At 39.1% G+C, this 461,373-nt stretch carries 401 protein-coding genes, 1 other RNA gene, 27 pseudogenes and 2 riboswitches (2 of these 431 only partly in view); of the genes and pseudogenes, 340 read left to right on the top strand and 89 right to left on the bottom strand.

Annotated features, from left to right (window positions below; genetic code table 11):
* The 5 genes from MHB45_RS12315 to MHB45_RS12295 all read left to right on the top strand — a co-directional run.
* Window positions 1-1,869 carry the 3' portion of a 2-oxoglutarate dehydrogenase E1 component gene (locus MHB45_RS12315; protein WP_048680007.1) on the top strand. Its footprint begins 984 nt before the window's first position, so the window shows 1,869 of its 2,853 coding nt (coding positions 985-2,853); the start codon falls outside the window, past its left edge; its stop codon occupies window positions 1,867-1,869.
* A 1-nt stretch (window position 1,870) separates the two neighbouring features.
* Window positions 1,871-3,148, top strand: coding sequence for a 2-oxoglutarate dehydrogenase complex dihydrolipoyllysine-residue succinyltransferase (gene odhB / locus MHB45_RS12310; RefSeq protein ID WP_048680004.1), 1,278 nt, complete (start codon window positions 1,871-1,873; stop codon window positions 3,146-3,148).
* Window positions 3,149-3,375: 227 nt separating this feature from the next.
* Window positions 3,376-4,128 carry a DeoR/GlpR family DNA-binding transcription regulator gene (locus MHB45_RS12305; RefSeq protein WP_048679998.1) on the top strand — a complete coding sequence of 251 codons (753 nt, stop codon included), beginning with the start codon at window positions 3,376-3,378 and terminating at the stop codon, window positions 4,126-4,128.
* Window positions 4,128-5,048, top strand: a complete 921-nt coding sequence (gene pfkB / locus MHB45_RS12300; protein WP_048679995.1) for a 1-phosphofructokinase — start codon at window positions 4,128-4,130, stop codon at window positions 5,046-5,048. The genes MHB45_RS12305 and pfkB overlap by 1 nt, the downstream gene beginning before the upstream one ends.
* A gap of 4 nt (window positions 5,049-5,052) precedes the next feature.
* Entirely contained in the window at window positions 5,053-6,945 is a 1,893-nt protein-coding gene (locus tag MHB45_RS12295; RefSeq protein WP_048679992.1) for a PTS fructose transporter subunit IIABC, read from the top strand.
* A 44-nt stretch (window positions 6,946-6,989) separates the two neighbouring features.
* Here MHB45_RS12295 and MHB45_RS12290 read toward each other — a convergent pair whose 3' ends face one another.
* Entirely contained in the window at window positions 6,990-7,358 is a 369-nt protein-coding gene (locus MHB45_RS12290; protein ID WP_048679990.1) for a VOC family protein, read from the bottom strand.
* A gap of 181 nt (window positions 7,359-7,539) precedes the next feature.
* Here MHB45_RS12290 and MHB45_RS12285 point away from each other — a divergent pair, with 181 nt between their 5' ends.
* From MHB45_RS12285 to MHB45_RS12275, 3 genes are all read left to right on the top strand, one after another.
* On the top strand, window positions 7,540-7,944 hold the full coding sequence (locus MHB45_RS12285; protein WP_048679988.1) for a secondary thiamine-phosphate synthase enzyme YjbQ: 405 nt from the start codon (window positions 7,540-7,542) through the stop codon (window positions 7,942-7,944).
* 39 nt (window positions 7,945-7,983) lie between these two features.
* Window positions 7,984-8,559, top strand: coding sequence for a GNAT family N-acetyltransferase (locus tag MHB45_RS12280; RefSeq protein WP_048680011.1), 576 nt, complete (start codon window positions 7,984-7,986; stop codon window positions 8,557-8,559).
* 106 nt (window positions 8,560-8,665) lie between these two features.
* On the top strand, window positions 8,666-9,265 hold the full coding sequence (locus MHB45_RS12275) for a cell wall hydrolase (protein ID WP_052137268.1): 600 nt from the start codon (window positions 8,666-8,668) through the stop codon (window positions 9,263-9,265).
* A 60-nt stretch (window positions 9,266-9,325) separates the two neighbouring features.
* On the opposite strand, the gene MHB45_RS12270 is transcribed toward MHB45_RS12275, so the two are convergent.
* The gene (locus tag MHB45_RS12270) at window positions 9,326-9,913 is read right to left on the bottom strand and encodes a DUF2087 domain-containing protein (RefSeq protein ID WP_048679985.1); all 588 of its coding nucleotides are present in this window, start codon (window positions 9,911-9,913) and stop codon (window positions 9,326-9,328) included.
* 159 nt (window positions 9,914-10,072) lie between these two features.
* On the opposite strand from MHB45_RS12270, the gene trhA reads away from it, so the two are divergent.
* Window positions 10,073-10,717 (top strand): PAQR family membrane homeostasis protein TrhA, encoded by a 645-nt coding sequence (trhA, locus tag MHB45_RS12265; protein ID WP_048679983.1) that lies wholly within the window; start codon window positions 10,073-10,075, stop codon window positions 10,715-10,717.
* Between the two features lie 100 nt (window positions 10,718-10,817).
* Entirely contained in the window at window positions 10,818-11,303 is a 486-nt protein-coding gene (locus MHB45_RS12260; protein ID WP_048679979.1) for a YusW family protein, read from the top strand.
* Between the two features lie 265 nt (window positions 11,304-11,568).
* Here MHB45_RS12260 and MHB45_RS12255 read toward each other — a convergent pair whose 3' ends face one another.
* Window positions 11,569-12,141 (bottom strand): biotin transporter BioY, encoded by a 573-nt coding sequence (locus tag MHB45_RS12255; protein ID WP_048679976.1) that lies wholly within the window; start codon window positions 12,139-12,141, stop codon window positions 11,569-11,571.
* Between the two features lie 315 nt (window positions 12,142-12,456).
* On the opposite strand from MHB45_RS12255, the gene MHB45_RS12250 reads away from it, so the two are divergent.
* From MHB45_RS12250 to MHB45_RS12200, 11 genes and pseudogenes are all read left to right on the top strand, one after another.
* Window positions 12,457-12,975 carry an NfeD family protein gene (locus MHB45_RS12250; RefSeq protein ID WP_340907892.1) on the top strand — a complete coding sequence of 173 codons (519 nt, stop codon included), beginning with the start codon at window positions 12,457-12,459 and terminating at the stop codon, window positions 12,973-12,975.
* Between the two features lie 22 nt (window positions 12,976-12,997).
* Window positions 12,998-14,530, top strand: coding sequence for a flotillin family protein (locus MHB45_RS12245; protein WP_048679968.1), 1,533 nt, complete (start codon window positions 12,998-13,000; stop codon window positions 14,528-14,530).
* 819 nt (window positions 14,531-15,349) lie between these two features.
* A complete protein-coding gene (locus tag MHB45_RS12240; protein ID WP_323066380.1) occupies window positions 15,350-16,036 on the top strand; it encodes a FadR/GntR family transcriptional regulator in 687 nt (228 codons plus the stop codon).
* A 73-nt stretch (window positions 16,037-16,109) separates the two neighbouring features.
* Window positions 16,110-17,438 (top strand): FAD-binding oxidoreductase, encoded by a 1,329-nt coding sequence (locus tag MHB45_RS12235; protein WP_202187378.1) that lies wholly within the window; start codon window positions 16,110-16,112, stop codon window positions 17,436-17,438.
* Window positions 17,439-17,440: 2 nt separating this feature from the next.
* Window positions 17,441-18,799 (top strand): (Fe-S)-binding protein, encoded by a 1,359-nt coding sequence (locus tag MHB45_RS12230; protein ID WP_202187379.1) that lies wholly within the window; start codon window positions 17,441-17,443, stop codon window positions 18,797-18,799.
* Window positions 18,800-20,266, top strand: coding sequence for an FAD-linked oxidase C-terminal domain-containing protein (locus tag MHB45_RS12225; protein WP_063593835.1), 1,467 nt, complete (start codon window positions 18,800-18,802; stop codon window positions 20,264-20,266). It abuts the gene before it with no gap.
* A gap of 211 nt (window positions 20,267-20,477) precedes the next feature.
* Window positions 20,478-22,658 carry a malate synthase G gene (locus MHB45_RS12220; RefSeq protein WP_202187380.1) on the top strand — a complete coding sequence of 727 codons (2,181 nt, stop codon included), beginning with the start codon at window positions 20,478-20,480 and terminating at the stop codon, window positions 22,656-22,658.
* Window positions 22,659-22,756: 98 nt separating this feature from the next.
* Window positions 22,757-22,960: pseudogene (locus MHB45_RS12215) on the top strand (NAD-dependent malic enzyme); the annotation flags it as partial.
* A gap of 24 nt (window positions 22,961-22,984) precedes the next feature.
* A complete protein-coding gene (locus tag MHB45_RS12210) occupies window positions 22,985-23,764 on the top strand; it encodes a fumarylacetoacetate hydrolase family protein (RefSeq protein WP_072273135.1) in 780 nt (259 codons plus the stop codon).
* Window positions 23,765-23,774: 10 nt separating this feature from the next.
* A pseudogene (locus MHB45_RS12205) lies at window positions 23,775-24,328 on the top strand (IclR family transcriptional regulator); the annotation flags it as partial.
* 610 nt (window positions 24,329-24,938) lie between these two features.
* Window positions 24,939-26,630, top strand: coding sequence for an L-lactate permease (locus MHB45_RS12200; RefSeq protein ID WP_048679944.1), 1,692 nt, complete (start codon window positions 24,939-24,941; stop codon window positions 26,628-26,630).
* 338 nt (window positions 26,631-26,968) lie between these two features.
* Here the strand turns inward: MHB45_RS12200 and MHB45_RS28310 are convergent, their stop codons facing one another.
* From MHB45_RS28310 to MHB45_RS12190, 3 genes and pseudogenes are all read right to left on the bottom strand, one after another.
* Entirely contained in the window at window positions 26,969-27,076 is a 108-nt protein-coding gene (locus tag MHB45_RS28310; RefSeq protein WP_350494568.1) for a hypothetical protein, read from the bottom strand.
* A 133-nt stretch (window positions 27,077-27,209) separates the two neighbouring features.
* Window positions 27,210-27,542: pseudogene (locus tag MHB45_RS12195) on the bottom strand (IS4 family transposase); the annotation flags it as partial.
* 386 nt (window positions 27,543-27,928) lie between these two features.
* A complete protein-coding gene (locus tag MHB45_RS12190) occupies window positions 27,929-28,201 on the bottom strand; it encodes a VOC family protein (RefSeq protein ID WP_235443572.1) in 273 nt (90 codons plus the stop codon).
* Window positions 28,202-28,222: 21 nt separating this feature from the next.
* Here MHB45_RS12190 and MHB45_RS28305 point away from each other — a divergent pair, with 21 nt between their 5' ends.
* Window positions 28,223-28,537, top strand: coding sequence for a LysR substrate-binding domain-containing protein (locus MHB45_RS28305; protein WP_375792913.1), 315 nt, complete (start codon window positions 28,223-28,225; stop codon window positions 28,535-28,537).
* A 454-nt stretch (window positions 28,538-28,991) separates the two neighbouring features.
* Window positions 28,992-30,089 (top strand): major royal jelly family protein, encoded by a 1,098-nt coding sequence (locus MHB45_RS12185; protein ID WP_235443510.1) that lies wholly within the window; start codon window positions 28,992-28,994, stop codon window positions 30,087-30,089.
* Between the two features lie 466 nt (window positions 30,090-30,555).
* On the opposite strand, the gene MHB45_RS12180 is transcribed toward MHB45_RS12185, so the two are convergent.
* Entirely contained in the window at window positions 30,556-30,855 is a 300-nt protein-coding gene (locus MHB45_RS12180; RefSeq protein ID WP_048682429.1) for a spore coat protein, read from the bottom strand.
* Entirely contained in the window at window positions 30,855-31,058 is a 204-nt protein-coding gene (locus tag MHB45_RS12175) for a hypothetical protein (RefSeq protein WP_048682434.1), read from the bottom strand. Before MHB45_RS12175 ends, MHB45_RS12180 begins: the two co-directional genes overlap by 1 nt.
* 187 nt (window positions 31,059-31,245) lie before the next feature.
* Between MHB45_RS12175 and MHB45_RS12170 the strand changes: the two genes are divergently transcribed.
* The 3 genes from MHB45_RS12170 to MHB45_RS12160 are packed head-to-tail and all read left to right on the top strand — an operon-like array spanning window position 31,246 to window position 32,988.
* Complete coding sequence (locus MHB45_RS12170) at window positions 31,246-31,461, top strand: hypothetical protein (protein WP_048682438.1); 216 nt, start codon at window positions 31,246-31,248, stop codon at window positions 31,459-31,461.
* 12 nt (window positions 31,462-31,473) lie between these two features.
* A complete protein-coding gene (locus MHB45_RS12165) occupies window positions 31,474-31,836 on the top strand; it encodes a spore coat protein (RefSeq protein ID WP_048682441.1) in 363 nt (120 codons plus the stop codon).
* Window positions 31,837-31,851: 15 nt separating this feature from the next.
* The gene (locus tag MHB45_RS12160) at window positions 31,852-32,988 is read left to right on the top strand and encodes a zinc-dependent alcohol dehydrogenase (RefSeq protein ID WP_340907890.1); all 1,137 of its coding nucleotides are present in this window, start codon (window positions 31,852-31,854) and stop codon (window positions 32,986-32,988) included.
* Between the two features lie 762 nt (window positions 32,989-33,750).
* Here the strand turns inward: MHB45_RS12160 and MHB45_RS12155 are convergent.
* Window positions 33,751-34,416: a GntR family transcriptional regulator gene (locus MHB45_RS12155; RefSeq protein ID WP_048683114.1), complete on the bottom strand. Its 666-nt coding sequence runs from the start codon at window positions 34,414-34,416 to the stop codon at window positions 33,751-33,753.
* Between the two features lie 573 nt (window positions 34,417-34,989).
* Between MHB45_RS12155 and MHB45_RS12150 the strand changes: the two genes are divergently transcribed.
* From MHB45_RS12150 to MHB45_RS12125, 6 genes and pseudogenes are all read left to right on the top strand, one after another.
* Window positions 34,990-36,432, top strand: a complete 1,443-nt coding sequence (locus MHB45_RS12150) for an aldehyde dehydrogenase family protein (RefSeq protein ID WP_048683109.1) — start codon at window positions 34,990-34,992, stop codon at window positions 36,430-36,432.
* 18 nt (window positions 36,433-36,450) lie between these two features.
* The gene (locus MHB45_RS12145; protein ID WP_072273128.1) at window positions 36,451-37,656 is read left to right on the top strand and encodes a hydroxyacid-oxoacid transhydrogenase; all 1,206 of its coding nucleotides are present in this window, start codon (window positions 36,451-36,453) and stop codon (window positions 37,654-37,656) included.
* Window positions 37,657-37,773: 117 nt separating this feature from the next.
* Window positions 37,774-39,018, top strand: coding sequence for an iron-containing alcohol dehydrogenase (locus MHB45_RS12140; protein ID WP_226990445.1), 1,245 nt, complete (start codon window positions 37,774-37,776; stop codon window positions 39,016-39,018).
* A 132-nt stretch (window positions 39,019-39,150) separates the two neighbouring features.
* The gene (locus tag MHB45_RS12135; protein WP_048683103.1) at window positions 39,151-40,446 is read left to right on the top strand and encodes an MFS transporter; all 1,296 of its coding nucleotides are present in this window, start codon (window positions 39,151-39,153) and stop codon (window positions 40,444-40,446) included.
* Between the two features lie 58 nt (window positions 40,447-40,504).
* Window positions 40,505-41,968, top strand: coding sequence for an NAD-dependent succinate-semialdehyde dehydrogenase (locus MHB45_RS12130; RefSeq protein WP_072273127.1), 1,464 nt, complete (start codon window positions 40,505-40,507; stop codon window positions 41,966-41,968).
* 536 nt (window positions 41,969-42,504) lie between these two features.
* Window positions 42,505-43,240 (top strand): annotated as a pseudogene (locus MHB45_RS12125) (GntP family permease); the annotation flags it as partial.
* Between the two features lie 170 nt (window positions 43,241-43,410).
* Here MHB45_RS12125 and moaA read toward each other — a convergent pair.
* The gene (gene moaA / locus MHB45_RS12120; protein ID WP_048683097.1) at window positions 43,411-44,424 is read right to left on the bottom strand and encodes a GTP 3',8-cyclase MoaA; all 1,014 of its coding nucleotides are present in this window, start codon (window positions 44,422-44,424) and stop codon (window positions 43,411-43,413) included.
* Between the two features lie 422 nt (window positions 44,425-44,846).
* Window positions 44,847-45,065 carry a hypothetical protein gene (locus MHB45_RS12115; protein WP_048683094.1) on the bottom strand — a complete coding sequence of 73 codons (219 nt, stop codon included), beginning with the start codon at window positions 45,063-45,065 and terminating at the stop codon, window positions 44,847-44,849.
* A 258-nt stretch (window positions 45,066-45,323) separates the two neighbouring features.
* On the opposite strand from MHB45_RS12115, the gene fdhF (MHB45_RS12110) reads away from it, so the two are divergent.
* Genes fdhF (MHB45_RS12110) through MHB45_RS12095 form a run of 4 tightly spaced genes read left to right on the top strand, consistent with a single transcriptional unit; the run spans window position 45,324 to window position 49,264 of the window.
* A complete protein-coding gene (gene fdhF / locus MHB45_RS12110; protein ID WP_048683091.1) occupies window positions 45,324-48,305 on the top strand; it encodes a formate dehydrogenase subunit alpha in 2,982 nt (993 codons plus the stop codon).
* A complete protein-coding gene (locus MHB45_RS12105) occupies window positions 48,280-48,798 on the top strand; it encodes a DUF1641 domain-containing protein (RefSeq protein ID WP_048683088.1) in 519 nt (172 codons plus the stop codon). Before fdhF (MHB45_RS12110) ends, MHB45_RS12105 begins: the two co-directional genes overlap by 26 nt.
* Window positions 48,798-49,031: a heavy-metal-associated domain-containing protein gene (locus tag MHB45_RS12100; RefSeq protein ID WP_048683086.1), complete on the top strand. Its 234-nt coding sequence runs from the start codon at window positions 48,798-48,800 to the stop codon at window positions 49,029-49,031. The genes MHB45_RS12105 and MHB45_RS12100 overlap by 1 nt, the downstream gene beginning before the upstream one ends.
* 23 nt (window positions 49,032-49,054) lie before the next feature.
* Window positions 49,055-49,264: a hypothetical protein gene (locus MHB45_RS12095; RefSeq protein WP_048683083.1), complete on the top strand. Its 210-nt coding sequence runs from the start codon at window positions 49,055-49,057 to the stop codon at window positions 49,262-49,264.
* A 247-nt stretch (window positions 49,265-49,511) separates the two neighbouring features.
* Here the strand turns inward: MHB45_RS12095 and MHB45_RS12090 are convergent, their stop codons facing one another.
* Window positions 49,512-50,567 carry a P-loop NTPase gene (locus MHB45_RS12090; protein WP_048683080.1) on the bottom strand — a complete coding sequence of 352 codons (1,056 nt, stop codon included), beginning with the start codon at window positions 50,565-50,567 and terminating at the stop codon, window positions 49,512-49,514.
* Between the two features lie 468 nt (window positions 50,568-51,035).
* Between MHB45_RS12090 and MHB45_RS12085 the strand changes: the two are divergent.
* The 3 genes and pseudogenes from MHB45_RS12085 to MHB45_RS28295 form a co-directional block, all read left to right on the top strand.
* Window positions 51,036-51,128 (top strand): annotated as a pseudogene (locus MHB45_RS12085) (glyoxalase); the annotation flags it as partial.
* A 164-nt stretch (window positions 51,129-51,292) separates the two neighbouring features.
* Entirely contained in the window at window positions 51,293-51,595 is a 303-nt protein-coding gene (locus MHB45_RS28300) for a DDE-type integrase/transposase/recombinase (protein ID WP_142953148.1), read from the top strand.
* On the top strand, window positions 51,513-51,818 hold the full coding sequence (locus tag MHB45_RS28295) for an IS3 family transposase (protein ID WP_373689740.1): 306 nt from the start codon (window positions 51,513-51,515) through the stop codon (window positions 51,816-51,818). The genes MHB45_RS28300 and MHB45_RS28295 overlap by 83 nt, the downstream gene beginning before the upstream one ends.
* Window positions 51,819-51,989: 171 nt before the next feature.
* Here MHB45_RS28295 and MHB45_RS12080 read toward each other — a convergent pair whose 3' ends face one another.
* From MHB45_RS12080 to hxlA (MHB45_RS12070), 3 genes are all read right to left on the bottom strand, one after another.
* Window positions 51,990-52,706, bottom strand: a complete 717-nt coding sequence (locus MHB45_RS12080) for a 3-ketoacyl-ACP reductase (RefSeq protein ID WP_340907888.1) — start codon at window positions 52,704-52,706, stop codon at window positions 51,990-51,992.
* A gap of 136 nt (window positions 52,707-52,842) precedes the next feature.
* Complete coding sequence (hxlB, locus tag MHB45_RS12075; protein ID WP_063593818.1) at window positions 52,843-53,400, bottom strand: 6-phospho-3-hexuloisomerase; 558 nt, start codon at window positions 53,398-53,400, stop codon at window positions 52,843-52,845.
* A 1-nt stretch (window position 53,401) separates the two neighbouring features.
* Window positions 53,402-54,055 carry a 3-hexulose-6-phosphate synthase gene (gene hxlA / locus MHB45_RS12070; protein WP_063593817.1) on the bottom strand — a complete coding sequence of 218 codons (654 nt, stop codon included), beginning with the start codon at window positions 54,053-54,055 and terminating at the stop codon, window positions 53,402-53,404.
* A 222-nt stretch (window positions 54,056-54,277) separates the two neighbouring features.
* On the opposite strand from hxlA (MHB45_RS12070), the gene MHB45_RS12065 reads away from it, so the two are divergent.
* From MHB45_RS12065 to MHB45_RS12045, 5 genes and pseudogenes are all read left to right on the top strand, one after another.
* Window positions 54,278-54,643, top strand: a complete 366-nt coding sequence (locus MHB45_RS12065) for a winged helix-turn-helix transcriptional regulator (RefSeq protein WP_063593816.1) — start codon at window positions 54,278-54,280, stop codon at window positions 54,641-54,643.
* 474 nt (window positions 54,644-55,117) lie between these two features.
* On the top strand, window positions 55,118-55,630 hold the full coding sequence (locus tag MHB45_RS12060; protein WP_161922457.1) for a type 1 glutamine amidotransferase domain-containing protein: 513 nt from the start codon (window positions 55,118-55,120) through the stop codon (window positions 55,628-55,630).
* 96 nt (window positions 55,631-55,726) lie between these two features.
* A complete protein-coding gene (locus MHB45_RS12055; protein WP_056519744.1) occupies window positions 55,727-56,443 on the top strand; it encodes an SDR family oxidoreductase in 717 nt (238 codons plus the stop codon).
* A gap of 251 nt (window positions 56,444-56,694) precedes the next feature.
* Complete coding sequence (locus MHB45_RS12050) at window positions 56,695-57,585, top strand: aldo/keto reductase (RefSeq protein WP_235443507.1); 891 nt, start codon at window positions 56,695-56,697, stop codon at window positions 57,583-57,585.
* Between the two features lie 130 nt (window positions 57,586-57,715).
* Window positions 57,716-59,064 (top strand): annotated as a pseudogene (locus MHB45_RS12045) (IS3 family transposase).
* Window positions 59,065-59,092: 28 nt separating this feature from the next.
* Here MHB45_RS12045 and MHB45_RS12040 read toward each other — a convergent pair.
* Window positions 59,093-59,567, bottom strand: a pseudogene (locus MHB45_RS12040) (hypothetical protein); the annotation flags it as partial.
* 149 nt (window positions 59,568-59,716) lie between these two features.
* On the opposite strand from MHB45_RS12040, the gene MHB45_RS12035 reads away from it, so the two are divergent.
* Entirely contained in the window at window positions 59,717-60,151 is a 435-nt protein-coding gene (locus MHB45_RS12035) for an OsmC family protein (protein ID WP_161922458.1), read from the top strand.
* Between the two features lie 254 nt (window positions 60,152-60,405).
* Here the strand turns inward: MHB45_RS12035 and MHB45_RS12030 are convergent.
* Window positions 60,406-60,603, bottom strand: a pseudogene (locus MHB45_RS12030) (6-phospho-3-hexuloisomerase); the annotation flags it as partial.
* Window positions 60,604-60,611: 8 nt separating this feature from the next.
* Complete coding sequence (gene hxlA, locus MHB45_RS12025) at window positions 60,612-61,244, bottom strand: 3-hexulose-6-phosphate synthase (protein ID WP_340907887.1); 633 nt, start codon at window positions 61,242-61,244, stop codon at window positions 60,612-60,614.
* A 208-nt stretch (window positions 61,245-61,452) separates the two neighbouring features.
* On the opposite strand from hxlA (MHB45_RS12025), the gene MHB45_RS12020 reads away from it, so the two are divergent.
* The 7 genes and pseudogenes from MHB45_RS12020 to MHB45_RS11990 all read left to right on the top strand — a co-directional run bounded on the left by MHB45_RS12020 (window position 61,453) and on the right by MHB45_RS11990 (window position 67,239).
* Window positions 61,453-61,818, top strand: a complete 366-nt coding sequence (locus MHB45_RS12020) for a winged helix-turn-helix transcriptional regulator (protein ID WP_057219136.1) — start codon at window positions 61,453-61,455, stop codon at window positions 61,816-61,818.
* A 1,316-nt stretch (window positions 61,819-63,134) separates the two neighbouring features.
* Window positions 63,135-63,458, top strand: coding sequence for an ArsR/SmtB family transcription factor (locus MHB45_RS12015; protein ID WP_048678279.1), 324 nt, complete (start codon window positions 63,135-63,137; stop codon window positions 63,456-63,458).
* 20 nt (window positions 63,459-63,478) lie between these two features.
* Window positions 63,479-64,426: pseudogene (locus MHB45_RS12010) on the top strand (TIGR03571 family LLM class oxidoreductase).
* A 184-nt stretch (window positions 64,427-64,610) separates the two neighbouring features.
* Window positions 64,611-64,970: an LLM class flavin-dependent oxidoreductase gene (locus MHB45_RS12005; protein ID WP_235443506.1), complete on the top strand. Its 360-nt coding sequence runs from the start codon at window positions 64,611-64,613 to the stop codon at window positions 64,968-64,970.
* Window positions 64,952-65,236, top strand: coding sequence for a hypothetical protein (locus tag MHB45_RS12000; protein WP_235443505.1), 285 nt, complete (start codon window positions 64,952-64,954; stop codon window positions 65,234-65,236). Before MHB45_RS12005 ends, MHB45_RS12000 begins: the two co-directional genes overlap by 19 nt.
* Window positions 65,237-65,420: 184 nt before the next feature.
* Window positions 65,421-66,446: an LLM class flavin-dependent oxidoreductase gene (locus MHB45_RS11995; RefSeq protein ID WP_161922460.1), complete on the top strand. Its 1,026-nt coding sequence runs from the start codon at window positions 65,421-65,423 to the stop codon at window positions 66,444-66,446.
* A 667-nt stretch (window positions 66,447-67,113) separates the two neighbouring features.
* Complete coding sequence (locus tag MHB45_RS11990; protein ID WP_375563980.1) at window positions 67,114-67,239, top strand: hypothetical protein; 126 nt, start codon at window positions 67,114-67,116, stop codon at window positions 67,237-67,239.
* A 47-nt stretch (window positions 67,240-67,286) separates the two neighbouring features.
* Here the strand turns inward: MHB45_RS11990 and MHB45_RS11985 are convergent.
* Both MHB45_RS11985 and MHB45_RS11980 read right to left on the bottom strand, forming a co-directional pair.
* Window positions 67,287-67,632, bottom strand: a pseudogene (locus MHB45_RS11985) (IS3 family transposase); the annotation flags it as partial.
* A 240-nt stretch (window positions 67,633-67,872) separates the two neighbouring features.
* Window positions 67,873-69,888 carry a sigma-54-dependent Fis family transcriptional regulator gene (locus MHB45_RS11980; RefSeq protein WP_340907886.1) on the bottom strand — a complete coding sequence of 672 codons (2,016 nt, stop codon included), beginning with the start codon at window positions 69,886-69,888 and terminating at the stop codon, window positions 67,873-67,875.
* Window positions 69,889-70,404: 516 nt separating this feature from the next.
* Between MHB45_RS11980 and MHB45_RS11975 the strand changes: the two genes are divergently transcribed.
* The 3 genes from MHB45_RS11975 (at window position 70,405) to MHB45_RS11965 (ending at window position 72,846) form a co-directional block, all read left to right on the top strand.
* Window positions 70,405-71,430: an amidohydrolase family protein gene (locus MHB45_RS11975; RefSeq protein ID WP_048689574.1), complete on the top strand. Its 1,026-nt coding sequence runs from the start codon at window positions 70,405-70,407 to the stop codon at window positions 71,428-71,430.
* Window positions 71,431-71,505: 75 nt separating this feature from the next.
* Window positions 71,506-72,219, top strand: coding sequence for an iron-sulfur cluster assembly protein (locus MHB45_RS11970; protein WP_048689578.1), 714 nt, complete (start codon window positions 71,506-71,508; stop codon window positions 72,217-72,219).
* A 54-nt stretch (window positions 72,220-72,273) separates the two neighbouring features.
* Window positions 72,274-72,846, top strand: a complete 573-nt coding sequence (locus MHB45_RS11965) for a DJ-1/PfpI family protein (protein WP_340907883.1) — start codon at window positions 72,274-72,276, stop codon at window positions 72,844-72,846.
* Window positions 72,847-73,497: 651 nt separating this feature from the next.
* On the opposite strand, the pseudogene MHB45_RS11960 reads toward MHB45_RS11965, so the two are convergent.
* Window positions 73,498-73,826, bottom strand: a pseudogene (locus MHB45_RS11960) (methyl-accepting chemotaxis protein); the annotation flags it as partial.
* A 441-nt stretch (window positions 73,827-74,267) separates the two neighbouring features.
* Between MHB45_RS11960 and MHB45_RS11955 the strand changes: the two are divergent.
* From MHB45_RS11955 to MHB45_RS11945, 3 genes are read left to right on the top strand one after another with little or no spacing between them, the layout of a single operon-like run.
* Window positions 74,268-75,599: a spore germination protein gene (locus MHB45_RS11955; protein ID WP_081088626.1), complete on the top strand. Its 1,332-nt coding sequence runs from the start codon at window positions 74,268-74,270 to the stop codon at window positions 75,597-75,599.
* Window positions 75,592-76,656, top strand: coding sequence for a GerAB/ArcD/ProY family transporter (locus MHB45_RS11950; RefSeq protein ID WP_048685789.1), 1,065 nt, complete (start codon window positions 75,592-75,594; stop codon window positions 76,654-76,656). The genes MHB45_RS11955 and MHB45_RS11950 overlap by 8 nt, the downstream gene beginning before the upstream one ends.
* Window positions 76,653-77,732, top strand: a complete 1,080-nt coding sequence (locus MHB45_RS11945; RefSeq protein ID WP_048685787.1) for a Ger(x)C family spore germination protein — start codon at window positions 76,653-76,655, stop codon at window positions 77,730-77,732. Before MHB45_RS11950 ends, MHB45_RS11945 begins: the two co-directional genes overlap by 4 nt.
* Before the next feature lie 465 nt (window positions 77,733-78,197).
* On the opposite strand, the gene MHB45_RS11940 is transcribed toward MHB45_RS11945, so the two are convergent.
* On the bottom strand, window positions 78,198-78,320 hold the full coding sequence (locus tag MHB45_RS11940) for a hypothetical protein (RefSeq protein ID WP_260089149.1): 123 nt from the start codon (window positions 78,318-78,320) through the stop codon (window positions 78,198-78,200).
* Between the two features lie 262 nt (window positions 78,321-78,582).
* Between MHB45_RS11940 and MHB45_RS11935 the strand changes: the two genes are divergently transcribed.
* From MHB45_RS11935 to MHB45_RS28290, 5 genes and pseudogenes are all read left to right on the top strand, one after another.
* A complete protein-coding gene (locus MHB45_RS11935; RefSeq protein WP_048685785.1) occupies window positions 78,583-78,966 on the top strand; it encodes a VOC family protein in 384 nt (127 codons plus the stop codon).
* Between the two features lie 410 nt (window positions 78,967-79,376).
* Complete coding sequence (locus MHB45_RS11930) at window positions 79,377-80,474, top strand: L-dopachrome tautomerase-related protein (protein ID WP_340907882.1); 1,098 nt, start codon at window positions 79,377-79,379, stop codon at window positions 80,472-80,474.
* Between the two features lie 216 nt (window positions 80,475-80,690).
* Window positions 80,691-80,963, top strand: a pseudogene (locus MHB45_RS11925) (VOC family protein); the annotation flags it as partial.
* Between the two features lie 44 nt (window positions 80,964-81,007).
* Entirely contained in the window at window positions 81,008-81,154 is a 147-nt protein-coding gene (locus MHB45_RS11920) for a hypothetical protein (RefSeq protein WP_153246137.1), read from the top strand.
* A 492-nt stretch (window positions 81,155-81,646) separates the two neighbouring features.
* Window positions 81,647-81,847 carry a site-specific DNA-methyltransferase gene (locus MHB45_RS28290; RefSeq protein ID WP_072273095.1) on the top strand — a complete coding sequence of 67 codons (201 nt, stop codon included), beginning with the start codon at window positions 81,647-81,649 and terminating at the stop codon, window positions 81,845-81,847.
* Between the two features lie 502 nt (window positions 81,848-82,349).
* On the opposite strand, the gene MHB45_RS11915 is transcribed toward MHB45_RS28290, so the two are convergent.
* On the bottom strand, window positions 82,350-83,738 hold the full coding sequence (locus MHB45_RS11915; RefSeq protein WP_202186871.1) for a M28 family peptidase: 1,389 nt from the start codon (window positions 83,736-83,738) through the stop codon (window positions 82,350-82,352).
* Between the two features lie 645 nt (window positions 83,739-84,383).
* Here MHB45_RS11915 and MHB45_RS11910 point away from each other — a divergent pair.
* The 3 genes and pseudogenes from MHB45_RS11910 (at window position 84,384) to MHB45_RS11900 (ending at window position 87,527) form a co-directional block, all read left to right on the top strand.
* The gene (locus MHB45_RS11910) at window positions 84,384-84,566 is read left to right on the top strand and encodes a YolD-like family protein (RefSeq protein ID WP_034307388.1); all 183 of its coding nucleotides are present in this window, start codon (window positions 84,384-84,386) and stop codon (window positions 84,564-84,566) included.
* Between the two features lie 667 nt (window positions 84,567-85,233).
* Window positions 85,234-85,863, top strand: a complete 630-nt coding sequence (locus tag MHB45_RS11905; protein ID WP_253349505.1) for an NAD(P)H-binding protein — start codon at window positions 85,234-85,236, stop codon at window positions 85,861-85,863.
* Window positions 85,864-85,910: 47 nt separating this feature from the next.
* Window positions 85,911-87,527 (top strand): annotated as a pseudogene (locus tag MHB45_RS11900) (FMN-binding glutamate synthase family protein).
* 579 nt (window positions 87,528-88,106) lie between these two features.
* Here MHB45_RS11900 and MHB45_RS11895 read toward each other — a convergent pair.
* On the bottom strand, window positions 88,107-88,976 hold the full coding sequence (locus tag MHB45_RS11895; RefSeq protein ID WP_072273092.1) for a LysR family transcriptional regulator: 870 nt from the start codon (window positions 88,974-88,976) through the stop codon (window positions 88,107-88,109).
* Window positions 88,977-89,485: 509 nt separating this feature from the next.
* Between MHB45_RS11895 and MHB45_RS11890 the strand changes: the two genes are divergently transcribed.
* The 7 genes from MHB45_RS11890 (at window position 89,486) to MHB45_RS11860 (ending at window position 95,290) form a co-directional block, all read left to right on the top strand.
* On the top strand, window positions 89,486-90,379 hold the full coding sequence (locus MHB45_RS11890) for a DMT family transporter (protein WP_072273091.1): 894 nt from the start codon (window positions 89,486-89,488) through the stop codon (window positions 90,377-90,379).
* Between the two features lie 521 nt (window positions 90,380-90,900).
* Window positions 90,901-91,875 (top strand): sugar-binding transcriptional regulator, encoded by a 975-nt coding sequence (locus MHB45_RS11885; protein ID WP_072273090.1) that lies wholly within the window; start codon window positions 90,901-90,903, stop codon window positions 91,873-91,875.
* Between the two features lie 76 nt (window positions 91,876-91,951).
* The gene (locus tag MHB45_RS11880) at window positions 91,952-92,374 is read left to right on the top strand and encodes a transcriptional regulator GutM (protein WP_072273089.1); all 423 of its coding nucleotides are present in this window, start codon (window positions 91,952-91,954) and stop codon (window positions 92,372-92,374) included.
* Window positions 92,375-92,394: 20 nt separating this feature from the next.
* Window positions 92,395-92,940 (top strand): PTS glucitol/sorbitol transporter subunit IIC, encoded by a 546-nt coding sequence (srlA, locus tag MHB45_RS11875; protein ID WP_053535301.1) that lies wholly within the window; start codon window positions 92,395-92,397, stop codon window positions 92,938-92,940.
* A 13-nt stretch (window positions 92,941-92,953) separates the two neighbouring features.
* Window positions 92,954-93,979 (top strand): PTS glucitol/sorbitol transporter subunit IIB, encoded by a 1,026-nt coding sequence (gene srlE / locus MHB45_RS11870; protein WP_072273088.1) that lies wholly within the window; start codon window positions 92,954-92,956, stop codon window positions 93,977-93,979.
* Window positions 93,980-94,027: 48 nt separating this feature from the next.
* A complete protein-coding gene (locus MHB45_RS11865) occupies window positions 94,028-94,393 on the top strand; it encodes a PTS glucitol/sorbitol transporter subunit IIA (protein ID WP_063590892.1) in 366 nt (121 codons plus the stop codon).
* Window positions 94,394-94,489: 96 nt separating this feature from the next.
* Window positions 94,490-95,290 (top strand): SDR family oxidoreductase, encoded by an 801-nt coding sequence (locus MHB45_RS11860; RefSeq protein ID WP_072273087.1) that lies wholly within the window; start codon window positions 94,490-94,492, stop codon window positions 95,288-95,290.
* An 816-nt stretch (window positions 95,291-96,106) separates the two neighbouring features.
* Here the strand turns inward: MHB45_RS11860 and MHB45_RS11855 are convergent.
* Together MHB45_RS11855 and MHB45_RS11850 are read right to left on the bottom strand one after the other, a co-directional pair.
* Entirely contained in the window at window positions 96,107-96,745 is a 639-nt protein-coding gene (locus tag MHB45_RS11855; protein ID WP_048686137.1) for an HD domain-containing protein, read from the bottom strand.
* A 104-nt stretch (window positions 96,746-96,849) separates the two neighbouring features.
* Window positions 96,850-97,767 carry a LysR family transcriptional regulator gene (locus MHB45_RS11850; protein WP_260089025.1) on the bottom strand — a complete coding sequence of 306 codons (918 nt, stop codon included), beginning with the start codon at window positions 97,765-97,767 and terminating at the stop codon, window positions 96,850-96,852.
* A 439-nt stretch (window positions 97,768-98,206) separates the two neighbouring features.
* On the opposite strand from MHB45_RS11850, the gene MHB45_RS11845 reads away from it, so the two are divergent.
* Complete coding sequence (locus tag MHB45_RS11845; protein ID WP_048686133.1) at window positions 98,207-98,818, top strand: FMN-binding negative transcriptional regulator; 612 nt, start codon at window positions 98,207-98,209, stop codon at window positions 98,816-98,818.
* Between the two features lie 205 nt (window positions 98,819-99,023).
* Here MHB45_RS11845 and pdxR (MHB45_RS11840) read toward each other — a convergent pair whose 3' ends face one another.
* On the bottom strand, window positions 99,024-100,409 hold the full coding sequence (gene pdxR, locus MHB45_RS11840) for a MocR-like pyridoxine biosynthesis transcription factor PdxR (RefSeq protein ID WP_048686131.1): 1,386 nt from the start codon (window positions 100,407-100,409) through the stop codon (window positions 99,024-99,026).
* Between the two features lie 120 nt (window positions 100,410-100,529).
* Between pdxR (MHB45_RS11840) and MHB45_RS11835 the strand changes: the two genes are divergently transcribed.
* From MHB45_RS11835 to MHB45_RS28285, 3 genes are all read left to right on the top strand, one after another.
* Window positions 100,530-101,159 carry an FMN-binding negative transcriptional regulator gene (locus tag MHB45_RS11835; RefSeq protein WP_207118002.1) on the top strand — a complete coding sequence of 210 codons (630 nt, stop codon included), beginning with the start codon at window positions 100,530-100,532 and terminating at the stop codon, window positions 101,157-101,159.
* A 263-nt stretch (window positions 101,160-101,422) separates the two neighbouring features.
* Window positions 101,423-102,061: a LysE family translocator gene (locus tag MHB45_RS11830; protein WP_048686126.1), complete on the top strand. Its 639-nt coding sequence runs from the start codon at window positions 101,423-101,425 to the stop codon at window positions 102,059-102,061.
* 820 nt (window positions 102,062-102,881) lie between these two features.
* Window positions 102,882-103,004, top strand: coding sequence for a DNA methyltransferase (locus MHB45_RS28285; RefSeq protein WP_081088624.1), 123 nt, complete (start codon window positions 102,882-102,884; stop codon window positions 103,002-103,004).
* Window positions 103,005-103,306: 302 nt separating this feature from the next.
* Here the strand turns inward: MHB45_RS28285 and MHB45_RS11825 are convergent, their stop codons facing one another.
* Window positions 103,307-103,852, bottom strand: a complete 546-nt coding sequence (locus MHB45_RS11825) for a cysteine hydrolase family protein (protein WP_072273085.1) — start codon at window positions 103,850-103,852, stop codon at window positions 103,307-103,309.
* 119 nt (window positions 103,853-103,971) lie between these two features.
* Between MHB45_RS11825 and MHB45_RS11820 the strand changes: the two genes are divergently transcribed.
* Window positions 103,972-104,415 (top strand): Lrp/AsnC family transcriptional regulator, encoded by a 444-nt coding sequence (locus MHB45_RS11820; protein WP_260089023.1) that lies wholly within the window; start codon window positions 103,972-103,974, stop codon window positions 104,413-104,415.
* A gap of 861 nt (window positions 104,416-105,276) precedes the next feature.
* Window positions 105,277-105,485 (top strand): annotated as a pseudogene (locus tag MHB45_RS28280) (IS110 family transposase); the annotation flags it as partial.
* 14 nt (window positions 105,486-105,499) lie between these two features.
* Here MHB45_RS28280 and MHB45_RS11810 read toward each other — a convergent pair.
* Window positions 105,500-106,591 carry a GntR family transcriptional regulator gene (locus MHB45_RS11810; RefSeq protein ID WP_048686115.1) on the bottom strand — a complete coding sequence of 364 codons (1,092 nt, stop codon included), beginning with the start codon at window positions 106,589-106,591 and terminating at the stop codon, window positions 105,500-105,502.
* Window positions 106,592-106,929: 338 nt separating this feature from the next.
* Between MHB45_RS11810 and MHB45_RS11805 the strand changes: the two genes are divergently transcribed.
* From MHB45_RS11805 to MHB45_RS11740, 14 genes and pseudogenes are all read left to right on the top strand, one after another.
* Window positions 106,930-108,540 (top strand): xylulokinase, encoded by a 1,611-nt coding sequence (locus MHB45_RS11805; RefSeq protein ID WP_260089024.1) that lies wholly within the window; start codon window positions 106,930-106,932, stop codon window positions 108,538-108,540.
* Window positions 108,541-108,562: 22 nt separating this feature from the next.
* The gene (locus MHB45_RS11800; RefSeq protein ID WP_072273082.1) at window positions 108,563-109,258 is read left to right on the top strand and encodes an L-ribulose-5-phosphate 4-epimerase; all 696 of its coding nucleotides are present in this window, start codon (window positions 108,563-108,565) and stop codon (window positions 109,256-109,258) included.
* Between the two features lie 51 nt (window positions 109,259-109,309).
* Window positions 109,310-110,734, top strand: a complete 1,425-nt coding sequence (gene araA / locus MHB45_RS11795) for an L-arabinose isomerase (RefSeq protein WP_072273081.1) — start codon at window positions 109,310-109,312, stop codon at window positions 110,732-110,734.
* Between the two features lie 308 nt (window positions 110,735-111,042).
* Window positions 111,043-112,437, top strand: a complete 1,395-nt coding sequence (locus MHB45_RS11790; RefSeq protein WP_063590904.1) for a sugar porter family MFS transporter — start codon at window positions 111,043-111,045, stop codon at window positions 112,435-112,437.
* Window positions 112,438-112,693: 256 nt separating this feature from the next.
* Window positions 112,694-113,749 carry an aldose epimerase family protein gene (locus tag MHB45_RS11785; protein ID WP_072273080.1) on the top strand — a complete coding sequence of 352 codons (1,056 nt, stop codon included), beginning with the start codon at window positions 112,694-112,696 and terminating at the stop codon, window positions 113,747-113,749.
* Window positions 113,750-114,576: 827 nt separating this feature from the next.
* Entirely contained in the window at window positions 114,577-115,257 is a 681-nt protein-coding gene (locus MHB45_RS11780) for a C40 family peptidase (RefSeq protein WP_048686103.1), read from the top strand.
* A 741-nt stretch (window positions 115,258-115,998) separates the two neighbouring features.
* Window positions 115,999-116,835, top strand: coding sequence for an alpha/beta fold hydrolase (locus tag MHB45_RS11775; protein WP_048686101.1), 837 nt, complete (start codon window positions 115,999-116,001; stop codon window positions 116,833-116,835).
* 1,029 nt (window positions 116,836-117,864) lie between these two features.
* Window positions 117,865-118,388, top strand: a pseudogene (locus MHB45_RS11770) (FecCD family ABC transporter permease); the annotation flags it as partial.
* 262 nt (window positions 118,389-118,650) lie between these two features.
* Complete coding sequence (locus MHB45_RS11765; protein ID WP_340907881.1) at window positions 118,651-120,480, top strand: cache domain-containing sensor histidine kinase; 1,830 nt, start codon at window positions 118,651-118,653, stop codon at window positions 120,478-120,480.
* Window positions 120,458-121,624, top strand: a complete 1,167-nt coding sequence (locus MHB45_RS11760; protein ID WP_048686099.1) for a response regulator — start codon at window positions 120,458-120,460, stop codon at window positions 121,622-121,624. Before MHB45_RS11765 ends, MHB45_RS11760 begins: the two co-directional genes overlap by 23 nt.
* On the top strand, window positions 121,624-122,898 hold the full coding sequence (locus MHB45_RS11755; RefSeq protein WP_048686096.1) for an ABC transporter substrate-binding protein: 1,275 nt from the start codon (window positions 121,624-121,626) through the stop codon (window positions 122,896-122,898). Before MHB45_RS11760 ends, MHB45_RS11755 begins: the two co-directional genes overlap by 1 nt.
* Window positions 122,899-123,043: 145 nt before the next feature.
* Entirely contained in the window at window positions 123,044-124,507 is a 1,464-nt protein-coding gene (locus tag MHB45_RS11750) for a glycoside hydrolase family 68 protein (RefSeq protein WP_048686094.1), read from the top strand.
* 135 nt (window positions 124,508-124,642) lie between these two features.
* Window positions 124,643-126,151 carry a glycoside hydrolase family 32 protein gene (locus MHB45_RS11745; RefSeq protein ID WP_375543405.1) on the top strand — a complete coding sequence of 503 codons (1,509 nt, stop codon included), beginning with the start codon at window positions 124,643-124,645 and terminating at the stop codon, window positions 126,149-126,151.
* A gap of 414 nt (window positions 126,152-126,565) precedes the next feature.
* Window positions 126,566-126,834: pseudogene (locus tag MHB45_RS11740) on the top strand (SPFH domain-containing protein); the annotation flags it as partial.
* 412 nt (window positions 126,835-127,246) lie between these two features.
* On the opposite strand, the gene MHB45_RS11735 reads toward MHB45_RS11740, so the two are convergent.
* Together MHB45_RS11735 and MHB45_RS11730 are read right to left on the bottom strand one after the other, a co-directional pair.
* Window positions 127,247-127,519 (bottom strand): hypothetical protein, encoded by a 273-nt coding sequence (locus tag MHB45_RS11735; RefSeq protein WP_034307327.1) that lies wholly within the window; start codon window positions 127,517-127,519, stop codon window positions 127,247-127,249.
* Window positions 127,520-127,717: 198 nt separating this feature from the next.
* Entirely contained in the window at window positions 127,718-129,337 is a 1,620-nt protein-coding gene (locus MHB45_RS11730; protein WP_034307325.1) for an ABC-F family ATP-binding cassette domain-containing protein, read from the bottom strand.
* A gap of 343 nt (window positions 129,338-129,680) precedes the next feature.
* On the opposite strand from MHB45_RS11730, the gene MHB45_RS11725 reads away from it, so the two are divergent.
* Window positions 129,681-130,082 carry an RDD family protein gene (locus tag MHB45_RS11725; protein ID WP_048686969.1) on the top strand — a complete coding sequence of 134 codons (402 nt, stop codon included), beginning with the start codon at window positions 129,681-129,683 and terminating at the stop codon, window positions 130,080-130,082.
* 211 nt (window positions 130,083-130,293) lie between these two features.
* Here MHB45_RS11725 and MHB45_RS11720 read toward each other — a convergent pair.
* Window positions 130,294-130,823 (bottom strand): annotated as a pseudogene (locus tag MHB45_RS11720) (transposase); the annotation flags it as partial.
* Between the two features lie 307 nt (window positions 130,824-131,130).
* Window positions 131,131-131,370 carry a hypothetical protein gene (locus tag MHB45_RS11715; protein ID WP_048683463.1) on the bottom strand — a complete coding sequence of 80 codons (240 nt, stop codon included), beginning with the start codon at window positions 131,368-131,370 and terminating at the stop codon, window positions 131,131-131,133.
* Window positions 131,371-131,700: 330 nt separating this feature from the next.
* Between MHB45_RS11715 and MHB45_RS11710 the strand changes: the two genes are divergently transcribed.
* Window positions 131,701-133,959, top strand: coding sequence for a HelD family protein (locus MHB45_RS11710; RefSeq protein WP_237766608.1), 2,259 nt, complete (start codon window positions 131,701-131,703; stop codon window positions 133,957-133,959).
* A 41-nt stretch (window positions 133,960-134,000) separates the two neighbouring features.
* Here the strand turns inward: MHB45_RS11710 and MHB45_RS11705 are convergent, their stop codons facing one another.
* Complete coding sequence (locus MHB45_RS11705; RefSeq protein ID WP_048683460.1) at window positions 134,001-134,522, bottom strand: GNAT family N-acetyltransferase; 522 nt, start codon at window positions 134,520-134,522, stop codon at window positions 134,001-134,003.
* Window positions 134,523-134,663: 141 nt separating this feature from the next.
* Here MHB45_RS11705 and MHB45_RS11700 point away from each other — a divergent pair, with 141 nt between their 5' ends.
* On the top strand, window positions 134,664-134,855 hold the full coding sequence (locus tag MHB45_RS11700; protein WP_034307314.1) for a hypothetical protein: 192 nt from the start codon (window positions 134,664-134,666) through the stop codon (window positions 134,853-134,855).
* 78 nt (window positions 134,856-134,933) lie between these two features.
* Window positions 134,934-135,347: a hypothetical protein gene (locus MHB45_RS11695; RefSeq protein ID WP_048683456.1), complete on the top strand. Its 414-nt coding sequence runs from the start codon at window positions 134,934-134,936 to the stop codon at window positions 135,345-135,347.
* 91 nt (window positions 135,348-135,438) lie between these two features.
* Here MHB45_RS11695 and MHB45_RS11690 read toward each other — a convergent pair whose 3' ends face one another.
* Window positions 135,439-136,629, bottom strand: coding sequence for an alanyl-tRNA editing protein (locus MHB45_RS11690; protein ID WP_072273077.1), 1,191 nt, complete (start codon window positions 136,627-136,629; stop codon window positions 135,439-135,441).
* Between the two features lie 127 nt (window positions 136,630-136,756).
* On the opposite strand from MHB45_RS11690, the gene MHB45_RS11685 reads away from it, so the two are divergent.
* The 3 genes from MHB45_RS11685 to MHB45_RS11675 all read left to right on the top strand — a co-directional run bounded on the left by MHB45_RS11685 (window position 136,757) and on the right by MHB45_RS11675 (window position 139,919).
* Window positions 136,757-137,287, top strand: a complete 531-nt coding sequence (locus tag MHB45_RS11685; protein ID WP_081088623.1) for a response regulator transcription factor — start codon at window positions 136,757-136,759, stop codon at window positions 137,285-137,287.
* A gap of 121 nt (window positions 137,288-137,408) precedes the next feature.
* The gene (locus MHB45_RS11680; RefSeq protein ID WP_340907880.1) at window positions 137,409-138,281 is read left to right on the top strand and encodes a CvfB family protein; all 873 of its coding nucleotides are present in this window, start codon (window positions 137,409-137,411) and stop codon (window positions 138,279-138,281) included.
* A 300-nt stretch (window positions 138,282-138,581) separates the two neighbouring features.
* Entirely contained in the window at window positions 138,582-139,919 is a 1,338-nt protein-coding gene (locus MHB45_RS11675) for an IS1182 family transposase (protein ID WP_340907879.1), read from the top strand.
* Window positions 139,920-140,070: 151 nt separating this feature from the next.
* Here the strand turns inward: MHB45_RS11675 and cotJC are convergent, their stop codons facing one another.
* From cotJC to MHB45_RS11660, 3 genes are read right to left on the bottom strand one after another with little or no spacing between them, the layout of a single operon-like run.
* On the bottom strand, window positions 140,071-140,640 hold the full coding sequence (gene cotJC, locus MHB45_RS11670; RefSeq protein ID WP_048679126.1) for a spore coat protein CotJC: 570 nt from the start codon (window positions 140,638-140,640) through the stop codon (window positions 140,071-140,073).
* Window positions 140,641-140,653: 13 nt separating this feature from the next.
* Entirely contained in the window at window positions 140,654-140,920 is a 267-nt protein-coding gene (locus MHB45_RS11665; protein ID WP_048679121.1) for a spore coat protein CotJB, read from the bottom strand.
* Window positions 140,921-141,154, bottom strand: coding sequence for a spore coat associated protein CotJA (locus tag MHB45_RS11660; protein WP_048679115.1), 234 nt, complete (start codon window positions 141,152-141,154; stop codon window positions 140,921-140,923).
* Between the two features lie 257 nt (window positions 141,155-141,411).
* On the opposite strand from MHB45_RS11660, the gene MHB45_RS11655 reads away from it, so the two are divergent.
* The 4 genes from MHB45_RS11655 (at window position 141,412) to MHB45_RS11640 (ending at window position 146,132) form a co-directional block, all read left to right on the top strand.
* A complete protein-coding gene (locus MHB45_RS11655; RefSeq protein ID WP_072273075.1) occupies window positions 141,412-142,245 on the top strand; it encodes a 3D domain-containing protein in 834 nt (277 codons plus the stop codon).
* Window positions 142,246-142,624: 379 nt separating this feature from the next.
* Window positions 142,625-144,751 carry a DNA helicase RecQ gene (recQ, locus tag MHB45_RS11650; RefSeq protein WP_072273801.1) on the top strand — a complete coding sequence of 709 codons (2,127 nt, stop codon included), beginning with the start codon at window positions 142,625-142,627 and terminating at the stop codon, window positions 144,749-144,751.
* 124 nt (window positions 144,752-144,875) lie between these two features.
* Entirely contained in the window at window positions 144,876-145,082 is a 207-nt protein-coding gene (locus MHB45_RS11645; protein ID WP_034307297.1) for a cold-inducible protein YdjO-related protein, read from the top strand.
* Between the two features lie 855 nt (window positions 145,083-145,937).
* Entirely contained in the window at window positions 145,938-146,132 is a 195-nt protein-coding gene (locus MHB45_RS11640) for a cold-shock protein (RefSeq protein WP_034307294.1), read from the top strand.
* 83 nt (window positions 146,133-146,215) lie between these two features.
* Here MHB45_RS11640 and MHB45_RS11635 read toward each other — a convergent pair whose 3' ends face one another.
* Window positions 146,216-147,130: a YitT family protein gene (locus MHB45_RS11635; RefSeq protein WP_226990376.1), complete on the bottom strand. Its 915-nt coding sequence runs from the start codon at window positions 147,128-147,130 to the stop codon at window positions 146,216-146,218.
* Between the two features lie 373 nt (window positions 147,131-147,503).
* Between MHB45_RS11635 and MHB45_RS11630 the strand changes: the two genes are divergently transcribed.
* The 5 genes from MHB45_RS11630 to MHB45_RS11610 all read left to right on the top strand — a co-directional run bounded on the left by MHB45_RS11630 (window position 147,504) and on the right by MHB45_RS11610 (window position 154,053).
* On the top strand, window positions 147,504-149,636 hold the full coding sequence (locus tag MHB45_RS11630) for a PAS domain S-box protein (protein WP_161922471.1): 2,133 nt from the start codon (window positions 147,504-147,506) through the stop codon (window positions 149,634-149,636).
* 64 nt (window positions 149,637-149,700) lie between these two features.
* Window positions 149,701-150,897 (top strand): MFS transporter, encoded by a 1,197-nt coding sequence (locus tag MHB45_RS11625; protein ID WP_226990377.1) that lies wholly within the window; start codon window positions 149,701-149,703, stop codon window positions 150,895-150,897.
* Between the two features lie 480 nt (window positions 150,898-151,377).
* On the top strand, window positions 151,378-152,172 hold the full coding sequence (locus MHB45_RS11620; protein WP_048678271.1) for an SGNH/GDSL hydrolase family protein: 795 nt from the start codon (window positions 151,378-151,380) through the stop codon (window positions 152,170-152,172).
* The gene (locus tag MHB45_RS11615; RefSeq protein ID WP_048678272.1) at window positions 152,169-153,080 is read left to right on the top strand and encodes an ABC transporter ATP-binding protein; all 912 of its coding nucleotides are present in this window, start codon (window positions 152,169-152,171) and stop codon (window positions 153,078-153,080) included. Before MHB45_RS11620 ends, MHB45_RS11615 begins: the two co-directional genes overlap by 4 nt.
* On the top strand, window positions 153,073-154,053 hold the full coding sequence (locus MHB45_RS11610; protein ID WP_048678274.1) for an ABC transporter permease: 981 nt from the start codon (window positions 153,073-153,075) through the stop codon (window positions 154,051-154,053). The genes MHB45_RS11615 and MHB45_RS11610 overlap by 8 nt, the downstream gene beginning before the upstream one ends.
* A gap of 438 nt (window positions 154,054-154,491) precedes the next feature.
* On the opposite strand, the gene MHB45_RS11605 is transcribed toward MHB45_RS11610, so the two are convergent.
* On the bottom strand, window positions 154,492-155,850 hold the full coding sequence (locus MHB45_RS11605; RefSeq protein ID WP_072272405.1) for an IS1182 family transposase: 1,359 nt from the start codon (window positions 155,848-155,850) through the stop codon (window positions 154,492-154,494).
* Between the two features lie 362 nt (window positions 155,851-156,212).
* Here MHB45_RS11605 and MHB45_RS11600 point away from each other — a divergent pair, with 362 nt between their 5' ends.
* The gene (locus MHB45_RS11600) at window positions 156,213-157,049 is read left to right on the top strand and encodes an MBL fold metallo-hydrolase (protein ID WP_048678026.1); all 837 of its coding nucleotides are present in this window, start codon (window positions 156,213-156,215) and stop codon (window positions 157,047-157,049) included.
* Between the two features lie 80 nt (window positions 157,050-157,129).
* On the top strand, window positions 157,130-157,561 hold the full coding sequence (locus MHB45_RS11595; RefSeq protein ID WP_105718815.1) for a CBS domain-containing protein: 432 nt from the start codon (window positions 157,130-157,132) through the stop codon (window positions 157,559-157,561).
* 42 nt (window positions 157,562-157,603) lie between these two features.
* Here the strand turns inward: MHB45_RS11595 and MHB45_RS11590 are convergent, their stop codons facing one another.
* Together MHB45_RS11590 and MHB45_RS11585 are read right to left on the bottom strand one after the other, a co-directional pair.
* Window positions 157,604-159,577, bottom strand: coding sequence for a S9 family peptidase (locus MHB45_RS11590; RefSeq protein ID WP_072273073.1), 1,974 nt, complete (start codon window positions 159,575-159,577; stop codon window positions 157,604-157,606).
* A 167-nt stretch (window positions 159,578-159,744) separates the two neighbouring features.
* Window positions 159,745-160,065 (bottom strand): YckD family protein, encoded by a 321-nt coding sequence (locus MHB45_RS11585; protein WP_048678029.1) that lies wholly within the window; start codon window positions 160,063-160,065, stop codon window positions 159,745-159,747.
* Between the two features lie 276 nt (window positions 160,066-160,341).
* Between MHB45_RS11585 and MHB45_RS11580 the strand changes: the two genes are divergently transcribed.
* A complete protein-coding gene (locus tag MHB45_RS11580; protein ID WP_105718814.1) occupies window positions 160,342-160,488 on the top strand; it encodes a lmo0937 family membrane protein in 147 nt (48 codons plus the stop codon).
* Window positions 160,489-160,579: 91 nt separating this feature from the next.
* Here the strand turns inward: MHB45_RS11580 and MHB45_RS11575 are convergent, their stop codons facing one another.
* Together MHB45_RS11575 and MHB45_RS11570 are read right to left on the bottom strand one after the other, a co-directional pair.
* Entirely contained in the window at window positions 160,580-161,497 is a 918-nt protein-coding gene (locus MHB45_RS11575) for an NAD(P)/FAD-dependent oxidoreductase (protein WP_072273800.1), read from the bottom strand.
* A gap of 139 nt (window positions 161,498-161,636) precedes the next feature.
* Window positions 161,637-161,960, bottom strand: coding sequence for a winged helix-turn-helix transcriptional regulator (locus MHB45_RS11570; RefSeq protein ID WP_048678030.1), 324 nt, complete (start codon window positions 161,958-161,960; stop codon window positions 161,637-161,639).
* 242 nt (window positions 161,961-162,202) lie between these two features.
* Here MHB45_RS11570 and MHB45_RS11565 point away from each other — a divergent pair, with 242 nt between their 5' ends.
* The 3 genes from MHB45_RS11565 (at window position 162,203) to MHB45_RS11555 (ending at window position 165,356) form a co-directional block, all read left to right on the top strand.
* Window positions 162,203-163,303, top strand: coding sequence for a nitric oxide synthase oxygenase (locus MHB45_RS11565; protein WP_275452463.1), 1,101 nt, complete (start codon window positions 162,203-162,205; stop codon window positions 163,301-163,303).
* Between the two features lie 63 nt (window positions 163,304-163,366).
* On the top strand, window positions 163,367-163,639 hold the full coding sequence (locus MHB45_RS11560) for a hypothetical protein (protein WP_048678031.1): 273 nt from the start codon (window positions 163,367-163,369) through the stop codon (window positions 163,637-163,639).
* Between the two features lie 778 nt (window positions 163,640-164,417).
* Entirely contained in the window at window positions 164,418-165,356 is a 939-nt protein-coding gene (locus tag MHB45_RS11555; RefSeq protein WP_034307265.1) for a magnesium transporter CorA family protein, read from the top strand.
* 30 nt (window positions 165,357-165,386) lie between these two features.
* Here the strand turns inward: MHB45_RS11555 and MHB45_RS11550 are convergent, their stop codons facing one another.
* Window positions 165,387-165,578 carry a hypothetical protein gene (locus MHB45_RS11550; protein WP_063590933.1) on the bottom strand — a complete coding sequence of 64 codons (192 nt, stop codon included), beginning with the start codon at window positions 165,576-165,578 and terminating at the stop codon, window positions 165,387-165,389.
* Window positions 165,579-165,673: 95 nt separating this feature from the next.
* On the opposite strand from MHB45_RS11550, the gene MHB45_RS11545 reads away from it, so the two are divergent.
* A complete protein-coding gene (locus tag MHB45_RS11545) occupies window positions 165,674-165,838 on the top strand; it encodes a hypothetical protein (protein WP_161922473.1) in 165 nt (54 codons plus the stop codon).
* A 118-nt stretch (window positions 165,839-165,956) separates the two neighbouring features.
* On the opposite strand, the gene MHB45_RS11540 is transcribed toward MHB45_RS11545, so the two are convergent.
* Window positions 165,957-166,091, bottom strand: a complete 135-nt coding sequence (locus MHB45_RS11540; RefSeq protein ID WP_095392115.1) for a YuzL family protein — start codon at window positions 166,089-166,091, stop codon at window positions 165,957-165,959.
* Between the two features lie 98 nt (window positions 166,092-166,189).
* Here MHB45_RS11540 and MHB45_RS11535 point away from each other — a divergent pair, with 98 nt between their 5' ends.
* Window positions 166,190-166,441: a YkuS family protein gene (locus MHB45_RS11535; protein ID WP_034307261.1), complete on the top strand. Its 252-nt coding sequence runs from the start codon at window positions 166,190-166,192 to the stop codon at window positions 166,439-166,441.
* Between the two features lie 55 nt (window positions 166,442-166,496).
* Here MHB45_RS11535 and MHB45_RS11530 read toward each other — a convergent pair whose 3' ends face one another.
* Window positions 166,497-166,946: an OsmC family protein gene (locus MHB45_RS11530; protein ID WP_048679864.1), complete on the bottom strand. Its 450-nt coding sequence runs from the start codon at window positions 166,944-166,946 to the stop codon at window positions 166,497-166,499.
* A 405-nt stretch (window positions 166,947-167,351) separates the two neighbouring features.
* Between MHB45_RS11530 and MHB45_RS11525 the strand changes: the two genes are divergently transcribed.
* Genes MHB45_RS11525 through MHB45_RS11515 form a run of 3 tightly spaced genes read left to right on the top strand, consistent with a single transcriptional unit; the run spans window position 167,352 to window position 169,689 of the window.
* The gene (locus MHB45_RS11525) at window positions 167,352-168,113 is read left to right on the top strand and encodes an SDR family oxidoreductase (protein ID WP_048679861.1); all 762 of its coding nucleotides are present in this window, start codon (window positions 167,352-167,354) and stop codon (window positions 168,111-168,113) included.
* Window positions 168,114-168,140: 27 nt separating this feature from the next.
* Window positions 168,141-168,644, top strand: a complete 504-nt coding sequence (locus MHB45_RS11520) for a hypothetical protein (protein ID WP_034307255.1) — start codon at window positions 168,141-168,143, stop codon at window positions 168,642-168,644.
* Window positions 168,637-169,689: an alpha/beta fold hydrolase gene (locus MHB45_RS11515; protein ID WP_081088619.1), complete on the top strand. Its 1,053-nt coding sequence runs from the start codon at window positions 168,637-168,639 to the stop codon at window positions 169,687-169,689. The genes MHB45_RS11520 and MHB45_RS11515 overlap by 8 nt, the downstream gene beginning before the upstream one ends.
* A gap of 178 nt (window positions 169,690-169,867) precedes the next feature.
* Here the strand turns inward: MHB45_RS11515 and MHB45_RS11510 are convergent, their stop codons facing one another.
* Window positions 169,868-170,467 carry a nitroreductase family protein gene (locus tag MHB45_RS11510; RefSeq protein ID WP_072273072.1) on the bottom strand — a complete coding sequence of 200 codons (600 nt, stop codon included), beginning with the start codon at window positions 170,465-170,467 and terminating at the stop codon, window positions 169,868-169,870.
* Between the two features lie 241 nt (window positions 170,468-170,708).
* Here MHB45_RS11510 and MHB45_RS11505 point away from each other — a divergent pair, with 241 nt between their 5' ends.
* The 7 genes from MHB45_RS11505 to MHB45_RS11475 all read left to right on the top strand — a co-directional run bounded on the left by MHB45_RS11505 (window position 170,709) and on the right by MHB45_RS11475 (window position 177,075).
* Window positions 170,709-171,686 (top strand): ring-cleaving dioxygenase, encoded by a 978-nt coding sequence (locus MHB45_RS11505; protein ID WP_260088871.1) that lies wholly within the window; start codon window positions 170,709-170,711, stop codon window positions 171,684-171,686.
* Window positions 171,687-171,710: 24 nt separating this feature from the next.
* Complete coding sequence (locus tag MHB45_RS11500) at window positions 171,711-172,658, top strand: ring-cleaving dioxygenase (protein ID WP_048679847.1); 948 nt, start codon at window positions 171,711-171,713, stop codon at window positions 172,656-172,658.
* Window positions 172,658-173,266 carry an alpha/beta hydrolase gene (locus MHB45_RS11495; RefSeq protein WP_048679844.1) on the top strand — a complete coding sequence of 203 codons (609 nt, stop codon included), beginning with the start codon at window positions 172,658-172,660 and terminating at the stop codon, window positions 173,264-173,266. Before MHB45_RS11500 ends, MHB45_RS11495 begins: the two co-directional genes overlap by 1 nt.
* A gap of 18 nt (window positions 173,267-173,284) precedes the next feature.
* A complete protein-coding gene (locus MHB45_RS11490) occupies window positions 173,285-173,893 on the top strand; it encodes a flavin reductase family protein (RefSeq protein WP_048679840.1) in 609 nt (202 codons plus the stop codon).
* Window positions 173,894-174,077: 184 nt separating this feature from the next.
* Window positions 174,078-174,180, top strand: a riboswitch (SAM riboswitch).
* 83 nt (window positions 174,181-174,263) lie between these two features.
* Window positions 174,264-175,658 (top strand): S-methylmethionine permease, encoded by a 1,395-nt coding sequence (gene mmuP, locus MHB45_RS11485; protein WP_072273069.1) that lies wholly within the window; start codon window positions 174,264-174,266, stop codon window positions 175,656-175,658.
* Entirely contained in the window at window positions 175,648-176,610 is a 963-nt protein-coding gene (gene mmuM, locus MHB45_RS11480; protein WP_048679832.1) for a homocysteine S-methyltransferase, read from the top strand. Before mmuP ends, mmuM begins: the two co-directional genes overlap by 11 nt.
* 297 nt (window positions 176,611-176,907) lie before the next feature.
* Window positions 176,908-177,075, top strand: coding sequence for a hypothetical protein (locus MHB45_RS11475; protein WP_162878727.1), 168 nt, complete (start codon window positions 176,908-176,910; stop codon window positions 177,073-177,075).
* 467 nt (window positions 177,076-177,542) lie between these two features.
* Here the strand turns inward: MHB45_RS11475 and MHB45_RS11470 are convergent, their stop codons facing one another.
* On the bottom strand, window positions 177,543-177,917 hold the full coding sequence (locus MHB45_RS11470) for a helix-turn-helix domain-containing protein (protein ID WP_072273068.1): 375 nt from the start codon (window positions 177,915-177,917) through the stop codon (window positions 177,543-177,545).
* Between the two features lie 227 nt (window positions 177,918-178,144).
* Here MHB45_RS11470 and MHB45_RS11465 point away from each other — a divergent pair, with 227 nt between their 5' ends.
* Together MHB45_RS11465 and aspA are read left to right on the top strand one after the other, a co-directional pair.
* Window positions 178,145-179,134, top strand: coding sequence for an asparaginase (locus MHB45_RS11465; RefSeq protein ID WP_072273799.1), 990 nt, complete (start codon window positions 178,145-178,147; stop codon window positions 179,132-179,134).
* 23 nt (window positions 179,135-179,157) lie between these two features.
* On the top strand, window positions 179,158-180,588 hold the full coding sequence (gene aspA / locus MHB45_RS11460; protein WP_340907878.1) for an aspartate ammonia-lyase: 1,431 nt from the start codon (window positions 179,158-179,160) through the stop codon (window positions 180,586-180,588).
* Between the two features lie 277 nt (window positions 180,589-180,865).
* Here aspA and glpT read toward each other — a convergent pair whose 3' ends face one another.
* Entirely contained in the window at window positions 180,866-182,227 is a 1,362-nt protein-coding gene (gene glpT, locus MHB45_RS11455) for a glycerol-3-phosphate transporter (RefSeq protein ID WP_034307225.1), read from the bottom strand.
* 485 nt (window positions 182,228-182,712) lie between these two features.
* Here glpT and MHB45_RS11450 point away from each other — a divergent pair, with 485 nt between their 5' ends.
* From MHB45_RS11450 to MHB45_RS11425, 6 genes are all read left to right on the top strand, one after another.
* Window positions 182,713-183,243 (top strand): DUF4309 domain-containing protein, encoded by a 531-nt coding sequence (locus MHB45_RS11450; protein WP_237766644.1) that lies wholly within the window; start codon window positions 182,713-182,715, stop codon window positions 183,241-183,243.
* A 463-nt stretch (window positions 183,244-183,706) separates the two neighbouring features.
* Window positions 183,707-184,150 carry a CoxG family protein gene (locus MHB45_RS11445; RefSeq protein ID WP_048679821.1) on the top strand — a complete coding sequence of 148 codons (444 nt, stop codon included), beginning with the start codon at window positions 183,707-183,709 and terminating at the stop codon, window positions 184,148-184,150.
* Between the two features lie 167 nt (window positions 184,151-184,317).
* Window positions 184,318-184,581, top strand: coding sequence for a metal-sensitive transcriptional regulator (locus tag MHB45_RS11440; protein WP_034307218.1), 264 nt, complete (start codon window positions 184,318-184,320; stop codon window positions 184,579-184,581).
* Window positions 184,582-184,809: 228 nt separating this feature from the next.
* Window positions 184,810-186,267, top strand: a complete 1,458-nt coding sequence (gene cls, locus MHB45_RS11435; protein ID WP_048679819.1) for a cardiolipin synthase — start codon at window positions 184,810-184,812, stop codon at window positions 186,265-186,267.
* Window positions 186,268-186,706: 439 nt separating this feature from the next.
* Window positions 186,707-187,456, top strand: coding sequence for a (S)-benzoin forming benzil reductase (locus tag MHB45_RS11430; protein ID WP_048679817.1), 750 nt, complete (start codon window positions 186,707-186,709; stop codon window positions 187,454-187,456).
* Between the two features lie 186 nt (window positions 187,457-187,642).
* Entirely contained in the window at window positions 187,643-188,905 is a 1,263-nt protein-coding gene (locus MHB45_RS11425; protein WP_048679814.1) for a LysM peptidoglycan-binding domain-containing protein, read from the top strand.
* A gap of 903 nt (window positions 188,906-189,808) precedes the next feature.
* Here the strand turns inward: MHB45_RS11425 and MHB45_RS11420 are convergent.
* Both MHB45_RS11420 and MHB45_RS11415 read right to left on the bottom strand, forming a co-directional pair.
* Window positions 189,809-190,603 (bottom strand): SDR family NAD(P)-dependent oxidoreductase, encoded by a 795-nt coding sequence (locus tag MHB45_RS11420; protein ID WP_048679807.1) that lies wholly within the window; start codon window positions 190,601-190,603, stop codon window positions 189,809-189,811.
* A 149-nt stretch (window positions 190,604-190,752) separates the two neighbouring features.
* Window positions 190,753-191,203, bottom strand: a pseudogene (locus MHB45_RS11415) (aldo/keto reductase); the annotation flags it as partial.
* A 219-nt stretch (window positions 191,204-191,422) separates the two neighbouring features.
* On the opposite strand from MHB45_RS11415, the gene MHB45_RS11410 reads away from it, so the two are divergent.
* The 9 genes and pseudogenes from MHB45_RS11410 to sdaAA all read left to right on the top strand — a co-directional run bounded on the left by MHB45_RS11410 (window position 191,423) and on the right by sdaAA (window position 202,875).
* Window positions 191,423-193,138: an ABC transporter ATP-binding protein gene (locus MHB45_RS11410; RefSeq protein ID WP_048679803.1), complete on the top strand. Its 1,716-nt coding sequence runs from the start codon at window positions 191,423-191,425 to the stop codon at window positions 193,136-193,138.
* Window positions 193,139-193,360: 222 nt separating this feature from the next.
* A pseudogene (locus MHB45_RS11405) lies at window positions 193,361-193,468 on the top strand (hypothetical protein); the annotation flags it as partial.
* Between the two features lie 237 nt (window positions 193,469-193,705).
* Window positions 193,706-194,692, top strand: a complete 987-nt coding sequence (locus MHB45_RS11400) for an NAD(P)-dependent alcohol dehydrogenase (protein ID WP_072273065.1) — start codon at window positions 193,706-193,708, stop codon at window positions 194,690-194,692.
* Between the two features lie 147 nt (window positions 194,693-194,839).
* On the top strand, window positions 194,840-195,364 hold the full coding sequence (locus MHB45_RS11395) for a GNAT family N-acetyltransferase (protein WP_048679797.1): 525 nt from the start codon (window positions 194,840-194,842) through the stop codon (window positions 195,362-195,364).
* Window positions 195,365-195,558: 194 nt separating this feature from the next.
* Window positions 195,559-196,119: an HPP family protein gene (locus MHB45_RS11390; RefSeq protein WP_034307163.1), complete on the top strand. Its 561-nt coding sequence runs from the start codon at window positions 195,559-195,561 to the stop codon at window positions 196,117-196,119.
* 211 nt (window positions 196,120-196,330) lie between these two features.
* On the top strand, window positions 196,331-198,649 hold the full coding sequence (locus MHB45_RS11385) for an AraC family transcriptional regulator (RefSeq protein WP_260088869.1): 2,319 nt from the start codon (window positions 196,331-196,333) through the stop codon (window positions 198,647-198,649).
* Between the two features lie 162 nt (window positions 198,650-198,811).
* A complete protein-coding gene (locus MHB45_RS11380; RefSeq protein ID WP_081088615.1) occupies window positions 198,812-200,047 on the top strand; it encodes an MFS transporter in 1,236 nt (411 codons plus the stop codon).
* A gap of 14 nt (window positions 200,048-200,061) precedes the next feature.
* A complete protein-coding gene (locus MHB45_RS11375; RefSeq protein WP_048679790.1) occupies window positions 200,062-201,243 on the top strand; it encodes a M20 family metallopeptidase in 1,182 nt (393 codons plus the stop codon).
* 69 nt (window positions 201,244-201,312) lie between these two features.
* On the top strand, window positions 201,313-202,875 hold the full coding sequence (gene sdaAA, locus MHB45_RS11370; protein WP_072273062.1) for an L-serine ammonia-lyase, iron-sulfur-dependent, subunit alpha: 1,563 nt from the start codon (window positions 201,313-201,315) through the stop codon (window positions 202,873-202,875).
* 162 nt (window positions 202,876-203,037) lie between these two features.
* Here sdaAA and MHB45_RS11365 read toward each other — a convergent pair whose 3' ends face one another.
* Window positions 203,038-203,454 (bottom strand): DUF2690 domain-containing protein, encoded by a 417-nt coding sequence (locus tag MHB45_RS11365; protein WP_063594989.1) that lies wholly within the window; start codon window positions 203,452-203,454, stop codon window positions 203,038-203,040.
* A gap of 411 nt (window positions 203,455-203,865) precedes the next feature.
* On the opposite strand from MHB45_RS11365, the gene MHB45_RS11360 reads away from it, so the two are divergent.
* From MHB45_RS11360 to MHB45_RS11340, 5 genes are all read left to right on the top strand, one after another.
* Complete coding sequence (locus MHB45_RS11360; RefSeq protein WP_053087363.1) at window positions 203,866-206,124, top strand: metallophosphoesterase; 2,259 nt, start codon at window positions 203,866-203,868, stop codon at window positions 206,122-206,124.
* 876 nt (window positions 206,125-207,000) lie between these two features.
* Window positions 207,001-208,449, top strand: a complete 1,449-nt coding sequence (locus MHB45_RS11355; RefSeq protein ID WP_048679780.1) for a sensor histidine kinase — start codon at window positions 207,001-207,003, stop codon at window positions 208,447-208,449.
* Complete coding sequence (locus MHB45_RS11350) at window positions 208,446-209,132, top strand: response regulator transcription factor (RefSeq protein WP_034307161.1); 687 nt, start codon at window positions 208,446-208,448, stop codon at window positions 209,130-209,132. Before MHB45_RS11355 ends, MHB45_RS11350 begins: the two co-directional genes overlap by 4 nt.
* Before the next feature lie 274 nt (window positions 209,133-209,406).
* Window positions 209,407-210,108: an ankyrin repeat domain-containing protein gene (locus MHB45_RS11345; RefSeq protein WP_048679776.1), complete on the top strand. Its 702-nt coding sequence runs from the start codon at window positions 209,407-209,409 to the stop codon at window positions 210,106-210,108.
* Window positions 210,109-210,191: 83 nt separating this feature from the next.
* Window positions 210,192-211,151, top strand: a complete 960-nt coding sequence (locus MHB45_RS11340; RefSeq protein ID WP_048679774.1) for a DUF4822 domain-containing protein — start codon at window positions 210,192-210,194, stop codon at window positions 211,149-211,151.
* 76 nt (window positions 211,152-211,227) lie between these two features.
* Here MHB45_RS11340 and MHB45_RS11335 read toward each other — a convergent pair whose 3' ends face one another.
* A complete protein-coding gene (locus tag MHB45_RS11335) occupies window positions 211,228-212,316 on the bottom strand; it encodes a methyl-accepting chemotaxis protein (RefSeq protein WP_048679771.1) in 1,089 nt (362 codons plus the stop codon).
* A complete protein-coding gene (locus MHB45_RS11330) occupies window positions 212,309-212,953 on the bottom strand; it encodes a hypothetical protein (RefSeq protein ID WP_081088613.1) in 645 nt (214 codons plus the stop codon). The genes MHB45_RS11335 and MHB45_RS11330 overlap by 8 nt, the downstream gene beginning before the upstream one ends.
* Window positions 212,954-213,559: 606 nt before the next feature.
* On the opposite strand from MHB45_RS11330, the gene MHB45_RS11325 reads away from it, so the two are divergent.
* The 23 genes from MHB45_RS11325 to MHB45_RS11215 all read left to right on the top strand — a co-directional run bounded on the left by MHB45_RS11325 (window position 213,560) and on the right by MHB45_RS11215 (window position 236,149).
* Window positions 213,560-214,588 carry a TRAP transporter substrate-binding protein gene (locus MHB45_RS11325; RefSeq protein ID WP_226990408.1) on the top strand — a complete coding sequence of 343 codons (1,029 nt, stop codon included), beginning with the start codon at window positions 213,560-213,562 and terminating at the stop codon, window positions 214,586-214,588.
* A 36-nt stretch (window positions 214,589-214,624) separates the two neighbouring features.
* Window positions 214,625-215,197, top strand: coding sequence for a TRAP transporter small permease (locus MHB45_RS11320; RefSeq protein ID WP_048679765.1), 573 nt, complete (start codon window positions 214,625-214,627; stop codon window positions 215,195-215,197).
* Window positions 215,194-216,471 carry a TRAP transporter large permease subunit gene (locus tag MHB45_RS11315; protein WP_048679762.1) on the top strand — a complete coding sequence of 426 codons (1,278 nt, stop codon included), beginning with the start codon at window positions 215,194-215,196 and terminating at the stop codon, window positions 216,469-216,471. Before MHB45_RS11320 ends, MHB45_RS11315 begins: the two co-directional genes overlap by 4 nt.
* 60 nt (window positions 216,472-216,531) lie before the next feature.
* Window positions 216,532-217,578: a TRAP transporter substrate-binding protein gene (locus tag MHB45_RS11310; protein WP_048679759.1), complete on the top strand. Its 1,047-nt coding sequence runs from the start codon at window positions 216,532-216,534 to the stop codon at window positions 217,576-217,578.
* A 24-nt stretch (window positions 217,579-217,602) separates the two neighbouring features.
* Window positions 217,603-218,853 carry a lactate racemase domain-containing protein gene (locus tag MHB45_RS11305; RefSeq protein WP_048679757.1) on the top strand — a complete coding sequence of 417 codons (1,251 nt, stop codon included), beginning with the start codon at window positions 217,603-217,605 and terminating at the stop codon, window positions 218,851-218,853.
* Window positions 218,854-218,917: 64 nt separating this feature from the next.
* Window positions 218,918-221,122: a dihydroxy-acid dehydratase domain-containing protein gene (locus MHB45_RS11300; RefSeq protein WP_048679755.1), complete on the top strand. Its 2,205-nt coding sequence runs from the start codon at window positions 218,918-218,920 to the stop codon at window positions 221,120-221,122.
* Window positions 221,123-221,185: 63 nt separating this feature from the next.
* The gene (locus tag MHB45_RS11295; protein WP_048679752.1) at window positions 221,186-221,953 is read left to right on the top strand and encodes an IclR family transcriptional regulator; all 768 of its coding nucleotides are present in this window, start codon (window positions 221,186-221,188) and stop codon (window positions 221,951-221,953) included.
* A 31-nt stretch (window positions 221,954-221,984) separates the two neighbouring features.
* Window positions 221,985-222,872: a fumarylacetoacetate hydrolase family protein gene (locus MHB45_RS11290; protein WP_048679749.1), complete on the top strand. Its 888-nt coding sequence runs from the start codon at window positions 221,985-221,987 to the stop codon at window positions 222,870-222,872.
* An 11-nt stretch (window positions 222,873-222,883) separates the two neighbouring features.
* Window positions 222,884-223,183 carry a UxaA family hydrolase gene (locus MHB45_RS11285; RefSeq protein ID WP_048679745.1) on the top strand — a complete coding sequence of 100 codons (300 nt, stop codon included), beginning with the start codon at window positions 222,884-222,886 and terminating at the stop codon, window positions 223,181-223,183.
* Window positions 223,184-223,187: 4 nt separating this feature from the next.
* The gene (locus tag MHB45_RS11280; RefSeq protein WP_048679869.1) at window positions 223,188-224,345 is read left to right on the top strand and encodes a UxaA family hydrolase; all 1,158 of its coding nucleotides are present in this window, start codon (window positions 223,188-223,190) and stop codon (window positions 224,343-224,345) included.
* Window positions 224,346-224,366: 21 nt separating this feature from the next.
* The gene (gene gucD, locus MHB45_RS11275) at window positions 224,367-225,836 is read left to right on the top strand and encodes an alpha-ketoglutaric semialdehyde dehydrogenase GucD (RefSeq protein ID WP_048679742.1); all 1,470 of its coding nucleotides are present in this window, start codon (window positions 224,367-224,369) and stop codon (window positions 225,834-225,836) included.
* A 67-nt stretch (window positions 225,837-225,903) separates the two neighbouring features.
* On the top strand, window positions 225,904-227,052 hold the full coding sequence (gene dgoD, locus MHB45_RS11270; protein WP_072273059.1) for a galactonate dehydratase: 1,149 nt from the start codon (window positions 225,904-225,906) through the stop codon (window positions 227,050-227,052).
* A gap of 17 nt (window positions 227,053-227,069) precedes the next feature.
* Window positions 227,070-227,981 carry a dihydrodipicolinate synthase family protein gene (locus MHB45_RS11265; RefSeq protein ID WP_048679734.1) on the top strand — a complete coding sequence of 304 codons (912 nt, stop codon included), beginning with the start codon at window positions 227,070-227,072 and terminating at the stop codon, window positions 227,979-227,981.
* The gene (locus MHB45_RS11260) at window positions 227,978-228,925 is read left to right on the top strand and encodes a U32 family peptidase (protein ID WP_048679730.1); all 948 of its coding nucleotides are present in this window, start codon (window positions 227,978-227,980) and stop codon (window positions 228,923-228,925) included. The genes MHB45_RS11265 and MHB45_RS11260 overlap by 4 nt, the downstream gene beginning before the upstream one ends.
* A 38-nt stretch (window positions 228,926-228,963) precedes the next feature.
* Window positions 228,964-229,923, top strand: a complete 960-nt coding sequence (locus MHB45_RS11255) for a C-terminal binding protein (protein WP_048679726.1) — start codon at window positions 228,964-228,966, stop codon at window positions 229,921-229,923.
* 14 nt (window positions 229,924-229,937) lie between these two features.
* The gene (locus MHB45_RS11250; protein ID WP_340907874.1) at window positions 229,938-230,801 is read left to right on the top strand and encodes a fumarylacetoacetate hydrolase family protein; all 864 of its coding nucleotides are present in this window, start codon (window positions 229,938-229,940) and stop codon (window positions 230,799-230,801) included.
* A gap of 21 nt (window positions 230,802-230,822) precedes the next feature.
* Entirely contained in the window at window positions 230,823-231,779 is a 957-nt protein-coding gene (locus tag MHB45_RS11245; RefSeq protein ID WP_048679719.1) for a sugar kinase, read from the top strand.
* 14 nt (window positions 231,780-231,793) lie between these two features.
* Window positions 231,794-232,426, top strand: coding sequence for a bifunctional 4-hydroxy-2-oxoglutarate aldolase/2-dehydro-3-deoxy-phosphogluconate aldolase (locus MHB45_RS11240; protein ID WP_072273057.1), 633 nt, complete (start codon window positions 231,794-231,796; stop codon window positions 232,424-232,426).
* A gap of 161 nt (window positions 232,427-232,587) precedes the next feature.
* The gene (larE, locus tag MHB45_RS11235; protein ID WP_048679715.1) at window positions 232,588-233,403 is read left to right on the top strand and encodes an ATP-dependent sacrificial sulfur transferase LarE; all 816 of its coding nucleotides are present in this window, start codon (window positions 232,588-232,590) and stop codon (window positions 233,401-233,403) included.
* Window positions 233,400-234,170 carry a nickel pincer cofactor biosynthesis protein LarB gene (gene larB / locus MHB45_RS11230; protein WP_048679713.1) on the top strand — a complete coding sequence of 257 codons (771 nt, stop codon included), beginning with the start codon at window positions 233,400-233,402 and terminating at the stop codon, window positions 234,168-234,170. The genes larE and larB overlap by 4 nt, the downstream gene beginning before the upstream one ends.
* Entirely contained in the window at window positions 234,151-235,041 is an 891-nt protein-coding gene (locus MHB45_RS11225; RefSeq protein ID WP_072273056.1) for a LarC family nickel insertion protein, read from the top strand. The genes larB and MHB45_RS11225 overlap by 20 nt, the downstream gene beginning before the upstream one ends.
* Complete coding sequence (larC, locus tag MHB45_RS11220) at window positions 235,038-235,514, top strand: nickel insertion protein (protein ID WP_048679706.1); 477 nt, start codon at window positions 235,038-235,040, stop codon at window positions 235,512-235,514. Before MHB45_RS11225 ends, larC begins: the two co-directional genes overlap by 4 nt.
* On the top strand, window positions 235,511-236,149 hold the full coding sequence (locus MHB45_RS11215; RefSeq protein WP_105718812.1) for an urease accessory protein UreH: 639 nt from the start codon (window positions 235,511-235,513) through the stop codon (window positions 236,147-236,149). Before larC ends, MHB45_RS11215 begins: the two co-directional genes overlap by 4 nt.
* 364 nt (window positions 236,150-236,513) lie before the next feature.
* Here MHB45_RS11215 and MHB45_RS11210 read toward each other — a convergent pair whose 3' ends face one another.
* A complete protein-coding gene (locus tag MHB45_RS11210) occupies window positions 236,514-237,431 on the bottom strand; it encodes a DMT family transporter (RefSeq protein WP_072273055.1) in 918 nt (305 codons plus the stop codon).
* Window positions 237,432-237,822: 391 nt separating this feature from the next.
* Here MHB45_RS11210 and MHB45_RS11205 point away from each other — a divergent pair, with 391 nt between their 5' ends.
* The 8 genes from MHB45_RS11205 (at window position 237,823) to MHB45_RS11170 (ending at window position 245,964) form a co-directional block, all read left to right on the top strand.
* Window positions 237,823-238,779 (top strand): sugar kinase, encoded by a 957-nt coding sequence (locus tag MHB45_RS11205; RefSeq protein WP_048679691.1) that lies wholly within the window; start codon window positions 237,823-237,825, stop codon window positions 238,777-238,779.
* Between the two features lie 26 nt (window positions 238,780-238,805).
* Window positions 238,806-239,816: an ureidoglycolate dehydrogenase gene (gene allD / locus MHB45_RS11200; protein WP_048679687.1), complete on the top strand. Its 1,011-nt coding sequence runs from the start codon at window positions 238,806-238,808 to the stop codon at window positions 239,814-239,816.
* 9 nt (window positions 239,817-239,825) lie between these two features.
* Entirely contained in the window at window positions 239,826-240,845 is a 1,020-nt protein-coding gene (locus MHB45_RS11195) for a zinc-binding alcohol dehydrogenase family protein (protein ID WP_072273054.1), read from the top strand.
* 14 nt (window positions 240,846-240,859) lie between these two features.
* The gene (locus tag MHB45_RS11190) at window positions 240,860-241,480 is read left to right on the top strand and encodes a bifunctional 2-keto-4-hydroxyglutarate aldolase/2-keto-3-deoxy-6-phosphogluconate aldolase (protein WP_048679678.1); all 621 of its coding nucleotides are present in this window, start codon (window positions 240,860-240,862) and stop codon (window positions 241,478-241,480) included.
* A 12-nt stretch (window positions 241,481-241,492) separates the two neighbouring features.
* Window positions 241,493-242,569 (top strand): mannonate dehydratase, encoded by a 1,077-nt coding sequence (gene uxuA, locus MHB45_RS11185; protein WP_054395679.1) that lies wholly within the window; start codon window positions 241,493-241,495, stop codon window positions 242,567-242,569.
* Window positions 242,566-243,402, top strand: coding sequence for an SDR family oxidoreductase (locus MHB45_RS11180; protein ID WP_063591000.1), 837 nt, complete (start codon window positions 242,566-242,568; stop codon window positions 243,400-243,402). The genes uxuA and MHB45_RS11180 overlap by 4 nt, the downstream gene beginning before the upstream one ends.
* A 160-nt stretch (window positions 243,403-243,562) precedes the next feature.
* Entirely contained in the window at window positions 243,563-244,564 is a 1,002-nt protein-coding gene (locus MHB45_RS11175) for a LacI family DNA-binding transcriptional regulator (protein WP_048679665.1), read from the top strand.
* A 158-nt stretch (window positions 244,565-244,722) separates the two neighbouring features.
* Window positions 244,723-245,964 (top strand): MFS transporter, encoded by a 1,242-nt coding sequence (locus MHB45_RS11170; RefSeq protein WP_072273053.1) that lies wholly within the window; start codon window positions 244,723-244,725, stop codon window positions 245,962-245,964.
* Window positions 245,965-246,053: 89 nt separating this feature from the next.
* Here MHB45_RS11170 and MHB45_RS11165 read toward each other — a convergent pair whose 3' ends face one another.
* Window positions 246,054-246,923 (bottom strand): AraC family transcriptional regulator, encoded by an 870-nt coding sequence (locus tag MHB45_RS11165; RefSeq protein ID WP_072273052.1) that lies wholly within the window; start codon window positions 246,921-246,923, stop codon window positions 246,054-246,056.
* A gap of 198 nt (window positions 246,924-247,121) precedes the next feature.
* Here MHB45_RS11165 and MHB45_RS11160 point away from each other — a divergent pair, with 198 nt between their 5' ends.
* The 4 genes from MHB45_RS11160 to MHB45_RS11145 all read left to right on the top strand — a co-directional run bounded on the left by MHB45_RS11160 (window position 247,122) and on the right by MHB45_RS11145 (window position 252,271).
* A complete protein-coding gene (locus tag MHB45_RS11160) occupies window positions 247,122-248,627 on the top strand; it encodes a UxaA family hydrolase (protein WP_072273051.1) in 1,506 nt (501 codons plus the stop codon).
* A gap of 46 nt (window positions 248,628-248,673) precedes the next feature.
* Complete coding sequence (locus MHB45_RS11155) at window positions 248,674-249,687, top strand: zinc-binding alcohol dehydrogenase family protein (RefSeq protein ID WP_072273050.1); 1,014 nt, start codon at window positions 248,674-248,676, stop codon at window positions 249,685-249,687.
* Window positions 249,688-249,754: 67 nt separating this feature from the next.
* A complete protein-coding gene (locus MHB45_RS11150; protein WP_072273049.1) occupies window positions 249,755-251,242 on the top strand; it encodes a tagaturonate reductase in 1,488 nt (495 codons plus the stop codon).
* 324 nt (window positions 251,243-251,566) lie between these two features.
* Window positions 251,567-252,271 (top strand): TerC family protein, encoded by a 705-nt coding sequence (locus tag MHB45_RS11145; protein ID WP_048679653.1) that lies wholly within the window; start codon window positions 251,567-251,569, stop codon window positions 252,269-252,271.
* A gap of 192 nt (window positions 252,272-252,463) precedes the next feature.
* Here MHB45_RS11145 and MHB45_RS11140 read toward each other — a convergent pair whose 3' ends face one another.
* Window positions 252,464-253,945: an aldehyde dehydrogenase family protein gene (locus MHB45_RS11140; protein ID WP_048679651.1), complete on the bottom strand. Its 1,482-nt coding sequence runs from the start codon at window positions 253,943-253,945 to the stop codon at window positions 252,464-252,466.
* 441 nt (window positions 253,946-254,386) lie between these two features.
* Between MHB45_RS11140 and MHB45_RS11135 the strand changes: the two genes are divergently transcribed.
* The 8 genes and pseudogenes from MHB45_RS11135 to MHB45_RS11100 all read left to right on the top strand — a co-directional run bounded on the left by MHB45_RS11135 (window position 254,387) and on the right by MHB45_RS11100 (window position 267,515).
* Window positions 254,387-256,219 (top strand): sigma-54-dependent Fis family transcriptional regulator, encoded by a 1,833-nt coding sequence (locus MHB45_RS11135; protein ID WP_048679648.1) that lies wholly within the window; start codon window positions 254,387-254,389, stop codon window positions 256,217-256,219.
* Between the two features lie 243 nt (window positions 256,220-256,462).
* Window positions 256,463-257,608 carry a histidine kinase N-terminal domain-containing protein gene (locus MHB45_RS11130; RefSeq protein WP_048679646.1) on the top strand — a complete coding sequence of 382 codons (1,146 nt, stop codon included), beginning with the start codon at window positions 256,463-256,465 and terminating at the stop codon, window positions 257,606-257,608.
* Between the two features lie 798 nt (window positions 257,609-258,406).
* A pseudogene (locus MHB45_RS11125) lies at window positions 258,407-259,824 on the top strand (amino acid permease).
* Between the two features lie 784 nt (window positions 259,825-260,608).
* Window positions 260,609-261,358: a hypothetical protein gene (locus MHB45_RS11120; RefSeq protein WP_081088612.1), complete on the top strand. Its 750-nt coding sequence runs from the start codon at window positions 260,609-260,611 to the stop codon at window positions 261,356-261,358.
* Window positions 261,359-261,624: 266 nt separating this feature from the next.
* Complete coding sequence (locus tag MHB45_RS11115; protein WP_048679638.1) at window positions 261,625-262,620, top strand: cation diffusion facilitator family transporter; 996 nt, start codon at window positions 261,625-261,627, stop codon at window positions 262,618-262,620.
* Between the two features lie 167 nt (window positions 262,621-262,787).
* Window positions 262,788-263,531 (top strand): Cof-type HAD-IIB family hydrolase, encoded by a 744-nt coding sequence (locus MHB45_RS11110; RefSeq protein WP_176474892.1) that lies wholly within the window; start codon window positions 262,788-262,790, stop codon window positions 263,529-263,531.
* A gap of 172 nt (window positions 263,532-263,703) precedes the next feature.
* On the top strand, window positions 263,704-264,702 hold the full coding sequence (locus MHB45_RS11105) for an NAD(P)H-dependent flavin oxidoreductase (protein WP_072273047.1): 999 nt from the start codon (window positions 263,704-263,706) through the stop codon (window positions 264,700-264,702).
* Window positions 264,703-265,118: 416 nt separating this feature from the next.
* Window positions 265,119-267,515, top strand: a complete 2,397-nt coding sequence (locus MHB45_RS11100) for a YhgE/Pip domain-containing protein (RefSeq protein WP_072273046.1) — start codon at window positions 265,119-265,121, stop codon at window positions 267,513-267,515.
* A gap of 543 nt (window positions 267,516-268,058) precedes the next feature.
* Here the strand turns inward: MHB45_RS11100 and MHB45_RS11095 are convergent.
* From MHB45_RS11095 to MHB45_RS11085, 3 genes are all read right to left on the bottom strand, one after another.
* A complete protein-coding gene (locus tag MHB45_RS11095; RefSeq protein WP_048679624.1) occupies window positions 268,059-268,658 on the bottom strand; it encodes an exonuclease domain-containing protein in 600 nt (199 codons plus the stop codon).
* Window positions 268,659-269,081: 423 nt separating this feature from the next.
* A complete protein-coding gene (locus tag MHB45_RS11090; RefSeq protein WP_048679416.1) occupies window positions 269,082-269,963 on the bottom strand; it encodes a helix-turn-helix domain-containing protein in 882 nt (293 codons plus the stop codon).
* Window positions 269,964-270,250: 287 nt separating this feature from the next.
* On the bottom strand, window positions 270,251-270,880 hold the full coding sequence (locus MHB45_RS11085) for a CAP domain-containing protein (protein ID WP_048679419.1): 630 nt from the start codon (window positions 270,878-270,880) through the stop codon (window positions 270,251-270,253).
* Between the two features lie 336 nt (window positions 270,881-271,216).
* On the opposite strand from MHB45_RS11085, the gene MHB45_RS11080 reads away from it, so the two are divergent.
* The 10 genes from MHB45_RS11080 (at window position 271,217) to MHB45_RS11035 (ending at window position 281,069) form a co-directional block, all read left to right on the top strand.
* Window positions 271,217-271,537, top strand: a complete 321-nt coding sequence (locus MHB45_RS11080; protein ID WP_161922496.1) for an FAD-dependent oxidoreductase — start codon at window positions 271,217-271,219, stop codon at window positions 271,535-271,537.
* 111 nt (window positions 271,538-271,648) lie between these two features.
* Complete coding sequence (locus tag MHB45_RS11075; RefSeq protein ID WP_142953087.1) at window positions 271,649-271,915, top strand: hypothetical protein; 267 nt, start codon at window positions 271,649-271,651, stop codon at window positions 271,913-271,915.
* A gap of 544 nt (window positions 271,916-272,459) precedes the next feature.
* Window positions 272,460-273,038, top strand: a complete 579-nt coding sequence (locus MHB45_RS11070) for a GNAT family N-acetyltransferase (RefSeq protein WP_048679424.1) — start codon at window positions 272,460-272,462, stop codon at window positions 273,036-273,038.
* 155 nt (window positions 273,039-273,193) lie between these two features.
* Entirely contained in the window at window positions 273,194-273,628 is a 435-nt protein-coding gene (locus MHB45_RS11065; protein ID WP_048679427.1) for a DMT family transporter, read from the top strand.
* 685 nt (window positions 273,629-274,313) lie between these two features.
* Window positions 274,314-275,948, top strand: coding sequence for a peptide ABC transporter substrate-binding protein (locus tag MHB45_RS11060; RefSeq protein WP_226990405.1), 1,635 nt, complete (start codon window positions 274,314-274,316; stop codon window positions 275,946-275,948).
* Between the two features lie 133 nt (window positions 275,949-276,081).
* A complete protein-coding gene (locus tag MHB45_RS11055) occupies window positions 276,082-277,011 on the top strand; it encodes an ABC transporter permease (RefSeq protein ID WP_048679446.1) in 930 nt (309 codons plus the stop codon).
* Window positions 277,011-277,940, top strand: coding sequence for an ABC transporter permease (locus MHB45_RS11050; protein ID WP_048679430.1), 930 nt, complete (start codon window positions 277,011-277,013; stop codon window positions 277,938-277,940). Before MHB45_RS11055 ends, MHB45_RS11050 begins: the two co-directional genes overlap by 1 nt.
* A 49-nt stretch (window positions 277,941-277,989) precedes the next feature.
* Window positions 277,990-279,003, top strand: coding sequence for an ABC transporter ATP-binding protein (locus tag MHB45_RS11045; RefSeq protein WP_048679433.1), 1,014 nt, complete (start codon window positions 277,990-277,992; stop codon window positions 279,001-279,003).
* A gap of 13 nt (window positions 279,004-279,016) precedes the next feature.
* Entirely contained in the window at window positions 279,017-280,009 is a 993-nt protein-coding gene (locus MHB45_RS11040) for an ABC transporter ATP-binding protein (protein WP_048679436.1), read from the top strand.
* A gap of 205 nt (window positions 280,010-280,214) precedes the next feature.
* Entirely contained in the window at window positions 280,215-281,069 is an 855-nt protein-coding gene (locus tag MHB45_RS11035; RefSeq protein WP_197281826.1) for a crotonase/enoyl-CoA hydratase family protein, read from the top strand.
* 221 nt (window positions 281,070-281,290) lie between these two features.
* Here the strand turns inward: MHB45_RS11035 and MHB45_RS11030 are convergent, their stop codons facing one another.
* Together MHB45_RS11030 and MHB45_RS11025 are read right to left on the bottom strand one after the other, a co-directional pair.
* The gene (locus MHB45_RS11030) at window positions 281,291-281,491 is read right to left on the bottom strand and encodes a cold-shock protein (protein ID WP_029714163.1); all 201 of its coding nucleotides are present in this window, start codon (window positions 281,489-281,491) and stop codon (window positions 281,291-281,293) included.
* Window positions 281,492-281,675: 184 nt separating this feature from the next.
* Window positions 281,676-282,632, bottom strand: a complete 957-nt coding sequence (locus MHB45_RS11025; RefSeq protein WP_048687104.1) for a D-2-hydroxyacid dehydrogenase — start codon at window positions 282,630-282,632, stop codon at window positions 281,676-281,678.
* Between the two features lie 120 nt (window positions 282,633-282,752).
* On the opposite strand from MHB45_RS11025, the gene MHB45_RS11020 reads away from it, so the two are divergent.
* From MHB45_RS11020 to MHB45_RS11000, 5 genes are all read left to right on the top strand, one after another.
* Window positions 282,753-283,301, top strand: a complete 549-nt coding sequence (locus MHB45_RS11020) for a GNAT family N-acetyltransferase (RefSeq protein WP_048687106.1) — start codon at window positions 282,753-282,755, stop codon at window positions 283,299-283,301.
* A gap of 221 nt (window positions 283,302-283,522) precedes the next feature.
* On the top strand, window positions 283,523-284,980 hold the full coding sequence (locus MHB45_RS11015) for a CoA-acylating methylmalonate-semialdehyde dehydrogenase (RefSeq protein WP_048687107.1): 1,458 nt from the start codon (window positions 283,523-283,525) through the stop codon (window positions 284,978-284,980).
* 71 nt (window positions 284,981-285,051) lie between these two features.
* The gene (locus MHB45_RS11010) at window positions 285,052-286,392 is read left to right on the top strand and encodes an aspartate aminotransferase family protein (protein WP_340907872.1); all 1,341 of its coding nucleotides are present in this window, start codon (window positions 285,052-285,054) and stop codon (window positions 286,390-286,392) included.
* A 287-nt stretch (window positions 286,393-286,679) separates the two neighbouring features.
* The gene (locus MHB45_RS11005) at window positions 286,680-287,294 is read left to right on the top strand and encodes an NUDIX hydrolase (protein ID WP_053535163.1); all 615 of its coding nucleotides are present in this window, start codon (window positions 286,680-286,682) and stop codon (window positions 287,292-287,294) included.
* A 94-nt stretch (window positions 287,295-287,388) separates the two neighbouring features.
* A complete protein-coding gene (locus MHB45_RS11000; RefSeq protein WP_048687112.1) occupies window positions 287,389-288,186 on the top strand; it encodes an endonuclease I family protein in 798 nt (265 codons plus the stop codon).
* Window positions 288,187-288,248: 62 nt separating this feature from the next.
* On the opposite strand, the gene MHB45_RS10995 is transcribed toward MHB45_RS11000, so the two are convergent.
* From MHB45_RS10995 to MHB45_RS10985, 3 genes are all read right to left on the bottom strand, one after another.
* Entirely contained in the window at window positions 288,249-289,307 is a 1,059-nt protein-coding gene (locus MHB45_RS10995) for a lactonase family protein (RefSeq protein WP_048687113.1), read from the bottom strand.
* A gap of 141 nt (window positions 289,308-289,448) precedes the next feature.
* The gene (gene ade / locus MHB45_RS10990) at window positions 289,449-291,212 is read right to left on the bottom strand and encodes an adenine deaminase (protein ID WP_072273043.1); all 1,764 of its coding nucleotides are present in this window, start codon (window positions 291,210-291,212) and stop codon (window positions 289,449-289,451) included.
* Between the two features lie 25 nt (window positions 291,213-291,237).
* Window positions 291,238-291,690 (bottom strand): nucleoside deaminase, encoded by a 453-nt coding sequence (locus tag MHB45_RS10985; protein ID WP_048687127.1) that lies wholly within the window; start codon window positions 291,688-291,690, stop codon window positions 291,238-291,240.
* 259 nt (window positions 291,691-291,949) lie between these two features.
* On the opposite strand from MHB45_RS10985, the gene MHB45_RS10980 reads away from it, so the two are divergent.
* The 10 genes from MHB45_RS10980 (at window position 291,950) to MHB45_RS10935 (ending at window position 299,692) form a co-directional block, all read left to right on the top strand.
* On the top strand, window positions 291,950-292,852 hold the full coding sequence (locus MHB45_RS10980; protein WP_034307016.1) for an AEC family transporter: 903 nt from the start codon (window positions 291,950-291,952) through the stop codon (window positions 292,850-292,852).
* A 251-nt stretch (window positions 292,853-293,103) separates the two neighbouring features.
* Window positions 293,104-293,514 carry a hypothetical protein gene (locus MHB45_RS10975; protein ID WP_081088609.1) on the top strand — a complete coding sequence of 137 codons (411 nt, stop codon included), beginning with the start codon at window positions 293,104-293,106 and terminating at the stop codon, window positions 293,512-293,514.
* A gap of 423 nt (window positions 293,515-293,937) precedes the next feature.
* Window positions 293,938-294,666, top strand: coding sequence for an amino acid ABC transporter ATP-binding protein (locus MHB45_RS10970; RefSeq protein ID WP_048687119.1), 729 nt, complete (start codon window positions 293,938-293,940; stop codon window positions 294,664-294,666).
* 19 nt (window positions 294,667-294,685) lie between these two features.
* Window positions 294,686-295,513, top strand: a complete 828-nt coding sequence (locus MHB45_RS10965) for a transporter substrate-binding domain-containing protein (protein ID WP_072273042.1) — start codon at window positions 294,686-294,688, stop codon at window positions 295,511-295,513.
* Between the two features lie 106 nt (window positions 295,514-295,619).
* On the top strand, window positions 295,620-296,258 hold the full coding sequence (locus MHB45_RS10960; RefSeq protein ID WP_048687123.1) for an amino acid ABC transporter permease: 639 nt from the start codon (window positions 295,620-295,622) through the stop codon (window positions 296,256-296,258).
* Window positions 296,259-296,272: 14 nt separating this feature from the next.
* Window positions 296,273-296,923 (top strand): amino acid ABC transporter permease, encoded by a 651-nt coding sequence (locus MHB45_RS10955; RefSeq protein ID WP_034307000.1) that lies wholly within the window; start codon window positions 296,273-296,275, stop codon window positions 296,921-296,923.
* Window positions 296,924-298,011: 1,088 nt separating this feature from the next.
* Window positions 298,012-298,293, top strand: a complete 282-nt coding sequence (locus MHB45_RS10950) for a DUF4190 domain-containing protein (protein WP_063577730.1) — start codon at window positions 298,012-298,014, stop codon at window positions 298,291-298,293.
* A 110-nt stretch (window positions 298,294-298,403) separates the two neighbouring features.
* A complete protein-coding gene (locus tag MHB45_RS10945; protein WP_048686335.1) occupies window positions 298,404-298,724 on the top strand; it encodes a type II toxin-antitoxin system HicB family antitoxin in 321 nt (106 codons plus the stop codon).
* A gap of 279 nt (window positions 298,725-299,003) precedes the next feature.
* On the top strand, window positions 299,004-299,453 hold the full coding sequence (locus MHB45_RS10940; protein ID WP_081088608.1) for a nucleoside 2-deoxyribosyltransferase: 450 nt from the start codon (window positions 299,004-299,006) through the stop codon (window positions 299,451-299,453).
* A 110-nt stretch (window positions 299,454-299,563) separates the two neighbouring features.
* Entirely contained in the window at window positions 299,564-299,692 is a 129-nt protein-coding gene (locus MHB45_RS10935) for a hypothetical protein (RefSeq protein WP_260088845.1), read from the top strand.
* Window positions 299,693-300,080: 388 nt separating this feature from the next.
* On the opposite strand, the gene MHB45_RS10930 is transcribed toward MHB45_RS10935, so the two are convergent.
* A complete protein-coding gene (locus MHB45_RS10930; RefSeq protein WP_048686339.1) occupies window positions 300,081-300,824 on the bottom strand; it encodes a L,D-transpeptidase family protein in 744 nt (247 codons plus the stop codon).
* A 225-nt stretch (window positions 300,825-301,049) separates the two neighbouring features.
* On the opposite strand from MHB45_RS10930, the gene MHB45_RS10925 reads away from it, so the two are divergent.
* Window positions 301,050-301,502, top strand: a complete 453-nt coding sequence (locus MHB45_RS10925; RefSeq protein WP_072273041.1) for a YueI family protein — start codon at window positions 301,050-301,052, stop codon at window positions 301,500-301,502.
* Between the two features lie 286 nt (window positions 301,503-301,788).
* Here the strand turns inward: MHB45_RS10925 and MHB45_RS10920 are convergent, their stop codons facing one another.
* Both MHB45_RS10920 and MHB45_RS10915 read right to left on the bottom strand, forming a co-directional pair.
* Window positions 301,789-302,856 carry an AI-2E family transporter gene (locus tag MHB45_RS10920; RefSeq protein ID WP_048680736.1) on the bottom strand — a complete coding sequence of 356 codons (1,068 nt, stop codon included), beginning with the start codon at window positions 302,854-302,856 and terminating at the stop codon, window positions 301,789-301,791.
* Between the two features lie 501 nt (window positions 302,857-303,357).
* Window positions 303,358-304,626, bottom strand: coding sequence for an L-lactate MFS transporter (locus tag MHB45_RS10915; protein WP_048680739.1), 1,269 nt, complete (start codon window positions 304,624-304,626; stop codon window positions 303,358-303,360).
* A gap of 643 nt (window positions 304,627-305,269) precedes the next feature.
* Here MHB45_RS10915 and MHB45_RS10910 point away from each other — a divergent pair.
* Window positions 305,270-306,358, top strand: a complete 1,089-nt coding sequence (locus tag MHB45_RS10910) for a branched-chain amino acid aminotransferase (RefSeq protein ID WP_034306982.1) — start codon at window positions 305,270-305,272, stop codon at window positions 306,356-306,358.
* A 38-nt stretch (window positions 306,359-306,396) separates the two neighbouring features.
* On the opposite strand, the gene MHB45_RS10905 is transcribed toward MHB45_RS10910, so the two are convergent.
* Window positions 306,397-307,083, bottom strand: a complete 687-nt coding sequence (locus tag MHB45_RS10905) for a helix-turn-helix transcriptional regulator (RefSeq protein ID WP_048680741.1) — start codon at window positions 307,081-307,083, stop codon at window positions 306,397-306,399.
* Window positions 307,084-307,221: 138 nt separating this feature from the next.
* On the opposite strand from MHB45_RS10905, the gene MHB45_RS10900 reads away from it, so the two are divergent.
* On the top strand, window positions 307,222-308,109 hold the full coding sequence (locus MHB45_RS10900; RefSeq protein WP_048680743.1) for a R2-like ligand-binding oxidase: 888 nt from the start codon (window positions 307,222-307,224) through the stop codon (window positions 308,107-308,109).
* Window positions 308,110-308,236: 127 nt separating this feature from the next.
* Window positions 308,237-309,448, top strand: a complete 1,212-nt coding sequence (locus MHB45_RS10895) for an iron-containing alcohol dehydrogenase (RefSeq protein WP_048680748.1) — start codon at window positions 308,237-308,239, stop codon at window positions 309,446-309,448.
* Between the two features lie 125 nt (window positions 309,449-309,573).
* Here MHB45_RS10895 and MHB45_RS10890 read toward each other — a convergent pair whose 3' ends face one another.
* Entirely contained in the window at window positions 309,574-309,828 is a 255-nt protein-coding gene (locus MHB45_RS10890; RefSeq protein WP_048680751.1) for an alpha/beta-type small acid-soluble spore protein, read from the bottom strand.
* 135 nt (window positions 309,829-309,963) lie between these two features.
* Here MHB45_RS10890 and MHB45_RS10885 point away from each other — a divergent pair, with 135 nt between their 5' ends.
* The 8 genes from MHB45_RS10885 to MHB45_RS10850 all read left to right on the top strand — a co-directional run bounded on the left by MHB45_RS10885 (window position 309,964) and on the right by MHB45_RS10850 (window position 321,561).
* Window positions 309,964-310,698, top strand: a complete 735-nt coding sequence (locus MHB45_RS10885) for a YqcI/YcgG family protein (RefSeq protein WP_048680755.1) — start codon at window positions 309,964-309,966, stop codon at window positions 310,696-310,698.
* A 172-nt stretch (window positions 310,699-310,870) separates the two neighbouring features.
* Window positions 310,871-311,497, top strand: a complete 627-nt coding sequence (locus MHB45_RS10880) for an FMN-dependent NADH-azoreductase (RefSeq protein ID WP_072273039.1) — start codon at window positions 310,871-310,873, stop codon at window positions 311,495-311,497.
* A 117-nt stretch (window positions 311,498-311,614) separates the two neighbouring features.
* Entirely contained in the window at window positions 311,615-313,411 is a 1,797-nt protein-coding gene (pepF, locus tag MHB45_RS10875) for an oligoendopeptidase F (RefSeq protein ID WP_048680910.1), read from the top strand.
* 232 nt (window positions 313,412-313,643) lie between these two features.
* Complete coding sequence (locus MHB45_RS10870; RefSeq protein ID WP_048680765.1) at window positions 313,644-315,890, top strand: AAA domain-containing protein; 2,247 nt, start codon at window positions 313,644-313,646, stop codon at window positions 315,888-315,890.
* A 281-nt stretch (window positions 315,891-316,171) separates the two neighbouring features.
* The gene (locus MHB45_RS10865) at window positions 316,172-317,170 is read left to right on the top strand and encodes an LLM class flavin-dependent oxidoreductase (protein WP_340907871.1); all 999 of its coding nucleotides are present in this window, start codon (window positions 316,172-316,174) and stop codon (window positions 317,168-317,170) included.
* A 93-nt stretch (window positions 317,171-317,263) separates the two neighbouring features.
* The gene (locus MHB45_RS10860; RefSeq protein WP_048680773.1) at window positions 317,264-318,286 is read left to right on the top strand and encodes an LLM class flavin-dependent oxidoreductase; all 1,023 of its coding nucleotides are present in this window, start codon (window positions 317,264-317,266) and stop codon (window positions 318,284-318,286) included.
* 93 nt (window positions 318,287-318,379) lie between these two features.
* On the top strand, window positions 318,380-320,128 hold the full coding sequence (pabB, locus tag MHB45_RS10855) for an aminodeoxychorismate synthase component I (RefSeq protein ID WP_048680778.1): 1,749 nt from the start codon (window positions 318,380-318,382) through the stop codon (window positions 320,126-320,128).
* A 65-nt stretch (window positions 320,129-320,193) separates the two neighbouring features.
* Window positions 320,194-321,561: a D-serine ammonia-lyase gene (locus tag MHB45_RS10850; protein WP_397330411.1), complete on the top strand. Its 1,368-nt coding sequence runs from the start codon at window positions 320,194-320,196 to the stop codon at window positions 321,559-321,561.
* Between the two features lie 856 nt (window positions 321,562-322,417).
* Here the strand turns inward: MHB45_RS10850 and pdxR (MHB45_RS10845) are convergent.
* Window positions 322,418-323,812: a MocR-like pyridoxine biosynthesis transcription factor PdxR gene (pdxR, locus tag MHB45_RS10845; RefSeq protein ID WP_048680786.1), complete on the bottom strand. Its 1,395-nt coding sequence runs from the start codon at window positions 323,810-323,812 to the stop codon at window positions 322,418-322,420.
* Window positions 323,813-323,947: 135 nt separating this feature from the next.
* Between pdxR (MHB45_RS10845) and pdxS the strand changes: the two genes are divergently transcribed.
* From pdxS to MHB45_RS10720, 25 genes are all read left to right on the top strand, one after another.
* Complete coding sequence (gene pdxS / locus MHB45_RS10840; protein ID WP_034306956.1) at window positions 323,948-324,835, top strand: pyridoxal 5'-phosphate synthase lyase subunit PdxS; 888 nt, start codon at window positions 323,948-323,950, stop codon at window positions 324,833-324,835.
* 4 nt (window positions 324,836-324,839) lie between these two features.
* Window positions 324,840-325,436 carry a pyridoxal 5'-phosphate synthase glutaminase subunit PdxT gene (gene pdxT, locus MHB45_RS10835; RefSeq protein ID WP_048680918.1) on the top strand — a complete coding sequence of 199 codons (597 nt, stop codon included), beginning with the start codon at window positions 324,840-324,842 and terminating at the stop codon, window positions 325,434-325,436.
* A 144-nt stretch (window positions 325,437-325,580) separates the two neighbouring features.
* Complete coding sequence (locus tag MHB45_RS10830) at window positions 325,581-326,327, top strand: SDR family NAD(P)-dependent oxidoreductase (protein ID WP_176702858.1); 747 nt, start codon at window positions 325,581-325,583, stop codon at window positions 326,325-326,327.
* A gap of 173 nt (window positions 326,328-326,500) precedes the next feature.
* Entirely contained in the window at window positions 326,501-327,088 is a 588-nt protein-coding gene (locus MHB45_RS10825; RefSeq protein ID WP_034306949.1) for a TetR/AcrR family transcriptional regulator, read from the top strand.
* A gap of 187 nt (window positions 327,089-327,275) precedes the next feature.
* On the top strand, window positions 327,276-327,809 hold the full coding sequence (gene ssuE / locus MHB45_RS10820) for an NADPH-dependent FMN reductase (protein WP_048680796.1): 534 nt from the start codon (window positions 327,276-327,278) through the stop codon (window positions 327,807-327,809).
* Between the two features lie 280 nt (window positions 327,810-328,089).
* A riboswitch (SAM riboswitch) is annotated at window positions 328,090-328,198 on the top strand.
* A 156-nt stretch (window positions 328,199-328,354) separates the two neighbouring features.
* Complete coding sequence (locus tag MHB45_RS10815) at window positions 328,355-328,498, top strand: YezD family protein (protein ID WP_072273036.1); 144 nt, start codon at window positions 328,355-328,357, stop codon at window positions 328,496-328,498.
* 168 nt (window positions 328,499-328,666) lie between these two features.
* Window positions 328,667-329,383, top strand: coding sequence for a phosphoadenylyl-sulfate reductase (locus tag MHB45_RS10810; protein ID WP_048680799.1), 717 nt, complete (start codon window positions 328,667-328,669; stop codon window positions 329,381-329,383).
* Between the two features lie 52 nt (window positions 329,384-329,435).
* Window positions 329,436-330,584 (top strand): sulfate adenylyltransferase, encoded by a 1,149-nt coding sequence (gene sat / locus MHB45_RS10805; RefSeq protein ID WP_048680804.1) that lies wholly within the window; start codon window positions 329,436-329,438, stop codon window positions 330,582-330,584.
* A 42-nt stretch (window positions 330,585-330,626) separates the two neighbouring features.
* Window positions 330,627-331,226 (top strand): adenylyl-sulfate kinase, encoded by a 600-nt coding sequence (gene cysC / locus MHB45_RS10800; protein WP_048680807.1) that lies wholly within the window; start codon window positions 330,627-330,629, stop codon window positions 331,224-331,226.
* A gap of 16 nt (window positions 331,227-331,242) precedes the next feature.
* Entirely contained in the window at window positions 331,243-332,868 is a 1,626-nt protein-coding gene (locus tag MHB45_RS10795) for a nitrite/sulfite reductase (RefSeq protein WP_072273035.1), read from the top strand.
* Window positions 332,869-332,888: 20 nt separating this feature from the next.
* Entirely contained in the window at window positions 332,889-333,104 is a 216-nt protein-coding gene (locus MHB45_RS10790) for a DUF3906 family protein (protein ID WP_034306935.1), read from the top strand.
* Between the two features lie 19 nt (window positions 333,105-333,123).
* Window positions 333,124-333,900, top strand: coding sequence for a uroporphyrinogen-III C-methyltransferase (cobA, locus tag MHB45_RS10785; RefSeq protein ID WP_048680812.1), 777 nt, complete (start codon window positions 333,124-333,126; stop codon window positions 333,898-333,900).
* A complete protein-coding gene (locus tag MHB45_RS10780; RefSeq protein WP_048680816.1) occupies window positions 333,900-334,661 on the top strand; it encodes a sirohydrochlorin chelatase in 762 nt (253 codons plus the stop codon). Before cobA (MHB45_RS10785) ends, MHB45_RS10780 begins: the two co-directional genes overlap by 1 nt.
* Window positions 334,642-335,274, top strand: a complete 633-nt coding sequence (locus MHB45_RS10775) for an NAD(P)-binding protein (RefSeq protein WP_048680820.1) — start codon at window positions 334,642-334,644, stop codon at window positions 335,272-335,274. Before MHB45_RS10780 ends, MHB45_RS10775 begins: the two co-directional genes overlap by 20 nt.
* Window positions 335,275-335,426: 152 nt before the next feature.
* Window positions 335,427-336,326: a sulfite exporter TauE/SafE family protein gene (locus MHB45_RS10770; RefSeq protein ID WP_048680824.1), complete on the top strand. Its 900-nt coding sequence runs from the start codon at window positions 335,427-335,429 to the stop codon at window positions 336,324-336,326.
* Between the two features lie 792 nt (window positions 336,327-337,118).
* Window positions 337,119-337,637, top strand: a complete 519-nt coding sequence (locus tag MHB45_RS10765; protein WP_048680826.1) for a mismatch-specific DNA-glycosylase — start codon at window positions 337,119-337,121, stop codon at window positions 337,635-337,637.
* Window positions 337,638-338,380: 743 nt separating this feature from the next.
* Window positions 338,381-339,394 carry a glycoside hydrolase family 15 protein gene (locus MHB45_RS10760; protein ID WP_072273033.1) on the top strand — a complete coding sequence of 338 codons (1,014 nt, stop codon included), beginning with the start codon at window positions 338,381-338,383 and terminating at the stop codon, window positions 339,392-339,394.
* A 246-nt stretch (window positions 339,395-339,640) separates the two neighbouring features.
* Window positions 339,641-341,581 (top strand): 1,4-alpha-glucan branching protein GlgB, encoded by a 1,941-nt coding sequence (glgB, locus tag MHB45_RS10755; RefSeq protein WP_048680836.1) that lies wholly within the window; start codon window positions 339,641-339,643, stop codon window positions 341,579-341,581.
* Entirely contained in the window at window positions 341,581-342,747 is a 1,167-nt protein-coding gene (locus MHB45_RS10750; RefSeq protein ID WP_072273032.1) for a glucose-1-phosphate adenylyltransferase, read from the top strand. Before glgB ends, MHB45_RS10750 begins: the two co-directional genes overlap by 1 nt.
* 17 nt (window positions 342,748-342,764) lie before the next feature.
* Entirely contained in the window at window positions 342,765-343,871 is a 1,107-nt protein-coding gene (glgD, locus tag MHB45_RS10745; protein ID WP_053535125.1) for a glucose-1-phosphate adenylyltransferase subunit GlgD, read from the top strand.
* Window positions 343,872-343,887: 16 nt separating this feature from the next.
* Window positions 343,888-345,324, top strand: a complete 1,437-nt coding sequence (gene glgA, locus MHB45_RS10740) for a glycogen synthase GlgA (protein ID WP_048680845.1) — start codon at window positions 343,888-343,890, stop codon at window positions 345,322-345,324.
* Between the two features lie 126 nt (window positions 345,325-345,450).
* A complete protein-coding gene (gene cls / locus MHB45_RS10735) occupies window positions 345,451-346,956 on the top strand; it encodes a cardiolipin synthase (protein WP_340907870.1) in 1,506 nt (501 codons plus the stop codon).
* A gap of 75 nt (window positions 346,957-347,031) precedes the next feature.
* Window positions 347,032-347,787: an exodeoxyribonuclease III gene (locus MHB45_RS10730; protein WP_048680852.1), complete on the top strand. Its 756-nt coding sequence runs from the start codon at window positions 347,032-347,034 to the stop codon at window positions 347,785-347,787.
* Window positions 347,788-347,850: 63 nt separating this feature from the next.
* Window positions 347,851-348,255: a hypothetical protein gene (locus MHB45_RS10725; protein WP_034306917.1), complete on the top strand. Its 405-nt coding sequence runs from the start codon at window positions 347,851-347,853 to the stop codon at window positions 348,253-348,255.
* Window positions 348,256-348,270: 15 nt separating this feature from the next.
* Window positions 348,271-348,549: an HNH endonuclease gene (locus MHB45_RS10720; RefSeq protein WP_072273031.1), complete on the top strand. Its 279-nt coding sequence runs from the start codon at window positions 348,271-348,273 to the stop codon at window positions 348,547-348,549.
* Between the two features lie 43 nt (window positions 348,550-348,592).
* On the opposite strand, the gene MHB45_RS10715 is transcribed toward MHB45_RS10720, so the two are convergent.
* Entirely contained in the window at window positions 348,593-349,114 is a 522-nt protein-coding gene (locus tag MHB45_RS10715; protein WP_034306915.1) for a DUF2179 domain-containing protein, read from the bottom strand.
* Window positions 349,115-349,356: 242 nt separating this feature from the next.
* Between MHB45_RS10715 and MHB45_RS10710 the strand changes: the two genes are divergently transcribed.
* From MHB45_RS10710 to MHB45_RS10700, 3 genes are all read left to right on the top strand, one after another.
* The gene (locus MHB45_RS10710) at window positions 349,357-349,701 is read left to right on the top strand and encodes a hypothetical protein (RefSeq protein WP_048680864.1); all 345 of its coding nucleotides are present in this window, start codon (window positions 349,357-349,359) and stop codon (window positions 349,699-349,701) included.
* Window positions 349,702-349,728: 27 nt separating this feature from the next.
* Window positions 349,729-350,298 (top strand): histidine phosphatase family protein, encoded by a 570-nt coding sequence (locus MHB45_RS10705; protein WP_072273795.1) that lies wholly within the window; start codon window positions 349,729-349,731, stop codon window positions 350,296-350,298.
* A 69-nt stretch (window positions 350,299-350,367) separates the two neighbouring features.
* Entirely contained in the window at window positions 350,368-351,075 is a 708-nt protein-coding gene (locus MHB45_RS10700; protein WP_081088607.1) for an NAD(P)H-binding protein, read from the top strand.
* A 272-nt stretch (window positions 351,076-351,347) separates the two neighbouring features.
* Here MHB45_RS10700 and MHB45_RS10695 read toward each other — a convergent pair whose 3' ends face one another.
* Window positions 351,348-351,716, bottom strand: a complete 369-nt coding sequence (locus MHB45_RS10695; RefSeq protein ID WP_072273030.1) for a DUF4180 domain-containing protein — start codon at window positions 351,714-351,716, stop codon at window positions 351,348-351,350.
* Between the two features lie 498 nt (window positions 351,717-352,214).
* Here MHB45_RS10695 and MHB45_RS10690 point away from each other — a divergent pair, with 498 nt between their 5' ends.
* The 5 genes from MHB45_RS10690 (at window position 352,215) to MHB45_RS10670 (ending at window position 356,082) form a co-directional block, all read left to right on the top strand.
* Window positions 352,215-352,631, top strand: coding sequence for a BlaI/MecI/CopY family transcriptional regulator (locus MHB45_RS10690; protein ID WP_048680873.1), 417 nt, complete (start codon window positions 352,215-352,217; stop codon window positions 352,629-352,631).
* A complete protein-coding gene (locus MHB45_RS10685; RefSeq protein WP_072273029.1) occupies window positions 352,631-353,482 on the top strand; it encodes a M56 family metallopeptidase in 852 nt (283 codons plus the stop codon). The genes MHB45_RS10690 and MHB45_RS10685 overlap by 1 nt, the downstream gene beginning before the upstream one ends.
* Before the next feature lie 72 nt (window positions 353,483-353,554).
* Window positions 353,555-353,983, top strand: a complete 429-nt coding sequence (locus MHB45_RS10680; protein WP_048680878.1) for a DoxX family protein — start codon at window positions 353,555-353,557, stop codon at window positions 353,981-353,983.
* Window positions 353,984-354,361: 378 nt separating this feature from the next.
* Window positions 354,362-354,787 (top strand): VOC family protein, encoded by a 426-nt coding sequence (locus MHB45_RS10675; RefSeq protein ID WP_048680881.1) that lies wholly within the window; start codon window positions 354,362-354,364, stop codon window positions 354,785-354,787.
* 515 nt (window positions 354,788-355,302) lie between these two features.
* Window positions 355,303-356,082, top strand: coding sequence for a hypothetical protein (locus tag MHB45_RS10670; RefSeq protein WP_048680891.1), 780 nt, complete (start codon window positions 355,303-355,305; stop codon window positions 356,080-356,082).
* A gap of 232 nt (window positions 356,083-356,314) precedes the next feature.
* On the opposite strand, the gene MHB45_RS10665 is transcribed toward MHB45_RS10670, so the two are convergent.
* Window positions 356,315-356,968 (bottom strand): 2OG-Fe(II) oxygenase, encoded by a 654-nt coding sequence (locus MHB45_RS10665; RefSeq protein ID WP_072273028.1) that lies wholly within the window; start codon window positions 356,966-356,968, stop codon window positions 356,315-356,317.
* Window positions 356,969-357,481: 513 nt separating this feature from the next.
* Between MHB45_RS10665 and MHB45_RS10660 the strand changes: the two genes are divergently transcribed.
* Window positions 357,482-357,796, top strand: coding sequence for a hypothetical protein (locus MHB45_RS10660; protein ID WP_081088606.1), 315 nt, complete (start codon window positions 357,482-357,484; stop codon window positions 357,794-357,796).
* On the top strand, window positions 357,793-358,050 hold the full coding sequence (locus MHB45_RS10655) for a hypothetical protein (protein ID WP_176702857.1): 258 nt from the start codon (window positions 357,793-357,795) through the stop codon (window positions 358,048-358,050). Before MHB45_RS10660 ends, MHB45_RS10655 begins: the two co-directional genes overlap by 4 nt.
* On the opposite strand, the gene MHB45_RS10650 is transcribed toward MHB45_RS10655, so the two are convergent.
* Complete coding sequence (locus tag MHB45_RS10650) at window positions 358,026-358,502, bottom strand: NUDIX hydrolase (protein ID WP_161922499.1); 477 nt, start codon at window positions 358,500-358,502, stop codon at window positions 358,026-358,028. The two genes, MHB45_RS10655 and MHB45_RS10650, sit on opposite strands and share 25 nt — an antisense overlap.
* Before the next feature lie 332 nt (window positions 358,503-358,834).
* Between MHB45_RS10650 and MHB45_RS10645 the strand changes: the two genes are divergently transcribed.
* The 12 genes from MHB45_RS10645 (at window position 358,835) to MHB45_RS10590 (ending at window position 373,462) form a co-directional block, all read left to right on the top strand.
* Window positions 358,835-359,074, top strand: a complete 240-nt coding sequence (locus MHB45_RS10645; protein ID WP_072273026.1) for a hypothetical protein — start codon at window positions 358,835-358,837, stop codon at window positions 359,072-359,074.
* Window positions 359,056-359,418 carry a hypothetical protein gene (locus tag MHB45_RS10640; RefSeq protein WP_142398506.1) on the top strand — a complete coding sequence of 121 codons (363 nt, stop codon included), beginning with the start codon at window positions 359,056-359,058 and terminating at the stop codon, window positions 359,416-359,418. Before MHB45_RS10645 ends, MHB45_RS10640 begins: the two co-directional genes overlap by 19 nt.
* A 946-nt stretch (window positions 359,419-360,364) precedes the next feature.
* Entirely contained in the window at window positions 360,365-360,973 is a 609-nt protein-coding gene (locus MHB45_RS10635; protein WP_048680907.1) for a hypothetical protein, read from the top strand.
* A gap of 883 nt (window positions 360,974-361,856) precedes the next feature.
* The gene (gene galU, locus MHB45_RS10630; RefSeq protein ID WP_048680283.1) at window positions 361,857-362,762 is read left to right on the top strand and encodes a UTP--glucose-1-phosphate uridylyltransferase GalU; all 906 of its coding nucleotides are present in this window, start codon (window positions 361,857-361,859) and stop codon (window positions 362,760-362,762) included.
* A 1-nt stretch (window position 362,763) separates the two neighbouring features.
* Complete coding sequence (locus MHB45_RS10625) at window positions 362,764-364,083, top strand: UDP-glucose dehydrogenase family protein (RefSeq protein WP_048680285.1); 1,320 nt, start codon at window positions 362,764-362,766, stop codon at window positions 364,081-364,083.
* A gap of 377 nt (window positions 364,084-364,460) precedes the next feature.
* Window positions 364,461-365,975, top strand: coding sequence for a glycosyltransferase (locus tag MHB45_RS10620; RefSeq protein ID WP_072273025.1), 1,515 nt, complete (start codon window positions 364,461-364,463; stop codon window positions 365,973-365,975).
* A complete protein-coding gene (locus MHB45_RS10615; RefSeq protein ID WP_048680289.1) occupies window positions 365,962-367,143 on the top strand; it encodes a hypothetical protein in 1,182 nt (393 codons plus the stop codon). The genes MHB45_RS10620 and MHB45_RS10615 overlap by 14 nt, the downstream gene beginning before the upstream one ends.
* Window positions 367,144-367,487: 344 nt before the next feature.
* Window positions 367,488-368,492: an NAD-dependent epimerase gene (locus tag MHB45_RS10610; RefSeq protein ID WP_048680293.1), complete on the top strand. Its 1,005-nt coding sequence runs from the start codon at window positions 367,488-367,490 to the stop codon at window positions 368,490-368,492.
* A gap of 459 nt (window positions 368,493-368,951) precedes the next feature.
* Window positions 368,952-369,371 carry a hypothetical protein gene (locus MHB45_RS10605; RefSeq protein WP_065421112.1) on the top strand — a complete coding sequence of 140 codons (420 nt, stop codon included), beginning with the start codon at window positions 368,952-368,954 and terminating at the stop codon, window positions 369,369-369,371.
* 4 nt (window positions 369,372-369,375) lie between these two features.
* Complete coding sequence (locus tag MHB45_RS10600; protein WP_072273024.1) at window positions 369,376-370,140, top strand: glycosyltransferase; 765 nt, start codon at window positions 369,376-369,378, stop codon at window positions 370,138-370,140.
* Between the two features lie 283 nt (window positions 370,141-370,423).
* On the top strand, window positions 370,424-372,154 hold the full coding sequence (locus MHB45_RS10595) for a phospho-sugar mutase (RefSeq protein WP_048680301.1): 1,731 nt from the start codon (window positions 370,424-370,426) through the stop codon (window positions 372,152-372,154).
* A gap of 921 nt (window positions 372,155-373,075) precedes the next feature.
* Window positions 373,076-373,462 carry a DUF192 domain-containing protein gene (locus MHB45_RS10590; protein WP_072273023.1) on the top strand — a complete coding sequence of 129 codons (387 nt, stop codon included), beginning with the start codon at window positions 373,076-373,078 and terminating at the stop codon, window positions 373,460-373,462.
* Between the two features lie 622 nt (window positions 373,463-374,084).
* Here the strand turns inward: MHB45_RS10590 and MHB45_RS10585 are convergent.
* A complete protein-coding gene (locus tag MHB45_RS10585) occupies window positions 374,085-375,254 on the bottom strand; it encodes a DUF418 domain-containing protein (RefSeq protein ID WP_048682318.1) in 1,170 nt (389 codons plus the stop codon).
* A 246-nt stretch (window positions 375,255-375,500) separates the two neighbouring features.
* Window positions 375,501-376,691, bottom strand: a complete 1,191-nt coding sequence (locus MHB45_RS10580; RefSeq protein WP_063593622.1) for an MFS transporter — start codon at window positions 376,689-376,691, stop codon at window positions 375,501-375,503.
* Between the two features lie 294 nt (window positions 376,692-376,985).
* Between MHB45_RS10580 and MHB45_RS10575 the strand changes: the two genes are divergently transcribed.
* The 10 genes from MHB45_RS10575 (at window position 376,986) to speD (ending at window position 385,735) form a co-directional block, all read left to right on the top strand.
* Entirely contained in the window at window positions 376,986-377,201 is a 216-nt protein-coding gene (locus MHB45_RS10575) for a hypothetical protein (RefSeq protein ID WP_048682327.1), read from the top strand.
* 424 nt (window positions 377,202-377,625) lie between these two features.
* Window positions 377,626-378,024, top strand: coding sequence for a hypothetical protein (locus MHB45_RS10570; RefSeq protein WP_048682329.1), 399 nt, complete (start codon window positions 377,626-377,628; stop codon window positions 378,022-378,024).
* Window positions 378,025-378,094: 70 nt separating this feature from the next.
* A complete protein-coding gene (locus tag MHB45_RS10565; protein ID WP_072273021.1) occupies window positions 378,095-378,556 on the top strand; it encodes a flavodoxin in 462 nt (153 codons plus the stop codon).
* Between the two features lie 36 nt (window positions 378,557-378,592).
* A complete protein-coding gene (locus MHB45_RS10560; RefSeq protein WP_081088605.1) occupies window positions 378,593-379,366 on the top strand; it encodes a hypothetical protein in 774 nt (257 codons plus the stop codon).
* Between the two features lie 554 nt (window positions 379,367-379,920).
* Window positions 379,921-381,096 carry an acyl-CoA dehydrogenase family protein gene (locus MHB45_RS10555; RefSeq protein WP_081088604.1) on the top strand — a complete coding sequence of 392 codons (1,176 nt, stop codon included), beginning with the start codon at window positions 379,921-379,923 and terminating at the stop codon, window positions 381,094-381,096.
* 210 nt (window positions 381,097-381,306) lie between these two features.
* Window positions 381,307-382,461 (top strand): betaine/proline/choline family ABC transporter ATP-binding protein, encoded by a 1,155-nt coding sequence (locus tag MHB45_RS10550; protein ID WP_072273020.1) that lies wholly within the window; start codon window positions 381,307-381,309, stop codon window positions 382,459-382,461.
* Between the two features lie 12 nt (window positions 382,462-382,473).
* Entirely contained in the window at window positions 382,474-383,127 is a 654-nt protein-coding gene (locus MHB45_RS10545) for an ABC transporter permease (protein WP_072273019.1), read from the top strand.
* Between the two features lie 11 nt (window positions 383,128-383,138).
* The gene (locus MHB45_RS10540) at window positions 383,139-384,056 is read left to right on the top strand and encodes an osmoprotectant ABC transporter substrate-binding protein (RefSeq protein ID WP_072273018.1); all 918 of its coding nucleotides are present in this window, start codon (window positions 383,139-383,141) and stop codon (window positions 384,054-384,056) included.
* A gap of 17 nt (window positions 384,057-384,073) precedes the next feature.
* Window positions 384,074-384,736 (top strand): ABC transporter permease, encoded by a 663-nt coding sequence (locus MHB45_RS10535; protein ID WP_048682342.1) that lies wholly within the window; start codon window positions 384,074-384,076, stop codon window positions 384,734-384,736.
* Between the two features lie 162 nt (window positions 384,737-384,898).
* On the top strand, window positions 384,899-385,735 hold the full coding sequence (speD, locus tag MHB45_RS10530; protein ID WP_048680532.1) for an adenosylmethionine decarboxylase: 837 nt from the start codon (window positions 384,899-384,901) through the stop codon (window positions 385,733-385,735).
* Between the two features lie 24 nt (window positions 385,736-385,759).
* On the opposite strand, the gene MHB45_RS10525 is transcribed toward speD, so the two are convergent.
* Window positions 385,760-386,785 carry a YeiH family protein gene (locus MHB45_RS10525; protein ID WP_048680543.1) on the bottom strand — a complete coding sequence of 342 codons (1,026 nt, stop codon included), beginning with the start codon at window positions 386,783-386,785 and terminating at the stop codon, window positions 385,760-385,762.
* Window positions 386,786-386,918: 133 nt separating this feature from the next.
* On the opposite strand from MHB45_RS10525, the gene MHB45_RS10520 reads away from it, so the two are divergent.
* From MHB45_RS10520 to MHB45_RS10455, 14 genes and pseudogenes are all read left to right on the top strand, one after another.
* Window positions 386,919-387,812, top strand: coding sequence for a selenium metabolism-associated LysR family transcriptional regulator (locus MHB45_RS10520; protein WP_048680535.1), 894 nt, complete (start codon window positions 386,919-386,921; stop codon window positions 387,810-387,812).
* A gap of 238 nt (window positions 387,813-388,050) precedes the next feature.
* A complete protein-coding gene (locus MHB45_RS10515) occupies window positions 388,051-388,956 on the top strand; it encodes a hypothetical protein (protein ID WP_048882892.1) in 906 nt (301 codons plus the stop codon).
* A gap of 499 nt (window positions 388,957-389,455) precedes the next feature.
* Window positions 389,456-390,082: a metal-dependent hydrolase gene (locus tag MHB45_RS10510; protein ID WP_048681909.1), complete on the top strand. Its 627-nt coding sequence runs from the start codon at window positions 389,456-389,458 to the stop codon at window positions 390,080-390,082.
* A 222-nt stretch (window positions 390,083-390,304) separates the two neighbouring features.
* Entirely contained in the window at window positions 390,305-390,748 is a 444-nt protein-coding gene (locus tag MHB45_RS10505; protein WP_072273017.1) for a C40 family peptidase, read from the top strand.
* Window positions 390,749-391,495: 747 nt separating this feature from the next.
* Entirely contained in the window at window positions 391,496-393,625 is a 2,130-nt protein-coding gene (locus MHB45_RS10500) for an ATP-dependent Clp protease ATP-binding subunit (protein ID WP_048681904.1), read from the top strand.
* Between the two features lie 388 nt (window positions 393,626-394,013).
* Window positions 394,014-395,900 (top strand): annotated as a pseudogene (gene pulA, locus MHB45_RS10495) (type I pullulanase); the annotation flags it as partial.
* Window positions 395,901-396,078: 178 nt separating this feature from the next.
* Window positions 396,079-399,042, top strand: a complete 2,964-nt coding sequence (gene fdhF, locus MHB45_RS10490) for a formate dehydrogenase subunit alpha (RefSeq protein WP_072273015.1) — start codon at window positions 396,079-396,081, stop codon at window positions 399,040-399,042.
* Window positions 399,035-399,556, top strand: a pseudogene (locus MHB45_RS10485) (DUF1641 domain-containing protein); the annotation flags it as partial. The gene fdhF (MHB45_RS10490) and the pseudogene MHB45_RS10485, both read left to right, overlap by 8 nt.
* A 437-nt stretch (window positions 399,557-399,993) precedes the next feature.
* The gene (locus MHB45_RS10480) at window positions 399,994-401,481 is read left to right on the top strand and encodes a spore germination protein (RefSeq protein ID WP_072273013.1); all 1,488 of its coding nucleotides are present in this window, start codon (window positions 399,994-399,996) and stop codon (window positions 401,479-401,481) included.
* A gap of 26 nt (window positions 401,482-401,507) precedes the next feature.
* Window positions 401,508-402,698, top strand: coding sequence for a Ger(x)C family spore germination protein (locus MHB45_RS10475; RefSeq protein WP_048681893.1), 1,191 nt, complete (start codon window positions 401,508-401,510; stop codon window positions 402,696-402,698).
* A 24-nt stretch (window positions 402,699-402,722) separates the two neighbouring features.
* Complete coding sequence (locus MHB45_RS10470) at window positions 402,723-403,826, top strand: GerAB/ArcD/ProY family transporter (RefSeq protein ID WP_072273791.1); 1,104 nt, start codon at window positions 402,723-402,725, stop codon at window positions 403,824-403,826.
* A 406-nt stretch (window positions 403,827-404,232) separates the two neighbouring features.
* Window positions 404,233-404,736, top strand: coding sequence for a PCYCGC motif-containing (lipo)protein (locus MHB45_RS10465; protein ID WP_176702856.1), 504 nt, complete (start codon window positions 404,233-404,235; stop codon window positions 404,734-404,736).
* Window positions 404,737-404,918: 182 nt separating this feature from the next.
* Window positions 404,919-405,890: a UV DNA damage repair endonuclease UvsE gene (gene uvsE, locus MHB45_RS10460; protein ID WP_048681890.1), complete on the top strand. Its 972-nt coding sequence runs from the start codon at window positions 404,919-404,921 to the stop codon at window positions 405,888-405,890.
* A gap of 757 nt (window positions 405,891-406,647) precedes the next feature.
* Window positions 406,648-407,220 carry a site-specific integrase gene (locus MHB45_RS10455; protein WP_194719377.1) on the top strand — a complete coding sequence of 191 codons (573 nt, stop codon included), beginning with the start codon at window positions 406,648-406,650 and terminating at the stop codon, window positions 407,218-407,220.
* 596 nt (window positions 407,221-407,816) lie between these two features.
* Here MHB45_RS10455 and MHB45_RS10450 read toward each other — a convergent pair.
* Window positions 407,817-408,527 carry a Dph6-related ATP pyrophosphatase gene (locus MHB45_RS10450; RefSeq protein WP_048681887.1) on the bottom strand — a complete coding sequence of 237 codons (711 nt, stop codon included), beginning with the start codon at window positions 408,525-408,527 and terminating at the stop codon, window positions 407,817-407,819.
* 391 nt (window positions 408,528-408,918) lie between these two features.
* On the opposite strand from MHB45_RS10450, the gene MHB45_RS10445 reads away from it, so the two are divergent.
* The 4 genes from MHB45_RS10445 to glaH all read left to right on the top strand — a co-directional run bounded on the left by MHB45_RS10445 (window position 408,919) and on the right by glaH (window position 412,463).
* Window positions 408,919-409,593: a GntR family transcriptional regulator gene (locus MHB45_RS10445; RefSeq protein WP_048681884.1), complete on the top strand. Its 675-nt coding sequence runs from the start codon at window positions 408,919-408,921 to the stop codon at window positions 409,591-409,593.
* A gap of 14 nt (window positions 409,594-409,607) precedes the next feature.
* Window positions 409,608-410,825 carry an L-2-hydroxyglutarate oxidase gene (gene lhgO, locus MHB45_RS10440; RefSeq protein ID WP_048681881.1) on the top strand — a complete coding sequence of 406 codons (1,218 nt, stop codon included), beginning with the start codon at window positions 409,608-409,610 and terminating at the stop codon, window positions 410,823-410,825.
* Window positions 410,826-410,854: 29 nt separating this feature from the next.
* Window positions 410,855-411,196, top strand: coding sequence for a DUF3870 domain-containing protein (locus tag MHB45_RS10435; protein ID WP_048681877.1), 342 nt, complete (start codon window positions 410,855-410,857; stop codon window positions 411,194-411,196).
* 328 nt (window positions 411,197-411,524) lie between these two features.
* Window positions 411,525-412,463, top strand: coding sequence for a glutarate dioxygenase GlaH (gene glaH / locus MHB45_RS10430; RefSeq protein ID WP_048681874.1), 939 nt, complete (start codon window positions 411,525-411,527; stop codon window positions 412,461-412,463).
* A gap of 421 nt (window positions 412,464-412,884) precedes the next feature.
* Here the strand turns inward: glaH and MHB45_RS10425 are convergent.
* Window positions 412,885-414,101 (bottom strand): annotated as a pseudogene (locus MHB45_RS10425) (IS110 family transposase).
* Between the two features lie 167 nt (window positions 414,102-414,268).
* Window positions 414,269-415,625 (bottom strand): annotated as a pseudogene (locus tag MHB45_RS10420) (IS3 family transposase).
* A gap of 322 nt (window positions 415,626-415,947) precedes the next feature.
* On the opposite strand from MHB45_RS10420, the gene MHB45_RS10415 reads away from it, so the two are divergent.
* The 9 genes and pseudogenes from MHB45_RS10415 to MHB45_RS10375 all read left to right on the top strand — a co-directional run bounded on the left by MHB45_RS10415 (window position 415,948) and on the right by MHB45_RS10375 (window position 423,089).
* Entirely contained in the window at window positions 415,948-416,703 is a 756-nt protein-coding gene (locus tag MHB45_RS10415; RefSeq protein ID WP_237766642.1) for a UTP--glucose-1-phosphate uridylyltransferase, read from the top strand.
* A gap of 300 nt (window positions 416,704-417,003) precedes the next feature.
* Window positions 417,004-418,170, top strand: a complete 1,167-nt coding sequence (locus tag MHB45_RS10410) for a glycosyltransferase family 4 protein (RefSeq protein WP_340907854.1) — start codon at window positions 417,004-417,006, stop codon at window positions 418,168-418,170.
* 12 nt (window positions 418,171-418,182) lie between these two features.
* Complete coding sequence (locus MHB45_RS10405; protein ID WP_048686075.1) at window positions 418,183-419,229, top strand: CotS family spore coat protein; 1,047 nt, start codon at window positions 418,183-418,185, stop codon at window positions 419,227-419,229.
* Window positions 419,222-420,241, top strand: coding sequence for a CotS family spore coat protein (locus MHB45_RS10400; RefSeq protein ID WP_048686073.1), 1,020 nt, complete (start codon window positions 419,222-419,224; stop codon window positions 420,239-420,241). The genes MHB45_RS10405 and MHB45_RS10400 overlap by 8 nt, the downstream gene beginning before the upstream one ends.
* Before the next feature lie 18 nt (window positions 420,242-420,259).
* Window positions 420,260-420,472 carry a hypothetical protein gene (locus MHB45_RS10395; RefSeq protein ID WP_048686071.1) on the top strand — a complete coding sequence of 71 codons (213 nt, stop codon included), beginning with the start codon at window positions 420,260-420,262 and terminating at the stop codon, window positions 420,470-420,472.
* Window positions 420,473-421,015: 543 nt separating this feature from the next.
* The gene (locus MHB45_RS10390) at window positions 421,016-421,156 is read left to right on the top strand and encodes a hypothetical protein (protein WP_176702855.1); all 141 of its coding nucleotides are present in this window, start codon (window positions 421,016-421,018) and stop codon (window positions 421,154-421,156) included.
* Between the two features lie 339 nt (window positions 421,157-421,495).
* Window positions 421,496-421,675, top strand: a pseudogene (locus MHB45_RS10385) (recombinase family protein); the annotation flags it as partial.
* Window positions 421,676-422,329: 654 nt separating this feature from the next.
* Window positions 422,330-422,644: a hypothetical protein gene (locus MHB45_RS10380; RefSeq protein ID WP_226990492.1), complete on the top strand. Its 315-nt coding sequence runs from the start codon at window positions 422,330-422,332 to the stop codon at window positions 422,642-422,644.
* A gap of 181 nt (window positions 422,645-422,825) precedes the next feature.
* The gene (locus tag MHB45_RS10375) at window positions 422,826-423,089 is read left to right on the top strand and encodes a hypothetical protein (protein WP_226990491.1); all 264 of its coding nucleotides are present in this window, start codon (window positions 422,826-422,828) and stop codon (window positions 423,087-423,089) included.
* 663 nt (window positions 423,090-423,752) lie between these two features.
* On the opposite strand, the gene MHB45_RS10370 is transcribed toward MHB45_RS10375, so the two are convergent.
* Entirely contained in the window at window positions 423,753-424,871 is a 1,119-nt protein-coding gene (locus MHB45_RS10370; protein ID WP_072273011.1) for an NAD(P)/FAD-dependent oxidoreductase, read from the bottom strand.
* A gap of 173 nt (window positions 424,872-425,044) precedes the next feature.
* Here MHB45_RS10370 and MHB45_RS10365 point away from each other — a divergent pair, with 173 nt between their 5' ends.
* From MHB45_RS10365 to MHB45_RS10355, 3 genes are all read left to right on the top strand, one after another.
* Window positions 425,045-425,638, top strand: coding sequence for a branched-chain amino acid aminotransferase (locus MHB45_RS10365; RefSeq protein ID WP_072273010.1), 594 nt, complete (start codon window positions 425,045-425,047; stop codon window positions 425,636-425,638).
* A gap of 237 nt (window positions 425,639-425,875) precedes the next feature.
* Complete coding sequence (locus tag MHB45_RS10360; RefSeq protein ID WP_072273009.1) at window positions 425,876-426,814, top strand: MBL fold metallo-hydrolase; 939 nt, start codon at window positions 425,876-425,878, stop codon at window positions 426,812-426,814.
* A gap of 297 nt (window positions 426,815-427,111) precedes the next feature.
* A protein-coding gene (locus MHB45_RS10355; protein ID WP_226990452.1) for an IS3 family transposase occupies window positions 427,112-428,442 on the top strand; the annotation gives its coding sequence in 2 pieces (ribosomal slippage) (window positions 427,112-427,484 and window positions 427,484-428,442; 1,332 coding nt in all).
* Between the two features lie 59 nt (window positions 428,443-428,501).
* Here MHB45_RS10355 and MHB45_RS10350 read toward each other — a convergent pair.
* Complete coding sequence (locus MHB45_RS10350) at window positions 428,502-430,109, bottom strand: FMN-binding glutamate synthase family protein (protein WP_072273008.1); 1,608 nt, start codon at window positions 430,107-430,109, stop codon at window positions 428,502-428,504.
* A gap of 143 nt (window positions 430,110-430,252) precedes the next feature.
* Window positions 430,253-431,347, bottom strand: a complete 1,095-nt coding sequence (locus MHB45_RS10345; RefSeq protein WP_072273007.1) for a CdaR family transcriptional regulator — start codon at window positions 431,345-431,347, stop codon at window positions 430,253-430,255.
* A 301-nt stretch (window positions 431,348-431,648) separates the two neighbouring features.
* Between MHB45_RS10345 and MHB45_RS10340 the strand changes: the two genes are divergently transcribed.
* From MHB45_RS10340 to MHB45_RS10325, 4 genes are all read left to right on the top strand, one after another.
* Complete coding sequence (locus MHB45_RS10340) at window positions 431,649-432,794, top strand: glycerate kinase (RefSeq protein ID WP_072273006.1); 1,146 nt, start codon at window positions 431,649-431,651, stop codon at window positions 432,792-432,794.
* Between the two features lie 4 nt (window positions 432,795-432,798).
* Window positions 432,799-434,145: a GntP family permease gene (locus tag MHB45_RS10335; protein WP_048686056.1), complete on the top strand. Its 1,347-nt coding sequence runs from the start codon at window positions 432,799-432,801 to the stop codon at window positions 434,143-434,145.
* A gap of 160 nt (window positions 434,146-434,305) precedes the next feature.
* Window positions 434,306-434,653, top strand: a complete 348-nt coding sequence (locus MHB45_RS10330; RefSeq protein WP_034306796.1) for a PadR family transcriptional regulator — start codon at window positions 434,306-434,308, stop codon at window positions 434,651-434,653.
* A complete protein-coding gene (locus MHB45_RS10325; RefSeq protein ID WP_048686054.1) occupies window positions 434,640-435,629 on the top strand; it encodes an HAAS signaling domain-containing protein in 990 nt (329 codons plus the stop codon). The genes MHB45_RS10330 and MHB45_RS10325 overlap by 14 nt, the downstream gene beginning before the upstream one ends.
* 170 nt (window positions 435,630-435,799) lie before the next feature.
* Here the strand turns inward: MHB45_RS10325 and MHB45_RS10320 are convergent, their stop codons facing one another.
* Complete coding sequence (locus MHB45_RS10320; protein WP_072273005.1) at window positions 435,800-436,327, bottom strand: IseA DL-endopeptidase inhibitor family protein; 528 nt, start codon at window positions 436,325-436,327, stop codon at window positions 435,800-435,802.
* A 651-nt stretch (window positions 436,328-436,978) separates the two neighbouring features.
* On the opposite strand from MHB45_RS10320, the gene MHB45_RS10315 reads away from it, so the two are divergent.
* From MHB45_RS10315 to ssrS, 5 genes are all read left to right on the top strand, one after another.
* Entirely contained in the window at window positions 436,979-437,371 is a 393-nt protein-coding gene (locus tag MHB45_RS10315) for a sporulation protein (protein WP_063594970.1), read from the top strand.
* Between the two features lie 22 nt (window positions 437,372-437,393).
* The gene (locus MHB45_RS10310) at window positions 437,394-438,275 is read left to right on the top strand and encodes a mechanosensitive ion channel family protein (protein ID WP_048686051.1); all 882 of its coding nucleotides are present in this window, start codon (window positions 437,394-437,396) and stop codon (window positions 438,273-438,275) included.
* Between the two features lie 458 nt (window positions 438,276-438,733).
* The gene (locus tag MHB45_RS10305; RefSeq protein WP_048686049.1) at window positions 438,734-439,987 is read left to right on the top strand and encodes an MFS transporter; all 1,254 of its coding nucleotides are present in this window, start codon (window positions 438,734-438,736) and stop codon (window positions 439,985-439,987) included.
* Between the two features lie 208 nt (window positions 439,988-440,195).
* Window positions 440,196-441,677 (top strand): UDP-N-acetylmuramoyl-L-alanyl-D-glutamate--2,6-diaminopimelate ligase, encoded by a 1,482-nt coding sequence (locus tag MHB45_RS10300; protein ID WP_072273004.1) that lies wholly within the window; start codon window positions 440,196-440,198, stop codon window positions 441,675-441,677.
* A gap of 111 nt (window positions 441,678-441,788) precedes the next feature.
* Window positions 441,789-441,975, top strand: a non-coding RNA gene (ssrS, locus tag MHB45_RS10295) — 6S RNA.
* Between the two features lie 169 nt (window positions 441,976-442,144).
* Here ssrS and MHB45_RS10290 read toward each other — a convergent pair.
* On the bottom strand, window positions 442,145-442,687 hold the full coding sequence (locus tag MHB45_RS10290) for a ribonuclease H-like YkuK family protein (protein ID WP_048679130.1): 543 nt from the start codon (window positions 442,685-442,687) through the stop codon (window positions 442,145-442,147).
* 648 nt (window positions 442,688-443,335) lie between these two features.
* Between MHB45_RS10290 and MHB45_RS10285 the strand changes: the two genes are divergently transcribed.
* The 5 genes and pseudogenes from MHB45_RS10285 to MHB45_RS10265 form a co-directional block, all read left to right on the top strand.
* A complete protein-coding gene (locus MHB45_RS10285; protein WP_048882956.1) occupies window positions 443,336-444,541 on the top strand; it encodes a nitrate/nitrite transporter in 1,206 nt (401 codons plus the stop codon).
* A 53-nt stretch (window positions 444,542-444,594) separates the two neighbouring features.
* Window positions 444,595-446,916: a nitrite reductase large subunit NirB gene (gene nirB, locus MHB45_RS10280; protein WP_161922511.1), complete on the top strand. Its 2,322-nt coding sequence runs from the start codon at window positions 444,595-444,597 to the stop codon at window positions 446,914-446,916.
* A 106-nt stretch (window positions 446,917-447,022) separates the two neighbouring features.
* Window positions 447,023-449,162 (top strand): annotated as a pseudogene (nasC, locus tag MHB45_RS10275) (assimilatory nitrate reductase catalytic subunit NasC).
* Between the two features lie 98 nt (window positions 449,163-449,260).
* Complete coding sequence (gene cobA / locus MHB45_RS10270; RefSeq protein ID WP_048679146.1) at window positions 449,261-450,031, top strand: uroporphyrinogen-III C-methyltransferase; 771 nt, start codon at window positions 449,261-449,263, stop codon at window positions 450,029-450,031.
* Window positions 450,032-450,379: 348 nt separating this feature from the next.
* Window positions 450,380-450,581 (top strand): annotated as a pseudogene (locus tag MHB45_RS10265) (IS5/IS1182 family transposase); the annotation flags it as partial.
* A 223-nt stretch (window positions 450,582-450,804) separates the two neighbouring features.
* Here the strand turns inward: MHB45_RS10265 and MHB45_RS10260 are convergent.
* On the bottom strand, window positions 450,805-451,140 hold the full coding sequence (locus MHB45_RS10260) for a MerR family transcriptional regulator (protein WP_275452473.1): 336 nt from the start codon (window positions 451,138-451,140) through the stop codon (window positions 450,805-450,807).
* A gap of 195 nt (window positions 451,141-451,335) precedes the next feature.
* On the opposite strand from MHB45_RS10260, the gene nirB (MHB45_RS10255) reads away from it, so the two are divergent.
* From nirB (MHB45_RS10255) to MHB45_RS10210, 10 genes are all read left to right on the top strand, one after another.
* Window positions 451,336-453,750: a nitrite reductase large subunit NirB gene (gene nirB, locus MHB45_RS10255; RefSeq protein WP_048686358.1), complete on the top strand. Its 2,415-nt coding sequence runs from the start codon at window positions 451,336-451,338 to the stop codon at window positions 453,748-453,750.
* Between the two features lie 17 nt (window positions 453,751-453,767).
* Window positions 453,768-454,085 carry a nitrite reductase small subunit NirD gene (gene nirD / locus MHB45_RS10250; RefSeq protein ID WP_048686360.1) on the top strand — a complete coding sequence of 106 codons (318 nt, stop codon included), beginning with the start codon at window positions 453,768-453,770 and terminating at the stop codon, window positions 454,083-454,085.
* 206 nt (window positions 454,086-454,291) lie between these two features.
* Window positions 454,292-455,908 (top strand): family 14 glycosylhydrolase, encoded by a 1,617-nt coding sequence (locus MHB45_RS10245; protein WP_048686362.1) that lies wholly within the window; start codon window positions 454,292-454,294, stop codon window positions 455,906-455,908.
* A gap of 171 nt (window positions 455,909-456,079) precedes the next feature.
* Window positions 456,080-456,226 carry a hypothetical protein gene (locus MHB45_RS10240; RefSeq protein WP_153246140.1) on the top strand — a complete coding sequence of 49 codons (147 nt, stop codon included), beginning with the start codon at window positions 456,080-456,082 and terminating at the stop codon, window positions 456,224-456,226.
* A 243-nt stretch (window positions 456,227-456,469) separates the two neighbouring features.
* A complete protein-coding gene (locus tag MHB45_RS10235; protein WP_034306763.1) occupies window positions 456,470-456,895 on the top strand; it encodes an OsmC family protein in 426 nt (141 codons plus the stop codon).
* A 360-nt stretch (window positions 456,896-457,255) separates the two neighbouring features.
* Window positions 457,256-457,576, top strand: a complete 321-nt coding sequence (locus MHB45_RS10230) for a hypothetical protein (RefSeq protein WP_048686366.1) — start codon at window positions 457,256-457,258, stop codon at window positions 457,574-457,576.
* Between the two features lie 263 nt (window positions 457,577-457,839).
* The gene (locus MHB45_RS10225; protein ID WP_048686367.1) at window positions 457,840-458,313 is read left to right on the top strand and encodes a hypothetical protein; all 474 of its coding nucleotides are present in this window, start codon (window positions 457,840-457,842) and stop codon (window positions 458,311-458,313) included.
* A gap of 772 nt (window positions 458,314-459,085) precedes the next feature.
* Window positions 459,086-459,409, top strand: a complete 324-nt coding sequence (locus MHB45_RS10220) for an ArsR/SmtB family transcription factor (protein WP_048686368.1) — start codon at window positions 459,086-459,088, stop codon at window positions 459,407-459,409.
* A 2-nt stretch (window positions 459,410-459,411) separates the two neighbouring features.
* Window positions 459,412-459,804 carry an SRPBCC family protein gene (locus MHB45_RS10215; protein ID WP_048686369.1) on the top strand — a complete coding sequence of 131 codons (393 nt, stop codon included), beginning with the start codon at window positions 459,412-459,414 and terminating at the stop codon, window positions 459,802-459,804.
* Window positions 459,805-459,886: 82 nt separating this feature from the next.
* On the top strand, window positions 459,887-460,480 hold the full coding sequence (locus MHB45_RS10210) for a YdeI/OmpD-associated family protein (protein ID WP_048686370.1): 594 nt from the start codon (window positions 459,887-459,889) through the stop codon (window positions 460,478-460,480).
* A 392-nt stretch (window positions 460,481-460,872) separates the two neighbouring features.
* On the opposite strand, the gene MHB45_RS10205 is transcribed toward MHB45_RS10210, so the two are convergent.
* Window positions 460,873-461,373 (bottom strand): IS3 family transposase gene (locus MHB45_RS10205; RefSeq protein ID WP_235443556.1) (it continues 830 nt past the right edge of the window). Within the gene, window positions 460,873-461,373 belong to an annotated coding region that runs on past the window's edge; the region does not span the whole gene.

Here is a 461,373-nt window from a genome sequence, read left to right as displayed (position 1 = left end):
GTAGTCGGTCCAATCGTGGAAGGGTATTCTCGTGCGGCTCAAGAAGACCGTACAGAAAAAGGATTCCCGGTGCAAGACATTTCCAAATCTCTTGCAATCCTGATTCATGGTGATGCTGCATTCCCAGGTGAAGGAATTGTACCTGAAACGTTTAACTTAAGCCGTTTACGCGGTTATCAAGTTGGCGGCGCAATCCATATCATCGCCAATAACATGATCGGTTTTACAACGGAAAGTGAAGATTCACGTTCAACCTTATATGCTAGTGATTTGGCAAAAGGCTTTGAAGTGCCGATCGTGCATGTAAATGCAGATGATCCAGAAGCATGTATGGCTGCTGTGAACCTTGCTAACCTATATCGTGAAAAATACAACAAGGATTTCTTGATCGACCTGATCGGTTACAGACGTTTCGGCCATAACGAAATGGATGAGCCATTGGTGACTCAACCTGAAATGTATGCATTAATCCATAAGCATCCAACCGTAAAAGAGCTTTATGGGAAAAAACTTATTGAATCCGGCGAGTTCACTGAAGCTGAAGTTAAAGCGATTGCTGAGCAAGTGGATTCAAGGCTTGCAGATGCATATGCGAAAATTTCCGGAAATAAACCGGAAGCTTCCAAAGAATGTAATCCTCCTGGGATTATTGAAAAAGGACTTCCAGCCATTGAAACGGCAGTTCCGAAACAAGAACTTGTTACAATTAACGAAGAGCTTGTTAAGTGGCCGGAAGGATTCACCCCTAATAAAAAATTAGGAAAGATCTTATCACGTCGCTTGGATTCCTTTGGTCCTGACGGAAAAATCGATTGGGCACATGCCGAGACATTGGCTTTTGCATCGATTTTAAGTGACGGCACGCCAATCCGTTTGACAGGACAAGATTCAGAGCGTGGAACATTCGCACAACGTAATATCATGTTACATGATAGTGTTAATGGAAAAACATATTCACCACTTCACACACTTGAAACTGCCAAAGCTTCATTCGCTGTTCATAACAGCCCGCTTACGGAAACGGCAGTTCTGGCTTATGAATATGGTTATAATGTTTTTGCACCTGAGACACTTGTATTATGGGAAGGCCAATTCGGTGACTTCGCTAATACAGCACAAGTGATCTTTGACCAATTCATCGCGGCTGGCCGTGCTAAATGGGGTCAAAAATCAGGTCTTGTCATGCTGCTTCCACACGGTTATGAAGGACAAGGGCCAGAGCACTCAAGTGCACGACTGGAACGCTTCCTTCAATTAGCAGCTGAAAACAACTGGACAGTTGCTAACTTAAGTTCGGCAGCTCAATACTTCCATATCCTTAGAAGACAAGCTAAGATTTTGGATCAAGAACAAGTACGTCCGCTTGTCATCATGACACCAAAGAGTATGCTTCGTAATCAAGTGATGGCTTCTACAACAGAAGAATTCAGTGAAGGCGCATTTGAATCATTCGTAGAAACCAAAGCATTGGGCAAAAAACCTAAATCGGTTGAACGCATTGTTTTTGCAACAGGTAAATTGGCGGTTGAACTTCGTGAAAAAGCGGCAACTGAAAAAAATACGGATTGGTTGCAAATCATCAGTATCGAAGAAATTTATCCATTCCCATTCACTGGAGTTCAAGAAGCCCTGAAAAAATATACAAATCTTAAAGAAATCTTCTGGGCTCAAGAAGAACCTAAAAACATGGGTGCTTGGACATTTGTTGAACCTCGCCTAAATGCAGCGGCTCCTGGCAATCTTTCAGTAACATATATAGGAAGGAAGCGCAGATCAAGCCCGGCTGAGGGAGATCCACTTGTCCATAAAAATGAACAACAACGGATTATGACTCAAGCAATTACACGCAATAATGAGGGGGAGAAATAAAATGGCTGAAGTAAAAGTACCTGAATTAGCAGAATCAATTTCTGAAGGATCTATTGCGCAATGGTTAAAACAACCCGGTGATCACGTTGAAAAAGGAGAATATGTCCTTGAGCTTGAAACGGATAAAGTGAACGTTGAAATCATTTCAGATTATACTGGTACACTTTCTGAACATTTAGCAGAAGAAGGCGATACTGTCCAAGTCGGACAGGCTATCGCCATCGTTGATGAAAATGGATCAGCTGCAGCAGCTCCAAAAGCGGAAGCTCCTAAGGTTGAAGAAGCTAAAGCAGAACCAGTTAAGGCTGAACAAGCGGCTCCTGCTAAAGAGGCTCCTAAATCAGAAGCGAAAGAAGCATCATCCACTCAACAAGTTATTGCATCACCAGCTGCAAGGAAATTGGCTCGTGAAAAAGGAATTGACTTGACTCAAGTGCCTGTAGCAGATCCACTAGGTCGTGTACGTGTACAAGACGTAGAAGCAGCAAGTAATGCACCTGCAGCTCCTGCAGCACCTGCGGCAGCTCCAAAACAAGCTCCTGCAGCTAAACAAGCAGCCGCACCTGTTGAAGTGAATGATGACCGCATTGAAGTGGTTAAGATGACACGCCGTCGTCAAACCATTGCCAAACGTCTAGTTCAAGTACAATCAGAAGCAGCCATGCTTACTACTTTTAACGAAGTCGATCTTTCTGCAGTCATGGAATTGCGTAACCGCCATAAGGATTCTTTCGTGAAAACAAATGATGTTAAACTTGGTTTCATGTCATTCTTCACTAAAGCGGTCATTGGCGCATTGAAAAAATATCCGTTATTGAATGCTGAAATCCAAGGCGACCATATCCTGAAAAAGAACTTTTATGATATCGGTGTAGCAGTATCCACTGATGAAGGTCTTGTCGTTCCGGTTGTAAGGGATGCTGACCGCAAAAGCTTTGCTGAAATCGAAAAGAACATTTCGGATTTAGCTGTTAAAGCCCGTAACAACAAACTGGGACTTTCAGATCTATCAGGTGGTACTTTTACCATCACTAACGGAGGGACTTTCGGTTCCCTATTATCAACACCAATCTTGAATGCCCCTCAAGTTGGGATCTTGGGCATGCATACAATCAAGACTCGTCCAATCGCCGTTGGAGACCAAATCGAAAACAGACCAATGATGTACCTTGCATTATCTTATGATCACCGTATCGTAGACGGAAAAGAAGCAGTTGGTTTCTTAGTGGCCATCAAGGATATGCTTGAAGATCCAGAACAACTTTTACTTCAAGGCTAATAAAATAATACTACCCCCCTGTCATCTTGACATGGGGGTATTTTTTTGTTGAACAGAAAGGATATTTTCATAGAAAAAAAGATAATGAAATTCAAGAAAGTTCATTTCTAATAAAAATGAATGTTTTTGAATGTATTTTTGAATGAATTTGATTATTTTTAAACGTTTATGATTGATTATTCCTTCATTTTCATATATGATGATGATATTAAAGTGAGGTGGGCGAATTGTTGACAACTGAAAGGCACCAGTTCATCTTATCGATCCTTAAAGAACAAGGAACGGTAAAGCTGCAGGAGCTTGTAGATCAGTTACAAGCCTCGGAGTCGACCATTCGGAGAGATTTAGTGCAACTCGAAGAAATGAAGCTCTTGAAACGCGTGCATGGCGGTGCCTCTTTACTGCAAAGAAAAGGCCTTGAACCAACAACTATGGAAAAGCAATACAAAGCAAGAGCTGAAAAACAACTTATAGCAAAGCTGGCGGCTTCATTCATAGAGAAAAATGATTGTATATATCTTGATGCTGGGACGACAACTGCCGAAATGATTCCTTATTTAAAAGATAAAAATATAACGGTACTGACAAATGGTCTTATGCATATTCCAAAACTCATCGAATTGGAAATCAAAACAGTGTTAGTTGGCGGAACGATAAAATTTTCGACAAATGCGATTATAGGAAGTAATGCTGTACAGTTTTTGAATGAATACCGTTTTGATAAATGTTTCTTGGGAATGAACGGCATCCATCAAGAATTGGGTTTCACAACACCCGACCCGGAGGAAGCCCTGCTGAAGAAGATGGCATTACGCCTCTCTAATGAGACCTACGTGCTTGCTGACAGTTCAAAACTTAATGAAGCTACTTTCGCCAAGGTAGCAGATGTAAGCGATGCCATTATCCTTACTGACAGCAATGATGAAGAGGCTGTTGCTTACCTTCAAAAAAATCCAAAGGTAAAGGTCGTGACCATTTAATGATTTATACAGTGACACTTAATCCATCCATCGATTACCTGGTCGAAGTGGAGAGCTTTCAAATGGGCAAGGTGAATCGAACCAGTTATGATGCAAAATTCCCTGGAGGGAAAGGAATCAATGTTTCCCGTGTGCTAAAAAGGCTGGGAAATAGTACAACAGCGTTAGGTTTCATCGGTGGACAAACAGGTGAATTTGTAAAAAGGTTTTTAAGACAGGAAGAGATTTTCACGGACTTTACAGAAATAGCTGGAGATACAAGAATTAACATAAAATTGAAAACAGGGCTTGAGACAGAAATAAATAGCCAAGGGCCAGTCATTTCAAAAGGGAATTATCAACAATTATTTAGTCAGATTGAACAGTTGAACAATAATGATATCCTTATTTTGTCAGGAAGCATCCCTCCAAGCGTTCCTTCGGATGTATACGAAGCCATGTCAAGGTCTTGTATCCATAATGGCATTAAAGTGGTGGTGGATACGAGTGGCAAGGAATTACTGGATGTCCTTCCACACCGGCCATTTTTAATAAAGCCCAATCATCATGAACTGGGTGAGCTTTTTTCCACCGAAATAAGTACGGTTGATGATGCTAGGGAATATGGCGCAAAATTGGTTGAAGCAGGAGCACAGAACGTTATTGTCTCAATGGCGGGACAGGGGGCCGTCCTTTGCTCGGGAGGAGAATCATATTCCGCAAATGTTCCAAAAGGGAATGTCATCAACTCAGTGGGTGCCGGTGATTCCATGGTCGCAGGTTTCATCGGGACATATGAAAGGACAGGGGATATTCTATCTGCTTTCCGCTTCAGTCTTGCGGCAGGAAGTGCTACAGCCTTTTCATCCGATCTCGGTACATTGGATAAAATTGAAGAGTTATTACCGCAAATTGTTATCAATCAACTAACAGGAGGCTGACTCTATGAAAATTACAGACTTGTTAAAATTGGATACAATCATAATCAATCTGCAAAGTGTTACAAAGCAAGCAGTCATTGATGAACTATCAGGAAAGTTAGCCGAGGCAGGCAGGTTAAATGATGTGGATGGTTTCAAAGCTGCCATCTTAAAACGTGAAGAGCAAAGCACAACCGGGATTGGTGAAGGGATAGCCATACCGCATGCAAAAACAAATGCTGTAAAGATACCTGCCATCTGTTTCGGCAAATCGGTCAGTGGTGTGGATTATGAATCGCTTGATGGACAGCCGGCCCATTTGTTCTTTATGATTGCAGCCAGTGAAGGAGCGAATGCAGATCACTTGGAAACCCTTTCCCGCCTTTCATCATTACTGATGGATGATAAATTCAGGGCCCGATTGATTTCTGCTTCTTCTGGTGAGGAAGTGTTGGATATAATCAATCAAAAAGAAATGGAAGCTTATGAAGAAGAAAGTGAAGAGCAGCAATCGAGCAATGGTGCCAGCGGTAACGATAAAGGAGGCAAAATCCTTGCCGTTACAGCTTGTCCAACAGGAATTGCCCATACTTATATGGCTGCCGATGCGTTAAAGGCCAAAGCGAAGGAAATGGGAATCGATTTCAAAGTGGAAACAAATGGTTCCACAGGAATCAAAAATGGTTTAACCGCCGCAGAAATTGATGAGGCGGATGCCATTATCGTTGCTGCCGATAAGCAGGTTGAAATGAATCGTTTTAATGGAAAACATGTCATTATTGTCCCTGTTGCCCATGGGATCCGGAAGACCGAGGAACTGTTAACCAGAGCCGTGAATCAGGATGCACCTGTTTACAATGGAACTGGAAATGATAAAAATGATGAAGGTGAAACAGCTAAAGGAGGATTGGGGATTTACAAGCACTTAATGAATGGCGTAAGTAATATGCTTCCATTTGTCGTCGGGGGCGGAATCTTGATTGCGCTTTCTTTCTTTTTTGGAATCGAGGCAGCCGATCCGGCAAATCCGGATTATAATCCCATTGCCAAAGCATTAAGTGATATTGGCGGGGGAAATGGTGCCTTCTTCTTACTTGTCCCAATACTCGCTGGATTCATTGCATCAAGTATAGCCGACCGTCCAGGTTTTGCCCCTGGTATGGTAGGGGGATTATTGGCAGCACAGGCTAATGCCGGTTTTCTTGGCGGACTGATCGCCGGTTTCCTTGCAGGTTATGTCGTCTTACTATTAAGAAAATTGTTTTCCAAATTACCGCAAACACTTGATGGCATTAAACCGGTGTTACTCTATCCTGTATTCGGGATGTTAATTACTGGGTTTATCATGATATTTCTCGTAAATGAACCAGTAACTGCAATTAACACGGGCCTGACCAATTGGCTGCAGGGCTTATCCGGCACGAACGCAATATTCCTCGGCTTGATTCTTGGGGGTATGATGGCTGTGGATATGGGTGGCCCCTTAAATAAAGCGGCATTCACTTTTGGGATTGCAGCCATTGAAGCATCAAGTTTCGGACCGCATGCTGCAGTTATGGCTGGTGGCATGGTTCCTCCTCTTGGAATCGCACTTGCAACTACATTCTTTAAAAGTAAATTCAGTGAAATGGAAAGGAAATCCGGCTTCACTAATTACTTCATGGGTGCTTCGTTCATTACAGAGGGAGCCATTCCTTTTGCGGCGGCGGATCCATTGCGGGTTATTGTCAGCAGTGTTATTGGGTCAGCGACGGCAGGAGCGCTGTCAATGGCTTTTAGTGTAACATTGCCAGCGCCGCATGGGGGTATATTCGTCATCCCCCTAGTCAACCATCCTTTCCGCTATCTGCTGGCGATTTTAATAGGAGCCCTCATTACCGCTTTAATATTGGGATTCTGGAAAAAGAAACAGAAATAAATATACTACAAAGGCGGGTCCGGGATAAATGGACCCGCTTTTTATTATTTCCATTCCAATATTTCGATCCGGTTGCCGAAGGGATCGGATAAATATATATGGTTCGCACCGGGCAACCTTCCATCTTCTGTAAAAGAAATATGCTTAGTCATTAAATGTTGTTTAAATTCGTTGAGATTTTCAACTTCAAGTGCTGGGTGCGCTTTTCTTGCGGGAATGAAATGATCCTCCGTTCCGACATGAATCTTGATCGATCCCGATTCGAACCATAACCCGCCATTGGAACTTAATGACGGAGGCTTTTTCACTTCCCGGAACATTAGTATCTCAGTGAAGAACTTCCTTGATTGGTTCTCGGTATTTTTAGGAGATGCTAATTGGTAATGGTCGATTGACTTAAAAATGAAGTTCATCTTGCAACCCCTCCCAATTCCTTATATATCCAATTTTAAAAAGATCAATAAGGATAGATTATTTTTTTAATTGCCATCGATAAGATTTCCTTATGTTTAAGTCGTGAATGGTTTAAGAAAGCATAAATTTTTATGTTTATGGGTAAAGGAGTATTAAAATGAACAAAAGGAGTGAATGTACATGCTGAAGAAAAATACCTTAAAAACTGTGAAAAGGGATGATATGATAGATGTTACGACAGAAGTACAGGCATTCATCAAGGAAAAGGGGATTCAAGAGGGGGTAGCTCTTATATATTGTCCACATACGACTGCAGGGATCACGATCAATGAAAATGCTGACCCCGATGTCAAAAAGGATATATTAAGAAGACTGGATGAGCAATACCCATGGAATCATACATTGGATTTACATATGGAAGGAAACACGGCTGCCCATTTGAAATCAAGTACGGTTGGTTCTTCACAACAGGTGATCATCCATAAAGGGAGCTTAGTCCTTGGTACTTGGCAGGGTGTGTATTTTTGTGAATTCGATGGTCCCAGAGAAAGGCAATATTTTATTAAATTATGTGTCGACCAGTAAAATGGAAGGTACAGCATGGATGAAGTGGGAGGAAGCGGATTGGATGATGTTCGGATTGAAGGAAGCAAAGTCATATTGAGGAATGTTAAACAAGCCGATTTAAAACGTTTATGGAGCCTGAAATATGGCGAAACCGATCCGGAATGGAAAAAGTGGGATGCACCTTATCTCCCTCTTGAACTCATTGATTTCCATACGTTTATCGATAAAGAAACGAAGCATAAAACCTATGATGAGAAAATCGGGGCTTACTCCGAGCTATTAATGGAAAAAAACGATCAAATTATTGGATCTGTTGTATATTACTGGGAACATGAACCTTCACGCTGGCTTGAAATCGGAATTACTATTTTCGATCCCAAGTATTGGAATGGCGGTCATGGAACAGAAGCATTAATGATGTTCATTGGGTATTTATTCGAAAACCTGGAGATTGAGCGGGTTGGACTTACAACTTGGTCAGGTAATGAACGTATGATTGCAGTTGGAAAAAAGGTGGGCATGCAAGTAGAGGGAAGAATGAGAAAATGCCGCTATCATGATGGTTATTATTATGATTCAATCAGAATGGGAATGCTGCGGGAAGAGTGGGAATCATTAAAATTCCGAAGGTAAATGGAACTGAGAAAATTTTTCCTTCATTTCCTTGGAAAAAATTTAGCACTGTTTTCTCCCATATGGTCTGTTATCCTAGGAAGGTGCTTAACGAGGAGGTAACAGGATGAAATTATCAGTATTAATATCCGTGATAATGACTCTAAGTGTCATCGTACTTGGTATAGCTTTTCCTAAGGGAACGACAAGTAAAGCTTCTGATGGGGCAACCAAACATGTCATTAAACAAGGTGAATCGATATGGGATATCGCAAAGCAGCACGGTGTTCCGATCGGTAAGTTAAAAGAAGTCAATCATAACGTAAATAATGTTGCCGAACCTGGTAAAACATTGATTATTCCGCATGTAATGAATGATAAAGATAAAGAATTATTAGCAAGGCTTGTGCATGCAGAAGCCAAAGGGGAACCATACAGAGGAAAGGTCGAGGTGGCGGGAGTTGTTTTGAATCGCCTTGATAGCAATGAATTCCCTGATACGGTCCGGGAAGTGATTTATCAAAAAAACCAATTCTCGCCTGTTGGTGATGGCAGTATTAACAAACCGGCAGGAAATGATGCAAAAAGAGCTGTCAATGAAGCATTGGCTATTCATGGCTACACAAATGATGCCTTGTATTTTTGGAATCCCAGTATTTCGGACAGCGAATGGATGAAACAATTAGAAGTAATAAAAATTATCGGCGGACACCATTTTGCCATATAAACTGCATCTCAAGAACCGGCTTTCCAAATGGGGAGCCGGTTCTTTTATTTTAGAATACGGTTAACCGATATCAGCCCACATTTCGCGGGGATTCAGTTCATAAATGCTGTTTTCGCGGTACATGATGCTTCCGATAATGAGTTCACGTCTTATCGTTGCGTAATCATCATGGAAAGACTGGATGAATTCATTCAGTTCCTTTTCTGGATATTTACGTCCCTTTTCCAGAAGGCTTCCAATATGATGAAGTACGATCATTTTCTTTTTTCTCTGTGCTGGTATGGTTTTTAGTCGACCATCTGGTGTAAAAAAGTTTTCAAGGATCTTTTTATGTTCTAAAATCAGCTTTTGATTATCCATTTTATTGGAGTCCCCCTTAGTTGAAACCATTTTAGGCAATGCTGACGAATAATGCTTCAGGACATCTTCATTCAAAAAATAATAGACCGTATTTTTTTCCCTCCGATCCTTCACTAAATTAATGTCTTTCAATTTCGATAAATGGTGTGAGATGGTCGGAGCCGTCAATTTTAGTATTCCCGCAAGTGCTTGTCCGTGTTTTGGACCGTTTGCCAGGATGGATATTATCCTGATTCTTGTCACATCACCAATCGTCTTGTGGAAAGCGACCAATTTTTCTAATTGCACTTTTATCCCCCTTTTTAATTAGATTATCATCTAATTAGATAATAATCTAATTAGTGGCAGTTAATCAAGTTACTATTCACTTTTCTATATTGCTTGGAAGATCTGATGTATACTTTAGGGAATACTAAAAAAAATAATCCGGAATTAAGGAGCTGTAACATGGCCAATACTCATGTATATACAAAAAAAGAAGAAGTGGTCAATGCGATAACCCACGGTGTCGGCGTTTTGTTGAGTATTGCCGCACTTGTGTTTTTAATCTTATTCTCAGCCCAAACAGGATCGCCTTGGAATGTAGTCATTTCGGTCATATATGGTGTTTCCATGCTTCTTTTATACGTCTCTTCCACTTTAGTGCATAGTTTTCCAGAAGGTAAAACAAAGGATATATTTGAAATCTTTGATCATTCAGCCATATATATATTCATCGCAGGAACATACACGCCCATCATGCTTCTTGTGATCAAAGGGTCACTAGGCTGGACCCTGCTGGGTATCATTTGGGGAGTTGCAATCATTGGCGTCGTCTTCAAAGCTTTCTATGTGAAAAAATTCCTCTTCCTTTCGACGATTCTTTATATTGCCATGGGGTGGATGATCGTTATCGTTTGGGGACCCCTTACAGCTACGATGCCTGCAGCGGGTATTCAGTTACTGATTGCAGGGGGATTGCTTTATACGTTTGGAGCCATCTTTTATGTTTGGCGCGGTTTTCCGTTCCATCACGCGGTTTGGCATGTATTCGTGCTTGGGGGAACTGCCACACACTTTTTTGCGGTATTGTTTTATATCCTTCCACAATGATCACTTGGCCGATTTGATGTATTTAGGAGAGTGGTTCAGGTTTTAAATGACCCTTATGAGGAAATAATTAAGGTATACAAAGTAAAGGAGGAAAAAACCAATGAGAAGATCAATCAAAATATTATCAGTGCCGTTTGCCGCTATGCTTGTTTTGGCTGGTTGCGGCGAAGAAAACGATGAAGTGAAAAACCCGCCGGTTCAGGAAAATGAAAATCAAGCGGAAAATAATCCTGAAACAGGTACGGATAATAATGAAAAACTGCCTTTCACATATAAGGATTTTCAATTAGAAGTGGATTATACCGGAAATGATAACGAATACGAAGCTGAATATGATACAATGGGAGCTCAAACAGAAGCTTCGATCGAGGACAAACTTAACAAACACGAAGTTTACGGTGATGAAGCAATGAAAGAATTGACCCCGATTCTAGAAAAATTGACATTCACTAAAGATTCAACAGATGAAGAAGTCATTCAAGAAGTGACAAAAGCTTTTAATTTGAAGGATGACTATCAAGAATTTGATTTAGAGGTCGTTTTCGAAGATAGTACGAAAAAAGAATATAAAGTGAATAATAAGTAACCAAAATACGTTACTTTATTCCACATATTCATATGTGCCGACAATAGTTGTCAAATTACTGTTCCTATAGTAAAATGATTAAGGTTAGCAAAGGGGATAATATACATTTGCTATTCATATTCGGACTTATGGGGATAGGACCGCAATAAACACTTGCAAAAAAGATTCTTTTTTAAGAGTCTTTTTTTTTTTGCAGTGATCTGGAAGTTGAATATAGAAGAAAAGAGAGGATACCACAAGCGGTACCCTCTCTTTCATTTACCCATCATTGGGAAATTGGTGCATTTTTTTTAGGCAGCATATTAGCCGACGCTAACCTTGAACGGATCGTGATGCCAAGCCAGGATGCAAGGAATGCCTTTAAAACGCCTACGATTATAAATGGTGCAAAACCGCTGGCAAATGCCACTGGCCAAGATAATGAACTCATATATTTTAACCAAACCGTACCGATTACCAAAGTAATTATCATCCCGATTGTATTTGCAACGAAAGCCATTGCAACTGAGAAACGGGTTTTTTCCAATATCAGACCCGTTATATATACTGTCGGGATATAGGATAATAAATAACCGCCAGTCGGACCGAATATCTTAGCTAGTCCCCCAGACATTTCAGCGAAAACCGGTACTCCCGCTGCCCCTATGAACAAGTATAATAAAACGGAAGAGGTTCCATAACGTGAACCCAGTATCGTTGCTGCCAGTCCAACAGCTAGAGTCTGACCTGTAATCGGAACTAAGGGCAGAGGAATTGTAATTTGGGCAAGTATCCCTATAAGTGCTGCAAATAATGCTGTAACCATCATCATTCTTAACTTCTCATGACGCTCCTTCATCGTGCTTCCTCCCTTTATGTAAACCTCATGTTATAACGAGTTGACATATAAAGAATTTTAATATGTTAAGTAAACACTGTCAATGGTATTATGCATTTTATTTCAATAATGGTCCTAGAGAATACAGGGTTTTCCAAGGGTAAATTCAAAACTTGGAAAATAAATGAAACTTTTTGAATGCATCATTCGTATGAATGGTAAGCGAAGTAAATGGAGGGGATTATAACCATAGATTAATAATGTTGGTAAAACGCTTATCCTGGGCCATTAAAGCAGTATGCGGCTTGGAAAAATCGAATTTAAAGGATGAAAGAGATGGAGTTATTTGGAGTTCCATTAGAAACAGTCTATTTATATGGATTATTTATATTCGGGGGGCTAACATTCTTATTTATTTTGTTTAATGATATATTTTCCGGCCTTGAATTACCTGATATATTTAATCCTACGCTCATTTTTAGCTTTTTGACCGTGTTTTTTGCAAGTGGTTTTTTGCTTGAATCGCTTTCAGGGCTTAATGCTGGATTGTGTGCCGGCATTTCCCTCATCATCTCATTTACCATCGTAACTTTACTGAATGTATTTGTTTTGATTCCCATTTCATCAGCGGAAGAAAGTTTGACATTTCATGATAATGACCTAAGAGGAAGGGTCGGCAGGGTTCTCACATCAATTCCTGTTGACGGGTTTGGGGAAGTCCTGATAGAAAGCATCAGTGGAAGCATCGCAAAAACTGCGGCCAGCTATAAGAATGAAGGAATTGTTTCGGATACAAAGGTCTTGATCATCGAAGTGAAAAATGGGGTTGTCTATGTTATGCCCCACCAGGATTGAAAAAAAGAGTAGGAGGTAAGGTATGTTTGATTTGATTTGGATCGTTGTCGCCATTGTTGCAGTTTTACTTATCGCACTTATTGCTGTCTTTGTTACGAAATATCGCACCGCTGGTCCTGATGAGGCATTGATCGTAACCGGAAGTTACTTAGGAAGCAAAAATGTTCACATTGACGAATCAGGAAATAAAATTAAAATCGTCCGCGGCGGGGGGGCTTTCGTTCTCCCGGTATTCCAGCAAGCGGAGCCACTGAGCTTATTGTCGAGCAAGCTTGAGGTTTCAACTCCGGAAGTATACACAGAACAGGGAGTTCCAGTCATGGCAGATGGTGTATCGATCATCAAGATTGGCGGTTCAATCACCGATATAGCCACAGCGGCAGAGCAATTCCTTGGTAAATCGAAAGATGACCGTGAACAGGAAGCGCGGGAAGTATTGGAAGGGCATCTTCGCTCCATCCTTGGTTCGATGACCGTCGAGGAAATTTATAAAAACCGTGAAAAGTTTTCCCAGGAAGTACAAAGGGTAGCCTCGCAGGACTTAGCTAAAATGGGACTCATTATCGTATCGTTCACGATTAAAGATGTTCGTGATAAAAATGGATATCTTGAATCGCTCGGAAAGCCAAGGATTGCCCAGGTGAAGAGGGATGCCGATATAGCTACCGCCGATGCCGAGAAAGAAACGCGAATCAAGCGAGCCGAAGCTTCGAAGGAAGCGCAGCGTGCCGAACTTGAAAGGGCAACCGAAATAGCCGAAGCCGAAAAAATCAACAAGCTAAAGGTTGCGGAATTCCGGCGTGAACAGGATATTGCCAAGGCACGGGCTGACCAAGCTTACGACCTTGAAACGGCCAGATCTAAACAGGATGTAACCGAACAGGAAATGCAAATCAGGATCATCGAACGGCAGAAGCAAATTGAGCTGGAGGAAAAAGAAATCCTTCGCCGTGAAAAGCAATATGATTCCGAAGTGAAGAAAAAGGCAGATGCCGACCGTTATGCGGTAGAACAGGCAGCCTCCGCCAACAAGATGAAACAGATTACAGAAGCGGATGCCGATAAGTATAAAATTGAAGCCATGGCAAAAGCGGAAGCGGAACGCGTTCGCATGGACGGTCTTGCTAAAGCGGACGCCCAAAGGGCACAAGGTACGACAGAAGCGGAAATCATCAGGTTAAAAGGGGTAGCAGAAGCAGAAGCCAAGCAGAAGATAGCTGAAGCATTTGAACAGTTCGGGCAAGCCGCCGTAATGGACATGATTTTGAAAATGCTGCCGGAATATGCAAAACAAGTGGCAAGCCCGCTTAGTAATATCGACAAGATCACTGTAGTGGACACAGGTGGAAGCGGTGCGAATGGCGGGGCTAATAAAGTGACTGGATATGCAACGGATTTAATGGCATCCTTGCAGGAGTCATTAAAAGCATCTTCGGGAATTGATGTCAAAGACTTGCTTGAGAATTTCTCAGGAAAACGAAATTTACCATTCACCACCATCAGCCAGGAGAATGTCGAAGCGAGCATGAATATGGCAGCAAGTAAGGAAGAGTAACGATTAAGGAAATACATGGTAAATTATACTGATATTAAATCTGAGGTTATTGGACTTACTAATAGAGAATAAACAACCAAGGATGATTGGTTGTTTATTTTTTTGCTTTTTAAGCCTAAATTCGTTTTAAATGTTTGAAACCGATATTTGGATGTACATAATACTTAAACTTAGTAACGTATTTAAAGACAAGTCTTTTCTTTAAACCTACTTAGTCAACGTATTAAAATCAACATATGCAGAGTAATCTCGTTTTATTTTTGCTAGGTAGGATGCTTTGTTGAATGCAAAATCATACATTTTATCGACAAAATAAGATTCATCATCGTAAATGACACTATCAGCAATATAATATTCACAATATGGGGGACATCTTGAAGGTGCCCTCCTGGCAGCTGATCAGGCAGTTTTTGAAATCACTAATCTAAAAAACAGACCTTAATAAAGGTAACTTAACATTCTATTAAACAATTAACTATTTTATTTTTTATCTTATTTTCAAAAACTAAACTGTAGGAGCTAATATGTGATGAAAATGATGAAAGCTATACAGATTCCGTCTAAAGGCGAATGAATTATCTGTATTAGAAGCAGCACCACTTATGTGTCCTGGTGAAACAACGTTTAGTGCATTAAGAAACAGCAAAGCTCTGCCTGGCGATCGTGTATGTCTCCAATAATCCATAATAAATATTTTTTAATTTTTTTTAAATTCTGAATTATTTGTTGAAATATATATTGGAAGGTGCTTTAATAAATGTAAGAATATAACTTATCGGATATGTGATGTCTGAAAGGATAGAGGGTGGGTGTGTAAATGTGGGGAAAATATTCACCAAGAAAGTATCGGAAACAGTAGAAGAAGAAATAGAAAAGATGATTGAGTCTGGCAAATTCCAGTCAGGTGAAAAGCTACCTTCCGTTAGGGAATTATGTGATTTATTCGGTGTTGGACGTTCCGCTGTCCGAGATGCAATCACTACACTTAAAGGAAAAGGTACTGTTTACGTGAAACAAGGGGAAGGTACATACATTTGCGAATTTGATTCCACAAAATTGTTTACCAACCATATGTTAATCCCCAGCTGTGAAGACATAAAAGACTTATTTCAAGTCAGGAAAATATTGGAGACAGGCATTGCGGAAATGGCTGCTTCCAATCGGTCGGTACAAGATTTGGTACGTATGGAAGAAATCCTTTCAAACCTCTGTATCAATGGCTGGGAAGGGGACTACCACTTTCATATGGCGATTGCTAATGCGACAGGAAACAAAAGCCTGATCCAATTAGTGCAAACCATTTCAACCGCCATGAAGAAGGCAATGATTGATTTTCACAGGTATATTCAAGAGAATGAGAACATCGTAAAAACGATGGATGAACAACATGATAAAATCTATGAATCAATAAAGATGGGGAACCCTATAAAAGCTAATCAGTCGATGATTAACCACCTACATTATGTTGAAGAAATTTTGCAAAACAATATTTTACAAAAGGTATGAAGTTTAAATGTTTTTTTTTGCATCAATATAGAAACGATGTTGGTTATTACGAAACAAAAAGGAGGCGTGGGTTTTGATCGTAGTGGATCTTCTATCAGATTTAAAGTCATTTTTACCTGATGTGCAACTAGTTGATGGGAAAAACCAAAGACATCCACTTGGGAATGGTGGTCAGGTATCGGTTTACCCGAAAACAGAGGGAGAAATAGCAAGTATTTTAAAGTATGCAAACGATAAAGGAAAAAAAATAACGGTGGTAGGAGGCGGAACCAAGAGAGGTTTTGGAGGATTGATTGAAACAGCTGATATCTTACTCTCATTATCGAAATATAAAGGAATTGTCAAACATACTGTAGGAGATATGACATTAACGGTCAAAGCAGGTACTTCATTTAAAGAATTGCAAGAATATTTGGCACAACATAATCAGAAGGTTTCGCTGGACCCTGTATGGCCTGAAGATGCGACAATTGGCGGAATCATCGCTTCAAATGAAAGCGGTCCCAAAAGATTGGGTTATGGTTCTTCCAGAGATGTGGTAATAGGACTTCGCTTGGTTTACCCGGATGGCAGTATCATAAGAGCTGGGGGAAATGTAGTAAAGAATGTTGCTGGGTACGATATGAACAAACTTTTTATAGGATCGATGGGAACACTTGGTATTTTATCTGAAGTGACTTTGAAGCTTAGACCAATACCAAAGTACGAAAGCCTTGGACTGTTAGTGTTTCCCGATGGAAATCTCGAAGAAGTTCGGTCACTAGCAGTTAAGTTGTTGGATTCAGTGATGGAACCAATCGCTTTGGAACTGCTAAATCCTGCTTTGTCGGAAAGGTTAACGGGTCAAAACGTTTATACCTTAGCAATTTCATTTGAAGATGTGGAGAGCTCTGTTCATTACCAGGAGGATTTTGTAAAGAACATCCAACCTTCTAACGCAAAAATGACAGTGCTTTCACAAAATCAGGCACAAGCTTTTTGGGAAAAATTTTATTCGATTTCTCCAAATGGAGCAACACTTGCTAGTGGAAATCAGATAGAAGCGGCATTGAAAATAGGCGTTGTTAACTTAGATGTTTTGAAGGTCATTAAAGAAAGCCACATTTTACATCACTCTAGTACTCTTACAGTAGAAGCACATGGTGGACTAGGTCATGGAATATGCCAGGTTAACCTAAAGGGAACTGAAGATGAAGAATTAACACAGGTAATAGTAAAGCTCAGAAAATCCGTCGAAGCATTGGGTGGTTATGTGATTGTGAAGCATCTGCCTTTAACGCTCCGTCAGCAAATTGATGTATGGGGTGAAAAACCATCACATTTCTTCTTGTTAGAAGGAATTAAAACAAAGATCGATCCTAATAGAGTACTTAATAATAAAAGATTCGTGGGAGGGATTTAATAGTGAGTCTGAGAGAAGTTGATATAAAGCAAGATCCATCATGTACATCTAATAGCTTAAGCAACTATCTATGGAGTGATAAGCCTGATGAAAACAAATGGGCAGATTGCGTACATTGTGGTATGTGTTTGGAATCCTGCCCAACATATGAGCTAACAGGCCAGGAACAGCATTCTCCCCGTGGTCGTGTCCATCTTATCAAATCAGTAGCAGAAGGAAAGCTTGAGGTGAACGAGCAATTCATGGATCCTGTTTTTGCTTGTCTTGACTGTCGTGCATGTACCACTGCTTGTCCGGCGAATGTAGATGTCGGAGGATTAATTGAAGAGGCTCGCGGACAAATTCGTCAGGCGATTCCATTGACAGGAGTGAAAGGAAAAGTAAGTAGATTAGTACTTGAAGGAATGTTCCCACATCAAAACAGACTGAATACAGTGGGGAGTTTATTAAAGTTCTATCAGAAGAGCGGATTGCAGAAAGTGGTTCGCAAAATAGGGTTAATGAATATTATGCCACAGCATTTAATTGAGATGGAAGCAATTATGCCCGAAATTAAAGAGCCTGTACGCAAAAAATACAAAAATGAAAAAGTGATCAAAGCATTAGGAAAAACGAAAGCCGAAGTGGCGTTTATGACAGGTTGCGTGATGGACGTTATGTTCAGTGATATTAATCAGTCCACGATTAATGTTTTAACACGAAACGGAAATGATGTGACAATTCCGCAAAACCAAACTTGCTGTGGAGCCTTACATGTTCATGCCGGTGACCGCGAAACTGGAAGAAAGCTGGCGAAACAGAATATCGAAGCGTTTAAGGATGCTGATAAAGTAATCGTTAACGCAGCAGGATGCGGCTGTATGCTTCAGGAATATGCTGAATTGTTTCGGGAAGAGCCTGACTGGCATGATAAAGCTGAAAAATTTTCCGCTAAGGTCGAGGACATCTCTAAATATATTCATGAAACAGGCTATGAAATACCAAAAGCTGAATTGAACACTCGTATCACATATCATGACGCATGCCATTTAGCACATGGTCAAGGAATTCGCCAGGAACCGAGAGACCTTCTTGTTAGTATTCCAGGAGTTGAAATGGTACATATGCCAAACGCTGATCGCTGCTGTGGAAGTGCAGGTATATATAACATCACTAATCCGGAAATGGCCGGTGCCGTGCTAGAAAGCAAAATGCAAAATGTGCCAGGCGATGTTGAGATGATTTCAATGGGTAACCCAGGATGTATGCTTCAGATGGCAATGGGGGTACAGAAATATGGTAGAAATCAAAAAGTCGTCCATACAATTCAGCTTCTGGATTGGGCTTATCAAAAAGAGGATGATCTAAAGGGGGGACAGTAAATGGCACCGAAAAAAATAAAATCGAATGATCGACATATAAAAAATTTAGAGGCTATTGTTGGCGACGCCAATTCAATTCTATTTCACAAAGAGGATCTGCTTGCCTATGATAGCGATGGATTTACGCTTCATAGACACTTACCTAAAGCAGTTGTGTTTCCAAAAGATACTCAGGAAGTAGCTAAACTAGTTAAATATTGTTCCGAAAATAAACTGCCGTTCCTAGCCCGTGGCGCTGGAACTGGATTAAGTGGCGGTGCTATACCTTTAAATGAAGAAGTCATTATCAGTCTGGTAAGGATGAAGAAGCTATTAAGCGTTGATCTCGAAAATAGGCGTGCTGTTGTACAGCCTGGTTTTATCAATCTTAAACTCACGAACTCTATCTCTGATAAAGGATATTATTATGCTCCGGATCCTTCTAGCCAATATTGTTGTACAATTGGCGGAAATGTCGCAGAGAATGCTGGAGGGGCTCACTGTCTTAAGTATGGAGTAACCACGAATCACATCCTAGGGCTGGAAGTAGTACTGCCAAACGGGGAAATTATAGAAATGGGTGAAAATGGAATTCCTGATTCTCCTGGATATGATTTGCTCGGTCTGTTGACAGGTTCTGAAGGAACATTAGGCATTGTAACGAAAATCACTGTTCGTATATTGAAAAACCCGGAAGCGAAACAAACTGTTCTTGCTTACTTTGATAAAGTGGAGGACGGAAGTCAGGCCGTGTCTGATATAATTTCAGCAGGAATCGTACCGGCAGCGCTTGAAATGATGGATAAAACAGCGATTGAGGGAGTGGAGGCGGCTGCTTTTCCAGTAGGTCATCCAAGTGATATTGAGGCTGTCCTACTCATTGAAGTGGATGGAATCTCAGCAGGTATTGAAGAGCAAATCGAACAAATTTTGGAAGTGTGTAAGTACAGGAATGTACTTGAAGTGAAGGTAGCACAGGATGAACTCGAAAGAGGTAGATGGTGGGCCAATCGTAAAACAGGATTTGGTGCCATGGGAGCCATTTCACCGGACTATTTAGTACAGGACGGTGTCATTCCACGAAGCAAATTGCCCGAGGTATTAAACAAAATCAATCGAATCAGCGAAGAATATGGCTTGCGAATCGCTAATATTTTCCACGCGGGTGATGGGAATTTACATCCACTTGTTCTTTTCGATGCCAGAATCCCTGGGGAAAGCGAAAAGGCCCTGGCAGCTGGTAGTGCCTGCTTAAAAGCATGTGCTGATGTTGGGGGGACGATTACAGGTGAACACGGAGTGGGGATTGAAAAAATAGAGGAAATGCGATTCGTCTTTTCTGACGAAGAGATTATTGCACAAACAGATATTCGAGAAGTATTCAATCCTCATAACCTTTTAAATGCAGGGAAATTATTCCCGATGCCGGGACGCTGTGCTGAGATAAAAAGAGATTTAAAAGAAAAAGAAGCAGCTGCTATATCTTAAATATGTTTGTCTAGTAAGGCGCAGTCAATAAAACGGATGAAGCCAATTCATTTCTCGTGCCATCGTTTTTATACACAGATAAAGAAGCGTTGTTTTGTAATAACAAACAAACAGAGCAATTAGGATAATTACATCCTAGAGTGAACAAATTACTTTTTTCCAGAGAAGAATTATTTAAAATAAAATCTTGATTTACAAGGAGGAACTTATAATGACAAAATATATTAAATCAGGGAATCTTCAAGTTGCAACGGAATTATTTGAATTTATTAATTCAGAAGCTCTTCCAGGTAGTGAAGTGGATCGTGATCAGTTTTGGTCTGGTTTAGAAAATTTGGTCAATGAATTAACTCCTAAAAATAAGGAATTATTGGCACATCGTGAAGAGATTCAAAATCAAATAAATGCTTGGTATCGAAAAAATAATAATGATTTTGATTTTGAAGAGTATAAATCATTTTTAAAAGAAATTGGATATCTTGAACCAGAGGTTGAAGACTTCAAGATCACCACTGAAGGGGTGGATGCCGAAGTAGCTAACCAAGCTGGACCGCAACTGGTTGTTCCAGTTAATAATGCTCGTTATGCAATCAATGCCGCCAACGCCCGCTGGGGAAGCCTTTATGACGCACTTTATGGTACAGATGCAATCAGTGAAGAAGATGGTGCACATCGAGAAGGTGGCTACAACCCAGTTCGTGGTGCTAAGGTTATTGAGTTTGGAAGAGAGTTTCTTGACCAAGCAGCTCCATTAAGGGAAGCTTCTCATAAAGATGCTGTAAAATACACAATTGAGTCTGGAAAGCTGAATGTTGCACTCCGGAATGGAGAAACGACAGGACTTGAGGACGAATCGAAATTAACTGGCTATCAAGGACAACCACAAAATCCAAGTGCTGTACTTTTGAAAAATAATGGCCTGCACTTTGAAATTCAATTCAATTTCAGTCATCCAATCGGAAAAACTGACGAGGCTGGCGTTAAAGATATTCTATTAGAAGCAGCAGTAACGACGATTATGGACTGTGAAGATTCAGTAACTGCGGTAGATGCCGAGGATAAAGTTCTAGTTTACCGTAACTGGTTAGGATTAATGAAAGGAGATTTATCTGCTACCTTCATAAAAGGCAATAAATCAATGACAAGAACTCTTAATCCTAATCGCGTTTATTTGACCCCGACGGGAGAAGAATTGTCTTTGTCAGGTCGTTCACTTTTGTTTGTTCGTAATGTAGGTCATTTAATGACGAATAATGCAATCTTAGATCAAAATGGGGAGGAAATCCAAGAGGGAATTTTAGATGCAATCATCACTAGTCTTCTTGGAAAACATACTCTTTTAGGAAACGGCCCATACCAAAACACATCCGAAGGATCCATTTACATCGTTAAACCTAAAATGCATGGATCAGAAGAGGTCGCTTTTGCCAACCATCTATTTGATCAAGTAGAGGAATTGCTCGGTCTAAAACGGAATACTCTAAAAATTGGTGTTATGGATGAGGAGCGCCGCACATCTTTAAACTTAAAAGCTTGCATAAGCGAAGTTAAGGAACGGGTAGTATTCATAAATACCGGATTTTTAGACCGTACTGGTGATGAAATCCATACCTCTATGGAAGCGGGAGCAATGATTCGAAAAAGTGAAATGAAATCATCCACTTGGTTGCAAGCCTATGAAAAATCGAATGTTAATACAGGCCTTGTAAGCGGCTTCCAGGGGCGTGCCCAGATTGGAAAGGGTATGTGGGCTATGCCGGACTTGATGGATGAAATGTTAAAACAAAAGATTGGACATGTAAAAACAGGTGCAACTACGGCGTGGGTTCCATCACCTACTGCAGCTACATTGCATGCACTGCACTACCATCAAGTTGATGTAACGAAGGTCCAAAATGAAAAGATCAGTGAATCTAGAGACTTGAGGGATGACATTTTACAATTCCCAGTTGCGAAACATTCTAATTGGAGCCCGGAGGAAATACAGGAAGAGATTGATAACAATGCTCAAACTATGCTAGGTTATGTTGTTCGCTGGGTGGACCAGGGAGTTGGTTGCTCGAAAGTACCTGATATCAACGACGTGGGACTTATGGAAGATCGTGCAACCTTACGTATATCCAGCCAACACATGGCGAACTGGCTACACCACGGTATCATAACAAAGGAACAAGTGCTAGAGACGCTTCAGCGTATGGCTAAAGTAGTAGACGAACAAAATGCTGGAGACGCTGCATATCGCTCAATGTCTGCGAATTTTGACGATTCGGTGGCATTTCAAGCTGCATGTGACCTGATTTTTGAAGGTTATAATCAGCCAAGTGGCTACACTGAGCCAATATTGCATCGTCGCCGCATTGAAGCAAAAGCAAAGTTTGCTATAAAACAATAAACAACTAGGGGACATTCTATTTTTTACAACGTCACGATTTACAATGTAAAGAGTATATTGCTAATTTAATTGAAGTACTGCAGTTTCAACAACTAACTGCACTTCAGGTGTTCGCTTCTGAAATTAATGAGGAAATGAAAGTGGCAGCGGTTTATGCAATTACAAACTTAATTCAGCCTCAAGAACTGACACATGATTATGTAATACCAAATGCTTTCGACAACCGAGTAGTAGAATCTGTCGCCAATGATGTAGCAGAGGCAGCAATACAGTCTGGTGTTGCGAGAAAAAAACCGAAATAGAAGTCTGAGAGGAGCAATAAAACAATGAAGTTTACTAGGTTTATAGCTAATTCTTCCATTCATACAGGTGTTAAAGAAAAAGGTATAATAAGAGTAATTAAGGGCGATATTTTTGGTGCTTGGGAGTATACAGGCCAAACATTTTCTCAGGGTGAAGTTAAGTCTATTGCACCCCTAGAACCAAATCAAATCATTGGAATCGGTGCAAACTTCGTTTCAAATGTGGAGGATCTTCCGGAACAGTTCCCGGAAATTCCAGTATTCTTCTTTAAGCCAACTTCATCAGTGATTGGACCTGAAGATGAAATTATCATTCCAGAGGGTATCAAGGAAGTAAAGTTTGAATCCGAATTAGCGATTGTCATTGGGAAAGAGGCAAAAAATGTGCCTGAATCCGACGTACTGGATTATGTTTTTGGATACACAGTTGGAAATGACGTAACAGCACCTCAGTTTTTCCACCAGGATGGCCACTGGACAATTGGTAAATCATTTGACACGTTCACTCCATTAGGTCCTGTTATTGAAACCGTACTTGATCCTTTTAATGTAAAGGTCAAAGCAAAACTGAACGATGTTGAAAAACAAAACAGTGCAACTGAACTGATGATTATTCCAATTCGCAAAATGGTTTCCTATCTGACAAAAGTTATGACACTTAAACCGGGAGATGTAATTTTAACAGGTAGTCCTGTTGGAGCAGAGTTGGTCGGCGCAGGCGACGTTATAGAATGTGAAATAAAGGAAATTGGAAATCTTCGAAATACATTTGTTACGGCTAAAGAAGGTGCAAGAGCGTATTAGGTACGGTTAAAAATTTTTAGAGGTTAGTTCCAAATTGCTGGAATCAATTGATTTTAGATCGGAAGCAAGGCAATACTTGCAAGAACTGGAGAATACTACAAATAAGGTTATCCATCTAGTTGTTTATGACCAAGGTGAAGTGGTGTATATTGAAAAGCTGGAAGGAAACGAAATGCTGCGAATGCACTATAAAGTTGGAAAACGAGAACCCATGCATTGTACTTCAGTCGGCAAAGCAATTCTTGCTTATTTGCCATCTAATGTCTTGCTTAACATTCTTGAGCAAAAGGGAATGCCAATGCATACTGACAAAACGATTACGAATAAAGATGATTTCCTTCAAGAATTCATTCAGGTTAGAATTAAAGGCTATCATTGGATTTAGAAGAAAATGAATACGGAATTACTTGTATTGCCGTTCCTATTTTCGATCATTCGGGGAAAGTCATTGCTGCTGGCATCAGATCTGGTCCAACAATGCGTATGACTGAACAGCGAATCGATCTACTACAGTTACAGATGATTCAAATTGGAAAGAAAATTTCAACAAGGCTTGGATTTTAAAGTGGAATTACTTTCCAATATATTTTTAGGATTTTTTTTCAAAGAAAATTTGCCCGATTTATCTTTTTTTCAAAATAATCGGGCAAATTTTGATATTGGTTTTAAAATTTTACCAATAATTTGTATAATTAAAATAGGATTAGTGTTTGTTGTATAACAACTACTTATATAGTTACTAAACGATAGTGTTTTTTCGCAAACTTACAGAAACATTGTTTCTTAATACGAAACAGAAAGGGGAATTGTTGTCTTATAGAGTGTTATCATGCCGATAGAAAGTGTTAAGGGAAATATTATGTAGAGAAGACAGCAGATTTCCTAGCGTATTTCTTTTTGTATATCTCACCTTAGTCGCAATAAACCTTTAGTAACTAAAGGTTTAAAGTACTTTATAGTCCCTTTACCGGACAAGCACTATTATGATTTTATCATTACGCAACCAAGATAAAATCACAAACATCCGGACTTTACAACACGAAAAAATTGAATATTTTAAGTGGATTCAAATTTTTTTCACTTTCTTGTAAATTAGAGCAGAAGAAATGGTAGCATATTTTAATAAAAATATGTAAGCGGTTACTTTTAGGGACTATAAATTGGAGGGTACAATATGACATATACACAAAACTTTACAGTGGTAGGAGATAGCCTCGCTTTATCCGCTATCGTGGCAGTAATTCCAATACTTTATTTCTTCTGGGCATTGGCAGTGAAGAGAATGAAAGGGTATCTGGCAGGGCTCACGACGCTATTAATTGCTTTGATGTTGGCGGTTATTGCATTTGGAATGCCAACACAAATGGCGATTATGTCTGCTACACACGGGGCAGTATACGGGGTTTTGCCTATTGGTTGGATCATTATCAGTTCAGTTTTCCTTTATAAATTAACCGTAAAAACAGGACAATTTGATATTATTCGTAATTCAGTTGTTTCACTTACGGAAGACCGTCGTCTTCAGGCACTTTTGGTAGCGTTCTCATTTGGGGCATTTCTTGAAGGAGCCGCTGGTTTCGGTGCTCCTGTTGCCATTTCTGCTGCACTACTTGTTGGCCTTGGGTTCAATCCTTTATATGCAGCTGGCTTGTGTTTAATTGCCAATACAGCACCGGTTGCATTTGGTGCAATAGGAGCACCAATTATTGCGCTTGAGGGGCCTACCGGAATTTCTGCGATGGAGATTTCAAAAATGGTTGGTCGCCAATTACCGTTTTTATCTGTAGTCATACCATTTTATTTAATCGTGATTATGGCAGGCTTTAAAAAAGCCTTCGAAGTCATGCCTGCAATTTTAGTAACTGGTATTACTTTTGCTGTAACACAATTCTTAAGCTCTAACTTCCTTGGACCAGAACTTCCGGATATTTTATCGGCTCTTGTTTCATTACTTGCTTTAGCAGTTTTCCTTAAATTTTGGAAACCGAAAACCATCTTCCGTTTTTCAGCCGAACAAGAAATGGCTGCAACACTTGCTGTAAATGAACCTTCTGGCCACAAGCCAACTTATACCGGCGGACAAATTTTTAAAGCGTGGTCACCATTCCTGGTTTTAACGGGAGTAATCTCCCTTTGGGGAATTCCAACCATAAAGCAGGCACTAACAGGACACTATGAAGGAACAAATGTTGTTTTATCAACGATTAATTCTATAGGGCATGCATTTTCGTTTATACCCAACGTTCCTTTATTAAATAATAAGATTATAAACGCTGCGGGAGAAGCGATACCTGCCTTTTACAAGCTGGAATTGCTAGGTGCTGCTGGTACAGCGGTTCTGATTGCAGCAATCATTACGAAATATATTGTAAAAATTTCTTGGAAGGGTTGGATAGTTACATTCGGTGAAACACTAAACGAACTTAAATTTCCCATTATCACAATCGCTTCTGTTGTAGGATACGCTTATGTGACAAACTCTTCAGGAATGAGCACATCTATGGGGATGGTATTGGCGAAAACAGGATTTTTATTCCCTTTCTTCTCTCCTATACTAGGCTGGCTAGGAGTGTTCATTACTGGTTCTGATACTTCAGCCAACTTACTATTCGGTAACATGCAAAAAGTTACAGCTACTTCAATAGGCATGGATCCGGTGCTCGCAGTGGCAGCAAACTCTTCAGGCGGAGTTACCGGAAAGATGATTTCGCCTCAATCAATTGCAGTAGCTTGCGCCGCAGTAGGCCTAGCAGGGAAAGAATCAGATTTGTTTCGATTCACTATAAAGCATAGTATTATACTGGTGGTTATTGTTGGAATCATGACATATTTGCAGAATGGGGTGTTATCCTGGATGATTCCTTAAGTAAGATTGCAAAGCAAATATCTTTATTTAGAGTAAATATGAGATCAATATGAGTTGATAAAAATAAGAAAAACACCATTTAAAAGTCGCAAGTTTTGTCAAACGACTTTTAAATGGTGTTTTTTCATTGGAAAAGAAAGATAGCTACATATGAAGTTGATGGCGCACTTATAGAATTAAATCCAAGAAGGATATAAAGTCCCACCTCTTGTTGAACACCATATGATTAATAAAACTAATTTTTATGGGGAATTTATAGTTACTTCTGCCAAAAAGTTGGGGCAATAGAGTTTCGACCTAAAGGTTTATATCCAGTATTCTCCTTTTGGAGGAACTTTTTAAATATACATCTCTGTGATTATTTGGTCTTCTTCAAATTCTCTCACCTGGCGTGTCAGTAATGCTTTTGAAATACCAGGTAACAACAGTTGAATTTCATAAATCATCTTGTTCTTTAGCCATCTTCATCAAAAGTTGGTGGATATATGATATAGAGGTGAAGAGGTGGCATTTCGGCTATTACGGTATTTTATTTTTTCTTGGTTGAACTTTCTTTGGATTAGGGAATGTCTAAAATAGGATACGATTGAAAGTAGAAATCTGTGTGCAGAAAGCGATTGATTGGAACAGAAATGCAACAGCTGCAGGATTAAAGCGTTAATTCATTCCTTCTGGGCTAAACATTACCTCAGTATAAGCCTCTAACGGACTGCACAATTGTGTTGTGAGTGATGTGCTAGCGATTTTCTGACTGAGCCATACGGAAAGGACAATGAGTTTGTTTGCATGATACTTACTAGATCGCTGTACAAAGCCAACTTGTTTGGAAACAGCTTGTAAGACTACTGGAGATAAAAAGTATTGTAGCTCTTGTGTGAAAAGATTCAGTTCATTTGAAATGATAGAATTCATTAAAAAACACCGTCCTTTCTCGTAAACTACTAACGATAAGCATAGCGTTCTTTCTCTTTAAGGGTGTAATTTTAACTTAGCGTGATGGACATGTGACGCTACCCCTAGTGAACTTATTTTCAACCAAAATGCTTGAAGAGCATAAGGAATTTTCGATATCACTAACCGTATATGCTAGGCAAAGCCCAACGAAACCTGATATCATGAAAGTCCTCGAAATATCGATATACTGCTGAGATGCTGTAGACCTAGTGTCGACATGACTATTTTAATTCTAAATAAAATGGGTTGGACACCTAAAAAGATGCCCACCCCATTTTCGCTGACATAAAACCCGTTAGAGAAAGTATTTCTCATTAAATAGTTTTAATTTTTTTCTCGTTCAATCAGTTGTAGCATTCACCATTAGGTCCATAAAACAAAATCATAAGGCCGCCTTCAAGTGTTGATTGTGGCTGGATCGATAAAAATTTAATCCCTTTTTTCTCATAATGACTAATTGTTTGGTTAATATCATCTACAGTAAAAGCAAGATGGTTAACAACCCCACTTTTGTTATACACACCAATAGGATCAATATCTCGAATTAATTCAATTTCCATACTAGGCTGTTTTTCCAGATATAAAAATCCCCTAAGACGAACCTTAAATCCAAACATATCTGAATAGTATTGAATACTATGATCCATATCGGTACAATGATGGCTATGTGTTCCATTTTACTTATCATTTATATTCTTCCTCTCGCCATAAATAATACGGATTTAGAACCAAATATACTGTGCGAATGTCAGGATTTAATTATGTTACTTGGTCTCGTTTCATCGAGGTTTGGTGCAACGATCTTACCGCTCTCGTTATTATCCCTCCATTCATTGGGAGGATTGAGAGTCATTCAGCTAAAGGATCAGACCTTAATATCTGAACCCAAAGTAATTTGGAGAAAGAATAGTTATTTATCAAAAGCAGCAAAAGAATTTTCAAAACTTTTTTAGACACCAAAATATTTACTCAAAAGTAAAAGACTTCAACGTTGAAAAATGGCAAAAAAAAATGAAACAGGTATTAGTTTTGACTGTGGTAAAGTAGATCTTTAAATGAAAAATAAAATATATTCATGGTTTTATAACCTCATTTCGATTCGTTACGGGGAACCGTATCATAAGTAAATGAGGTTCTTAAATAATCTATATTAAATGAATATCCGCCCACTTTATAGGCTTCTAAAAATTCTTACTTATGCTCAGGATGAAAAAGTTACACTAAACTTAAAAATACTCCCCTTTAAATGAGACAGATTTATTTTCTATCCAGGCTGCTGGAGGTTTCTCCAGGACTAATAAACCCACAGCATCCATCACGATAGAAAAATTTATCAAGAACCAGTCACCACAAAAAATTTTCATCATATATAGGTGATATCCGTTCGGATTTGATGAGGAGGATATCATGCAACCTATGTTACCTATGGAAAAATATTTTGGGCAGTTTGAACTGGTGCATGCTTTTTATGGGGCTATGCCTACAGGTGTCAGCGTTTCCGAAACCGGTCGTATTTTTGTATGCTTTCCGAAATGGGGAGACGACGTTCAATTTACTGTGGCGGAAATTGTTGAGGGTGAATTGCATCCTTATCCCAGTGTAGAAACCAATTTGGTTAATACTGGGAATATTAAGATGTCTTTCGTCAGTGTCCAAAGTATCGTTGCTGATGGAAGAGGAACGCTTTGGGTACTAGATACAGGGGCACCAAATTTTTCTGAACCTATTCAAGGGGGAGCAAAATTAGTTGCTGTTGATTTAAGCACGAATACAATAAGGAGAGTATATACCTTTACAGAAGATGTTGTCTTGCCAACAGCTTATCTGAATGATGTCCGTTTGGATTTTCGGGTTGGAAGAGCAGGCTATGCATATATAACGGATTCTTCTTCCAGAGGGCCAGGGGCTATTATCGTCGTAGATTTAGAAAATGGGAACGCGTTTAGACGGTTAAATGGGGCAATATCAACTTCACCTGATCCCTATTTTTTACCGAAAGTAGAAGGTGAAATTTTGATGAATCGAAACCCGGACGGCTCGACTTTCCCATTTAGATTGGCTTCCGATAGTTTAGCGATTTCTCCTGATGGAAAGGTTTTATTTTATGCTCCGCTAACCAGCCGTCAGCTGTTCTCGATCTCAACAGAAGCCCTAAGAGACAGAAGGATACAGGACCTGAATTTATCCCAATATGTGCAGTATTTGGGGGAAAAAGGTGGGTCTGATGGAATGATCACCAGCGCAAAAGGAATCGTTTATGCGGGAGACTATGAAAACAATAGTATCCGGAAGATATTGCCGAATGGCGCAATGGAAACCATCGCACATGACCCGAGAATTTTATGGCCGGATACTTTTTCGATTGGTCCCGATCAATACTTATATGTCATTGTGAATCAATTACATCGGCAGGCAAGATTTCATTATGGAAGAGACCTGCGGGAAAAACCATATAGTTTACTTCGTATGAGAATCGATGAATTCCCTGCCCCTACCTTTTCATAGTAATCGTAAACGAAGGTAGCTATCCCCCATCAGGGAGCTGCCTTTTTTGTCAGATATTCCCGCAACTGTCCTATGATAAAGAAGTGACTTAACTCAAATTGAAAAGCCTGCTTCATCTTAGATTTAAAAGTATAAATAAAGCACCATAGGCACGAAGCTACATAAGTATCAACTTCCGGTAAGAGGAAAAATTTTGAACAAAACTAGGATCCATGTTTGGTGATTAAAGATTGATCGGGAACCACCCTTTTGTTTCCTACGCGGGTGGTTTTCTTTGCTGAGAAAGAGATATGAGATTGCCTGGAAACAATCCCTTTCCCAGGATCATCTACATTACCTTTATAAGAACTAGCTATAATATACCCCTAAAAAAAGCAATGTATCTCAAATTTGAGAAATTCATTGCTTTTTTCCATTTGCCCGAACCCCTGTGTGATCTGTCTGTTCTCACATCTATGAGTAGACTTTATTGTTGGGGAAGGTTTAGGGCTGTATTTGCTGTATTTAAATCAACTTGTAATTGTTCACTTAAATCATGTGGATGATAGTAACCTTTTGAAATCATATAGTTACTTATCTCTCCATGTCTTTCTACAGCGACACGAAGCTGTTCTCTTAAGGCTGCTTTCAATTCAGGTGTTTTTGTTTCTGTAATGGCAAAAGCAAGATTTCTAATTCCTGATTTTGCGGATATTAAGAAGTCCGTTGCAATCACCTGATCAGTCATGCCACCCATACCCGCCATATTTTGCAAAAAATTTGTCATTACCGTTCCCCTCGATTCATCAGAATTTCCTGCAGTGTTTGAATATCTTGTGTCCCAGCCCTCATGTCTTTTAATAGAATATTTTGTAGTTCTGTATCCTGCACTAAACTGCTCATTGTAGAGGACTTTGTTAGACAAAGACTCTTGAAAGTTAAAATTTCGTGCGCCTCTAAAGTCTCATGCAGTCCTAAATTTTTCGTCATGATTTTTCACTCCATTTCTTTGAGAATTCACTTCAATATCTTTCGTAATACAAAAGTTTTTATACATCATCATTTGCAAAGGTAGCGTATATTTTGCGAAAAAAACTACCTATCGGTCAATATTCCGTATAACAAACAGATGAACTGGGAAAGGTATTTTTGTTATATAGATTAGGGAGGTTAACGTATGGAAAATGAAAGCTTGGCATTTCATGAAACCATGGAAACGCATGAAATTTTAAATTTTAAAACAATAGGTTTGATGAGATCTAAATTAATGCAAGGAATTTGCTTTGACAATGACTTAAAAGCATTAATGGAAAAAGACGTACAACAATCTATAGCTGCTATAAACGAGCTAAAGGGTTTTTATAAAGAAGCCCGAACAAACTATGAAAAATGAGGTGAAATTTAAATGGAAATGGATTTTTTAGATCCTCAAGGCGCTGAACATATGCCGGAAATGGCTGATTCCTCTTTCGCGTTAGATTTTCTACTCTCTATCAAAAGTGGGATTCATACTTATGGTATTGCATTATCTGAAACAGCGAATCCTGCATTGAGAAAAGCGTTGTACCAGCAAATGGAGCAATCTATTGACTTACATGGTGAGTTATCCGATTTAATGATCAGGAAGGGCTGGCTTTATCCGAACGATGTAGGTAAACAGGTGGAATTAGATTTGAAATCAGCCGATATGGCGGTTAGTATCGCTGGAATGAATCTTTTCCCGAATGATACTGACAGACTCGGCATGTTCGCAACGCCGAATAAATAAAGGAGGAAAAGCATCATGAAAGCCGTAACTTACCAGGGCAATAAAAATGTACAGGTTAAAGAAGTTAAAGACCCTAACATCAAAAATTCGGATGATATTATTGTAAAAATCACTACTTCAGCGATTTGCGGCTCCGATTTGCACTTAATTCATCAATTAATTCCCAATATGCCTACAGATTATGTCATTGGTCATGAGCCGATGGGGGTTGTTGAGGAAGTTGGACCAGGGGTAACTAAGGTAAAGAAGGGAGACCGGGTCATTATCCCCTTTAACGTTAGTTGCGGGAGCTGCTGGTATTGCGACCACGACCTTACAAGTCAGTGCGATAATTCAAATCCTCATGGGGAAATGGGTGGTTTTTTTGGATACTCAGAAACAACTGGTGGGTATGCCGGCGGGCAAGCTGAATATATGCGTGTTCCTTATGGAAACTTTACCCCTTTCAAAATCCCAGAAGACTGCGAGGTAGAAGATGAAAAATTGGTGTTGCTCGCTGATGCAGCATCCACAGCATTCTGGAGTGTAGATCACGCAGGTGTCAAATCTGGCGATACGGTTATCGTTTTAGGCTGTGGTCCTGTAGGTCTACTCACTCAAAAATTCGCTTGGTTTAAAGGGGCGAAAAGGGTGATTGCTGTCGACCATCTTGATTATCGTTTAGAGCATGCAAAAAGGACGAATAAAGTCGAAACCGTAAATTTTGCACAATATGAAAACACTGGCGAATACCTTAAAGAAATCACTAAAGGTGGTGCAGATATCGTTATTGACTGTTCCGGGATGAGTGGCAAAATGACCCCGATGGAATATCTTGTATCGGGTCTTAAATTACATGGGGGAGCCATGGGAGGGATTGTAATTGCGTCCCAAGCCGTTCGTAAGGCGGGAACCATACAAATAACAGGCGTTTATGGCGGCCGTTATAATGGATTCCCCCTAGGAGATATTTTCCAAAGAAACGTGGATATTAAAACCGGACAGGCTCCTGTTATTCCTTATATGCCCTACCTTTATAAACTAATATCAGAAGGAAAAGTAGATCCTGGCGATGTTGTAACCCATGTACTTCCAATTGACCAAGCAAAGCATGGGTATGAAGTGTTTGATACAAGGACAGATGGATGTATTAAAGTGGTCCTTAAGCCATAAAGATGGTTGTTTTCATTTGGAAAAATAGATTTGAAGGTATCAAACCCTTTTTTAACTTTTGGAAGTGATTTTTACTTCTGGATGAAATACGCATAGAAGAAGATTTAAGAAAAGTGAACACCCCTGTCTTGAGAGCTACATTTACCTTATTCAAATTAAGCACCAGAAAAGACGATTTTGCCCACGTTAAGGGAAAATCGTTTTTTTTTGTGCTCTAAGCTATCTTTTTTTGAAAGAGGTTTTTTCATTAAGTAAAACCCGCGACCTAAAAAAATTAAAGGGGCAATTTAGTTATTGGGTTTTTGTTATTTTTTACTTTTTTCGTTTGGATTTATTGCATATACTATTTCTTTTCTTTGGAGATCAAAATCAGAAAAGGTTATAGCATTAAGTGGATTCACTCAGCGAATCATTCAGCATATAGTCTTTCATGGTAAAATCCCTATCAATTGTGATAGGGATTTTAGTTTGTTACTTTGATTTAGCAAATGTTTTTTTTTTTAATTCAATCGATCCATCCATCATCTTTCAAAACAAGAGAAGCATCAAAAGGCTTCTTTTCTTTTGTCTTCGGTTTCATCCCTTTGATCTACTTGTTTACTTCTTGGTGCATAAATCTTTCACATGTTTTTCTATCCCTTTTTTTCCAAGCATTTGAGATGGGAATGTCTGTTTAAACCCACTTGAATATTCCGGAAATTTGATCAAAGCGATTACGATGACTGATATCCGAAGAAGATTATCCTCAATAGCTTCCAAGTATTATCTTTTTGTCCTCTCCAATAAACGATCTATGGAATCCTGTATGTGGCTGGAGATCGCAATCTCGGCTCTGTATACATCCCTTGTCCGGATGGCCTCAATGATTTCCATGTGTTCCGATGGTGCGTCTTTTTGGTCGATCTCACCTTTGACGTGATAAAACCGGCCTATATGAAGATGACAGTGCATGCCTTTATATGCTTCAAATAAAAACGGGTTTCCTCCAGCGTTCATGATGGCATGATGAAATTGTTGATCTAAATGAGTAAAATCTAGTATTTTTTTGTTGGAAGCACCTGTGTTTGTGGAAAACATTTCATCTGTAAGCGCGGCCATTTCTTCCGTCACGCTTATATTATTTAAGCGGATAATATTCCGGACCGCATGCGTCTCCAGTAATATCCGGGCCTCCAACAATTTCGCCATATTTTCAGTATCTAATATGTCACTGACCCGATACCCCTTATTTGGTTCTAAGATGACTAAGTTCTCAGAGTTCAAACGAGATAATGCTTCTCTGAGAGGTATGGCGCTAATGTTGATTTCCCGGGTTAAATGGCTGATATTGATTTTTTGTCCCGGCGATAAATCCCATTCAAAAATCTTTTCTTTTAATAAATTGTAGACATATTCCGTAGTCTCCCCGCGTTCTTTTTCCTTTATCATCGAAATGCCCCTAACTTAAAAAAATTTCTATGAGAAAAAGTGTTGTAACAAATTAAATTATAACTGAAGCAGCCCCTATCAATAAGATAAAGTGAATCCATATTGATATCAAGAATAGACAGTTTGGAAGGAGACCGCATAATCTGCTGAAAAGCTGCAAAAATATATCTTCCTTACTGATAATTATATATGATATTTGATATAAATTGGAGGAATTATATATAAAATCTTTAAAATAATTATGAAATATTTAATATAAATATATTGTCTACTGTTAAATATGCTGTATTAACGATGTTTTTAACTGATAGACTGAATCTTTTTAATTTTAATTATTTACATAATTGTATATTATGTGATATATTTTTGGAAACGATTACATATGATTTTGGGAATGGGATTCTATAAGATAAAAAGTTTGCTAAAGAGCCATTGATAGGCAGACAAAATCATAAGTTTGGAACGAAAGTGCTTTATATTAAGCTTTTCCTGATTGGATTTGTTCCATCTATTAGCAGAAATAACTGTGAAGTGAAAAAATGTGATCGTTATTTTTCAAAGGAGGAATCTTCAATGAGCACATCGCTAAGTAGAAAAAATGCATTTTATGGCCATTTCATAAATGGGCAATGGATATCCGATCAACATACTATCGCTGTTATGAACAAATATAACAAAGAAGAAATTGGCCGGATTGGCAGGGCATCCCGCGAAATTGTTTCTGAAGCGGTGACCAATGCATTGGAAACCTTTAATACGAGAAAGCTAGATTCCAATCAACGATACGAGATTCTAATGCGTGCAGCGGATATCGCTAAAGAGAGAAAAGAAGAGCTGGCGATGATTCTGGTTCAGGAAGTCGGTAAAGTATTGAAGGATGCCAGAGGGGAAATCGATAGAGGGATCCAAACGATGATAGCTTCAGCGGAAGAAGCAAAACGGATTGCCGGTACAGGCGTTCCTTTGGGGCAGTCTGGAAACGACAATAAGATGGCTTTCACCATCAGGGTTCCTGTTGGAGTTATCGGTGCGATCACCCCATTTAACTTCCCGTTCAATCTCACCATCCACAAGGTGGCTCCTGCGTTGGCAGCGGGTAATACAATCGTGTTGAAGCCTGCTGAAATGACGCCGCTCATTGCATGCAAGATCGCAGAAATTTTTTCCGAAGCTGGATTGCCTGCAGGTTTTCTGAATGTGGTAAACGGGGTTGGGCAGGAAACAGGTCAATACCTTTTGGAGGATGAACGAATTGCGATGTTCACTTTTACAGGGAGTCCCGGCGTAGGCCGGCACATTAAGAGCAGTACGGGAATTCGTAAGGTTACCTTGGAATTAGGGAATAACTCCCCAAATATCATTCACAAGGATGTCCCTGATTTAGACAGAGCAGTTGAGCTCTGTGTCACGCGGGGGTATGTGAATGCAGGGCAAGCCTGCATCTCTGTGCAGCGCATCTACGTTCATAGAGATATCTGCGATGTGTTTGTGGAGAAGGCAGTCATGGTGGCACAGCGCTTGAAGGTCGGAAATCCTGCAGATCCTTCCACGGACATTGGTCCTATGATTTCCGAGAAGGAAGCAAGGCGTGCGGAAGAATGGATTCAGGAGGCTGGGCGTCTAGGGGCCAAAGTGCTATATGGAGGGAAAAGGAGGGAATCGATTCTGGAACCTACTATATTAATAGATGTGAAACCGGAAATGAAGGTAGTCTGCCAGGAAGTGTTCGCACCGGTGATCAGCATCATTCCTTTCGATAGCATCGAGGAGGCTTTCTGTCAGGCCAATGATACAAAGTTCGGCTTACAAGTTGGTTTATTTACATCCGATATCACTTTAGCCATGCGGGCAACACTGGAACTTCATTTTGGCGGTGTGATCATCAATGATGTTTCTACATACCGTGCTGACATCATGCCGTATGGCGGCGTGAAGGACAGCGGAATTGGCAAAGAAGGACCGCATTATGCCGTGCAAGAGATGACAGACGAAAAACTTGTCGTCATCAATCTTTAGACTTGGGAGGTAAGGAATATGAGAAATACATGGGATTTTTATTCTACCGAAAGAATCGTATTTGGAAACGGGGCAATCGGGCAATTGGATGTGATCCTCCAAAGGTTAAAGGCGAAAAACATCTTGCTCGTTACTGACCCAGGGATCAAAAATGCAGGAATCGTAGACAGAATTTCATCGTTGTTGGAACAAGCAAATTACGAAACAGTTATCTATGACCAGGTCGTACCGGAGCCTCCGGTAGATTCGGCGATGGACTGTTATAAGTTTGCTAAATCTCAAATGGATATTGATGCAGTAATTGGCCTTGGCGGAGGAAGCAGCATTGATATGGCGAAGATTGTCGCTTTGTTGGTCGCCCATGGCGGACACCCCTTGGACTATTATGGCGGAGAAAACCAGGTTCCTGGACCAATCGCCCCTCTTGTAGCGATTCCGACGACGGCTGGAACCGGTTCAGAAGTGACATCAGTGGCGGTATTGACCGATGTGGAAAATAACCTAAAAGTTGGTATCTCGGATAACTACCTAAGACCAACCGTTGCTCTGCTTGATCCAGAATTAACGTTAGGGCTACCCGCTTATGTAACAGCTTGTTCCGGAATTGATGCTCTGTCACATGCGATAGAGGCATACACAGCCAAACCTTCTGCATATATCCAGGCAGAAGGAAACATTTTATTCCAAGGTTCAATCCCCATAAGCGATACACTCGCCTACAGAGCTATTGAATTGATTGCAAAAAACCTGCCTCTTGCGGTGCAGCAAGGGAGCAATCTCGAGGCACGTTCCAATATGCTAATGGGTAGCCTGCTTGCTGGAATGTCCTTTTCAAATGCAGGTACAGCAGCAGCCCATGCATTGGCTTACCCAATTGGAGGGCTTGTGAAGTCGCCGCATGGAGAGGTGACCGGGCTCTTGCTTCCATATGTCATGGAATATAATGCAGCTGTAGAAACAGAAAAAATGGTGAGGATTTCCCAGGCATTCAATGTGAACTCGGATGGCCTCTCCGAAAAGGAAGCCGCTTTGGCTGCTTCAAAAGCTGTGCTTACCCTGCTTGGGGAAATTGGACTGCCTACAAAGCTGACGGAGATTGGGATCAAAGAAGAGGATATTCCCGAAATTGCTGAGAAAACCCTCCAAATCGATCGCCTGATTCGGAATAACCCAAGAATGCCAACCCAGCACAGTTTAGAAGAATTACTTAGAAAAGCTTTATAGATTGCTTTTAAAGGAACGGTGTCCCTGGAAGGTTAAGCATCATAACGATTCATGATGGATCTGCAGACCGGGGCGGAAAGGATTTCACCGTCTAATAGAATATAATTGGAGAGGAAGATGAAAATGTCTCTTATGCCTTTTACATATAGTATGCCGACACGGGTGGAGTGCGGTAACGGAATATCTGGAAAAACAGGGGAGCTAATTAGGGATTTAGGTGTATCGAGTGTGCTGATCATAACAGATAAAGGGGTTAGAGGAGCCGGTCTCTTACAAGGCATTGAAAGATCCCTTGCCTCGGCAAACCTTTTTTTTGAGATTTACGATGAGGTGGAGCCTAATCCATCAGCTCAAACAATCCAACAGGGGACAGTGTATCTTAAGCAACAAAAGATGGAGGCGGTTCTGGCTGTAGGCGGAGGAAGCAGCATTGACACTGCAAAGGGCATCGCGGCAATGGCTACTAATCCCGGCCATATCCTGGATTATGAAGGAGTTGGAAAGATTTCCAATCCCCCGCTCCCGATCATAGCAATCCCGACTACGGCTGGAACTGGCAGTGAAGCTACTAATTCGACAGTGGTAACGAATAAGGAAACCTCTTTTAAATTAGGTGTACTTAGTTCACTTTTGTTTCCAAAGCTAGCTATATTGGATCCTGCCCTTACATTGAATTTGCCTCAAGAGATTACTGCAGCTACTGGTATGGATGCTCTTACTCATGCAATTGAATCTTACACCTCCAAATCTGCCAACCCTGTCAGCAAGGCTTTCGCGATGCAGGCCATGAAGATGATCGGTGAAAATTTAACACGATCGTACTTTGTAGGAACGGACATGGAAAGCAGGGAAAACATGCTTGTAGCCTCCCTGTTAGCTGGTGCAGCCTTTTCGCAATCCCGACTGGGTAATGTACACGCCATTTCCCATACATTTGGAGGAGTCTTTAATATCCCGCATGGCATCGCAAATGCAGCACTATTGCCATTCGTCATGAGATTCAACCTGCCGGCATGTGAGGATCAGTATAGAGAAATTGCAATAGCTTTAGGAAGGGATGTAAGCGGTTTATCCAATGCGCAAGCTGCCGAGAAAGCAATCGAAACCATCATCGAAATGAATCGGAGCATGAATATTCCTCTTAATATTAAAGATCTTGGAGTCTCATTGGACGTTTTGCCGAAATTAGTGGAAGATTCCATGCGAAGCGGTAACGTGGTCGTTAATCCAAGGCTGACGAAGGCATCGGATATCCAACTGATTATAGAGAAGGCTTATGAGGGTGACTTTGAAGGATTTAATTATGGTAATCGAAATGCAAGCAGTGGAAAAAATTCAGAAACGGCCATCGTGAATATATAAAAACCATTCAATTTGAAAATCACCTGAATTTCAGGGGATTTCAAATCAGTTTCCCCTTTTTAACTTTTTTCGGACACATGGATTTCCCGCAGTATTTTTCTACCTGAATATAATTATCTAATGAGGTGACGTATGAAAAAGACCAATGGAAGATGGCTTGTAGTGGTACTCCTTTTCGTCGCAACAACAATCAATTATATGGATAGGGCAATTCTTGGCATTGCAGGACCCTCGATGATGAAGGATCTTTCGCTTTCGGCAGTAGAATTCGGGATATTGGGGTCAGCGTTCTTTTGGTCGTATGCCTTAATGCAGATCCCGGTCGGGGTAATCGTTGATAAATTGGGGGCACGCTTAACGTATTCGATTGCCATCGTTTGGTGGTCGCTCTGTACGGTGTTTACTGGAATGGGACGTTCGCTTGGCGGACTGATCGGTATCCGCGTTTTAATGGGAATCGGAGAGGCTCCAGCTTTTCCAACCAATACGCGCGTTATTTCAGACTGGCTGCCGTCACACGAAAGGGGCATTGCAAACGGGATATTTAATTCTGGTACAGCTATCGGGATTGGCATAACAACACCCATTTTAGCATGGATCATCCAGGCTTGGGGATGGCAAGCATCCTTTGTGGTAATTGGATCCATCGGTTTTGTATGGCTGGCATTCTGGTTATTCTTTTTCAAAAACCATCCAGAGCAAAGTAAGATTGCAAACGAGGCCGAAGTAGCCTATATCAAAGAGGAGCAAACTCAAACCGAAAAAGCGAAGACACTAAACTTCTCACCATTTAAATTCTTTAAATTCAGAAGTGTTTACCCTATGTTATACGGCTTGTTTGCCCATAACTATCTTACGTATTTAATGATGACCTGGCTTCCCACTTATCTTGTAGTCGAAAGGGAAATGACTCTTTTAAAAGCCGGTTTTTTTACGATGCTACCTTGGATCATGTCCTTTCTGGGAAATATTTTAGGAGGTGTGTTGTCGGATTTCTTAATTAAAAGAGGCTGGAATTCCATCAAAGCAAGAAAAACTGTTTTAACCATCGGAATGCTTTTTCCATTAGCCATAATACCGACTATCTATACAGACAGTGCCATAATGGCACTTACGTATATCTCAATAGCAATCGGCGGTGAAGGATTGGCTGCCGGTATTCTCTGGGCCACTGTTTCGGATGTTGCTCCAAAGGGTGCGGAAGGAAAGCTTGCAGGGCTGCAAAACTTCGTGGGGAACCTTGCTGGCTGGATTGCCCCAGTAGCAACAGGGATCTTAATAGCGAAATTCAATAATTTCAATATAGCCCTGATCATACCTGTAGTCATTTGCCTAATTGCTGCTGTGGGGTATACATTCGTTCTTAAAAATGAAAGGATTTCGATTAACACGGACATTGACGGGGGAACAAAAGTTTCAGGGCTATAATCTTTTTGTGTATATAATGAATCGCTTTGCAAATCCAACGAAAAAAGGAGACATATTCATGCTGAAAACTAGTGGATTGGTCAATTTAACTGAACTGAAAATGTATGTAAACGGTGAATGGACTGCAGCACATAACGGAGAAACTTTACCAGTAACAAATCCATCAACAGGGAAAGTTGTGGCAAGGATTCCAAGTGGAGGACGCCAAGAAACGCATGCTGCAATTGCAGCTGCTGAGGAAGCGTTTAAAACCTGGTCAAAACTGACGGCACAGGAACGCAGTAAATATCTTAAGAAATTGCATGACCTTATGCATGAATATAAAGATGAATTAGCAGAAATCATGAGTATGGAAATGGGCAAGCCCTTAATGGAAGCCCGGGGTGAAGTGGATTTTGCTGCAAGCTACCTGGAATGGTTTGCTGAAGAGGGCCGACGGATTTATGGGGAAACGATCCCTGCTTCTGCCGCAAATAAAAGGCTATCGGTGATCCGCCAGCCGATTGGAGTGGTTGCTTCCATTACCCCTTGGAATTTCCCGTTGGCCATGATGACGCGGAAAGTAGGACCTGCCATGGCTGCTGGATGTACAGTCATTGTCAAGCCTGCAAAACAATCTCCTATTAGTGCATTAGCGTTTGGTAAATTGGTGGAAATGGCGGGAGTGCCTGCTGGAGTGGTCAGTATCGTAACAGGGAGTGCCGGACCTATCTCGGATGAAATTTTTGAAAATCCGGTAGTAAGGAAAATATCTTTTACCGGATCTACTGAAGTAGGAAAATTGCTGGTTACCAAGTCAGCCCCGCAGCTCAAGAGACTTTCCCTTGAGCTTGGAGGACACGCGCCCTTCATCGTTTTTGAGGATGCTGATTTGGAAGCCGCAGCAGCTGGTGCCGTTGCAAGCAAGTTCAGGAACACCGGACAAACGTGCGTATGCGCAAATCGAATTTACGTCCACCGTTCTGTCATCAATGAATTCTCGGCACTTTTTGTTGAAAAGGTACAAGCTCTAAAAGTCGGAAATAGCATTGATCCAACTGTTGAAGTCGGGCCTCTTGTCAGCAGTGATGGCCTGGAAAAGGTAGAGGAGCATGTACAAGATGCCTTGGAAAAAGGCGCCAGCCTTCTTTGTGGCGGACAAAGAGTTGAAGGGGAATTGGCTGATGGATTATTTTATGAACCGACCGTACTGGGTGGAGTGAACAAGGATATGCTCATCACATACCAGGAAACATTTGGACCGGTCGCGCCAATCATTCCGTTTGATACAGAAGAAGAGGTGATCGAGCTTGCCAACAATACAGAGTACGGGCTGGCCGCTTATTTTTACACACAGAATATAAGCAGGGGAGTCAGGGTATCCGAAGCTCTGGAGTTCGGCATCATCGGCTACAACGACGCCATTCCCACCGTTGCACAAGCCCCATTTGGCGGCATGAAAGAAAGCGGCATGGGGAGGGAAGGCGGCCATCAAGGCCTTGAAGAATATTTAGAAGAAAAATATATATCGATGGGTTTTTAAAATAGGGCAAGAAAGGGCTTAAGGTGAAGTCGAATCCTTAAGCCTTTCCTATTTACTCATAAAAAGTCTTAATTCAACACAAGCTCCCCGTTGATTTACAAACCTCAGTACAGAACCTAAGGCCAGATTGCTTTGCATCCTAAGACAAATAAAAAATATCCTGAATTTTTGAATTGGTAGCATGCAAATTAGCTTAATTGTGACAAAAGGAAGGTGCAAAGATGAATGTTTCAGATATGAAATTGACAAGTTTACCGACGAGTTTATAGATAAAGGTAGATGTTAGAAAAGACTATATAGCAATATTTGGCATAGCACCAGAACTTGATTGAAATGGTAATTTCACTTATTTTACTAAAGTCAGATTCGAATGTATTAACGGAGAAAGAGGATTTTACTATGATGCAAAAGAAGTGAAAATATTAGACCCATATGGATGCCATCATCCCTAACTTGATAAGCTTTTCCTGTTTGCTATAATTACCCTGTTCGTAAAAGTACACTTAACGGCAGTTGCTGCAGAAACAGTAATTCCATTACCGGTTCCTTTAGCTGTTAATACAAGTCCAGTACGACAAATATTTGCATTTATACCGCTAGTTTTAGTGGGTGTGGCGAATAAATTTTTTACTATTTCTATTCCGAAATGGTATCCAGCGGGATTTGACTTTTCAAAGATAGGATTAGATTTGTTTGGGAAAGTAGATCTTGCGACAGTAACAGGTATTTGGTCTATCGAACTAGCTCTAGTATTAGGTATTATTGCAACAGTTGCTTACGATTGGGCACGTGTTACAACGGGGTCTCAAAAGGGCATTAATGCCAGTATTGGTGGAGCGTTACTGGCAGCTATGATTTCTGCTTCTGAATTTAATGGGGTCATTGCTTCATTACCAGGATTTGCAACGTATGTGATGGTATTTCACACACTTTTACGAATCCACTTGTAAATGGGGCCGTTACAACAAACGAGTTATCTGGTATTACTGGTTCTTCGTCTGGTGGAATGGGATTTGCGCTTAGTGCGATGGGAGATAAGATATACAAGCTATTAATCAATATAATATTCCTCCCGATGTAATGCACCGTGTCATAGCGATGGAATCAAGCGGGATGGATTCGTTACCTCATAACGGCGCTGTTATTACCTTACTTACGGTTACAGGCTTAACACACAAACAATCATATGGAGATATCTTTGTGATTACAATTTTTAAGACACTAGCAGCATTTGTAATTATTTTAGTCTATAGCTCAACTGGATTAGTCTAGTTAGAAGTCCATGATAAATTGTACTTAAAGTAACGATACTTTACTTCAATACCAGAAGCTGATTAGCAGCTCTTTTTTGTATGAAAACAAATAAGCCCTCCATAATCAGATTTCGAATTAGGGATGGAAACGTTGCCATCCCTTTATGATTGAGGAGAACTTGCTGTTTGTCACCCGCCTATGAATGACATTTCGATTTTATCCTGTTTTTTCACTGTTCCCGCTGACCGCTCATCCGAATAGCGGTCGTCCCTCCGGTTCCAAAGTGAAATGATGAAGCCTGTCAATTCTTCATCTGACATGTCGGAACGGAGCAATGACTTTAAGTCATGCCCCTTTCCATTGAACAGGCATGTATATAAACTTCCGTTAGCAGAAAGACGAGCACGGGTGCAACTGGAACAAAAAGACTCAGAGACGGATGTTATAACCCCCACTTCGGTTGTAGTTCCCTTATACCGGAAGCGTTTTGCTACTTCTCCAAAATAATCTTCTACAACTGGTTCAAGATCGAATTTTGCTTGGAGGATTTCGAGTAACTCTTTTTTTGTAAGTACATTCTTCATCTGCCAGCCATTTGTATGTCCGACGTCCATGAATTCTATATAACGTAATTGAATGCCCTCTTCTTTACAAAACCGCGCCATCGGCAGAATTTGAGATTCATTGATTTCTTTTTTCACTACCATGTTCACTTTAACTCCAAGGCCTGCTTCTTTGGCAGCAGCTAAACCTTCTATAACAGGCTTTATCCCGACACCCCTGCCGTTCATCTGTTTAAAAAGTTCATCATCCAGGCTATCTAAACTGATATTCACCCTCTTTAATCCCGCTGATTTCAAATTCCTGGCTTGTTTTTTCAGAAAAACACCATTTGTAGTCAACCCAATATCTTCTATACCGTCAATTTTGATGAGCTCTGAAATAAGAGTTGAAAGGTCTTTCCGAAGTAAAGGTTCCCCGCCTGTCAACCTTAGCTTTTTAACTCCCAAGCTTGCAAATAATTTAGAAAGCCTTACGATTTCCATATATGACAAGAGCTCACTTTTAGGCAAAAATTGAAAATTATCATGAAAAATTTCAGCAGGCATGCAATACTGACAGCGAAAGTTACACCGATCTATGACGGAAATCCTTAAATCCCTTAGTGGTCTGTCCAATGAATCTTTTATATGACGGTTCACTTAACCACTCCCAGCCCCAAGTATTAGGAAAAACAGATCATAAAAAGTGGCGCCATGGTCAAAAGCTTTTTGGCGTTCACTTTCAGTTAAAGAGCCCATGAATAGTTTTCTACTTCCAAAAAGGTTATTAATATATATGCATCTAACATCAAATAATTAAGAGTATCAGTAAAATTTTTAACAGATTCCTCAAACTCTTTGCTTCTTTGCTTATTCTTAGCCCTTTTAAAATACTCATTAACTTCAATTTGTAGATTGGTTTAGGTTTTCTAAACAGACCACTGGAAGTTATTGGACTAGCTTAAGGTAATCAAAGATACATCAGAATGACCCCATCAAGATGGGGCCATTTTACCGTTTAAAAAGGGAGAAAAAAACACTTTACTCTAGGAAATAATTAGAGAAGTGGGGACAGTCCGCCATTATGGCAGCATGTAAATGGTGTTGTGCGGCGGCTGTTCCAGTTTTGATTGTCGGAGGCGTCCTTCTTGTACAAGTTCCTGTAATCCTTTTTCGATATGGGAAATGGAGGTTTCTAGGAGGTCTGCAACTTTCACCGTAGAGATGCTCATGTATTTTGGTTTCTTTGATGAGGACATGATCATTGATTGAACTAGTTGTAAAAGAATTTCTTTTTCCATAGCTTCGGTTCGCCTGCCTTCAGTTAAATTTCTTTATATATGTAGACTCGATTCGCTATCAACAAATCATCTCCTATAAACTTGCCAAAAAAGAAAGGGTTAATACACAGAGGCTTTAGAATAATTTTTAAGGGCTGTAAAAATATATTTTATTCATATCCTTTTTGGGAATACTAGGATGAATCAACAGCATTTGCTGGTGTATGGCTTAATTTATAAAAAAATTCAGCTTAACGGCAGCAAGATAGGAGGAATCACATGTCTGACCATTCTTTTTCCATCCGAATCAACGAAAAGGAATTAACAGCACAGCCAGGTCAAACGATATTGCAAGTCGCCCAAAGTCATGAATTGTACATTCCAAGCATTTGTTATCATCCCGATCTGGGGACAATCCAAACCTGTGATACATGTTTTGTGCAGGTGGGTGGGGAATTAGTCCGTGCTTGCTCGACAAAGGCTGTTCCAGGTTTGACGGTTGATACAATGTCAAAGTCTGTTAAGGATGCCCAGTATGAAGCGATGTCACGGATCCTAGAGAATCATGAACTTTATTGTACTGTTTGTGATAATAATAACGGCAATTGTACCGTCCATAATACTGCTGAATACTTAGAGATTGAGCATCAGAAATATGAATTTAGAGAAAAACCCTACCCTCCGGATAATTCCCATCCTTTCTATAGGTATGAACCAGATCAGTGTATATTGTGCGGCCGGTGTGTTGAGGCCTGTCAGGATTTACAGGTCAATGAAACCTTAACTATTGACTGGGGAAGAGAAAGACCAAGGGTTATCTGGGATAATGATGTTCCAATTGATGAGTCTTCTTGTGTATCTTGTGGACATTGTGTGAACGTGTGTCCATGTAATGCTTTAATGGAGACATCCATGCTCGGTGAAGCAGGATTCTTAACAAACCTGCCGGCTCCAATTTTAGAGCCTATGGTTGATTTAATTAAAGAAGTGGAGCCTGGATATAAAGAAATATTTGCGATATCGGAAGTAGAAGCTGCCATGAGGAAAGCACGTATTAAGAGGACTAAGACGGTTTGTACATACTGCGGTGTAGGCTGCAGCTTTGAAGTATGGACAAAGGACAGGCAGATTTTGAAAATTCAGCCTACCCATGAAGCTCCCGTTAACGGCATTTCAACCTGTGTAAAAGGAAAATGGGGCTGGGATTTTGTTAACAGTGACCAGCGCTTAACCAAGCCTTTGATTCGTAAAAACGGAGAGTTTGAAGAAGCGACCTGGGATGAAGCGTTAGATCTGATTTCAAGTAAACTTACGGAAATAAAGGAAGAGTATGGCCCGGAATCCATTGGAGTGATCGCTTCTTCCAAGTGCTCCAATGAAGAAAACTTCGTGGCGCAAAAATTTGCACGTGCGGTTATCGGAACAAACAATATCGACAACTGCTCTAGATACTGCCAATCTCCGGCTACTGCAGGACTCTTAAGGACAGTAGGATTGGGGGGCGATTCTGGAACTATCCAGGATATTGAAACTACAGACTTGGTTATTGTAATTGGTGCAAATCCAGCGGAATCTCATCCTGTCCTGGCTACACGTGTAAAACGAGCTCATAAGCTATTTGGACAAAAACTATTAGTAGCTGATATTAGAGAGCATGAGCTAGCACAACGTGCGGATTTCCTTTTGCATCCTAAGCCAAGTTCTGATTTAATCTGGATTTCTGCCGTAACGAAGTACATTATCGATCAAGGTTGGCATGATAAAGAATTTCTGGCGAATCGTGTATCAGGCGTAGAAGGATATATTAAAACACTGGATAAATTCACCTTAGGCTATGCAGAAGAGATGACCGGACTTTCGCAGGAAGAAATAATCAAGGCAGCAACAATGATTCATGAAGCTAATTCAGTCTGTATCCTTTGGGCTATGGGAATTACCCAGCATTCTGGCGCAACAGACGCAAGCACTGCCATTTCAAATTTATTGCTGATTACGGGGAATTATGGCCGTCCAGGTACAGGTGCCTATCCCTTAAGAGGCCACAATAACGTACAGGGAGCCTGTGATTTCGGTACAATGCCATCATGGTTTCCTGGTTATGAGCCAGTCGGTAATGCCGAGGTTAGAGAAAAGTATGAAAAAGCATGGGGCGTTGAAATTCCAAAAGATCCTGGAATGGACAACCACCACATGGTAGAGGCAATCCACAAAGGAAAATTAAAATCCCTGTATCTATTTGGAGAAGAAATGGGGCTTGTGGATGCAAACTCGAACCATGTTCAAAGTGCATTTGAAAAATTGGACTTCTTTGTCGTACAGGATATTTTCTTCTCTAAAACGGCACAATTTGCCGATGTTGTTTTACCGGCATCACCTTCACTTGAAAAAGATGGGACATTTGTAAATACGGAAAGGCGCATTCAAAGGTTCTATAAGGTGTTTGATCCGCTGGGCGATTCGAAACCGGACTGGCAGATCTTCCAGGATGTAGCGAACCGTATGGGTGCGAATTGGAATTATTCGCATCCAAGTGAAATTATGGATGAAGCGGCCAGTCTTGCTGTCCTATTTTCAGGTGTGAGCTATGCCCGTCTTGAAGGCTTTAACAGCCAAGTTTGGCCGGTTCACAAAGATGGAACGGATACACCTTTATTATATGAAGACAAATTTGCCTTTGCGGATGGAAAGGCAAGGCTGTTCGCTGTTGACTGGACTCCTCCATATATGGCAGGAGAAGAATATGATCTCCATTTAAACAATGGACGTTTGCTTGAGCACTTCCATGAAGGAAATATGACGTACCGGACAGAAGGACTTATCCATAAGGTACCTGGCACATGGCTGGAGGTATCGCACGAATTGGCGGAGGAACGAAATCTCAGTGACGGTACATTAGTTAGATTAAGTTCACCATATGGACAGGTTAAAGTAAGGACGCTTGTTACGGACCGGGTTAAAGGCAAGGAAATTTATCTCACGATGAACAGCTTTGAGGACGATGAAGCTGTCAATTACCTGACAAGCAGCTATCATGATCTAGTTACACATACTCCTGCATATAAGGAAATCGGTGTTAAAATGGAGATTTTAGAAGCAACAGGTGAACCGCCGTTGCCTAAGCATAACCACCGGTTTGGTAACAGGAATCCGCAGATCAGCGTTCGGGTTGAGGAAAAGTGGCAGCGTGACGATTTTCAAGCGATAGAAGAGTTATTTGGAAATGGAGGGGAAGCATATGGCGAAAGCAATCAGGCACATTAATAAACAGGTTCCAAATGCGATGGAAGAACAAGCTCAGTCAATCGGGGAAATATTAAAAGCTCTTGCTGATAACAAAGAAGGGATTCTTTCTGCACTCGCCATATTAAAGAATCTACAGGAAATTGGGATTCTTGATGCACTTCATGCCATTTTGGAAAATCGTACAGACGTCGGCGTTATAGCCATGCAGCAAGTTAACCAGCCTGGTATGCATAACACCATCAAAAATGCCATTTACCTTTTCAATTTCATGGGCACCTTAAAGCCTGACCAGTTACAATCTATGCTGGGCGGTGTTACAAAAGGCCTTGACCATATGGGCGAAAGCATCAAAAACCATGAAAAACATAGCTTATGGAAATTAGGTAAAAGCTTGAGAGACCCAGAAATCAAAGCGGCGATGACAACCATGGTTGAATTCCTGCATGGCATGGGTGAATCATTTACACAGCATCCTTCACAGGAACTTCATCCAGAAGGAGGACAAGGGTAATGGAAGAACAAGGTGTTATCAAGATTCATGGACCGCTATCGGAAAAAGATTCCGACGAAATCATTCGGTCATTAAACGGTGTATGGGGCATCCTCCAGGCTGATGTAAATAAAGAAAGTGGAGAAGCAAGAATTGGCTATGACAAAAATGCCGCTTCATTCCAGGATTTTCAACAGGCCATCAGAGACTCAGGCTACGATATAAAAACGGAAAATCAAAATTCACCTCACTAAGAGGAGGAAGATTATGCAGATTTGTGAATTATGCGGCAGTGAGCAGGAAATGGAAACAGAAGAAACTGAATCAGAAAGAACCAGAATTCTTCATGTCTGTGAAAACTGTCAGAACGACAGAGCTTTCAACTATTTTGACAACTAAAAGAAGACGTGAGAAAAGGGAATCCGATTGTGGAATTCCCTTTTTTTATGGCAAGGCGGTAAGAGCAGCTGCCAGTTTGGCTGTATAAAGCTGTGAGTTAATCCAAATAGCAGTCCACATATGAGCGAGAGTACTTGAAGCTGTGACTCAGTCAGCATAAACCAGCTCAGATTGCGATATAAAGAAGTTTTAGTCACTAAAATTGCCGTATGGCCACTAAAAAATTCATTTAGAGTTATACTTTAGTCTTACCGGGTTTAACTTTACGTTCCATACCCTAAGAAACCAGAACCTTCATAAAAAAAGCGATATAAAAATCTATATCGCCTTCCATTTTATTGAGCATCCTTATATAACACATCTTCTGCCAGGGATCGGAATAGCTCTCCTACCAGTGAGTCTTCGTCATATACAGAAGTACCTGCTGCTTGTACAGGACTCGCAAAGGGGACTCGTGCGATTACATCTGTTTGAAGCCGTTCAGCCAGGCGTTCTCCGCCGCCTCTTCCAAAAAGGTAATTCCGTGTGCCATCGCTTTCTTCATAGTAGGCCATATTTTCAATTACGCCTAATATGTCATGTTTCGTATGACGCGCCATGACCCCAGCTCTTGAGGCAACATGCGACGCTACATTATGAGGAGTAGTCACAATAACTTCCTTTGCCTGCGGAATCATGGCAGCCACATCAATTGCCACATCTCCTGTACCTGGAGGCAGGTCGAGAAGCAGATAATCCAGTTCGCCCCAATGGGTATTGGCAAGGAAGTTTTGAATCCATTTATTCAGCATCGGCCCCCGCCACATAACCGGGTTATTATCCTCTGCAAAAAAACCCATGCTCATTACCTTCACATCATGACTGAGAACTGGTATTGCAGTTTTGCCGATCATAGTCGGCTTTTCATTAATCTGCATCATGGACGGGATGCTGAATCCATAAATATCCGCGTCCAAAATTCCTACCTTTTTCCCCATTCGGGCGAGGGCAGCAGCCAGGTTGATGGTAACGGTCGATTTCCCAACGCCGCCTTTGCCGCTGGTTATCGCGATAAAGCGTACCCCGGAATCATGGCGCAGCATCGACGGCATCCCGCTTTCCGTTGTTGAATTCTTCTTCAATACTTGAGTTAATGAAGCTCTTTCTTCAGGACTCATGGCCCCAAAGCTTACATACACATTTTCAGCACCAATGCCTCGAAGAGCATTTTGAACATCTTCTTTAATCTTCGCTTTTAAGGGACAGCCCTGAATGGTTAATACAACCTCAAGACTAACATCTGATTCTTCTATTTTTACGTTTCTAACCATTTTTAACTCAACAAGGCTTCTGTGAAGTTCTGGATCCTGCACACCACTTAAAACTTGCATCACTTGTTCCTGTGTAATCATTTTATAACATCCTCTAATGTTTTTATCCTCAGTATGGTCATTTTTTATAAAAAAAAGACTGAAAAGATTAGGTGTCCTTTAATCTTTCATCAAAAATTGTGTAATGTCTTTAAGGCAGCTTTTTCTTTATGCAACTAAAGGGTCAGCATTCCTGTAATAACTGAAAATGAGGTTTGAACGAAAAAAGACCTCTTGATAAGATGAATGTTTCCTAAGCTGGCCAGCTAAAAAGGACAAAACACATCTATTTGGAGGTCTACAATGAATAATAACCAAAATCATAAAACCACTCAAATGACTTCTGAAACCCTAATTGTCGGAGTAAATCCTAGCCAAGCACAATCATGTCGCGAGAGCACAGGATTTTAGAGGATTGGAACTGGGTAAAACGTGTTTCTTTGAAAATACGAAAGCAGGATTTCATTCGTTTCTAGATTGGCTTAACCAACTTGTTAAAGAGTTGACCATATTCAGCTCGCTGCTCCTAAAGGTAGTGAGGACACTGCAAGAAAATTTTTAAATAATATTTTAGGTTTTGCCGAAGTTGAAAAACCTGAAGAAGGGGTCCTACCAACAAAATGCGGAAAACATACGTTAAGGAACATTTCCATCGTAATTATAGCTTTCGGTGGCATCCGTTTACTTTGACACTTTACAAATGCCAGATTGGAAGTTGCTACCACAATTGAAGGAGATTTGAAAAATATTACTAATCATAAAGAAGCATATGTATTTCTAAAAACCTTCTTAATAGGGATTTTCATGCATCCAGATCTAATGAGAAATGGGTGACTGACATTACATATTTGATTTTTAATAGACAGAAACTTTTCCTATCCGCCATAAAAGACCTCTATAACAATGAAATCATTTCTTATCAAGTCAGCCGGAGAAACGACTTAACACTTGTAATAGTAACAATAAAAAAAGCAAAGAAAAAACGGGATGTTAAAGGAATTCTTCTCCATTGCGACCAGGGGTACCAATACACTTCCCACCAATACAATAACCTATTTGAAAAAATATAAAATGCAATCCAGTATGTCAAGAAAGGGAAACTGCTGGGATAACGCTTGTATGGAGAATTTCTTCAGCCACTTTAAATCGGAGTGTTTCTATATGAACTCCTTCGGTACCTCTGAAGAGGTTCGAGGTGCTGTAAGTATGTATATTCGATTCTATAACCATCATCGCTTCCAGAAAAAATTAAACAACCTGAGTCCATATCAATATAGAACTCAGGTTGCATAATTAGTCTTTTTTATTTCTGTCTATTTGACAGGGGGCACTCCACAATACAGAGATCATCTTCTTCAGGCTGCCTAATACCTTTTTTAAAATGTCCTTTACAAAGGGTACACTTTACAACTAGGTTCCTGCTTCTTATCCAATATAGACAAGAAGAGTCGATCGCTTCTCAAATTAAGGATTAGTTGACCATAATCCTGAAGTCTTTACTAGGACTCTTGGATGAAGCTTTAACCCGGCTACAAGCAGCTCTGCTAAATCCTCTGATTGCATAACATTTTCAGGATTTCCACTGATAAGATTGGTTTCAATGGCCAAATCAGTTGCAACTGTACTTGGTGTTAATGCCGTTACACGGATATTATGCTTTCTTACCTCTAGCATGAGTGATTCCGTTAGTCCTAAAACAGCAAATTTAGAAGAGCTATAAGCACTTGTAACAGGTGCTCCTTTTTGGCCCGCAGTTGAGGAGATATTCACAATATCTCCTGATTTTCTTTCAATCATATCAGGTAAAACGGCTCTTGTTACATTATATACACCCATCAAGTTTACTCGGATGATCTTTTCCCATTCTTCAGGAGTTAAATCAAGAAAACCGCCAAATTTAGCTATACCTGCATTGTTAATTAAAATATCAATAGAACCTAGGTCTGATTTGATGTGTTCAACAGCATGATGAACTGCTTCAAGATCGGCTACATCTGCAGTTGCTGCTGAAACGTTCACATCATATTGCTCTAGTTCCGCGGTTACCTTTTCAAGATTTGACATCGTTAATCCAATCAATCCTAAATGAACTCCTTCTTTTGCTAAAGCAATCGCAGTAGCACGCCCGATTCCTCTGCCTGCCCCAGTAATTAAAGCAGTTTTTCCTTTTAATGAAATCATGCTATCATTCCTTTTTAAAAAATTTTAGAATAATTGTTATAATAACAAAATAATGTTTTAAAGACTAACCAAAAGACCGCAAAGTTTCTTTAGTATGTCTGCGGTCTTTTGGTTATTACATTCTTAGGACTATGTTTTATTCAAGATTGGCATGTCTGCCATACATCTTATTGGTATCTAATCCCTTTTTCTCCATGAATCTCAAGATGACGGCATCATAAAAAAGTAAAAGGGTCTGCTCAAATAGTGAGCCCATTGGTTGGATGGTTTTATAATCGCCCTCTGATTGGTCTTTCGGGGATCCAGGCAATTTAATGGTGATATCTGCTAACTGTCCAATAGTGGAATCAGGGAATATCGTGACAGTTGCAATTTTACCACCAATGCTTTTTGCTTTTTCAGCCATGGAGACTAAGCTTTTCGTTTCCCCGGATCCGGATCCGATGATTAAGATATCCTCTTTTTCAAAGTTGGGAGTTACAGTTTCACCGATTACATAAGAATCAATTCCCATATGCATCATCCGCATGGCGAAGGATTTGGCCATGAATCCTGATCTGCCTGCACCGGCGACAAAAACCTTTTTCGATTCAAGTATCCCGTTGACGAGTTTTTCAGCTTCTTCATCTGAGATTAAGTCAGCTGAATGATTAAGCTCTTTTAAGATTTCTGCTACATATTGAGTCGTCTGCATCTTAGGATAAACCTGCTGTAACCGTTTGTTCTTTAATCATTTGTTGCATTTTGGCAGCAGCAGCTTTTTTATCAGCTTGTCCAGTAATCCCGCCGCCTACAATGACAAGGTCCGGATTTACTTTAATGACTTCTGGAAGTGTTTCTAATTTAATGCCGCCTGCGATGGCCGTTTTAGCATTTTTAACCACACTTTTGATGGTTTGTAGATCTTCAAAAGAATTTTTTCCGACTGCTTGAAGATCGTAGCCCGTGTGAACACAAATATAATCCACGCCCATAGTATCCACTTCTTTAGCACGTCCAGCAAGGTCTTTTACCGCAATCATATCGACAAGGATTTTTTTACCTTGTTTTTTCGCTTCTTCTACAGCACCTTTAATCGACATATCTTCAGCCGTTCCAAGAATAGTGATGATATCAGCACCTGCTTCGGAAGCTTTCATCACTTCATATCCAGCAGCATCCATAATTTTCAGGTCTGCTAATACTTTTAAGTTAGGGAATGCTTCTTTTACTGCCTTTACAGCATGGAGACCTTCGTTGATCACAACCGGTGTTCCGATTTCTACGATATCTATATGCTCCTCTACTTCTTTTACCAATTCGATTGCTTCTGGAATGTTGACTAAATCTAATGCTAATTGTAATTCCATCTATGTTTCACTCCTCATAATTTTTTAAGCTTGTTGCACAGTAGTAATAATGCCCATTGTTCACTTTCATTTCTCCTGGTAGCCGTAACCAATGCTCTTGTTAACAATGTTACAGTGTTAGTATAATGTGTATATTAAAAGTGTGAAAGTACGCACTTTATTGTTACATAGTGTTAAAAAGTATACTATGTGTTATTCTATATAGAAGTGGAGGTGAAACAAATGTCACGTATGCAGGAAAAAATGTTTAACTGTGAAAAAGAATTAACGCTTTATGTTATTGGCGGTAAATGGAAAATGCTGATTTTGTGGCATTTAGGAAAAGAGGGAACGAAGCGATTTGGTGAGCTGAAGGCTCTTATGCCGGGCATTACCCAACGAATGCTTGTTAACCAATTACGCGAGCTAGAAGAAGACCTCATTGTTGAACGAAAAGTCTATCCTGTTGTTCCGCCAAAAGTAGAATATTCATTGACCGAACAAGGAAAAAGCTTAATGCCAATACTCGATTCCATGTATGAATGGGGTAAAAACTATATGGAGAATGTGATGGATACTCCTGCCAATAAAAGTGCACCTATTAAATAGCAATCATTCTAAAAAGAGGGGATTAAAAACCACAAGTAGACTTTTAATAAGTCAAGACTTGTGGTCTTTTTATTTGCAATGATCCAGTTCATAAAGGAAATAAAGGAGTACATTCTGGAAAAAGGTAAATAATATTCCTGTGTTGTAAAGGATTTTAGCTGAACTGTTTTATAGTTAGGAATCAAGAATAATACATATTTTCAGGTGAGATGATGAAAAAATGCCAATAACAATAAAGGAATTTGGTGTGGGATAAGCAGAATTTGAAAAACACCTGAACCAGATGGCAGCAGGAGCTTTTGAGGATCCTTGTACTCCGTCCAATCCACGAGAAGTATCGGTGGAGGATATGAAAAAAATCTATATTGCGGCTTACAACGGAGATAAAATCAACTTCTAATGAAGATAATCAGAACATGGTACGAAAATGAATATTTTTACTTCTGTTCTATGATTTTAAGGAGGTTAATGAACATGAGCAAAAAAATCGCTACGCTTATAACAAACCTATTTGAAGATGTGGAGTACACTGAACCAGTACAAGCCTTTAAAGAAGCTGGTCATGAAGTTATCACGATTGACAAACAATCAGGTAACCAAGTAACTGGTAAAAAAGGCACAACCGTAAAAATTGATAAATCCATTGATGAAGTTCATCCTGCAGACTTTGATGCGTTGCTTATCCCTGGTGGATTCTCTCCCGATTTATTGCGTGAAGACGATCGTTTTGGTGAATTTGCAAAAGTATTTATCCAAGATGGAAAACCTGTTTTTGCCATTTGTCATGGACCACAAGTGTTAATCGATACAGACCTTTTAAAAGGTGTCGACATCACTGGCTATAAATCCATTCGCAACGATTTGAAAAATGCTGGTGCAAATTTTAAAGACGAAGAAGTTGTCATCAGCAAAAATATTGTAACAAGTCGAGAACCAAAAGATATTCCAGCATTTAATCGTGAATCACTTAAACTTTTAGCTAAATAATGCTGATGTAAAAACGTAAATATTTCTAACTTGCAGATTCTTTAATCAGGATCCACAAGTTGGTTAAACAAACGTATGAATAAAGGAGGAATTGCGTTGTCATTAAAAGGAAAACGAGTGGTTGTTTTAGGAGGTACATCTGGTATTGGTTTAGCCGCTGCTAAGGCGTTTATCGATGAATCCGCTCAAGTTATTATTGCTAGCCGTTCTGCTTCAAAATTATCTGACGCAAAAGTGAAGCTTGGTGGTAACGTAGAGGGCTATGAAATCGACTTTCGCAGCGAGGAAAAGGTTGCAGACTTTTTCAAGAAGGTTGGGAAATTTGATCACCTGGTGGTTACAGCAGGTGAAGGCGCTATGGGTCACTTTAGCGAACTGCCTGTTGCAACCGTAAGAGAGGCTTTTGATAGTAAGTTCTGGGGGCAGTATATATCGGTTCGCGCTGCTCTTCCATACTTGAATAATGAAAGTTCTATTACATTAACTTCTGGTGTATATGGTGTGCGTCCTCCTCAAGGTGCAACGACTCTAGCTTCCATTAATTCAGCAATCGATGGATTAGTACGAGGACTTTCAGTAGACCTGGCACCCATCAGAGTAAACGTGGTATCACCTGGTATCGTTGACACTCCTCTTTACGGCGGAATGCCAGAAGATCAAAGACAAGATATGTACCATGGGATTGCTAAGCAATTACCTGTCGGACGTGTTGCTCAACCTAAAGATATTGCTGAAACCTATGTTTACCTAGTGAAAAATGGGTTTACAACTGGCACATCGGTTCTTATCGATGGAGGAGCTCATCTGATCTAATCCATTTGATATCAAAGTCGATTGATAAATTGATTTAGAATAGATGAGGATGACTCAAAGTGTCAGACACTTATAGGCCATCCTCACTTCTTTGTTTTTTTGCACAGACGGAAGCAGAAATGGCCATATCATGCAACAAAGAAGGGTTATTTTGGTTGCGGAAATTTTAAATATATGCGTACTTTATACGAAGAGACGTTAACATTCTACTTCTATGATACCCAAATACATAAAAGAAAGGGTCGAGCCTGATGGAAGAAAAGAAAAGAGCGGAAATTAAAAATGCTTTAGCCAAACACGTGGTAACCCTGCCTGACGGCACTTCTTTACCTAGTCTAGGACAAGGAACATGGTACATGGGGGAAAATCCCCAAGTGAGAGACAAAGAAATAAAAGCCTTGCAGCTCGGCTTAGAATTGGGTATGAAACTTATTGACACCGCTGAAATGTACGGAAATGGAGACTCTGAACGCTTAGTTGGCAAAGCCATTAAAGGGCGCAGAAATGAAGTCTTTTTAGTCTCAAAAGTGTATCCCCATCATGCAGGTTTAGATAAGATTTCAAAAGCATGTGAAAACAGCTTAAAACGACTAGGAACAGACCACTTGGACTTATATCTTCTCCACTGGAGAGGACGTGTTCCTTTAGAGGATACAATTGAAGGAATGGAAAAACTACGTGAAGAAGGGAAAATTTTAAGATGGGGCGTCTCTAATTTTGACACGGTTGATATGGAAGAGCTATGGAACACTAAGCATGGAAAAAATTGTGTGACGAACCAAGTGCTATACCATTTAGGTTCAAGAGGAATCGACTTCGATCTCTTACCATGGCAGCGTGAACATAACATGCCAATCATGGCCTATAGTCCCCTTGCTCAAGGAGGCTCTTTAAGAAGACAGCTTTTAAACGATCCAGCTATTCATGATATTGCTGACAAATACAATGTCCAACCATTACAAATCGCCCTTGCTTGGACCATCCGTTCGAATAACGTCATCTCTATTCCAAAAGCGGTTCAAGATGAACATGTTTTAGCAAATGCTGAAGCAGCATCAATTGAGTTTACTGAAGAAGATCTAAGTAGAATAGATCAAGTATTTCCTAAACCTACTAGGAAAATGCCATTGGATATTATTTGAAAATTCACTTTAAAGAGGGAATATTGTTGGAGTTGCTGACAATCTAATAGGAATTTCAAAAAAACTGTGTAGAATTTTGAACTGCCCCGTAAATGTTAGACACCAAACTAACATTTACGGGGTGTTTTTTATGGCTAATTTTTCTGCCGAACAGAAAATATTCATTACACGACTTTACCTAGAAGGAAAGCACAGCTATATGGATCTTCAAAAAATATTTGAAGTTTCGTATCAAACGATTCAAGGATGGGTTCGTTTATACCAAATTCAAGGAGCCGATGGATTTAAGAAATCCTATACAAGTTATTCTACGGAGTTTAAAATGGATGTACTTAATTATATGAATGAAACGGGTATATCTTCTTACGACGCAGCCGCAAGGTTTAATATTTCATCTCCAGCGCTAATTCGGACGTGGAGAATAAATGTTAATGCCTATGGATTAGATGCCCTAATTTCTAAGAAAAAGGGGAGACCATCCATGAAAAAAGATATCAATCCATCCAAACAAATTGAAGGTTCGGTTAAAGAGCTTGAAGAACGAATTAAACAACTGGAAATGGAGAATGCGTATTTAAAAAAGTTAAATACTTTAGTTCAAATGCAGGAAAAATTACAACCAAAATCAAAGCGCAAGTAATTTATGAACTAAAGTCCATTTATGAGGTTGTGGCCTTAATTAAAGTCGCTGATATTCCACGTAGCACGTACTATTATTGGGAAAAACGCTTGAATCGAGAAGATAAGTATTCGAAGGTAAAAGCCACTATTCAGTCTATCTATCATGAACATAAAGGACGTTACGGTTATGCGTCGTATCACAAAAGAGTTAAAAAAATATGGGTTTTCTCACAATCCAAAGACCATCAACCGCCTTATGAATGAAATGGGCGTAAAATGTTTAGTCCGGATGAAGAAGTATCGTTCGTATAAGGGGCATGTTGGTCGAATTGCCCCCCATATTTTACAACGTGATTTTCAAGCTGAGAAAATGAATCAAAAATGGGTAACAGACGTAACGGAATTTCATTATTTGGGGAGAAACGTTACTTATCCGCTATCCTTGATTTATGTAATGGTGAAATCATTGCCTACAAAGTGATGAAACGGCCTGTTTATAAACTTGTTGGAGATATGTTAGATGAGGCGATTAAACACCTAAAACCAGAAGATACGGTCATCCTCCATTCGGATCAAGGGTGGCATTATCAAATGAAGAAGTATCAAAAAACCTTAAAAGATTCCCGCATTATACAAAGCATGTCCCGTAAGGGAAATTGTTTAGATAACGCAGTCATGGAAAACTTTTTTGGCTTGTTAAAGTCTGAATTGCTTTATCTCCAAGAGTTTGAAAGTATGGAGCACTTTGAAAAGGAATTAGATGATTATATTCATTACTATAACCACAAACGAATGAAGGTAAAATTAAAAGACCTGAGTCCGATACAATACCGAACTCAGGTCTTAGAAGCTGCTTAAATTATATGTCTAACTTTATTGGGTCAGATCATTTATTCCATACAGTTTTTTTATCGGGGAAGTTTAATATCCTTTTCGAATTATTCCCGCATAACGTAGTAGTGCTAATTGGACGGCAAAGCCTAATCGATTGTAGTCCCGCGAAGACAATGAATCGTCGATAAAAGGTATTTGGCCCTTCTGTCGAAGTAATAAATCCAGATTTCCACTCATCATACACCTGAATGAAATCAGCATTGATCTTGTACTTACGTCGCACGAATTTCACTCCCTTATTCTTTGCTACTTCAATTCCTTCAGCCTGCCGTTGTCTATTTTTTTTACGTTCTTGCTCAGCGACATAAGAAAGTAGACTTAAAAATTGGTCCTCCATTAACTTCCCAAGATCACCCATTCCCCGGAATTTCCGGCTATCAAAAAACCGTCTCATTCTCTAATACCACAATATCTGCGTTTAACTTTCGAGTAATATACTTCCACTCTCGAATAATACCATCATAATCCGTTAAACTACTTTTTGTACCGACTGGTAGGTACTGATTAAAACGTAAAAAATGTTCTTTTAACGAAGTGTTTGCGATACCCATCGAGTAAAAACATACGTGAATAGGGAAGATATATATGCAATTAATATATTGAAGGAGTGTTAATTATGGCTGATATGAAAATAAATGTGAATGCAAATTGGGATGGTGGGGTAACAGGGAATGGAACCCTTAAAGCTGAGTATCTTGATACAAAAATCGCTATTCCAACATCATTAGGAGGTAGTGGTAACGGAGCAAATCCAAAAGAGGTTCTCGTAGCTTCTGTAACAACTTGTTATGCAGCAACACTGACATTTGTGCTTGAAAGCAGAAAACTTCCTGTGGCGGAACTTACAGTGAACTCTGAGGCAAGTATATCTGATAATGAGTTTAAAATTATCCATTATCCTCACATTGTTTTATCTGCTGGCGCGACAGAAGAACAAATTCAATCTGCACAAAGAGCGACAGAAGCCGCAGATAAAGGGTGCGATGTCGGAAATATATTGAAAAAAGCAGATGTTAAAATTGAAGTTCAAGGTAAAGTTTCTGTGAAATGATATGATTCACCCAAAGATGTAGAAATAATCACTTTTTTGTTCAAATTTATCGATCTTCCACAATGGAGGCATTATCTACAGTATGGAAAAAAGCCCAATTTCTCAATTTAATGCTGAGAAATTGGGCTTTTTAATATTGGTATTTCCTTAACGTTGTAAATTTGCGTTTTGCTGGTGGTACCCCTTTGAAAAAAATAAAAAGGAGCTAGTGTTATGCAGTTACCTGAAGACTTTAAAAATTTTTTAGGCATAAACCAAGCTACTATCCCCATGTGCATCATTCGCATGGCAAAGGATTTACCCATAAGCCCGGATCTTCCTGCACCCGCTACAAAAACTTTCTTTGATTCAAGAATCCCATTAACCAGTCTTTCAGCTTCTTCATCAGCTATTAAGTCTACTGAACGATTTAGCTCTTTTATGAATTCAGCTAAATATTGAGAAGTCTGCATGATGGATATTAGCCTTGTTTTACTAATTTTTGTATTTGGGCAGTTGTCCCTTTAATATCTGCATGTCCAGTGATACCTCCACCAACAATAACAAGGTCAGGTTGTGCTTTAATGACTTCCGGAAGTGTATCTAATTTTATGCCGCCTGCTACAGCAGTTTTTGCATTTTTTACAACACGTTTAATGGTTTGAAGGTCCTCAAAAGAATTTTTTCCAACAGCTTGAAGATCGTAGCCAGTGTGCACACAGATGTAGTCGACGCCAAATGCATCCACTTCTTTAGCACGAGTTTCAAGATCTTTCACAGCGATCATATCAACAAGGATTTTTTTGCCTTGTTTTCTAGCTTCTTCAACAGCCCCTTTGATGGACATATCTTCAGCTGCACCAAGAATCGTGATGATATCAGCGCCAGCTTCAGATGCCTTCATCACTTCATAACCGGCTGCATCCATAATTTTTAGGTCAGCTAATACTTTTAAAGAAGGGAAAGCTTCTTTCATTTCTTTAACAGCCCTAAGCCCTTCATTAATAACCACAGGAGTACCGATTTCTACGATATCAACATAGTCCTCCACTTGTTTAACCAATTCAATACCTTCTTGAATGTTTACTAAATCCAGTGCCAATTGTAATTCCATTTATACTTCACTCCTAATAGTATGTTTTAGTTTGTTGCACAGTAAGTATGTCCCTCTGGCAATCAATCATTGCGCAGCGAGAAATTCATATCGACTGTACAATGTATCGTATACTAAGTATAATATTTTTGTAAGTACGCACTTTAATTTTACATAGTGTTAAAAAGTATACTATGTGATTTAGGATTTATATTTGGAGTTGATTGGAATGACAAGGCTACAGAATAAAACATTCAATTGTGAGAAAGAATTGACCCTTTCTGTTATTGGGGGGAAATGGAAGATGCTTGTTTTATGGCACCTAGGCAAGCAGGGGACCAAGCGTTTTGGTGAACTGAAGGCTCTTATGCCGGGCATCACTCAAAGAATGCTCGTTAACCAGCTTCGAGAGCTGGAAGAAGATCTTATTGTTCATCGCGAAGTCTATCCAATTGTACCTCCCAAAGTGGAATACTCTCTGACAGAACAAGGAGAAAGCCTGATGCCGATTCTTGATTCGATGTATAATTGGGGTAAAAATTATATGGAGAATGTCGTTGGGGGCCAAGTAAAAAGAAAAGAGGATATCAAGTAGAAAAACTATACCCTCTTTCTTATTCAAAGATGTTTTCTCCTTTTTCTTTACCTTGATATGGTCACGTTTTAAAAGCCAAGGTTAGCGATTTTTCTATAGTCGCTGACCTTGGCTTTTTCACATTCACCCGGCATTGGTGCAAATCTCTAGCCATGGTGGTGTACGGTTTACTTAATGAAGGAGTGTCTACTCAGAGGGGAAAACCTTTTCGTTTTTAGGAATATTATACAAAGACCCAGTAATTGGTATCTTTATTACACAATTTTACTGATACTATTTAATTATAAAGTGGGTACTTACACAAAAAATATACGTAATATACTAATTTAGCATAAAGAATTGTAAGTTAAGGGAAGGCTATAACAAGCATGAAAAAAAACTCATGAGAACATCAAAAGTCTGTCAATGGTGATAGATCTTTAAATAAATCAGTATCTCCATAATTAACTTCTATAATGTAATGAAAATAGATGAATCTTAATAAAAGGGCTTGGAACAAAAGGTACTGTTACATGAAGTGATTAATTTTCATGTAACAGTACCTTTTGTATGCTGTTGCGTTAACAAAACTTATAAAGAGAGGAGGTACCCATGGAAATGTTCAAAACAAATCAACGAAGGGTTTGTGAAAGATGTTTAACAATCACTACAGATTAATGAAAAATGTCCAAAATGTGGCCATGCTCAATTAAGGCTGTCATCTTTACCCTACAAGCTGGGAGAATTAAACTAGTCTTACATTCAAAAGTAGGATAATGCATAAAGGGGTTCCGGTAGCAAAACGCGGAAAACATACGCTAAGCAAAATTCGACATCAAAAAAGCCGATTTTTCTAAGGAAGTTCGGCTGTTACTTTTGGATTTACCGTTATATATTGCTTGATATAATCTGGTTACGCCTTCTTTTATTTCTTCATTTTTTGATGCCCAAACCCTAAAATAATTCGATTAGGATGTTTCGATTTTTCTATAGTATTATCTTCTGCTGGAAAAATTCAACTCCAAACTTTTCGATTTCTTCTAGTAACTTTAAAAAATGGGAATCTTTCCATTCAACAATTAGGTGTAAACCTGTTAAATAACCAAAATAATCCTTCTTTCTTTGCCACCTGTTCTCTAAGCTAATTTGTGTAGTTCCTTTAAAGCCGTTTCCTAGCCCTGTCTAAAGCATAAAATTTGATTTTGGGTATAAAGGAAAATAATATAGAGATATCGCAAATTATCAATTTCCTTTTGTTCGATTAGTTTATACGCATTCCAAGCAAAATAGATTTTAAGATCAGAAAGGGGCGGGCACCGTTGAATCGGGAATCAAATATGATAAATGACGAACAGGCAGTTGAAATTTTCAAGGCTCTGTCAAATCAAATAAGAGTAAATATTCTGCAAATGTTGAAAGAACCTGATAATAACTTTTCCCCGCAGGCCCATGTCATCAAAGAAAAAGGCTTTGATGGCGGGGTTTGTGTTAGTGATATTCGCAGCAAAGTAGGACTATCACAGTCCACTACCTCCCAGTATTTATCTATCCTATTGCAAAGTGGTCTGGTGGAAATGAAACGAATCGGACAATGGACTTATTATCGACGGAATGAGGAAACCATTAAACAGTTTGAAAAGTATATAGGCTTAAAAATATAACCTTTTAAGGAGGACGAAGAGTGAGTTTTCAAAATCATCGTGCCTATAACAGCATGTACCAGAAAGACAAAATGACACTCGGATTTATCCTCCCGACTGCCAGGATGTCTAAAAATCCGATTATGGAGAATCAGCTGGAGCTTGCTCGTAAAATTGAGGAATATGGCTTTGCTTCATTATGGCTCCGTGATATTACGATGCAGGATTTGAATATTGATGATAACGGCCAAAAGTTCGATTTATGGATTTATTTATACGAAGCACATTGCGTTAGTGACAGGAAGTGTAGTTCTACCTTTGCGCCACCCCGTCAGGGTAGCCAAGGAAGCTGCATCAATTGATCAATTGTTTCCAGGTCGATTGATTATGGGAGTGGCATCAGGGGACAGGGAAAAAGACTTTACAGCTTTAGGGATATCTAAGCAAGAAAGCGGTCCGTTATTTAAAGAAAATTTCGAAATTCTCGACCGGCTGTTAAAAGAGGATCAGCCGACAATCACAGCCACGCCGGACTTATCGATGGTACAGATATGAGGTTAATCCCAAAGCCTGTATCTTCGATTCCGACCATGGTGACTGGATTTAGCAATCAGTCTATCAATTGGATAGCCAGGAATGGGGATGGGTGGCTTCAATACCCAAGAAGCATTATTCAACAGGCGCAGCTTATCAAGGATTATCGTGCTTTAACTGAAGTTCATGCTCCAGGAGATTTTAAACCCTTCTCTCAAAGCTTGTTCATCAATTTATTGGAAAATCCCGATGAAATGCCTGTCCCCATCCCCTTAGGCTATTCCGTAGGAAGAAACCGTTTAGTTGATCTACTTCATCAATTTCAAGCGATTGGTGTCAACCATTTGGCGTTTGTTCTGTATTTTTCCAAGCGCCCTCCAGAGGAAGTAATCCAGGAACTTGGAGAATTTGTTTTACCCTACTTTCCAACCCATAGGGGTACAGGCCAGCTTTAAAAAATTTAATTGTATAAAAGGAGGAAGAATTATGACAAAGAAAATAGAACTTTCAGTGCTAGATCCCTCCCCAATTGTCGAGGGAGGATCAGCCGACTTTCCCTTCAAACACGCTTGATCTAGCAAAGAAAACAGAGCAGTGGGGATATAAACGGTTTGGCTTGCTGAACATCATAATTGGGCAATGGCGAGTTCAGCATCCCCGATCGTAATTGGACGAGTAGTCTCTGTCACGGAAAAAATGCGTATTGGATCAGGTGCAATGCTGCATTCCCATTATTCTCCTCTTTCCGTGGCTGAGCAATTGGGAACATTAGAAACCTCCTTACCTGGCCGAATCGACCTTGGATTGGGGCGGGCACCTGGCACCGACCAATATTCAGCAAATGTTTTGCGGCATAGGGTGGCTGGTGAACCTGTATTTGATGCCCGGCTTGAGGAGCTTATCGCATATCTTTATGGTACAGGAACAGCCACTAAGAATGGTTCATTTAGCATTCACGCCATTCCCGGCGAAAAAAAAATGTGCCAATTTGGCTGTTAGGTTCAGGGTTTTATAATGCACAATTGTCTGGAATGCTTGGGTTACCATTCTCTTTCGCGGGACATTTTGCTCCAGGTAACATGATGGAGGCCATAAAACTGTACCGGGATTATTTTCGTCCGTCTCAATTTTTGGAGGAGCCTTATGTACTGTTAGCCGTTCAAGTAGTGGCTGCTGATGAGAAACAGGAGGCACAAAGGCTTGCCACTTTGATGTATCAAAAATTTCTTTTGTTAACCCGCGGACAGCCGGCTGCGCTCTTATGAAATTTTAGCTCAGGCTGCAGTAAATTAAACATTGTCTAGTCTAATAAAGGATGTATTTTCTGCAGATATTAAATCAGTTAAATTAATGTGATTTAGATTGAAGCAGTAAAAGAAGACAAAGAAAACAACCTGTAAATTCTTTTATAGGTTTGAAACGAAATTTTTAAAGAAAGAAGATGAGCATATGCCTGAAAATGATACAAAACAAATTACGGATATTCCATTCTCGGTCCTGGATCTCTCTCCAATTGCAGATGGAAGGACGCCGGCTGATTCTTTTCGCAATACTTTGGAGCTGGCCCGGCTCGCTGAAAAGCTGGGGTATAACCGATATTGGCTCGCTGAGCATCATAATATGCCATTTATCGCCAGCTCTGCAACATCGGTAGTCATTTCCCATGTTGCAGCAGGTACATCAAAAATCCGGGTAGGTTCAGGCGGCATTATGTTGCCGAATCATGCACCTCTTGTTATTGCTGAGCAATTTGGTACTCTGGAATCATTATATCCAGGACGTATTGATCTTGGCTTGGGCCGTGCACCAGGCACTGATCAGCTTACCGCACGTGCATTAAGACGTGACTTGAGAAGTTCAGGAGAAGATTTCCCTGAGCAGCTGGCTGAGCTCCGGAATTACTTTGACCCTTCCCTGGCACAAGGATATAGTCATGTTAAAGCAATTCCGGGTGAGGGATTAAACATACCTATTTGGCTGTTAGGTTCGAGCGGATACAGTGCCCAGCTGGCAGGAGAGCTTGGACTGCCGTTTGCATTTGCGAGCCATTTCTCGCCGCATAACACACTGCCGGCTATCCAGCTGTACCGCCGTTCGTTTAAGCCTTCTAAAGTACTGGACAAGCCGCATGCAATGGTAGGGCTTAACATCATTGCGGCCGATACAGATCAAGAAGCTGAGCGGCTCGCTACAACATTGCAGCAGCAGTTCTTGAATTTGATGCGCGGGAAGGAAGTCCCATTGCAGCCGCCAGTGGATAATATTAATGATATAGCGAGCGACTATGAAATAGCTGCCCTTGAGAATCAATTAGGAACTTCGATTGTCGGCAGTCCTCAAATCGTAAAAGAAAAGCTGGAAAAGGTTCTGGATGAAAGTCAAGCCGATGAAATTATGGCAATCGCCCAGGTTTACGATCATAAGGCCCGCCTCCATTCCTATGAAATATTGGCAGAAATTAATCAGCTAAAATAGGTCAAAACTGGCATCACCATAGAAGAAACGTTGCAATTAGTGGACAAGTTAGCAGACCAGGACCTGGATTATCTCCATATTTCTGTCGGCTGCTTTTGGAACGGATCAACAATCAGACATCCCGAGTTGTTATGATCCATGAGCGTGTCGGCGATCGTGTTCCTGTGATGGGTGTTGGGATGCTGCGGACACCCGATGAAGTGATGAAAGCATTTGAAATACTTTAATCGCTTTAGGGAGGGAATTGATAATGGAACCTCAGTGGGTACAAAAGTACAAGCCGGTGAAGAAGACAAAATCCGTACATCATTATCTAAAAAAGATTAAAAAGAACTGGCTATTTCTAGTAAAATGTGGGAGTACTATACTGGCATCCCTGGCTAGCTTCCTATTGTATAAGGAGTTCACTTATCTCATTCCATCTCTGCTTCCTTGAATTGTTCAACAAAAAATGGAATCGTGATGATAATTGTCCTTGCTCAGCAAGTATAAGAATATACCTTATACTAAACAAGACGGTACATTTTAAAGGGAAACCATCTTAGTGGTTTCCCTCCTTTATTGAGTATTAGAGCAGAAAATCAGCCATAGTTTATTTGTTTATGACTAGATGTTATTGTTAATATGTAATCAACAATAGACGCCCATAGAAAGGATTGGATCTAAAGTGAACCTGGGATTAAAAGATAAAACGGCAGTCGTGACAGGCGGCAGTAAAGGTATTGCAAAAGCAATTGCCGTCGCGTTTGCCAAGGAAGGCACCAACCAATGCTGTAATTTGTGGCCGTGGTGAAGAAGCAGCAGCAGAAAGTGAAAAGCTGGGAGGCAATAGGTTTTAATATGGAGAATGGGTGAATCTTTCGATTCCAAGCTATCAAAGGCTTTATCCTGCATTTTGGAAACGAGGATAAACAGGCCGAGATTCGATATTATAGGCGATGATTTCTCCATTAAACAGGTCAAGAATAGTCGATAAGTTAAGTCTTTCCCCAGCTAGATGGAATTCCGTGACGTCTGTCACCCATTTTTCCTTGGACTTTGCCGCCTTGAAATCACTTGCTAGAATGTTGGTCGCAACCTTGCCGATTTTCCCTTTGTACGAACGGTATTTATTCATGCGAACCAATGACTTCAATCCTAGTTCATTCATCAATCGGAGAACTATTTTATGATTGATGTGAGCACCTCGATGTTGTCTAACAATTGGGGTGCAGTTAAGTATCATGGTGCTCTTTGAAGTGGAAATTCTACAGTTCATCATTTACTTCAGAAAATATATATACTTTTTCCCTTTAAGAAATAGTGTTAACTATACTGATGATTTTTAATTATCAGATCCTTTGTGAAATAAGGAATTAAAAACGGCAGAACTTATAATTTTCCCAATAAACACAATGAAATCAAGAAAGGACATCCTGGTTTTTCATTATCCATTGTTATTAGATAAACTTTCATTTTTAGTATTCCGCCCGAGCTTTCTATAAATTGTGCTTCTATGAATGCCAAGTTTTTTTGCAGCGGCTGTAACATTGCCATTTGCCTCATTAAGTACCATAAGAATCATATGCAATTCTTGCTGCTTTAAAGAGGTTGGATAATTCACTGATTCTTCTTGGGATGAGGAAGGATTAGTAAGTATTAATGGCTGTTCTTTATTATTCAATTTTTGATGTGTATGATCTGTCGCTGAATAATTTATTATCCTTTTAGTTAGTCCGATTTCTTTTGGGAAATCACTGTTTGTGATTACATTGCCATTTGCCTTTATGGCCACTTTGTAGGCAAAATTCCTTAATTCACGTACATTCCCAGGCCATTCATACTGCTCTAAGACAAACATGTCTTGGTCGTCTATTTTAAGTGGTGGTCTCCTAATTTCTGCACAGGTTTTTGTCAAAAAATGATTTAATAATAAGGGGACATCCCCTGTTCTTTCGCGCAGTGGGGGGACTTGCAAGGAAAGGATATTAAGTCTGTAGTAAAGGTCTTTACGAAAAGTGCCTTCCTCGCAGGCTTTTTTTAAATTACAATTTGTTGCCGCAATTACCCGTACATTTAATTTTATCGGTTCTCTTCCACCCATTCGTACAATTTCTCTTTCTTCAAGCACGCGCAAAAACATGGCCTGTAAATCTAGTGGCATCTCGCCAACTTCATCTAAAAAAATTGTTCCTCCTTCAGCCTGCTGGAATTTTCCGGCACGGCCACCTTTTATACTTCCTGTGAAAGTGCCTTCCTCATAACCGAATAATTCGCTTGCTGCGAGTTCTTTTGGAATTGCCCCGCAATTAACAGCTACAAAAGCAGCTTCAGATCGATGACTATAAGCGTGTATGGATTGGGCGAATAACTCTTTGCCAGTACCGCTCTCTCCCTCAATTAAAACGGGTAAATCCAGATTGGCCATTGTATGCGCCTCATCGATAACAGATTGGAATTCCGGAGATTTCCCAATCATATTTGTGAAGGAGTACTTTGTACTAAATCCCGTTTTATTTAAAGGTTTGACTTTTGAAATCGCATGTATCATAAAACCGATAGGGAATCCTTGATGATATAAAGGGACTGACTCAAAAATCCAGCCGTCTTTCATGCCTTCTGTGCCACTGCAAACTGATAATGAATTTATTAATCGGTTATTGTAATCAATCCAACCTTTGTCATACCATGGGGTGGAGGCTTTAATGACTTGATGTCCACGATCGAGCACAGCCACTATTTTACTGGGGTTTTTACGAGTTGTTTCAATATAATGTTCAAGTAGCAAAAAGTGCTCAAATTTGAGCTGGCTTTGGAGCTTTTCTTCGATTGTTTGAGTGATAGAAACAACAGCGGATAGAGAGAGGGGATGTACCACGTCCCAAATACCGGTTAAGTTGACCGCTCCAAGAACCTTTTGTGTTGCAGGATCTTTAATCGGCGAGGCTGAGCATACCCAATTGTGAACAGGTTGGCAGAAATGTTCTCCCGCGAAGACTTGCATGGGTACTCCTGTAGCCAAAGAAGTGCCCATAGCATTTGTCCCTACATAGCTCTCTGACCATGAAGTCCCTGCTGCAAAATTTATATTTTCGGCTTTCTTTTTGAGAGAGGCATCTCCATCTAGATATAATAATTCTCCTTTATGATTACAAATCACAATTAAGTGACCTGAATCTATTGCTGATTCTTTAAGTTTTGGTAGAAGGGATTCTGAAATAGAAAAGAACGTGTGGGTTGTTTGATATTCTTGTATTTCATCTTGTGACAGAACGAGTGGGGCTCTCCCTTTGGTGGGGTGTACTCCATGACGAATAGAGCGCTCCCAAGATTGATAAGTTAAGGATCTCACTTCAGATACTAAATTTTGGCCTGATATAAAATGCTCCCAGGCTCTTTCGATTCTATCCTTTTCAGTCTTCGGTGAAGAGAAAATATCCAACGAAATATATGGGTTCTTCATACCGGTACCTTCCTTTTAATGTAAGTGTGTGCCATGTTTCTGAAATCACCCTGACCTTTCAGTAAACGCTTACAATATTTTTAAGTGATTGATAATAAAAAGTTCTCCATCACGTTGGTAATATAGTTACACATATTATATACCAATTATCTAAATTATCAATCTTGTTATTCTCCACTATGCTTTCCCACTCTCAAATATAATCTACATTCTTAATCAAACTTATAAGTTAGGTGTGTCGCACTTTGCTTAATTACGATCGTCACTTTTAGATACAGTGTCGCTTAATGCACCATATATCATTAGAAAAAAATACAGAACTTTCAATATTTTTATTTAAATCTATAGTTATCATTCCAAATTTCCAATTATATAGAACCTGATAAATATCGGAATAGAGGCAGTTTTGCTTGTATTAAAGAAACATTTAATAATTTTTGATAGTAAAGAAGGAAGTTTTGGCACAGTATTTGCAATGAAGTAAAGAGAAAGGCAAAACTTGAAGGGGTGATAATGTTGTATAAAACGAAAAGCGGGGAAGAAATTTTTGTTATTGATTCTCATGTGGCAATTTGGGATGGAAGCAAGGAAAACCAGCTAAACATACATGGTGAACAGTTTATTAGTTGTTTCTATGATTATCATAAGAACTTGAGTCCTGAAGAATATTTTTGGCCAAGGGAAAAATTCGAGAAATATGGCTCTGAAACGTTGGTACAGGATGTCATTGTAAAAGGATATGCTGATATGGCTATTTTTCAACCGGTATATCTTAAGGAGTTTTACAAAAACGGGTTTGGAGATTTTGATGTGAATGATGCCCTTTCAAAAAAATATCCAAATCGTTTTATATGTAATGGGACGCTTGATCCTCGACATGGTGAGCGCGGGTTAGAAAATCTAGAAGCGATGAAATTGAAATACGGTTGGCAAGGTATAAAACTTTATACAGCTGATTGGTATGGCGATTCTAAAGGGTATAAGCTGTCTGATCCGTGGTCTCAGCGTTATCTGCAAAAATGCCTTGATCTGGGAATAAAAAATATTCATATCCATAAAGGTCCAACGGTCACACCGCTTAATCGCGACGCTTTTGATGTAGCTGACGTTGATGATGCTGCAAGTACTTTTCCAGAACTGAATTTTATCGTAGAGCATGTTGGGTTGCCTAGACTGGAAGATTTTTGTTGGATTGCAACACAAGAGAAAAATGTATACGGGGGATTAGCTGTAGCCATATCACTTATCCATCAACGTCCTCGTTATTTTGCAGAAATCATAAGTGAGTTATTGTACTGGCTGGATGAGGATCGCATCCTTTTCGGGAGTGATTATGGAATATGGGAACCAAAATGGCTTATCGAAAAATTCGTAGATTTTGAGCTTCCTGAAGATATCCAACAGGAAACAGGCGTAACTTTTGATTTGAATGTAAAAAAGAAAATTTTAGGCGGTAATGCAGCCAGACTCTATAATATTGATATCGAGGCTCAAAAAGCGAAGTTACAAAAGTGCGAACTAGCTTCACATATAATGGTTTAATCTCAATCAATAGACCAGTTGAGTCGTGTTAAAGTTTTGTATCAATCATTGAAAAAGAGAGGTGCATCGAACTTTATGAACAAAGAAAAACAGGTTTATAGCATGCTAGATAAAGTTTATGATCCAGAATTAGACCAGCCTTTAACTGAATTAGGATTTATCGATCACACGGTAATAAAAGAAAACGATGTCGAAGTAGTTTTTCGATTACCAACTTACTGGTGTTCACCTAACTTCGCATATATCATGGCCGAAGATATACTGAAGTTTGTGGCTGAAATAGACTGGGTAAATGAAGTTAAAGTAACTTTATTAGATCACTGTGCTTCGGATGAAATCAACCAAGGAGCAACTTCAGGTAAATCCTTTAGCGAATCCTTTAGTAGTTTATCTGATGGAGATCTTGATGAATTACGTAAGACTTTCCAGATAAAAGCTTTCTATGCAAGGCAAGAGAAACTTATAAGATATTTACTTCAAAATGGGATGTCAAAGAAAGAAATCCTCAATTTATCTATCCAAGAGCTATATGAACTGCCTTTATCTGTAGAAGGGAAGTTACTTAGGGGAAAATACCTGGAAAAGAAAAAAACGTCGAATTACTTAAATCAATTAGCCATAACCACTCCTGAAGATAAAGAGATAACTGAAGAAGGGTTTGCTGATTATCTGCGAGGTGCTAAAGGGTCACGAATGAATATGGAGTTTAATGCTCATTATTGTCGCGGTTTATTAGAGGCTCGATATAATTTGCCTTCCGCTGATGAAAGTACATTGACGAAAATATAATTTTAAGTATGCTTAGGAATTTTAAAAAAATTCAGAAAAGGAATGTGATGAAAAATGAGTAAAAACGTTCTTATTATAACTGGTGACGCTGTAGAGGCATTGGAAGTATTTTATCCATATTATAGATGTATCGAAGAAAATATTAATTGCACAATTGCCTCACCTGTGAAAAAAAGTCTCCAGACAGTTGTTCATGATTTTTTGCCTGAAATGGAAACGTTTACAGAGAAATGGGGATATAAAATTGAATCTCATGCCTCGGTTGAAGAGATTGAACCTACTGATTATGACGCACTTATTATTCCTGGGGGCCGTGCTCCTGAATATATTCGTATGAATAAAAAAGTACAAGATATAACCGCCCATTTTTTAAAAGAAAATAAACCACTTGGAGTTATCTGTCACGGACAACTGGTATTAACAACGATAAGAGAATATATAAAGGGCAGGGAGATGACAGCTTATAACGCATGTAGACCCGAAATAGAAGCTTCAGGAGCTACATACGTGGAAGAAATGCTTCATGTTGATGGCAATATCGTGTCAGGGCATGCTTGGCCAGATCTCCCAGGTTTTATGAAAGAATTCTTTAAATTGCTAAATGTTAAAAAAGAAGCTTCTGTTTAAATAAGTCAAAAGGACTGAAACATTCCCTCCTTATTTTCAAGCTAATATGGGTGATATTACTAATATTGAGAAAAAAGGGTTGCCACTGGCAATCCTTTTTAAATTGGACAATATTTATGGCTGAATTTATTAAAACGGCTTCCACTTTATTGAACATAATCCCTCGTTCAAATGACATGCATGTTCGTTGATCTATATCAAAGAGTAATTAACCAGAATGGCTGTTTGTTGGCTTATGTATGGGTAGGAAATATCACATATCCAGAAATGGTCCTGAAAATGGATTGGGTCGCACGACTTATTTATATAACGATTTAACTATGTCGTATGAATTCTATAAAGTGAGATAGGTTGCGAAAAATAAAGGGATTGGCATTTCGCAGAGGTCGGCGACCTCAGAGACTATCAACACCCTCTCCAAATCGTAAAATTAGCAGGTTTAAATTTAAAAGAAACGATCTGGAAAGCACAAGGGGCAGAGACAAGATTACCAACAGGGTACAGCTAATGGAAAACGTATTCAAGCTCTGGCGGGCGTCAAGAACCATGCTGTTGTTCAATCCGATTGTCATCTTGAAAAATCGGTTCAAGGCATTATCGCAGCGTTTGGCAGCAGCTGAATGCTCGAGCAGATGAAATCTATCAATCTGTCTGTTGACATGGCTGCTCAAATAAAATTAAAATTTCTTCAAAGTTTGTTACTGTTTCTTCAGAAAGCTTTTTTCCAGAGTCTACGTTTTCTCATACAATTTGAATATTATTAACGGTCTCGTTTGCTTCATTTTGGTTGATTGAAACAAGCTTATGGATATTATTTGCAGATTGTTGGTTTGATCGGCTAATTTTCTAACCTCTTCTGCAACAACTGCGAATCCTTTTCCATCCTCCCCGGCTCTAGCAGCCTCAATTGCAGCGTTTAATGCAAGTAAATTCGTCTGACCTGAAATATCAGTAATTAGAGTGGAGATTTCTTTAATTTTTACATCTCAGATTCAAGAAGTGGCAGCCTCTACCCAGTTTATAAAGAATGGTGTTGAAGAACTACAGCAAACCATAGAAATAATTGCTGAAGGGCACAGGAAACGCTATCTGGTACTGAAACAGCAGCTGCTGCTAGGAAGCAGCAATTGGCCTCAATTGAGGAGGTTTCAAATGCAACAATTTCCTTGACCAGATTGTCGGAGGAATTGCAGGAGAGGATTTCTCGTTTCAAAGCTTAACTAAAAAAATGCCCCGAAGCGTTACCCCTCCTTTTCTGAATGAACTATCTCTAATGCAATGTGCACATGCGAATATGTGGTTGTGGCTTTAAAAAACATATCTCAGACGTCATATTTTACCTAGTTTGGTATTTGTATAATTCACAAGCAACGGGGGAAAATGAAATAAGAAATAATGAAATTTGAAAGGGAAGATGAGAAATCACGAACTCAATAATAGTAGAAATAAATGAGGCTTTTAAAGATGCAGAAGACTTTTTCATAGAACCGTTTATTTTGGATGGTGAAGCAGTCCTTTTACTTGGTTTACATTCAATAGTTAACCTTATAAAAACAAAAGAAATATTAAAAAAAGATATGGATACCAGTGAAGTGATTCATTCAGTAAAAGTAAAAAGAACTCTTTTCAACAGAAAAGGTGTTGAAATAAATAGTGAAGAAGCAATAGAGTCTATTCTTCAGGGTAAACTCATTGTTTATTCAAAAGAAAAAAATATAATGTTGCAATTTGAACCACTTCCTAAAGAATTGACTCGATCAATTGAACCGCCTGCTAATGAAAACGTATTACAAGGTCCTTTAGATTCTTTTATTGAAGATATGTCAACAAATATAGGAATAGTGAGAAAAAAAGTTTCCACTGCTCAGCTCTCAGTTAAAACCTATACGGTAGGAAGTGATCAAAAAAAGAGTTTATCAATAGTTTATTTGAATGACCGAGCAGATAAAAGTATGATCAAAAAGATCATTTCACATATTGAAATGAATCAACACACAAATATTCTCTATCTTCAGCATCTTTATCGTTTTATGGGTATGCGGAAATGGGAGGTTATCCCTCAGTTTAATAACACAGAAATGCCATTGGAAGCAGTAGATGGTTTAAACAAAGGAAAGGTCATTCTATTCGTTGACGGTTATCCCTTTGCGCTTATCTTGCCACATTTATTATGGGATATGTTTGTCCAGGCGAATGACCGTAACTATGCTTACCCAATTATGAGCGCCATCCGATTTTTACGTGTTCTTGGTGCTCTGATTACCCTTATATTCCCAGCTATCTATGTGGCCCTTGTTGCTGTAAATCCTGAGATATTAAAAATTGAACTGGCTCTATCGATTGCTCAGAGCAGGGAGGGAATACCCTATCCCCCTTTTGTTGAAATTACAATTATGCTCCTTATTTTAGAGTTAATTATTGAAGCGAGTATAAGGCTTCCGCTCAGTATCGGTCCAACGGTAACAATGGTAGGGGGAATTGTCATTGGACAAGCAGTAGTAGACGCAAAGCTGGTTAGCAACCTTTTAATTATCATTGTAGCAGCAACCTCAATTGCGAATTCAAGCGTTGTAGGGTTTCAAAATGCCTTAATCCTGCGTTTACTTAAATATGTAGTTGTTATTTTTGCTTCAATCTATGGCGTGTTGGGCATATTATCCGGTCTGGTATTCATAAGCGCTTACTTTGCAAGTCGAGAGATATTTGGAATTCCATACATTAGTTTAGCTAAGAGGAGAGGGGAAATTGGATAAAAGCCTTCAGGTTATATGCATGGGGTTAATGTCTCATTTTGGTCTTATTTTTTTCATTTATCCGGAAAGAATTATTGCCAGCACACATAAAGGTCACTGGGAACCGATTTTAATTCAATGTGTCATATTTATTCTATTTTTATGGCTTTACCTAAAGGGGCTTTCTTATTTTCCCGAAAAGAATATTATTAGTATTTTAAAGATCTTAGGTAAAGCTTTTTCTTTCACATTACTTTTTCCTGTTCTTCTATACTTAGTCATAACTACTATTGAACTTGTTAGCGCCTATGCAGAAGTGACCAACATTATCTTTTTAGCGAATACTCCTACTTGGGCAATTATTACATTAATGATTCTTATTTCAACTTATATCGCCGTAAAAGGAATAGAAACCATCTTACGTACAGCCTTATTAATATTCTGTATCTTTTTCCCGTTAATCTTACTTATGCTTTCGATTTGCTTTCAAGACATTGATTGGCATAATGCCTTTCCGATTATGGATACCGACTTTTCTTTTTTTCGACAACCTCCCTATTATACAAGTTTTTTTTCTTTTGCCATTGTTTTTTCATTTTTAGGTTTTCTTCCTAAAAAAATATCGTATAACTCTAAAAAAATCATGTTTGCAGTCTTTTTGCTTATCCCATTTTTTTTCTTATCCGTTTATTTACCTCTTTTAACCTTTGGAAATGAAACGGCTAGTACGCTGCTTTTTCCCTTTATAACCACATTGGATAAAGTTCAGCTTCAATGGCTTATATTTGACAGGGCTACCTTGTTTTTTGCGTTAAGCCTAGTTACCTTTATCATGTTGCTTACTTCCTTACTTTTATGGCAGTCCTCTATAATAATGAATCAATATTTCCCGGGATTAAAGCAAAAATATCATATTGTAGCCTTATCTGTTAGCATTTTTATCATTTGCTTATGTATTCCTAGTTGGCAAGAGACTGAGAAGTTGCTATGGTGGAATACTGCTTTCCGATTTTATATTTTAATCGTACTCCCTTTAATTATATTCCTCATCGGTGTAAGGAGAAAAAGACTATCATGAGAAGTATTATAATTTGTTCTAAACTAGTACTTAGTCTGTGTATATTAATGCCATTAAGTGGTTGCTGGGATATTAAAGACATTAATCATCGAGCCTTTCCGATTGCAATGGGAATTACTAAAGAGGGAGAAAAATTCAAAGTATTACTTCAGATTCCTGTTACTTCAGAGGGTGTTCAGAAACAGACAATTGTCAAAGGAACAGGATCAACCATTTTAAAGGCTGTAGAGGACATTAGAACTAATATGGAAAGCGGTGTAGACTTATTGCACATAAGGATAATCATATTTGATCGAAAATTAGTGGAAGAAGGAGGGATGGAAGAACCGATTAACACGTTTATGAGAATTCGTGAAATATCTTCAAAAACATTAATCGCAATATGTGATGATAATATAGATGCTTTTTTCTTAACACTCAAAAAAAATCTAGAAAAAGGGATAAATCTTTATGACTTTTTTGAGAAATATGCAGGTTGGACTCCACAAATATCTTTAACACGTCTATGGCATGTTTATCGAGCTCTTAATTCCTACACTCAAAATGTAGCAATTCCTATGGTCAAATCAGGGGAAAACACCCCAGTTACATATACAGGTTCTGCAGTGATGAAAAAAGGAAAAATCGTTTCTAAAATGGATCCTAAAGAAACCCTCCTTTTTAATGCCTTTCATGGGAACAGTATGAAGGGAAGGGTAGAAGTAATGGAACATGCAACCATCATGATTGTTGGAAATACAGGTTTTCATAAAGGGGAACTAAGAAATCATATTCCATATATGTTCTCAACGATTCGTTTAAATGTAGTTATTCAAGAGAGAAGAGGAAAAGTTTCCAATGCAATAATTAAAAAAGAGCTGGAAAAGGTATTGGCAAATCGTTTTGATGGAATGCTGAAACGATTTCAAAAGCAAGAAACAGATGTCTTCGGGTTGGGACAATACTACAGAAATAAAATTCCTTATGAGGAATTGAAGGACTGGCGAAAGAAATATTATCCCAATCTAGAAATGAAGCTTACCATTCATACTACAATACAAAACGAGGGAAAAATAAAGACTATAATTGACAAATAGATATTGGATATCATATGAAAAATGGATAGGCTTTAATTTTAAAATGATCATTATCAAGAGCCCCATGCATCATGGTGCACTTTGAAGTGGAAATACTACAGTTTATGCTCTACTTCAGATAGTATATATTTTTAATCTTTTAAGAAATAGTGAATACTTTAGTACTTGTTAATTATTAGGTACTTTGGGAAACTTCCCAATAAACACAGGAAATCAAGAAAGGACATCCAGACTTTTTATCACCTACTCATTTTACAGTTTTATTAGTTTAACCTTGATTGCAAGTATTCTACCCGAGCTTTCTATAATTGTGCTTCTATGAATGAGAATACTAATATTGAGAAAAGGGGCTGTCTAATAAGTCCCTAAAATAAACCAGGAGAAGAAAAACGATTCGTTTTTCTTCTCCTGGTTTTCTAGTTTTATAATTATTCATTGTAATTAGCTGGCGAAAGCCAGCTACCTTCAGTAGATTATGAGCCATGGCCTACGATGCCAAACTCCGTTTGGACTTTCCCTAAGCCCCGAAGCGAAAATCGACACCTGACTTTTACCTTTCGCTACATCCAGACCAACAACTGGATTCATTTATTATCTCCTCCTAAAGAATATTGCCGGTACCCCTTAATCCTTTCCATAGCTTCGCTTGTTATACGAGATCATTGTCCCAACCAGCCTAATCATGTTTCTACAAGTAGGGGGCGGCGAACTGTTTAGTTGACGGGGGCCATGCCCCACGGGCAGGAACGTTCTACAAGCACAGTGTTTTCGAATTATGATGAACTTCTAAAGGAATTTTTTGAAACTTGTTGAATTTCTTTAGGTAAGGTTCAATGAAAGGTGGAAAACAATGGGAATAACCAGTTCTCCTATTAATAGTAAAATAAACAATGTTTTTATCCATGTTAAAGATTTAAAGAAATCAGTTGAATGGTATTGCAATCTCTTTGGCATCTCGCGAAATAATGACTCTGTAGAATCACCTGTTTACAATATTCCTGTAACAAGTGAAACTGGATTAACTTTAGATGACCATACGTTTGATCCTAATTTTATATTTAAGCCATCCAATAATGTCTTATTTAATTTCTACGCAAAAGATATAGACGAAGCTTACCAATTTATCAAGAGTAATAACATAGCCATTGTTAAAGAAATAGAGCGTATTGGAAATTTTGCTTATTTTAACTTTCAAGACCCAGATGGTAATGTACTTATGATTTGTAATGGTTAATGTTCTTAGGAAGTAGCCGGCTCACTCTCCCTTTACTTAAGTTTTTTTCGCACTTCCTTTTAACTTCACAGTTTGTGTCAACTCTACAATAAGGCAGGTTGTTGAAGCTGCCTTTTCTTATTGGAGGAGACAGATTTAATTTTCTAACCAGGCTGCTGGACGGGAGCAAATCATAATAGTTTTTATGTTAGTTCTAAAATTGACTGTAAACGTAAATTCAGATGCTCTCATTCCCCGTCTTTGAAGAGCCAGTGGAAGTTTGAATCACTTTATCGAAACGCCCATGTTACTCCTGGACTAATAAACCCACAGCATCCATCACGATAGAAAAATTCATCGAGAACCAGGCACTACAAAAAAATTTCATCATATATAGGTGGTATCCGTTCGGATTTGATGAGGAGGATATCATGCAACCTATGTTACCTATGGAAAAATATTTTGGGCAGTTTGAACTGGTGCATGCTTTTTATGGGGCTATGCCTACAGGTGTCAGCGTTTCCGAAACCGGTCGTATTTTTGTATGCTTTCCGAAATGGGGAGACGACGTTCAATTTACTGTGGCGGAAATTGTTGAGGGTGAATTGCATCCTTATCCCAGTGTAGAAACCAATTTGGTTAATACTGGGAATATTAAGATGTCTTTCGTCAGTGTCCAAAGTATCGTTGCTGATGGAAGAGGAACGCTTTGGGTACTAGATACAGGGGCACCAAATTTTTCTGAACCTATACAAGGGGGAGCAAAATTAGTTGCTGTTGATTTAAGCACGAATACAATAAGGAGAGTATATACCTTTACAGAAGATGTTGTCTTGCCAACAACTTATCTGAATGATGTCCGTTTGGATTTTCGGGTTGGAAGAGCAGGCTATGCATATATAACGGATTCTTCTTCCAGAGGGCCAGGGGCTATTATCGTCGTAGATTTAGAAAATGGGAACGCGTTTAGACGGTTAAATGGGGCAATATCAACTTCGCCTGATCCCTATTTTTTACCGAAAGTAGAAGGTGAAATTTTGATGAATCGAAACCCGGACGGCTCGACTTTCCCATTTAGATTGGCTTCCGATAGTTTAGCGATTTCTCCTGATGGAAAGGTTTTATTTTATGCCCCGCTAACCAGCCGTCAGTTGTTCTCGATTTCAACAGAAGCCCTAAGAGACAGAAGGATACAGGACCTGAATTTATCCCGATATGTGCAGTATTGGGGGGAAAAAGGTGGGTCTGATGGAATGATCACCGGCGCAAAAGGAATCGTTTATGCAGGAGACTATGAAAACAATAGTATCCGGAAGATATTGCCGAATGGCACAATGGAAACCATCGCACATGACCCGAGAATTTTATGGCCGGATACTTTTTCGATTGGCCCCGATCAATATTTATATGTCATTGTGAATCAATTACATCGGCAGGCGAGATTTCATTATGGAAGAGACCTCCGGGAAAAACCATATAGTTTACTTCGTATGAGAATTGATGAATTCCCCGCTCCTACCTTTTCATAGTAATCGTAAACGAAGGTAGCTATCCCCCACCAGGGAGCTGCCTTTTTTGTCAGATATTCCAGCAAGTGTCCTATAATAAAGAGGTGACTTAACTCAAATTGAAAAGCCTGCTTCATCTTAGACTTTAAAATATAAATAAAGCACCATAGGCATGTAGCTACATAAGTATCAACTTACGGTAAGAGGAAAAGTTTTGATCAAAACTAGGAGGTAATCATGGGAAGATTAGTTCACCTCGGAATTCATGTGGAAGACATGGAACGGGCAAAGAAATTTTATGGTGAGGTATTTGGATGGTCATTTCAAGATTGGAGTGATTTCGCAGGAATGCCTTACTTGGGAGCGTGACTGGAGATGAGAATGAACCTGGGAAATGGTGCTTTGATGCAGGGTCAAAGTCCTCCGCCGGAAGCTGTCCAAGCTCTTAATCGGTATGCTTGTACAATGGGTGTCGATAATTATTACGAAGCGGAAGCCTTGTTTCTGGATATTTTATGGTAAAATATAGAAAAATATTAAATGGGAGGATGTAAATGAAAATTTTACTAAGATTATCTATAGTTTTAATATTTTCATTGTTTTTGATTCCTGCAAGTGAAGATTGGACAACTGGGAAACCCTTTCTAGTGATTTATGATGAAAATGGAAATGTAGTGGATAAATTAGTAGCTACACCTTAATGAATCTCTTATGAGGTTCTTTTTTTATTGTAGTAGCCGTTAAAAGTGTTCGCTTCTTTATAAGCCTTCCGTTGAGCAGAAGGAAAGGTAATTTTATCTCCAACACGTCTATAAGGAGAGGAAAACTCTGATTTTGATTTCATTGTACGATTCTTTTTCTTTGATACAGGTGGAGAAATATATGAGTTTTCTATCTTTTATTAATACCTTACTATATCTCAGGTCTGATAAAGCTATAACTCGGCATATTGTTGGCAGAAAAGAACTAAAGGTTAATCATACTGTTCATCACATGAAATTAAAGCTGATGCATTAGAATGAGAAGTACTGCAAAAGACAAAAAAGAATTTAAAATAATGAAGAATTAACCATTAATAGCAATAGGAGAAATCATACAAGAAGAAGCAACAGGTATACAATCTGTTGCTTCTTTTTTGTTGAAGTGCTTTGACATTTATTCTGTGAAATCTATGGAATGTTCATAGTGGAAATGTGAGATTTCCCCCTTGTCAAAAGCCAGTTGCTGTTCTCGAAAAAATAATTGCAACTCATTCTAATAAAGGTGAAACAGTATTAGATTGTTTAATGGGTTCAGGGTCAACAGGACAAGTAGCTAAAAATATAAATCGGAACTTCATTGGTTTCGAATTAGATAATACCTATTTTAAAAAAAGTTTCGAAAGCTTTGCATAATGATACCGTAAGCTAAATAGGTTGTTGCTTTATACCTCCTGAAGACATCGGGGTATCCATCTTATATTATGTTTGTTTTTCTCATTTTTATCTTTGGTTCATACATAGTTAGAACATGGCTATGTTAATGCGACTTAGAAAGCGTTATGAATTTAATTTGTAACCTAAAATTTCAAAAAAACAGCTCACCCTTTAAAGTTTGAGCTGTTTTTGGATTTCTATCTATTGATTGTTGAAATTATTTCTGTGAAGTAGTAATGGTTAGGTACACTGATAATATTGAGTATTTACAGTGGGAATGGTATTGGAGTTGGATAAGCATATATGTTTTATTACATATTTCATATAGGATTTTCACTAGACTTAGAACTTAGAAATAGTGAAAAAATTAAGCACAAGGCGCTGGCCGATAAAAACAAGAGAGCATCTGTAAACTCACAGGTGCCCTCCTGATTTTCTCCAAGATCCATTATAAATCTCTTAATTCTGTACAATGAAGTATTTAATCTACCGGACGGTCATCAAAATCATAGTCTACCGTGCCAGGAGCTACACGTGCATTTGTTAATGCCGGAGTTTCCGGACGGGCAATTTGATACACACTGGCACCGACAATTTCAGCTGCTTGCTGCAATTTTTCTTTCGATATCTTATCCAGTGTATCTGTAGGCTGGTGATACCAAGGCTCTACAGGGGAATGGATAAACAAGGCGGATGGAATGCCAAGCTCATGGAATGGTTGGTGGTCACTCCTGCCCAGCTGTCCATAAGGAATCGCAACATCCATCGTTCTGGCCCCTGCTGAGGAACCCAGGTCCGTCACAAGGTTTTTCATTCCATCAATGGTATACATAATCAAACCACCTGCAGGATTATCCTCGCCAGCATCACGTCCGCCTATCATATCCATTTGGAAGTGAGCCACCATGCGGTCTACATCCTCTTTGGGAAGGGAATCAGCATAGAAGGATGATCCAACGAGCCCTCTTTCCTCAGATCCGAACGTGAGGAAGCGAATTTCAGTGTCAATTGGGGTTTTGGCCAGGATCCTTGCAAGTTCCAGCACAGCAGATACACCAGAAGCATCATCGTTTGCACCAGGGCCGCCCGGGACAGAATCATGATGGGCTCCAACAGTCACGATTTGACCATTATCCTTATTGGCTTTTGGTTTTAGGGAAGCGATGACATTGTAGGATGTCTTTTCGATCCTTTCAGCTTTTCCCACTTCCAGAGTGGACGTGATTTGTTTAGTTTTAAGCTGTTCGACCAACTCTAACCCTTGGGCTTGGGTAATGGCTACAGCAGGTATATTTTGCCCCGCTGATACTTGTCCGAAATTATTTCCTGATGGTGAGTTGTTGTACATTAAAACGCCAACCGCTCCTTTATTTAGGACATTCTGAACCTTTTCAACAAAGGTAATGTCCCCACGTTCAACTAGTGCAATTTTCCCAGATACATTTTCTCCAACTTCCTCTGGCTTTGCTTTTCCAACATTAACAAGTTCGGCCGTTACCTTTCCGCTGATACTGCCGCTAAGGGCACGCGGTGTTCCTCCTAAATCACTGTCACCAATTTTCACTTTTACATTTTGCACCGTATCATAGATGGGAAAAGGCTGAACCCTTGTTTCGAAACCAAGACTCTTAAACTGACTTTCTATGTATTTGACTGCACGGAGCTCCCCTTCTGTACCAGCAGCTCTCGGTTGCTCTGATAGATAGGCAATCGTATTATACATATTGTCCGCACTAATTTTTTTGATAACTTTGTTATCAAAAGCAGTGTCAGACTGGGCATTTATTGCTCCGCTAGTTTGTGCAAATCCTGTACCAGTTGATAGAACCATACCCGCAGCTAATAGTACTGTTAGTGATTTTCTATACATATAATCCCTCCTTCTTCATAATCTTCCTAATTATGTATTTAACTGAATAATTTGTAAATGAGTCATTAGTCTTTAAATTCCGAATATAAATCGGTATCTGACATCCGCTCACCCTTAAGATTATGCCGCAAAGAAAAAGCGATCCTTCTTAATGAAGATTCGTATCATGTATTGAAGCCGTCAATATATTGTATTGTAAAAAAATGATCAAACATTCAAATCTATCAACCTCATTTAATCTAACTTTTGAAAAGCAATACCGTTTAGTCCCAATGACAATTTGAAAAAGATAGGGAAACCAATTCTTTCTGGACTAGAAAACCTATGAACGATCTTGGAATGACTTCGGATAAATCATGTAAGAAATCAGCCCGATAAGGGAATCCGCCGACAAAACGGGGATAGTATACGTTATGTAATTTTCAGTCTAAAAAGTCGATTTACTTAATATTCATTTTTTATTATTGATTTTACCATTTCCTAAAATATTCTAATGTTCAAACCTTCACAAATTGTTCACAACAATAATGAAAACGCTTACGATTTTCGTTGTATAATATATATATCCTAATTGATTTCATAGTTTTGCACCAATTATCATACAAGTTTAATAAATAATTGAATAGACAGGAAGGAGATAATCAGATGATCTTAAAATCGTTGAAAAAAAAGGGCATAACGACCATCATTTATTATAAAGAAGGAGTATTAAAAACATGTAAGGGTCAATTGCATAAACTTAACCTTAATGAACAAACCCTTTCCTTAAAGGATGAAAATCAAAAGATTTTCTCTATTCGTTTATCTCGTATTATGGAAATATATTAATTTAATTGCTTTCATTTAATATATTAAAATTACAATATATTTATTAATCCCGAATCTTTAGTTTATTACTAGAGGTTCTTTTTTCATATATGGAAAGCTGGTATGTTTAGCATTCCTGTAGTTAGTAATTTTTCAGTTTTGAAAAAATAGGGCTCCTCATTTCCGGATTGATAAATATAGTTTTTATACTTTATAGATGGCAGTTCCTTCGTGTGGAATTCCTCAATAGGGTGTTTGTAAGAAAAGCTGGGGCGATTAACTATAGAATGTATGGAGTGATTACATAAGAAATTAATATTTATAAGAGATAATTTTTCGTGTTTGTTTCCCTAGGAAATAATCGTCTTTAATGTCAAGTTTTCTATAATTACCCAAATCAAACCCAATTTACTTCACAGTATTTGGGTTTCGTTATTATTTAATTCCAATCACTAATCAAGTTCGTACAGCTTCTGTAATAATGGATGCCAGATTATTTATTATGAGAATAAGTACGTTCAATATAAGTAAAAATAGTCTAATCGCTTCCACTGAAGAAATGGGAATTCCCCTAATAATTAACTATCAAAGAATCGTTAAAATTAACGATACGGCGAAAACGCTTAATTGTTTCATTAAACTTTAAAGTGGTAAATATATATTATGAAACTAGCAGGGAGGTATTAATATGAGAGTTCTAGTAATAGGAACAGAGGACATGACCGGAGAGCACGTTGTAAAACAGCTGGCAGAAAGGTACCATAACCCGGTAGCACTGGTGGGAGCAGAAAATAAAGTAGAGGAAATGGTTAAACTTGGAGCACGAGATGTAGTTTCTTTGGAAAGAAGGGATTTTTCCAGTGCTTTTTCGGGCTGTGAAGCTGTAATCTACCTGAGTAGCGCCAGTCCTCGGACTGGGGAGGGCAAACCAATACTGGTTGACCATCAGTCAGTAATAGACTCTGTTGAGGCTGCTAAGAAACATGGGGTGAAGCGCTTTGTTCTGATGAACACCATGCGAGCAAAAGAAATGGAGAGCTTAGATTCTAGTATAAACGATGTCAAGTACCACTCAGAAGAGCTATTAAAACAGGAAAAGCTTACATATACGGTTATACGGACAAGTATGCCTGTGGATAAGCCGGGAATAGGTAAAGTTGAAGCTGGACCATCAATTCTGAATGACAAAGGCGAGATACCAAAAGAGGATATTGCTTCTGTATTGGTCAAAGCGCTGGATACTGAAGAAGTATTTAATAAAACGTTCCATGTAACTTCTGGCGAAATTCTGATTGATGAAGCACTCCAAAGATTATAGATAACTCGAGTAACTTGCACAAAAAATAAGAAGCAAAGGGTGATAAAATGTCCAAGTTAAAAAATTACCTTCCTACTGTTTTAAAAGGATCTGCCGTTTTAGGGACAGTTGCGGCCGCAGCGTACTTTTAACGAAAGGATGATACACAAAAACAACATTCAATCCTGAGGAACTTCCCCCTAATCGGCAGAATTAGATACATGACAGAGCAAATAGGACCTGAACTTAGGCAGTATTTATTTGAAAATAATAATGAAGGCACCCCTTTCTCTAGAAAGGAATTCGAGGATGTTGTAAAAGCAGGAAAATATAAGGAGCGTTTAATCGGATTTGGATCGGAACGTGACTTCAATGAGGCTGGATACTATATTCGAAATAGTATGTTTCCCAATCTCCGGGAAGAATTGAGAATAGATAATAGCCAAAAAATCAATACAAAGGTATATGAAGTTGATGAGGAAGGTCTATTGTCCAGAAAGGAGAAGCGGGAAGATAGACAAATAGAACCGTACTTTTTACGAGACGAGGATGCTGTCATAATCGGAGGGGATACATGCCGGAATCCCTTTAAATTAAAGGGGCTCGTAGGACAATCTGCAATGAGCTACGGGGCACTCGGTGAGAATGCCATCACTGCACTGTCGAGAGGATTAGGGCTTGCAGGAGGAACATGGATGAATACTGGTGAAGGTGGTCTTTCCAAATATCATCTCTCCGGAAATCCCGACATCATGATGCAAATCGGTCCGGGACTGTTTGGAGTGAGGACACCAGGTGGGGAGTTCTCCTGGGAAGAATTCAAGAAGAAAAGTGAAATCGGGCAAGTAAAGGCATTTGAAATTAAGCTGGCACAAGGTGCCAAAATCAGAGGTGGACATATTGAAGGACAGAAGGTGACAGAAGAAATTGCCCAAATCCGCCTGGTAGAACCTGGCCAAACAATCAATAGCCCTAACCGGTTCTATGAATTCAAGAATTTTAATGAATTGTTCGAATTTGTGGAAAGAATGAGGGATGTAGGCGGAAAGCCTATCGGTATCAAAATTGTTGTGGGGGATCTTGATGCACTTGAGGAAATGACGAAAACCATGAGAGATACAGGTAAAGGGCCGGATTTTATCACGGTGGATGGCGGGGAAGGCGGAACTGGGGCAACCTATCAGGAGCTTGCAGATGCAGTCGGACTCCCAATTATGTCAGCCTTGCCACTTGTAGATGAGATGTTAAAAAAATATGGTGTACGTAACCGGGTCAAGCTGATTGCATCAGGCAAGCTGACTTCTCCAGATAAAGTGGCGGTCGCTTTAGCGATGGGGGCAGATTTAGTCAATATAGCCCGCGGTTTTATGATTAGCGTTGGCTGCATCATGGCTGAAATCTGCCATACAAACCATTGCCCTGCAGGAGTAGCTACAACTGATTCAAAGTTGCAGGAAGGGCTGGTTATTGAGGAAAAACAATACCGAGTCGCCAATTACGTGATTTCCCTCCGCGAGGGGCTATTTAACCTTGCAGCTGCCGCAGGTATAGATACTCCGACCAAATTTGAACGAAAACACATCGTTCACAAGGATGAGTGGGGAAGAGTTTCCCCTGTCCGGGACATCACCCTCACTCCCGAAAAAGTGGAGAAGTTAAGAAATAAGGAAAAAGTGGAGAAATAGCTTGGCGGGATTTTTATTTTTATTATATAGAAGAAACTCGTCAAAAAGGTAAGCCTTTGCTCAATGCAGCAAAGGCTATTTAAGTGCGTCCGGCATTGGTGCAATGTATATCTCTCGAATCATGAAGGCAGTAGTAGTGGTTAGCTTAACGCAAGGGTGTCTGGAGTGACCCATAATCTGATGGAATCGAGCGGCAATCCTCCGGTCCGAGGAGCAGGAACTTGATACAAGGCTAGTTAACATGGATGAGTCTGCTTGACAAGATAAAGTCTGTAAGGCCTAAAGTGTTGCAGAGTAAATTAAGCGGATAGAAGGAGAGGAAGATTGCCGCAGTTGTCGACTTACTTAGCGATGAGTAGCTGGAACAGTCTGAAGGCAGCAAAGGTCATAGTAGCATTCCAACTTCAGATGGAATGGGGAACACGCATTGCAGCTTGTCTGAATGTTTTCTACAGTATCATAAAAAGTTTGGACCAGAGTATAGGCGCGATTTAAGAATTTCATATAGATTGTCATGTGGGATTGGAAAAAGAATTCGGGTGTTTTAACAATGTGATTAAATGATTTCCCTCAGACTTTTCACTCCCTGTTCCTATATGATAAATATTCTAAAAATCTCTTGGACGCAAGGGAAAGTGATTTTTGTTCTCTCATTGCAATACCAATAGTTCTAAAAGCAGGAAATTCAAGCTCTTTCGCTATAATTTTATGAGGAATACGCTGTAAAATCAATTCTGGTAATATACTGATTCCTAGCCCGTTTTCCACCATAGACATAATTGCGTAGTCATCCCATGTTGTAAAATTAACTTGCGGTGAAATATGGTGCTTCTCAAAAATTTCAGAGATTTCTGCTTTTGCGCCCTTTTCTAATAGCATAAACGGACTGTTCAGTAAGTCGTTGATTGGAAACTTTTCGCAATTAGCAAGGGGATGATTTTGAGGTATCACTACCAGCAAACGGTCTTGCTCCAAAAAGGTAGTTTCAAGCTCTGTTTTTGATGGTAGCCGCACAAATCCGAAGTCAACACGTCCATTTAAAATCCAGCTTTCAATTTCTGTATAATCACCAAGCAGAAGTTCAAAATCTATCTTTGGATAATCTTTTTTGAAAATTCTAATAATGTTAGGGAGCCAATGGGTGGCTACGCTGGAAAATGTCCCAATACGAATCATTCCAGACTGCATATCGTGTAAGTCTTCGATCTGCGTCATTAAGATTTCATGCTCATTACAGATTCGCTTTAATTGGGGCAGTAACTTTAAGCCATCCGAGGTTAAACTAATCCCGGCACGTCCTCTTTCGAAAAGGAAAACCCCCCATTCCGTTTCCAAATCGTTTATCATACGGCTGATCCCAGACTGTGTATAATCCAATGCTTCGGCAGCTTTTGTAAAGCTACCAAATTCTGCTGCTTTTACAAATGCCATATATTTTTGGATATTCATATCTCTTTCTCCTACCCATCCGATTTAATCATGAACATCATGAGAAACATTCGTTTTTGTAATGCATGTGAATATGATATGTTATTGCTATTAAAAATTCAAGTTAGGAAAGGAAAAGGTATTTAAGGATGTTTTTGTGAGTGAAGGGTGCATATTTCACAATATTGCCTCATTACTCCTGTTTGGCTTCAACGAAATTGTTGCCAGTTACATTTTAATTGGACAGCAAAATAATCGTTTTTTTTGCGGACTTTGATAGGGGGCATATTCCTCATTCGAATATTAGCATTGTCTAAGCAGAGTTTTGGAAAAACAAGTCACGCTTTTGTATTTAGTGATTTTCGGCGTAGCGATGGGTGTAAGTAGGATATTTTTATTTCAAACATGCTCACAAATCGGTGTAGGTATTGTCACCCTGCATATTATTGAAGTCCTTTGATCGCTTTTATTAAAAACAGGTTAAGAATCTGCGAAATATAAGTTGTTTCGCAGATTCGAAGGAGTAAACGATGAAATCTAAAATTCAATTTATATTATCAATGATTATTTTCGGCACAATTGGTTTAGTTGTTCGATACATTGATCTATCTTCGAGCGAAAGAGCTTTAGTAAGCAGTTTCATAGGATGCTTGTTTTTACTGTTAATATTCTTCATGAGTAAGGAGAAAATAACATGGAATTTAGTTAAATCTAATGCTTTATTTTTGATTCTTTCAAGTATTGCATTGGGAGGGAATTGGATCTTTCTTTATCAATCCTACGATCATACAACACTTGCCAACGCAACGCTAGGTTATTACTTTGCACCTGTGTTTGTGATGATTCTTTCTCCCTTTGTACTTCGGGAACAATTATCCATTAAAAAAATTGTGTGCATCGGTGTAGCGATCATTGGTATGTTTATGATTGTAGGAGAAGGCGTGAGTGCATCTAGATCAGATGATATTATTGGAATTTCCTTTGGATTAATCGCAGCTGCATTTTATGCAGCGTTATTGCTTTTAAATAAATTTATTAAAGATATGGGAAAGTTAGAGCTGACCATCATTCAGCTTGGAATAACCACATTACTTCTAATGCCATATGTTTTCTTTACTGAAGGCTTTGGTATTATTGAAGTATCAAGTTCTTCCATTCCTTTTATTTTAATTTTAGGGATCATCAATACAGGGATTGGATTTTGGTTATTTTTCTCTGGTATGGAAAAATTAAAAGCGCAGAGTATAGCTATGCTAAGTTATGTAGATCCATTTGTAGCTATATTGATTTCTGCAATTATCTTGCAAGAACAAATGACAATAGTTCAAATGCTGGGTGGGATATTACTATTAGGCTCTACATTTGTTAGTGAAATTAAATCAGTCAACTTTTCAAAACAATTAATGAAGACTATAAATAACTGATTATTCAAATAAAATAGAAGTGAAAGGTAAAATATCGAAGTTTCCAGGAAGGATTGTTTACAAATGGAAAATGAACTCGTCTAGTTTCATCTTCTGAGACCCATGAGATAGTAAAAGTAACAGAAAGACCAGAAGTCATTTCATTTGCGGGGGGACTTCCAGCTCCAGAGCTGTTCCTGTAGAAGCGCTTAAAGTTGTTTGCAATGAAGTATTGCATGAAGAGGGCGCGGTGAAATAGGTTATATTATAAAAAATTATTATTTATTTGAATAATTCATTAGGAACAGATGAAACAACCTACTGCCAGATTAATAGAAATGAAGCAGAATGATCAAATGAAGCTGCTTCATTTTTTTATTGGAGTCCAAAACCAGCACAAATGACATAACTTTTTTAAAATTTGCACAAGTGGCAGATTTTTGTTGACGTAGCTATTTTTGAAAGCGTATACTAAACTCAATAAAGAAGCACAAATGATTACGTCTGCACAAATGTGCATATCGAAAAGGGTGTGGAACTAAATGGATAAAAGGGAAGAAAAGAGACTCTTAGTTAAAATTGCTCAAATGTACTATGAAGAAGATATGACACAAGGTGCCATTTCAAAAGAATTAGGTATATACCGAACATCCGTCAGCAGACTTTTAAAAAAAGCAAGGGAAGATGGTGTAGTTAAAATTACTGTCAGCAGCGATATTGATGGAGCTTTTGAATTGGAACGTCAATTGGAAAAGTTGTTTGGCTTAAAAGAGGTAATTATCGTTCCTGAAAAAAGAGACAGTACCGAACTGGATAAAAAGAAAGTAGTAGCGATGGCCGCGGCTGAATTACTAAAACGGATTATTAAAGACGGCGATGTCGTAGGCTGTGCTTGGGGAAGCACAATGGCCAGTCTGATCGGTGAATTTACCAACGCCGGAAAAAAAGACGCTCACTTTGTCCCTTTAGTAGGCGGGCCTGGACCTATGGATACGAAGCATCACGTTAATAGAATTGTTTATAATATTGCAGAAGATTTTGGAGGAACTTCTTATTTTATTGATGCAGCGGCAGTAGTGGAAAAAAAAGAGACAAAGGATGACATTGTTCAATCTCACTACTTCACTAAAATAACGGAGCTTTGGGACAACTTAACAATTGCAGTAGTAGGGATTGGGAACCCAAACCAATCATCTAATTTAGTCTGGGCTGGCTTTTGCGGCAATCGGGAAATTGAAGATTTAAATCAACAAGGTGCAATAGGTGAAGTCTGCTCACGCTTTTATGATATAGATGGAAACCTGATTCAATCTGACTTAGCTGATCGAACAATAGCCATTGAGCTGGAAAAGCTGAAAAATATTCCATACTCAATTGGTATTGCAGAGTCTGTTGAAAAAGCTCCTTCCATTATTGGGGGATTAAGAGGAGGATACATTAACACTCTGATCACCACTGAGGAAACGGCAAATGCAATCATTGAAATTATAGAGGAAAAAGGAACTTCCTTAACTTAAGAAGTATGGATTAAATATCTGATTGTAAGCAGAAACAAAATGTAAGAATCAGTTCATATGAAAAGAGGAAATCAAAATGCTATGGTATGTCATTGTATTAATTGGTTTTTCTTGGCTCCTTCAAAGCATTTTGGGATTTTTGCAAATCAAGCATTTCAATAAAAAGTATGCAGAGTTGAGAAAGCTTGGAAGGGTCGCGATTGGGAAAAAAACGGGACTTTTTCAATCAGGCACTGTCGTAATGTTTGCAATTGACCGAAAAAACAACATTTTGAAAGCCGCCAAAATGCAGGGAGTGACCGTGCTTTCAAGAGTAAGGAACTTAAAAGGGTTTGAAGGGAAAAATCTCTTACACCTCTGTGAAGAGGATTTTAATAAAGTAAATAAGTTAACAAAATTAGCCATTGAGGATGCACTGAACAGCTATCATATAATCTCTAAAGGAGGTGAATTGAAGGTTAAGAAAGGCTGGATTGATTTACTGTTATCAAAAAAATAGAAATTATTGAGGTGAATTGAATGGATTGGCTTACAAATGCAGCAGATGGCTTTATGAATTTATTTAGAGCAGGTGCCGAAACTTTTGTCGATTTAGTAACAGGTATTGTTCCACTTCTTATCATGCTTTTAGTTGCAATGAATGCCCTTATACGGTTGGTTGGAGAAGAAAGAGTGGAACGGATCGCGAAGAAATCGAGTAAGAACCCACTAACAAGATATTTTGTTCTTCCGGTAATTGGAACGTTCGCTTTGGCAAATCCAATGACGTTATCACTTGGGAAATTTTTGCCGGAAAAATTCAAACCAAGCTATTATGCTGCTGCTTCTTATTCCTGCCACACGCATAACGGACTTTTTCCACACGTTAATCCAGGAGAGCTGTTCGTATTCTTGGGAATTGCTGCAGGTATTACAACACTGGGATTTGAAACAACAGAACTAGCCCTTCGTTACTTCTTGGTGGGGATTTTCACAAACTTTTTAAGAGGCTGGGTAACAGATTTAACAACTTATTATGTATCTAAGCAGCAAGGCATTAAATTGAAGGAAACAGTGGGTCTCTAAGGAGGGGAAAGGAATGACGCAAACGGTTACGAAGTACAAGTCAATTATCGTTAATGCAGGGCTAGGCGGCTTTGGGGGGCCATTAGTGATTTCACCGACAGAAGAAAAAAATAAAGTGGTTTATGTAACGGGCGGAACAAGACCCGATATTGCAGACACCATTGCAGATTTAACAGGCTGTGAATTAGTCGACGGATTTAAAACGAGTGTACCAGAGAATGAAATGGCGTGTGTCATCATTGATTGTGGCGGAACGCTCCGATGTGGCTTATACCCCAAAAAAAGAATCATGACGATCAATATCATGCCTACTGGACAAAGTGGCCCGTTAGCAATGCACATTACCGAGGACATTTACGTTTCTGGAGTAAAGCCTCAAAACATTGAATTGTATGAAGGTGCTGCAACACCTCCAACATCCAATGTGAACAATGCTAACGGACAAATTGAAAAAACAATTTCTAAACCTAAGTATAACGCAGATGAAAAAATTAGTGAACAAAGAAAGCCTAAAGGCGTCATAGCACGCATTGGGATGGCGATGGGTTCCATCGTCAATGTCTTTTATCAGGCTGGCCGTGACACGATAGATACTGTCATTAAAACCATTTTACCGTTTATGGCTTTCGTGGCCATGTTAATCGGGGTGATTAAAGCATCTGGAATTGGGGATGTGTTCGCACAATACTTATCACCATTTGCAGGATCTTTGCCGGGCTTGCTCTTAATCTCTTTAATTTGCTCATTCCCATTATTATCACCATTCTTGGGACCGGGAGCTGTTATTTCACAGGTCATTGGGACATTAATTGGAGTGGAAATTGGAAAAGGAAATATCCCTCCGCACCTTGCATTGCCAGCTCTTTTCGCGATTAACTCACAGGCTGGAGCTGATTTTGTTCCAGTTGGGCTAGGTTTAGCAGAGGCAGAAGTGGAAACCATTGAAGTCGGAGTTCCTTCCGTATTGTACGGACGTTTTTTAACCGGAGCACCAACCGTTTTTATTGCTTGGCTCGCAAGCTTCGGTATGTATGAATAATTAAATTCTGAATGAATGATGTAAAGCAAAGAATTGGAGGAGTTTCTTGTGCAGACAGTTTATCAAACTAAAATTAACCAACTTGGTCCATCTGTCCCTGATTTTCTTGGAGAAAAAATGTTCATTCTTTTCGGAGCTGATGCCCCGAGTGAATTAGCGGATTATTGCCTATTAATTGATGTTAATGAAATTAATGGAGAAATCGAAAAGGGTGACATTCTCGTCTTAGGCAATCAGCAATATACCATTACCTCTGTAGGTGACGTGGTAAAAAAGAATTTAGGATCACTTGGACATATCACGTTAAAATTCAATGGTTCTGAAACGGCAGAATTACCTGGCACTATACATCTTGAAGAAAGAGATATTCAAATGCCGCAAGCAGGGACAACTCTTCAAATCTTGAAAAAATAAACTCACCAAAGATTTATATAGAATAATTGAATGCAAGAAGAGGGAAGTTCCCTCACCGGAAAATTATTCTCGATATATATAAAGGGAGGAAAAAGAATGAATGAATCATGGCCTCAATTAGAAAATAAAGTGGCAATTGTTACGGGTGGTGCCTCTGGAATTGGCTCAAAAATTACAGCACATTTAGTAAAGAACGGTACAAAGGTAATAGTATCCGATCTAAATGTAATAACTGGTGAACAAACTGATGGAACGTATCATATCCAATGCGACGTAACCAATAAAGAAAGCGTGGAACATATGGTCACCAAAGCCACTGAATTATTTGGAACTATAGATATTTTAGTTAATAATGCTGGTGTAAATTTACCGCGTTTACTTGTCGATTTCCGTGGCGAAAAGCCAGAGTATGAGTTAAGTGAAAAGGATTTTGATTTCATGGTTGCCGTCAATCAAAAAGGACCTTACCTTTGTGCTCAGGCAGTTGCGAGAGTAATGGTGAAAAATAATAAAGGTGTAATCATTAATATCTCTTCAGAAGCAGGTATGGAAGGATCTTCTGGACAAAGTGTTTATTCAGCAACAAAAGGTGCCGTCAATGGCTTTACCCGTTCCTGGGCAAAAGAACTGGGGAAGTTCAACATCCGCGTTGTGGGTGTTGCGCCAGGGATCAATGAGCAAACAGGTTTAACAACAGATGCTTATAATGAAGCATTAGCTTACACGCGTGGAGTAACAGTAGAAGGCCTTGGATCTGACTACAGCAAAACAATACCACTTGGACGACCTGGTAAATTGGATGAAATTGGTGAATTAGTCACTTATCTAGCTTCAGACCGTTCTAGTTATATTACAGGTACAACCGTTAATATTTCAGGTGGAAAATCCCGAGGATAAATATAATGGCATTAATCATCCTCGTTTTCCTCCAAATTATGAATGAAAACGAGGATGAATGTTGGTTTTAGTTTGTTAATAACAAGGTGCGTTCGAATAAAAAGGTTAGCCAGTTTATTTTACTGGTTGCCCTTTTTTTAATAGAATCTATTAAATTAGTAGACAAGGTAAAGTGTAAGTGTGCGTGTGACGTGACCCCGTGAACTATACCCGATGGTCTGGATAGGGAATAAGGAGCGAGCCCAATTCAGACATTTCAAGATTAATCTTATCCGTAGGGGGAAGTTGCTTTACGGCTTTAAGAATATAAGCTTGTGGACGTTTCCCGCAAGCTTCCGATAGGTGACTGGCAGGAAGTCATTCGCTTGGCAGGACAAGAAGTGGGCTAGAAAGTATTTAATCGATTTTTATTTGAGAATAGAATAAAATTTATATAGTTGAATGTTACTGTTTCAAACACAGGGGTCTTTATTAGTTATGAATAAAAATAAACAACCAAGGGAGAAACCAAATTGGTTGTTTATTTTTTATTTTCGCTCCTTTCGTAAAGATTGTTGTTTTTACGAAACTATTTAAGGTTGATTGGAGCGGAAGTGCGAGACTCCTGCGGGAGCAGCGGGACAGGTGAGACCCCACAGGCGTTTACGCCGAGGAGGCTCACCGCACGCCCCGCGGAAAGCGAGCATCTGGAGGGGAAATCAACCACACCGCACTACTTGGTAAATAGCAACAAAGTATGCGAAAACAGCCTTTATTTTTTAGTAGCTTCCTTGGCCGATATAACCTTTTGTACAAACTTTCTGTCATTTTTGTACCCTATTCTGTCCAAGGTGAATGCAAAATACAATCACAGAAATTTTTATTTTTATATTCCGGTCTAAAATATTCAATAATATCTTCCTTCATATTGCCGAAAGTGGTTTCTGGCTTATGCTTAAAGCCCTCATAAAACGCTGGAATAATGTCCTTTTTGAAATTGTTACGTGGGAAGGCTTTTATAATTTCTTCACGCAAGTCGTCAGGGAATTGTTCAAAGCCATCTCCCATCACATCTAAACCAACACCTGAAAAGAGTAGTGCCACTTCAGCTTCTTTATGTTCTGCAACGCCAGGTGTCGTATGTAATGCAATAGCATCCCATACAAGACGGATCGACTCATCTGGAATTTGATACTGTTGTAAAAAGCTCCTCGCAGCATTTGCACCGTCTACTTCAAATCGTAAATCTGGACTGCTGAACTTTTTTGTTAAACCTAAATCATGGAATAATGCACTAACATATAGCAACTCTAAATCATGATTCTGCTTCGTTTTTTTTCCGTTGACTGCACCAAATAAAAATACACGATTTGAATGATTCCACAACAAGTCGTCCCCATGCTCGCGTAAAAGATCTGCTGCTTCTTTAGCCAATTGAGAATCTGGAATTTTAATACCTGCTACTTCTTGAAACATAATTAAAAATCCCCTTTACAATTTGATTATGAACTTGTTTTCATTGTAAAGAGGAATTTATCATTTATCTATCCATTCATTTCTATGATAATAATAGATAAAAACTATAATATAGAACTTTTTAAAGAAGCTATCTCATCTTTTTCTGTATGAAAACGCAGCCTTTCGATTTCACATAATAATAACTCAATATACTTACGTGCTGCATAATTGATAAAACGATTCTTTTTCATCACGAGATAAACAGATCTAGTCAAAGTTGGTTTTTCAATACGTTGGAAAAATAAATCCTCTGTATCATAAAATTCATATAATGTACGCGAAACAAAACTGCGGCCAACCCCATTTCGAACGAGCTTCAAGATAGATTCAATGCTAGACGTTTCGACGATAGGTTCTAACTGCCTGCCAGCCTCAAGACTCGTTTTATCAAGTATTTTTCTGCATTGATGGATATTTGGAAATAAAATAAGCGGACTGTCTAAAACATCGGAAAATGAAACCTTCCGCTCTCCATTACTTTGATTACTAATCAGGTAAAATTCTTCATCATACAACTTCGTCACCATCAACATATAATCACGATTGTATTCAAAACCAATACCAAAATCAGCTTGATTCTCTAAAACAGCCATTTCCACTTGATCCGTACTTTGAACAAACACTTTTATGTTTGGATATAATTGGTTGAATTTAATGCACAAAGTGGAAACCAAATCAGTTATTTCTCCTGGTAACACGGCAATTTTCAATTCCCCGATTTCTACTTTTGTAAGTGCTCTAATTTGAGAAGATATACTTTGTAAGGAATATTGAATATTCAATGCTTCTTGTTGTACGATTTCACCCACCTTGGTAAGTTCAATCTTCTTACCAATACGGTTAAATAGTGCATAGCCTATATCTTGTTCAAGCATTTTAATTTGATGGCTTAAAGTTGGTTGCGAAATTCCTAATTTTTCAGCTGCTTTTGTAAAATGCAGTTCTTTACTGACCATTAAGAAATATTCTAAATGTCTTATTTCGATATTATTTCAATCCTTTCTAATGAAAAAAATTAAATCTGTATGCTTCCAATAAAATAATCTAGTTATTAAGTTACTTTATTTGAAGGGATTATTCCATAATTTGGCCCGATTGCTGGATAAAATTAAAAAACACCATTAGCTATCTGTTATTTTGGTTCATAAATAACTCACAATGATGTTGGATAACGGGCCTGGTTAAACAGAAAACTGTCTATATTGCTTAAAATTGAAGTCGTAATTAATTCACTAAATGTAAGTTTATATACGTCAAAATAAAAGGTCATCATTATATGAAAATTGTAATCACCATTGACATGCGCAATTAATAATAATTGTACCTTTTTAGATGTCAGATCACATAATAGAATATCTCATATAATACTTAAAATTTGAGAGTAGCCGAAAATGACAAATATCAAGGAGGAGCTAAATCATGTATATACCTAAACATTTTCAACTCAAGGATGAAGAAATAATTTATGATTTTATTGAAAAGTACAGCTTTGCCACTTTATTTTCTCGACACAATGGAGAACCATACGCTACCCATCTTCCACTCACATTAAATAAAGGTGAAAGTGCTTTATATGGTCATTTTGCCCGCCCAAACGAACAATGGAAGGATATAGAATACCAACAAGTTCTTGCGGTTTTCCAAGGTCCTCACTCTTATATATCTCCTTCTTGGTATGAAACAACGATGGCAGTTCCTACTTGGAATTATGTCTCTATCCATTTATATGGAAAGATGGAGATTGTCAAAGATCAAAAAGTCATATTCGATTCACTGAATGATATGGTAAACAAATATGAAAATCCAGAAAGCCCATACCGTTTAAAGGATGTGGATTCCAGATTTATCGAAGGAATGAGTAAAGGGATTGTAGCTTTTAAAATAAAAATCACAAAAATTGAAGCGAAAGCTAAATTAAGTCAAAATCACCCTGTTGAACGTCAAGAATTAATTATTAAGCATCTTGAAAACACTTCTCAACAAGGTAATATACAAATAGCATCTCTTATGAAGAAAAATCTACAAAAATAAAAGTTATTCGACTTTGTCTTGTTCAATAATGTGGTAGATCAAAAACTAAGCCTAATTCCAGACGGAAATTAGGCTTAGTTTTTGATCTACAGCCGCACTTAATGTCATCGCAATAAAAAATTAAGGGTCCTATGAAGATTATTTATCATTGCAGCACCAAACATTCAATTAAAACAGCTACAAATTGGTTCAAAGAATGGTGGAGTTATTCTTTGAACCATGCATTCTTTAAGAGTTTCACACCCACATCAATTTCATGGGAAGAAAGATTACTGAAACCTAATTTAACCATTGGTCCGTCGGTGTTATTTTTAATGAAGTAGAGAGAAGTAGGATACACAGTAACTCCATGTAAGGAAGCTTGCTGAATTAACCATTCTTCTGAATGCTTCAGATGTACTTTGACTAATACGTACAAACCAGATTGTTCACCAATAATGGATATATTTTGATCGAATTGCTCTTTTAAAGCGGATACTAAGTGCTGCATTTTTCTTTTATAAACTAGGCGCATGCGTTTTATATGTCTACTCCATTCTCCCTCTTCCATAAATTTAGCCATTGTAAGCTGGCTAAGCAGGGAGGTGGTGGCTTCAAAATGAAGAAACTGATTTTTATAACGATTTAAAAGTGGCTGTGGCAAGACCATATAACTTAAACGAATTCCTGGAAGAAAGGACTTCGAGAAATTCCCTAAATAAATGACTCTTGCTGAATCAATGGAGGCAAGAGCAGGGAATGGTTTTTGTGTATAGCGAAATTCACTATCATAATCGTCTTCGATAATATATCCACGCATCTTGTTAACCCAATGAATAATCATTTGCCGTTGTTGGATGGACATGCTTACTCCAATTGGACTTTGATGGGAAGGAGTTACATAGATTAATCGTGATTTCATTTGTTCTAATTGTGAAAGTTCAGCACCTGTTTCATAAACCGGCAAAGTTTCAAACATAAAACGATGGAAATGAAAAGCTTCCCTAGCACCGTCGTAACCAGGGTCTTCAACTATAATACTCTGGAATTCATCCTTCAGTATATGTCCAAGGTATACAAGCATTTGTTGGGTACTGCTTCCGATAATAATTGCATTTGCATTTGTTTTCACGCCGCGTGATTGGAATAAATATGTTGAGATTTGTTCGCGCAGGCATTCTTCCCCAAATGGTTCCCCGTATCGAAAGCTATCCTGTAATGTTAATACTTGATTAGCAATTTTCCTCCAAATTTTCAGTGGGAAATGAGTTTGATCAACGGCATCTGCCCTGAAATTAATTACTGGAGGTATCTTGGACTCAGTCTGCTTTTTATCATAAGAGATTAAGGGTTCCTGAAATATACGGGGTTCTAACTCGTTTGCAAAATATCCTTTTCTGCCCTCTCCACGAATATAACCTTCAGCAACAAGTTGTTCATATGCCAATAAAGTTGTATTGCGACTTACATGTAAAGAATCTGCAAGTTGACGAATGGAGGGTAATTGCTCATTTGCCAAAATGTCTCCTTGTTCAATATATGATTTGAATTTCTCATAGATTTGTTTGTATTTTGGGGCGTTATCATTGAACGTAAAAATGGTATTATTCATTTGCATTCCCTCTGACATGTATATTTGTTTAATATTGTACCTTTTTTTATGTCAACTTGTATAATAATATTTTTTTATCGGATATTTATTTTTAAAATTCAAATACAAGTTGAAAGGAAGATGATTGTGTACATTCCTAAGCAATATCGTATGAAAAATGAAGAAGCAGTTCAAATTATGAAGTCTAACCCGTTTGCCTTATTGATCACTGTTAATGAACATCGTCCCTTAGCTACTCATATCCCTTTGGAAATTCGCGAAGATGAAGGGAAAATCTATGCGACTGGGCATATTGCATACGGAAACATGCAGAAAAAGACTTTAGACAATAATAGTGATGTGTTACTGATTTTCCAAGGGCAGCACGCTTACATTTCATCAAGTTGGTATCAGTGCGAAGAGGTTCCTACATGGGACTATCTAGCTGTACATGCGTATGGATCAGCTCGTTTAATCACTGAAGACGAGCTGATTTCCTCCTTGGATACTATGCTTAATCATTATGAGGGTCACCGAGAAAATGGCCGGACCTGGGAAACGTTTGATCCAGAGTTGCTAAAGAGTGAAATGAAAGGAATAGTGGGCTTTGAAATTGAAATCACATCTATTCAAGCTGCAGCCAAAATGAGTCAAAATCGTAATGACACCGATTACAAAGCGATTATTACAGAGCTTGAAAAATCAAATGAACAAGGGGAGATTCAGGTTGCGAAATGGATGCGTGAGCAGAGGAAAGGGTCAATTGAATGATTAGTATATTAATAGGGTTTGCAGTGGCACCCTAAAAACAAAAATGGTGTTTAACATTTTTTAAGGAAAGCAAAGGTAAGTCAAAACCATTCCTTACAGACAAGAGCTCATAATAAAAAAAGTTGGAACAGATTCCTTTTCTAAATGAGCAACAAATCGCCTCCTTCGATGAAAGCGAACCTTAAAAAAGTGTAACCTTACTTTCGCCATCAAGGAGGAGCCCAATAAATCTTGTGCCAAAATACAATAAGGAGTTGCTTTTTATGGAGTTTTCAAATATTTGGCTATTTGTACTTACTGCTGCTACATTGTTAATAATACCTGGACCAGCTGTGTTGTATATTATGGCAAGAAGTATAGACCAAGGGAAGAAGGCGGGCATAGTATCAGTTCTTGGTGTATCACTTGGCGGTTCTGTTCACGTTTTAGCTGGAGCGATTGGAGTTTCAGCGATCCTTATGACATCAGCAACAACCTTTAATATCGTTAAATACTTGGGTGCTGCTTATCTTATCTATCTGGGGTGCAGGACTTTATTTTCTACATCTGATCGAACGACTTCAGAAATTCCAAAAGCCCCTCGCAAAAAGTTATTAAAGATATTTTACGAATCTGCGCTCGTAGAAGTAATGAATCCTAAGACAGCTCTCTTTTTTTTAGCCTTCTTTCCGCAATTCATATCACCTTCGGCTGGTTCAGTCACCATACAATTTTTACTTTTAGGAATTATATTTATTATCCTAGCTTTCATTAGTGATGGTCTGTATGCAGTACTTGCAGCAAGTATTAGAAAGCGGATTCTGGGTAGTGAAGTGAATTCTAGGTTTCAGAATCGGATAACTGGTTATTTATATATTGTTCTAGGGGTATTCTCCGTCTTTGCGAGCCCCTCCAAAACATAAGAGTATTTGATAAAAATCGATTCTACTAAGATAATAAATAAAATGAAATGGAAAGATTATGCCTAGATTTATCATTGATGATGATTTTTGGTCGTCATCCCCTCATGCAATTGCATGCTCTTACCTCTGTTTGTAGACAAAGGGGGTTCGGAATTAAAAAATTTCTTAATGCATATCTTTCATCAAATCATAAAGGAAAGAGAAGTCAATGGCAGCCTCAATTTTAAGAACCAACTAGATCGCAGGCACCAGTTGATCTCCCTGATAGAATCATGTTTAGAAGGCATCCTCAGCACACAAGTTTTTTTAATAATTCGGTTAAAATCAATAAAGACTCTAGGCAAAAGGTTTCTATCTAAAGGTTTGGAGCGGAAGTGCGAGACTCCTGCGGGAAAAACGTGTCAAGGGGAGACCCCCCAGGCGCAAAGGTGCAGAGGAGGCTTCCTTGCGACCGTCCGCTGAAAGCGAGTGCCTGAAGCGGAAATCAACGTCTAAATAGTACACCCATAAAAAACCATAGGCATACTCAATTTTCATCGAGTTTGCCTACAGTCTGAGGTAAGGGCACTATTATACTCTTATCTTTTCTTTGATAATTGCAGCTTCTGCCTTTTTAAACTTAACAAATACGTTGTCATACTCGGTTTACAAGTAATTCATCATCTTTTGTTTTTAACGGGAATTATGAAAGTAAAAGGAAAGTCGTTCAAAAAAAGAGAAGGGTTTTATCATAAAGGGTCATTTCTTATTAATAGGGGCTTCTAATGAAGCTCCTGCGTTAGTGGAAAAGTAAGAATTCACCCTTGTCAAAATTAAGTTATTGTTTGAAAAAGTATTACATCGTTTTATGGGGTCAGGATCAACAGGACAGGCTGCAATTAACCTAAAAGGGAACTTTATTGGTTTCGAATTAGATAATAAGCTACGAATGTTAAGCTTTTAAAAGTTGATTGTGCAGTCTTATTTTGGCCGTGAGATAAGTGTTTATTTGATACAGGTATTTTAGTATTGAGGTACTGTCACATGCCCTAGTTTGATGGGCATGTGACGGTATACCTTTAACATCATTTCTCTTTTTTTGGTTTGAGTTTTCCTGTGCAACGGGTAGTTGCACATTTGCAGGAAACTGCAAGATACAGCAAGATACAGCTTGGATAACAGTCTAACATCAGTAAAAAAGGGAGCTTGTTTTAAAACAAGCTCCCACTTATAATAAATTATTGGTTCTAAGGATGTATTCTTTTTTTATTCCAGGAAATCCTCGGTCGAAATTACATTGGCATACATACCGTTAAGTGCGCTGACAAAGGCATAATGGACCTGTTCAGCTGGAACGACCTTATCTTGATAAGATAAGTCCCTTGTCGCACATGCATCTTCAATAAGTGTAGTTTCAAAGCCTAAATCCACTGCAGCTCTGACTGTGGCATCAATGCACATATGCGTCATCATACCTACAATCACTAGCTTTGTCACTCCTTTTTCTTTTAATTTGCTTTCTAATTCAGTCTGTAAAAAGCTGTTAGGGAAATGTTTTATGATAACGCTTTCGTGTTCTAATGGTAGAACAGCTTCATTCAGTTTAACTCCATCCGTATTCGGAAGAAAAAAGCCTAACCCAGGATCACTAGCGATATGCTGAACATGAAAAATATTATCTTTGTTATTCTGCCTAAACCATTCAAGAACTTTAGCAGCATTAGCGGCTGCTTTTTCAGGGGTGCTTAATTCCATCTTTCCATTTGGAAAATAGTCATTTTGAATATCGACAATGATTAAAGCTGTGCTCATTTTTTCCACCTCTTTATAAAATTTTAGTACAATATAATGATAAATGATATATTGATTTCTATCGATACTTTGATGAAACACTTTTATATCAAAGCATTTCATGGTGAAAGGAATTTATTATGGAACTTGATAACATTGATTTTCAAATCCTTCGGTTATTATCCGAAAATTCACGTATTCAGTGGAAAGACTTAGGTGAACAAATTCATATGACGGGACAAGCAGTAGGAAATCGGATTAAAAAACTTGAGGGAAATGGAGTAATTAAAGCCTACTCACTAATAGTCGATGAAATGAAATTAGGACTTTCTTATACAGCATTTGTCATTATTTATATGAAAACAGCAAACCATGATTCGTTTATACGTTTTATTAATGATAGAAATGAGATAGTTGAAGCTCACCGAGTATCGGGAGAAGGTTGTTACCATTTAAAAATAAAAGTTAACTCTCAAGAACTATTGAATCTTTTTCTTAATAAAATTCTCGATTATGGGAACTATTCTTTATATCTATCAATACAAGAAATTAAGCAACATAATCCATTGACTGCCACAATTTAATAAATATATTTTTATTTAAAAGAAGACACTGTATTCCCAATCATCATGAATCGTTCCAAGTATGGGATGTTCGACTGGGACAGTAGCAGTGGGAATAGTCTTTTTAAATATCGTAGATTCGAAGGGAAAAGAAAAACGGTAGATGATTATGCGCTTGCTTATGTTGGTGTTGGAATGGTTGATATAGTAATTGTTAGTTTTGCTCCTGAATTGATGATGACGGGCCAACATTGGTTGTTTACGTTAGTTACCGTAGTAGCAGGGTCTGCTATCTTATTATTCCCTTAATCGCGAGGGATGTGGGTAAAAGCGGGAATCCGTCAGCAAAGAGGTGGCATAGAGATATAGTGTAGACTTAAACAAGGGGATAGATTGTTAAAGAAGATGGTCCATGAACTTAAACTAACATGAATCCATAACCGAAGGTGGAAGTTTATTAATGTATCGAAGAAATATGGACAAATTACTGTTCTTATAAGCTGGTTACAGACACACTTTGTTTTTTATTTGGTTAATCAAGTGAATGGATTGCACCTGTTCCATTTTGTTCATCTACATGCTCAATGTAGTACTTTCCTCGTTGAAGGTTACGTTAGCCATAATTGTTGATTAAGTAAATTCTTCTGCTCGTTTAGCTACCCCATTTGGTTTGCAACAGTTATACTATTTGTTCCACTTTCCTTAGATATGATGTTTTATTAAAAATTACTGAACTAATGGGTCTTGCTTTAAAAAAGGAGGTTGCTGTGGCAGCCTTTTTCTTATGGAACAAAACGGGTTCAGCTTTTAAAAAAATAGGGCTCCTCAGTGAGATATGAGTAAGACACCACACTAACTCAAAACCCTATGAGGAACCCTGATTTGAAGTTTAAAATGCAAGATAAACAAAATCAACTAAACGATAGAATTTCCATTGGAGTGGATATTGCCCAACAATTACATGTGCTAGAGCAGTGAATTCCCGTGGAATTGTAATCGTAGACCCATTTGCATTTGAAAATAATGAAGATGGATTTGCTGGTTTAATAAAATGGATGGAGGCAGCCATTGTGGGAGTGGAGCCTATAGGCATCACACACTAAGGTTATTGTATGTCTAACTCCTTGACAGTTTCGCCTTCAATTAACACTGGCTGATAATAGGTTTCGTTTGGTAAATCCTTCTTTCCTTGTAATTTCTTAATGACCCAATCAGCTGCATCATGTCCCATTCGTTCTTGTGGGTGTGTTAATGTCGTTAGTTTGATATTGGCATTTTTCGCAATATAGGAATTGTCCTGGCCAATAATTGATAATTGTTCGGGAATAGAAATATCAAGTTGTCTGCATACATTTACAACTTCCAACCCTACCTCGTCGTTATAGCAAACAATGGCAGTCAACACGTCTCTATTTTCATTTAGGAACTCTTTCAAGTTCGTGTATAGGTCTAGCTTCGTTTCTGTAGTAAACGAAAGCAATTGTTCTGGTTGAAAGCGTAATTTGGCTTCTCCAAGTGCTTTTATATACCCCTTCATTCGATACTTTCCTTGTAAATCATCCATTTTCGAAATGAGTCCAATTTGGGTATGTCCTTTCGAAATCAATTCTTTTGTTGCGAGGTAGCTTGACTGCACATCATCCAGGCAAAAGAAAGGGACCTCTAATTCTTCATAATAAGCGTTGATCATGATGAATGGAACCTCTTGTTCCTTAAATGATAGGTAGTAACCGATGTTGGGATTGTATAGATTGCTTTTTGTAGGTTCAATGATCATGCCATCCACGCCAAATGACAACATCATTTCCAAGGCTTTTTTTTCTTGTTCGACATCATTATTTGTACTGGCTAATAGTAACGAATAATTATCTTCATTCAATCTTCTTTCAATTCCGCGGATAATAGAAGGGAAAATGTAATCAGAAATGTAGGTCGTGATTACACCAATCGTTTTATTTTTGGAATTGCCACCAGATTTTGATTGATATTGGTTACTAACATATGTGCCAGATCCTTTTTCACTTCTCAAGAATCCCTCGTTTGATAATTCTAAAATGGACTTTCGTACAGTGTGTCGGCTAACGTTGTACATTTCTTGCATGACGGATTCAGTAGGAATTTGTTCCCCTACACTATATTCACCTGTAAGGATTTTATTTTTTAAATCATCAATGATTACCTGATACTTTGGTTTCATTAAACCTCACTTCTTCCATAGTTGTTTGCATTCTAATTTATGCGCTTAAAATATTTGTGCGGACATATTTTAACATAATTTTTGAATGAATTAAAACAAATCATCTTATTTTTTGTATAAAGTTATAAATTTCCCCTATTTACCTTTAGGTTTCATGTCGGATAACTTCCTTTAATCCTAATTTATGACTTTAAGGTGAGGATGGAGTATTCCGCTTGAAAGTTGTAAGTATAAATAATATAAACCGTTGACAAATGTACGTACAAAAAATATAATATGGTTGTTAATAAATTTAAGCGCCTCCTTTTATTGAAAGCGCTGACAGAAGGGGGATTAACGTGCAAACGAATATATTAAAAATTAAACAAGCGATTACCGGGGGAGAAACTTCACTTGGAATCGAATTTGGATCCACTCGTATTAAAGCGGTGTTGATTGATAATCATCATGAAACTATCGCATCTGGAAGTTACGAGTGGGAAAACCTCTTGGAAGATGAAATTTGGACGTACAACTTAGTGGATATTATCACTGGTCTGCAAACAGCTTATAGTGAAATGAAGCAAGAAGTTGAACGGAATTATGGAATTACCATTCGAAAAATAGGTTCTATTGGATTTTCTGCAATGATGCACGGGTATATGGCTTTTGACAGTACAGGGGAGCTACTGGTTCCGTTTCGAACTTGGCGTAACTCAACAACAGGTGTTGCAGCAAAAGAACTAACTGATCAATTTCAATTTAATATCCCTGAACGATGGAGTATTGCTCACCTTTATCAAGCAATATTAAATGAAGAGAAACATTTGCCTCGCATTGATTGTATTACGACTTTGGCTGGATACATTCACTGGTTATTGACTGGAAATAAAGCAATTGGCATTGGAGATGCTTCAGGCATGTTCCCAATTGATGAATCAACACAAGATTACAATGAATCAATGGTCAAGCAGTTTGACGATTTAATTGCGACGAAAGGTTATCCTTGGAAGCTAAAAGAGATTCTTCCTAAAGTCTACATTTCAGGCGAGCAAGCGGGTGAATTGACCGAAATTGGAGCGAAAATCCTGGATAGATCAAGAAATTTACAACCAGGCACTCCAATTTGTCCACCGGAAGGCGATGCTGGGACTGGAATGGTTGCTACGAATAGTGTGAGGAAACGTACTGGAAACATATCAGTAGGAACTTCCGTTTTTGCGATGATTGTACTAGAGAAGGAACTTTCAAAAGTATATCCAGAAATTGATCTGGTAACTACACCAAATGGAAGTCCCGTTGGAATGGTTCACGCGAATAACTGTTCAAGTGATCTCAATGCTTGGCTGGGATTGTTCCGTGAATTTTCTGAGGCAATGGGACAAAAGGTTGATATAAATAAATTATTTGAAGTAATGTTGAATAAAGCTTTGGAAGCGGATCCAGATGGTGGTGGTTTGCTTAGCTACGGTTATTTCTCAGGTGAAAATATCACAGGATTAGAAAAAGGGCGACCATTATTTGTCCGCTCGCCTGAGAGTCAATTCAATTTGGCAAACTTTATGCGGACTCACCTTTTTACTGCTTTCGGTGCATTGAAAATCGGAATGGGTATTTTGACAAAAGAAGAAAATGTTGCAATTGATCGTATTTTGGCTCACGGTGGTTTATTTAAAACCCCTCTTGTTGGACAAAAAATTGTTGCGGCTGCAATGAATGCTCCAGTATCAGTTATGTCAACAGCAGGAGAGGGCGGCGCGTGGGGAATGGCGATTCTTGCATCTTACATGATAAATAAAGATCAAAAAGAAAGTTTAGAAGACTTCCTTGACAAAAAAGTATTCGAAGAGGCTGATGGGCAAGAAATTTATCCTGATCAAGTAGATGTTAAAGGATTTGAAGCATTTATTGAAAGATACAGGAAGGGTTTAGTGATTGAGCAGGCCGCTGTAGACAATTTGATGTTATGAGTGGAAAACTGGAGGGATTGACGTGTTAGAACAACTGAAAGAAGAGGTATTTCAAGCAAATTTGGACTTGCCTAAATATGAACTCGTGAAATATACATGGGGAAATGCGAGTGCCATTGATCGTGAAAGCGGTTTATTTGTTATCAAACCTAGTGGTGTTGATTACGAAACGATGAAAGCCAGCGATATGGTTGTTGTTGATTTAAATGGCAATGTTGTTGAAGGAGAATTGAGGCCTTCATCAGATACAGCGACTCACGCAGTACTTTATAGATATTACCAAGAAATCGGCGGCATTGTGCATACTCATTCAACTTGGGCGACAATCTGGGCTCAAGCAGGCCTTGATGTTCCAGCGATGGGTACCACTCATGCAGACACATTTTATGGATCCATCCCATGTGCCCGCTACCTAACACAAGAGGAGATTGATCGTGGATACGAAGTGGAGACTGGGAAGTTAATCATCGAAACATTTGAAGAGCGCGGGTTAGACATTTTAGCCGTTCCTGGTATCTTACTTCATGGTCATGGTCCCTTTACTTGGGGGAAAGATGCAAAATCCGCCGTAATGAATAGTGTGGTGTTGGATGAAGTTTCGAAAATGAATTTATTTACACGGGAATTAAATCATTTTGCAAAAGAATTACCACAAAATATTTTGGATAAACACTATTTACGAAAACATGGAAAATATGCTTATTACGGTCAAAAGTAAGATCAACTCTATCAAATTATCAACCTATTAGATAAAGAAAAGAGGCTTATTATGTTAACAACAGAAAAAAAGGAATTTTGGTTTGTCGTAGGATCACAACATCTATATGGGGAAGAAGCGTTAGCAGAGGTCAAGGCGAATGCACAAACGATAGCCGATGCATTAAATGAAAGCGGTATTTTACCTTATCCACTTGTACTGCAGGATTTAGCTGTCAGTGCAGATAAAATCACAAACATCATGAAAGAAGTCAACTATCGTGACGAAGTTGCCGGTGTCATCACTTGGATGCATACTTTCTCACCTGCAAAAATGTGGATTCGTGGAACAAAATTATTACAAAAACCATTGCTTCATTTAGCTACACAATTCAATGAAAGTATTCCTTGGGCAACGATTGATATGGACTTTATGAACCTGAACCAATCCGCTCATGGTGACCGTGAATATGGTTTTATCAATGCTCGTTTGAAAAAACAAAATAAAGTTGTTGTAGGTTATTGGGAGCGTCCTGAAGTCCGGCAGCAAATTGCACAATGGATGGACGTAGCGGTTGCTTATAACGAAAGCTTCAACATTAAGGTCGCTCGCTTTGGAGACAACATGCGTAACGTTGGAGTAACCGAAGGGGATAAGGTTGAAGCGCAAATCCAATTTGGGTGGACAGTTGACTATTTTGGAATCGGAGACCTTGTTCAATATGTAAATGCGGTTACTGATGAAGAAATTGATGCTTTATTTGCAGTATACGAAGGCCATTATGAATTTGATTATGGTACCTATAGTAGGGAAAATTGGGAGAAAAGCGTAAAGGTACAGGCAAGCTATGAAATTGCGATTAAACGTTTCCTTGATGATGGTGGTTACACGGCCTTCACAACGAACTTCGAAGATTTATATGGGATGAAACAACTTCCTGGTCTTGCCGTCCAACGTTTGATGGCACAAGGATATGGCTTTGCGGGTGAAGGAGATTGGAAGACGGCAGCACTTGATCGCTTACTGAAAGTGATGAGCCATAACCAATCAACTGGATTTATGGAAGATTACACATATGAATTAGCTGCTGGACAAGAATCAATCCTTCAATCACATATGCTCGAAGTCGACCCATCTTTAGCAAGTAACAAACCAAAAATTGTCGTATCTCCATTAGGTATAGGTGATCGTGAAGATCCAGCACGTTTAGTATTCGACGGCAAAGCAGGAGACGGTGTCGTTGTTTCCATGGCTGACTTTGGTACAAACTATAAACTTTTGATTAATGAAGTTTCTGCATTCGAGCCAACAGTTCAAGCACCAAGCCTGCCAGTGGCCCGTGTACTTTGGGAAGTGAAGCCAAACTTCCAAGATGGAGTGAAAGCTTGGCTTGAGAATGGTGGAGGTCACCATACAGTTGTTTCATTGAATTTAACAACAGACCAAATCATAACCTATGCCAAACTTGTTGGCTTGGAATACGTAGTTATTAAGTAATGTCTCTCCCTCCAAGGAGGCTCTGATTCCTTGGAGGGAAAAAATAGGTAATCAGAAGTTGAAGAATGGAAATAGTGACCATTAGTATGATCCCTTTATTTTCGTAAGCGTTTTCGTAGTTTTTAGGGAAAAGATGAAAGCGTTTTAATAGACAATGACGACACGGAATTCATCTTAATAAATAACTTTTATGATGGAAACTGGCATGTATTTGTGATTTGAAAACACTATTATTATTTCTCAAAAAGTAATCAATATTTTAGTAGTGGGATCAAATATAATTTTAAAACCTTTAGGGGGGAACTTAAATGGTTAATGAAAAGAAAATCTCAAGTGGATTCATTTATTTTTTTGGGGCTTTTGGAGGCATTCTCTTCGGTTATGATATCGGCGTTATGACGGGTGCTTTGCCTTTTCTGCAACATGATTGGAACCTTCAAAACAACCCAGGTGCCATTGGCTGGATTACCTCTTCGTTGATGTTTGGAGCTATTTTTGGAGGTGCCATGGCCGGACAACTTTCTGATCGTTTAGGACGGCGCAAAATGATTTTAATATCTTCTATCATTTTTGCTGTTGGATCCATTTTGGCAGGAATATCCCCTCATAACGGGATCCTTTTTATGATTGTTGCTCGGATTTTATTAGGGTTGGCTGTTGGAGCTGCTTCTGCGTTGGTCCCAGCCTATATGTCGGAAATGGCGCCTGCACGTTTACGTGGACGTCTGTCAGGAATTAACCAAACAATGATTGTCTCTGGAATGTTGCTTTCCTACATTGTCGCTTATTTATTGAAAGACTTACCAGGAACAATGGCTTGGCGGTTGATGCTTAGTTTGGCTGCCGTACCTGCTTTGATCTTATTTATTGGAGTGTCAAGGTTACCCGAATCACCACGTTTTTTAATTAAGAACAATAAAATGGATGAAGCTCGTAGGGTGTTGGGCTATATTCGCCCTAACAAAGAACAAATTGATTCTGAAATAACACAAATACAAGAAACTGTTAAAGAGGAAGCAAAGGTAAATCAAAAAGCATCATGGGGTACCCTTTTAAGTAATAAATACCGTTATTTAGTAATGGCTGGTGTGGGTGTTGCTGCGTTTCAACAGTTTCAGGGAGCAAACGCAATTTTTTATTACATTCCTATGATTGTGGAAAAAGCAACAGGGCATGAAGCCAGCTCAGTATTGATGTGGCCAATTATTCAAGGGGTTATTCTCGTACTAGGTTCATTAATATTCCTAATGATTGCTGATAAATTTAATCGCCGTACTTTATTAACAATCGGCGGAACGATTATGGGGCTATCCTTTATTTTGCCGGCCATATTGAATGTATTAATTCCTAATGCAAACCCGATGATGATGGTTGTTTTCTTAAGTATCTATGTAGCTCTTTATTCATTCACTTGGGCTCCATTAACTTGGGTCATAGTTGGAGAAATTTTCCCGCTGGTAATTCGCGGGCGGGCGTCAGGAGTGGCTTCATCATTTAACTGGATTGGTTCTTTCTTGGTTGGCTTGCTATTTCCGATCATGACCGCTTCGATGTCTCAAGAAGCTGTTTTTTCAATCTTCGGTGCTATTTGTTTACTTGGTGTTTTATTTATTCGGACATGCGTTCCTGAAACTCGAGGTCATACTTTGGAGGAAATTGAAAAAATTGGGGAAAGTAGACAAGCTAAGGGGAAAAGTGCTTAAATTAGAACTATTAAGGTTTTGAGCGGAATTAAAAGAAGTTATACGCGAATAGAAGAGATTTTAAATCAGGGGGACATAAGGGAAAATACTTCATCAAGAATATGTTGATTTACTCATATGATTCCTTTTCTTAGGCCCGAGGTTGCTACTTCGGGCTTTACAATTATTAAAAATGTTAGCTGAACTTTTAGTGCAATTCATGGTGTTTTAGCTTTTATTTATATGAAGGAATTTAATAGGGAAGGAGCCGATAAAAATGAAAGTATCACAAAGCTCGTTTGGAAATGAAGTCTTGCTGTTTACGATAGAAAATGATCATGGAGTAAGAATGGAAGTTACGAACTTTGGTGCAAGAATCGTCAATCTGTTCGTCCTAACGGAATCGGGTCGTAATAATATCGTATTGGGATTTGACTCGATTGAGGATTACAAAAAAGAAACGTATTATGGAGCAACAATAGGAAGAGTCGCTGGAAGAATAAAAAATGGCGAATTTTCAATTGGTGAATCACGTTACCAAACAGCTGTAAATCAATTAGGGAATACATTACACGGTGGCAGTCCTGGATTCGATGAAAAAATCTGGGATTATGAAGTGAAGGAGACGGATGAAAGTGCATCGATCATCTTTTCAACCCACTCACCTGATGGTGAGAATGGTTTTCCGGGGAATTTGATAGTAAGTGTGACTTATACATTGGACAACTTAAATATTTGGTCAGTGAGCTATCAAGCAAAAAGTGATAAAGACACAGTTTTTAATCCGACCAATCACGTCTATTTTAACTTAACAGGGCATCCCAGCAATCCAATCGATGATCATTTCTTACAAATCTTTTCTGAAGAATTTGCACCAGTAAATGAAGATACCACGGTAACTGGGGAAAAGCGAAGCACAATCGGCACGCCTTATGATTTTCGAACACCGAAGAAATTAAAATCAACCTTTGAAGCCAATGACGCAGAAGTTAAAAAAGTTCAAGGGATCGATCATCCATTCTTCCTTACGTGCCCAGGACTTCATCAAACTGCAGCCAAATTAATTAGTCCTGACCAGAAAATAACAGTCGAGGTATACACAGAAGAGCCTGCGGTTGTCATTTACACGGCAAACTTTGTGAAAGATGTGCCACTTATGCACGGAGAAAAATTAATTCAACACGGCGGAATAACGTTTGAAACCCAAGCTGCTCCAGGAGCGATTGAGTTTGAAGATTTTGGGGATATTCTTCTTTTAGCAGGCCAAAATTATACTTCCCAAACAAAATACAAAATTGAGGTCAGTACCCACTCAGCTGAAGGTTCCAGTTAGTGTTAAAGAGTTGAATTGGTTGATTTCGTTTCGATAATTTTACATAGATTCGGCTGCTAGTTAGGATCGACATCCGTGACTGTAAGAACGATCGAGCATAGCTCGTGACATGTAGCGGGTAGGATTCCCGCCGAATAAGAATTAGCCATTCACTCGAACTGAGTTTTCGATGATAGAGGATAACTTATATCTTTAAGCGTAAACAGTTAGATAGTGGGCTGTAAAACTAAGGTTAAAGATAAGCCCCCATTTAAACAGCACATATTCTATACATAGCACCTCCTGATACGATCCTTGTATCAAAGGAGGTGCTTTTCCTATGCCTCAAAAAAATTAACGATTGTTCCCGACAAATCATTCACTCGATTGTTTTGTACGAAACAAGGCAGGAATTCTCCAAGAATGGAATGGCATCACGAAAAATATTCAGGCAGTTATAGTCGTGAGCGATATGCCTTTGTTAGACACCACCTAATTTAAGGGTAAGGGGATGTTTATTTTACTTAAATGGAATATCCCAAATTAAAGTCATAACTTCGATGTATTTAATAAGCTCAAGGATTTGTAACTAGTGAAAAAATAAAATGTAAGGAGTGGAGAATATATTACAGTACGAGGAGACTATCCAAACAGGATGGTTACTACTATAAAAAGCAAGGAATTTACTCTTAATTAATACCTTTCGAAAGCATGAGCGATATTTTGGTTATTTTGTATTTTATACTCACTTTATGTATGCATTTGTAATAATAATGTAAAATTAGGTAAATATGTGTGTCACTTAAAGATGATAAAATGATAAAAAAGATATTTAATCGGGGGAGAAAATGAAAAAAATCATAGCATCTTTTGTTGTTTCTGGATTGTTACTATCAAATCCGTTGGTTGGTAATGCTGCATTGGGCGATCGTACATTAAAAAGTGGAATGACTCATACAGAAGTAAAACAATTACAAGAGGTTCTAAAGAAAAAACAATATTTTAAGAGTAATAATACAACTAAATATTTTGGGACCGTTACTAAAAGTGCAGTCGTAAAGTTCCAAAAAAGTAAAGGTTTAAAAGCTGATGGTATTGTCGGTCCGAATACATATAAAGCTTTGGGAGTAAAAAAGAAGACCTCCAACGCTAATGTAAATAAAACAAGCAATAAATCTACTGCGATAGTGAAGGAAGCAAAGAAACATTTGAATGTACGGTATGTATGGGGTGGAACTACACCAAAAGGTTTTGATTGCAGCGGATTCCTAAAATACGCTTTCGATAAAGGTGCAAATGTCACATTACCAAGAACGGTATCGGAAATTTATAAAAAGGGGACAAAGGTGTCCAAACCACAAGTTGGAGATGTGGTCTTTTATGAAACCTATAAACCTGGTGCCTCACATGCCGGTATTTATATAGGGGGCAATCAATTCATACACAGCTCCTCATCAAACGGTGTGAGCATTTCCTCCATGGATAATAGTTATTGGAAGAAAAGATATGTAGGAGCAAAAAGAATGTAATAGAGAAAGTGGCCAGTTCTTTTTTGAAGAGACTGGCTTTTCTAGTTCTACCAATAGATTACGATACTAATAAGTCCTGCGGATGGTAGAATCGGTATTAGAACATAAAATTTTTAAAAGATACAATTTTAGCTTTTATTGCTCCCAGAAACACTTGGGTATAATCGATACTTCATTTACCAAATATAAATTCTTTAATTCTCACATAAGACATTCGAGGAAGTTTATAAAAACCGTGAAAGTTTCCCCAGGAGGTTCAGAAGGTAATCTCGCAGGACTTAGCTAAAGTTGGACTCATTATCGTAGCGTTCAAGCTGCGGCTCACTGTTATCGTAGGGTCTTTTAAACTTTAGCATACAAATTAATTTTTTTGTAAATAAGTTAAAATTTGCAGAGTGAAATCGATAAATAAGCCTTGATGTTTTAGGAAGGGCTGTGATTCCTAATTCCAACTTAATTGGAGATACCCCAATTGGAGTTGCTTAGAAATCTCCTAATTCGATTTTTCAGTTTAGTTTTTTCAATATTTTTTAATAATTTACACACCTTGGTTTAAACAAATAAATTGTAATCTAATAATATTGATTGATAATATTTTTTGAATAATTTTACAATTCCGATAGTAGGGAATATAATAATCCTATAAACATTTCGCAAAAAAATATGTTAAATGTTTTGAAGTAAAGAGTTTTTTGTTTAGAGAAGCAAGAATATAGGTTTAATTCATGGGAGGAAATTTATATGGCAAAATTTACTGTAGGTAATGAAAATCATGCTCCAATTGAACTTTATTATGAGGATCATGGTTCAGGGAAACCCGTTGTCTTAATACATGGTTGGCCTTTAAGTGGTCGCTCTTGGGAATATCAGGTGCCAGCTCTTATTGAAGCAGGTTACAGAGTCATAACATATGATCGTAGAGGGTTCGGGAAATCATCCCAGCCGTGGGAAGGGTATGAATATGAGACATTTGCTTCCGATTTACATAAACTGTTAGAACATTTAGATCTTCAAAATGTCACACTCGTTGGTTTTTCTATGGGTGGAGGTGAGGTAGCTCGATACATTAGTACGTATGGAACAGATCGTATTGAAAAGGCTGTTTTTGCTGGAGCAGTTCCTCCTTATTTATACAAATCAGAAGATAATCCCGAAGGAGCATTAGATGATGCAACAATTGAAGAATTCAAAAGTGGCGTGATAAATGACCGCCTTGCATTTCTTGACAAATTTACGAAGGGATTTTTCGCGGCGGGTAATCAAACAGATTTAGTTAGTGAGCCATTCCGTATATATAATCGGGATATTGCAGCCAGTGCCTCACCTAAGGGTACGCTCGATTGTATAACGGCCTTTAGTAAGACAGATTTTAGAAAGGACTTGGAAAAGTTCAATATACCTACTCTTATTATTCACGGTGACTCTGATGCAACTGTACCTTTTGAGTTAAGTGGAAAACGTACATATGATTCCATTCCTGGTAGTGAGCTCGCTCTAATAAAAGGTGGTCCGCATGGATTAAACGCAACTCATCCAAAAGAATTTAATGAAGCGTTACTAACCTTTTTAAAAGATTAATAAAGTAATGACGATCCTATTTCAAATGAGAAGGAGGAGCAGTCTTTCTTTTTATAAGGTTGTAGGAAAACTCTTAATATGAGGAAAAAGCAGAGTGTTGCTAACTTTTAGTATAAATGAATCGTAGCAATTATTATTACACTGATATCAGGGATTGATTGGATAATTCTACACTTTTCAATACCCTTTATGTTAACTGCAATTGCATTTTTGGGGTTCTGCTAATAAAAAAGTTAGCTGTGATATATACAGTATTATAGCTATTAGCAGAATCTAGGGCACCCCGAGATGTACTTGACCTTAATTGTTATAAATGTATTTCTAAAGAAAAAAGGCAGTCTAATACCTTCTTAGTTAATAGAAGAAACTCGTCAAAAAAGGAGCCTTTGCCCAAAGTGACAAAGGCTTACTTCTTATTTATTTCCCTTTTCCGTCCCTGCATCGAAACCGTACTTTAACTGAAAGAGTGAATTACTTTTTCTTCTTTCAGTCTCTCTATCAACTGTTTATCAATTCTATCTCTCCTTTGAATTATTCGATTCGTTTTAACGTTATATTTATGTAAATGTTTATTTAAACTAACAGTTACTCCTATAAGTGTTAATAGAATCTTCGATATTCAAATGTATACTTGTAGGAAATTTATACTTTGTATAAAACCCTACAGCCGTTCCCCATATTAATATAGTCCAGACATATCCTAATCGTAATTCATCATATTTTGACGAATATCATCTAAAACTAATCTAAATGGAAGATAAATTTGCCTTAATTTGGTTACTGAGTTAATTAATTCATTATCGTAACTATAACTAATGAAGGTGAAACAGTATTGGATTGTTATCTGGGTTCAGGATGAAAAGGGCAGGCTACTATAAATCTAAATCGGAACTTTATCGGTTTCGAATTAGACAATGATTACTTTAACGAAGCTTCGAATGCTTTACATAAAGATACGACAAGTTAAGTGATGTTGTTTGAAACCTTCTGAAGCCATCGAATTACCACCCCTTGTGACTATTACGAAGACGGACTGCGGGAATGCAGCCAGTCAAACTTGTATTAACCGGGGCGGGATTTTCTATGGCCCTCTCAGGTCTGATGCTTGTCCTTATTTAATCTGCTGATCGACAATAGGTGGATTTTATTGCAAATTGGCTGTCAGGGAACATATGGGATGCAGACCTGCTATTCTCATCCCCTTTACACTGTACAAAGCGAGTCGGCTGAATCTTCTTTGGTTGAGTGAACCTGTGCCGATAGGCATAGGTGTATCAGTTGAAAAAGAAAGGGCGATCCTGTTGCTGACAGCGGTTGCGTTGCAGCAGCAGCTGTCAGCAACAGGAGGCATCGCCTTCGTCGGGCTCAGGGTTCCTCACTTTGCAAGAGCTCTGGTCGGACCTCGAAATCAGCTCTTCCTGCCGGTAGCGATTCAGATCCGCGCCTGGCTGCATACCATCGGAAGAAACATACTGGAACTCACAGGCATACCTGCGGGGATTATGATCTCTTTAATAGGGGCTCCTTATTTTATGTATTTGTTGACGAAGAGTAGGAGAAAAAGCACAATTATTGTAAAAGCTGAAGATGTCTTCAGCTTTTTTTGCTTGCCTTATCATCTTCAAATCTCTGGTGCAGCGAAGATTGGAACATAATATAAGCCCGAACTGCGAAATATAACGATACATGCACTTGCACGAATCCTACTTAAGCATGATTGACTTGGTTTTTTGATTTGATATAGTTTTAGGATGCTAAAGTGAGAAGATAAGATCAGACTAAAAAAAGAGCCTTCTGCGAAAGGGGGTGCCTCCTGTGAAAAGCATACAAAGCCGTTTATTGATCATGCTGCTGATTTTCATCGTTCTGCCCTATTTCCTGTCCGTTTTTTTCATCTACACTTATACAAAAAACAGTGTGGAGCAGTATGAACTTGAAAACAGCCGAGAGCAGCTTCAGAAGAATGCGGATGAACTGGAGCAGTATTTTGACGACATGATTGATTTTCCATATATTCTGTACCGCAACCCTGATCTGTTTCGGATTTTTAAAAACGGCTTCGAAGACTCCATTTATTTCAACCCTATGACCATGGAAAAGAGTCTCGAAACCTTTTATTTAATGAGAAAAGAATTCCGGCAAATCCGTTTCTATATTGCTAAAAACAATGAGTCATTTACTGTCTATAATGCAATGATCAGCACACACAGGTATCAGCCGAATTTTCTGAACCAGGACCCGATCAAACAGCTGTATACATCTGACTCACAATATTTGATTGAGCCGCCCCACCCTCTTGAGAATTACAATAATGCAGCCATTATTCCAAAATCGGACAAAACGATGGTGATGACTTTTCACCACAAAATTATAGACGTTCTTTCTAAAAAGTTTCTTGGGATGATTACAATCGACATTGATTTGGGCGAGTACGCCCGCATTTGCAATAACCTTGTCCAGGGAGACGCATCTTCTGTTTTGCTTATTGATTCAAAAGATCGTGTCATGTATGCAAATGATCGTGCCCTGATTGGAAAACCTCTTCCTGCCGATGAAAAGCAACGTCTTGACGGGAATAGGAGCCGGCATGATGACGATATTCTCTTATCAAAGGAGTTATCAGGGTCACTGAGCGGCTGGAAATTGATTAAGGTCATGTCGAGTCAGGATTTATATGAAGATGTCAGGAAAACCGCCTATACCAATATCCTTGTCGGCATCGGCGTAGGAATACTGGGTTTGCTGATGATAGGCATTATCTCAAATAGGATTACCCGTCCCATTACGAGGCTGAGCAGCAAAGTCCGCTCCATTGAAGGCGGATATATGAATGTCCCTTTTGATGATACCAAAAGTGATGAAATTGGCCATTTGGAGTCACACATGAAGGACATGATGAACCGGATCAATTCCCACATTGACCGTGAATATAAGCTTGAAATTGAAAACAGGAAGAACCAGTTCAGGGCGTTAAAATCACAGGTTAATCCTCATTTTTTGTTTAACGCTTTACAATCCATCGGCGCTGTTGCCCTCAGGTCGAATGCACCAAAGGTCTATCAATTGCTGACTACGCTGTCCAAAATGATGCGTTACTCAATGCAGGCAGATCAATGGGTACGGGTTCGGGATGAAGCTGAGTATACAAAAGCGTACCTCTCGCTTCAAACAGAGCGTTTTGGTGAAAATGTAAGTTACTCGGTCAATATCGATGAGTCCATTTTGGACATGACTATTCCAAGTATGATTCTGCAGCCTCTAGCAGAGAATTTCTTTAAACACACGTATGAGGAAGGTTACAGCAACGCTCATTTGTCCATTAACGGGGAAAAACAAGGAAACGATCTGTGCTTTACTGTCGTGAATGATGGTCCGGGTCTGACGGAAGAAGAGCTTCAGACTCTATGGGAACATATCTATACACCCCCTTACGAAGGGACTTATTCGCATGAACATATAGGCTTGAAGAATATTCGTGACAGGCTGCTTCTAGGGTATGGACCAAGTGCAGAAATGAAAGTAGATTCTAATGACGGACTGGGGTTTTCCGTCAGCATGAGGATCCCGATAAAGACCCCCTTGGGAATGATAAAGACTTACTTCAGGAAAGGAGATGAACACGGTGAAAGCACTGATTGTCGATGATGAATTCAATGTGCGGGACGCCATACGCCATTTAGGCCAGTGGGAAACTTACGGCATCACCAAGCTATTGGAAGCCAAAAATGGCCATGAGGCAAAATCACTGATTGAAAAAGAACGTCCGGAGATTATCTTTACAGACGTGAAAATGCCCGGTATGGGCGGAATCGAACTGATTGAGTGGCTGGATTCCATTTCCTATCCGGGGAAAGTTATTTTCATTACTGGTTATAACGATTATTCCTATATGCGCAAAGCCATTCAGCACAGCAGCTTTGATTACCTGCTGAAGCCGATTGAGTATGAGGCGTTCAATCATACACTGGAAAAATCGGTACAAGCCTGGAAGGATGACTTCGAACATGCTGAAGTGCTGGAAGATGTGAAAAAACTGCGGAGAAACCAGTTAGCCACTGCGATATGTCTGGGGGACCGTTCAGATTCAATCAGCCTTGCCGAGTTTCTTCCTGAATCGGAGGGCTATATGCTGACGCTGCTCTCCTTTTACCAGATGCACAATCCGGATCTCTATATCCAAAAGCTTTCAGCTGAGCTTACGGACCGCAAATTAGGAAATGCGTTTTCCCTGCAGACGGATCTTAACCTCTGCCTTGTTATCACCATTCGCGATCAATGGCTCTCCGTTGAGGAATGGATCAGCCAGGAGTTCGATATCCCGGTAAGGCTTGTAACTGAAGAGCAGGTCGAAACTTTATCGGATATCAGGACCTCGTTTCAGGCTCTGCAGAAAAAGCTCGAGGAACAAAACTTCCGATCCATCCACCGTCTGGATGAAATAGATGCCGCTCGCCGCATGGAAGACATGGTTTCCTATGTTGACATGTATTATATGGAGGATTTGAGTCTGGAAAAGCTGTCGAATGTTTTCTTTTTAAGCCGCGAGCATATCTCAAGAAAATATAAGCAAGAAACCGGAATGACCCTGTCCAAATACATCACGGAGCTTAGAATCAGCCAGGCAAAGTCGTGGCTGAAACAAAAAGACAAAAGCATTTACTCCATCTCGACCATGCTTGGCTATCAGGATGAAATCTACTTTTCAAAGCTATTTAAAAAGGTCGTCGGCATGACGCCTTTTGAGTTCAGGAACAGGAACGATCAACATGAATCTAAAGGGGTGACATGATGAAAAACAGGTTTTTATCCCTTTTGTTAATCGGAGCCGTCAGCCTGCCTCTTTCTGCATGTCAGGACGTAGCCCCACCAGAAAAAACGGAAAAGACAGAGCGGAAAATCACGCTGGATTTAAGGAATCCGAAAGTGGAAATCTCCACTCAATTTGAAGAAATGACGCGTGCTTATGAACGGGAAAACCCTCACGTCAATATCAGGGTACATACTGTTGGAGGAGCAATGGATGACCTCGCCGACCTAAAAGCCGAAATGGCGACCGGCACTGGTCCGGATATCTTTACAAACAGCGGCTATGAAAATGCCAAGCTGTGGCGGAACTATCTGGAGGATCTTTCAGGGGAGCCCTGGATTAATCAAGCATACAAAGAATCCCTGACGCCGGTCACATTGGACGGGAAAATTTACGGAATGCCGGTTAACCTTGAAGGGTATGGCTTTATCTATAATAAGGATCTATTTAAACAAGCCGGCATTACTGAACAGCCCGCCACTCTTTCTGAACTGACAGCAGCTGCCGAAAAGCTGCAGAATGCAGGCATCACTCCCTTTGCGACAGGCTACTATGAAGACTGGAAATTGGGCGACCATCTAATGAATGTTGCTTTTGCCCAGCAAAAGGATACTGATGCTTTTATAAGAAATTTAAATAACGGAACGGAAAAAATCAGTACCAATCAAACATTTAAGGATCTCCTTGCCCTGCTGGATCTCACCATAAAGTACGGAAACGATAATCCACTGTCAACGGACTATACAATGGAAGTGAATCTGTTTACCTCCGAAAAAGCAGCCATCATTCAGCAAGGCAACTGGATTCAGCCGATGATCGATCAAGCTTCGCCTGACATGAACATCGGTTTTATGCCGATTCCGATTAATGACCGACCTTTAAAGGAAGCCCTTGTCGTCAGCGTTCCAAATTATTGGGCCGTAAATAAACAGTCCATTCCTGAAAAGAAAAAAGAAGCCAAGAAATTTTTAAATTGGATGGTGTTGTCAGAACAAGGAAAACGGTTCATGACGGAAGAATTCAAATTCATACCTGCGTTTAAGAACATTAAAACTGATGATATAGGGCCACTCGCAGAAGAAACTCTTCGAAATTACAAAGATGGGAACACCGTCCCATCTAACTGGTTTCACTTCCCTGTTGAAATAAGGGAAGAATTCGGAGCCGCGACTCAGCTCTATGTCGGGAAACAGCTGAACCGCAATCAGCTGCTCAATGAATATCAGAAGTCCTGGGAGAGGTTTTCGAAGGAATAGCCTCTTGCCGGGGCTTTTTTTGCCTTCCAAAATTGCGATATCAATATACGACTAAATTCCAATCAATATGTGGCATACCCCTCTTTTCATGAATCGCCTATAATTCTACTGTACTAGCAAACACATAAAACGAGGAGGAAGATTTATGAACTTTAGCAGGCTTGCCAAACAGGCAACAGCAGGAATACTTAGTACTGGCATTCTATTAAGCGGTACTGTTACCCAATCATTTGCAGCTCCAAAGGATCCGGCAGATTACAAAGAAACGTACGATACTTCACAAATCACTCGATCAGCTATGAAAGATATGATTAATCAGCACGGTGATACTAGATATGCCGTTCCTAAGTTTGACGAATCCACAATTAAAAACATCCCTTCTGCCAAAAAAGTAACGGAATCAGGCGAAACCATTGACTTAGATGTGTGGGATACATGGCCATTGCAAAACGCTGATGGAACTGTTGCAGAGTACAAAGGATATCATATCGTTTTTGGATTAGCAGGCGATCCTAAAAACGCGAGTGATACGTTCATCTACATATTCTACAAAAAAGTGGGCGACAACTCCCTTGATGCTTGGAAGAATGCTGGAAGAGTATTTGATGAGAATGATAAAAACGTTCCAAATGATCCTTACCTAAAAGAGCAAGCCGAAGAGTGGTCAGGTTCTGCAACCTTCACTGAGGACGGGGAAGTTCGCTTATTCTATACAAACCGTGAACCGTATATACCTGAGTCGGGGAATTATGGGAAACAAACCTTGACAACCGCTCAAGTGAACCTTTCAGAGCCAGATTCTGAAACATTAAAAGTGGATGGTGTTGAGGATTACAAATCCATCTATGAAGGCAAAGACAGCAAGTACTACCAAACTGTAGATAAATTTGTAGAGGACGGGAATTCCGCTGATAATCATACCTTCAGAGACCCTCACTATGTAGAAGACAACGGCCGCAAATACCTTGTATTTGAAGCAAATACGGGTACAGAATATGGCTACCAAGGCGAAGAATCGCTATACAATAGAGCTTATTATGGCAACAGCAATAAATTCTTCCAGGGTGAGAAAAACAAACTTATGCAAAGCCCTAAAAAAGAGTTAGCTGAACTTGCAAACGGTGCAATTGGAATTATTGAAGTAAACGACGATTATACGTTGAAAAAAGAAATGAAGCCATTGATTGTTTCCAATACGGTCACAGATGAAATCGAACGTCCAAACATCTTTAAAAAGGACGGCAAGTGGTATTTATTCACAAGTTCAAGAGGATCAAAAATGACCATTGATGGAATCGATAATCAAGATATTTACATGTTAGGCTACACGTCAAATTCCTTAACTGGCCCATATAAACCATTAAATAAAACGGGCATCGTCCTGCATCAGGATCTAGATCCATATGACATCACTTGGAACTATGCACACTATGCAATCCCGCAGGCTGACAGTGATAATGTTGTAGTGACAAGCTACATGACAAACAGAGGTTATTTTGAAGACAATAAATCTACCTTTGCCCCAAGCTTCCAGCTTAACATTAAAGGGAAACAAACATCGGTAGTAAAAGACAGTATTCTTGAACAAGGTCAGATTACGGTTAAGTAGTTACCAGTGAAAAGAAAAAGAAAATGTCAGGAAAACTTGGCATTTTCTTTTTTCTATTTTAAAAGAAAAAAGTGGTGAGTTTAAGTGAACAAAAAGAAATATAAGATGGTTGCATTATTCGTTCTTGGATTAGGGATGGTTATTAGCACAGGAATTTTGATTCATTCATTTTATAAAACAAAAGAAGCTACTCCGCCAAATAAGGTAGAAAGGCACTCATACCGAGCTGCCTATCATTTTACTTCTCCTGATCATTGGAAAAACGATCCACAGAAGCCCCTTTTCTATGAAGGAAATTATCATTATTTTTACCTCTATAATGGAGATTACCCGGATGGAAATGGTACAGAATGGCGACATGCCACCTCTAAAGATTTAATTCACTGGAAGGATGAAGGAATTGCCATTCCAAAATATACGAATCAAAATGGGGATCCATGGACAGGGTCAGTCGTTGTAGACAAGGAAAATACAGCTGGGTTTGGAAAAGAGGCTTTTGTGGCGATCGCAACCCAACCCTCTAAGGATGGCCAGAAACAAGAACAATTTCTATGGTACAGTACGGACAAAGGAAATACGTTTACCTCTTACAGTGACGAGCCTATTATGAAAAATCCAGGAACGAAGGATTTTAGAGATCCAAAAATCATCTGGGATAACACGAATCAAAAATGGGTCATGACCATGGCCGAAGGATCGAAAATAGGTTTTTATGAGTCTTATAACCTGAAAGATTGGCGCTATACGAGCAGTTTTTCCACTAAGAACATTGGAGTTTTAGAGTGCCCTGACCTTTACCAGATCCGTGCTGATGACGGGACAGTAAAGTGGGTGCTGGGCGTCAGTGCAAACGGTAAAGCAGCAGGGAAACCCAACACCTATGCATACTGGACAGGAACGTTTAATGGAACGGAATTTCTTCTAGATAACAATGAACCGCAATGGCTAGACTACGGTTTCGATTGGTATGGCGGAGTAACGTTTGAAGATGGCAAGGCAAGTGACAAATTAGACAAACGCTATGCCCTCGCTTGGATGAATAACTGGGCCTACGCCAACAATACGCCGACATTAAAAGAAGGGTTTAACGGAATGGATTCGATCGTCCGTCAAATTGAACTAAAGCGTGAAGGCGAGAACAAGTATTATCTTTCTTCACAGCCTTCAGAAGCATTAAAAGAATTGTCAAGCTCAACGAATTCTTTTGATAAAATCGAAGTGGATGGCTCGGAAACACTTGATGTTAAAGGAGATACCTATCAAATAGAGGCAGATCTCTCATGGTCGGATTTTAAGAATGCAGGATTTAGGCTCAGGGAGTCAGAAGATCAAAAACGCCGCGTTGACGTAGGCATTTCTGCAGAAGGAAATTACTCTTATGTCAATCGGGTATTCACAGATCAACCTGACGAAACGAATCAGTTGGTTGAAAGTACTGCACCATTTGATGTCAGTAAGAAGAAGGTTCATTTAAAGATTCTCGTCGATAAAACCAGTATTGAAGTTTTTGTGGATGATGGAAAGGTTGCTTATTCAAACTTAATATTCCCTCATGATGAAGATAAAGGAATTACTCTCTTCACCGATGGCGGCAAAGCAATCTTTAAGAATATGAAGGTTACACATTTTGATCCGATTAATTGAACCTCATCTTGGCAGATACCTTTCATATGAATACACATACATTCTTTTATAAGAAATGACTCTTCAAATATGAACATTTACTAAAGGGGCATCACCAACTTTTCGCCCAAAACATACGTTAAGCAAATTTCGACATAGAAAAAGCTCGATTTCTATAAGCCTATGTACTGAAACTTATCTTTGTCATATTAACTGAACATAGATAAATGTATGAGTTATTGAACATCAACAGATGAGGAAAATCGTCATAAATCCTTCAGCTAAAATGTGTTAAGAAACTTAGGTTTTCAGAACAGAACCTTAGTTCTTAACACCTTACGGGAAATGATACAATTTTAGGTTTTATTTCTCTCAGAAACACTTGGGTTTAATGGATATTCCATATACCATATATAAACTCTTTAATTCTCACATATGACAGTCGGGGAAATTCATAAAAACCATGGAAAGTTTTCCTGGTAAAGTAAAGAGGGGAGCCTCGCAGGACTTAGCTAAAATGGGACTCATTATCGTATCGTTCACCATTAAAGACATTCAGGCTAAAATGGATATCATGAGTCGCTTGTAAAGCCAAGGATTACGCAGGTGAAGAGGGAGGCAGATATAGCTCCGTCGATGCAGAGAAAAAATCGCGAATCAAGCGAGCCGAAGCGAACATGAATATGGCAGCAAGCAAGGAAGAATAACAGGGGGAAATTTAAGGGGCACTTACCTCAGTATGTAGACAAAGTGGGTTCGGAAATCGACATCCAAATTGTATAGGCAAAAAACTGTAGGTCCAATCATATAGACAAGGGAGCTACAGTTTGTAGACTACTATCTAAAAGTTAAACCAAAGTTGATTGGAGAGAAAGGTGCGAGACTCCTGCGGGAAAAACGCGTCCAGGGGAGACCCCGCAGGCGCAAAGGCGCCGAGGAGGCTTCCCGGACCGCCCGCGGAATGCGAGTGCCTGGAGCGGAAATCTACATCTAAATCGTACAACCATAAAAAAACTATAGGCAAACTCAATTTTCATCAAGTTTGCCTATAGTCTCAGGTAAGGGACGATTATACTTTTGAATAGTTTTGGCAGTTTATCTGGTTTTTTATACTACTTAACAAATATGTTCGTCATACTCGGTTTTTAAGTAATTCATCATCCTTTGTTTTTGGTGGGAATAATGAAAGCAATTAAAGTAATAGGAAAAGTCGTCAAAAAAGAGAGGGTTTTTATCATCGAAGCCATAAGAATTTAAAAAATCCGAGATTACTTTTTCTTGTTCCACTACATCGAACAATCCGGATATATAAAAATGATAACTGAATTTATCATATAAAAAAAGGTATCCTGTATCATCAAAAATATTTTTCACTGTATGACCATCCAATTCTAACTCACTCCTTCCTTACCAATATACCTTTTTATCCATGAAATTATTCAGAGCTCATCTTTCAGGGAATATTATTATATTTATTGCAGCGTGTTTTTTATGCCTTCAATACATTAAAGGTATGAAATAAATGCAGGCAGAAAGAATAGGGAACGAAAAAAGCACATCCAATAAGGATGTGCCTTCATAAAAGTATTATTTGTACATTTCGGCGACTTGTTTTTGCAATTCGCCATTTTCAAGGTACTCATCATAACTCATTTGCTTATCGACTGTACCTTTTGGAGTAAGTTCAATGATCCGGTTCGCAATAGTTTGGATGAACTGATGATCATGAGAAGAGAAGATCATAGATCCTTTAAAGCTGATTAAACCGTTGTTTAATGCCGTAATCGACTCTAAGTCCAGATGGTTGGTAGGTTCATCAAGCATCAGGACGTTCGAACCGCTTAACATCATTTTGGAAAGCATACAGCGGACTTTTTCGCCCCCTGAAAGTACACTTGCCTTTTTCGTGACTTCATCGCCTGAGAATAACATCCTGCCCAAGAAACCGCGCAGGAAGCTTTCGCTCTGGTCATTAGGAGAATATTGACGGAGCCAATCGACAAGATTTAAATCGACACCTTCAAAGAATTCAGCATTATCCTTAGGGAAGTATGCCTGAGAGGTCGTAACGCCCCATTTGAATGAGCCGCCATCCGGTTCGATTTCACCTGCCAAGATTTTGAACATTGTTGTTTTAGCAATCTCATCTTTACCGACAAATGCAATTTTGTCGCCTTTATTCATCGTGAAGCTGACATTATCCAATATCTTTACGCCATCGATCGTTTTCGAGATTCCATCTACACGAAGCAGGTCGTTCCCGATTTCACGTTCAGGAGTAAAGCCGACATATGGATAGCGGCGTGAAGAAGGCTCGATGTCATCCAAGCTGATTTTATCCAATAATTTCTTACGGGATGTCGCCTGGCTCGATTTGGATGCATTGGCACTGAAACGCGCGATGAAATTTTGAAGCTCTTTGATTTTTTCTTCTTTTTTCTTATTGGCATCTTGAGTCAGTTTAAGGGCAAGCTGGCTTGATTCATACCAGAAGTCATAGTTACCGATATAAACTTTGATTTTACCGAAATCAAGATCCGCGATATGTGTACAAACTTTGTTAAGGAAGTAACGGTCATGGGAAACTACGATAACAGTGTTTTCAAAGTTGATTAGGAATTCTTCCAGCCATTTGATCGCTTTTAAGTCCAAGTGGTTGGTAGGCTCATCCAGTAAAAGAACATCCGGTTTACCGAATAGTGCCTGGGCAAGCAATACTTTAACTTTGTCGCCACCGTTCAATTCAGCCATTTTCTTCGTATGCAGGTCTTCTGTAATCCCGAGGCCTTTTAAGAGGATTGAAGCTTCGGGTTCAGCTTCCCATCCGTTTAATTCGGCAAATTCCCCTTCAAGCTCGGCCGCTTTCATTCCGTCTTCGTCGGTAAAGTTTTCCTTCATATAGATGGCATCTTTTTCTTGCATCACTTCATATAATCTTTCATGTCCCATAATGACAACTTTAAGGACTTCTTCCTCTTCATAAGCGAAGTGATCCTGCTTTAGAACGGCAAGGCGTTCGCCTGGCCCCATGTGGACATCACCGGATTGTGCTTCAATTTCACCGGAAAGGATTTTTAAGAAAGTGGATTTACCGGCACCATTCGCACCAATCAGGCCATAGCAGTTACCAGGAGTGAATTTTATATTAACATCTTCAAACAGTTTACGATCGCCATAACGTAAACCAACATTATTTACTGTAATCATTTATTTACATTCCTCCAAAATACTTTTGTTTCAACGTGTCCAACACTTTGTTTCATTAGTTTTACGCTGATTCATACAAACAGCAGTTTACAATCTTATATGTTTTAAACTGTGCATCATTTAAATTGTATCTTATTTCTTAGGAAAATTAAAGGCAGATTAGCAAAAACAAACGTTTATAAGCAAAAATTACACAAAGATTTAATTTTGTTTATGAATTGTCACCTATAATGCAAGTTGTCTTTTTTTGTTAAAGAATATGATAGGTACAAAGGCTCATTACGCGCCTACCTTATTATTGGTAATATAGGTAACTGTAACTAATACAACGGGAGGAACATATATGAGTGATTCAGTAGGTTTTTGGAAACGTCTTTTCGCAGGAGTTTTGGACGGCATAATAGTATCAACACCATTAGCGATAATTTTCGGGGTGATTACCGGTGATTGGGAAAATGAAAATTTTTCAACTCTTTTTAACTTTCTCTACATGGTGATTATCCCGATACTATGGTATGGCTATACAGTTGGCAAAAGGATTATGGGAATACGCATAGTAAGGATGGACGGCAAAAAATTAGGGATAGGCACTATGCTATTGAGGTATTTAGTTGCTGCTTTGGTATATGCCATTACATTAGGGATAGGGTTTATTGTCAGTGCATTCATGGTTGGCATCAGGAAAGACCATAGATCGATACATGATTTCATAGCGGGTACATACGTGACATCTAATAAGCCATGAATAATGGATAAGCAGCTTAATAGCTGCTTTTTTTATGCGAAATTACAGATAAAAACCGATGAGATCTATAATATGGAGGAAATTTTGCTGAATACTTTATTGTATGGTATTTAGGTATTAATATTACATTGGAAACCACGGTAGAATATTTTTAGCAGTAATACAGTGGTAGTTAGGAAGCTAAAAAGCACTTAACCTTAATGGTCAAGTGCTTACGATCTTGATTTATTTCATTTGGAAGAAGACGCCCTTGATATGCTCGTGTTTCTTTGCTTACAATTTTCTTTTCAAATTTTCGCTTATTCGCATTGACTTTCACATGTGTGGAATCGACGAATATGTGTTCAGCACTTTTAACTTTCTATCAGCGGCTGTTATTAAGATGCGATAGAAAATCTGTTCAAACAGGTCTGTATCTTTAAAGCGTCACTCATAATTTTTCCCTAACGTGGAGGAGGAGGTACTTTATCATGAAAAGCATAGCCTAAGAACCAACGGTAAGTCATATTTGTTTCCTCTTCTTGAATTGTTTTACGCATGGAACGAATACCGAAAGTATATTGAATGAATGTCAGTTTAACTAAATAACAGGATCAATACTTGGGCGTCCTACCTCTGAATACATATCTTCACCAAGTCATAAATGAAAGTGAAGTCAATGGCAGCCTCCATTTTACGAACCAACTGGTTCGGTGGCACCAGTTGATCTAAAGTAATCAGTTCAAGTTGATCTCGCTGAATAGAATCATGAAAGCATCCTCATCACCTCAGGTTCTAATATTTCTATTTTAAAACAAAAATGACTCTAGGCAAAAGTTGTTCTATCTAAAAGGTAAGACAAAGTGATTGGAGCGGGTGTTCGAGACTCCTGCGGGAAAAGCGCGTCTAGGGGAGACCCCGCAGGCGAAAGCAGAGGAGGCTCCCCGACCGCCCGCGGAAAGCGAGTGCCCTACGTTCCAATCAACGTCCAAATTGTACAAGCAAAAAAAATGTAGACAAACTCGAATTTCATCGAGTTTGTCTACAGTCGGGCACTTAACCTTAATGGTCAAGTGCTTTTGTTATTCAAAACTTCTTTATTTTGATTGATGATGATTTTATTTCTTAAAATCATTTCTTTATTATTAAGTCCAACATTGAGTTCTTTGGTATTATTCACTTTTTCCAGCAGTGAAATTACGGATATTTCCAGTAATTCAGAAATAGGCATTTGTGTTTTGGATGATAAAATTTCAAGTTCATGGATTAATTTAGGGGATAGCATTGGTTGTTTTTGATTTATTTCCATGACAGGACCCGCTTTCTTAAAAAAGTTATGTAATTGTCATTTAAGTATATAATGTCGGTTTCCGATAAAACATTAAATTAGCGTTATTTATGTTAAGAGTTGATGACAGGCATAACCATGAATGACTCAGCATAAGTCAACATACCTAAATCCAATTTGGAATATATCGTGTATTCTTTGAATTATATGAAATATCAGGGAAGGTACATTACAACTATATAATTCTATGTCTCCAGATTTGTCAACCATTGGCTTTTCTGATAGTATAAATGTCCATTTCGTCTTAGCATCGGCATTTTAATAAGTTTGATCAATATACAAGGAAGGGGAGTGATTTCATTGGGTAATCACCCTGATTTTGAAAAGGAACGGCAGCGACTGGATTTTACAAAACGTTATATCGATGTAGTCATCAAAACATCAGAAACAAGCAAAGATCAATTTCAGCGGAATATGCAAGAAGCTTTTGGCGACGCCGATTGGTCTGAATCAGCCTTATATTCACAGCTGCTGACGACGGCCAACTTTTTTGAGATGTCCAAAACCGAACTTGAAAGTTTACGCAAAGCAAGTAAAAAACCTTACTTTGCAAGAGTGGATTTTGAAAGGAATGATGGGGAGAGAGGCGAAGTCCTTTATTTCGGAAAAGCATCTCTTTATCAGAGGGAAAGCCAGGAACAGATCATCGTCGATTGGCGTTCACCGATTGCAAATCTGTATTATGAGGGACGGATTGGTGAAATAGAATATGAAGCGGAAGGGGAGACATTCAGCGGGAACATCACTTTAAAAAGACAGCTAATGATAGAAGAAGGTGTCTTGGAGGAGATAAGGGACATTGATTTGACAACAACGGATGAATTGTTGCAGGAATCCCTTTCCAAGAGTTCCAGCAATCGATTGACGGATATCATCACCACGATCCAGGAAGAACAGAATAAAATCATTCGGGCAGATTTGAATAAACCTATCATTGTCCAGGGCGCAGCGGGCAGCGGTAAAACCACAATCGCTTTACATAGGATCTCTTATTTCATTTACCACTATAAAGACTTGTTCGATCCGCGACAATTAATGATTCTTGCTCCGAGCCGGGTATTCATTGATTACATATCTGAAGCTTTACCTGAATTGGGTGTCGAAAAGGTAAAACAATTCACGTTTTCCGAATATGTTCAGGCAGCGATAGGAAAGCAAGTGAAGCTTATAGCGGATGATAAATTAACGCGATTGCTGGAAAAGGATGATGAAGAAATTAATTCAGCCGTCTGGATATCAGGTCTGAAGGGATCCCCTGCCTTTAAATATATATTGGACGAATATATAAAGGACATTTTCAGTGGGTTTCATCCGGATGCTGATTTTTATTGTGATAAATATCGCCTCTATTCCGCTAAGAAGTTCATTAGATTATTGGAAGAGGATTATTGGTATTTACCGTTATACAACCGGCTGGACAAACTTAAGGCCATTTTACAAAATGAAGTGAAATTAAAAAAGAAAACAATGCTTGAACGCGTTGTTGATCTTTATGATGCCAAAATCGAGAAGGCGCTCTATAAGAATATCGATCCAGTCATACGCAAGGAATTTGTTATAAAATGCCTCGATAAAAAAGAGGAAAGGATAGGACAGATCCAAAAGGCAATCCGTACTTCTGTAAAAGCGTATTTTAAGCAATTTAAAAGTAAAGATCTCCTGGAGTACTATCAGGAATTATACCAAGATCCGGAGCGTCTCGCCTCTTACAGCAACGGTAAGCTTACTGTTGAAGATGCCAGGGTTTTATGTGTGTACAATCATAAATTATTTTCTGCTAATAGTTATGAGCTGGAGGACTTGGGAGCATTATTATATCTTCAGGAGCGGCTTTTCGGTGTCGATAAAGAAAACAAAGCAAAAAATGTCGTCATTGATGAGGCACAGGATTATAGCTTCATGCAGTTACAGGCCCTAAAGACGGCAGTGGATACCGATATGTTCACACTAGTAGGCGATCTTGCACAAGGCATCCATTCATACCGCGGACTTCAAACATGGGATGAGGTTCACAGTCGTATTTTCCCTCGGGCGACGTATACTGAATTACAAAAAAGCTACAGAACAACTGTTGAAATTATGAAACAAGCTAATGAAATACTTCAGTTGTTAACATACGATTTCCCGGAAGTTGAACCTGTGGTCCGGCATGGCAAGGATCCAGAATTCATTTACATTGAAAAGGAAGGTTGGGAAGAAGAACTGATTGAACTGATCGCAACCCTTAAAGGTGAAGGTTTTAAAACGTTTGCCGTTATTGCCAAAACGATGAAAGATTGCAAGCTGGCAAACGAGAAACTAAGTGAATTCCATCAAGGCTTTCATTTAATAGATGAAGCGGGAAACATCCCTAAAGATAAAACATTGATTGTTCCTTCCTATCAAGCCAAAGGTCTCGAATTCGATGTCGTATTTGCAATTTCCCTCGAAGAAGCGTATTGCCACGAAAATGAACTTGATATCAAATTGCTGTACGTAACAATGACAAGGCCATTGCACAGGCTATATTTTTTAGGTAAAGAGAAAAATGCTTTCCTTATTGAGACATAAAAGGGGTAGGGTGGAATGCCTCCACCCTCCTCGTGAAATGCTCACAGATGCAAAAGGATATCCTGAATATCTTCCCATCCGAAACCAACTTTGATAAGCTCGATGCCTGCCATTTTAACGGTTTTTTCAGCTATCACTTGACCTCCAAGTGCTTTGTAAAAACCGCATGATGGATTATCCTTTAATGCCCAGATTATTAAATTCTTATGTTCCATTTTTATAAGCTCATGTATGACCGCTTTTATCATTTTTCGGCCAAGTCCCTGTTTTTGATATTCTTTTAAAAAATAAATGGCATATACTTCACCTTGAAAATGCGGATCATTCGTTTGTTCTGGTCCCCCGGCAGCGAAACCGATGATTTCCCCATTGGCGTTTTCCGCAACAAAGGTAGCATTATGCAGCATCTTTAAATTCCTTAGCCAGTTTTTCTTTTTGGCCTCCAGATTCATGGAAGACAAATATTGATCCGGAAGGATTCCTTTATAAGTTGTTTTCCAGCTGTTTATATGTACAATTGCTATTCCATCTACATCTTCTTCTATGGCTTTCCTTATCTTCATAAAAAACACCTTCAGATTTTCATATTTCCCCCTAGAATATCATGGAAAAAGTGAATAAGCATTTTATTTATGTTTATAACTGCTTGAGAAAGGATAAGAAATAAAAGAGTGGTCAACCAGATGAAGGGAAGGATGAGAAAGATGAAATTGAAAGTTGGTTTTTATTTTCCGGGCGGCAAAGAACTAGAGCATGAGGTTGAAGGCGATGATTCAACTCAAATGATTTCAAATATTCAAAAGCACCGTTATTATAATTTAGTTAAAGGCGATTGCCATTATGTCGTAGATACGGAAAAAGCAGCATATTTTTCTGTAACAGAAATATTGGATTGAGAATGAACCGCATTGGACTTTTATTCCATTGCGGTTTATTCTTTTTGTTGTAAGGAAACCGGAAAAGGAGTATCGTCAATGAAAATCAATTTTACCAAGAAACAGTATGAAACATTATTCAAAATGGTTCAGTACGGATATTGGGTTGCTTCCGATACTGAAGATAATAAAGAATTCAGTGAGATGGAACAGTATATCAATTCCTTTGCGAAAGATTTCGGCATGGGAGGAGTACAGTTTATAAAGGATTACGAAATGTATGATCTGAGCAGGGAATTGGAGGATCAACTTCATACAGTCATAAATGAGTATGAAGATGGAGTGTTCAGGGATAAGCTTGCCTACCATTTGGCTAGGAAAGAGTTCGCCGAGGAGTCGGAAAACCATGAATACAATCAGGAGGAAGCGTTTAAACGTATCATGGAGATCGAGGAAAAATATCATCTTCATATTGAAGAACACGGGTTAGGGAAATTGAAAATAGAAGAATAAAAATAGAGAGGACGTAATCTGTCCTCTCTTTTCTAATTTTGAGAAGTAATGATTCCATGATCATCAGTATGCCATCCATTACGGATCGGTTTTATGCACGAGGATTTTGACCTAATTTTTCAACTGAGTATTGATAAAATGCAATTAAGTCATTTTGTGACGCAAAGCCTGCTTGTGCAGTTCGTTCGTTCCCTCCGCCTTTTCCATTATAGGAGCCCAGTTCCGCTTTAAAATATTGTCCGCAATGAAAAGGGCTGTCCCCGCTGTCCGAGAGGATGACCTTTTGCTCCTTACGTGATGCTAATAATACGGTAACCTTTTCTTTTTTTACAATCGTACCTGCAAGGTAAAGCAGCTCTTTCATTGAGCTATCTTCGAAAATATGAGAGATGAATCCCCCTCCATTTTCTGCAAGCAGGGAGTCAGCAAGAAAATTTGCATTTTCAAGTTTTAAGTTTTCATTTGCCGATAGCAGCTGCTTATAGTCATTTTCAAGTTTCTCCACCCTATTCAGGATTTCTGTACGTCCGGTATTGAATTTAGTCGATAATGCAGAAAGAATTCCTAGACTTTCGGAATAATCATTCAATGCCCTGAAGCCGCACTTAAAGTAGAGCCGGGTAAGCTCCTTCTGCTTCTCCGCTTTGAAAATTTTTATTAACCCAATCTCACCGGTACGCCCTACATGAGTTCCACCGCAAGGGTTATATTCAATTCCTTCTATCTCAACAATACGGATATTTTCAGACACTTTAGGCATTTTGACGACAGGAAGTGTCTGTAGTTGCTCGTTTGTCACGTAATAGATAAGTATTTCGCGATTCTCGATGATATATTGATTAACTAGCTTTTCAGCAGCAGCCGTATGTACCTCAGCCCATTGAAATCCTGCCATTATATCGATCGTTAAATATTCCTTTCCAAGGTGAAAGCTGACCGTATTAGAGTCAAAAAGTTCCTTGCAGACAGCAGAGAGTAGATGCTGGCCGCTATGCTGTTGCATATGATCGAAGCGGTGGGACCAATCAAGTTCACAGTGGACGATCTCTGAATCTGGCCGTCTCTCCAACTTATGAAGAATCTTTCCATCATTGTCTTTTATAACGTCAAGAACGGTGATTCCTTCTATTTTACCCGTATCTGCAGGCTGACCGCCGCCTTCGGGATAAAAAGCGGTTTCTTCAAGAGTGATATAGTAAAAGCCATTTTCTACAATGGTTTCCCGAATTTCGGTATCCCATTGGGAAGTCTTGGTGGACGTGTAATACAATTTTTTTGTCATGAATGATTTCTTTTTCCTTTCAGTTGATCATTAAATTATATCACCGAAATACAAGAGTTTAAAATCGCGGGTTTTAGAAGATTAGTCAGGGAAAAAAAGCAAAACTTTATGACAAATCACGGCGGAGATGTTACGATGGTTTCCAATTTATGGACATGGAAGTACCTTTACCATATCCTTACCTAGAGTTACTCTAAAAGAAGTGGGGCTTAACAATGAAGGACAGTCAAGAAAACTGAGCCATGAAATTATGGTCATTGAAGATGATATTAACTTAGCGGAACTGCTAAAATATGAATTGATGGACAGTGGTTTCCACGTCAGCTATTTCAAAAGTGGTAGAAAGGCTTTTCAAAAGCTAAAATCCTCACCTCCGGATGCCATTGTGCAAGATATCCTTCTTGAAGAGGGGGAGATGGACGGCTGGGCGATCCTGAGGGAATTAAAAGGATCCGCTGATTTGAATGAGATTCCCGTTTTTGTTTCGACTGCACTTGACGAAAGGGAGAAGGGGATTTCCTTGGGAGCTAAGGATTATTTAGTTAAACCTTATAAACCGAGCCAATTATCCAAAGTGATCATGCATACCTTGTTAACTAACGGTAAACAAGGGCAGATACTAATCCCGCAGGCATTTCATGGAGAAAACAAGGGTTAAAAAATAAAAAACCGTAATAGGTATACAGAACATCAAAAAAATGATAAATTCAAATATGTTGGAAAAATAAATAATTGGGTACAATTGTAGGTAAAGGTAAGTTACAGGAGGATTTTTATTCATGCAAAAAATTCAGGCCGGCATGGCTGTAGAGTTAGAAGTGGAACGTAAGGCTGATTTCGGATGGTTTTTAACGGATGGTTCAGAAGATGTCTTACTTCATCATAATGAAATGAATGAAGGAACGGAACTTGAGATTGGCGATGAAGTAACTGTGTTCATCTACCATGACAAACAAGCAAGGCTAACAGCGACAATGAAGATACCCGAAATTCAGATTGATCAGTATGGCTGGGTGGAAGTTGTCAATGTGAAAAGGAAACTTGGTGTTTTTGTTGACATCGGTCTTTCGAAAGATATTCTTGTATCCCTTGACGACCTTCCGAATATAGATCGATTATGGCCTGAGGTTGGTGATCGTCTATATGTATCCCTGAAGACAGATCGTCATGATCGCCTGTTTGGTAAACTTGCAACCGAAGATGTCATTCAGGAGATTGCAGTAACAGCTCCATTAAAAGGGATTCGTAACACCAGTATTAAGGGAAATGTCTATCGTTTGCTTATGGTTGGATCATTCTTTATTTCAGAAGAAGGATACCGCTGTTTCATTCACGAAAGTGAACGCAAGGAGGAGCCCCGTCTTGGTGAATTAGTTGAAGGGCGCGTCATTGATAGTAAAGAAGATGGAACGCTTAACGTTTCTTTAATCCCCTTTAAACAAGATTTAATGGGGGAAGATGCTGATGTCATTTTCACTTATTTAATGAATCGCGGCGGTGCAATGCCTTATGGTGACAAAACATCACCTGATGATATCAAGTTTCACTTCGGTTTGAGCAAGGGAGCGTTCAAGCGTGCTCTCGGCAAACTGATGAAAGAAGAAAAGATTTACCAGGAAGATGGATGGACATATTCTTCAGATCGTAAATGAAAAAGGCAGCGGATTTTATCCGCTGCTCAGTCTGTAGACAAACTCGATGAAAATCGAGTTTGTCTATTTTTATGGCTTGTACAATTTGGACGTTGATTTCCACTCCAGGCACTCGCTTTCCGCGGGCGGTCGGGGAGCCTCCTCGGCTTTCGCCTGCGGGGTCTCCCCTAGACGCGCTTTTCCCGCAGGAGTCTCGTACCTTCCGTTCCAATCAACTTTGTCTTACCTTTTAGATAGAACACTTTTGCCTGGAGTCATGTTTGTTTTAAAATAGAAGTATTAAAACTTGAGGTGATGAGGATGCTTTCTAAACATGATTCTATTCAGCGAGATCAACTTGAAATGATTACTTTAGATCAATTGGTGCCACCGAACCATTTGGTTCGTAAAATGGAGGCTGCCATTGACTTCACTTTCATTTATGACTTGGTGAAAGATATGTATTCAGAGGTAGGACGCCCAAGTATTGATCCAGTTATTTTAGTTAAACTGACTTTCATTCAATATACCTTCGGTATTCGTTCCATGCGTAAAACGATTGAAGAAGTTGAAACCAATATGGCTTACCGTTGGTTCTTAGGCTATGGTTTCCATGATAAAGTACCTCATTTCTCTACGTTCGGGAAAAATTATGAGCGACGCTTCAAAGATACAGATCTGTTTGAACAGATTTTCTATCGCATTTTAATGACAGCTGCTAATAAAAAGTTAATAAGTGCTGAACACGTTTTCGTGGATTCCACACATGTGAAAGCCAGTGCGAATAAACGGAAATTTGAAAAGAAAATCGTTCGTAAAGAAACACGAGCGTATCAAGGACGTCTTCAAGAAGAAATCAATCAAGATCGTGAAAACCATGGAAAAAAGCCTTTTCCACCAGATAAATTTGATAAAGAAGAGACCAAAGAGATTAAAGAAAGTACAACGGATTCTGAGAGTGGCTACTATGTGAAAGATGAACGAACAAAACAGGCCGCAGACCGCAACGGTTTTGTATTGGGAACGATTGTAACACCTGGAAATACACATGACAGTCAGATCTTAGAGCCACTAGTTGAACAAGTGATTGAGAAAGTTGGAAAACCGGAAGCCGTTGCCGCAGATGCAGCTTATAAAACACCAGCGATTACAAGCTACCTATTTAACAAAGAAATCATACCGGCTTTACCTTATACACGTCCTCGCACCAAAGAAGGATTTTTCCGCAAACAGGACTATGTATACGATGAACATTTTGATTGTTACCTTTGCCCTTCGGGCGAAACTTTAAAGTACTCAACAACAAATAAAGAGGGCTATCGCGAGTACAAATCGCCAAAACAAATTTGTACAACATGCTCATTTTTATCTCGGTGTACAGAAAGCAAAGACTGTCAAAAAGTGGTGACACGGCATATCTGGCAAACACATGTGGAAGAAGCAGATCATCTGCGTCATCATCAAGATGTAAAACCTATATATGCAAAACGTAAAGAAACGATTGAGCGTGTATTCGCAGATGCAAAAGAAAAGCATGGTATGCGTTGGACTACTTTAAGGGGACTTAAAAAATTGTCGATGCAGGCGATGCTTACTTTCGCTGCCATTAATTTAAAGAAGATGGCCAATTGGACATGGCAAGGTCCAAAAATGGCCTAACATAGTGGGCTCGTAGAGCCCCAATCTCTAAACTTTAGGCGAAAATTCAAAGGGAATTTCAAAAGGGGTTCAGAATTTTTTAATTCCGAACCCCTTTTGTCTACAAACTGGGCAGCGGATTTTATCCGCTGCTTTTTTATTGTGAATTTCATTAAAAGAACTTCTTTTTACCTTTTTCTTCTTTTAAAATCTCCACAGCTTCCCTGAACCTCATCGAATGGACAATTTCCCTCTCGCGTAAAAACCTGAGTGAATCATTGATATCAGGATCATCCGAGATGTCAATTAACCACTGATAGGTTGCTCTGGCCTTCTCTTCAGCAGCGATATCTTCATATAAATCTGCAATTGGATCTCCTTTTGCTTGGATATAAGTGGCGGTCCATGGATTCCCTGCTGCGTCATGATAATAAAGGGCACTATCATGATTGACATAATGATCCCCTAGCCCGGCTGCTGCCATCTGCTGAGGTGTGGCATCTTTTGTAAGCTTATAGATCATCGTGGCGATCATTTCTAGATGGGCAAATTCTTCCGTCCCGATATCCGTAAGCAGGCCAATGACTTTATCCGGAATTGTATATCGTTGATTTAAGTAACGGAGTGCTGCAGCCAACTCACCATCAGCACCACCGTATTGTTCTATTAAATATTTAGCCAATCGAGGATTGCAGTCTCTTACTTTAACTGGATATTGCAGCTTCTTTTCATAAACCCACATAGCTCATCTCTCCTTATACCTGCCATGGCCAAGGGCCTCGGCCCCATTCCCATTTATTTTCACCGCCTGGACTGTTTCCAAATCCCAATAATGGACCATATTTAGGCTCAAAAACCGATTTCAGTTGTTGGGAGTATTCATGAAATTGATTGAATTGCTGTAAAGCCTGCTGGTCGTTAGGATGTGTATCCAAATAAAGAGTCAACTCGACAAGTACGAAATCGGCAGCCTGGATTTGTTCAAGCAACTGATAATATTCATCATCCAGTTTCTTATTCATTTACGTCTCCCTTTCCCGATATGGATTATCATAAAAATCATAAAAGAATTTCCAAAGTGTACCGTATTTCAAAGCTTCTTCCGGTGTGAACTGCTCCATATTGGGCGGTTGAAAATTAATATACAAATTAGGAGGTGTCCTGTAATACTTTCTCCCAATAGGCGGACACGGATCGAATTTACTATGGAAAGGTTTATATGACTTAACTAGGGTAAAAGTCTTTTCGCGAGTCACAAAAAATACCTCCTTTGTAAAGATATAGCCTTTAATTTTTATGCCTCGGTAATGCATAATATGACTGCTCTGGCCTAGAATGGGAGTTATATGGAAAAAGATGTTTTTTCAGAATATTATAAAATCTTGTTATAGTCCCGTTATCTTACTGTGATGTTTGTCATCTATTCTTTATCTGTTTGTTCTTTGTATAGAAAAAAACTATGTTAAGATTTAACTCGTAGCTTATAAAGCAGCTCACAAGGAGGTAACAACATATGAAAAAATCAATCTTATCGTTAGCGGCAGCGGCTGCTATATCCGGTGCATTCACAATTCCGGTACAAGCAGAAGATGTCAAAGTGAAAGATGGAGACACATTATGGGGGATATCTCAAACATATAAAGTATCAGTAGAAGATATTAAGTCTTGGAACGATTTGTCTTCAGACGCGATTTATGCCGGAGAAACCATACATATTTCTCAAGAAGAGCATTATAAAGTAAAGTCAGGGGACACATTATCGGGAATTGCACACAAATATGATGTAGGGGTAAATGATATTAAATCTTGGAACGGTTTAAGTTCAGATACAATCCATCCTGGTCAAGAAATTGTCATTAAACCGGCAGCTAACAAAGTCGAAGCTGCAAGTGTAGGGCCTGCACAGAAATCAGAGCAAGCTGCACAAGCAGAGCAATCCGAACCAGCAGAACAATCTAAGCCAGCAGAACAAACAAAGCCGGTTGAACAATCGGAACCAGTTGAACAATCGGAACCAGCAGATTCAAACAATGAATCCCAAGATCAAGCAGAATCTGGAAAAGAGATTACTGTTAGTGCAACCGCCTATACGGCTGATTGTCAAGGCTGCAGCGGAACAACAGCAACAGGAGTGGACTTGAAAGCTAATCCTGATGCAAAGGTGATTGCTGTGGACCCATCAGTCATTCCGCTAGGATCAAAGGTTTATGTTGAAGGTTATGGCTACGCAACGGCAGCCGATACAGGCAGTGCCATCAAAGGGAATAGAGTGGACATATTTGTTCCAAACGAACAGGATGCCGTGAATTGGGGCGTTAAAGACGTTAAAGTGCAAATCCTGAATTAATTTAACCATACAAAACATGTTTATATATTGAAAAAGCAGACACAGTTATATTGTGTCTGCTTTCAGTTTGTAGACAAAAGGATTCTATCTAAAAGTTAAAACAAAGTTGATTGGAGCGGGTGTGCGAGATTCCTGCGGGAAAAGCGTGTCCAGGGGAGACCCCGCAGGCGCAAAGCCGCCGAGGGCGGTCCGCCCAAGGAAAACGGAGTGCCTGGAGAGGAAAATCAACGTCCAAATTGTACAAATCCTAAATAAATGAAGACACAAACATAATGTGTCTGTTTTTTTAGTCCTTTTGGTTCACGGGAAAAGCAGGTACAATGAAAGAAATAGATCCTTATAAATCCTTGCAAGGGAAAAAGGAGGAGTAATTAAATTGATGGAAAAAGCACGTGATTATTTACAAGAATACTTTGGTTATGAGTCATTCCGAAAAGGTCAGGAACAGATTATCGAACAGGTTTTAGGAGGAATAAACACAGCGGGAATCATGCCTACTGGCGGAGGTAAATCAATATGTTACCAAATTCCAGCCCTTCTGTTACCAGGTGTAACACTCGTAATATCCCCACTTATTTCCTTGATGAAAGACCAAGTAGATGCCCTCGAACAAAATGGAATTGATGCCACGTTTCTTAATAGCTCCATTTCTGGGTTAGAATCATCCAATAGAATGAATGATATTAAGCACGGTAGATATAAGCTGGTTTATGTGGCACCTGAACGTTTGGAAAATCCTTCATTTCAACAGGATCTATTTAATGTGGAAATTTCTTTGGTTGCCATTGATGAGGCTCACTGTATATCTCAATGGGGTCATGACTTCAGGCCAAGCTACTTAAAAATCAAAACCTTATTGAAAAACATGCCATCTGCTCCGACTGTACTGGCATTAACGGCAACTGCCACACCGCATGTGACCGATGATATATGTCAGTCGCTAGGAATATCTGTACAGCATACAGTTTCCACGGGATTTTCTAGAGATAACCTGTTCTTTTCCGTTGTGAAAGAAGAAAATCGCGGACGGTTTTTAATGCGCTATTTGGAGAAAAACAAAAATGAATCGGGTATCATATATGCAGCCACCAGGAAAGAAGTCGATTCCTTGTATGCCAAGCTTATTAAAGCCGGATTCAAAACAGGTCGATATCATGCTGGCATGAATGAAAAAGAACGGTCGGAACAGCAGGATCAATTCATTCGTGATGACGTTCCCTTGATGGTAGCGACATCTGCCTTCGGGATGGGAATCGATAAGTCGAATGTTAGATACGTCATCCATTACCAAACTCCAAAGAATATGGAGAGTTATTATCAGGAAGCGGGCCGTGCAGGGAGGGATGGTTTGGATAGTGAATGTATCCTCTTATATTCCCCTCAGGATATGCAGATACAGCGTTTCTTGATTGATCAATCAAATCCCTCTCAGGAGTGGCAATCCCAGGAATTGAAGAAATTGAACAGAATGAAGGATTATTGTTTTACCGAAGGGTGTTTGCAAGCATTCATTCTGCGATACTTTGGAGAAAAAAACCCTGAAGATTGCGGTCATTGCGAAAATTGTACAGATAAACGTGACTCAGTTGATGTAACTACACAGGCACAAATGGTCCTTTCATGCATGTTGCGAATGGGTGAGCGATTCGGTAAAACGATGATTTCCCAAGTGCTTACGGGATCACGCAATAAGAAAATTGAAGAGTTCGGATTCCAGAAGCTTTCTACCTATGGTATCATCAATGATCAAACTGCGAAGGAAGTTGGTGATTTCATTGATTTCCTGACAGCAAAACAGTACATAGAAATGATAGGCGGCCAGTTTCCGGTACTCAAGGTTACCAATGCAGGCAGGGAAGTGCTATTGGGACAGAAAAAAGTCCTGCGTAAGGAAATAAAAAAAGTAAGCAGCATCAGCGCAGATCATGGATTATTCGAAGAGCTAAGACAGTTAAGAAAAGAATTGGCAAGCAAGGAAAATGTACCTCCATTCATTATTTTTTCCGATGCATCTTTGAAAGATATGGCCCTCAAACTGCCGAGGACTGAAGAGGAATTCCTGGAAGTCAAAGGGGTAGGCATACAGAAATTCGAACGCTTCGGAAATCTATTCTTACAAGGTATTTCCAAGTATGTACAGGCACATCCTGAATTAGATACGAATACTATGATTACAAAGGAAATGGTAAAGCGATCGACTAAACCATCTCACTTAGAGAGCTATCGCTTATATCAGGAAGGCAAATCAATCAAGGAAATAGGGGCATTGAGAGGGCTGTCTTCCATTTCAATTGAAAATCATTTATTAAAGTGTGCAGAAGAAAACCTGGATATTAAATGGGATGATATTTTCTTGGATAAAGAGTTCAATCTTGTTTTGGAAACTGCGAAACAATTGGATTCAGAAAAATTGAAACCACTTAAAGAAGCTCTGCCCGAACATATTTCCTACTTTATGATCAAAGCGATCTTGGTTAAAGCAGGGCTGGAAAACGAAAGGTGTTAAGGTTTTATGGATAATTTCTTCATTGAATAAATAAGAATTTGGTTTAATGCGTATACTAGGAATGATAAAAAGGTGAAATTTCGCTCCTTTAATCAGAGTCTTTATTAAAAAAAGGAGGTTGCTCATGTATTTTGGTAAAAAGAATTCAGAGGAACCAGAAATAGTTATGGAAGATACGATAGTATATGCATGCGGATCAGCGGATTGCAATGGTTGGATGAGAAAAGATTTTGCCTCGGAAAACTATGATTGCCCAATGTGTGGAAGTCAATTGGTTGAAGAAATCAGGGAGCTCCCAAAAATTGAAAATGAGTATAATGCGTTTAAATAAAAGAGGTGAATCAAAGCCTCTTTATTTTTTATTTTGAGAAGAAAGGATGGCGGAGTGTTTTTATCTTGGATTAATGCTTTACATATAGAGATATGTATGATATTATTAAATTTCAGTGTTATGAAAAGAATGCACTGGAGGGTAATTTAAAGTAACATTTTTATTAATAAAATAATTTTTCATCATTTTCATGATGAAGTAGAAACAAGTTAAACATATTTAGAAAAAAGAAATACATGTTATCACCAAGTATTTTCCTCGATCCATTTCTGTTCTTCATTAACTTACTTCTATGTACCATTTGTCTTTTGGAATTTAATCTACCCAATTGGAATTACGGACGGTTTTAATTAATAAACATGTACTTACAAGCTTTTATCTGATTCTCGCAGGCACGGTCTAGGAACCGTATGGATGGGAGAGAGGCAGGGCTTTCATTGTTTTAGGTTTTGGCATTAAAAATTACTCTCGTGCTCGCTTCGATTTGAAATGTTCAACGAACGAGCAGGAAGAACCATATGGAATGGATTCTTAAACAGGCGCAGTCTCGATTATCTGAAGGGTAAGTCCGGGACTGTGTTTCATTTTGGGGAATACTTTCTTTTTTAGAATCTTTCCTCAAATATATAAAGCATATATATGATATAATGGTAACTGAGATATGAAAAATTCATGCCGTAATCTCAAGTTCTTACCATTCAAAAAGTTTGGTTGAAAGAACAATAATCATACTTAGATTTGCGAATGGTTATTTACTCACAATTTAGATTAAACGCCATCTATTCTTCTTTTATCTTTATGGCTTGTGATCTGTTATGCAGGACGGAGTCAATTCAATTCTAAGGAGTGAGATATATGTATAGAAGAAATAATACGGAAGAAATCATTCCTGAAGAAACAAAGGTGTGGGAATGTACATCAGAAGATTGCAAAGGTTGGATTCGCGATAACTTTACAAGTAATGATGAACACGTTTGTCCGTTATGTAGCAGCGAGATGAAACCCGGCACCAGAATGCTTCAAGCAATTAACAATCCAAGAAACTATTAAGGCTATAAAAAAAGCTGAAGGGGATTCCCTTCAGCTTTTTTTATCTTTCTGCCAATTGGATGAAGCAAAAAGCAGATGAATGATTAGTGGATATCTTTTTTCTTGAATCGACCGCCTCGGACTTCCGCGATATCCCCTACAGCAAGGAATGCAGATGGATCGAAGCTTTTGACTATCTCTTTAAGTTTAGCTTCCTCAAGCCTGTTTATTACACAAAAGATGACTTTTTTATCATCACCGGAATATGCACCTTCACCAGCTAAAAAGGTTACGCCCCGTCCAAGGCGATTCATTATGGCATCACCAATATCATTAAATTCATCACTGATAATCCAGACAAATTTGGATTCGTCCAAACCTGCGATGACGATATCCATCGTTTTATATGCCACGAAGTAAGCTATGATCGAATACATGGCACGATCCCACGAGAATACGAAGCCCGCACTGCCAAGGATGAATAAATTAAAAAACATGACGATCTCCCCAACGGAAAAAGGGAGCTTCTTGCTAGCGAGTATAGCAAGAATTTCTGTACCATCCAAAGAGCCGCCATATCGAATGACCATTCCAACACCAATGCCAAGAATCATTCCGCCGAAAGCGGACGCTAGGAGGATATCTTGAGTGAAAGCTGGTACATGATGAAGCAATGTAGTGGTTATGGAAAGGATTAAAATTCCATAAAGGGTAGATAATGCGAAGGTTTTGCCGATTTGTTTATAACCGATAAAAAAGAAAGGAAGATTCAAAATGAAAAGAAAGATTCCGAGCTTCCATCCAGTGATGTAAGATAACATAATCGATATACCCGTTATGCCCCCGTCGATTACGTTATTCGGCACTAAAAAAATCTCGAGGCCGACAGCCATCAAAACCGCACCGATTGTAATTAATAGACCTCTCTGTAAAATCTGTCTCAGTGTTAATTTTTTATGCTGGGTCTTCTTTTGCATAATTTCTGTTGTACTTGCACCTGCCAGGTCTGACATAATCATGCCACCCACTCCTTCTCTCTATATAGGTTCTATTTAATTATAAACCTATAGGTATAATTAAATAAAGAAATTAACATTCTGATTCATATATTCCTGAATAATTATTGGTATCATTGATAACGTCCTGTAATGAAGAAACAGGGTTGTTAATGCTTGTCATTACCATGTATTCTTATTCTACTCCATACAAAACAATAGTATTTCTAATATTATTGAATTTATGAAAGAAACCAGCATTTTCTTGAGATATGGGGTGCACTGAAAGAATCGATGTGTAAATATATAGGAATAAGGAAATAAAAAACCTTTGAGGTACTATGAATTTCCTTTACAATATAGGAGAATAGAACGTTTGAGGTGATCAAGTAAAAAAATGGAACAATCAATTGTAGCATCAAATCCTGTTCTCTTTATGATTGCAGTACTTTTGATAATAATGGCTTGTTATACGGCGTTGGATTTACTGACAACATTACTGACGATAAAGAGATATAAACGCCTTGTGTATATAGGGAGCAGCTGCTCTATGGGAGTGGCTATTTGGACGCTTAATTTTGTTGTTATTTTCACCCTCGATAATTCAGGAATGGCAGCATACAACTTTTCTACAATAATTTTTTCGTTAGCATTAGCGATCGCTCTCGCAGGGGTTGGGTTATTGGCCATTTCGTATAAAACACAAGTCCTGCAAATCGTTTTTTGCGGTTTCATGTTTACGATGGCCCTATTATCCAATTATATAATGGGAACATCTTCTTTAAACCACTCTTTGCACTTTAACCCATTATCGGTCTTCAGTACGCTTTTCAGCATCTTTATTTTATTTGTAGCAGCACTTGCCATATTATTTCATTTTAATAAATTAAGTCAATCTTCGCTAAAACCAGTCAGTACTCTTTTGATGAGTGGTGCAATCATTGAAGGCTATTATCTTTTTGTAAGGGTGTTACCGATGAACGCGAAAAATGAAGCGGGTGAATTTGTTCCACTCACTCCATTTATGCTTTATCTTACATGCTTCGTTTCATTATTCATCCTTGCCAGCTTGATAGCTTCAAGTACAATCGTGGGCCGGCGGTTAGCAAAAAGTGATAATACTGTAAGCGATATCCGTTATGCTTTAGATCAATCGGCGATCGTCGCCATCACGGATGCAAATGGGATCATTACATATGTTAACGAAAAATTCCTGGAAATATCTCAATATGAAAAACATGAACTAATAGGAAAAAATCATTCCATAATCAATTCTGGTCATCATCCGAAAGAATTTTTCACTGACTTATGGCTAACGATCAGCCAAGGGAAAACATGGCATGGTGAAATATGCAATCGGGCAAAAGATGGTAATGTATATTGGGTGGATACAACTATCGTTCCTTTTATGAAAAAGGGTAAACCATATCAATATATTTCCATCCGTTCGGATATTTCCAGTCGTAAAAAAGCAGAAAGTGCTTTAAAGGAGTCAATTAAAGAACTGGAAGATATGCATTATGCAATCAACCAATCCTTGATTGTGGCGATTACCGATGATAAAGGAGTCATTATCGAAGTGAATGAAAAGTTCTCGGAGGTTTCTGGTTATGGGAGAGGTGAATTGATAGGCCAGACCCATAAGATCGTTAATTCTGGATACCACTCAAAGGAATTCTTTGAAAAAATGTGGATGACCGTCCGTGAACGCAAAGTTTGGAAAGGTGAAATTAGAAACAAGGCGAAAGATGGCAGTTTTTATTGGGTCGATACAACAATTGTTCCATTTTTCAGCGAAGAAGGTAAACCATTTCAGTATTTAACCATTAGATATGACATAACCGAGCGTAAACAATCGGAAGAGATGCTCCATCGGCAGGATAAATTAGCCGCTGTCGGTCAGCTTGCTGCTGGAGTGGCACATGAAATACGCAATCCGTTGACCTCCATGAAAGGGTATACGGAATTTTTGCAATTGGATGAAACGGACGAAAATAAACAAGAATATCTGGAAATAATCATGGACGAAATCAATCGTGTGAATGAGATAGTTGAAGAGTTCCTACAATTGGCCAAACCACAGGCATTGAATTTGGAGATGAAGAATCTTGTGCCAATCATTCAAAATGTTGTATCTTTGACGGAGTTTGAAGCCAGGAAGAAGAACATCACGCTGATTTCGGATTGTAATGACGAAGAGATCTTCGTTCGTTGTGATGAGAATCGATTAAAACAAGTCATATTGAACTTCATTAAAAATGGTATGGAAGCTATGCCTGACGGTGGGTTCATAAAAGTCATGACTGAAATTAAAGGGGATAAAGTGCAAATATCCATTACCGACACAGGAATTGGGATTCCGCCAGAGCAGCTTAAGAGAATGGGAGAACCATTTTTCACAACGAAAAAATCTGGTAATGGGTTAGGTTTAATGATCAGCTTTAAAATCATAGAAAGCCATTTCGGAAATGTTTTTGTCGAGAGCGAGGTCAATAAAGGTACAGTCTTTAATATTGTGCTCCCTATTTAGCCTAATAGGAAGCTATGAAAAAAATAACAACTTTGTATAAGAGGTCTGCATGGGGGAACTGGATTTGGAAAAACAAAAGCAAGTCAATATCATTAGCTTGAAAGTTTTTTACCTTTTTTCATTTTTTGCAGTAGGAAGTTTAACACCGCTATTAAGCGTTTATTTAGCCAATGAGGCAGGTTTGTCAGGTATTGAAATCGGTACGATCATGTCTGTTGGACCGATAGTGATGATCGTTTTTCAACCTTTTTGGGGAATTGTCTGTGATTGGAGCGGGAGACCGGCAAAAATACTGGCAATGACATCGTTGCTTGCTGGTGTATTTGGTTTAGGTTACTTACTGTTCGATCATTATTTACTTATAGTATCCGTTGCTGTCGCTTTGGCTATTTTTCAAAGTGCGATAATACCTGTTTCAGATAGCATCACCCTTCAATATACAACGAAGATCAAATCGAATTATGGGAAAATCCGTTTATTCGGATCACTTGGTTACGGTGTGGCCGTTTTTGTAATGGGGAAATTATCTGAATCCTTCATGGGTCCTTCCGTGATATTTTATGCTTTTTTCTTCGGTCTTTTGATCTCGGCTAGTCTGGCTCTTCGTTTGCCCGAAGAGCCGCCTGGGGAAAAGGTGAAGCTTTTCGGCGGAATGAAAGAATTGATCACCATGAAACGATTCCTTATCTTTCTAGCTATAACGTTCTTGCTTTTTGGTCCTAATCTTGCAAATAATGTATACTACGGTTTGTTTGTAGAGGCAAGGGGAGGGACATATACAGGAATTGGCATTGCGTTCCTTTTAGCTGTATTATCGGAAATCCCCTTTATGAGAATCGCAGGTACCTGGATTCATAAGATAGGCCTGCTGCCAATTACCTTATTGGCTGGTACGGCCTCATTGGTCCGCTGGGTTTTGTACTTCACCGAACCGAGTTTGGCTACCGTATATGTGTCTTCGATCATTCAAGGGTTTTCACTTGGCTTATTCATTCCTGCAGCTTTACAATATATCAGGGAAGTTGTCCCTGTACGTATTACAGTAACGGCAATAACGCTTTATTCCGCCATAGGCAATGGATTGGGTAACTGGTTCAGTACCTTCAGCGGCGGAATAATATTGGATAAATCAGGAATATATGCGGTCTATTTATTTTATGGTTTACTCACGCTGATCGGAATGCTGCTTACAATATGGCTCATGAGTTATGAAAAAAAATTAAAAGTTATGGGGAAACCCATAGGTATAATAGAAAAATGATGGAAAATAAAGCGAGGGACCTCTTTGCCTATCATGGTGAAGAGGTCTTTCTCTATTCTATTTACAAATTTGAGAGAAAGCAGGCTAAATGATCAAGCAGAATGAACATTCTTTGAAGGCCGTATGGGATTCATTAAAATCCCTCACTAGACAAACTCGCTGATAATGGATTTGTCTACAATATTTTAAGGGTTTGTACAATTTACACGTTGATTGGAATGAAAGGCACTCGCTTTCCGCTGCACTTTCGCCTGCCGGGTCTCCCTTGGACACGCTTTTCCCTCAGAAGTCTCGAACCACCGCCCCAATCAACTTTGTTTAAAATTTAGAGGGAACACTTTTTGTAATCCCTTTCCGCGGTAAGTTAATAAAAGATATGCTTTTATGTAATGGGAATTTTAACCAAAACAATCAGTTTTTTATTTTTGGAAATAATATGATTTAATGGAAGATAGAGAATGAATGGAAGGGTGAGTGTTTTTGAGCAAACCAAAAGTGTTGGTTATTACCATCGCATCAGCTTTTATCGGCCTGTTTTTTTTATTTTGTCTTGGATGGGCGATTACGGACCATTATGGAAAGGGAACTTCCGATAAGGAAGTGATCGAAGAAACAGCCATTAAAAAAAATGATTTTCCCGATGATTTTACGGTAGTTGCGATAGGCGATTCATTGACCCGCGGCACAGGTGATGAAACAGGGAAAGGCTACGTTGGACTTGTTATTGAAGATTTAAAGAGTGAATACAATAGAAAACCAATCATTCATAACCTCGGAATTAATGGACAAGTGTCTAAAGAATTGGTACAGCAAGTGAGACAACCGGAAGTGAAGCGCCAAATCCAGGCTGCTGATGTTATTTTAGTTACAATCGGGGGTAACGATTTATTTCAAAAAGGCAAGACCCTGCTTGAATATGATCGTGAAGCTATTACTGTATCACAAAAGAGTTTCTTGGGAAATTTACATGAAATTTTTAAGGATATCAATAAAGTCAATGATACAGCTACCATTTTGTTGCTTGGGCTGTATAATCCGTTTATAGATTTGGATGAAGACTTTGATACGAACCGAATCGTACGGGATTGGAATAATGAAACGGCGGAAGTCGTGGCTCTTTATGAAAATGCAATTTTCGTTCCAACTTTTGATTTATTTCAATTGTCGGTAAATGAGTATTTGTATTCAGATAAATTTCACCCCAATAAGAAGGGATATCGTTTAATTGCTGATAGAGTTGCTCCTTTAATAAAATGGGAGGATGTGGAACGATGAAACAGGTGACATTGTCTGTCAGGGACTTGAAAAAAAGGATTGGCAAAAGGGAAATTATTAAAGGAATTGATTTTGAGCTGAATGAAGGGGAAGTTTTCGGCTTTTTAGGACCGAATGGAGCAGGCAAGACGACGACGATCCGCATGTTGGTCGGTTTGATTAAGCCAACCTCGGGTTCCATCCATATATGCGGGTATGATGTTCGTCAGGACTTTACGAAGGCTATGAAGCAAATGGGCTGCATCGTCGAAAATCCAGAATTATATCCATTTTTGAGCGGTTGGGATAATTTGCTCCACTTCGCAAGAATGTTACCTGATGTTGATGAAACAAGAATGGACGAGGTTGTTGAACTCGTCGGTTTGCAAGCGAGAATTCACGATAAAGTGAAGACCTATTCGTTAGGAATGAGGCAGCGTTTAGGAATCGCGCAGGCCATGCTGAACAGCCCTAAACTATTGATTTTGGATGAACCGACTAACGGGCTAGATCCTGCCGGAATCCGTGAAATGCGGCAATTCATCAGAAAGTTGGCTGAAGAAGAAGGTATGAGCGTTCTGGTTTCCTCACACTTGTTAGGTGAAATCCAGCAACTTTGTGACCGGGTCGCAATCATAAAAGGTGGGGAAATTATTAAAACGGATACAGTGGAGAGCTTATTATCCACGCAGGAGCGGATATTTTGGCGGGTGGAACCTATTCAAAAGGGCGCGGAAATACTTAGCAGCTTCACCGAAATTACCTTAGATCAAAAATATATCATTACAGCCTATGATGAACTTAAGACACCTGAATGGAATGCTGCTCTTAACCAAGCAGGCGTGAGGGTGCATGAAATGAATCGAAAGCTCCCGGGATTGGAAGAATTGTTTTTGCAAGTTACGGGGGGAGGTGCGGGCATTGAATAACTTGGTCCAAAATGAAATGATGAAGTTGCTGGCAAAGAAACGGTTAATCATAATCGGTCTCATCGTTGGAATTTTAGTCCTGATGTTTACATATGCCCAATACAAACAAGTGGAAGAGCAGCGGGAGAAGTTGGGAACGGATGATTGGCGTGCAGCTCTTCAGCAGCAAATCATTGATACTCAAAATCGATTGGGCTCCAATAGGATGCTCGATGAGTGGCGTGAACAGCTGCAAGTTAGTCTGAAGCAGCAGCAATATTATCTCGATCATGATATCAATCCCTCAGAACCAGGCGCAGCCACTTTTACACGCATGTTTTTGGAAAATGCAATCGATTTGTTCATTCCGCTGTTAATCATGATTGTGGCTAGTGATATGGTTTCTTCCGAAAATAGTCAAGGGACAATCAAGCTTTTGCTGACACGGCCAGTGGAACGCTGGAAAATCTTATTGAGCAAATATGTAACATTATTATTATCGGTTTCGATTATCGTGGCGGTGACAGCCTTATTGTCTTACCTATTATCGGGTATCGTTTTCGGATATCAAGGTTGGGGGGCCCCTGTAATAACCGGATTTGAATTGAAGGGTGCTGACGTGGATGTCAGTGAAGTAAGGCTAGTGGAACAATGGAAATTCCTATTGATGGATTTGGGACTTGTCTGGCTGGTGGCTGTTGTGGTAGGGACCCTTTCTTTCATGCTTTCGGTACTGGTGAGAAGCACCCCTGCAGGCATGGGCATCATGCTGGCTGCATTGATTTCCGGAGCTATATTGAACAATATGGTTTCATCATGGGAATCAGCGAAATATTTCTTTATGGTGAATTTGAAATTGACCGCTTATATTAGCGGAACGGCTCCGCCAATAGAAGGGATGACTTTATTATCCTCCGTCATTACTCTGCTCGTTTGGTGGGCGCTTGCTTTAATTGTATCTTTTACAGTATTTACCCGGAGGGATGTATACTGAGAAACAGCCTATAGAAATTATAAGTTGTTTCAGTTTGTTGACATAATTGGTTCGGTAGTGTCGCTTTTAAAACAAGACCTGATTATCCACATGAAATTTTACTGTTTTATATGAACTGAAACCCTCAATGGATGGGAGAAATTTGCGACACTCCAGCCGAATAACTGGCTAGCCGAGACCCCACAGACGCTTGCGTCGAGGAGGCTTGGCAGACAGTCGGCGGAAAGGGAGCGGATTTCTGTAATCAACTCCACCTTTTCAAAAAAATTGTAGGCTCGCTTTCGAATTTGCCTGCAGTCTGAACAGCCTATATAAATATAGGTTGTTTCAGTTTGTAGACAAAAGGGGTTCGGAATTAAAAAATTCTGAACCCCTTTTGAAATTCCCTTTGAATTTTCGCCTAAAGTTTAGAGATTGGGGCTCTACGAGCCCACTATGTTAGGCCATTTTTGGACCTTGCCATGTCCAATTGGCCATCTTCTTTAAATTAATGGCAGCGAAAGTAAGCATCGCCTGCATCGACAATTTTTTAAGTCCCCTTAAAGTAGTCCAACGCATACCATGCTTTTCTTTTGCATCTGCGAATACACGCTCAATCGTTTCTTTACGTTTTGCATATATAGGTTTTACATCTTGATGATGACGCAGATGATCTGCTTCTTCCACATGTGTTTGCCAGATATGCCGTGTCACCACTTTTTGACAGTCTTTGCTTTCTGTACACCGAGATAAAAATGAGCATGTTGTACAAATTTGTTTTGGCGATTTGTACTCGCGATAGCCCTCTTTATTTGTTGTTGAGTACTTTAAAGTTTCGCCCGAAGGGCAAAGGTAACAATCAAAATGTTCATCGTATACATAGTCCTGTTTGCGGAAAAATCCTTCTTTGGTGCGAGGACGTGTATAAGGTAAAGCCGGTATGATTTCTTTGTTAAATAGGTAGCTTGTAATCGCTGGTGTTTTATAAGCTGCATCTGCGGCAACGGCTTCCGGTTTTCCAACTTTCTCAATCACTTGTTCAACTAGTGGCTCTAAGATCTGACTGTCATGTGTATTTCCAGGTGTTACAATCGTTCCCAATACAAAACCGTTGCGGTCTGCGGCCGCGTGGAATGAATAGGCAAACTGTTTTGTTCGTTCATCTTTCACATAGTAGCCACTCTCAGAATCCGTTGTACTTTCTTTAATCTCTTTGGTCTCTTCTTTATCAAATTTATCTGGTGGAAAAGGCTTTTTTCCATGGTTTTCACGATCTTGATTGATTTCTTCTTGAAGACGTCCTTGATACGCTCGTGTTTCTTTACGAACGATTTTCTTTTCAAATTTCCGTTTATTCGCACTGGCTTTCACATGTGTGGAATCCACGAAAACGTGTTCAGCACTTATTAACTTTTTATTAGCAGCTGTCATTAAAATGCGATAGAAAATCTGTTCAAACAGATCTGTATCTTTGAAGCGTCGCTCATAATTTTTCCCGAACGTAGAGAAATGAGGTACTTTATCATGGAAACCATAGCCTAAGAACCAACGGTAAGCCATATTGGTTTCAACTTCTTCAATCGTTTTACGCATGGAACGAATACCGAAGGTATATTGAATGAAAGTCAGTTTAACTAAAATAACTGGATCAATACTTGGGCGTCCTACCTCTGAATACATATCTTTCACCAAGTCATAAATGAAAGTGAAGTCAATGGCAGCCTCCATTTTACGAACCAAATGGTTCGGTGGCACCAATTGATCTAAAGTAATCATTTCAAGTTGATCTCGCTGAATAGAATCATGTTTAGAAAGCATCCTCATCACCTCAAGTTTTAATACTTCTATTTTAAAACAAACATGACTCCAGGCAAAAGTGTTCTATCTAAAAGGTAAGACAAAGTTGATTGGAACGGAAGGTACGAGACTCCTGCGGGAAAAGCGCGTCTAGGGGAGACCCCGCAGGCGAAAGCCGAGGAGGCTCCCCGACCGCCCGCGGAAAGCGAGTGCCTGGAGTGGAAATCAACGTCCAAATTGTACAAGCCATAAAAATAGACAAACTCGATTTTCATCGAGTTTGTCTACAGTCTGGAACAGCCTATATAAATATAGGTTGTTTTTTATTTTCTCGTACAGGGTATCCTTTAAAAAACAGTATGTTCAAAATAGGAGGATTATAAATGGATGATAATCATTTGAATGAAAAATTCATGCCAATGACTTCAATTTCCAGTGGAGATGTACAGATAATAAATGAGGATATATATTGTCTGTCCGTCCAAATCGTTAATGTAATTTTTGTAGGGTCACCAAAAGATGATAAATGGGTATTGATTGATGCAGGGATGCCGCGTTCAGCAGAGGCAATAAAGAATACTGCAAAAGAAATATACGGACCGAAAAAACCACCTGCTGCAATTATTTTGACACATGGACATTTCGATCACGTTGGTGCACTGATTGAGTTAATGGAGTATTGGGAGGCTCCTGTTTATGCCCACATTAAAGAAATGCCTTATTTAACGGGACAGGAAAATTATCCCGAACCGGATCCAACTGTTGAAGGGGGGATGGTCGCCAAAATTTCATCGATATTTCCGAATGAGGGAATCAACCTTGATGAAAAAGTCCAGCCATTGCCTGATGATCATAGTGTTCCCGGGCTTCGTGATTGGAAATGGGTACACACCCCAGGCCATTCGGAAGGACATATTTCACTTTTCCGTGAAAGTGACCGAAGTTTGATTGTTGGAGATGCTTTTGTGAATGTCAGGCAAGATTCCCTATACAAGGTTATCACTCAGGAGAAAGAAATAGCAGGACCGCCGCGGTATTTAACAACCGATTGGGAGGCTGCCAAAGAATCGGTACGTCTATTGGAAAGTCTGAAGCCCGCTGTTGCCATAACGGGGCACGGGTATCCTGTTGAAGGGAAAGAACTGGAAATGGGTTTAGCGAAGCTTGCAAAGGAATTCGATTCATTAGCTAAACCGGATCATGGGAAATATGTGGAATGAAGGGTGACCGTGTTTAATGAATAATTTCTCTGCAGAAGTCAAAAATAAACAAGCAACTTATGAAAAATGGAGGGATTTCCGTGACTAATTTAAGAGATATCATGACAACAGACGTTGACTGTTGCACTGCGGAAGATAATATATATGAAGCAGCAGTCAAAATGAAGAATGATGATGTTGGTGTCATTCCTGTATTGGAGAATAACCATCTAATCGGTGTCATTACAGACAGGGATATCGTCATTCGCTGTGTTGCCGAGAAAAAGCCGAACTCGACTAGAATTACCGATGTCATTTCCACCAATCTTGTAACAGGTACGCCTGATATGTCAGTGGAGGAAGCTGAGGAGTTAATGGCTACCGAACAAATCAGAAGGCTCCCTATCATTGAAAATGAAAAGCTGGTCGGTGTCGTTGCATTAGGTGATCTTGCTGTACACCAACAGACAAATTCAATGGCGGGAGATGCTTTAAGTTCAATTTCCGAAGACAGAGATCAAATTCAGCACTAAAAACCAAAACTCTGTTAGCTATTGCTAACAGAGTTTTGGTTTTTAAAGATACTTATTGAACCAGCCCTTGATTTCCTCAACATGTTGCAGGCGCATTTTTGGAGATCCGCTTCGCGATACCTCATGAGTTTCATTTGGGAATGAAACAAGTACGGCTTCTTTATTTTGCCGTTTTAAAGCGACAAAAAATTGCTCGCTCTGTTCAATGGGACAGCGGAAGTCCTTTTCTCCGTGAAGTAAAAGTAAAGGCGTATCCACATTGGAAACATATTTTAATGGAGAGTGCTGCCATAGTTTTTCAGCAGAGTTAATGATATCGCCGCCAACTTCCCACTCTGTAAAATAATAGCCAATGTCGCTGACCCCATAAAAACTTAGCCAGTTACTGATACAACGCTGAGACACAGCCGCCTTGAAGCGGTTGGTATGTCCGATGATCCAATTTACCATGAATCCTCCATAACTTCCTCCGGATACCCCTAAATCTTCATCGTCTATAAAATCATACGTAGCTAGAACGTGATCGACTCCAGCCATTAAGTCCTTATAGTCCATGCCTCCATAGTCGCCACGGCAGGCGTTTACGAAGTCTTGGCCATATCCTACACTCCCGCGCGGGTTAGTGAACAATACAGTATACCCTTCATTAGCCAAGGTCTGGAATTCATGAACATAGGTATTAGCATACATCATATGCGGTCCGCCGTGGATTTCTAAAATGAGCGGATATTTTTGACTACCATTAAAACCGTTCGGTCTCATGATCCAGCCGTGAATGGTAAGCCCATCGACTGATGGAAAAGTAATGGGTTCAGCCATGGACAAATGTTTATCCTTCAAAAAATCCTCATTAACAAAACTGATTTGTTCCTTATCACCATTGGTAAGGTTATAAGCAAAGAGATCGCCAGGATGAACAGGTGTACTGATGGCCACGACAGCACGGTGGCTTTCGGGATCTATAGTCAGGCCGTATATATGCTGCGGGTCAAGGATTGATGGATACATAGCTCCTTCAATGGAACCATAATATACTCCGGTATTTCCATAATCACTTATTAAAAAGTAAAAACCTTGACTATCGTTTGTCCACAAAATACCTGGGTCGACGGCTCCGATTTGGAAATCCCCTATTGCGGAATCTCCAATTTGCACGTCCCATCCGTCGGTCAAACACTGAGTCGTTTGGTCCATGATGGAATATAACCAAATATTTGAAAAGGTGGCACCCGCAAATTCTTTATTATGGCCAATGAAAGATAGATATTCGCCATTTGGAGACCATTTAGGATCTCTAAAGAAACCTGTACTATCCGTAATTTTCTCTAAAGATTTTGTATCAAGATCCATGATGAAAATATCTGAAAAAAGTTCATCATCACTTCTTTCTGCATCCCCGCTTATGAATGCAATACGCTGTCCGTCTGGAGACCACGCATTCGGAAGATGATCAATATTGTTTTCCGTCAGCAATGTGAATTCTCCCTTAAAAATGTCCGCTATTACAAGCTGCTGATACAACTGATCAAAATAGCCTCTCCCATCCCATTTATACTTGATCCGGTCATACCTATTAACTTCTTTGGATAGATCATTTTCCTTGACCGTATTAAGGTTTTCGCCTTCCTTTAACCCGGTAGAAAGCAGTAACTTGGTGGAACAAGGGGACCAAATAGGCTTTGATGCGCCGTTAACGAAATGGGTGAGCTGGCGAGCTTCCCCGCCAATGCTCCCGATAATGTGGACTTGTTTTTTTCCTGATCTATCTGATATAAAGGCGATATGCTTGCCGTCGGGGGACCAGGCTGGTGATGTATCACGATTATCCCCAAACGTCCATTGCTTTGTTTCATTCGTAATCAGGCTGAACATAAACAGATTGGAAATGTATTTTTCCGTTTTTTCATCTATTCTGGTTTGGACATAAACCGCCATGCTGCCATCCGGTGATAGCTTTGGATCGGTTACTGATTTCAAGTGAAATAAGTCTCTTGCTGTTATACCTATTTTGTTCATCCTTTTCACCCTTTCATTTCTCATAGTTATGTATTTCGCTAAAGAGAAATAAAATCCTTTAGTAAATGGTAAACGCGTCATGTTTATTTATCAAGGATGAAAGAAATGAAAATAATCCGGCCTTTTTATCAGGTCGGATTATCTGGATATATCGGAAAAAACTTACATTACTTATGCATATGTCCTGTATGCGGACGGTGCGGCGGTATTTGGAAATTATGTTCTTCCATCATTTTATAATGTTTTTCAAAATGTGAAACCATTTTATCGGCTTCTTCTTTCGAAAGCGCGCCATACTCAACATATTTTTCGATCAATATCTTTTTGTCAGCGAGTATTTGTTTTTGGATCTTAGCGATTTCCGATTTTTGAGCATCAGTGAATTGTACACTTTCAGTCTTTGCTTTATTTTCCTGTGCAGCCGGATGATTAAGGTTGACTAAGAATAGGGAACAAGCTGTTAAACAGATGACGAAAAACTTTTTCATGAATGAAAGACTCCTTCTTTTTAATGATTTTTTCTGTCTAATTGAAGAACTGTAGAACCTTTAAAAACCTGAAAGTCTCTTCCTAATGGTGAATGATTATCAATATGGAAGATTCCTTATTTCTTTATTATCATTTACAGCATTTACAGTTTTATGTAAAAAATAAGGGGAAGGTTTGTTAGAGAAAGATCTGGGTATTTTAAATGTAAGTTGAAAATTTTGTTGAAACTTCTTATTAATAAAAAGTCCTTTAAAAGGGAAGAAAGGGGGATTATCATGTTTTGGACGATTATTGGTGTAATAATATTATTATGGGTTCTTGGTTTAGTCTTTAAAGTGGCTGCAGGCTTTATACATATCTTGCTTATCATCGCGGTCATTCTCATTTTGGTTAAGGTTTTTAAGGGAAGGAATCGAATGTAGATGTGTATTGAATGACTGACCTGGAAAAGCTTTTAAATACCAATGTAAAAGGCGGCCTGGTGAACAGGGCGCCTTTTAATTCAGTAAACTGTCAATCATAAGGAAGTGGATGGCCTAAAAGCCTCTTATGAATCCATATCGCTGACTGGGTGCCATCTCCCATGGAAATGGTGACTTGTTCGGAATGGGCAACGAGGTCGCCGCCTGCCCAGACTCCTTTAATATTCGTTTCTTTAGTCCGGGGATGAACCACGACATGATTGTTTTCATTGATTTGCACACCTAATTGTAAGGCTAGGTCATTATTAAGTTTGTTCCCTTTAAACGCCGTAAATGCCTTTTCAGCTCTGATAATTTTACCAGATACTAATTCTATGCCCGTTAACTCCTGATTGGCATCGACATGAACCTCACAAACTTCCTCTTCAATTACGGGAATGTGATTTGCCGTTAACTTATCTCTATACTCATCATCAATTTTAGATTTCAAATGGTTTACGTAAATGATATCTTTTGACCAATATAATAGAGTAAGCGCCATGCCTGCACCCGTATTTCCGCCACCAAGAACAACGGTTTGCTTATCCATGATCTCATACCCATCACAGTCAGGGCATATATATGTGGATGTCCCAAGAGTTGAATAGATGTTTTTGATTGGAGGAATGTTATCGGTAATGCCAGTACCCAGAAAAATCATTTTTGCTTGATATTCCCTGTCATTTTTAGTTTGGATAAAAAACAAGTCCTGCTTTTTTTCTAGAGATGTCACTGTATCATCCGTGAATTCGACACCGAATTTTTCAGCGTGCTGCCTGCCAAGCGTCCTTAATTGTTTGCCGCTTACCCCGTCTGGCCACCCAAGAATGTTATGGTATGCCTTGGCAATGGAGGAGCGGCCTTGAGCAGAATCAATGACGATAATATCATGTTTATATCTTCCTAGCTGGATGGCTGCCTGAATCCCGGCTATACCTCCACCAATAATAATGCAATCTGCTTGTTTCATGAATTCACCGCCCATAAATTTGGAATAAACCTAGTGTTATTCTATCTGTAAAAAATATACCACTAGTCGCTGGAGCTTAAACAAAAAAAAGGAGGAAGTCCGCTGCTGGCAGATCTTCCTCCCTTATCTTTAGCCTATATCATTGATTTTGTATTGGTTCGAGCCATTCTTGTGCCCAATTTTGAATTTCGTTCATAACCGGTGCAAGGGCCTTGCCTTTTTCAGTTAAAGAATATTCAATCCTGACCGGTGTCTCTGGATATACGTCCCTTTTAACAATACCTTCAATTTCCAAGTCCTTTAAACGTTCAGAAAGAATCCTGCCGCTTATCGGGAATGCAGATTCAATATTACAAAACCGTTGAGGGCCATTAAGTAATTGATTGACAATCAATCCAGTCCAGCGTTTACTCAAGATTTGCATTCCTTTTTCAAATCGTGGACAAAGTGTCGTATTATTCATCATATCACCTCATTATTAATATATTATAATGCATTTACCTCATATGTAACAACTTTACCGAAAATTATTTAGTTACTAGAGATGTTATGGTATAAGAAATTCACGAGCTTACTTTAAGTATCATGAAAAGGTTTCCGCCTCGGATTTGCCACATTTAAAAAAAAGCGCGCTTTTAAAAAATGTGTTGTTTAGAGATATCATGAAAAATATGTTATTTTAATATGGAAGTCAAAGTTTTGCAAATGGAAGGATCCGTGGGAAAGATGAGTGAGTTACTGCAAGAGGCCGTATCCTTTATCAGGACAAGTTATCCGGAATTATTGAAAACGGAAGAGGACATAAATGGCAGGATCGAACAAATTAAAAAGGAAATAAATGAAACAGGCAGATATGAACATACATATGAAGAATTGGTTTATGGTGCTAAATTAGCTTGGCGGAATAGCAATCGTTGCATTGGGCGCTTTTTTTGGGAATCACTAAGGGTGATTGATAAAAGGATGATTCAAAGCGAAGAACAAATGGTATCGGCCCTCTTCGAACATATCGAATATGCTACGAATAATGGGAATATCAGACCTGTGATTACAATTTTCAAACAGAAAGATCATGATAGAAAAGTGGATATTTGGAATCATCAGCTTATTCGTTATGCAGGATATGAGACGGAACATGGTGTAATCGGCGATTCAAGTTCAATCGAATTCACAAAGCGATGTATGGCATTAGGGTGGGAAGGGAAATTCGGACCTTTCGATATTTTACCCCTTGTAGTCCAAGTGGACGGAAAAACCCCTAGTTTTCATGATATACCTGAAAGCCTCGTTAAAGAGGTTCAAATCACCCACCCTGAACTGACATGGTTCGAAGATCTTCAACTAAAATGGTATGCAGTTCCAATCATATCTGGTATGAGGCTGGAAATTGGCGGTATTACTTATTCAGCTGCACCATTTAATGGGTGGTACATGGGAACGGAAATCGGTGCGAGGAATCTTGCTGATGAAGAACGCTACAATATGCTGCCGGCAATCGGTGAGAGAATGGGCCTGGATGTTAAACGTGATTCGAGTTTATGGAAAGATCGAGCCCTTATCGAACTGAATGAAGCAGTCCTTCATTCGTATAAAAAACACGGAGTCAGCATTGTTGATCACCATACAGCAGCTAAGCAATTCAAGAAATTCGAAGAAAAAGAAGCCTCTTATGACCGGAAAGTAACGGGGGATTGGACCTGGTTAATTCCACCGGTGTCACCAGCCACAACTCATGTTTTTCATCAGCCATATAACAATGAAATAATGAAACCTAATTTCTTTTATCAAATTCCTCCATATAAATAAAGGTTTACATGAACTGGCGGCGGGTATATATATAGCAAGCCAAAAAAAATAAGGGGGAAGGTAATGATGGCATTAGGAAGAAACGTGGTATTACTAGGAGTCGGAGTTGCCGGAGTCTCATTTTTATCGAATAAAACGAACAGAGGAAAAGTGAAGGACATGTGGTCCAATGCAAAAGCAAAAACGGTAGGCTTTTGGAATAGGACGTCTTCAGAGCTTGATCCTGTAATTGAAAAGGCAGGTCACCCTGATCCATATGATCATGATGACAATAAAATGGTGGATGAAGGCGCCATGTACGGTGTTCACTATTATAATAATGCAAAGCATGGATAAAGTAATCAGAATCGCCTGGGAGTACCCAAGCGTCAGACTGCAGACAAACTTGTTCAGTTTGTCTGCAGTTTTTTTAATTAAAAGGTTGTTTTGATTTCAGAAATCTGCTCCTTTTCCGCCGACTGTCTGCCAAACCGTATCAAAGCAAGCGCATGTGGTGTCTTGGCTACCCAGTAATTCGGCAGGAGTGTCGCAAATTTCTTCAATCTGAATGAGGGTTACCTATATATAAAAAGTAAAAAAACATGAAGGATAACCAGCTATTCTTTAAAATCATGGTTCAGGATGAGACCATTCCGACCCATGATTTTAAAACAAAGTTGATTGGAACGTAAGGAACGAGACTCCTGCGGGAAAAGCGCGTCAAAGGGAGACCCCGCAGGCTGCGCCAAGGAGGCTCCCGGATCGCCCGCGGAAAGCGAGTGCCTGGAGTGGAAACCAACTTCTGAAAATTGTAACCATCTACTAACTGTCGCTTGTGGCTACCCAAGCGTTTTTTTGAAGTGGTATTTTATTTATCAATTGATAAAAGTCAGATAATTACGAATCCTGAACAAGGATTCAAGGTAATAAATTATTTATTGTGCTTTAAATGAATAAGGATTAAGATAAAAGAATCGAAAGGAAGTGGATACGAGTGAGCAGCAGTTCTTATGATCCTGAACCCAGAAAGCAAGAGGAAGCCAATATGATGCTAGAAGTCGAGACTGTTATTCTCCCTGAGTATCTGCTCGAAGAAGGTAAATAAGGCTTTCTCTATAGAAGAGGAGGTCAAAAAATGATTGAAATCTACAAGACGGATGATAACCGTCACCTGAACAATATCGAGGAAATGACAAAAGGTTCCTGGGTGAACATTGTCGCGCCCACAGAAGCTGAAATAGATTATATATGCTCGACTTTGAAGTTACCGATCAATTTCATGAAGGATCCACTGGATGATGAGGAAAGGCCTCGTATCGAAAAAGAGGATGATAATGTTTTAATTATTGTCGACTTCCCATATTTGACCAGGGATGAAGCCGACTTACCGATTTTTGAAACGATTCCCATAGGCATGATCTTTACCAAAGACTGTTTCATTACGGTATCTCTGAAAGAAACACCGATATTGGCGAATTTCAAAAACAATAAGATCAAAGGTTTTTTCACCAATAAGAAAACGAGGTTTGCTTTACAAATATTATTCGAGATTTCATCCTATTATTTACGTTACCTGAAACAGATTAACAAGATGACTAATGAAGCCGAACGTGAATTACATCAGTCAATGAAAAATAAAGAATTATACACTTTCCTTGCTTTGGAAAAAAGCCTGGTTTATTTTACGACATCATTGAAATCCAATCGTGTAGTCCTTGATAAGATCCTTCGTTTTAATTATTTGAAAATGTACGAAGAAGATAAAGAATTGCTTGAGGATGTAATCATCGAAAATGCTCAGGCTATCGAAATGGCAGAAGTGTATCTATCCATTCTTAGCGGTATGATGGATGCATTCGCTTCGATCATTTCCAATAATGTCAATAATGCCATGAAGTTTCTAACATCAGTGACCATTATATTAACGCTCCCGACGATGGTGGCAAGTTTTTACGGAATGAATGTGGAACTACCATTTGAACATAATCGGTTTGCTTTCATTTTTACATTATTAATTGCCATCACTTTGGCGGGGACGACTGCATTCATTTTTTGGAAGAAAAAATATTTTTAAGATCAACCGGCTTATTAAGCCGGTTTTGTTTTATTCCTCGAAAAAATCAGAAAATCCTTCACTGTTAATGCGATCTGAATAAGGGTTCTCATCATTTACATTCTTTGCATCCAAATTGGTTTTAATCACTAAACGGGGACTCTCTGATGCTTCTCTTATGATACGATCGTTCAACTCTTTAAAATCCGGTACATTCTTATTGCCGGGTTTGTTTGGTTCCAATATAACCACCTCCATTTTTATCTTTGCAATAAATGATGGGGTGTATTCATGAATATTCTTAGGTTTGGGAAGGATAAAGGACTGAGGAGGAGATCATGATGACCAAATGGAACGAGCAAGCATCTCGCAATAATAATTTAAGGGCAAGTGATTTAAACCCAGATGGAGCCGATAAAGGAAAAATGGATTCAAAAAAAATTGATGGAGATCAATTGAATGATCTTAAGATCCAAGAGGAAATCAGAAAGCAAAATATGTAAGAGATGTCCCTGATTTTAAAGTAAAGAATTTTACATCGGAAAACGCTTGGCGGATAAACCAAGCGTTTTTTTTCGTATCATCGTTTGAATTTCATGGTTGATTTAGGATTCTCTTTTATCAGGTACGCTTTTGTTTTTTAAGTGAAGAGGGTTGAGTGAAGGACCCGGTTTCTTTTGTAGTGGTACCTTGCCCCTCTACCTGAGAAGAACCTAAACGAGTTTGTGAAGCATCTTTCTTGTTTTTTCCATTCATGTTTATCACCTCGATATTACTTTCCCTATTTCCTTTGCATCCTATACATATATTGAGGGTGAAAAGGACAGATTAGAAGGTAGAGGAGGTGTGTGTTGATGTCAAGAATCGGTGTTGAAGAATCATTAACGAATATTCAGGAAGCACTTCGTGAAAAAGGTTTTGATGTTGTGGAAATTAAACAAGAAGCTGACGCAAAAAACGTGGATTGTTGTGTGGTAACAGGTTTGGAAAGTAATGTGATGGGTATAAGCGATACTTCATTAAAAGCGTCTATCATTGAGGCAAATGGTTTAACGGCTGATGAAGTGTGCCGTGAGGTTGAGAATAAAGTGAATACCATTCAATAGTTCAAAAAGTGCCTAAACCGATATAGGGTTAGGCACTTTTTCTGTTTATTCAAGGTTACTGTGCTATGGAAATTGCCGCAATCAATTCCACTTCTACATTCCCTTTGATCGCCCTGGAAATCATACAGGATGTTTCCGCTTTTTCAGCAAGTCTCCTCGCTTTTTCAAACACTTTTTCAGAAGTACCCGGCACCAATATAAGTGCGGGGCGATGAATGATTTTCTTATAGGTGAATACACCATTCGTAACATCCACTAACGCTTCCGACTGCATAGTCAAGCTCACCTTTTCTATATGGGCCCGCTCTAACATGGCAGCATAGGTAATGATATAGCAGGTCGATGCCGCTCCAAGCAGCATTTCATCGGGATTAGTTCCAATCCCTGGTCCTTCCATTCCCGTAGGAATACTTATCTGTGTTTGAAGATTCCCCGAATGAATCGTGCCGCTATCATTTCTGCCGCCAGGCCACTCCGCAGTTAAATGAAAGTGATGTATCGTCATTTTTTTTAACCTCCTTACTATTCTATAGTTTAAACGACAAAACAGGTTAAGTATCCGATTTTGCTCAATCAGTCAAATAATCCAGTAATCGATTGAGTTTTTAATCCGCCAGAAGGATGAAGAAATGCCGAACCGGTCGAATAATCCACCGCTGTGCGAAGCTAAGGTATGAATCGATCAAATAAATTACCGCCCTGCCGAATTACGTTTCCAGTAGGTTCAATTTCTGCTAGCTGACAGAAGCATACTTATTAAATATAAGATACATGTTGATGAAACAAAAGGCAGAGGCATTAGGCTATTTTAAGCACAATATTGGATAGGCTTTTCTATAATGATATAGACGGTTTTATATAAATAATACTTCATTAAGGAAGGGCTGAAAAGTTGACTACATTGAGTAATATGTTCGATTTGACTAATAAAACGGCTATCATTACCGGCGGCGGCAGAGGACTGGGCAAACAGATCGCCATGGCGTTGGGAGAGGCTGGCGCAAATATAGTCATTGCTTCACGAAATTTACCTGTCTGTAAGGAGGTATGTGAAGACTTGCAATCGATGGGTGTTAATGCCGTTGCCTTTGAATGTGATATCACCGATGTGAGTGCCATTGACCATGTCGTTCAGGAAACGGTTGCTCAATTCGGCACGATTGATATTCTTGTCAATAATAGCGGTACATCTTGGTCAGGTCCGCTTTTGGATCTTCCCAAGGACAAGTGGGAAAAAGTATTGAATGTTAACGTTACAGGTACATTCCTGTTTTCACAGGCTGTAGCGAAGGTCATGAAGCAGCAAAATTCCGGAAAAATCATAAATATTGCATCGGTGACAGGACTTGGAGGGACGTTTCCAGAGCTTTTGGATACGATAGCTTATAACACCAGTAAGGGTGCCATCATTACAATGACCAAGGATTTAGGAGTTAAACTTGCTAGATACGGTATCCAAGTCAATGCAATTGCACCTGGATTTTTCCCGACTAAAATCACAAAGAAAATTCTTGAAAAGTCTAACTATGACATATTAGGTAAAACTCCGGCTGGCAGGTTTGGCGATGAAGATGATTTAAAGGGTGCCGCCGTATTTTTAGCCTCACAGGCTTCTGACTATATGGTGGGTCATATTTTGATCATTGACGGTGGAATATCGGCATTAGTGTAAACGGAGGAGAAAGGAAGGAAGAAATATATGGCGGAAAAATCCAATTTTTATAAAGGGCTTAAATTACTAGGCACACAAAAAGAGCAACAGCTGAATAGTAAAATTCAAAATCTGCTGAATAATCGCGAATTAATCGAAAGAGTGAGCGATAATGCGCAAATGCAGGTGCCAAGAATAAATAGTCTGCAGGAAGCATCAGAAAGAATGTCCATCATCATGAATTATCCAACAAAAAAAGATGTGGCGAGTTTAGCGAAATTAGTCATCCAACTCGAAGAAAAAATTGATGGGTTGGAAGAATTGGTCTCTATACTTGTTGAGAATAGGGGAGGGAATGTCGGGGGTAATTCTTCAATTCGCAATAAAGGCAATGCCAATTCATCCCGCAGCATCAAAAAGAAATCAAGATTGGCATCCAATGAAAAGGAAGGGAGTAAAAAAAGGATATCTGATTTTCTAAATAACTCCTTATTGTTAAGCTCACAGTTGCCTGAGTTCAATTCAGTTCGACAGGAGAATTCAAATGGCTAAGCGGAAAGTGCCGAAAAATCAATCTGAGTCCAAAACTAAATGGCAACATTTATTGGATATTCCCAATCAGCCATTGCCTGAAATGGGACTGACTCCGAAAATAGCGGTATGGAAAAAAAACAAATCAACGCTTTGGTTTTATCCTTCAGCACAAAAAAAATATGAGGTACCGGTTTTTCTTATATATTCACTAATCAATACTCCTTTGATCCTTGATTTATCCCCTGGTAATAGTTTAATAGAATCTTTTGTAAATGAAGGTTTTGATGTGTATTTACTTGATTTTGGAAGCCCGGGATTTGAAGATGGTGACATATCGATCGAAGATTATATCGTCGATTATATTCAAAAAGGAGTGCAGCGTGCATTACGCCACTCTGGAGCATCGGAAATTACAGTCATGGGGTTTTGCCTCGGCGGTACAATAGCCGCAATATATGCTGCCATTGCAGACGAGCCGATCAAGAATTTGATACTTTCCGTGACCCCGGTGGATTTCAGTGCCTCGGAATTTTTTGATCAATGGCAGGAGGCGCTTAAAGAAGGGACAGCGGATTTTGACGAGACAATAGATATTTATCAAACGATACCGGCCAGTGCAGTTAAATATGGAATCCGGTTAATTACATCGCCCGTCTATATATCACCTTATTTATCTTTATTGAATCAAGCGGATGATGAGAAATACGTTCAAAACTGGCGCCGCTTCAATGCTTGGGCTAATGGGCATGTACCATTATCCGGAGCAGCCGCAAAACAAATAACCAAGGATTTATTGATAAAAAATAGCTTGGTTAATGGTAGCTTTAAGGTAAGGGGAAAAAAAGCGAAGCTATCGAAAATTGATGCTAGTGTTTTGGTCATAGCAAGTAAGTATGATCGACTGGTCCCACAGGAAATGATTTATCCGGTAATGGAGCATTTAACATGTAAGGATAAGACATATAACCTATTGAAAAGTGGACATGCTGCTAAACAATATTCCGGTGTACTCCCATATTATTTGAAGGAATGGCTGCCAGGGCGTTCTTCACCCATTCAATAAGAGGGGGATGTGAAATATACGTGTTGAACCTCAGTGAGGATATCAAAATCATGCCGGTTGTTGAGTATATAGGCTTTGCGTCATTGATATTTTCAAAAGTTTTTGCAACATTTCCGGATTACTAAAGCGAAATAAAATAAAAGGGCTGGCTCGTTATGTAGAGCCAGCCCCTATTATATCATTGATAATATTTCACTCTTTCTTCAAGTGGTGAGAAGTCTTTATCGCCAGGTTCTGCAGTGGGTTTTCCAAAGGGCATCTGTGCGATGAGTTTCCAATCTCGTGATATATCCCATGTCTTTCTCACTTCGTCATCGATTAAAGGATTATAATGCTGAAGGCTTGCACCAAACCCCTCAATTTCCAAGGAAGTCCATACGACAAATTGTAAAATGGCAGAAGATTGGTTCGACCAAATCGGAAAATTTTCGGCATACGTTTTGTATTGTTCTTGGAGCCTATTTATTATGGCCTGGTCTTCAAAGAATAAAACCGTTCCATAACCATTTATAAATGACCTCATTTTTTCTTCCGTTTTTTTTAAATCTTTACCATCGGCTGCTATTCTTAATGTTTCTTTCGTGATTTCCCATAATTGGTCGTGGCTTTGACCAGTTAAAACAATCACTCTGGCACTTTGGGAGTTGAAAGCGGAAGGGGAGTATTGAACGGCATGATCGATAACTTCTTTAATCCTTTTATCAGGAACAACATGTTCCTTGCTAAGGGAATAATAAGAGCGTCTATCTTCAATTGCGCTAAAAAAATCTTTAACCATATATCACACCTCCATTCTTATACCGATTTATTTTGGCCTGATTTTTTTATTTTATGATAAGTGAATCCGTTGAAATTATTTGAATGAAAATGGTTGACAATTTTATCCCTGTGGTTTATCTTTAAATCAAGATATTTGCATTAAAAGTATTATGTTAGGTTAAATACCTCGAATTCGAGATATTATTAGCGGATTAATTCATCTCCGTAAGGGGAGATTTATAAAGATAGGAGTGGTACGGATGGAATTAAAAGGATTACATCATGTTTCGGCGATTACAGCAAAAGCGGGAAATAACTTTGAATTCTACACAAAAGTCTTAGGGATGCGATTAATCAAAAAAACGGTGAATCAAGATGATGTTCGTGTGTATCACTTATTTTATGGAGATCAAATTGGTTCACCGGGTACGGAATTGACGTTTTTTGAAATTCCAAATGCTGCCCGCACTCATGAGGGAAACAATAGCATTTCAGAAATTTCTTTAAGGGTGAAGGATGATGAGGCGCTAGAATATTGGAAAAAACGGTTTGTGGAATTCAATGTTGAACACGATGAAATATCGAGCCGTTTTGAAAGAAAGGTACTTTCTTTTAAAGATCCTGAAGGGCAGAGGCTTCTTCTGGTTTCCGATCAGGATAATAACGGCGTTCAAGGAGGATTTCCGTGGGATGGAAGCCCAGTACCGCAAGAGTTTTCCATCCTTGGATTAGGACCAGTAAAACTTACAGTACCCAATATTGAACAAACAGAAAGTGTTCTTCACGAGGTATTGGGGTTCAGGAAATCAGGCACATACCCATCCGCAATCAGGGGGCAAAATCCGATAGTCGTTTACGAGACAGGTGAAGGAGGAACAGGAGCGGAACTCCATATTGAAGAAAGGAATGAAATACCTCGTGAAAGGCTGGGGAGGGGGGGAGTACACCATGTTGCCTTCCGGGTGGATGATGAAGAAGAATTGAGAAAATGGGTAGAAAAAATTAGTGAATCGAAATTCGTGAACTCGGGATATGTGGACCGCTTTTATTTCCGTTCACTCTATTTTAGGGAGCCGAATGGCATATTATTTGAACTAGCTACTGATGGACCTGGTTTTGAAGTGGATGAAGCTGAGCAGCATCTAGGTGAGAACCTTGCCCTGCCACCTTTTTTGGAATCGAAAAGAAAGGATATTGAATCGAATTTAAAACCACTTAATACAAAATCAACTAATTAAACAATGGGAAAGGAAGTAATCGGCATGCAAAAACAAAATGCAGGGATACATCATATAACCGCAATTGTAGGCAATCCTCAAGAGAATGTGGATTTTTATGCTGGAGTAATGGGAATGCGTATGGTGAAGAAAACCGTTAATTTTGATGATCCAGGTACCTATCATTTATATTTCGGGGATGAATCCGGTTCACCGGGCACAATCATCACTTTCTTTCCTTGGCCTGAGGCATACCGAGGGACAATTGGCTCCGGACAAGTGGGGATTACAACATATGCCGTTCCGGAGGGTTCAATGGGCTTCTGGGAAAAGCGTTTGGGTAAATTTAATATAGACTTTGAAAAGGTTTCACGTTTCGGTGAGGAATATCTTGAATTCAAAGACCCACATGGTTTGCAACTTGAACTGGTTGAGCGTAAAGAAGGTAAAAATAGCGAGTGGTCATTCGGCGGTGTACCAGCTGATAAGGCGGTCAAGGGATTCGGCGGTGCAGTATTATTGACGTCAAAACCGATCAAAACGATGGAACTATTAGAGGAAGTGATGGGCCTGCAAAAGATTGGGGAAGAGGGCGATTTCATCCGCTTCAAATCCACATCGGATATCGGAAATTTAATTGATGTTAAAAAAACGGTTTTACCAAACGGTAAAATCGGAGTGGGAACTGTCCATCACATTGCATGGCGTGCGAGCGATAATGAAGATCATAAAGAATGGAGGGAGCATATCGGTAACCATGGCTATGGTGTGACACCCTTTACAGACCGACAATACTTCGATGCCATTTATTTCAGGGAAGATGGAGGCATACTCTTTGAAGTTGCCACAGATCCACCTGGCTTTGCTCATGATGAAACGAAGGAAACGATGGGCAGTAAATTAATGCTGCCGCCATGGTTGGAAGAAAAGCGGGAAGTTATGGAAAAAACGTTACTGCCGGCAGTGCCGAGAGTACTAGAGGAGGATAAATGATGAAACATATTTTTCAAAAAGGAAGTAATCCAGAAGCTCCGTTACTACTGCTTTTACATGGCACTGGAGGAACGGAAACAGATCTCTTGCCATTATCCGAAATGGTTTCACCGGGTTCGTCCGTACTGAGCGTACGGGGAAATGTACTTGAAAATGGAATGCCCCGTTATTTCCGACGGTTAGCTGAAGGGGTTTTTGATGAAGAGGATTTGATTTTCCGAACGAAGGAGCTTTATGACTTCTTGGAATCAGCGTCCGGAAAATATGACTTCGACCGTGACAGAGTGGTGGCATTAGGTTATTCCAATGGTGCAAATATAGCGGCAAGTTTGCTGTTCCATTACGAGGGGGCATTACAAGGAGCGATTCTTCATCATCCAATGGTTCCAAGACGAGGGATCGCTTTGCCGTCCCTTTCAGATATACCTGTATTTATAGCTGCAGGTAAAAACGATCCGATTTGCCCGGCAGAAGAAACTGATGAACTTAATCAACTTTTACAGCAAGCTGGCGCTACAGTTGAAGTTCAGTGGGAAAATTACGGTCATCAGTTGACACGTTCAGAGGTTGATGCAGCAGGTTTATGGTTTCAAAAGAACTTTTTATAAGAATGAGAGGGAATGAAGATGATTTCTGTTAATCCTGAAAATTTGGCTGAACGGGATAATTATAAGTTTTTGACTGGAAGCATTATACCGAGACCTATAGCGCTGGTTACGACACAATCCGACACCGGTACAATCAATATAGCGCCGTTCAGCTTTTTTAACATAGTCAGTTCAAATCCTCCGATGATTTCCATTTCTGTTCAACGGAAAGAAGGAGTTTCAAAGGATACAGCCCGAAATGCAATTCAAACAGGTGAGTTCGTTGTTCATATCACTGACGAAAATAATGTTGCTGATGCAAATCGAACGGCCAAGGAACTCCCATCTGAAGAAAGTGAATTGGGTCTTACTAATTTCACGATGGCTGTTAGTGATAAGGTATCCGTACCAGGATTGGAAGAAGCGAAGGTGCGGTTCGAATGTACATTAGAGCAATCGATTCCATTGGCAGGTTCCAAGAATAAACCTGGTTGTGATTTACTGATAGGGAAAATAGTCTGTTATCATATAGAGCAAGATATTTATCATAATGGCCGTATTGACCCGAATGGGCTAAAACCTGTAGCGAGATTAGCCGGTCATACTTATACAAAACTAGGGGAATTATTTGAAATAGAACGTCCTTAAGGAAAAAGACCAACATGACCCCGGTTAGTTTTATTTGCCATTATAATACGCTTAGCGCTTGTTCCAAAAACAATTTAATATTAATACCCCAGCCATGATCGTTAGCATTTAAAAGGAAGTCTTTACATTCCGAAACAAAACTTGACAATTTTTTCATAGATTGATAAAGTTATAAAAAAATAATTTCTTATCCAGAGAGGTGGAGGGACTGGCCCTATGAAACCTCAGCAACAGGTCTACAAAGACACTGTGCTAATTCCAGGGGGTGAAACCTTGATAGATAAGACCGTACGTGTTTATTTGTCAGTAACGCACTCTTTTTTAGAGTGCGTTTTCGTTTTTTCTGGATGCAAGATTAAGGAGAGTTAGAATGGAGAACAAAAGGAAGTATGATTTTCAAAGGCAAATGCAAGCACGGCATATAATAATGCTATCGCTTGGCGGGGTGATTGGAACTGGTTTATTCTTAAGTTCGGGTTATACGATTCAACAGGCTGGTCCGTTCGGAACCATCCTTTCGTATCTGATTGGTGCATTAGTTGTTTATCTAGTCATGCTATGTCTAGGTGAACTGTCAGTGCATATGCCCGAGACAGGTGCGTTTCATAGTTACGCAGCCAAATACATCGGACCAGGGACAGGGTATACAGTAGCCTGGTTGTATTGGCTAACCTGGACTGTTGCACTAGGTTCGGAATTCACGGCTGCAGGATTGTTGATGCAGCGATGGTTTCCATCAATCAGTGTCTGGATATGGAGTGCTCTATTTGCCATTTTGGTCTTGGCATTAAATGCGTGGACCGTTAAGTTTTTCGCTGAATCCGAATTCTGGTTTGCGTCCATAAAGGTATTTGCTATTGTAATATTCATTATTCTGGGAGCTGCGGCAATGATAGGTTTTATTCCAATGATTAACGCACAATCAGCTCCGTTATTTTCCAATGTTACAAGTGCAGGTTTATTTCCAAATGGTGCTTTTGCCATTCTAATGACGATGCTCGCTGTGAATTTTGCATTTTCTGGAACTGAATTGATCGGAGTTGCAGCTGGAGAAACTGTGAATCCGGAAAAAACGATTCCAAAGGCAATCCGTATGACATTATGGAGATTGATTATCTTTTTTGTAGGTACCATCGTTGTTTTATCCGCATTATTGCCTGTTTCGGATGCAAGCGTATTAGAGAGCCCCTTTGTTGCCGTTCTAGAACGAATTGGAGTGCCATATGCAGCGGATATTATGAACTTTGTTATATTAACTGCCATTTTGTCTGCTGCAAACTCAGGACTATATGCCTCATCCAGGATGCTTTGGTCACTTGCAGATAAGAAAACTATTTCACCAATATTTGCAAAATTGACAAAACGGGGTGTTCCCTTGAATGCTGTCCTTTTCAGTATGCTGGGCGGTGTTTTAGCACTTTTCTCGAGTATTATTGCGCCGGATACTGTATATATAGTGCTTGTATCCATTTCTGGACTAGCCGTGGTTATAGTTTGGATGAGTATTAGCGCGTCACAGTTTCTATTTCGCAGACGATATATAAACGAAGGAAACTCAGTTAATGATTTGGCTTATCATACACCATTATATCCATTCGTACCAATCGTTTCATTTATGCTATGTCTTGCTTCTTGCATAGGAATTGCATTTGATCCTACACAAAGAATTGCATTATATTGTGGCATTCCGTTTATTTTGTTTAGCTATGGAAGTTATTATCTGACACAAACCATAAAGAAAAGAGGAGTAGACAATGAAGAATAAAATTAACCCAATTGAAGTAATTTTACGAGGTCATTCAGTCATGATTTTGGACGGGGCTTTAGCTACAGAGCTTGAAAGTCATGGGTGTGATTTGGACGATCCCCTGTGGTCTGCACGTGTATTACTTGAAAATCCAGAATTGATTTACCAGGTGCACTCTGACTACTTTCGAGCGGGTGCTGACTGTGCGATAACGGCAAGCTATCAAGCAACGGTTGAAGGTTTCGCCCTCCGCGGAATACAAGAAAAAGAGGCATTGGATCTAATCAGGAAAACGGTTTTACTTGCAAGAAAAGCAAGAGATGAATTTTGGAAGGAAGAATATCAAACGATTAGACCTAAGCCATTGGTTGCTGCATCAGTTGGACCTTATGGGGCTTATCTTGCAGATGGTTCAGAGTATGTTGGGAATTATGGTGTTTCAGATGAAACTTTGGCGGCATTTCATCGCTCAAGAATATCAGCTTTGATTGAAGCAGGAGCTGACATCTTAGCATTTGAAACGATTCCTTCCCTGCAAGAAGCAAAAGTACTACATTCATTATTGAAAGAATATCCAGAAGTCTATGCTTGGCTATCCTTTTCTTTGAAAAATGAAAAAGCGATAAGTGACGGCACATTGCTGGAGGAGTGTACCAGATTGTTTGGGGAGAGTGAGCAAATTGCCGCAATTGGCATCAACTGTGCGCCTGTATCAGTTATCACGGAAGCCGTACAGGTGTTGCGTGCAAACACGCATAAACCAATTATCGTCTATCCGAATTCCGGTGAAACCTATAATCCAGAAACTAAAACATGGCATGGTCCAGAATCATGTAATAGGCTCGATGTGAAATCTGAAGATTGGCACCATGCGGGGGCAAATATAATTGGAGGATGTTGCAGAACCGCTCCTCATCATATTGCGGGCATTTCAAGAAAGTGGCGACCTTCCGTGGTAACGTTCTCCTAGCCTTTTTTGTTATCAAAAATGTTTTTATTAAATATGCAAGTAGTCGGGAAACCTATAAACAAAAAGAACAGGAATCTGGCGGTTCCTGTTCTTTTTGAGCTTTTATTCAGATTCGAGTAATTTGAAGGGTTTGAATTATTAATTTCTTGGCACTTCAGAAATAAGTCACGCAAGATCGTCTGGGAATTACAGGTAAACCAACCCTGCTGCAAAAACTGTAAAAAGAGAAATTAAATCATATTTTTTTCGTGCTTGGGAAAACTATACAAACAATGAATGGAAAGGAGAGAATGCGATATGAGTCGTGGTAAAAATTTTAATCACAAAGAAAAAGGACATCCAGGAAATTTACCCAATAATAGAATTAGTGAAGAGAAGGAACACAGCCGCCAGTATGAACAGATTGAAGATATTGTCACACATGAAGCTTTCAAGAATCGGGAAAAAGAAGATGAGATGCCTTAAGATATGGAGATGCAGCATATCTGTTGAGACATTTTATTGAGCAATTTTCCATTTCTTTAAGGATTCCAATAATAGAAGCACATGAAATAAGACATAACTCTCACTTCATGTTGCTTCTTTTTTTTGATTAATTCACCGGGGGAAACCATGATCTTTGCCATGTTTTTTCTATCATTTCAAATAGATAAAGAGGGAAAATTAGAGATAAAACTTAAATCAATCTTCCCTTGATGGAAAATGAATAAGTTTAAAGAGGACAACAGAAACATGAAGATGGATGATTTTTTGAAAAACCGACTTTCTTCTATATAATAATTAATAAAATTTAAATTTCTAAACACAGATATAATTCCATGCAACTTCAAAATGGGAGAACCGACCTATCCTAATTGATGAAAGCCGCGGTATACAGTTATAATGAACATGCCAGGCAGTATAACCAAATGCCAGTTTAAACTCAATGCCTGCTATGTTTCATTTTGTTTATCGCGATTTATTTCCACTTCCCGTTTAGCTCTAATAAAAGCGATAAATTGAATCGTTTCCTCTTCAGAAAGAGAAATTCCATCTACAGCAAGCTCCATATCTGGTAAATCCGTTAATTCCATGACTTGAGGTGACTCATTATCCAGATCCTTAGATGGATAATCTACTCGACCCAGAATGTAATCAGTTGAGGTATCATATAAGCCTGCCAATAAATTAATCGTTTCTAATGAAGGGCGGCGGTGGCCCGATTCATAACCGGCATAGGTACTCTTGGCGATTCCGAGTCTGTCAGCGGTATATTGCAAAGACCATCTTTTGGCCTTTCTTAATGTAGTCAATCTATTTAAAATCATTAATATTACTCTCCTTTTATATAATCCATTATAACATCATATTGTAAAAAGTGTACGCGTAATGAATAACTTTCGCTTGATTTCATTATGAAACATGACTATAATAACATGTGTTGTACGCGTAACATGAACATTTACAGGAAACATCCTTTTCTGAGATGATTAGAATGATAGTGAAACAGGGAGGCTTATTAGGGGGTAGTATATTGGAAAAGTTAAAATCAAAAATGAAGAAGTTGATGTTGCTTACTACAGGTGGTACAATTGCATCGTTAGAAGGAAAAAATGGACTTGTTCCAGAAATGAAAGCTGACGAAATTTTAGGCCACCTACCGGGATTGGATTTACTATGTCAGATTGATAGTAAGCCTTTGATGAATATTGATAGTACAAATATGCAGCCGGAAGATTGGACAGAAATGGCACAATCCATCCATAAGCACTACCATGATTACGATGGCTTTGTGATTACCCATGGAACAGATACAATGGCTTACACTTCTGCTGCGCTCTCATATATGTTACAAGATTTAGGGAAACCAATCGTCATTACTGGTTCTCAGGTCCCGATTGCCTTTAAAAAGACAGATGCCAAAAGGAATATCTCTGATGCGATCCGGTTTGCTTGTGAAGATATTGGAGGAGTATATGTTGTTTTTGATGGCAGAGTCATTCAGGGTACGAGGGCCATTAAATTGAGAACGAAAAGCTATGATTCGTTTGAAAGTATTAACTATCCTTATATTGCTACCATATTCAAAGATAAAATTGAGTATCTAAAGCCAGTTCATTCACCAAAGAATAAGGAAGCTAAGTTGGATGCTTCCCTATGTACTGATGTTGCTTTGGTCAAGCTGCATCCCGGTATTAAGCCTGAATTCTTTGATTTTCTGAAAAATCAATGTCGGGGAATCGTAATTGAAAGTTATGGAAGCGGTGGTATTCCATTTCAAGGAAGAAACATTTTAGAGAAATTGAATGAGTTAGTACAATGTGGAATATCCGTAGTCATTACTACCCAGTGCTTAGAAGAAGGGGAAGATATGGATATTTACGAAGTGGGACGAAAAGTGAACAAGAATATCATCATTCGTTCCAGGAATATGAATACAGAGGCCATCGTTCCTAAGTTGATGTGGATATTAGCCAAGACGCAGGATCCTAAAAAAGTGAAGGAAATGATGGAAACACCGATTGCAGAGGACATTACATTCTAGAACAAACAAAGGGGCAAGAGGAAATGTTGATAGAAGAGAAAACATACCGAATCGAGAAAGACTTTCTTGGGGAAAAGGAAATTCCAGCAGATGTTTATTATGGAATACAAACTTTACGCGCAGTGGAAAATTTTCCGATTACCGGTTACAAAGTCAATGAAGAAATGATTCGTGCACTGGCCATGATTAAAAAAGCGGCCGCTTTAGCGAATATGGATACCAAACGGTTATATGATGGTATTGGAAGCGCTATCGTCAAAGCTTCTGAAGAAGTGATCGATGGAAAGTGGCATGAATATTTCATCGTTGACCCAATTCAAGGCGGTGCGGGGACATCGATGAATATGAATATTAATGAAATCGTTGCCAACCGTGCGTTAGAACTTATGGACCACAATAAAGGTGATTATGTACATGTTAGCCCAAATAGCCATGTTAACATGTCTCAATCAACCAATGACGTATTCCCAACTGCCATTCATTTATCAACACTGCGTCTTTTGGAGCAATTGTTACAAACAATGACCAAGATGAGTACGGTTTTAAAGAAAAAAGCAAAACAATTTGATCATGTTATCAAAATGGGACGCACACATCTACAGGACGCAGTGCCGATTCGCCTTGGTCAAGAATTCGAGGCTTACAGTCGCGTTTTAGATCGGGATATAAAAAGAATAAGTCAATCACGTCAACATTTATATGAAGTGAATATGGGAGCAACAGCAGTGGGAACGGGATTGAACGCAGATCCTCGTTACATTGAAAACGTTGTTACATATTTAGCTGAAATCAGTAACTTGCCGCTTGTAGGAGCAGAACATTTAGTAGATGCAACCCAAAATACGGATGCATACACTGAGGTTTCAGCTTCATTGAAAGTATGTATGATGAATATGTCTAAAATTGCAAATGATTTACGTTTGATGGCTTCAGGACCGAGAGCTGGATTAGGAGAAATCACACTTCCAGCCCGTCAACCAGGTTCATCCATCATGCCAGGTAAAGTAAATCCAGTCATGCCAGAATTAATTAATCAAGTCGCTTTCCAAGTGATCGGGAACGATAATACGATTTGCTTAGCATCAGAAGCGGGACAACTAGAGTTGAACGTAATGGAGCCAGTGCTTGTATTCAATTTGTTGCAATCAATCAGCATTATGAACAATGCTTTCAATGTCTTTACAGATTATTGTTTGGAAGGCATTGAGGCTAATGAGCAGCATTTAAAGGATTATGTCGAACAAAGTGTCGGTGTGATTACTGCAGTCAATCCGCACCTTGGGTACGAAGTGGTTTCACGTATTGCCCGAGAAGCGATATTGAAAGGGAAGTCAGTTCGCGAACTTTGTTTACAATATGATGTGTTGACAGAAGAAGAATTGGATCTGATTCTAAATCCTTATGAGATGACTAAACCCGGAATAGCGGGAGCTTCTCTTTTTGATCGGCAATAACCAGTATTTTGGTAGAAAACATGAATCTATATGATTTTTGATATAATGACTATGCCTTTAGGACCGTTGGTATAAAGGCATAGTCATTTTTTATATGCATTTCAATAAGGTATGTCAAACACGTCCGTCAACTGCTTTTTGCCATATATAACTGAATATTCAGTTAATGTAAGGCGTCAATCTAATCATGGATGGGTTTAACTAATAATAGAAAACCCATCCCCCTTAGAATATATCCAGGGGGATGGGGAAACTTGAGCTCAATAATATGCCTGTATTAGCCCTTTACTACTTCCTGTCCTCGAACATTCCAAGTACATGCAAAGACCACTACTGCCAATACACAAGAAATCGTAATTAATGTAAAGCCAGCATTCCAGCCTGAAAAGTCAACTACATATCCCATAATGGCATTAGCCGCCACAGATCCACCTAGATATCCAAATAAGCCAGTCAGTCCTGCTGCAGTGCCTGCAGCTTTTTTGGGAACTAAATCAAGTGCTTGCAGGCCTATTAACATTACTGGTCCATAAATTAAGAATCCAATCGCAATTAGGGATATAATATCAATCATTGGGTTGCCTGCAGGGTTAAACCAATAAACAAGGACTGCGATTAATACTCCTAGCATGAAGACAACGCCAGCAGGCCCCCGACGGCCTTTAAAAACTTTATCAGAGATATAGCCGCATAATAAAGTACCCGGAATACCTGCCCATTCGTATAAGAAATAAGCCGTACTGGACTCGTCCATGTTGAAGCCCTTTTCTTCGCTTAAATAGGTTGGTGCCCAATCAAGTACCCCATAACGGACGAAATATACAAAGATGTTTGCAATCGCAATCGCCCAGACCCATTTGTTATTTAATACATATTTAAATAATATCTCTTTTGTTGTCAGTTCTGTTTCAAACGTTTTTTTCATTTTATTAGGAAAATCATTACGATACTCTTCAATCGGCGGCAATCCAACTGATTGTGGTGTATCACGTATTAAGATAAATGATATGATTGCTATTAATATGGCAACTAGAGCAGGTAGTATAAAAATTCCTTCATAACCTGCATATGAAGAACCCATTAATGTTGCAAAGATGGAGACACCTGCAATGGCCAATGGTGCCATTAAGCCACCACCCACATTGTGGGCAACATTCCATATTGCCGTTTTCCCTCCTCTTTCACTTACACTGAACCAGTGAACAAGGACTCTCCCTGATGGAGGCCAGCCCATTCCTTGAAACCACCCATTAATGAATAACATGATAAACATGATTGTAACCGATGATGTGAAAAATGGCACAAGTCCCATAAGTAAGCTGACGATTCCAGCAAGTATCAAACCTACTGGCAAGAAATACCTCGCGTTACTTCGGTCTGACACAGTTCCCATTACAAACTTACTTATCCCATATGAAATCGAGATAGCTGATAATGCAAGTCCTAGCTCTCCAGTTGTATAGCCTTCCTCCTTTAAATATGGCATTGCCATGGAAAAGTTTTTACGAATTAAATAATACGCTGCATATCCAATGAAGATACCGATGAAAACTTGTAATCTGAGTTTCTTATATTCAGAATCTATTTTTCCTTCCGGTAATCTTTCAACTGGTAGAGCTGGCTTAAATAATTTGAGCATCCAATTCCTCCTTAATATGATATTTTTGAACCTAATTAAATAAAGTAATGATGATGACACATAAAAAAACCCATACCAAAATAGTAACCTTTTTGTTAAAAGGTCCCATTAAAGCATGAGTCTCCAAATCTCCACCATCGTTAACTTGTAATAATTATACTATCTTCATAAGAAAACGCTGTCAACATTTTTTTGTGCCCATTCGGACAAAGAAGGAACCATTGACTTCAAGTTACTGACTGAGTCCTTTTTGGCATCGGTTTTAGATCAGGATAAAATGCGGCTCACTTGAAATGGCTTAATCGGTTAATATTTCATTTGAAAATTTTTTCTTAACGAGTGGTATGTGTCCAATGTTCCAATGAATATTAATGGTAATGGTAAAAACCAATGGAATGACATGCGCAATTTTTCATCTTTTTTTAGATTGTTAAAATAATGTAATCAGTCATTTCCATATGGAAAGGGAGGATATTTTGAAACAAGTGAATCGTTTTATCCGAAGCGTTACATTTCTAATGCTTGCATTACTCATGTTTAGTGTGCAGGCTGCTTATGCTTCAACAGATCCAATATCATCGCAATCCACACCAGACCTTTTGATTCGGAAGATTATGGGTTTAGCATACGAATCACAACAATCCATTAGCAGTGGACCATTTTCTGTAGGTGATTCGCTGAAGAAAGTGGAAAAAGCCTGGGGGGCACCGGAAGATCTAAGTACTGTTGCAGCCAATTATTGGAGCCGGAATGTCCGATTCCTCTATGACGGTTCAACAGGTAGAAAGACGATTACCGCCATTGATGATTTTGATCCGCAATTGCAAACCATTCATTTATCCATGTTGAAGGAATTGATTGGTGAACCGTTAAGTGAAGTGGAGCAAGAAGGGATGTACTATGTCACTTATACCGATTACGCAAATTATAAAGTGGTCTTCGTGTTTGAAAGCGCCTGGATTGACCCAAATCCAAGATTGAATATGTATACGGTTGAATTCGCACCAGATTATTAAGTTATTCTGATCCTGAACCTTCTTTAATTGTAGAAAATGAAGAAACTGAAAAAGATACGGAAGAATGATCTTTGCATAAAAAAAAGACCCAGTGATTAAGCTGGGTCTGAGTTTGTAGACCAAAGGGTTTGCATCTGAATTTTAAGCAAAGTTTGATTGGAACGGAGGCTCCCGGACCTCCCGCGGAAAGCGAGTGCCTGGAGTGGAAATCAACGCTTATATTTTACACTCCCTCAAAAAAATGTAGGCTTCTATATTTGTATCGAGTTTGTCTAAAGTCTGAGGCCCAGCAATAAAAAACGATCGTCCCTTTTTTACTGGGGCGATTCTTTGCTGTTATTATCTTTATATGGTTTCTTACACAGGGAGAATTTTGTTCAAGAATCTAATCTTACCGTTCTATTCAATATTGTTCAGCCATACATTACAAAGATGTAAATAGAATGATTAAGGGGGAACTGCTTTGTCAGAAGGTGTGCATAGTATCATATTACCTGTTTCCAAAAAAACGGTATGGGGTTTTGTAAGTAGCATAGATCGTTGGGCACCTCTAGTCCCAGGATATATCAATCATGAGATGATAAATGAGCGGACACTTATTTGGGAGTTTAAAAGCGATTTGGGATTAATGAAGAAGAAAATTAAACTGGAAGTGAATATATTGGAATGGATTGAACCCGATAAGGTAACATTTAAGCTTAAGGGATTAAATGAAAAATTTGATGGGCATGGCTATTTTTTAGCGGAAGAGTGCGGAATTGGACAGACTAAAATGACTGGCTGCCTGGCGATTACGGCAAAAGGCGCTAAAGCACCTATCGTCAATGCTTTGTTAAAAACCTACGTTCCCCAAACGACGATCGAGTTTTCTGAGGCAGTTGCACAAAGTCTTCTTGTACAAAAATAGGAATTACATATCGGAGTTTCATTGGATATTGGCACTTGACAATTATACCTAAGTGGTATGTATTATAAATTGTAAGATTTTTATCAAACCTTCATTTCGACTGAAAAGGTTTTATGATGGATGTCTGGATAGGATTCATAAGTAATAGGCAGGGTAGGAGGCCTCACATGGAATACGATAAGCAGGTTAAAAATAGAGTGAAGCGAATTGAAGGACAGCTTCGTGGGATTTTGAAAATGATGGAGGATAATAAAGATTGCAGGGATGTAGTTACTCAGTTATCTGCAACCAGATCTGCAATCGATCGGACAATTGGGGTAATAGTAAGTTCCAATCTTGTTGAATGCGTCCGGGAGGCTAATGAATCCGGAGAAAAGAATCCCGAAGAGCTAGTGAAAGAAGCTGTGAATTTATTAGTGAAAAGCCGGTAAGCAATTATATTATTGTTAAATAGGGATTTTTAAGACAAATATTATTAGACAGCCTGGCCAATCTGAGAAATTTTAGTGTCCGGGGTGGATGGGATTTTTAAAATGGGCCTCTACAAGAAGAGGTCCATTTTTGTGAATTCTCTGTTTTCATTTCTGATAAGCAAATCCTTTGATATAAAGAATTTGCATGGTATCCTTAAAGGGATAAAAATTTAGTGAGGGTATGCTATGGAATTTACGCATGTTACATCGGTTTTGCTCGGCCTCGTCATCATTCTAAATATTTTATTTGCAACGATTGTCATATTTTTTGAAAGAAGGGAAGCGAGCACGACCTGGGCTTGGTTATTGGTTTTATATTTTTTGCCTGTAGTCGGTTTTATTTTATACCTGCTTTTTGGAACAAGTCTAAGGCACGCACACTTATTCCAATGGGAGGATAAGAAGAAGATCGGGATCGAAGAAATCATTGATAAACAGATGGAAGAGCTTTCAACGAATCATTTTCCTTTTCGAAATGCTTCTTCGAGTAATTATCGTGATTTGATTTATATGCATCTCCGAAACAATGATGCCGTACTTACTGAAGATAATCAAGTCGATATTTTTACGGAAGGGAAAAATAAGTTTGACCAGCTTTTTAAAGATATCGAAGCGGCCGAAAACCATATACATATACAATATTACATCATTCAAAGGGACGGCCTGGGTAAACGATTCATTGAAGCTTTGACTAAAAAAGCGAATGAAGGCGTCAAAGTTCGACTGCTTTATGACGAACTGGGATCTAGAGGGATGACTAAACGTTTCTTCAGGGAATTTAGGCAGGCTGGAGGACGAGTGGAGGCATTCTTTCCATCCAAATTAAAATTTATAAATTTACGACTGAATTTCCGTAACCATCGAAAGCTCGTCATCATAGATGGAAAAGTAGGGTATGTTGGAGGCTTTAATGTTGGTGATGAATATTTAGGGCTTAATCCAAAATTCGGTTTTTGGCGTGATACACACCTTCGTATAGAGGGTTCGGCTGTCAAAGCCATTCAAACTCGGTTTATCCTGGATTGGAATCAGGCATCAAAGCATCATGATATAACTTATCAGCCTCATTATTTCCCTATTGTAGAGACTCAAGGGAATATAGATTTGCAAATAGTGACAAGTGGGCCGGATTCTGAATGGGAACAAATTAAAAATGGCTATATTAAATTAATTTCATCAGCAAAGAAATCGATTCTCATTCAAACACCTTACTTCATACCGGATGCCAGTTTATTGGATGCACTCAGGATTGCCAGCTTATCAGGGGTAGATGTAAAAATCATGATTCCGAATAAACCTGATCATCTTTTTGTTTATTGGGCAACGACTTTCAATGCAGGGCAGTTATTAAGAGCGGGTGCTAAGGTATACATCTATGATAACGGCTTTATTCATGCGAAGATGATCGTAGTGGACGAAGAGGTCTCCTCGGTAGGGACAGCTAACATTGATGTCCGTAGTTTTAAATTGAACTTTGAAGTCAATGCCTTCATTTATGATGAAGGAATGGCCGAAACGCTGACCAGGATTTTTTATAAGGATGTCGAAGTATGCAGGCAGCTTACAATTGAAGAGTTTGAAAAGCGATCAAAGTGGATTCGTTTTAAAGAGTCCATTGCAAGGCTCGTGTCACCGATATTATAATATTATAAATAAACGAACCATTACTACATGGTCTGTTCAGACTGTAGACAAATTCGAAAAATCGAGTTTGCCTGCAGTTTTTTTCCTGGAAAATAGTACGGAGCTTGATTTCAGAAATCCATTCCCTTTCAGTTTTAGACCATTGTTATTTATTGAGTTTGCAAAATCGTTGGCTTCCTCTTCAGGCACTCGCTTTCCGCTGCGGGGTCTCCCTAGGGCGCGCTCTTCTCGCAGGAGTCCCGCACACCCACTCCAATCAACTTTGCTTTATTTTAGATGGAACTTCTTTTGTTTCAATTGAGGCTTCCTGCATTTTTAAAACAAGTAAGGAGCTTGATTTCATAAAACAGTAGTCTTATCTTAAAATCACGGTATGTGGTGAGACCATTCCGAACTCGATTTGATACAATAGTTTATATCCAGAAAAGGGGGAAAAGCCGTGAAAACGTTTATAATCACAGGAGCTTCAAAAGGTTTAGGTGCTGCCATCGCCAAAGGGTGTTTGCAGACGAGTGATCATTGCATTTTAGTTTCCCGTACGGCCCATCCTGAAATGCAGCGGATGGCTGACCGTTCCGGGACGAAACTTACATTTATTTCGCTGGACTTGAATGAAACTGAAAAGTTACCTTCCTTAGTCAATGAGATTCTTACTGCCGTCGATGATACAAGTGACATTTATTTCATTAATAATGCAGGTGTCATTGAACCTATTAAGCCGGTAGGAAACCTTGGTATAGTAAATTTGGAAACGAGCATGCGGGTGAATTTCATGGCACCCATCGTATTGGCTGATGAATTCGTTAAACAGACAAAGGACTGGAACAGAAAGAAGGTATTGGTCAACATATCTTCAGGAGCAGCAAAAAATCCTTATCATGGCTGGGCAGCCTATTGCAGTACTAAGGCGGGGTTGGAAATGTTTACACGGGTTGCAGGGTTGGAACAGGATAAAACGTCTTTTCCTACGTCTCTCATTTCTTTTTCACCAGGTGTAATGGATACGGAGATGCAAGGGACAATCCGATCAGCAGACGAACGGGACTTTGCCGATCGAGACAAATTTCATGAATATAAAGAGAAGGGCATATTAAGAAGCCCCGAATTTGTGGCAGATAAACTTTTGCAGCTGCTTGAAGCAGAAGATTTGGAGAATGGGAAGTTCTACGACATTAAGAATTTACTTTGATGTATAGGAGAATATGGCTTATAGCGTGGGGGTGTCCCTTTGGACAGCTTCTTTTTTTTGTGATCCTTTATTCCATTAAAAAACGACTGAAAAACCAGAAAATCACCATTAGGAAATGTGATAATTCGTTCTATCCAATTACCTGAATAACATAAACTTTTTTGGAGGGAGTTTGGAGGGTTTTGAATGACGATCATTATTGTGAAAAAAGGTGACAGCCTTTGGGAAATTGCCTCGAAAAATAAAGTTGCCCCATCGAGGATAATTGAAGTCAACGGATTGGAATCAACAACTTTGGTTCCTGGTCTGGCATTGTATATACCTAATGAAAAAGCGGTGAATCGAAGGTATCTAATTAAAAGTCAGGATACCCTTACTAAAATCGGCAGTCGTTTTGGTACGAGTGCAGCGGCAATCAAGGAGGCAAACCCAGGAATCTCTGAAAACTCGCTAAAAGTCGGTATGGAAATTTTGATACCGTCTCCTTACAAAAATCAATTGATTACGCTGGGTTTTGCCTTCCCGACTTCAGGTGGAGTCGTATTTGAAACACTTGAGCAGAATGGTGATAAATTATCCTATTTAGCCATTGTCGCTTATTCGTTTACAAGGGAAGGGAATGCGTACGTTGATGGAGATGATCTCCCGCTTATCGCGAAATGCGAACAGACAGGGGTGAAGCCGCTACTGATGATCCGAAACTTTCAAGATGGTGATTTCGATGCTGATTTGGCTGGTGATGTCCTTGCCAGTTCAGTATACAGAGCGAATTTAATCAATAGTATGCTGACTTTCGTTAGGCAGAAAGGCTATGGGGGTGTCAGCATGGACATCGAATTCATCCCACCTGCCAGGCGTTCCGATTATGTGCTTTTTTTAAAAGAATTAAAGGAGGGGTTGAACGAACTGATCCTGCATGTGAACGTACATGCAAAAACAGCGGATAATCCTGATAATCGAATTGTAGGCGGGCATGATTATCGGGGGATCGGAGAGGCAGCTGACCTTGTTGCCGTGATGACCATTGACTATGGGTATCCGACTGGACCGCCTGAACCCATATCCCCACTTTGGTGGATGGGAGAGGTTCTTCGTTATGCTTTGTTGAATATACCTGAATATAAATTGCAGTCGGCATTTCCTATGTATGGTTACGATTGGATAGTACCGAGCCACGAGACGAAAGCTTTATCAGCTCAAAATGCCCAAAACCTTGCCATTGCCACTGGTGCTGAAATAACTTTTGACACCTCAGCGGCTTCACCTTCCTATTCCTACCGAAGAGAGAATTCGAATCATGTCGTTTGGTTTGAAGATATACGATCGATAAGTGCAAAATATGAAATGATTGATGCATATGAACTGATAGGAGCAACTTATTGGCAGATTGGTTTGGAATTCCCGCAGAATTGGGAGTTTATAAATAATAATATCTGGATTATCAAATAGAATGAATGGGTGCAGGCGGTTTATATATTTACTTACTTGTTTGGTTGTATTGCTTTTAACAGAGGCAAGCCAATCATACCGAGCAAGATTTTAAAGAGAGGCAATATTGTTAGACGGGTCTTGAAACGATAAAAAAGGTGCCAAGGAAAACCAAGGCTCCTTTTTTTCGTGAATCGAAATCATCTAGGAAGATTAGATGACTTACTTGACAGCGATTGATCACATTGCTTCCCTATTAAGTCGTTCCTTTTAAAAGTTGCATAAAGAAAGGCAAGGAATATCAGCGTGGAGGAAAATTGGAACGTTGTTTTGACACTGTATGTTTCCGTTATAAAGCCTAATAGTAAGACAGAGCGGCAAATGTAATATTGATGACTGCTCCCCAAACGGCATGAATTTTTGCAAGAGTCTTTTCCGTAGCATGGTCTTGGAATAGCTTGGTATAGAATTTGTTCTGGGAGACCGTACAGGCATGCCAGCAGCAAAGCTAATGCAGGAATACTGGTAGTTCCAAAAAACTGGATCAGCAGTGAACTGAGAAATAGCCCGAAAATGATGAAGAATCCATTATATTTTTCTAGTAACTTGGCAAAACGGATGACGATCAATCCACTGAAAATCATGCCGACAAAGTAGCATGTGTTAATGTACCCCCACCATTCCTCACCCAGTTGCAGGTTCTGTTCTACATACATATAGATAAGGACAGCCAGCCACACGCTTGAAGCTAAAGTGGTTATGAAATCAATGGGAATGAGGGTACGGATAGTTGGGATTTGACGAATCGCAACCCATCCGGATTTAATCGAACCCCAGTTTGACGGAGAAAGGTTATGACGCAGAAGTCTTTTAATAGATATATATAACCTATTTAACGAGTACGGAGTTATGTAGGTTTATTGATTAAAATACGCTACGTACTAATCCACCGTCTATTCGCAATGCGGATCCATTAATAGCTGAAGAAATTGGACTGCTTAAGAAAGTGACAAGGTGTGCAATTTCTTCGGGACGAATAAATCTTTCAATAATAGATGTTGGGCGATTTTCTTTCATAAATCGTTTTTCAGCTTCTTCCATGCTTAATTGTTCATTTGGATAAAGACTATTTAGCATCGTTTCTACACCTTCTGTTAGAGTAGACCCAGGCATGACTGTATTAACAGTGACATTTGTGCCTTTACATAACTCAGCTAAACTACGGGAAAGCGACAATTGCATGGTTTTTGTTGCACTGTAATGAGCCATTTCCTGAGAAGGCATAATAGCTGCTTCACTTGCAATAAAAATAATTCTTCCCTCTTTTTTTTGAATCATTTTCTTGAGGTAAGAGCGAGTTAAACGAACTCCACTCATGATATTCACTTCAAATAATCGAAACCAATCTTCATCTGGTATATCAAAGTATTCAATGGGCTCAAAAATGCCAAGATTATTAATCAGAATATCTACTTCTGGATATTGTTCAATCATCTGTTGACATCCTTGTTCCGCTCCTAAATCATGTATAGCAGGTTGAAGAATGGCTTGGGGATATTGTGTTTGAATTTCTTTAATTGTTTGATGTACATTTCCTTCCCGTCGTCCGTTAATAAGAACAGTGGCGCCCTCTGCTACTAAAGTAAGTGCTATGGCCTTGCCAATGCCAGCTGTCGATCCCGTGACAAGGGCTGTTTTTCCTTTTAAACTTAATTTCATCTAAATTCCTCCTATTTTATATCAAGATTATTGGCTAGATAGAGGTAATAAAGTAAACACATCTTGTGACTAGTTTGGATAAATTTCCTGTTTTTATACAGATGGAAGATAGACAAATTGAATGCGTCTATCTCCTTCGATCTTATTTGAAAATCAAGATTGTAGGGTCTTGCCCTACACGGTGTTTTTGATTCATCAATGCGTTTCATTTCTTGTTTGGTTAATTCAAATCAAAGACTGATGCATTTTCGACAATACGATGTTCTATTGTTGATTTTGGAATGGTAATAATGTCATTTTGTACATCCCAGCGTAGAATTACTTGGGCTACAGATTTATTATATTTAGAGGAAATTCCAGTTAAAAATTCATAGTTTAATAATTCACCTTGCATTAATGGAGCCCACGCATCTAGGTGGGTTCCATGTTTAAGACAAAATGCTTGAAGCTCTTTTTGTGTTAAACGGGGATGACATTCCACCTGATTGATCACAGGTTAGATTTCTGCTTATTTCTTCGGTGAGATATTTGGAAATTACTTACCCCAATAGCCTTTACCTTGCCCTCTTTATAAAGCGTTTCTAACGCTCTCCATGCTTTTCATGAATACCATCCTTTACGAAAATATGTTCATGGATATTTAGAATGGTTATTTTTTTACACTGGATTCACTCCTTCATTCAAAAGATTGCATGTGCCGGGTAGGGGTGTTTTATATGATGAATTTACCAAATATGATTATGGGGGTTCTGAAATGCTTGCCGAATAATGAATATGGAATTATACTCCTTAATATATGTAAAAAAGGAGAAAAATTTGATGATTCGACGTTTTGCTTCATATTACCTGCCGCATAAGCGGTTATTCATTATCGATTTCTTCAGTGCAGTGGTCGTGGCTGTACTTGAACTTGCATTTCCGCTAGCTGTTCAGTGGTTTATTGATACACTGCTGCCTGGCGACGATTGGTCTGCCATAGTTTCGGTAAGTGCCGGTTTGTTCCTGCTTTATATCATTAGTACCTTCTTACAGTTCATAGTAGGGTACTGGGGCCACAAATTGGGTATAAATATCGAGACTGATATGCGTGAGGAATTATTTGAGCATGTGCAGAAACAATCTTTTCGTTTTTTTGATAACACGAAAACCGGCCATATCATGAGCCGCATAACCAATGATCTGTTCGATATTGGTGAACTTGCTCACCATGGTCCCGAAGATTTATTCATTGCCTTCATGACTTTTATAGGTGCATTTTGGATTATGTTGACAATCAATGTGAAACTGGCACTCGTATCGGTTTGTATTTTACCGTTCCTCGTGCTATTGATTGTCATAAGTAATTTAAAGATGAACAAAGCTTGGAAGAAAATGTATACAGAGGTCGCGGATGTAAATGCCCGTGTGGAAGATAGCGTCTCAGGAGTGAGGGTTGTACAATCCTTTACGAATGAAACATATGAAATGAAAAGATTTGCTACTAATAATCGCAGATTCCGTAAAGCGAAACTACTAGGATATAAGGTTATGTCCTTTAGCTTATCAGGCATTTACATGATGACGAGGTTTATGACCCTTGCCGTGTTGGTGATTGGAGCTTGGCTAACTTTTCATGGGCAGCTCTCTTATGGGGAACTGGTTGCATTCGTCTTATATGTTAACGTATTATTTAAGCCGATCGACAAAATCAGTGCGTTGATGGAACTCTATCCAAAAGGGATGGCCGGCTTTAAGCGTTTTACGGAACTATTGGATGTCGCGCCTGATGTAGTGGATAAAAAGGATGCAATTGAGGTGACCACCCTATTAGGGGATATTTCCTTTAAAGATGTTTCTTTTAACTATGAAGACAAAAAGCCAGTTTTAAAAGGAATTGATCTAACAATTAAAGCTGGTGAAACCGTCGCTTTTGTCGGGCCTTCAGGAGCTGGGAAAACGACCATATGCTCATTGATCCCACGTTTTTATGATGTTAAGGCCGGTTCAATATCCATTGATGGAATTGATATTCGTGAAATGACGAAAAAGTCATTGCGCTCACAAATTGGCATAGTCCAGCAAGATGTATTCCTTTTCACAGGAACGGTAAAAGAGAATATTGCGTACGGAATGCTTGGAGCATCGGATGAACAAATTCAAGAAGCCGCAAGGAAAGCCCATTTGGAGACTTTCATTGAAGGACTTCCAGAAGGCTATGAAACTCAAATAGGTGAACGAGGCTTGAAATTATCCGGAGGACAAAAACAACGAATTGCAATAGCAAGGATGTTTTTGAAGAATCCGCCAATATTAATTCTCGATGAGGCAACCTCTGCACTCGATACGGAGACGGAAAGAATAATCCAGCAGGCTCTTACGGAACTAGCTGAAAACCGAACTACGTTAATCATCGCACACCGATTGGCAACCATTCGGAACGCTGACAAGATCGTGGTTGTTACGGAAGAAGGAATTGCTGAAGAAGGCGGTCACGATGACTTACTTAAGCAGGGGGGCATTTTTGCCAATCTGCATCAATTACAATTCCAAAAATGATAAAAAGCTATATGTCCTAACAAGGACATATAGCTTTTTTAATAGAATGGAAAGGAGTTCAATATTGATTTCGTATAATTTCAAAAAATGACATTTCAAGGGGTATCAAACATAACCATATACAACATAGAAATCCACATAATGAAATAACTTGAGAAATAGGAGAAACATTTGCCGTTATTTAGTATTTCTAAAAAAGAAGAGACTGTGCATGAATATTAGCAAAAAACTGGATCCGTTGATGGACTATTATTGCATCCGTTTGTCGGTGAAACGAAAAAAGATGTTATACCAGCTGATGTAAGGATGGAAAACTTGAGTTTACTCGTCCTAAGCTGGCTGAGTTCTTATTAGAGGCATGAAGATAAATGAAGGCGAGTAAGCTAATGTAAACGCGTTTAAAGATATATTCAAATGTTGATTGCTTTTTTGAGAGTATGTTCCGGAACAATCAATTTTCCATTTCTACAAATCGGTATTCTTTATTCAACGAATGGAGCGATAGTTCAAGTACAGTTTTTGAGGGTTAGTGGATTTTAAGTGATATAACGAATTGGAGGAGGATTAATGAAAGCAATCGTGTACACCAAGTACGGTCCCCCTGACGTTCTTCATTTGAAAGAGGTAGAAAAACCGGATCCTAAGGAGAATGAAATACTGATAAAAGTAAAAGCGGCAACGGTAACAATGGGGGATATTCGGTCACGGAGCTTTACAGTTCCCCTCTCTGTTTGGCTGCCAGCTCGGATTATTATGGGATTAAGACGTCCCAAGAAAACCATATTGGGCTTGGAGTTATCTGGAGAAGTTGAGTCAGTGGGCAAAGATGTCAAGCTGTTTAAAGCAGGTGACCAGATTTTTGCAGCTTCCCAAGTGGGCTATGGTGCTTATGCCGAGTATAAGTGCTTGCGTGAAGACGGGCCCGTTTCCATAAAACCTAATAATTTATCTTTTGAGGAAGCCGCAGCCATTCCAATTGGGGCACGTACAGCATTGTTTTATCTTAGAAAAGCTAACGTTCAGAGTGGTCAAAAGGTTCTTGTCTATGGTGCTTCAGGGAGTGTAGGAAGTTATGCAGTACAAATTGCCAAGTATTTCGGAGCAAAAGTTACAGGGGTTTGCAGTACCGCGAATGTAGAATTGGTAAAATCTCTTGGAGCCGATAAGGTCATCGATTACACTTCAGAGGATTTTTCCAGAGATGGTGAGACCTATGATGTTATCTTTGAAGCGGTAAACAAGAGTCCGTTTTCAGCTTGTATGAAATCGCTGAAGAAGGACGGAACCTATCTAAATGTCACTGTACCGGTACCTGGTGTTCGAATGCTATGGACTAAATTGACAACCGGCAAGAAGCTGATATTGAGTCAAAATTCACCAGAAACTCCCGAAGCTCTAAACTTCCTCAAGGAGCTTGTAGAAGCAGGGAAGATAAAAGTGGTCATTGACAGATGTTATGCGTTTGAAGAATTAGTTCAAGCCCATAGGTATGTAGAGAAAGGACACAAGAAGGGAAATGTCGTAATAACTATGGAACATAATGGGGTATCCTGATGGGTGAAACAACGGAGCCCTTAAAAAGCTAAGGGGTGTGTTCTTAATTATAAGGCAGCCGGTTTATACGGAAGTATTGGGTACGGGTGTTATTGAGGTCCGCCGCTGGAACGAAATAGATCTAATTATAGCAAAGGGAGTGGAAAAATGTTTCCGATTTTAGAAACAAAACGGTTGGTCTTGAGAGAATTGGTTGAAGGTGATGCAGCAGATCTATTAAAATGTTTTTCCAATCCAGATGTATTAAGATATTATGGGCAAACTCCATTAACAAATGCAGATCAGGTGAAGCAAATCATTAGGAATTTTTCAAAGAATTTCGAAGAAAAACATGGAATTAAATGGGGAATTGAATGGAAAGGAAAGGAGGGCATTATTGGAACGATTGGATTTCAAGAATGGTCTCATGAACATAAAAGAGCAGAACTGAGCTATGCACTTTTCCCAAAATATTGGGGTAACGGTTATGCAACAGAAGCTGTCAGTAAGGTGGTTTCTTATGGTTTTAAAGAGCTTGAATTAACGCGTATTGGAGCAATTGTTTTTATTGAAAATAAAGCATCCAACAAATTGTTGATCAATTTAGGTTTCAAAAAGGAAGGGATATTAAGAAATTATATGTATCAAAATGATGTTTCATTTGATACTAATCTATACTCCCTTTTACAGTAAATCCTTAATGATATGCCAAGGAATATTGATAGGTTCACAGAGAAAAAGTGGGGGGTGGTAACTGTTTTACGGGAATCAATAAATGAATATTCAGATATATATTTAAAAATTCATTGTTTTCCTGTAAGATAACAATATATAAAAACCCTGTCGACTTGTCGACTTACTTAGAAAACGTGAGGAAAATAGACATTATGGAATTCGAAAAAAGTGTTGAAAAAAGTTGGAGCAATCAACAAAACATAGGTTTAACAGCATATTTAAAGAAAATGAAGGGCGAAGCTAGGGAAAAGGATAGAATTGATTATATAGATTCCTTTGTTTCAGCTATAGGTGGGCTCATTGCTATAATCATTATTAGTTTTATAGCTGTCTATTTAGGATATCCGATGGCATTAGCTCCTCTTGGGGCGAGCTGTGTCATTGTTTTTGGTGCGCATAAAAGTCTCTTGTCACAACCCCGTAATGTTATTGGAGGTCATATAATCTCTACAACAATAGCTCTTATCATTTGGAGCATCTTTGGTAAAAGCTTATTCATTATCGGTCTCGTATTGGCCATTGTATTAATTATAATGACTTTTACAAAAACTGTTCACCCGCCCGCAGCAGCTAGTGCCCTTGTTTCGATCAATTCTCAAGCTGGCTGGGGATTCCTGACTTCAATTGTAATAGGTACTTTATTATTAGTTTTTATATCGATGATTTATAATAATTTATTTCAAACAAGGCAATATCCAAAACACTGGCTATGAAGTTTTATATCACATACTTTTAATGTGACTGTTTTATGGCTCATCCCCTTATCGTTCTAATTGCCTTACTTCAATAAGCGGGGAGCTGCTTTTCTTACTATAAGAGTTAAAAACCTTACTTACCATCTTATTACATATAAATAACGTATGATAATGATTTACTAAAGCTTGATGGGCAGTGGTAAAATCCCAGTAAAAAAGGTGAATGTTCATGTCTGGATCAGTAAAAGAAGATTCGTATCAAATCAGTTTGCAAAATATTCGCCATCACTCACAGCATATCCATTTAGGAATTGAAATTCTTTTCGTGATCCGGGGAGAAGTCGAGGTCATGGTCAATCAAGATTCCTGGCATTTGGCGGAAAATGATCTCCTGCTAATTAATGCCAAAGATGTCCATACCGTAAAGGGGGATGAAGACAATGTAGTTCTATTGCTGCAAATTCCCCTTAATTCCATCGAGCAGCTTTATCAGGATATTCATGTGTGTTATTTTGACTGCCATTCATCCAAAGAAGATAATGGGTTATATCTTCTTTTTGATCAAATCCGTCAACTCTTGGCTGAAATTTTGATCGCACATTACCAAGAGCAGGATGGAAGTGAACTTGAAATCAACAGCCTGATTTACAAGTTAGTTACACTTCTTATCCGGAATTTCAAAACGACACATCTCGGTCACAATCGATTTATTGAAATGAAGGATGATAGAATTAGGGACATCCTTACTTTTATTGAAAAAAATTATCGCAAACAGATGTCTTTAGAAGAGATTGCCAAACGGCAATATTTATCACTATACTATTTGTCCCGTTATTTCAAGCAGGCTGTTGGTGTCAGTTTTTCACAATATGTAAAGCAAACCCGTTTGAAATCCGCTGTTCATGAGTTATTATATACCGATCATAACATCATGAAAGTCTCGTTAAATAATGGTTTTCCTAATGTGAAAGCTTTTAACAAGGCTTTTAAGGAAATGTACAATCAAACACCTGCCGAATATCGAGGTCTTCATAAAAAAGAACCTTTCCAGGAAGTAAATAATATAAGCGAACAATATACCTTGGTGAATTCACCGCACTTTTTAATTGAATTGAGCAAGTATATTTCGCAAAAGGACCGAAATGTTACGGTGAAAGAATCGGGGGTTTCGACGGTACATATCAACCTCCCGGAAGAACCTGTTCTTGTCCGGGATAAAGCCCAGCGATTACTGGTGATGGGACAGCTGGAATATGCCTTAAATGAAGAGGTCCAAGCTGAATTAAAGCTAATTCAGGAACTCCTGCATTTTGAATATGCCTATTTCACGAACCTATTTTCCCCCTCGTTTACGATAATGGACCCGCTTTTGCAAATAGGTGGGCCGTATTATAAGATTGATGCGTTATTTAACGAGTTTCAAAGACTGGGTTTAATTCCATTCATTAGTGTGGAATTTGAAAAGGAAGTCGTAAGCTGTCCGGATTATATAAAGATGTTAGATGAATTTTTACAGCATGCTGTCAGTTATTTTGGCGATGCCTTTGTCGGGAAATGGCAATTTGAATTGGTTTTCGCAAAGTGGGATCAAACAGCACGGACTTTTTATGAACAATACTTTCAAACTGTGAAAAAGAGGGCTTCCACCGCTAAAGTCGGAGTTCATGTGCCTTTTTCCTTAGAAAAAGGATTATCAGTCACTGTTAATGAATTTTTAAAGCAAATGGACCAAATTGATCTGGTGTGCTTTAGCTGCAATCCAAATGAACAAGTTGACTTTACCGATATGGATAACAGTTCCTTTAAGGGAGTAAAAGATCATATAAAGAAATCGTGTATGGAATTAAAAGCGAACCTTTCGTCAGCTGGCTTGGCAGGCACACCCATTTACCTGACAAACTGGAATACACTATACGGTAATACAGTAAATTTAAGCGGAACTTTTTTTCGATCAGCTCTCATTTTTAAAGACATGCTCGATGTTATAAAAGAGATTTCCGGTTTGGGATTTTGGATTGATACCCATTCGTTAGAAAAAAGTAATATGGATAACGAAGATATTGCTATGAATGGAATTGCCCTGCTTTATTATTATCAAATAAAACGTCCGGCGTTTTTTAACATCCAATTAATTGCGAAAATAGGACTGGAGATTTTAGCTGAAGGGGAGGACTTTGTACTGACGAAGGGGAAACAAGGGTACCAATTAGCAATTTATAACAATTCCTATGTTAATCCCACTTATTCTGTTGAAAGTTTCTTTTTGAGCTCTTTAACAAAGGAAAAGAAAATCATGATTTCAGGGCTGCCTTCTGGCACTTATCAAATTCGCAAATACATTCTCGATAGAAATAACGGTGCTTTTTACTTTAATTGGCTCAATCTCAACCAACAGTATATCTATGATCAAGAGATCATTACGTATCTTAAGCAGCGAGCCTATCCAGATTTGCAAATCTATGAGGAAAACATTGAATCGGAGCTCTTAGTGCAATCCACCTTGACGTTAAATGCCATTCATCTCTTTGAAATTAGGCCATTAGGTTAAAACTTAATGGTCTTTTTTTGTTGTTTGGTTAAGCGAAGTTATGAAAAAGGGCAAATGAAGGGGGATGTTTTCGACAATGATTGGAATGTTTTCAATACTTTAAAAATTTATAATGAAGACAAGAAAGCGATTACATAAATATTAATTCGGAGGTAGCCTTTTATGTCTGTTTCTCAAGGAACGATTAAGAAGCAAAGCGAAGCAAAACTTTCGGTATCAAAGGAAAAGAATACCGGTGGAGTTTTGTTGACTACAGCTTTAATGGCTGGTTATTCCATGATTTACATGGACAAAAACATGATTTCGACTGCAATTATCCCAATTGCAGAACAATTCCATTTAACAACAAGTCAAACCGGTTTGATAATGAGTTTATTTTTCTTGGGTTATTCGTTAATGCAGATACCTGGGGGATGGCTCGCAGATAGGATTGGATATAAAAAGGTACTAATGCTTTCGCTTTCGCTCATTACGATATTTTCATTTGCATTTGGCCTTGCTGGAAGCTTATTGATGTTTATTTTGATTCGTTTCTTGGCTGGTATTGGCCATGCAGGCTATCCTCCAAGCTGTTCAAAAGGAATCGCCGAAAATTTCCCGAAAACAAGACGGACTTTTATTCAATCGCTCATTTTGTCAACGAGTGGAATTGGCGGAATTTTTGCTTTTGTAATCGGGGCACGGCTGATTGACTTAAATTGGCAATATGCCTACTATGCACTGGGGACATTTTTTGCCATTGCTTTACTTATGGTTGCTTTATTGGTACCTAATAGCCAACCAACTGCCAAAACGAAGATTGAAAAGAAACAAGTTAGTTTTAAGTCAGTGATTTCTAATCGAAATGTAATTATTTTATTCGTCGCCATGCTGCTGGCGAATGTGGCTTTTTATGGAAATATGTCATGGCTGCCAACTTTCCTAAAGACAAAATTTGCACTATCCATTAGTACGGTTGGGATAATTCTGGCAGTGAACGCTATTGGAGGAACGTTAGCCTCCATATTTGCAGGTGTATTGTTGACAAAATATTTCGCTGGCAAGGAAAAGTTACTGTTAATGGTATGTTCAGTCCTTTCATCCTTGTTGTTTCTTGGTTTAGTACTCTCAAATTCCTTGGCCCTTTCCATTGCTTTCTTATATGTGCTCACATTTTTACTAACCACGATTTTTGTGGGAATTTTCTCTTGGCCGCACAAAATTTTGCCTGAGAAAGTAATTGGGTCATCCATTGGGATCGTCAATACGGGGGGAACACTTGGGGGTTTTATTGCCCCTATGGCATTCGGTGCTTTAATTTCCATGGCAGGTGGCTCGTTTTCCATCGTATTTATCACCTTGGCAATAGCCGTTGTAATATGCGGTCTAGTGTTACTTACCGTTAAAACTGAAAAATAATAGGAGGGAATAAGATGTTAGATCAATTATTACAAAAACTTGAAGAGAAAAAAGAAAGAATGATAGAAATTCGCAGATATCTCCATCAACATCCTGAATTATCTTTTAAAGAAGAAAAAACGGCTCAATACATTGCTGATTTTTATAAAGATAAGAGTGTAATAATACGGACAAATGTTGGCGGATATGGAGTGGTTGTGACAATCGAGGGCGGACTCCCTGGTAAAACAGTTGCCCTGCGTGCCGATTTTGATGGACTGCCAATTATGGAAGAGGCAGATGTACCATTTAAATCGAGCAATCCAGGTGTTATGCATGCATGCGGTCATGATGGGCACACTGCCTATTTAATGATTTTAGCCGAAGCATTAATCGAAATGAAAGACCAATTAAGAGGAAACGTCGTTATCTTGCATCAGCCTGCGGAAGAAACGCCTCCAGGTGGAGCAATCGCCATGATTGAAGATGGATGTTTAGAAGGTGTGGATAGTATTTTCGGTATTCATCTCATGTCCCTGTCGGTGACTGGGGAAGTCTGTTATCGTGCTGGAGAAATGCAGGCCGGGCGCTCGTATTTCAAAGTGAAAATCCAAGGAAAAGGCGGACATGGTTCGATGCCGCATACAAGCAATGACAGTATTGTCGCAGCAAGCCACTTTGTTGTAGCAGCCCAGACGATCATCAGTCGCCGAATCAATCCTTTTGATATGGCGACAGTAACGATTGGCTCGTTTGATGGAAAGGGATCATTTAACGTCATAAAGGACAGCGTGGAACTTGAAGGAGACGTTAGAACCATGTCCAGTGAAGTTCGCGCTAAAGTGGAAACGGAATTCAAGCGAATTCTAGCGGGGCTTGCTCAAGAATTTGACATTACCTATGACTTAATATACTCACATGATTACCCTGTTTTGGTGAATGATAAAGCCATGACGGAACTGGTTGTAAACGGAATTAAAAATGCTGCAATTCCCGAAGTCAAAGCGTTAGTGGAAACACCGCCAACGTCTGGGTCAGAAGATTTTGCTTACTATTTGCAAAAGATACCTGGCAGTATGTTTTATGTCGGCGCAATGCCGGATGATGGTCCAGTTTATCCTCACCATCATCCTAAATTTGTCATTAATGAGGACAGCTTGATCATCGCGGCAAAAGCAATGGCAGCTGTAGTTGCAGAATATTTTGGACAGAAGTAAACAAAGGGAAAAAAGGAGAGGTTCTTATGCTTCCAGCGTGGGAACCTTCTTCTTAACAGGGGTGATCACATGTCTTTTACTAATTTAAAAGAGTTAATTGAACGAGCTGAGCAGGAAAAATCCACTATTTCGGAATTGATGATCAAAACAGAGGTACAGCAGAAAGGTTGTTCCAGGGAGACGATTATCGAAAAAATGGCAGAACAATTTATTGTAATGGAGGAGGCTGTCCGCAGAGGTACAAAGAGCCCGGTCATGTCGCGTACTGGTTTGACGGGCGGGGATGGAAACCGTCTTTATCAGTATGCCCAAAACGGTAATTCCTTTGTCAATGCTAAAACATTGAAAGTTGCAGCAAATGCGCTCGCTGTATCAGAAGTAAATGCTGCAATGGGGCGGATAGTGGCGACGCCAACAGCTGGGTCAGCGGGAATCTTGCCCGCTGTTCTTGTTCACGCCCTTGACAGCGGGAAATTTACCCGAAAGCAGATTGTCCAGTCCATATTCACTGCTTCTGCCCTCGGCTTAGTTGTTGCAAATAAAGCTTCGATATCAGGGGCAGCCGGCGGGTGCCAAGCTGAAATCGGTTCAGCAACCGCGATGGCGGCCGGCACCCTGGTGGAGCTTGCCGGTGGAACACCAATGCAAGTTGGAAACGCCGTCGGAATTGCTTTGAAAAATTCATTGGGATTGGTTTGTGACCCGGTTGCAGGGCTGGTGGAAATTCCGTGCATCATCCGAAACGGTTTACATGCAATTACCGCCCAAGCCGCAGCAGATATGGCTTTAGCCGGGATAGCCAGCGTCATCCCACCGGATGAAGTGATCCATGTGATGCATGAAGTCGGGCAGCAAATGCCAGAATCGTTGAGAGAAACCGGGAAAGGCGGTCTTGCCGGAACTCCGACCGGGCAAAAATTAAAGAAGCAGATTCTAAACGGAAAAACTAGTGGCAGTGGGCCGGCAAAATACCAAAGTGCGTATGAAATCATCGGGCCCGTAATGGTTGGCCCTTCGAGTTCCCATACAGCCGGGGCTGTTCGGATCGGGAATATTGCCCGCCAGCTTTTAAATGAAAATCCAATATATGTAAAGTTCTCGCTGATGGGCTCTTTTGCCGAAACCTATCAAGGCCATGGTACAGACCTAGCTTTATTGGCCGGTGTTCTTGGGTTATCTACCATGGATGATGGCATTCCAAATGCAAAAAAAATTGCTGAGGAAAATGGCTTACAATATGAATTCACGAAAAGGGTGCTCGGAAGCTATCATCCGAATACCGTTCTCGTAGAATTGACAGGGGACGCACGTACTGTAAAGGTTTTGGCCAGCTCTTTAGGCGGTGGAAAAGTGGAGGTTCAGGAATTCGATGAATATCCATTTAAATTTTCAGGAGAACGGCCAACACTTGTGATTCGCCATTCCGATCAAAAAGGGGTTATTGCCGAATTATCGGATATTCTTTATCAAAAAGGGATCAATATAGCCCGTATGGCCAATGAACGTTCCAAAATCAATGGTGCTGCCATAACGGTTTGTGAAATCGACAATATAATCGAAGACACTTTCTTATCTTTATTAAAAAGAGAGATTCCGATTATTGACGAAATTGTCTTGGTTCAAACTAAGTAGTTACCTGCAATCGTATTTTCGCTGATGCAAAAAAGCATGGTATGCGATTAAATTCATAAAAGGCATTCGGAATAAATTCTTTCCGAATGCCTTTTGTCAATAAACTGCATGGAATCGACTGTTATAGAGGCTTTTTCTCTGTCAGGACCCCTTTTATACCTATTAATAACGACCAGTGTTCGCAGAAATAATGAGAGCTCCACTTGATGAATAAATACCTGCTTTGGCCAAAGCATTATACGGATCTAAATTCCATAATTGTGCAGTATAACAGGACGTCTGACCTTTCATGATCCAACCGTTACCACCGGAACTGGCACAACTTGTAAATGCTCTCTTTGTCGTGCCATTAAAACTATCCACCCAAACATTTGCATAATAATCATACGGAGCAGCCGAATAAAACTTTAAGTATCCCCAAGCCGTATGACAATACGCACTTCCTTTTAGCTGAACATATCCAATTTTCACACCGTTTTTATAAATATATTCTGTTTCATAGGTGATTGGACTTTTATTCACACAGCCTGTCGAATAAGGATTTGTATTATCATAGGACAGGGCATACGTTTTATTCATGGGTGCAATCGCAAAAAACAGTCCAAAAACAAGTGTTACTGCCAACCCAATATTTAATAATTTTTTTATAACATTCTCTCCCCTTTCCTTCTTCTAGACTTTAACATACAAAAATTGGTGTTTCTATGCACCTTGGAATTATTTACCACCTTTATAAATTTTACCATTTTATGGGTATATACACAGTGAAGGGATAGTACCCCATTCCCATTAATGGAACGAATACGGGCCATAGGCCTTTTTTTGATTTATTAATAGATAAATTACATTGTTCTTATATTTTATTAATAATGCAAAGGTAGTATTTTAATTGGTAATTACCTAAAAATTTAAAAATGAGGAGGATATTTGTCTTTTTGCAAAATGATTACATAATGTATGGGGCTAACCGATAAGTAGGAGGAATTGATTTTGAAAGCGAAAAATAAATTTGCTGCAATGTTGACAGTTGTAACGGTAGGATTAACAACTTCTTTATCAAGTGTACAAGCATTCTCGGAATCTTCAATTTCAGAAAATAAACGTAAACCGGAGCTCGTTTTTCCTGTAATCAGTGATGTACATATTGATGATGGATCAAATGCTGATATGAACAAGTTTAGAACAGCCATGGATCAATTAAACAAAGCTGCGCCTAAACAGGATGCTTTTGTTGTCGTTGGGGATTTAACGGACTATGGATACGCTACTGAATATGATAAGTTCTTCTCCATTTATAATGAGAAGAAACAAGCTGATGTCCAATCCATGTTTACAATGGGAAACCATGATTATTGGAATGGACTTTCCGTTGAAAAAGCACAAGATCGTTTTCTCGAGAAATCAGGAATGGATTCCCTTTACTATCATAAAAAAGTAAATGGATATGATTTTATTACGTTAAGTCCCGAAAATGGTAATACGCATGGTTTATATTCTGTTAATCAAATAAACTGGCTGGGTGAAAAGTTAGCTGCAGCAGAAAAAGAGAATCCGGACCAACCAATCTTTGTTTTTCTTCATCAACACATAAAAGACACGGTATATGGAAGTGACTTGTGGGGGACTCAGGAAAACAAAGAACTTTTATATGATACATTAAAGAAACATCCACAAGTTATTACTTTTTCAGGCCATTCTCATTATCCACTTGAAGACCCCAGAACGATTCATCAAAAAGACTTTACGTCTGTTGGCACGTCTTCTGTAAGTTATTTGGAATTGGAACCGGGCAAACTTCAAGGGTTTCATCCAGAAGGATATCGTGATATTAGTCAAGGAATGATTGTAGAAGTTTATAATAATGAAGTTATCATTAAAAAACGTGACTTTCATAAAGACGATTGGACAGGAAAACCATGGGTAATAAAAAATCCTTCTAAAAAAAATAAATTTAAATATACAGACGACCGAGATCAGTTGCCACCGTCTTTTGCAGGTAAAGACAAGGCTTCGATTGTAAAAGAAAAATCGACACTAAGAAGTTTAAATGTGACATTTCCACAGGCGAAAGATAACTTGCTCGTACATTCTTATCACATAACGGCTAAAAACAAGGTAACAGGGGAACTAGACGCAGATTTCACCGCATTTTCTGAATTCTATCAAGATCCTGTGCCAAAGAATTTAGAGTTCCCTGTAGCCGGGCTTAAGCCAGGTACAGATTATGAAATTAAGGTACAAGCACTGGATTCATTTAACAATAGCAGTAAAAAGGTGTTACTGGCTGATGGTCAGACAAAAGCACTGGAAATGGTCTCTGCACAGGCTTCTCCTTCTTTAGTAACGACAGGTGAATCGACTACACTCCAAGTGAAGATGAAAAACTTTGGAAATGATAGTGTAAAAGGAAAAATTAAAGTTGATGCACCTGAAGGGTGGAGTGTGGAGCACAATGAACTTGAATATGAGCTTTCAGGATCTGAAGAAAAGAATTTGCCAATAAAAGCTATACCTAGTAAAGAAAGTTCCGGTTCTTCTCAATTCACGATTACTGCTTACGAGGGCGGCCAAATAATTGGCTCCAAGAATATAAATGTATTCGTCAACATGATGCTTGGAGAAGGTTTTGACCAATTGGACTCTGCATTAAAGCCAGCAGTGAATGAAAACATTCCAAGCTCCATTCTCGGTTGGAGCCATAAAGCTCCTAACGGCTGGTCGGTTACAAATAGCTCGAATATGCCAGCTGGTACAGAGGAGTGGCAAGGGTGGAGCTTCACAACAAAGGAATTTTGGACAAAAGCGGAAGACCAAGATCGTAGCAAATTTGAACTTGGACAAGGTGTTATAGCAGTAGCGGATCCTGATGAATGGGATGATAACGGTTCACCAGCATCAAAAGGCTTTTTTGATAGTACATTAACTTCCCCTTCTGTAAAAGTTGAGGGTGCAAAAGATCTATACGTAGGATTTGCTTCTCACTATAAACAAGAAGGAACACAAACAGCTGAAGTAACTGCTGTCTTTGATAATGGGGAAAAACAACAAGTTCTCGTTTATGACAATAAAGCAGCTTCGGATAATAAAAATGGACATGTCTTGAATAAGTATGAAGTTAAATCGATTAATGTTCCTGAAGATGCATCTTCTATGAAATTACAATGGAGAATGCATAATGCGAAAAATAATTGGTTTTGGTCGATTGACGATATTAGATTGGATGACCAAATGATCGTCTCGCCAAATTAATGAGAAGAACGGGTGAACTTTTCTTGAAATTTATAAAAAGCGGACTTTCCTTAAGGGGAAGTTCGCTTTTTTCTATGTCTCACAAATCGGGACAAATAGTAAACCAATAAACCTTCATGATCTTTTCCGTGTGCTTGATAAAGGTTTCGCCTAATTAATTTCGTATCTTTAATGAAAATACTGAAGTGCAGCTATATATAATTCTTGGATAATTTATAAATAATATCATTATTATAAAAGGTGTTTAAAAAATATTTTAACAAAAAACAAGCTTAGCCGGTCCCCCGCTAGATGCTTGCGTCGAGGAAGCTTGATAAAAAGTCGGCGAAAAGGCGCTGATTTCGTAAATCATCTGAAACTTTCATAAATTAAAAAACCACAGGTAAACTAAATGAAGACTTGGTTATACAGCATGATTTTTTATTGTTTAATACTGAAAACCCAATGGGATTGAAGAAATATGCGTCACCCCTGCCGAAAAACTGGCTAGCCGAGACGGCGGAAGGATTTCTGAAATCTCGCTCTTCAAGGTTCTTATTGTTTTATGAAACCTCAAAAAATTGAAGAAATATGCGTCACCCCTGACCCCTGCCTAATAATTGGCTATTCGATACCCCGCTAGATGTTTGCGGCGAGGAGGTTTGGCAGACAGAAGGCGGTAAGGAAGCGGATTTTAGCATTCAGTTTTTCAAATAAAAAAATATAGATCTAAAATAGAATAGGATTTTTTCCAAGTATTTTAGAAAATTTTAAGATTTGTGTGATATGTTTTTTTAAGTTCTAAGAAAATTATTCATGGAAATGCAGGAACAGCAGATAAACGGTGAACTCTTCTATAAAAGAGAAAACGAGAGATTTTATACGGGGTGAAAATATTTGTCAATTAAAATGAGGTTTCTGATGTCCTATGTTGGCGTAATTCTTATTTCCATCACTTTATTTTTAGCGGCTGGATTTTTACTTATTTTTGCAATAACAGGTGATGTAAAATCGATAGAGCATCTATATAAAAACTCTTATCTCCAAAAACCTTTGACTGCAGCAGAAGAAAGTGTGTTTCTCGATTTAAAGCTTTTGGCAAAAAATAATCCAGAACAGCTTCTGAACGAAGAGCAGCTGAAGAAGCTTGAACATGGAGATATTGAGATTGTCGTTAGAAAAGTTAATGACATTGAGTATGCGTCACCCGCACTTGATAAGCTAGGCTTGGTTCAATCACTTCCCATGTTCGAAGAAACGAACATCAATACCCGGGACACAATCAAAATGAAAGACTCTTTTTTCACTTATGTGAAGTTTGATTTTTATTTTTCGGATAAAAGTGAAGGAAGCATTTTTGTCATGAGAAAGGCAAGTTCCTATGCCGAGCTGATTCGGGAGTCATTTCCCATTTTATTCGCCCTATTGTTATTACTGTTGGTAATGATTATTGGACTTTTAAATTATTTAGTTTCAAGAAGCATCATCAAACCTATCTCAATACTTAAAGAGGGAGCGGAGCGGATAAAATCAGGAGATTTAAACTTTGAAATCAAAGCGACTTCCAATGATGAAATCGGACAATTGAATAGGGAATTTGAGGAAATGAGAAAAAAGTTAAAAGAGTCCGTAAACCTTCAGCTTCAGTATGAGGAAAATCGCAAAGAACTTCTTTCCAATATTTCTCATGATTTGAAGACACCCATCACTTCGATTATGGGATATGTTGAGGGGATAAAAGACGGGGTAGCAAATACCCCGCAGAAAATGGAAAAGTATTTATCGACGGTATACCTGAAAGCAAGGGATATGGATTCATTGATAGATGAATTGTTTTTATTTTCGAAGTTGGATTTAAAAAAGGAACTATTCACTTTTGAGACGGTCAGAATGGATAAATATTTGAAAGACTATGTAGAAGAGCTTCAACTGGATTTACTTCAACAAGGAATACAAATTGAACTTCAACAGCTGTATAAACCGATATACGTGTCTGCGGATAGAGAGAAACTGAAACGCGTATTGGCCAACCTGATCAGCAATTGTGTAAAGTATATGAATAAAGATGAAAAACACATTTCCATTTCTCTGCATGAAGGACTATATGATGTAGTAGTACAAGTAACAGATAATGGCTATGGAATAGAATCTTCCGCTTTGCCTTATATTTTTAACCGCTTTTATCGGGCTGAGCAATCTAGGAATTCCCTGACAGGTGGAAGTGGTTTAGGACTTGCAATCGCAAAAAAAATTATCGACGAGCATGGAGGAGATATCTGGGCTACAAGTGAGGTAGGAAAAGGTACAAGTGTATTCTTTTCCATAAAGAAAGGTGAGGAAATGTGAAAAAGATATTACTTATTGAAGACGAAGTCAGTATTGCTGAATTACAAAGGGACTATTTGGAAATTAGTGATTTTAGTGTCGATATTCAACACACTGGTGATGCAGGTCTCCAACAGGCCCTTCAAGGAAATTATCATTTAATCATTTTGGACATCATGCTTCCGGGGTTAAATGGCTTTGAGATATGCAAACAAATACGTGCTGTCAAAAATATCCCGATTTTGCTTGTATCTGCGAAAAAGGAAGATATTGATAAAATTCGGGGGCTTGGACTAGGAGCGGATGATTATATTACAAAGCCCTTTAGTCCAAGTGAACTAGTTGCAAGAGTGAAAGCGCACTTAGCGCGTTATGAACGTTTATCAGGAAGTCACCCCAAATCTAATTCAATCTATGTCCATGGAATTTCAATAGATAAGTCAGCACGCAGGGTTCACATAAACGGGGAGGTGGTCCCGTTTACAACAAAGGAATTCGATACTTTAGTGTTTTTTGTCATGCATCCGAATCAAGTATTAAGTAAAGAGCAGCTTTATGAAAATATTTGGGGATTGGAATCGGCTGCGGATGTTTCAACTGTCACTGTCCATATCAGGAAACTACGTGAAAAAATTGAAAGAAATCCTGCACATCCTAAATTTTTGGAAACTGTTTGGGGAGCAGGGTATCGCTTTAATGTTTAATTAGTATATTTTATGACCCGTCACGAAGGTGACGGGATTTTTTTATAAAACCTTAAGAAACTTTATGAATAAGTTAATCAATTTTTAAGAAATTGTTTAGAGGGAGTTTAAGATTAAGCACTAATATAATGGAGACGGATTAATAAAAGCAACTAAAAAATAAAAAGGGAGAAAAATACTCATGCTACCTCAAACACATTTATAGCACAAGTCATTTTTGGTGCATCAAGATGACGGAAAATCCATTTGGGCAGATGAAAGGATGGTGTGTTTCATGTGGAGACGGCTAACGATTGTCATCGGATGCCTATTCATCCTTCAAGGGTGTGTCTTAGATAGCGAAAGAGAGCCAAATAAACAGCATAAGGAGTCAGGAAAGGGAATGAATGAATTACTGATTCAAGCAGTAGAACGAAAAGAAACGGAAAGAATAAGGAGTTTGATTGAGGAAGGTGCAGATATTAATACACAGGACTCGGCAGGGCGAACCGCCACTATGATTGCGACTTATAAGAACGATGCAGAGTCTGCAAAAATCCTTATTGAAGCGGGTGCAGACGTCAACATTCAGGATGACATGAAAAATAGCCCCTTCTTGTATGCCGGTGCTGAAGGTTATCTAGATATACTTAAACTTGCGATTGAAGCAGGTGCCGACCCGTCCATAACCAACCGTTATGGAGGAACGGCTTTAATCCCTGCTTCGGAACATGGATATGTAGAGGTTATTAAAGAACTCCTAACTAAAACTGATATTGATGTGAATCATGTAAATGATCTTGGTTGGACAGCTTTGCTAGAAGCTATCATTTTGAATGATGGTGATGGAAAACAGCAGCGAACAGTGCAATTGTTAATAGATCATGGTGCAGTTGTCAACATTCCTGATAATAATAATATTACCCCTTTACAACATGCCCGCGAAAAAGGATTTAAAGAGATTGAACAAATTTTATTAACAGCAGGAGCAAAATAACCAGATTGCGATACTTTCATTTTGTAATGTCAATTGCACCGCTAATTAATTAAAATCACAATAGGATATGAGGAGACGAAAAAATGAACAAAAAAGCAAAAATTTCATCATCTATACTACTTGGATTAACATTGGCCCTAACAGGATGTAACACAAACGCACAAGACAGTCATAGTGGACAGGGGCAGGAACAAACTGCCAAAGAAAGTAAACAAGAAAATAAGTTAACAGCAGGCCAGGAATTGACTAAAATTCTTAGTGGCACGAATTGGCAAGGTACAAAAGTTTATGATAAGAATAATAATGACTTAACAAAGGAGAATGCTAACTTTATTGGTCTCGCAAAATATGACGATGAAACATCCAGATATGAATTTTTTGATAAAAATACAAAAGAAAGTCGTGGTGATAAGGGAACTTTCTTTATTACCAATGGGAAGATGCGAGTGTTAATTTCAGAATCGATGGGTTACCAGGCCGTTGTTGAAATAACAGAACTGAATAAGGATATGTTTACTTATAAAAGAATGGGTAAAGATGCTAATGGAAATGACGTAGAGGTGTTTGTTGATCATATTCCTTATAAGGAAACAGAACTTTCCTTTACAGATCCAGACAAAAATTTGGAAACTTACACTGGAGACGTAGAAACAGATGTTGATGGAGATAAAATTTTATCAAGCACCCCATGGCAAGGAACAGTGGCATTGGATGAAAAGGGAAATGATGTATCAAGCTATAACTCGAATTATTTAGGTCTTGCAAAATATGATGATAAAACAAATAAGTATGAATTTTTTGATGCTAAAACCGGTGAAAGCCGTGGTGATTACGGCTATTACGATGTTGTTCACGGAAATAAGATAAGAGCACATGTTTCACTAGGGGAAAATAAATATGGCGCAGTTCTTGAACTTACAGAGCTTAATGAAAATAAATTCACGTATAAACGAATCGGTAAAGATAAAGAGGGAAAAGATATAACGATAACAGTGGAACATATACCTTATGAAGGTGATTTGAAACTAAAATCAACTAAGTAAAATAGTAAGAAAGGGATTTTGCATGAATAGCAAAATCCCTTTCTTGATATAGTAATAGAATAGTGGTTAGAGATGTTTAAGCGTTAAACCGTTCAACAGATGTTTCCAGGTCATTAGCGAGCTTAACCATTGAGGAGGTGGAGAAGGAAATGTCCTCCATGGATTTCGCTTGTTGATCGGTTGATTGTGCCACTTGCTTTGAAGCCACTGCCGTTTCCCTTGTCAACCCTGCAAAATCTTCTATCGAAGCATTGATTTCCTGAGAACTTGCTGCCATTTGCTCTGTAATGGCTGATATTTCTTGAATCTGATCACTAACATGCTCAAAAGATTTTATAGTCTGTTTAAAAGTTTCTCTTGTATTCAGCACAAATTTTGTCCCTTCCTCTACCTCATTAGTTCCAGTTTCCATCATTTTCACTGATTCATTTATGATGGATTTAAAATGAAGCAGGGACTCTTGAATATGGATGGCAGATTCCTTCGTGCCCACTGCCAATTTCCGTACCTCGTTCGATACCACCGCAAAACCTTTACCTTGTTCACCGGCTCTAGCAGCTTCAATTGCCACATTTAGTGATAGCAGGTTTGTTTGCTCGGCAATTCCTGTAATTACATGTACAATATTCACAATCTCATTTGCTTGTTCGTCCAAATTCTTTATTCTTGAACTTGTTTGCAGCATCACATCTTTTACTTGCAGAATTTGATTTGAGAGTTCATTTATATCTTGATTTCCAATGGACATCCTAGTTGAAACATGATTTGTCTGTTCGCTGACTTCTGAAGAAGCTTTGGCAATTCTTTGTATACCTATGGTCATTTCCTCGATGACCCTCGATGATTCTTCACTTCTGTGCAATTGTACTTCCGCAGCTCCTGAAACTTGCTGAATCCCATTAACGATATATTGTGTGGAAGTATCCATTTCTTTGATTTTGTGCTCGATATCACTTGATGATTCGAGTGATGAGCTTTTCATGGAATTGACGATCATAGTTGTATTGGTGATCATTTCTTCAAAGGATTTCACTAAAACCTTGATTTCGTCATTTCCCTTAACCCTTGTGTTGCTAATCAGTTTATTGGCTGTTAATAAATCTCCATTTGAGATTTCCTTTGCAGCCAAGCTGACCTTGAGAAGCGGGCTTAACTTTTTAGTCAAGAACCATATTAGTGCACCCACTACGATCGTCAATAATTACATTGATTATTATCATCAGGGGAAGGATGCCACCCAGAACCGTGCTGGCCGTAGCATCGACTTTGCTGGCATCGATATCCACCCCTAGAATTCCAATGACCTCGTTCCCATTCTTTATGGGAACGAAAACGGATAAATAGTCACCATATTCAGGATCATGAACGATGGAAGTGGTAGTAACCTTTCCCTTCATGACGCTATCTACATCCTGAAATGAAGTTGCGGTTGTGGGTGTTAAAATGGGAGATGCTTTTTTATCTCCCTTACCCATTCCGTCTATAAGAATATGGACTTTTTTGTTATTTTCGTCAATTCCCAATGTATATACATATAATGCTCCAGTTTTTTGTCTATAATCGTCTAACTGCTCGCGTATCTCCCAATATGTAGAGGTTTCGGATTGATTACTTAAAAATTCAGCATAAGATGTTGGATTTATTGCATGAGAGATGTTGCTTGCAATGTCTAAGCTGCTCATAGCGATTGTTTTCTCAACCGTATCATTTGTACTTTTATACATTAATAATAAACTTCCAATTAATGTAATGACCATGCCTGTTAAAAGAACAAAACCTATTTTCGTACTGAGTTTATTCATCTTTGTTTATTCCTTCCCCGTGTTATATATTAACCATGTTTTATATATCGGTAATAATTAAATATATATTTAATGAGACTTTAAAAGCTTCGTTGGAGTTTTTATTCCTTAAGTCTTTAACCTGTTGTAAGAGGGGTTCATATTGTATGTATTTTAAGGGAAACCTGGTTTTGCTTGATTTTCTATCCTATAAATATTCTAATATAGAAAAAAACGACTTTTATCTTTCCCGTTTTGTTTCTAAAAATCTCTGTAAATATTAATTAGTGAAATAGAATATTTGTTAAATTGTTATAAAATTCAAAAAATGGTTTGACATTAGTAAAAATGGGAGCTTATAATCAACGTAAGATATAAAATTCGAAAACCGAGTTTTATATTATAGAACAAATTAACCTTTTATTTTATTAAAGTAATGGCTTAAAAAGTGAATTAACCTGTGAAACGTAATGAGAAGTGAAGTGTTTTATCCTTACTCTGAATAAAACAAAAACTGTGTTTTATAATATAAAACAATTTGTTTTTTGCTTATACAAGGGTGAGGAGAAGTTTTTAAGATCAGCCACAAATGATAACGCTTACAAAAAACTCAGGGGAGGGTTTTTATTGAAAAAAAATAAGCTTTTTGTATTTTCCACAAGCTTAACTCTTGCAATGACATTCCTTTTATCAGGATGTGGTGGAGGTGAGGGAGAAAAAACCAGTGGATCTGGAGTTGAAAAGAAAACTATAAAAGTGGCACATTATTTTGCTGAAAATCATCCTCAAAACATTGCTTTGAAAGAAAAGTTCAAAAAAATGGTTGAAAAGGAGAGTAATGGTGAACTAGAGGTTCGGATTTATGCGAACAGTACATTAGGTGCAGAAAAAGAATTTTATGACGGCGTTAGAAACGGAACGATCGAAATGGGCGTTCCAGGGCTAATTATGCAGTCGGACATTCCTAAAATGGGTGTTCCGGAATGGCCCTTCCTATTTAGGGATTACGATCATGTAAAGAAGGTATTGAATGGACCTATAGGAGAGGAATTGACAGAAGATCTTGATCCAAAGCATGGGGTGACACCGCTCGCATGGAGTGCAAACGGATTTAGGATGTTTTCGAGTAATCGTCCAATTAAGAGAATGAAAGATTTTGATGGACTTCGACTTAGAATGCCGAACATCCCGAATTACATAAAATTAGGTGAATCATTGGGGGCAAATGTTAGCCCATTGCCTATTTCAGAAGTTTTTACCGCACTTGAACAAAAGGTTGTTGATGCTCAAGATAATCCCATAGCCACACTGAGATCCTCGGGGTGGAATGAAGTACAAAGTGATGTACTGGAATCCAAGCATATGTTCAGCCCCAATATTTACATTATCAATAGCAAATTCTATAAAGGGCTAACAAAGGAGCAACAAAAAATCATTCAAAAAGCAGCAAAGGAGTCGGCAGCATATGAGTTTGATTTGATGGAAAAAAGTTATGAAGATGACAAAGCATATCTTATGGATAATGGAATCAAATTTACAAAGCCTGACGAAGACTTTTCACAAAAAATGTTAAAAGCATCTCAACCTGTTTATGATGAAGTCTTTGAGAAAAATGACTGGGCGAAGGAGCTTGTCGGTAAAATACAAGCAGAATGAAGCAGGCGCTCTAGATAGGAAGGGGGAGATGTATAGGTGAATAAAATATCAAGAATCTTGGAAAATTCGTTAAACATTATTATGGCAGTTGCTTTAGCAATAATGGTCGTACTCGTGTTTGGTAATGTAGTTCTTCGTTATTTCTTTAATTCAGGGATTACTTGGTCAGAAGAAATGTCAAGGTATCTCTTTATTTGGTTGACGTTCCTTGGCGCCATCGGAGCTTTCAAAAATAAAGAACACTTAGGTGTCGATATGGTCATCAAACGACTCCCGAATAAGATGAAAAAAGTGGTTCTAGTTATTAGTGATTTGATGATGTTATTCGTTCTCATCCTAATCTTGGATGGCAGCTGGAAAATGACATTGATAAACATTGACAGTACTGCCCCGGCCACCGGCATGCCACTGGCATTTGTATATGGGACAGGTATTCTTGTGAGTGTGTCAATGGGCAGCATGATCATTTTCAATTTGTATAGGATTTTCTTCAATAAAATTAAAGACGAAGAATTGGTGATGATAAGTGAGTCAGAAGAGCTAATTTCTCTCCATACTGATGAATTTGCTTCAGATATTAGGATTGTCAAGGAGGAGAAACAGGGATGATAGGTGTATTTGTCGGATCTTTACTGGGAGCCATGGGACTTGGAATACCTATTGCCTTTGCCTTACTTGTAAGTAGTGTAGTGTTAATGTACTTCCTTGGTATTTTTGATAGTCAAATAATCGCACAAAATCTAATCAGTGGCGCCGATAACTTCCCTCTAATGGCCATACCGTTCTTTATGCTTGCAGGAGAGGCGATGAATAGGGGCGGATTATCACGGCGTATCGTTGAGATGGCAATGAACTTGGTTGGCCATATCAAGGGAGGCCTTGGCTATGTTGCGATCATTGCGAGTGTGTTGTTTGCAAGTTTATCAGGATCTGCTGTTGCCGATACAGCAGCGCTTGGAGCTATATTAATTCCCATGATGGTGAAGTCAGGATATGATGTGAACCGGTCAAGTGGGTTGATTGCATCCGGTGGTATCATTGCCCCGATCATTCCGCCGAGTATTGGCTTTATCATTTTTGGTGTCGCAAGTGGTGTGTCCATTACAAAGCTGTTCATGGCAGGAATCGTTCCTGGTATTTTACTAGCGGTCGGACTAACGGTTACCTGGTCCATTGTTGCACGAAAAGATAAAGTCGCCGTTAACCCCCGAGCTTCAACAAAAGAAATACTTACCTCTCTTCGTCAAGGCATTTGGGCTCTATTCCTGCCCGTCATTATCATTGGTGGATTGAAATTCGGTTTATTCACACCGACTGAAGCGGCAGTAGTGGCTGCAGTCTACGCAATATTTGTCGGTCTAGTAATCTATCGTGAAATGAAAGTGAAAGATTTATATGAGGTCTTTGTTCATGCAGGAAAAATGACAAGTGTTGTCATGTTTCTGGTCGCCGCAGCACTCGTGTCATCCTGGCTGATAACTGTAGCCGATTTACCTGCTCAGGTGATTGAATTGCTGGAGCCATTTATGGATCATCCATTCCTTCTATTAATAATGATAAACTTATTGGTCATCGTAGTTGGAACTGCTATGGATATGACGCCGACAATCCTTATTCTAACGCCAGTATTGATGCCATTGGTGGTCGCTGCAGGTATTGACCCAGTTTACTTCGGTGTCCTGTTTATCCTGAATAACGCCATCGGTTTACTTACACCACCGGTCGGAACCGTGTTAAATGTCATGTGCGGCATAAGTAAGATCAGTATGGAAGAAATCATGAAGGGGATTTGGCCATTCTTGCTCGTGGAAGTAATTATATTGATCTTGTTGATTTTGTTTCCTTCCTTAGTGCTGGTTCCTCTAGAATGGTTTACCTCCTAACGGAATTAAACAAGTATATGGGTCTGTTTGCTGGTATTCAACTTATTTTATAGGAGGAAAATGAAAATGAATAATTTGTTCAAACGTTTGGCGGTTGGAGTACTACTACCTTCATTACTATTATTAAGCGCTTGTGGAAGCGGACAGAATGAAAGCGCTTCAGCTGACGGTATACAGGAAAGAACAATCAAAGCAGGGATCGGAAATAGTAAAATGCATCCACAAGGAAAAGGAATGGAGAAATTTAAAGAACTGGTTGAAGAAAAAAGCGGGGGGAAAATGAAAGTCCAAAACTTTTTTGATGCCACCCTCGGAGATGATCAGAAAATGACAGAAGCTCTTCAAGGTGGCTTACAGGAAGTAACTGTTCCTTCAACCTCACCACTTGTTGGTATGATTAAGGAATTTGGAATTTATGACTTCCCTTTTGTCTTTAATGATGAAGAAGAAGCTTATACAGTACTTGATGGTGCAGTAGGAAAAAAACTTTTGGATAAATTACCGGAACATGATTTAGTAGGTTTGGGATACTGGGAAAATGGTTTCCGAAGCTTAACCAACAGTAAACACCCTGTTAAAACGGCTGAAGATTTCAAAGGGCTTAAACTTCGTACCATGCAAAATGAAGTGCATTTAGATGCATTTTCAAAGTTAGGGGCGAATCCATCGCCGATGGCTTTCTCAGAAGTGTTTACTGCACTGGAAACAGGCACTGTTGATGGTCAGGAGAATCCACTCGCAACAATTCAAACGCAAAAATATAATGAAGTGCAAGAATACTTAAGTCTTACAAATCATGTTTATACACCATTTGTATTCCTTGTAAGTAAAAAGTTCTGGGATGACCTATCAGAACAAGAGCAAGAAATCATGAGTGAGGCCGCACAAGAGGCTGGAAAGTATCAACGGGAAGTTAACCAAAAAGAAAATGAAAAGGCACTTAAATATCTAAAAGAAGAAGGAATGAAAATCAATGAAGTAGAGCCGGAAGAAATGGAAAAAATGAAGAAGGCCATCCAACCAGTGACGGACGAATATGCCAAGAAATTCGGACCGGATCTTGTAGAGGAAATGATGAGCGAAGTTGAAAAAGTACGCGATAAATAATCCAGATTGTTTGGAGGATAGAAAATGGATATTATCTCTGAACTTTTACGTGAAATCCAATTACCGAAAATGGTCAAAGTGAGGCAGAATTTTCGTACACCTCAAATCGCTGATGTAGCCGGTGAGGTGAAGAAGGCGATAAAAGAAGCAGGTGTCTTATCAAGAATAAATGAAGAAGACAGGGTGGCAATTGCAGTAGGAAGCAGAGGGGTAGCGGACCTTCCTACATTAGTAAGAGAAACGGTGGCTGCCGTTAAGGAGGCGGGAGGTAATCCTTTCATCGTACCTGCAATGGGAAGCCATGGTGGTGCCACGGCGGAAGGGCAAATCGATGTGTTGCTTCAGCTGGGTATTTCAGAAGAAGCGGTTGGAGCGCCTATCAGGTCATCGATGGAAGTTATTAAACTGGATGAATTGCCAAATGGCCTCCCTGTCTATATTGATAAACTTGCTTACGAATCGGATAAAATCATAGTCATTAATCGGATAAAACCACATACAGCATTTCGCGGACCGGTTGAAAGCGGACTTATGAAAATGATAACTATCGGTTTAGGAAAGCAAAAGGGAGCCGAAGCTGCACATGCATACAGCTTTAAGTATATGGCGGAACATGTCCCTGAAATGGCTAAGGTTTCCTTGTCAAAAGCTCCTATCATATTTGGTCTTGCGTCGATTGAAAATGCTTATGATAAACCGGCGAAAATCGTCGCAGTCCCAGCTGAGGACCTGGAGGTAGTGGAACCGGGACTGTTGCTTGAAGCAAAATCATTGATGCCGAAAATACATTTCGATTCGATCGACGTACTTATTGTAAATGAACTCGGAAAGGATATTTCGGGGGATGGAATGGATCCGAATATAACGGGTAACTTCGCCACTCCATACGCTACCGGGGGACCAGACGTTAAACGGACCGTTGTACTTGGACTTACTGAAAAAACTCACGGTAATGCAAACGGCATCGGCATGGCTGATATGACGACGAAGGCCGTCATGAATGAAATCAAATGGGAAAAAGGCTATGCCAATGCACTCACAAGCACAGTGACAGATGTAGTAAAGCTCCCGATGTTTTTGGATACGCAGGAATTAGCTGTTAAAGCTGCCATCAAAACGTGCAATGCATTTGACTTAACTAAAGTGAGAGTCGTAAGAATAAAAAACACGCTAGAAATCGGTGAAATTTGGATTTCTGAAAGCATGATGGAAGAAGCTTTAAAAAACAAAAATTTAAAAATCCTATCAGAACCAGAAGAATTGGCACTAGACTAAAAACCTTCTTTACTATTTTTAGAGAATGGAAGAAATCATTTGAAATCAGAAAAGGAGCGCTGAAATGACACACCTATATCCACTAATTGATAACGGGATAAACCCTTACCGCGATAATGTACAGGGAAAAGCAAATGAACCCATTACGGTTGCAGGTCTGTTGGACCGTTCAAAGCTGACGCTTGGCTCCACATATGAAGGGGGCAAGCCTGATTGGACGCTTGAAGAAATTTATATGCGGCTAGAGAGGAATGCCCCGCGGATCGCAATAATCGGTGGTTCGTCCGATCATCCGGCCCATATAATGGATTACCAAACGTCAGCACGGGCAGCAATCCGCATTTGGCAAAACGGCGGTGTGCCGTTTCATTTCTCGACACCGGTGATGTGTGATGGCACGGCGCAAAACAATCAAGGAATGAGTTACTCTCTCCAGAGCCGAAACGCGGTTGCACAAATGGTTGTCAACCAGCTAGAAGCTCACAGTTATCATGGTGCATTCGTCATTCAAGGGTGTGATAAACAGCCTCTTGGTGTTGTAAGTGCACTCGCACATGTTGATCGTGTTCGTCGAAACCGTGGTGAAGCGCCCTTTTTCGCAACATTCGCACCTGCTCACGTATTGGAAGGCGGTTCGATTCCAGCTGACGTGATTGAAGAATTGGAAACTCTTGCGAAAAAAGCGGAAAGTAAAGGAGCAGCCGATGTAGCCGTAGATTTACGAGATACGATGGCATATATATTGCAATGTTCATCGAATACTGCTTTCCAGGGCGTGTTTGAACGGGCCTATGAACGAGGAATATTGACGAAGGAACAGCATAAATACTTTGAAATGAGACTTGCTGTCGCAACATGTGACGGGCAGGGAGGTGTATGTGCCTTTAATGGTACGGGGAATAGTTCACGTCATTTAGTGGCAGGCATGGGTCTCGTTCATCCAGCAGTGGAGCTATTGACCGATCCACCAACACAACGCCAGATTAACTCGGTGCTTGATAGCTTTGCCGGCATGATAAACGAAGAGCGCTACGGCGTGGCCAACATTGTCGCTGCGAACATAAAAAATGCAATCCGTATTCACAGCGCTTCGGGTGGTTCTACTAACTTAATGATGCATATTGTCGCAGGCATGCTTTATGCAGGATTCAAATTCAGTTTATGGGATCTTGACCGCATTCATCATTCACATCCAATTCCTGACTTATTTGATTACAGTCTGACAGAAGGAAGGGACATATATTCACTTGCGATGCAGTGTTGCAGCGGGAAAAGCAGAGGAATGGAAACACTTTTTCATGAACTTATTGAGAATGGTGTTCCAATGGATCAGGATGCGCCGACTGTCGCAGCAAAAACTTGGAAAGAACGTCTTTCGATCACAAGTAGCCTAAAAGCGGTTAATGTAAAGAAAAATCAGGTCATTTTATCCAATCCACGCCGTGGATTCAGCGGTGTTGATGTATTAAAAGGAAACTTCTTTGAAAGCGCCGTTGTAAAAATCAGCGGAATGCCGACACCACAGCTTGACCAATTCGACGATAAGCTTGCATTTGTCCTATATTACGAAAATGAAGATGATGCAAATAAAAGCCTGCTCGATTCGAATCTGCTTTCAAAAATAAAAGAGCAAAAGCTATTCGAACATAATCTATTGCTAGAATCTCTTAAATACAACAATGAGCCGGAATGGTCTCTTCTAAAAACCGCTACCTATGGGGAGTTATTTGACAGGATGGTTGAAGCAGGCACATTGAAAATTGCGGTTATTATCTCAGGGCAGGGGCCAGTGGCATTCGGAATGCCGGAAATGTTTACACCAATGCAACACATCAATGCAAATCGTGTTATGAAAAAAATCGCTACAATCATTAGCGACGGCCGCTATTCAGGAGTCACATATGGTGCTGCCATAGGACATATGACCCCGGAAGCGTATGAAGGTGGCGGCATTGGATTACTTAAATCAGGGGATGTAATTCACCTTCAGCTTCGTGATCGACGGATTGATTTTGTAGATTCTACTCAACTTCATTCTGGAAAGGTTATTCATGATTTTGCGGATCATTATAAAGAAGAAAGACAATCATTGGCAGCTGAACGCAAGCAGCGGATGAAAGTTAGACAAAAAATGGTTGCGGCAAGCAACAGGATGTTTGGGCATACAGATGCAGCAAATGGTGTTGTTCCAATCGCTGTCATTGAGGATGCGGTACTTGATTATGAACAAGATATTATAATCCATGAAAAAAAAGTAGAAATAAAGTGAGGTATGCTCGTCATAAATCCGATAAGATAAAGGTAGACAGAATGATAAAAGGAGTGAGGAACGATGCCTATCATCCAATCGGTGGAGCGTGCCTTGAAAATATTGGATTTATTTGATGAGCGTGAGCGTGAACTAACTATCACAGAGATAAGTAAGAGAATGAATTTACATAAAAGTACGGTTCATTCACTATTAAAAACCTTACAGGAGCATCACTATATTTCACAAGGCGAAGAAAATGGAAAATACTCGCTAGGATTAAAGCTATTGGAGAGGGGAAGCGTTGTTGTGACCCATCTCGATTTGCGCAATGTAGCAAGAAAACATCTTGAAGGGCTTTCAGCAACAACGAATTTGACGCTGCACCTTGTCATATTGGACGGGCAGGAAGGTGTCTATGTCGATAAAGTGGAAGGTACTGGGGTAACGGTCCTGTATTCCCGTATTGGCCGTCGTGTTCCGATTCATACAAGTGCAGTTGGCAAATCTCTTGTTGCAACCAAAACGGATAGTGAACTGGATTTGCTCTTGGACGGCTATGATTATACGGGACCGACAGAAAAATCGATTAGATCCAAGGAACAGTTTTTAGCCGAAATCGAAAAAGCACGCATTAATGGTTATTCAATGGATAATGAAGAAAATGAACCGGGCATTTTCTGTCTTGCCGTACCGATAAGAGATTATTCAGGAAAGGTAATCGCTGCAATGAGTGTATCGATGCCAGCTTCGAAAGTAAACGAAGAATCACATGAGTATTATGTACGTCTCTTAAAGGAATGCAGCAGTAAGATTTCGCAGGAGCTCGGTTATGAATATCAAAAAATATAAAAAGAGGTCTGCCATTAGGAGGAACTAACAAATGAGAATTATTCGCTATGTACATGAAAACAAAAAACAACTTGCTGCCGTGACAAACGAAAATAATGTGGTGGACCTTCCATTTACGGATTTTATGTCGTTGATTACAACGGCACGCTGTGAAAACAGAACGGCGTTTGACATTGTAAAACAAATTGTCGCTGAAGGGGAAAAACAGCCATTGGAAGGTCTTCAATTAACAACGCCGATCGACGCACCGGAAGTATGGGCATCTGGTGTTACGTATAAGAAAAGCAAGGAAGCACGTAACTACGAAGCAACGCAAGGAAAACTGGACCGCCAAACTTTCTATGACAAAGTTTATGATGCAGTGCGTCCTGAGATTTTCTTTAAATCAACTGCAGCAAGAACCGTAGGCCCGAATGACCCAGTATACTTGCGTTCAGATTCAAAATGGCAAATTCCGGAGCCGGAGCTTGGTCTTGTCATCGATAAAAAGGGAACGGTGCTCGGATATATCGCAGGGAATGACATGAGCTGCCGTGATATTGAAGGTGAAAACCCGCTTTATCTCCCACAGGCAAAAGTTTGGAAAAACTCTTGTTCCATTGGACCGGCCATCTTATTAAAAGAGGCTGTTCCGGATCCATATGAGCTTAAAATCATGTGCCGGATTTTTCGAAATGAAGAAAAAGTATTTGAAGGTGAAGCGAAAGTAAACCAACTGAAACGAAAATTAGAAGAGCTCGTCGACTATTTAGTCTTGGATAATACTGTATTTGACGGATCCGTTTTACTTACAGGTACATGCGTGGTACCGCCAAATGAATTTACATTGAAAGGCGATGACCGGATTGAAATCGAAATACCAGGGATAGGGGTATTAAACAACCCGGTTATCCAAAGTAAAGCAGTTCAAACCATTTAAGGGGTGACAAAATGAGCGAGTATAAAACACTTTACTTAAGTAGGAAAGATAGTGTAGCTGTCGCTTTAGCCGAAATCCCTGCAAACACATCAGTAGTTGTGAAATCAGACCTTGAAGAACTTGTCGTAGCCATCCTTGAACCGATTCGTTTTGGACATAAGTTCGCAGTCAAAGCCATCAAAGAAGGAGAAGACATAATTAAATATGGAGAAGTCATAGGTGCAGCCTCAGCTTTTATTCCCGCTGGTGCACATGTTCATGTACACAATTTAGAAGGCAAAAGAGGAAGGGGTGACAAAATTGCTGAATGAAAAAATGCAATTTTGGGGCTACCGCCGTCCGGATGGCCGCGTCGGTGTACGGAATCATGTACTGATTTTGCCAACGATAACATGTGCAACTCAAACAGCTCAGCGCGTCACGGAATTGGTGAGCGGAACCGTTACATTCATTCATCAGCATGGCTGTGCGCAAGTGGGCACTGATTATGATCAAACGGCCAGAACCTATGCGGGGATGGGCATGAATCCTAATGTATATGGTGTCATTGTACTCGGACTTGGCTGTGAAACACATCAGGCGCACCGCATTGGAGATGAAATTGCCAAATGCGGTAAACCAGTGGAAACCATATCGATCCAGGATCATGGAGGCACTCTTCAAACCATTGCCGAAGTATCTAAAATTGCGGTAAAAATGGTCCAGGATGCCTCGATGGTGCAACGGGAATTATGTGATTTTAGCGAGCTGATTGTCGGCACAGAATGCGGTGGGTCGGATGCATGCTCAGGCTTATCGGCGAACCCGGCAGTCGGACGTACAAGCGATTTGGTAGTTCAGCAAGGGGGAACCGCAATATTAGCGGAAACGACTGAACTCATCGGTGCTGAGCATTTGATCGCAAACAGGGCGGCAAACGGCCAGGTAGCAAAAAAAGCTTATGCGGTTATTAAAATGATGGAAGACCGCTCGATTCAAATGGGCGTAGACATCCGCACCGGAAATCCAAGTCCGGGAAACATTGAGGGAGGTCTCAGCTCACTAGAAGAAAAATCTCTGGGGGCAGCGACAAAATCAGGTACAACCAGATTGGAAGAAGTCATTGATTATGCACAGGTGCCCACGAAAAAAGGGCTAGTATGGATGGATACACCTGGCCATGACATTGAGCAATTGACAGGCATGGTCGCAGGCGGAGCCCAAATCGTTCTCTTCACTAGTGGAAGGGGCACGCCAACAGGATCTCCTATTTCACCCGTCATTAAAATCTCAACTAATACACCAATGTTTGAAAAGATGAATGAAAATATGGATCTGAATGCTGGGACCATTGTCGATGGGTTAGAAACCGTTGATGAAGTGGGCAGGCGCATTATGGAGGAAATTCAACACGTTTCAAATGGAAAACTAACAAAAGCGGAGATATTAAAGCAGCATGACTTTGGCATTTGGAGAATTGGACCGACATTCTAAACGTAAAAGGAGCTAAAGATTATGATATCAACTACATTTGCAACGAAAACATATAAAAATTTCATTAATAATGAGTGGGTGGATGCATCTTCTGGAAATACCATCGAAAGTATTAATCCTGCGGACAAAGAGCCGGTTGGCTACGTACAAAGCTCAACCGAAGAAGACTTGAATAAAGCTGTGGCTGCAGCGCATAAGGCAAAAAGGGATTGGCGCAGGCTCGGGCAATCTGCACGTGGACAAATCCTTTTTAAAACAGCCAATATATTGGAAGAAAATCTAGATGAAATTGCTGAAACCATGACTCGTGAAATGGGTAAAACATTTCCTGAAGCAAAGGGTGAAACGGCACGAGGTGTTGCAATCCTGCGTTACTATGCTGGGGAAGGGATGCGGAAAGACGGCGATGTCATACCATCATCCGATAAAGACGCACTAATGTTCACGAAACGGACCCCACTAGGTGTTGTAGGGATAATCACACCTTGGAATTTCCCAGTTGCAATACCCATCTGGAAAATGGCTCCAGCTCTTGTTTATGGCAATTCAATCGTATGGAAACCGGCTACTGAGGGAGCCGTTACGGCAGCGAAAGTCATGGAATGCTTTACCAAAGCAGGCTTTCCTGAGGGTGTTGTGAATTTTATTACCGGTAAAGGATCGATCATTGGCCAAGGACTCATCGATCATCCGCTTTTAAATGCGATCACATTTACCGGTTCTGAAAGTGTCGGTCAGAGCGTCGCAAAATCAGCTTCCGCCCGCGGAATAAAATATCAACTTGAAATGGGTGGAAAGAATCCAGTCATCGTAACGAAAGATGCAAACATCGACCAAGCTGTCGAGGCGGTCATCAGCGGTGGATTTCGTTCTTCCGGCCAGAAATGCACAGCTTCAAGTCGTGTAGTCGTTGAATCGTCCGTCTATGATGAATTCAAACAAAAACTGGTAAAGGCAGCAGCGAAAATTACAGTGGGCAACGGTCTTCAAGAGGGTATTTGGATGGGCCCATGTGCAAGCGAAAGCCAGTTCAATACGGTCACAGAGTACATTGAAAAAGGCAAGCAGGAGGGAGCAAAACTCATACATGGCGGGGAGATATTAACTGGCGGAGACTATGATAGGGGCTTTTTCATCACACCAGCGATTTTTGAAGACGTGACGTCCGAAATGGAGATTGCACAGGCAGAAATTTTTGGACCAGTTATCGCACTTATGAAAGCAACCGATCTTGCCGAAGCGATTGACTTGGCAAATAATACGAAATACGGATTGAGTGCCTCAATCTTCACATCAAATATTAGCTCAATTTTGGAATTCATTGATGAAATTGAAGCAGGTCTTGTCCGCATTAACGCAGAAAGCGCGGGCGTAGAGTTGCAAGCCCCATTCGGAGGCATGAAGGCATCAAGCACGGGTTCGCGAGAGCAAGGGGAAGCGGCGAAAGAATTTTATACAGCCATAAAAACGGTTTTTATTAAAGGTTCTTAACAGGTGCAAGGGAGGTTTCCATTTTTGAAAATCTCTCTTTCTTCAAAAAAACATTGCGAGGTGCTTGATGAAAATCATAAAAATTTCTTTATACAAAGTCCCGCCCCGCTGGCTGTTTTTAAAAATCGATACGGATGAAGGCATTTCCGGATGGGGAGAGCCTGTCGTGGAAGGCCGTGCTGAAACGGTTAAAGCAGCAGTTAACGAATTGACCGATTATCTGATCGGAAGAAATCCGAACGATATTGAAGACATCTGGCAAACTCTATATCGAGGTGGATTTTATCGTGGGGGGCCAATTTTAATGAGTGCCATTTCCGGCATTGAGCAGGCACTATGGGATATTAAAGGGAAATACTTCAATATTCCTGTATACCAAATGCTCGGCGGTAAAGCACGTCAAAAAATTAAAGTGTACTCATGGGTCGGAGGAGATCGACCGGTGGATGTAGTTGCTGCCGCACTAGGAAAACAGAAAGAAGGCTTCCTTGCAGTCAAAATGAACGCATCAGAAGAAATGAATTACATAGATAGCTTTTCAAAAGTAGAAGCGGTCGTCGAACGCGTTGCTTCAATCAGGGAAGCGGTTGGCAAAGACTTTGGCATCGGTGTGGATTTTCACGGGAGGATTCATAAAACGATGGCAAAGGTGATTGTGAAAGAACTCGAACCATACCGTCCAATGTTCATTGAAGAACCGGTGCTCCCGGAAAACAATGAAGCACTTCGTGAGATTGCCTGGCATACTACGTGTCCGATTGCGACGGGAGAAAGAATGTATACGCGCTGGGGCTTTAAGCAGCTACTTCAAGATGGTTATGTCGATATAATTCAGCCGGATCTGTCTCATACAGGTGGTATTTTAGAAGGGAAAAAAATTGCCGCAATGGCAGAAGCGTATGATGTAGCCATTGCGCCGCACTGCCCGCTCGGTCCAATGACTCTTGCTTCATCCCTTCATCTGGACGCAACGACACCGAATTTCATTATTCAGGAGCAAAGCCTTGGTATTCATTACAACGAAGGCATGGACATTCTCGATTATATGAAAAATCCAGAATTATTCGATTATGAAAATGGCTATGTGAACATTCCGGATAAACCGGGTCTTGGAGTGGAAATTGATGAAGAAAAAGTGAAGCAGGCAGCAGAGACCGGACATAATTGGAAAAACCCAATTTGGCGTAATGAAGACGGGAGTATCGCTGAATGGTAATAAAAGGAGGGAAAATAATGGACTTTCATGGCATCATTCCACCGGTAGTCACCTTATTTGATGAAACGGGGAACTTGGATTTGGAGTTGAACAGAAGGTATATCGACCTATTAATCTCACGGAATATTGACGGTATTTTGTTGATGGGTAGTTCAGGTGAGTTCTCCTCACTTACGACTGAAGAAAGGAAATTATATGTACGCGAAATGTTAAAGCACATTAACGGACGAGTGCCAGTTATGGTCGGAGTCGGGCATACCGCATTAAAAGAGGTGCATGAACTGACTTCTTATGCAGAAGAGCATGGAGCGAACGGCGTTCTCGTAGTAAACCCATATTACTGGAAGCTGTCTGACGAGCAATTATATCGACATTTTTCCAGTGTGGCGAATCATACTAATCTGCAAGTTTTCATTTATAACATCCCGCTCTTGACCGGACAAAATTTATCAATCGAATTGATTAAAAAATTAGCCCAAAATCATTTAAATATAGCAGGTATTAAAGAGACGGTCAGTGATTTCGGCCACCTTCGTCAAGTGCTGGCAGAAGTGAAGAAAGTTCGCAGTGATTTCAAAGTCTTCTCCGCGTTTGACGAGCATTTGCTTCCGGCTCAAATGATTGGTGCAGCTGGAAGCATTAATGGAAGCGCTGTCTTTGCCCCGGAAATATCCGTACATTTATATGAATCGTATCATAAAGGAGATCTCGCTGAAGCCCAGAAAAATCATCAAGTGATTTCAAAACTGATGGATGTGTACAATTACGGTCCGACATTTTTTACAGCCATGAAAGAAGCCGTTCATCAGCGCTGGTTTGACGTTGCGGCTGGACACCGTGCCCCATGCGATGTTTACCCTGCTGATTTGAGTGACAAAGTAGCTGTTCTCTTAAAAAATATAAATATGAAAGAAGGCGTCCAAAAATGAAAGAATCACGCGACTTGCTCGAACAATTAGGCTACCCATCTACTGATCTTAAAGAACTTCCTACATCAACGAAAACATTTCCGGATGGAGCTCAATATCGTATTGAACTACCAAGTGTAGAAGGTCCAGCTGCCCTAAAAGAAACATTGAAAGAAATTGACCGACTCGGTTTGACTATTCACCGGATATCCCAGGGCAGCGGCATCATGCTTCAAACGGATGAAGAAATTAAAGAAATGTGTGAAATGACAGCAGAGCGCGGCATGGAGCTCAGTCTGTTTGTCGGTCCCAGGGGTTCATGGGATGTCAGTGCGGGACCGCTTACGCCAGGAGGTAAATCTCAGGGAATCCGCCATGAAGGATCGGACCAGCTTGTTTATGCCATGGAAGACTTGAAAAGAGGAGCTGCACTTGGTCTTCGCGGTGCGTTAGTTGCGGATGAAGGACTCCTACTTTTAACGAAAGAAATGAAAAAATACGGACAGCTTCCGGAAGACTTTGTTGTTAAAGTATCGGTTCAAATGGGTTCAGCCAATCCAGTATCCGTTAAATTAATGGAAGACATCGGAGCGGATACCTACAACGTGCCACCTGCATTAACGCTGTCCAAACTTGCAGCGATCCGACAATCAATAAACATTCCAATTGATTTATACGTTGAAGTTCCGGATACCTTTGGAGGCTTTCTTCGCTATTATGAAATACCGGAAATTATCCGTGTATTGGCGCCTGTATACATTAAATTTGGTCTGCGTAATCATCCTGATGTATACCCTTCAGGGAAACAATGGGAAAGTACGAACATCTCACTCGCTCAAGAACGTGTACGCCGTGCCGCAATTGGTATTCAAATGATCGAACGATACTTCCCAGAAGCCAAAACATCGAAACTCGGTGCAGAAGGACTCGGTATTGCAAAAATTGAAAAGGCAGCAGCGAAATAGATGTCAGGTATTTATTACTATAAAGGAGTTTAGCCCAAATGCCCTTTAAAATATTATTAACGGATTATGAATTTGACCATTTGAAATATGAAGAAGAGATTTTTCAAAAAAGCGGTTTGGAAATCGATTTCATCAAAGCGCAATGCAAAACGGAAGAAGAAGTAATGGAGCAGGCAAAAGAAGCGGATGCAATTTTAAATCAATATGCTCCTATCTCACGCCGAGTCATTGAGTCGCTTGAGAACACGAAAATCATTTCCCGCTATGGTGTTGGCGTCAATACAATTGATCTCAATGCGGCTAAGGAAAAGGGGATAACTGTCGCCAATGTACCGGATTATGGCATGGAAGAAGTATCGAATCATGCATTGGCACTTTTACTTTCGTCGGCGCGGAAAGTGACACTGTTAAACAAGGAAGTGAAAAAAGGTAACTGGGACTTTAAGGTGTGTGTCCCGATTCACCGTTTTAATGAACAAACGGTTGGGGTTCTCGGCTTTGGCCGGATTCCGCGCCGTTTCATTGAAAAGGTGAAACCGCTCGGCTTTAAAACCGCTGCTTATGACCCTTTCGTATCGGCAGCAGACATGGCTGCTGTCGGGGTTCAAAAAATGGATCTCGACGAAATTATAGGCGAAGCCGATTATTTGTCGATCCATGTGCCCTTAATAGATGATACATACCACATGATCAATGAGGAGCGCCTTAAACAGATGAAGAGTAACGCGGTCATCATTAATACGGCACGTGGACCGATAATCGATGAAAAAGCACTTTCCTATGCACTTGAAAAAGGGATAATTGCAGGTGCTGCACTTGATGTGACAGAAAATGAGCCGGTCAGCATCGATAGCCCGCTACTCACAATGGACAATGTCATCATTACGCCTCACAGCGCCTGGTATTCTGAGGAAGCGATGGTTGAACTTCGTCAAAAAGCAGCAAGAAATATCGTTCAGGTCTTAAAAGGGGAAAAAACACCATACGCATTAACCTAAGAAAGGGGAAAAATATGAAAATAGCAACTTTTTCCGTGCAAACCGAACAGCACATCGGTCTTGTTAAAGATGATCAAATTATCAGCTTAACGGCTCTCTGTCCAGAAGAATTTCCTGCTTGCATAAAAAAATTTATAGAACGAGGAAGCGAGTTGCGTTCACGTGCTGAACAGATAATCGAGCAACGGGTAAATGACGATGCAATATTCAAACTGTCAGAAGTAAATATCCTGCCGCCAATCGCAAAGCCGGATAAAATCATTTGCGTAGGACTTAACTATTTTGATCATTGCAAGGAATCCGGGATGGAGCCTCCTGAATCACCGGTCATTTTTTCGAAATATGCTAATGCCATTGCCGGGCATAATGATGCGATTGAAATTCCGATTAATTCAACCGAGGTCGACTTTGAAGCAGAGCTTGCGTTTGTCATTGGTAGAGAAGCGAAACGTGTGTCAGAAGAAGAGGCGGATGACTACGTCTTTGGCTACACGATTATGAATGATATCAGCGCCCGAGATTTGCAATTTCAGGACGGTCAGTGGTCAAGAGGCAAAACGGCGGACACATTTGCTCCATTTGGTCCAGTTATCGTGACAAAAGATGAAGTGGGTGACCCCCACAATCTAGCGATTTCGCTTAAATTAAACGGTGAAATTATGCAGGATTCCAATACAAGCAACCTAATTTTTACGGTTCCGAAAATCATTTCATTTCTATCACAGTCCATGACACTAATGCCAGGTGATTTGATTGCAACTGGCACGCCACCAGGCGTTGGAATGGGAAGGAATCCGAAAATCTGGTTGAAAAACGGTGACCGGATGAACGTCAGCATTGAGAAGATCGGTACGCTTTCTAATCACGTAATAGCATGACAAGAGAAAGAAGATGATGACATGGATGTTGTAACCATCGGAGAAACAATGACAGTGTTTACCCCGAATGAAGAAGGACCGCTTCGCCACGCCAGATCTTTTTCGATGAAGTTTGCCGGTGCGGAATCCAATGTCGCGATTGGGTTAAGCCGACTCGGTCATAGCTCACGCTGGATTAGCCGTCTCGGTGAGGATGAATTTGGCGATGCCATGCAATCGTTCATTCGCGGAGAAGGCGTTGATGTCTCTTATGTAACAAGAGACCCTGAAGCGCCTACCGGAGTCTTTTTTAAAGAATTGAGACGGCTGAATGATACTCGAGTTTATTATTACCGGAAAGATTCGGCAGCTAGTAAAATGACGGCGGAATTACTAACGGATCTTGCCATCCAAGACGCCGCTTATCTCCATATTACGGGGATTACACCCGCACTAGGAAATTCTTGTCAGTCGCTCTTGGATAAAGCGGTCCGCATTGCTAAAGAAAACGGAAAAAAAATCGTCTTCGATCCGAATATTCGCTTGAAAATATGGGGCGATGAAACTGAAGCACGTCACATCATAACAAAGTACGCCTCGAAAAGTGATATCGTCATGCCTGGGGTGGCCGAAGCCGAATTTTTATTCGGTTCCCATACCCCGGAAGAATTTGTCGATCATTTTCATGAACTTGGTGTCGAAACAGTTTTACTTAAATTGGGCAAAGAAGGCTGTTTAATTTCAGCCCCGTCTGTACGGAAAACATACGTTCCGGGATTCTTTGTGGACCGGGTCGTTGATCCCATCGGTGCTGGGGATGCTTTTGCATCCGGTGTACTTTCCGGCATGCTGGATGGACTGCCGCTAGCTGAAGCTGCAAGGCGTGGAAATGCTATGGGAGCAATGGCAACGATGGTAAATGGCGATGTTGAGGGTTTGCCAATCCGTGCCGACCTCAATTTGTTCATGAATGGCGGCACAGAGGATGTAACGAGGTAGAAAGGTGGGAAAAAATGACTAAACTAGAAGAACTTAAACATGGGAAGCTGGTCGCCGTCATTCGCGATGCACGCCCCGATCAAATTATACCAATCGCCCGGGCCCTGAAAGAGGGCGGCATCCGAACGCTAGAGATAACAGTGGAAACTCCCAAAGTGTGCCATTTAATCGAAAGACTGAAAGAGGAGTTCGGTGATGATATCATAGCGGGTGCCGGTACAGTATTGGATCCTGAAACGGCCCGTGCGGTCATCATGGCAGGGGCTGAATTTATCTTTTCTCCAACCGTCAATGTCCAAACGATTAAACTGGCGAAGCGCTATGGCGTTATTAGCATCCCTGGTGCACTCACACCAACCGAAATATTGACTGCTTACGAGCATGGAGCTGACATTATCAAAGTTTTCCCGGCAGATGCATTGGGTGTTAGCTACTTTAAAAATCTTAAAGGACCGCTTCCTCATATTCCCCTTATGCCAACTGGCGGTGTCAACCTTGACAACCTCGCGTCATTTTTTAAGGCAGGGGCCATCGCGGCGGGAGTAGGCGGTTCATTGATCAATCCTGCGAAATTGATTACAGGTGAAGATTACACCAGGCTGACAGAAACGGCAAAAAAATTCTCGGCTATCGTACAAAAAAGCTAAAGCCGTCCATCGCTTATATGAATATCATTTCAATAAGCGCTGGGAATGAAAGTACGACTGCTTTGTTTCCTCCTTTTCAATTTTTTTGTAGTCCATCAAGGGTGTGATAATGCTGGTGGGCAGTGGATAAATTCAGATAAACCAGAAAGGGGAAAAGTGATATGTTACTAGAAAAGTACAGAAATCTGCAGGATATTCTTCAAAAAATGGAGTCGGTTGTGGTCGCTTTTTCAGGAGGGGTGGACAGCACGTTTTTGCTAAAAGTCGCTATTGATACTCTGGGTTATGATAATGTGTTAGCCGTTACAGCGGATTCGGAAACCTATCCATCGAGTGAGTTGAAAGAAGCCATTATGCTATCAAAATGGATTGGTGCCAACCATCGTGTCATTCAAACTTCGGAGTTGGCCATTCCTGGATATAAAGAAAACAATCAGAATCGCTGTTACTTTTGTAAAAGTAGTTTATTTGACCACCTGCTTCCTATTCTTGAAGAATATGAATTTAATAATATTATTTATGGAGTTATCGCTGATGATGCTAACGAATTTCGTCCAGGCATGAAAGCAGCTAAAGAAAAAGGAATCAGGGGACCTCTTCTAGAAGCCGATTTATTCAAAGAAGAAATAAGAGTATTGTCCAAGCAAGCCGGATTGCCAACCTGGGATAAACCGTCATTTGCTTGCCTATCCTCAAGAATAGCATATGGTGATATCATTACGAAGGAAAAATTGACCAAAGTTGATAAATCAGAGGCTTACATAAAATCACTGGATATTCATCAGGTAAGAGTCAGGACCCATGAAGATACTGCCCGAATTGAAGTTGAACCCGATGATATGCCACGAGTGCTTCAATACCATGTGGCGATCACGAAACGGCTGAAGCAATTTGGTTATAAGTATGTATCAATGGATCTCACGGGCTATACAAGCGGAAGTATGAATATGGCGCTTAAAAAGGAAGAAATGTCATGATTGACGATATTTTGGAGCAGGTTCAAAAGGGTTCATTGACAGTTGCGGAAGCGAAGGGAAAACTTGCATCCTATGAAAATTTAGGGTTTGTGAAAATCGATCATCATCGTAAAAGGAGACAAGGCTTTCCAGAAATTGTGTTTGGGGAAGGGAAAACTGCTGAACAAATTTTAACGATTGTCCAATCGCTGCGGACAAGGAATGATTCTGTGCTTGTGACTCGTATTTCTCGTGAAAAAGCGGTATTTGTACAAAAAGAATGTAGTGATTTTGAATATAACGAGATTGCACGGACACTTGCTTGGGTTAGAGAAAAGCCGAAATCCGTTGATTCATATATTGCAATTGTATGCGCCGGGACATCAGATTTGTCTGTTGCTGAAGAAGCAGCCGTAACGGCCGAAACTCTAGGTATTCCTGTCAGGCGTATATACGATGTTGGCGTTGCTGGGCTTCATCGCCTCCTTGATAATATAGACGAAATAAGGGGTGCTACCGTATCAGTTTGTGTCGCGGGAATGGAAGGGGCACTTCCAAGTGTGTTAGGAGGCCTTGTCACGAATCCAATTATTGCTGTGCCGACAAGTATTGGTTACGGTGCTAATTTTAACGGTTTATCTGCCCTTTTATCAATGCTCAATTCATGTGCATCGGGTGTAAGTGTGGTGAACATCGATAATGGATTTGGTGCAGCCTACAATGCAGCCATTATATACAAACTCGTACATAAAAAGGAGGTCAATTGTGATGAGGACTTTATATTTTGACTGCTTTTCCGGCATAAGCGGAGATATGGTTATTGGTGCGTTGATTGATGCAGGTGCAGACCCTGTACAAATGGAAGAAGAGTTAAAAAAGCTGAACATAGATGAAGAATATAATCTGTCATGGGGGAAGGTCGTCAAAAATGGCATTACGAGTACTAAATTTCATGTCATTCTTACCAGTAAATCAGAGCAAACACCTGAACATAGCCACAGCCATGCACAAGAACACAGTCATGGACACAGTCATGGACACAGTCATGAACACGAACACAGTCATGGACACAGCCACAGCCATGAACACGAACACAGTCATGGACATGAACACAACCATAGCCATGTACCTCACAGCCATCACAGCAGCCGTACCTACAAACAAATTGTAGAAGCTATCAATGAGGCGAACTTTAATGAATCGGTAGCAAACATGTCACTCGCCATTTTTAAAAAGATTGGTGAAGCGGAAGGGCATATACACGGGCTTCCTCTTGATAAAGTTCACTTTCACGAGGTGGGGGCGGTAGACTCAATAATAGATATAATCGGGGCTGCAATTTTAATCGATCAGCTAGGTATTGAATCAGTTCAGTCATCAGCCATTCCAACGGGATCTGGACATGTACATATTGATCACGGAATATATCCTGTTCCTGCACCTGCCACTCTTGAAATATTAAAGGGGGTACCGATTGCCTCAAACGATATTCGTTCTGAATTAGCAACGCCGACCGGTGCTGCCATCGCTGCGGTTTTGGCTGAAACATTTGGCTCGCTTCCAGCCATGAATGTCGAATCGATTGGCTATGGTGCGGGCACAAAAACTTTTGAAAATCATCCGAACGTCCTTCGCGTTATCATAGGGGAGACTCAATGAACCGCCCGCCTGATCATGAGCATCTTGATGAACAAATGGTAAAAATGGAAGTGAATCTAGATGATATTTCCGGTGAATGGCTGGGGCATGTAATGGATTTGTTGTTCGAATCAGGAGCAAATGATGTATTTTATACGCCAATCTATATGAAAAAAAATCGACCGGGGATATTATTGCAACTTCTCTGTTCACAGCAGGAGATTTCGAAAATGAAGAAGATATTATTTGCTGAAACGACGACTCTCGGCATTCGCTACTACCCTCTTACCGTGCACCGGCTTGAGCGCTCTTTTTTCAATGTGAATACTCAATGGGGGGAAGTGACGATAAAGAGAGGGATTCATGAGGGATTGACCTTGCAGCAGGCACCTGAATATGAAGATTGCCGTAAAATTGCCGTACAGAACAACATACCTCTTAAAAGGGTGTATGAAGAAGTATGGAAGTGTCTCGGGGAGGTCAAAGAGAAATGAGTTTGGTGTCGATTCTTACATTTGGATTCATATTAGGGATAAAGCATTCGTTAGAGCCGGATCATGTTATTGCGGTAGCAACCACGGCAGGAAATACGAAAAAATTATCGCGTTCCACTCTAACGGGGGTGTATTGGGGTATAGGTCATACATGTACGCTATTTCTTATAGGTATGATGTTCATTTGGATGAAAGGGGAGATTCCAGAGTCGTTAAGCATGACGCTGGAATTCGGCGTAGGTATTATGCTTGTTATGCTAGGGGCGAGAAGTTTATTTAAAGCGCGCCCTGATATTACGAACGACAAGGATAGATTTCGCCCTTTTTTGGTGTCTGCTTTAATTGGGTTCGTCCATGGTCTCGCGGGCAGTGCCGCAATGGTCATTCTAACGATGTCGACCGTAACCGGAATAGGCCAAGGGTCCATCTATATAATAATATTTGGCGCGGGAACTATTATTGGCATGCTGTGCTTTACAACTTTACTAGGCATACCGTTTGCTTTGAATGGAAAGGACATCGTTTTAAACCGAATCTTCATCAAGCTGGCGGGAGCTATAAGTTTTTCATTCGGACTTTATTATATATACAAATTGGGTGTAACAGAAGGTTTGTTTGCGCTCTGGGCTAATTGATTTACTTTATAAGCATGACTGTAATCTCAGGCTGTCTGTAACCCATGGACAGCCTCTTTCATTTTTATTAATTCATCTAAGAAGACATTATGTCTTCTAGGAGGTTTCTCAGAAAGAAAAGGGCCACAACTGACAAAAAGGCTTGGCTTAATGGGAACACTTCAATGGACATGTCCAAGCTAATTTCTGGGTATATTGTAACGGAAATGAATCTCCAATTATTATTCTGCAAAAATTTGTAGTTGGAAGAAGGGATGGACAAAAAAAATAAGACCCCATGACACTGCCATTTTTATAAGAATGGAAGTGTCGTAGGATCTGTTAATATGTTACAAGTCAAGAAATCTAGGTTCTGCTCCGGCTGTTAGGCAGATAAACGTTTATTTTTCCTTTGGAGAATCCATATTTCAATTGCACCAGAGCCAAGCAATACTCCTGAAACAATGAAGATAAGTCCGATGAAATGTGCAGGCGCAAGGGCTTCATTAAGGAAAAATGCTGCTCCTAACAAAGAGAATAAGGTGTTTAAGTTAAGAAATATGGATGATTCGGCTGCGCCTACCTTACCAATGGCATAATTATAGCTCATGTGCCCGAGGGCGGTGGCAAAAATAGCGGAGAAAAAGAAAGCTCCCCAGATGGATGGCGGTGCGGTTGCCAGGGAAGATAAGCCCTCTGGTTCCTTCCATAAGCTGATGGCAAAAAGAATAAAAGACCCGATCAGCATCATGTAGCCGGTTAGTAATCGTGGATCCATTGTTTTTGAGGCTTTATTAATGAGGATGAAACTCAATGCCTGTGAAAGAATGGAAAGCAAAATATCCACATCCCCAAGATTAATAGAATGAATTCCTCCGCTTCCTGCCATAACGGTAAAACTCACACCCAGGGAACCGCATATAAAGCCAAGCAGCTTGATTAAAGTGGGTTTTTTTCGAAAGAAAATCATGGTCAAAATGACAGTCAATATTGGCCCCATGCCCAAAATCAATCCAGCATTCGAGGCGGAAGTCTTCGTCAATCCCTCAGCTAAAAAATAATGATGAAAAACTACACTTAAAAGTGCTCCTCCAAAAACGTAAAAAAGTTCACTTTTTTTAGGAAGGCGTATTAGTCCAAAGAAGAAAAGGATAATAATGACGATAAGAGAAGCAGTGAAAATTCTCATAGAAGTTATCGTTACGGGCTGCGTATGCGCAACTAAAATTTTAATAACTGAGACATTTAACCCCCATGTAATCATTATTCCGGTAAGTAAGATGTATATTTTCAAAAAACTCATTCCAAACAACCTTTCAAACTTATTTAACAATTGATATATTATACAACTTTCTCCAAATTAATAGCAAAGAGTAAATTTGAATGAAAAAAATCTGAAACTGTCAATCACTGAAAAAGAGGGATGAAACAGTTCTTGTCCGTTTTCCGTAATATGGTTTTTTATCGTAAAATCAGCTGAAATATCATATGAAATAGTATCGAATAAAAATAAAATTATAAATTATCAAACTTTTCTATTGTTTTTGATAGGGTTTTCATTTACAATTTCCTTATGATTTACCAAACCGGTTTAGTAAATAACTAAATCGATTTAGCTAATAAGCATAATGAAAGTGATATGATCAAATGTTTTTGTTTCCATTTGTGAATGTTCGTAAGAAGGAGGTACTGTATTGTCATCAAAATATGGTGTTTTAACGCTGGGCGACGCCATGATTACGCTAAATCCGGAAGAGACAGGACCTTTAAGATTCGTTAACCGTTTTGAGCGAAAAGTAGGAGGCGCTGAACTGAATTTTGCGATTGGCTGTGCAAGGCTAGGCTTGCGGTCAAAATGGATAAGCCGTTTAGGCAAGGATGAGTTCGGTAAAGTTATTTATAATTTTGCTCGTGGGGAAGGCGTGGACATGAGTGATGTGGCCTATGTAAATGGATATCCAACATCTCTTAACTTTAAAGAAATTCGGGAAGATGGTTCCGGAAAGACATTTTATTACCGCTATCAATCTCCCATTTTAACATTAAACCCTGGAGATATAACAGAGAAGATGTTTGAAGGGATTGATATAGTCCACCTTACTGGAGTATTTTTGGCTATAGATCCGAAAAATGTCAACATTGCCAAGAGGGTAATGGAAATTGCAAAACAAAAAAATATACCAGTTTCTTTTGATCCGAATATCCGCTTAAAGCTATGGACCATCGAGGAAGCAAGATCAGTTTACTATGATATTTTTCCATATGTTGATATTTTGCTTACAGGTTTAGAAGAAATAAGATTGATCATCGGTACTGACTCAAAAGAGTCTTTGGCGGAATTCGCAAAGGTGAATGCTATTGATCAGCTTGTCATTAAGGACGGGAAACATGGTTCAAAACTATATACCAAAAGTGAATGGCATGAAAAAGAAGCTTTCCCTGTAATACCTGTAGATACAGTTGGTGCGGGAGATGGTTATGATGCCGGTTATATTTACGGATACCTTAATGGTTTATCAATTGATGAAAGATTGGCATTCGCAAATGGTGTAGGGGCTCTTGTCACCACTGTTGCAGGGGACAATGAAGGATTACCATATTTGGATGAAGTAATGCCTTTCATACAGAATGAGGCCGTTATAGAAAGATAGATGACTGAAAGAAACGAGGGAATGAAATGGCAACAGTAACGATACAAGCCGAGGAAGCAAAACGATTAGTTATACAGCAGCTGACCAAAGTGGGTTTGAATGAAGAAACTGCCGGAAAAATTGCGGAAGTATTGGTTCATGCTGATCTCAGAAATGTAAATTCCCATGGTGTTTTGCGAACAGAGCATTATGTGAACCGTTTACAGGCAGGGGGTATAAATCCCGAAGCCCAGATTTCCTTCCAAAAGACAGGGCCCGTTACCGGTGTAGTTGATGGAGATGATGGATTTGGGCATGTGATTAGTGACGTGGCCATGGACCATGCAATCGATATGGCGAGAGAAAATGGCGTGGGCATGGTGACTGTTTTTAATAGCAGCCATTGCGGAGCGCTAAGCTATTTCGTTCAAAAAGCCGCTGATGCAAAGTTGATTGGCATCGCGATGTCACATACCGATAAAATTGTGGTCCCGTTCGGGGGAAAAACATCATTTCTTGGTACCAACCCAATCGCTTACGGAGTTCCTGCCAAAACGAAGAAACCCTATATTCTTGATATGGCAACATCCAATGTTGCATGGGGGAAAATTCTCCAGGCACGCGAAGAAGGAAAGGAAATCCCTGAAGGATGGGGTGTCGATGAAAATGGAGCTGCGGTCACGGATCCGAATAAAGTCGTTTCCCTTTCCACTTTCGGAGGCCCGAAAGGCTATGGTCTATCAGTAATTGTAGATGTGTTTTCTGGATTATTGGCCGGTGCGGCATTTGGCCCGCACATTGGGAAAATGTATGACGATCTTGATAAGAAACGAAAGCTGGGGCATTATTTTTGTGTAATTAATCCTTCATTCTTTACAGATACTGATATATTTTTAGAGCAAATGGATCAAATGATTGAAGAGCTGCAACAGGTTGAACCTGCTCCAGGGTTCGATCGCGTATATGTACCGGGTGAGATTGAACAAATCAATGAAGAAAAAAACCTGAAACAAGGTATTACGATAGCATCAAGTGTTTATGAATTTCTTACAAAGTAGGTGGGAGAAATGAAAGCGGTTCAAGTACGGAAAGCTCATGAACTTATCATACAAGAAGTGGAAAAACCACGGATTTCGAACTCGACGGATGTCCTTGTAAAAGTAAAAAGAGTCGGGATTTGTGGATCGGATATGCATATTTACCATGGTACGAATCCTCTTGCTACGCTGCCGCGAGTCGTCGGGCATGAAGTAGCGGGAGAAGTTGTGGAGATTGGACAAGGCGTCGTGGGCATAAAAGTTGGGGACCATGTTGTTATTGAGCCCATCAGTTACTGCGGGAAGTGTTACGCCTGCCGCAAAGGCCGCCAAAATGTTTGTGAAAAACTGTCCGTTTTTGGCGTACATGAAGATGGTGGTATGAGAGAATGGTTCGTCCTTCCCGAGAAACAATTACATGTTGTGGATTCAGCGTTGGCTTGGGAAGAAATAGTATTGGCTGAGCCATATACAATCGGCGCACAGGCCGTTTGGAGAGGCGAAGTGGAGGAAGGGGAAACAGTGCTTATCCAGGGAGCTGGGCCTATTGGGATTTGCATATTAAAGATGGCAAAGCTTCAAGGAGCATCAGTGATGATCACGGATTTAAGTGAGGAGCGTTTGGAATTCGCTAAAGAAAGCGGCGCCGATATCACCGTCCATGCGGGAAAAGAAGATGTTCAAAAACGAGTGGAAGAATGGACGAATGGAGAAGGTGCCAACGTCGTCATTGATGCAGTATGCTTGCCGATGACATTTGAATTGTCCATTGATGTCGTATCAACGGCGGGCCGGATTGTCGTACTCGGTTTTGATGAACGGCCTGCATCGGTTTCCCAACTGCCAATCACCAAAAAGGAAGTATCGGTTAAAGGATCTAGGTTGCAAACCAATCAGTTCCCAAAAGTAGTTAAACTTTTAAATGAAGGAAAACTCAGACAAGAAGGTTTAATAACCCATACCTTTTCGCTGGATGATATCCAGGAAGCATTTAATTTTGTGGAAAATCATCCCGAACAAGTTCGAAAAGCGATCATCGTTTTTAATTAAAGGGGGGCAGGAGTATGGACAAACATTCAATCATTCATAGAATAAAGGAAACGAAAGTTGTAGCTGTTATCCGGGGACAGGATGCAAAGGAAGCGGCACAACTGTCTAAAGCAGCTGTGGAAGGCGGTGTTCGGGCAATAGAATTGACTTATACAACACCGGGAATTGAAGAGGCTTTCAAAGAACTGCAGAATACGGATGCACTCTTAGGAGCAGGATCGGTACTTGATTCTGAAACGGCTCGACATGCGATTTTAGCTGGTGCCAATTTTATCGTCAGTCCCTATTTTGTCAATGGAGTGGCCGAACTTTGTAATCGATACGGCATTCCCTATATGCCTGGTTGCATGACAATCAAAGAAATGGCTAAGGCAATGGAAGCAGGTTGTGATGTTTTGAAGTTATTTCCGGCAAACCATTTTGAACCTTCTTTCATCAAGTCGGTTAATGGTCCACTGCCTAATGTAAGAATCATGCCAACCGGCGGAATTAATTTGGATAACATGAAGGACTGGCTGAATGCAGGTGCGGTAGCAATCGGGATCGGCAGTGACTTGAACAAAGCCTATCAAAATGGCGGCTATGAAGCAGCAGTGGAATTAAGCGGAAAATATATGCAAAAGATTGCGGAATGACGGAGGTGCATGATGAACATTACATTTAGATGGTATGGGAAAGACAATGATACCGTTACATTGGAGCACATTAAACAGATTCCTGGTGTGAAAGGGATTGTATGGGCACTACACCAAAAACCTGTTGGTGAGGTATGGGAAAAGGAAGAAATTAAAGAAGAAATCGAATATATCCAATCATTTGGTTTTCACACGGATGTTGTAGAAAGTGTAAATGTCCATGAATCGATTAAATTGGGTAACGAAGACCGCATGATATATATTGAGAAATACAAAGAGACGATCCGAAATCTCTCGGAAGCTGGAGTGAAAGTCATTTGTTATAACTTCATGCCGATTTTTGATTGGACTCGTACGGAAATGTTCCATCCTTTGGAAGATGGCTCAACTGCCCTATTTTATGAAAAGGCGAAAGTGGATACGTTAGAACCGCAAGATTTGATTCGTACGGTGACGGAAGCTTCCGATTTAACTTTACCAGGTTGGGAACCAGAAAAGATGGATCGGATTTCTGAATTATTCGAAGCTTACAAAACTGTCGACGAAGAGCAACTATGGGCCAATCTTGAAATATTCCTTAAAGAAATATTACCTGTTGCCGAGGCTTGCGGCATTAAAATGGCTATTCATCCGGATGATCCGCCATGGTCCATTTTTGGCTTGCCAAGAATCATCACCGGAGAATCGAGCTATGAAAAACTGATCTCGATTTCGGACTCACCGTCGAATGCATTTACCATGTGTACTGGATCGATGGGGGCAAACCCTGAAAATGATATGGTCCAAGTGGCTAAAAAGTATGCAAATCGTTCGCCTTTCTCCCATATTCGAAATGTGAAGATTTATGAAAATGGTGACTTTGTGGAAACATCCCATCATACCCAGGATGGATCCATCAATATACAGGGCGTCGTGGAAGAATTGAATAAGCAGAATTATACTGGTTATGTCAGACCTGATCATGGCCGCCATATTTGGGGTGAAGATTGTCGCCCAGGTTACGGTTTATATGACCGAGCATTGGGCATCATGTATTTGCTCGGATTATGGGATGCATATGAAGCTGGTAAATCAGGTGGGAAATCATGATTCCCATCCATGAAAACTTATCGAACAGGGTGGCAGTGATCACTGGGGGCAGCGGTGTTTTATGTTCGAAAATGGCTGTGGAATTGGCCCGTCATGGTGTCAGGATAGCTATATTGAACAGAACGGCCGAAAAAGGGCAAGAAGTGGTCGAACTCATTGAACAAACAGGGGGCACTGCGATATCCATAGCAGCAGACGTATTGGATAGAGCCTCATTGGAGAATGCAAGAGGAAAAATAATAGAATCGTTCGGAAGAGTGGATCTATTAATAAATGGAGCGGGAGGCAATCATCCTGATGCCATTACAGCACCAGAGAAATATGGGGAAGAAGCGGAAGGGAAATCCTTTTTTGATTTAGATGAAAATGGTTTCTCCCAGGTTTTTGCCAGTAATTTCACCGGTACATTTTTGGCCAGTCAGGTTTTTGGGAAAGAGTTATTGCAAGTGGAAGCACCAATTATCGTAAATGTATCATCCATGAGTGCCTACGCTCCGATGACTAAAGTGCCTGCATACAGTGCGGCCAAAGCTTCGATAAATAATTTTACGATGTGGATGGCTGTACATTTTGCCGAAGCAGGTTTACGGGTGAATGCCATTGCTCCAGGATTCTTTTTGACGAAGCAAAATCGGGATCTTCTGCTTAATGAAGATGGCAGTCTGACAGCAAGGTCTAATAAAATCATTACTTCAACACCCATGAAGCGTTTTGGGCAGCCTGAAGACTTACTTGGAACGTTGCTTTGGCTCGTTGATGAATCCTACTCGGGCTTTGTCACAGGAATTACGGTACCGGTCGATGGTGGTTTCATGGCATACTCCGGTGTCTGAATTCAGCTCCTATAAAAAGGCAAACAAGTTAACGTGATTAAATTAGTTCCATGGTATGGGAAATTGACTTTTTTACTGCATCGGAAGGTGATTGTAAAGCTTTACTTATTATAATAGAATATTCCTTATATATTGAAATCACACGACAGGGATGAATGAAATGAAAACCATTACAATTACTGATGTCGCCAATCACGCGAAAGTATCAAAAAGCACAGTTTCCCAATACCTGAACAAACGCTATGAATATATGAGTGAAAAAACCAGGAAAAAAATTGAAGAAACAATCGAAGAGTTAAACTATCAGCCTAATATAATAGCGCGCAGTTTAAAACAAAAGTCCACTTTTACCGTTGGGGTGGTGGTGGCCAATATCCTTCATACGTTTTCAACGCAAGTTATTAGAGCGATAGAAAACTACTTTTATGAACAAGGGTTCCATATTATCGTATGTAATGCGGATGACAATCCTGAAAAGGAAAAGAATTATATTGAAATGCTAAGAGCTAAACAAGTGGATGGGATCATCATTTTCCCCACAGGGGACAATCTTGATTTATATCAACGTATGAAGAGTGATCAATTCCCGATTGTATTCATGGATAGGACAATCCAAGAATTGAATATTGCTACAGTCATGCTCGATAATCACCTTGCTTCCAAGTTAGCGATCGATCGGTTTATTGAAAAGGGTTTTGAAAACATTGCAATCATAACCACTTCAATAATACGCGATATCAGCCCTCGAATCGAACGGATCCAAGGGTATAAGGATTCACTCGCGTCACATGGGATACCAGTCAATTCTGATTATATAAAAACCGTGAATGCAGATGAAATTCCGCTTGCACTTTCAGAATTTTTCGAATTGGAAAAGCCGCCTCAAGCCATATTGGCAGGAAATGATATCGTACTTAATGAAGTATTGCGTTATATGAAACTGCATGAAATCCATATACCTGATGACATAGCGGTCATAGGCATCGATGATGTACCGTATGCCAGTTTCTATACACCGACCATCACAACGGTTAATCAGCCAGCCATTGAAATGGCAAACTTGGCAGCGGAGTTACTGCTTAGTCAAATCAATAAATCAGGAAAAGAGGATACAAGCGTGCATCGCTTGAAACCGACTTTGCTTTCAAGGAATTCTTGCTAGATTCGGTATAAGAATTCCTGTGAAAAAGAAAGCGCTTTTTTTACGGGGATTCTAAACCGATTTAGTTTTTGAGTCATATAGGTTTTACTCTTGGTTATTAAATGGAAACGTTTCCAAAAATGCTGCTGCATTTACAGAAATGTATAGGGGGGTTCTTTATGTTTTCAAATGGTAGAGGAATGGTTATCGTTTTCTTGTTCTTGGCAGGGGTAATAAATTATCTGGACCGATCTGCACTGTCCATTGCAGCTCCGTTCATCCAAGATGATTTATCTTTAACAGCCACGCAGATGGGAATTATTTTTAGTAGCTTTTCCGTTGGTTATGCCGTATTTAACTTCCTTGGAGGCATGGCGTCCGATAAATGGGGAGCAAAGCTTACGCTTTTCGTGGCGATGATCGTTTGGTCTTTATTCAGTGGTGCGCTTGTACTTGCTGTCGGTTTTGCCAGTATGATCGTCATCCGCATCCTGTTTGGGATGGGCGAAGGCCCTCTTTCGGCAACCATCAATAAAATGGTGAATAACTGGTTCCCGGCAAATCAACGGGCCTCTGTCGTTGGTTTGACGAATAGCGGGACTCCGCTTGGTGGCGCAATCGCAGGTCCAATAGTTGGATTCATAGCCATCTCATATGGATGGAGAGTTTCTTTCATTGCCATAATGATAATTGGTCTTATATGGGCGATTTGCTGGTGGAAGTTCGTTAAAGAAAAACCACAAGAGTCAAAAGAACAGAAGCATACAGGAAAATCTTATGTAGCGGCAACATCTGAAGGAAAGGTGAAATTCACCTTCTATTTAAAACAAAAAACGGTTTTATTTACAGCTCTAGCCTTTTTCTCCTACAACTATATTCTCTTCTTTTTCTTAACTTGGTTCCCAAGCTATTTGGTGGATGCACGCGGCCTAAGTGTGGAAAATATGAGTATCATTACAGTGATTCCTTGGATTTTTGGATTCATCGGACTTGCTTTGGGTGGATTCGTGTCGGATTTCTTCTTTAAAAAATTCGCTCAAAAAGGTGTTTTATTCTCACGTAAACTCGTGCTAGTAACATGCTTGTTCTTATCGGCAGTATGTATCGGTTTTGCTGGACTTGTATCCACAACGGTCAGTGCAGTAACGCTTGTCGCACTTTCCGTCTTCTTCCTATATTTGACTGGTGCCATTTACTGGGCAATCGTCAACGATGTCGTAGACCCTGGTAATGTTGGATCTGTTGGAGGTTTTATGCATTTCTTGGCAAATACAGCAGGAATCATCGGACCGACGTTAACAGGATACATTGTCGATACCTCAGGCACATACACAGTTGCATTCTTGCTTGCTGGTGGATTGGCCATCGTTGCATCGCTTGCAGTCATCCGTTTTGTACGACCGATAGTAAAGCCTGTGTAAGAGATTGTTAGAATGGAAGTGTCCCCCAAAGAAATATCAAGGGGGGACACTTCCATTTTTAATGAATTATAATTGTTTATTAGGCATGCCTAGCGGATCCTATTTTCTTTTCGAAATGTAGCTGGTGTCTTTTCATTGTACTTCTTAAAGGTACGATAAAATTGCGGCATGCTTTCAAAACCACACATTTCGGCAATATGGGCAATGGTGTAATTCGTTTCCAGTAAAAGTTCCTTTGCCTTGATGATCCTTTTCGTGTTTAGATACACGACTAACCCAATTCCAGTGGTTTCCTTAAAAACCCTGCTAAAATGAGCGGGACTGACCAATGCTTTTTGTGCAAGTATCGACAACGTCAATGGTTCATCCATATGTTCATTAATATAGATTAAAATATCTTTCATCCATTCTGAACTATAGCTCTTGCCCTCGGATAATTCTTGTTTGCCATTTATCCGGATACGGTATAAATCAAGTATGATCTGATGAACGATCAGCAAACAAGCATGCCTCGAGCCCATCGATCGGCTATTCGTTTCTTGCAGGATGAGTTCTAGCTGTTCTTCCATCTTTACTTGTTTCTTTTGCGGCAATGATATTTTATAATTCTTACTCTTTTTTGTCAGATCAAACAAATGTAAATATGAAAAAGAATCATCAACCACATCTTTATATATTAATGTGGGACTGAAAAAGATAATGGTGGAGGTGACAGGGTCGTCCTTATTCGGTAATGCCCTATGAATGGTATTATTCGGGATCAGGAATACATCCCCTTGCTGCATATCATAAAATACATCACCGATAAAAAAGGTCCCTTTACCGTTATAAACATAAACAATTTCATAATGGTCATGCATATGATCGGACAATTCATTCTGGGGACTTTTCGTATCTTGATAGACAAAAGAAAATGGGAAGAGTAAATCATGATTTAATGCATTATGGATTTTTTTCATTTGTTCATCTCCTGAAAGTATAATACAACAAAAATGAGTATATTTATAGCAAAATACGCAATTAATATTTCAAAAATTGATGTTAAAATTAATAGAAGATTTGAAAATTAAAAAAATTCAAGGGAAAAATGAAAGGGCTTTCGGAATGGATTGACGTTATCTTTAGAACTTCTTCACTCATGATAAGGAGGGAACAAAATGAATAAATTTGTTCAATTGCATTCAAACGATGATGTTGTTATTTCCTTGGAGGGGATTCAGAAAGGACAGAGCCTCAAGATTCAAACAAAAGATAGGGGAATGATCCATATCAGGGCACGTGATGACATTCCTAAAGGGCATAAAATGTTAGTGAATCCGGTTAAGCGAGGGGAGGACGTAATCAAATTTGGCTATTCGATTGGAAAAGCTAAAGAAGATCTCTCCATTGGAGATTGGATTCACACTCACAATCTGACATCCGGTTTACATGGCATATTAGATTATTCCTATCAACCTAGCAGACAAAATACAAAAGAACCCAGTCAAAATCATACCTTCCAAGGATATATCCGTGAAAATGGGGAAGTGGGTATCCGGAATGAAATCTGGATCATCAACACAGTTGGTTGCATCAATAAAACATGTGAACTTCTCGCTAAAATGGGAAATGAGCAGTTTAAAGATCGACAAATTGATGGGGTTCATCACTTTTCCCACCCCTACGGTTGTTCTCAATTGGGAGACGATTTGACCCATACACAGAAACTATTGGCAGCCTTGGTTCAACATCCAAATGCAGCAGGGGTTTTAGTAGTTGGATTAGGATGTGAGAACAATCAAATCGAAGCATTCAAAGAAGTCATAGGCGAATTTCCTCCAAGTCGGGTTAAATTTTTAAAAGCCCAGGAGGTTCAAGATGAATTGGAGAGCGGCTTACGCTTATTGGGTGAACTAGTGGAATATGCGGAAGGGTTCATACGCCAGACAGTACCAGTTTCAAAGTTGAAAATAGGCTTGAAGTGCGGGGGGTCAGATGGTTTTTCAGGCATTACCGCTAATCCATTGGTTGGTGCGGTTTCCGACTTAATAGTGGAAAATGGCGGGACCACGATATTGACAGAGGTTCCTGAGATGTTTGGAGCGGAAACGATATTGATGAACAGGGCAAGGGATGAAGAAACCTTTAAGAAAATCGTTGGCCTTATTAATGATTTCAAACAGTATTTCATTCGCCATAATCAAGAAATTTATGAAAACCCTTCACCTGGAAACAAGGAAGGCGGCATAAGTACACTGGAGGAAAAATCACTTGGATGCACGCAAAAAGGGGGCCATGCCACTGTAGTGGATGTAAGTCCATATGGAGAACGAGTGGTGAAGCATGGTTTGAATTTGATCAATTCCCCTGGAAATGATCTGATTTCGGTGACGGCTTTGGCAGCAGCCGGCGCACATATCGTTCTATTCACTACGGGAAGAGGAACACCATTCGGCGGACCGGTGCCAACTGTAAAAATAGCTACGAATTCAGAATTAGCCAATCGTAAAAAGCACTGGATTGATTATAATGCCGGACGGTTGATTGAAGGTCAAAAGATCGATGAATTAAAGGACGAGTTATTCCATTACATTCTTGAGCTTTCATCCGGTAAAAAGAAAACGAATAATGAAAAATTCGGATATAGGGAGATAAGCATCTTTAAAGAAGGTGTCATTCTCTAATAGTACACGGTTTCTATTAAGCTATAAAAAAAAGGAGTGTTATTCAGTGAAAAGTATCGTTTGTGAACAACCATTTGAATTTAAGATGATCGAATCGGAAAAACCTATTCCAAACTCAGGGGAAGCTTTGATTCGTGTGCGACGCATAGGGATATGCGGTACGGATATCCATGCCTATGGAGGTAATCAGCCCTTTTTTAGCTATCCTCGAATACTTGGCCATGAATTATCCGGTTTAATTGAGTCCATACCGGAAAATGAATCAGGGCTTAGTGTCGGGGATCAGGTATCTATCATCCCCTATATGGAATGTGGAAAATGCCTGGCTTGCAGAACTGGAAAAACGAACTGCTGTACGGATATGAAAGTGTTGGGTGTACATGCTGAAGGAGGCATGAGTGAGTGGATTACGGTTCCTTATAATCATTTGGTGAAAACAGAAGGTCTCACACTTGATCAATCCGCAATGATAGAGCCTTTAAGTATCGGGGCTCACGCAGTCAGGCGCGCCGCTATTCATAAAGGGGAATTTGCACTAGTAATTGGTGCTGGTCCCATTGGTTTGGGAGTCATGGCATTTGCTAAAGAACAGGGTGCGAAGGTGATCGCAATGGATGTAAATGATGAACGCCTTGCGTTTGCTGGAAAATGGGCAAATGCCGATTATACTTTGAACGTTATGGAGAATCCAATGGAGAAATTGGCCCAATTGACGAATGGAGATATGCCAAGCGTGGTATTTGATGCTACAGGTAATGCTAATTCAATGATGGAGTCATTTAAATATCCTGCTCACGGGGGAAGGTTGATTTATGTAGGTTTAGTTAAAGCGGATATTACCTTCAATGATCCTGAATTCCACAGTAAAGAGCTTACATTGATGGGAAGCCGTAATGCAACAAAGGAAGACTTTGATTTTGTCGTGAATACGCTGAAGAATGACAAGCTGGATATGAGCCAGTATATTACACACCGCACACATATGGATGAAATGATCAATCAATTCGAAGGGTGGTTAACTCCTGAAGCTAAAGTGATCAAGGCGATTGTCGAAATATAAGCATTAGGTATGCTGTTAGTTCGCACTCTGAATTGGATATTTCAATAAGAAAGGAGTTCTTTTATCATTGAGCATAAATAAAAGTCAACTAAAGCGTTTGCGTAAAGATACAAAAGCTGTCCAATCCTCACTTAAGATGGATTTCCCCATAAAAGTATTGCAGATTGGTGAGGGGAATTTTCTTCGGGGCTTCTTTGATTGGATGATTCATGAGTGTAATAAACAAGGTCATTTCAAGGGAAGCATTGCAGTTACCCAGCCTCGGCCTGCCGGTAAAGGGAAAATAGAAGAAGTGAAGCGGCAAGATGGACTGTATACATTAATGTTACGTGGTTTTCACCAAGGGGAGAAAGTGGAAAGTACAGAGATCATTTCCGTTTTTTCGAAGGCAATTGATCCATATGAAGAATGGATGGAATTTTTAGCACTATCAGAAAATCCTGAATTGGAATTTGTAGTTTCCAACACGACTGAAGCAGGAATCAAATATCAGCCGATACCTTTGGAAGAAGGAAAGCCGATGGAATCTTTTCCAGGAAAACTGACTGCTTTTTTGTATCACCGTTATCTGCATTTCAATGGAGATGCGAAAAAAGGATTGATCATGCTTCCATGTGAGCTTTTAGAGAGAAATGGTGATTCATTGAAGCAATGTGTTCTTAAACATGGCAGGGATTGGGATTTACCCAAGTCATTCATTGATTGGGTGGACCGGGACAATCTCTTCCTAAACTCGCTTGTAGACCGAATCGTTACAGGGTTCCCAGCCAATGAGTCAGAAAAACTATTTGCGGCATGGGGATATAAGGATACTCTGCTAAATACGGCAGAACCCTACCATTTATGGGCTATTGAAGGTGACCCTAGTATTGATCAACGTCTTCCTTTACGAAAATCCGGATTGAATGTGCGTTGGGTAAAAGATTTAACGCCTTATCAAATGAGGAAGGTACGGATACTTAATGGTTCACATACCTTGTTGGCTCCTTTAGGGATTTTATCTGGATTGGAAGAAGTGAAACAGGTAATCGATCATCCGGAATTCAACCAATTTCTGAGCAATGCCATCGAAAAGGAAATAATTCCTTCATTACCCTTTGATCAAAATGAGATGAAGCTATATGGGGAAAGTGTTCTTGAGCGATTTAAGAATCCTTTTGTACATCACCTCCTGACCGATATTTCGTTGAATAGCATTTCTAAGTTCAAAGTTCGTCTCCTGCCTACATTAGAGGAATATCAAAGGTCGAAAGGCACGCTGCCCGACTGTATCGTAAGAGGATTTTCGGGCATGATCCGATTTTATAGGGTTAATGAAATGAAGGGGACTTATCTTGGTAAAAGCTTTGCGGGTAAAGATTATGTCGTTAGAGACGATATAAAGACAATTGAATTTTTCAGTGAACAATGGCTTAGTTATGAGAGGGGGCAAATCCCGCTTAGACAATTGATAGAGGCGACCTTAAGTAATCAATATCTATGGGGGAAGGATTTGAGCGGTATCCCGAACCTAGGAAACGAATTATGCCAATATCTAGAAGGGATGATCGACTGAAATTAGCCTTTGAAAGGATTTTAGTAAAATTAATTTCATGAATATTCTCCCTATCTCTTATTTTTTTCTTTATTTTATTTGTATTTTTGGTATACTGGATTAGTGATATTTTTTCTTGTTAGTTTCCTAATGAAAAGATATTAAAAGAATTACATATTCTTATATTCCCGTGAAGGGGAGTAGCGTCAGGGATAACCTGAAATAAAGTCGTCATTACGTGGGAATCCCACCGGCTTTATTGGCCTAATTCATTTAGTGCTTAGCGAGACCTTTGCCATATTTGGCAGAGGTCTCTTTATTTTTGTGAAAAAGGAGGAAATTGTGTTGGATTTTTTAACAGGTGAATTCATTTCAGGACTTTTAGCGATCATTATGATAGATTTAGTTCTAGCCGGTGATAATGCAATCCTTATTGGATTGGCTGCAAGAAAGCTTCCGAAAGAACAGCAAAAAAAGGTGATAATTTGGGGAGCGGTCGGGGCAATAGTGATAAGGATCATCGCAACGCTGTTGGTTGTTTGGCTATTAGAGGTGCCAGGACTGCATTTAATAGGGGGATTACTTCTTGTATGGATTGCTTATAAGCTCCTTATCGATGAAGAAGAACATGATGTGAAGCCTGCAGACTCGATGTGGGCTGCTATAAAAACCATCATTATTGCAGATGCATTGATGGGATTGGACAATGTCCTAGCTGTTGCAGGTGCTTCTCATGGTAACTTCACTTTAGTGGTAATCGGTTTACTTGTATCAATTCCAGTAGTGATGTATGGAAGCACTTTGATCCTGAAACTGATCGAACGCTTCCCATTCATCATAATAATTGGTGCGGGAATACTAGGCTGGACAGCTGCTAAAATGATCGTAGCTGAACCTTTCATGCACGACTACTTTGCAAATCCATTCATTAAATATGGATTTGAAGCGATAGTGGTTATTGGAATCCTGTTTGCCGGGATTTCAAGACAGAAAAATATCGAAAAAGAAAAAGCAAACAGAGATAAAATGCAAATTGAACGTAATGGATGATGGATATAAAGAGACCTTTCGAAAATGAAAGGTCTCTTTTTTTGTTTAAGCCCTATAAGTTACAAAACAAGAAAGGTATACCAAAGCCCGTACTTTGGTATACCTTTTTGCGAATTTTTAAGCAAGCGATAACATGCATTTCAATAACGGTATTTGAGCTAAATGATCATATGGAGCGTTCACTCTTTTATTTTAGTTTAAGTTAATCCATACACTTTTGACTTCCGTATAATTATCCAAAGCATAACTGCCCATTTCCCGACCGATTCCACTTTGTTTATAACCGCCAAATGGAGAAGCTGCATCAAAAGCGTTATAGCAGTTTACCCAAACTGTTCCGGCTTTTAATTCATTAGCCACATAATGGGCTTTTTTTACATCTTGTGTCCATAAACCTGCAGCCAATCCATATTCTGAGTTATTTGCCCGGTTTATCACATCATCCAAATCATCAAAAGGCATGGCAGCTACAACTGGACCGAAGATTTCTTCTTTAGCGATTGTCATTTCATCTTCAACGCCAGCAAAAATTGTAGGTGTTACAAAATAACCCTCTCCTTGTCCGTAATTGCCCCCGGTAACCACTTCAGCTCCTTCAGACTTTCCTTTTTCAATATAACTGCCCACTCGTTCCAATTGTTCACCGGAAACCAAAGGTCCTATCTGGGTAGTTGGATCAAGACCTGCCCCCTGTTTAATGTTTTTTGCATGGGACACTAAATCAGCCACCACGTTGTCATAGGATTTCTTTTGAATATACAGGCGTGAACCGGCACAGCATACTTGTCCTTGATTAAACATGATGCCCATTAAAGCACCAGGAATGGCTTTACTCATATCTGCATCCGGTAGAATGATATTAGGTGATTTCCCGCCTAATTCCAACGAGATTTTTTTCACGGTTCCAGAAGCTTGGCGCATGATCATTTTTCCTACCGAGGTTGAACCTGTAAAGGCAATTTTATCGACTTCTGGATGGTCTACAAGCGGTGACCCTGCTGTTTCACCAAATCCAGGTATGACATTGAGAACGCCAGGAGGAAAACCTGCTTCAAGCGCCAACTGTCCTAAATATAAGGCTGAAAGCGGCGTTTGCTCCGCTGGTTTTAAAACGATCGTGCATCCGGTGGCAAGGGCTGCACCTAATTTCCATGCGGCCATAAGTAGAGGGAAATTCCAAGGGATGATCTGTCCTACCACTCCAACCGCTTCATGACGGGTATAATTGAAGTAATTCCCAGCAACAGGTATGGTTTGTCCTACTATCTTAGTGGTCCATCCCGCATAATAACGGAAGTGATCGATTGCAAGGGGGACATCGGCATTAGTGGTTTCGCCAATTGGCTTGCCATTATCCAGGGTATCCAATTGCGCTAACGCCTCTTTATGTTCCTCCATGAGGTCCGCTAATTTATAAATGAGGCGACTGCGTTCCGATGCACTCATTTTTTTCCAAGGACCATTGTCGAAAGCCGTACGGGCTGCTTTGACTGCTTTATCTACATCTTCCGGACCTGCTTCACTCACAACCGCTAAAACCTTGCCGTTTGAAGGATCGAGAGTCTCAAAGGTTTTTCCTGAAGCAGCTTCCACCAACTCCCCATTTATCAAAAGCTTTTTAGTGCCCTTCAAGAATTCTTGCACACGTGGATTGAGTTTAATAGTTTGTTCCATGTATAATACCCCTTTTCAATTGGATTATAAGTTCGATATCTTTTGGACAATGGCTCTAAGTAAAAGGATCAGGCATACTATTATGTTTTTTATCCAATTCCCTTTGGCAGACTTGCAGCAATTCTGACTATCTTGATTTCTTTCTTTCCCCCCTTTATCAAAAGGAATCAATATCTCGACATGTAATTATGCAAGACTGATGCCATAACAAAAAACCGATGAAATCAGTTAATAAGGTGGTGGAGGGAAAAGGGAAGGTGCCTTACTGTTCCATATTGGAACAGGCAGGTGTTCCAATATGGAACAAAAAAGTTTAGTAGTTCACATATGCTTGTTTTCATTTTGGTGGATATCTGAATTTTCTGTTATAATTAAATTGAAGGAACGAACCCTAAAAAAAGAAGCCGATTTACTTGATTATACATACGGGAGGATTATTCAATGTCTGTTAATATAAGCGCGGATAAAGGAACCATACCGGCATTTATTCAAGAATCATGGCAGCGGTGCATTTCGAAGGGACTTCAGCCAAGCATGATGGATAAGGAAGATATGCTTGGTGCTTTTGAGCTGGCCGAATACCACGATCGATATGCAGAACTCCTGTACCATTCTTCTCCCATTTTAGAAGAAGTTTATCATTCGATTAATGGTTTGGAGTCCATTTTATTACTTGCTGCTCCTGAAGGATATATCATCGAAACAGTTGGGGATCCAGCTTTCATCCGCCATGCAGATAATGTTTCCTTAAGAAAAGGGGCCAATTGGCTAGAAGAATCAAAAGGAACAAATGCAATAGGAACAGCCATAGTGGAGAAGAACCCTGTATTGATTCATGGCAGTCAACACTTTCATCAGGATAACCATTTCCTTACTTGTGCCGCATCGCCCATTTATCACCCTGATGGGCACCTGCTTGGAGTTTTGAACTTAAGCAGTCATCAACAGAATTATCATCCTTTTTCCATTAGCTTAGTTCAGAGGGTGGCTGATAGCATCAAACAAGCACTCTTGTTGTCCCATACACAAAAAAGGGAGAAAAACCTTTATTTTATATATGACTCATACCCTGATCCGTTAATTACCCTTGATAAAGAGGGGAAAGTTACAGATCTCAATTCAGCGGCGTCACATGTTATCGGCACATTGGAAAAACAGGTATCGAATATTGTATCAGGAACAGACCCACTTGTTCTAGAGCGGAGGGTTTCGATTAAAGACCAGGAATTCTTGGTTCAAACCCTTGGCAAAAATATGGAACATCAATCATCCGTGACCGTACGGTTAAAAAAACAGAAATTGATTGATGGATTAACAACCAATCGTTATCAATTTACCGATATAATAAGTAATGATCCGCAAATGAATCAAACCATATCCATTGCTAAAAGAGCTTCAGCGCTTGATATCAGCCTGCTAATCACTGGAGAAAGCGGAACGGGAAAAGAACTGTTCGCCCAATCCATTCATGGGTATAGCTTAAGAAGTGATAAGCCTTTCATCGCCGTCAATTGCAGCGCAATTCCTGAAAACTTATTGGAAAGTGAGTTATTTGGGTATGAAAAGGGTGCCTTTACTGGAGCAAAAAGCGGCGGGCATAAGGGGAAGTTCGAAGCTGCAGATGGAGGAACCCTGTTTTTGGATGAAATCGGGGACATGCCGCTTCAAGCTCAAGCGTCTCTGCTCCGTGTGCTTCAGGAACGAAGTGTGACGCGTGTCGGCGGACATGCTTCCATTCCAATCGATGTCAGGGTCATTGCTGCCACCAATAAAGACTTACAAAAAGAAATGGAAGCTGGAGAATTCCGTGCAGATTTATTTTTCCGCCTTTGTGGATTATCTTTAAAACTTCCAAATCTGAGGAGTCGTAAAGATTTATTGCTCTTAGCAGAATACATTTTAGCGGATTTACCTTATAAGAGCGAATATACCGAACTAACAGTCGAAGCTAAAACATTCATTTTGGAATATTCGTGGCCAGGAAATTTCCGTGAATTGCAAAACGTTCTCGGACAGGCTGCATTCCTAGCTGATAAGGGCCCGATTACAAGGGACATGCTTGTGGCACTTTGTCCTGTTTCTTCCATTACAAATGAGGAAGGGGCAATTGCCGATCGAGAACCAAGAAACTTTCAAGAACAAGAAACCCAGCTTATCAGAAATGCATTGGAACGAACAGGTGGAAATATCAGTAACGCCGCGAAACAACTCGACATCGGCCGAAATACGCTTTATAGAAAAATGAAAAAATATGGAATCAACTTTCAAAAGTAAGAGTTCCTTAGTATATAAAAAAACATGTATGATAATTTTTCTTTTAAAATCTCTCAGATTCCCGACCTGATTTGGTCGGTTCTTGTTATTGCAAGTAACTATATGCGAACATGCATACCTTGTCTCCTTATAAGCTACATTTCACTACTATAAATAATGAAGTGCAGGAAATCAAAATCTCATATAGAATGATGTTATTGATATAGTATCTAAATTTCCGTAAGGGGATGTGTGGTCAATAGTATGAAGTTGTCATCTGAACATAAGAAGTATAAATTTGTATTGATTCAATATTTGGAAGAAAAAGAATCTGAGTTTTTAAATGAATGGAACGAGACTATTAAGATCAATGAAATAGATCCCTACAAAGAAAAGATTAAAGAAAATGGTTATGGAATGTACTCACTGGTGATCCAAACGTTCAAGGAAGTACTGTCTGAAGATGTGCTGATTAAATTGGCTTACCAGGTTGCAAAAGAACGTCTTGAAGCGAATATCAACATTGGGGATTTTCTATATAATATCAATTTGGGGAGAAATATCATAATCAGAAATCTTTTTGGGGCAAATATCCCGATTAATTATATGCAGAAATTCATTAATGACATCAACTTGCACTTTGATACGTTCAGCTACCATGCAGTAACGAGATATACGAATCTTACAAATGAAGTGATTGAGGAAAAAAAGTCTTATATAAGTGAAAACCACAAAGATAAATTAGCGGTATTGGGCCAGATATCATCAAGCTTTGTACATGAATTCCGAAATCCTCTTACAGCTATCATGGGGTTCAATAAATTACTGAAGAGGGAGAACCCGGATTTGAAATATTTGGATATCATTGATTATGAGTTAAATCAGTTGAATTTCAGGATAACCCAATTCCTCCATACCTCTAAATCAGATTTTAATGAGGAACAAAGAGAGGAAATTTCAGTGTTAAAGCTAATTGAAGAAATACAAGAACTGACTTATGCAAATATTGTGGATGCCAGTGTTAATGTGGAAATAGATATTTATCCAAACTTCGTCATGACAGCGAGCAAGGATGGGTTAAAACAAGTGTTCTTGAATCTTTTTATAAATTCGATTGATGCCTTAAAAGATAAGGAACATCCAAGAATTTTGAGGATAAACTCTTTAATCGAGGCGAATGAGAGAATAATTAGAATTTCAAATAATGGACCGGCCATTGCCAGTGAATTGATTGAATCTATTTTTGAACCCTTTGTCACGACGAAAGAGTTAGGAACGGGAATTGGGTTATACGTATGTAAAAAGATCATTGAAAGTAATGATGGATATATGAATTGTGTCTCCAATGAAAATTTAACCACATTCAGCATCCATTTCCCTAAAGTCCAGAATGAGCTTATAAGGGTTTAATACATATCATATAGTGACTTTTCATATAACAATATAGTATACATATCGTTATTTTTCGAAGCATGTACAGATTTTTGATTAATAGGAAAGGCCGTTTCGGATCTGCCGGTATTTTACATAAAACCATTCAATGAAAATAAATATTTTTGGAAGATGCAAAATCATAATTTGGTTTTTGGCATCTTCTTTTTATCTCTGTTATTTTTCGGTATATAACGGTGTCGAAATCTAAAAAAAATCAGTTAAATTGTCATTTTTTAATTCAATTGTGAATCAAAAAGGGTCAATAATTAATATATGAATCAAAAAATGCATTTATGATGCAACAATGAATCGTTTTGGATTTATAAAAGCGTTAAACCCTAATTAAATAACTATCCTTTTTTTGGCATGGATATTGCTTTTATTTTTATATAGGTAAGAAATTTTAGTGAGGGAGGGTGCTTATAACAAAGAAGAGTGAGGAAAGAAAGAATAAGAGCTGGTTTTTTTACATAAAAGGACTTCACTCAACAAAAAGCGAAAGTGAAAAATCAACAACCATTGTACTTTCCGTGTAATTCATTGAGGGGTTGATGGTAGTAAAGAGAGAGTATAAATAGAAATGCATTACTGGTCAATAGAATATACGACGCGCAATATACATATAACGATTGTGAATTTGGCCTCATTAAAACTAATGATGAAACGAGGATAGCACTGTAAACATTGTTTTTTTGAATGAAAGATTTCTACTAGGGTACCCATGAGCAGTGGTTTACTGCTTACAAAACGGTAAATTGACAGTTTTAAAGGATGGTGACAATAGTGGCACTTCAAACAAATGAATTGAAACATGGTCTCAAGACCAGGCATGTCACAATGATTTCTATTGGCGGGGTAATTGGGGCAGGACTATTTATCGGAAGCGGAACCATAATTGATTCAGCAGGACCTGGTGCGATTTTATCGTATATAATCGCAGGATTGATGATCGTGCTTATAATGCGTATGCTGGGTGAAATGGCTGTTGTAAATCCTGATAGCGGATCCTTCTCAACATATGCACATCAAGCATTCGGTCCTTGGGCCGGGTACACGATCGGCTGGCTATACTGGTTCAACTGGGTTATCATCATTGCTATTGAAACTACGTTATTGGGAACTATGATTCATGATTGGTTTCCTGGTATACCTATGTGGGCTGCCAGTCTATCATTCCCTATATTAATGACGATTACGAATATCTATTCAGTCAAAGCTTATGGGGAATTTGAATACTGGTTAGCTTTCATGAAAGTGGCTGCCATTGTAATATTCCTCTTCCTTGGTGCCGCCATGATTTTTGGATTGGTTCCGGATTTGATTCACCAGGCCTTTCAAACATTACTGGAGAGGGAGGATTTTTACCAAAAGGTTTTCTGCCTGTCCTTCTTAGTGTGATATTCATCACTTTCTCTTTATCGGGAAGTGAGGTAGCTGCCATTGCTGCAGGAGAGTCTGAAAACCCTGAAAAGAACATTATTAGAGCCATAAACAGTGTCGTATGGCGTCTTCTTCTTTTCTTTGTTGGTTCAGTTACTGTGTTGGTTCTCGTAATCCCCCAAGGTGCTGAAGATTTACTGAAAACCCCCTATGCCAGCGTATTTGACATGGCAGGCCTGCCGGCAGCGGGTCAAATCATGAATATCGTTATCTTCACTTCATTGCTTTCTGTTTTGAATTCTGGCCTATATACAAGCTCTCGTATGTTATATTCTTTATCAAAAAAAGGTGATGCACCGAAAATCCTTTCCCGAGTGAATAAGCGGGGAATCCCGATTTGGGCGTTAATGGCAAGTGTTTTCTTTGCTTATGTGTTCACGACATTTAAATTTGTTTCCCCTGATAAATTGTTTGCTTTTCTCGCAAACAGCTCGGGAGGAGTCACGATGATCATGTATATCTTTATCGCCTTTTCTCATCTATATTTACGGAAAAAGACGGAAAAAGAAAATCCCGGGACACTTAAAGTGAAAATGTGGCTATTCCCTTATTTAACCTATGCGACCATTGCCGTCTTATTTATTATATTCGTTGCTCAGGCGTTTATTGATTCCATGAGATTGCAATTCTTTCTTACAACCCTTCTCACGATTCTAGTTATTGGGTCATACTTTCTGTTTTATCATAAGAAAAACGTAATTGCTGCTGAACAAGAAGAAAAACTAAAAAATATCCACGTTAAGGAAGGGTGAGGAATGTAGTCGTTTTGTCCGATTATAGAGAAAAAAGATTGACTATTCTAATAAAAGACTCCCTTTAGTGGGCAGCTCCGTTTGTCGACTATAGGGGTTTCGAAATAGTCTCTTCCCAACAAACCATGATTTTAAAAGAAGACTAAGTTATCCTTCATGTTTTTTACTTTTTTTCGGGGTTTGTACACTTTGGACGTTGATTTCCACTCAAGGCACTCGCTTTCCTCGGGCGGTCCCGGGAGCCTCAGCGGCGCTCTTTGCGCCTGTGTGGTCTCCCTTGGACGCGCTTTTCCCGCAGGAGTCTCGAACACCCGCTCCAATCAACTGGATTGTTTATTAAGAAAAAACTGTAGGTTGGTCTCATCCTGAACCATGTTAAAGACTATTTTTACTTCATGGTTTTTACTGTTTTATGAAACCATCCTCACTTGATAGAAGGAATTTGCAACAATCCTGCCGAATAACTGGCTTGCCGAAATCCTACAGGCGCCTGCTTTGATGAGGCTTGGTGGAAAGGGAGCGGATTTCTGAAATCAACTGGAACTTTATTTAAATATAAAATTGCAGGCAAAGGCTCTTTTGAATTTGTCTACAGCCTGGGCTGCCCTTAGTGGGCAGTTTTTTTTCTGGTTCCAAAAATGATTGCATTCATTTCATGAGGGCGTTTATGTATGATCGTAACCATGACTGCCACCCCCTCTGATCAATTATGATATTCATTCATTTGCAACTTTGAAATCCTTTGCTAGAATATAATCTATAGAAAAGATTAGGAGTGGTGACTGTGGCTGAAACTCCAGCTGAAGGTTTGATTCATTATATTACACCAAAAGGAGAGTATATCCCTTTTTTAGATGATACGGACTATATCGCTAAAGGATTGGAATGGAAATTATTCACTGCCCGTTCGGTTAAAAGAGAACTATTATATAAAAGCGGAAGTTTTCAAGCAAAAGTCAAATTGGCAGGTTATGAACAATATGGCAACGGACTTGACACTGTAGTCGTTCAATTTGAAAATGGTAAGCTTAGCTGCATTAACCCTTCCTATTTAAAGGAAATGCAAAGCTCCAGTTTCGGAAAAGAACTGTTGAGTGGCCCGGTTTCCGAAACAGCTGCAGTTTCAAGTGAAACTGAGCAGGTGGATGAAGCACCAATTACGGAAAACGCCGATCAGCCAAGTGAAGAACCAAAAAAGGCAAAAACCAAAACTAAAAAAACAGCAAAACCTAAGCTGGACTTGCCTGGGGAAAAAGTGCATTTCACCGCGACCGTCAAGGAGTTCGCGGAAAAAATGAACCATTTCACTGGTGAAGAAGATGAAGTCATACTCTTGGAGAATGTCAAAGTGACAACGGAGCCTGAATTGACTATCGGCGATGCTTGGTGTGGATATAGCAAGACATTAAAAAAAGCTGAGCTCGAAGAAGGAGACGCAATCGAATTTGATGGAAAAGTGGTCGACAAAAAATACAATAAAGAAATACGCTATAAAGTAAATAATCCATCCAAGTTAGTGAAAAAAGAAGGATGAACACACGAAGTTATTGGATGATTTGGAGTAAGCCGCCGCTTACTCCTTTTTTTATTGCCGTATTCAGGCATCTAAAGAAATGAATGATTACATGAACTTATTAGAATAGATGCGTCCACCACTGGAATATATTCGTTTGTGGGAGATACAACTTATAACCTTTCTCCAATCGTATTGGTTTTGGGTTTGTGGTTTCATATTTTCCCGTGTTGGGGATAATACATTATGATCATGCTTTTATAAAAAAGATGAGGGGGGATTTTTATATGAAAGAATTATTTCGATTATTGAAACAAGGTAATAAATCGGCGTTCATTGCTGCCTGTGTGAATAGTATCATCGCAGTGCTAAAGGGGATTGCCTATTTCATGACAGGAAATGTCGCGATGTTCGCAGAAACTTTACATACTTTGGGCGATGCTGCGAATCAGTTTTTCGTCTTCATTGGTTCCGCACTAAGTAAAAAGTCACCAACTGATCGATTCCCTGATGGTTTTGGACGTTTGGTTAACCTTGTATTACTAGGGGCAGTATTGGTTGTCGGGATCATGTCTTATGAAACGATTAAAGAAGGGTTCCATCACATTTTGCACCCTGCAGAATCAACTGGTATCCTTATTAACTTGTCCGTCCTTTCGTTAGCGGTTGTGTTGGAATCATATGTATTATTTAAAGCGATGAAAGAAGTGGTCCATGAGACTGGCATCGAAGCTAAAGGGGCAGCCGTCATATTCAAGAGCTTTTCTGGTTTAAAAAGGGCAAAACCAGCGACGAAATTAGTATTTATGGAAGATATGGTTGCGACCGGTGGCGGCGTACTTGCGATAATTGCCATTTTATTAGCAAACTTCACGCCTTTTATCCAGGCGGAAGGAGTTGCTTCCGTCATGATCGGTCTTGGTATGTTCTATGTGGTTGGAAGGGTTTTTCTTGACAATGCTGCAGGTGCTCTTGGGGAAGCCGATATTGAAATGCGGCAAAAAATTGGAACGATGGTCATGGATGATGCAGACGTAAGGGATATACAGAAACTGGCCGTAATAAAAGAAGGGGAAGACTTTCATGTTGAACTTGAAGTTGAACTGGATCCCCATATTTCAATCGCACAGGCGGACGACATTAAAGATCGGCTGTTTAATCAGATATTAAAGGAAAGAGGGGTAACGGATGTCATTATAGAATTTGATGAAAATGATGGTATCCCAAAATGGGAAGGTCAGATAAAAAAAGAATTGAATGAAATGAAAAAAGACAGCGAGTAGAAATATTGGCAGAATACAAAGTGTCATGATTAGGATAATTGTGTGATTATAAATCATGACACTAATGATAATGCCTGTTCAATTCATCACGTACTTTCCTTGGGTATGCATTATAAGCTATCATGGACTTAGTTACATAAAGAAGGATTATGGAAGGGTGAATAAGAATGGAGAAACAAAATATTAAGCTAGTTGCACTTGATATGGATGGCACGCTTCTCAATAAGGCTGGAGAGATATCTGAAGAAAATCGGAGAGCGATAAAAGAAGCCGAAAATCAAGGGGTTTTTGTGGTATTGAGCACAGGAAGATCCTATGCGACGTGCAGTGATTTTGCAAAGTCAATGGAACTCCAATCATACCTCATTACAGTAAACGGAAGCGAAATTTACGATAACCAAGGAAAACTGGTGGAAAGGAATATCGTCGATAGTGAATCCATACAATGGATGTGGGAATTAAGCCAAAAACATGGTACACATTTTTGGGCCATTAGCTGCGATAATATTTACAGAGCTGAAATGCCTGAAAAAATCCATGATTCGCAATGGCTTAAATTCGGTTTTGATACAAATGATGAAAGCATCCGCCAAATCATCATGGATGAACTGGTATCAAAAGGAACCTTTGAAATAAGCAATTCAAGTCCAACGAATATTGAAGTGAATGCCATGGGCGTCAATAAAGCGAAAGCGATAAAGCTCGTATGTTCATTGCTCGACATTACCATGGAAAATGTAATGGCAGTGGGTGACAGCCTTAATGACCTTGCGATGATTTCTGAAGCAAAAGTGGGCGTGGCAATGGGAAATGCCCAAGAAATTGTGAAAGAAAAAGCAGATTGGATTACAGCGACAAACGAAGAAGATGGTGTAGCTAAGGCCATTCGGAAATGGGTGCTTTCAAATTGAATCGAAACTGTATATGGAACGTATTCCATATACAGTTTTTTTATTTAAATGGCGCTGCATGACAAGTAAATTTTAGCTGCTGAATTAATTTCTTGAAAATTGTGTCTTTTAGAAGTATGATAATCTTGTAGTGTTATATTTTGGTAATATATTAATAATGGGAGGTATAAGGATGACAAGTAGTTTGCCTGAACAGTGGTGGAATCAATTAACTTTACCAGTTATCTCAGCACCTATGTTTTTAATATCCGGTCCTGAGTTAGTGAAAGAATGCTGTTTGAATGGGGTGATCGGCTCTTTTCCAGCACCGAATGCGCGGCCGATAGAGGTACTGGATCAATGGATGGGTGACATAAACGATACATTGTTTGCAGCAAAGGATAAAGAACCAGGCTCAAAGATAGCCCCATGGGCAATGAATATGGTTGTTCACCGTACATATAGTCGGCTTGAAGAAGAGTTGGAATTGGTCAAAAAGCATCAGCCTCCCATCGTCATTACATCATTAGGTTCACCAAAACATGTGGTGGATGTCGTACATACCTATGGCGGGTTGGTCTTTTCGGATGTCAGCTCTGTGGATTTTGCAAAGAAAGCTGCGGAGTCAGGTGTGGACGGATTGATCTTGGTTGCTGCGGGAGCAGGCGGTCATGCTGGTGACATAAATAGCTTTGCTTTCGTGGACAGCGTTAGGACATTCTGGGACGGAATTATTTTGCTCGCCGGATCGATCAGTACTGGTCACAGTATTTTGGCAGCTCAGGCGGCAGGAGCGGATCTTGCATATATGGGTACACGTTTTATCGTGGCGAAAGAGAGCAGGGCAAATGATGAATATCGTGAAATGCTTGTCGATTCTGACCATGATGACATCATCTTGACTGATGCATTTTCAGGCGTTAATTGTAATTTGCTTAAACCGAGCATAAGGAAGGAAGGATTGGACCCAGAAAAATTATCCAAAAAAGAAAAAGTCGATTTTGACAGCATGTCCAAATCGTCTGAATCTAAAGCGTGGCGTGATATTTGGTCAGCGGGTCATGGTGTGGGGGCGATTAAAAAAATAGATACCGCTGCAGGCATCATAAAACAATTAGAAAAAGAGTATCAGGAGTCCTTGAATAAATTGACCGGGCAGGCGGAAAAATTAAAAGGAATTATATCGAAATGATATGAAAGCGCTTTATTTAATTATGCTAATATAGCTAATAAAAAGGGTATCCATTATGGGTACCCTTTTTTTCCATGTAATATCAGGGCTAATTCATAATAAAGTATTTTCAGCTTAAAAGGCAATCTAAATGGATTTAAAGATAAAAGCAGCAGTATATATATAGGATGTATCGCTGTGAAAAAATATTGATAAAAAGATGGATAAATGTTATATTATTTTCGTGATAATGACCAAATGAACAATCTAGTCATATATTATTAATTGTTTAAAAAGTAATATATATTTAGGTGAAGATGAAGAATTTTAAATTTACATTGCAGAAGCATATGACTTAATTTTGTATTCTTTCATCCGTTTTCACCGAGATAGATTAAATAAACGGCATATTCGTCGTATAGGAGGGCTTGGTAGGCGTGTTAAAATCTTTAAAGGGTGAATTTTTAGCCATAATAAAACATCCTATGATACTCATTTCCATATTAGGGATCATACTGATTCCTTTGTTATATAGCGGCACATTCCTTTGGGCATTTTGGGATCCATATGGTAAGGTGGATCAATTGCCTGTAGCCATTGTCAATTTGGATGAGGGTGCGGAATTCAATGAAACGGAACTTACAATAGGAAAAGATTTAGTCAAGGAGTTAAAGGAAAAGAAGGATTTCGATTGGCATTTCGTCAGTCAAAAAGAAGCCAATGAAGGCCTGGAAAATCAAGATTATTACATGAAAATAGAAATTCCGAAAAACTTTTCGAAGAATGCAACGACCTTGCAGGAGGACAATCCGAAAAAACTTGATTTAATTTATACGTCCAATGAAGGGTTCAATTATATATCCACTAAAATAGGTGATGCAGCTTCGGAGAGAATCAAAGGGGAGGTTTCGTCGGCGGTAACGAAAACCTATGCGGAGTCAATGTTCGATAATTTGAACGAAGTGGCTGACGGACTCAAAAGTGCCAGTGATGGAGCTGGAGAATTTAAAGACGGAACAGATACAGTGAAAAACGGCTCCAGTGAACTTGGTGAAGGGATTATCTCAGCTAAAGAAGGTTCCAAAAAAGTGGATGAAGGAATTGACTCCCTTCATTCAGGTTCTGTCGAAATCCATGAAAACCTGGAAAAATTAGCTGAAAAATCATTGACCTTTTCGAATGGGGTCGGTTCGGCAGCTGCAGGATCAAAGGAACTTAATCAAGGGTTACAACAGTTTAGCTCTGGTGTTGGGCAAATGAAAGATGGTCAATCCGAGCTTTTGCAAGGGGCAAAGAAATCTGAAGCGGGAACTGGTGAATTGGCCTCTGGATTGCAGCAGTCATTAGAGGGCTTCAATCAAATGGATGAAAAGCTGCCCGCTTTGACTGAGGGGGCAAATGGTGTAGCGGCTGGTGCCGCCCAGCTTTCAGGTTCATTGTCTGAATGGAGTGCAGCATCGAACGAAGCAAAAGCGGGGGCATCTGAAGTTTCGGCAGGTTTGGATGAGGTTATTTCCGGATTGGAACAACAATCTGAAGCTACGGATGATCCTGCAGAGAAAGCGCGTTTGGAGGGAGTGATTTCTTCTCTAACACGCATCAGTGAAGGTAGTAAAGGAGTATCTGAAGGAGTGGGAAAACTATCGGCCAGTGCAACCGAAATGGCTAAAGGCTCAAATAGCCTTAGTGATGGAGCCAATCAGTTAAGTGAAGGCACTAGTGCGTTAAGCGGCGGTTTCACGCAATTGAAGCAAGCTCAGGATAAACTCGCCAATGGGGCGAATGAACTGAAAAATGGCCAAGGTCAATTGGTGTCTGGTTTGACAACATTTGGCGAAAGTATAGATTCAGCACAGAGTGGACTTGGACAATTAACGGAAGGCAGCAATAACTTGGTAAGCGGGCTTGATCAGCTTGAAGATGGCTCCAAGCAATTATCAAGTGGAACCTCACAGCTTTCAGAAGGTTCCAAAGGTCTCGTTACAGGAACGGATAGATTGAAGGAGGGTTCAAACAGCCTAACTAGCGGTATGGGAGAACTGGCGAATGGAGCCATTAAGTTACAAGATGGAATCGCCAAACTTTCAGATGGTTCTGCAGAATTACATGACGAATTGAATGACGGGGCAAATGAAGCAGGCAAGATCAAATCCAATGAAGAAGTTTATGACATGTTTGCAAGCCCAGTTAAAGTAGATAAATTACCAATTAATAATGTACCGAACTATGGCACTAGTTTTGCACCGTATTTAATTTCATTAAGTTTATTTATCGGGGCTATCGTTCTGACGATCATTTTCCCGTTAAGAGATCCTGCTGTTAAACCTGCGAGTGGATTTAGCTGGTTTATTAGTAAATACAGCGTCATGGCACTCATCGGAATCTGTCAAGCCATATTGGTGGACTCGATTTTAATTTTGGGCCTTGGAATCAATGTTACGAGCCTGCCGCTGTTTTTTGCAGTAAGCATTCTTGCTAGCTGCACATTCATGGCAATCATTCAGTTCCTGGGTTCAGCCTTTGACAATCCAGGCCGGTTCATAGCATTATTGATTTTGATTCTCCAACTGACCAGCAGTGGCGGAACATTCCCCAATGAATTAGTACCTGGTTTCTTGCAAGGATTCACACCGTTCCTGCCGATGACTTATTCCATTAATGCTTTTCGTGCTGTCATCTCAACAGGAGATTATAGCTTCATGTGGCATAATCTTGCCATATTGGCGATATTCCTCGTTACAGCATTAATCTTATCACTTCTTTACTTTATTTATCGGTATAAGAAAATGAACGGCACATTGAATGAAAATCAGGAAGAAGCAACTGTACAATGATCAAAAACAATGATCAAAAAAACAGCGACCCATCTGGGTCGCTGTTTCAGACTGTAGACAAATTCGAGGAAAGTGAGTTTGTTTACAGTATTTTATGGATGTACAATTTAGACGTTGATTTCCGCTTCGGGCACTCGCTTTCCGCGGGCGGTCCGCCCGCGGCGCCTTTACGCCTGCGGGGTCTCCCCTAGAGGCGCTTTTCCCGCAGGAGTCTCGCACCCTCTGCTTCAATCAACTTTGTTTTAACTTTTAGATAGAACCCTTTGCCTAAAGTCTTTATTGTTTTAAAATATAATTTTAAAAGCTGAGGTGATGAGGATCCTTTCTAAACATATTTCAAAGGGGGTTCTGAATTTTTTAATTCCGAACCCCATTGTCTACAAACTGAAACAGGTACCCGTCATGAGTCGCTATTAAAAACCTGAGTATTATATGTGCCAAGCGCTTCCTGTTCACAAGGAAAGGGAAAGATGTCAAAAAACGATTATAGTGACAAAACTATGGCGCAACCTGTACAAGAGTGTAAAAGTATTTAAACAGCTTTTATACCCTTGTCTTTTGGGATGCAGGTGCATATTTCTTCATTGGATTTTTTGCAATGACATCCTTTAAATAAGGATGGCCAGAAGGACCTGGTTTTCTCATAAGCTCCATTAGGTAAGATATATCGTCCATGGCCCTGTGTGTTTGAAAATTGGTGATATTATGTGCCTGCAGTAATGTTAAGAGTTTACTATTCTCAAATCCATATTGCTTCCAAGGTACATTCCGCATCGTACAGTACCACTTTTGATCATTGATTTCCGGATACATTTGGTAGAGAAAACTTCTATCGAAAGAAGCATTATGTGCGAAAATCGAATCGGTACGGTCAATGAAGGTTTTAATTTTTTCATCATGAAAACTCTTTCCTTCTACGGAGCTGTATGGAATTCCATGAATTCTGTATGCTTGATCATAATTCCTTCTTGCTCCATAGGAGAGAGGCTCCCTTAAAAATGATTCTTGATCAATAAGATTAATGATTTCCCCTGTTTCACTGCTGTATGTAAAGAGTATAAGGGCAAGCTCGATAATTTCATCTGAAGAGGGACGTAAACCAGTAGTTTCTACGTCCAGTACTAAACCTAATCTATTAGTCAATTTTTTTTCCTCCAGTTGGGTTACATTCTTCTATTATAGCTGACATAGAATGGCTATTGAAAGCATTATGATCGTTTTAAAGGATTTGAAATATTGAAGGTAAGGGTGAACTAACGAAACTAAAAAAAGATAGAGATTTTTAAGCAATCTCTATCTTAGACAGTAGACAAACTTGATGAAAATCGAATTTGTCTACTGTTTTTTGCTTATACAAATTTGGACGTTAATTTCCACTTCAGGCACTCGCTTTCCGCGGGCGGTCCGCCCTGGGGGCACTTGCGCCTGTGGGGTCTCCCTTGGACCGCTATTCCCGCAGGAGTCTCGCACACCCGCTCCAATCAACTATGTTTAAAAATTTAGATAGAACTCCTTTTGTCTACTGAGATAGAGATTATAAGCAATCTCTATCTTTTTTATCCATGTTCATATGCAGTGCAAAATGTTTTGCAATTCATGTTCGGCAATTTGTACGAATTCTTCGTTTTTTTGAAGACTGAAAATGTTTTTGGATTGCTTTATATAGTGCAGTCCTTCTTCAGGTTGTTTCAGCTGAACCAGATTCTTACCAGTTAAAAGATGGAGTTCCGCATATAAATATAATGATTCTATCGAATTACAAATGTTGATCCCTTTAAGAGTATAATTTAATGATTCCTGATAATAATGGAGTTCAGTCAATGTTTGTGCTAATCCATGAATGATCTTCACGATAATGGTACCTTCCTGATTCACATGGGGAATATTCTCGATAAATTCCAGTGCTTCATTGAAGATGGTGATGGCCTCTTCATAATTTTTCGTTTTAAAATGGATGATCCCGATACTATTTAAAACTTCTATTTCCTGTTGATGAAGAATGACCCGTTTACCCATGGTAATCTGCATGACCTCATTCAACAATTCTATAGCCTTTTGTTTGTCATTGTACAAATGAAAAAAAGAGATACCTTCATGCCATTTTATGAATTGATAAAATGATATCGATTTTTCCGGTGCAGTTGCCATTTCTTTTTGGACGATTTCATAAATTGCTTCATAATTACGTGTCCGTTTGTATTTGTTAATCAAAAGTTTAATCGTTTCTATGTAATTATAAATCGGTTCATTTTTAGTAGTGAAGAAATACGGCAGATCAACTTTAAGTTTATCCGCAAAAAGTGCCAATTCATCAATGGTTGGAGAAGTGATGCTTCTTTCATAATCTGTCAGGGCATTAGGTTCACATATATCCTTAGCCAGTTCTTCTCTTGTAAGATTTTGTTTTATTCGTAATTCGTTGATAACAGAGCCAACCTCTATTTTCATTACAATTGCCCCTTTGTACCTATATATAGAATTTTATTTTAACATAATTTAATTTTTATCAGTAAGATAATTGAAAGATAGTATGATATAACTACTTTACGTGTATTCCTTGGGTACCATCCAACTAAAAAATAACGAAGAACGTTTTCTTATTGAAGCGATCAAACTGAAATTACGTCTTTTCGATATAAAGTGAGAAAGGTATATAATCATTGATAATAGCAATCATGAGACTTGGAATATAAGAATAAATAAAAAGAGGCGGCAATCTGCCGCCTCTAAAGCTTTTAATTTCCAATGAATTGTTGGGTCCAATAGTGGGCGTATTTCCCTCCAGTTACATGCCCGATTCCAATGTGCGTATAGTTTTTGTTAAGGATATTCGCCTTATGTCCGGGGCTGTTCATCCATGATTTCATGACAGCATCCGCACTAGGTTGACCTGCTGCGATATTTTCCCCTGCGTACTCGTAACTGATTCCAAAGGATTTCATCATATCGAAAGGCGATCCATAACTGGGACTTGTATGATTGAAATAATTATTATCACGCATATCTTCAGATTTTAGAATGGCTACGTTGGAAATGGCTGTATCCATTTTAAGTGAAGGGAGGCCCGATTTTGCACGTTCTTCATTAACTAAACTAAGGACCTGCTGTTCAACTGATTGACTTTCTTTGCGATTAACCGTGGTATTGGATGATTCGGGAAGATTTATGGTTTGTCCGATTCGAATTTGATTTGCATCGCTTATAGCAGAGTTCGATTTAAGTAATTCGTCAATGCTGACACCATATTCAGAAGCGATTTTCGTTAAGGTATCTCCTTCTGCCACCTCGTAAGTATTGGCTCCCAAAGCGACTTTTGGAGATAGAAGTGATAGTGACAGTGCGGATAAAAGGATGATTTTCTTCATTTTAATTCCTCCTAGTAGAATATCTGGATTGGAAGTATAGTATCCTATAAAAATAGTTTTGTGTAAAATTAGCTCATTCCATTCTTTATAGGACTAGGAAAAAGGGATAGTATGAGAATATACATAATACGGGTACATATGACTTGGCAGATTATATGGTAAATCCAAATCATAGGTCTATTTGATAAATTGGAATGATGGATTTCTGGAAAAAAAGAATCATTTTACGTTTGCAGGCCATGTTTGTCAAGGTAAATAATAAGTGCATCAAAACGATATAGTTATATGGTACTAAAAAGGATGAAACTAATTAATTATCCCAAGAGTGGAGCTTGTATGGATTTAAAGGCAGGGAAAGTGTTATGGAAAGATACATTTGAAGCGAGAAAATATCCCATGTTGGAGGAAGAACTTTCATGTGATGTTTGTATAGTAGGGAGCGGTTCATCAGGGGCATACTTTTCCTATTTTTTGGCAGAGACTGGTCTGAATGTCGTCCTGATCGATAAACGGGATATAAGTGAAGGAAGTACGGTTGCGTATACTGGACTTTTACAGTTTTCAAATGATAAAACTTTTACTTCCCTCATTCATAGTTTTGGAGAAGAAGCTGGGACACCATTCGGACACTTGAGAAAGAGGTCGTTCCAAGTTTAAAGGAAAATCCGGATTTTAAAATTAGAAAAAGCTTGTACTATGCATCCAATCCCATGCACGTTTCTAAGCTTAAAGAAGAATATAGGAATCTTAAAACCCGCAATTTCCCTGTTGAATATTATACTGAAAAAGAGATTAACCGGAAATTTTCGTTTCCGAGATAATGATGCTGAAATCAATCCTTATAAACATTCACCTTTATTGATTGAAAAGGCTGTTTCGAAAGGCGTACGTGTCTATGCAACAACAAAAATCAATGAAAAGATAGAGAATCAAACCCAGTTATTTACCGAAACGTGTCACACGGTACATGCACAGACGGTCATCTTCGCAATTGGTTATGAAGCCCAAGAAGAAGTGAAGGATAAAATGCAGTGATTCTCAGTTCATATGCCATAGCAACAAATCAAATAGCCGATCAAGCTAAATGGCATGATAATATGATGATTTGAGAAACGGCACGGCCTTATTAATATGCAAGAAAAACTCCTGACAATCGAATTATCATTGGTGGCCTTGATGAATCGACCGGTTATCTGGAAAAAGGGATTCAATGATTTTGAACAAAAGAGATAAATTAATAAAGCGGCTTGTCAATCTGTTTCCAGAATTAGAGAATCGGATCTGGACTGATTATTATTGGGGAGCTTTTTTGGGTGAGCCCATGATGGTTTACGGACAATAGGAATGTATCCTGACCATCCTAATTGCTACTTCTTATTGGGTTATGGCGGGAATGGGACGGTTTACAGTGTCATCCTTTCCCAAATCATCAGGGATTTGATTACAAAGGGAGGACATGAGGACTCGGCATATTACGTTAAGGAAAGGCATTTTTCAAAAAGTATTGTCCATTAAGACAGGTATCTCTTCATCATGAATCGAATTAAGTAGACAGCTGAATATACGGAGGGATTCTTCGATGTGGTTTAAGGAATTGGAAACAGAAAGGCTGCATTTAATCGAAATAGGTCACCATCATGCCGAGAGTCTGTTTGAAATCCTCTCTAAAGATGAAGTGACCCAATATGATGGGATAGAAAGTTTAACTCTAGTAGAAGATGCCCGCCGCTTAATCGACTCCTTTAAAAGTGCTTATATAAACAAACGAGGGATGCGGTGGGGAGTCATTCTAAAGGATTCAGGCAAATTCATCGGTACTGTTGGCCTGCATCAATTGAGCCTAGCCAACAAACGCGCCGAAATAGGATATGAAATCCATCCTGAATATTGGAGGAAACACTTCACGTCTGAAGCTGTAAACGAAGTATTGCGCTATTGCTTTGAAGAATTGAGACTAAATAGAATCGCCGCTTTAACTTTCAAGGATAATATTGCATCCAGAAACCTTCTGAAGAAATTTGGATTCAAAGAGGAAGGCAGCCTCAGAAGTTATCTATTTCTTCGTGATCAGTCGCATGATGCCCTGGTATTTTCCTTGTTGAATACGGAGTATTGCCAGTTAAGGCAACAAAGTGTTCAGGAATCATATAGATTTTAGTTTGGTATAGAAGATTGCAGCTGGCCCAAAGTGCCAGTTTTTTTATTTGCAGATGATTTTATATCAGTAAAGGACAATATACATATTTTTCATGTTAAAATGGTATGCGAATTCATTAATCAGTCCGGATGGACATAAAAAGGAGCAAAATCATTGTGAAGATATTATTTCCGTTGCTTGCGGTCCTGGGCGGAATCACCATTGCCATACAAGGACAAATCAATGGTGGATTAGGAAAAAAAGTGGGGGTCATTGAAGCTTCCTTCATTTCGTTTGGAATCGGGACTCTCGCTTTATTATTTATTGTTTTGTTTGTGGGAAATGGAAATATTTCTGCCATCGCGTCTGTACCCAAATGGCAATTAACAGGCGGACTGTTAGGGGCTATTTATGTTATTGTGATCGTATTGGTCGTGCCTCGGATTGGAGTGGCACCGACATTGGTCGGGGTTATAGCAGGCCAGATAATTATTGGGGCAGTCATTGACCATTTCGGTTTATTTGGAGGCGTACGCATCCCATTGGATGCGAAAAAGGTGGCAGGAATTTGTTTACTTTTCGTGTCATTATATTTGTTTAATCATAAATGAAGAAGGGGCACTTTTCATTGAAACGACGGGTACATATAGGGGAATATTTCTATTCTCCTATAGTTAATGCCTATTATTTGGAGATTGATTAAAGAGAACTAAATATTTTAACGAAGTAATGCATTATCCTGCTAAAATATTTTATTTGAGAGGGGATGGTTTGCTAGGAAAGTTGTCTTAGTAATCAACCTAATATGAATTATTAGAATATTTAGAAATAAATAGACAAGAGAACCTATATGAATACTGATTTAGAGGGGTTTGTAAAAACACCTGGAAGTCGGAAGTCCTTTTAGGTGATCATTTCTATTTACCTAGTATCTAGATCGAATTGATTAGCAATTAATTACTATATTGTGAAAAAGTACTCACCGGTTTATTGATTTTTTGATTTATTCGTAATATACTTAAAATTCAACATCTTTAATTCGAGGTATAGTATCTTTGGCGAGGTGAAAAAAAGGTGATTTTTTACCTAGTAAACTGCATTAATTGCCATTTTTAGGTAGAAATTAAGATTTATGCAAACGGTTCGCTAATTGATTTGGGTGAATTTCTGCAATGAATGCTTCTACTTTTCCTCGCAATCATTATATGTACTATACGGAAGATTAATAGGTGTTAGAAGGATAATCTCTTAAATGGGAATATTCTAAGAAAGATTAAAGATGAGGGGGAATATTTTTTGAAAAAGTCTAAATTTTCAGTGCTTGCTCTTCTTATGGCCATCATGCTTATTCTTGCGGCATGCAACGGCGGTTCGAAGGAAACTTCGAATGAAAAAGAAGGAGGCTCGGGTGACTCATCCGGATCAAAAGTATTAAACGTAAACAATTCGAGTGAACCTGGTTCGCTTCACCCTGCAAATGCTCAAGGTACTCATGAATCATGGATCCTTGAACATACGTTCGAGGGGCTGACAAAGAAAACAGAGGAAGGCAAAATCGTCCCTGGTTCTGCAGAATCATGGGAAATCAGTGAAGATGGATTAACTTGGACATTCAAATTGAAAGATGGTTTGAAATGGTCAAATGGAGATCCGCTTACAGCCAATGATTTCGAATACGCTTGGAAATATGCTTTGAAACCGGAAACGGCTGCAGATTATGCTTACCAACTTTATTATCTTAAAGGCGGGGAAGCATACAACAGTAAGAAAGGGAAGGAAGAGGATGTAGGGGTTAAAGCGACAGACGAACATACATTAGTCGTTACTTTGGAACAGCCTACACCATATTTCCTTGACTTGACATCTTTCTATACTTTCTATCCAATCAATAAAAAGGTACAGGAAGAAAATCCAAAATGGGCTTTGGATGCAAAAACTCACGTTTCAAACGGGCCGTTCAAATTAACGGAATGGAAACATAAAGAAAGCCTGAAAATCGAAAAGAATGAAAATTACTACGATAAAGATAAAATCAAATTGGATGCAGTTAACTTTGCTCTAATTGAAGATGAAAATACCGCATGGCAAATGTATCAGAGTGGCGAATTGGACCTCGCATATCCACTGCCAGTGGATATTCAAGGTCAAATGGTCAATTCTGATGATAAAGAATTCAAAATGGGCAAAGAACTTGCTGTTTACTATTACAACTTTAATACAGAAGTGAAACCTTTCAATAATGCTAAAGTAAGGAAAGCGCTTTCAATGGCTATCGAGCGTCAAAAAATCACCGAAAATGTTGCTCAAGGAGGACAAAAGCCTGCTTTCGGCGTAGTCCCTCCGGGTATTCCTGATGCATCTGGAGATTTCCAGGAAAATACAGGTAACCTATTTAAGGAAGATGTTACCGAAGCTAAGAAATTGTTAAAAGAAGGACTTGCTGAAGAAGGCATGAAAGAATTACCTGAGTTTTCAATTTTGTATAACACTTTAGATTCACACAAGAAAATTGCTGAAGCGGTTCAAGGAATGTGGCGTGATAACCTGGGTGTTGAAGTGACACTTGAAAATGCAGAATTCCAAGTTAAGCTTGACCGTGAAAAAGCTGGTGACTTTGAAATTTCCCGTGCAGGATGGGTTGGTGACTATGTTGACCCGATGACATTCATGCTTTGGGAAACGGACGGCGCCTATAATGATGCAGGTTGGTCAAACAAAGAATATGATAATTTATTAAAAGAAGCAAAATCTACAATGGATCCAAAAGAACGCATGGATGCTTTGCATAAAGCAGAGAAAGTCATGATTGACGAAATGCCGATCCTTCCGGTTTACTTCTATACAAAACCATATATGGTTAAATCGAATGTTACTGGAGTTTTTGCTCCAATTAACGCTTATCCGAACTTTATTTACGCGGATAAAAAATAATAGAAGGATAATAGTGAAATGGGAGGTATGTCCGATTAAGGTCATACCCCATTTTTCAATTGCGAATTTGAATATTTCATGCATTCATTTCCGTTTTCAACTTCTTAGAAAATCGATGATTGGGGTGATTACCATGTTGAGATATACATTAAACCGTTTTAAATGGGCGATTATTACTTTATGGGCTGTTATTACATTAACGTTCATCATAATGCATACGATTCCGGGAAATCCATTTGCAAAAGAAGGAGCCATGCCTCCTGCTGTTTATGAAAACCTTCAAGTCCACTATGGATTGGACAAGCCGTTGTTGACCCAATATGGGAATTATTTATTGGAAGTCGTTCAATTTGATTTTGGTCCTTCATTGAAATCTTCATCCATTACCGTGAATGATTACATTTTGAAGGGGTTTCCGGTGTCATTGCACTTAGGGGCACAAGCTTTGGTGATTGCCATCTTCTTTGGCCTCATTTTGGGTGTCGTGGCATCACTGAAAAGAAATAAATGGCCCGACTATTTATCAATGATCATTGCCATCGTAGGGATTTCCGTTCCTAACTTTATCCTTGCGACTATTTTAATCAATTATTTCGCAATTAAATGGAATATATTCCCTGTGGCTACATGGGCGACATGGCAGCATACCATTTTACCATCCATTGCCCTTTCCATGATGCCGCTTGCTTTCATCGCGAGACTGATGCGGACAAGCATGCTTGAAGTAATGGGGCAGGATTACATTTTGACAGCAAAAGCCAAAGGATTGAAACGGAGCGGTGTCATAATCAAACATGCGATTCGGAATGCGTTATTGCCGATTATCACGATTCTGGGCATCCTTACGGCTAATATCGTGACAGGAAGCTTCATCATTGAGCGTATTTTTGGTATTCCGGGCATGGGAGATATGTTCGTAAAGGGAATATCCAACAGGGACTACCCGGTGATTCTTGGTTCCACAATTGTGTATAGTGCGGTGCTTATTCTATTGATATTCATCGTTGATATAGCCTATACGTTGATTGATCCTAGAATTAAAGTGACGGGGGAGAAGAAATAATGGCAGATAAAGTGCATTTAACCGAAGATATGTTCCAACCCGCCGAAGGCAACTTTAAGGAAGCTGAAAAAATAGCAAGACCTACAGTTTCATATTGGTCTGACGTCTGGCGTCGATTTAAAGAAAATAAGCTGGCGATGACGGGGTTTATTCTAATAATCCTCTTGGTCTTGATGGCGATTTTTGGTCCGTACATTAACGGATATACTTATTATGGACAAGATTTCGAGAAAAAGAATCTTAGCCCAAATAGCGAGCATTGGTTTGGAACGGATTCATCAGGAAGGGATCTATTTACGCGAGCTTGGTACGGTGCAAGGATATCCTTGTTCATTGGATTGATGGCAGCGCTGATCGACTTTTTAATTGGTGTCCTTTATGGCGGGATTTCTGCCATTCGTGGCGGACGCACGGATAATATCATGATGCGTTTCGCTGAGGTGATCTATGCGATTCCATACCTATTGATGGTTATCTTAATGATGGTCGTATTAAAACCTGGTATTCTGCCGATCATCATTGCAATGTCGATTACGGGGTGGATTCCGATGGCGCGACTGGTACGTGGACAAGTTTTACAACTGAAAGAGAATGAATATATCCATGCTGCAACAATCTCTGGAGCCAATACGAGCTGGACTTTAAGAAAACACATGATTCCAAATACAATGGGACCGATCCTTGTCAATTTAACGTTGACTGTACCTACTGCCATTTTTGCCGAAGCTACACTTAGCTTTTTGGGACTGGGAGTTCCGGCACCTCAGGCAAGCTGGGGAACATTGACAAGTGATGCACTGGGAAGCATTCTGGTAGGGAATTTCTATCAACTGTTAATCCCGGCAATTTTGATTTCCTTAACGATGTTCGCGTTCAATGTGGTTGGTGACGGATTGCAGGATGCCTTAGATCCAAAACTACGGAAATAAATGAGTCCTAACATAATGATTTGATATTACTAGAATAGGAGGGACGATGATGGAGAACCTATTAGAAGTCAACGATTTACAAATCACCTTCCATACTTATGCAGGTAAAGTGCAAGCGGTTCGCGGTGTGAACTTTGGCGTGAAAAAGGGGGAAGCCGTTGCGATTGTTGGGGAGTCCGGATGCGGCAAAAGTGTTACAGCGAAATCTATCATGAGATTATTGGAAACACCCCCGGCAGAGTATGGAAAAGGGTCGATAAACTTTGGCGGTAAAGACCTTCTTAAAATGAGTGAAAAGGAAATGCAGAGGATTCGAGGGAATGAAATCAGCATGATTTTCCAGGATCCGATGACTTCGCTCAATCCAACGACAAAAATCGGCAGCCAGATCATGGAAGGCATTTTAAAGCATAATAAAAACATGTCCCGAAATGATGCATACGAACGGGCGTTGGAAACACTGAAACTAGTAGGTATTCCACAGCCGGAAAAAAGAATGCAGCAATATCCGCATGAGTTTTCAGGTGGTATGCGCCAAAGGGCAATGATAGCGATGGCCCTTGCTTGCGAACCGAAATTGCTGATTGCCGATGAACCTACAACTGCATTGGATGTAACGATACAAGCGCAAATATTGGAACTGATGAAAGATATCCAACGAAGAATGGATACTTCCATCATTTTAATCACTCATGATTTAGGTGTGGTTGCGGAAACTTGTGAACGGGTAGTCGTCATGTATGCAGGCAAGGTTGTGGAGACGGGTACGGTAGAGGCTATATTTTCAAACCCGCAGCATCCTTATACAAGAGGTCTGCTTAAAACGGTGCCAAGGCTGGATATGGAAAAAACGGCTCCGTTGGTTCCGATTATCGGATCACCACCGGATTTATTGGATCCGCCAAAAGGATGCCCATTTTACCCAAGATGTGAATCAGCAATGAAAGTGTGCAAAGGCCATGATCCGGAGCTTGAAGTAGTGGAAGAAGGTCAGACAGCCGCATGCTGGCTGCACCACCCGATGGCCAAGGCAGCACAGTTACAAGCACCGACTAATGTATAAAGGAGGAGAACCAATGGTTTCACTGAAAAATAAGGCCGTAAAAGAAAAGACATACAACGAAAATTCTCCTCTTGTTGAAATAAAGAATCTGAAGAAGCATTTTCCTATCGGTTCTCAATCACTGAAAGCGGTAGATGGTTTGGATCTCAAAATCTATCCAGGGGAAACTGTCGGCCTTGTTGGGGAAAGCGGTTGCGGTAAGTCGACTGCAGGTCGTACAATCACTCGATTATATGAACCGACAGATGGAGAAGTTCTTTTTCAGGGGAAAAATATTTTCGATTACAAACCCGGGGAAATGTCACATATCCGCCGTGAAATACAAATGATTTTCCAAGATCCTTACGCATCCTTGAACCCAAGGATGAAGGTGGAGGAATTGATTGGGGAACCACTTGCCATTCATGGGATATCAAAAGGTAAAGAGCGAAGAAAACGGGTGGAAGACCTGTTAAAGCTGGTTGGTTTAAGTCCGGAACATATCACTCGTTTTCCGCATGAATTCAGTGGCGGACAACGCCAGCGTATTGGAATTGCAAGGGCCTTGGCTTTAAATCCTAAATTCATCGTTTGTGATGAACCAATCTCTGCCTTGGATGTTTCGATACAGGCCCAAGTGGTCAACTTATTAAAAGAACTGCAAAAAGAAATGGGATTGACTTATTTATTCATAGCGCATGATTTATCGATGGTCAAGTATATTTCAGATCGTATTTTAGTCATGTACCTTGGCAGGATGATGGAACTTTCGGATAGTGATTCCTTAACGAAAGATCCGCTACACCCATACACACAGGCCTTGCTATCCGCAGTGCCGATACCAGACCCGACTATTAAACGGGAAAGGATCGTCCTTAAAGGCGATGTACCAAGTCCGATCAATCCGCCGAGCGGCTGTGTATTTCGGACGCGCTGCCCTAAGGCGATGGAGATATGCTCCAGTGCTGTACCTGAATGGAAAGAACAAAAACCAGGACATTTCGTTGCTTGTCATTTATATTGGTAAACAAAAAAACCAGTTGCATTTGCGACTGGTCTTTTTTTACACATTTATGTAAAATATTTTTAGAATAGAAACGATTATCAAATTATTTATAAGTATGTCAAAATAAAAAACTAGGAATCTGAAAATAAAACATATAAAATGTAATTATATGTAAATATAAAATTCTGTTGAATGTTTCAATTTGTGAGAGAAGGAGGGACTGTTATTGTATTCCACGATAACTAGTGAGATCGTCGATCGTGTCATGATTGTTACTCTTAATCGTCCAGAGAGAATGAATGCTTTCAATGAAAAGATGTGTGAGGAGATGATTCGCGCTTTTAATGAAGCGGATGAAAATGATGACGTAAGAGCCGTCATATTAACTGGCGCTGGGGATGCTTTTTGTGCTGGAATGGATTTGGAAAAAGGTGCAGAAACGTTTATGGATCACACTCCTTTGGTTGAATATCGCGATGCAGGAGGAATGTTGTCATTACGGATTTTTGAGATGAAGAAACCTATGATAGCAGCCATTAATGGAGCGGCAGTCGGGATTGGGATAACGATGACTTTGCCCATGGACATTAGAATTGCTTCAACAGATGCAAAGATGGGTTTTGTATTTGCAAGGCGGGGGATAACGATGGAGGCATGCAGCGGCTGGTTCTTGCCTAGACTTGTCGGAATGGGCAAAGCTTCCGAATGGATTTTTACCGGCAGGATGATTACGGCCAGTGAAGCATATGAGGGAAGGCTGGTAAACAAGATCGTCGAGCCAGAAGAATTGATGTCTGCAGCAATGGAGATTGCGACAGACATTGCGGAAAATACATCTTCCGTCTCTGTGACGCTATCCCGGCAGTTAATGTGGTCCATGCTCGGTGCGAACCATCCTGTTGAATCACACAAAATAGAATCGAAAATGATTCATTGGACCGGAAAACAAGCTGATGCACTAGAAGGAATCGAAGCTTTTCTCGAAAAAAGGAAAGCCGATTTCAAAATGAAAAGCAGCACGGATATGCCTCCGTTTTATCCGTGGGGAACGGATCGAACATATGAAGCGGATAAGAAATGAATGAATGGTAAGGTCGATATCGAGGGCTTCGGAAGTGCTTGATAATTTTTACTTTTCGGATAAATTAGGGTTTCTTTTCTTAGTGTGTTATACTAGGTTTACCATTTACTAAACTTGTTTCATGTTCCCTATTCCCTGTGAATAGGGTTTTTTTATGATTGTTTTTTCGATCAAAAAAAACAGACCCTACAAGTAGGGTCCGTTATATATTGTATTTAAAATTATGCTTTTTGAACGTTAGTAGCTTGGGGTCCACGTTGACCTTGCTCAACTTCAAAAGTAACTTCTTGACCTTCGTCTAATGATTTGAATCCTTCGCTTTGGATAGCTGAGAAATGTACGAATACATCGTCTCCGTTTTCGCGTTCGATGAAGCCAAATCCTTTTTCTGCGTTAAACCATTTTACTTTACCTTGTTCCATTGTTGTTGCCTCCTAGTGTGAATCCACACATTGTGTTACTACCCTTGCTCAATCATTAGACGAAAAGTTTTTCACTTATCAATCTTCCCGAACAAAAATAATTCTTTTTAAATATAACAGATAATGTCGGAATCTGCAAGCTAACAAGGGAAGATTATTAATGTATACAGAAAATGAACAATTCTTAATACCCTTTTTTGTAATCAAGTAAATTTGTTGAAGGTGTTTTACCATTTAGATAGTCCTTTAAATTTGGGATGAAAATATCCTGAATTAGCCTTTGGTCGTAAAATTCCGTATTTCCGGATGTGTGCGGCGTGATGATTACGTTGTTCAACTCCCATAAAGGGCTATTCTCAGGAAGTGGCTCCGTTTCAAACACATCAAGACCAGCACCTGCAATATCTTTGTCCTTAAGCGCTTGAATCAATTCGTTTTGAATGACGAGGTTTCCCCTTCCTATATTAATGAAAAATGCGGAGCGCTTCATTAAATTGAATTCGTTTTTACCAAACATATTCCTTGTTTCTGGGGTCAAAGGTAATGTCACGACAATATAATCACACTTAGGAAGAAGATCAATCAATTGTTTTTGTGTGAACATCTCATCTACAAATTCTTCTGATTCACCGGAATGGCGCATCCCTAATACGGTCATGCCAAAAGCCTTGGCAATTTTGGCGGTTTCCTTTCCGATTTTCCCGACACCGATGATTCCTATGGTCTTTTCATGAATTTCCTGCTTCATATGTGCGTGATGCCAGGTCTTTGTATGCTGTTGCTTAATATATGTATCTGTTTTTCTTGTTAAGGCAAGCATTAACGCGAAAATAGTCTCTGAAATGGGATACGCATGAACGCCGTTTGCAGTTGTAATCTGAACATTCATTTGTTCTAAATTTTCCAGGGGTAAAGCATTCACTCCTGCGCTCCATGTCTGGATCCATTTAACATCGCTTGCAGCGATCGATACAGACATTTCCGCTTTCCAGCCTGCGATCACTTCTGCATCGGCAATATGATCTCTCCATTTTTCCGGAGATCTCCCTGTGATAACAGTCCACTCGGGAATCAATTCTTGGATCTTCTGTAATAAGATTTCATTCAAATTTTGGCTTATTATGAGTTTTCTTTTTGGCATAATTATCCTCCTGGATATTTTTTCTGAATTATACGTAAGTTTCGATAATATTTCAATTGGAAAGGCGATTGCTTACCAATCTTGCTATAATACTAATAATCAATGGAATGGGGTGTAATCATGAACGTGAAAGAGATATATGGACAGCTGCCTGCCCTGGAATCAAAACGATTGATCATGAGGAAAGTCACCATGAATGATGCCGAAGACATGTTCGCTTATGCATCCAACAATGAAGTTTCCCGTTACGTCACATGGGAAGCCCATCGTTCCCTAAGTGATACAAAAGATTTTATCCGATTTATCCTTCAAAATTATGAGGATAAGAAAATCGCTCCATGGGGCATAGAACACAAGGAAAGCGGTAAGTTGATTGGTACCATTGATTTTGTTTCATGGCAGGTTGACCATCATAGTGCGGAAATAGGGTATGTGCTTGCACCAGAATATTGGGGGAGTGGCTTGATGACGGAGGCAGCCCAAAAGATAATCGCCTTTGGCTTCGAAAATATGAACCTAGTTCGAATACAAGCAAGGTGCTTCGTTGAAAATTCAGGTTCAGAGCGAGTCATGCAAAAGGCTGGTATGTCTTTTGAGGGAATAATAAGAAAAGGAATGTTCGTCAAGGGGAAGCATCAAGACCTAAAGCTATATTCCATTATAAAATGATGGCTGCGAAGTCAGCTGATTAAAGGGAAAGTAATAAGAAAAATATACATCGTTTGCGAAGTGTGAATTTCTGTTGTTGATTATGATGGATATGGGAAAGCCAGAAACAAACAATATGTGCAAATATTGAATCAAAAACTATACAAAACGTCTAATGTAAAAAGTCGTTTTGAAAAATATAATGAAACTATGAAATCGTGTTGAAATGGAGGGTTTATTTAATGACAGTTATCAATGAAGTAGAAACGTTGAAAAATTATATCGGTGGCAAATGGGTTGATTCCACAACTTCGAAACATGAACAAGTGCCTAACCCGGCAACAGGAGAAGCATTGGCAATCGTACCCCTTTCAACTAAGGAAGATGTAAACCAAGCGGTGGAGGTTGCTAAAAAGGCGTATAAAGAATGGAAAAAGGTCGCCGTTCCAAAAAGAGCTCGCTTCTTATTCCGTTACCAGCAATTACTGATTGAACACTGGGATGAGCTTGCAAAGCTGGTCACTATCGAAAACGGAAAAAGCTATACAGAAGCATATGGTGAGGTTCAGCGCGGGATTGAATGCGTGGAGTTCGCAGCAGGTGCCCCTACCTTGATGATGGGAAGTCAGCTTCCTGATATTTCCCCAGGCATTGAATCTGGCATGTATCGTTATCCAATGGGTGTCGTTGCCGGGATTACGCCGTTTAATTTCCCGATGATGGTGCCATGTTGGATGTTCCCGCTGGCAATAGCTTGTGGAAATACGTTTATCTTAAAACCTTCAGAACGGACACCGCTTTTGGCCAACCGTCTCGTGGAATTATTGACAGAAGCCGGTGTTCCGGATGGTGTTGTCAATATTGTCCATGGTGCCCACGATGTCGTGAATGGGATATTGGAACATGAAGACATTAAAGCGGTATCATTTGTGGGATCTCAGCCTGTCGCAGAGTATGTATACAAAACGGCCGCTGCCAATAAAAAACGTGTCCAGGCTTTATCGGGTGCGAAAAATCATTCGATCGTCATGCCTGATGCAGATTTGGATAATGCGGTAACGAACATAACGAATGCAGCTTTCGGATCTGCAGGCGAGCGCTGCATGGCTGCGTCAGTGGTTGTTGCGGTGGGAGAAGTGGGAGATACGCTCGTTGAGAAATTAAAGGCTGCAGCGGATAACATCAAGATTGGAAATGGAATGGATAAGGACGTTTTCCTGGGACCTGTAATCCGTGATACTCATAAAAAAAGAACAGAACAATACATTGAAATCGGGGAAAAAGAAGGAGCTGTCCTCCTTCGTGATGGCAGGAATGAAGGCGATCAGGAAAAAGGCTATTACGTTGGACCGACATTATTTGATCATGTAAAAACAAACATGAAAATATGGAGTGATGAAATTTTTGCTCCTGTCTTATCCATAGTACGAGTTAATACTCTTGAAGAAGCAATTGAATTGACCAATCAATCCGAATTTGCCAATGGTGCCTGCCTCTATACGGATAGTGCAAAAGCCATCCGTGAATTTCGCGAAGAAATTGATGCAGGTATGCTTGGCATTAACCTTGGGGTACCCGCGCCAATGGCATTCTTTCCATTTTCCGGATATAAAAGTTCGTTTTATGGGGACCTTCATGCCAATGGGAAAGACGGCGTGGAATTTTACACCAGAAAGAAAATGTTAACGGCAAGATACTGATAGGAAAAAGGGGGTCGGCGCAATTTGTGGTCGGCCTTCCTTTATACATTATTTTAGGAGGAGTGTAGTTTATGCAGGTTGAAAAACAGGGTCAGGATCTTAAAGCGATGGATGGTAAGTATGTATGGCATCATATGAAAGGGGCTGAACCCACCCCTGGTGCAATGGTGATTAAAAACGGGCAAGGAGCATGGATTACGGATGTTGATGGGAATCGTTTCCTGGATGGGATGTCTGGTTTATGGTGTGTCAACGTCGGTTATGGCCGCACGGAACTGGCTGAAGCAGCTTACGAGCAGCTGAAGGAACTTCCTTATGCCCCTTTAACGAATAGCCACATCCCGGCTATTAAGCTAGCGGAGAAATTAAATGAATGGCTTGGTGGGGATTATGTGATTTTCTTCTCTAACAGCGGTTCAGAAGCCAATGAGGCTGCCTTTAAAATTGCGCGGCAGTATCATCAGCAAAAGGGTGAACATGGACGCTATAAATTCATTTCGCGTTATCGCGGCTATCATGGCAATTCAATGGGAGCCCTGTCAGCTACCGGGCAGGCACAGCGAAAATATAAATATGAACCTCTCGCCCCAGGGTTTCTTCATGTATCACCGCCAGATTCTTACCGAAATCCAGAGGATGAAAGCGGTGAAAAAAGTGCAGCGGAAATTGAACGTACCATTACATGGGAGCTGAGCGAAACGGTGGCTGCGGTCATCATGGAACCAATCATCACCGGGGGCGGAATTTTGATGCCGCCCGATGGATATATGAAACGTGTCAAAGAAATTTGTGAGAAAAATGGTGTCCTTCTCATTTCGGATGAGGTCATTTGCGGGTTCGGCCGTACTGGTAAGAAATTCGGATTTATGAACTATGATGTAAAACCAGACATCGTAACAATGGCTAAAGGAATCACGAGCGCTTATTTGCCATTATCAGCTACTGCCGTCAAACGTGAAATTTATGAAGCGTATATTGGCTCAGACGTTTATGACCGCTTTCGGCATGTAAATACATTTGGCGGCAATCCTGCTGCCTGTGCCGTCGCTTTGAAGAATATTGAAATATATGAAAATGAAAAACTAATAGAACAGTCCAAGGAGTTAGGGCTACGCTTTCTGCAAGAGTTTGAAGAAATCAAATCTCATCCCAATGTTGGGGATGTACGCGGGAAAGGTTTGTTGGTAGGCATTGAACTAGTGGAAGATAAACTGACCAAACAGCCGATCGAACTTTCCAAAATCAATAAAGTCATTGCTTCATGCAAAGAAAAGGGGCTGATCATAGGGAAAAATGGCGATACAGTAGCAGGTTTCAATAATATCCTGACTCTTGCTCCCCCGCTTAGTATAACTGAAGAGGATTTTGCATTCATCATAGCGACGGTAAAGCGAACGTTAGCTGAACTATAAAAATAAAATGAAAAAACAGAATATTCAACGATTTCATGTATGTGCCTGTTGATACACATAACTTGCTTTTTAAATGAGGCTGATACGTCAGTTTTAGCGCCGTTCGGAACTTTGAACGGTGCTTTTGTCTATGATCAAGGAAGAATAAGAGGTAAAGGAATCTAATAGAAATTATAGGCGATATTTTGGAATCGTTTTCCTTGCTTAGTTAAAGCGGATGTTCGAAAATGGAATGATAAGGAGTAGTGATAGAATATCTATATTATCCGGCAGAAGAGGTGAGGGACATGAATAATGAAGATATAACAAAAAAATTAACATTACATATCCCTGAAATTTTAGGGAGTGGGAATTTTTCAAAGTATGCTGTATTGGTACCGCTAATAGAGAAAGAAGATGGAATTCATGTTCTTTTCGAAGAGCGTTCACACAAACTGAGGAGGCAGCCGGGGGATATATGTTTTCCGGGTGGGAAAATAGACAAGCTGGATCATGATGAACAGGCTGCTGCCCTAAGGGAAACATATGAGGAACTTAATTTGCGAAAAGAAGATATCGAAAACGTCTTTCCAATCGATTATTTGGTATCTCCATTCGGGATGATTGTCTATCCTTATGCAGGATTTGTTCGTAACCATCAACGGATAATACCTAATCCAGCTGAGGTAGAAACCATTTTTACGGTCCCGCTTTCCTTTTTCATGGAAAAACCGCCAGAAATTTATCATGTGGAATATAAAGTGGAACCGCATGCAAACTTCCCCCATGATTTAGTCGTTGGCGGGGAGAATTATAAATGGCAGCCAAAACAGATGGAAGAGTATTTTTACTTATATAATGGTCGGGTAATCTGGGGAATGACAGCGAAAATCCTTACCCATTTTATTGAAATTCTTCGTTAGACACTTCTAAAGCACCTTTTTTTTTCGGTCTATTTCTATTAAGCTTTTATTATGGTAAAAGTTAGGTTTTTAATAGAAGCGGGGGGATGAGTGGATGAAGTATAGTTTTGAAGTACTTGAAAAAGAACGGGAAATGGCAATGGCTGCACTAGTCAACTTCAATGAAAACCGCGAATACTATGATGAAACCAAAGATCAGGAACTTAAGCTGGCATACTACAAAGATGGTTCCTTGGACCGGGAAGGATTGAAGGACCTACTTGTGGCAACCCATAAAAACCAGCTGAACTACTCACCGCATCGTCATGTTTACCCATGGGTGGACTTACAGGAAAATGGCCAGCTGAAAAGTCTGTATTCCGGTAAAGGGATGGATCCTGCACAAGTGATTGAGGAAGATATCCGTATACTGGAAGTGTTGTCAAGAGGTATTGAATCAACAAATTCGGAGAATATTCTCGTTAATTGTGAACATGTAGTACCTCAATCATGGTTCGATAAAAAAGAACCGATGAGGGGGGATTTGCATCATCTGTTCGCCTGTGAACCAACGTGTAATAGCAGCCGGAGTAACTATCCATACCATGATTTTGAGGATTATATCCCTGAAAGATCGGCTGCCGGTATAAAAGCGGGTTGCGGGAAATCAGACGAAAGTAAATTCGAGCCCGAATACGGAAAAGGGATCGTGGCGAGGGCAACTTTGTATTTTTTACTCAGATATGAGGGAATCATCGATAGCGGCAAAATCGACCTGGCACTGCTTTTGGAATGGCATCGGCTTTTTCCCGTCAGCACTTATGAAAAACATAGAAACCTCGCTATACATGAAATGCAGGGTAATCGTAACCCATATATAGATTTTCCCGAAATGGCAGAGAATTGGAATTAAAGTAGGGCATAAAAAAGAGGATTGAAGCTGCAGTTAAAGCTTCAATCCTCTTTTATTATGAATTATAAGAATTTAACGCAAACAGGGAAGGGAACTTGAACATCCTTTTGCAATAATGTTAATTTTCCGTCATGCTCATTCCGGGCATATAGTGTCAAGTTTCCTGATTGTTCATTAGAAGCGATCAGAAATTTTCCGCTAGGGTCCAATGAAAAATCACGCGGCCAATGTCCTTCGGTGGAAACCAGCTGCACGAATGCCAGTTTGCCTGTTTCTTGATTGATTTCGTAAACGGCAATACTATCATGTCCGCGGTTTGCGGCATATATGAATCGCCCGTCATCAGAAATATGAATGGCGCTTCCTTGGTTATTTTCCTTGAAATCTTCCGGGACGGTCCGTACCGTTTGCAATTCAGAAAAACTACCGGTTTGACTATCGAAGCTCAAAACAATCACTTCTGGTACAAGTTCTGCCATGACATAAGCAAATTTACCGTTTGGGTGGAAGGTCAGATGCCGTGGTCCGCTGCCGGGAGCAACAGATAAGCTGTTTACTTCTTCCAAAACCCCATTATGTATTTTATAGGTTATTACTTTATCTATTCCGAGGTCGACAACAGCAATGAACCTTTCATCCGGCGTGAAACCAGCGAAGTGAGTGTGTGCTTTTTCCTGACGTTCTTGATTCGGTCCATGCCCTTCATGTTGAACAGTTGATGATACAGGCAAAGGTGTCGCATCGTCATGAAGCGGATATGATTCAATCACGCCTTCTCCATAACTGGAAGTGACCAAAACCTGTTTCTTGCTGTCGACACTTATATGGCAGGAAGAGCCATTTGGTGTCAGTTGTTTGCCTAAGAAGGTAAGCTCACCTGAATCTTCACTAATCGAATAGGATGAAACTCCACCGCTGCCAGCTTCTTTTAAAATGGCGAAGAGATTCTTTTTGTCCTGGCTGATGGCGACATAAGTCGGATCGGTCAATTCTGCTGCAAGAACCGGTGTGCTGAGCTTTCCTTCTGCTGTATCTAAAGTAAATCGGTAAATGCCTTCGCTGTTTCCTTTTGTGTAAGTGCCTATGTATCCAATGAAGTTCTGTTGATCATGTTTTGCCATATTTATCTCCTCCAAGAAAGATTTGTGTTTATTATTATTTTAACATAGATGATGCCCATATATCCTTTTCCCGTTTTATGTTGAGTCGGAACCTTTTTCTTTTTAAATTTTTTTAGATGAAAAAAAAACCCGACTATCGGGTTAATTTAAATCGACTGGCTTTGAGGCTTCGAGGGGGATATGCCTAAACTCAGAAACGGAAAATAAACCCTGATCCGTCAGTTTGATTTCAGGGATGACAGGTAGCGCCAAGAAGGCAAGTGTAAGAAAAGGGTTGAAATGCCTGTTAGAACCGAGTTTCAATAAGGCTTCATCGATGTGCTTCAATGAATGGACCACATCCATATAATTGCATTCACTCATCAAACCAGCTATTGGAAGGGGAAGGGAGGCTAGTATTTTTCCATTTTGGATTACAGTCAATCCACCCTGCATTTTTTTGATTTCCTTAGCTGCCAGAAGCATATCCTGGTCATTCGTTCCGGCAATGATCAAATTATGTGAATCATGGGCTACTGTCGTGGCAATGGCTCCTGATTTCAACCCGAGCCCTTTGACGATTCCCAGGCCCACTTGTTTGGTCATATGATGCCGTTCAATAACAGCAAGTTTTAGATGATCAACATGTTCGGAGAACTGAAATAGACCATCATGATTAAGTGTGACCGGTTCAATCGAATGCTTTGTAATCAAGCTGTTTGGAGTTATCTCAATAATATTAGCGAACTCATTTTTAATAGGTATCGCGAAATCATCTCCGGTTATTTCATGAAATTGAACAGAGTGCTTCAACCCGTCGGTAATAACCTGTTTCTCATCAGCTGGATAGTTAAGCAATCGATTATTTTGTACCATAAGCTTTCCATCTTTGAAGACCGAATGGAGGATGACTGAATCAAGATCATCCAGTAGTAGGAAGTCTGCCTTGTATCCAGGTGCAATTGCACCATGTTCCTTTAATCCAAAGCATTCCGCTGCATTAATGGTCGCCATTTGAATGGCGGTAATTGGCGGGACACCTGTTTCTATGGAAAGTCGAACGTTGTGATCGATACTTCCTTCAGAAACTATATCATCTAGGTGCCGGTCATCGGTGACGAATAAACAACGGCGGGAGTTCTTCTCATTAATAACTGGAATCAGGTTAATTAAATCTTTGGCGACGGTGCCTTCCCTGATCATAAGATACATTCCTTTACGCAGTCTTTCTTTTGCCTCTTCCGCTGTAGTGCATTCATGATCTGTTTTAATGCCTGCACTTAGATAAACATCGAGCTGTTGTTCGGATAATCCAGCTGCATGGCCATCGATGCTTTTGCCCAGTCTGTTTGCATCGTATATTTTTTGCAGCATATCTTCATCTGTATGTGAAACGGCGGGAAAATTCATTATTTCGGCTAAACCAAGCACTCTTGGGTTTTGATAAAAGGAAATTAAATCTTCACTTCTTAAGACTGCACCAGAATGTTCAAACTCCGTAGCAGGTACACAAGAGGGCATCATGAAGTAAAAATCAAAAGGAAGTTGATCGGATTGTTCAATCATATATTCCATGCCCTTTTTGCCAGAAACATTGGCAATTTCATGAGGATCCGCAACGATGCAGGTCACACCATGTAAAAGGAGGATTTTTGCAAGTTCATAAGGCCTGACCATCGATGATTCTATATGAACATGGCCATCAATGAAGGAAGGGCATACGAATTTTCCTGCAGCATCGATTTCCGAAGTACCCTCATAACGCCCAATTCCAGCAAAGTAACCATCGGCGATCGCAATGTCGCCTGTATAGATATCGCCATTGAAAACATCTATGATTTGCCCGTTCTTAATGACGCAATCTGCAGGTGTTCTTCCTGTTGCAACGTCAATTCTCCTTTTAAGCAAGTTTTTTTTCATATTCATAACCCCTTTGGCCATATATAACCGGTTAATATTTCACTTTTTCCGTATTGGTTTCCCATGTTCGGAATGGTAAATCGTGGTCATTAAAAGACAATTGTTTCATTTTAATCTTGCGGTTTTCCATTGGCAGGGCAAGTTCTTGGTAGATAAAGTGATCATCAAAGCCAATAACTGCAGCGTCTTCTTTAGTGCATGCGTAATAAATGGCTTTTGGACGTGCCCAATAAATAGCACCGATGCACATGGGGCATGGTTCGCAGCTAGTGTAAATTTCACAATCTGTAAGCTGGAAGCTGTCGAGATTCCTGCATGCATCACGAATCGCCTGTACTTCGGCGTGCGCTGTAGGATCGTTGGCCGTTGTCACATTATTACATCCTCTGCCTACGACTTTGCCATCTTTTACGATAATAGCACCAAAAGGACCTCCGTTCTTAGCCAGTACATTTTCATTTGCAAGTCGAACGGCCATTTCCATGAATTTTACATCCACTAAAAAAACACCCCTTCATAATATTAATAACCCAAAAGTGTTAATGTTACGTTTTTTAACGTAAATATAATAAACAATATATCATATGTCTAGGGAAATTGAATATTGTTTTCTGAAAATAAAGAAAAATCAAATTATTTTGGGGTTTATGAGTGTAATCAAAAGAATTTAAAAGAATTTTTACAAATAATTATAAAACTGATATTGTTAGAAGAAAATCATTAGAATTATGAAGGTGATATGCATGGGTTTTTTGGGAGTTCTATTACCGATATTCGGTATATTTGTTTTAGGTTTCATCGGTCAGAAAAAGTTTAATCTTGATACAAAATCGATTTCCACGATGGCATTATATTTAATGTCACCTTTTCTCGTGTTCCGGACTTTTTATTCCGCAGAATTTACGATTAATTATTTTTACCTGTTCTTATTCACGATAGTACTTTGCCTTTCTCTCATACTGGTAGTCTACATTATATCTTTTTTTCGCAATTATACAGTCACTGAAACAAGCGGCATGATATTGGCATCGGCATTCATGAATAACGGGAATTACGGTACACCCGTCATTTTCCTGTTATTCGGAGCCGCAGGACTCGATTATGCAATCATCCTTATGGTGGGACAGCAGTTAGTGATGTGCACGATCGGCATTTATTTCGCAGCAAAGGGCAGTCCTGAAGGAAACGGAGTTCAAACAGCAATTAAAGCGGTTTGTCGAATGCCAATTGTTTATGGAGCTATTGCAGGAACAGTATTTCAGTTCGTGAACATACCTTTAAGCAATTCGGTTATGGAAGCTATTAATCTTGTTGCAAACGCAGCTATCCCAACAATCATGATTACACTGGGAATGCAGCTGGCCAACATTTCCCTGAAAAAAATTGCTTATCGAAAGCTATCAGTTTCACTTCTTCTTAAACTTGCCGTTTCACCAGCAATTGCCTTCCTGTTATCACTCGCCTTGCCAGTGGGTGAAATGGTCAGGCATATCATGATCATCGTAGCTGCCATGCCAACAGCGGCCAACACTACGATGTATGCGCTCCAATTCAACACGGAGCCTGAATTCGTTTCAAGTGCTACATTCATCAGTACATCATTAAGCCTGATTACGCTTCCCATCATCTTTTTCTTTGTATTATAGAAGATTATGATTCTAATTATGTGGGCAAACTTATTATAAACACTAATCGGAGGTCGTGATCCGGCCAAATTATCGGCATTGCCCTTTATGACCAAATCTTGGGCTAGGTACCCATCGCGGTTTATGAACTTATGCCATTAATTTAGGTGTTGATGAAAAAATGATTTCAACAATTTCATTTTAATATTAAATTGTAGCTTATTAAACTGGTGTTTGGTATTTTAATGCCAGTATTTGATTGGAGGGGTTTTGTGTTCCAGACTGAAATTAAATTGATTAATCCTGGAAAGATTGATGCCATACTAAAGGAAATCGTCCTGAAAACCTTTGAAGAAGCACTGGAAGAAAAACTCTTGCTATGCATGGAGTGCGGAGATGTCGATTTTTATATCGCGTATTCAAATAATGAGGAACTTCAAGATGCGATTAATGAAAACTTTGAAATTGATGAATGTGGTGAAATCATGAAAATAGATGAGCATCAGGAACTTATGGATGATTTATACGATTATTTCTTGATCATACATAAGGAAAGTGATTTGTTTGACTTTTTTCCAGCAGGTCCATATACCCACAATGGGGAAATTCATGAATCAGATACCGATATGCTGGCGCCAAGGGGTTTGTATTCAGCACCATTTGAAGATGCGATAAAGGAATAATACGAAAAGACAGCAAATGCTGTCTTTTTGTATTATTAAAAGCATATTCAGTTTTCGGGAAATAAAAGATTTTTTTACAAAAAGAGGGATTTTTTTGTAGGATATCAGTTTGAATTTACCAGTTTTATGAAATATAGCAATAATATCATGAAATATGATATCGTTTTTAACAATTTAAAGTTTATATGGTAATTTTAAGAAATATTATATATAATAAAAAATGTGAATATTGAATATATTATTTGAATTACTAGTTTAAAATAACAATAAAAATGGACTTTTCACAATGAATTATGAAATATTGGGAAATAATTTTTGAAGAAAGGATTATACATAAGATTTGTTTCGAGTTAAAAGAGTGATATATTACGCTTTTAGAATTCTGATTATTATAAATTTTCAGTTTTGGGCAGGGGGCTAATTATGATAGTTTTTGACCGAGTGAATAAGTATTATGGCGATTTCCATGTATTGAAAGAAATTAATCTAACAATCAAAAAAGGGGAAGTGGTAGTGGTCATCGGACCTTCCGGATCAGGAAAAAGTACACTGCTTCGATGCATTAATCGTCTAGAGACCATTTCGCAAGGTTCCCTTTCAATTAATGGTCTAAATGTAGCGGATAAAAAGACGGACATAAACAAACTTCGTCGGAATATCGGTATGGTTTTCCAGCATTTTCACTTATATCCCCATAAAACAGTGCTCGAGAATATCATGCTTGCTCCCAGGAAAGTCCTGGGGCAATCCGAAGAGGAAGCGAAAAAGATTGCACTGAAGTATTTGGACAAAGTGGGGATTGGAGATAAAGCGAATTCATTTCCTTCTCAGCTTTCAGGTGGACAGCAGCAACGGGTAGCGATTGCCAGAGGTTTGGCAATGGGGCCTGAAATCATGCTATTTGATGAACCTACCTCAGCCTTGGATCCAGAAATGATTGGCGAGGTACTGGATGTAATGAAAGCACTTGCCCATGAAGGTATGACGATGGTGGTGGTCACGCACGAAATGGGGTTTGCCCGTGAAGTAGCGGATCGAATCGTATTCATGGACGAAGGCAGGGTTTTAGAAGAGGCATCACCGGCTGAGTTTTACGCCAATCCTCGTGAAGAGAGGGCTCGTTTATTCCTTAGCCGTATATTAAATCATTAAAAAAACAGGGGTGAATTACATGTTGAAGAAAAAGAAATGGTTAAAATTATCTTTGCTATCATTACTGGCTGTCATTTTATTAGCTGGATGCGGCGGGGGGAACGATTCAGACAAAGCTGAAGAGGGTGGAGGTAAAGGCAAAGAAAAAGATGTTCTCGCACAAGTGAAGGAAAAGGATAAAATCGTTTTTGGGGTGAAAAATGATACAAGACTATTCGGTTTGAAGAATCCTAGTACTGGAGAGGTTGAAGGCTTTGATATTGATATTGCTAAAGCTCTTGCAGCAGAAATCCTTGGTGATGAGACTAAAGTTGAATTTAAAGAAGTGACTTCTAAAACCAGGATGGCCTTATTGAATAATGGTGATATCGATGCGATTGTAGCGACCATGACAATCACGGAAGATCGTAAAAAAGAAGTAGACTTCACAGATGTTTATTTCGACGCCGGACAATCTTTGTTGGTCAAAAAGGGCAGCGATATCAAGGGTATTGATAGTTTAAAAGGGAAAAAGGTATTGGCTGTCAAAGGCTCTACTTCTTCCATAAATATCCGTGAAAAAGCTCCTGAAGCACAAGTGCTTGAATTTGAAAACTATTCCGAAGCGTTCGCTGCACTTAAATCCGGACAAGGGGATGCATTGACAACGGATGATTCCATCCTTTATGGAATGGCAGATGAAGATCCGAGTTATGAGCTTGTTGGCGGTACATTTACGGAAGAACCTTATGGTATTGCCGTGAAAAAAGGAAATGCTGAATTTGTTGAAGAGTTGAATAAAGCCCTTAAGTCTCTTAAAGATTCAGGCAAGTACGATGAAATCCATGATAAATGGATTAAACATTAAACATTTCAGCAAATGGATATGGGAAGTTGACCTTAAATAACATTTGAACATTTGTCTGTGAGGATGAGCGTTTTGCTCATCCTTACTAGTTAAAGGAGTGTATGCCGTGCTTGATTTCTCCATTTTAACAGAGAATCTGGATATGTATTTATTAGGCTTTAAAAATACGATCATGTCGAGTTTGGTCGCGTTGATAGCGAGTTTGATTCTTGGTGTGCTAATTGCCATCATGCGGATTGCACCATTAAAGCCACTAAACTGGCTGGGTACCGCCTATGTTGAGTTCATTCGGAACATCCCGTTATTGATCATTACCTTTTTCTTCTTTCTCGGTCTTAAACTAAGCGGGCTATACGCCGGTACATTGGCCTTGACCATTTACACTTCATCTTTCATAGCTGAGGCAATTCGAGCAGGCATACTTTCTGTGCCAAAGGGTCAAATGGAAGCTGCCCGTTCATCAGGTCTGACTTATGGACAGGCAATGAGGCTCGTCATTCTGCCGCAGGCCGTTAAAATAGTCATTCCTCCTTTAGGAAACCAATTTATCAATCTAGTAAAGAATTCTTCCATTTTGGCCGTTGTTGCAGGACTCGATCTTATGTACCACGGGGACTTGATTTCTTCAAGGACATTTGTCGTGTTTGATGTGTACATTTTCGTGGCAGCGTTTTACTTAATTCTTACCATTCCTTTAAGTTTTGGCGTTGGTTATTTGGAAAAACGTCTGGCTAAGAGTAATTGAGGGAGGTATAAGATATGGATTTTGCAGGTGCCTATACACCAGATAATCTTAAGTTTTTATTAGAAGGATTTTGGGTAACGCTCCAGGTAGCTTTTATATCCATTATTCTAAGTTTCATTATTGGCGGTCTTGTAGGTATAATACGATACGCAAAAGTGCCGGTGTTATCACAAATATTAGCTTTGATTGTAGAAACTGTACGTAATTTGCCTCTGTTATTAATCATATTTTTTACGTATTTTGCTTTGCCGGAGATACGGATTAAACTGGAAATCATTCCAGCAGCCATAGTTGCCTTGACAATTTTCGAGTCAGCCATGCTTTCTGAAGTCATTCGAAGTGGGCTAAAATCCATTGATAAAGGCCAAATGGAAGCTGCCCGTTCATCAGGTTTGAGCTATACACAGGCATTGATACATATTATTCTGCCCCAAGCGCTGCGCCGCATGGTTCCTCCTATTGTCAGCCAATTCATTTCTTTATTAAAGGACACCTCTTTAGCTGTTGTCATCTCTTTACCGGAGCTGACGCATCATGGTCAAATCATATATGGACAAAGTCAAAAGTACTTAATACCGATTTTGATCCTGGTGGCTCTCATGTATTTCATAGTTAACTATAGCCTTTCTTTGGTAGCCCAGAGACTTGAATTGAAACGAACCTAAAAAAACGACTCAGAAATGAGTCGTTTTCTATTTGTCTAGGAGATTCGGAAGTGTCTCACCCTCAACCTTGTTTTAAAACTTGTTTATACTCCATGATCCATACAGTCAGCGAAAAAGGAGCGGACTTCTGAAATCGACTGGAATAAATATTTTAAGAAGAAACCGTAGGCTGGACTCATTCGAACCGAGTTTAAGACTAGGTTATCCTTCATGATTTTATAACTGTAATCCTCAATGGATGGAAGAAATTTGCGACACTCCTGCCGAAACACTGGCTAGCCGAGACCCCACAGGCGCTTGTGCCGAGGAGGCTTGGCAGACAGGCAGCGGAAAGGGAGCGGATTTCTGGAATCAACTGGAATGTTGTTTTAAGAAAAAACCGTAGGCTGGACTCATTCGAACCGAGTTAAAGACTAGGTTATCCTTCATGATTTTATAACTGTAATCCTTAATGGATGGAAGAAATTTGCGGCACTCCTGCCGAATAACTGGCTAGCCGAGACCCCACAGGCGCTTGTGCCGAGGAGGCTTGGCAGACAGTCAGCGGAAAGGGAGCGGATTTCTGGAATCAACTGGAATGTTATTTTAAGAAAAAACCGTAGGCTGGACTCATTCGAACCGTGTTAAAGACTAGCTTATCCTTCATGATTTTATAACTGTAATCCTTAATGGATGGAAGAAATTTGCGACACTCCTGCCGAAACACTGGCTAGCCGAGACCCCACAGGCGCTTGTGCCGAGAAGGCTTGGCAGACAGTCGGCGGAAAGGGAGCGGATTTTTGGAATCAACTGGAATGTTATTTTAAGAAAAAACCGTAGGCTGGACTCATCCCAAACAAGTTGAAACTAAGTTATCCTTCATGGTTTTATACTGTAATCCTTAATGGGTGAAGAGATATACGACACTCCAGCCGAATGGCTAGCCGAGACCCCGGAGACGTTTACTTTGATGCGGCTTGGCAGATAGCCGTCGGAAAGGGAGCCGACCTCTGGAATCAACTGGAATATCAATAATGAATGAGTACACAAAAAATGAATCTTTTGCTTTTAATAACCGTATATATAAAGGAAGAAAGAAGGTGGAATATATGTCGGAAATTAAAAGAAGCAATAGCAAAGCGATTGTATCATTGATCATGGGGGTATTATCCCTGTTTATTCCAATCATCGGCATCATATTAGGTATTTTAGGGTTAATATTTGCATCGAAGAGTAAACAAGAAATGAACCTTACTGGTGAATCTGGAAATGGTTTAGTGACAGCTGGAAAAGTGTGCAGCATTATAGGAATAATCTTGAATGTTCTCATGATTTTGATTTTCATGGTGTTTTTTTATTTCGTAGTCAATACGGACATATCAACCTATTGAATGTAAGTATTAACTTGACAAACAAAGAAAAGTAATTTAAACCTATATAAAATGGAAATTCATGTTATAATTATTATAAATATCTAAATATCGTATGAAGGGATGATATTTTGACCATTCAAATCTTTGAGTACCCAGCCGTATTCTATTATGAAAAGCACCCGTTGATTATCGACTCTTTTTCCGTTCAAGTTTGTTTCCCGGATTTTAGGCGAGAAGGAATTATTTCTTCCGTTAGCGGTAGGAATCGGGTAGATGCCTTAGCTTGTGCTCAAGAACTGTTGGAATCCATGGTCGAACATTTTATACACGATAAAAAAACAATCCCGGATGCAAGCGAAATGGAAAAGGTGAATCTGGATCGGGGAATTAATATATGTGAGGCTGCACCCTTCAGAATTGAAATAGAAAATATCACATATGAAAAATAAAAAAACCTTGCCGGTTAAAGGACAAGGTTTTTATTTTGGATTACTTGAATTTGTAACCCGGAATGTCAGACCAGTACATACATATTATTTTTTTAGTAAGCTGAAGTCGATAGTGATAATAGTGCCACTTCATAAAATATAAAAAAACCATCATTACCTGTAAAAGGAATGATGGTTTTTTTCACTAAAAAAATCCCCATTTAATTATTTTTGGGGAAAGGATATTGCGTTCTTTATAACGAATATGTATAGTATAGGTAACATAGGTAAAAAGTATCAATAGTTATATATTTTGGAGGTGTGTGTGTGAAATATTATATAGCATCAGACGAAAAAAATTTGAAGCAAGTAAAATCATTGATCAAGAAATTGACTTCAAAAGGATTTACTTGTGTGAATGACATGAATTTAATTACGAATGATGAGAAAAACCAAATAACGGACGACATTGGAGAATATGAAAAAAAGGGGATAGAGGAAGCCGATTTCATGCTAATCTTCCTAACCGCAGGAAAAGGTAATCTATATGAGCTTGGCTATGCTTTATCTTTAAATAAGAAAATAATTGTATATTCGCCTGAGAAAGACAATTATCATATTAATAAAAAATCAATATTTCATAATCTGCCCGAGGTAACAATCTGCAGCGGGACCTTTTATAAGCTGGTTAAATTGATACATACGCTCTCTCCGGAAGGATCTGAACAAGATTCACTGCATCTTAAATAAATGTCAAATGTAAAATTTTAAGGATACCCTCTAATAAAATTTCTTTTGAACGAATTGTTTAAAGTATTAAAAATGAGGGTAAAGACCATTAAAAAAGGGAGAGGACTGTTTTGGCCATTATTGATATCGACCAATTATTGTTAGCCACTGAAGCGATAGCAGAAGAGTCAGTTCCATTCCATCTTGATACATTTGACATCGATGAACTTTTAGATAATACGGATAATTGGAATTGGTAAAGAAAAGCATGCCCATAGAGGATATGCTTTTTTTAAAGCCTGATTACCTGTACGAAAATAATACAAGAAACCAGGCAGGTGGAGATATTTTAACGATTGGATAAAGTTAAAACCTGCGTCCTTTTACGAATCCTAAAATCACAAACATCGAAATGGTGCCGATAACAAAAATTGCTTTAATGGAATTCACTAGAATTTCATCGTACATTTGTATTACCTCCTTGTATGTAATGACAGTGCGATTATGATTAGCTGTTGATGTATAAATTATAACATAAAGTCAATATCTGTTGGTGGAAAATTAAAGACGATATGGGGAATAATGTATAGGGTGTACAGTTAAAATATAAAAAAGATATCCTCTAATCAGTGGATATCAGTGAGAAAATTATTTAAGTCCTAGTGCTTTTTTTGTTTTTGGTCCGACGATTCCATCAGAAGTAAGTTTTTTGGACTTTTGGAATTTCTTTACGGCTGTTTCGGTGTTTTTTCCAAATGACCCATCTACTCCTTTAGTGCTGTATCCAAGTTTAGTTAATCTTTTTTGCAGTTCGATAACTTGGGGGCCACTGCTTCCTTTCTTCAGGGTAGCGTTTGTATTTACCGGAAGGCTCCCAGATCCGCTCACTTTAAATCCATTCGTGGCAGCTATGTTGGCAAATGATTTATTCGAACTGGCAATCAATACTACAGTGTTCATTCTCACCCTATCGTAAAGCCATTGTACATCATTGTTATACATACGAATACAACCGGCACTTATATATTTCCCGATGGTTGTAGAATCATTATTGCCGTGTATTGCGTACGTATTTCCTGGTGTATTCCTTGCATTGATCCCCAGCCATCTTTTACCTAGAGGGTTTTTTGGGTCTCCGCCTCTGATGTTGCCTTTATAATAGGGTCGATTCACAATCTTTGTCACTACTTTAAACTTTCCTTCAGGAGTGTAGGAGGCTTTCTTACCTGTCGCCACGATGAATACCCTCACCAATTTATCATTTTCGTAATAGGCAAGCTGATTATTGGCTTTATTGATGATGATCAGTTGTCTTGCTGCCGCACCTGAAGTATTACTGAACCCCAAAAAACTAAAGGCGAAAATCAAAATAAATACAATTAATTTTTTCATGTTTTTCCCCGTCCCTCATTTAAGCAACCTACATTTACACATATACTATCCTATGCATGAAGTGAGGCTAAAGTGACGATTTTTTAAAATAAGGGTAGACTAATTAACTATGGGGAAAGTCAAACTTAGATCCAATTTCACTTTTATGCATATCAAAAGAATGATGGGCACTATTTTTGGCCATATTACATACATTATTGAAGTGAAAGCGGAGGTGGGTAAGATTTGTCACGCCTAAAGGTGGAGGACTATCTAGAACAAGGCATCCATGGTCCACAAGAAATCAAGGCTGGTGAACGAAGGGAGTTTCTGGGCACATTACGGGAACGCGTAGTCATCGTCCTAAAAAGAAGCCAAGTCTTTGAAACGAATGTATACCCGGAGATAGAGCAAATGATGAAGCAGTATCCCCATTCAAAGTTGTTTTTAAATGGGCAGATGGACTATCAATATCTAGGAAAATATATTAAATTGGCAATGAGGCATGATATTCCTTACAAAATCGTCCTAAACAAAGATCATAACTCCGATTTGGGTCTGGTGTTAGCGGAAAGTAACGCCATAAACAAAGAAGAAATTTATATACAGAAACAAATTCATGCCCAGCAAGTCATCAAAAAGAAAAGCTTCACAGCCTTTTTTAAACGCTGTGTTAAAAAATTATTAAAAAAACGTTGATGTAACTATCAACGTTTTTAGTTTGTCTACAAAAAAAGGGGGGGAATGGACTATTCCGGACCATGATAGTAAGACTAGGTTTTCCATAATGATTTTTAGTGATTTATGAAATGGAATGGAACTTTTTTTGAAAGAAAAAACACCCCGTAAATGTTAGTTTGGTGTCTAACATTTACGGGGCAGTTCAATTCTCTTACTTAAGAGTTGGTCTACAGTCTGAAACGAGTGCTTTTTGTTTTTATTTTCAATCGTTCTTTTAATTAAGTGTGTATACAACTTTTCCTGTTTATGTAACCCTATTCCGTAACTTGTAAAACTTCCTGAAATTCCCTATAATCGTTTTTACTACGGAATAGGTAGGGATGGCGATTAAAATGCCAATGAATCCGTATATTGATCCAGCAGCAAGCAGCAATAGGATAATGGTAAGCGGGTGAATGTTAAGCCGTTTACCCATTATATTCGGTGTAACCAAGTGCCCTTCGACCTGTTGAACGACAGTAAGGACAATGAGTACCTTCACTGCCAGCCCAATGTCTTGCTGTAAGGCAATGAAAAGGGCGGGGATGATGCTTATTAATGGACCAAGGAATGGTACAACGGTAAAAATCATGGCGAATAAGGCCAATACGAGTGCATAATCGAGACCGATAATAAGGTAGCCAACATACATCAAAGTCCCTATGACGATTGATATGATGAATTGACCGATAATATAAGTTGAGAGGGCTTTATCGACGTCTTTTAAAATTGTGTTCCCCTCTGATTCTACATCGTTCGGTATGTATTTTAATAGAAATGGTCGTAATTTATCTCCATCCTTCAAGAAATAGAATAAAATGAATGGTGTAATGACCAATACTGTTAATACACTAGTTATCGTGGATAAAATGGTATTGACATTCACGATGAGTTTTTCCGAATAATCTTTCAAATGCGTGACCGCTTTTTCTTTCAACTCCTCCATATTTACCATGCCAAAATCATTTTTTTCAATCATGACTTCAGATTCTTTAGAGAATTCCTTGACTTTACTGGGGAGGTTTTCAGATAATTTTTGAAATTGGTCAACGATTACAGGACTGCCAAAGTAACCTACCATCCCAATTATGCTAAATATAATCAAAAACACGGTGAAGATGCTAGCTGACCTCGGGATAAATTCAGTTAACAAGTTAACGACCGGCCGTAATATATAGTATAAAAGCCCAGCCGCAATTATAGGAAAAAACATGGCAGCAATGATTTTTTGCAGCGGCAGCAGAACATAATCAATCTTACCCAGTAAAAAAATAATTAAAATGATCAAAATTATCGCGCAAGCATATTTGAAAAACGGTTTATTGATCCACAAGACAATCCCCCCTAATTCCATCTCTTACTTGATTCCCTGATTTAGCTTAATGTTAAACTAAATAACTTGTTCTAATTGTTTGGTGTAAAATGATCATTCAACTTTTTTCGATATGGCTGACCAGAATTAAATGGGAATACAGTCTGTTAATATAGCGGCAAGCAAACAAAAACATGACTTTCACTGAAATATGAAAGTCAACTTTTAAAAATATTTGGTCACTTTGATTTTTACCTGTCCTCACGTTCATAAGTCGATAAGCCCAATAAATGCATTTCCTAGACTACTGCGGTTAAGTTTACGCAATGCGCAAAACTGCACCAGCTAGAAATCCTGCTGGGATGATAAATCGTAAAAAGTTTCAAAAAGATATCGATCCGGAAGATATCCGAAAGTTTTTAAGAGCAGCCGCCGGTTAGGCCAAAACAAAAAAGGCATCACCAAGGTAAATTCCGGTTATGGAAGTTTACTTGATCATGCCTTTTTATAAAGGTTATTAAATTAGGATATTTTACTTAATGTGTTCGTTGCGCCTTGTTTCTGTTCTCTTTGCATTTTTTTGATGTCCAGACGCAACCAGATGGAAATGGCGAATGCTATCGCAATTAATGCTGCGAAAACATAGAATACCGGGATATAACTGTTCGTACTTTCCCTGATTGCGGTAACTAACATAGGTCCGCAAACTCCGCCTAGAGACCATGTAGTTAAAAGGTAACCGTGGATGGCCCCAATTTCCTTAGTTCCAAATAAATCCCCGGCAAACGCAGGGAGATTTGAAAATCCTCCTCCGTAACAACTCACGACCAGCAAGATGAGTCCTTGGAACAATAGTGTGTTTGTAGTGGTAGGAAGTAAAAGGAACGCCCCGATTTGAATGATGAAGAAAATGACGAAAACATTTGGACGTCCAATATAATCAGATGCTGCTGCCCAGCCAAGTCTTCCTCCGCCATTAAAGATTCCCATAATACCAACTAATGTTGCTGCACCTGCTACAGACAGCCCGACAACGTCTTGAGCCATAGGTGAAGCTACCGAAATCATCATGATCCCTGCACTTGTATTGATCAGTTTCATGGACCATAACATCCAGAAGTGTTTAGTTTTAACCGCTTCTTTTGCAGTTAATTGCCTTAGGTCTTTCTTCAGTTCTTTCTTACCGGACTCAATATCTTTCTTCATTCCTTCAGGTAGCCAGTTGGCTTTTGGAGGTGCAATATAGGATGCCCCTAAGAACATCAGTATGAAATAGCCTGCGCCTAAAATATAATATGTAGTATAAATGCCAACGGATTCCATAAGGCTTGCAGCGACTGGGGCTGTAATGAGAGCTCCGGCACCGAAACCTAATACTGCCATTCCTGTTGCCAATCCCCTGCGATCTGGGAACCATTTGACTAAAGTGGATACTGGTGAAATGTACCCAATCCCCATACCAAGTCCACTTAACACCCCATATGTCAATAGGTAAAGCGGAAGTGAATCGACCATTACCGCTAAACCGGAACCGGCTTGTCCTAATCCGAATAATACGGCAGCGACCATAGCTGACTTCCTTGGACCATTTTTTTCTACGAATTTGCCAAAGAAGGCAGCAGAAGTTCCTGCAAGCGCCATCATTATTGTGAATGCTAACGTTACTTCAGTTTCTGACCACCCCATGGTCTCGACTAATGGTTTTTTGTAAACGCTATATGCGTATGCACCGCCAATGGAAAGGTGAATGGCGATGGCGGATAAAGCGATTAACCATCTGTTTTTTGTCATGTTGTTACCCCTTTTCGTTAAAGAATAAGAAAGTTGCATGCGTTTTATCTATAATATATCGTTTTGCATGCGTTTTATCTATCTCGTGGGATAAGTATATAAGAATATTATTTAGTAGTAAACTACTAAATTGAAATTCATGTAAAATTTTCCTCTGTGCTTAGAGTTGGGAAAAAACACTTTATGGATTCGGATTAAAAATGTTATATATTCTAAGGCTTTTAATATACATATAAGGTTTGCAGGTATTGCTTTGGTGCATTATTCACGAATCTGCCAAAAGTCTTTTCATTTATCGATTTTCCTGGTTACAAAAAGGGAAACGATTGAATTTACTCTTAAGGTGCGATGAACCAGAATTATTCTCATTGGCTTTATAGTGATTATTTTGATAAAATTAATCTAATATTCAAGACATATTAGCGTACCACTCGGAATTGATATTTTTAGTGGTTTCAGGAATAATTGATTCTTTTTTCAGGTATCATAGTCTGGAAATCAAAGAAAAACCAATTTATTTTAAAAAATTCCGAAAATTTCGTCTTAAAGGCTTGAACTATGATTCCTTATAGGAGTAAACTAATGAAAGATAGATTTTATGGAAGTGAAATCTTGTAAATTTAATCAACAAGGGGTTTTGGTAATGAAGGAACATGACATGCAAATCACGCTTAGTACAACAAAGAAAGAAAAACCACAAGCGGACCAGCTTGAGTTCGGTAAGCAGTTTACCGATCATATGTTTATTATGGATTACACACAAGGGCAAGGGTGGCATGATCCAAGAATTGTTCCTTATCAACCGCTCTCATTGGAGCCGTCAGCTATGATTTTTCACTATGGTCAATCCGTTTTTGAAGGATTGAAGGCATATGCAACACCTGAGGATGAAATTATCTTATTCCGTCCGGAAAAGAATTTCCAACGCTTAAATAGTTCGAATAGCCGATTATGCATACCGGATGTCGACGTTGATTTCGCGTTGAAGGCCTTAAAGACTTTAATTAGCGTTGATAAGGATTGGGTTCCCCAGGCAGAAGGGACATCTTTATATATCAGGCCATTCATTATAGCTACTGAGCCTTATCTTGGAGTATCTCCATCGAATAAGTATCAGTTCATCATCATCATGTCACCAGTGGGATCGTATTATAAAGAAGGCATCCATCCAGTTAAAATTGCAGTGGAGTCAGCTTTTACACGTGCAGTTAATGGAGGTACAGGTGAAGCCAAAACGGGCGGTAATTATGCATCGAGCCTAAAAGCCCAGGAAGTATCCGAAAAGATGGGTTATGCTCAAGTTCTTTGGTTAGACGGAGTGGAGAAAAAATATATCGAAGAAGTTGGAAGCATGAATGTTTTCTTCAAAATTAATGGTGAAATCATCACCCCTGCTTTAAATGGAAGCATCCTTCCGGGTATTACTCGTGATTCCATTATAGAATTGCTGAAACATTGGGGTCTTCCCGTGTCGGAAAGACGCATCTCGATGGAGGAAGTCCATGAAGCCTATAAATTGGGTCACTTGGAAGAGGCCTTTGGAACGGGAACAGCCGCGGTCATATCACCAATTGGTGAATTTTTGTGGAATGGTGAAGAAATGATTGTTCAAAGCGGAGAAACGGGCGAACTTTCCAGAAAGCTTTATGATACACTGACTGGTGTCCAAACAGGTAAAGTCACAGACGAGTTGAGCTGGACTACGAAAGTTGAAGAAAAAGTGACTCAATGATACTTAAAAAAACCTTCTTTGAAGGTTTTTTTTTGCTTTCAGATAATCATTTTGTGCCTTATGGCAACTGCGACGGCCTCGGTCCGATGATTCACTCCCAATTTCCTGATAGCAGAAGAAATATGATCTCTGACAGTAAATTCACTAACGCTCATTTTTGGTGCCATTTGCTTTAATCCCATCCCATTCGCTAAATATTGAAGGACCTCCACTTCACGTTTGCTTAGAAGGTAAGTGGGAGGGGCGGAATCGAATGTTGAACTGACAGCCAGTTTCAAATAATGGGAAAGCTTCATTAAATAATTCTTGGTAACGGGCTCGTTGGCGTGAATGGGGTCAACCAACACTATACCGATGGCCAAGTCATTCACAATTATCGGAATGATTGCCAATGAAGAGATGGAAAATCTTTTAACGTATTTTGCAGGGATGGAGGATTTCGCATGCTGAATGGTTAAGTATATGGGCTTGTTATGGATGACTGCTTGGTGGATCGGGTATATATCATGAATATTTTCTCTAACATTATGTAATGAAAAAGTATCTTCACTTGTACATGCACAAATTCCTTCACCCATTCCTGTTAAACATGAGTAACTGAATAAAGATGCTCGTTGAAATGAAAAAAAATCCACACAGCCCTTTACGATCATTTGTGATTTATTTGCCATATCTTTTTGTTGGGAAATCTTTTTTACATGATTCATCAGAGTTTCCTCAAGCATTCGACTTAATTCCTCCCTACATTTTCAGTACTAGGATAAATGCTACTAATATCTTACAATATAATGAAAACTCTTACAAATTTAAAAATCCTTAGAGATTCAAAAGTTTAAAGTTCATAATTTCAAGGAGGCATTACCATGAAAAGAAAGAGTTTAACGACCACAAGCAGGAGTTTTAGAGAAGATACCCTACCATTTAAACTTTACCAAAAGGCAAAGAAATTCGGTATATGGAATCCTCGAGACATTGATTTCAGCCAGGATAAAGAAGATTGGAAGTCATTTACTGACATTGAAAGGGAAGTGTTATTACGGATCATTTCCCTTTTTCAGGGCGGGGAAGAAGCCGTGACTTTGGATTTGCTGCCGCTAATAATGACGATAGCCAAAGAAGGCCGGATCGAAGAAGAAATGTACTTAACGACATTTCTGTTCGAGGAAGCGAAGCATATGGAGTTCTTTCGCTATACATTAGATCAAATTGGTGAAACGGGTGATTTGACGGTGTATCACTCAGACACTTATAAATCGATTTTTTATGAAATATTGCCTGAAACGATGGAGAAACTTTTAACCGATCAATCACCAGAAGCCTTGGCAGAAGCAGCCACTGTTTATAATATGTTTACCGAAGGCGTTCTTGCAGAAACTGGATATTTCGGGTTCTATCAGACTCTCGAAGCTAATAAAATGATGCCTGGTTTATTAAAAGGTGTGGGTTTTTTGAAGAAGGATGAATCACGCCATATTGCATATGGAACTTTCCTGCTGCAGCGAATCATTAGTGAACATCCACATATCTTTAAACAGGTTGAAAAGAGGATGGAGGAGCTTTCACCACTGGCCATCACGTTAAATACGGAGGGATATGATCGGTTAGGAAATCCTTTTGGTAATGACCAACAAGCTGTATTGAATTTTACCCTGAAACAATTATCAGTGCGGATGGAGATATTAGCCAGGGCAAAAGGGAAAGGGATTGAAGAAATCTATCAAAGTAATGAAAAGGAATATGGGGTTTTGTAATGCTGAAATAAGATACAAGCATACTGCGAGTTTACATTCGTTAATGGATGGCCGTCAGGAACTTGAATGCAGCGTATGAAGGATCTTAAACTCCGAATATTGACTATTAAATCCGAGGTGAAACGATATGAAGGTAAATGCTCATTCGAATTTTTGGTTAAGGTCTTCGGTTTACAGTGGCACTAACACTCGTTCACTCATACCGGGCCTATTCAATGGTCTCGGGGCAAGAAGGATTCTGCTCGTGAGTGATGCTGGCTTGGAAAATGCAGGCGTCGTTAAAAAAGTTGCCGAAACTTTTGAACAGCAGAAATTGGGTGCCAAAGCTGAAATAGTTGGACAGTTTCTGGGTGTAACACAAGACGCAGCGAGTAAATGTGTAAACGAAGCATTGAAATATGCACGCGAAGTTCATGCCGATGCCATCCTTGCCATTGGTGGAGGGAGCGTCATCGATACCTCAAAAGCATTGAAATACGGATTATATAAAGGAATTACGGATATAAATGATTCAATACCAAGCGGTTTTCTATATGAGGGTTTTCCAAAAGCACAATCCATGAATATCCCGCATATTTCCGTAGCCACAACAGCAGGAACCGGTTCTGAAGTGTCCCCGATCGCAGTCATATATAATGAACATAAAAAAGTCAAAATGAATATTTACAATGTTTTTTTAAGTTCGGATGTTGCGATTCTAGATCCCGAGTTAACAGTCGGACTGCCGTCTGACATTACGGCGTTTACTGGTGCCGATGCATTGACACATGCAATTGAAGCGATCATTTCACCTGCTGCGACATCAATAACCGATGCATATGCATATCAGGCCATTCGAGTTATTGAAAGAAATTTACCGAGGGCCGTAAATGATGGAACGAATATTGAGGCTAGAATGGAAATGCTGCATGGAAGCATGATGGGAATCACTGCATTTTGTAGTGCATTGAATGCGATTCCGGTTCATAATTTTGCCCACGCATATGGGGCGTTATTCCGTATTCCGCATGGACTGGCAAATGCCGTATTATTACCGGTCGTCATGGAATCAATCCCGGATTTATATCTTCAAAAGGCCCATTTGATAGCTGAAGCCTTTAGTGTGAAAATACAGGATGAAGATTCAAAAAGGATCTTAGCGAAAGTGGTAGAAAAGCTACGTGTTTTCCTATCTGGCCTTGGGCTGCCTTCCGACTTCAGCGCCTATGAAATTAACCAGTCGGATATGGAAAGAATTCTGAAAGCAGTAATGACCGATCCAGCTGCCGCTAATTACCCGATGTCGGAGGAAGTAATAATGTCAGTTGTTTCAAGAGTTTCACCCGTGAAAATTAACTGATACTAAAAAAGCCAGCCTGTAAAGGTTGGCTTTTATTGCGTTGTAACGTGTTAAGCCCCAAAATTTTTCATTCAAACAGTTCATTTCGTTATCTGATGTCTAAGAACAACAGTGATAGACTCTGGTTAATGTTTTTTTCCTAAGTTTTCCTGTGCCATCTTTATAAGTTCCTTGACCATGCCTCCGCCTAACTTTCCCCCTATTTTTCCATTCTGCTTGGATGTCAGTTCACCGTTATAGTCTTTTTTCAACGGTACGCCAATTTCTTTTGCTACTTCAAACTTTGCCTCTTCGGAATTCTTTGTACCAGCGATTTTGGCTTTTAAATCATCAAGGCCTTGTCGAGCTTCAGATACTAATATTTTCCTTCTCCTTGCCATTCAGCAACACTCCTCCTATTTTTTTCTTAGGTTATCCTAATGAAATGAAAATGATAAACCTGATTTGCAATTCGAAGAAGTTTTAGTTTATTTAAAGCGGGTAACATATAATAAAACGATTTAAGGAGAAAAATGATGCTGACTGCGAGTTCAAGCTTGTTAACAAAAGAAGATATGACAAATCCCGATCGAGTGCCGCAATGGCTGATCAAGGAATATCAAACATTCCATGAAACAGTGACCGATAAAACCTTTCCTTGTTATTTTGGTATGAAAGCTGAAAATAAAGGGGAACTTCGTTATGCTTATATCACACAGGAAGATTGGTCCAATCTCCCAAAAGCAGTGGAAAGCTTTCTTGATTTATTTCAGGAACCACCATATATAAGACATGGCCTTTTCGTTTTTATGGAGCCTGAATCGATGGAGGGTGATATAGAATTTTACCGTAAAAGGTTTTGGGAGATCCTGCAATACCTGCATCAAGAGGATGTAAAACCTTGGCCAATTGAAAAGCCGAAAGATCCGGATCATTATTTATGGGACTATCATTTTGCCGGGGAACCAATCTTTGTATTTGGTAATGCACCTGCTTATAAACAGCGTAAAACTCGCGATTTAGGAAATAGCCTCGTCCTTGGTTTCCAGCCCCGGATGATCTTTGAAGGCTTGGAAGGAACGGAAAAAGGCGGAATCATGTCGCGTGAAAAGGTCCGGGAACGAGTGGAGAAATGGGATAATCTCCCGAAGCATCCTGATATCAGTCACTTTGGCGATGTAAATCATAATGAATGGAAACAATTTTTCATAGGGGATGATATAGAACCGATAAAAGGTAAGTGTCCCTTCCATCATAAACAATTAACGTAACCGTGAGCAAATTGCTCTCGGTTTTTTTGCGTTTGAAAATAATAAACTTAATCCTTGCCTTATTGGATTTTCAGTTTTATAATGTGAAAGTAGAAATTGCAGTTAATTCGAGATATATGGATTAAATGCTATTTTTATAAAACATACAAAATTAACAATTGGGGGAACGAAAATGTCTAAAGTATTGTTTGTTAAATCAAATGACCGCCCAGCGGATCAAGCTATCAGTGTCAAAATGTATGAAACGTTTTTGAACGCATATAAGGAAGCAAATAGTAGCGATGAAATAACTGAATTGGATTTATTTGCACTGAACTTGCCTTACTACGGAAACACTGCAATCACTGCCTTATATAAACGCAACCAAGGCTTTGAATTGACTGAAGAAGAAGTGGAAATTGCTGATATCGTGCAACAATACTTGAATCAATTCCTTGCTGCCGATAAAGTAGTATTTGCCTTCCCGCTATGGAACGCAACGGTTCCGGCACCATTGGTAACTTATATTTCTTATCTTGCCCAAGCGGGAACTACATTCAAATATACAGCTGAAGGTCCAGTTGGTTTAGCTGGAGATAAAAAAGTGGCTTTACTTAATGCACGCGGATCCGATTATGCATTGCCTGGAATGGAAGCTGGCGAAATGGCTGAGAAATACGTAACGATGAATTTAAACTTATGGGGCATTAAAAACCCAGAAACGGTCGTAATCGAGGGACATAATCAATACCCAGATCGCTCACAGGATATCGTTGCAGAAGGATTGGCGAAAGTTGCTGAAACTGCAGCAAAATTCTAATTTTTAAAAAGGTAAACCAGTATGTATTTTTAGCATACTGGTTTTTCTATGCAGATTTTTCTGAAAGTCGATTATAATAAAGGGTAAGCTATAAGCATGAAAGGAAGTGCAGACGGTATGCAAACGTTTAAATCACGTGACGAAATAAAGATAGAAGAAACTTGGAATTTAAAGGATATTTACGAAGATCAGGCTAATTGGGAAAAAGATTATCAAGAAGTCATGAAGATGACAGAAAAATTAAAAACTTATGATGGCCATATTCAGTCAGCTCAAGATTTATTCGAGTATTTACGGTTAAGTGAGGAAGTTGGGTACATTTATAACAAATTATATGTATTTGCCATGCTTCAAGCCGATTTGGATACACGGGTCACCTCATCACAAGCATTGCTGGATCGAGCTGGTAAGTTAGGGCAGAAAATAAGTAATGCTTCTGCATTCTTCATGCCGTTTCTTCTAAGCTTGGAAGAACAAACATTAAAAGGGTACATAAATGAAGTCGAGGGTTTGAAATATTTTGAAGAGGATCTACTGGATTCCTTCCGCTATAAAGCTCATGTATTAACGAAAGAACAAGAAGAGGTGCTTTCCCAAATAGGCGAAGCCTTTTCAGCTCCACAAAAAACGTTCGGAATGATCAACAATGCGGATATAAAATTTGGGGAAGTTACGAATGAAGACGGCGAGAGGGTAGAGCTGACGCGAGGAATGTATTCCAAATTGATTGAAGATGATGATCGGGATAAAAGAAAAGAGGCTTATTTCGCATATTATCAGCCATATGTACAATTGAAGAATACAATCGCTTCCACACTTGCCACGGCAATCAAAAATAATGTGAATCTTTCAAAGCTGAGAAATTATCCATCTGCCTTGGAAAAATCATTATTTGGTGATCAAGTTCCAAAAGAGGTTTATGATAATTTAATTATGTCTACTAAGCAAAATATCGGACCCATGCATAAATACATTCATTTAAGAAAAAAATTGCTGGATGTAGAAGAATTGCGTGCTTATGATTTAAGTGTACCACTAGTCGAAGGGGCTAAAGAGGAGATTTCTTACGATGATGGTTTTTCTTTGATGGTGGAGGCACTAAAGCCACTTGGCGAAGAATATATCACAATCCTGAAAACCTTTAAGGATAACAGGTATATCGACGTCAGGGAAACACCTGGAAAACGTTCAGGTGCTTACAATTTAGGACTTTATGGTGTTCACCCTTTCATCCTATTAAATCACCGTGATGATTTAGACAGTGTATTTACACTTGCACATGAATCTGGACATGGCATGCATTCATACTATAGTTCAAAATACCAACCGCAAATAAGTGCTGGGTATTCCATTTTTGTCGCTGAAGTTGCTTCAACTGTGAATGAAATCCTTTTGATTCGCCATTTAATTAAGACAACAAAAGACGTACAAAAGAAAAAACATTTACTTAACCATTTCATAGATAGTTTTAAAGGAACATTCTTCACACAAGTGATGTTTGCGGAGTTCGAAAAGATTGTACATGAAAAAGCTGAAAATGAAGAACCTCTAAATGCCGAGGTTTTTAATACAGCCTATGAATCGATATTTCGTGCATATAATGGAGATGAAATAAGTTTCGATGAAGAAGTGAAGTATGGCTGGTCACGCATCCCACACTTTTATCGTCCGTTTTATGTCTATAAATATGCTACTGGTTACGTTTCAGCCATTACGATCGCTGATAAGATCCTTTCTGGGGACAAAAAAACACTTGAAAGTTATTTGACTTTCTTGAAAAGCGGGAGTTCCGATTTCCCATTGGAGCTGCTTAAGAAAACAGGCGTAGATTTAACGAAACCTGATCCGATCGAAAATGCAATGAAGATTTTCAGTGATCTCGTCGACCAATTCAGTGAGTTGACAGAAGGCTAATCTAAACCATTTCTTCCAAAAGAGCCCATGGTAGGATGTTATAAAAAATGCTATAGTTAAAACATTGGCGTATGAAAGGCCCAATCAATAGATTGGGCCTTATTTTATATGCAAAAGAAACAGGTAATTCGCGAAAAAAGTCATGATGACAGCGTTATTTTCAACATCGGAGCCTAGCCAATGGGCCAGTTTCTTTGTACTACAATGGCATATTTTGTGAGGAAAGTGGAAAATGAATTCGACAGTTAATTATATAAAAGAATGGCAGCAGGCACTTCAACTTGAAATCCTGCATTTGAAAAAATATGGCAGCACAAAATACTTGGTTTCGAACGGGCATCTGCTTACAAGCGACGGTTCCTTCAACTATTATTTTGAAACAGGTTCATCGGTAAAAATCCCTGTCGGTTCCCTCGTTCGACTTGAATGGGGAGGGATTAAACAGGATGGAAGGATCCTCTCATCGGAAGGGAAAAGTATAATCATTGTTTTTGATCGCTCGTTAGGCGATATCATCGGTGAAGCCTTTTTATTCCATGATCCCTGGGAATTGCTGGAGCAATTGATCATCCGCTTGGATGAAATCAAGAGAAGTAAAAGGAAAAGGCTTCGAATCAAGCGCCTGATGGATCCGTCCATGCCTCAAAAACATCCTTTAACTGAAAAACAAAGCAGTGTGAAAGAATTATATGCCCGCTCGAAGTTCAATCCTGTCACTTATGTTTGGGGACCGCCTGGAACAGGAAAAACCTATACTTTGGCTCGTACAGTAGCCAATCATTATTTACAAGCTAAAAAAGTTCTGGTTTTGTCCCATAGCAACCAGGCTGTCGATGTTTTGATGGCTGAAATTTCATCATTCATTAAAAAGAAAGATCGTTTCAAAGAAGGCGATGTGCTTCGCTATGGATCTCAAATCGGTGAATCACTAGCTATCCATGATGATATTGTTACGGGGCAATTATTAGGTAAACATGAACCGACATTAATTAAAGAAAAAGAAGAACTTGGCGAAGAGAAACGTCTTTTAAAATATGACTTGGCAGGTTCCTTCAGTAAAAGGGATACAGATCAGTTAATTGAGATAGAGAAAAAGCTGGCCAAAGTATTGGAGAAAATCCGCCAAAAAGAGATTCAATTCGTAAAAGAAGCAAAAGTAATCGGGACGACCTTAGCTAAAGCCGCAAATGACGAAACGGTTTATCAAAAGGAGTATGATCTGGTCATCTTGGATGAAGCGAGTATGGCTTACGTTCCTCAGGTGGCTTTTGCTGCAGCGTTAGCCAAGCATATTATCGTTTGTGGTGATTTCAAACAATTGCCGCCCATTGCTTCGGCTCGTGATTCCCTCGTGAAACTTTGGCTGAAGGAAGACATATTTCATCGGGCCGGTGTCGCCCAGTCTGTTGAAGAAGGAGAACTCCATCCCCATTTATTCCTATTAAAGGAACAGCGCCGCATGCATCCGGATATTTCGGCATTCACTAATCGTGTCGTCTATAACAATTTTGTCGGCGATCATAAAAGTGTTGCGACTAGCAGGGAGGGCATAATGCTGGCGGAACCGTTTGCCAATAGGGCAGCGGCACTTCTTGATACTAGCCTAGCGGGGGAATATTGCATCACTGAACGGACATCCCACTCGAGAATGAATTTATGGCAATTGCTTTTATCTTTTCAGTTGATTCATGAAGCTTATGTGGGCGGTTCAAGGTCAATTGGTTATGTCGCCCCATATCGTGCCCAGGCAGAATTGATGGAAAAACTATTGGATGACTTATATGAAAAAGAACGGCAAACTGCGGATATCATCGCTGCAACTGTACATCGTTTCCAGGGAAGTGAACGTGAGATGATGATCTTTGACACAGTAGATAGTTATCCGCAAAACAGGGCTGGAATGTTATTGACAGGTAGAGAAAGTGAAAGGCTGATTAACGTGGCCATAACAAGGACTAAGGGTAAGTTCGTACATGTATGTGACACTTCGTTTGTTAACAAACACGTTTATCGCAGTAAAACACTTCGTCAGCTTGTCGATCACCAAATTCAAAATGATCAGATTGTATCAAAGAAAGACATTGGAAAATGGGTTAAACATCAGCACCCGAAATTACGATGGATGCATGCCCGTAAATTGGGGGACTTTCAGGAAGATATTGAATCAACAAAACATGACATAGTTATCGCTGTACCGGATTTGAACAGTTTGTCAGAAGAATGGCAGCAATATTTAATGAGACGGAACCCTGCAGTGAAATTGACGATCATATCAGCAAAAAGAAATCCTGATATCAACTCGGATCATTTTATTTGTTCCCCTGTTTCCTTTTCGTTTATTATCTTGGATAAACGAGTTGTCTGGCTAGGTTTGCCCGTAGAGTCCAATAATCGGGTCCAGCCCCCATATATAGCGGCTCGTTTGGATTCAAAAATCATGGCAGATGAATTACTATCTCAATTCAAAAAAAGTGAATAGCTTTGAAAAGCCCCTTAAAAGGGCTTTTCTTTTTTACATATATCCCTAAAAAAGACCTCGATAGAATAAGTGACGACCATTTGAGCCACTAGCGTCCCTGATGTATTAAAACAAACACCTCGCTAGAATATACTATTCACTTATACTCCCCAATTTTAATTCAACTCCTTATATTTTTTGCTAAAGGCAGCAAACTAAAATAACTAAGCAAGCGTTTCAGGCGACTTTCAAATAGTTATGATTTACTATTAAGTTACGAAAGACAAGAAAGGGGGGATAAAATGAAACTTGGCATTTTGGATCAATCCCCGATTGCATCCGGACAATCAGCACAAGAAGCTTTGCAGGCTTCACTTCAACTAGCGCAAGAAGGAGATAGGCTGGGTTATAGCAGAATCTGGTTAACTGAACATCATGATCTGCCTGGCTTGGCCTGTTCCGTTCCAGAGGTTTTGATAAGCTATATTGGTGCACAAACAAAAAATATCCGGATTGGATCAGGGGCAGTGCTGCTTCCACATTATAAGCCATACCGAATAGCAGAGACATATAATATGCTAGCCACACTTTTTCCAGGCCGGATTGATATAGGAATGGGACGTGCTCCTGGTGGATCTGCCGAAGCAACGATGGCCTTATCCGATAATTTCCTTCAGAATGTATACAAAATGCCCGAACTTGTTCAAGAATTGTTGAATTTTCTAAGAAATGAGTTTCCGAAAGAACATCCGTTTTCAAATGTCTCTGCTGCTCCTATCCCAATGTTATCCCCTGAACCATGGATATTGGGAACAAGCGGGAAAAGTGCAAAACTTGCCGCTGAGAATGGAACTGCATACGCGTTTGGTGAATTCATGAGCGAAAATGATGGCGTGCAGAGTTTTAAACAGTACCGTGAGCACTTTCAAACAAAAGGGATACTCAAAGCACCTAAAACGATTATTACGGTATCGGCCATTTGTGCTGAAACGGAAGAATATGCGAAAGAAATCGCCCTCAGCAACACCCTATGGAAAATTCAAAGTGGACATGGGGAAAGAAAGCCGGTTCCAAGTATAGAAGAGGTAAGGAATCATGAATGGACTGAAAAAGAAAAAACACAAATGGAAACCATGCATAAAAAACTGATTTTTGGTACCCCTTCACAAGTTAAGGATCGGCTATTGAAGATTCAGGAGAAATATCAGGCAGATGAGATCATGCTGATAACCATCACTCATACGTTGGAGGATCGGCTTAATTCGTTTCGTTTGATTGCCAGGGAAATCCTTAACAGTTAATCCCCTTAAGCATTTTATGTGCATTTTTTGTGTATTTTCTATATGATGGCTTTGCGTCCGATTTATCATAATTGAAAGAAAGAAGATGAAGATATGAATGCTGATCAACATGCAAAAAAACTTGGCGACATTTCTTTTTCCGTTCTGGACCTGGCTTCTATTGTTGAGGGTGGTACAGTTTCGGGAGCTTTTAAAAATACAGTAGAATTAGCTAAACATGCGGAGCAATGGAATTACAACCGTTTCTGGGTAGCGGAACATCATAGCATGCCTGGGATTGCAAGCTCTGCAACATCAGTGCTTATAGGTTATGTTGCAGGCAGGACGGAAAGAATTCGGGTGGGTTCTGGAGGCATAATGCTACCGAATCATGCACCGCTGGTTATCGCAGAACAATTTGGAACATTGGAAGCAATGTATCCTGGCAGAATAGATTTAGGACTGGGGCGTGCTCCCGGAAGCGACCAATATACAGCAATGGCACTTCGGGGTGATGTACGTAATAACGGTCAGGATTTTCCTGAACAATTGGCGCAGCTCCGCAGCTATTTAGATGCGGATTCTAAACATAATCGTGTTCGCGCCATTCCTGGAGAAGGGCAGGACATCCCGATTTGGCTGCTTGGTTCAAGTGGGTTCAGTGCTGCATTATCAGCACAGCTGGGATTGCCATTTTCATTTGCAAGCCATTTTTCACCTGAAAATACTCAACCAGCTTTAGCCCGCTACCGCAATAATTTCCAACCATCCGACGTTCTGGATAAACCTTATGTCATGGTTGGTATCAATGTTTTTGCTGCCGATACTACGGAAGAAGCGCAAAGGATTGCTACATCTTACCAACAGCAGTTCTTGAATTTGATACGGAACACACCCGGTCAACTGGCTCCTCCAGTTGATACGATGGAAGGCCTTTGGACAGAATATGAAAAAGCCATTGTCATGAAGCAGCTGAACGCTTCCATTATAGGTAATCCAAAAGAGGTAAAAGAGCAGTTACAGGCATTTTTAAATGAAACACAGGCGGATGAAATGATTATAAACTCTGCCATTTATGATCAGGATGCACGCCTTCGTTCTTATGAAATCATTGCAGAGGTTACTGGAATGAAATAATTGTTAAAGAATGAGCTTGCAGATCCCGTGTCTGCAAGCTTTTTTATAAAAATACATACCGATTGGCTTCATTAACAAAGTTAGGAGAGAGTAATGAAACGAGAAGATCCTTTATCCTTAATATTTCACTTCACAGATAAACAAGGTGACAGCAGGCCACTATATTTTGCGAATCCGAAAAAAGTGATCACCGCCCATTCAATTGATGATGTCCTTCCCCAATTCCAAAAAGTGCAGGAAGCGATCGAACAGGGGAATTATGCAGCGGGATATGTTTCCTATGAAGCGGCACCTGCTTTTGAACAATCCTTTAAAGTAAAAGATGGAGCCAAAATGCCATTATTATGGTTCGGGATTTTTGATAAACCGGAAGAGGAAATACCTGAAAAAATGACCGGGGCTTTTAATTTAGGTGAATGGCAATCAGAAACGGATTCAAATGCCTATCGTTCTGGATTTCAAAGAATAAAATCAGAAATCAAGAAAGGCAACACATACCAAGTCAATTATACGATGCGTTTGCAATCCCAGTTCGAAGGAGATGACTTCGCTTTTTTTGAACGTTTGAAGAGAGCCCAACGCTCGAACTATAGTGCATATTTGAATGTTGGTTCACATCGAATCCTTTCGGCTTCACCCGAGTTGTTTTTCCGTTGGGAAGATGGTCAGCTGATTACTCGGCCAATGAAGGGGACTGTAAAGCGGGGAACGACACTGAAAATGGATCAGCTTAATGCAGACTGGTTAGCAGCCTCGGAAAAGAATCAAGCTGAAAACTACATGATTGTAGACCTGCTCAGAAATGATTTGGGAATGATTGCAGAACCAGGAAGCGTCAAGGTTCCACAGCTAAAGGCAATTGAAAAATATCCGACCGTTTGGCAAATGACATCCACGATTACGGCCGATACGAATCCAGGAACAACAATCATTGATATATTCAAGGCTCTTTTTCCTTGTGGATCGATAACAGGGGCACCTAAAATTAAAACGATGGAGATCATCGCTGATATCGAGAATTCACCACGTGAAGTTTATTGCGGTGCCATCGGGTTTATCACTCCTGAATCCGAAGCCGTTTTTAATGTGCCGATTCGTACGGTCGTGATCGAAAAGGAAACAGGGAAAGCCGAGTATGGGGTTGGCGGGGGGATCACTTGGGATTCCGAGTTATCGGAAGAATATGACGAAGCCTTTTTAAAAGCCAAATTATTGACGGTGGAAAGGCCTGCTTACAAACTATTGGAATCGATAAAGCTCAGCGATGGCGAATATTATTTGTTGAATGATCATATCGACCGGATGAAACAATCCGCTGAGTACTTCGATTATCGGTTCTCTGAATTGTATCTTAGAGATCAACTCCAAAAGTATGCGGAAATAAATCATGGGACGTTGCAAAAGGTAAGGGTACTACTACATGAAAATGGTGAAATTGAAGTTTTGGGACAAGCAATCAAGCCCCTTGGTCCAGAATTCACGGCCATACTGGCTGAAGCTCCAATATCAAGTGCAAATCCATTTCTATTTCATAAGACCACCAATCGTGATGTCTACGAAGGCTTTCAAATGAATAATCCCGACTTCCAGGATGTTCTGCTTTGGAATGAAGAAGGATTCATCACCGAATTCACGAACGGAAATGTAGTGGTGAAGATAAATGGTGACCTCTATACCCCTCCGGTGGAATCAGGTCTGCTTGCTGGAACATTTCGTCAAGAATTGATCAGGAAGAAGGAAATCAAGGTAAAAAACATTTCAAAGGCAGACCTCAATATTGCTGAGGAAATTTGGTTCATTAATAGTGTGCGAGGGAAATTAAAAGTGAATTTAACATTCTAAGCTGATAATTCGTAAAAAAGTGAAAAATGTAATCTTTATTGCAGTTTGTTGAGTTATAGTAGATGATGAATACTACATTTCCGGAAGGGACTGCTGTGGAGATGCATAAAATCGCAGGTTTATCGATTAACGCATGGAAAGCGAAAGATCCTGTACTTAATAATGTGATGAAGATGAATGAAGTCTTCTGGACGAATCCGCATTACGGTAACAAACAAGAAAATCCAATCGTCAAAGCTGAACAAGTTAAATCGGCTGAAGAAAGATTGAATAGATTTGCCATCTATATAATTAAAGCATTTCCAGAAACCGAACCAATGAAGGGTATCATTGAATCACCCCTAGTCGAGATTCCTTTCATGCAAAAAAACTTGGAAAAATCCTATGGAACTAAAATTGCGGGAAAACTTTTGCTGAAATGTGACAGTCATTTACCTATATCAGGTTCAATCAAGGCACGCGGAGGTATTTATGAGGTCTTAAAACGTGCTGAGGAAATAGCAATGAAGCATGGCGGTTTAAAGCGGACTGATAATTATGGAGTACTTGCGAGTGATGAATATAAGGAGCTTTTTTCAAAATATTCGATTGCTGTCGGTTCAACCGGCAATTTAGGAATGAGTATTGGAATAATAAGCGCGAAGCTGGGATTTAAAGTAACGGTCCATATGTCTGCAGATGCCAAACAGTGGAAGAAGGATAAATTAACAAGTCTGGGTGTCATTGTAAAGGAATATGATGATGATTATAGTAAAGCTGTAGAAGAAGGCCGTAAAGAAGCATCACTTGATCCCGATTGCCACTTTATTGATGATGAAAATTCCATGGATCTGCTGCTAGGTTATGCGACGGCTGCAACGCGCCTGAAGAAACAATTGAAGGATATGTCCATTACAGTAGATGAAGATCATCCTTTGTTTGTGTACTTACCATGCGGAGTCGGCGGCGGGCCCGGCGGCATAACATATGGGCTCAAGTTAGCCTTTGAAGATGATGTACATTGTTTTTTTGCAGAGCCGACACATTCACCATGCATGATGCTAGGATTGATGACAGGCCTTCATGACAAAGTTTCGGTTCAGGACTTTGGTATCGATAATAAGACGGAAGCGGATGGTCTTGCAGTAGGAAGGCCTTCAGCATTGGTTTCCAGTATGATGACGACCATGTTAAGCGGCAGCTATACCATAGAGGATAGAAGGTTATTCGAATTGCTCAAGGAAATGGCAGAGACGGAAGGCCATTATTTAGAGCCATCTGCCCTAGCAGGAGCATTTGGTCCGATACAACTTTTGTCAGCTCCAGAAGGAAGGGAATATCTTATGGATCAAAAACTGTTGGATAAAATGAACCAGTCGACGCATGTCATCTGGGCGACCGGCGGGAGCATGGTACCAAAAGATATGATGGAACTGTATTTATCTAAAAGTTAAAAAAATCCACAAGAGTGAAATTCTCAGATTGCAGGCAAACTCCTAGAAAATTGAGTATGCCTGCATTTTTTGTTTTTGAAAAACCTTTCGGTCGTTTTCAGCCATAACCGTTTTTCGTCCAACCGCGCTTTATTTGACCGCCAAGACATCATCCGGACCCCGGAGCATACTTTGCGGTCCGGATGATTCCGTTCCCTTTAGGTCGACGGCCTGCCAAAAACCCTCACCGCGAGCATCAAGCGGGGTCTTGGCTCAAGACATTCAATGCAAATTTCATCACAAAGAAAGTCTTGTATTAAAATCATGGTAATCATCCCGATACAATCGTGAGAGGGAATCAGGATGAGCCCATTCCGAACTCCTTTTGGCATTTCCATTGAAATATCTCCTAAGTTAAGAAATTGGGGCTCTACAAACCACTATGTAAAGCCACTTTTGGACCTAACCATGTCCAATTGGCCATATTCTTTAAATTAATGGCAGAAAAATAAGCAGGGTATGCATCGGCTTACAGCAGCCCTACGCATACCCTGCTTTTCTTTTGCATATACGAATACACGCTCAATCGTTTTTTTATGTTTCGCATATATAGGTTTTACATCCTAATAATGACGCTAATGATCTGCATCTTCCACGATATGCTTGTCAGAAATGTCGTGTCACTACTAAAAGCGCGTCTAGGGGAGACCCCCGTAGGCGAAGCCGGGGAGGCTCCCCGACCGCCCTCGGAAAGCGAGTGCCTGAAGTGGAAATCAACGTTCAATATGTACAAGCTAAAAAAACTGTAGACAAACTCGATTTTATTCGAAAGTTTGTCTACAGTCTGTGAAGTTCAAAACAGTGAACTTCTTTTTATTTATAACCCCCATGAGTTCAATAAAAGGTGAATGGCTTTTTCCAATTCGGATTCAGGAATCCCCGCAAAGCCCAATATAATTTTTGGAGGATGTTCGTCAATTTTCTCGATTGAATATGTTGATAATCCATAAATTTTAATATGGTCTTCGTTTGCCTTTTGAATAAGTGTCTGTTCATCCATGCCGTTCTTGACGATGAGGACGATATGCAAACCTGACCGCTCTCCAATGATTTTTATTTGTTGATATGGTTTAAATAGATCGATCACTTTATCCAACTTCCGACGGTACACTTTCCTCATGCGATTCAAATGCTTTTCGAAATCACCTTCCTTCATGAACTGTGTCAACACATGCTGATCAATCCGAGAAACGGTTGAATGGTAAAAAGACAATTCCTGTTGGTGCATTTGTAACAAAGGAGCGGGAAGAACCATATAACTGATCCGAATTGATGGCATCAATGATTTGGAAAATGACCCTAAATAAATCACCTTATCACCAGCATCCATACTTTGTAAGGAAGGAATTGTTTTTCCACTATAACGAAATTCACTATCATAATCGTCTTCGATAATATAGCGGTTTGCTGCCCCTTGAGCCCAGTTCAACAATCGCGTCCGTCTGTTAACGGATAGGATCGTCCCATTGGGGAAGTGATGTGAGGGAGTGACATACACAACGTCGATCTTTGAATCTTCAATTTGGTTCACCTTTACGCCTTCTTCATCAATTTGCAGTGGATGGACTTCATTTGGGTAGCTGCGTAAAATCCGATGAATCAAGTGATACCCAGGATCTTCAACACCATAGATGGCATTTTTATCGAATAGTAGGACAAGCTGCTGCAATAAAATTTCCATTCCTGCACCAATGATGATCTGTTCTGGAACACATTGTACACCACGTGCATGATACAAATAATGGGCAATTTCACATCGTAATTCATATTCCCCTTGAGAATCCCCAAGTAAAAGAAGATCTTGATGTGATTCATCGATTTTGCTTTTCATGTATTTTCTCCATTTTTCAAATGGGAAATGTTCCGTGTCAATTTGGCTGGGATGAAAATGATATAGCAATTCCCCTTCTTTATGATTGCTTTGTTCCAAGGATACTTGGTTAGTTTGTGTATACTCTAAATCCTCGAATGTTTGAATATAGTACCCTTTTCTTGGTATGACTTCAACGTATCCTTCAGCAGTCAATTGTTCATATGCAGTCTCGACAGTATTTTGACTTATTTGAAGGAACTCTGCCAATTTCCGTTTGGAAGGCAGTTTTGTGCCGTAAAGAAGACGGCCATCAATAATTTCTTTTTTAATATATGAATATAATTGTTCGTACAAAGGTACTTCACTTAACCGATTTAAATCACAAGAAAGCATATTCATTTTGTTGCCACCTTTTTGAAAAAAAATTACTGACCCTATTAAATTTATTAAAACTGACACTTTCAATGCGGTCAACTCTTTTTTATACTAAGCCTAACAAATCTAAAAAATGCAAATATTAGGGGGAAGAAAAAAATGGAAAAATTATTAGGAACTGACACAGTAAAAAGAGGAATGGCACAAATGCAAAAGGGTGGCGTAATCATGGACGTCATTAACGCAGAACAAGCAAAAATCGCAGAAGCATCCGGTGCGGTCGCTGTCATGGCTTTGGAAAGGGTTCCTTCCGACATCCGTGCGGCTGGCGGCGTAGCAAGAATGGCAGATCCGCGAATTGTCGAGGAAGTAATGAATGCAGTGTCAATCCCGGTCATGGCTAAAGCAAGGATTGGCCATATCGTTGAATCAAGGGTCCTGGAATCCATGGGAGTGGATTATATCGATGAAAGTGAAGTGCTGACTCCTGCGGATGAAGAATACCATATTCTAAAAAGTGATTTCACAGTACCTTTCGTTTGTGGCTGCCGTGATTTAGGCGAAGCTGCGCGCCGTATTGGTGAAGGAGCATCCATGCTTCGTACAAAAGGAGAACCAGGAACAGGTAATATTGTGGAAGCTGTGCGTCATATGAGAAAGGTACAGTCACAAATTCGCAAAGTGAGCATCATGAGTGATGATGAATTAATGACAGAGGCAAAAAATCTTGGAGCCCCTTTTGAAATTTTAAGAGAAATCAAACGCACAGGTAAATTGCCTGTAGTTAACTTTGCAGCCGGCGGAATTGCCACTCCAGCAGATGCTGCATTGATGATGGAATTGGGAGCAGATGGCGTTTTCGTTGGGTCTGGTATTTTTAAATCTGAAACTCCAGAAAAATTCGCATCCGCAATCGTTCAAGCGACTACATATTTCACCGATTATGAATTGATTGGCAAGTTGTCAAAAGAATTGGGCAGTGCAATGAAAGGCATTGATATTTCCAAACTAGCTCCGGCAGAACGGATGCAGGAACGTGGATGGTAATATGATAACGATCGGTGTTTTGGGATTACAGGGAGCGGTTGAAGAACACTTGAACCAAATCAAAGCTGCCGGCGAACAAGCAATTATAGTAAAAAAACCGGAGCAGTTGCAGGAAATCGATGGCTTGATCATTCCAGGCGGAGAAAGCACGACGATGAGGAAGCTAATGGATCGTTATGGATTTATGGAACCGGTCAAAACTTTCTTCGAAGATAAAAAACCAATTTTCGGTACATGTGCTGGGATGGTATTGGCGGCAAATGAATTGACTGGCGATGAGAAGGCCTATCTTGGACTAATGGACATTTCCGTGAAAAGGAACGGATTTGGACGTCAAAAGGATAGTTTCGAGGCTGAACTTTCAATCAAAGGAATGGAAACCCCTTATAAGGCAGTTTTCATCCGGGCGCCATTTGCTGATGGAATTGGAGAAGGTGTAGAAGTATTGGCTGTTTATGAAGAGAATGTAGTGGCTGCAAGACAAGACCATGTCCTCGTTAGTGCGTTTCATCCAGAATTAACAGGTGATGATCGTTTTATGCAGCTTTTCATTGAAATGGTGAAGACATCCGTAAGTAAGGCCGAATTGAAAACCTGCTAATCAAATGAAGCTGTCCTATTAATAGGACAGCTTTACTTTTGAAAGCTCAAAACTCTATAAAACTACATATTGCTTGAATTTACTATTCTTAACTTTTATAATAAAAAGTAAGTGATCACTTACTTAGTTGAAAGGGGAATGTATATGACAGCAAGAGTTGCAGTTATTACAGGGGGAGCAAGCGGTATAGGCCGAGCCACATGCCTGAAATTCGCAGTAAAAGGGGACAGGGTCGTTGTTGCGGATTTTAATGAAGAAATGGGCCGGGAAACCGTTGATCAGATAACAGCTAATGGTGGAGTGGCCATTTATGTTAAAACGGATGTTTCTAAGCAGGAAGATGTTGAATCGTTAATCAATAAAGCAGTGGAAACATACGGAAGGCTCGATATCATGTTTAATAATGCCGGCATTGGTGCGGGCGGTATGATCCTAGACCAAGATATGGAAGGTTACTACAAAACGATTGGAGTGAACCAGCACGGAGTGGCCTTTGGAATCATGGCAGCAGGACGGAAAATGAAGGAACTGGGTAACAAGGGAGTCATTATAAATACCGCTTCTGTGTTTGGCTACTTAGCTTCCCATGGGACTTTTGCCTATCAGGCGACTAAAGGCGCTGTAAGAATGATGACACAGACAGCAGCTTTGGAATTGGGTGCTTATGGCATTCGCGTTGTGGGCATTGCGCCGGGCGGGGTTGACACTCCTATCATACAAGGTTATAAAGACTTGGGAATCATTGATAAATTGAGTGCAAGTCAAATGCGCGGTGAATTGATTAAGCCAGAAGCCATTGCAAATGCCGTCTATCTATTATCGTTAGAGGAAGCGGATGCGATCAATGGAAGTGTAGTCATGGTCGATGATGGCTATGCATCTTTTAAGTGATTTTCATAAATAGAAAACATCGTCCCAACCAGACGATGTTTTCTATTTATGATATATGGGAATATTGAATTCTAATAGATCAAAGGTAATATTGACCGATTGGTACCAGCGATATATCATGGGAAATAGATGGGTGAAACCGGTCTTATCTTTATAAAAGAAGGTTGATATTTTTGAAAAAAGGGCAGCAAACCAAAGAACGAATCATAAATGTAGCCCGGACTCTTTTTGCCACTAAAGGTTTTGACATGACAAGAACGAATGAAATTGCCTCTGCTTGCAATGTTTCCGAAGCTACTATTTACAAATACTTTGACAGCAAAAAAGATTTGCTTTTGGCTACTATTACCCCTAATGAAAAAGAGGAATCTGAAGATGGGACTAGCCATCTATCCACGGATGATCTAGTGGAGAATCATGTTACTACCATGATAAAAAAAATTCTTGAAAATAAAGAACAGTTTTCGATATTATTTAGGGAAACACAATTCGATCAAGATATTTCAAAGCAATATGTAGATCAGATTTTCAAGCCAAATGCCAGGCATATTGAAATACAGAAGAGAATAGATAGCGGAGAGATACAATATATCTCTGATATTATTTTATTCAATGTAGGGATCATTTCTTTCACATTGGCTTTATCTACACATTATGAGATCCATCAACAAAAAAAGGAGCCATATTTTACTTCTGAACGAATTAAGAGCATTGCTCAACTTTTGGTATATGGTATTCATGGGAAACAAAATCATACATAATGAAACGGTCATATTTAAGGGCATGAGCATCAAGCCGTAAATATGACCGTTTCTTTTTTCATTCAGAGTAGATGTCCAGAGTGTAAGATTTGACTTATATTTTTCAGACAATTACGATAAATGTATACTTCACGAAATGCTTTAAGAAAATTATATCTGGAAATCTTGTAACATTGGAGGGTATCAAATGAGCGATATCGTAATTTTATCAGGAAGTCCGGCTATTCCATCAAGAACGGACATTTCACTAAAACATATTCAATCATTAGTCGAAAATGCAGGATTTACTACAGCTTATTTCTCGATTACGGATTTCTCAGCAGATGATTTATTCCAAGGGAAATATAATAGCGAGGATATCTCAAAGCTTTCAGAGAGAATTCAAGCGGCCAGAGGAGTCATTATAGGTTCACCGGTTTATAAGGCTTCTTATACAGGTGTATTGAAAGCATTGATTGATTTGCTGCCAGAAGGTGCTTTTAAGGGGAAGCCGGTGCTGCCAATCATGATTGGTGGAAGTAACAGGCATCTATTGGCGATTGACTATGCGCTTAAACCATTAATTTCAATATTAAAAGGCGAGCCGCTGCAGGGGATTTATTTTGTTGATAAGGAAATAGATAAACAGAATCCAGAAAACCCGATCAATGATTTGCATTTAATTGATCGCGTCCAGAGTCAGGTTCAAGAATTTGTAGAAGCGATACAGTTAAGAAATTAATGACTTCAATAAATTAATTCCTTCTATAAAAAGACTGGAATCCTAGAAATTTTTTTTAGAATAACACGCGTCAATAATAGGCCTAATAATGAAAATAGACTCATTTTTTTGGAGACTTTATCTAAAAAGACGAGTCTATTTTCGCATTTATATGAACATAAAATCATAAATTGAATAGTGTGTATAAAAATAACAGTTCATCCATAATATTAAACCAAGTTATTTTATAAGAAAACTCCATTGACAAGGATTAAATATATGTTAATATTTAAAATAATAAAACTTATCCAGAGCGACGGAGGGAATTGGCCCTTTGAAGTCCAGCAACCTGCATGATGGATGCAAGGTGCTACCTCCAACAAAATGTTGATCATTTTGGAAGATAAGGTAAAGATATTTACCTTGCGATCTTTCCATCATGGAAAGATTTTTGTTTTTTGTGAAAATTTTAGGCAGACCATAACAATGTAAGGTTGTATGGAATTATATAAATCTAAGAAATTTAAAATAAAATATTCGCGGATTTTCTTAAAGGAGGAACTGGTTTGGATAAAGAGAATCAGCTTGAAGAAATTTTTGAACGACTTCAAGAAATGCTTAATTCAATGAAATATGGATCCATTACACTTATTGTCCAGGATGGTAAAATCATTCAAATGGAAAGAAATGAAAAACTAAGAATTAAATAAGGTATCTGCTGACTAGAAAAACTAGAGGCGGGTTTAACTGATATAAAGAGAGTATTGGTTAGATTCGTCTCTTTTTCCTAGATTCAAATAACCGGGGGATATAACAACGGGAATTGATCAACAGTTACTCTAACCTGATACAGCAAGTTTTTAGAGGGGGCTACAAAGTTGGCTGCATTAATAAACTATGAAAATTTCAATACAGGGGACTTCCCTGTATTTCCTGCAGACAGTGAGACAAAAGGTGCTTTGGAAGTTCTGCAATGGGCGAATGACCATTATGGAGACAAACTGATTTATGCTTGCAGTTTTGGTATTGAAGGCATCGTGCTTACGGATTTATTGGCGAAGGTCAATCCTTCGGCTAAAATAGTTTTCCTTGATACAGATGTTCATTTTGAGGAAACTTACCAATTGATCGAGGAAGTGAAGAAGCGATATCCGAAGCTTTTGATCGAAATGAAGAAACCTGACTTGACGCTTGAGGAACAAGCGGCGGAATATGGCGATGAATTATGGCTTAGTGATTCCAATAAGTGCTGTAACATCCGTAAAATCGTTCCGCTTACAGATGTGCTTTCATCGGCAACAGCCTGGCTTTCGGGACTGCGGAGGGAGCAATCCGAAACAAGGGCTAAGACCGAGTATATCAATAAGGATAATAAGTTCAAATCAGTTAAAATATGCCCACTCATACATTGGACATGGAAAGATGTTTGGCGCTATGCCCACAAGAATGGACTTCCATATAATGTCCTGCATGATAATGGATATCCGAGCATTGGATGTAAAACGTGTACTGCACCTGCCTTCAATGCAGATGATTTACGCTCAGGCCGTTGGCAAGGAGCTCAAAAAACGGAATGCGGATTGCATTTATCTTAAATAAATAGAAATTATAGGCTTAAATAAATAGAAACCATAGGGGGAAATTAGCATGACCATCAGTTTACCGCACGGAGGAACATTAATCGATCTTTGGGAACCAAAATATGATTTTAGTAAAATAACGAAGTCAATCGAAATCGATGAAATTGCTTTAAGCGATCTTGAATTGATAGGCACTGGTGCCTACAGCCCGATTAAAGGATTCTTTACAAAAAGTGACTATGAGACAGTGGTGAAGGATATGAGGCTTAGCAGCGGACATGTATGGAGCATCCCGATTACGCTGCCTTTGACCGAAGAAACTGCAGAAAGCCTTACTATAGGTGAAGAAGTAACATTAACCCATGAAGGTGAAACTTACGGGGTTCTCTCCGTTTCCGATATTTACACTCCAGATAAGCAATTGGAAGCGACATTGGTATATCAAACAGATGATGAGAAGCATCCTGGAGTGAAAAATTTATATAACCGCGGGGATGTATATGTCGGCGGGGAAATAAAGTTGATCAAGAGAATAGAGCGTCCGCTATTTCAAGCTCATTATTTGGACCCAGTCGAGACAAGGAAGGCTTTCGCTGAAAAAGGATGGGAAACGGTTGTCGGTTTCCAAACGAGGAATCCTGTTCACCGTGCACATGAATATATTCAAAAGACAGCATTGGAAATCGTCGACGGTTTATTCTTAAATCCTCTAGTCGGTGCCACTAAATCAGATGACATTCCGGCAGATGTAAGAATGGAAAGCTATAAAGTGCTGCTTGATAAATATTATCCTAAGGATCGCGTCTCCCTTGCAGTTTTCCCTGCTGCCATGCGTTATGCAGGACCTAGAGAAGCCATCTTCCATGCGATGGTCCGTAAAAATTATGGTTGCACCCATTTTATCGTCGGACGTGATCATGCGGGTGTGGGCGATTATTATGGCACATACGATGCTCAAAAAATCTTTGGGAATTTCAGTGCAGATGAGTTAGGGATCACGCTATTATTCTTTGAACATAGTTTTTACTGTAAAGCATGTGGCAATATGGCTTCCGCTAAAACTTGTCCACATGGCAAGGAAGACCATGTCATCCTGTCTGGAACGAAGGTAAGGGAAATGTTGCGTAATGGGGAAATTCCTCCAGCTACCTTTAGCCGTAAGGAAGTCATCGAGGTGTTGATCGAAGGTCTAAAAAAAAATGAAGTTTATAACTGATTGGACATAAATGGAAGGATCACATAAGAGGGGGATTATCAAATGAGTAAAAGTACGAATGTCACATGGCATGAGACGTCATTGACCAAGGAGCACCGACGGAAGCAGAACGGCCATGAAAGCACGGTTCTATGGTTTACAGGACTATCGGGTTCCGGAAAATCAACGATTGCAAACGCGGTCGCTAAAGAGTTATACAATCGGAATATTCGAAGTTATGTTTTGGATGGTGATAATATCCGCCATGGCTTAAATAAAGATTTAGGTTTTTCTGAGGAAGATAGAACCGAGAATATTAGGCGGATTGGTGAGGTTTCCAAGTTATTCGTGGATAGTGGGCAGTTCGTATTGACCGCTTTCATATCACCTTTCAGGGCAGATCGGCAAATTGTACGTGATTTACTCGAAGAAGGGGAGTTTATTGAAGTATACATAAAGTGTCCGATCGAAGAGTGCGAAGTGCGTGATCCAAAAGGGCTTTATGACAAGGCCCGTAAAGGCATCATTAAAGATTTTACCGGAATCGACTCTCCATACGAAGAACCTGAACAACCGGAAATCATTTTAGAATCCGACCAATACAGCATTGAAGAGTGCGTTGAACAGGTAATCGGCTATTTAACAGCAAAGAAAGCGATTTAATCAAGGAGGAAATGTAATGGTTTACGAGAAATTTTGGTCGGAAAATCCACTAATCGCTAAAAATAAAACGGAAATCTGGAAATTGGAAAAAGACGGCTTGAAGATATTTGATGATATTCCACATTACGCAGCAAATGGGTTTGATTCCATCCCTAAAGAGAAATGGGATATGTTCAAGTGGGCAGGTTTATACCTGCAACGGCCAAAAGAAGCTGGTTATTGGATGATGCGAGTCGTTATTCCCGGAGGTATCCTGACTTATGATCAACAAATAACTCTAGCTAACATCGCTAAAGATTACGGGAGGGACGTATATGACATTACAACCCGTCAAGCCATTCAATTCCATTGGCTGACCATCGAACAGGTCCCGGACATATTGAACCGTTTAGAAAAGGTTGGAATGACTACGGCTGGGGCTTGTGGTGATATAACCCGTAATATCATCGGTAATGCATTGGCAGGCATCGATCCTGATGAACTTTTTGATACACGCGAGGTACTTTATGATGTATTTGAGTATTTCCGCCTTAACGAAGACTATTCGAACCTTCCGAGGAAATATAAAATGTCCATAAGTGCCAATATCCATAATGCTTCAAATGCTGAAATCAACTGTGTTTCATTCAATCCAGCTACTAAAGTAATGGATGGAGTAACGGAAGTCGGTTTTCACGTAAAAGTAGGGGGTGGGCTTTCCTCCGTTCCGATGCTGGCAGAAGAACTTGACTTATTCATTTTACCTGAAAAAACTGTGGAAGTGGCTGCCGCCATCACGACGATATTCCGTGACTTTGGGTACCGTGAAAAGCGTCATCGCTCACGTTTGAAATTTCTTGTCGCTGACTGGGGTCCTGAACAATTCAAGGAAAAATTGCTGGAATACACCGGTCCGCTTCCTGATAAGGGAGAAAGTGCGGTGAAGGGATGGAATGCAGGGTATTTCTACGGCATCCATAAACAAAAGCAAGATGGTCTGAACTATGTTGGCGTCAATATACCAGTTGGTCGTCTAAACCCAGACGAAGTAATCGAGTTTGCCGAACTTGCAAAAAAATATGGAAATGGTGAAATCCGCAACTGTAATTCTCAAAATCTAATCATTCCTAATGTGCCGGATGCAAAACTTGAGGAATTAAAGCAGGAATCCATCTTCGAAAGATTTCCATATCAACCAAAGAAATTCATTGGGTATTCCGTTTCGTGTACAGGCATCGAGTATTGCAACCTGGCTCTAGTTGAAACGAAAAACCGAATGAGGACCATTTCTGAATCACTGGACAAGGAAATAGATCTCGATGTGCCTGTAAGGATGCATATGGTCGGCTGTCCGAATAATTGCGGTCAAAGAGCCATCGCTGAAATAGGGCTGCAAGGCATAAAAATGAAAAACCAGGATAAAAAGATGGTCGAGGCTTTTGAGATATACGTTGGAGGAACGCTGAATGAGGGCGGGAAGTTCAATGAAAAGCTTAAAGGAAAAGTGGAAGCTGAAAAACTCCATCATGTTCTGAAAGAAATGATCCTATTTTTCAAAGAAACAAAACTACAATCCGAAACCTTTCTCGATTTTGTGGAAAGGGTAGGGGTAGACGAATTACAAAGTAAACTTGATGATATATTAGCGGAAGTGGCCGTTTAATAGGGGAAGGTAAGCATTCCATGAATCTATACCGTTTTGAAGTCACTATCAAGGAAAAACCAATTCATGTCATCATTGTTGCCGATTCAGATGAAAAGGCGTTTGAACTTGTTGATATCGAGCTGGAAAAGCATTATTTGAAAATGCCTGAAGTGGATGACATCTCATTATATGAAAAAAGGAAAATTAAAAATGGAGCAGGTTTCGTTTTATCGGAATTCGAAACAATTCTCTAAGGGAAGGCAGGATGCAAAAATGGGGAAAGTATATCTAGTAGGAGCCGGTCCCGGAGATCCAGATTTAATTACATTAAAAGGATTAAAATGCATCCAAGAAGCTGATGTCATTTTATATGATCGACTTGTCAATAAAGAACTTTTGAATCATGCAAAAGACGGTGTCGAGCTGATTAATTGCGGTAAACTGCCGGATTATCATTTGTTGCAGCAGGATACCATCAATCGGTTCCTCGTTAAATATGCAAAAAAGGGAAAAATAGTCACCCGTTTGAAAGGCGGCGATCCATTCGTCTTTGGAAGAGGCGGTGAGGAAGCGGAAGCCCTTGCCAAAAGTGGCGTAAGTTTTGAAATCGTACCTGGAATTACGGCTGGAATCGCCGCTACAGCCTATGCTGGAATTCCAGTTACACATAGGGACCATGCGTCATCATTTGCAATTGTTACCGGTCATCGAAAAAAAGATGAAGAGGATAATATCAAGTGGGAATCCCTTGCAAAAGGAATCGATACATTAGCCATTTATATGGGTGTTAAAAACCTGCCATATATTCAAGGAAAACTTTTGGAACACGGAAAAAGCCCAGAGACTCCGGTAGCCCTTATTCATTGGGGTACATTAACAACGCAAAAAACAGCTGTCAGTACGTTGGCTAAAGTAGTGGAAACCGCCAATAACGAACAAATTTCGAATCCTTGCATGATAGTCGTGGGAGATGTCGTTAATTTACGGGAAAAAATCAAATGGTTTGAAGGAAAACAAACCGAAAATTTGTTGACGAATGAGGCCTTTTAATGGAAGCCATTTTATATATTTGCCATGGCAGCCGTGTTAAAGAAGCTTCAGCCCAAGCCATTGATTTTATTAAAGTTTGTATGCAAGCACAGCCATATTCCATTCAAGAGTATTGCTTCTTGGAATTGGAAACTCCTACGATTGAAGAGGCCTACGAACGATGCATTCAAAAAGGTGCGACGAGAATATTGGCCATTCCAGTTCTATTGCTGACAGCTGTACATGCAAAACATGATATTCCAGTCATATTGAATAAAATGAAAGAACGGTACCCTGCCGTTGACTTGAGATACGGAAGGCCGATTGGTGTCAGCGAGAAAATGGTTGATATTTTAGTGGAACGGTTGGAGGAAACAAATGTAAGTGTTACGGAGGGTTCCTTGGTATTATTGGTTGGAAGGGGCAGCAGTGATCCCGACGTGAAAAGGGATTTGTCTCGATTGGCCGATTTGCTAAGGAACAGGTTTCCAAAAATACGGGTGCAAGAGTGTTATTTGACGGCTGCCACACCAAGCTTTGGAGAAGCGTTGGAATTTGCGGTGGAATCTCGATCAAACCAAGTATTTATCATTCCATACCTATTGTTTACAGGTCTCTTAATGAAGTCGATTGAAAATAGTATAAAAAAGATCCAAAAAAAGGGGAAGCAAAGAATCATACTTTGCCGATATTTAGGTTATCACCCAAAGATTGAACAAGCAATTTCGGAACGAATTCATGAAGTGAGTGGGGAGGCAGCCTATGTATCCAATTACGCTTAATATCGAGAACAGAAAGTGTGTCATCATCGGCGGTGGTAAAATAGCTTACTTTAAAGCGGGCCCGTTATTGGAAGCTGGTGCTGAAGTTACCGTCGTAAGCCCCGAAATATGCACAAGTTTTCAAGTGTTGGAGAAAGAAGGTAAGATTCGGGTCTTACTTAAAGAAGTGGAAGAAACTGACTATAAAGATGCATTTTTAATCATTGTTGCTACCAATTCTACTGAAGTAAATGAACGAGTTTACGAGAACGCATCCGAAAGTCAGTTGGTTAACGTAATCAGCAATCATGAGTTGGGCAATTTTCATATACCGGCCACATTGAATAGAGGCATGCTTTCCATAAGTGTTTCTACCAATGGAGCAAGTCCAACGCTCGCAAAAAAAATACGGAATGACCTAGGTAAAGTATATGATGAATCATATGAAGAATATCTTGAATTCCTTTTTGAAGCAAGAATGATTATAAAGAATGGGTCATTTTCAAAAGAAGAAAAATCTAAATTATTGAAAGATTCAATAGAGGATATTTATAAATATTCCTTAAAAGAAAGATATCGTTTTTTAGCTAGGCTTTTACCAGTAGAAGCTGAAGAAAATATATCATTGGGCTGATCAGAAAAACTGAAGGCACCTAACCAACATGTCATTTCATTTTGGTTAGGTGCCTCTTTGTGTCTTAAAGGAAATCTAAATGATTTATACAGGCAAACGGTACCATCGGGTCGATGATATAGGTTCTATTTTAGTGAAAAAAGGGGAATGTCATGAAAAAGTTAATCGTTTTGGCCTTTATCGGGTTTTTAGCCCAATTAATTGATGGTTCGCTTGGAATGGGGTATGGAGTGAGTTCCACTTCCTTATTGTTGACATTCGGGATTGCCCCTGCAGTTGCATCAGCATCCGTTCATTTATCGGAAGTAGTGACAACAGCAGTATCCGGAGCTTCACATATAAAGTTTGGGAACGTGGATAAAAATATGGTCTATCGCTTGATCATTCCAGGTTCTATAGGTGCATTTGTAGGTGCATGTTTTCTGAGTAACCTGCCAGCCGAATTAGCAAAACCGTATATTGCCATATTTTTATTTGGTCTTGGTGTATACGTTTTATTCCGCTTTTTATTTATTTTTAAACCGTCAAAGGAAAATGAAACCGTAAGGCCATTGACCGCAAAACAATCCATTCCGTTAGGCCTTTTTGCAGGCTTTTGTGATGCAACAGGCGGAGGCGGTTGGGGACCGATTGCAACACCTGTTTTATTGTCAAAAAAAGGCATGACGGCGAGAAAAGCTGTAGGAACTGTAGATACGAGTGAATTTGCCATTGCTTTCTTTGGAAGTCTTGGCTTTATCATTTCTCTTGGATGGGAAGCTGTCAATTGGCTTTGGGTCGTAGCGTTGATAATTGGTGGAGTGGTTGCCGCACCAATTGCAGCCTGGCTCGTCAGGATGCTTCCTGCTCAATTAATGGGTGTTTTAGTGGGCGGTTTCATTATCTTAATCAATGTAAGAACATTATTAGCTACATGGATTCCGATTGAAGCCCATATATACATCTATACTGGCATCGTCATAATATGGTTTTCTGGAATTCTTCTTACCATCAATAAGATGGCCAATGCGAGAAAACATGATCATATCGAACACCGCCAGAATGTTTCCTGATTCCCGAGTTTGAAAGAAGCGAATGTACACAAGAAGCATATTCCGATGCGTAAATAAACTCGTAGGTATGTATGTACCTACGAGTAAAGTCTTTTGCCAAATGGAATTCCGACTATAAATTTGGTGCGGTTTTAATAAAGGATCTTGATCTCATTTAATAGATTCATTACCCTTTTTTGCTTTCCTAGGGAACTATTACTTTTACTCTATCGAATTTAAATCCCTGCCTGTTTGGATATCAGCATTTGATTGATGGAGGATAATTCAGCGTCCCGAAAGACCCGTTATTTCCACCAGAAATAACGGGTCTTTCGCTTGTCTCCGTGCCTACAATTGGTCTTCAGTTCACTACCAGTAAATGAATGGGCAAATTGAATGCACTCAGCTACATTCTTAATGTCCTTCAGCTGTCTGTCATTTCCGACGATGAGTACATGAAAATCGCGGATATCCTTTAATTTAAATCCCTGCAAGCTTTGAAAAGCATGCAGATTTTTGCTTTATGCCGGGACATCGGAAAAATCGGTTTATCAATTTATTCCTTGGAAAAAAATCTTTACCTGCTGCTGTGGTATCCTTTTCATAGCTAATTTCTGGTAGTGTGTCCGGTGAATGCGAACGTAATGTTTTAGGAGCTATAGGTCTTCAATATACAATTTGTCAGGTCTTCACCCATATTATGGAGCCATCATCGTTCATCCATTTAAACCGTTATTTTAGTTTTTAAAGGTAGTTAAATATTTTTCAGTTCTGTACAATGATTAAATAGCAAATTTGAAAAGGAGTTTTAAAATGGAAGGCATCTCTGATCATTTAAAGGAAAATTTGGATATTTTGTTCGTAGGTTTCAATCCGAGCATTCGTTCAGGTGAGACTGGTCATCATTATGCGAATCCAAACAATCGCTTTTGGAAAATCCTCTTCGAGTCCGGGCTGACACCAAGGAAATATGAACCGACTGAAGACTCGTCATTACTGGATTTAGGTTATGGTTTTACCAATATCGTTTCCAGGCCTACAAAAGGAGCGGACGATATCACTAAAGATGAGTACATAAAAGGAAGGAAACAATTAGAAAGGAAAATAAAAAAGTATAAACCTAAACTTGTCTGTTTTGTAGGCAAGGGTGTCTATCAGGAATATCGTCAATTACGAAAAATCTCTTGGGGGCTGCAAGAAGAACCTACATCCAGTGAGACCATGGAATTCGTTGCCCCTTCTTCCAGCGGTTTAGTTAGAATGCCGATAAATGAGATCATCGAAATATATAGTGAGTTGCCCATTCTGCTTGGCCAGCTGAAAAGCACTTGAAGAAACTTATTAAAACTACGGTGAAATTATATGAGTCAGGATAATGGAATGGAAAAGCGATGGCTTTTTTCAGAGGTCAATGAAGGTGAAGGCTTTTGCCAAGGAGTAAAGGATTGTATACCTATTTTATGGGATACCTAAGTATCGGTTTTGCTAACAGGGTCGTAGATGCTTTCATACCTAGAATCGTTCCTTTGTCGCTCTTAGTACCTGAATGGGGCATCGAATGCTAAAGCATGAGCAAGCGGCCTTAATGGCGGCGCTGTTTGCACATATAACAGGTCTTTTCACTTTAGGATAATGGGTTGAATTTGGCCGCAGCTTTTCCAGCTTTTCTGGTTGCCGTTTTTACGAGAAGATATTGGGTACGGTTATGATTGGCTTGCTTTCCTTGATGAAATTACGAAATTTCTTTTAATCATTACTAAACATTTTAATGATAGGCCGATATAACCAGTAATGGCTTGCCATTACTGGGTTTTTATTTCCCAAGTACATATTTCATAAACCGCAACTTTTTGAGTTCGTTACCGTTAGGCAAATAACGCTTTTTAATGAACATTGGAAGCTTGATTATCAAAAAGGCCAGTGATTACATAAACTAGGGTGAATGTACTTCTGAAAGGTCGTTTTGGTTAGCAGAAATGAAAGCGCTTCTAATTGAAAATGAAACAACCAACGTTTAGAAAACGGGAGTCTGTCTACAATGGGAATAAGCAAATAACTATGGAGGTGCTCAATTGATGAATGTTAATGGTGCCCTAGAGGTTCTTGATCGCATGCGGCTTCCTAATGGTGCATATACTGCAAGCGTTTCCGATGATTATAATTATGTCTGGATAAGGGATGTCGTTTATACAGTAATACCTTTTATAAATGATCCGTCCAATCGTTACGAAAAAGCATATCATGCTTTATTCGACTTATTTCAAACCTATGAGTGGAAGATAGATATTCATACGGTGCAGAAACCCCAGTTTCTATTTGAACATATCCATGCAAGGTATTCCACTGAGCTTAAAGAACTGCCCGATGAGTGGGGGCATGCCCAAAATGATGCGGTAGGTGCCTTTTTATGGGGTGTCGGTGAAGGATATAGGCATGGTAAAAAGGTGATAAGAAACCAACGTGATTTAGAAATTGTCCAAAAGCTGGTCAATTACTTGGAATGCCTGCAATATTGGCAGTCGGAAGATAACGGGATGTGGGAAGAAAATATAGAAATCCACGCTTCAAGCATAGGTGCATGTGTTGCTGGATTGAATTCGGTCAAAATGCTGGTAAACGTCAAGGAAGAACTGATTAAAAAGGGAGAAGAAACACTTCGTTTCCTGCTTCCAAGGGAAAGTTATACAAAAGAGACGGATTTAGCCCTTTTATCGTTGATTTATCCGTATCGGCTGGTAGACCGTGAAATAGCACTTGAAATATTGAAGAATGTCACAGAGAGACTGGAAAGAACAAATGGTTGCATTAGATATGAGAAGGACCTTTATTATAATGACGGTCAAGAAGCGGAATGGTGTTTCGGGCTTCCATGGTTGGGCTTATGCTACCTTGAACTTGGCATGATGAACAAAGTTAATGAATATATAGATAAAACAAAAATGATCATTCCGGAAAATTGGGAAGTTCCTGAGTTATATATTGGAGGCAGTAATATACCAAACGGGAATACTCCTTTGGCATGGTCAGTCTCATTATCCTATTTATTCTTGACGAAGACTTCCATGATTCGAACTGAACAAATAACATGAAGCATTCATACTGGATACCTTAAAACTCTTCCTAAAAAAAGGGAAGAGTTTTTCTTGGTATAATAATATTTTTACAATAAATGTCTTTTTTCTTTAAAAAAGTGTTTAAATTTACAAAAAAACGGCTATTTATAACAATAACTTCACCTCCATTTGAAGGATTAATATCATTTTCATCGAATATATATAATAACTGGGGAAGGATGGGTAAAATACTATCGAGTTAATACTGATGGAGGGGTTTTATTGAGTACAATTATTGACCAGCTACAAGAGATTTATCCAAGCGATTTCGATTTGTATTTGTTTCATGAAGGCACCCTTTATGAAAGCTATAAAATGCTTGGGGCACACATTGTGACAACATTAGGTAATGAAGGAGTACGCTTCACCGTTTGGGCCCCCCATGCCAAGCAAGTTTCAGTAGTCGGTAATTTTAATAATTGGGACGGAAAAGATCATGAGATGAAACGGATCGAGCGTTCAGGTATCTGGGTGTTGTTCGTACCAGGATTACAAGAAGGGGAACTCTATAAATATGAAATACATACACCCGGAAATAAACGTATCCTAAAAGCCGATCCATATGCCTTTTATTCGGAGGTCAGACCAAATACTGCTTCGGTCATTAAAAGGCTGGATAATTTTGAATGGCAAGATTCGAAGTGGATAGCCGATAGGAAAAAGGAAAACATTTATCAAAAACCCATGTCCATTTATGAAGTGCACCCAGGAACATGGAAACAGAAAGAAGATGGTGAATTTTATTCGTACCGTGAATTGGCTGATAGATTAGTTGAATATGTGATTGATAATAGTTTTACACATATTGAAATCATGGCCATAATGGAACACCCTTTTGATAAATCGTGGGGATACCAGGTCACGGGTTATTATTCCGTAAACAGTCGGTACGGTTCACCGGAAGATTTTAAATATTTAATTAACCTTTGCCACCAAAAGGGCATAGGAGTAATCCTTGACTGGGTTCCCGCCCATTTTTGTAAAGACGCGCATGGACTTTCCCGTTTTGATGGTACACCTCTCTATGAACCAATTGATTACACGAGAGCAGATCGCCCGTTATGGGGGACATACAATTTTGATTTTACTAAACCAGAAGTAATCAGTTTCCTTATATCAAATGTAATGTTTTGGATGGATGTATACCATATTGATGGGGTCCGTGTCGATGCGGTATCGTCAATGGTTTACTTGAATCATGATAATCCATTGCCGGTCAAGCTGAAAAACCAGTTTGGCGGTGAGGAAAACCTGGAAGCCATACAATTTTTACAAAAACTTAACGAAGTGGTTTTCAAGAAATTTCCCAATGCATTAATGATGGCAGAAGAAGCGACAGACCGGCCACTTATAACTTCTCCTACCGATATAGGCGGCCTGGGCTTTAATTACAAATGGAATATGGGATGGACTAACGATATCCTTCGTTATATGAAACTTGAAACAAATGAAAGGCCATATCATCATAACCTCTTAACCTTTTCATTTTTCTATGCTTTTTCAGAAAATTTCGTCTTGCCCTTTTCACATGATGAAGTGGTTCATGGCAAGAAGTCATTATTGAATAAAATGCCAGGTGACTATTGGCAGAAGTTTGCAAATTTACGGTTACTTTTTGGGTATTTCATGACGCATCCTGGAAAGAAGCTTCTATTTATGGGAGGAGAATTTGGCCAATTCATAGAATGGAAAGATGAGGAACAATTGGATTGGCTGCTTTTGGAATATGAATCCCACGAAAAGATGGCATATTACTTCCGTACCCTTCAGGATTTTTACAGCCAAACTTCCTCCCTTTGGAGACTGGATCATGTCCAGGAAGGTTTTGAATGGATCGATCCGAACAATAGTGAACAAAGTATCATCACCTTTATGAGAAAAGGTAAACGCAAAGGCGATTATTGCATTGTTGTCTGTAATTTTTCTGCACAGGCTCATGCTCACTATCAAATAGGTGTACCATCCCAAGGGAAATATATAGAAGTTTTCAGCAGTGATTCAGCAGCTTTCGGAGGATCGGGTCAGATCAATGAAGAACCCATTAATGTCAAAAAGATACCATACCATAATCAACCATACAGCATGGAAATAACTGTACCTCCATTAGGCATTTCTATTTTTATGAAGCAAACAAAAAAAAGACGGGGGAGAGTGACCGAATAATGGGAGCGAAAAAATGGATAGCAATGTTATTGGCAGGAGGCCAGGGTTCAAGGTTAGGTGAATTGACGATTGGTTTGGCAAAACCAGCTGTTCCCTTTGGCGGTAAATATAGAATCATCGATTTTCCATTAAGTAACTGCACTCATTCTGGTATAGATACGGTTGGGGTATTGACCCAATACCAGCCATTGATTCTAAATGATTATGTTGGTAATGGCAAAGTTTGGGACCTTGATTTGGATGTTGGCGGAGTTTCCGTACTTCCCCCTTATCAAGGGAAAGAAGGCGGTGAATGGTATAAAGGGACGGCAAATGCTGTTTATCAAAATATCCAATACATTGATAACTATGATCCGGAACATGTACTGATTCTCTCTGGTGACCATATTTATAAGATGGACTACAGTAAGATGCTGGATTATCACATCGAAAAAAATGCAGAGGCAACAATAGCGGTCATTCAAGTGCCGTGGCAGGAAGCAAGTCGTTTCGGAATCATGAATACCAATGATGATGATAAAGTCACACAATTTGACGAAAAACCAAAGTATCCAAAAAGTAACCTCGCTTCCATGGGAGTTTACCTTTTCAATTGGAAAACCCTAAGACGTTATTTAATCAATGATGAAAAAGACGAAAATTCTTCCAATGATTTTGGCAGCAACATCATTCCAAAAATGCTAGAAGATCGAAAGAAGCTATATGCCTACCGTTTTAATGATTATTGGAAAGATGTTGGAACGGTCGAAAGCCTTTGGCAGGCACATATGGACTTATTGGAGGATACACCAAATTTCCAGTTGGATGATCAGCAATGGAAAATTTTTGCACGCAATGCAAATCATCCGCCGCAATATATATCACCGGATGCCGAGGTCAGTCAGTCGCTTATCAATGAAGGATGCATGATTCATGGGAACATTGAACATTCGGTTTTATCCTATAATGTACAGGTGGGCTATGGGTCAACCATAAAAGATTCAGTCATCATGCCTAATGTCACGATTGGTGAAAACGTTCATATAGAAAGAAGCATCATAGCCAGTAATTGTGTTATAGAAGATGGTGCCGTAGTTGGCGATTCAGCTGTTACATCCGATATTACCTTAATTGGTGAAAATCAGACCATTCTCAATCCAAACAAAAAAAAGATCACTCTTAACTAGAAAAAGGGGAAGATGCTATGGAAAATGTGTTGGGTATTATTAACTTAATCAATGAAAGACAACATTTAAAAGATCTGACTGCTCACCGTAATGTGGCATCTGTGCCATTTGGTGGACGCTACCGCTTGATTGACTTTACTATGTCGAATTTCATTAATGCAGATGTATCAAAAGTAGCCGTTTTTCCAAAAGAAAAGTATCTTTCAGTTATGGATCATCTTGGCTCAGGTAAAGAATGGAACTTGGATCGGCGTTCAGGAGGCTTATACATCTTGCCCCCTATCCATCCGGATGAAACGGTAACAGGCGATATGAAGCAATTTTATGATCATCTCAGCTTTTTCGAACGTGCAGAGGCAGATACTGTCATCATTTCCCCAGGAAGCCATGTATGCAAATTGGATTTTAATGAAGTGCTTGATTATCACAAAAAACATAAAGCGGATATCACGGTGGTATATAAGGATTATGTAGGGGAATTGATTGAAAAACCAATTTATCACACCTGCTCGGTAGATTCGGATGAAGACATAACTGACATTAGCTTTTATACCATCCCTAGACCTGGTGACCATGTTTGTCTAGAAACCTTCATCATAAGTAAAACGCTATTGGTGAACTTGATCAAAAGCTGTGTTGCCAGTGGGGAATATGACTTTTTGAAAGACGCTGTGAAAGCAAATCTTCATCGTTTTACCGTTAAAGGTTATAACTTTACTGGTGATATGCCATTCATCCATTCCATTGAAAGCTTTCATGCCAGTAATATGAATTTCCTGAACCCTTCGGTAATCCGTTCTTTCTTCGGGGATACTTGGGATGTTTATACGAAAATCAAACATGAGGCACCGACCAAATATTCAAGTTCTTCGAAGGTTACCAATTCATTGATAGCCAACGGTTGTGATATTGAAGGGATTGTCGAAAACAGTATACTCTTCCGTGGTGTAAAGGTGAAAAAGGGTGCGATAGTAAGAAATAGCATCATCATGCAAAAAGGCGTGATTGAAGAAGGAGCCATCGTTGAAAATATCATAACTGATAAAGAAGTGAGAGTTACTAGTGAAAAATCAGTAATTGGTTTAAAACAGCCTACTGTAATAAAAAAAGCGGAAGTAATTTAATAGAGGAGGTGCGGCAATGAATGTTGTATTTGCTGCTTCAGAATGCGCCCCTTTTATAAAAACGGGAGGGCTCGGAGACGTTATAGGCGCGCTCCCGAAAGCGCTGAAAAAACAGGGAGTCCATGTAAGTGTCATCCTACCTAAATACGGGGATCTTCCTAACCAATTCAAACAGGAATTGGAACATATGACGAGTATTGAAGTTCCAGTTGGTTGGCGCCAGCAATTTTGTGGCATCGAAAAGCTTGTTGCTAACGGAATTACATATTATTTTCTGGATAATGAATATTATTTCAAAAGGCATGGTAGTTATGGTTTCTTCGATGATGGCGAAAGGTTCGCCTTCTTTTCCCGTGCAATTTTAGAGGCATTACCCTATTTGGAAGAAAAACCGGATGTTATACACTGCCATGATTGGCAAACGGGCCTTGTCAGCGTTTTGATGAAAGCTCATTATCATAACCATCCATTCTATCAGGATATTAAAACGATATTTACGATACATAATTTACGCTATCAAGGAGTTTATCCTAAAGCTGTATTAGCTGAATTACTCGATTTGAGTGAGTTATATTTTAATATCGATGGTCTTGAATTTCATGGGAATGTAAGTTATTTGAAAGCGGGCCTGGCTTTTTCTAACATAGTCACAACGGTAAGCCCAAGTTATGCGGAAGAAATTCAGATACCTTATTTCGGGGAAAATCTGGATGGGTTTTTACGTAAGAGAAATGGTGACCTTAAAGGGATTATCAACGGAATCGATTATGAGGAATATAATCCTGCAGCAGATGAACATCTTGCTGTTCCATTCGATTCTTATGAGGGTAAGATGGAGAATAAACGTCAGCTACAGGAATCGCTGGGTCTTCCTGTCAATGATGACGTACCGGTTTTATCAATGGTAACTAGGCTTGTTGATCAAAAAGGAATAGATCTTGTTCTCCATGTTTTTCATGAAATGATGAACCAAGGAGTTCAATTCATTCTTTTAGGTACGGGTGAAGAGCAATATGAATCGGCATTTCGTCATTTAGCTGACCAATATCCAAATCAGGTTTCAGTCCATACATATTTTGATGAGGGGCTGGCAAGAAGGATATATGCAGGTTCTGATTTATTCCTGATGCCATCACAATTCGAACCATGTGGTATCGGCCAACTCTTGGCACTGCGTTATGGTACACTGCCTTTAGTGAGGGAAACTGGCGGACTTCGTGATACGGTCATACCGTATAACCAATTTACTGGTGAAGGCAATGGCTTCAGTTTTACGAATTATAATGCACACGATATGCTCCATACAATTGAGCAATCTGTTGGTCTGTACAAATTCCAGCCGAAAAGATGGAGGAAAATGGCCGAAAATGCAATGAAGTTAGACTTCAGTTGGACATCATCGTCATTAAAGTATATGGAGCTGTATGAAAGTTTGATTCCTGTCATGAAGTGATAACTGGATAGGTAATACACAAAGCACTTGCGAACATTGTTTTCGTAAGTGTTTTGTTTCTTTTACCATCAAATATGGGTATATGATATTTATATATAAAATATTGCTGTGTAGGAGAATGAAAAGATGAAAAGAAGAAGGATGGAAATTGTATTTTTATTTATATTAATTGCTTCAGTTTATATGATCCTGTTCACTCAAGTTAGCTTCGACGTGAAGCTATTTTTTATTGGATTATATATTTTGGTCATGTTTATCACCCTATTTTCACTCATGCTCGAAAATAGATTTGCCCACGAGACACTTTTATGGATGTATGTGCTTTTGTTTTTCCCGGTATTTGGATATGTGTTTTATCTATTCTCAGGTCAGCTCTATTTAAAGGGGTATTTATTCCGAAGTAAAAGGAAAAAAGATCGAGAAGAATGGAAGAGTCTTGTTACACGGGTATCCTCTCCAGATTTATCGTTCTTGAATGATCATCAGCAATCATTCGCAGCTTTTGCCAAAAATGCATCTGAGACCACCATTAGTACATCGTCGAAAACGGAAGTATTGAAAAATGGCAACGAAACGTTTACAGAAATCATAAGACAGTTAAAAAAAGCTGATAAATTCATCCATATTGAATACTATATTTTTCGTTCCGACAGGCTTGGTACTGAAATTATAGATATCCTTATTGAAAAAGCAAAAAATGGTGTGGAGGTTTTATTCATTTTTGATGCGGCAGGAAGCTTAAGCCTATCAAATAATGAAGTTAAACGGATGAAAAATGCAGGGATTAAAGCCTATCCATTTTCGCCATTGAAACACGGTTTTTTCAATCAAAAATTTAATTTTAGGAATCACCGTAAAATCATCATCATAGATGGGGAAGTTGGCTTTGTAGGAGGTTTAAACGTAGGAGAGGAATATTTAGGCCGAAATAAAAGCATTGGTTTTTGGAGAGATACACATATGGTCCTTAAAGGTGAAGCGGTATATATGCTTCATACCGTTTTCCTTTTGGATTGGGAATATGTCAGCGGTGAAGATGTATTGCAAGGACGTCCAGAATTCAAGAATAAAGTGGTACAAGGGGATGGAGCTGTCCAGGTGGTAGCAAGCGGACCTGATACACAACAGGGGATCATGAGTGATTTTTACTATTCACTCATCACGAACGCCACAAAATCAATCTGGATTGCAAGTCCATACTTCGTACCAAATCAAGCGATTAAAGCAGCAATTAAACATGCCGCAATTAAGGGGATACAAGTCAGGGTTATGGTTCCGGCAGTAAATGATGGGTTTTTAACCCAATATGGCAGTCGCTCCTATTTCGGTGAGCTGCTTCAATTCGGCGTAGAGGTATACACGTACAAAAAAGGTTTTCTACATCAGAAACTTATTATCGTAGATGGTGATATGGCATCCATAGGAACGGCAAATATGGATATGAGGAGTTTCCATCTGAATTTTGAAGTGAATGTCTTTCTTATGGGCAGCCGTACCATTGAAGATCTCATCACTCATTACAAAGAGGATATGATGGATAGTGACAAACTAGATCCTATCGGGTATAACAATCGTGGTTTACTGGAACGTTCAAAAGAATCATTTGCCAGATTGTTTTCGAATGTACTCTAATGGGAAAAAAAGCAGATAAATAGTATAGTTGAAATGTAAAGAAATTAATTGGCCATAAGGAGAATTTAAGAGATTATGAAATTGGTTTCCTGGAATGTAAATGGAATTAGAGCTTGTGTTAAAAAAGGATTTTTAGATTACTTTAAAGATGTGGATGCAGATATTTTCTGCCTTCAAGAAACTAAGCTTCAAGAAGGTCAGATTTCACTTGAGTTGGAAGGATACCATCAATATTGGAATTATGCACTGAAAAAAGGATATTCAGGTACAGCCATTTTCACGAAGGAAAAACCGCTTTCAGTGAAATATGGTGTAGGAGAGCTGGATGAGGAGCCGGAAGGCAGGATCATAACACTGGAATTCGAGAGTTTTTATATGGTGAATGTTTATACCCCCAATGCAAAAAGGGATTTATCAAGATTGAATTACCGTCTCGAATGGGAAGATGAGATGATAAAATATCTTAAGGAACTGGACTTGGTGAAGCCGGTTATCTTTTGTGGCGACCTCAATGTCGCACACCAGGAAATCGACTTGAAAAACCCAAAACCCAATATAGGGAATTCCGGTTTTACAAATGAAGAACGTGGAAAGATGACTGAATTACTTGATTCAGGGTTTATCGATACATTTCGTCATTTTTATCCAGACCAGGAAGGCTCTTATACTTGGTGGTCATATATGGCAAAAGTCAGGGAGCGGAATATTGGGTGGAGAATCGATTATTTCATTGTTTCAAAACGTCTGGCGGAATCTTTAATAGAGGCAAACATTCACTGCGATGTCATGGGCAGCGATCATTGCCCGGTCGTTTTGGAAACAAACCTCTAAATGGAATAAATTCGGTTAAATGGGGATACTAATGGTTATCCATATTCAACAGGAGGTTTGATTATGAACACATTTATCGTGGGCTTTCATCAAGAAGATAATGTAGACAGCATGCAAGTGCAAAAATTGACGTCGGCTGAGTTTGAAAAAGCAACATCACGCGGTTTTCGCAGGTTATTTGAACTGGATACAAATATCGGTTATTTCGTATTTTTTGATGCTGAAGATGATGAGGGTGATCTATCCCATCTAGTTTTACAGTATGAAGAAGATAATCAGGATCCAAGTGATTGTTACTCCTTTACTAAAAATGATTTTTATGAGTTCATGGCACTTTATTTACAAGGGATGGATGAAGTGGAAGTGGAGGATGAAGAAGATGATGACAATGAAGAGTACGGACCAATCCATCATCTTGCCCATTTGATGTTTCATATTGTTGAAGAAGGAAAATCCGTTAAGCCATAATGGCCGAGTAATGAAATGATAGGTACATGTGAGCTTTGTGATAGGGATGAGATAGAACTGACCATCCATCATTTAACACCTAGAGAATTAGGCGGAAGCCATTTACCGATAGCCTATCTCTGTAAATCTTGCCACAAACAGATTCACGCACTGTATTCAAACCGAGAACTGGCCATCCGACTAAATACCGTGCTTTTGTTAAAAGATGATGAAGCATTAAGAAAATATTTAAAGTGGATTAAAAAACAACCGGTAACGAGGGCAGTGAGAATAAGAAAATCTAAAACGAAATAAAGCAAAAGCCCATCTTAATAAGATGGGCTTTTGCTTTTCATTTTCAGCTTGCTTTATTTTTCAACCGATCCAATAAAAATCCACCTTTAAAATAACGTGGTTCATATGAAATGATAAAAGCCTTTGGTTCAAACTTTTCAACGGTTGCTATCAATTCTTGTTCCCGATTGCGTTTGGTCAGGATTTCCATACGATAACGGTTGCTATCCCTGCCCTCGCCCGTATAAAGAGTTACACCAAATCCGTTGTTCCTCAATGTATCTACCAAATGTTCATTTTTGGTTTGAGTATTAACGGTTACATTAATAAAGCCGATGGCAAGTTTTTGCTCAATTTTCGTACCAAAAATTATTCCGATTCCAAAACCGACTGCATATACAACCATGGCGAGTATGCTTTGGTCACCGCCAAATACGAGGGATAATCCAAAAACGTATATTAACATTTCTGCGATACCCAGTATTGAGGCGAGTATGGTAATATTTTTCACTAAGAAAATGGTTCGCAATGTGTAAATCGGAACATAAATAAGTTGTAATAGTAGAATCAGAAGTATTTCTTTCACTTGAGCACCTCACCAAAATCTTCCAGTTTGATTAGACGTTTCAAATTGGAGATTGTTCATTCCATAAGTAACATCTTCCCTAATATAACCACATCATAATAGGGGAATTCAATGGGGAATATTATGTATTTTTTGTGTCATTTCCATGGACATAGAATTAAAAATCCCATAAGATTTTTCAATATTCTTTTTTTAATTAATTTGGTATCATTATCCTTATTAATTCATATGGGGGAATGATGATGTTTAATTATGATGGTCGGATATTCAAAGCTAAAATCAATTCTGAAAATGGAGAAGTGTCAGGAAACACTACCTTCCACTATTCACAAGACGGCTCAATTCTTTCAGCAAGTTATCAGGGGGGAGAGATTGTTAAAGGGACTTTAATAGGGCTGGTCAATCTGGATGGAACTCTGGAATTCAGGTATAATCATATCAATGAAAAAGGGGAAATTAGAGGAGGCAGCTGCCTTTCCACCCCTGAAATGCTGCCTGATGGAAGGTTGCGCTTGCATGAAAAATGGAAATGGTCAGATCTCGAACGGACTGAAGGACATTCCATCATTGAAGAAGTGAGAAAATAACAATCTACTTAGAGGGGTTTGAGGACAATTACTACTATTTGTTTAGTGCGGCATGGTCAAACAGATTGGAATGCACTAGGAAAGCTGCAAGGGCAGACTGATATTCCTTTAAATGAACTTGGAAAGATACAGGCACGGCAATGTGGTGAATTTTTGTCAAAAGATGATTGGGATGTAATTATTACAAGCCCCCTGAAGAGGGCAAGGGAGACGGCGGATATCATTTCGCACTATATTGAAGTCCCGGTTATTGAAAAAATGGAATTCATTGAAAAGAATTTTGGCGTCGCTGAAGGAATGACTGCAGCGGAAAGGAAGTCTGCATTCAGGGATAAAGATTATCCTGGTCAGGAAAATCAGGAATCTCTACTAAACAGGCTGATGAATGGGCTCCAGGAAATTCAGAAGGAGTATCCTGAGAAGAAAGTTATACTTGTTGCACATGGTGCCGTCATTCATTTTATTTTACGCTTGATGTCAAATGAGTCAATCGTATCCAACGAAATGCGCTTGTTCAATGCATGTTTGAGTACGATTAGATTTGAAGTTGATTCTTGGATAATTGATGATTTCAATCAAGTGAATCATTTATCTTAGTCCTATTAAGCTAGGTTAGTTAAAAAGGAAATGGTTGATTGAAAAGCTAATTATAGAAAGAAGGAAATCATGATTAATAAGAAGGCATTGATTTTAGGTGCTACAGGTATGGTAGGCACCCAGTTGGTTAAAGAGCTAGGCAAAAGCAAAATCTATAGTGAAATCCATTTGCTGACAAGAAGGGCACTGAAACTCGCCTATCCCAAATGCATAGGACATGTTGTGGATTTCGATAATTTATCCAAGTATGCCGATTTGTTCAAAGTCACCGATGTGTTCATTTGTTTGGGTACAACTATTAAAAAGGCTAAATCGAAGGAAGCATTTCGTAAAGTGGATTATGACTATGTAATTGAAGCAGCTAGATTGGCAAAGACATCCAATGTTGAAAAAATACTCGTCATAACGGCCATGGGTGCCAATTCCAAATCAAAGTTCTTCTACAGCCGTGTTAAAGGTGATGTGGAAGGTACACTACAACATCTGGCATTGAATACTGTACATATTTTCCGTCCTTCCTTACTTCTTGGAGAACGAAAGGAATTCAGGGCAGGTGAAAAGATTTCTGGGCTGCTAAGTACTTTTGCAAAATTTGTCTTTGTAGGCCCTTTACGTCCATATCGTGCAATAGAAGCAAACAAAGTAGCTGCTGCAATGTACGTTGCGGCCCAAACGACGGCAAAAGGATATCATTTTTATGATTCTGCTGAAATAGAGGAACTTGCACAAAGAGTTACGATTAATAGTGATCATCCGGATAAAATAGTAAAAAAATAGATACAAGTTTCCTGTAAAAATGAAGGTTTGGGAAGACCATGCCGACGATATACTGAAAACGAGCCCCAATAGGCCCGTTTTTAAATTCCTAGACAAATTTTGATCCCCCTTAAAAGAAAAAAGGAATTGGAGTGTAATAAAGGTGGAGAACTAGAAGGTCTTGGTAATAAGCAATGCCAAAAGGTTTTTAGTTGTTACTATAGCTGAGTTAGCTCAATAAGAAAACCGAGTATAAAGATCCAGGTCTTTTTAAGAAATTTTTCTGGTAATGTTTATAGTGCTTTAGACAAGTTATCGATCGCTTCTTGTTCTGATGGGACAAAAAAAACATTGTTCCCTTTATTACACTCATAAATGAAATCTTTCAGTGGCTTACTGGTATAAGATGAAAAATCCCCTATGATTGCAAATTTAATATGGTAGTTGGCGAATTTTTGAAGGATCTCTCCTGCAAGTTTTGTACTAAGCTTAAAAAAATCTTCTGAAATTGCTTCTTTGTTTAGTGCTATTCGACTACTCCCGGTTTTGCTACTAATCGTCATAATAATATCCAATGCACTTTGCTCATCTGTTAGTACGATTGAATCCGTATTAGCTGTTGCAATGATATGTCCATTCGCTTCTGTCGTTTTTATAATCATCTTCACTCCTCCATTCAAATTTAAGTATATATTTCTTATCATTTAAATCAAGACTGCTTCAGTAGCCTTTATTCATCTAATTATAACTGACATTTGGCTTAAATACCCCAGCAGTGCTGCTCCATAACCTGGCCCTATAATTGAATCAATAGTACTGTGTGTTCCTTTTAGCTGGTTATCTAAATAATGAAGCCCTAGATAAAATTGACTTCCTTTTTTAAAAGCATTTATAAATTTGAGGAAATGGAGGACAAAGGATTACTATTAATTATTAAAACGTGCCTGTAAAAGGCTCGTTTTAGACTGTAGTCAAACTCGAAGAAAAGCCAGTTTACCTACATTTTTTATTTATAAACGTTTCAGTTGATTGGAACGGAAGTTAGGAGACACCTGAGGTGAAAGCGAGTACCTGGAGTGGAAATCAACGTTCAAATTTCCGGATGAAACTTGATTGTAACAGTGATTTCCACTACAATTTGTAGTGGGAGGTGGAAAAGGATGAATATTAAAAATTTTAAATATGATGAAGTTGGACTGAATCGTTTCTTTGGTCCATTGGAAGCAAATATCATGGAGTATTTATGGGATAAAGATGAACAAAGCATTAAAGCGGTTCAACAATCATTGGAACTTGACAAACCTATCAATTTCAACACAGTAATGACCGTCATGAATCGTTTAGTCGAAAAAGGCATTCTTGAAAAGAGGTCTGAAGGAAGGCTTTCATTATTTCGCCCGGTGCAGTCCAAAGAGGAGTTTTTTGAAGAGCAGTCAAAGAAACTGACTGAGAACTTGCTGGATGAATTTGGTGGAGCGGTCATAAGCCATATGCTGGATGCCATGAAAGACGCTGACCAAGGTTTAATTGAAAAATTGGAACAAAAAATTCAATCGTTAAAAAAGGATAAATTATAATGTGGAAGAGAAAGTCTTATTTTGTGATAAGCCTGAGTCTTTTAATTGCCTGTTTGGTATGGTGCCAAATGGGAGCTTTTTTAGTACACATCTTTTTTGGCGTGAATATTAAAGCTAATTTCTTTAAATTTTGTTTTAGTTTATTCAAGGAAGATTCAGTATACTACTTTGTGGTCGTCACACTGCTCAGTATAATAATATCCTATAGTATATTGAGCACCTTATTCAAAATTGCAGAGCAATATTTCTTATCCAGAAGGTTTAAACAAAAGCTTTTTCTTTCAAAAAACTTTGATATGACAAGGAATGTAAATGAAACATTCAATCGGGTCAACAATGATATCTTAGTTGTGAACGCTGAACAGCCTCTTGCGTTTACGCTTGGTTTCAGGCGGCCTTTCATTGTGTTCAGTACTGGTTTAATTCGATTACTGGACTTCGATGAACTAGAAGCGGTAGTGGAGCATGAGGCCTTTCACCAAAAGAAATATGATCCACTGGTCATCTTTATTTTACAGTTGATTTCAAATGCATTATGGTTTGTCCCATTGACAAAATGGTGTCATAAAAATTACAAAATAATAAGTGAATTATCAGCCGACGAAAATGCGGTTCATAAAATGGGGACTGAATTAGGAATAAGTACCGCTTTATTGAAGTTAATTAAACATGGGTGCACTGATAAATCCTCTCCTATCCTTGTTCATTTCTCGAATGAATCAGTTAACTATAGACTTCAGCAATTAATTGATCCCCATAAGACAATTCCTTTAAGGGCTGAAACTACCACGATTTTTGTTTCCATTTATGTTTTGGTTATCCTTATAGGAATGACTATAGTGATTGTCTGATGACTTTCACTTGATTTTTTTACCACTTTACACTACACTTTGTAGTGTTAAATAAAAAAAAGGAGATGTGTCATGAATAAACAAGAAATCGGTACCTTTTTATTAAGAGTTATGTTGGGAATTTCATTTTTCTTACATGGTTTGTCAAAATTCAAAGGTGGATTGGAAAACACTTCAGGGTGGTTTCAAAGTATAGGCATTCCGGGATTCATGGCCTATGTAGTCGGTATGATTGAATTGGTTGGAGGAATTGCTTTAATAATAGGTCTTGGAACAAGAATAATTTCTGCCCTCCTTGTATTCATCATGGCTGGTGCAATTGTTTATGTGAAATTCCCAGCAGGTTTTATGGGGAATGGGGAAGGCTCAGGGTATGAACTGGATCTCGTTCTTATGATTATTGCCCTTCACCTAGTATTGAATGGAAGCCGCTTCCTATCTATAGACTCTAAGTTACCAAAACTAAAAAAAACACAGGATTCAGAAATGATAGCAAGTTAATAAGATTAAGCGACATTACAAAAATTCCAACACTTTTTAAGCATTCTTGAGGCATGATACCGGTAATCTACTAGGGTCATGCCTTTTTCATTTGAACCTATTCTTATTTTTTGAAAAACCAGGAATAAAAGAAGTTTTCCATAACTGCCATAACGTGACATACTTTGTCTATACATCAATAAGCTTGGAATTTTCAATTCAACATTTAGAAAATTTGATAGTTTTCTGTAAATTTCCGTTGACGAACGCATGTTCCGTGTTATAAAATTCAATCATGGGTAATAATGGTATAGTGATTATTGCCATTGACAGTTCAAAAGCAAGCTTGGAAATTTCCAAGCTTAGTAAAAAAATCAAAGCAAAAGGAGTTATCTAATTATGACCATGCGATTATCTCCATATTTAATGATGAACGGAAATGCGAAGGAAGCGATTCAATTTTACGAAAAAGCATTGGATGCAAAAGTCCTCTTTAATCAAACTTTTGGAGAAATGCCAGAAAATCCTGAATTTCCTCTGCCAGAAGAAGCAAAGGATCTTGTGGCACACGCAATGTTAAAGGTTGGGGAAACGGACTTCATGTTTTCGGATACGTTTCCAGGTCAAACCAGTCAATCTGGAGATCAAGTCACGATCTGCATTTCAATTAACGAAATTGAAAAATCAAAACGAATCTTTGAAACTTTGTCGCAAGGTGGAGAAGTGAAAATGCCTCTGCAGAAAGCTTTTTTCAGCCCTGCTTATGGGATTGTAACAGACAAATTCGGTGTAACCTTTCAAATTTATACAGAGGGTGAAAAATGATTTGTTAATAATAACAGCTGTTTTGGTGAATAGTTGCAGCTGTAATGTGTGAATAAATAAATCCCGATTTCTCATTAATATCACTGAGAGACCGGGATTTTTAAGTATGACTCTTATCTCATTTCATAGGGCATCAAAAGATCCCCCACGGAAGCATATAAGGTAACATCACGTTTATAGATTAAGTAGGCATTCTCACTGTCACTGGATTCTAGATTCAATCTGAATGTATATAAATTGCTCGGAACTCCACCAATGATATCATGAATACGCAGTTACCGATATTTTTTTCTGGTTCCACAATTTTACTCTGATACATTATCGTTATCTCCCTGTGATATTCGTCATATATTCTTCATCTATTTGTTCTTTGTTTAGAATATGCCTATGCTATTATTTAAAACATTGACATACAAATTAGGCTCCTTCTTTGTAAAAATTTTTCCTTTTAATAAGGTACTATCATATCATTCGAAGTACGATTCATTGCTTAATAAGGGGAAAGGGGGAACAATGTGAACACAGATCAAGCTTTCGACCTGCTAAAGGATGCAGGAGTAACAGAAAGCAGTAGTATACAAACTGTCAGACGCTGGCTTCGTGAAGGTAAGATTAAATATGAGGGAGGCAACGGGAATAGGAAAACCGGATACATAATGGATGACACAGATCAAGCATTTGAAATGTTAAAAGATGCAGGAGTAACAGAAAGTAATAGTGTACAGACTGTCAGGCGCTGGCTTGGCGAAGGTAAGATTAAATACGCCGGGAACGGAAAGAGGAACACCGGATACATAAGCGATGAAACAGCTTCAAAGCTGGCTATAAATGATAGTATAAATCAAAATAAGGACGAAATCATACACCGATTAAAATTAAAAATACAAGCTCAAGAAAAGCATATAGAAGGTATCGAAGAGCTTCATGAGACAGCAAAAAGAATATTGATTCAGCAAAGGGATATGTTCAAAAAGGAAGTTGCCATTCTAAAGAATGAGAAAAGTGAATTACAAAATGAATCAAAGGATTTATTAAAAGAAAATATTGAATTACGTAATGAATTGATAAAATTAAAAGAAAAAATCAGAAACAATTACATGATTGACTCCACTATTCAATCAAATGATTATAGTGAAAAATTAGGGCTTTCTAAAATGGCGAGCGATAAAGAAGTATTGGCAGAATATAAAGGGTTACTAAAAATAACTCATCCAGACCATAATGGCAACGCGAAGGTATTTCATTACATTAAGACTGATTACGATAATTTTAGAAAGAGCAACAAAGGTAAATGAATAGTGAATGCATGCAAAGGTATTTTTACATCAAACCTAAAGAAAAACCTAGGGTAAAAGCGTAATTTGAAACGTCGGAAATAGTATGATGGGACGAAACAGTGCCAATTTAGACTTTTGATCATTATTTTTTGTTTGGCGATTTTAAATAGGAGATTTTTAAATGAACGAATAGGTGCCTTTGTTCATTAGGCACCTAAAATTGAGGCTTTTAAAGTCTATCGTTTACACATCATGAGCGGCTACTCTGTCTCCTCATCCATTGTGTTGCAACCCATTTTTCCCCAGTGAAAACGGGCGCCCCACCGTGTAAAGTTAGTTCGTTTAGGTTTTTATCGTTGTAAAAATATTCGAAATACACAGCCATTCCCTTTCGCGGGGATACTGAAAAATTCAATTTAGGAAAAAAAGTTTCCCCTCCATGCTCCACATCATTTAAGTACAAGATGATTGTGCTAATTCTATTATTTTTTGCTGCAATACTTGAAGATGTAAAAAAATCAAAATGAGCTTTATACTCTTGTCCAGGAGTGTATTTAAGAATTTGAATACCCTCTCCATGTTCAACGGGTATATTCATGATTGTTGATATCCTTTTTTCAATTTTGGTAAGGATGTCATATTCATTTTCTTGAAAAAACATACTGCTGCTTGTTCTTATCTCATTTACTTCGTGCGTAACTCCAATTTTGGAACGATTCATTTTGTCTTTTGACAATTCAATAAGTCCGTCACATTCTTCGTCACTCAAAACATTTTCTAAAACTACAATTAGAGGTTCTTCTAATCTAGCAACTACATTGATTTCTCTGTCTTCCGTTTTGATTTTATTTCCAATATGATTAAAAATCGTTTGTTCTTTACTTGTTTTATTATCCACTGTCAACTTTCATCGACTCCCAAAAGAATGAATTTTCAGAACAAAAAGTTTGGATTATTCTGTAAGCGTTTTCCCATGTTAATTATACCATGAACATTGTTATGTATCTGTGACTTATTTCCGTCGACAAGTAAAAATTACTGGATGAACTGGCGCTTGACTATAGCAAACTTTAATCTTTTACATAAAATATAGGAAGCTCACAATATGAAAAAGTCTCTTTGCATGGATTTTCATGTGTGTATTTTTACTAAAATCCTTACGTGAATTTTTCCTTCTGTTCAAATAAGAGTAAAAATGATGCTTGCTTGTTCACATTTTGTGAAAGGTATATCATTCCTCTTTTATTATAGAAGGGTTTATATAAGCTATTCTCTTAACCCTATAATCAAAGCCGTTTTCTTTCAGAATGTGCACAATGACAAGGGGACGGAGGATTCATGACCAAGAGTCTTAGAGAAAAAGAGACAAAGGATAAAAAGTAATAGTACGATAGGGAATGTTAAGGAGTGATTGAAAGTGGAGGACTTTAAATCTATCTGTGTTACTGAAGGAATTAAAAAAGTGGATGTGATAAAAAATCCGACGTCGTTTCCACTGATCGGAAAGGGGGCGCAAGGGGCCGTTTTTAAAATTTCTTCAGATAAATGTGTGAAAATTTGTGCAAAACCAGAATTTGCGGCTAAAGAGGGAAATGTATTAAAAATTGCACAGGAGTCTCCCGCTATTCCACGGCTTTATGAGGTGGGGCATAACTATATTATTATGGAATATCTTGAAGGGCCAACTTTATTTCAATATTTAGAATCTGGGGGATCCTATCCGAAAAATTGATGAGGCAAATTCTTTTTGTTTTAAAAGAAATGAAGCGATTAAAGTTTACCAGATTGGATGCCGATTTGCGCCACATTATTGTAACTAAGGAAGATGAATTAAAAGTAATAGATCATTATAGCTCCTTTACACGGATTCGAAACAAGCCAGAGTTGATATTCAAAGGTCTAAAAAAGTTAGGTTTATTACCAATGTTCTTGGAAGAGTTAAAAGAAATGGATCCCGAATCCTATATAGAATGGAAAAATTTATAAATAAAAAAAGTAACTCCTTTAAAGCAAATAAATATTTGTCGATCTCGTTCAGAAAGATCTTTCGGAAAAGCGGACCATTTAAAAAATTGTACTTTTTGTATTTCTATATCATCTGGTTTTAAATCTCCGCTGAGTATTTCTTCGGTAACGTAAGCAATGTTGACTGAAAAGTATTGATCACCATTAGGCAGCTTCGTAAAATAGTCCTTCCCTGAAAAAACGCCGATTAATTGAAGGTTGCCGATGTTAATTCCTGTTTCCTCCAAAATTTCACGTCTGCATGCCTCTTCCGCAGATTCTCCTAATTCGATGAAGCCGCCCGGCAATTTCCACATCTTTTCGGATTGTACCATCAGAAAACGGCTGTTCTGATCGATAACCAAAACGGTGACCCCAGTAAGTATCAAAGCTCTGGTTCCAACGAGAGCACGTAAATCTTCAATGTATCCCATCTCAAGTCTCCTTTCTGATCTTTTCTGGTTAATCCACTTTTATAGTAAATGCAAAATGGAAAATATTTGAAACGGACAAGCACATATATTTGTTTGTTTTTTGTAAAGTTCTTAATTGTATGTGTATGAGCATAAGACACTGAAGAAATGCTAGGAAAAGCTTTCCTTAAGAGAATTATGCATCAATTGCTAATATCTCGTACTTAAGAACTCAGTAAAAGTAGGTATGACTTAATTTTGCGAAAAAGTGTTATTACCCTAAAGCAATTATTAATGATTACATAGTATAGATATTATGGTTATTAATAAGCAGCAAAGAGGTGGTAGATTAGATGAATGATTTTAAATTAATAAGGGTTGAAAGAATAGAAAAGAACGGTAAAAAGGAACTTCTTATTCATAATCCAACCACATTAAAACTAATTGGGGCAGGAAGTCAAGGTGCAGTTTTTCAGCTTGATGAAGATATTTGCGTAAAAATTTATGTCAATCCCAATGCAGCAAATAAAGAGGGGAAAGCGCTTGAAGCAGCGTTGTTCCGAGGTTATATGAAGTGGGTCCGAACTATGTAATTATGGAATATTTAAAAGGTCCTAATCTAAAAGATTATTTGAAAGGGAAGCAAGATATTCCCGAATCGATTACAGAACAAATCATAATGATTCGAAAGGAACTGAAGAGAGTTGGATTTATTAGAATCAAGACCTCAATCGGATATTTTGTTGTAACAAAGGGAAATGTACTGAAAGCAATCGATCATTCAGACGGGCTCACAATGAATGATCCATATAATCCAAAGATGTTTCGTGATCTAAAGAAGTTGGGGTTATTGGATACATTCCTTAAACAAGCAAAGAAAATCGATCCTGAATCGTATGAAGAATGGCAGAAAAATATCGACTTCAATGCGATATAAATGAGAATATGCGAAAGTGGTGCTTAAAAGATGTTAAGCGGGCCAATATCGCAAAAAATCCATTTTGATTTCCTACAAATCCAATTATGTCGTACAAGCAGGGAAACTTAAAAGAGGAAAGTCGAACCCTTAACGTAAAGGAGTTCGGCTTTTTAGTTTGGAATTATCCCAGACTATAAATTTTTGCGAAATGGGCGGAAAAGCATTATTTCTCCCGTTCGCAAAAGTGCATGTTCGGCAGTTATAAGGACAAATTACAATGTTCGTAAAATCATTTTTACAACCAGATAACGATTTTACATAATAAAGTGGTTTTTTTGAATTTTTTTTGGAAGATGATATATGTTTAACGTCTACACATGACAAACGCTCAGTCATTCAAAGGCTTGTTGAATAACTATAGAAAGAATGGTGATAGTTGTTTATCTATAAAGATCTCTGTCTATGCAAATAAGAAAATCGGAAACCACATGTATGGTTTCCTAAACTAAAAAGAGGTGAATCACTTTCAAACATCCCTAAATTGGACACTAACCATTTCGATTAAGACTGCTTCGACTGGACCATTCTTTAGGCTTTCATTATTCATACCGCGCTTCAGCATTAATGCCGAGTTAGAAAGCTTCAGGTGTTTTAAGGAGAAACCAACTAATACCTTGATTGATTACGGTGGATCAATTGTTGTCCCGATACAATAAATAACAAGTGCATTGCTGTAATTATAATCGGAACGACAATGGCAACACATTCATGTCGACAACAACACTAGGAAAGGGTGAAATAACTATCTCCGATTGTCCTTAAACTGATTCTGCAACGAAAGCGATTTACTAGAAACATAAAAGGTGAATCCAATGTCAATTGAGAAGACGATTTTTCCAACTGCACAATATGTAATTCAAATGTGCCTCCATAACCAATAAATAGTGAAAAGGGTGGGAACCTAATGGGTAAAAATGATCAAACAGATAATCACAAGGAAGACAATAGGAAGAAATATAACCATATATTAGAAAACATTCAACTCCAACTCCAACTCCAAGAAAAACAACAGAAGGAACTTCAGGTGGAACTTCAGAATCAGTTAATTAAACAACAAAATGAGACTTTAAATAAAATCTTACAAGAAATAACGAAGATTGCACAACCACTGGAAAAAGTTCAAGACCAACTCCAACACCAAGAAAAACAACAGAAGGAACTTCAGGTTCAACTTCAGAATAAATTATCTAAACAACAAGATGAGCATTTAGATAAAGTCTTACATGAAATATCGAAGCGTTCACAACCACTAGAAAAAATTCAAGTCCAACTCGAACTCCAAGAAGAACAACAGAAGCAGCTTCAGATTCAACTTCAGAATCAGTTAATTAAACAACAAGATCAAACTTCAGATAAAATCTTACAAGAAATAACGAAGATTGCACAACCACAACCCCTCTTTTTAAAATCACCTTTTAGCATAATCGATACACTTGATTTAGATGTAGAAAAAAAGGCGCAAATTGCGATGTTTATAGCAAATAGCAGTAAAAATGAAGATGAAACTAAATAAAGAAGAAGAGGCTGTTAAAGCCTCTTCTTCTTTTTGAAAACTAGTTCCATCGAAAGCCGGTTTCACAGTATTTCCTACTCCATTGCGGAAAATGCGCATCCCAAATTATTTGATACTCTTCAAAAGATATAGAAACCAACTTCAAAGTTATCGAAGTTGTGGGTGTAGGGCGTATTCGCAGAAATCGATACCTTGTGTCGATGGCGCCCACTGGGAACTAGCCGAAGGTTGCAATTAGAGTGGAATGATTCATTAGAATTGTATCCAATATGCCAAGTTTTGCTCTTCATGTACGGAGAAAGTAATAGTGATGCATTACCTTTACAAGGATGATAAGAGTTTAAAAGTAGTTAATAAAATTCCTTAACTATATCCATTCAACATGGTTCGTACTCTTATTAAAAATGGAGGAGGTTAAAAAAATCTCCCTTTTCAATTGAAAATTTCCCCCTCAAAATCATGAATACAGTCCATCATATATTTTGATTTAAAGTGGAACGGAAAGGATTTGTCATTAAAAACTGGTCCTTTGATACCCATTATATTAATCTAAGAATTTGTTGCTCTCATTTCTGATAGCTGGGATTTATCAAAGAAAGAGAAAAGGAAATCGTTAAGGCTACTGTACCGCAAAAAGCTCCACAGTGGTTTATCCAAACCGTATATCGATCATTTTAATCTCCATTACATAAAAAGTGTAATGGCGTTTTTAAAGGGCACTAACCGACAGGCTGCGACGCCCGACTACAGACAGATAGGAATTCTTCCATATATAGCCTACTGGTCCCTGTTAAATAAAAATGGACGAATTGGGCTACTAACTAGACCGTAAGTTGTCCTATTGCATATAAAGGATTAATGAATGACAAAAGGGAGGCAGCTTATGAAAATTCGAAAGGCCATTATTCCGGCCGCAGGTCTAGGGACCCGATTTTTGCCTGCTACAAAAGCTCAGGCTAAGGAAATGCTGCCGATTGTTGATAAACCAACGATTCAATATATTGTTGAAGAAGCAGTAGCTTCGGGCATAGAGGAAATAATTATCATAATCGGTAGAGGAAAAAGATCAATAGAGGATCATTTTGATAAATCCTATGAGTTGGAAGATGCACTTTTAAGAAAAAATCAGCTCGATATTTTAGAGGAAGTTCAGAAAATATCCAGCTTGGCAAATATCTATTATGTCCGCCAAAAGGAACCGATGGGGCTAGGACATGCAATTCTCTGTGCTAAAAGCTTCATTGGAAATGAACCTTTTGCCGTTTTGTTAGGGGATGACATCGTTATGTCTAAAACACCCTGTCTGAAACAAATCATCAGTGTTTTTGAGTATTGCAACAGTTCCGTCGTAGCTGTTCAGAATGTTCCGGAAAAGGATGTCAGTAAATATGGAATTATTAAGCCAAAAGGGATAATGATTGAGCCAAACCTTTTTCATATAGATTCTTTGGTGGAAAAACCGAAAAGGGAAGAGGCGCCTTCCAGATATGCGATAATGGGGCGTTATGTTTTTAGACCCGAGATTTTTGAAACGCTTTCCAAGCTTCCGGTTGGACATGGTAATGAATTACAACTTACTGATGCCATTAATGAGCTAAATAAGCAGCAGGCCGTATTAGCATATAACTTTGAGGGAAACCGATATGATATTGGTGATAAAGTTGGATTCATTAAGGCAACAATAGACTTTGCTTTGCGCAGGGATGAAATAAGAGACGAGGTACTTTCCTATTTAAGGGATGTAAATAAGAAAGAAAACCTCCAAATAATAAAGAGAGAGCTTGAATAATATGAAAATAGCTGTTTTGGGTACAGGTTATGTCGGGCTGTCCACTGGTGTTTGTTTGTCAGAAATAGGTCATAATGTCATTTGTATCGATACTGATGAACAGAAAATTAAAAGCCTACGTCAAGGGATTTCTCCAATATATGAACCCGGTCTGGAGAATTTGCTTATTCAAAATGCTGCAGCGGGTAGACTGCTATTTACTACATCTCATCGAGAAGCGCTAAATGGTGCCGAGATTATCATCATTGCCGTAGGAACACCGCAAATGGAGGATGGGGGAGCGGATTTATCTTATATTGTGCAGGCAGCGAAGGATATTGCTGCGAACCTGGTACAGAGTTCAGTAGTCGTTATAAAGAGTACTGTGCCTGTTGGTACGAATGATTTTATTAAAAGCATCATTGAAGAACATCGTAACGAAAGTGTCACCTTTAATATGGTATCAAATCCTGAATTTTTAAGACAAGGGTCTGCCGTCATGGATACGATGCAAGCAGATCGAATCATAATCGGTTCTGAAAATGATGAGGCTGCTAAGAAAGTACAAGAAATGTATCGTCCATTAAATGTACCATTTATACTAACAAGCATTCGAAGTGCCGAAATGATTAAGTACGCATCTAATGCCTTTTTGGCGACCAAGATTAGCTTTATCAATGAAGTTGCCAATTTATGCGGAGTAGTGGGTGCAGATGTTAAAGATGTAGCAAAGGGAATGGGAAAAGATAAAAGGATCGGAGAAGCTTTTTTACAGCCTGGCATTGGTTATGGAGGATCTTGTTTTCCAAAGGATGTTAAGGCGTTGCTTCATACTGCCAATTTAAATGGAGTACATTTTTCCCTGTTAAAAGAAACAGTAGCGATCAATGATTTTCAGCAGGAACTCCTTGTAACCAAAGCGATAAATCGCTTTGGAGATTTAAAAGGGAAAAAAGTTGCAATGCTTGGTCTCGCTTTCAAGCCAGAGACAGACGACATGAGGGAAGCTCCATCAATCAAAATTGCGCGTTCATTAACCAAACTTGGAGCAGAAGTGGTAGCTTATGATCCGGTTGCAGTGGATAATGCGAAGAACATATTAGGGGATACAATCAGGTTTGCAAGCACAGTCCGCGAAGCGGCAGTGAATGCGGATGCTGTATTCATTGTTACCGAATGGAAAGAGTTTAGACTTTTAGATTTGAAAACATTGATGACAACAATGAGACGGCCAATCGTTTTTGATGGTAGAAATTGTCTTGAAGAAGATCGAATCAGAGCGTGCAAGAAAATTGAATATTACCCAATAGGAAGACCAGCAATTGTTATTGGAATGACATAAAGCGAAAAAAATTTTCTAACACTTCTTTACCTCAGACATGTAGAAAACGTATATTAGGTTCAAACTGGCAAAGCAGCACCTTTGATCGTATCTTGGGTGCTTTTTTATATTTCTTAAATAGAAGAAAAATCATCATCGACGATTAAAACTTCAGATTAACATCAACTATAACATGTTGTGTTTTTATTTTCATTGTTTGTAAATGATCTTGTGTCATGGCACATACTTAAATCCCCCTTTGTATTAGACAAATGCATACTCTCTGCCATTTAGCTTTACTGTATGTTATTAGTCCATGCGTACCTAGAGAGTCCTGCATAATATACTTGAAAAGGTCCAGGAAATTTGCTTACTATGCATGAAAGGAGATCATTTATTTGCACACAGTTATGCATTTGAATTTAAGAGTTGATCCGACCCAATATATCTCACAGATTCGAGAAGTTCCTGATTATGATTATATTCATATGGTACGACAACCTAAGTATATGATAGATCTTTCCCTTTTAAATGAGAAGGTTCATTATCTCAATGAAGTTTTCTCACCAAAAGAATATGTCAAAAGAAATAATATCTCCCTATTACATGCTCATCATGGCCAATTAGGGATGTTATTACTTCCTTTTAAAGAGGAAACAAACCTTCCGTTGGTAACAAGTATTAGAGGCAGGGATGCAACCCTGGCTAATCAGCCCATTGGCTATCTAGATAACATGAAAATGCTATTTGATCGAGGGGAGCGTTTTTTTCCAGTTTGTCAGTATTTAGCAGATAGGTTAATTGCTTGGGGTTGTCCTTCAGAAAAAATTAGAGTGTTATATGGGGGCGTTGACCTTAACGAATTCAAATACCGGGCACCACATAAAGGGGATTCTCAAAACATTCTATCCATCGGTAGGTTGGTGGAAAAAAAAGGACATCACATCTTAATGCAAGCTTTCCAAAAAATCAGAGGTAAATTTCCAAATGCAACCTTGACGATTATCGGTAGAGGTGGGCTTGAAGAATATCTCATTTCATTGGCAAATCAACTTAATTTAGGAGACTCTTTTCGCCTATTAAACCATCTCCCTAAAGATCAAGTTCGAGAACGAATGACCAATGCCGATATATTTTGCGCCGCGAGCTTAGAAGCTGCCGATGGAGATGTAGAAGGTATACCTAATACATTAAAAGAAGCTATGGCGATTGGAGTACCAGTGATTTCGACCAATCATGCCGGTATCCCTGAATTAATAACAAATAACAAAGAAGGGGTTTTAGTACAAGAAAACAATGTGGATGAACTGGCAGATGCTCTTGAATTTATGCTATCTAACAGAGAGATATGGGAAACATATACAGTAGCGGCTCGTCAAAAAGTGGAACAAAAATTTAACCTCGCCCAACAACTCCGACAACAAGCTGAATTTTATGATGAACTTGTAGCCCCTTATAAAGTAGGTAAACGATATTTGGTAACACCGCGCCAAATAGATAAAAAAGTCCATAAGGAGACTCCACAGCCTCAACAGCAAGGTAAGTATGATGGCGAAAGGATAGCGCCTAGAAAAAAAGCCGAATTAGCCAAAAAAGCCCTTATTTATATGCAACAGCTTCAAGGGCTCCAAGGGTTTCAAGAGCTTCCACAGCTACAACAACTTAAACAGGTTCCACAGCTTCAACAGCAGACTAAATATAAAGTCAAAGATGAACTGGTAGCATCTAATAAAAATGAAAAAAAAGCTAAAGTTCAACAGAGAGCTAAGGATCATGATGAAAAAATAGCTTCTCGTAAAAAAGAAAAAAAGGCTCATAAAGCCGAAAAAGTCAAAAAAGCCCTATATAAACTTCAAAAGTTTCAACAGCAGGCCATAGATGAGCAGTTAGGAGGAGATCATGGAGGACTTTAAAACCATTACTGTTACCAAAGGTGAAAAATCTTTGGAAATTCACAATCCAACTAGCTATTCGCTGATTGGAATGGGTGCTCAAGGTGCAGTTTTTCAACTTTCAGAAGATAAATGTGTAAAAATCTATTCAGACCCAGTACAAGCGAAAATGGAGGAAGAAGCTCTTGCAGCTGGAAAACATCTACCCTTTATGCCTTTGGTATATGAAACAGGACCAAACTATATAGTCATGGAATATTTTAATGCACCGACCTTAAAAGAATATCTGAGAAATTGTACGTATATCCCTGATTCTATAGTAAAGAAACTTCTCTATATATTAAAGGAATTAAAACAAGCAAAGTTCACCATGATAGATGCCCCCCTACGCCATATTTTTGTCGTTGGTAATGAGGAACTTAAGGTGATTGACCATGTAAATTCCTTTAAAAGGATACACCCTGTACCATTAAAATTATTAAGAGATTTAAAAATAATCCTTTTAAAGGACTCGTTCCTAGATCAAGTGAAAAAGCTTGAACCGGACACCTTCAATGAGTGGGAGGATTATTTCAATCAAAATAGTTTGGATTTTAGAAACATTCCAGTCCACTCAGGAGGGTCAGGTAATGGAGTGAAAGTGGATAGCGCCATAACACAAACCCTCATTGGAAAAGGGCATCAAGGTGCTGTTTATCGAGTGTCTGAAGAGACATGCGTTAAACTTTACGGAAAAACTGAACATGCAAATCAGGAAAAAATGGTCCTTTTATCAAGTCAAGACTTGCCCTTTATCCCGAAAGTCTTTGAAACAGGACCCAATTATATTTTAATGGAATATCTATTAGGACCAGATTTAAATACGTTTCTTAAAAAACAATCTGTACTTTCTGAGGACATCACAAAACGATTACTCTATATATTAAAAACAATGGAAAAATCAGGTTTCAAACAAATTGATGCCCCATTACGACATATTATTGTAACCAAGAATGGTTTTAAATTAGTCGACCATGTGTACTCTTTTTCACGTGAACAAAAAAGACCTCTCGAGTTATTTAAAGACCTGCGAGAAAGAAATTTTTTAGATACTTTTTTAGAACAAGTGAAGGCGTTAGATCCCGGTACGTATGCTGAATGGACAAAAACACCAATCCCATTAGATGAAAATGAGAATACCCTTGTATAGTCATAGTTATCTAACCGTAAACGAGCATATAAAAAACCGATGATGATTTCGCATTCACCGGTTTCCAAGATGGTTTTAGCATTAACTCACTTACGTAAGTGCTAGTTCACAGCGGGTATAAGAGTGAATAACTCATGAGGCTTAAAGCGAAAAAGATAGCATTTACGAATAAAACGTTAGTCTCTCTCCAATGAGAATTTTGAGTTTATTTCCTCTTTTTATCCGTCATGAATTCTGTTCTGTCGGTGTAAAGAAACGAAAGTACCACTGTATAAAAAATGTAGTCAGTGTTCCGAAAAAGGTGTCAGAATCCCAATGTAATAGGAAGGGTTGGAATTAATGCTATGAACATTTTAGTAACAGGGGCAGCAGGGTTCATTGGTTTCCATTTAACAAAACGTTTGTTAGCCCTAGATAACAAGGTTATTGGAGTAGACAATATTAATGATTATTATGATGTTATTTTAAAAAACAATCGACTGAAGATATTAGAAGAAAACCCTGATTTTGAATTCCATAAAATGGATTTGTCAAATAAAGAAAAATTAAATCAATTATTCAAAGACAAAACCATTGATATAGTCATTAACTTAGCAGCCCAGGCTGGAGTACGTTATAGCATAGAAAATCCGGATTCTTATGTTAATTCCAACCTTGTTGGTTTTGTCAATATCTTGGAGGTTTGTAGACACAATAACGTAAAGCACTTAATTTATGCATCCTCTAGTTCTGTATATGGAGCAAATACTAATATCCCCTTCTCAACTAAAGACCCAGTGGATCATCCAGTAAGTTTATACGCTGCCACTAAAAAGTCTAATGAATTAATGGCTCATACTTATAGTCATTTATATAATATTCCAACCACAGGACTCCGTTTCTTTACGGTGTATGGTCCATGGGGGAGACCTGATATGGCTTATTACTCTTTTACTAAAAATATAATCGAAGAGAATACAATAAAGGTTTTTAATAATGGAGATATGAGAAGAGACTTCACTTATATTGATGATATAGTTGAAGGAATTGTCCGGTTACTTGATAAACCACCGATTCATACTATTGGATGGGACAGAGCTAACCCTGATTCAAGTTCAAGCTATGCCCCATACAAAATTTATAATATCGGTAACAATAAACCTATAAAATTAATGGATTTCATTAACACATTAGAAAAACTAATTGGCAAAAAGGCAAAAGTAGAATTCTTACCAATGCAACCGGGAGATGTTAAGGAGACATATGCAGATATCGCCGATTTGCATGCTGATGTGGGGTTCCATCCTTCAACAACAATAGAAGAAGGTTTAGCTCATTTTGTAAATTGGTACAAAAAGTACAATAAATAAGGAATAATAAGGTGTTGTCAAACTTCAATGTTGCATATTAGGCAGCACTGTTCAATAAATTAAAAGTTTAATATGTAAAAACCCAAAACCAAAGAATGGGTATATGGACGAATAATGCTAGTGAAAAAGATAAATTAAAAATTTTGTAAGTCATTAAAAGGAGAAAGTAATTTGAATCCTGAAAATATGAAAACCCCATTGGAAGTTCTTAATTAGTATAATTTGTCAGATTTTCTCATGACATCCCTTAAACGAAATTCTACAAAAGATCCTCTATTCAAATTAAATCCTCTGTTTGAAAACTGTTCTGAAGACCTACCATATAAAGACATTTATAAAGCCGATTCTATGTCCCCTCCTGAATATCACAAGCAAGTGAAACAAATTGCAGAACGGGAAAAGAGAAAATTTCTTATTAAAGGGACTGAGGTGAGATGAAAACTATTGCTTATTTTGTAAGTGAAAACATTAAAACACCAACGTTTTATATATAATCAAATCGTAAAAATAACTAACTATCGCACAATCGTAATCGGCCCATTCGACAATGCCGACCGTACAGAATTCCCCTTCGAAAACTACTATAATATAAACAAAATTAAAGATCTAAAAAAGTTCTTCGAAGAACAAGATATCATAGCCATTCATGCTCATCACGGCTCACACGGACAAGAGATTTTGCCTGTATGTGAAAAATATAATATTCCTTTGATTGTTAGTATTAGAGGACGAGATGGTTCGGACAGACCGGAAATTTTCGAAAAAAATGCTAAGCGATATTCAGCATTAAATAAACATGGTGCACACTATTACCCTGTATGCCAATATCTTGCAGAAGGATTAAGAAGGTTAGGAATTCCGGCTAAGAATTCCGGCTAAGAATATGCATGTATTATATGGTGGTATCGAATTAGATCTTTTCCCTTATTCTAACCGAACTCTTCCTACAATAGGCGAAATAAGAGTTTTATCGGTAGGTAGACTTGTAGACAAAAAAGGATTTGTTACTCTTATAAAAGCATTTAAACGTATTTATACACAATATCCAAATGCTAGACTGCATATTATTGGAGCAGGTGAAGATGAGAAACGAATTAAATCCACCATTGCAGAATATAACCTTAAAGATGTTGTGATTCTTAGAGGAGCTATGGATTCAAAACAAGTTTCGGACGAATTGAAAAAAGCCCATATCTTCTGTCTAGCAAGTCAGACAGCTAAAAATGGTGATATCGAAGGTATTCCTAATGCCTTAAAAGAAGCAATGGCTAGCGGTTTACCTGTCGTTTCCACTCGACACGCGGGAATCCCTGAATTAATTGAACACCAGAGAACAGGATACCTAGCTCCAGAAAAAAATGAAATGGAGTTAGCGAAGGGCATACAATTCTTTATAGAAAATCCAGATATTTGGAACGACTATACGGAAAGAGCACGGAAAGTCATTGAAGAAAAATTTGATGTCAATAAACAAATTATTGAGCAACAAAGATTATATTCTCTTATTAATACAATGAAAACAGAAACGGCAACGAAAAAGAAAACTAAAGCGGCAACGAAAAAGAAAACTAAAGCGGAAACGAAAACGAAAAAGAAATCGAAAACAAAAACAAAAACGAAAACGGAAAAGAGTAAAAAGAAAAAATAAATCAAGTAAGGAAACAGCATTGCGTGAAGGAAAAGAAGAATAAAATGACACTCTTCCAAAGTATTGGTTGGAAAAATGAATAGATCGTAACCAACAACTTTGGAGGGAGTGCATTTGGCGATTCTACTATCTCCGTTACAGGATGAAGTACGTGAAAAGGGAGCTATGCTCTAGGATCGATGGTTAGATTTCATATTCAATTGATCGCTTGCAATGTGTATTACGATCAAAAAGAAATGCCAAACAAAGTAAAAACATACAGGCAGGAAGGAGCTGTATTTTCATGGACTGGAAGTCTTTATATAATATTTGGACTAGTTATCCCAATTTAAATAATGAAATGCGTTTAATGCTTGAAGAAATGGAGGATGATGAAATATCACTTGAAGACGCATTTTATAAAAATTTGGAATTCGGGACAGGTGGTATGCGAGGGGAAATGGGGCCAGGTACGAATAGGATGAACATTTATACCGTGCGAAAAGCGACTGTAGGACTTGCTGAATATATTCAATCGTTTGGGAATGAGGCAAAATCCAGAGGAGTCGTAATTGCTTACGATTCAAGACATAAGTCTCCCGAATTTGCATTGGAAGCAGCCAAGACTTTGGCAACAAAGGGAATTAAAGCTTATGTATTTGATGAATTACGGCCTACCCCACAGCTCTCTTTTTCTGTACGTAAGCTGAGTGCATTTGCTGGGATCGTCATTACAGCAAGCCATAATCCGCCTGAATATAATGGGTATAAAGTGTATGGATCAGACGGAGCACAGCTACCTCCTAAAGCGGCGGATCAAGTCATTAATTACGTGAACGCGATTGAAAGTGAGCTTTCCATTGTAGTGGAGGACGAAGAAATCCTAAAGGACAGAGGGCTCATTCAAATCATTGGCGAGGAGCTGGATACCGCTTATAATGAGCATTTACTCACTATTCCTGAAGATTCAAAGTTAGCAGATGAAGTCGATGTAAAGCTTGTGTTTACACCGCTTCATGGTACAGCCAATAAATCAGTAAAACGTGCTTTGCATGATTTAGGATATCGAAATGTCCATATTGTTAAAGAACAGGAAATGCCTGATGCTAATTTTCCTACTGTTAAAGTGCCTAATCCAGAGGAACATGCTGCGTTTGAATTGGCCATTGCGCTTGGAAACCGTGTTAATGCTGATTTATTGATTGCCACCGATCCGGATGCGGATAGGCTTGGAATTAGCGTGAAGAACAATGCTGGAAATTATGTAGTATTAACAGGCAACCAAACAGGCGCTCTTTTTTTGGATTATCTAATTTCACAAAAACAAAAGAAAGGGACCCTTCCTCAAAATGGAGTCGTATTAAAGACCATCGTGACTTCAGAAATAGGACGGGCGATTTCTGAGCAAAATGGTTTAAAAACCGTAGATGTTTTAACTGGATTTAAATACATTACTGAAAAAATCAATGAATACCACACAAGTGGAGAACATTCTTTCTTGTTTGGCTATGAAGAAAGCTATGGATATCTAATCAAAGATTTTGCACGTGATAAGGATGCCATCCAAGCTACTATTCTGGCGGTGGAAGTCTGTGCCTATTACAAAAAGCAAGGTAAAACGATGTACGAAGGTTTACTGGATGTATTCGATAAATATGGATATTACTTGGAAGATTTACGGTCGTTGACTTTAAAAGGAATTGAAGGTGCGAAGCAAATTCAAGCGATTCTGAATGAATTCCGGGAAAATCCACCAGATGAAATCTCTGGTCATCAAGTAGTGGTTCGAGAGGATTATCTCAGCAGTAAAAAATACATGTTTGGGACAAATAGGGAAGAGGACATCAAGCTCCCGAAGTCGAACGTATTAAAATTCTTTCTTGAAGATGGAACATGGATATGTTTACGACCTTCCGGAACAGAACCTAAAATTAAATTTTATTTCGGTGTTCATGGAAGCTCGATGAAGGAAGCTCAGGGAAAATTATCCACCGTTACGACAGACTTTATGGAGAGTATCAATAAAATGCTTTAAAGGAGGACCCTCATTCAGAGGATCTTCAAAAAAACTGGGGTCAGCTTTCAATATATAAAGAAATGCTGACCCTTTTTTTGCCCATCAATGGATTAGTGCTGCATTCTAAATCTAGCACTTAGCCTTTCAGTATCATAAATACCCTTCTTCAAATCAGATCTCAAGCAGAGTATACCAAACATGAGTAGGACAACGGGGCTTATGCGGATATGCATGACTATTCGACACTAATTGGAATATTGAGCATATAATATACTATACCAATCCACAAAATCCCCCTATGTAGTAGCCTTGCTGATACCGTATGACGTTACGTAGTACAGTTGTACAGGCCCAAGGATGGACCTTATGAAAGGTGCTAAATAGGGAGGATTCTTTTAGGATCCTCATCGGCGTTAATGTTGAGGCATTTCCCAATGAGACAAGCCTTGAAATGTCACTTAAAAGATGAAGTCTTAAAAGGTAAGACACGTACATTTAACATCATACATAATCGAACATCCTAACAAAAAAATCAACGTCCTAAATGGTTGGAATAATAACCGCGGCAGGACATAAAGTGAACTTTTGTACCGTTAAGTACATTTCTAATTTTATGCTTTCTAGCTCGTTCACCAATAATACTTCTGTAATATGGAACAGGCTCACGAAATTATCGCTTGCTCCAAAAAACACCTATGCTTTTATATACAGTTGCTGTGATTATTGAAAACAGAGTATTAATTTTAAAAGCCATGGAATAAAGTATTAGAAGTTAAATGGAGCTTGCTTAGTTATTTTTTCATCTGTATTCGTTTCATCACCAACTTTCTTCCTCCTTATTAGCAGGGAAAGAAAGTTGATTCTTTTTAAAAGAAGTTCATGAGATTGACATTTTCTTTTTTTAGAAAAAACGTCTATTCCCTGCGAAGGTGAGTGAACATGAAAAATAGAATTAATACAAAAGTGATAAAAATGATCAGTGGAAACAAGGTAACTAGATTAAATGTTCAAGTTGCAGATACTCAAAGGAAAAGAGAAAAGGGCTTGATGTTTGTTGGGAAATTACCCGAAAATGAGGGGATGTTATTTGTGTTTTCAGAAGAAATATATGGTGGATTTTGGATGAAAAACACATTTATTCCTTTATCTATCGCTTTTCTTGATTCATATGGGGTCATTCTAAAAATACTTGATATGGAGCCTTGTATAGAGGAGTATTGCCCTACCTATGATCCAGGAATTTTTTATTATTATGCAATTGAAGTAAATCTTGGATGGTTTGAAAAGAATCAAATCAAAGAAGGGGACTATGTAAAGTTTAATTGATTCATATCCCCACCTCTAGTTCTTGGAGGTGAATTTTTAAAAAGGGGTATTTATGTTGATTATGCTAGGAAGATTGTGAAGAGTTTTATTAAAACGAAAATGGTGTTTTACTTCATTACCGGGAGCTCAGCAGCTCCTTTTCTTATGCAACTAGAGAGGCAGGTTTCTTGAAGGGGCAACTTATATATTAACTTTTATTTCTCCGTTCTAACAAAGGCTGCACCCAGGCCTAGTAGTGGTGGAACCGCACCATAAGTCATGAGGTATTTAAATTATGCCAAGCCATATTCCTCAGTTATGAATTCAAAAGAAGTTTGACAGCATGATTATTAAACCAAAGATCTATTGCTGTATAAAACAAATCTTCTACATAATGTACTACAATTTTAATATTTCACTATAAAGAAGTAGATAAATTCAAAAAGGCCATCTAAAAAAAGAAAACCGAACTCAAATGACCGGTTTTCTTTTTTTCGTAAAGATTGTTGTTTTAAAACGAAACTATTTAAGGTTGATTGGGGCGGAAGTGCGAGACTCCCGCGGAAAGCGAGCATCTGGAGGGGAAATCAACCACACCTCACTACTTGGTAAATAGCAACAAAGTATGTGAAAACAGCCTTGATTATTGATGTTTATATACTAATCGCCTCAATAAATTTTCCAATGGACCATTCAGATTATTTTTTTCCAATAAAGTCGCCAAAACGAGAGAAAGGGACCAAATTCCTGCTGCAATCATAGCAGCTATACCGTTACTCACTCGCCCTCCTAAATCAAGTGCTACTGGTGATAGAAATAGCACGAGCATTGCCTCATTCCAAACATAGAAAGTTAATGAACGTTTTCCTAAAGCCATTAAAGAATCGCTAATGTATCCAAAATTGTTTAACCTTGCCCCAATCCATCCAAAAATCGCGGCATAGGCTAGTCCACCGGCGATTCCTGTTAACATGTGCAGTCCGGATATTAAACCTGCTATAAAGAACCTAGGGTGCCACAAGCTCCCTATAAAGGATAAAGGTAACGCTCCCAGGAATGAGACAGTCAACCCAATAATAGATATGAAATAAAGTGTTCTTACATGCTGTTCAGGCTTTGTTAATAACTGAAATCTAGCCATCCACATTCCAGCCAAAACGGAAGGAAGAATGGGGAACATTAAATGAATCATGATAGGAATGATAGGGAAAGAAAGCATGGATATCATGGCTGTGCTTAGGTATGTGTCTGTGGCTGAAACCTCTGGAGCAAAACCATAATTTCCGATTCCTTTCATGTTAAAGCCCCATAATATAGGGGTAAAAAGACAATATAATATTGTAATGATAGTTATCGTTCTTATTAGTGCTTTGTTCTCACGTGTTAATAGCCAGCTAACGAACAGCCCTGCTATACCGTATGCCATTAAAATGTCTTGACCACCGATGAACACCGCTAACATGATTCCAAATAAAATCAAATACCAGGAACGCCGTTGTATCGTTTTTAAGGCAACTTTTTTCCTTTTACCTTTAGAGATTTGACTTTCGAATGAGAGCACTAATCCATATCCGAATATTACGGCAAACATCGCTCTTGCCCGGTTATCAATAAAGAACATGCCAAAAAGATTAACGACTTGATCAAAAAAGTTTATACTTTCCGCCCTTTGCATGATCCCAGGTTCAGAGTTGTACAAATATAGCGGGGCATGTGCGAGGGCAATGAGCAGTAACATAGCACCTCTTGCTAAATCTAATGAAACGGCACGTTTTTTCCCTTTAATTATACTGCTGTTTAATGGAATGGACATACTGATCTTCTCCTTGGAATTAGAGAAATACTCCTGATTTTTTCAAATCTTTTCATAATGCTTGTTTTTTTGTATCTTTTCCACGAATGTCATTCGTCTTGGATACAATTTCGAATGTAGACTTGAAATGCGTCGTTCATCCTCTCATTTGATCTAGGCTATATTCCAGTTTATTAGGATCTTGTTCAACCAATGGGAAGCCAAGCAGCAAGAAAGCATCTCTCATTGGTGTTCTCAGCTTTTCTCCTATGCCGGTTTCTTTTGTTTCTGGTCCAAGCGATGACTCAGGAAAGTTAGAAGACTTGCCAAGATGGCAATCAGCCCGCCTACCAATGTCACACTCATCAAATTTCCCTGATGGTAAACAATTCCGCCTAATGCGGAACCAAAGGCGATACCGACATTGCTTGCCACAGGCATCAGTGAAGCAGCCAATCCTGTAGCTTTAGGTTGATAAATACCGGCTAGGTCTATCAAATATAGCTGGGTAGATGTTGTTAAAAGGATGGCCATTAATGACATCAAGCTAATGTTAATCAAGCCAAAGATAAAATTATCTGTCGTCCAATATAAACTGATCAGGACAACTGCTTGGACGAGGAAAACAAACCTAAGGCGTCCGATGGCATTGTAGCTGGCAATTTTACCAGCGAGTATGTTGCTGAAAATGGAAATGAATCCGTAGCCAAACAAGATCCAACTTATTGAACCACTTGGTGCTTCCATTCCTTTCAGGATCGGAACAAGATAAGTATATACGGCATACGTCGCTCCAAATCCAAGCGATGGAATGAAAAAGGCCATTAAGATTCGCGGGTGTGTCAACAAAGAAAATTGATCACGCATTGAGCTGCGGAATGGACTGTGCATAGTAGGCAAAATGAAGAAAGATGCCAAAAACGCAATAGCTCCGAGAAAAGTCGTTAACAGGAAGGTTGCATTCCAGTCGTACCTTTCAGCGATGACAGTGCCAATTGGTACTCCGATCACGTTTGCAAGTGTAAAACCACCGAAAACGAATGATATAGCAAGTCCACGTTTTGCGATTGGCATGTTTTCACTGGCAACAATCATAGCAAGAGAAATTAAAACTCCTGTTACAATCGCAGTCATCATCCGAAGTGCAAGGAGCATGACGTAGGTGGTTGAAATCACGCACAAAGCATTCAGGATGATGAACGAACCTATCAAGAACAACATCCATTTCCGTTTTGGAAAATGGCTTGTTGCCGACATCACGAGCGGTGTGGCAATGGCAAACGTAATGGCAAACGCAGAAACGAGTGTGCCTGCTTTTGCATTCGTAATATGGAGACTCGAGGAAATATCGGTTAAGATCCCGACGATAACAAATTCGCTTGTCCCGAGAACAAATGTTAATAAAGTAAGTGTTAAGATGAGCAGCCAATGCCGCTTGGTTAATTCTGTGGTGTGCATAAATACCTCTTTCCTTGATGAATGTAAAAGTTGTCACAGGGTGGAAAAACAATCTAACTATCATACCATAAACCATTTTTATGAGGAAAACCCTTGCATAGTTACCATAGATTATTTCCTGTTAAAAAAGCTTGTACCTGAATCACTAATTTTACCGTAACCTGTAATGTTAGAAAACAAAAAAAGAATTCGAAACGGATTAATAAGGAAAAGCATAAGGGTAACAAGATAATAAAAATGTAATACTCTATATCAGGAAGAAGACATAAATCAAACCATAAGGATGGGATCCTTATGGTTGATGAAATAAAACGGGAACAATGGAAAAAGAAAGTTATCGAAAATCTGAAGAGGGAAGCTGTCAAAAATATCATAGCAATAACGGGAGACCTAGCAAGATTAGATGCTAAAGTCAATAATACTTACACTGTATACATCAAGGATGGAAGGATGATAAAGAAGCAAACAAATGGGAAGTGTGTTGTCATTAATGGGGAAATACAAGGATAAAAAGTAGTGTAGGAACAAAGAATGCACTTTTTGAATGCGAAGGAAGATAGCGGCTGGACAGTTTCCTGCATTTAAACCGGGTAAGGGATAAAGACGATAAAATAGTTGTATAGCGTAAAAAAATACTCTGGGATGAGTTATTCTCCAGAGTATTTTTTTGTACTTGGCAGCAGCGGTAGCTAGGCATCTATTTTTCCAAGGCAACAAAACAAAAATATGAAAACTTAGCTAAAACAGATTGACAATGATAATCATTATCACATAAAATACTAATTGAAAATGATTATCAATTTCGATTGGTTCTCTGCATGTTAATAAAATGAATTTTGAATAGGCGGTAGCCGTCAAAAACAAATGGACTGACCAAGTGCCAAGGTTGAAGAAGAATTCAAAAAAACTGAATGTGAGTGAAGGAGGAGCACCTATGGATAAAAATTTTATTATATTAGAACTATTTCAGCATGAAGTAAGCTGCTGCTGTCCGGGTGAAAGGCACCAACATATAATTGAGTTTCTTCAAGGAGATGTTTGGACAATTACAAATGAACGGAAGTACATTGATTGCCTAGGATGGCACTCTTTAATAGTTGTCAACAACGAGTTTCAGTTTTTTATGCACGTGGAAGATATCGAGGAACTGTATTCCAAGGGCAGCATTTGCTCCATTTTGGATTTGAACCTTAAAATTAACCATTTGAGTTTTAAAGTAAACGAAGCACTCGATGCACATGATAGGGAGTCATTTCTTTCATTTTCCGATGAACTGAGCAACGTACAAAAAATTAAGAATAAAATGAACTCTGGTGATGTACATGCTTTTTAAGAAAATAAATTTCATGTACATATAACATAAAAACAATAAATCGTTCGAGATGTTGGAAGGGGAACTTATCATGTCTAAAATCATTATAATTTTTGCCAGTATGAGTGGAAATACAGAAGAAATGGCGAATACCATTGCAGAAGGTATCACAGAAATCAGTGATGTGAGTATCGAAAAGATAGATATTATGGATGGTCCTGAAGCTTCCATGCTTGAAGATTACGATGGGATCATATTAGGAGCATATACGTGGGGAGACGGGGAGTTACCCTATGATTTTTTAGACTTTTATGAGGATATGAATCATATTGATCTAACTGGAAAGAAGGCTGCGGCGTTTGGTTCCTGCGATTCATCTTACCCACAATATGGTGCAGCCGTAGATATTTTGACAGAAAAATTAAGGGAACAGGGTGCTGTTATCGTCCTGGAAGGGTTAAAAGTAGAATTAACCCCAGATGATGAGGATATCAAGAACTGCCAAAATTTCGGGAGGGAATTTATAAAGAATAGTTTTGTCACTTCAATATAGAATTTGAAATTTTATGAGGAGAGAGAGGAGAAGGGAATGATCGATAGGGAACATCGGATTTCCATTGCTACTTTAACTGATTATCATTTACAGGATTTTATAAGATGTCCTTATCAATTTTACTATTTTCATATTGAAGGAAAAATCACCACTCAATCGGATTGGAGGAAGATGGTTCAATTTGTGGTTAATCAAGTTGTAAGTCGATATTATAAACTTCCTCCAAAAAGTCAGACGACTAAGAAGGTTTTGGAGTTCATAAATGATCATTGGAGTGCCGTTGAAGTACATCAGTTCGAGTCGAAGATTCATTATTATAAGGCTCTTGCTAATATTACAGATCATTTACTCCAATGTTTAACTACTGAAAAAAATAAAAATCCACCTTTGTTTTTATATGAAAAATTTAACATGAACATGGATGAGTTGGGTACCGAACTTTCCTTAACTTTTGAAGTGGCAGAATGGTCAGGCAACTCATTCATCATAAAGAAGTATTTAGTTGATACAGATGAAGAAATGAATCTTTTATTTAATAATATGATTTCGGTATTTTGTGAAAAGGCATTTGATCAATTACCGGAAAGAATAGAGATATACTCGCTAATGGAAGGTAAAAAAGAAACATTTATACCAACCAAGAAGGATGTTTCTGGTGGATTGGAATACCTCAACATGATCAAGAATCTTTTACAAGAACCCAAAAAGTATTTGAAGACGGATTCCTTAGCAGTTTGCAAAAGCTGTTCTTACCAAAAAAGATGTTATGAAGGAATTAATATAAACCAAAAAAGATTTAGTAGTCAATAATCGTGTTTGAAAAACCTGGAATTATTGTCTATATTATTAGGAATTACAGTATATTAAAGAGAAAAGAAACGTTCCTGGATGTTGCCTAATTAACTGAATCAGAGAAATATCCTTCCAAAAAAGTTTTGGAGGGTTATTGGGCATGGCCCAAATAGTAGATCTAAGGGAATTGAATCTTTTAGAGAAGGATATTGACATGCTATTAGCTGATATATTTCACTAACGAAGGCTGTTAAATAACCATTGTACTAAGCAAAAAAAGAATGAGATTTGAGCGTAAAAAGAAGAATTGTCTATTTATTACATTTTGTATTCCAAGAATAACCTCGACAGAATATAAGTTCAAAACCAAATTCAAAGCGGTTAAGTCATAATCAAATCATTAAAAATGGGAAAAAATAGATTTTTAAAAGGAAATTCCATACTTTTGTTGAACATGAATATTGAGGAACATTTTAATTGTTTGAAATTGTAACCGTTTACATCGAGGCGTTTAACATATTTTATTTGTTCATGGTAGTAATGATCAGTAAAAAAAGAATGGAGGTTAGCCCATGGTTAGCACGATGGCAATCAATAAGGATGATTCCCGTTCCTTTCTAACGGAAGAACACCTATTATTTAAACAATCAATTCGTGAATTTCTCGCCAAGGAGGCAGTCCCCTTTTATGATAAATGGGAAAAAGAGGGGGAAATATCTTACTCATTTTGGGAAAAGGTAGGAGATAATGGATTTTTATGTCCATGGATTGAAGTGGAATTCGGTGGAATAGGAGCAAATTTTGGATATTCTGTTGTGCTGGCAGAGGAATTGGAGAGGGTGGGTTCAGCCTTGGGAGGAATATCCATTCATTCTGATGTTGTAGCCCCTTATATTGCTTCATTCGGAACAATAGATCAAAAACAAAGATATTTACCAAAGTTCATTACAGGGGAAATGATTTCTGCCTTTGCATGGACAGAGCCGGAAATCGGATCGGAATTAGCTGATATCCAAACCACAGCCATCAAGAAAGATGGGTATTACCTTCTCAATGGAGCCAAAACGTTCGTTACAAATGGCTTTAAAGCTGACTTCATGATAGTAGCATGCAAAACAGATCTAAATGCCGTTCCTCCCAAGGACGGAATCAGTCTACTGCTCATTGATAAAGATACGCCAGGGTTATCACGGGGAAGAAAGCTTAGTAAAACAGAACAGGGAAACTCAGGCACAGCCGAACTATTTTTCGATGATGCTTCAGTTCCAGTTGGAAACCTCCTTGGGGAGGAAGGGAAGGGCCTTTCATATATCATGCAAAAACTGCAGCAGGAAAGACTAATCTGTGCGATCAGGTCTATAATGGCAGCAAAAGACATGCTTCACTTGACGATGAATTTTATAAAAAGTCAAAAAGCAATTGATAAGAAAAGAAGTGCATTTAAAAAGGCACAGATTACCATCGCTGAAATAGCGACAGATATTCATCTGGGAAGAACGTTTATTGATGGGTTGATCTGTAAACATATGACTGGGGAGAATATCATAACTGAAGTATCGATGGCTAAACAATGGATAACGGAGATGTCTAAGCGAATATCTGATAAGTGCATGCAGTTGCATGATCGTTACGGAAGTATGGGTGACGATAAAATTGTCCGGCGTCATCGGGACATTTCTTTGCCAACATTCTTTACAGGGACAGATGAAACCATAAAAACCCTCATTGCTAAAAATATAGGATTTTAATTCATTTTTAATACTTTAAATCTATCAAACTGCCTCATACTTAATTGGGGTAGTTTTTTTATACCATTTTTTCAATATAAATACAATGAACTAGTTTTTTATAAAAAAAGGTTTAAGCAGTTTACCTTATGGGTACAAGAGACTGTGCATATGAAAAATTAATATTTTTGTAAAATTTGTAATTGTATGCGAATGATGGAGGTGCTTTTTATGTTGAAAATCGAAAATGTATCGAAAATCTATAAGGGAGGAAAGAAAGCTGTAAAAAATATATCACTGGATATTAAAAAAGGGGAGTTCATTTGCTTCATTGGTCCGAGTGGATGTGGAAAGACAACGACAATGAAAATGATTAACCGTCTTATCGAACCATCTGAAGGCAAAATACTTATTAATGGTGAAAATATCATGGAAAAAGACCCAGTCGAGCTTAGAAGACAGATCGGGTACGTTATCCAGCAAATCGGCCTTTTCCCTCACATGACCATTCTTGAAAATATCACCCTCGTTCCAAAACTTCTTAAATGGAATGAACAGAAGAAGAAGGAACGCGCACTGGAATTGCTTCAGCTTGTCGATATGGGACCCGAATACCTGGAAAGGTATCCCTACGAATTGAGCGGGGGGCAGCAACAAAGGATAGGCGTTCTCAGAGCACTTGCTTCCAATCCTCCACTCATTTTAATGGATGAACCTTTTGGCGCACTAGATCCAATCACCCGCGATGCCCTTCAGGAGGAGTTTAAAAATCTGCAGCGCACACTTGATAAAACAATCGTTTTTGTTACGCATGATATGGATGAAGCCATTAAGCTAGCCGACAGGATCGTCATCTTAAAGGCTGGTGAAATCGTCCAAGTGGGAACACCGGATGAAATCCTCAGAAACCCAGCCAATGAGTTTGTTGAAGAATTCATCGGCAAAGATCGTTTGCTTCAAACAAGACCCAATGTTGAGTTGGTTGAACAAATCATGAGTCGAAACCCAATTTCCATTACAGAGGAAAAATCCCTTACCGATGCTATTACGATAATGCGCGAGAAAAGGGTCGATTCTTTACTTGTGGTCGATGAGCAAAATGTTTTGAAAGGGTTCGTAGATGTTGAAACGATCAGTGAATATCGAAAAAAAGCTAAATTTATAAGCGAAGTCATCAATACTGAAGTCTATTCAGTGAAACAGGATACTTTAATCCGTGATTCCGTTCAAAAGATTTTAAAACGAGGTTTCAAATACGTGCCTGTAGTTGACCAAAATAAACATTTGGTCGGAATTGTCACTAGGGCTACATTGGTCGACATCGTATATGACAGTATTTGGGGAGAGGAAGAAAATCAAGTGGCAGAAGTAGTAGAAATGTTTTAGGAGGTGTAAGAGATGGAAACAATGCTCGAATTTTTACAAACGAACTGGCAAGAATTGGTCTTTAAAGCATGGGAGCACTTATATATTTCCATGATCGCTGTTTTCCTTGGAATAATAGTCGCTGTACCACTAGGAATAATGTTGACGCGAATGAAAAGGAGCGCATCAATTATAATCGGAATTGCGAACATTATGCAGACATTGCCAAGCTTAGCGGTTCTCGCCTTTTTCATTCCTTTCCTTGGCGTTGGGAAAACACCCGCGATTATTGCGTTATTTTTCTATTCCGTTTTACCCATACTCAGAAATACATACACAGGCATTAAAGGAGTAAATGAAAATCTGCTGGAATCCGGACGCGGCATCGGGATGTCAAGCTGGGAGAGGATTCGTCTGGTAGAATTCCCGCTTGCACTTTCCGTCATTATGGCTGGTATCCGTACGGCTTCCGTCTATTTAATTGGATGGGCCACCTTAGCTTCCTTTATTGGAGGCGGGGGCTTGGGAGATTACATTTTTATCGGTTTGAATTTATACCAAACAGAATATATCATCGCTGGTGCAGTTCCGGTAATCATCATGGCTATCCTGGTTGATTATGTATTCTCGATCATAGAGCGAAAAGTCGTACCAAAAGGCTTGAAAGGCATGAAGGAAGTTGCTTGAGGAGGATTACCATGTATAAAAAAAATAGAAATACAATTTTAATGGCCCTTATCGTTTGTGCATTAATGATCACCGGCTGTTCTTTGCCTGGTTTAGGGTCATCTTCTGAAACTACTGTAAAGATCGGTGCCCAAAGCATGACCGAATCTGAAATCCTTGCGAACATGATCGCTCAACTCCTTGAAAGGAATACGGAACTTGATACGAAAATCATCAAAAATCTCGGTTCGAATTTCGTTCAGCAGAAAGCGATGGAGACTGGTGATATAGATATTGCCGCAACTCGATATACAGGGACTGATTTAACGAGTGTCCTGGGACAGGAAATCGAAAAGGACCCAGTAAAGGCGATGGAAATTGTTCAAAGGGAATTCAAGGAACAATATGGGTTCAAATTTTTTGATTCTTATGGATTCGATAACACATATGCCTTTACGATTTCAAATGAATTGGCTGAGGAAAAAGGGTATCAGAGAATATCGGATCTGGAAAAGGATGCAGATAATCTAAGGTTAGGTGTGGATAGTGCTTGGCTGAAAAGAAAAGGGGATGGTTATAAAGGATTCGTCGATACATATGGATTGGAGTTTGGCGAAACTTATCCGATGCAGATTGGCTTGGTATACGATGCAGTCAAAAATGGTCAGATGGATATTGTCCTTGCATATTCCTCAGATGGACGGATTAAGGTTAATGATTTGAAGCTCTTAGAAGATGATAAACAATATTTCCCTCCATATGACTGTTCACCGGTCGTTACTGAAGAATTATTGGAACGGTATCCTGAAATTGAAGAGGAACTTAACAAGTTAATTGGCGAGATCACTACTGAAACCATGCAGGAACTGAATTATGAAGTGGATGGGAACTTGAAGGAGCCATCGGTCGTAGCATCGGAATTCCTTAAAGCACATAAATATTTTGAATAATTGGGAGGTGCAAACTAATGGAAACCTTGCAACAGTTGGGAACTTATTATTCCCAAAATTGGATGTATGTTCTTACTGAATTTTATCGCCATTTTTTAATGTCTGCTTATGGAGTGTTATTTGCAGCAATTGTAGCCATCCCGATAGGCATTTTCATCGCGAAACATAAGAAATTGAGTAATTGGGTATTTTCGATAACGAATGTCATACAAACCACACCAGCATTGGCTATGCTTGCACTCCTGATGCTAGTAATGGGGCTAGGGACAAATACGGTAATCTTATCGTTGTTTTTGTATTCATTACTGCCAATCCTGAGAAACACGTATGTCGGGATTACAAGTATAGATCATACTTATTTAGAATCTGGCAAGGCAATGGGAATGACAAAGCTCCAGTTACTAAGAATGGTCGAACTGCCATTATCTCTATCTGTCATCATGGCTGGCTTACGTACAGCTCTTGTCGTTGCAATTGGGGTAACTGCTGTCGGTACATTCGTAGGGGCAGGCGGACTGGGGGATATCATTGTCAGGGGAACGAATGCGTCAAATGGAACGGCAATCATACTTGCAGGAGCAATTCCGACGGCATTGATGGCCATTCTCTCGGATCTTTTACTCGGATGGCTGGAACGGATTCTTTCACCGATAAAGAAGAAAAAAGTTCATACTGCCTAGAACAAATCAGGAAAATAAAAAAGCCGTTGCATGTTAATGCAATAGCTTTTTCTTAGCTTACCGATTAGAAGTCAGAAGCTTAGACTGGCAGATTTAGTTTTTTATTTCACGAAAAGGGTAACTATAAGGGTAGTCCTAAAAAAAGTATAAGGGGAATCATTCATGAAACTTACACCTGAGCAGCGTATTGAACTTCATGGCTTTAATAATCTTACGAAATCTTTAAGCTTTAATATGTATGATATTTGTTACACAAGAACCAGGGAAGAGAGGGAGTCCTACCTGGATTATATCGATGAACAATATAATGCAGAGCGGCTTTCGAAAATCCTGCACAATGTTGCGGATTTAATAGGGGCGCATGTTTTAAATACGGCCAAACAGGATTATGTCCCTCAAGGCGCCAGTGTAACCATTCTTGTTTCAGAAGGACCTGTCGTCGAAGTACCTATGGGGACTTATGAGGAATCACCAGGGCCTTTACCTGATAATGTGGTCATGCAACTGGATAAAAGCCATATTACCGTACATACTTACCCTGAATACCATCCAAATGAAGGCATTAGCACATTCAGGGCCGATATCGATGTCTCTACATGTGGAGAAATATCACCCCTTAAAGCCCTTAATTATCTCATTCATTCCTTCGATACCGACATTATCACGATCGATTACCGAGTAAGAGGATTTACAAGAGATAAAGATGGGCGAAAATTGTTCATTGACCATGATATTAATTCCATTCAAAACTATATTCCTGATGAAGTAAAAGGTTTATATGACATGATCGATGTAAATGTATATCAGGAAAATATATTCCATACGAAATGTAAGCTGAAAAGGTTCGATATTAATAATTACTTATTCGGTTATACAGAGGAAAAGCTGAATAAAGAGGAAAGGCAAGAAATTATAGAAAGGCTTCAAACGGAAATGGATGAAATTTTTTATGGTGCCAATGTTCCACATCCAATAGAAAAAAACAAGCATGCCGATTAAGGGATGCTTGTTTAAATTGAAAAGTTAATTTAAATGGAAAGCCTGAACCAATACATACCCGAGGCAAGTCAAAAATATAGAGCCAACGAGTCCAGCAATAAAAGGTTTACCGCCATATTTCCTAAAAGTTACAAGGTCAATATTCAATCCTAGTCCCGCCATCGACATAGCCATGAGGATATAGGAAAGCATAACAAGCTTTTCGGCCAAAGGTTCAGGAACTGCACCTGAAGAATAAATGGCACTCATCAATAAAAAACCAAAAATGAACCACGGTATCTGGATGGATTTCCAGGAAAATTTCTTTCCGGTAACCGTTGATCGTTCTTTCCAATTCATGATGAATCCAATTAAAATGGCAACGGGAATGAGCAGGGCCACCCTAGTCAATTTGACCACCACTGCCAAGTCGACAGCCTCATTTCCCCCTGGTGCCGCAGCAGCGATGACGTGAGCAATTTCATGGAGTGTACCACCCGAAAAAACACCATATCCTTGATCGGATAACCCCAATAATGGATATAGGATCGTATATCCGAAAGTGAAGGTTGTACCTAATACAGCAACCGTAGCTACAGCTATTGCTGTATCTTTTTCTTTTGCTTTTATTTGGGAGGAAATTGCCAGTATGGCAGCAGCTCCGCAAATTCCCGTTCCGCAAGCTGTCAATATGCCAAGCTTTTTCTCAACTTTAAATAGGCGGGTCAATCCATAAACTACTAATATACCAAATGCAAGACTAATGGCACCAACTGCAAATGTTTTCGGTCCGGCATTAATAATATCCTTTAGGTTCAAACGCATCCCCAATAAGATAATGCCCACCCTCAAAAGGACTTTACTTGAATAATTTGTCCCAGCAACGGCGTAAGCCGGGACGCCGATCAGCGATTTCCAAACAATACCAATCAGTATTGCAATGACTAACTGTCCCATTATATGAAGGAATGGAAGCACTGCTAAGTATTTTGCTGCAATGGCAATTAGCAAAGTCAATGCTATTCCTTTTGTAAATCCGAGTTTTTTTGTTTCAACTTTTATTTGTTCCAGTGTGATCACTCCATCTATGTTGATGCTTTAACTTTAAAACTAAATTAAAAATAAGTGAAATATATTTTTGCTATTTCAATGATTACTTCTACTTATGATAAAATGAAACGCATAGGAAAATAGGGAGGTAACAATGGATCCGTTAAAAGTATTCGTAACTGTAATCGAACAGAAAAACTTTTCAAGAGCAGGGGATATCCTGAACCTGTCGCAGCCAGGAGTCAGTCTTCACATAAGGAATCTGGAAAATGAGTTAGGAACGAAATTAATTTATCGTTCCCCCAAACAAGTTCAAATAACAGAGCCGGGAAAAATTTTGTATAGACATGCAAAGCAAATGCTTAATCATTATGAAACAGCAAAAAGAGAAATAAATGAATTTAATAACGTGGTTAGCGGAACGATGAAAATAGGTGCAAGCTTCACGATAGGGGAATATTACCTTCCAAAAGTATTGGCAGAATTTGCGGCACAATATCCGATGGTGGATATACAAATCATCATCTCTAATTCAAATGATGTCATTCAAGGAATCCGTTCGAATAAGCTTGATATAGGCTTGATTGAAGGGGAAACGGATTATAAAGATATAGATGTCAGGCCCTTCATGAATGACGAGATGATTGTGGTCGTTCCCCCGGATCATCCACTTTCACAGATGGATCTCATCGAGGGCAATATGCTCCAAAACCAAACATGGGTACTTAGGGAGCAAGGATCGGGGACCCGTACATATTCCGATAAACTTCTTAGCAGTCTTGAGTTAAACATAAAGAAAACCTTTATTTTCACCAGTATCCAAGGAGTGAAAGAAGCGGTGATGGCTGGACTCGGCATTGCCTTGTTATCCCGATTGACAGTACAAAAAGAATTGAAGTCCAATGAATTGAAAACTTTCCATTTGAAAAATGAGCCCCTAATAAGACCTTTTTCGATCGTGAAAAAGTTGGACTTTGAAGCATCAAAAGCCATGGAGCTGTTTCTAAGGAAGGTCGAAGAATTTGCGATAAAGGGCCGTCCTAAATAAAACCCTAAACATTTGCTCATCCTTTCATTTTCAATGAAGAGGTTGGGCATTTTTAACGACGAATTATTATTAATTTTAATGAAAACGTCGAAAGTAATTTGGAATATGTCAATGATTAAACAAATTTTACGTATTTTAACATAATTGCAAACATATAAATTAAATAGATAGTCTCCAGAAAATACCAATTTCCTGTAGACTTTTCCTGATATTAATAATCTTAAAAGGAGCAACCACATTGGCTATAGAGGAGCAGAAAGATAAACGGGTTTCTGTTTTCGACAGGATTATAGGATTCATGCCAAAATTTTATGTGATTGGGACAATTTTAATTTTTGTTTACACGTTAGTTGCGATGGCTCATTTAGGTATCCAAACTTTAAAAAAGCCAGAGGAAACCATTGTACCTGCCCCCCCTGTTTCTCAGGGATTTGAACATACATTGATATCGTTAATCATCGAACCGATCGTAACGTCTGAATTTTATCAAATCATCTTTAACACATTATTCCTTTACCTAGTTTGGATATTGCTATTCCTATTAGCCCCGATTGCTTTTTACCGTTTAAAACACTTTAAATTTTTTAATATCGAAATTGAAATTGAAAAACAAGATGCAGCCGTATATGAAGTATTCAGCATGAGCAGTTCAAAAATGAAATTTGCAGCCTATTTAACATCCGAGGAATTTCAATTGGAGATATCAGAGGAAATTGCCAACAGCAAAGACTTTAAAACACCCTTAATCTATACATTGGACTGTGCCGTGGATTTTTATTCCGATCAATTAGGTCTTTCCTTTACCTATGATATCTATACCCTGAACCAGTTCAAAAAAGCAAAGCTGCCTAAATCCATCAAAGCGATGCTTGATAAGTCCATTCAAACCGGCGATCCGTGCATTACGAATAAAAGCAATAGCGATAGTGAATATTACAAGAACTTTCTTATCCATTATTTCGAAAACATGGACGGGAAATTCGTCACCGTCTTAAATAGTTATCAAACTGAATTCGATACATTCGATAAATCACTGCTTATAATCCTGCAAAACGTCATATACGATTACTATTTACAATATAACTATATTTACGAAGCAAGTGAGAAGTTGGAAAAGAATGAAACCATTTCCCCTAATAATTAAAAAAACCACCCTACAAGTGGTTATTTTTTTTGGAAAGATGATTGTTAATTATATTTTGGACAATTACATTATTACCAATGAGCTCCGACGATTTATTTACATTCTGTTCCCGAAAATCCATGTTCTTTATTTTCTTGGACTTTTTCCCATTTTTAAAATTATTGAAGGCATTTAAAAAAGCTATCTGAATCACTCCCCTTATAGATTAGTATATTCATATTTTGGATAAAATTTCATGAAAAACCTCATTTTACTGAAAAATATTTTGCGTGATTTAAAGTAATGAAAATTACCTACACAAAGCTATTATAGACATTTATAAAAAGTGTTTTAAATGTACGAAAAGGTATTTTATTTGCTCTAATCACTGATTTCTATGGCTTTATTTATAAGAACTAGAGAAATTTTCCCCAAAATGTTGTATAGTTAGGTATGCAGAGATTCGAACAAACATTCGTTTCTTGAGCAGATTACTTCTTAGAGGGACAGGAGAGAGACAGTGAACGGGACAGCACACATGGCTATAGGGGCAACAGTTGGATTCTTGACGGCAAACACACTTCAAACAGATCCAACCACCACTTTATTTTTGGTGGGCATCGGGGGAGTTTCAGGGCTGATGCCCGATATGGATATTGATGGGAAGTTGAGTAATAGGATTACCTTTTCACATAAGTTTATCCGAACGATAGCACAAACGATTGGAATTTTAATGATCATTTATAGTCTTTTGGAAGGCTCTGAAACGGAAAAGTGGATCGGTGCAGGGGCAGGAATCGGAATCATCATTATTTCATCTTTCATTAGGCAAAGGCATATGCTGACTTTGACTGGATTAGCGGTATTAGGAGGCGGTTTATCTTTGCAGGAAAGCTGGTTGTGGCTGTTGGGAGTCTATATAATCTTGGCATCCTTTACACCACATAGAAGTTATACCCATTCGATTGCCGGTATCGCTTTCTTTGGCATCATTGCCTTTCAATTCGAAGCCTTTATGGGGATTGACGGAATTTTCGCCACTTGTTCATTAGGATACATAAGTCATTTAATTGCAGATTTGAAATGTTTACCTTTTAATAAACGTGGGGTAAAACTATTTCTTCCATTTTTCTCAAAAGAATTTTGACAGTGGTTTTTTACCGCTGATTTTTTATGAAGAAAAGATAGTTTTATTAAAGGTGCTTTTCAATATATTGAATGGACACTTGATTCGACTTATTTCTATGTTTTATATGGTCATTCTTCCTAAATCTACTAATTGTAACATATTCGTAAAGATCCTGTGATGCGAGTGATATAGCTTTTCTAGTATATTAGGTTTAGCAAATCACATCAGGGGGTAATTAATTTGTTTAAGAAAATTGTCGTCGGATTGTCATTGGCTATCACGCTTGTAACCGCATCCTTTGCCGGAAACCAAGTGGAAGCTGCTTCATATCATACAAAAGCGATTAAAGTGGCTAAAAGTGAACTAGGTACAAAATATAAAATGGGTGGCATTTCATCATCAGGTTTTGATTGTTCGGGTTTAGTGAAGTATTCCTATCAAAAGGCTGGCAAGAATTTACCAAGAACTGCTGCTGACATATATAAAAAAGGAAAGAAAGTTAAAAGCCTGCAAAAAGGGGACTTAATGTTCTTTGCACCAAATAAAGCGAAAACACCCACACATGTGGCCATATACATAGGAAACAATGAATTCATACACTCGTCATCATCAAAAGGAGTGTCATACGCTAAAACCAATAATAGTTATTGGAAGCAAAAGTATATCGGTGCGAAACGTATATAATAGAAGAAAATCAATTTTAATATAAAAAAGCTAAGAGACTTAATGAAGTCTCTTTCAAATTGTAGACAAAAGGGTTTCGGAAGGTTTCATTCCGAAACCTTTTTGATTTTTTATTGGAATTGAAGCAGCTTTGCGGAAAGGAAAGCATGGCATGGGTTGAACAACGAGGGGACTATCGATATCACCTCAAGTATTAATACTACTTAAAAACAAAAAAAAGACTGTAGGCAAAAGTGTTCTATCTTAAAATTAAAACAAAGATCATTGGAACGGAAGGTGCGAGACTCCTGCGGGAAAAGCGCGTCAAGGGGAGACCCCACAGGTGCGAAGACGCCGAGGAGGCTCCCCAACCGCCCGCGGAAAGCGAGTACCTGGAGTGGAAATCCAACGTTTAAAAATTGTACTAACCTTAAAGAGACTTAATAAAGTCTTTTTTTTGTATTAAAAAATAAGAGTGAATGAGGCACATGGACAAGAGAATTGGCGTTTTGCTAATAGTTTAAGGTTATGGTGAGTCCTGAATTCGGTAATCGGTAGTATGAAGCATTCATGAAAGCTTTTTAGTTGACTGGATATGGATAGTTTAATATGCTAAGCAAACCAAATCGAAGGAATTCCTGTTTTTTGCAAAAAAATTCCCAGACAAAATTATTGAAAGTCAAAGAAGGTCAATGTATAATAAAGTCAGAAAGTCAAAGAAGGTCAAAGATTTATTTTCAATTTAATTTTTTAAAGGAGGAGTACTACATGCTTTGTGAAAAATGCCATGTAAACCAAGCTAATATTCAAGTTCACCTAAATATGAATGGTCAGGAGCATGATGTGAAACTGTGCTCCACTTGTTATAAAGAAGAACGAAACAAACTTGGAGCTGCTATGGGCGGAATGGATATGGGGAAATTCCAATTTAACGGATCTCCAAATTCATTCAATCCATTTAATTATAATGGTGTACCAAAACCGGATTCAGCTGAACATGGCGAGGATGGAGGATTGCTTGAGGAGTATGGCCGCAATTTGACCGATGCTGCTAAAGCAGGACTTATTGATCCGGTTATCGGACGAAATGAAGAAATCAAACGCGTCATTGAAGTTCTAAACAGACGCAATAAAAATAATCCAGTTTTAATCGGTGAACCTGGTGTCGGTAAAACAGCCATTGCTGAAGGTCTTGCTTTAGCGATTGTTGAAGGTTCAGTGCCAGTTAAATTACGTAATAAGCTAGTATATATGCTTGATGTAGCGTCCCTTGTTTCCAATACTGGAATTAGAGGGCAATTCGAAGAAAGAATGAAGCAATTGATCAGCGAATTACAGGAAAGAAAAAATGTCATTTTATTCATCGATGAAATTCATCAACTTGTGGGAGCAGGTTCGGCCGAAGGATCAATGGATGCAGGAAATATCTTGAAGCCTGCACTTGCACGCGGCGAACTTCAGCTTGTCGGAGCAACTACTTTATCCGAATATAGGAAAATTGAAAAAGACGGTGCCCTTGAAAGACGTTTCCAGCCTGTACAGGTTAACGAACCTACAACTGCTGAGGCATTGGTCATCTTACGCGGTTTAAAAGAAAGTTATGAATCTTATCATGGTGTAACATATAGTGAGGAAGCCCTAAAAGCGGCTGTTGAACTTTCAAACCGTTACATTCAAGACCGATTCCTCCCTGACAAGGCAATAGACTTAATGGATGAAGCTGGTTCCAAATTGAACTTGACCATAGAAGACGGCCAGGTAGAAAACATGAAAGAACGACTGGTCCAAATTTATAAAGAAAAAGAAATGGCCTTAAAAGAAGAAGCATATGAAAAAGCTGCCGTTCTTCGTGATGAAGAAGAAAAACTGGAAAAGTCATTGCAAGCAGGGGAAGATGCAATTAAGCCAACCGTTACCGTTGAAGACATTCAAAATATCATTGAACAAAAGACCGGCATTCCTGTAGGTAAGCTCCAAGAAGATGAGCAAGAAAGAATGGTTCATCTCCAAGCGGAGCTGATGAAAAAAGTAATTGGGCAGGAAGAGGCTGTCAAAAAGGTATCCAAGGCCGTTCGAAGAAGTCGTGCCGGGTTAAAATCCAAAAATCGTCCTACCGGTTCTTTCCTTTTCGTCGGTCCGACAGGAGTCGGTAAAACCGAATTGGCGAAAACTCTTGCTGAGGAATTATTCGGGGACAAGGACGCTATGATTCGTCTTGACATGAGTGAATTCATGGAGAAACACAGTGTTTCTAAATTAATCGGTTCTCCTCCTGGATATGTAGGACATGAGGAAGCTGGACAATTGACGGAAAAAGTTCGCCGCAAGCCTTACAGTATCATCTTATTGGATGAAATCGAAAAGGCACATCCGGATGTCATGCATATGTTCCTGCAAATCATGGAAGATGGCCGCTTAACCGACAGTCAAGGCCGGACCGTTACTTTTAAAGATACCGTGATCATCATGACGAGTAATGCAGGAGTCGGTGAGAAACAAAAAGTAATGGGATTCGGTACAAGTTCAGCTGTGGAAGAGGCTTCAATCCTGCAATCTTTAGGCAGCTTCTTCAAACCGGAATTCTTGAACCGGTTCGATAGCATCATTGAATTCTCTGCATTGAAGAAAGAAGATCTTCTGCAAATTGTTGATATCATGATTCACGAGTTAGACGAAACACTTGCTGTAAATGGTTTATCTTTAGATGTGACCATTGAAGCGAAACAAAGGCTAATTGAACTCGGATATCACCCAACTTTCGGGGCGAGACCGCTCCGCCGTGTTCTTCAAGAACAGCTCGAAGATGGTATCACAGACTTTATCTTTGAGCAGCCTGAAGTTAAGAACTTCACTGCAATTGTTGAAGATAACTCAGTGAAAATTATTAAAACACCATAAAGAGTACTAGAAATGCCTCCAAGACCGTAAAACTGTTATGGAGGCATTTTTTTCTTTTTTTGGATTCACTTTTCATTAAACGATAAGTAAGGTCCAGCAAAATGACCTGCTGCTTTCGATTATTAAATATAGATTTCTGAATTTTCGCCATAATTTGCAGATCGGATGTTTTTATGTGTAATGCCTGTGGAATCATAACATTATGGAAGATTCGCTCATGATTATAAAAATGAATAATCCCTGTTCTAAAATGGGAATTTCAATGGAGGAATGACCTATTAAAGATTCACTTTCTTATTTTGAAGAGGAAAATAAAAATAATCAAAAACCTATGGATAATAAACCGGAAAATCAGTTGGAATCCCTGCCGATTGCTAATATTAATCCGGTAAACCCGTCAGAATTGGATGATTTATATTTCTATGAAGGCAAAGATTTAGGAAATTCCTATCTTAAAGATAAAACGGCATTCCGGTTATGGGCACCACTTGCATCTGAAGCCAGGCTAGTTACTTATAAACATTGGGATGATACAGATGGAATGGAAATTCAAATGGTTCGTTCCGAAAAGGGGACCTGGATCATTGAGCTGAACGGAAATCAGGATGGATTGATTTATACATATAAAGTGAAAGTGGGAGAAACCTGGAGTGAAGCCGTCGATCCCTATGTTCGCGCAGTTACTGTTAATGGTGATAAAGGGGTCGTGATAGATTTAACAGATACGAACCCAAAAAGGTGGACACGGGATAAACCACCTCTTGAAAAAGCTGAGGACATAGTCATTTATGAATTGCATACACGGGATTTATCGATTCATCCTGAAAGCGGAATCCACCATAAAGGTAAATTCTTAGGAGTAGTTGAAGCCGGAACCAAAGGTCCAGAAGGAGTGAAAACAGGTCTTGATCATATTAAAGATCTAGGTGTTACCCATGTTCAGTTTATCCCGATATTTGATTTTGCTACAATCAATGAAAAGAAATTGAATGAACCACAATATAACTGGGGATATGATCCACAGAATTATAATGCTCCCGAAGGCTCTTATTCGTCTGATCCGTATCAACCAAAAGTCAGGATCCGGGAGTTAAAGGAAATGATTCAAGGTTTACATGACCACGGGTTACGAGTGATCATGGATGTTGTATATAATCACGTTTATTCTGTGGCGGACTCAAACTTCCATAAACTCGTTCCCACTTACTTTTTCCGCTATAACGCGGACGGCACCTTATCTAATGGAACTGGTGTAGGAAATGATACTGCTTCCGAACGTAAAATGATGCGGAAATTCATCGTAGAATCCGTAACCTATTGGGCAAAGGAATTTAACCTTGATGGTTTCCGTTTCGATTTAATGGGTATTCACGATGTGGAAACGATGAATGTAGTGAAAAAGGCACTGGCAGAAATTGATCCGACCCTCATTGTTTTAGGCGAAGGCTGGGATATGGATACCCCCTTGGCCCAAGAGCTGAAAGCAAATCAAAAGAATGCTTTTAAAATGCCTGGAATCGCTCACTTTAATGATGCGATCCGTGATGGTTTAAAAGGGTTTGTCATGAATGAACATGATAAGGGATTCGTCAATGGCAAACCAGGAATGGAAGATATTATAAAAAAAGGCATCGCTGGTGGTTTGAAATATGATGAAGATATCGCAACATATCAACGACCAGATCAAGTGATCAATTATGTTGAAGCACATGATAATTATACTTTATGGGATAAGCTGCTCATCACTAATCCAGATGCTACGGAAGAAAAACGGAAACAGATGCATAAGTTAGCTTCGGCAATTGTCTTACTGTCACAGGGGATTCCAATGATACATGCTGGACAAGAGTTCATGCGCACGAAGGATGGAGATGAAAATAGCTATCAATCTTCTGATTGGATTAACAGGTTGGATTGGAAAAGGAGAGCGGAGTTAGATCGGGAAGTGGAGTATATGAAAGGGCTGATTTCTCTCAGGAAAAATCATTCTGTTTTTAGGTTAAGCACACCCGAAGAAATTGAGGAGCAATTACAATTCATTGATGCCCCGCCAAATGCGGTTGCATTCACCTTACAACATCAAGATTATAAAATGGCAGTGATTCATAATGCAAATTGGGACGCGATAACCATTACTCTTCCTCACGAAGGTAATTGGGCCGTTTTAGTGGATGGTCAGCATGCGGGCCTGGAAGAAATTGATAGGATTAAAGGGAGTCAGATAACCGTTGCCCCTTTAAGTTCGTTTGTATTGAAAGCAAACTCTAATCAATGATGCTAAAGTCGAAGTGAGTGAATACTATGTCTCACTTCGGCTTTAGTTTATTTTCTAATATGAAATTGGTCAAATGAAGACTTCCATTATTCACTTTCACAAGTTTGAGAAAATTTGTGCGAGGGTAGAAAATACCAAATGATGAATTTTATCGTTTTTTAAGAGGGGAGCGATTATTTTGCCAGAGAAAGTGCATATAAAAATCAATGGTGCTGAGACCAGTCTGGAAGGTAATCAAACAATATTACAAATGCTGACGGATAGCTCCATTGAAGTCCCGAATGTTTGTTACCACCCTAGCCTAGGTCCTATCGAAACATGTGATACATGTTTAGTGAGCGTTAATGGAGAACTAGTTAGATCTTGTTCCACCAAGATCAAAGATGGGGATGTAATCGATACAGTTGGAGCAGAGGTAAAAGAAGCACAGGTCATGGCGATGGACAGGATATTATATAACCATGAGCTTTATTGTACGGTTTGCGATTATAATAATGGAACTTGTGAAATACACAATACCGTAAAGGAAATGAAGGTAAATCATCAAAGTGTTCCTTTTGATCAAAAACCCTATGAAGTAGATCGGACGAATCCATTCTATCGATATGACCCGGATCAATGCATCCTTTGCGGCCGTTGTGTTGAAGCTTGTCAAGATGTACAGGTCACTGAAACATTGACTATTGATTGGGAAGCAAAACGTCCGCGTGTCATTTGGGATGACAATGTTCCGATCAATGAATCTTCATGTGTGTCATGTGGGCACTGTTCCACCGTTTGTCCGTGTAATGCAATGATGGAAAAAGGAATGGAGGGTGAAGCTGGATTTTTAACTGGCATCGCTAAACAAACTCTTCGACCTATGATAGAAATTACGAAAAATGCTGAAACGGGTTATGGCTCGATTTTAGCGATTTCAGATATGGAATCCGCCATGAGGGATGCAAGGATCAAGAAGACGAAAACGGTTTGTACATACTGTGGTGTAGGATGCAGCTTTGACGTTTGGACCAAAGACCGTAAAATCCTTAAGATCGAACCGCAAGTGGAGGCACCTGCAAATGGAATTTCAACTTGCGTTAAAGGGAAATTCGGATGGGATTTCGTGAATAGTGAAGAAAGACTAACAAAACCTTTAATTAGAGAAGGGGATGCGTTCAGAGAGGCTGAATGGGAAGAAGCCCTTGAATTGATTTCCTTTAAATTCACCGACATCAAGGATTCTTACGGTCCTGATTCGATGGCCTTCATAACGTCTTCCAAATGCACCAATGAAGAGTCCTATTTAATGCAAAAGCTGGCTAGGGGAATCATCGGCACCAATAATGTGGATAACTGTTCCCGGTATTGTCAGACACCGGCTACTTTGGGACTATTCAGGACGGTTGGATATGGTGGAGATACAGGGGGCATAAAGGATATCGAAAAGTCCGAACTTGTATTGATCATTGGCTCCAATACATCCGAATCACATCCCGTGTTGGCTACAAGAATTAAACGTTCCCATAAACTGGGGAAACAGAAGCTGATAGTCGCAGACATCAGAAAGCATGAAATGGCTGACCGGTCCGACCTCTTCATCCAGCCTGCTCCGGGATCGGATATGATATGGCTTTCGGCCGTCACTAAATATATCGTCGATAAAGGTTGGACAGATAGAGACTTCATTAAAAATCGTGTAAATGGGATGGAGGAATATATCAAGACTTTAGAACCCTACACAATGGAATATGCAGAAAAAGTAACAGGCGTATCTAAGGAAGATTTAATTACGTTGGCAAAAGCCATTCATGAAGCGGGAAGCGTTGCAGCACTTTGGGCAATGGGCGTTACCCAGCATGGCGGAGGAAGTGATACGAGTACTGCAATTTCCAATTTATTGCTCATAACGGGCAACTATGGTAAACCTGGAACAGGCACTTACCCTTTACGCGGACATAATAATGTACAAGGAGCCAGTGATTTTGGCAGTATGCCGGATCGCTTGCCAGGTTATGAAAAAGTAACGGACGAAAAGGTACGTGCGAAATATGAAAACATCTGGGGTGCAAAAATACCCGAAAACCCTGGCCTTAATAATCATGAAATGGTCGAAGGGATTCATTCAGGTACCATTAAAGCCATGTACTTAAAAGGTGAAGATATGGGGCTGGTCGATTCGAATATCAATCATGTCCATGAAGCATTTGAAAAACTGGACTTCTTTGTGGTACAAGATATCTTCTTATCAAGAACGGCTGAATTCGCCGATGTTGTCCTTCCAGCAAGCCCAAGCTTTGAAAAAGAAGGTACTTTCACGAATACCGAACGCCGTATACAACGTCTGTATCAAGTCTTTGAACCTCTTGGCGACTCAAAGCCTGATTGGCAAATCATAATGAATGTGGCGAATTCGTTAGGAGCGGGCTGGAATTATGGGCATCCAAGTGACATCATGGATGAAGCAGCTAAACTATCACCATTATATGCTGGAGTAAATTACGAACGCTTGGAAGGTTATAAAAGTCTTCAATGGCCAGTTGCTTCAGATGGTAAAGATACTCCATTGTTATTCACGGAAGCTTTTCCGTTTCCCGATGGAAAAGCGAGGTTATTTCCAGTCGAATGGACCAAACCGATTGACTTTGGGGATGAGTTTGATATCCATGTGAATAATGGCCGCTTATTGGAACATTTCCATGAAGGAAACATGACATATAAATCAAAAGGCATCAGTTCCAAAACGCCAAAAGTCTTCCTTGAAGTATCCCGGGAATTGGCAAAAGATAGAGGGCTTGAGGATGGCACCCTTGTTCGGCTCACTTCACCGTATGGACATGCAAAAGTGGAATGTCTAATTACGGATCGTGTAAAAGGTAAAGAAGTTTATCTTCCGATGAATGATTCAGGTGACGGGGCCATCAACCAATTGACAAGCAGCCATTCAGATAAAGATACTGATACTCCCGCCTATAAGGAAGTTCAAGCAAAAATGGAAGTTCTTAGGGTCAAAGGAGACAATCCATTGCCGAGCATCAACCATCGTAATGGGAATCCTCAACCGCAAATGGGTGTACAAGTACAAAAAAAATGGGCCCGCGAAGATTATATATTCCCTGGTGACCTCTTGAAGATCAAAAAGGAGGAGAGGAACCGTGGCTAAAGCGACAAAAGTGATCAATCGAATCAGCATTAGTGATGAAGAAAGAAGAAGGATCGAATTAGAGGATATCGAGCGTACCCTATTGGAAAATAAAGAAGTGATTAAAGAAACGTTTGAAGTCATGAAGGGCATGCAGGATCGTGGGATATTATCGATGGTTAACAGCTTGTTGAAGGAAGGGGATAAAGTGCTGAACATTCTTGTCAATACAGCGGACACCCCAGAAACGGCAAATACGCTGAAAAATCTGCTTCTCATACTTGGCACATTAGGAACACTTAATGTTCAGCAGCTTGAACCGCTAATCCTGAAAATCAACTCAGGGATTGCCCGTGTAGCTGAAGCTGATAAAACGCCAGAAAAGCCAAGCTATTTAGCGTTACTGCGTTCCTTGAATGACCAAGAAGTCAAACAAGCCATGACCTTCCTGATGACCTTCATTAAAGGAATGGGAGGAGATACAAGCGATTTAGAAAGAACGACCCAATTACCGGAGAATCAGCATTTGCATAAAACGAATGAAACAGCGGAAATAGAACGGCCCACCTCCAGAAAATCATACGGATCAAGTATTCCCAGTAAAAGCGGAAGCGATAAAAAACGAAAGAACAGCTGGTTTTGGATTGCAGCAGGAGTTTCACTCGTAACCATTCCGCTAACCTTATCTAAAAGTAGGAAATAAAGTGCATTGCTCGTTTATCCTATTGAAACGGACGTAGAATCGTCTGCGAAATTGACTTTGACTTGAGTGATGGTGAAAATTACCACCAGAATAAAAAAGCCGATGTTTCCTTATAAGGAAACATCGGCTTTTTTCATTGAACCTGCTATCAAAATTTTTCTCGACATCCTTTTATTACATATATTTATATGAGATACAAATAATAAAAGCAATCATTAGGGAAACGAACACACACACACACACACACTTAATTAGTAAGGGGCGGAAAAGTGAGAATAGGACGTTCTTTTAAAAGAGCTAAAGAAAAACCTACAACCGATGGCACCTTATTATGTGAGGTGAGTGAAAATGTAAAGAGATTAATGAAAGAGCTCGGGCATAGTTCAGATTTGTCCGTTCGAATGATTGAATCACCACACGATAAATCGGTACAGGCAGCTGTAATCCACCTTGACGGATTGGCTGATGGTAACATCATTAATGAAAGCATCGTGGATCCATTAATACAGTGGTTTAAAGAAAATAATCAAACATTGACAGAGATGGAGGAACGGGCAAGCCATATTTTAACGGTATCTCAAGTAACCGTTAAAGAAAGTTGGCAGGAATTCCTATCAGCGGTTTTGACAGGAGATACGGTTGTATTATTGAATGGCAGTACAAAAGCATTCATCGCCAGTACGAAAAGTCAGCCATCCCGTGCCATAACCGAGCCGACAAGCCAAACGGTCATTAGAGGACCAAAAGATAGTTTTACTGAAAATTTAAGAACCAATACGTCTTTAATTCGAGCTCGGGTTCAAAATCCTGATGTACGCTTAGAAAGCTTGAAAGTCGGAAGTGTCACACAAACGGATATTGGAATCATGTACATTCAGGGAATCGCGGATGAGAGTATTGTGGAGGAAGTCAAAGAACGAGTAAAGGGCATAGATATTGATGGGGTTCTTGAATCGAATTACATTGAGGAATTGATCCGGGATGATTCAGCGACGATTTTCCCCCTTCTTTTGAATACGGAACGTCCTGATGCGGTAGTTGGGAATTTGTTGGAAGGCCGAGTCGCCATCATTATCCAAGGAACTCCTTTTGTTTTAATCGTCCCGGCGATTTTTTCTCAGTTTTTTCAATCTCCGGAGGACTATTATCAAAATCAATATATCAGTTCTTTTTTAAGGATGTTAAGATTCGGAGCCTTTTTTCTTTCGATGTATGCATCCGCTATCTATTTGGCCCTGATTACTCATCACCAAGGGCTTATCCCAACAACTTTACTCGTCAGTCTAATGGGCCAAAGGGAAAATGTCCCTTTTCCAGCGATTGTCGAAATACTGGTTATGGAAATGGCCTTTGAGATTTTACGTGAGGCAGGAATTCGGATGCCAAGAGCGATCGGGCCGGCTGTATCCATAGTAGGAGCACTCATTTTAGGTCAGGCAGCTGTTGAAGCGGGATTTGTGGGAGCCGCAGTGGTCATCATTGTAGCCATATCTGCAATCAGCAGTTTTACACTGCCAAATACCAGTCTAGTCAATGTGACTCGTGGAATTCGATTTATGTTGATTTTTATTTCAGCATTCATCGGCTTATATGGCATATTGCTTTTCACTCTATGTATCTGGCTTCATATGAGCAGCCTGAGGTCTTTTGGTGTACCCTATTTTGCCCCATTTGCTCCATTTCGTTTAAAGGAGCAAAGAGATGTTTTTTTTCGTTTCCCGCTACCATCACTATTGAAAAAATCATCAAGAAAATAAAACTGGCTAATTACGGGGGAAGAAAAATGAAAATGAATATTTCACTAGTATGGATGGCAGCCATTTGCTTACTGATTTCAGGTTGTTCTAATTACAGGGAATTAAACGAGCTAGGTGTCATAATAGCGATGGGAGTTGACCAAAATGACGATCCAAAACAACCTTACCGAGTAACATATCAAGTCATAAGTCCTAGCGGCCTATCCCAAACCAGCACATCAGGAGGTCAAAGCCTCGCTGTCATCAACTATACGATAACAGGAAAAACAATTTTGGAAACTCTTGGAAAATCAGCTTCAGTTATTCCGAGGGAAAATAACACAACACATCTCTCGCTCATTATTATTGGTGAGAAGTTAGCTCGAAATAATCTTGATTTAATCTTTGATGGTCTCGATAGAGGTAAATATTCACGAGGAAGTATCCCGATCTTTATTGCGCGAGGGAAGACTGCTAAGGATGTACTTGGGGTAATTGAACCACTTGAAACTACTCCAGGTAAAAATATTATCAGTACAACACAAAATAATCAAAAGTTGTATGGATCATCTAGTGAGGTGTTAGCTTATGAAATCATTTCTTCACTTTTGAGTGAAGGTAAAGATGCATCACTTCCGGGAATCAGTATAAGCAATGATTCCCAGAAGGCAAAGCAAACAGAAAATTTAGAGACGACGAACCCGACTACTATTAAGGTTAAGGGATTAGCTATTTTCAGAAAAGGAAAATTGGTGAGATGGTTGGATGGAGAAACGGCCCGAGCCGCTCAATTCGTTACATCGAAAGTGAAAAATACCCCCGTTGTGTTACCTTGTGAAAGAGGCAATGTGACAATCAACACAATCGGTGTAAAAAGTAAAATGTTAACCGCAATCCATCATGAAAAACCTGTCATACATACTGATATCAACGTGATGGGAGAACTGTTGGAAACATCATGTGAGATTAATTTAAGCGATCCCAGAGTGTTGAAAAAATTCGAAAAAAAAATGGAAAATGTATTAAAAAAGCAAATTAAAAGGACAATTAGCATCACTCAAAAAGAAAAGTCAGATATTTTTGGATTTGGTGATGCCCTGTCTCGAACAAATCCCGTTTATTGGCGCCAAAACAAAAAAAATTGGGATAACCTATATTCAGATGCGCAGGTATCATTGAAAGTTCATGTAGACATTATCAATTCCGGATTGCGAATGGAACCTTATGAGTCGAAATAATTGAATGAGGAGGTGAAGGAGGCATTGCCTAAAATTAAAATTGATGGATTTCAGTTATTTTGCATGATGGTCATTTTTATGTTTGGTAGTAATTTACTGCTTGATATAGGAAAAAGCGCCAAGCAGGACGTCTGGATTGTGAATCTCTTATCAACCCTTTTTGGGTGTTTACTGTATTTCGTGTATACTTCATTATTTAAAAAATACCCTGACTTACCGATGACCGGCTATCTCCGAAAAATTTGGGGTAAATATATCGGTGGTGCATTCAGTTTTTGTTATATCATCTATTTTATTTATCTGGCTTCAAGAGTGTTACGAGATTTTGAAGAATTATTAATTAGCTCTACTTATAGGCGTACTTCCATAATAACGCTGGGGATATGCATGATACTTGTTTTAATATATGGAGTTCACCTAGGGGTGGAAGCATTTGCACGTGTTGCATGCTTATGCTTTGCCATTATTATCATAAGCCTTTTGATTCTGAACATTATGTTTGTATTGGGAGGATATACAAGATTGGAGAATCTTCAGCCTGTATTGGGCAACGGATGGGGATTGGTATGGAAAGAGTTGATTCCTACAGGTATCACTGTACCTTTTGGAGAATTGATTACGTTTACGATGATCCTTCCGTATTTGAATAAAAAGAGTTCTGCCGTTAAAGTGGGCCTTTTTGCGATAATTATAGGTGGGGTTTCATTAACTCTTAATTCGATCATTCTCTTGTCTGTATTAGGTCCCGAGGCGGTTTTAAGGTCTAATTTCCCCGCTCTTACAGCCGTGAGTTATATTAATATTGCTGATTTTATTGAAAGACTGGATACCTTTATTCTTGTTTTAATGATCATTTTAGGCTTCATTAAAATTTCGATTTTCTTCTTTTGTGCCATTATTGGCGCAGCGGACTTATTTCAAATGAAACCTTCTCTTATGTTCATTTATCTTGTTGGCGGTGTTATTTTCATCTCTTCGATTATGATTGCTCCTAGTTATCAGGCACATATAAATGAAGGGTTAAAAGTCGTCCCTTACCTTTTGCATCTACCTTTGCTCATTGGAATTCCCATTCTTTTATTGCTTACCGCATATATAAAACAAAAATTAAAACCGGCAATATCATGAAGATGGAGGCTGCCGGTTTTTAAAAGCCGAGAATATGATCAAATATATAAAAATTATAGTAAATAATAAGAGCAGAAAGTAATCTTCTCCACGAGCTACTATCAAATATTGTTTGATACTATAGAAAGAGTGCAATAAATTCAAGCCCTGTAATTTATCAAGGAGCATAATAAGTAAATATGTGCCAAACAAAATTAACAATGATGGCAGCATTCTCACGACAAGATCACCTCGTTCTTTCTTCTTAAAGTGTGATTTATACTCTATAAATATGCACGAAGTCGTACCGGAAAGTCATTAATAGTATACTTGTCCATTTTATTTCTTATAATAAGGAAACTTATACTTGTAGAAACAGCTTGCGTGCCATAAAATGGGAGTATTAAAATGGTCAAGGAGTGTAAAAATGAAGCTGAAATTAATGACGGTCACTATGGGAATCTGTTTTTCGATAATGCTTTCAGGTTGTTCAAGTGAAGAGGAAAGTGTTGTACAAAAAGAAAGCGGACATGAAGGACATTCAGAGCATACGGTATCCGGAGATCTTCAGGAGGAGACCAGCAGTAAGGAAATAGCACCGGATTTCTTAGCCGAAAAACCAGAGGATATGAAGACAATCTATTTAGCTGTTGCTCAAAATAAAGATTTACTAGAAAAAATACCTTGTTACTGCGGTTGCGGAGAGTCAGCTAACCATAAAAATAATTATGATTGTTTTATCCATGAGAATAAAAAAAATGGTGAAGTGGTTTGGGATGACCACGGGACAAGATGCGGAGTTTGCTTGGAAATTGCTGCGCAATCCATATTGGACTTGAATGACGGCATGAGCGTCAAAGAGATCCGGAATAAAGTCGATGAAAAATATAAAAGTGGGTATGCTAAACCAACTCCTACCCCTGAAGTGTAAGTGAAAAAAAGTATGAAATTCTAGACTGAAAAGATAACTTGGAAAAATGGCTTTGGCCCGATATTCTTTCGGAAAAAGGCCATTTTTTTAATTTCTTGGAGCGGTGGATTTTTCACATATATATTATTGGTCAAAAAGGGGAATACTTCCATTAAACATTCAACCGTAAAGGAGCTATCACCTTGACATTAATCCGCCTTGGTTATGTAGCCATGAGTAATCATGTGCCAAACTGTTCACCATCCCAAACGATGACTTTTGCTCAGTTTTCGAAGATTAAGGACAGAGATGCAGCGATAAGGAAGCTCGAACGCCTTTCAATATCCAATCTTCATAATTGCTGGCGTTTATTGATTCATAACGAAGCCAATAATATTCAGTTCTTTAGGCTTTCTTCAAAACTTATCCCTTTAGCCAATCATCCGGAAATTCCAGAATGGGATTACATAGATCCCATTTCAGAAGAACTGGCTAAATTAAAAACATTCATAAATAATCACCCAAAAATAAGGATAGATTTTCACCCAGATCATTTTGTCATCTTGAATAGTTCAAATATCGAGATTCTGAAAACATCCTTAAAAACATTAAGGATGCATTATACTTTATTAAAAAAAATGGGAGTGGATCCTGAACACCGCTGTGTCTTGCATGTTGGCGGGGGGTATGGCGAGCATGTACAGGCATTAGAGCAGTTTATCCATAATTGGGGTTTGATTCCGGAATCGATTCAAAGAATGGTCATTCTTGAAAATGATGATACTACCTTTACTTTGTCGGAAACCCTTTACTTATGTGAGAAATTGGGAATACCGATGGTTTTTGATTATCACCATCACCTCGCACATCATTTACCAAGTGAAGATTGGAAAGATCATTGGGACCGAATATTGAATACCTGGAGTAATTCCGAACTACCTCCTAAAATGCATATTTCAAGTCCAAGGTCCGATAAAGAATTTCGAGCACATGCTGACTTTGTGGATACTGCTATGTTCATGGAATTTTTGCAACAAATAAAGGGAAGCTTACCACATCTCGATTGCATGATTGAAGCAAAACAAAAAGATGGAGCGCTTTTCCAGTTGATGGATGAGCTGAAAAGTCACAAAGACATAGAAATCATTGATGATGCCAGTTTTTATATTCATTAATGGATTGGGGGATATTTGACAAAGGGAAGTAAATTGAATTCTCTTTATCAAATATCAATTGTTTACATAACATTATTATCGTTAATAAATAGGTGCTATTCCTGTATTCGAATTCCGTTATCAATGAAAAATTGTTTAGAAAGAGCGAGGGGTTAAAAAGTCATAAAAGTTATTGCAAAACTTCTTCATTAACAATCTGGTTAGCAGGGGGAAAAGGCTCCTTTTTTATAATTGGGAATACGATAGTTGTTCTGTTGTCTGTTTGAGCAGCTTTCATATTCCTTTGACTGCCCCCTCTCCAAGGTTCATTTATTTTTACAGAATATATTGTAATCAAAGCCGAATATTCTATAGCAAGGTGAAATCGGCGGCTTTTTTAATATCGAAAGCAGACTATGTTGGAAATTAGAAAAATAGTTATTTTTTAATATTTTATAGACAAAATATAATAAAAACCCCAAAAAACGAGCTCCATATTTGGCTTTTAAAGCTATTGTTTTAATTCTTTGGAGTCATAAGTCAAGAACCGATTAAAAGCGCTCTATGAAGCTATAAGACAGTGAAAGGAGGGTAGTAGATTATTAGCTCTTTTTGGGACGATTTTATAAGAATATTCCGAATGTAACAAAGGACCTCTATTGATACATTCGAAATCCCGTTAAATCAAGGTTTATAAGCGTATCAAAATTTATAAAACTTGCCTTTTTTTAAGCTGTTCACGTACAATGAAAGAAGGAGAAAGGGGAATGAGCCGTTCATGCAAGCAACCTCTCAAAGAATTAAAAATGTCCAGCCGATACGCAGGTTGGATCACATAGAAAAGATGAAAAAATCACTATTAAAATATTGCAGCTACAGGGATTATATGATGTTTTCGATCGGGATAAACATAGGGTTACGTATAGGCGACCTTTTACAATTGCGAGTGAAAGACATCCTTGAGGGTACGCATATAGTCATCGTGGAGCAAAAAACAGATAAAATTAAGCGGTTTCTTGTCAATCCTCAACTTCGTAAGGAAGTTAGGAAGTATGTCCGGAAATCGAACCTGAAAAATGAACAGTATTTATTTCCAAGTCGAAAAGGTAATGGTCCAATCACTAGGGTGCAGGCCTATCGGGTTCTGAACAAAGCGGCTGAAATGGCAGACATTCCGGATGTCGGTACACATACCCTCCGAAAAACCTTCGGCTATTTGCATTACCAAAAATTCAAGGATATCGCTTTACTGCAACAAATCCTTAATCATTCCAATCCAAAAGATACGATGATTTACATAGGACTCACACAGGATTTAATGGACGAAACATTAATGGATTTCTATTATTAACTGAACGGGACAAAGACAACTCCTGTATTTTTCATTCTTTTTATATGGATAACACAGTCCTTTAGAAGAGCGTTATTATAGAGAAACATTATTTCGTTATATTTCTTAATGGATAGATAAAACCGGCATCATTGGTGCGGAGAGAAAGGGCTTTCGGAAGGGGAAACGCTCCTTTTACTAGGAAAATCACCTTCACTGAGGATTTTAAAAAAATAAGAGTTTTGGTCGGGCAAATGTTTTAAATCAACCGAATGACTTTTCAAAAAAGACTAGAATATATATAGTCTTTTCTTTGATATCACCTCTACTGATTTTTATAAAGAATCGCTCAATTTCTTATCAATATAGTATATTAGAAATATTTTTTCTTTTAAAAATCTGTTGTTCTCCGGTTTAACAAATAATAAATCAGAAAGTTATCAGTAATGAATGGTTGCTGCAAAATGAAGTAACTATAATATTATTATGTTAACTAAAATGATATTATCCTACTGTTAATGGACTCATCAGATAAACTGCACCTCAATCGTTAAAGAACATCACATAATTGGGGTGCAGTATGGAGTGGTTGCCAGGAATATTGGTAATAAGTTCGGTTATAAGGTACTCTTATTCATTATATGATCTAGCTCCAAAGGTAAAAAAGCATACTCCCCGTCCTTAATAATCTCACATGTACGAACTGGAATAGGCTGTTTAAAAATAGGCCCATCTATTACTGTAGTATGAAACTCTCCACCTTCTCCGCAGGGGTCAATGCCTCGAGCTTCAAGTTCCTTCACGTATTCATGGGTTAACGTTCGTCCTAAATCATCCTCTCGCATCCCCAATGATAAATTAACGGTTACAATCATCGTAACGAATCCTAGATTCATGAACTCTTCGACAGCTTCACGATGGTTCATTTCCCATAAAGGCATTCCAAGCTTCAATCCGGCATTCTTCGTAACCTTATCATGCCAACAGCCATGGGCAGGCATATCCAGGTCTCCAGTTACCAACACTTCTGCTCCTAGATTCTTTGCATCTTCTAAAAGGCGCATAAATACCTTTTCATAATCAGTCCAACTGGCAGCCGCAGTATATACAGGCAAACCTATTGATTCAGCTTGGGCTTTTATGAGTTCCGGAGGCATTCCATGGGATCTGGAACGTTTTCCTTCCTCCTCCAGCATGACAATCAGCCCTACAGCTTCTCCAAGCTTCAATGCTTTATATAAGGCTAAGACACTATCCTTTCCTCCGCTAAAAGATGCTATGAATTTATGCCCGTGAGCATTATTTTTCCAATCGATTAATTCTGCCATGCAATTTTCCCCTTTATTCTAATGACTTTTACCAATTTCATATTTTGTATTTCATAACTATATTTGTTTGATTTTAACACGGTTGGAGCCTGCAGATAAGATATTAATGTATCTTGATACAAAAAGACTTGATTTAAATGGAATTTCATCCAAAAAAAACTTCTCTATACTGAACTGAACAATATAAGATGATTATTTTAAATCACTAGTGTATAGCTACATATAAATGAATGCCATAAATTATCTTTATATGAGAGAAGTAGATGTTTACCTAGGAATGTATCCAGTGTTTTTTTAATTGGATACAATTTTTTTAATTTTCTGTATTGTAATCGCTTTATTAAGTTGATATAGTTTTAATTGTATCCAATATCGAAAGGTGGACGCTGGATTGGATAATGCTAATTCTAAAAGAGATAAATCTACAATCGTAAAAAATGTAACGAAAAGTCTTAGGAAGGCGATTTTGAATGGGACGTTGAAAAAGGGGGAGCGACTCATCCAAGAGGAGTGGGCAGATCGCCTGGAAGTAAGCAGAATGCCCATTCGTGAAGCCCTTACACAACTTCAAATGGAGGGGTTGGTGGAAATGGTTCCTCATAAAGGAGCAATCGTCACACCGATTACCCGGGATGATATTGAAGAAATTTATCATACCAGGTCTTTGCTTGAAGGCCTTGCTGTAGAAAAGTCGCTTCCTTTTTTAACAAAGGAGGATAAAGAAAAATTAAAGGGAATTTTGATTGAAATGGAAGGGATTCAGTTATCTGATGAAACGAATGAACATTATATCCTTTTGAATGCGGCTTTTCATGAAACCCTCCGAAAAGGGTGCCCATGGCCAAGAGTTCAAAAAATGGTAGAAACGTTGGGGATCTCACCCATTGCGCCGAATTTGCTGATTGATTATTACCCAGAAACGCAACGGGAACACCGGATGATATATGAGGCGGCACTAAGAGGGGATCCTGCAGAACTAAGGGCAGCAGTAGAATTTCACATCTTACGGACTAAGAACAATTTAATTACGTATATGGAGTTGCTGAATACTAAAAATCATCAATAAAAGGAGTGTTAATTGTGTATGATTTCGCAATTGTTGGCGGGGGAATTGTAGGTTTATCGACGGGAATGGCCCTTTATCAGCGGTTTCCTAATGCTAAAGTGGTAGTCATTGAAAAAGAGGCTGTTGTTGCAGATCATCAAACGGGGCATAACAGCGGCGTAATCCATTCAGGAATTTATTATAAACCAGGCAGTTTCAAAGCACGGTTTGCCCGTCAAGGAAGCAAATCAATGACGGAATTCTGCAGGATGCATGGAATTGATCATGATATTTGCGGCAAGGTCATTGTTGCAACAAAACCAGAAGAGTTGCCCCTTCTAGATGATTTATTTTCACGCGGTTTACAAAATGAGCTAGCTATCCAAAGAATCGGAGTGGAAGAGTTAAAGGAAATTGAACCGCATGTTAATGGACTTGGAGCGATTCGCGTCCCGCAAGCTGGCATCGTCAATTATCGTCAGGTAAGTGAAAAGATGGCGGATATCATCCGAGGCAACGGCGGTGAAATCAAGCTGAATACAAAGGTGGAGAAGATTGACGAGGATTTAGATGAAGTCAACATCGACACGAGCAACGGTACAATAAAGGCAAGGGTCGTCATTAATTGCGCAGGATTGCACAGTGACCGTATCGCAGCAGCAGCGGGGTATAAAACTGATATGAAAATTGTCCCGTTTCGCGGTGAGTATTTTAAATTGAAGCCTGAAAAGCGCTTCCTAGTCAATCATTTAATTTATCCGGTACCTAATCCGAAATTCCCATTTCTGGGAGTTCATTTTACGCGGATGATTAGCGGGGAAGTGGATGCCGGTCCAAATGCTGTACTTAGTTTCAAACGGGAAGGTTATAAGAAAACCGATTTCAATGCGAAAGATTTAACTGAAGTTTTAAGCTATAAAGGTTTTTGGAAGCTGGCTAGTAAATTCATGAAGGAAGGGATGGATGAATATGTCCGTTCTTTTAGTAAAAAGCAATTTACGAAAAGCCTGCAGGAATTAATTCCGGAAATTCAAGAAGATGATTTAATCCCTGCACCTGCTGGAGTCCGGGCACAGGCATTACAGGATGATGGTAATATGGTGGATGATTTTCATATTATAATGGGAAAACGGACCATTCATGTTTGTAATGCACCGTCGCCTGCAGCAACAGCATCAATTGAAATTGGAAAAGAGGTTGTTAACCGCATTCCGGAACAATCACACTTATTGGAAGCTGCAATGACAAATTAAAATTCGTTAAAGAGAGAGGAAGAAGCCTCATGTTCAATGGTAAAACTATTTTCATTGCAGGTCATGCACGTTTACCTCAAGGGATGGCAGCGAAAAGTGTCTTTGAAACATTGACGATCACTGCAGAAGTCGATACTAAATATGGGGTTGTCCTGGAAGCTTCCTGTACATTGGCAACAGAGCATGGCCGGGAATTCATTGGGCGTTTATTAAAAGGGATCAGTTTAAATGATGGTGTTGATGACGCGATAGAATCGATTACTTCTTATTATCGGGGGAAAGCGGCTAATGCATTGATTGCTGCATTAAAGGACCTGGATCTCCATTTTCAGCAAATTAAAGCAGGAGAAAAAACGAAACTACCAAGTTAGTAATATAATATATCAGAATAATATGTTAAAAGTGTTGACATTTTTACGGAAAAACGTTTTAATGTAATTAAGCCAATATTATGACATGAACACCTTTTGGAAAATACCTTTTCAGAATCGTGTAAAGATCTTAATGATTGGAAACAGGAAAAATAAATCATACATAAACTGCATATTCGCTGTGACTCTATTTGCATAGAGCAGTGAAGTGAATATAAGCCAGTTGTACAGTTGGATTCCCATTTTATTTGGGGATCATGTGCGACTGGCTTTTTATATTTCCTGTTAACTTTGTCACCTATATTACAAATAACAGGAGGAATCATTCATGAACATTGCAGAAAAAAAGAGAGCGAAGTTTGAGAGGAAAACAGAAAAATACGAGGTGAAAGTTCACCCTCAATCCAGCCGTTTATATCATATTGAAATTTCAAAAGAGGCGATTGCTGCTTTTTTAGAAACGGTATCCAAGGATAATCAGTCTGTTCAACATCTGGAATATACGCCATATGCACGACTCATCATTGCTTCATATCTTTTGGATCAAGTAGGGGAAGACTTTGGTGAATTGCTTCGTAACATCGTTCATGATCGGGAATCCGGCGGCTTCACCCTTGGCTTGGAGGGTGTCACGGAGAATACAGATGAATATGTCATTTTTGCAACGGCCATTTCATACTTGCTGGGAACTCCAAACCATGATTCCATGTCAGGTAAATATTATGCCCGCTTCAGTGTTCAAGACACGGATAGCAGTGATTCATATTTACGTCAGGCTTATCGTTTATTTACACTTCATACGGATGGCACCTTTGTAGATGAACCAACGGACTGGTTACTAATGATGAAGATGATCGAACAAAATGCACGCGGTGGCGAATCACGTTTATTGCATTTAGACGATTGGAAAGAGCTTGATATGTATCTGAATCACCCATTATCCAGCCACAAATTTACGTATAAAGCTCCAAAAAGTAAGAACGTTGACCAGGAAATTGAAAGATTGACCTTCTTCAATCATAATAACAAACCTGGTGTATGTTTTATCGATCAATTTGTTTATCCTGAATCAATCGAACAAGCCAAATACTTGCGCGATTTATCCAATTCATTAGAAAGTGATGAAAGTGTACTTGAACTTGAACTTCCTGTTGGAGATTTAGTTGTTGTCAACAACATATTCTGGCTTCACGGCCGCGCTGCATTTGAAAAGGATTCGAACCTGAATCGTGAATTACTTCGCCAACGCGGAAGGTTCAATCAATAGTTTCATTTTGTAAACCCAAATGTTTTTTTCATCCCCAAATACCATTTTTAAGATAAATTCTTTTCAACCCAAGGGTTGGAAAGCAATTTATCTTTTTTTTAAAAGGTTCAGATAAGGATTAAAGTTGTTAATGGAAGAGAAAAAAAGAGGACATTAAACTGAAGTGAACCCCAAAAGTTAGACACTTTATTTACTTAGGCAGCCTTGAGGGCATGAACCCGGTAATCTACCGGGCTCATGCCTTTCTTACGATTAGTCAATGTCTTTGTTTGAATTAATTTATTAGTATTTAGAATGTACAGAGTGTTCAGGGTTACTAATAATAATTGGGTGACGAATTGTTAAATATATGTATACAAAATAGACCTAGCCAACTTGGATTTTTTTACTAGGTCATTTGATTATGTTATTATTTATAAAACTATGATTTGGAGGCCAACCCGTAATCATAGTTCATATTGTGTGAAATAAGAAAGAAGATGTTCTTCAAAAGCTTATTCACACAGGCGATGGACGCAACTTTATGACATTTGTTATAGGGTTGCGTTTTTAATTTGTCGTAATACTCAACGATATGATTCCGTCCGTAACGTCTCTGTTTAATCATGTTCTGAATTATTAGGAACAGCAGTTTTCGTAAGTGTTTATTACCACGCTTATTAATTTTGTCCTTAAAATAGGTTTTTCCTGATTGGAATCGGCGTATGTCAATACCCGCATAAGCATTTAATTGTTTGTTATTCTCAAAACGGTGGATGTCTCCGATTTCTGCTATTAAGCGAACTGCTGTATTGGGGCCAATGCCTGGAAAACTCAAGATCACCTTGTATTCGCTGCGTTTTTCTGCTAATTGGACCATATCATTAATACATTGTTCCTTCTGTTGGAGAAGTTCTTGATAACGTCTAGCGTATGACCGTAGTTGCTCGCACAAAACATCCGATGAAGAAACAGCTGGATAGGACTGCTGGGACGCCTCAATTAGTGCGATTGCTTTTTTTCTGCCATCGCACCCGAGATATTTTTATTTGTATTGGCACGTATTTTATTTTTAATAATTGTTTTTGAAAGTCCCTGAACAAAATCTGGATGTGGAAATAATTGGACAATGTTTAGAAATAAATCAGATTTAATAGTGAAGAGTTTTTCCAGTTCAGGAAAGGTCAACTGAATGACTTTATGCATGCGACTACGAGTTACCGATAATTCATCAGCAAGCTCACTGTAAAATCTCGAAAGTGACTTCAACTGTTGAAACAGGGTGTCTGTCCCGTTTGTCTCCCTTCGGGAGACAGAGAAGTGAGTTAAAGCCAATTGATGGGCATCACTTTTATCAGTTTTATGAATCCTTAAGGCATCACATTGCTTTTTAGCCTCTAGAGGGTTTAAAAGGCAGTAGGAATAATAGTTATCACGCATAAAGCGTTCCAATTGCCGAGAATAGACACCAGTTGATTCGAACACAATATAAGGTTGGTCCTCATATCCTTCGATTAATTCATCAATCCGAGCTCTTAACTTTTCAAACTCAGGTTTGGTGTGTTTAATTTCAGCTTCATAAATACATTTTTTCAAGCCATTATAAATGACCATGTAACTCTTTCCCATACTCACGTCAAAGGCAATTACATGTTTCATGTTATCCTCCTACAATTTTCTTAAATTGAAGCCTTCATCTTACACTTATCGACTCTAATTTCTTATACACGATCTCTAGGATCCAACATACTAAAACCTGATTCAAATAAGGTAAATGAAGAAGGTCCGTTTTAATTACGGATTCTAGATCCTAAGGCATGATCGACCTATTCTTCATTTCTACTATATAAAAAATAGTAGTGTGGACCAATGCCTTGGTCCGCACTACTAATCTTAGTATGTTTTAATTTTATCTTGATTCGTTGATGATTGTAGTAATGGATATATTCTTCTAGTTCTTGTTTGAAATGCTCCATGCTTTCAAATTCTTGAAGATAGAGTAATTCGGATTTTAATAAGCCAAAGAAGTTTTCAATGACCGCATTATCGAGACAATTTCCTTTACGGGACATGCTTTGTGTAATGTTATGTTTTTTCAAATCATGCGAGTATTGTTTCATCTGATAATGCCAGCCCTGATCTGAATGGAGAATGGGTGAATCTTTCGATTCCAAGCGATCAAAGGCTTTATCCAGCATTTTGGAAACGAGCGGATAAACAGGCCGAGATTCGATATTATAGGCGATGATTTCTCCGTTAAACAGGTCAAGAATGGCCGATAAGTATAGTTTCTCCCCAGCTAGATGGAATTCTGTGACGTCTGTCACCCATTTTTCATTGGACTTTGCCGCCTTGAAATCACGTGCTAGAATGTTGGGCGCAAACTTGCCGATTTTCCCTTTGTATGAACGGTATTTCTTTATGCGAACCAATGACTTCAATCCTAGTTCATTCATCAATCGGAGAACTGTTTTATGATCGATGCGAGCACCTCGGTTACGTAATTCTAGGGTGATGCGCCGATACCCATAACGCCCTTTATGCGTATGGAAAATCTCTTCGATAAGGGATTAAATTTCTCGCCCGAAGGCGTGTACCCAATAATAGTACGTACTCCGTGCCATTTTAGAAATGGATAGAAGCAGATTTAAATCAAATTGTTTCCTTAGTTCATGGACTACTTTCGCTTTTTCTTTGTAAGGCTTCCTTTTCTTGAACTAAGGCATTCAACTTTTTTAGATAGGCATTCTCTACACGTAAGTATTCTAATTCGGCAAGAAGTGCTTCTTGAGAGCCATTAGCTGGCGATTTTTTCTTAGTATCTTTTTTTATGGATAGACGCCCCTTTTTCTTTGGTTTAAGGGCGTCTATACCTCCTTCCTTAAACTGATTTGCCCAATTCAAAAGTGTAGAATCAGAAGGAAGGTTATAGTGTACTGCGGTCTCGTTGATCGATGCCCCATATTCGTTCATATATTTAAGTACCTCTAGTTTAAAGGGCAGAGTGTAATTTGTATAGGATGAAACAATTCCTTCCATCCCATGTTTTAGATAGCGAGCGACCCATCTTTTCAGTGGGGATAAACCTACATTTCTTTCTTGAGCAATGGATTTATAGGATTTTTTCCCTTCTAAGTACTCTAAAACAGCATTTGATTTTTCTTCTATTGTATATTTAGTCAAAAAAACTGCACCTCCAATTGTTAGATGTTGTCTAACAATTGGGGTGCAGTTCAGCTGAACGGTTCTTTATTTCTTCTACGTTAAACCCACAGTCTTTACAAAAACTTAACAAAATCTTAAAAATATGATTAAAAATAGACGATAGCAGTTACAAAAAAGAGGACAGGTTCATTTATTATATAAGGATGATTATAAAAAGTACAATTTTTACATTGCTAGACAATCACCCTTTCACATTAAACAAATAATAGTATGGGGGGTGTTAGAGATGATTAAAAAAACAATTATCCCTGCGGCTGGATATGGGACAAGGAGTTAACCGATTACAAAGGTTGTTCCAAAAGAATTATTCCCGATTGGTGTTAAACCTGCTATTCATTATGTTCTAGAGGAGGCAATGGCGTCAGGAATTGAGGAGATATTAATTGTCGTTTCACGCTCCAAAAATCTGATTGTAGACTATTTTGATCGTTCACTTGAACTTGAAGCATTTCTTAAGAAAAAACAAAAAACTCATTTATTAGAAAAAAACAAGATTCCTAATATTCATATCCAAGATACTCGACAACCATATGCTAGAGGTCTAGGTGATGCTATCCTCTTAGGTAAAAATTTTGTTGGAAATGAACCATTTGCTGTATTGTTGCCGGATGAAGTTATTTTTGAAAAAAAGACGGCTGGATTAGGTCAGTTAATAAAAGTCTATGAAAGACATAAAAAAAGTGTACTCGGCCTTTATGAAGTTGAAAATCAGTTGTTGTCAAACTACGGTGTCGTTGAATGGCAAAAGCTAGAGAAGGATATAGGTAAAGTTTTCAGTATCGTTGAAAAACCATCAAACAATCCACCTTCAAATTTAGCTGTCATTGGAAGATATGTATTCAATCCATTGATTTTTTCCTATTTAGAAAAGATAAAACCTGGAGTGGGAGACGAAATTCAATTAACAGATGCCATTAATGAAATGCTAAAATCGGAAAATTCTTATGGAGTAACGATTCATGGAAACAGATTTGATATTAGTAGATTTGAAGAGTACATGGCTGCAAATCAATTTATTCAACCATTTAATGAGTAATACCTCAAATTAAAGAATGGAGAAGAGTTAGAAGAATTATAGGTAAGTTTAAATGTAGCATAGGAATCCTAATTTCCATGATTCTTGTAAAATTTTCGTACCGGTAAGTTACTCTTGCTAAATGGATTAAAATTGTGAAAATCCCCTTGAAATATTATCGATTTCTTTGCGAATTTTACAATTTCTGTGTTGTTATAGTAGATTTGCCGTTCCTTAACAAAAACTGAATCATAGATTAAAAATAGGTATAAGGGGTTTCAATATTTCTCTGACCAAAATTTAATGGAAGGGCTGTCTCCAATGAAAATCGCATTAATTTGTACGGAAATGTTTACCGTTCCTCCTATTGGAGGAGGGGCCATTCAAGTATTAATAGATGGTGTGACACCTCATTTAAGCAAAGAGCATGATTTGACTATTTATTGCATTACACACCCGGATTTTCCTGACCGGGAAGTAGTAAATAGTGTCGAATACATTCGTGTTCCGCGTGAAAATTACGTGTTCAATGTCGGCAAAGAGCTATCCAAAAAACACGCAAACAAAGAGTATTACGATGTAGTTCATGTATTCAACCGCCCACGTGATCTACTTATTTATAAGACTGCTATGCCGGAAAGTAGGTTCGTTCTGAGTCTTCATAATGAAATGTTTAAGGAAGGCAAAATCTCCACCGAAATGGGTAATTTGGTCATAAAAGCGGTCGATAAGATCATGACAATTAGCGAGTATATCGGAAAAACCATAACCTCCCGGTTTCCTTCGGCCAAACGTAAAGTGAAGGCTGTGTATTCGGGAATTAATTTGAACCGATATAAACCGGTCTGGGATAAGGAAGTACAATCTTTAAGGAGCGAACTACGACAAAAATATGGTGTGGATGATAAGAAAGTAATCTTATTCGTAGGGCGCTTAAGCGCAGTAAAAGGTCCAGATATTCTTATTAAAGCGATGAAGCAAGTCATTAAGAAACATAATGATTCGGTATTGGTTATTGTGGGAAGCAAATGGTTTAGTGACGATAGGATTGACGATTTCGGATTAAGCCTGCGCCAGCTTGCCGAATCGCTAGGAAAAGACAAAGTAATCATCACCGGTTTTGTACCTCCAAGCGAAATTCCTTCTCAATTCCTGATTGGGGATATATTTGTATGCAGCTCCCAATGGCAAGAGCCTTTAGCTAGAGTACATTATGAAGCCATGGGTACAGGGTTACCTATTATTACTACCAACCGAGGTGGAAACGCGGAGATTATGAAACATCTTAATAACGGCATCGTAATCGAAGATTATACGAATCCGGAAGCTTTTGCAGATGCAATATCATTTTTATTATCCAATGAGCAAGAGGCTGACATTTTGGCAAAAGCCGGCAGGGCGTTCGTTGAAACGAACTTTGGGTTTGAACATGTGGCAAAACGATTGGAAAATCTTTATCTTGCTTCGATTAAAAGAAATAAACCTTAGGGAGGTGTCTGAATGGACACTATATTTGCTGAAGTTGTAAAAAGAGTGATCTCTCATTATCCGTTAAAGGTTGATAATATCTATTTGCTGTCCTTTAAAGGAAAAAAAGCTGTATGGTCGATTGAAACGGACATTGGTGAGGTAATCATGAAGAAAGTTCCGTTTGATGAGAACCACATTAAATTTATGATTCATGCCATTGACTATCTGAGAGACAATGGAATTCACACACCTGGTGTAATCAATACCGATTCCGGAGAAGGTTATGTGAAGCTTGATGACGAATACTTCGTAGTCTTTGAAGCGGTCTACGGAAGATCGCCGGAATATGAGCATGAAGATGAGTTACTAATGATATTAAGAGGAATGGCCTCATTTCATAAAGCCTCAAAGGGGATTGAATTTCCAAAAGGAGAATTCCCTTCGTTTCTCTTAACAGAATGGAAATCAGACCTGCAAAGAAGATACGAGAAGTTGTTAAAATGGAAAGAACAGAGATCTCAGGTAACGGATAAAAATGAATTTGATAAGCAATTTTTAAAACATGTGGAAACGTTCTTAAAGCAGTGTCAAACTTCACTATCTATGCTTAATGATCCGAATTTTGATCAGTGGGTGGAAGAAACCAAGGTGACCAAGTCATTGTGTCACCAAGATTTTGCAGCTGGAAACCTTGCGATAGGAAGCGAAGGTAATCTTTATGTCTTTGATATGGATTCCCTAACTGTCGATCTCCCTGTTCGCGATATGAGAAAAATTTTAAACAAAGTAATGAAGAAACAAACGGCTTGGGATCTGCAACTCATGATTAAGATGATGAAGGCATATCAAGAGGTGGAACCTTTGACGAAAGAACAGTATCATATTCTTACTGCTGATATCCTTTTTCCTCATTTATTTTACGGTCAGGTTTCAAAATACTATGAGAATAGAGAAGAAAAATGGACGAATGAAAAACACATTTCCAAATTAAATGATATGATAGCTACCGAATTAAGCAAAGAAACCGTTCTTCAAGGCTTCCTCACTCAGCTTGAGGAGGTGGTACAACATGGATGATATCATGATGAAAGACCTTGAGTTGGGAAAGCAGTTGATGACCGTGAATTACCCTCATCTTCATATTTTAGGAATTGAGGTCATCCAAGGTGGAGGAATTAAGACTGTTTGGAAAGTAGAGACATCAGCAGGCATAGTTTGTTTAAAACGGATCAGGAAATCCCTTCCGATTATCAAGTTTACAACAGCAGCCCAAGCCTATCTTTCTACTAAAGGCGCTCTCGTTGCCAGCATTATCCCGACGAAGGACGACGAACTCTATTTTGTCCACGAAGGTTACGGGCTGGTGCTTTATAGTTGGATTGAAGGCAGTGATTTGGACATGGAAGAAAATGAGGAACATCTTGATACAGGGTTAAAGGGTTTAGCCCAATTTCATAAGGATTCTGTAGGGTTTGTACCACCAGCCGATTGTACCACCTACGATCGTATGGGGGTATGGCCCGAACACTATGAAAAAATGCTTGAGGAAATTAAACAATGGAAAACCGAATCGGAAAAGCAGAACTCTGCTTTCCATCAGGCTTATTTGAATATAGCGGATGAAATGATCAATATGGCCGACCAGGCCGTCCAGTTGATTAAAAACTCTTATTATTCAGAGTGGGTCCAGGAAATCGGAAAATATGGTTACATGTGCCATCAGGATTATGGAAAAGGTAACGCGCTTCAAACGGAAAATGGCGTGTACGTCTTAGACCTTGATAATTTAGCATATGATATCCCTCTGCGAGATGTACGCAAGTTAATCGCCGGACGTATGGTGGAGCTAGGTTACTGGGATTTAGTGGAATTGGAACGCCTAATCAGCTGTTACGAATCAATCTTTCCACTTACTCAAGAGCAAAGAAAAATCATATATATTGATTTGTTATTCCCGCATAAATTTTACGGGTATGTAAAAAAGCCATTCAAAAAAAGCGAAATTGGGGTAGAAAAGAAGCTCCAAAAATGTTATCGGGTGGAAGTAGAAAAGATACCTGTCCTGCAACAAGTACTGAAAATAAACTAAAAGACGAGGTGACATGTTATGAGATTAGAAGAAGAATTTGTGGGCAAAAGATTGCAGTATGCGGAATTATTAAAAAGAGTAGCCAATCAGTTAGAAACGGACAATCTTTTAGTGAGGGGCAAAAAGATTGTACTGCCGGACGAGGACATGGAATATAAGATCAGCCATAAATCGGATTTCGGTGCAAACAAGCTAGCTATATCCATCGAATGGCTCGATTTGCAATCATAGAAGATAACCAAACGAGATCGGTCTCCCATTAATGATATTATCCCCTATAGTAGAAAGTGCTTTGCACTGCATTCTTCTTATGGGGGATTTTTTGTGGGCAAAATCGCAAAGCCATTCTGGTGAATTTAGGAAAAATCTGTTTAACTCCATCTTCAAGAGGAATTGGATTATAAAACAGCTGAGAAGGAACCTCTGGTATTCAACACTTTGATGGGTTGATCATTACCAACGTGAGGCATGGGTAGGTCTTGACGAGATAACTGCTTCAAGTTGGTTTAAGAAACCTCGGAATGATATAACCCTTGTCAAGTAGGTTCTGGTGCAAAAACTTCAAGACAATGCAATTAATCCCCAAATCATTTCCTAAAAGCCGACCTTTAACAGGTCGGTTCCTTCAAATTTGATTTCAATATCAAAGGAACCATTCCTTTCAAGTTGTATCTGCAATCATTTATTATCCCCAATTGCATTACTCATAGATGCATGGTGAAACCTTTAATAGTGCATATTAATTTTTAAATCCATTGGAAGGAGTTAATCACCATGAAAAAGCAAGTAAAGAAAAATGAAAAGGATACTGAAGAAAGGCAAGAGGAGCTACAAACAATTAATGATATTTCTAACAGCGAAAACGGGCAGCAGCCGGTCCCTCAGCCTAAAGATTACGATGAAATAGAGTATTAAGATTTTAAAAGTAAATCCAATTTTTAAGTTTGTTCTGATAAATCAGAATGAATAAAAACCAAACCTGCATTTCAGCTTTAATTGGTTATAACACGTTCACTCAATTGCCTTCCTCGCTGTTCATTAATTCTAACCTTTAGAGTTGTTCAAGAGATATCTATAAATACCTCGTTCGTAAAAGTACACTTTTACGAACGGGTATTTTTTTTTATAAAATCAACTCATTTTAACGTTCGTTAAAGTTGAAAAACACTTTATGAACGTTCGTGATTTTGCATACACTTTTACAAACGTTTTTTGTAGAATAATAGGAAAGTAAGTAGAAAAAGGAGTGAAAAGATGGAAGTTCGTAAATTAGGATACATAAGAGTTAGTAGCAAAGATCAAAATGAAGGACGTCAACTTCAGGCCATGAAAGAAAAAGGATTAGATGAGCGAGATATCTTCCTAGATAAACAAAGTGGGAAAAACTTTGACCGGGCCCAATATCAATTGTTAAAACGTATGATCCGGAAAGGATCCGATGGTGTATCTTATCTTTTCTACTACATAGTTTGCTTGCTCTACATATTCCATATTTTCCTCTTTTTTTAGTTCTTTGAGCAAAGCAATATACCGTTCCTCTTCTTAAATTAAATTAAAGTTTGATATTTCAGTGGCACCCTTCATCGTACAAACTAAACTAACAAATTCCCGTATATTCCTGGCTACAATTTTTATGTTTGTGCATCGAAATCATCCATTGGGCTGATACATACAATAAACCGTTCCAAAATCAGTTAGGAATCCATAATGTTTGCAAACGGGATGACATCATAGGAAGTCATTTCATAATGGGAAGTCTACTTGTAACAAAGGTCTAAATCACATAATGAGTATCCTTCTTTTTCAATAACCTCCTCTAACTTCTGAAGCTTTTCAAAAGTTGGTGGCATTTTCAAATACTATCCTAGATGACTCATTTTTTCTCCTTTAATTGTGGCCGGTAATATAGTTCAAGGATAACTGATATCCTGAATTTATACAATTCCATTATTACAACTAATGGTTTCTCAATTTCCGTTGAAGAACATACGGATTCTAAAAAGGTTCATAATGCCCCCTATGTTCGGTCTGATTTTCTGATATACCGATTTGGCAAAAATAAATAGAAGAAAGGGGAGATAGCATTTTATGGGGATCGCTAATTTTTCTAAATTTACACAATTTAAGGACTTAATTAATGCTTTACCTGCTGACTATACAGATGAAATGATACAGAGCGAACAATTTTTGCATGAAAGAGATCAAAAGAAAAAACTCGAAATCTATTACGCACCTTTTGAATATGTAAATGAACGGGCCAAAGTGGTGATTGTCGGAATCACTCCTGGTTTACATCAAATGAAAAAATCTTATTCTACCGTAATTAATGCAAGAGGGCACACACATAGCGATGAAGAGATCCTGCACGAAGTAAAAAAAATTCCAGTTTTGAAGGAACGATGAGAAAAAATTTGGTTCAAATGTTAGATGAGCTTGGATTACCACATACTTAAACATATCGCCCACACTGGATCTTTTTAACGAAGCTAGTCACCTCGTTCATACTAGCTCTGTTTTAACCTATCCAGTCTTTTATAACGGGAAAAACTACAGTGGAACAACGCCGAACATTTTAAAGACCGAGTTGCTTAAAAAAAATATAATGGAAGGCTTTGCTACCGAAATAGGTACCATTGAACAGCCTCTTATTATTCCTTTAGGCGTTAATGTTTCCAAGGTCTTAAACTATTTAGCGGGTCAAGATTATTTGGATGCTAACAACATACTTCTAGGGTTTCCTCATCCATCTGGAGGAAATGGTCATCGACATAAGCAATTTGCAGCAAATAAAGAGCAAATGAAAATGATGTTACAGGACTATTTTTCAAAGGAAATGACCGTGGGTTAAAGAGGAGGGCTGTATGTTCAATGAAGATTAAAGGATGGGAAACTTTTGATTAAGAATTCTATTATTCATCTATTAGTGTTAAAAGTAAAATTAACTATTTACTAGTGATATTTTGGAGATTATAATAAGAACGAATGTTCTTTATTATAGGAGGCATTAATATGGATGAACTAGAGGAATTTTTAAAATCACTTACTATTGAAGAGTTAAAAGTTATTTATGAAGAAGTAAGTGGACCTGATATTAATAAATAGATGAAATAAATTTGAAATAGAAGATTCTTATTTTTTTCATTTCATTGAATACGATTAAAGTGACCGAACCGTCAACAGTCAAGTATGAGACAAAAAATGTATGTAATGTTGATGATGGTTATTTGTGGCTTCAACAATTTCCTTTAGAGAAAAACCATACGGTAACAAAGGTATTTGATGCGTATGTAAATGTTGCCAATGGTACATAGATATTTTCGGTAGTTTTGAATTAATAAATTTGTTAAACTTTCACAAGAATGTCCTGTTCGAAAAATTAAAGAATTTATAAATCAAGGACCCATCAAAGGTCCTTGATTTTTTATGAAAAGAACAAATTGAAAAAACTGATCTGGGTGATTTTCAGATCAGTCGACATTCATCATTCAGTCATTAGGTAATGATTTGGAAGTTATGTGGAAAGTGCACCTCTTACATCATAATTTTTCATATCGATTTCGATTTTTCTATCAAGTGCTAGGTTTGCCAATAGTGAGCCTATATATGGGCCCATTGTTAAACCTGAAGCTCCAAGACCATTGGCTACGATTATGCCTTCCCAGTCAGGTAAAGGACCCATGACCGGAAGGAATCCCGGTGTGAAGGGACGAAATCCGACCCTTGCTTCAACAAACGTACTATCTTCCAAACCGGGAGCGGTTTGCAAGGCTTTGTTGAAAACCTCCTGCAGCCCTCCTGCGGTCATTCGGTTATCGAAAACTTCCGTATTTTCATGAGTCGCCCCCGCAACGATTTTATTATCATCAAAAGTCAAAAGATATTGATCACTCGGAGGCATGACTACAGGCCAGTTGTTTGTATTTTCATTTGCCATTTCCAGATGAATGATTTGAGCCTTTTGGAAAGTGACTTGAAAATTCACGCCCAGTGGTTTCAGTAATTCCGGTGCCCAGGCGCCAGCACAAACAATCACTTTATCAGCAGGAATGAATTCATCTCTAAGTGTTACACCTGACACTTGAGTACCGGTATATGTAAGTATGGCCTCGCCATACATAAGTTTGGCACCGTATTTTTGTGAAGCCCTCAATAAGGAATCACGTAGTGCGCGTCCATCGACCCGCGCTGCACCACTCACATGAACGGCTGCATATTCGCTGGAAAGAGGCGGGAATAAGGCACGTGTTTCCTCTGCGGAAAGTAAGGTGATCGCCCCCATCTCCGGTGCATCTTCTTGCCGTTTTGTCGCCCGGTTCTTCATGGCATTCAGTTTAGCTTCATCTGTATGCAGACTTATGGCACCGACCTGGGCATACCCAGTCTCGGTTTCACCGTCCCGTTCAAGTTCTTTAATTAAACCCGGGTAAAAGGCCGCACCATTTTTGGCAAGAAGATACCAAGCTTGGTTGCGCCTTTGCGATATCCACGGGCAAACGATTCCAGCAGCTGCAGATGTTGCCTGACCGACATCTTGGCGGTCAATAATGATCACTTCAACCCCATTTTTAGCCAACTGATAGGCAGTGGAAGCTCCCAAAATTCCTGCACCCACTACAATGATTTTTTGCATGATTCAACATCTCATTTCTTTCATATGTATAAACGCTTACCACTACTATATCGAAGACCCGAAATGATTGCCACATCTGATATTGTAATTTCTTTCACAAAGTTATTTTATCTATACTGAATATGCTATGATTGAAATTGTGAAAGCTTGAAAAGACACTAGGAGGACATATCATGCTAAAAAAACAAATGGAATCATACATATCAAAATCTGTAATCGAAAACAGGATTGAGTTATTTAAAGAAGAAAAGGATTATGTAGAAAAGCATAAATTACTCGCTGAAGATATCATTATAGTGGAAAAAGAAAATGCATCGCGTTTTACGGATGCTTATATGGAGCGCAGTAATAAAGAGAGCGAAGAATTAATCTCTGAAGAGAACTCTGCATTTTTATCACAACCGATCGAGTATTTGAAAAAAAACAAAGATGAATTCCTTTACTTTGAATCACAATGGTTCGAATTAATCGGTGTTGTGGCACTTTCGTTAGAAGTCGATGATGTTTTCGGTACATATAACGCGATGTTCGGATTGAAATTCCAGAAAAAAATGGGAGATGTTTTAAAAACGTATTTAACCAAGGAACTCCAAGAAGGAATTGGGTCGTTCAGTTTAATGTTTAACCAGGGCGAAGGGCTATGGGATGTGAATTTTGCCTTGGATAACATTAAAGGGTTTCAAGAAGACATGTCATTGGAAGAAGCTTTTCATTTAATTTATCATTTTATTTTCAACCTTGTTCAAACGATCGAGGCAGATATGTAAAACGAGGTGCCGCCATTAATTTTAATGGCGTTTTTTTAAATTTTCATGGATTAACCATTGCCCCTAGGCTATGGCTTCTGGATTTTAATCGATTGGCTCTGGATATGATTAAAGGAAACTGAGAAAAATCGTCGAATTTATTAATGATATACGATATTTAATAAACTTAAATGTTTTGTTTTAGCAATTTCGATTTTTTTCATGTAAATGCAGTTAAATCGGAAGGGGAAGTTATACTTGCTGAATGAATTGAAAGTTACTCAAATTACCATTCCATTGCCTTTTAGATTGGACCATGTCCATTGTTTCCTAGCGGAAGGTGAAAAAGGATGGACTATCATTGATGCGGGGTTAAATAACAAAACGACAAGGGATTTATGGAACCCAATTATCGAAAAACACGATATTACCGATATTATCATCACACATTATCACCCAGATCATTTCGGGTATGCAGGGACATTACAACAATTGACCGGTGCGGATGTATGGATGACAAAAGTGGATGAGCATGCGGGAACTACGTATTGGGAAGCCGAATCGCTGAATCTGCTTAAAGAAAATTACAATGCATGTGGTATGGAAGAAGATGTCGCCGTAGCCTTATCCAGTGACGAAAGCGGATTCATGCCACAAGTAAAACCCTATCCTACCGTAAATCATCATCTTGAGGAAGGAATGAAACTGCATTTTGGCAAATATGAGTATGAAGTGCTTTTCACTCCGGGACATTCTGATGGCCTGATTTCCTTATACAATAAGGAAAATAGCGTCCTTTTCTCGACAGATCATATATTGCCCAAGATATCTCCAAATATTTCTTATTGGTTTAAAGGTTTCAGTAACCCATTGGAAGAGTTTTTTAATTCTTTGAAAAAAATACAAAAGCTGGACGTTGAATATGTCATCCCTTCTCATGGGAAACCGTTTCAAAATGCCAATAAAAGAATTGTTGAATTGTTGGATCACCACCAGGACCGGTTGCATGTAATTCATGAAAACATGAAAGAGCCGATTTCTGTAAAAAGTGCTTGCCAGATTTTATTTGGAAATCTGTCCATTCACGAAACCAGATTTGCTGTTGGTGAAACATTGGCACACCTAGAATACCTTCTTTTGAATGACCAGTGCAGAAAGTTTAAACGTGATGGCAAATGGTATTATCAATCCATCTGAAATTTTTGATAATCCCGAATTTTAGCTAATGCCGCTTGTATTACTGCAGCTTATGTTTTTATTATCGCTATGGAAAGCTGGTGGGTAAGGGAAAAGTGGAGATAGGGGATACTCGAATATATGCCTGATACATTTTTGCAGCTTATAAGGCTTCATTGATTGAAAAAGAAAAAAACACCGCCCCAACATATAAACTGTACCCTATAGAGTAGACACCTAAAAAAGTCTCCTATAGGGTACTTTTTTGTATAATTAAGAAACACAACGAGAAAACACAACATGGGACTGGAGAAGGTTATGAGTAAAAAGCTTTTTACAGAGAAAGAAATCAAACTACTATCATCTAATAATTATGTTAAATCTGTAAGTTCAAAAGGAATTACTTATACTGATGAATTTAAGCATATATTTATAGCGGAAAAACAGAAAGGCAAGTTCGTAAGGCAAATATTTGAAGAATTTGGGTTTGATGTAGAGGTTTTGGGGACGGAAAGAATTAAATCAGCGAGTAAGAGATGGCAAGCAGTTTACGAGAAGAACGGGATTATTGGTTTATGTGACACTAGAGCAGGAAATTCAGGGCGCCAAAAGGAAAGAAAACTTACCCTAGAGGAGAAAAATGCTCGCTTAGAAGCACAAATCAACTTACTAAAGGCAGAAAACGAACTGTTAAAAAAGATTCGTTTTGCAGAAAGGGGGATGAAGAAGTAGTTCTTCCTCCTTTCCAAAAATATATCCTAATTCGCTCCGTGATTGAAAAATATCAACTAAAACATATGGTGAAATACCTTTGTAAAATAGTCGGTGTTTCAAGAAGTGGTTATTATAATTACTTCTCAGTGAAATCACAGGAAAAAAGAATTCGAAAAGATGAAAAGGATGAGGTAGTGAAAGAAATCATCATAAAAGCATTCCATTTCAAAAATCGTAAGAAAGGGGCTCGTCAGATCAAAATGACTTTGGCGGGTCAATTTAATGTTGTCTATAATTTGAAGCGTATCCGGCGAATCATGAAGAAGTACAGCATTATATGCCCTATTCGGAAGGCAAATCCGTACAGACGAATGATGAAAGCCACTCACGAGCACCGTGTGGTGCCGAATCTTTTGAAGAGGGAATTCAAACAGGAAGTTCCAGGTAAAATACTACTGACAGATATCACATATTTGTTCTATGGCCAAGGAAAGAAAGCTTATCTATCAACGATTAAGGATGCTTCGACCAATGAAATTGTGGCTTACCATGTATCAGATCGCATTACCATGGACCTGGCTACGGAAACCCTCCTCAAGTTAAAGAAAAATCGAAGATTTCACAAAGCAAAGAATGCCTTTATCCACTCTGATCAGGGAACTCATTATACCCATCCGGACTTTCAGAAATTAGTAAAAAAACTGGGATTAGGCCAGTCGATGTCAAGGCGCGGGAACTGCTGGGATAATGCACCTCAAGAATCTTTTTTTGGCCATTTTAAAGATGAAGCCTCTATTAAAGCATGTTCAACTTTAGATGAATTAAAAAAAGAAATTAAGCAATATATGACGTATTACAATCACTACAGATACCAATGGAATTTAAAAAAGATGACTCCTGTTCAATACAGAAATCATCTTTTTCAAGCTGCCTAGGCTTTTTTTAAACTGTCCTTTACAAAGGGTACATTTCACATACTTGGGCGGTGATTTTTTCATTGCCTGGAACCTATTTGACCATTAACCTCTTTCATAATATCTTCAAGGGATGTAACAATTCCTTTATCGTCCTTATAGCTAATATGCTTAGGTTGAAAATGGATAGGCGATTCTAAACCGGCAGCCGCTGAGATCCGAAATAATCCTTTTCTAAGGGTTACAAGAAAGTTAACCACGCGGTATTTCTTTTCATCGATGACAAGTGCTTTTTGCAATTCCGGATCAGTGGTGGCTACCCCGACAGGACAAGCATTGGAATGGCATTTCATCGTCTGGATACATCCTATCGCAATCATGAAACCTCGAGCTATGTTTACAAGGTCTGCTCCCATGGCCAGGGCTATCGCAATTCTATCAGGCGTGAACAATTTACCGGAGGCGATGATTTTAACCCGATCGCGGACACCGTATTTTTCCAATGTCGATACCAAAATTGGCAAAGCGGATTTTATCGGCAATCCTACGCTATCGATCAATTCCTGATAAGATGCACCTGTGCCGCCTTCACCGCCATCCAATGAAATGAAATCCGGACCTTTCCCGGTTTCTTTCATGTAGCTAGCAAGCTCTTCAACACTGTCAGTGCCGCCGATGACCATTTTGATGCCGACCGGGATTCCTGTATGTTCCCTGATTTTTTCAATAAAATCACACATGGATTTTACGTCATTGTATTGATAAAATCGATTCGGACTATCAATCGCTTTGTACGGAACGACCTTACGGATTTCAGCGATTTCCGGATTCACTTTTTCAGCATCGATATGCCCTCCGCGAGTTTTGGCACCTTGAGCCAATTTGATTTCAAATGCTTTGATTTCAGGTGTTTCACTTTTTCTTTTTAACTCATCCCAATCCATTTCGCCGAAACTATCACGAACTCCAAACATGGCTGGACCGATTTGCATGATGATATCGACACCGCCAATTAAATGATAAGGAGATAGTCCGCCTTCACCTGTATTCATCCAGGTGCCTTTTGCTGCAGCCAATCCCTCAGAAAGTGCAGTGATTGCGTTTTTACCCAAAGAGCCATAACTCATGGCTGACATGCCGATAAGGCCTTTTAGTCGAAAAGGGTTCTTAGTGTTTGGGCCAATGATCACGGCATCTTCATCATCCAATAAGAATGCAGAGGATACTTCATCTTCCCATTTTTCTTCACGTTGTGAGAAAAGCGGGTCTTTCAATAGAATGTATCTTTTCGTCGTCACTTTAGTTTCACGATCATATTTTTCTTCTTCGGCCAATTTTGGAAACATGCTATTTTTAACAAAGAAGCCTTCTTCATCAAAATCCCGTTTTGAGCCAAAACCTATGACATCCCGTAAATATTTTGAACTTTTCACCATATGTTCATAGTCATCGCGGGAAAAGGGTTTTCCTTCGTTATCACTGTTAAACCAATATTGCCGCATCTCAGGTCCGATTTTTTCCAGAAAGTATCGCATTCTCCCAAGCACGGGGTAATTCCTTAAAATTGCATGATGCTTCTGCATGCGATCAAAGAAAATCATATAAAGTAATAGTAAGACCAAAACGATGATAATGATGAAAACAACGGTAAATCCAAGGATAATTAAAAGATTTGCGATGCCACTCATTCAATCCCTCCTGATATGCAAAAAAATCATGTATTTTTAATCTACTCGGTAATTCGATCAATTATACAGAATTCCAACGCAAGGCTTTTATAGGGATGGAACGAAAATAATTTTAATAGGCAATATTGTTCTCACAATTTCTTTCAACTTTCCCTTTTCGATTGGCTTACCCAAATGGCTAACTGTAAAGTTATGGCATCATGCAGAACCTGTGGATTATATCCGGTAATGTCCTTGATTTTTTTTAATCGGTATATAAGGGAATTACGATGGATATACATTCTTTTTGCACATTCCCCGATATTTAAGTTACTAAGAAAAAATTGTTGCAGAGTCTCAATCAACTTTTCGGATAAGCTGCCTAAAATTCTTTCCTGAAATTGCTGTTTCGTCCGCTCATCTATCCTTTCCAACAGGGCTTTTGTTTCCACATCAGTATATCTAGTTAAAGCTTGATCGGCTTCACCCAGTAAAAGTGCCGCTTCAGCTTCGCGGAAAGAGTGGACGATGTATGATTCCTTATCCACAATCGAGCCCAAACCGATTCGTATAACGAAGCCTTTTGCTTTTAATTGTTTGATGGCTGAATCCAGGCTTTTGTCCATGTTATTTCCGCTAAGCGCCGTAGTGAGAATGAAAACCCGATTCACATTCAGGAACCCAACAAGGGCTTGCTGGGAACCAAAAACAGTTTCAGTCATTTGAATCAGCTCATTCTTATTTAACGGATTTAATTTCATTTCCATTACCCCCACTTGATAGGGAGGTTCTAATTTCATTCCAATCAGTTCAAGTCTCTGATCAATCGAATGCTGATTGATATCTTCCTTTAATATGTCTTCGAATACCAATTCTTTCAAGTGTTGTTTCCATTCGAGTTGTTCCGCCATAAAAGCTTGATGAAGCATCATTTCCGTTATCATTTTCACCAATTCGCCGAATTCCAAAAGTTCAGTCGGATCTCCGGTGATCCCGATGACGCCTATAATTACATTTTGAAAATTAATAGGCAAATTAATTCCAGGAAGGACACCTACCCATTGATGACGATCAGTTTCGGGAATGATTAAAGGCTTTCCCGTTTTCAGTACTTCCATTGCTCCTAAATGCAATTGGTCGATGCGTTCATGATTTCCGGAAGCGATGATGATTCCTTTATCATCCATAATATTAATATTTCTGTTAAGTCTATTGGTGGTTTGTTTGACAATTTCCATTGCAATTTCTTGGGTCAGCATTCAAGTCATCCTTCTAGAGTTTTTTTATTTGCTAACAGAATGGTGATCATATTTCATGTAAACAAGCTATGATTTTTCATGTAAAGGGGGATTGTCGATAGTATAAACCTTTAGTTATCTTATACTTTAGGAAAATGGGAAAATAACAAAAAACTTTCCAGAAAGATCATTTTTTCTATATAGTATAACCAAAAAAGTCCAATATATCATACTAATTTTCGTTTAGGATGTACGATGATTAAAATATTTCTGAAGATTATAATTAAATTGATATAAAAATATATTCAAAGGGGAACTGAGCATGAAAATTGTTATTGCACCAGATTCCTATAAAGGAAGTTTATCAGCAACAGAAGCTTCAAAAGCTATTGAGCGAGGAGTCAGGAAGGCACTGCCGGATGCGGAGACAGAATTGGTACCTGCGGCGGATGGCGGGGAAGGCACGATGGATAGTCTTGTTGCAGCTACAAATGGACGAAAAGTTGAAGTGACCGTTAAAGGACCTTTACTTGAAGATGTTCAGGCAGCATATGCAATCTTGGGCGATCAAATAACATGTGTGATTGAAATGGCTAGTGCATCTGGTCTATGCCTAATCGATCAAGCTGAGTTGAACCCATTGATCACTACTTCATACGGGACAGGGGAGCTTATACAAAAAGCATTGAATGATGGCTGTCGAAAGTTCATTTTAGCGGTTGGTGGAAGCGCTACCAACGATGGCGGTGTCGGTATGCTCCAGGCTTTGGGAATGAAGGTGTTTGATGAAGAAGGTAAATGTCTGGGATACGGAGGTGCCGAATTATCACGGATATCAGACATTAATACAGAGGATTTTGATTCCAGAATAGCGGATTCCGAATTTTTGATTGCGTCGGATGTCCAAAATCCATTAGTTGGTCCTGATGGGGCATCAAGGGTATTCGGACCTCAAAAAGGGGCGACTCCTGACATGGTTGAAATGCTTGATAAAGCTTTATCATCATGGGCTGATTTGGTGGAAATCAAAACAGGCATACACCTGCATGATAAACCAGGTGCTGGTGCTGCAGGAGGAATTGGAGGTGCATTTCAAGCCTTTTTCCGTGCAGAAACAAAAAGGGGCATAGATATTGTCATGGAGTATACGAAACTGGGTGAAAAATTGTCCGGTGCCGATTGTGTCTTTACCGGTGAGGGACAAATCGATTACCAGACTGCTTCAGGCAAAACACCCATGGGAGTTGCACAAGAAGCCAAAAAGCATGGTATTCCGGTATTTGTTTTGGCTGGATCGATCGGAACAGGTATTGAAGTTTTATATGACCACGGAATAACGAGTGTTCATAGTTTGGTGAACGCTCCCATGCCTTTAAAGGAAGCAATGGAAAGAGGAGCTGAATTGTTGGAAGTTTCAGCCGAACAAGTAATGCGGGCTTTTTTGGCAGCGATTAAAAATAGGGGGTAATCTTATGTTATTTATTGTTTTGGCCACCGGCGTGTTCTTAATTGTTTTTGCGACAACTAAATTCAAGCTGCATCCGTTCTTATCGCTTCTATTAGGCACTTTATTTGTGGGTTTTGCTTCTGGAATGCCTCTGGATCAGATTGTTGAGAATATCAACGGCGGTTTTGGCGGATTGATGACAAGCATTGGACTTGTAATCGTTTTCGGTACAATAATCGGGACCATTTTGGAAAAGGCCGGTGCCGCCTTGCGGATGGCCGAAGTCGTATTGAGGATTGTCGGCCCTAAAAGACCGCAGCTTGCCATGAGTATGATTGGCTTTATCGTATCCATACCCGTTTTTTGCGATTCAGGTTTCGTTATTTTATCGAGCTTAAGAAAAGCGTTGGCAAGACGCGCAAAAGTAGCGGTTGCTTCCATGTCAGTTGCACTTGCAACTGGTTTGTATGCAACACATACACTTGTACCTCCAACTCCAGGGCCAATTGCGGCAGCCGGAAATATCGGAGCGGACGGATACTTGGGGACTGTCATTTTGATAGGTCTTATTACGGCCATACCAGCTGCACTTGCTGGTTATATATGGTCAATGAAAGTAGCGACCAAGATAGAGGTTGAAGATGACCGAAGTGATCTGGATTACGATTATGATGAAATTGTCCGTTCATTCGGCAAGATGCCTTCTGCCTTACAATCATTTTTACCGATCGTTTTACCGATTGTCCTGATTGGAGCCAGTTCTGTATTAACGCTCTTTGGGACGGAAGGGGGGATTGCCACATTTTTCGTATTCTTGGGCCAGCCGGTCATCGCATTGCTCGTCGGGGTAATTTCCGCTTTGACATTGCTGCCTAAGTATGATGAAGAAACATTAACAAACTGGATAGGAGCCGCCTTATTGGATGCTGCGCCAATTTTATTGATCACCGGGGCGGGCGGAGCATTTGGTACCGTCATTAAAAATACGGGGATTGCAGACATCATCCAAAGTTGGGATATGGGCAGCATCTTTAGCGGTTCCTTATTCCTGTTGGTCCCGTTCCTAATTGCTGCTGGGTTGAAAACGGCCCAGGGTTCTTCGACAGCATCACTGGTCATCACTTCATCTTTGATTGCCCCCATGCTTCCAACGTTGGGTATTGAAGGGGCTGTTCCTCTTGCATTGGTAGTCATGGCTGTTGGAGCAGGTGCGATGACAGTAAGCCATGTAAATGATAGCTTCTTCTGGGTGGTCACCCAATTTAGCGGGATGAAAGTGACGGATGCCTATAAAGCTCAAACGATGGCTACCTTAATACAAGGAGTGGTCACGATTATCACGACGATGATATTGTGGGTCATTCTTGTGTAATATTAATATTGGAAAAACGGAGAGGCGTGAACCGCTTCTCTTTTTTATGCTTTAAATAAAATATATTTTCATTTTTATGGTGTTGTAAGAACTAAAATAGTGTATGATGCATAGTATAAGGTATGGTGTACGTCACATAGTATAGAGAAGGGGTGATTGGATGAGCACTTTACTGAATTCATTAACCACTGAGCTGCGCAGAGGCACTTTGACGTTAGCAGTCTTAAGTCAGCTCAAAACTCCGCAGTATGGGTACTCGCTTGTCCAGCGTTTAGAGAAGTCTGGAATTACCATAGATCAAAGTACTTTATATCCTTTGCTTCGCCGCCTGGAAAAACAAGAATTGGTGACCAGCAGCTGGGATACTTCTGAAAGTAGACCACGAAAGTACTATTCTTTAAGTGATTATGGGGGAGAAATCTTCACTCAGTTAAAGGAAGAATGGGAAAAAACTTCTCAAGAGCTTTATATATTATTAAAAGGAGAGGGAGAAGATGGAGCTGATTGAACTTTATATTCAGGAAGTGACCCGCAGGCTGCCAGAAAAAAACCGGGCGGATATTGCGCTTGAGCTTCAATCTACAATCGAAGATATGCTTCCGGAGGATTATACGGAGCAAGACGTGAAAGCGGTACTTTTAAAATTAGGAGATCCGGTTACACTGGCAAGTGGTTATCGCGATCGGCCAATGCATCTGATCGGGCCTCGTTATTATGATGTTTATATCAGTCTGTTGAAAATGATTTTACCAATCGCTGCAGTCATTTCACTGATCGCATTAGTAGGGGATAATCCGTTTCGGGATACGGGGAATACGGTTATGGAAGCAATTTTAAAAATAATCGGGAAAGGAATTTCAGGTATCATCAGTACAGGTATCCAAGTGTTTTTCTGGTTAACACTTTCATTTGCCATTTTAGAACGCTTGGATACTTCAAAAGACCAGTCGCCTGTAACAAAAGACTTGAAACCATGGACACCGGAAAACTTAAAAGATATTCCAAACATTTCAAAGAAAAAAGCGGTCACTATGGTCGAGGTTTTTGCAAGTTTGTTAGGCCTTTCTGTTTTCGCAGCCCTTTATTTCAATGCAGCAAACCTCTTAGGCGTGTATGAAAAAAGAAATGGCAATCTCATTTTCGTGACACCTTCTTTTAATCAAGATGTATTGAATTCCTATTGGCTGCTGGTATCTGGCGTCATTATCATTGGGGTGCTCTTAGCGATATATAAATTAGTTTTAGGTCGATGGACCCTGAAATTAGCTTTTTTTCATGCCATATACCAGCTGTTGTACACTCTGGCTTTCATCATCATCATCAGTAATCCTGATTTATTGAACCCGGAATTCCTTGCATACCAAAGAACACTATTCTCAATCGATGAATGGAAAAGCTCGATATACTGGGGTCTCATACTCATCTCCATCATTTTTGCCGCCTACGATACCTATCAAGGCTTCCGAAAGGCAAAAATCCGTTAAGGCACAGCATCTTAGCTGTGTTTTTTTTGTTTTGTGAAGTGAAAGGTGAGCTGATACAAGCCTGAAAGATTATTTCTCAAGATACAAGGGACAACAAAAAAACACCTCATATGTCATATAGTTTTTAATTAACTATACAGCATATGAGGCGTTACATTTAAACCAATGTTTTATTGAACTGCATCGAACTGATTGACTTTCCAAGCGGAACCGGCCTTATAAAAGGTAACCGTTCTTTTTACTGACTCACCGTCGACTGTAGGTACAGTTAAATTGTATGACCTAACGTTTTGTTTTTGATAGGCCAATTTAATTTTGGCTTTTTTCCACTCTAACATGCTAAAGCCATCTCCGACTGGACGGGCTAATTTCCCTTTATGGGTAATGTAATTATATTTAGTCAGCCCTTTTTCAACTGCATTATTAGTAAATGTCTCTGCTAAGTAGGCAGTCAATTTATCTTTTGTATTAAACTCTTGGCAAAGGTATGAATACTCTGTTCCTTTATAATTGAAAGTTTTTTGTGAACAAGAACGGGTTTTGTATCCATGTAAAGCATTCCAAAAATGTTTGCTGGCATTATCGGCTATCTTTAATGCATTTGCGTCAGACAATGATGTCGTTTTTGCGGTAACCGGACCACTTAATGTGAAAAATAAAATGATAATGGATAATAGCATACCTGAAAATTTTTTCATATCATATCTCCCCAATCCCTAATTAGGATACTTATGTAACGAAAGTTTAATAAATATTACAATTGTTACATTTATATTACAACAAGTTCGGCATAAGTAAAAGAGAAATCTTGTTAATTTTTAAATATAATTTTAGGTTTTATAAAATATTCATAGTTTGTTCACTTTATTCTTTTTGAAAGGCGTTCACCGATTTGTAAATAGAAGGAGGTGTTACATACTTCCTATTCCACGAACTGGCCTATTTAAAACCTGGCAGTTAATTCTCTCACTGGACAAGTTCATCCATTATATTTTCATTAATGACAAGATATGCTCAAAGAACTCGAATTACCCGGGCAGAGCCCGAAAAAAATAAAATATAAAGGTTTGACAAACTTTCTAATTCTACCGTATTATAAATTATATACTTGAATACATTCTCCAAAGGGGAGTAGCTTTTACAACAATGTCGTCATTACGGAGCTCTTTGCTCTCGGTGTTGTTGGCAGCATATTGTTGTTAGCCAGACCTTACCTATTGGTAAAGGTCTATTTTCTTTTAGTAAACCTTTACCAAAATGGTAAAGGTTTTTTTGTAGTCCCCTTAAGGAAATGTATAAACATGTGGGTTTTAATAGAAAAACAAATAAATATAAATGGAGTGTATTCTTTGATACTTAGAAAATCTTTGCTACTTTTAGGAATAGGTTCTGCACAAATAGATTTAATCCTTCCGAAAAATACGTATAAATCCGGTGAATGCATAAATGGATATTTTTTGATTAAGGGTGGTACCCTTGCGCAAAGAATAAGAAGGATTGAATGTGATTTGATCATGGATACTCATTCTACCGGAATGGAAGAGATCCTTAAAACGAGCACCATTTTGTCTACAAGGGAGATAAATTCAGGGGAAAGCAACGAAATTCCTTTCAACTTTTGTCTGCCTATATTGAAGGAGCCTTATAAGCGAGGGGTATCCTATCGCCTTAAAACGAGACTTATCCTTGATAAAGGGATAATCGGAAAGGATGATGACTGGATTTTAATCGATTCTGAATAAACGTGAAAATGGAGGTGAAAACATGAATATCTTGAAATTTTCTGAGCTTGCTGTGGATTACTGGGAAGAATTTTTATTATTGAGGCTTTTCATATTGGCTATACTGTTATTGGCGGTTTATTATATTTTGAATAAACTGGTTGAATGGTTCTTTAGAAGATCCAATTTTTTCGACGAAGAAGTCGAAAAAACAATACAGGGGGTTACTCGTTCTTCTCTTAGGTACGGTATATCCGGGCTTTTCCTTATATATTTGATTGGACAGTTTATAGACCTAAAAGGAATTTTAGCTGGAGCTGGTATTTTAGGGGTCGTGATCGGATTTGCCGCTCAGCAAATGCTTAAGGATATCCTATTGGGATTTGTAAGGCTTTCTGATAATGAATTCCGAGTCGGGAATTTCGTGACATTCAACGGGACAAGTTCCGGGACGATTGAGGAAATCGGTATCCGGTTCATGCAAATCAGGGAATGGTCAGGAAAATTGCTGACCATCCCACATAGTGAAATCAGGACGATCCAAAATTTTAATAAAGGGAGAATGCGAATCATTGAACGCATTACAGTAAGTTACCAGGAAAATCCTGAAAAGGTAAAAAGTCTGTTGGAGGATATATGTATTATCTGTAATGATAAGTATGGTGAAAGCCTTCTAAGGCTAGAAGATGGTACACCTGAAGAGGATTTTAGATACATAGGCATAACGGATTTAAATCCGAATCTAAAATATGTTGGATATGAACTATGCATAGTGGGACTTGTGAAACCTGATGATTACTTTGAAACATCGAGAAGCGTGAGGTTTGAAATGATGACTGCTTTACATGAGCATCAAATTCTAATGCCATCTTCCCATTTGCTTGTACAGGGCAATCCTAATCAAGAACGTTTATTGGAAAACTGAAAAGAAGAAACACAATTGCTTGAGATAATCCGGGAAAAGGTCATGAAAAAAGATGGATAAGGTAACAAGGGGCAGAAGCCATATTCGACGGCAGCCCTTTGAAGCTTAAGGATATTAAAGGGCTTTCTTTTAAAGGAAGTCCTTTTTTTAATTAGAAAAATAGAACAAACCCATCCCAAAAAATAGTTTTATTTTATTGATTTTTCCCTTGATTTATCAGATTAAATAAATTATTATGAAAATAACATAAAATGGAAGGGTGACCTTTAAACAATGATCATTTAATCCTATTTTTAAAGAAAAAATGCGTGCTTAAAACGAATTTTTTTCTGGATAGGATTAGTCTGTACATTAAAATACAAACAAAGATCATTGTGTCCTTCGATTAGGGATATTTTGCCTTGTTAAATTTGTATTGTACTGCCTCCTGTCCAGATATTTCACAGGGGGTTTTTATATTGGCGAATAACACATCTGAAACATTAAATAATAAGGAACCTAACATTTTTAAAAATCGAGTATTCCAGGCCATTATCTTCTCAGGGTTGTTTTTACAAATAGGGATATGGGTACGGAATTTTGCCGTTTTGTTATTCGTCATGGAGAAGACAAATGGAGATGCCTTTGCCATTTCCATGATATCAGTAGCAGAATTCGCACCCATTTTTATTTTTTCATTTATTGGAGGTACATTTGCTGATCGCTGGAGTCCGAAAAAAACGATGGTTTGGTGTGATATTTTAAGTGCAATATCCGTATTTGCTGTGCTTACCTCACTAATCTTCGGCAGTTGGAAAATGGTTTTCTTCGCAACTTTAATTTCGGCGATACTTTCTCAATTTTCTCAGCCATCGGGCATGAAGCTATTTAAGATGCATTTGCCAGAAAGTCAAATCCAGACAGGGATGTCAGTTTATCAGACCGTTTTCGCAGTATTTATGGTTTTAGGTCCGATTCTCGGTACATTTGCCTTCCAATCTTTCGGGATAAACACCTCGATTGCGATTACTGGCCTGGCGTTTCTACTTTCAGCTGGCGCACTCGCCTTTCTTCCAAAAGATCGCAAACTGAATGAGGGGACAGCAAAAACAACATTATGGCAGGAAATGAAAAGCGGTGTGAGCTACGTATTGCGAAAAAAAGAACTGAGTTTGCTTGGTTTATGTTTTCTGGCAGCTGGGCTCGGACTGGGTTTCATTCAGCCGCTCTCGATATTCCTTGTTACAGAACAACTGGAACTGCCTAAGGAAAATCTCCAATGGTTATTTATGGTGAATGGGTTTGGTATGATTTTAGGCGGAGCCGGTGTAATGATTTTTGCCAAAAAGGTGGCACCTCAAAGATTATTAGCTTTCGGAATGCTTGTGAATGCCATAGGATTGGCGGTAATGGGACTTTCAACAAATCTTTGGATTACACTTACTGCCGAGTTCTTTAACGGGCTAATGCTTCCTTGTATCCAAATCGGGATCAATACATTGATATTGCAGAGGACCGAGGGCGAGTTCATCGGAAGGGTCAATGGAATCTTAAGCCCATTATTCACTGGATCGATGGTATTGACCATGAGTGCGGCAGGCGTGCTGAAAGAGCAATTTTCACTCGTCGCCATATTTGAAACCGCCGCTTTCTTTTTTATTCTAGGAATGTTTTTCATATTGCCATTGTACAATCAGAAGGCCGAAACGAAACCTCTGGAAGTTCAATCATAAGCATCTTGCGGTGTTCCAACACCTAAATACAGCTACAACCAAAAGAAAAGCAGCCAATTTTGGCTGCTTTTCTTTTTTTCTTTTTACTGTCATTAGAACTAACAAATTCTGGATTGACAATTATTTTGGGAGTACTGGTTCATACTAAAAATGGGCTTATTGGTACTTATGCAAAAATCAGTGAATAGCTTACAAAGGAGAAAAGTTAATGATCCTTAAAGACATATTGATAGAAGCGATAAACGGGGATTTGCCGAAGGACGTTGAACATATATCCATAACAGGTGTAACCGATAACTCTAAAGAAATAAAAAAAGGATTCCTTTTTATTGCCGTAACCGGATATAAGTCCGATGGCCATAATTACATCAATGATGCAATTCGCTTAGGGGCATCGGCTGTGATTGGCAGTCGCGATATTAAGGGTTTGGAAGTTCCTTATTTAAGAGTGGAGAACAGCCGTAAAGCATTAGGGCAAATCGCTAAAAGGTTTTATGGTGATCCCAGCAATCAAAAAATAATGATAGGAATTACGGGTACAAATGGAAAAACTACAACTAGCTATATGCTTCAGCAAATATTAGAAGAAAATGGAGTAACCTGTTCAGTCATTGGTACGATACAGCATATTATCAATGGAAACAAAGTCGATTCCCATAATACGACTCCAGGTACCATGGAATTGAATTCCTTGCTGGCTGAAAGTAGGGACATGGTTGTCATAATGGAAGTGTCTTCACATGGATTAGCTCAATACCGTTTAGAAGGAATTGAATTTGATTTCTGTGTCTTCACGAATTTGTATCATGACCATCTCGACTTCCATGGTACGATGGAGGATTATTTCCTGGCAAAATTACTGCTTTTTGAAAAATTGAAACCTAGTGGTCTTGCGATTATTAATGGAGATGATTTCTGGGGGGGGAAACTGCAAGAATACTTATGGGAGAAGAATGTCAGTGCCTTTGTTTTTGGAAAATCCAATCGCTGCGATTTAGCCATCACCAATTATAATACCGCAACGAACCCCTTTATTTTATTGAATGAGAATCATGACTTTGTGAAAATTGAGTTACCTTTACCCGGACTTCATAATTTATATAACGCAACAGCTGCCTATTCCGTAGCGAAGATGTTTCCAATTTCAAAACAGGAAATTCTCACTTCACTGAAACGATTTTCCGGTGTACCAGGAAGGTTTGAAATATATAAGAAAGCTTCTGGGCCGACTATAGTCATCGATTATGCACATACTGCAGATGCCATTCATCACATGCTTCAAACGGCCAAAGAGTGTGGGGCCAAAAAGATTTATCATATCTTTGGTTTCCGGGGTGGACGAGATACAACCAAAAGGGCTGAAATGGTTAAAGTATCATCGGAACATAGTGATGTTTTGATTTTGACAATGGATGATCTGAATTCGGACGGAATTGAAGGGATGGAATCCACACTAAATAGACTGCTTAGCGATTACTCAGCTGGAAACGGGAAGGTTATTCCTGATCGTACCTTTGCTATCCAGGAGGCGTTACAAGCAGGAAAGGAAGGGGATTGGATTATCATTACAGGTAAAGGAATTGAGAGGTATGATCAAAAATTCGGACTGCCAACCATTTCTGACAAAGAAACGGTATTATATCTGCAAAATAAGGAGCAAGGGGATTTTATCGGTTATTTTGATCAATAGTTGATTATAACGAAGTACTAATCCAGCTTCCATCCATTCCACAGCCATAAGCGATTTTAAAATGGTGATTATTAACATTGTAACATGTGAGTAATTCAGGTATTATAATAATACAAGCTGCACTGTTCGTAATGATAATTAAGTTTTAACCTTTAAGCTGTAATAGGGAGTTTTATATTGAAATAGGAATGTTATGCCTCGTCACTGACTTGGACAACAGGATTTTTTCTGCAAACACCCACTTTGAGGAGTGGTGGTTTAAAACTTTCTTACTGAATACGGCATTGGCGGCTTATATCTTAAAATGTTGAAGCCGGTCTCGGTCTGAGGCCGGTTTTTTGCTTTATTTAAAATAGCGTACCAAAAAAATGTATGTACCGTTTGCAGTCTCCCAAACCAAATTGTACAATCAGCTTTAAAAAATCCAGTGTGGATACCATTGGGTAATTACATGTTTTTGTAAACAGTCACTCTTGTTTTGTATAACGGTTGGCATAACTTGAAGCGACGAAAGCATCCGGTTTGATTTTTGGTTCCACCCCCATGGATTCCATCCTGGCTACCATTTCTTTTACAAACTCACTGGTTTTGTTTCGCTTTCCAATCCCGATATCAATGTGACCTTCCATTGTGAACGTTGCCCCTTGATATACAGCAGGCAGGACAATATCGATTAACTGATTTTTCCTTTCTTCCGTAAACAGTGATACGATTTCCTCTGTTAACGACAACTCTTGAGAAATACGTTCATGTAAATGCAGCATCCTTCTAGGGATCATCACTTTTCTTATACAACCCCATACACCATTTCCGACCTGCCGTATTACGATGCCTGTAATGAAAACCGTATGTTTTTTATGTACTTGCGAATCTGTCCCGACCATTAATTGATAGTTACCGGAAGGATTTAATTCCATAAACCCAGCAATATGAACGAATACCTCTTCAAATGACATATCTTTTTTCTGAATATTTTGAAATGGGATGTTCTGAAATGGATATTGCTTCATATTATTGCACCCAACCTTTCCCCATAGAATCAGATTATTAAATATCTCATGCCGTTCATAACACATCATATGAAGGAGATCCTTGTTTCGTGCCGTGGGAAGAACCCACCTCTAAAGAAGAGGCAGTCATCAGTTAAAGTTGTTCGCGCTGAATGGATATCACCTCAAGTTCTATTTCTTCTATTTTAAACAAAAAAGACTGTTGGCAAAAGGAGTTCTATCTTAATGTTAAACAAAGTTGTTTGGGAGCGTCTGCCTGGAATGGAATTAACGGACAAATATAAAACTGTAAACAAACCCCATTATAGTCGGGTTTATCTACAGACTGGAAGAGAAGCTTAAGCATTAGGCTTCTCTTTTTTTTATGGAGAATATTTCAAAATGTTATTGGAGTTTATTGCGGCCATAACTGAAAAGTTAAACAAGCTTGTAACTTTACATCACCTAAGTAAACCACAATATCATGCGATTTATATAAGAAAAAGGAAATGAATTTATTAATTTTTGACCAATACCTACCTTAAAGTATTCACATTTAATAACTTGCAAAAAAAGTGTGTGATGTTTTCTTACATAAACAAAGAAATCTTACTTTTATAAGAGTAAAATAAACAAATATTCAATTACTAAAGTATTGGAGAGATGAAAATGAAAATATCTGAATTGAAAAAAAGCGGTCATGCTCCGTCATTATTAGCTTCATTCCTTTATTTTGATATCAGTTTTATGATTTGGGTATTATTAGGGGCACTCGGTGTCTATATTACAAAGGATTTCGGACTTTCCCCAGCTGAAAAAGGCTTGATTGTGGCTATTCCGATTTTGGGAGGCTCGTTTTTTCGAATCGTCCTTGGTTTTTTGACTGACCGCATCGGCCCGCGGAAAACCGCAATCGGCGGGATGCTTGTTACAATGATTCCGCTTTTTTGGGGATGGTTATTCGGTGAAAGTTTAGCAGAGCTTTATTTAATAGGGATTTTGCTAGGAGTGGCTGGAGCAAGTTTTGCTGCAGCACTTCCTATGGCCAGTCGTTGGTATCCCCCGCATTTACAGGGTCTTGCGATGGGCATTGCAGGTGCCGGTAACAGCGGAACTCTTTTTGCGACATTGTTCGGACCTCGTCTTGCAGAATCTCTTGGCTGGCATAATGTTATGGGATTAGCTTTGATTCCTTTAACCATCGTGTTTATCATTTATATTTTAATCGCAAAAGACGCACCGTCTCAACCGCCGGCAAAACCACTAAAGGAATATTTCAACGTATTTAAAATAACGGACACTTGGTATTTCTGTATTCTTTACAGTGTGACTTTTGGCGGCTTTGTCGGGTTTACTAGCTTCTTAAGCATCTTTTTTGTTGATGAGTATGGGTTAACACGAATAAGGGCGGGGGAATTTGTTACATTATGTGTCATCGCCGGAAGTTTCTTTCGTCCCGTCGGAGGATTTATTGCCGATAAAATAGGTGGAGTTAAACTGCTTATGTTTTTATTTATTGGACTCACTATATGTATGTTTGGGATTAGTTTTCTTTATTCTCTTACTGCCGTTACGATCCTTCTGTTCATCGGAATGCTATTTCTCGGTATGGGCAACGGAGCTGTCTTTCAGTTAGTTCCACAGCGATTTTCTAAAGAAATAGGTTTTATCACAGGGATTGTGGGAGCTGCCGGAGGTGTTGGCGGATTCTTGGTTCCAAACATACTAGGTACGTTGAAACAGGTTACCGGCACATATGCTACAGGATTTTTAGTATTTTCCGCAGTTGGAATCGTGGCTTTGCTTATCCTGGGCCTAGCTCAGCTTTCATGGAGAAAAACGTGGGTACTCGGAAAGAATTCAGTTAAGATCTAGAACTTTGTTTACTTAGTTTGGCTTTTTACAGTACTTGTTTTTGGGGGGATAAAATGTATAAACAAAAACTGGTCTTAGTAGGGAACGGAATGGCGGGAATACGTTGTGTTGAATCCATTATAAGTAAGGATCCGACTGCATTTGAGATTACTATTTTCGGAAGTGAACCGCACGTTAACTATAACCGAATCTTATTGTCGACTGTGCTTCAAGGCAACACCTCTTTTGAAGATATTACGATAAATGATCGAAACTGGTATACGGAGAATAATATCCAATTGTTCACAGGTGAAACGGTAGTAAAAATCGATAAAGAGACGAGGAAAATAAAAACAGACAAAGAACGGGAAGTTTACTACGATAAGCTGATAATTGCCACAGGTTCTGTCCCGTTCATTCTTCCTGTCACAGGTGTAGATAAAGAAGGCGTCATTGCATTTCGGACGATTGAAGATTGCCAAAAGATGATTGAAACTTCACGCAAACATAAAAAAGCAGTCGTCATCGGAGGCGGTTTGTTAGGTTTGGAAGCAGCGAGAGGGCTGTTAAACCTTGGTATGGAAGTGCATGTCGTTCATATCGCTGACTATTTAATGGAAAGGCAGCTCGATTCAACGGCATCACTTTTACTGCAAAAAGAGTTGGAAAACCAGGGAATGAACTTTCTTTTAAAAAAGGAAACACAGGAGTTAATCGGTAACGAGCGTGTAGAGCGCGTCCGTTTTAAGGATGGAACGGAGCTGGATGCAGATTTGGTCGTTATGGCTGCGGGAGTCAGACCGAATATTCAGTTGGCCAAAGAAAGCGGAATTGATACAAATCGTGCGATTATTGTAAACGACTATTTAGAAACCAGCATCCCAGATATTTATGCGGTTGGTGAATGTGCTGAACATCAAGGCGTGGTTTATGGGCTGGTTAAACCTTTATACGAACAAGGTGAAGTGCTGGCAAAGCATATTTGTGAGATGAAATGCAGCGGATACCAAGGCTCGGTCCTTTCGACCCAGTTGAAAATATCAGGAGTTGAGCTATTTTCTGTTGGTGATTTCCATGGTGACGAAACAACGAAATCCATCACAACTTTTGATGAATTGGATAGTGTTTATAAAAAGTTGGTTTTTCAAGGAAGAAAAATCATAGGTGCTGTGCTTTATGGAGATACAAACAACAGCTCACGATTACTCGATATGATAGTAAAGCGGCAAGAAGTATCGTCAGAGGAAAGGCGTGCACTGTTCCAGTCACCAAATACGGCTGAGGGATTAATCGCTTCGATGGCAAATCATGAAATCATTTGCCATTGTAATGCTGTTTCAAAGGGGGGAATCATTGAAGCGGTTCAAAATAAGGGATTATCGACAGTGGAACAAGTTAAACAATGCACAAAGGCTTCCGGTTCTTGCGGCGGATGTAAGCCGGCAGTGACCGAGCTTTTGACCTATATTCAAAGTAACCTTACTACTCAGGATGAGAAACAAACTGCATTTTGCTCATGTACGAAATTAACGGAAGATGAAATCGTGTATAAAATGCAGCTCCAAGACGTATCGACTGTCCAAGAAGCGATGGATGCTCTTGAATGGGAAAATACAAAAGGTTGTTCAACTTGCAGGCCTGCATTGAGCTATTATTTAGGGATGATTCATCCAGAGTACGAGATCAGACAGCAAACTCTTTTCATAAACGAAAAAAAGAATGCAACAGTTCAAAGTGATAACCTATACTCAGTTATCCCGCAAATGTACGGCGGGATGACGAATGCAAAAGACTTGCGAAAAATTGCTAATGTTGCCGATAAATATGAAATATCCCAAGTTGCGGTAACAAGTGAACAAAGGATTCATTTAATGGGGGTGAAAAAAGAAGATCTCCCAGGTGTGTGGGCTGATTTAGATATGCCGTTAAGTTCGAAATATGGTAACACCGTCCAAAACGTCAAAACATGTATCGGCGAACATGTTTGCTCTTGTGATAAACAGCAATCCCTATTACTTGCTGTAGATTTGGAAAAAAGATTGGAGCAAGTATCAACACCATACCGTATAAAGATGGGCATATCCGCTTGTATGCATAACGGTGCAGGATCAACAACGAAAGATATAGGTGTTATGGGCATTGACAGGGGCTGGGAAATATATGTGGGCGGAAGCAGCGGGCGTGATGCACGTGCCGGTGAACTGCTATGTGTAGCCGGCACAAATGAAGAAGCCATTGAAATCATCATCGGCTTTATTCAATATTATCGGGAAACAGCCAACTACTTAGAACGGACTTGGAAATGGATTGAACGAGTGGGTTTAATTCATGTTAGAGAAGTTTTGTTTGATAATGAACTTAGTCAGCAACTATCTCAACGATTGGAAATGGCCTAGATCAGGGAATGAACAAAAGGGAAAACTAGATGCAAGACTTAGTAAGCGGATAAATGTTTGTACCATGAAAAATCCATAGAAATCCATGAGTAAAGGGTGAGGAGCCTTGACCGAATTATTATTAAAGTATTTCCGCACGAAGCAACAAGAGGTCCAATCAGAAAAACGATATGATACACAATGTCCATTTTGCAGCATGCAATGTAAGATGCAGCTGCTGGAACAAACAATAGTGACAAGAAAAAAGTATTTGACGATTGGAAAAGATAATCCAACCTCAGAGGGGCGCTTATGCATTAAAGGAATGAATGCACACCAACATGCTTTGCATAAAGATCGAATTAAATACCCATTATTGAAAAAAAATGGGGAATTTGTTCGAATATCATGGGAGGAAGCATTAAGCCACATTAAGGAGAATTTCACTAAAATTCAAGCAGAAGATGGTGTAAATGCATTATCTGTTTATGGAAGTGCATCCATTTCAAATGAAGAAGCCTATTTGCTTGGGAAATTTGCAAGAGTGGCTTTAAAAACAAAGTATATAGATTATAATGGCCGTTTGTGCATGTCTGCAGCTGCTTCGGCAGCAAGCCAAACATTTGGTATGGACAGGGGCCTGACCAACAGCTTATCAGAGGTTCCGTTCACAAAGTGCATAATCTTGGCGGGTACGAATATTGCGGAATGCCAGCCGACAATCATGCCGTACTTTGAGCAAGCGAAACAAAATGGGGCATATATCATTGCTGTAGATCCCCGGGAAACCGCAACAACGAAAATGGCCGACTTACATCTAAAGGTGAAACCTGGGATGGATGCCGCCTTGGCAAACGGATTATTGAAAGTGATCATTGAAGAGGATCTTATTGATGAAGCGTATATCCGTGAACGTGCAAATGGCTATAAAGAAGTTAAAGAGTATGTTACATCTTTAGAGTTGGAGGAAATTGCAGAATTGACAGGTGTTCCTAGTGACCAAATCCAAAAAGCGGCTGCCATGTTCGGGAAAGAAGAATCAGGGATGATTTTTACAGCTAGGGGTGTTGAGCAGCAAACAGATGGTTCAGCGGCTGTACGAAATTTTCTTAATATTCTTATTGTTACAGGAAAAATCGGAAAAGTGAATTCGGGCTATGGGGCCATAACCGGTCAGGGGAATGGACAGGGAGCAAGAGAGCATGGCCAAAAAGCAGACCAGCTGCCAGGGTATCGCATGATTGAAAATGAAGGAACATAGATTACATATTGCAAGAATATGGGGAATTGATGAGACTGAATTGCCACGTAAAGGCGTCTCGGCATACGAGATGATAGAGAAGATAAATGAAGGTGAAATTACCGGCATGTTTTTAATGTGTTCCAATCCCATTGTTTCGAATCCAAATGCTAACTTTGTCAAAAAGGCTTTGAAAAAATTAAAGTTTCTTGTCGCGGTAGACATGTTCGTTTCTGAAACTGCTAGATTGGCTGATTTGATTTTACCTGCTTCGTCTTATTTAGAGGATGAGGGAACAATGACGAATTTAGAAGGACGGGTAACGTTGCGGGAAGCGAGTTTTTCATCACCTGGGGAAGTGAAGCATGATTGGCAAATCATCTGTGATATAGCTAAAGCTCTTGGGAAAGGGGAGCATTTTCCCTTTCAATCTGCAAATGAGATATTTGAAGAACTAAGAGTGGCAAGCCGCGGGGGAACCGCCGATTATTATGGTATAACGTATGATCGCTTAAGAAAAGAAGGAGGCATTTTGTGGCCATGTCCATCCATTGACCATAAAGGGACAAAAAGGTTATTCGAATCGTCTTTTGCCCACCCGGACGGAAAGGCGGCCATGGTAGTGGTTAATAACCTGCCTCATGTTCCAAAAGAAAAGCCATGTACGGAATTTCCGCTTTATTTGACAACAGGAAGAATCATGTCACATTATTTAACAGGAGTACAAACGAGAAAAAGCTCATCATTAGCCGCAAGAAATTTTGAATCATATATGGAAATCCATCCGGAAACAGCCAAGAAATATCATATTTCAGACAATACTTTGGTGAAAATTGAATCAAGGCGCGGAAGTATTGTCGTAAGAAGCAAATGGTCCCCAACGATTCGCCATGATACTATATTCGTCCCTTTTCATTGGGCAGACTCCCAAAATGTCAATCGCCTCGTTTCACAGGATTTAGACCCGACATGCAAAATGCCCGGCTTTAAAGTAAGTGCTGTAAAAGTACATCCTATATTAAGTTAACGTCTCATTAAGGGGAGGTTTTCTTCTTATTCATGACAATATTTTTGGTTAGATCATCACACAGGCTTTCATGACTAAACAACAAAAGGGGATAAAGGATGGAAAAAGGTAAGGTCTATATTGTTGGTGCCGGTCCTGGTGATCCGGACTTAATTACTGTCAAGGCAATCAAATGCATCGCGGAAGCGGATGTCATCTTGTATGATCGATTGGTAAATCGTGAATTGCTTTTCTACGGTAAACCTGGAGCTGAATACATTTATTGCGGTAAAGCGCCTGGTATACATTGTGTCCCTCAAGAGGGCATTCATCAATTGTTAATAAGTAAATCAATGGAGAGAAAAACGATTGTTCGTCTAAAAGGGGGAGATCCTTTCATTTTTGGCCGGGGCGGTGAGGAAGCAGAAGTGCTAGCAAAGCATGGAATTCAATTTGAAATAGTTCCTGGAATCACATCTGGAATCGCTGCGCCAGCTTATGCTGGAATTCCCCTGACTCACAGGGAATGGGGGAGTTCCTTCGCAATTGTCACAGGACACTGCGTGACCGGCAAACCTGATAACATCAACTGGCATCATTTGACACATGGTGTTGACACCATTGTTATTTATATGGGTATCAAAAACCTTCCATATATCTGTAAACAATTACGCTCCTGCGGAATGAAGCCCGAAACTGCCATTGCAGTCATCGAACAAGGAACGACAGGTTTTCAACGAACTATTACAGGAACAATCGATTCAATAGTGGCAACCGTTACAAGTGAGCAGGTTACCAATCCAGCCATGATCGTAATAGGAGAAGTGGTGAATTTATCCGAGAAATTATCATGGTTTTCAGAGAAGACAAAAGATAAGGAGTTCGCTTAGAAAAGGAATGATTACCTAGAAAAATTTACTGTAATGAAAATGGCAAACTGGACATGAAAGTCATCATGTCTTCAGTTTTTTTGCTTGTACAAATTTGGACGTTGATTTCCACTTCAGGCACTCGCTTTCCGCGGGCGATCCGGGAGCCTCCTCGGCGCCTTTGCGCCTGCGGGGTCTCCCCTGGACTCGCTTTTCCCGCAGGAGTCTCGTACCTTCCGTTCCAATCAACCTGTTTTAACTTTTAGATAGTACCCTTTTACCTAAAGTCTTCATTGTTTTAAAATAGCATTAATAAAAATTGAAGTGATCAGGATGCTTTCCTAACATGATTCTATTTAATGAGATCAACTGGTGCCAGCGAACCATTTGGTTCGTAAAATGGAGGCTGCCATTGACTTTTCTTTCATTTATGATTTGGTGAAAGATATGTATTCAGAGGTAGGATGCTCAAGTATTGACCCGGTTATAGTAGTTAAACTGACTTCATTTAATACACCATCGGAATTCGATCAATGCGTAAAACAATTATGAAGTTGAAACAAAAATGGCTTAACATAGTGGCTCGCTGAGACCAAATCTCTTATCTAAGGGAATTTTAAAAGGGGTTCGGAATTTTTTAATTCCGAACCCCTTTTGTCTGCAAACTGACTGGACATGAAAGTCATCATGTCCAGTGTAACAATGTTAACAGCTATTTTAATATTGCAAGGTGAAAATGTTGTCGAAGAGTGAAATATGGACATTGAACAGCTAATAATTCAGGTTTCTGAAAATCAATTACGCAGGCCAAAGTGTGCATTTAATTGGCCCTGCAGCATTTTTTTTCGCATTTTTTCCTGTTCAATTTTTCTGTTCTCTTTTAATTTTTCCTGTCTAATTTCATGGGTTTGCACTCCATCCTCTATTTTATCGGCGATTTCCACTAATGCCTTGACGTCGGAAAAAGAGTATTTACGGTTACCACCCTTAGACCTTTCGGGGAAAACGAGTTTTCTTTCTTCATAATACCGGATTTGCCTATCGGATAGTCCGGTTAATTCTCTGACGACTCCTATGGAAATAACCTTTCTATCTATATAAGATTCTTTTTGCTGGACGATGAAAATCACCTCATTTTTGATTTATGCTGAATCAATAAGGATATTATATCCTAATTTTCTGAATATTTGTAATAAAAACTAACATAAATTATTAGTTTTTAAAAACTATGTAAGATTTTATTACATGATTGTGGCGATAAAAAGTGACGTCACCTATAATCAATCATATCATCCTTTCAAAAAAATCTTATTGGAGGACAAAACATGTCTAAGCAGAAATTGGTACTCATTGGGAATGGTATGGCTGGAGTAAGATGTATAGAAGAAATTTTGAAAATTCAACCGGAAAGGTTTGAGGTGACTGTCTTCGGAAGTGAGCCGCATCCGAATTATGATCGAATCCAACTATCGAATGTATTGCAGGGGGCTACGACGATAGATGATATTACAATAAATGATTGGAACTGGTACAAAGAGAACAATATTACACTTTTTTCAGGTGAAACAGTCACGAACATCGACACCACAAAGCAAATCATTTACTCAGACACTAATCGCGAAGTCGAATATGATCAATTAATTTTAGCTACCGGATCGATCCCTTTCATACTTCCGATAAAGGGAGCGGATAAAAAAGGAGTGACCGCCTTTCGAAATATTGAAGATTGCGAAAATATGATTGAATATTCAAAAAATAATAAAAAGGCTGCAGTGATTGGTGGAGGATTGCTGGGTCTTGAAGCAGCAAGGGGGCTTTTGAATCTAGGTATGCAGGTAGATGTAATTCACCTTTCGGAATATTTGATGGATAGGCAGTTAGATCCAGCAGCAGGAAAAATGCTGCAAAGGGAACTTGAAAGACAGGGAATGAATTTTTATCTCGGGAAACAGACTCAGGAGGTTTTAGGTGAATTTGATGTCAAAGGATTACGCTTTAGTGATGGCGAGGAAATCAGCGCCGACTTAGTGGTCATGGCAGTTGGGATTAAGCCAAATGTTTTAATGGCCCAAAATTCCGGCATCCCTGTCAATCGAGGAATTATCGTGAATGATTATATGGAGACAAGGATCCCGAATATTTTTGCGGTTGGTGAATGTGCGGAACACCGTGAGATGGTGTATGGTTTGGTCGCTCCCCTATATGAACAGGGCAAAGTATTAGCCAAAAGGATTTGCGGACTGGATAGCAAAGCTTACGAGGGGTCCGTGCTTTCTACTAAGTTAAAAATATCTGGTGTTGATGTATTTTCGGCTGGAGAAATTTTCGAGGATGAACAAGCCAAATCAATCAAGGAATTTAATGAATGGAATGGTACTTACAAAAAAGTAATGATTCGAAATGGGAAAATTTCTGGTGCGGTATTATTCGGGGATACAAAGGAAAGCAATACCCTATTGAGCATGATCAATAAAAATGCCGACGTTTCGGAGTATTTAAATGTTGGAACAAGTGAACCAGGTGTTAGCCTTGTCACTTCGATGTCAAATGAAGAAATCATCTGTGGTTGTAATGGTGTAACGAAGGGTGATATTGTGACGGCTATCGAATCTAACGGTTTAACAAGCATTGAGGAAGTAAAAGGCTGCACAAGTGCTTCGAGATCATGCGGTGGTTGTAAGCCGTTAGTCGGTGATATTCTCGAGCTGACATTAGGCGCTGATTTCAGTAAGTCAAACCAGAAGGAATCCATATGTACGTGCACCACTTTATCAAGAGATGAGGTTGTTGCCGAAATACGCGAAAAAAATCTGACACATACTCGTGAAGTCATGAATGTTCTGGGCTGGAATACAAGTGATGGATGCTCTAAATGTAAACCGGCACTGAACTATTACTTAGGCATGATCCATCCTGTTGACTATGAAGATGAAAAAGAATCCCGCTATGTCAATGAAAGGTTACATGCAAATATTCAAAAGGATGGTACATTTTCCGTTGTGCCAAGAATGTATGGCGGCGTCACAAATCCCGATCAATTACGGAAAATAGCAAATGTTGCCGATAAGTATAATGTTAAGTTACTTAAGGTAACAGGCGGTCAAAGAATAGATTTGTTCGGCGTTGAAAAAGAAGACCTTCCAAGCGTATGGGCCGACCTGGATATGCCTTCTGGATATGCATATGGAAAGACACTTCGAACTGTGAAAACATGTGTCGGTGAAAACTTTTGCCGTTTTGGCACCCAAGATTCAATCGGTCTGGGCATTGCCATGGAGAAGAAATTCGAACGTGTAGGCACACCGCATAAGGTTAAGATGGCTGTGTCGGCATGTCCTCGTAATTGTGCTGAATCCGGTATCAAAGATCTTGGTGTTGTCGGTGTTGACGGTGCATGGGAAATTTATATTGGTGGCAATGGCGGTACTCATTTACGAGCTGCTGAATTATTATGTAAAGTGAAAACAAGTGATGAGGTAATTGAAATTACGGGGGCGTACATCCAACATTATCGAGAGACTGCAAATTATTTAGAAAGAACGTCGGTTTGGGTTGAGCGTGTTGGGTTCGATACCATTAAAGAGATTATTGGTGATAAGCAAAAAAGGTTGGAGCTTAATCAACGCTTGGATGAGGCCTTATCCGTATTGCAAGAACCGTGGAAAGAAATCATTGAGAGCAATGCGATCCAAACCGGTTTATTTCAAAAAGTGAAAATTCCGGCTATATCAAATAAATGAATATGGGGGCAGCCTAAATGGGAAAAACACTTCAAAAGATAAAGGTCTCAACCGTAAATGCAATGCCAAAAAACCTGGGGAAAACAGTAACCATTGGCTCTCATGAAATTGCTCTTTTTCATTTAGCAAATGGTGAATTCCGGGCTATTGAAAATCGTTGCCCACACAAAGGTGGGGTTCTGGTGGAAGGCATTGTGAGTGGTGATCACGTATTTTGCCCGATGCATGACTGGAAAATCAGTGTCAAGAATGGAGAAGTCCAAAAACCTGATAATGGTTGTGTAAAGACATTCCATGTTGAAATAGAAGATGGTAATGTTTATATAGTTTTATAACCAGCTGCTCTGGATAGTCTCTTAGACTATCCATTTTTCTTTGTCGATTTTTAAACTAAATTCCTCCGATGAAATAATTGATAAATATTTCCATAACAAATATAATTCTAGTAAAGGAATGACAAAAAAATAAAAAGATTGTAAGCGGTTTCGGTGATGAACCGAAATTTAAACAAATAAAGTTATAGGGGAAAGGTTGGCGTTTCATGAATAAATTATCCGTTGGCGTTTTTACCTTTATGCTGTATTTTGTTCCTTTATCAAATACACCTGGAATAGCAGAAGTACAACCAGATTACAAGCTTTATGTGATGGCCCCATTGGGTGAAATATCAGATTGGGGGGCATTTAAAGCAGAACTGACCCAGTTAAAGGAAAATGGAGTATATGCAATTACGACAGATATCTGGTGGGGATTGGTCGAGAGTAAAAAAGATAATCAGTTTGATTGGTCCTATTATAAGAAATATGCGGAAACCGTGAAAGCTTCCGGTTTAAAATGGGTGCCCATTTTGTCTACGCACCAGTGCGGCGGTAATGTGGGGGATGATTGCAACTACCCCATCCCGAGTTGGCTCTGGAATAAAGACACTGCCGAAAACATGGCTTTCAAGAGTGAAAGTGGTTTCTGGAATAAGGAGGTACTTGCTCCTTGGTGGGAAGGCACAGCCGGTCAGTACAATGAATTGTACAAATCCTTTGCAGAGAACTTTGCTGATAAGAAGGGTTTAATAGCAAAGATATATCTAAGTGCAGGACCGGCAGGGGAATTAAGATATCCCTCCTACCAGAATGCCGATGGCTGGGATTATCCTGAGAGGGGACAACTTCAAGTTTATACAGAAGGAGCAAAACGTGATTTCAGGCTTGCGATGAGAGAAAAATATTCCACGATAAAAAAATTAAATGCCGCTTGGGGCAAAACGTATAAAAACTGGAATGAGATTCAGCCGCCAGGAAATGGGGATGAATTTTTCACCAGGGGCGGCGCAATCGACACTAGATTTGGTTACGATTTTATGCAGTGGTATCAAGGAGCACTCGAAAAGCATCTTGCAAAAATCTCGAAGTTTGCCCATAAACATTTTGATGAAGTCTTTGGCGTGCCAATTGGAGCTAAAATCTCAGGGGTCCATTGGAAAATGAATGATCCAGTAATGCCGCATTCAGCAGAGTATAGTGCCGGGTACCATAACTACTCCCAATTATTGAATCAATTTAAGAAATCGAATATGGCCCTCACATTCACCTGTCTTGAAATGGGAGATCAAGACGCACATACTGCACCGTCCTATAGCGCTCCTAAGACTTTGGTGACCCATATTGCCTCTTTAGCTAATGAAAAAGGAATTTCTTTAAACGGGGAAAATGCACTCCCTCTGATCAATAATGAATGGGGCTTTGACAATGTAGCAGAAATGGTTTTTAACCATGGTTTTGAGGGATTTACATTGCTTAGGATGTCTTATTTATTCGACGATGAAGGAAATCCAACTAATGAGTTCAGGATGATGGCTGATAAATTGGAAGGCAAGTCGATTCCCGTTACATTCACAGTTGAAAATGTACCTGCCACACAGGGAGTTTACTTAATTGGGGACAGAGGGGAAATCGGCCGATGGAATCCTGAAGATTACGAATATAAACTCACTCAAAACACAGAAGGCAGCTGGAGTGGAACATTTCGTTTAGCTGCAGATCGATTCTATGAATTCAAGTTCGTTCTGAAAGATGAAAATGGCAATATCACTTGGAAAGATGGCGAAAATAATAGTTATAAAACTCCTTTGAATGGAGAAGGAAACTATAAAACTGAATGGTAAATGAAGAAATGTGGTCTTTCATTTTGCAAGATTAAACTGTTTCTATCAAAATTTTAATACCATTTTATCGACAAATGGAGGTTCGAAAAGTTTATACAATCATCTCTATAGGTAAACTTAGTTATCCATCTAGTTTTTACAAATAAATATATGGATGAACCCCTGAATAGATTGAAGAAATTTGCGACATTCCTGCCGAAAAACTGGCTGGCCGAGACCCCACAGCCGCTTTGCTTTGATGCTGCTTGGCAGACAGTTGGCGGAAATGAGCTGATTTCTGAAATCATCTGGAATATTTTTTTAGGTTTTAAAGCCTGAAGAGGTAATCAACGTTCAAATTTTACAGTATGACTAACTAAGCAGGACTTGTGGGAAGAATATAAGGTATGGAAAATCATCACAAGTTAGGGTATAAAAAATCCAGAATCAAGTGCACTGTATATTTGCATACTGACCCCATTACGGCAATATTTTTTAATACTTAAATGATATAAATTTACATTAATTGAAATGTGGGCTATTTTTAGAACAAAACAACAAGAAAGGGAGGAATCGGAATATATGAAGACAATGATTACATGGACAGGGGAACTGGCCTTTTCTGGCACAACTCCGTCGGGACATGAAATAAAGATGGATGCCGCCGAAGAAGCAGGAGGTAAAAATAGTGGAGCAAGACCCACAGAATTACTTTTACACTCTCTTGCCGGCTGTACAGGAATTGATATTGTAATGATTTTAAAGAAAATGCGATTTGAAACAAAGGCCTTTCAAATAGAAATAGAAGGGGCACGGTCAGAAAATCATCCTAAACGTTTTACCGATTTTCATATCCATTATTTATTAGAGGGGGATCTACCTGAAGATAAAGTCGTCCGTGCAATTCAATTATCCAAAAATACGTACTGTTCAGTGTATCACTCATTAAATGCCAACATTAAAATCAGCTATTCAATCAATGGTGTTAAAGGAAAACAAGACATATAATATATAATTTAAAGGACTATCATTTAACAGAATAGTTGTTTTACATCCGTATAATAAAAACAGCCCCATTTTTGAAAATGGGGCTGTTTTGACTGAAATGAACATCCTCATTTCATGGATAATCATCTATAACAAAACGTGCAAACCACAGAAAATAATCCCTCTCATGTTAATCCAAGGATATTCTTTCGAAAAAATCAATCTAAAATTGGTTTTCAAGGTTACCGAACTCCATTTTACGGAAGGAAAGGGATTATTCAGTAAGCAAGTAATCAAAATGTAATGGTTTGTCATTGGAATGCCCTTGATGTTAGGAGATTATCCATATAAACTTTAGATACTATTGAGGAGTGGTTAAAGTTGAAAGAGATAACAATTGACAAATTAATTTTTAAAAATCATTTATCGATGATTGAGCAATATTCATTGAAAGATTTCATGTTTAAGTGGCTCGGGAGCCCCGAAGAAGGTTTAGATGATCTTCTTCCGCTTACATACACAGATCAAGTTTTTGCAAAAATGGAAACGACAATGGAGACTAAAATCAAGATTCATGGAGAAGAAATTTTCAGATATGTCACCATTACGGAAGATAATCAAATTGTAATAGGGGGCTTGGACTCGAATCAAGAGTTAAAGTTTAGAATCGTGTCCCTGGAAGAGCGTTTGAAAAGCTACTAAAACTGAATTATAATTTTCAAAAATAATTAAGGCCGTTCCTGTGGAATGGCCTTTTTATTTCATCACGTTAAGAGAGTCGTCAATACCACATGTTAACTGTACTCGAAAGTAATTGATAGCCTTATCTTATGCAAGCTAAAAAGCGAGTAACTCTTTAAACTCGCGATATTTTTGGATTAATTTAACAAAATATAAATGTTTATTGGTTTGTCTTCGTATATTATAGAGTAATGAAGTCGACTAAACATTTGGGGGGAATTGAGATGAGCGAGACGTTGGCAAGTTCACTAAAAACGCTTTTGAAGGAAACGTTTGAAGGACCGGGAAATGAAGGGAGCTATTATACTGATTCAAAACCGAATACCGGGGTTTTTGGTACACTTGATGGCTTAACCGCAGAAGATGCTTCACGTTCCATAAACGGATCGACAATTGCGGCACACTCAGACCACACCCGGTATTATTTATGGGTGATCCGATCGTTGATCAATGGCACAGACTTTGAAAAAGATTGGGAAGAAAGCTGGACAATTGCTACTGTTGATGAGGTGAAATGGGCTGAAATCAGAGAGGAATTACATAAAGAATATGTATCTCTTTTCGCAGAAATCGAAACAATCGATTTAGGAAAATGGCTGACAAATGTAAATGCGACCATTGCCCACTCAGCTTATCATCTTGGAGCGTTACGGCAAATGATAAAAAGCCTTGAAATAGAAAAAAAATATAACATATAGAAAAATAATATAACATATTGAGAGTTTTTAAACTGATTGGAACGTAAGGCACTCGCTTTCCGAAGGCAATTCCGCCCTCAGCGCTCTTGCGCCTGGATTCTCCTTTCGACACGCTTTTCCCGCGGGAGTCTGGTACACGCGTTCCAATCAACTTTGTTTGAAAAACCCAGATAGATACTTTTAGTCTTAGTCGCTAAGAGGCGTTCGTATGATCTCATCCCTAAGTTGAGGGGTTATAATATCTGATAGTTTATTTCCTTTTTCATATACTTAAATGAAGTCATAAAAAAATCCCCAGTAACACCCATACCTCTGAATTTCCGCAATCAAAAGTGTCTCATTTTTAAGTACCATAGTATCTGAGTTCAATCTCAAGTAATATACTTCCACTCTCCGAATGAATCATCATAATCCCTGCCCAATCCGTCTAGTGAATCAAGGAATAATAAACGCTTTCACGAATGATTAAGCGCATCCCTGATATGGAAACCAGTGAAACTCTTTTCCACTTTGCTTATCAATGAAGATATAATTCCAAGATTCTCCTCCTTTGCTGAAACACGAGCATATCCAATATTCAAAAATAGCAATTGATCATATAAGAATCACTTTAACTAACGGGGCCAGTTTAGTTGTAAAAGGATTTAATAATATACTTGATGATATTAGAATAAAACAAATAAAGTGTGTCAATAATAAAATTGACAGGACACCAATCAGTGTCATATAATAAAAGACACCAATTGGTGTCCAATTAAAAGGGTGGGTGATTTTGAACGAGAAAAATCAAGAACGTGATATTTATGTAGCCATCGCTGACCCAACAAGACGTAAATTGCTCCGTTTGTTGGCGGACGTGGAAGAATTGCCACTAAATGAGTTGACCGTACATTTTGAAATGGGCCGTACTGCGGTTTCAAAGCATTTGGCAATCCTTAAAGAGGCAGGTCTAGTAATCAGCAGAAAAGTCGGCAGGGAAACCCGTTATCGGCTGAATGCTGGTCCGTTGAGAGAAATTGAGGATTGGGTATCGTTTTACAGAAGATTCTGGAGTGAAAGAATATTACTTTTAAATCAAATATTAGAGGAGGAATAAAAATGAGTTTAACAGTAACACAAGACTTTAATTTTAAGAGCCCGATCGATAAGGTATGGCTTGCCTTAACGGATGCAAATACTCTTGGGAAATGGGTAATGGCTAATGATATTAAACCTATCGTCGGACATAAATTCCAGTTTCGGAATGAACAGTGGAATTTAATTATTGATTCCGAGGTTCTTGAAGTCGAGGAGCCTTATAAGTTATCTTACACCTGGGTAGGTGGCGGTATAAACACTACAGTCACATGGACATTAAAGCACGAGGATGGAACAACCCACTTACATCTCGAACAAACAGGATTCGAAAAAGAAGATCAAGCGTTCAATGGTGCGAAATATGGTTGGGCGAAAATGGGCGAAGAACTTAATAACGTGTTAGAGGTATTATAAGACCAAACCTCTGCCTTGTTTTTTAGTATTTAGCTAACGTATAAGAAAAAAGCAAACTGCTCGAAAAGAGGAGTGTTCCGTGATGACAAAAAGTAGAACGAATCCTAAGGTTGATGAATTTTTAGGTAAAGCTAAAAAGTGGAAAGAAGAATTTGAGACGTTAAGAAATATCGTTCTTGACTGTGAGCTGACCGAAGAATTTAAGTGGATGCATCCCTGTTACACGTTTGAGAATAAAAACATCGTTTTAATACATGGATTTAAAGAATATTGTGCGATTCTGTTTCACAAAGGTGCCTTGTTACAGGATGCCCACGGGCTTCTAATTCAACAAACGGAGAATGTACAGGGAGCGCGCCAGATTCGGTTCACCAATGTTCAAGAAATAGTTGCAACGGAATCCATTCTGAAAGCCTATATTCATGAAGCCATTGAAGTTGAAAAAGCCGGGTTGGAAGTGGAATTTAAAAAGAACGAAGAATTCATAATTCCTGAAGAACTTCACAACAAATTCGATGATAACCCTGCCTTGAAAACTGCTTTTGAAGCATTGACCCCTGGAAGGCAAAGAGCATACATCCTTTATTTTTCACAAGCCAAACAATCCAAAACCCGAGAGTCAAGAATCGAAAAATGCATGCAGAAAATTCTCGATGGGAAGGGTTTAAAAGATTAATATATTTGATGAGAAAATAAATTAATCATGTTTTAGATTTCATCCTACTTTGCGTACATTCGAACTCCTTTTTGGAACGCAAGTAAACCGAATAATAAAATGGATAAAACAAAGAAGTGATCCATAGAGTGTAGCAATCTGCCGTGTAACAGGCTTACTTGTTTCAGCTAAGAAAATAAAAATACTGCACACCAAAGTGTACCCTGGTTTTTTTTGCTTAAAGGTCACTTTTCTTGAACTAACGGGTGCTTATCTTGAATAAAGGTTTAAGTAATGATTTCAACATACCACTAAAAATAATGTGTAATTTCATAATATGGCACTTTTATGGAGTAGCAAAAAAGCCCAATTTCTCAATAAAGTGTACCCTTTGTAAAGGACATTAAAAAAACCTAGGCAGTTTTAAGAAGATGATCTCTATATTGAACAGGGGTCATCTTTTTTAAATTCCACTGATATCTATAATGATTGTAATAAATCATATATTGTTTAATTTCTTTTCTTAACTCATCTAGACTTGTACATGCTTTAATAGAGGACTCGTCTTTAAGATGGCCAAAGAATGATTCCTGTGGTGCGTTGTCCCAACAGTTTCCTCGTCTTGACATAGATGGGCGTAACCCTAATTTCTTCACAGCTTTTTGAAAGATAGGACTTGTATAATGAACACCTTGATCTGAGTGAATTAAGGCATCTTTTGCTTTTTTAAAGTTTTTGTTCTTCTTTAACTTCTTGAGTGTATCTGTAGCTAAATCTAAAGTCATACGGTCTGATAAATGGTAGGCTAAGATTTCTCCAGTCGAACCATCTTTAATGGCTGATAAGTAGGCTCTCATTCCTTTACCGTAATGTAAATAGGTGATATCCGTGAGGAGTACTTTTCCTGGAACCCC

The sequence above is a fragment of the Peribacillus sp. FSL K6-5616 genome (assembly GCF_038008245.1).
Taxonomy (GTDB): Bacteria; Bacillota; Bacilli; order Bacillales; family DSM-1321; genus Peribacillus; species Peribacillus frigoritolerans.
The sequence above is the reverse complement of the archived record's forward strand: the minus strand, read 5'-3'. Positions and strand labels throughout refer to the sequence as shown.

What these genes read in the sequence shown, in the direction of transcription:
- MHB45_RS11940 (WP_260089149.1), bottom strand. Translation starts at nt 78,320, where the DNA reads ATGAATCCAGTTGTTGGTCTGGATGTAGCGAAAGGTAAAAGTCAGGTG.
- cotJC (WP_048679126.1), bottom strand. Translation starts at nt 140,640, where the DNA reads ATGTGGGTTTATGAAAAGAAGCTGCAATATCCAGTTAAAGTAAGAGAC.
- MHB45_RS10995 (WP_048687113.1), bottom strand. Translation starts at nt 289,307, where the DNA reads ATGGCAAAACATGATCAACAGAACTTCATTGGATACATAGGCACTTAC.
- MHB45_RS11565 (WP_275452463.1), top strand. Translation starts at nt 162,203, where the DNA reads ATGGAAGGATCCGTGGGAAAGATGAGTGAGTTACTGCAAGAGGCCGTA.
- pdxR (WP_048680786.1), bottom strand. Translation starts at nt 323,812, where the DNA reads ATGAATATGCTTTCTTGTGATTTAAATCGGTTAAGTGAAGTACCTTTG.
- srlE (WP_072273088.1), top strand. Translation starts at nt 92,954, where the DNA reads ATGACGCAAACGGTTACGAAGTACAAGTCAATTATCGTTAATGCAGGG.
- MHB45_RS11995 (WP_161922460.1), top strand. Translation starts at nt 65,421, where the DNA reads ATGCCTGAAAATGATACAAAACAAATTACGGATATTCCATTCTCGGTC.
- trhA (WP_048679983.1), top strand. Translation starts at nt 10,073, where the DNA reads ATGGCCAATACTCATGTATATACAAAAAAAGAAGAAGTGGTCAATGCG.
- MHB45_RS10970 (WP_048687119.1), top strand. Translation starts at nt 293,938, where the DNA reads ATGATAGTTTTTGACCGAGTGAATAAGTATTATGGCGATTTCCATGTA.
- cls (WP_340907870.1), top strand. Translation starts at nt 345,451, where the DNA reads ATGAAAAGAAGAAGGATGGAAATTGTATTTTTATTTATATTAATTGCT.
- MHB45_RS11160 (WP_072273051.1), top strand. Translation starts at nt 247,122, where the DNA reads ATGAATAAATTTGTTCAATTGCATTCAAACGATGATGTTGTTATTTCC.
- MHB45_RS10235 (WP_034306763.1), top strand. Translation starts at nt 456,470, where the DNA reads ATGAAGACAATGATTACATGGACAGGGGAACTGGCCTTTTCTGGCACA.
- MHB45_RS12210 (WP_072273135.1), top strand. Translation starts at nt 22,985, where the DNA reads ATGAAGTTTACTAGGTTTATAGCTAATTCTTCCATTCATACAGGTGTT.
- MHB45_RS10760 (WP_072273033.1), top strand. Translation starts at nt 338,381, where the DNA reads ATGAATGTTAATGGTGCCCTAGAGGTTCTTGATCGCATGCGGCTTCCT.
- mmuP (WP_072273069.1), top strand. Translation starts at nt 174,264, where the DNA reads ATGGAGAACAAAAGGAAGTATGATTTTCAAAGGCAAATGCAAGCACGG.
- MHB45_RS11725 (WP_048686969.1), top strand. Translation starts at nt 129,681, where the DNA reads ATGAGTGATTCAGTAGGTTTTTGGAAACGTCTTTTCGCAGGAGTTTTG.
- MHB45_RS10675 (WP_048680881.1), top strand. Translation starts at nt 354,362, where the DNA reads ATGACCATGCGATTATCTCCATATTTAATGATGAACGGAAATGCGAAG.
- MHB45_RS11215 (WP_105718812.1), top strand. Translation starts at nt 235,511, where the DNA reads ATGAGTTTGGTGTCGATTCTTACATTTGGATTCATATTAGGGATAAAG.
- MHB45_RS11260 (WP_048679730.1), top strand. Translation starts at nt 227,978, where the DNA reads ATGAAAGAATCACGCGACTTGCTCGAACAATTAGGCTACCCATCTACT.
- MHB45_RS11515 (WP_081088619.1), top strand. Translation starts at nt 168,637, where the DNA reads ATGGCTAAGCGGAAAGTGCCGAAAAATCAATCTGAGTCCAAAACTAAA.
- MHB45_RS11635 (WP_226990376.1), bottom strand. Translation starts at nt 147,130, where the DNA reads ATGATTATGTCAGACCTGGCAGGTGCAAGTACAACAGAAATTATGCAA.
- MHB45_RS10325 (WP_048686054.1), top strand. Translation starts at nt 434,640, where the DNA reads ATGGAGCTGATTGAACTTTATATTCAGGAAGTGACCCGCAGGCTGCCA.
- MHB45_RS10610 (WP_048680293.1), top strand. Translation starts at nt 367,488, where the DNA reads ATGAACATTTTAGTAACAGGGGCAGCAGGGTTCATTGGTTTCCATTTA.
- MHB45_RS11090 (WP_048679416.1), bottom strand. Translation starts at nt 269,963, where the DNA reads ATGAAAATAGAGGTTGGCTCTGTTATCAACGAATTACGAATAAAACAA.
- MHB45_RS12190 (WP_235443572.1), bottom strand. Translation starts at nt 28,201, where the DNA reads ATGTTTGGATTTAAGGTTCGTCTTAGGGGATTTTTATATCTGGAAAAA.
- MHB45_RS11005 (WP_053535163.1), top strand. Translation starts at nt 286,680, where the DNA reads ATGAATAATGAAGATATAACAAAAAAATTAACATTACATATCCCTGAA.
- MHB45_RS10400 (WP_048686073.1), top strand. Translation starts at nt 419,222, where the DNA reads ATGGATGATATCATGATGAAAGACCTTGAGTTGGGAAAGCAGTTGATG.
- MHB45_RS11820 (WP_260089023.1), top strand. Translation starts at nt 103,972, where the DNA reads ATGGAACTTGATAACATTGATTTTCAAATCCTTCGGTTATTATCCGAA.
- MHB45_RS11375 (WP_048679790.1), top strand. Translation starts at nt 200,062, where the DNA reads ATGTTAGATCAATTATTACAAAAACTTGAAGAGAAAAAAGAAAGAATG.
- MHB45_RS10625 (WP_048680285.1), top strand. Translation starts at nt 362,764, where the DNA reads ATGAAAATAGCTGTTTTGGGTACAGGTTATGTCGGGCTGTCCACTGGT.
- MHB45_RS10795 (WP_072273035.1), top strand. Translation starts at nt 331,243, where the DNA reads ATGGTTTACGAGAAATTTTGGTCGGAAAATCCACTAATCGCTAAAAAT.
- MHB45_RS11700 (WP_034307314.1), top strand. Translation starts at nt 134,664, where the DNA reads ATGAAATTGAAAGTTGGTTTTTATTTTCCGGGCGGCAAAGAACTAGAG.
- MHB45_RS11385 (WP_260088869.1), top strand. Translation starts at nt 196,331, where the DNA reads ATGTCTGGATCAGTAAAAGAAGATTCGTATCAAATCAGTTTGCAAAAT.
- MHB45_RS11425 (WP_048679814.1), top strand. Translation starts at nt 187,643, where the DNA reads ATGACGATCATTATTGTGAAAAAAGGTGACAGCCTTTGGGAAATTGCC.
- MHB45_RS11280 (WP_048679869.1), top strand. Translation starts at nt 223,188, where the DNA reads ATGCAATTTTGGGGCTACCGCCGTCCGGATGGCCGCGTCGGTGTACGG.
- MHB45_RS12050 (WP_235443507.1), top strand. Translation starts at nt 56,695, where the DNA reads ATGGAAGAAAAGAAAAGAGCGGAAATTAAAAATGCTTTAGCCAAACAC.
- MHB45_RS10410 (WP_340907854.1), top strand. Translation starts at nt 417,004, where the DNA reads ATGAAAATCGCATTAATTTGTACGGAAATGTTTACCGTTCCTCCTATT.
- MHB45_RS12170 (WP_048682438.1), top strand. Translation starts at nt 31,246, where the DNA reads ATGGAAAATGAAAGCTTGGCATTTCATGAAACCATGGAAACGCATGAA.
- MHB45_RS11495 (WP_048679844.1), top strand. Translation starts at nt 172,658, where the DNA reads ATGAAACATATTTTTCAAAAAGGAAGTAATCCAGAAGCTCCGTTACTA.
- MHB45_RS11070 (WP_048679424.1), top strand. Translation starts at nt 272,460, where the DNA reads ATGTGGTTTAAGGAATTGGAAACAGAAAGGCTGCATTTAATCGAAATA.
- MHB45_RS11470 (WP_072273068.1), bottom strand. Translation starts at nt 177,917, where the DNA reads ATGATTTTAAATAGATTGACTACATTAAGAAAGGCCAAAAGATGGTCT.
- MHB45_RS11535 (WP_034307261.1), top strand. Translation starts at nt 166,190, where the DNA reads ATGTCAAGAATCGGTGTTGAAGAATCATTAACGAATATTCAGGAAGCA.
- MHB45_RS11555 (WP_034307265.1), top strand. Translation starts at nt 164,418, where the DNA reads ATGATTGAAATCTACAAGACGGATGATAACCGTCACCTGAACAATATC.
- MHB45_RS10780 (WP_048680816.1), top strand. Translation starts at nt 333,900, where the DNA reads ATGGAAGCCATTTTATATATTTGCCATGGCAGCCGTGTTAAAGAAGCT.
- MHB45_RS10690 (WP_048680873.1), top strand. Translation starts at nt 352,215, where the DNA reads ATGAATATTAAAAATTTTAAATATGATGAAGTTGGACTGAATCGTTTC.
- MHB45_RS11835 (WP_207118002.1), top strand. Translation starts at nt 100,530, where the DNA reads ATGATTGTGTACATTCCTAAGCAATATCGTATGAAAAATGAAGAAGCA.
- MHB45_RS11000 (WP_048687112.1), top strand. Translation starts at nt 287,389, where the DNA reads ATGAAGTATAGTTTTGAAGTACTTGAAAAAGAACGGGAAATGGCAATG.
- MHB45_RS10465 (WP_176702856.1), top strand. Translation starts at nt 404,233, where the DNA reads ATGAAGCTGAAATTAATGACGGTCACTATGGGAATCTGTTTTTCGATA.
- MHB45_RS10545 (WP_072273019.1), top strand. Translation starts at nt 382,474, where the DNA reads ATGGAAACAATGCTCGAATTTTTACAAACGAACTGGCAAGAATTGGTC.
- hxlA (WP_340907887.1), bottom strand. Translation starts at nt 61,244, where the DNA reads ATGGAATTACAATTGGCACTGGATTTAGTAAACATTCAAGAAGGTATT.
- MHB45_RS11345 (WP_048679776.1), top strand. Translation starts at nt 209,407, where the DNA reads ATGTGGAGACGGCTAACGATTGTCATCGGATGCCTATTCATCCTTCAA.
- MHB45_RS12180 (WP_048682429.1), bottom strand. Translation starts at nt 30,855, where the DNA reads ATGACAAATTTTTTGCAAAATATGGCGGGTATGGGTGGCATGACTGAT.
- MHB45_RS11010 (WP_340907872.1), top strand. Translation starts at nt 285,052, where the DNA reads ATGCAGGTTGAAAAACAGGGTCAGGATCTTAAAGCGATGGATGGTAAG.
- MHB45_RS12150 (WP_048683109.1), top strand. Translation starts at nt 34,990, where the DNA reads ATGAGCACATCGCTAAGTAGAAAAAATGCATTTTATGGCCATTTCATA.
- MHB45_RS10310 (WP_048686051.1), top strand. Translation starts at nt 437,394, where the DNA reads ATGAATATCTTGAAATTTTCTGAGCTTGCTGTGGATTACTGGGAAGAA.
- MHB45_RS11380 (WP_081088615.1), top strand. Translation starts at nt 198,812, where the DNA reads ATGTCTGTTTCTCAAGGAACGATTAAGAAGCAAAGCGAAGCAAAACTT.
- MHB45_RS10895 (WP_048680748.1), top strand. Translation starts at nt 308,237, where the DNA reads ATGAAGGTAAATGCTCATTCGAATTTTTGGTTAAGGTCTTCGGTTTAC.
- MHB45_RS12285 (WP_048679988.1), top strand. Translation starts at nt 7,540, where the DNA reads ATGCTGAAGAAAAATACCTTAAAAACTGTGAAAAGGGATGATATGATA.
- MHB45_RS11195 (WP_072273054.1), top strand. Translation starts at nt 239,826, where the DNA reads ATGAAAGCGGTTCAAGTACGGAAAGCTCATGAACTTATCATACAAGAA.
- MHB45_RS12260 (WP_048679979.1), top strand. Translation starts at nt 10,818, where the DNA reads ATGAGAAGATCAATCAAAATATTATCAGTGCCGTTTGCCGCTATGCTT.
- MHB45_RS11340 (WP_048679774.1), top strand. Translation starts at nt 210,192, where the DNA reads ATGAACAAAAAAGCAAAAATTTCATCATCTATACTACTTGGATTAACA.
- cobA (WP_048679146.1), top strand. Translation starts at nt 449,261, where the DNA reads ATGGAAAAAGGTAAGGTCTATATTGTTGGTGCCGGTCCTGGTGATCCG.
- cysC (WP_048680807.1), top strand. Translation starts at nt 330,627, where the DNA reads ATGAGTAAAAGTACGAATGTCACATGGCATGAGACGTCATTGACCAAG.
- MHB45_RS12020 (WP_057219136.1), top strand. Translation starts at nt 61,453, where the DNA reads ATGACAAGGCTACAGAATAAAACATTCAATTGTGAGAAAGAATTGACC.
- MHB45_RS11880 (WP_072273089.1), top strand. Translation starts at nt 91,952, where the DNA reads ATGCTATGGTATGTCATTGTATTAATTGGTTTTTCTTGGCTCCTTCAA.
- MHB45_RS10850 (WP_397330411.1), top strand. Translation starts at nt 320,194, where the DNA reads ATGAATACTACATTTCCGGAAGGGACTGCTGTGGAGATGCATAAAATC.
- MHB45_RS10290 (WP_048679130.1), bottom strand. Translation starts at nt 442,687, where the DNA reads ATGAAGCAATATCCATTTCAGAACATCCCATTTCAAAATATTCAGAAA.
- MHB45_RS10475 (WP_048681893.1), top strand. Translation starts at nt 401,508, where the DNA reads ATGAAAATGAATATTTCACTAGTATGGATGGCAGCCATTTGCTTACTG.
- MHB45_RS12065 (WP_063593816.1), top strand. Translation starts at nt 54,278, where the DNA reads ATGTCACGTATGCAGGAAAAAATGTTTAACTGTGAAAAAGAATTAACG.
- MHB45_RS11290 (WP_048679749.1), top strand. Translation starts at nt 221,985, where the DNA reads ATGAGAATTATTCGCTATGTACATGAAAACAAAAAACAACTTGCTGCC.
- MHB45_RS10955 (WP_034307000.1), top strand. Translation starts at nt 296,273, where the DNA reads ATGGATTTTGCAGGTGCCTATACACCAGATAATCTTAAGTTTTTATTA.
- MHB45_RS10635 (WP_048680907.1), top strand. Translation starts at nt 360,365, where the DNA reads ATGGGTAAAAATGATCAAACAGATAATCACAAGGAAGACAATAGGAAG.
- MHB45_RS11085 (WP_048679419.1), bottom strand. Translation starts at nt 270,880, where the DNA reads ATGAAGAAAATCATCCTTTTATCCGCACTGTCACTATCACTTCTATCT.
- MHB45_RS10320 (WP_072273005.1), bottom strand. Translation starts at nt 436,327, where the DNA reads ATGAAAAAATTTTCAGGTATGCTATTATCCATTATCATTTTATTTTTC.
- MHB45_RS10650 (WP_161922499.1), bottom strand. Translation starts at nt 358,502, where the DNA reads ATGGGATACATTGAAGATTTACGTGCTCTCGTTGGAACCAGAGCTTTG.
- MHB45_RS11895 (WP_072273092.1), bottom strand. Translation starts at nt 88,976, where the DNA reads ATGAATATCCAAAAATATATGGCATTTGTAAAAGCAGCAGAATTTGGT.
- MHB45_RS11945 (WP_048685787.1), top strand. Translation starts at nt 76,653, where the DNA reads ATGAGAAGTATTATAATTTGTTCTAAACTAGTACTTAGTCTGTGTATA.
- hxlB (WP_063593818.1), bottom strand. Translation starts at nt 53,400, where the DNA reads ATGCAGACGACTCAATATGTAGCAGAAATCTTAAAAGAGCTTAATCAT.
- MHB45_RS10450 (WP_048681887.1), bottom strand. Translation starts at nt 408,527, where the DNA reads ATGGCAGAATTAATCGATTGGAAAAATAATGCTCACGGGCATAAATTC.
- larB (WP_048679713.1), top strand. Translation starts at nt 233,400, where the DNA reads ATGATTGACGATATTTTGGAGCAGGTTCAAAAGGGTTCATTGACAGTT.
- MHB45_RS10585 (WP_048682318.1), bottom strand. Translation starts at nt 375,254, where the DNA reads ATGTCCATTCCATTAAACAGCAGTATAATTAAAGGGAAAAAACGTGCC.
- MHB45_RS12200 (WP_048679944.1), top strand. Translation starts at nt 24,939, where the DNA reads ATGACATATACACAAAACTTTACAGTGGTAGGAGATAGCCTCGCTTTA.
- MHB45_RS11305 (WP_048679757.1), top strand. Translation starts at nt 217,603, where the DNA reads ATGGATATTATCTCTGAACTTTTACGTGAAATCCAATTACCGAAAATG.
- MHB45_RS11580 (WP_105718814.1), top strand. Translation starts at nt 160,342, where the DNA reads ATGTTTTGGACGATTATTGGTGTAATAATATTATTATGGGTTCTTGGT.
- MHB45_RS11935 (WP_048685785.1), top strand. Translation starts at nt 78,583, where the DNA reads ATGGGAATAACCAGTTCTCCTATTAATAGTAAAATAAACAATGTTTTT.
- MHB45_RS11105 (WP_072273047.1), top strand. Translation starts at nt 263,704, where the DNA reads ATGACAAGTAGTTTGCCTGAACAGTGGTGGAATCAATTAACTTTACCA.
- MHB45_RS28310 (WP_350494568.1), bottom strand. Translation starts at nt 27,076, where the DNA reads ATGATTTATGAAATTCAACTGTTGTTACCTGGTATTTCAAAAGCATTA.
- MHB45_RS11830 (WP_048686126.1), top strand. Translation starts at nt 101,423, where the DNA reads ATGGAGTTTTCAAATATTTGGCTATTTGTACTTACTGCTGCTACATTG.
- MHB45_RS11390 (WP_034307163.1), top strand. Translation starts at nt 195,559, where the DNA reads ATGGAATTCGAAAAAAGTGTTGAAAAAAGTTGGAGCAATCAACAAAAC.
- pabB (WP_048680778.1), top strand. Translation starts at nt 318,380, where the DNA reads ATGAAACGAGAAGATCCTTTATCCTTAATATTTCACTTCACAGATAAA.
- MHB45_RS10565 (WP_072273021.1), top strand. Translation starts at nt 378,095, where the DNA reads ATGTCTAAAATCATTATAATTTTTGCCAGTATGAGTGGAAATACAGAA.
- MHB45_RS11545 (WP_161922473.1), top strand. Translation starts at nt 165,674, where the DNA reads ATGATGACCAAATGGAACGAGCAAGCATCTCGCAATAATAATTTAAGG.
- MHB45_RS10615 (WP_048680289.1), top strand. Translation starts at nt 365,962, where the DNA reads ATGGAGGACTTTAAAACCATTACTGTTACCAAAGGTGAAAAATCTTTG.
- MHB45_RS11855 (WP_048686137.1), bottom strand. Translation starts at nt 96,745, where the DNA reads ATGTTTCAAGAAGTAGCAGGTATTAAAATTCCAGATTCTCAATTGGCT.
- MHB45_RS12160 (WP_340907890.1), top strand. Translation starts at nt 31,852, where the DNA reads ATGAAAGCCGTAACTTACCAGGGCAATAAAAATGTACAGGTTAAAGAA.
- MHB45_RS10435 (WP_048681877.1), top strand. Translation starts at nt 410,855, where the DNA reads ATGTTCAATGGTAAAACTATTTTCATTGCAGGTCATGCACGTTTACCT.
- MHB45_RS10880 (WP_072273039.1), top strand. Translation starts at nt 310,871, where the DNA reads ATGTCTAAAGTATTGTTTGTTAAATCAAATGACCGCCCAGCGGATCAA.
- MHB45_RS11410 (WP_048679803.1), top strand. Translation starts at nt 191,423, where the DNA reads ATGATTCGACGTTTTGCTTCATATTACCTGCCGCATAAGCGGTTATTC.
- MHB45_RS12290 (WP_048679990.1), bottom strand. Translation starts at nt 7,358, where the DNA reads ATGAACTTCATTTTTAAGTCAATCGACCATTACCAATTAGCATCTCCT.
- MHB45_RS11310 (WP_048679759.1), top strand. Translation starts at nt 216,532, where the DNA reads ATGAAAATGAATAATTTGTTCAAACGTTTGGCGGTTGGAGTACTACTA.
- MHB45_RS10985 (WP_048687127.1), bottom strand. Translation starts at nt 291,690, where the DNA reads ATGGAAATGGCCGTTCGACTTGCAAATGAAAATGTACTGGCTAAGAAC.
- recQ (WP_072273801.1), top strand. Translation starts at nt 142,625, where the DNA reads ATGGAAAAAGCACGTGATTATTTACAAGAATACTTTGGTTATGAGTCA.
- MHB45_RS11465 (WP_072273799.1), top strand. Translation starts at nt 178,145, where the DNA reads ATGAAGAAGTTGATGTTGCTTACTACAGGTGGTACAATTGCATCGTTA.
- MHB45_RS11180 (WP_063591000.1), top strand. Translation starts at nt 242,566, where the DNA reads ATGATTCCCATCCATGAAAACTTATCGAACAGGGTGGCAGTGATCACT.
- dgoD (WP_072273059.1), top strand. Translation starts at nt 225,904, where the DNA reads ATGAAAATCATAAAAATTTCTTTATACAAAGTCCCGCCCCGCTGGCTG.
- MHB45_RS11255 (WP_048679726.1), top strand. Translation starts at nt 228,964, where the DNA reads ATGCCCTTTAAAATATTATTAACGGATTATGAATTTGACCATTTGAAA.
- MHB45_RS11300 (WP_048679755.1), top strand. Translation starts at nt 218,918, where the DNA reads ATGACACACCTATATCCACTAATTGATAACGGGATAAACCCTTACCGC.
- MHB45_RS11750 (WP_048686094.1), top strand. Translation starts at nt 123,044, where the DNA reads ATGAACTTTAGCAGGCTTGCCAAACAGGCAACAGCAGGAATACTTAGT.
- MHB45_RS10870 (WP_048680765.1), top strand. Translation starts at nt 313,644, where the DNA reads ATGAATTCGACAGTTAATTATATAAAAGAATGGCAGCAGGCACTTCAA.
- MHB45_RS10930 (WP_048686339.1), bottom strand. Translation starts at nt 300,824, where the DNA reads ATGAAAAAATTAATTGTATTTATTTTGATTTTCGCCTTTAGTTTTTTG.
- MHB45_RS10710 (WP_048680864.1), top strand. Translation starts at nt 349,357, where the DNA reads ATGTTTAATTATGATGGTCGGATATTCAAAGCTAAAATCAATTCTGAA.
- MHB45_RS11905 (WP_253349505.1), top strand. Translation starts at nt 85,234, where the DNA reads ATGAGAGTTCTAGTAATAGGAACAGAGGACATGACCGGAGAGCACGTT.
- MHB45_RS10685 (WP_072273029.1), top strand. Translation starts at nt 352,631, where the DNA reads ATGTGGAAGAGAAAGTCTTATTTTGTGATAAGCCTGAGTCTTTTAATT.
- MHB45_RS10245 (WP_048686362.1), top strand. Translation starts at nt 454,292, where the DNA reads ATGAATAAATTATCCGTTGGCGTTTTTACCTTTATGCTGTATTTTGTT.
- MHB45_RS28295 (WP_373689740.1), top strand. Translation starts at nt 51,513, where the DNA reads ATGTTAAAGGAATTCTTCTCCATTGCGACCAGGGGTACCAATACACTT.
- MHB45_RS10765 (WP_048680826.1), top strand. Translation starts at nt 337,119, where the DNA reads ATGGAAGGCATCTCTGATCATTTAAAGGAAAATTTGGATATTTTGTTC.
- MHB45_RS12155 (WP_048683114.1), bottom strand. Translation starts at nt 34,416, where the DNA reads ATGATAAAGGAAAAAGAACGCGGGGAGACTACGGAATATGTCTACAAT.
- pdxS (WP_034306956.1), top strand. Translation starts at nt 323,948, where the DNA reads ATGGAAAAATTATTAGGAACTGACACAGTAAAAAGAGGAATGGCACAA.
- MHB45_RS10730 (WP_048680852.1), top strand. Translation starts at nt 347,032, where the DNA reads ATGAAATTGGTTTCCTGGAATGTAAATGGAATTAGAGCTTGTGTTAAA.
- araA (WP_072273081.1), top strand. Translation starts at nt 109,310, where the DNA reads ATGTTAACAACAGAAAAAAAGGAATTTTGGTTTGTCGTAGGATCACAA.
- MHB45_RS11600 (WP_048678026.1), top strand. Translation starts at nt 156,213, where the DNA reads ATGGATGATAATCATTTGAATGAAAAATTCATGCCAATGACTTCAATT.
- MHB45_RS11825 (WP_072273085.1), bottom strand. Translation starts at nt 103,852, where the DNA reads ATGAGCACAGCTTTAATCATTGTCGATATTCAAAATGACTATTTTCCA.
- MHB45_RS12015 (WP_048678279.1), top strand. Translation starts at nt 63,135, where the DNA reads ATGATAAATGACGAACAGGCAGTTGAAATTTTCAAGGCTCTGTCAAAT.
- MHB45_RS11675 (WP_340907879.1), top strand. Translation starts at nt 138,582, where the DNA reads ATGCTTTCTAAACATGATTCTATTCAGCGAGATCAACTTGAAATGATT.
- MHB45_RS12185 (WP_235443510.1), top strand. Translation starts at nt 28,992, where the DNA reads ATGCAACCTATGTTACCTATGGAAAAATATTTTGGGCAGTTTGAACTG.
- MHB45_RS11165 (WP_072273052.1), bottom strand. Translation starts at nt 246,923, where the DNA reads ATGAAAAAAATCCATAATGCATTAAATCATGATTTACTCTTCCCATTT.
- MHB45_RS12250 (WP_340907892.1), top strand. Translation starts at nt 12,457, where the DNA reads ATGGAGTTATTTGGAGTTCCATTAGAAACAGTCTATTTATATGGATTA.
- MHB45_RS11705 (WP_048683460.1), bottom strand. Translation starts at nt 134,522, where the DNA reads ATGAAGATAAGGAAAGCCATAGAAGAAGATGTAGATGGAATAGCAATT.
- MHB45_RS11860 (WP_072273087.1), top strand. Translation starts at nt 94,490, where the DNA reads ATGAATGAATCATGGCCTCAATTAGAAAATAAAGTGGCAATTGTTACG.
- pdxR (WP_048686131.1), bottom strand. Translation starts at nt 100,409, where the DNA reads ATGAATAATACCATTTTTACGTTCAATGATAACGCCCCAAAATACAAA.
- MHB45_RS10350 (WP_072273008.1), bottom strand. Translation starts at nt 430,109, where the DNA reads ATGAGTGGCATCGCAAATCTTTTAATTATCCTTGGATTTACCGTTGTT.
- MHB45_RS10905 (WP_048680741.1), bottom strand. Translation starts at nt 307,083, where the DNA reads ATGCTTGAGGAAACTCTGATGAATCATGTAAAAAAGATTTCCCAACAA.
- MHB45_RS10335 (WP_048686056.1), top strand. Translation starts at nt 432,799, where the DNA reads ATGTTATTTATTGTTTTGGCCACCGGCGTGTTCTTAATTGTTTTTGCG.
- MHB45_RS10225 (WP_048686367.1), top strand. Translation starts at nt 457,840, where the DNA reads ATGAGCGAGACGTTGGCAAGTTCACTAAAAACGCTTTTGAAGGAAACG.
- MHB45_RS10600 (WP_072273024.1), top strand. Translation starts at nt 369,376, where the DNA reads ATGCATGTATTATATGGTGGTATCGAATTAGATCTTTTCCCTTATTCT.
- MHB45_RS11030 (WP_029714163.1), bottom strand. Translation starts at nt 281,491, where the DNA reads ATGGAACAAGGTAAAGTAAAATGGTTTAACGCAGAAAAAGGATTTGGC.
- MHB45_RS10790 (WP_034306935.1), top strand. Translation starts at nt 332,889, where the DNA reads ATGAATCTATACCGTTTTGAAGTCACTATCAAGGAAAAACCAATTCAT.
- MHB45_RS11520 (WP_034307255.1), top strand. Translation starts at nt 168,141, where the DNA reads ATGGCGGAAAAATCCAATTTTTATAAAGGGCTTAAATTACTAGGCACA.
- aspA (WP_340907878.1), top strand. Translation starts at nt 179,158, where the DNA reads ATGTTGATAGAAGAGAAAACATACCGAATCGAGAAAGACTTTCTTGGG.
- MHB45_RS10890 (WP_048680751.1), bottom strand. Translation starts at nt 309,828, where the DNA reads ATGGCAAGGAGAAGGAAAATATTAGTATCTGAAGCTCGACAAGGCCTT.
- fdhF (WP_048683091.1), top strand. Translation starts at nt 45,324, where the DNA reads ATGTCTGACCATTCTTTTTCCATCCGAATCAACGAAAAGGAATTAACA.
- MHB45_RS11240 (WP_072273057.1), top strand. Translation starts at nt 231,794, where the DNA reads ATGACTAAACTAGAAGAACTTAAACATGGGAAGCTGGTCGCCGTCATT.
- MHB45_RS10210 (WP_048686370.1), top strand. Translation starts at nt 459,887, where the DNA reads ATGACAAAAAGTAGAACGAATCCTAAGGTTGATGAATTTTTAGGTAAA.
- ade (WP_072273043.1), bottom strand. Translation starts at nt 291,212, where the DNA reads ATGAATATGAAAAAAAACTTGCTTAAAAGGAGAATTGACGTTGCAACA.
- pepF (WP_048680910.1), top strand. Translation starts at nt 311,615, where the DNA reads ATGCAAACGTTTAAATCACGTGACGAAATAAAGATAGAAGAAACTTGG.
- MHB45_RS12100 (WP_048683086.1), top strand. Translation starts at nt 48,798, where the DNA reads ATGGAAGAACAAGGTGTTATCAAGATTCATGGACCGCTATCGGAAAAA.
- MHB45_RS11135 (WP_048679648.1), top strand. Translation starts at nt 254,387, where the DNA reads ATGTCTGTTAATATAAGCGCGGATAAAGGAACCATACCGGCATTTATT.
- MHB45_RS11110 (WP_176474892.1), top strand. Translation starts at nt 262,788, where the DNA reads ATGGAGAAACAAAATATTAAGCTAGTTGCACTTGATATGGATGGCACG.
- MHB45_RS11130 (WP_048679646.1), top strand. Translation starts at nt 256,463, where the DNA reads ATGAAGTTGTCATCTGAACATAAGAAGTATAAATTTGTATTGATTCAA.
- MHB45_RS11395 (WP_048679797.1), top strand. Translation starts at nt 194,840, where the DNA reads ATGTTTCCGATTTTAGAAACAAAACGGTTGGTCTTGAGAGAATTGGTT.
- MHB45_RS11015 (WP_048687107.1), top strand. Translation starts at nt 283,523, where the DNA reads ATGACAGTTATCAATGAAGTAGAAACGTTGAAAAATTATATCGGTGGC.
- MHB45_RS11440 (WP_034307218.1), top strand. Translation starts at nt 184,318, where the DNA reads ATGGAATACGATAAGCAGGTTAAAAATAGAGTGAAGCGAATTGAAGGA.
- MHB45_RS11590 (WP_072273073.1), bottom strand. Translation starts at nt 159,577, where the DNA reads ATGAACAAAATAGGTATAACAGCAAGAGACTTATTTCACTTGAAATCA.
- glgD (WP_053535125.1), top strand. Translation starts at nt 342,765, where the DNA reads ATGGAAAATGTGTTGGGTATTATTAACTTAATCAATGAAAGACAACAT.
- larE (WP_048679715.1), top strand. Translation starts at nt 232,588, where the DNA reads ATGTTACTAGAAAAGTACAGAAATCTGCAGGATATTCTTCAAAAAATG.
- MHB45_RS11655 (WP_072273075.1), top strand. Translation starts at nt 141,412, where the DNA reads ATGAAAAAATCAATCTTATCGTTAGCGGCAGCGGCTGCTATATCCGGT.
- MHB45_RS11685 (WP_081088623.1), top strand. Translation starts at nt 136,757, where the DNA reads ATGTTACGATGGTTTCCAATTTATGGACATGGAAGTACCTTTACCATA.
- MHB45_RS11080 (WP_161922496.1), top strand. Translation starts at nt 271,217, where the DNA reads ATGGATTTAAAGGCAGGGAAAGTGTTATGGAAAGATACATTTGAAGCG.
- MHB45_RS12175 (WP_048682434.1), bottom strand. Translation starts at nt 31,058, where the DNA reads ATGACGAAAAATTTAGGACTGCATGAGACTTTAGAGGCGCACGAAATT.
- MHB45_RS12135 (WP_048683103.1), top strand. Translation starts at nt 39,151, where the DNA reads ATGAAAAAGACCAATGGAAGATGGCTTGTAGTGGTACTCCTTTTCGTC.
- MHB45_RS10885 (WP_048680755.1), top strand. Translation starts at nt 309,964, where the DNA reads ATGCTGACTGCGAGTTCAAGCTTGTTAACAAAAGAAGATATGACAAAT.
- MHB45_RS10345 (WP_072273007.1), bottom strand. Translation starts at nt 431,347, where the DNA reads ATGCTGACCCAAGAAATTGCAATGGAAATTGTCAAACAAACCACCAAT.
- MHB45_RS11510 (WP_072273072.1), bottom strand. Translation starts at nt 170,467, where the DNA reads ATGGTTAAAGATTTTTTTAGCGCAATTGAAGATAGACGCTCTTATTAT.
- pfkB (WP_048679995.1), top strand. Translation starts at nt 4,128, where the DNA reads ATGATTTATACAGTGACACTTAATCCATCCATCGATTACCTGGTCGAA.
- MHB45_RS11730 (WP_034307325.1), bottom strand. Translation starts at nt 129,337, where the DNA reads ATGATTACAGTAAATAATGTTGGTTTACGTTATGGCGATCGTAAACTG.
- MHB45_RS12080 (WP_340907888.1), bottom strand. Translation starts at nt 52,706, where the DNA reads ATGATTTCATTAAAAGGAAAAACTGCTTTAATTACTGGGGCAGGCAGA.
- MHB45_RS11615 (WP_048678272.1), top strand. Translation starts at nt 152,169, where the DNA reads ATGAAACAGGTGACATTGTCTGTCAGGGACTTGAAAAAAAGGATTGGC.
- MHB45_RS11250 (WP_340907874.1), top strand. Translation starts at nt 229,938, where the DNA reads ATGAAAATAGCAACTTTTTCCGTGCAAACCGAACAGCACATCGGTCTT.
- MHB45_RS11055 (WP_048679446.1), top strand. Translation starts at nt 276,082, where the DNA reads ATGTTGAGATATACATTAAACCGTTTTAAATGGGCGATTATTACTTTA.
- MHB45_RS11755 (WP_048686096.1), top strand. Translation starts at nt 121,624, where the DNA reads ATGAAAAACAGGTTTTTATCCCTTTTGTTAATCGGAGCCGTCAGCCTG.
- allD (WP_048679687.1), top strand. Translation starts at nt 238,806, where the DNA reads ATGGCAACAGTAACGATACAAGCCGAGGAAGCAAAACGATTAGTTATA.
- MHB45_RS11190 (WP_048679678.1), top strand. Translation starts at nt 240,860, where the DNA reads ATGGACAAACATTCAATCATTCATAGAATAAAGGAAACGAAAGTTGTA.
- MHB45_RS10950 (WP_063577730.1), top strand. Translation starts at nt 298,012, where the DNA reads ATGTCGGAAATTAAAAGAAGCAATAGCAAAGCGATTGTATCATTGATC.
- MHB45_RS10555 (WP_081088604.1), top strand. Translation starts at nt 379,921, where the DNA reads ATGGTTAGCACGATGGCAATCAATAAGGATGATTCCCGTTCCTTTCTA.
- MHB45_RS10560 (WP_081088605.1), top strand. Translation starts at nt 378,593, where the DNA reads ATGATCGATAGGGAACATCGGATTTCCATTGCTACTTTAACTGATTAT.
- MHB45_RS10520 (WP_048680535.1), top strand. Translation starts at nt 386,919, where the DNA reads ATGGATCCGTTAAAAGTATTCGTAACTGTAATCGAACAGAAAAACTTT.
- mmuM (WP_048679832.1), top strand. Translation starts at nt 175,648, where the DNA reads ATGAAGAATAAAATTAACCCAATTGAAGTAATTTTACGAGGTCATTCA.
- MHB45_RS12105 (WP_048683088.1), top strand. Translation starts at nt 48,280, where the DNA reads ATGGCGAAAGCAATCAGGCACATTAATAAACAGGTTCCAAATGCGATG.
- MHB45_RS10770 (WP_048680824.1), top strand. Translation starts at nt 335,427, where the DNA reads ATGAAAAAGTTAATCGTTTTGGCCTTTATCGGGTTTTTAGCCCAATTA.
- MHB45_RS10860 (WP_048680773.1), top strand. Translation starts at nt 317,264, where the DNA reads ATGAATGCTGATCAACATGCAAAAAAACTTGGCGACATTTCTTTTTCC.
- MHB45_RS11560 (WP_048678031.1), top strand. Translation starts at nt 163,367, where the DNA reads ATGATGGCATTAGGAAGAAACGTGGTATTACTAGGAGTCGGAGTTGCC.
- MHB45_RS11245 (WP_048679719.1), top strand. Translation starts at nt 230,823, where the DNA reads ATGGATGTTGTAACCATCGGAGAAACAATGACAGTGTTTACCCCGAAT.
- MHB45_RS10570 (WP_048682329.1), top strand. Translation starts at nt 377,626, where the DNA reads ATGGATAAAAATTTTATTATATTAGAACTATTTCAGCATGAAGTAAGC.
- MHB45_RS10865 (WP_340907871.1), top strand. Translation starts at nt 316,172, where the DNA reads ATGAAACTTGGCATTTTGGATCAATCCCCGATTGCATCCGGACAATCA.
- MHB45_RS11040 (WP_048679436.1), top strand. Translation starts at nt 279,017, where the DNA reads ATGGTTTCACTGAAAAATAAGGCCGTAAAAGAAAAGACATACAACGAA.
- nirB (WP_161922511.1), top strand. Translation starts at nt 444,595, where the DNA reads ATGTATAAACAAAAACTGGTCTTAGTAGGGAACGGAATGGCGGGAATA.
- MHB45_RS11525 (WP_048679861.1), top strand. Translation starts at nt 167,352, where the DNA reads ATGTTCGATTTGACTAATAAAACGGCTATCATTACCGGCGGCGGCAGA.
- MHB45_RS12140 (WP_226990445.1), top strand. Translation starts at nt 37,774, where the DNA reads ATGAAAATGTCTCTTATGCCTTTTACATATAGTATGCCGACACGGGTG.
- MHB45_RS12005 (WP_235443506.1), top strand. Translation starts at nt 64,611, where the DNA reads ATGGCGAGTTCAGCATCCCCGATCGTAATTGGACGAGTAGTCTCTGTC.
- MHB45_RS11585 (WP_048678029.1), bottom strand. Translation starts at nt 160,065, where the DNA reads ATGAAAAAGTTTTTCGTCATCTGTTTAACAGCTTGTTCCCTATTCTTA.
- MHB45_RS11965 (WP_340907883.1), top strand. Translation starts at nt 72,274, where the DNA reads ATGAGTAAAAACGTTCTTATTATAACTGGTGACGCTGTAGAGGCATTG.
- MHB45_RS11570 (WP_048678030.1), bottom strand. Translation starts at nt 161,960, where the DNA reads ATGAATAATACGACACTTTGTCCACGATTTGAAAAAGGAATGCAAATC.
- MHB45_RS11285 (WP_048679745.1), top strand. Translation starts at nt 222,884, where the DNA reads ATGAGCGAGTATAAAACACTTTACTTAAGTAGGAAAGATAGTGTAGCT.
- MHB45_RS11020 (WP_048687106.1), top strand. Translation starts at nt 282,753, where the DNA reads ATGAACGTGAAAGAGATATATGGACAGCTGCCTGCCCTGGAATCAAAA.
- MHB45_RS11210 (WP_072273055.1), bottom strand. Translation starts at nt 237,431, where the DNA reads ATGAGTTTTTTGAAAATATACATCTTACTTACCGGAATAATGATTACA.
- MHB45_RS12090 (WP_048683080.1), bottom strand. Translation starts at nt 50,567, where the DNA reads ATGATTACACAGGAACAAGTGATGCAAGTTTTAAGTGGTGTGCAGGAT.
- MHB45_RS11780 (WP_048686103.1), top strand. Translation starts at nt 114,577, where the DNA reads ATGAAAAAAATCATAGCATCTTTTGTTGTTTCTGGATTGTTACTATCA.
- nirD (WP_048686360.1), top strand. Translation starts at nt 453,768, where the DNA reads ATGGGAAAAACACTTCAAAAGATAAAGGTCTCAACCGTAAATGCAATG.
- glgA (WP_048680845.1), top strand. Translation starts at nt 343,888, where the DNA reads ATGAATGTTGTATTTGCTGCTTCAGAATGCGCCCCTTTTATAAAAACG.
- MHB45_RS28305 (WP_375792913.1), top strand. Translation starts at nt 28,223, where the DNA reads ATGATCCATATCGGTACAATGATGGCTATGTGTTCCATTTTACTTATC.
- MHB45_RS12145 (WP_072273128.1), top strand. Translation starts at nt 36,451, where the DNA reads ATGAGAAATACATGGGATTTTTATTCTACCGAAAGAATCGTATTTGGA.
- MHB45_RS10580 (WP_063593622.1), bottom strand. Translation starts at nt 376,691, where the DNA reads ATGCACACCACAGAATTAACCAAGCGGCATTGGCTGCTCATCTTAACA.
- MHB45_RS11790 (WP_063590904.1), top strand. Translation starts at nt 111,043, where the DNA reads ATGGTTAATGAAAAGAAAATCTCAAGTGGATTCATTTATTTTTTTGGG.
- MHB45_RS11500 (WP_048679847.1), top strand. Translation starts at nt 171,711, where the DNA reads ATGCAAAAACAAAATGCAGGGATACATCATATAACCGCAATTGTAGGC.
- MHB45_RS11680 (WP_340907880.1), top strand. Translation starts at nt 137,409, where the DNA reads ATGCAAAAAATTCAGGCCGGCATGGCTGTAGAGTTAGAAGTGGAACGT.
- MHB45_RS11845 (WP_048686133.1), top strand. Translation starts at nt 98,207, where the DNA reads ATGTATATACCTAAACATTTTCAACTCAAGGATGAAGAAATAATTTAT.
- nirB (WP_048686358.1), top strand. Translation starts at nt 451,336, where the DNA reads ATGTCTAAGCAGAAATTGGTACTCATTGGGAATGGTATGGCTGGAGTA.
- MHB45_RS10980 (WP_034307016.1), top strand. Translation starts at nt 291,950, where the DNA reads ATGGGTTTTTTGGGAGTTCTATTACCGATATTCGGTATATTTGTTTTA.
- MHB45_RS11885 (WP_072273090.1), top strand. Translation starts at nt 90,901, where the DNA reads ATGGATAAAAGGGAAGAAAAGAGACTCTTAGTTAAAATTGCTCAAATG.
- MHB45_RS11810 (WP_048686115.1), bottom strand. Translation starts at nt 106,591, where the DNA reads ATGAAACCAAAGTATCAGGTAATCATTGATGATTTAAAAAATAAAATC.
- MHB45_RS11315 (WP_048679762.1), top strand. Translation starts at nt 215,194, where the DNA reads ATGATAGGTGTATTTGTCGGATCTTTACTGGGAGCCATGGGACTTGGA.
- MHB45_RS10550 (WP_072273020.1), top strand. Translation starts at nt 381,307, where the DNA reads ATGTTGAAAATCGAAAATGTATCGAAAATCTATAAGGGAGGAAAGAAA.
- sat (WP_048680804.1), top strand. Translation starts at nt 329,436, where the DNA reads ATGACCATCAGTTTACCGCACGGAGGAACATTAATCGATCTTTGGGAA.
- MHB45_RS10330 (WP_034306796.1), top strand. Translation starts at nt 434,306, where the DNA reads ATGAGCACTTTACTGAATTCATTAACCACTGAGCTGCGCAGAGGCACT.
- MHB45_RS12225 (WP_063593835.1), top strand. Translation starts at nt 18,800, where the DNA reads ATGGCACCGAAAAAAATAAAATCGAATGATCGACATATAAAAAATTTA.
- MHB45_RS12220 (WP_202187380.1), top strand. Translation starts at nt 20,478, where the DNA reads ATGACAAAATATATTAAATCAGGGAATCTTCAAGTTGCAACGGAATTA.
- MHB45_RS11045 (WP_048679433.1), top strand. Translation starts at nt 277,990, where the DNA reads ATGGAGAACCTATTAGAAGTCAACGATTTACAAATCACCTTCCATACT.
- galU (WP_048680283.1), top strand. Translation starts at nt 361,857, where the DNA reads ATGAAAATTCGAAAGGCCATTATTCCGGCCGCAGGTCTAGGGACCCGA.
- MHB45_RS10285 (WP_048882956.1), top strand. Translation starts at nt 443,336, where the DNA reads ATGAAAATATCTGAATTGAAAAAAAGCGGTCATGCTCCGTCATTATTA.
- MHB45_RS10540 (WP_072273018.1), top strand. Translation starts at nt 383,139, where the DNA reads ATGTATAAAAAAAATAGAAATACAATTTTAATGGCCCTTATCGTTTGT.
- MHB45_RS11050 (WP_048679430.1), top strand. Translation starts at nt 277,011, where the DNA reads ATGGCAGATAAAGTGCATTTAACCGAAGATATGTTCCAACCCGCCGAA.
- larC (WP_048679706.1), top strand. Translation starts at nt 235,038, where the DNA reads ATGAACCGCCCGCCTGATCATGAGCATCTTGATGAACAAATGGTAAAA.
- MHB45_RS11490 (WP_048679840.1), top strand. Translation starts at nt 173,285, where the DNA reads ATGATTTCTGTTAATCCTGAAAATTTGGCTGAACGGGATAATTATAAG.
- MHB45_RS10380 (WP_226990492.1), top strand. Translation starts at nt 422,330, where the DNA reads ATGGGGATCGCTAATTTTTCTAAATTTACACAATTTAAGGACTTAATT.
- MHB45_RS10680 (WP_048680878.1), top strand. Translation starts at nt 353,555, where the DNA reads ATGAATAAACAAGAAATCGGTACCTTTTTATTAAGAGTTATGTTGGGA.
- MHB45_RS12255 (WP_048679976.1), bottom strand. Translation starts at nt 12,141, where the DNA reads ATGAAGGAGCGTCATGAGAAGTTAAGAATGATGATGGTTACAGCATTA.
- MHB45_RS12130 (WP_072273127.1), top strand. Translation starts at nt 40,505, where the DNA reads ATGCTGAAAACTAGTGGATTGGTCAATTTAACTGAACTGAAAATGTAT.
- MHB45_RS11170 (WP_072273053.1), top strand. Translation starts at nt 244,723, where the DNA reads ATGTTTTCAAATGGTAGAGGAATGGTTATCGTTTTCTTGTTCTTGGCA.
- MHB45_RS11575 (WP_072273800.1), bottom strand. Translation starts at nt 161,497, where the DNA reads ATGAAACAAGCAGATTGCATTATTATTGGTGGAGGTATAGCCGGGATT.
- MHB45_RS10595 (WP_048680301.1), top strand. Translation starts at nt 370,424, where the DNA reads ATGGACTGGAAGTCTTTATATAATATTTGGACTAGTTATCCCAATTTA.
- MHB45_RS10700 (WP_081088607.1), top strand. Translation starts at nt 350,368, where the DNA reads ATGATTAATAAGAAGGCATTGATTTTAGGTGCTACAGGTATGGTAGGC.
- MHB45_RS10390 (WP_176702855.1), top strand. Translation starts at nt 421,016, where the DNA reads ATGAAAAAGCAAGTAAAGAAAAATGAAAAGGATACTGAAGAAAGGCAA.
- MHB45_RS11715 (WP_048683463.1), bottom strand. Translation starts at nt 131,370, where the DNA reads ATGGAAATAAATCAAAAACAACCAATGCTATCCCCTAAATTAATCCAT.
- MHB45_RS11980 (WP_340907886.1), bottom strand. Translation starts at nt 69,888, where the DNA reads ATGAAGAACCCATATATTTCGTTGGATATTTTCTCTTCACCGAAGACT.
- MHB45_RS10900 (WP_048680743.1), top strand. Translation starts at nt 307,222, where the DNA reads ATGAAAAGAAAGAGTTTAACGACCACAAGCAGGAGTTTTAGAGAAGAT.
- MHB45_RS10750 (WP_072273032.1), top strand. Translation starts at nt 341,581, where the DNA reads ATGGGAGCGAAAAAATGGATAGCAATGTTATTGGCAGGAGGCCAGGGT.
- srlA (WP_053535301.1), top strand. Translation starts at nt 92,395, where the DNA reads ATGGATTGGCTTACAAATGCAGCAGATGGCTTTATGAATTTATTTAGA.
- sdaAA (WP_072273062.1), top strand. Translation starts at nt 201,313, where the DNA reads ATGTCTTTTACTAATTTAAAAGAGTTAATTGAACGAGCTGAGCAGGAA.
- MHB45_RS10370 (WP_072273011.1), bottom strand. Translation starts at nt 424,871, where the DNA reads ATGCAAAAAATCATTGTAGTGGGTGCAGGAATTTTGGGAGCTTCCACT.
- MHB45_RS10590 (WP_072273023.1), top strand. Translation starts at nt 373,076, where the DNA reads ATGAAAAATAGAATTAATACAAAAGTGATAAAAATGATCAGTGGAAAC.
- MHB45_RS11970 (WP_048689578.1), top strand. Translation starts at nt 71,506, where the DNA reads ATGAACAAAGAAAAACAGGTTTATAGCATGCTAGATAAAGTTTATGAT.
- MHB45_RS11295 (WP_048679752.1), top strand. Translation starts at nt 221,186, where the DNA reads ATGCCTATCATCCAATCGGTGGAGCGTGCCTTGAAAATATTGGATTTA.
- MHB45_RS11400 (WP_072273065.1), top strand. Translation starts at nt 193,706, where the DNA reads ATGAAAGCAATCGTGTACACCAAGTACGGTCCCCCTGACGTTCTTCAT.
- MHB45_RS10395 (WP_048686071.1), top strand. Translation starts at nt 420,260, where the DNA reads ATGAGATTAGAAGAAGAATTTGTGGGCAAAAGATTGCAGTATGCGGAA.
- MHB45_RS11930 (WP_340907882.1), top strand. Translation starts at nt 79,377, where the DNA reads ATGCAACCTATGTTACCTATGGAAAAATATTTTGGGCAGTTTGAACTG.
- MHB45_RS10775 (WP_048680820.1), top strand. Translation starts at nt 334,642, where the DNA reads ATGTATCCAATTACGCTTAATATCGAGAACAGAAAGTGTGTCATCATC.
- MHB45_RS11640 (WP_034307294.1), top strand. Translation starts at nt 145,938, where the DNA reads ATGTATAGAAGAAATAATACGGAAGAAATCATTCCTGAAGAAACAAAG.
- MHB45_RS11695 (WP_048683456.1), top strand. Translation starts at nt 134,934, where the DNA reads ATGAAAATCAATTTTACCAAGAAACAGTATGAAACATTATTCAAAATG.
- MHB45_RS11225 (WP_072273056.1), top strand. Translation starts at nt 234,151, where the DNA reads ATGAGGACTTTATATTTTGACTGCTTTTCCGGCATAAGCGGAGATATG.
- MHB45_RS11745 (WP_375543405.1), top strand. Translation starts at nt 124,643, where the DNA reads ATGGTTATTAGCACAGGAATTTTGATTCATTCATTTTATAAAACAAAA.
- MHB45_RS11920 (WP_153246137.1), top strand. Translation starts at nt 81,008, where the DNA reads ATGAAAATTTTACTAAGATTATCTATAGTTTTAATATTTTCATTGTTT.
- MHB45_RS10720 (WP_072273031.1), top strand. Translation starts at nt 348,271, where the DNA reads ATGATAGGTACATGTGAGCTTTGTGATAGGGATGAGATAGAACTGACC.
- glaH (WP_048681874.1), top strand. Translation starts at nt 411,525, where the DNA reads ATGAACATTGCAGAAAAAAAGAGAGCGAAGTTTGAGAGGAAAACAGAA.
- MHB45_RS10535 (WP_048682342.1), top strand. Translation starts at nt 384,074, where the DNA reads ATGGAAACCTTGCAACAGTTGGGAACTTATTATTCCCAAAATTGGATG.
- MHB45_RS11330 (WP_081088613.1), bottom strand. Translation starts at nt 212,953, where the DNA reads ATGAATAAACTCAGTACGAAAATAGGTTTTGTTCTTTTAACAGGCATG.
- MHB45_RS11665 (WP_048679121.1), bottom strand. Translation starts at nt 140,920, where the DNA reads ATGAATAAGAAACTGGATGATGAATATTATCAGTTGCTTGAACAAATC.
- MHB45_RS11630 (WP_161922471.1), top strand. Translation starts at nt 147,504, where the DNA reads ATGGAACAATCAATTGTAGCATCAAATCCTGTTCTCTTTATGATTGCA.
- hxlA (WP_063593817.1), bottom strand. Translation starts at nt 54,055, where the DNA reads ATGGAATTACAATTAGCATTAGATTTAGTCAACATTCCAGAAGCAATC.
- MHB45_RS11115 (WP_048679638.1), top strand. Translation starts at nt 261,625, where the DNA reads ATGAAAGAATTATTTCGATTATTGAAACAAGGTAATAAATCGGCGTTC.
- MHB45_RS11605 (WP_072272405.1), bottom strand. Translation starts at nt 155,850, where the DNA reads ATGCTTTCTAAACATGATTCTATTCAGCGAGATCAACTTGAAATGATT.
- MHB45_RS12165 (WP_048682441.1), top strand. Translation starts at nt 31,474, where the DNA reads ATGGAAATGGATTTTTTAGATCCTCAAGGCGCTGAACATATGCCGGAA.
- MHB45_RS11475 (WP_162878727.1), top strand. Translation starts at nt 176,908, where the DNA reads ATGAGTCGTGGTAAAAATTTTAATCACAAAGAAAAAGGACATCCAGGA.
- MHB45_RS11365 (WP_063594989.1), bottom strand. Translation starts at nt 203,454, where the DNA reads ATGAATAAAACGTATGCCCTGTCCTATGATAATACAAATCCTTATTCG.
- MHB45_RS10965 (WP_072273042.1), top strand. Translation starts at nt 294,686, where the DNA reads ATGTTGAAGAAAAAGAAATGGTTAAAATTATCTTTGCTATCATTACTG.
- MHB45_RS11175 (WP_048679665.1), top strand. Translation starts at nt 243,563, where the DNA reads ATGAAAACCATTACAATTACTGATGTCGCCAATCACGCGAAAGTATCA.
- MHB45_RS11265 (WP_048679734.1), top strand. Translation starts at nt 227,070, where the DNA reads ATGGACTTTCATGGCATCATTCCACCGGTAGTCACCTTATTTGATGAA.
- MHB45_RS11140 (WP_048679651.1), bottom strand. Translation starts at nt 253,945, where the DNA reads ATGGAACAAACTATTAAACTCAATCCACGTGTGCAAGAATTCTTGAAG.
- MHB45_RS11505 (WP_260088871.1), top strand. Translation starts at nt 170,709, where the DNA reads ATGGAATTAAAAGGATTACATCATGTTTCGGCGATTACAGCAAAAGCG.
- MHB45_RS10645 (WP_072273026.1), top strand. Translation starts at nt 358,835, where the DNA reads ATGAATGATTTTAAATTAATAAGGGTTGAAAGAATAGAAAAGAACGGT.
- MHB45_RS10455 (WP_194719377.1), top strand. Translation starts at nt 406,648, where the DNA reads ATGCAAGCAACCTCTCAAAGAATTAAAAATGTCCAGCCGATACGCAGG.
- MHB45_RS11025 (WP_048687104.1), bottom strand. Translation starts at nt 282,632, where the DNA reads ATGCCAAAAAGAAAACTCATAATAAGCCAAAATTTGAATGAAATCTTA.
- uxuA (WP_054395679.1), top strand. Translation starts at nt 241,493, where the DNA reads ATGAACATTACATTTAGATGGTATGGGAAAGACAATGATACCGTTACA.
- MHB45_RS11530 (WP_048679864.1), bottom strand. Translation starts at nt 166,946, where the DNA reads ATGACGATACATCACTTTCATTTAACTGCGGAGTGGCCTGGCGGCAGA.
- MHB45_RS12275 (WP_052137268.1), top strand. Translation starts at nt 8,666, where the DNA reads ATGAAATTATCAGTATTAATATCCGTGATAATGACTCTAAGTGTCATC.
- MHB45_RS10340 (WP_072273006.1), top strand. Translation starts at nt 431,649, where the DNA reads ATGAAAATTGTTATTGCACCAGATTCCTATAAAGGAAGTTTATCAGCA.
- glpT (WP_034307225.1), bottom strand. Translation starts at nt 182,227, where the DNA reads ATGCTCAAATTATTTAAGCCAGCTCTACCAGTTGAAAGATTACCGGAA.
- MHB45_RS10500 (WP_048681904.1), top strand. Translation starts at nt 391,496, where the DNA reads ATGCTTTGTGAAAAATGCCATGTAAACCAAGCTAATATTCAAGTTCAC.
- MHB45_RS10725 (WP_034306917.1), top strand. Translation starts at nt 347,851, where the DNA reads ATGAACACATTTATCGTGGGCTTTCATCAAGAAGATAATGTAGACAGC.
- MHB45_RS11645 (WP_034307297.1), top strand. Translation starts at nt 144,876, where the DNA reads ATGTATTTTGGTAAAAAGAATTCAGAGGAACCAGAAATAGTTATGGAA.
- MHB45_RS10910 (WP_034306982.1), top strand. Translation starts at nt 305,270, where the DNA reads ATGAAGGAACATGACATGCAAATCACGCTTAGTACAACAAAGAAAGAA.
- MHB45_RS12115 (WP_048683094.1), bottom strand. Translation starts at nt 45,065, where the DNA reads ATGGAAAAAGAAATTCTTTTACAACTAGTTCAATCAATGATCATGTCC.
- MHB45_RS12245 (WP_048679968.1), top strand. Translation starts at nt 12,998, where the DNA reads ATGTTTGATTTGATTTGGATCGTTGTCGCCATTGTTGCAGTTTTACTT.
- gucD (WP_048679742.1), top strand. Translation starts at nt 224,367, where the DNA reads ATGATATCAACTACATTTGCAACGAAAACATATAAAAATTTCATTAAT.
- MHB45_RS10915 (WP_048680739.1), bottom strand. Translation starts at nt 304,626, where the DNA reads ATGACAAAAAACAGATGGTTAATCGCTTTATCCGCCATCGCCATTCAC.
- cobA (WP_048680812.1), top strand. Translation starts at nt 333,124, where the DNA reads ATGGGGAAAGTATATCTAGTAGGAGCCGGTCCCGGAGATCCAGATTTA.
- MHB45_RS11915 (WP_202186871.1), bottom strand. Translation starts at nt 83,738, where the DNA reads ATGTATAGAAAATCACTAACAGTACTATTAGCTGCGGGTATGGTTCTA.
- MHB45_RS10830 (WP_176702858.1), top strand. Translation starts at nt 325,581, where the DNA reads ATGACAGCAAGAGTTGCAGTTATTACAGGGGGAGCAAGCGGTATAGGC.
- MHB45_RS11785 (WP_072273080.1), top strand. Translation starts at nt 112,694, where the DNA reads ATGAAAGTATCACAAAGCTCGTTTGGAAATGAAGTCTTGCTGTTTACG.
- MHB45_RS10575 (WP_048682327.1), top strand. Translation starts at nt 376,986, where the DNA reads ATGGTTGATGAAATAAAACGGGAACAATGGAAAAAGAAAGTTATCGAA.
- MHB45_RS10695 (WP_072273030.1), bottom strand. Translation starts at nt 351,716, where the DNA reads ATGATTATAAAAACGACAGAAGCGAATGGACATATCATTGCAACAGCT.
- MHB45_RS12035 (WP_161922458.1), top strand. Translation starts at nt 59,717, where the DNA reads ATGGCTGATATGAAAATAAATGTGAATGCAAATTGGGATGGTGGGGTA.
- MHB45_RS11890 (WP_072273091.1), top strand. Translation starts at nt 89,486, where the DNA reads ATGAAATCTAAAATTCAATTTATATTATCAATGATTATTTTCGGCACA.
- MHB45_RS10300 (WP_072273004.1), top strand. Translation starts at nt 440,196, where the DNA reads ATGATCCTTAAAGACATATTGATAGAAGCGATAAACGGGGATTTGCCG.
- MHB45_RS10365 (WP_072273010.1), top strand. Translation starts at nt 425,045, where the DNA reads ATGCTAAAAAAACAAATGGAATCATACATATCAAAATCTGTAATCGAA.
- MHB45_RS10405 (WP_048686075.1), top strand. Translation starts at nt 418,183, where the DNA reads ATGGACACTATATTTGCTGAAGTTGTAAAAAGAGTGATCTCTCATTAT.
- speD (WP_048680532.1), top strand. Translation starts at nt 384,899, where the DNA reads ATGAAACTTACACCTGAGCAGCGTATTGAACTTCATGGCTTTAATAAT.
- MHB45_RS11540 (WP_095392115.1), bottom strand. Translation starts at nt 166,091, where the DNA reads ATGAATGGAAAAAACAAGAAAGATGCTTCACAAACTCGTTTAGGTTCT.
- ssuE (WP_048680796.1), top strand. Translation starts at nt 327,276, where the DNA reads ATGAGCGATATCGTAATTTTATCAGGAAGTCCGGCTATTCCATCAAGA.
- MHB45_RS11910 (WP_034307388.1), top strand. Translation starts at nt 84,384, where the DNA reads ATGATCTTAAAATCGTTGAAAAAAAAGGGCATAACGACCATCATTTAT.
- MHB45_RS12060 (WP_161922457.1), top strand. Translation starts at nt 55,118, where the DNA reads ATGAGCAAAAAAATCGCTACGCTTATAACAAACCTATTTGAAGATGTG.
- MHB45_RS11420 (WP_048679807.1), bottom strand. Translation starts at nt 190,603, where the DNA reads ATGAAATTAAGTTTAAAAGGAAAAACAGCCCTTGTCACGGGATCGACA.
- cls (WP_048679819.1), top strand. Translation starts at nt 184,810, where the DNA reads ATGGAATTTACGCATGTTACATCGGTTTTGCTCGGCCTCGTCATCATT.
- MHB45_RS10215 (WP_048686369.1), top strand. Translation starts at nt 459,412, where the DNA reads ATGAGTTTAACAGTAACACAAGACTTTAATTTTAAGAGCCCGATCGAT.
- MHB45_RS11690 (WP_072273077.1), bottom strand. Translation starts at nt 136,629, where the DNA reads ATGACAAAAAAATTGTATTACACGTCCACCAAGACTTCCCAATGGGAT.
- MHB45_RS12295 (WP_048679992.1), top strand. Translation starts at nt 5,053, where the DNA reads ATGAAAATTACAGACTTGTTAAAATTGGATACAATCATAATCAATCTG.
- MHB45_RS11775 (WP_048686101.1), top strand. Translation starts at nt 115,999, where the DNA reads ATGGCAAAATTTACTGTAGGTAATGAAAATCATGCTCCAATTGAACTT.
- odhB (WP_048680004.1), top strand. Translation starts at nt 1,871, where the DNA reads ATGGCTGAAGTAAAAGTACCTGAATTAGCAGAATCAATTTCTGAAGGA.